This window comes from Paenibacillus sp. OV219 (genome assembly GCF_900110075.1).
Taxonomy (GTDB): domain Bacteria; phylum Bacillota; class Bacilli; order Paenibacillales; family Paenibacillaceae; genus Paenibacillus_Z.
The window spans coordinates 1-461373 of the sequence record NZ_FOCJ01000003.1 but is presented as its reverse complement, the minus strand read 5'-3'; the positions used below and the strand labels follow the sequence as shown (position 1 = coordinate 461373).

At 50.9% G+C, this 461373-nt stretch carries 422 protein-coding genes, 2 tRNA genes, 1 rRNA gene, 3 pseudogenes and 1 riboswitch (1 of these 429 only partly in view); of the genes and pseudogenes, 93 read left to right on the top strand and 335 right to left on the bottom strand.

All coding sequences use genetic code 11. The features are described 5' to 3' along the window. From BMY11_RS11740 to BMY11_RS11415, 66 genes and pseudogenes are all read right to left on the bottom strand, one after another. A protein-coding gene (locus BMY11_RS11740) for an argininosuccinate synthase (protein WP_090575571.1) crosses the window boundary here: on the bottom strand, nucleotides 1–960 show its 5' portion. It extends 279 nt beyond the left edge of the window; 960 of the gene's 1239 nt are visible here — the first part of the coding sequence; the start codon lies at nucleotides 958–960; its stop codon lies off the left edge, out of view. Nucleotides 961–1006: 46 nt separating this feature from the next. Next, a complete protein-coding gene (gene argF / locus BMY11_RS11735; protein ID WP_090575569.1) occupies nucleotides 1007–1963 on the bottom strand; it encodes an ornithine carbamoyltransferase in 957 nt (318 codons plus the stop codon). 30 nt (nucleotides 1964–1993) lie between these two features. Further along, a complete protein-coding gene (locus BMY11_RS11730) occupies nucleotides 1994–3202 on the bottom strand; it encodes an acetylornithine transaminase (RefSeq protein WP_256217412.1) in 1209 nt (402 codons plus the stop codon). A gap of 28 nt (nucleotides 3203–3230) precedes the next feature. Beyond that, nucleotides 3231–4010, bottom strand: coding sequence for an acetylglutamate kinase (gene argB / locus BMY11_RS11725; protein ID WP_090575566.1), 780 nt, complete (start codon nucleotides 4008–4010; stop codon nucleotides 3231–3233). Nucleotides 4011–4068: 58 nt separating this feature from the next. After that, the gene (argJ, locus tag BMY11_RS11720) at nucleotides 4069–5310 is read right to left on the bottom strand and encodes a bifunctional ornithine acetyltransferase/N-acetylglutamate synthase (RefSeq protein ID WP_090575563.1); all 1242 of its coding nucleotides are present in this window, start codon (nucleotides 5308–5310) and stop codon (nucleotides 4069–4071) included. Between the two features lie 26 nt (nucleotides 5311–5336). Next, nucleotides 5337–6386 (bottom strand): N-acetyl-gamma-glutamyl-phosphate reductase, encoded by a 1050-nt coding sequence (gene argC, locus BMY11_RS11715; protein WP_090575560.1) that lies wholly within the window; start codon nucleotides 6384–6386, stop codon nucleotides 5337–5339. A 141-nt stretch (nucleotides 6387–6527) separates the two neighbouring features. After that, complete coding sequence (locus BMY11_RS11710; protein WP_090575557.1) at nucleotides 6528–7433, bottom strand: YitT family protein; 906 nt, start codon at nucleotides 7431–7433, stop codon at nucleotides 6528–6530. Nucleotides 7434–7548: 115 nt separating this feature from the next. Further along, a protein-coding gene (gene prfB, locus BMY11_RS11705) for a peptide chain release factor 2 (RefSeq protein WP_143069249.1) occupies nucleotides 7549–8662 on the bottom strand; the annotation gives its coding sequence in 2 pieces (ribosomal slippage) (nucleotides 7549–8589 and nucleotides 8591–8662; 1113 coding nt in all). 55 nt (nucleotides 8663–8717) lie between these two features. Continuing rightward, nucleotides 8718–11225 carry a preprotein translocase subunit SecA gene (secA, locus tag BMY11_RS11700; RefSeq protein WP_090575551.1) on the bottom strand — a complete coding sequence of 836 codons (2508 nt, stop codon included), beginning with the start codon at nucleotides 11223–11225 and terminating at the stop codon, nucleotides 8718–8720. Between the two features lie 173 nt (nucleotides 11226–11398). Continuing rightward, nucleotides 11399–11944, bottom strand: a complete 546-nt coding sequence (hpf, locus tag BMY11_RS11695; RefSeq protein ID WP_090575548.1) for a ribosome hibernation-promoting factor, HPF/YfiA family — start codon at nucleotides 11942–11944, stop codon at nucleotides 11399–11401. Nucleotides 11945–12179: 235 nt separating this feature from the next. Then, nucleotides 12180–12377 (bottom strand): cold shock domain-containing protein, encoded by a 198-nt coding sequence (locus tag BMY11_RS11690; protein ID WP_090575545.1) that lies wholly within the window; start codon nucleotides 12375–12377, stop codon nucleotides 12180–12182. A 129-nt stretch (nucleotides 12378–12506) separates the two neighbouring features. Next, a pseudogene (locus tag BMY11_RS29250) lies at nucleotides 12507–12700 on the bottom strand (antibiotic acetyltransferase); the annotation flags it as partial. A 122-nt stretch (nucleotides 12701–12822) separates the two neighbouring features. Then, nucleotides 12823–14013, bottom strand: coding sequence for an N-acylneuraminate cytidylyltransferase (locus tag BMY11_RS11680; protein WP_090575542.1), 1191 nt, complete (start codon nucleotides 14011–14013; stop codon nucleotides 12823–12825). Then, nucleotides 13998–14861 (bottom strand): N-acetylneuraminate synthase family protein, encoded by an 864-nt coding sequence (locus BMY11_RS11675; protein ID WP_218150175.1) that lies wholly within the window; start codon nucleotides 14859–14861, stop codon nucleotides 13998–14000. The genes BMY11_RS11680 and BMY11_RS11675 overlap by 16 nt, the downstream gene beginning before the upstream one ends. A 38-nt stretch (nucleotides 14862–14899) precedes the next feature. Then, nucleotides 14900–15667: a class I SAM-dependent methyltransferase gene (locus tag BMY11_RS11670; RefSeq protein WP_090575538.1), complete on the bottom strand. Its 768-nt coding sequence runs from the start codon at nucleotides 15665–15667 to the stop codon at nucleotides 14900–14902. A gap of 182 nt (nucleotides 15668–15849) precedes the next feature. After that, nucleotides 15850–17025: a UDP-4-amino-4,6-dideoxy-N-acetyl-beta-L-altrosamine transaminase gene (gene pseC, locus BMY11_RS11665; RefSeq protein WP_090575535.1), complete on the bottom strand. Its 1176-nt coding sequence runs from the start codon at nucleotides 17023–17025 to the stop codon at nucleotides 15850–15852. Between the two features lie 122 nt (nucleotides 17026–17147). Next, on the bottom strand, nucleotides 17148–18095 hold the full coding sequence (locus BMY11_RS11660) for a dTDP-glucose 4,6-dehydratase (protein WP_090575532.1): 948 nt from the start codon (nucleotides 18093–18095) through the stop codon (nucleotides 17148–17150). A 46-nt stretch (nucleotides 18096–18141) separates the two neighbouring features. Continuing rightward, complete coding sequence (gene pseG, locus BMY11_RS11655) at nucleotides 18142–19212, bottom strand: UDP-2,4-diacetamido-2,4,6-trideoxy-beta-L-altropyranose hydrolase (RefSeq protein WP_256217411.1); 1071 nt, start codon at nucleotides 19210–19212, stop codon at nucleotides 18142–18144. 4 nt (nucleotides 19213–19216) lie between these two features. Beyond that, nucleotides 19217–19942, bottom strand: coding sequence for a cytidylyltransferase domain-containing protein (locus BMY11_RS11650; RefSeq protein WP_090575525.1), 726 nt, complete (start codon nucleotides 19940–19942; stop codon nucleotides 19217–19219). Nucleotides 19943–19988: 46 nt separating this feature from the next. After that, nucleotides 19989–21044: a pseudaminic acid synthase gene (gene pseI / locus BMY11_RS11645; RefSeq protein ID WP_090575522.1), complete on the bottom strand. Its 1056-nt coding sequence runs from the start codon at nucleotides 21042–21044 to the stop codon at nucleotides 19989–19991. Nucleotides 21045–21092: 48 nt separating this feature from the next. Then, complete coding sequence (locus BMY11_RS11640) at nucleotides 21093–22235, bottom strand: hypothetical protein (RefSeq protein WP_090575519.1); 1143 nt, start codon at nucleotides 22233–22235, stop codon at nucleotides 21093–21095. 14 nt (nucleotides 22236–22249) lie between these two features. Continuing rightward, on the bottom strand, nucleotides 22250–23182 hold the full coding sequence (locus tag BMY11_RS11635) for an ATP-grasp domain-containing protein (protein ID WP_090575515.1): 933 nt from the start codon (nucleotides 23180–23182) through the stop codon (nucleotides 22250–22252). After that, nucleotides 23182–24294 (bottom strand): hypothetical protein, encoded by a 1113-nt coding sequence (locus BMY11_RS11630; protein ID WP_090575513.1) that lies wholly within the window; start codon nucleotides 24292–24294, stop codon nucleotides 23182–23184. Before BMY11_RS11630 ends, BMY11_RS11635 begins: the two co-directional genes overlap by 1 nt. Then, nucleotides 24291–25607 (bottom strand): UDP-glucose dehydrogenase family protein, encoded by a 1317-nt coding sequence (locus tag BMY11_RS11625; protein ID WP_090575746.1) that lies wholly within the window; start codon nucleotides 25605–25607, stop codon nucleotides 24291–24293. The genes BMY11_RS11630 and BMY11_RS11625 overlap by 4 nt, the downstream gene beginning before the upstream one ends. 5 nt (nucleotides 25608–25612) lie before the next feature. Further along, nucleotides 25613–26335: a CDP-alcohol phosphatidyltransferase family protein gene (locus BMY11_RS11620; RefSeq protein ID WP_090575510.1), complete on the bottom strand. Its 723-nt coding sequence runs from the start codon at nucleotides 26333–26335 to the stop codon at nucleotides 25613–25615. Nucleotides 26336–26343: 8 nt separating this feature from the next. Then, nucleotides 26344–27021 (bottom strand): phosphocholine cytidylyltransferase family protein, encoded by a 678-nt coding sequence (locus BMY11_RS11615; protein WP_090575507.1) that lies wholly within the window; start codon nucleotides 27019–27021, stop codon nucleotides 26344–26346. Between the two features lie 18 nt (nucleotides 27022–27039). Beyond that, nucleotides 27040–28191 carry a glycosyltransferase family 8 protein gene (locus BMY11_RS11610; protein ID WP_090575504.1) on the bottom strand — a complete coding sequence of 384 codons (1152 nt, stop codon included), beginning with the start codon at nucleotides 28189–28191 and terminating at the stop codon, nucleotides 27040–27042. Between the two features lie 28 nt (nucleotides 28192–28219). After that, nucleotides 28220–29680 (bottom strand): hypothetical protein, encoded by a 1461-nt coding sequence (locus tag BMY11_RS11605; RefSeq protein ID WP_090575501.1) that lies wholly within the window; start codon nucleotides 29678–29680, stop codon nucleotides 28220–28222. A gap of 21 nt (nucleotides 29681–29701) precedes the next feature. After that, a complete protein-coding gene (locus BMY11_RS11600) occupies nucleotides 29702–30724 on the bottom strand; it encodes an SDR family NAD(P)-dependent oxidoreductase (protein WP_090575498.1) in 1023 nt (340 codons plus the stop codon). Between the two features lie 19 nt (nucleotides 30725–30743). Next, nucleotides 30744–33023 carry a motility associated factor glycosyltransferase family protein gene (locus tag BMY11_RS11595; protein WP_090575495.1) on the bottom strand — a complete coding sequence of 760 codons (2280 nt, stop codon included), beginning with the start codon at nucleotides 33021–33023 and terminating at the stop codon, nucleotides 30744–30746. A gap of 121 nt (nucleotides 33024–33144) precedes the next feature. After that, complete coding sequence (locus BMY11_RS11590) at nucleotides 33145–33471, bottom strand: hypothetical protein (RefSeq protein WP_090575492.1); 327 nt, start codon at nucleotides 33469–33471, stop codon at nucleotides 33145–33147. A 2-nt stretch (nucleotides 33472–33473) separates the two neighbouring features. Continuing rightward, entirely contained in the window at nucleotides 33474–33869 is a 396-nt protein-coding gene (gene fliS, locus BMY11_RS11585; RefSeq protein ID WP_371262804.1) for a flagellar export chaperone FliS, read from the bottom strand. A 17-nt stretch (nucleotides 33870–33886) separates the two neighbouring features. Beyond that, nucleotides 33887–35374: a flagellar filament capping protein FliD gene (fliD, locus tag BMY11_RS11580; protein WP_090575486.1), complete on the bottom strand. Its 1488-nt coding sequence runs from the start codon at nucleotides 35372–35374 to the stop codon at nucleotides 33887–33889. Nucleotides 35375–35387: 13 nt separating this feature from the next. Further along, nucleotides 35388–35777 (bottom strand): flagellar protein FlaG, encoded by a 390-nt coding sequence (locus BMY11_RS11575; protein ID WP_371262803.1) that lies wholly within the window; start codon nucleotides 35775–35777, stop codon nucleotides 35388–35390. A 140-nt stretch (nucleotides 35778–35917) separates the two neighbouring features. Next, on the bottom strand, nucleotides 35918–36688 hold the full coding sequence (locus tag BMY11_RS11570) for a flagellin N-terminal helical domain-containing protein (RefSeq protein WP_090575483.1): 771 nt from the start codon (nucleotides 36686–36688) through the stop codon (nucleotides 35918–35920). A 116-nt stretch (nucleotides 36689–36804) separates the two neighbouring features. Beyond that, entirely contained in the window at nucleotides 36805–37053 is a 249-nt protein-coding gene (csrA, locus tag BMY11_RS11565; protein ID WP_090575480.1) for a carbon storage regulator CsrA, read from the bottom strand. A gap of 16 nt (nucleotides 37054–37069) precedes the next feature. Beyond that, entirely contained in the window at nucleotides 37070–37507 is a 438-nt protein-coding gene (fliW, locus tag BMY11_RS11560) for a flagellar assembly protein FliW (protein ID WP_090575478.1), read from the bottom strand. 105 nt (nucleotides 37508–37612) lie between these two features. Beyond that, the gene (locus BMY11_RS11555; RefSeq protein WP_090575475.1) at nucleotides 37613–38182 is read right to left on the bottom strand and encodes a DUF6470 family protein; all 570 of its coding nucleotides are present in this window, start codon (nucleotides 38180–38182) and stop codon (nucleotides 37613–37615) included. Nucleotides 38183–38195: 13 nt separating this feature from the next. Continuing rightward, a complete protein-coding gene (gene flgL, locus BMY11_RS11550; protein WP_090575472.1) occupies nucleotides 38196–39104 on the bottom strand; it encodes a flagellar hook-associated protein FlgL in 909 nt (302 codons plus the stop codon). Nucleotides 39105–39122: 18 nt separating this feature from the next. After that, the gene (gene flgK, locus BMY11_RS11545; protein WP_090575470.1) at nucleotides 39123–40652 is read right to left on the bottom strand and encodes a flagellar hook-associated protein FlgK; all 1530 of its coding nucleotides are present in this window, start codon (nucleotides 40650–40652) and stop codon (nucleotides 39123–39125) included. 18 nt (nucleotides 40653–40670) lie between these two features. Next, a complete protein-coding gene (locus BMY11_RS11540) occupies nucleotides 40671–41174 on the bottom strand; it encodes a flagellar protein FlgN (RefSeq protein WP_177182599.1) in 504 nt (167 codons plus the stop codon). A 20-nt stretch (nucleotides 41175–41194) separates the two neighbouring features. After that, nucleotides 41195–41461, bottom strand: a complete 267-nt coding sequence (gene flgM / locus BMY11_RS11535; protein WP_090575465.1) for a flagellar biosynthesis anti-sigma factor FlgM — start codon at nucleotides 41459–41461, stop codon at nucleotides 41195–41197. A 100-nt stretch (nucleotides 41462–41561) separates the two neighbouring features. Continuing rightward, nucleotides 41562–41981 carry a flagellar protein gene (locus BMY11_RS11530; RefSeq protein WP_090575462.1) on the bottom strand — a complete coding sequence of 140 codons (420 nt, stop codon included), beginning with the start codon at nucleotides 41979–41981 and terminating at the stop codon, nucleotides 41562–41564. Nucleotides 41982–42109: 128 nt separating this feature from the next. Continuing rightward, a complete protein-coding gene (locus tag BMY11_RS28465) occupies nucleotides 42110–43081 on the bottom strand; it encodes a ComF family protein (protein ID WP_143069248.1) in 972 nt (323 codons plus the stop codon). A 5-nt stretch (nucleotides 43082–43086) separates the two neighbouring features. Further along, nucleotides 43087–45300 carry an ATP-dependent helicase ComFA gene (locus tag BMY11_RS11520; RefSeq protein ID WP_256217409.1) on the bottom strand — a complete coding sequence of 738 codons (2214 nt, stop codon included), beginning with the start codon at nucleotides 45298–45300 and terminating at the stop codon, nucleotides 43087–43089. Nucleotides 45301–45834: 534 nt separating this feature from the next. Then, the gene (locus BMY11_RS11515; RefSeq protein WP_090575453.1) at nucleotides 45835–46506 is read right to left on the bottom strand and encodes a hypothetical protein; all 672 of its coding nucleotides are present in this window, start codon (nucleotides 46504–46506) and stop codon (nucleotides 45835–45837) included. A 106-nt stretch (nucleotides 46507–46612) separates the two neighbouring features. Next, nucleotides 46613–47332 (bottom strand): LiaI-LiaF-like domain-containing protein, encoded by a 720-nt coding sequence (locus BMY11_RS11510; protein WP_090575450.1) that lies wholly within the window; start codon nucleotides 47330–47332, stop codon nucleotides 46613–46615. Next, on the bottom strand, nucleotides 47329–48450 hold the full coding sequence (locus BMY11_RS11505; RefSeq protein WP_090575448.1) for a hypothetical protein: 1122 nt from the start codon (nucleotides 48448–48450) through the stop codon (nucleotides 47329–47331). The genes BMY11_RS11510 and BMY11_RS11505 overlap by 4 nt, the downstream gene beginning before the upstream one ends. A 26-nt stretch (nucleotides 48451–48476) precedes the next feature. Then, nucleotides 48477–49022: an anti-sigma factor family protein gene (locus BMY11_RS11500; protein ID WP_090575443.1), complete on the bottom strand. Its 546-nt coding sequence runs from the start codon at nucleotides 49020–49022 to the stop codon at nucleotides 48477–48479. Next, the gene (locus tag BMY11_RS11495) at nucleotides 49019–49660 is read right to left on the bottom strand and encodes an RNA polymerase sigma factor (RefSeq protein WP_177182598.1); all 642 of its coding nucleotides are present in this window, start codon (nucleotides 49658–49660) and stop codon (nucleotides 49019–49021) included. Before BMY11_RS11495 ends, BMY11_RS11500 begins: the two co-directional genes overlap by 4 nt. Nucleotides 49661–49718: 58 nt before the next feature. Then, the gene (locus BMY11_RS11490; protein ID WP_090575439.1) at nucleotides 49719–50447 is read right to left on the bottom strand and encodes a response regulator; all 729 of its coding nucleotides are present in this window, start codon (nucleotides 50445–50447) and stop codon (nucleotides 49719–49721) included. A 6-nt stretch (nucleotides 50448–50453) separates the two neighbouring features. Continuing rightward, nucleotides 50454–51614, bottom strand: coding sequence for a sensor histidine kinase (locus tag BMY11_RS11485; RefSeq protein WP_090575437.1), 1161 nt, complete (start codon nucleotides 51612–51614; stop codon nucleotides 50454–50456). Nucleotides 51615–51685: 71 nt separating this feature from the next. Then, complete coding sequence (locus tag BMY11_RS11480; protein ID WP_090575434.1) at nucleotides 51686–54379, bottom strand: stalk domain-containing protein; 2694 nt, start codon at nucleotides 54377–54379, stop codon at nucleotides 51686–51688. 189 nt (nucleotides 54380–54568) lie between these two features. After that, nucleotides 54569–59011, bottom strand: coding sequence for an Ig-like domain-containing protein (locus BMY11_RS11475; RefSeq protein WP_090575432.1), 4443 nt, complete (start codon nucleotides 59009–59011; stop codon nucleotides 54569–54571). 136 nt (nucleotides 59012–59147) lie between these two features. After that, the gene (gene metK / locus BMY11_RS11470; protein WP_090575430.1) at nucleotides 59148–60350 is read right to left on the bottom strand and encodes a methionine adenosyltransferase; all 1203 of its coding nucleotides are present in this window, start codon (nucleotides 60348–60350) and stop codon (nucleotides 59148–59150) included. Between the two features lie 222 nt (nucleotides 60351–60572). Then, nucleotides 60573–60848, bottom strand: a complete 276-nt coding sequence (locus tag BMY11_RS11465) for an alpha/beta-type small acid-soluble spore protein (RefSeq protein WP_090575427.1) — start codon at nucleotides 60846–60848, stop codon at nucleotides 60573–60575. A gap of 91 nt (nucleotides 60849–60939) precedes the next feature. Beyond that, a complete protein-coding gene (locus BMY11_RS11460) occupies nucleotides 60940–61494 on the bottom strand; it encodes a hypothetical protein (protein WP_090575424.1) in 555 nt (184 codons plus the stop codon). Nucleotides 61495–61515: 21 nt separating this feature from the next. Then, nucleotides 61516–64806 (bottom strand): hypothetical protein, encoded by a 3291-nt coding sequence (locus BMY11_RS11455; protein ID WP_090575422.1) that lies wholly within the window; start codon nucleotides 64804–64806, stop codon nucleotides 61516–61518. Nucleotides 64807–64999: 193 nt separating this feature from the next. After that, entirely contained in the window at nucleotides 65000–68065 is a 3066-nt protein-coding gene (locus tag BMY11_RS11450) for an S-layer homology domain-containing protein (protein ID WP_090575419.1), read from the bottom strand. A 505-nt stretch (nucleotides 68066–68570) separates the two neighbouring features. Beyond that, entirely contained in the window at nucleotides 68571–72707 is a 4137-nt protein-coding gene (locus tag BMY11_RS11445) for an S-layer homology domain-containing protein (RefSeq protein WP_143069247.1), read from the bottom strand. A gap of 158 nt (nucleotides 72708–72865) precedes the next feature. Beyond that, nucleotides 72866–73999, bottom strand: coding sequence for a glycosyltransferase family 4 protein (locus BMY11_RS11440; RefSeq protein WP_090575413.1), 1134 nt, complete (start codon nucleotides 73997–73999; stop codon nucleotides 72866–72868). Between the two features lie 231 nt (nucleotides 74000–74230). Next, nucleotides 74231–75424, bottom strand: coding sequence for a polysaccharide pyruvyl transferase CsaB (gene csaB / locus BMY11_RS11435; RefSeq protein ID WP_090575411.1), 1194 nt, complete (start codon nucleotides 75422–75424; stop codon nucleotides 74231–74233). Then, nucleotides 75373–77481, bottom strand: coding sequence for a DUF5693 family protein (locus BMY11_RS11430; protein ID WP_090575738.1), 2109 nt, complete (start codon nucleotides 77479–77481; stop codon nucleotides 75373–75375). The genes csaB and BMY11_RS11430 overlap by 52 nt, the downstream gene beginning before the upstream one ends. A 25-nt stretch (nucleotides 77482–77506) precedes the next feature. After that, nucleotides 77507–79210 carry a phospho-sugar mutase gene (locus BMY11_RS11425; RefSeq protein WP_090575408.1) on the bottom strand — a complete coding sequence of 568 codons (1704 nt, stop codon included), beginning with the start codon at nucleotides 79208–79210 and terminating at the stop codon, nucleotides 77507–77509. A 54-nt stretch (nucleotides 79211–79264) separates the two neighbouring features. Continuing rightward, entirely contained in the window at nucleotides 79265–79693 is a 429-nt protein-coding gene (fabZ, locus tag BMY11_RS11420; RefSeq protein WP_090575405.1) for a 3-hydroxyacyl-ACP dehydratase FabZ, read from the bottom strand. A gap of 153 nt (nucleotides 79694–79846) precedes the next feature. Next, nucleotides 79847–80428, bottom strand: coding sequence for a CDP-alcohol phosphatidyltransferase family protein (locus tag BMY11_RS11415; protein ID WP_090575402.1), 582 nt, complete (start codon nucleotides 80426–80428; stop codon nucleotides 79847–79849). A 280-nt stretch (nucleotides 80429–80708) separates the two neighbouring features. On the opposite strand from BMY11_RS11415, the gene BMY11_RS11410 reads away from it, so the two are divergent. Continuing rightward, nucleotides 80709–82886 (top strand): Ig-like domain-containing protein, encoded by a 2178-nt coding sequence (locus BMY11_RS11410; RefSeq protein ID WP_090575399.1) that lies wholly within the window; start codon nucleotides 80709–80711, stop codon nucleotides 82884–82886. Nucleotides 82887–82994: 108 nt separating this feature from the next. On the opposite strand, the gene BMY11_RS11405 is transcribed toward BMY11_RS11410, so the two are convergent. The 28 genes from BMY11_RS11405 to BMY11_RS11270 all read right to left on the bottom strand — a co-directional run bounded on the left by BMY11_RS11405 (nucleotide 82995) and on the right by BMY11_RS11270 (nucleotide 114863). Then, nucleotides 82995–83297, bottom strand: a complete 303-nt coding sequence (locus tag BMY11_RS11405; RefSeq protein WP_090575396.1) for a DNA-directed RNA polymerase subunit beta — start codon at nucleotides 83295–83297, stop codon at nucleotides 82995–82997. A 19-nt stretch (nucleotides 83298–83316) separates the two neighbouring features. Then, nucleotides 83317–84138 carry a flagellar hook-basal body protein gene (locus BMY11_RS11400; protein WP_090575393.1) on the bottom strand — a complete coding sequence of 274 codons (822 nt, stop codon included), beginning with the start codon at nucleotides 84136–84138 and terminating at the stop codon, nucleotides 83317–83319. A gap of 39 nt (nucleotides 84139–84177) precedes the next feature. Beyond that, nucleotides 84178–85044, bottom strand: a complete 867-nt coding sequence (locus BMY11_RS11395) for a flagellar hook-basal body protein (protein ID WP_090575390.1) — start codon at nucleotides 85042–85044, stop codon at nucleotides 84178–84180. A gap of 172 nt (nucleotides 85045–85216) precedes the next feature. Beyond that, complete coding sequence (locus BMY11_RS11390) at nucleotides 85217–86218, bottom strand: rod shape-determining protein (RefSeq protein ID WP_090575387.1); 1002 nt, start codon at nucleotides 86216–86218, stop codon at nucleotides 85217–85219. Between the two features lie 103 nt (nucleotides 86219–86321). Then, complete coding sequence (gene spoIIID / locus BMY11_RS11385; RefSeq protein ID WP_090575384.1) at nucleotides 86322–86609, bottom strand: sporulation transcriptional regulator SpoIIID; 288 nt, start codon at nucleotides 86607–86609, stop codon at nucleotides 86322–86324. A gap of 195 nt (nucleotides 86610–86804) precedes the next feature. Further along, the gene (locus BMY11_RS11380; RefSeq protein ID WP_090575379.1) at nucleotides 86805–87539 is read right to left on the bottom strand and encodes a M23 family metallopeptidase; all 735 of its coding nucleotides are present in this window, start codon (nucleotides 87537–87539) and stop codon (nucleotides 86805–86807) included. Between the two features lie 102 nt (nucleotides 87540–87641). Next, complete coding sequence (gene spoIID / locus BMY11_RS11375; RefSeq protein WP_090575376.1) at nucleotides 87642–88781, bottom strand: stage II sporulation protein D; 1140 nt, start codon at nucleotides 88779–88781, stop codon at nucleotides 87642–87644. 451 nt (nucleotides 88782–89232) lie between these two features. Further along, nucleotides 89233–90648, bottom strand: coding sequence for a UDP-N-acetylglucosamine 1-carboxyvinyltransferase (murA, locus tag BMY11_RS11370; RefSeq protein WP_090575373.1), 1416 nt, complete (start codon nucleotides 90646–90648; stop codon nucleotides 89233–89235). 228 nt (nucleotides 90649–90876) lie between these two features. Then, nucleotides 90877–91125, bottom strand: a complete 249-nt coding sequence (locus BMY11_RS11365) for a DUF1146 domain-containing protein (RefSeq protein WP_090575370.1) — start codon at nucleotides 91123–91125, stop codon at nucleotides 90877–90879. An 18-nt stretch (nucleotides 91126–91143) separates the two neighbouring features. Then, nucleotides 91144–94140: a S8 family serine peptidase gene (locus BMY11_RS11360; RefSeq protein ID WP_256217408.1), complete on the bottom strand. Its 2997-nt coding sequence runs from the start codon at nucleotides 94138–94140 to the stop codon at nucleotides 91144–91146. Between the two features lie 326 nt (nucleotides 94141–94466). Next, nucleotides 94467–96032 carry an NADH-quinone oxidoreductase subunit N gene (locus BMY11_RS11355; RefSeq protein WP_090575368.1) on the bottom strand — a complete coding sequence of 522 codons (1566 nt, stop codon included), beginning with the start codon at nucleotides 96030–96032 and terminating at the stop codon, nucleotides 94467–94469. Between the two features lie 3 nt (nucleotides 96033–96035). Then, the gene (locus BMY11_RS11350) at nucleotides 96036–97667 is read right to left on the bottom strand and encodes a complex I subunit 4 family protein (RefSeq protein WP_090575365.1); all 1632 of its coding nucleotides are present in this window, start codon (nucleotides 97665–97667) and stop codon (nucleotides 96036–96038) included. Continuing rightward, nucleotides 97667–99544, bottom strand: coding sequence for an NADH-quinone oxidoreductase subunit L (nuoL, locus tag BMY11_RS11345; RefSeq protein ID WP_090575362.1), 1878 nt, complete (start codon nucleotides 99542–99544; stop codon nucleotides 97667–97669). The genes BMY11_RS11350 and nuoL overlap by 1 nt, the downstream gene beginning before the upstream one ends. Nucleotides 99545–99549: 5 nt before the next feature. Next, the gene (gene nuoK / locus BMY11_RS11340; RefSeq protein WP_090575359.1) at nucleotides 99550–99852 is read right to left on the bottom strand and encodes an NADH-quinone oxidoreductase subunit NuoK; all 303 of its coding nucleotides are present in this window, start codon (nucleotides 99850–99852) and stop codon (nucleotides 99550–99552) included. 1 nt (nucleotide 99853) lies between these two features. Further along, nucleotides 99854–100372, bottom strand: a complete 519-nt coding sequence (locus BMY11_RS11335) for an NADH-quinone oxidoreductase subunit J (protein ID WP_090575356.1) — start codon at nucleotides 100370–100372, stop codon at nucleotides 99854–99856. 3 nt (nucleotides 100373–100375) lie between these two features. Beyond that, nucleotides 100376–100831 (bottom strand): NADH-quinone oxidoreductase subunit NuoI, encoded by a 456-nt coding sequence (nuoI, locus tag BMY11_RS11330; RefSeq protein WP_090575353.1) that lies wholly within the window; start codon nucleotides 100829–100831, stop codon nucleotides 100376–100378. 28 nt (nucleotides 100832–100859) lie between these two features. After that, complete coding sequence (nuoH, locus tag BMY11_RS11325) at nucleotides 100860–101870, bottom strand: NADH-quinone oxidoreductase subunit NuoH (protein ID WP_090575350.1); 1011 nt, start codon at nucleotides 101868–101870, stop codon at nucleotides 100860–100862. After that, nucleotides 101870–102970 (bottom strand): NADH-quinone oxidoreductase subunit D, encoded by a 1101-nt coding sequence (locus tag BMY11_RS11320; protein WP_090575347.1) that lies wholly within the window; start codon nucleotides 102968–102970, stop codon nucleotides 101870–101872. Before BMY11_RS11320 ends, nuoH begins: the two co-directional genes overlap by 1 nt. Before the next feature lie 6 nt (nucleotides 102971–102976). Further along, nucleotides 102977–103963: an NADH-quinone oxidoreductase subunit C gene (locus BMY11_RS11315; protein WP_090575344.1), complete on the bottom strand. Its 987-nt coding sequence runs from the start codon at nucleotides 103961–103963 to the stop codon at nucleotides 102977–102979. Further along, a complete protein-coding gene (locus BMY11_RS11310; RefSeq protein WP_090575341.1) occupies nucleotides 103960–104478 on the bottom strand; it encodes a NuoB/complex I 20 kDa subunit family protein in 519 nt (172 codons plus the stop codon). Before BMY11_RS11310 ends, BMY11_RS11315 begins: the two co-directional genes overlap by 4 nt. Next, entirely contained in the window at nucleotides 104463–104849 is a 387-nt protein-coding gene (locus tag BMY11_RS11305; protein WP_090575338.1) for an NADH-quinone oxidoreductase subunit A, read from the bottom strand. The genes BMY11_RS11310 and BMY11_RS11305 overlap by 16 nt, the downstream gene beginning before the upstream one ends. Nucleotides 104850–105110: 261 nt before the next feature. Next, nucleotides 105111–106121 carry an FTR1 family iron permease gene (locus tag BMY11_RS11300; RefSeq protein WP_090575336.1) on the bottom strand — a complete coding sequence of 337 codons (1011 nt, stop codon included), beginning with the start codon at nucleotides 106119–106121 and terminating at the stop codon, nucleotides 105111–105113. Nucleotides 106122–106209: 88 nt separating this feature from the next. After that, nucleotides 106210–107700, bottom strand: coding sequence for a copper amine oxidase N-terminal domain-containing protein (locus tag BMY11_RS11295; RefSeq protein ID WP_090575333.1), 1491 nt, complete (start codon nucleotides 107698–107700; stop codon nucleotides 106210–106212). Between the two features lie 91 nt (nucleotides 107701–107791). Next, entirely contained in the window at nucleotides 107792–109099 is a 1308-nt protein-coding gene (locus BMY11_RS11290; protein WP_090575330.1) for a hypothetical protein, read from the bottom strand. Nucleotides 109100–109817: 718 nt separating this feature from the next. After that, nucleotides 109818–111458, bottom strand: coding sequence for a hypothetical protein (locus tag BMY11_RS11285; protein ID WP_090575327.1), 1641 nt, complete (start codon nucleotides 111456–111458; stop codon nucleotides 109818–109820). A gap of 168 nt (nucleotides 111459–111626) precedes the next feature. Next, entirely contained in the window at nucleotides 111627–112391 is a 765-nt protein-coding gene (locus BMY11_RS11280; protein ID WP_090575324.1) for a glycosyltransferase family 2 protein, read from the bottom strand. Then, nucleotides 112351–113889: an alkaline phosphatase family protein gene (locus BMY11_RS11275; protein WP_090575321.1), complete on the bottom strand. Its 1539-nt coding sequence runs from the start codon at nucleotides 113887–113889 to the stop codon at nucleotides 112351–112353. Before BMY11_RS11275 ends, BMY11_RS11280 begins: the two co-directional genes overlap by 41 nt. Continuing rightward, nucleotides 113886–114863, bottom strand: coding sequence for a lysylphosphatidylglycerol synthase transmembrane domain-containing protein (locus BMY11_RS11270; protein WP_090575318.1), 978 nt, complete (start codon nucleotides 114861–114863; stop codon nucleotides 113886–113888). Before BMY11_RS11270 ends, BMY11_RS11275 begins: the two co-directional genes overlap by 4 nt. Before the next feature lie 279 nt (nucleotides 114864–115142). Here BMY11_RS11270 and BMY11_RS11265 point away from each other — a divergent pair, with 279 nt between their 5' ends. Continuing rightward, entirely contained in the window at nucleotides 115143–116690 is a 1548-nt protein-coding gene (locus BMY11_RS11265) for a glycoside hydrolase 5 family protein (RefSeq protein ID WP_090575315.1), read from the top strand. Between the two features lie 68 nt (nucleotides 116691–116758). Here BMY11_RS11265 and BMY11_RS11260 read toward each other — a convergent pair whose 3' ends face one another. The 48 genes and pseudogenes from BMY11_RS11260 to BMY11_RS11025 all read right to left on the bottom strand — a co-directional run bounded on the left by BMY11_RS11260 (nucleotide 116759) and on the right by BMY11_RS11025 (nucleotide 169228). Next, complete coding sequence (locus BMY11_RS11260; protein WP_177182597.1) at nucleotides 116759–117724, bottom strand: copper amine oxidase N-terminal domain-containing protein; 966 nt, start codon at nucleotides 117722–117724, stop codon at nucleotides 116759–116761. A gap of 83 nt (nucleotides 117725–117807) precedes the next feature. Beyond that, complete coding sequence (locus BMY11_RS11255) at nucleotides 117808–118866, bottom strand: hypothetical protein (RefSeq protein ID WP_090575309.1); 1059 nt, start codon at nucleotides 118864–118866, stop codon at nucleotides 117808–117810. A gap of 35 nt (nucleotides 118867–118901) precedes the next feature. Next, a pseudogene (locus BMY11_RS11250) lies at nucleotides 118902–120244 on the bottom strand (UDP-glucose/GDP-mannose dehydrogenase family protein). A gap of 30 nt (nucleotides 120245–120274) precedes the next feature. Further along, nucleotides 120275–121654, bottom strand: a complete 1380-nt coding sequence (locus BMY11_RS11245) for a sugar phosphate nucleotidyltransferase (RefSeq protein ID WP_090575306.1) — start codon at nucleotides 121652–121654, stop codon at nucleotides 120275–120277. Further along, a complete protein-coding gene (locus BMY11_RS11240) occupies nucleotides 121651–123081 on the bottom strand; it encodes an oligosaccharide repeat unit polymerase (protein ID WP_090575304.1) in 1431 nt (476 codons plus the stop codon). The genes BMY11_RS11245 and BMY11_RS11240 overlap by 4 nt, the downstream gene beginning before the upstream one ends. 95 nt (nucleotides 123082–123176) lie before the next feature. Then, nucleotides 123177–124442, bottom strand: a complete 1266-nt coding sequence (locus tag BMY11_RS11235; protein ID WP_090575300.1) for a glycosyltransferase — start codon at nucleotides 124440–124442, stop codon at nucleotides 123177–123179. Between the two features lie 36 nt (nucleotides 124443–124478). After that, a complete protein-coding gene (locus tag BMY11_RS11230; protein WP_090575299.1) occupies nucleotides 124479–125594 on the bottom strand; it encodes a glycosyltransferase in 1116 nt (371 codons plus the stop codon). A 4-nt stretch (nucleotides 125595–125598) separates the two neighbouring features. Then, nucleotides 125599–126720 carry a glycosyltransferase family 4 protein gene (locus tag BMY11_RS11225; protein WP_090575296.1) on the bottom strand — a complete coding sequence of 374 codons (1122 nt, stop codon included), beginning with the start codon at nucleotides 126718–126720 and terminating at the stop codon, nucleotides 125599–125601. Nucleotides 126721–126722: 2 nt separating this feature from the next. Continuing rightward, nucleotides 126723–127880 carry a glycosyltransferase family 4 protein gene (locus BMY11_RS11220; protein WP_090575293.1) on the bottom strand — a complete coding sequence of 386 codons (1158 nt, stop codon included), beginning with the start codon at nucleotides 127878–127880 and terminating at the stop codon, nucleotides 126723–126725. 105 nt (nucleotides 127881–127985) lie between these two features. Further along, the gene (locus BMY11_RS11215; RefSeq protein WP_090575290.1) at nucleotides 127986–129335 is read right to left on the bottom strand and encodes a flippase; all 1350 of its coding nucleotides are present in this window, start codon (nucleotides 129333–129335) and stop codon (nucleotides 127986–127988) included. 32 nt (nucleotides 129336–129367) lie between these two features. After that, nucleotides 129368–130468 (bottom strand): glycosyltransferase family 4 protein, encoded by a 1101-nt coding sequence (locus BMY11_RS11210; RefSeq protein WP_090575733.1) that lies wholly within the window; start codon nucleotides 130466–130468, stop codon nucleotides 129368–129370. A 10-nt stretch (nucleotides 130469–130478) separates the two neighbouring features. Beyond that, nucleotides 130479–131030: an acyltransferase gene (locus BMY11_RS11205; protein ID WP_090575287.1), complete on the bottom strand. Its 552-nt coding sequence runs from the start codon at nucleotides 131028–131030 to the stop codon at nucleotides 130479–130481. A gap of 18 nt (nucleotides 131031–131048) precedes the next feature. After that, nucleotides 131049–132311 carry a glycosyltransferase family 4 protein gene (locus tag BMY11_RS11200; protein ID WP_090575284.1) on the bottom strand — a complete coding sequence of 421 codons (1263 nt, stop codon included), beginning with the start codon at nucleotides 132309–132311 and terminating at the stop codon, nucleotides 131049–131051. Between the two features lie 4 nt (nucleotides 132312–132315). Next, the gene (gmd, locus tag BMY11_RS11195; RefSeq protein ID WP_090575731.1) at nucleotides 132316–133410 is read right to left on the bottom strand and encodes a GDP-mannose 4,6-dehydratase; all 1095 of its coding nucleotides are present in this window, start codon (nucleotides 133408–133410) and stop codon (nucleotides 132316–132318) included. Nucleotides 133411–133434: 24 nt separating this feature from the next. Further along, complete coding sequence (locus tag BMY11_RS11190; protein WP_090575281.1) at nucleotides 133435–134373, bottom strand: GDP-L-fucose synthase family protein; 939 nt, start codon at nucleotides 134371–134373, stop codon at nucleotides 133435–133437. A 30-nt stretch (nucleotides 134374–134403) separates the two neighbouring features. Continuing rightward, nucleotides 134404–135102, bottom strand: coding sequence for a sugar transferase (locus tag BMY11_RS11185; RefSeq protein ID WP_090575279.1), 699 nt, complete (start codon nucleotides 135100–135102; stop codon nucleotides 134404–134406). A gap of 21 nt (nucleotides 135103–135123) precedes the next feature. Next, entirely contained in the window at nucleotides 135124–136005 is an 882-nt protein-coding gene (gene galU, locus BMY11_RS11180; protein WP_090575277.1) for a UTP--glucose-1-phosphate uridylyltransferase GalU, read from the bottom strand. Nucleotides 136006–136341: 336 nt separating this feature from the next. Next, nucleotides 136342–137034 (bottom strand): CpsD/CapB family tyrosine-protein kinase, encoded by a 693-nt coding sequence (locus BMY11_RS11175; protein ID WP_090575274.1) that lies wholly within the window; start codon nucleotides 137032–137034, stop codon nucleotides 136342–136344. Then, nucleotides 137027–137782 (bottom strand): YveK family protein, encoded by a 756-nt coding sequence (locus BMY11_RS11170; RefSeq protein ID WP_256217419.1) that lies wholly within the window; start codon nucleotides 137780–137782, stop codon nucleotides 137027–137029. Before BMY11_RS11170 ends, BMY11_RS11175 begins: the two co-directional genes overlap by 8 nt. Nucleotides 137783–137911: 129 nt before the next feature. Next, the gene (locus BMY11_RS11165; protein ID WP_090575269.1) at nucleotides 137912–140362 is read right to left on the bottom strand and encodes an S-layer homology domain-containing protein; all 2451 of its coding nucleotides are present in this window, start codon (nucleotides 140360–140362) and stop codon (nucleotides 137912–137914) included. 82 nt (nucleotides 140363–140444) lie between these two features. Continuing rightward, nucleotides 140445–141242 carry a tyrosine-protein phosphatase gene (locus BMY11_RS11160; RefSeq protein ID WP_143069245.1) on the bottom strand — a complete coding sequence of 266 codons (798 nt, stop codon included), beginning with the start codon at nucleotides 141240–141242 and terminating at the stop codon, nucleotides 140445–140447. Between the two features lie 136 nt (nucleotides 141243–141378). Further along, nucleotides 141379–141777 carry a F0F1 ATP synthase subunit epsilon gene (locus tag BMY11_RS11155; protein WP_090575263.1) on the bottom strand — a complete coding sequence of 133 codons (399 nt, stop codon included), beginning with the start codon at nucleotides 141775–141777 and terminating at the stop codon, nucleotides 141379–141381. Nucleotides 141778–141803: 26 nt separating this feature from the next. Further along, complete coding sequence (gene atpD, locus BMY11_RS11150) at nucleotides 141804–143222, bottom strand: F0F1 ATP synthase subunit beta (protein WP_090575260.1); 1419 nt, start codon at nucleotides 143220–143222, stop codon at nucleotides 141804–141806. A gap of 50 nt (nucleotides 143223–143272) precedes the next feature. Then, entirely contained in the window at nucleotides 143273–144133 is an 861-nt protein-coding gene (gene atpG / locus BMY11_RS11145; protein ID WP_090575257.1) for an ATP synthase F1 subunit gamma, read from the bottom strand. Nucleotides 144134–144217: 84 nt separating this feature from the next. After that, nucleotides 144218–145732 (bottom strand): F0F1 ATP synthase subunit alpha, encoded by a 1515-nt coding sequence (gene atpA / locus BMY11_RS11140; RefSeq protein WP_090575254.1) that lies wholly within the window; start codon nucleotides 145730–145732, stop codon nucleotides 144218–144220. Between the two features lie 16 nt (nucleotides 145733–145748). After that, the gene (locus tag BMY11_RS11135; protein WP_090575251.1) at nucleotides 145749–146297 is read right to left on the bottom strand and encodes a F0F1 ATP synthase subunit delta; all 549 of its coding nucleotides are present in this window, start codon (nucleotides 146295–146297) and stop codon (nucleotides 145749–145751) included. Then, nucleotides 146294–146776, bottom strand: coding sequence for a F0F1 ATP synthase subunit B (atpF, locus tag BMY11_RS11130; protein WP_090575248.1), 483 nt, complete (start codon nucleotides 146774–146776; stop codon nucleotides 146294–146296). The genes BMY11_RS11135 and atpF overlap by 4 nt, the downstream gene beginning before the upstream one ends. Nucleotides 146777–146883: 107 nt before the next feature. After that, the gene (gene atpE, locus BMY11_RS11125; RefSeq protein WP_090575245.1) at nucleotides 146884–147108 is read right to left on the bottom strand and encodes a F0F1 ATP synthase subunit C; all 225 of its coding nucleotides are present in this window, start codon (nucleotides 147106–147108) and stop codon (nucleotides 146884–146886) included. Between the two features lie 76 nt (nucleotides 147109–147184). Beyond that, nucleotides 147185–147937 (bottom strand): F0F1 ATP synthase subunit A, encoded by a 753-nt coding sequence (gene atpB, locus BMY11_RS11120; RefSeq protein ID WP_090575242.1) that lies wholly within the window; start codon nucleotides 147935–147937, stop codon nucleotides 147185–147187. Beyond that, entirely contained in the window at nucleotides 147938–148348 is a 411-nt protein-coding gene (locus BMY11_RS11115) for an ATP synthase subunit I (protein ID WP_090575239.1), read from the bottom strand. After that, nucleotides 148348–148611, bottom strand: a complete 264-nt coding sequence (locus BMY11_RS11110; RefSeq protein WP_090575236.1) for a hypothetical protein — start codon at nucleotides 148609–148611, stop codon at nucleotides 148348–148350. Before BMY11_RS11110 ends, BMY11_RS11115 begins: the two co-directional genes overlap by 1 nt. Nucleotides 148612–148802: 191 nt before the next feature. Continuing rightward, nucleotides 148803–149951: a non-hydrolyzing UDP-N-acetylglucosamine 2-epimerase gene (wecB, locus tag BMY11_RS11105; protein WP_090575234.1), complete on the bottom strand. Its 1149-nt coding sequence runs from the start codon at nucleotides 149949–149951 to the stop codon at nucleotides 148803–148805. Nucleotides 149952–149974: 23 nt separating this feature from the next. Then, complete coding sequence (gene upp / locus BMY11_RS11100; protein ID WP_090575231.1) at nucleotides 149975–150604, bottom strand: uracil phosphoribosyltransferase; 630 nt, start codon at nucleotides 150602–150604, stop codon at nucleotides 149975–149977. Nucleotides 150605–150920: 316 nt separating this feature from the next. Next, nucleotides 150921–152678, bottom strand: a complete 1758-nt coding sequence (locus BMY11_RS11095; protein ID WP_090575229.1) for a glycoside hydrolase family 2 protein — start codon at nucleotides 152676–152678, stop codon at nucleotides 150921–150923. 92 nt (nucleotides 152679–152770) lie between these two features. After that, complete coding sequence (locus BMY11_RS11090; RefSeq protein ID WP_090575226.1) at nucleotides 152771–155227, bottom strand: family 43 glycosylhydrolase; 2457 nt, start codon at nucleotides 155225–155227, stop codon at nucleotides 152771–152773. Nucleotides 155228–155253: 26 nt separating this feature from the next. After that, nucleotides 155254–157014 (bottom strand): glycoside hydrolase family 2 protein, encoded by a 1761-nt coding sequence (locus BMY11_RS11085; protein ID WP_090575224.1) that lies wholly within the window; start codon nucleotides 157012–157014, stop codon nucleotides 155254–155256. Between the two features lie 45 nt (nucleotides 157015–157059). After that, nucleotides 157060–158073: an acyltransferase family protein gene (locus BMY11_RS11080; RefSeq protein WP_090575221.1), complete on the bottom strand. Its 1014-nt coding sequence runs from the start codon at nucleotides 158071–158073 to the stop codon at nucleotides 157060–157062. After that, the gene (locus tag BMY11_RS11075; protein WP_090575219.1) at nucleotides 158070–158876 is read right to left on the bottom strand and encodes a carbohydrate ABC transporter permease; all 807 of its coding nucleotides are present in this window, start codon (nucleotides 158874–158876) and stop codon (nucleotides 158070–158072) included. The genes BMY11_RS11080 and BMY11_RS11075 overlap by 4 nt, the downstream gene beginning before the upstream one ends. After that, entirely contained in the window at nucleotides 158876–159766 is an 891-nt protein-coding gene (locus tag BMY11_RS11070; protein WP_090575215.1) for a carbohydrate ABC transporter permease, read from the bottom strand. Before BMY11_RS11070 ends, BMY11_RS11075 begins: the two co-directional genes overlap by 1 nt. 90 nt (nucleotides 159767–159856) lie before the next feature. Further along, nucleotides 159857–161221 carry an ABC transporter substrate-binding protein gene (locus BMY11_RS11065; RefSeq protein WP_090575212.1) on the bottom strand — a complete coding sequence of 455 codons (1365 nt, stop codon included), beginning with the start codon at nucleotides 161219–161221 and terminating at the stop codon, nucleotides 159857–159859. A 224-nt stretch (nucleotides 161222–161445) separates the two neighbouring features. Further along, complete coding sequence (locus tag BMY11_RS11060) at nucleotides 161446–162375, bottom strand: ArsR/SmtB family transcription factor (RefSeq protein ID WP_090575209.1); 930 nt, start codon at nucleotides 162373–162375, stop codon at nucleotides 161446–161448. A 333-nt stretch (nucleotides 162376–162708) separates the two neighbouring features. After that, nucleotides 162709–163797 (bottom strand): glycine-rich domain-containing protein, encoded by a 1089-nt coding sequence (locus BMY11_RS11055; RefSeq protein WP_143069244.1) that lies wholly within the window; start codon nucleotides 163795–163797, stop codon nucleotides 162709–162711. 170 nt (nucleotides 163798–163967) lie between these two features. Beyond that, nucleotides 163968–165215: a serine hydroxymethyltransferase gene (glyA, locus tag BMY11_RS11050; protein WP_090575203.1), complete on the bottom strand. Its 1248-nt coding sequence runs from the start codon at nucleotides 165213–165215 to the stop codon at nucleotides 163968–163970. A gap of 24 nt (nucleotides 165216–165239) precedes the next feature. Continuing rightward, complete coding sequence (locus BMY11_RS11045; RefSeq protein ID WP_090575729.1) at nucleotides 165240–165830, bottom strand: TIGR01440 family protein; 591 nt, start codon at nucleotides 165828–165830, stop codon at nucleotides 165240–165242. A gap of 18 nt (nucleotides 165831–165848) precedes the next feature. Then, nucleotides 165849–166304 carry a ribose 5-phosphate isomerase B gene (gene rpiB, locus BMY11_RS11040; RefSeq protein ID WP_090575200.1) on the bottom strand — a complete coding sequence of 152 codons (456 nt, stop codon included), beginning with the start codon at nucleotides 166302–166304 and terminating at the stop codon, nucleotides 165849–165851. A 222-nt stretch (nucleotides 166305–166526) separates the two neighbouring features. Beyond that, a riboswitch (ZMP/ZTP riboswitch) is annotated at nucleotides 166527–166609 on the bottom strand. Between the two features lie 73 nt (nucleotides 166610–166682). Next, entirely contained in the window at nucleotides 166683–167258 is a 576-nt protein-coding gene (locus tag BMY11_RS11035; protein ID WP_090575197.1) for a low molecular weight protein arginine phosphatase, read from the bottom strand. Between the two features lie 30 nt (nucleotides 167259–167288). Next, nucleotides 167289–167846, bottom strand: coding sequence for a manganese efflux pump MntP (locus BMY11_RS11030; RefSeq protein WP_090575194.1), 558 nt, complete (start codon nucleotides 167844–167846; stop codon nucleotides 167289–167291). Nucleotides 167847–168130: 284 nt separating this feature from the next. Further along, complete coding sequence (locus BMY11_RS11025) at nucleotides 168131–169228, bottom strand: L-threonylcarbamoyladenylate synthase (RefSeq protein ID WP_371262811.1); 1098 nt, start codon at nucleotides 169226–169228, stop codon at nucleotides 168131–168133. Nucleotides 169229–169513: 285 nt separating this feature from the next. Here BMY11_RS11025 and BMY11_RS11020 point away from each other — a divergent pair, with 285 nt between their 5' ends. After that, nucleotides 169514–170968, top strand: a complete 1455-nt coding sequence (locus tag BMY11_RS11020) for an MDR family MFS transporter (RefSeq protein WP_090575191.1) — start codon at nucleotides 169514–169516, stop codon at nucleotides 170966–170968. A 65-nt stretch (nucleotides 170969–171033) separates the two neighbouring features. On the opposite strand, the gene spoIIR is transcribed toward BMY11_RS11020, so the two are convergent. The 4 genes from spoIIR to ychF form a co-directional block, all read right to left on the bottom strand. Then, a complete protein-coding gene (gene spoIIR, locus BMY11_RS11015) occupies nucleotides 171034–171801 on the bottom strand; it encodes a stage II sporulation protein R (protein WP_090575189.1) in 768 nt (255 codons plus the stop codon). A gap of 584 nt (nucleotides 171802–172385) precedes the next feature. Continuing rightward, nucleotides 172386–173342 (bottom strand): peptide chain release factor N(5)-glutamine methyltransferase, encoded by a 957-nt coding sequence (gene prmC, locus BMY11_RS11005; protein ID WP_090575724.1) that lies wholly within the window; start codon nucleotides 173340–173342, stop codon nucleotides 172386–172388. A 212-nt stretch (nucleotides 173343–173554) separates the two neighbouring features. Next, entirely contained in the window at nucleotides 173555–174628 is a 1074-nt protein-coding gene (prfA, locus tag BMY11_RS11000; RefSeq protein WP_090575721.1) for a peptide chain release factor 1, read from the bottom strand. Between the two features lie 164 nt (nucleotides 174629–174792). Then, the gene (ychF, locus tag BMY11_RS10995) at nucleotides 174793–175893 is read right to left on the bottom strand and encodes a redox-regulated ATPase YchF (RefSeq protein ID WP_090575184.1); all 1101 of its coding nucleotides are present in this window, start codon (nucleotides 175891–175893) and stop codon (nucleotides 174793–174795) included. 192 nt (nucleotides 175894–176085) lie between these two features. Here ychF and BMY11_RS28860 point away from each other — a divergent pair, with 192 nt between their 5' ends. Further along, complete coding sequence (locus BMY11_RS28860; protein ID WP_164545412.1) at nucleotides 176086–176232, top strand: hypothetical protein; 147 nt, start codon at nucleotides 176086–176088, stop codon at nucleotides 176230–176232. A 71-nt stretch (nucleotides 176233–176303) separates the two neighbouring features. Here BMY11_RS28860 and BMY11_RS10990 read toward each other — a convergent pair whose 3' ends face one another. The 9 genes from BMY11_RS10990 to BMY11_RS10955 all read right to left on the bottom strand — a co-directional run bounded on the left by BMY11_RS10990 (nucleotide 176304) and on the right by BMY11_RS10955 (nucleotide 182134). Next, the gene (locus BMY11_RS10990; protein WP_090575182.1) at nucleotides 176304–177074 is read right to left on the bottom strand and encodes a MerR family transcriptional regulator; all 771 of its coding nucleotides are present in this window, start codon (nucleotides 177072–177074) and stop codon (nucleotides 176304–176306) included. 96 nt (nucleotides 177075–177170) lie between these two features. After that, the gene (locus BMY11_RS10985; RefSeq protein WP_143069243.1) at nucleotides 177171–177590 is read right to left on the bottom strand and encodes a LytTR family DNA-binding domain-containing protein; all 420 of its coding nucleotides are present in this window, start codon (nucleotides 177588–177590) and stop codon (nucleotides 177171–177173) included. Between the two features lie 9 nt (nucleotides 177591–177599). Next, on the bottom strand, nucleotides 177600–177737 hold the full coding sequence (locus BMY11_RS28855; protein WP_177182596.1) for a hypothetical protein: 138 nt from the start codon (nucleotides 177735–177737) through the stop codon (nucleotides 177600–177602). Beyond that, nucleotides 177734–178219 carry an accessory gene regulator B family protein gene (locus BMY11_RS10980; protein WP_177182595.1) on the bottom strand — a complete coding sequence of 162 codons (486 nt, stop codon included), beginning with the start codon at nucleotides 178217–178219 and terminating at the stop codon, nucleotides 177734–177736. The genes BMY11_RS28855 and BMY11_RS10980 overlap by 4 nt, the downstream gene beginning before the upstream one ends. Then, entirely contained in the window at nucleotides 178191–178883 is a 693-nt protein-coding gene (locus BMY11_RS10975) for a hypothetical protein (protein WP_090575174.1), read from the bottom strand. The genes BMY11_RS10980 and BMY11_RS10975 overlap by 29 nt, the downstream gene beginning before the upstream one ends. A gap of 82 nt (nucleotides 178884–178965) precedes the next feature. Continuing rightward, nucleotides 178966–180201, bottom strand: a complete 1236-nt coding sequence (locus BMY11_RS10970; protein WP_090575171.1) for a molybdopterin-dependent oxidoreductase — start codon at nucleotides 180199–180201, stop codon at nucleotides 178966–178968. Between the two features lie 126 nt (nucleotides 180202–180327). After that, nucleotides 180328–180639: a thioredoxin gene (gene trxA / locus BMY11_RS10965; protein WP_090575168.1), complete on the bottom strand. Its 312-nt coding sequence runs from the start codon at nucleotides 180637–180639 to the stop codon at nucleotides 180328–180330. 75 nt (nucleotides 180640–180714) lie between these two features. After that, nucleotides 180715–181143 (bottom strand): RrF2 family transcriptional regulator, encoded by a 429-nt coding sequence (locus BMY11_RS10960; protein WP_090575165.1) that lies wholly within the window; start codon nucleotides 181141–181143, stop codon nucleotides 180715–180717. Nucleotides 181144–181252: 109 nt separating this feature from the next. After that, nucleotides 181253–182134, bottom strand: coding sequence for a DUF72 domain-containing protein (locus BMY11_RS10955; RefSeq protein ID WP_090575162.1), 882 nt, complete (start codon nucleotides 182132–182134; stop codon nucleotides 181253–181255). 169 nt (nucleotides 182135–182303) lie between these two features. On the opposite strand from BMY11_RS10955, the gene BMY11_RS10950 reads away from it, so the two are divergent. Further along, on the top strand, nucleotides 182304–182939 hold the full coding sequence (locus tag BMY11_RS10950) for a DsbA family oxidoreductase (RefSeq protein ID WP_090575159.1): 636 nt from the start codon (nucleotides 182304–182306) through the stop codon (nucleotides 182937–182939). 59 nt (nucleotides 182940–182998) lie between these two features. Here the strand turns inward: BMY11_RS10950 and BMY11_RS10945 are convergent, their stop codons facing one another. The 3 genes from BMY11_RS10945 to BMY11_RS10935 are packed head-to-tail and all read right to left on the bottom strand — an operon-like array spanning nucleotide 182999 to nucleotide 184329. Further along, nucleotides 182999–183322, bottom strand: coding sequence for a DMT family transporter (locus tag BMY11_RS10945; protein ID WP_090575156.1), 324 nt, complete (start codon nucleotides 183320–183322; stop codon nucleotides 182999–183001). 1 nt (nucleotide 183323) lies between these two features. Next, complete coding sequence (locus tag BMY11_RS10940) at nucleotides 183324–183695, bottom strand: DMT family transporter (RefSeq protein ID WP_090575153.1); 372 nt, start codon at nucleotides 183693–183695, stop codon at nucleotides 183324–183326. Nucleotides 183696–183717: 22 nt separating this feature from the next. Next, entirely contained in the window at nucleotides 183718–184329 is a 612-nt protein-coding gene (locus BMY11_RS10935; RefSeq protein WP_090575151.1) for a TetR/AcrR family transcriptional regulator, read from the bottom strand. Nucleotides 184330–184515: 186 nt separating this feature from the next. Here BMY11_RS10935 and BMY11_RS10930 point away from each other — a divergent pair, with 186 nt between their 5' ends. Both BMY11_RS10930 and BMY11_RS10925 read left to right on the top strand, forming a co-directional pair. Continuing rightward, nucleotides 184516–185493: a copper amine oxidase N-terminal domain-containing protein gene (locus BMY11_RS10930; protein ID WP_090575148.1), complete on the top strand. Its 978-nt coding sequence runs from the start codon at nucleotides 184516–184518 to the stop codon at nucleotides 185491–185493. Between the two features lie 61 nt (nucleotides 185494–185554). After that, a complete protein-coding gene (locus tag BMY11_RS10925) occupies nucleotides 185555–186058 on the top strand; it encodes a hypothetical protein (protein WP_090575146.1) in 504 nt (167 codons plus the stop codon). 128 nt (nucleotides 186059–186186) lie between these two features. Here BMY11_RS10925 and BMY11_RS10920 read toward each other — a convergent pair whose 3' ends face one another. The 5 genes from BMY11_RS10920 to BMY11_RS10900 all read right to left on the bottom strand — a co-directional run bounded on the left by BMY11_RS10920 (nucleotide 186187) and on the right by BMY11_RS10900 (nucleotide 191385). Then, complete coding sequence (locus BMY11_RS10920; protein ID WP_090575143.1) at nucleotides 186187–186951, bottom strand: GTP cyclohydrolase II; 765 nt, start codon at nucleotides 186949–186951, stop codon at nucleotides 186187–186189. A gap of 73 nt (nucleotides 186952–187024) precedes the next feature. Next, nucleotides 187025–188359 carry a beta-N-acetylhexosaminidase gene (gene nagZ, locus BMY11_RS10915; RefSeq protein ID WP_256217407.1) on the bottom strand — a complete coding sequence of 445 codons (1335 nt, stop codon included), beginning with the start codon at nucleotides 188357–188359 and terminating at the stop codon, nucleotides 187025–187027. Between the two features lie 141 nt (nucleotides 188360–188500). After that, nucleotides 188501–189325, bottom strand: coding sequence for an alpha/beta hydrolase family protein (locus tag BMY11_RS10910; protein ID WP_090575140.1), 825 nt, complete (start codon nucleotides 189323–189325; stop codon nucleotides 188501–188503). A 95-nt stretch (nucleotides 189326–189420) separates the two neighbouring features. Next, complete coding sequence (locus BMY11_RS10905; RefSeq protein ID WP_090575136.1) at nucleotides 189421–190122, bottom strand: DNA alkylation repair protein; 702 nt, start codon at nucleotides 190120–190122, stop codon at nucleotides 189421–189423. Nucleotides 190123–190743: 621 nt separating this feature from the next. Further along, a complete protein-coding gene (locus tag BMY11_RS10900) occupies nucleotides 190744–191385 on the bottom strand; it encodes a molybdenum cofactor guanylyltransferase (protein WP_177182594.1) in 642 nt (213 codons plus the stop codon). Nucleotides 191386–191661: 276 nt separating this feature from the next. On the opposite strand from BMY11_RS10900, the gene BMY11_RS10895 reads away from it, so the two are divergent. The 5 genes from BMY11_RS10895 to ptsP all read left to right on the top strand — a co-directional run bounded on the left by BMY11_RS10895 (nucleotide 191662) and on the right by ptsP (nucleotide 196667). Beyond that, entirely contained in the window at nucleotides 191662–192531 is an 870-nt protein-coding gene (locus BMY11_RS10895; protein ID WP_090575130.1) for a PRD domain-containing protein, read from the top strand. A gap of 8 nt (nucleotides 192532–192539) precedes the next feature. Then, nucleotides 192540–193028 carry a PTS sugar transporter subunit IIA gene (locus BMY11_RS10890; RefSeq protein ID WP_090575127.1) on the top strand — a complete coding sequence of 163 codons (489 nt, stop codon included), beginning with the start codon at nucleotides 192540–192542 and terminating at the stop codon, nucleotides 193026–193028. A 54-nt stretch (nucleotides 193029–193082) separates the two neighbouring features. After that, complete coding sequence (gene nagE, locus BMY11_RS10885) at nucleotides 193083–194558, top strand: N-acetylglucosamine-specific PTS transporter subunit IIBC (protein WP_090575125.1); 1476 nt, start codon at nucleotides 193083–193085, stop codon at nucleotides 194556–194558. A gap of 118 nt (nucleotides 194559–194676) precedes the next feature. Further along, entirely contained in the window at nucleotides 194677–194937 is a 261-nt protein-coding gene (locus tag BMY11_RS10880) for an HPr family phosphocarrier protein (RefSeq protein ID WP_090575122.1), read from the top strand. Next, the gene (ptsP, locus tag BMY11_RS10875) at nucleotides 194934–196667 is read left to right on the top strand and encodes a phosphoenolpyruvate--protein phosphotransferase (RefSeq protein WP_090575119.1); all 1734 of its coding nucleotides are present in this window, start codon (nucleotides 194934–194936) and stop codon (nucleotides 196665–196667) included. The genes BMY11_RS10880 and ptsP overlap by 4 nt, the downstream gene beginning before the upstream one ends. A gap of 434 nt (nucleotides 196668–197101) precedes the next feature. Here ptsP and BMY11_RS10870 read toward each other — a convergent pair whose 3' ends face one another. Together BMY11_RS10870 and BMY11_RS10865 are read right to left on the bottom strand one after the other, a co-directional pair. Then, the gene (locus tag BMY11_RS10870) at nucleotides 197102–197428 is read right to left on the bottom strand and encodes a GNAT family N-acetyltransferase (RefSeq protein ID WP_143069241.1); all 327 of its coding nucleotides are present in this window, start codon (nucleotides 197426–197428) and stop codon (nucleotides 197102–197104) included. Between the two features lie 194 nt (nucleotides 197429–197622). Then, nucleotides 197623–199281, bottom strand: a complete 1659-nt coding sequence (locus BMY11_RS10865; protein ID WP_090575114.1) for a glutamine--tRNA ligase/YqeY domain fusion protein — start codon at nucleotides 199279–199281, stop codon at nucleotides 197623–197625. A gap of 148 nt (nucleotides 199282–199429) precedes the next feature. Between BMY11_RS10865 and BMY11_RS10860 the strand changes: the two genes are divergently transcribed. From BMY11_RS10860 to BMY11_RS10840, 5 genes are all read left to right on the top strand, one after another. Beyond that, nucleotides 199430–199969, top strand: a complete 540-nt coding sequence (locus BMY11_RS10860; protein WP_090575111.1) for a MarR family winged helix-turn-helix transcriptional regulator — start codon at nucleotides 199430–199432, stop codon at nucleotides 199967–199969. A 5-nt stretch (nucleotides 199970–199974) separates the two neighbouring features. Then, the gene (locus tag BMY11_RS10855; protein WP_090575108.1) at nucleotides 199975–201702 is read left to right on the top strand and encodes an ABC transporter ATP-binding protein; all 1728 of its coding nucleotides are present in this window, start codon (nucleotides 199975–199977) and stop codon (nucleotides 201700–201702) included. Next, nucleotides 201699–203666, top strand: coding sequence for an ABC transporter ATP-binding protein (locus BMY11_RS10850; protein ID WP_090575105.1), 1968 nt, complete (start codon nucleotides 201699–201701; stop codon nucleotides 203664–203666). Before BMY11_RS10855 ends, BMY11_RS10850 begins: the two co-directional genes overlap by 4 nt. A 171-nt stretch (nucleotides 203667–203837) precedes the next feature. After that, a complete protein-coding gene (locus BMY11_RS10845; RefSeq protein WP_090575102.1) occupies nucleotides 203838–205409 on the top strand; it encodes an FMN-binding glutamate synthase family protein in 1572 nt (523 codons plus the stop codon). 112 nt (nucleotides 205410–205521) lie between these two features. Beyond that, nucleotides 205522–206055, top strand: coding sequence for a YceI family protein (locus BMY11_RS10840; protein WP_090575099.1), 534 nt, complete (start codon nucleotides 205522–205524; stop codon nucleotides 206053–206055). A 790-nt stretch (nucleotides 206056–206845) separates the two neighbouring features. Here the strand turns inward: BMY11_RS10840 and BMY11_RS10835 are convergent. The 4 genes from BMY11_RS10835 to BMY11_RS10820 all read right to left on the bottom strand — a co-directional run bounded on the left by BMY11_RS10835 (nucleotide 206846) and on the right by BMY11_RS10820 (nucleotide 209767). Further along, the gene (locus BMY11_RS10835) at nucleotides 206846–207304 is read right to left on the bottom strand and encodes a MarR family winged helix-turn-helix transcriptional regulator (protein ID WP_090575096.1); all 459 of its coding nucleotides are present in this window, start codon (nucleotides 207302–207304) and stop codon (nucleotides 206846–206848) included. Nucleotides 207305–207402: 98 nt separating this feature from the next. After that, entirely contained in the window at nucleotides 207403–208998 is a 1596-nt protein-coding gene (locus tag BMY11_RS10830; RefSeq protein ID WP_090575093.1) for an ankyrin repeat domain-containing protein, read from the bottom strand. A gap of 6 nt (nucleotides 208999–209004) precedes the next feature. Next, a complete protein-coding gene (locus tag BMY11_RS10825; protein WP_090575090.1) occupies nucleotides 209005–209472 on the bottom strand; it encodes a CcdC family protein in 468 nt (155 codons plus the stop codon). A 97-nt stretch (nucleotides 209473–209569) separates the two neighbouring features. Continuing rightward, nucleotides 209570–209767: a YwbE family protein gene (locus BMY11_RS10820; RefSeq protein WP_090575714.1), complete on the bottom strand. Its 198-nt coding sequence runs from the start codon at nucleotides 209765–209767 to the stop codon at nucleotides 209570–209572. Between the two features lie 238 nt (nucleotides 209768–210005). Between BMY11_RS10820 and BMY11_RS10815 the strand changes: the two genes are divergently transcribed. From BMY11_RS10815 to BMY11_RS10805, 3 genes are all read left to right on the top strand, one after another. Then, nucleotides 210006–210230 (top strand): DUF1450 domain-containing protein, encoded by a 225-nt coding sequence (locus tag BMY11_RS10815; RefSeq protein ID WP_090575087.1) that lies wholly within the window; start codon nucleotides 210006–210008, stop codon nucleotides 210228–210230. A 109-nt stretch (nucleotides 210231–210339) separates the two neighbouring features. After that, nucleotides 210340–210846 carry a ferritin gene (locus BMY11_RS10810; RefSeq protein ID WP_090575711.1) on the top strand — a complete coding sequence of 169 codons (507 nt, stop codon included), beginning with the start codon at nucleotides 210340–210342 and terminating at the stop codon, nucleotides 210844–210846. 85 nt (nucleotides 210847–210931) lie between these two features. Continuing rightward, nucleotides 210932–211435 (top strand): Crp/Fnr family transcriptional regulator, encoded by a 504-nt coding sequence (locus BMY11_RS10805; protein WP_090575084.1) that lies wholly within the window; start codon nucleotides 210932–210934, stop codon nucleotides 211433–211435. Between the two features lie 25 nt (nucleotides 211436–211460). Here the strand turns inward: BMY11_RS10805 and hmpA are convergent, their stop codons facing one another. The 3 genes from hmpA to BMY11_RS10790 form a co-directional block, all read right to left on the bottom strand. Further along, entirely contained in the window at nucleotides 211461–212714 is a 1254-nt protein-coding gene (hmpA, locus tag BMY11_RS10800) for an NO-inducible flavohemoprotein (protein ID WP_090575081.1), read from the bottom strand. A 152-nt stretch (nucleotides 212715–212866) separates the two neighbouring features. Next, entirely contained in the window at nucleotides 212867–213601 is a 735-nt protein-coding gene (locus BMY11_RS10795) for a WecB/TagA/CpsF family glycosyltransferase (RefSeq protein WP_090575078.1), read from the bottom strand. Nucleotides 213602–213669: 68 nt separating this feature from the next. After that, nucleotides 213670–214191, bottom strand: a complete 522-nt coding sequence (locus BMY11_RS10790) for a hypothetical protein (protein ID WP_090575075.1) — start codon at nucleotides 214189–214191, stop codon at nucleotides 213670–213672. Nucleotides 214192–214320: 129 nt separating this feature from the next. Between BMY11_RS10790 and BMY11_RS10785 the strand changes: the two genes are divergently transcribed. Together BMY11_RS10785 and BMY11_RS10780 are read left to right on the top strand one after the other, a co-directional pair. Then, on the top strand, nucleotides 214321–214854 hold the full coding sequence (locus BMY11_RS10785; RefSeq protein ID WP_090575072.1) for a Gmad2 immunoglobulin-like domain-containing protein: 534 nt from the start codon (nucleotides 214321–214323) through the stop codon (nucleotides 214852–214854). Nucleotides 214855–214942: 88 nt separating this feature from the next. Then, the gene (locus BMY11_RS10780; RefSeq protein ID WP_090575069.1) at nucleotides 214943–216445 is read left to right on the top strand and encodes a stalk domain-containing protein; all 1503 of its coding nucleotides are present in this window, start codon (nucleotides 214943–214945) and stop codon (nucleotides 216443–216445) included. Nucleotides 216446–216505: 60 nt separating this feature from the next. On the opposite strand, the gene BMY11_RS10775 is transcribed toward BMY11_RS10780, so the two are convergent. The 4 genes from BMY11_RS10775 to BMY11_RS10760 all read right to left on the bottom strand — a co-directional run bounded on the left by BMY11_RS10775 (nucleotide 216506) and on the right by BMY11_RS10760 (nucleotide 220827). Further along, the gene (locus BMY11_RS10775) at nucleotides 216506–216901 is read right to left on the bottom strand and encodes a VOC family protein (RefSeq protein ID WP_090575066.1); all 396 of its coding nucleotides are present in this window, start codon (nucleotides 216899–216901) and stop codon (nucleotides 216506–216508) included. Between the two features lie 109 nt (nucleotides 216902–217010). Beyond that, nucleotides 217011–217535: a GNAT family N-acetyltransferase gene (locus BMY11_RS10770; RefSeq protein WP_090575063.1), complete on the bottom strand. Its 525-nt coding sequence runs from the start codon at nucleotides 217533–217535 to the stop codon at nucleotides 217011–217013. Nucleotides 217536–217634: 99 nt separating this feature from the next. Next, a complete protein-coding gene (locus tag BMY11_RS10765; RefSeq protein ID WP_256217406.1) occupies nucleotides 217635–219548 on the bottom strand; it encodes a DEAD/DEAH box helicase in 1914 nt (637 codons plus the stop codon). Between the two features lie 133 nt (nucleotides 219549–219681). After that, complete coding sequence (locus BMY11_RS10760) at nucleotides 219682–220827, bottom strand: nitric oxide synthase oxygenase (protein ID WP_090575056.1); 1146 nt, start codon at nucleotides 220825–220827, stop codon at nucleotides 219682–219684. Between the two features lie 175 nt (nucleotides 220828–221002). Here BMY11_RS10760 and BMY11_RS10755 point away from each other — a divergent pair, with 175 nt between their 5' ends. Both BMY11_RS10755 and BMY11_RS10750 read left to right on the top strand, forming a co-directional pair. Continuing rightward, entirely contained in the window at nucleotides 221003–222037 is a 1035-nt protein-coding gene (locus tag BMY11_RS10755) for an NADH:flavin oxidoreductase/NADH oxidase (protein ID WP_090575053.1), read from the top strand. A gap of 213 nt (nucleotides 222038–222250) precedes the next feature. After that, the gene (locus BMY11_RS10750) at nucleotides 222251–222589 is read left to right on the top strand and encodes a cupin domain-containing protein (RefSeq protein WP_090575050.1); all 339 of its coding nucleotides are present in this window, start codon (nucleotides 222251–222253) and stop codon (nucleotides 222587–222589) included. A 949-nt stretch (nucleotides 222590–223538) separates the two neighbouring features. Here BMY11_RS10750 and BMY11_RS10745 read toward each other — a convergent pair. After that, a complete protein-coding gene (locus tag BMY11_RS10745) occupies nucleotides 223539–225533 on the bottom strand; it encodes an elongation factor G (protein ID WP_090575047.1) in 1995 nt (664 codons plus the stop codon). A 24-nt stretch (nucleotides 225534–225557) separates the two neighbouring features. After that, nucleotides 225558–226109, bottom strand: coding sequence for a metallophosphoesterase family protein (locus tag BMY11_RS10740; protein ID WP_256217405.1), 552 nt, complete (start codon nucleotides 226107–226109; stop codon nucleotides 225558–225560). Nucleotides 226110–226311: 202 nt separating this feature from the next. Between BMY11_RS10740 and BMY11_RS10735 the strand changes: the two genes are divergently transcribed. The 5 genes from BMY11_RS10735 (at nucleotide 226312) to BMY11_RS10715 (ending at nucleotide 230864) form a co-directional block, all read left to right on the top strand. Further along, complete coding sequence (locus tag BMY11_RS10735) at nucleotides 226312–226773, top strand: GNAT family N-acetyltransferase (protein ID WP_177182592.1); 462 nt, start codon at nucleotides 226312–226314, stop codon at nucleotides 226771–226773. Nucleotides 226774–226867: 94 nt separating this feature from the next. Next, nucleotides 226868–228466, top strand: coding sequence for a plastocyanin/azurin family copper-binding protein (locus tag BMY11_RS10730; RefSeq protein WP_090575042.1), 1599 nt, complete (start codon nucleotides 226868–226870; stop codon nucleotides 228464–228466). 37 nt (nucleotides 228467–228503) lie between these two features. Continuing rightward, complete coding sequence (locus BMY11_RS10725; protein WP_090575039.1) at nucleotides 228504–229415, top strand: plastocyanin/azurin family copper-binding protein; 912 nt, start codon at nucleotides 228504–228506, stop codon at nucleotides 229413–229415. 97 nt (nucleotides 229416–229512) lie between these two features. Beyond that, nucleotides 229513–230085, top strand: coding sequence for an RNA polymerase sigma factor (locus tag BMY11_RS10720; protein ID WP_090575036.1), 573 nt, complete (start codon nucleotides 229513–229515; stop codon nucleotides 230083–230085). Next, on the top strand, nucleotides 230085–230864 hold the full coding sequence (locus tag BMY11_RS10715; RefSeq protein ID WP_090575033.1) for an anti-sigma factor: 780 nt from the start codon (nucleotides 230085–230087) through the stop codon (nucleotides 230862–230864). Before BMY11_RS10720 ends, BMY11_RS10715 begins: the two co-directional genes overlap by 1 nt. 110 nt (nucleotides 230865–230974) lie before the next feature. On the opposite strand, the gene BMY11_RS10710 is transcribed toward BMY11_RS10715, so the two are convergent. The 4 genes from BMY11_RS10710 to BMY11_RS10700 form a co-directional block, all read right to left on the bottom strand. After that, nucleotides 230975–232855 (bottom strand): glycoside hydrolase family 127 protein, encoded by a 1881-nt coding sequence (locus BMY11_RS10710; RefSeq protein ID WP_218150178.1) that lies wholly within the window; start codon nucleotides 232853–232855, stop codon nucleotides 230975–230977. After that, entirely contained in the window at nucleotides 232806–233114 is a 309-nt protein-coding gene (locus BMY11_RS28850) for a hypothetical protein (RefSeq protein WP_177182581.1), read from the bottom strand. The genes BMY11_RS10710 and BMY11_RS28850 overlap by 50 nt, the downstream gene beginning before the upstream one ends. Nucleotides 233115–233152: 38 nt before the next feature. Then, nucleotides 233153–235486, bottom strand: a complete 2334-nt coding sequence (locus BMY11_RS10705) for an ATP-dependent DNA helicase (RefSeq protein ID WP_090575029.1) — start codon at nucleotides 235484–235486, stop codon at nucleotides 233153–233155. An 82-nt stretch (nucleotides 235487–235568) separates the two neighbouring features. Next, entirely contained in the window at nucleotides 235569–235949 is a 381-nt protein-coding gene (locus BMY11_RS10700; protein ID WP_256217404.1) for a phage holin family protein, read from the bottom strand. A gap of 195 nt (nucleotides 235950–236144) precedes the next feature. Between BMY11_RS10700 and BMY11_RS10695 the strand changes: the two genes are divergently transcribed. After that, nucleotides 236145–236561: a helix-turn-helix domain-containing protein gene (locus BMY11_RS10695; protein WP_256217418.1), complete on the top strand. Its 417-nt coding sequence runs from the start codon at nucleotides 236145–236147 to the stop codon at nucleotides 236559–236561. A gap of 14 nt (nucleotides 236562–236575) precedes the next feature. Then, nucleotides 236576–236995, top strand: a complete 420-nt coding sequence (locus tag BMY11_RS10690) for an ImmA/IrrE family metallo-endopeptidase (protein ID WP_256217403.1) — start codon at nucleotides 236576–236578, stop codon at nucleotides 236993–236995. 51 nt (nucleotides 236996–237046) lie between these two features. Here BMY11_RS10690 and BMY11_RS10685 read toward each other — a convergent pair whose 3' ends face one another. From BMY11_RS10685 to add, 5 genes are all read right to left on the bottom strand, one after another. Then, entirely contained in the window at nucleotides 237047–237247 is a 201-nt protein-coding gene (locus tag BMY11_RS10685; RefSeq protein WP_090575021.1) for a cold-shock protein, read from the bottom strand. 282 nt (nucleotides 237248–237529) lie between these two features. Continuing rightward, complete coding sequence (locus BMY11_RS10680) at nucleotides 237530–238528, bottom strand: ThiF family adenylyltransferase (protein ID WP_090575701.1); 999 nt, start codon at nucleotides 238526–238528, stop codon at nucleotides 237530–237532. A gap of 216 nt (nucleotides 238529–238744) precedes the next feature. Next, nucleotides 238745–239032, bottom strand: coding sequence for a MoaD/ThiS family protein (locus BMY11_RS10675; RefSeq protein ID WP_090575019.1), 288 nt, complete (start codon nucleotides 239030–239032; stop codon nucleotides 238745–238747). A 5-nt stretch (nucleotides 239033–239037) separates the two neighbouring features. After that, entirely contained in the window at nucleotides 239038–240147 is a 1110-nt protein-coding gene (locus tag BMY11_RS10670) for a WD40/YVTN/BNR-like repeat-containing protein (protein WP_090575014.1), read from the bottom strand. Nucleotides 240148–240279: 132 nt separating this feature from the next. Then, entirely contained in the window at nucleotides 240280–241305 is a 1026-nt protein-coding gene (add, locus tag BMY11_RS10665) for an adenosine deaminase (RefSeq protein ID WP_090575011.1), read from the bottom strand. Between the two features lie 198 nt (nucleotides 241306–241503). Here add and BMY11_RS10660 point away from each other — a divergent pair, with 198 nt between their 5' ends. Next, nucleotides 241504–243822: a bifunctional diguanylate cyclase/phosphodiesterase gene (locus BMY11_RS10660; protein ID WP_090575008.1), complete on the top strand. Its 2319-nt coding sequence runs from the start codon at nucleotides 241504–241506 to the stop codon at nucleotides 243820–243822. A 23-nt stretch (nucleotides 243823–243845) separates the two neighbouring features. Here BMY11_RS10660 and BMY11_RS10655 read toward each other — a convergent pair whose 3' ends face one another. The 6 genes from BMY11_RS10655 to BMY11_RS10635 form a co-directional block, all read right to left on the bottom strand. Beyond that, nucleotides 243846–245435 carry a sensor domain-containing diguanylate cyclase gene (locus BMY11_RS10655; protein ID WP_090575005.1) on the bottom strand — a complete coding sequence of 530 codons (1590 nt, stop codon included), beginning with the start codon at nucleotides 245433–245435 and terminating at the stop codon, nucleotides 243846–243848. Between the two features lie 140 nt (nucleotides 245436–245575). Continuing rightward, a complete protein-coding gene (locus BMY11_RS28845) occupies nucleotides 245576–245722 on the bottom strand; it encodes a hypothetical protein (protein WP_177182591.1) in 147 nt (48 codons plus the stop codon). A 5-nt stretch (nucleotides 245723–245727) separates the two neighbouring features. Further along, a complete protein-coding gene (locus tag BMY11_RS10650) occupies nucleotides 245728–246024 on the bottom strand; it encodes a ferredoxin family protein (protein ID WP_090575002.1) in 297 nt (98 codons plus the stop codon). After that, nucleotides 246025–247320 (bottom strand): FAD-dependent oxidoreductase, encoded by a 1296-nt coding sequence (locus tag BMY11_RS10645; RefSeq protein ID WP_090574999.1) that lies wholly within the window; start codon nucleotides 247318–247320, stop codon nucleotides 246025–246027. It lies immediately after the preceding gene. Continuing rightward, nucleotides 247313–248359, bottom strand: coding sequence for an electron transfer flavoprotein subunit alpha/FixB family protein (locus tag BMY11_RS10640; RefSeq protein WP_090574996.1), 1047 nt, complete (start codon nucleotides 248357–248359; stop codon nucleotides 247313–247315). The genes BMY11_RS10645 and BMY11_RS10640 overlap by 8 nt, the downstream gene beginning before the upstream one ends. Then, on the bottom strand, nucleotides 248356–249186 hold the full coding sequence (locus tag BMY11_RS10635; protein ID WP_090574993.1) for an electron transfer flavoprotein subunit beta/FixA family protein: 831 nt from the start codon (nucleotides 249184–249186) through the stop codon (nucleotides 248356–248358). The genes BMY11_RS10640 and BMY11_RS10635 overlap by 4 nt, the downstream gene beginning before the upstream one ends. A gap of 175 nt (nucleotides 249187–249361) precedes the next feature. On the opposite strand from BMY11_RS10635, the gene BMY11_RS10630 reads away from it, so the two are divergent. Next, nucleotides 249362–249931, top strand: coding sequence for a response regulator (locus BMY11_RS10630; protein ID WP_090574990.1), 570 nt, complete (start codon nucleotides 249362–249364; stop codon nucleotides 249929–249931). A 12-nt stretch (nucleotides 249932–249943) separates the two neighbouring features. On the opposite strand, the gene BMY11_RS10625 is transcribed toward BMY11_RS10630, so the two are convergent. Then, on the bottom strand, nucleotides 249944–251365 hold the full coding sequence (locus BMY11_RS10625; protein ID WP_090574986.1) for a sensor histidine kinase: 1422 nt from the start codon (nucleotides 251363–251365) through the stop codon (nucleotides 249944–249946). Nucleotides 251366–251455: 90 nt separating this feature from the next. On the opposite strand from BMY11_RS10625, the gene BMY11_RS10620 reads away from it, so the two are divergent. Beyond that, entirely contained in the window at nucleotides 251456–252652 is a 1197-nt protein-coding gene (locus BMY11_RS10620) for a hypothetical protein (protein WP_090574982.1), read from the top strand. Nucleotides 252653–252673: 21 nt separating this feature from the next. Here the strand turns inward: BMY11_RS10620 and BMY11_RS10615 are convergent, their stop codons facing one another. From BMY11_RS10615 to BMY11_RS10580, 8 genes are all read right to left on the bottom strand, one after another. Beyond that, nucleotides 252674–253264, bottom strand: coding sequence for a hypothetical protein (locus BMY11_RS10615; protein ID WP_090574979.1), 591 nt, complete (start codon nucleotides 253262–253264; stop codon nucleotides 252674–252676). A gap of 22 nt (nucleotides 253265–253286) precedes the next feature. Next, nucleotides 253287–254591, bottom strand: coding sequence for a plastocyanin/azurin family copper-binding protein (locus BMY11_RS10610; protein ID WP_090574975.1), 1305 nt, complete (start codon nucleotides 254589–254591; stop codon nucleotides 253287–253289). Nucleotides 254592–254897: 306 nt separating this feature from the next. After that, complete coding sequence (locus tag BMY11_RS10605) at nucleotides 254898–255575, bottom strand: hypothetical protein (RefSeq protein ID WP_090574972.1); 678 nt, start codon at nucleotides 255573–255575, stop codon at nucleotides 254898–254900. A gap of 28 nt (nucleotides 255576–255603) precedes the next feature. Beyond that, nucleotides 255604–256938, bottom strand: a complete 1335-nt coding sequence (locus BMY11_RS10600; RefSeq protein ID WP_090574969.1) for an arsenic transporter — start codon at nucleotides 256936–256938, stop codon at nucleotides 255604–255606. A 323-nt stretch (nucleotides 256939–257261) separates the two neighbouring features. After that, nucleotides 257262–263048, bottom strand: a complete 5787-nt coding sequence (locus tag BMY11_RS10595) for a S8 family serine peptidase (protein WP_090574967.1) — start codon at nucleotides 263046–263048, stop codon at nucleotides 257262–257264. A gap of 168 nt (nucleotides 263049–263216) precedes the next feature. Further along, nucleotides 263217–263966 (bottom strand): amino acid ABC transporter ATP-binding protein, encoded by a 750-nt coding sequence (locus BMY11_RS10590; RefSeq protein ID WP_090575699.1) that lies wholly within the window; start codon nucleotides 263964–263966, stop codon nucleotides 263217–263219. A 37-nt stretch (nucleotides 263967–264003) separates the two neighbouring features. Next, the gene (locus BMY11_RS10585; protein WP_090574964.1) at nucleotides 264004–264678 is read right to left on the bottom strand and encodes an ABC transporter permease subunit; all 675 of its coding nucleotides are present in this window, start codon (nucleotides 264676–264678) and stop codon (nucleotides 264004–264006) included. 18 nt (nucleotides 264679–264696) lie between these two features. Then, nucleotides 264697–265506 carry an amino acid ABC transporter substrate-binding protein gene (locus BMY11_RS10580; RefSeq protein WP_256217417.1) on the bottom strand — a complete coding sequence of 270 codons (810 nt, stop codon included), beginning with the start codon at nucleotides 265504–265506 and terminating at the stop codon, nucleotides 264697–264699. Between the two features lie 203 nt (nucleotides 265507–265709). Between BMY11_RS10580 and BMY11_RS10575 the strand changes: the two genes are divergently transcribed. Then, nucleotides 265710–266939: a multidrug effflux MFS transporter gene (locus BMY11_RS10575; protein ID WP_090574961.1), complete on the top strand. Its 1230-nt coding sequence runs from the start codon at nucleotides 265710–265712 to the stop codon at nucleotides 266937–266939. A gap of 167 nt (nucleotides 266940–267106) precedes the next feature. Beyond that, complete coding sequence (locus tag BMY11_RS10570; protein WP_090574958.1) at nucleotides 267107–269965, top strand: response regulator; 2859 nt, start codon at nucleotides 267107–267109, stop codon at nucleotides 269963–269965. Nucleotides 269966–270039: 74 nt separating this feature from the next. Here the strand turns inward: BMY11_RS10570 and BMY11_RS10565 are convergent, their stop codons facing one another. The 3 genes from BMY11_RS10565 to BMY11_RS10555 all read right to left on the bottom strand — a co-directional run bounded on the left by BMY11_RS10565 (nucleotide 270040) and on the right by BMY11_RS10555 (nucleotide 273112). After that, nucleotides 270040–271176, bottom strand: a complete 1137-nt coding sequence (locus BMY11_RS10565) for a glycosyltransferase WbsX family protein (protein ID WP_090574955.1) — start codon at nucleotides 271174–271176, stop codon at nucleotides 270040–270042. Between the two features lie 111 nt (nucleotides 271177–271287). Next, nucleotides 271288–272223: an AraC family transcriptional regulator gene (locus tag BMY11_RS10560; RefSeq protein ID WP_090574951.1), complete on the bottom strand. Its 936-nt coding sequence runs from the start codon at nucleotides 272221–272223 to the stop codon at nucleotides 271288–271290. 55 nt (nucleotides 272224–272278) lie between these two features. Then, nucleotides 272279–273112, bottom strand: coding sequence for a sulfite exporter TauE/SafE family protein (locus tag BMY11_RS10555; protein ID WP_256217402.1), 834 nt, complete (start codon nucleotides 273110–273112; stop codon nucleotides 272279–272281). 150 nt (nucleotides 273113–273262) lie between these two features. On the opposite strand from BMY11_RS10555, the gene BMY11_RS10550 reads away from it, so the two are divergent. Next, complete coding sequence (locus BMY11_RS10550) at nucleotides 273263–273385, top strand: DUF4023 family protein (protein ID WP_090574948.1); 123 nt, start codon at nucleotides 273263–273265, stop codon at nucleotides 273383–273385. A 22-nt stretch (nucleotides 273386–273407) separates the two neighbouring features. Here BMY11_RS10550 and BMY11_RS10545 read toward each other — a convergent pair whose 3' ends face one another. The 3 genes from BMY11_RS10545 to BMY11_RS10535 all read right to left on the bottom strand — a co-directional run bounded on the left by BMY11_RS10545 (nucleotide 273408) and on the right by BMY11_RS10535 (nucleotide 276450). Beyond that, a complete protein-coding gene (locus BMY11_RS10545; RefSeq protein WP_090574945.1) occupies nucleotides 273408–274991 on the bottom strand; it encodes a flavin monoamine oxidase family protein in 1584 nt (527 codons plus the stop codon). A gap of 165 nt (nucleotides 274992–275156) precedes the next feature. After that, nucleotides 275157–275435 carry a hypothetical protein gene (locus BMY11_RS10540; RefSeq protein WP_090574942.1) on the bottom strand — a complete coding sequence of 93 codons (279 nt, stop codon included), beginning with the start codon at nucleotides 275433–275435 and terminating at the stop codon, nucleotides 275157–275159. 46 nt (nucleotides 275436–275481) lie between these two features. Further along, nucleotides 275482–276450: a quinone oxidoreductase family protein gene (locus BMY11_RS10535; protein WP_090574939.1), complete on the bottom strand. Its 969-nt coding sequence runs from the start codon at nucleotides 276448–276450 to the stop codon at nucleotides 275482–275484. A gap of 202 nt (nucleotides 276451–276652) precedes the next feature. Here BMY11_RS10535 and BMY11_RS10530 point away from each other — a divergent pair, with 202 nt between their 5' ends. After that, entirely contained in the window at nucleotides 276653–277546 is an 894-nt protein-coding gene (locus BMY11_RS10530) for a futalosine hydrolase (RefSeq protein ID WP_090575691.1), read from the top strand. Next, a complete protein-coding gene (locus BMY11_RS10525; protein ID WP_090574936.1) occupies nucleotides 277543–278376 on the top strand; it encodes a 1,4-dihydroxy-6-naphtoate synthase in 834 nt (277 codons plus the stop codon). Before BMY11_RS10530 ends, BMY11_RS10525 begins: the two co-directional genes overlap by 4 nt. A gap of 311 nt (nucleotides 278377–278687) precedes the next feature. Here BMY11_RS10525 and BMY11_RS10520 read toward each other — a convergent pair whose 3' ends face one another. From BMY11_RS10520 to BMY11_RS10510, 3 genes are all read right to left on the bottom strand, one after another. After that, complete coding sequence (locus BMY11_RS10520) at nucleotides 278688–279812, bottom strand: TFIIB-type zinc ribbon-containing protein (protein ID WP_090574933.1); 1125 nt, start codon at nucleotides 279810–279812, stop codon at nucleotides 278688–278690. Nucleotides 279813–279826: 14 nt separating this feature from the next. Next, on the bottom strand, nucleotides 279827–280948 hold the full coding sequence (locus BMY11_RS10515) for an SPFH domain-containing protein (RefSeq protein WP_090574930.1): 1122 nt from the start codon (nucleotides 280946–280948) through the stop codon (nucleotides 279827–279829). Nucleotides 280949–281114: 166 nt separating this feature from the next. After that, nucleotides 281115–282599, bottom strand: a complete 1485-nt coding sequence (locus BMY11_RS10510) for a DHA2 family efflux MFS transporter permease subunit (protein WP_090574928.1) — start codon at nucleotides 282597–282599, stop codon at nucleotides 281115–281117. 141 nt (nucleotides 282600–282740) lie between these two features. Here BMY11_RS10510 and BMY11_RS10505 point away from each other — a divergent pair, with 141 nt between their 5' ends. Next, nucleotides 282741–283643 carry a TetR/AcrR family transcriptional regulator gene (locus BMY11_RS10505; protein ID WP_177182590.1) on the top strand — a complete coding sequence of 301 codons (903 nt, stop codon included), beginning with the start codon at nucleotides 282741–282743 and terminating at the stop codon, nucleotides 283641–283643. A gap of 73 nt (nucleotides 283644–283716) precedes the next feature. Here the strand turns inward: BMY11_RS10505 and BMY11_RS10500 are convergent, their stop codons facing one another. Continuing rightward, the gene (locus BMY11_RS10500; protein ID WP_090574921.1) at nucleotides 283717–284358 is read right to left on the bottom strand and encodes a YfbR-like 5'-deoxynucleotidase; all 642 of its coding nucleotides are present in this window, start codon (nucleotides 284356–284358) and stop codon (nucleotides 283717–283719) included. 208 nt (nucleotides 284359–284566) lie between these two features. Then, nucleotides 284567–285406, bottom strand: coding sequence for an MBL fold metallo-hydrolase (locus BMY11_RS10490; RefSeq protein WP_090574914.1), 840 nt, complete (start codon nucleotides 285404–285406; stop codon nucleotides 284567–284569). Between the two features lie 469 nt (nucleotides 285407–285875). On the opposite strand from BMY11_RS10490, the gene BMY11_RS10485 reads away from it, so the two are divergent. Next, nucleotides 285876–286856 carry an NAD(P)/FAD-dependent oxidoreductase gene (locus BMY11_RS10485; protein ID WP_090574911.1) on the top strand — a complete coding sequence of 327 codons (981 nt, stop codon included), beginning with the start codon at nucleotides 285876–285878 and terminating at the stop codon, nucleotides 286854–286856. On the opposite strand, the gene BMY11_RS10480 is transcribed toward BMY11_RS10485, so the two are convergent. Continuing rightward, nucleotides 286831–288294 (bottom strand): DEAD/DEAH box helicase, encoded by a 1464-nt coding sequence (locus BMY11_RS10480; protein ID WP_090574908.1) that lies wholly within the window; start codon nucleotides 288292–288294, stop codon nucleotides 286831–286833. The genes BMY11_RS10485 and BMY11_RS10480 overlap by 26 nt on opposite strands. Nucleotides 288295–288441: 147 nt before the next feature. Here BMY11_RS10480 and BMY11_RS10475 point away from each other — a divergent pair, with 147 nt between their 5' ends. Beyond that, nucleotides 288442–289668: a helix-turn-helix domain-containing protein gene (locus tag BMY11_RS10475; protein WP_090574907.1), complete on the top strand. Its 1227-nt coding sequence runs from the start codon at nucleotides 288442–288444 to the stop codon at nucleotides 289666–289668. Between the two features lie 87 nt (nucleotides 289669–289755). On the opposite strand, the gene BMY11_RS10470 is transcribed toward BMY11_RS10475, so the two are convergent. From BMY11_RS10470 to BMY11_RS10405, 14 genes are all read right to left on the bottom strand, one after another. Then, nucleotides 289756–290076, bottom strand: coding sequence for a hypothetical protein (locus BMY11_RS10470; protein ID WP_090574904.1), 321 nt, complete (start codon nucleotides 290074–290076; stop codon nucleotides 289756–289758). Nucleotides 290077–290301: 225 nt separating this feature from the next. Beyond that, nucleotides 290302–290778 carry a transcription elongation factor GreA gene (greA, locus tag BMY11_RS10465; protein WP_090574901.1) on the bottom strand — a complete coding sequence of 159 codons (477 nt, stop codon included), beginning with the start codon at nucleotides 290776–290778 and terminating at the stop codon, nucleotides 290302–290304. Between the two features lie 219 nt (nucleotides 290779–290997). After that, nucleotides 290998–291348 (bottom strand): GyrI-like domain-containing protein, encoded by a 351-nt coding sequence (locus BMY11_RS10460; RefSeq protein WP_177182589.1) that lies wholly within the window; start codon nucleotides 291346–291348, stop codon nucleotides 290998–291000. An 18-nt stretch (nucleotides 291349–291366) separates the two neighbouring features. After that, a complete protein-coding gene (locus BMY11_RS10455) occupies nucleotides 291367–291822 on the bottom strand; it encodes a helix-turn-helix transcriptional regulator (protein WP_177182588.1) in 456 nt (151 codons plus the stop codon). A gap of 263 nt (nucleotides 291823–292085) precedes the next feature. Further along, on the bottom strand, nucleotides 292086–293147 hold the full coding sequence (rlmN, locus tag BMY11_RS10450) for a dual-specificity RNA methyltransferase RlmN (RefSeq protein ID WP_090574892.1): 1062 nt from the start codon (nucleotides 293145–293147) through the stop codon (nucleotides 292086–292088). A 99-nt stretch (nucleotides 293148–293246) separates the two neighbouring features. Next, nucleotides 293247–293861 (bottom strand): carbohydrate-binding family 9-like protein, encoded by a 615-nt coding sequence (locus tag BMY11_RS10445; RefSeq protein ID WP_177182587.1) that lies wholly within the window; start codon nucleotides 293859–293861, stop codon nucleotides 293247–293249. Nucleotides 293862–294020: 159 nt separating this feature from the next. Next, nucleotides 294021–295289 carry an MFS transporter gene (locus BMY11_RS10440; protein WP_090574886.1) on the bottom strand — a complete coding sequence of 423 codons (1269 nt, stop codon included), beginning with the start codon at nucleotides 295287–295289 and terminating at the stop codon, nucleotides 294021–294023. Nucleotides 295290–295295: 6 nt separating this feature from the next. Continuing rightward, entirely contained in the window at nucleotides 295296–295736 is a 441-nt protein-coding gene (locus BMY11_RS10435; protein WP_090574883.1) for a MerR family transcriptional regulator, read from the bottom strand. Nucleotides 295737–295954: 218 nt separating this feature from the next. Then, nucleotides 295955–296335, bottom strand: a complete 381-nt coding sequence (locus BMY11_RS10430; protein WP_090574880.1) for a rhodanese-like domain-containing protein — start codon at nucleotides 296333–296335, stop codon at nucleotides 295955–295957. Nucleotides 296336–296359: 24 nt separating this feature from the next. After that, nucleotides 296360–296677: a rhodanese-like domain-containing protein gene (locus tag BMY11_RS10425; RefSeq protein WP_090574878.1), complete on the bottom strand. Its 318-nt coding sequence runs from the start codon at nucleotides 296675–296677 to the stop codon at nucleotides 296360–296362. Between the two features lie 51 nt (nucleotides 296678–296728). Beyond that, complete coding sequence (locus BMY11_RS10420) at nucleotides 296729–296995, bottom strand: metal-sensitive transcriptional regulator (RefSeq protein WP_090574875.1); 267 nt, start codon at nucleotides 296993–296995, stop codon at nucleotides 296729–296731. Nucleotides 296996–297161: 166 nt separating this feature from the next. Then, the gene (locus BMY11_RS10415) at nucleotides 297162–297995 is read right to left on the bottom strand and encodes an ABC transporter ATP-binding protein (protein ID WP_090574872.1); all 834 of its coding nucleotides are present in this window, start codon (nucleotides 297993–297995) and stop codon (nucleotides 297162–297164) included. A 25-nt stretch (nucleotides 297996–298020) separates the two neighbouring features. Further along, on the bottom strand, nucleotides 298021–299061 hold the full coding sequence (locus BMY11_RS10410) for a FecCD family ABC transporter permease (protein WP_090574869.1): 1041 nt from the start codon (nucleotides 299059–299061) through the stop codon (nucleotides 298021–298023). Further along, entirely contained in the window at nucleotides 299054–300043 is a 990-nt protein-coding gene (locus BMY11_RS10405; RefSeq protein ID WP_090574866.1) for a FecCD family ABC transporter permease, read from the bottom strand. Before BMY11_RS10405 ends, BMY11_RS10410 begins: the two co-directional genes overlap by 8 nt. A gap of 232 nt (nucleotides 300044–300275) precedes the next feature. On the opposite strand from BMY11_RS10405, the gene BMY11_RS10400 reads away from it, so the two are divergent. Both BMY11_RS10400 and BMY11_RS10395 read left to right on the top strand, forming a co-directional pair. Further along, nucleotides 300276–301334, top strand: coding sequence for an ABC transporter substrate-binding protein (locus BMY11_RS10400; protein ID WP_090574863.1), 1059 nt, complete (start codon nucleotides 300276–300278; stop codon nucleotides 301332–301334). 178 nt (nucleotides 301335–301512) lie between these two features. Further along, nucleotides 301513–303057, top strand: a pseudogene (locus BMY11_RS10395) (catalase); the annotation flags it as partial. Nucleotides 303058–303384: 327 nt separating this feature from the next. On the opposite strand, the gene BMY11_RS10390 reads toward BMY11_RS10395, so the two are convergent. Further along, nucleotides 303385–305277: an LTA synthase family protein gene (locus BMY11_RS10390; protein ID WP_090574856.1), complete on the bottom strand. Its 1893-nt coding sequence runs from the start codon at nucleotides 305275–305277 to the stop codon at nucleotides 303385–303387. Between the two features lie 30 nt (nucleotides 305278–305307). After that, nucleotides 305308–305955, bottom strand: coding sequence for an antibiotic biosynthesis monooxygenase family protein (locus BMY11_RS10385; RefSeq protein WP_090574854.1), 648 nt, complete (start codon nucleotides 305953–305955; stop codon nucleotides 305308–305310). A gap of 163 nt (nucleotides 305956–306118) precedes the next feature. On the opposite strand from BMY11_RS10385, the gene BMY11_RS10380 reads away from it, so the two are divergent. After that, on the top strand, nucleotides 306119–306595 hold the full coding sequence (locus BMY11_RS10380; protein ID WP_090574851.1) for a MarR family winged helix-turn-helix transcriptional regulator: 477 nt from the start codon (nucleotides 306119–306121) through the stop codon (nucleotides 306593–306595). A 58-nt stretch (nucleotides 306596–306653) separates the two neighbouring features. Next, nucleotides 306654–308054, top strand: a complete 1401-nt coding sequence (locus tag BMY11_RS10375; RefSeq protein ID WP_177182586.1) for a histidine kinase dimerization/phospho-acceptor domain-containing protein — start codon at nucleotides 306654–306656, stop codon at nucleotides 308052–308054. Here the strand turns inward: BMY11_RS10375 and BMY11_RS10370 are convergent. Both BMY11_RS10370 and BMY11_RS10365 read right to left on the bottom strand, forming a co-directional pair. Beyond that, nucleotides 307978–308385 (bottom strand): MASE4 domain-containing protein, encoded by a 408-nt coding sequence (locus tag BMY11_RS10370; RefSeq protein WP_090574845.1) that lies wholly within the window; start codon nucleotides 308383–308385, stop codon nucleotides 307978–307980. The genes BMY11_RS10375 and BMY11_RS10370 overlap by 77 nt on opposite strands. Nucleotides 308386–308658: 273 nt before the next feature. After that, nucleotides 308659–309063, bottom strand: a complete 405-nt coding sequence (locus BMY11_RS10365; RefSeq protein ID WP_256217400.1) for a VOC family protein — start codon at nucleotides 309061–309063, stop codon at nucleotides 308659–308661. Nucleotides 309064–309213: 150 nt separating this feature from the next. Between BMY11_RS10365 and BMY11_RS10360 the strand changes: the two genes are divergently transcribed. Together BMY11_RS10360 and BMY11_RS10355 are read left to right on the top strand one after the other, a co-directional pair. Continuing rightward, nucleotides 309214–309687 (top strand): heme-degrading domain-containing protein, encoded by a 474-nt coding sequence (locus BMY11_RS10360; protein ID WP_090574842.1) that lies wholly within the window; start codon nucleotides 309214–309216, stop codon nucleotides 309685–309687. Nucleotides 309688–309716: 29 nt separating this feature from the next. Continuing rightward, nucleotides 309717–310262 carry an NAD(P)H-dependent oxidoreductase gene (locus BMY11_RS10355; RefSeq protein WP_090574839.1) on the top strand — a complete coding sequence of 182 codons (546 nt, stop codon included), beginning with the start codon at nucleotides 309717–309719 and terminating at the stop codon, nucleotides 310260–310262. 118 nt (nucleotides 310263–310380) lie between these two features. On the opposite strand, the gene BMY11_RS10350 is transcribed toward BMY11_RS10355, so the two are convergent. After that, nucleotides 310381–311493 carry a PAS domain-containing sensor histidine kinase gene (locus BMY11_RS10350; RefSeq protein ID WP_090574836.1) on the bottom strand — a complete coding sequence of 371 codons (1113 nt, stop codon included), beginning with the start codon at nucleotides 311491–311493 and terminating at the stop codon, nucleotides 310381–310383. After that, nucleotides 311486–312139, bottom strand: coding sequence for a response regulator transcription factor (locus BMY11_RS10345; protein WP_090574833.1), 654 nt, complete (start codon nucleotides 312137–312139; stop codon nucleotides 311486–311488). The genes BMY11_RS10350 and BMY11_RS10345 overlap by 8 nt, the downstream gene beginning before the upstream one ends. A gap of 135 nt (nucleotides 312140–312274) precedes the next feature. Between BMY11_RS10345 and BMY11_RS10340 the strand changes: the two genes are divergently transcribed. Continuing rightward, nucleotides 312275–313273 carry a globin-coupled sensor protein gene (locus BMY11_RS10340; protein WP_090574829.1) on the top strand — a complete coding sequence of 333 codons (999 nt, stop codon included), beginning with the start codon at nucleotides 312275–312277 and terminating at the stop codon, nucleotides 313271–313273. Between the two features lie 51 nt (nucleotides 313274–313324). Here BMY11_RS10340 and BMY11_RS10335 read toward each other — a convergent pair whose 3' ends face one another. Together BMY11_RS10335 and BMY11_RS10330 are read right to left on the bottom strand one after the other, a co-directional pair. Next, complete coding sequence (locus BMY11_RS10335) at nucleotides 313325–313774, bottom strand: DUF488 domain-containing protein (RefSeq protein WP_090574826.1); 450 nt, start codon at nucleotides 313772–313774, stop codon at nucleotides 313325–313327. Then, nucleotides 313764–314135: a DUF4180 domain-containing protein gene (locus BMY11_RS10330; protein WP_090574824.1), complete on the bottom strand. Its 372-nt coding sequence runs from the start codon at nucleotides 314133–314135 to the stop codon at nucleotides 313764–313766. Before BMY11_RS10330 ends, BMY11_RS10335 begins: the two co-directional genes overlap by 11 nt. Before the next feature lie 137 nt (nucleotides 314136–314272). Here BMY11_RS10330 and BMY11_RS10325 point away from each other — a divergent pair, with 137 nt between their 5' ends. Both BMY11_RS10325 and BMY11_RS10320 read left to right on the top strand, forming a co-directional pair. After that, entirely contained in the window at nucleotides 314273–315310 is a 1038-nt protein-coding gene (locus BMY11_RS10325; RefSeq protein WP_090575685.1) for an LLM class flavin-dependent oxidoreductase, read from the top strand. A 19-nt stretch (nucleotides 315311–315329) separates the two neighbouring features. Next, a complete protein-coding gene (locus BMY11_RS10320) occupies nucleotides 315330–315662 on the top strand; it encodes a putative quinol monooxygenase (RefSeq protein WP_256217397.1) in 333 nt (110 codons plus the stop codon). A 57-nt stretch (nucleotides 315663–315719) separates the two neighbouring features. Here the strand turns inward: BMY11_RS10320 and BMY11_RS10315 are convergent, their stop codons facing one another. The 3 genes from BMY11_RS10315 to BMY11_RS10305 all read right to left on the bottom strand — a co-directional run bounded on the left by BMY11_RS10315 (nucleotide 315720) and on the right by BMY11_RS10305 (nucleotide 318751). Then, nucleotides 315720–317081 carry a hypothetical protein gene (locus BMY11_RS10315; protein WP_090574821.1) on the bottom strand — a complete coding sequence of 454 codons (1362 nt, stop codon included), beginning with the start codon at nucleotides 317079–317081 and terminating at the stop codon, nucleotides 315720–315722. A 114-nt stretch (nucleotides 317082–317195) separates the two neighbouring features. Continuing rightward, nucleotides 317196–317954, bottom strand: coding sequence for a class I SAM-dependent methyltransferase (locus tag BMY11_RS10310; RefSeq protein WP_090574819.1), 759 nt, complete (start codon nucleotides 317952–317954; stop codon nucleotides 317196–317198). Nucleotides 317955–317980: 26 nt separating this feature from the next. Continuing rightward, nucleotides 317981–318751, bottom strand: coding sequence for a DODA-type extradiol aromatic ring-opening family dioxygenase (locus tag BMY11_RS10305; protein ID WP_090574816.1), 771 nt, complete (start codon nucleotides 318749–318751; stop codon nucleotides 317981–317983). 164 nt (nucleotides 318752–318915) lie between these two features. Between BMY11_RS10305 and BMY11_RS10300 the strand changes: the two genes are divergently transcribed. Both BMY11_RS10300 and BMY11_RS10295 read left to right on the top strand, forming a co-directional pair. Further along, the gene (locus BMY11_RS10300) at nucleotides 318916–319467 is read left to right on the top strand and encodes a helix-turn-helix domain-containing protein (protein WP_090574813.1); all 552 of its coding nucleotides are present in this window, start codon (nucleotides 318916–318918) and stop codon (nucleotides 319465–319467) included. A gap of 136 nt (nucleotides 319468–319603) precedes the next feature. After that, entirely contained in the window at nucleotides 319604–320551 is a 948-nt protein-coding gene (locus BMY11_RS10295) for a nucleoside hydrolase (RefSeq protein WP_090574810.1), read from the top strand. Nucleotides 320552–320600: 49 nt separating this feature from the next. On the opposite strand, the gene BMY11_RS10290 is transcribed toward BMY11_RS10295, so the two are convergent. The 3 genes from BMY11_RS10290 to BMY11_RS10280 form a co-directional block, all read right to left on the bottom strand. Further along, nucleotides 320601–321032: an organic hydroperoxide resistance protein gene (locus BMY11_RS10290; protein WP_090574807.1), complete on the bottom strand. Its 432-nt coding sequence runs from the start codon at nucleotides 321030–321032 to the stop codon at nucleotides 320601–320603. Between the two features lie 354 nt (nucleotides 321033–321386). Continuing rightward, on the bottom strand, nucleotides 321387–321869 hold the full coding sequence (locus tag BMY11_RS10285; protein WP_090574804.1) for an SRPBCC family protein: 483 nt from the start codon (nucleotides 321867–321869) through the stop codon (nucleotides 321387–321389). A gap of 224 nt (nucleotides 321870–322093) precedes the next feature. Beyond that, nucleotides 322094–324277 (bottom strand): cell division protein FtsA, encoded by a 2184-nt coding sequence (locus BMY11_RS10280; RefSeq protein ID WP_090574802.1) that lies wholly within the window; start codon nucleotides 324275–324277, stop codon nucleotides 322094–322096. Between the two features lie 238 nt (nucleotides 324278–324515). On the opposite strand from BMY11_RS10280, the gene BMY11_RS10275 reads away from it, so the two are divergent. The 8 genes from BMY11_RS10275 (at nucleotide 324516) to BMY11_RS10240 (ending at nucleotide 334986) form a co-directional block, all read left to right on the top strand. Further along, complete coding sequence (locus BMY11_RS10275) at nucleotides 324516–326138, top strand: response regulator (RefSeq protein ID WP_371262794.1); 1623 nt, start codon at nucleotides 324516–324518, stop codon at nucleotides 326136–326138. Between the two features lie 4 nt (nucleotides 326139–326142). Further along, the gene (locus tag BMY11_RS10270) at nucleotides 326143–327942 is read left to right on the top strand and encodes a cache domain-containing sensor histidine kinase (protein ID WP_090574799.1); all 1800 of its coding nucleotides are present in this window, start codon (nucleotides 326143–326145) and stop codon (nucleotides 327940–327942) included. 17 nt (nucleotides 327943–327959) lie between these two features. Then, the gene (locus BMY11_RS10265) at nucleotides 327960–328943 is read left to right on the top strand and encodes a substrate-binding domain-containing protein (RefSeq protein ID WP_177182585.1); all 984 of its coding nucleotides are present in this window, start codon (nucleotides 327960–327962) and stop codon (nucleotides 328941–328943) included. Nucleotides 328944–328968: 25 nt separating this feature from the next. Beyond that, entirely contained in the window at nucleotides 328969–330249 is a 1281-nt protein-coding gene (locus tag BMY11_RS10260; RefSeq protein ID WP_090574791.1) for an extracellular solute-binding protein, read from the top strand. Nucleotides 330250–330365: 116 nt separating this feature from the next. Further along, nucleotides 330366–331784 carry an ABC transporter substrate-binding protein gene (locus BMY11_RS10255; RefSeq protein ID WP_090574788.1) on the top strand — a complete coding sequence of 473 codons (1419 nt, stop codon included), beginning with the start codon at nucleotides 330366–330368 and terminating at the stop codon, nucleotides 331782–331784. Nucleotides 331785–331882: 98 nt separating this feature from the next. Beyond that, nucleotides 331883–332785 carry a carbohydrate ABC transporter permease gene (locus tag BMY11_RS10250; protein ID WP_090574785.1) on the top strand — a complete coding sequence of 301 codons (903 nt, stop codon included), beginning with the start codon at nucleotides 331883–331885 and terminating at the stop codon, nucleotides 332783–332785. Between the two features lie 13 nt (nucleotides 332786–332798). Continuing rightward, entirely contained in the window at nucleotides 332799–333644 is an 846-nt protein-coding gene (locus tag BMY11_RS10245; protein ID WP_090574782.1) for a carbohydrate ABC transporter permease, read from the top strand. A gap of 178 nt (nucleotides 333645–333822) precedes the next feature. Further along, entirely contained in the window at nucleotides 333823–334986 is a 1164-nt protein-coding gene (locus BMY11_RS10240; protein WP_090574780.1) for an FAD-dependent oxidoreductase, read from the top strand. A gap of 114 nt (nucleotides 334987–335100) precedes the next feature. Here BMY11_RS10240 and BMY11_RS10235 read toward each other — a convergent pair whose 3' ends face one another. The 5 genes from BMY11_RS10235 to BMY11_RS28460 form a co-directional block, all read right to left on the bottom strand. After that, nucleotides 335101–335964: an SDR family oxidoreductase gene (locus BMY11_RS10235; RefSeq protein WP_090574777.1), complete on the bottom strand. Its 864-nt coding sequence runs from the start codon at nucleotides 335962–335964 to the stop codon at nucleotides 335101–335103. A gap of 141 nt (nucleotides 335965–336105) precedes the next feature. After that, nucleotides 336106–336519 carry an Rrf2 family transcriptional regulator gene (locus tag BMY11_RS10230; protein ID WP_090575676.1) on the bottom strand — a complete coding sequence of 138 codons (414 nt, stop codon included), beginning with the start codon at nucleotides 336517–336519 and terminating at the stop codon, nucleotides 336106–336108. Nucleotides 336520–336587: 68 nt separating this feature from the next. Further along, the gene (locus tag BMY11_RS10225) at nucleotides 336588–338489 is read right to left on the bottom strand and encodes an ABC transporter ATP-binding protein (RefSeq protein ID WP_256217396.1); all 1902 of its coding nucleotides are present in this window, start codon (nucleotides 338487–338489) and stop codon (nucleotides 336588–336590) included. Beyond that, nucleotides 338455–340236 carry an ABC transporter ATP-binding protein gene (locus BMY11_RS10220; protein ID WP_090574774.1) on the bottom strand — a complete coding sequence of 594 codons (1782 nt, stop codon included), beginning with the start codon at nucleotides 340234–340236 and terminating at the stop codon, nucleotides 338455–338457. The genes BMY11_RS10225 and BMY11_RS10220 overlap by 35 nt, the downstream gene beginning before the upstream one ends. Before the next feature lie 3 nt (nucleotides 340237–340239). Further along, on the bottom strand, nucleotides 340240–340668 hold the full coding sequence (locus BMY11_RS28460) for a hypothetical protein (RefSeq protein WP_143069239.1): 429 nt from the start codon (nucleotides 340666–340668) through the stop codon (nucleotides 340240–340242). Between the two features lie 195 nt (nucleotides 340669–340863). On the opposite strand from BMY11_RS28460, the gene BMY11_RS10210 reads away from it, so the two are divergent. Then, nucleotides 340864–341313, top strand: a complete 450-nt coding sequence (locus BMY11_RS10210; RefSeq protein WP_090574767.1) for a carboxymuconolactone decarboxylase family protein — start codon at nucleotides 340864–340866, stop codon at nucleotides 341311–341313. 113 nt (nucleotides 341314–341426) lie between these two features. Next, nucleotides 341427–342338, top strand: coding sequence for a sigma-70 family RNA polymerase sigma factor (locus BMY11_RS10205; RefSeq protein ID WP_256217395.1), 912 nt, complete (start codon nucleotides 341427–341429; stop codon nucleotides 342336–342338). 903 nt (nucleotides 342339–343241) lie between these two features. Here BMY11_RS10205 and BMY11_RS10195 read toward each other — a convergent pair. The 12 genes from BMY11_RS10195 to BMY11_RS10140 all read right to left on the bottom strand — a co-directional run bounded on the left by BMY11_RS10195 (nucleotide 343242) and on the right by BMY11_RS10140 (nucleotide 357389). Then, nucleotides 343242–344630 (bottom strand): family 4 glycosyl hydrolase, encoded by a 1389-nt coding sequence (locus BMY11_RS10195; RefSeq protein WP_090574762.1) that lies wholly within the window; start codon nucleotides 344628–344630, stop codon nucleotides 343242–343244. 18 nt (nucleotides 344631–344648) lie between these two features. Further along, nucleotides 344649–345554, bottom strand: a complete 906-nt coding sequence (locus BMY11_RS10190) for an ROK family protein (protein ID WP_090574759.1) — start codon at nucleotides 345552–345554, stop codon at nucleotides 344649–344651. Next, complete coding sequence (locus BMY11_RS10185; RefSeq protein ID WP_090574756.1) at nucleotides 345551–346288, bottom strand: 6-phosphogluconolactonase; 738 nt, start codon at nucleotides 346286–346288, stop codon at nucleotides 345551–345553. Before BMY11_RS10185 ends, BMY11_RS10190 begins: the two co-directional genes overlap by 4 nt. An 18-nt stretch (nucleotides 346289–346306) precedes the next feature. Then, complete coding sequence (locus BMY11_RS10180; protein WP_090574754.1) at nucleotides 346307–347437, bottom strand: ROK family protein; 1131 nt, start codon at nucleotides 347435–347437, stop codon at nucleotides 346307–346309. A gap of 715 nt (nucleotides 347438–348152) precedes the next feature. Beyond that, nucleotides 348153–350582, bottom strand: coding sequence for an RNA polymerase recycling motor HelD (helD, locus tag BMY11_RS10175; RefSeq protein ID WP_090574751.1), 2430 nt, complete (start codon nucleotides 350580–350582; stop codon nucleotides 348153–348155). A 283-nt stretch (nucleotides 350583–350865) separates the two neighbouring features. Further along, the gene (locus tag BMY11_RS10170) at nucleotides 350866–351561 is read right to left on the bottom strand and encodes a PspA/IM30 family protein (protein WP_090574748.1); all 696 of its coding nucleotides are present in this window, start codon (nucleotides 351559–351561) and stop codon (nucleotides 350866–350868) included. Nucleotide 351562: 1 nt separating this feature from the next. Continuing rightward, on the bottom strand, nucleotides 351563–352048 hold the full coding sequence (locus tag BMY11_RS10165) for a hypothetical protein (protein WP_090574745.1): 486 nt from the start codon (nucleotides 352046–352048) through the stop codon (nucleotides 351563–351565). A gap of 141 nt (nucleotides 352049–352189) precedes the next feature. Next, the gene (locus BMY11_RS10160; RefSeq protein WP_090574742.1) at nucleotides 352190–353500 is read right to left on the bottom strand and encodes a sensor histidine kinase; all 1311 of its coding nucleotides are present in this window, start codon (nucleotides 353498–353500) and stop codon (nucleotides 352190–352192) included. Then, nucleotides 353484–354167: a response regulator transcription factor gene (locus tag BMY11_RS10155; RefSeq protein WP_090574740.1), complete on the bottom strand. Its 684-nt coding sequence runs from the start codon at nucleotides 354165–354167 to the stop codon at nucleotides 353484–353486. Before BMY11_RS10155 ends, BMY11_RS10160 begins: the two co-directional genes overlap by 17 nt. A 142-nt stretch (nucleotides 354168–354309) precedes the next feature. Further along, nucleotides 354310–355566 carry an MFS transporter gene (locus tag BMY11_RS10150; protein WP_090574735.1) on the bottom strand — a complete coding sequence of 419 codons (1257 nt, stop codon included), beginning with the start codon at nucleotides 355564–355566 and terminating at the stop codon, nucleotides 354310–354312. A gap of 21 nt (nucleotides 355567–355587) precedes the next feature. Continuing rightward, complete coding sequence (locus BMY11_RS10145) at nucleotides 355588–356067, bottom strand: MarR family winged helix-turn-helix transcriptional regulator (protein ID WP_256217394.1); 480 nt, start codon at nucleotides 356065–356067, stop codon at nucleotides 355588–355590. A 131-nt stretch (nucleotides 356068–356198) separates the two neighbouring features. Next, nucleotides 356199–357389, bottom strand: coding sequence for a YhgE/Pip domain-containing protein (locus tag BMY11_RS10140; RefSeq protein WP_090574732.1), 1191 nt, complete (start codon nucleotides 357387–357389; stop codon nucleotides 356199–356201). A gap of 190 nt (nucleotides 357390–357579) precedes the next feature. On the opposite strand from BMY11_RS10140, the gene BMY11_RS10135 reads away from it, so the two are divergent. Continuing rightward, entirely contained in the window at nucleotides 357580–358179 is a 600-nt protein-coding gene (locus BMY11_RS10135) for a TetR/AcrR family transcriptional regulator (protein WP_090574730.1), read from the top strand. A gap of 19 nt (nucleotides 358180–358198) precedes the next feature. Here the strand turns inward: BMY11_RS10135 and BMY11_RS10130 are convergent, their stop codons facing one another. Then, nucleotides 358199–359167: a quinone oxidoreductase family protein gene (locus tag BMY11_RS10130; RefSeq protein ID WP_218150174.1), complete on the bottom strand. Its 969-nt coding sequence runs from the start codon at nucleotides 359165–359167 to the stop codon at nucleotides 358199–358201. A gap of 135 nt (nucleotides 359168–359302) precedes the next feature. On the opposite strand from BMY11_RS10130, the gene BMY11_RS10125 reads away from it, so the two are divergent. Further along, nucleotides 359303–359752: a MarR family winged helix-turn-helix transcriptional regulator gene (locus BMY11_RS10125; RefSeq protein WP_218150173.1), complete on the top strand. Its 450-nt coding sequence runs from the start codon at nucleotides 359303–359305 to the stop codon at nucleotides 359750–359752. A gap of 141 nt (nucleotides 359753–359893) precedes the next feature. Then, a complete protein-coding gene (locus BMY11_RS10120) occupies nucleotides 359894–360574 on the top strand; it encodes a cupin domain-containing protein (RefSeq protein WP_090574724.1) in 681 nt (226 codons plus the stop codon). A 58-nt stretch (nucleotides 360575–360632) separates the two neighbouring features. Here BMY11_RS10120 and BMY11_RS10115 read toward each other — a convergent pair whose 3' ends face one another. The 11 genes from BMY11_RS10115 to BMY11_RS10065 all read right to left on the bottom strand — a co-directional run bounded on the left by BMY11_RS10115 (nucleotide 360633) and on the right by BMY11_RS10065 (nucleotide 371887). Beyond that, a complete protein-coding gene (locus BMY11_RS10115) occupies nucleotides 360633–360992 on the bottom strand; it encodes a group I truncated hemoglobin (protein WP_090574721.1) in 360 nt (119 codons plus the stop codon). 93 nt (nucleotides 360993–361085) lie between these two features. Then, nucleotides 361086–362639 (bottom strand): ABC transporter substrate-binding protein, encoded by a 1554-nt coding sequence (locus BMY11_RS10110; protein WP_256217393.1) that lies wholly within the window; start codon nucleotides 362637–362639, stop codon nucleotides 361086–361088. 6 nt (nucleotides 362640–362645) lie between these two features. Then, entirely contained in the window at nucleotides 362646–363407 is a 762-nt protein-coding gene (locus tag BMY11_RS10105; RefSeq protein ID WP_090574719.1) for a response regulator transcription factor, read from the bottom strand. Nucleotide 363408: 1 nt separating this feature from the next. Then, nucleotides 363409–365142 carry a sensor histidine kinase gene (locus BMY11_RS10100; protein ID WP_090574716.1) on the bottom strand — a complete coding sequence of 578 codons (1734 nt, stop codon included), beginning with the start codon at nucleotides 365140–365142 and terminating at the stop codon, nucleotides 363409–363411. Between the two features lie 151 nt (nucleotides 365143–365293). Beyond that, complete coding sequence (locus tag BMY11_RS10095; protein ID WP_090574713.1) at nucleotides 365294–366814, bottom strand: ABC transporter substrate-binding protein; 1521 nt, start codon at nucleotides 366812–366814, stop codon at nucleotides 365294–365296. Between the two features lie 88 nt (nucleotides 366815–366902). Further along, on the bottom strand, nucleotides 366903–367838 hold the full coding sequence (locus BMY11_RS10090; RefSeq protein ID WP_090574711.1) for a carbohydrate ABC transporter permease: 936 nt from the start codon (nucleotides 367836–367838) through the stop codon (nucleotides 366903–366905). 14 nt (nucleotides 367839–367852) lie between these two features. After that, nucleotides 367853–368797, bottom strand: coding sequence for an ABC transporter permease (locus tag BMY11_RS10085; protein WP_090574707.1), 945 nt, complete (start codon nucleotides 368795–368797; stop codon nucleotides 367853–367855). A 305-nt stretch (nucleotides 368798–369102) separates the two neighbouring features. Further along, nucleotides 369103–369813 (bottom strand): DUF5666 domain-containing protein, encoded by a 711-nt coding sequence (locus BMY11_RS10080; RefSeq protein WP_143069238.1) that lies wholly within the window; start codon nucleotides 369811–369813, stop codon nucleotides 369103–369105. A 91-nt stretch (nucleotides 369814–369904) separates the two neighbouring features. Beyond that, a complete protein-coding gene (locus BMY11_RS10075; protein ID WP_090574701.1) occupies nucleotides 369905–370402 on the bottom strand; it encodes an RNA polymerase sigma factor in 498 nt (165 codons plus the stop codon). Between the two features lie 246 nt (nucleotides 370403–370648). Then, nucleotides 370649–371299: an alpha/beta hydrolase gene (locus tag BMY11_RS10070; RefSeq protein WP_371262792.1), complete on the bottom strand. Its 651-nt coding sequence runs from the start codon at nucleotides 371297–371299 to the stop codon at nucleotides 370649–370651. A 123-nt stretch (nucleotides 371300–371422) separates the two neighbouring features. Further along, on the bottom strand, nucleotides 371423–371887 hold the full coding sequence (locus BMY11_RS10065; RefSeq protein ID WP_090574698.1) for a GNAT family N-acetyltransferase: 465 nt from the start codon (nucleotides 371885–371887) through the stop codon (nucleotides 371423–371425). Between the two features lie 111 nt (nucleotides 371888–371998). Between BMY11_RS10065 and BMY11_RS10060 the strand changes: the two genes are divergently transcribed. Next, on the top strand, nucleotides 371999–372895 hold the full coding sequence (locus tag BMY11_RS10060; protein ID WP_090574695.1) for an aminoglycoside phosphotransferase family protein: 897 nt from the start codon (nucleotides 371999–372001) through the stop codon (nucleotides 372893–372895). Nucleotides 372896–372910: 15 nt separating this feature from the next. Here the strand turns inward: BMY11_RS10060 and BMY11_RS10055 are convergent, their stop codons facing one another. The 4 genes from BMY11_RS10055 to BMY11_RS10040 all read right to left on the bottom strand — a co-directional run bounded on the left by BMY11_RS10055 (nucleotide 372911) and on the right by BMY11_RS10040 (nucleotide 375589). Next, nucleotides 372911–373309: a DUF1398 family protein gene (locus BMY11_RS10055; RefSeq protein WP_090574692.1), complete on the bottom strand. Its 399-nt coding sequence runs from the start codon at nucleotides 373307–373309 to the stop codon at nucleotides 372911–372913. Beyond that, on the bottom strand, nucleotides 373306–374487 hold the full coding sequence (locus BMY11_RS10050) for a macrolide family glycosyltransferase (RefSeq protein ID WP_090574689.1): 1182 nt from the start codon (nucleotides 374485–374487) through the stop codon (nucleotides 373306–373308). The genes BMY11_RS10055 and BMY11_RS10050 overlap by 4 nt, the downstream gene beginning before the upstream one ends. A gap of 140 nt (nucleotides 374488–374627) precedes the next feature. Further along, the gene (locus tag BMY11_RS10045) at nucleotides 374628–375227 is read right to left on the bottom strand and encodes a TMEM175 family protein (RefSeq protein WP_090574686.1); all 600 of its coding nucleotides are present in this window, start codon (nucleotides 375225–375227) and stop codon (nucleotides 374628–374630) included. Next, nucleotides 375224–375589 carry a winged helix-turn-helix transcriptional regulator gene (locus tag BMY11_RS10040; RefSeq protein WP_090574684.1) on the bottom strand — a complete coding sequence of 122 codons (366 nt, stop codon included), beginning with the start codon at nucleotides 375587–375589 and terminating at the stop codon, nucleotides 375224–375226. Before BMY11_RS10040 ends, BMY11_RS10045 begins: the two co-directional genes overlap by 4 nt. Before the next feature lie 146 nt (nucleotides 375590–375735). Here BMY11_RS10040 and BMY11_RS10035 point away from each other — a divergent pair, with 146 nt between their 5' ends. Further along, nucleotides 375736–376089, top strand: a complete 354-nt coding sequence (locus tag BMY11_RS10035) for a DoxX family protein (protein ID WP_090574681.1) — start codon at nucleotides 375736–375738, stop codon at nucleotides 376087–376089. An 87-nt stretch (nucleotides 376090–376176) separates the two neighbouring features. On the opposite strand, the gene BMY11_RS10030 is transcribed toward BMY11_RS10035, so the two are convergent. The 4 genes from BMY11_RS10030 to BMY11_RS10015 all read right to left on the bottom strand — a co-directional run bounded on the left by BMY11_RS10030 (nucleotide 376177) and on the right by BMY11_RS10015 (nucleotide 380408). Continuing rightward, a complete protein-coding gene (locus BMY11_RS10030; protein WP_256217392.1) occupies nucleotides 376177–376965 on the bottom strand; it encodes a GNAT family N-acetyltransferase in 789 nt (262 codons plus the stop codon). Between the two features lie 268 nt (nucleotides 376966–377233). Further along, nucleotides 377234–377572, bottom strand: a complete 339-nt coding sequence (locus BMY11_RS10025) for a hypothetical protein (RefSeq protein WP_090574678.1) — start codon at nucleotides 377570–377572, stop codon at nucleotides 377234–377236. Between the two features lie 28 nt (nucleotides 377573–377600). Next, entirely contained in the window at nucleotides 377601–378797 is a 1197-nt protein-coding gene (locus BMY11_RS10020; RefSeq protein ID WP_090574675.1) for a ParM/StbA family protein, read from the bottom strand. Nucleotides 378798–379004: 207 nt separating this feature from the next. Continuing rightward, nucleotides 379005–380408 (bottom strand): MDR family MFS transporter, encoded by a 1404-nt coding sequence (locus BMY11_RS10015; RefSeq protein WP_090574672.1) that lies wholly within the window; start codon nucleotides 380406–380408, stop codon nucleotides 379005–379007. Between the two features lie 182 nt (nucleotides 380409–380590). On the opposite strand from BMY11_RS10015, the gene BMY11_RS10010 reads away from it, so the two are divergent. Together BMY11_RS10010 and BMY11_RS10005 are read left to right on the top strand one after the other, a co-directional pair. Continuing rightward, on the top strand, nucleotides 380591–380929 hold the full coding sequence (locus BMY11_RS10010; RefSeq protein WP_090574668.1) for a PadR family transcriptional regulator: 339 nt from the start codon (nucleotides 380591–380593) through the stop codon (nucleotides 380927–380929). A gap of 5 nt (nucleotides 380930–380934) precedes the next feature. After that, nucleotides 380935–381486, top strand: coding sequence for a DUF2812 domain-containing protein (locus BMY11_RS10005; protein ID WP_090574665.1), 552 nt, complete (start codon nucleotides 380935–380937; stop codon nucleotides 381484–381486). 206 nt (nucleotides 381487–381692) lie between these two features. On the opposite strand, the gene BMY11_RS10000 is transcribed toward BMY11_RS10005, so the two are convergent. From BMY11_RS10000 to BMY11_RS09965, 8 genes are all read right to left on the bottom strand, one after another. After that, nucleotides 381693–382460, bottom strand: coding sequence for a class I SAM-dependent methyltransferase (locus tag BMY11_RS10000; protein ID WP_090574662.1), 768 nt, complete (start codon nucleotides 382458–382460; stop codon nucleotides 381693–381695). Nucleotides 382461–382493: 33 nt separating this feature from the next. Beyond that, nucleotides 382494–382868, bottom strand: a complete 375-nt coding sequence (locus BMY11_RS09995; protein ID WP_090574659.1) for a YciI family protein — start codon at nucleotides 382866–382868, stop codon at nucleotides 382494–382496. 102 nt (nucleotides 382869–382970) lie between these two features. Continuing rightward, the gene (locus BMY11_RS09990) at nucleotides 382971–384212 is read right to left on the bottom strand and encodes an RNA polymerase sigma factor (RefSeq protein ID WP_090575652.1); all 1242 of its coding nucleotides are present in this window, start codon (nucleotides 384210–384212) and stop codon (nucleotides 382971–382973) included. A 236-nt stretch (nucleotides 384213–384448) separates the two neighbouring features. Then, the gene (locus BMY11_RS09985; RefSeq protein WP_090574657.1) at nucleotides 384449–384799 is read right to left on the bottom strand and encodes a nucleotide excision repair endonuclease; all 351 of its coding nucleotides are present in this window, start codon (nucleotides 384797–384799) and stop codon (nucleotides 384449–384451) included. Between the two features lie 132 nt (nucleotides 384800–384931). Beyond that, complete coding sequence (locus BMY11_RS09980) at nucleotides 384932–386731, bottom strand: CotH kinase family protein (protein WP_090574654.1); 1800 nt, start codon at nucleotides 386729–386731, stop codon at nucleotides 384932–384934. Nucleotides 386732–386898: 167 nt separating this feature from the next. After that, nucleotides 386899–387825, bottom strand: coding sequence for a GNAT family N-acetyltransferase (locus tag BMY11_RS09975; protein WP_218150172.1), 927 nt, complete (start codon nucleotides 387823–387825; stop codon nucleotides 386899–386901). An 11-nt stretch (nucleotides 387826–387836) separates the two neighbouring features. Beyond that, nucleotides 387837–388730, bottom strand: a complete 894-nt coding sequence (locus tag BMY11_RS09970) for a phosphotransferase enzyme family protein (protein ID WP_090574651.1) — start codon at nucleotides 388728–388730, stop codon at nucleotides 387837–387839. Between the two features lie 25 nt (nucleotides 388731–388755). After that, on the bottom strand, nucleotides 388756–390630 hold the full coding sequence (locus BMY11_RS09965) for a heparinase II/III domain-containing protein (protein WP_177182584.1): 1875 nt from the start codon (nucleotides 390628–390630) through the stop codon (nucleotides 388756–388758). A 363-nt stretch (nucleotides 390631–390993) separates the two neighbouring features. Between BMY11_RS09965 and BMY11_RS09960 the strand changes: the two genes are divergently transcribed. Continuing rightward, entirely contained in the window at nucleotides 390994–391641 is a 648-nt protein-coding gene (locus BMY11_RS09960) for a Dph6-related ATP pyrophosphatase (RefSeq protein ID WP_090574645.1), read from the top strand. Nucleotides 391642–391671: 30 nt separating this feature from the next. On the opposite strand, the gene BMY11_RS09955 is transcribed toward BMY11_RS09960, so the two are convergent. Next, complete coding sequence (locus tag BMY11_RS09955; protein WP_090574642.1) at nucleotides 391672–392088, bottom strand: GNAT family N-acetyltransferase; 417 nt, start codon at nucleotides 392086–392088, stop codon at nucleotides 391672–391674. 113 nt (nucleotides 392089–392201) lie between these two features. Here BMY11_RS09955 and BMY11_RS09950 point away from each other — a divergent pair, with 113 nt between their 5' ends. Next, nucleotides 392202–393581 carry an aminotransferase-like domain-containing protein gene (locus BMY11_RS09950; protein WP_090574639.1) on the top strand — a complete coding sequence of 460 codons (1380 nt, stop codon included), beginning with the start codon at nucleotides 392202–392204 and terminating at the stop codon, nucleotides 393579–393581. Nucleotides 393582–393595: 14 nt separating this feature from the next. On the opposite strand, the gene BMY11_RS09945 is transcribed toward BMY11_RS09950, so the two are convergent. After that, entirely contained in the window at nucleotides 393596–394189 is a 594-nt protein-coding gene (locus BMY11_RS09945) for a TetR/AcrR family transcriptional regulator (RefSeq protein ID WP_090574636.1), read from the bottom strand. Nucleotides 394190–394339: 150 nt separating this feature from the next. Between BMY11_RS09945 and BMY11_RS09940 the strand changes: the two genes are divergently transcribed. Continuing rightward, nucleotides 394340–395581, top strand: coding sequence for an MFS transporter (locus BMY11_RS09940; RefSeq protein ID WP_090574633.1), 1242 nt, complete (start codon nucleotides 394340–394342; stop codon nucleotides 395579–395581). A gap of 116 nt (nucleotides 395582–395697) precedes the next feature. Here BMY11_RS09940 and BMY11_RS09935 read toward each other — a convergent pair whose 3' ends face one another. Both BMY11_RS09935 and BMY11_RS09930 read right to left on the bottom strand, forming a co-directional pair. Further along, nucleotides 395698–397254, bottom strand: a complete 1557-nt coding sequence (locus BMY11_RS09935; RefSeq protein WP_090574630.1) for an SAM-dependent methyltransferase — start codon at nucleotides 397252–397254, stop codon at nucleotides 395698–395700. A 2-nt stretch (nucleotides 397255–397256) separates the two neighbouring features. Next, nucleotides 397257–397886 carry a TetR/AcrR family transcriptional regulator gene (locus BMY11_RS09930; protein WP_090574627.1) on the bottom strand — a complete coding sequence of 210 codons (630 nt, stop codon included), beginning with the start codon at nucleotides 397884–397886 and terminating at the stop codon, nucleotides 397257–397259. A 146-nt stretch (nucleotides 397887–398032) separates the two neighbouring features. Between BMY11_RS09930 and BMY11_RS09925 the strand changes: the two genes are divergently transcribed. Then, on the top strand, nucleotides 398033–399463 hold the full coding sequence (locus tag BMY11_RS09925; protein WP_090574625.1) for an MDR family MFS transporter: 1431 nt from the start codon (nucleotides 398033–398035) through the stop codon (nucleotides 399461–399463). 124 nt (nucleotides 399464–399587) lie between these two features. On the opposite strand, the gene BMY11_RS09920 is transcribed toward BMY11_RS09925, so the two are convergent. Continuing rightward, on the bottom strand, nucleotides 399588–400862 hold the full coding sequence (locus BMY11_RS09920) for a DEAD/DEAH box helicase (RefSeq protein WP_090574622.1): 1275 nt from the start codon (nucleotides 400860–400862) through the stop codon (nucleotides 399588–399590). 254 nt (nucleotides 400863–401116) lie between these two features. On the opposite strand from BMY11_RS09920, the gene BMY11_RS09915 reads away from it, so the two are divergent. Then, nucleotides 401117–402520: an MFS transporter gene (locus BMY11_RS09915; RefSeq protein ID WP_090574619.1), complete on the top strand. Its 1404-nt coding sequence runs from the start codon at nucleotides 401117–401119 to the stop codon at nucleotides 402518–402520. A 78-nt stretch (nucleotides 402521–402598) separates the two neighbouring features. Here BMY11_RS09915 and BMY11_RS09910 read toward each other — a convergent pair whose 3' ends face one another. Further along, nucleotides 402599–403936: a GH1 family beta-glucosidase gene (locus BMY11_RS09910; RefSeq protein WP_090574616.1), complete on the bottom strand. Its 1338-nt coding sequence runs from the start codon at nucleotides 403934–403936 to the stop codon at nucleotides 402599–402601. A gap of 338 nt (nucleotides 403937–404274) precedes the next feature. On the opposite strand from BMY11_RS09910, the gene BMY11_RS09905 reads away from it, so the two are divergent. The 4 genes from BMY11_RS09905 (at nucleotide 404275) to BMY11_RS09890 (ending at nucleotide 408194) form a co-directional block, all read left to right on the top strand. Next, complete coding sequence (locus BMY11_RS09905; protein WP_090574614.1) at nucleotides 404275–404955, top strand: response regulator transcription factor; 681 nt, start codon at nucleotides 404275–404277, stop codon at nucleotides 404953–404955. Beyond that, nucleotides 404952–406331 (top strand): sensor histidine kinase, encoded by a 1380-nt coding sequence (locus BMY11_RS09900; RefSeq protein ID WP_090574611.1) that lies wholly within the window; start codon nucleotides 404952–404954, stop codon nucleotides 406329–406331. The genes BMY11_RS09905 and BMY11_RS09900 overlap by 4 nt, the downstream gene beginning before the upstream one ends. 67 nt (nucleotides 406332–406398) lie before the next feature. Then, nucleotides 406399–407517: an ABC transporter permease gene (locus tag BMY11_RS09895; RefSeq protein ID WP_090574608.1), complete on the top strand. Its 1119-nt coding sequence runs from the start codon at nucleotides 406399–406401 to the stop codon at nucleotides 407515–407517. Beyond that, nucleotides 407514–408194, top strand: a complete 681-nt coding sequence (locus BMY11_RS09890) for an ABC transporter ATP-binding protein (protein ID WP_090574606.1) — start codon at nucleotides 407514–407516, stop codon at nucleotides 408192–408194. The genes BMY11_RS09895 and BMY11_RS09890 overlap by 4 nt, the downstream gene beginning before the upstream one ends. A 77-nt stretch (nucleotides 408195–408271) precedes the next feature. On the opposite strand, the gene BMY11_RS09885 is transcribed toward BMY11_RS09890, so the two are convergent. From BMY11_RS09885 to BMY11_RS09875, 3 genes are all read right to left on the bottom strand, one after another. Then, nucleotides 408272–408922, bottom strand: a complete 651-nt coding sequence (locus tag BMY11_RS09885) for an MBL fold metallo-hydrolase (RefSeq protein ID WP_090574604.1) — start codon at nucleotides 408920–408922, stop codon at nucleotides 408272–408274. Between the two features lie 126 nt (nucleotides 408923–409048). Next, entirely contained in the window at nucleotides 409049–410251 is a 1203-nt protein-coding gene (locus BMY11_RS09880; protein WP_090574602.1) for an MFS transporter, read from the bottom strand. 40 nt (nucleotides 410252–410291) lie between these two features. Further along, on the bottom strand, nucleotides 410292–411866 hold the full coding sequence (locus tag BMY11_RS09875; protein WP_090574599.1) for an ABC-F family ATP-binding cassette domain-containing protein: 1575 nt from the start codon (nucleotides 411864–411866) through the stop codon (nucleotides 410292–410294). Nucleotides 411867–412030: 164 nt separating this feature from the next. On the opposite strand from BMY11_RS09875, the gene BMY11_RS09870 reads away from it, so the two are divergent. Beyond that, nucleotides 412031–412107 (top strand) — tRNA-Met (locus BMY11_RS09870). 108 nt (nucleotides 412108–412215) lie between these two features. Here BMY11_RS09870 and BMY11_RS09865 read toward each other — a convergent pair. The 5 genes from BMY11_RS09865 to BMY11_RS09845 form a co-directional block, all read right to left on the bottom strand. Beyond that, nucleotides 412216–412785, bottom strand: coding sequence for a YdeI/OmpD-associated family protein (locus tag BMY11_RS09865; RefSeq protein ID WP_090574597.1), 570 nt, complete (start codon nucleotides 412783–412785; stop codon nucleotides 412216–412218). Nucleotides 412786–412896: 111 nt separating this feature from the next. Then, on the bottom strand, nucleotides 412897–414636 hold the full coding sequence (locus tag BMY11_RS09860; RefSeq protein WP_090574594.1) for an ABC-F family ATP-binding cassette domain-containing protein: 1740 nt from the start codon (nucleotides 414634–414636) through the stop codon (nucleotides 412897–412899). A gap of 125 nt (nucleotides 414637–414761) precedes the next feature. Further along, nucleotides 414762–415241: a 23S rRNA (pseudouridine(1915)-N(3))-methyltransferase RlmH gene (gene rlmH / locus BMY11_RS09855; RefSeq protein ID WP_090574591.1), complete on the bottom strand. Its 480-nt coding sequence runs from the start codon at nucleotides 415239–415241 to the stop codon at nucleotides 414762–414764. A 3-nt stretch (nucleotides 415242–415244) separates the two neighbouring features. Next, nucleotides 415245–415412 (bottom strand): CxxH/CxxC protein, encoded by a 168-nt coding sequence (locus tag BMY11_RS09850; protein ID WP_090575646.1) that lies wholly within the window; start codon nucleotides 415410–415412, stop codon nucleotides 415245–415247. A 121-nt stretch (nucleotides 415413–415533) separates the two neighbouring features. Continuing rightward, a complete protein-coding gene (locus BMY11_RS09845) occupies nucleotides 415534–417006 on the bottom strand; it encodes a S1C family serine protease (RefSeq protein ID WP_090574588.1) in 1473 nt (490 codons plus the stop codon). 184 nt (nucleotides 417007–417190) lie between these two features. On the opposite strand from BMY11_RS09845, the gene BMY11_RS09840 reads away from it, so the two are divergent. Then, a complete protein-coding gene (locus tag BMY11_RS09840; RefSeq protein WP_256217391.1) occupies nucleotides 417191–417436 on the top strand; it encodes a nitrile hydratase subunit alpha in 246 nt (81 codons plus the stop codon). Here BMY11_RS09840 and BMY11_RS09835 read toward each other — a convergent pair. The 15 genes from BMY11_RS09835 to BMY11_RS09770 all read right to left on the bottom strand — a co-directional run bounded on the left by BMY11_RS09835 (nucleotide 417405) and on the right by BMY11_RS09770 (nucleotide 433971). After that, nucleotides 417405–418211 carry an MBL fold metallo-hydrolase gene (locus BMY11_RS09835; protein WP_090574585.1) on the bottom strand — a complete coding sequence of 269 codons (807 nt, stop codon included), beginning with the start codon at nucleotides 418209–418211 and terminating at the stop codon, nucleotides 417405–417407. The genes BMY11_RS09840 and BMY11_RS09835 overlap by 32 nt on opposite strands. Nucleotides 418212–418255: 44 nt before the next feature. After that, nucleotides 418256–418972 (bottom strand): two-component system regulatory protein YycI, encoded by a 717-nt coding sequence (yycI, locus tag BMY11_RS09830; RefSeq protein ID WP_090574580.1) that lies wholly within the window; start codon nucleotides 418970–418972, stop codon nucleotides 418256–418258. A 50-nt stretch (nucleotides 418973–419022) separates the two neighbouring features. Next, nucleotides 419023–420576, bottom strand: coding sequence for a YycH family regulatory protein (locus tag BMY11_RS09825; RefSeq protein ID WP_090574577.1), 1554 nt, complete (start codon nucleotides 420574–420576; stop codon nucleotides 419023–419025). Further along, complete coding sequence (gene walK, locus BMY11_RS09820) at nucleotides 420576–422414, bottom strand: cell wall metabolism sensor histidine kinase WalK (protein ID WP_090574575.1); 1839 nt, start codon at nucleotides 422412–422414, stop codon at nucleotides 420576–420578. The genes BMY11_RS09825 and walK overlap by 1 nt, the downstream gene beginning before the upstream one ends. Continuing rightward, nucleotides 422411–423190: a response regulator gene (locus BMY11_RS09815; RefSeq protein WP_090574573.1), complete on the bottom strand. Its 780-nt coding sequence runs from the start codon at nucleotides 423188–423190 to the stop codon at nucleotides 422411–422413. Before BMY11_RS09815 ends, walK begins: the two co-directional genes overlap by 4 nt. A gap of 127 nt (nucleotides 423191–423317) precedes the next feature. Beyond that, nucleotides 423318–423473: a hypothetical protein gene (locus BMY11_RS28840; protein WP_177182583.1), complete on the bottom strand. Its 156-nt coding sequence runs from the start codon at nucleotides 423471–423473 to the stop codon at nucleotides 423318–423320. 39 nt (nucleotides 423474–423512) lie between these two features. After that, nucleotides 423513–425039, bottom strand: coding sequence for a M23 family metallopeptidase (locus BMY11_RS09810; protein WP_090574570.1), 1527 nt, complete (start codon nucleotides 425037–425039; stop codon nucleotides 423513–423515). A gap of 134 nt (nucleotides 425040–425173) precedes the next feature. Continuing rightward, nucleotides 425174–425863 (bottom strand): hypothetical protein, encoded by a 690-nt coding sequence (locus BMY11_RS09805; protein ID WP_090574567.1) that lies wholly within the window; start codon nucleotides 425861–425863, stop codon nucleotides 425174–425176. Between the two features lie 135 nt (nucleotides 425864–425998). Next, nucleotides 425999–427285 (bottom strand): adenylosuccinate synthase, encoded by a 1287-nt coding sequence (locus tag BMY11_RS09800; protein WP_090574564.1) that lies wholly within the window; start codon nucleotides 427283–427285, stop codon nucleotides 425999–426001. Between the two features lie 198 nt (nucleotides 427286–427483). Further along, on the bottom strand, nucleotides 427484–428848 hold the full coding sequence (gene dnaB / locus BMY11_RS09795; protein ID WP_090574561.1) for a replicative DNA helicase: 1365 nt from the start codon (nucleotides 428846–428848) through the stop codon (nucleotides 427484–427486). Nucleotides 428849–428879: 31 nt separating this feature from the next. Beyond that, nucleotides 428880–429323 carry a 50S ribosomal protein L9 gene (rplI, locus tag BMY11_RS09790; protein ID WP_090574558.1) on the bottom strand — a complete coding sequence of 148 codons (444 nt, stop codon included), beginning with the start codon at nucleotides 429321–429323 and terminating at the stop codon, nucleotides 428880–428882. Further along, nucleotides 429320–431281: a DHH family phosphoesterase gene (locus BMY11_RS09785; protein ID WP_090574556.1), complete on the bottom strand. Its 1962-nt coding sequence runs from the start codon at nucleotides 431279–431281 to the stop codon at nucleotides 429320–429322. Before BMY11_RS09785 ends, rplI begins: the two co-directional genes overlap by 4 nt. Nucleotides 431282–431300: 19 nt before the next feature. After that, a complete protein-coding gene (locus BMY11_RS09780) occupies nucleotides 431301–432215 on the bottom strand; it encodes a DUF2232 domain-containing protein (protein ID WP_256217390.1) in 915 nt (304 codons plus the stop codon). Between the two features lie 161 nt (nucleotides 432216–432376). Further along, the gene (locus BMY11_RS09775) at nucleotides 432377–432817 is read right to left on the bottom strand and encodes a CBS domain-containing protein (protein ID WP_090574550.1); all 441 of its coding nucleotides are present in this window, start codon (nucleotides 432815–432817) and stop codon (nucleotides 432377–432379) included. Nucleotides 432818–432882: 65 nt separating this feature from the next. Next, complete coding sequence (locus BMY11_RS09770) at nucleotides 432883–433971, bottom strand: LCP family protein (protein WP_090574548.1); 1089 nt, start codon at nucleotides 433969–433971, stop codon at nucleotides 432883–432885. 196 nt (nucleotides 433972–434167) lie between these two features. Here BMY11_RS09770 and BMY11_RS09765 point away from each other — a divergent pair, with 196 nt between their 5' ends. Continuing rightward, nucleotides 434168–434515 carry a DUF4870 domain-containing protein gene (locus BMY11_RS09765; RefSeq protein WP_177182582.1) on the top strand — a complete coding sequence of 116 codons (348 nt, stop codon included), beginning with the start codon at nucleotides 434168–434170 and terminating at the stop codon, nucleotides 434513–434515. 88 nt (nucleotides 434516–434603) lie between these two features. Here the strand turns inward: BMY11_RS09765 and rpsR are convergent, their stop codons facing one another. Genes rpsR through rpsF form a run of 3 tightly spaced genes read right to left on the bottom strand, consistent with a single transcriptional unit; the run spans nucleotide 434604 to nucleotide 435769 of the window. After that, complete coding sequence (gene rpsR / locus BMY11_RS09760) at nucleotides 434604–434882, bottom strand: 30S ribosomal protein S18 (RefSeq protein WP_090574546.1); 279 nt, start codon at nucleotides 434880–434882, stop codon at nucleotides 434604–434606. A gap of 19 nt (nucleotides 434883–434901) precedes the next feature. Continuing rightward, nucleotides 434902–435435, bottom strand: a complete 534-nt coding sequence (gene ssb / locus BMY11_RS09755) for a single-stranded DNA-binding protein (RefSeq protein ID WP_090574544.1) — start codon at nucleotides 435433–435435, stop codon at nucleotides 434902–434904. A gap of 49 nt (nucleotides 435436–435484) precedes the next feature. Continuing rightward, on the bottom strand, nucleotides 435485–435769 hold the full coding sequence (gene rpsF / locus BMY11_RS09750) for a 30S ribosomal protein S6 (protein ID WP_090574542.1): 285 nt from the start codon (nucleotides 435767–435769) through the stop codon (nucleotides 435485–435487). Between the two features lie 235 nt (nucleotides 435770–436004). Between rpsF and BMY11_RS09745 the strand changes: the two genes are divergently transcribed. Then, nucleotides 436005–436184: a YjzC family protein gene (locus BMY11_RS09745; RefSeq protein ID WP_090574541.1), complete on the top strand. Its 180-nt coding sequence runs from the start codon at nucleotides 436005–436007 to the stop codon at nucleotides 436182–436184. A gap of 359 nt (nucleotides 436185–436543) precedes the next feature. Here the strand turns inward: BMY11_RS09745 and BMY11_RS09740 are convergent. The 3 genes from BMY11_RS09740 to BMY11_RS09730 form a co-directional block, all read right to left on the bottom strand. Continuing rightward, nucleotides 436544–436634 (bottom strand) — tRNA-Ser (locus BMY11_RS09740). Between the two features lie 61 nt (nucleotides 436635–436695). Beyond that, nucleotides 436696–436935, bottom strand: coding sequence for a DUF951 domain-containing protein (locus BMY11_RS09735; protein WP_090575636.1), 240 nt, complete (start codon nucleotides 436933–436935; stop codon nucleotides 436696–436698). Between the two features lie 38 nt (nucleotides 436936–436973). Next, on the bottom strand, nucleotides 436974–437213 hold the full coding sequence (locus BMY11_RS09730; protein WP_090574539.1) for a putative Se/S carrier protein: 240 nt from the start codon (nucleotides 437211–437213) through the stop codon (nucleotides 436974–436976). A 182-nt stretch (nucleotides 437214–437395) separates the two neighbouring features. Here BMY11_RS09730 and yyaC point away from each other — a divergent pair, with 182 nt between their 5' ends. Next, on the top strand, nucleotides 437396–437989 hold the full coding sequence (gene yyaC / locus BMY11_RS09725) for a spore protease YyaC (protein ID WP_090574537.1): 594 nt from the start codon (nucleotides 437396–437398) through the stop codon (nucleotides 437987–437989). Here the strand turns inward: yyaC and BMY11_RS09720 are convergent. The 12 genes from BMY11_RS09720 to rpmH all read right to left on the bottom strand — a co-directional run bounded on the left by BMY11_RS09720 (nucleotide 437961) and on the right by rpmH (nucleotide 448918). Then, nucleotides 437961–438455 (bottom strand): DUF4446 family protein, encoded by a 495-nt coding sequence (locus tag BMY11_RS09720; RefSeq protein WP_090574535.1) that lies wholly within the window; start codon nucleotides 438453–438455, stop codon nucleotides 437961–437963. The genes yyaC and BMY11_RS09720 overlap by 29 nt on opposite strands. Nucleotides 438456–438483: 28 nt before the next feature. Further along, the gene (locus BMY11_RS09715; protein WP_090574533.1) at nucleotides 438484–439689 is read right to left on the bottom strand and encodes an aminotransferase class V-fold PLP-dependent enzyme; all 1206 of its coding nucleotides are present in this window, start codon (nucleotides 439687–439689) and stop codon (nucleotides 438484–438486) included. Nucleotides 439690–439815: 126 nt separating this feature from the next. Continuing rightward, nucleotides 439816–440670, bottom strand: coding sequence for a ParB/RepB/Spo0J family partition protein (locus BMY11_RS09710; protein WP_090574531.1), 855 nt, complete (start codon nucleotides 440668–440670; stop codon nucleotides 439816–439818). Continuing rightward, nucleotides 440651–441424, bottom strand: a complete 774-nt coding sequence (locus BMY11_RS09705; protein ID WP_090574529.1) for a ParA family protein — start codon at nucleotides 441422–441424, stop codon at nucleotides 440651–440653. The genes BMY11_RS09710 and BMY11_RS09705 overlap by 20 nt, the downstream gene beginning before the upstream one ends. Nucleotides 441425–441542: 118 nt before the next feature. Further along, the gene (noc, locus tag BMY11_RS09700) at nucleotides 441543–442370 is read right to left on the bottom strand and encodes a nucleoid occlusion protein (protein ID WP_090574527.1); all 828 of its coding nucleotides are present in this window, start codon (nucleotides 442368–442370) and stop codon (nucleotides 441543–441545) included. 208 nt (nucleotides 442371–442578) lie between these two features. Continuing rightward, nucleotides 442579–443301 (bottom strand): 16S rRNA (guanine(527)-N(7))-methyltransferase RsmG, encoded by a 723-nt coding sequence (gene rsmG, locus BMY11_RS09695; protein WP_090574525.1) that lies wholly within the window; start codon nucleotides 443299–443301, stop codon nucleotides 442579–442581. A 7-nt stretch (nucleotides 443302–443308) separates the two neighbouring features. Continuing rightward, the gene (gene mnmG / locus BMY11_RS09690; RefSeq protein ID WP_090574523.1) at nucleotides 443309–445198 is read right to left on the bottom strand and encodes a tRNA uridine-5-carboxymethylaminomethyl(34) synthesis enzyme MnmG; all 1890 of its coding nucleotides are present in this window, start codon (nucleotides 445196–445198) and stop codon (nucleotides 443309–443311) included. 35 nt (nucleotides 445199–445233) lie between these two features. Further along, complete coding sequence (gene mnmE / locus BMY11_RS09685) at nucleotides 445234–446613, bottom strand: tRNA uridine-5-carboxymethylaminomethyl(34) synthesis GTPase MnmE (protein WP_090575633.1); 1380 nt, start codon at nucleotides 446611–446613, stop codon at nucleotides 445234–445236. An 80-nt stretch (nucleotides 446614–446693) separates the two neighbouring features. Beyond that, nucleotides 446694–447368 carry an RNA-binding cell elongation regulator Jag/EloR gene (gene jag / locus BMY11_RS09680; protein WP_090574521.1) on the bottom strand — a complete coding sequence of 225 codons (675 nt, stop codon included), beginning with the start codon at nucleotides 447366–447368 and terminating at the stop codon, nucleotides 446694–446696. Then, nucleotides 447365–448141: a YidC/Oxa1 family membrane protein insertase gene (locus BMY11_RS09675; RefSeq protein ID WP_090574519.1), complete on the bottom strand. Its 777-nt coding sequence runs from the start codon at nucleotides 448139–448141 to the stop codon at nucleotides 447365–447367. The genes jag and BMY11_RS09675 overlap by 4 nt, the downstream gene beginning before the upstream one ends. 199 nt (nucleotides 448142–448340) lie before the next feature. Continuing rightward, nucleotides 448341–448706, bottom strand: coding sequence for a ribonuclease P protein component (gene rnpA / locus BMY11_RS09670; RefSeq protein WP_090574517.1), 366 nt, complete (start codon nucleotides 448704–448706; stop codon nucleotides 448341–448343). 77 nt (nucleotides 448707–448783) lie between these two features. Beyond that, nucleotides 448784–448918, bottom strand: coding sequence for a 50S ribosomal protein L34 (gene rpmH, locus BMY11_RS09665; protein WP_090574515.1), 135 nt, complete (start codon nucleotides 448916–448918; stop codon nucleotides 448784–448786). A gap of 647 nt (nucleotides 448919–449565) precedes the next feature. On the opposite strand from rpmH, the gene dnaA reads away from it, so the two are divergent. The 6 genes from dnaA to gyrB all read left to right on the top strand — a co-directional run bounded on the left by dnaA (nucleotide 449566) and on the right by gyrB (nucleotide 455958). Further along, nucleotides 449566–450918 carry a chromosomal replication initiator protein DnaA gene (gene dnaA, locus BMY11_RS09660; RefSeq protein WP_090574510.1) on the top strand — a complete coding sequence of 451 codons (1353 nt, stop codon included), beginning with the start codon at nucleotides 449566–449568 and terminating at the stop codon, nucleotides 450916–450918. 252 nt (nucleotides 450919–451170) lie between these two features. Next, complete coding sequence (gene dnaN, locus BMY11_RS09655) at nucleotides 451171–452313, top strand: DNA polymerase III subunit beta (RefSeq protein ID WP_090574509.1); 1143 nt, start codon at nucleotides 451171–451173, stop codon at nucleotides 452311–452313. Nucleotides 452314–452330: 17 nt separating this feature from the next. Further along, nucleotides 452331–452546, top strand: a complete 216-nt coding sequence (gene yaaA, locus BMY11_RS09650) for a S4 domain-containing protein YaaA (protein ID WP_090574507.1) — start codon at nucleotides 452331–452333, stop codon at nucleotides 452544–452546. A gap of 40 nt (nucleotides 452547–452586) precedes the next feature. Then, nucleotides 452587–453696: a DNA replication/repair protein RecF gene (recF, locus tag BMY11_RS09645; protein ID WP_090574506.1), complete on the top strand. Its 1110-nt coding sequence runs from the start codon at nucleotides 452587–452589 to the stop codon at nucleotides 453694–453696. A gap of 37 nt (nucleotides 453697–453733) precedes the next feature. After that, nucleotides 453734–453982: an extracellular matrix regulator RemB gene (gene remB, locus BMY11_RS09640; protein ID WP_090575630.1), complete on the top strand. Its 249-nt coding sequence runs from the start codon at nucleotides 453734–453736 to the stop codon at nucleotides 453980–453982. 65 nt (nucleotides 453983–454047) lie between these two features. Then, nucleotides 454048–455958: a DNA topoisomerase (ATP-hydrolyzing) subunit B gene (gene gyrB, locus BMY11_RS09635; RefSeq protein ID WP_090574504.1), complete on the top strand. Its 1911-nt coding sequence runs from the start codon at nucleotides 454048–454050 to the stop codon at nucleotides 455956–455958. 39 nt (nucleotides 455959–455997) lie between these two features. Here gyrB and BMY11_RS09630 read toward each other — a convergent pair whose 3' ends face one another. Further along, complete coding sequence (locus BMY11_RS09630; RefSeq protein ID WP_090574502.1) at nucleotides 455998–456759, bottom strand: YheC/YheD family protein; 762 nt, start codon at nucleotides 456757–456759, stop codon at nucleotides 455998–456000. 359 nt (nucleotides 456760–457118) lie between these two features. Between BMY11_RS09630 and gyrA the strand changes: the two genes are divergently transcribed. The 3 genes from gyrA to BMY11_RS09615 form a co-directional block, all read left to right on the top strand. Next, entirely contained in the window at nucleotides 457119–459611 is a 2493-nt protein-coding gene (gene gyrA / locus BMY11_RS09625) for a DNA gyrase subunit A (protein WP_090574500.1), read from the top strand. 35 nt (nucleotides 459612–459646) lie between these two features. Next, nucleotides 459647–460744 (top strand): HD-GYP domain-containing protein, encoded by a 1098-nt coding sequence (locus BMY11_RS09620; protein ID WP_090574498.1) that lies wholly within the window; start codon nucleotides 459647–459649, stop codon nucleotides 460742–460744. A gap of 352 nt (nucleotides 460745–461096) precedes the next feature. Next, a 16S ribosomal RNA gene (locus tag BMY11_RS09615) occupies nucleotides 461097–461373 on the top strand; the annotation flags it as partial.

Here is a 461373-nt window from a genome sequence, read left to right as displayed (position 1 = left end):
TACGAGCGATGCGTATTTGGAAATCAGCGAATCACGCAGGTGCATAACGTCGCGATCCATCGTGAGCGACTCCATTTTGCGGTGCGCGGTGAACAGAATTGTACCTCCTGGCGTCTCGTATACGCCACGGCTCTTCATGCCTACGAAACGGTTCTCGACCATATCGACGCGACCGATACCGTGCTTGCCGCCAAGCTCGTTCAGCTTCTCCATCACTTCGAGCGGGCTAAGCGCCTTGCCGTTAACCGCCGTACAGTTGCCGCCCTCGAACGTCAGCTCTACATATTCGGATTGATCCGGCGCATCCTCAGGGGATACGGACAGGACGAACATACCTTTGTTCTCATCGCTGCTCGGATCGAACCACGGATCTTCCAGCATGCCGCTCTCAAAGCTGATATGCAGCAGGTTGCGGTCCATCGAGTACGGCTTCGCAGCCGATGCTTGCACTGGAATGCCGTGCTTCTCCGCATATGCGATCATTTCTGCGCGGCCCGGGAATTGCTCGCGGAATTCTTCAAGTCGCCATGGCGCGATAACCGAGATGTCCGGTGCAAGTGCTGCAGCCGTTAGCTCGAAGCGCACTTGGTCGTTGCCTTTGCCAGTTGCGCCATGCGCAATTGCAGTAGCGCCTTCCGCACGAGCGATGTCAACCATACGCTTCGCAATCAGAGGACGCGCAATCGACGTGCCGAGCAGGTACTGCCCTTCATACAGCGCGCCGGATTGGAACATCGGATAAATAAAGTCCTGTGCAAACTCATCGCGCAGGTCATCGATATATACTTTGGAAGCGCCTGTCGCCAGTGCTTTCTCTTCCAGGCCGTCGAGCTCATCCTTCTGTCCGATATCTGCCGTGAATGCGATGATCTCCGCATCATACGTTTCTTTCAGCCATTTCAAAATAACGGACGTGTCCAGACCGCCCGAGTATGCAAGTACGATTTTTTCCTTCGCCATGAGTTCGTTAACGCTCCTTATTTATAATTTCAGTTATTTAACGCCATTACATGATGGCGGCCATAATCGCTTTCTGTGCGTGCAGACGGTTCTCTGCCTGATCAAATACTATCGAATGCTTGCCGTCGATAACACCTTCGCTCACTTCTTCACCGCGATGCGCAGGCAGACAATGCATGAACAAGTAGTCGCTCTTCGCATAACGCGCAAGCTCTTCATTCACCTGGAAGTTTGCAAAAGCAAGCTCACGCTCTTTTTGCTCCGCTTCAAAGCCCATGCTCGCCCATACGTCCGTGTAAACAACATCCGCATCAGCAATTGCTTCCTTCGGATCGCGGCAAACAACAATGCGCGATCCCGTCTCCGCTGCATTTTCCTTCGACAAACGAATGATCTCATCATCCGGCTCGTAGCCTTCCGGAGTTGCCACCGAGATGTGCATGCCAAGCTTAGCAGCGCCCATCATTAAGGAATGGACCATGTTGTTGCCGTCGCCGATGTACGCAACCTTCAACCCTTCAAGGCGGCCCTTATGCTCAAGCACCGTTTGGTAGTCGCACAGCGCCTGACACGGGTGAGACAGATCTGTAAGTCCGTTAATGACCGGAATCGTTGCAGCGCGCGCAAGTTCAATGACTGTGCGGTGTGCAAACGTACGGATCATAATACCGTCTACATAGCGCGACATGACCTGCGCCGTGTCGGAGATCGGCTCGCCGCGGCCGATTTGCAGATCGTTGCGACTCAGGAATAGCGCATGTCCGCCGAGCTGGTACATACCGACCTCGAACGAAACACGAGTACGCGTCGATGATTTCTCGAAAATCATACCGAGCGTCTTGCCCTTCAGCGGGTGATACACTTCACCGGCTTTCTGCTTACGCTTCAGATCAATCGCCAGATCGATCAGGTAGCGTACCTCAGCAGGCGAATAGTCCGCGAGCCCAATAAAGTCGCGGCCTTTTAGGCTAACCGCCATTTCTTCCGTTAACAGATTCGTCATAAGTTTGTTCTCCCTTTCTTCTACAGCTATCTAAACCGGAGCCGTTTGATCCGCAAAAATCGAAGCCAGAATGCTCACCGCAAGGTCCACTTCATCACGCGACACGAGCAAGCTAGGCAGCAGTCGCACCACATTCGGGCCAGCCGTTACAACGAGCAAGCCGCGCTTCTGGCCTTCCGCAATAATGTTCGCAACCGGGCCGCTGCATACGATACCGATCATAAGTCCTTTGCCGCGAATCTCTTGCACGAATGGGTTGCCGGCAAGCTTCTCACGCAGCTGGCTCATGAGATATTCGCCCGTCTCAGCAGCGCGTTCTACTGCTTTCTCTTTGAGCAGCGTTTCAATCGTCGCTTTCACGACAGCTGTAGCAATTGGGGTTCCGCCAAACGTCGAGCCATGGCTGCCTGCATTGAACGCTTCGGCCAGCTCGCCTTTCGCAAGCATTGCGCCAACCGGGAAGCCGCTTCCGAGTCCTTTTGCCAGCGTAAAGATATCCGGCTCAATGCCGTAGTGTTCAAAACCAAACAGTTTGCCCGTACGGCCCATCCCTGTTTGAATTTCATCAACAATGAGAAGCACGCCGCGCTCCTTGCACACCTTCGCCAAATGCTGCACGAATGCAGGCTCTACTGGGATAACACCGCCTTCGGCTTGAATCATCTCGATCATGATCGCCGCCGTCTTGTCAGTAATCGCCGCTTCGAGTGCCTCGTAGTCATGCAGAGGAATGTAGCGGAAGCCTTCCGGCAGTGGGCCGAAGCCTTCTTTTACCTTCTCTTGGCCTGTTGCAGTCAGCGTTGCGAGCGTGCGTCCATGGAACGATTGGGCGAACGTAATGATCTCGTTGCGACCGTTCCCCTTCACTTTCTGATGGTAACGGCGGGCCAGCTTAATTGCCGCTTCATTCGCCTCCGCGCCAGTGCTGCAGAAGAACACCGCGTCTGCATGGCTGTTATTGGTCAGCAGCTTCGCCGCCGCCTCCTGATTCGGAATGTGGAACAGATTGGATACATGCCACAGCTCATCAAGCTGCTTCACGAGCGCTTCCTTCACTTGCTTCGGCGCGTGGCCAAGGTTCGTGACGGCAAGGCCGCACATAAAGTCCAAATATTTATTTCCTTGGTCATCCCACAACCAACTGCCTTCGCCCTTCACGAGCGCAATCGGGTATCTTGCATACGTTGGAAAAAGAGAGCTGCTTGCTGTTTCTGCCACTTTGTTCATATCGCTCATCATTCGTTCACCCCGCTAAATAGTAATGGTATTAAGCTTGCACAATACGTGTGCCGATGCCGCCTTCGAGAACCGCTTTGCTCAGTACGCCAGGCACATCGCCATTCACGATAACAACTTCCTTCACCTGGCCGTGGATGCAGGCAATCGCTGCGCGCACCTTCGGAATCATGCCGCCGTAGATTTCACCGCTAGCAATCATTGCTTCGATCTCTTCTACAGTGACCGTCGGCAGCACCTGCTTCTGGCCGTTCATAATGCCCGGCACGTCGGTGACGACAATCATCCGCTCCACACCAAGGTGAGATGCGACAGCGCCTGCTGCCGTATCCGCGTTAATGTTGTACCGCTGGCCCGCCGCGTCAATACCGATCGGTGCGATGACCGGGATGTAGCCCATACCCATGACACCCTCGATGATCTCAGCGTTCACATCGGTTACATCACCGACGAAGCCGATCTCATCTGCGTTCGCCACAGGTTGTGCCTTAATGAGCTCACCGTCCACACCGGACAATCCAAGCGACTTCGCGCCGCTTTGCTGGATGCGTCTAACGATCTCCTTATTGATTCGCCCTGCGAGCACCATCTCGACTACATCAAGCACTTCCTCGCTCGTCTTACGCAGTCCATTCACGAACTCGCTGGCAATACCGAGCTTGCCGAGTGTCTCGGAGATAGCCGGACCGCCGCCATGGACGATAACCGCCTTCACGCCGCGCTCCTGCAGATGACGCAAATCCTCGAAGAAAGAAGCCGGCAGCGCCGCTAAGGTGCTGCCTCCGCATTTCATTACAAACCGCTGTTCCATCGTTCGCCCGTTCTCCTTCTATCCGAAAGCGGCGTTAGTCTGCCGCTGTCTCTTAAGCTTAAGTGCGGTATGCCGCGTTGATGCGGACATAGTCATACGTCAGGTCGCAGCCCCACGCCGTAGCGGAGCCATCGGCCATATGCAAATCCACATAAATGACGACCGTGTCGCCTTTCAAATACGCCAGTGCAGCCTCTTCGTCAAAAGCAACCGGACGCGACTGTGTCAGCGTCACGATGTCGCCGAGAGCGATGTCGACCGTTTTCGGGTTGACGGCCACGCCTGCGCGTCCGACCGCCGCAATGATACGGCCCCAGTTCGCGTCTGCGCCGAATACGGCGGACTTCACGAGCGAAGAGCCGATAACCGTCTTCGCAATCGCTTGCGCGGATGCGTCAGACTCTGCTCCTCGCACTTGTACTTCCACAAGCTTCGTCGCGCCTTCGCCGTCACGTGCAATGGCTTTCGCCAACACTTCGCATACGTAACGAAGGCCCTCAGTGAATGCCGCGTAATCCGGATGAGCTGCATGCAATTCCTCATTACCTGCGTAACCGCTCGCCATCGCAACGAGCATGTCGTTCGTGCTTGTATCGCCGTCAACGGTAATCATGTTGAACGTGAGGTCCGTCACTTGACGGAGAAGCGTGTGCAGCGCTTCGCTGCCGATCGCCGCATCTGTCGTTACGAAGCCGAGCATCGTCGCCATATTCGGATGAATCATGCCGCTTCCTTTGGAAGCGCCGGCGATATGTACCGTCTTGCCGTCGATTACCACGGAGACGCATACTTCTTTCTTCACGAGGTCCGTCGTCAGAATCGATTGGCAGAAGTCATCCGCCGCCTCATACGAGGAACCGAGCCGCGCCGGCAATTCTGCAATGCCGCCGCGCACGCGGTCCATCTTCAGCAGCTCGCCGATTACGCCTGTCGACGCGACTGCAACCTGCTCCGCCGGCACACCGATCGCTTCCGCGAACGCGCTGCGCATTTCATACGCGTCGGCTTCGCCCTGCTTGCCCGTGCAAGCATTCGCGTTGCCGCTGTTCACGATCACTGCGCGCAGCTTGCCGCTCGCGCTGATGCTCTCTCGCGTCACATGGATCGGCGCCGCTTGGAATACATTCGTCGTGTATACGCCTGCTGCTGCTGCGGGCACTTCACACACGATAGCGCCAAGATCATGGCGCGTCGTCTTCTTCAAGCCGCAGTGCAAGCCCGCTGCTTTAAAGCCTTGTGGTGTCGTGACGGAGCCATCCGGTACGACTGTATAAGTTGCTGCAATGTTCCCCTGTCCCATCGTTCAATCGCGTCTCCTTTTTTCTTTTATGGATATACCGGCACGAACTTCAAGCCTTCCGTCTCGTCCCAGCCCATCATTAGATTCAAGTTCTGGATTGCTTGCCCAGCAGCGCCCTTCACGAGGTTATCAATAACCGAGATAATCGTGATCCGGCCTGTGCGCTCATCGACAGCAAAGCCGATATCGCAGTAGTTAGAGCCGTAAACTTCCTTCGTCGCCGGCCATTTGCCATTGCTACGAATACGGACGAACGGACGACCCTCATAATAATTGCGGTATAGCGAAATGAAATCTTCGAGCTTATGATCGCCCGTAACGGTTGCATACATCGTGCTCATAATGCCGCGGGTCATCGGTACGAGATGTGTCGTGAACGTCGTGACAACCTTCTTGCCGGCCACGTCCGTCAGCACCTGCTCGATTTCTGGAATATGCTGATGCTTATTGATTTTGTAAGCTTTTAAGTTTTCATTCAGCTCGGAGTAATGCGTGCCAAGACTCGCGCCGCGGCCTGCGCCAGATACGCCGGATTTCGAATCGATAATAATCGTCGCCGGATCAATGTATCCTTCCTTCACCGCCGGGATCAGACCAAGCAGCGTCGCTGTCGGGAAACAGCCAGGATTGGATATCAAGTCCACGCCGCGCACGGCATCGCCGTACACTTCCGCAAGGCCATACACCGCTTGATCCAAGTATTGCTGCTCCGCAGCCTCTTTCTTGTACCAAGTCTCGTACTCCTCACGAGATTTCAGCCGGTGATCACCGGAAATATCAATAACCTTCAGGCCTGCTGCAAGCAGGGAAGGCGTTAGCTTTGTTGCAATGCCTGCTGGTGTAGCTATAAATACGACATCCGCTTTGCTCTTGATCAAAGCCGGGTCGACATCATCAAGTAGATCTGTGCGAATTTCTGTTAGATGCGGAAACCCTTCCGCGATCGGCGCTCCCGCGCTAGAAGATGAAATAACCGAGGTCACTTCCACCTTCGGATGGCTGGCTAGTAGCCTTATGAGCTCAACGCCGCCGTATCCGGTTGACCCGATAATTGCTGCCTTTACTGCTGTACTCATACCTGTTCTCTCCCATCCTTTATTTCCTAACTATCCATTTTACACGAACAGGAGGATAGAGGAAATAGATAACACTTTGTATTATTATACATACGTATTCATATAAATACAACGCAAAATTTGTGGATATTTCGAACGTTTTTAAGGCAATTTGAACCCTTCACCCAGCACCTCTGCCGTCTCGCTAATAATGACAAAAGCATACGGATCCGCCGACCGCACGAGGCTCTTCAGCTTCGATACTTCGTTCTGTCCCACGACTACCATAAGGACGCTCCGCGCTTCTCCGGTATACCCGCCGTGGCCGTCGAGCTTCGTGAGGCCCCGGTCCAGATCATGCAACACGACGTTCGTAATTTCCATAGGCTTGTCCGAAATAATGAACGCCACCCTCGAAGTTGCAAGTCCTGTCTGGACAAAATCAATCGTCTTGCTCGTCACGAACAAGCCGACAAGTGCATACAGAGCATTCTCCGGTGCAATTAGGATACCCGCCGCCGCGATAACTGCCCCGTCGAAGCATGCTACAGCCAAGCCGAGCCGTATGCCCGTGAACCGATGCAGCAGCTGCGCCGCCAGATCAAGGCCACCTGTCGACGCCTTGCCGCGGAATACGAGACCAAGTCCAGCGCCTACGCCGATACCGCCGTAGATGGAAGCGAGCATGGCATTATCGGTTGGCGCATGCCAGTGCGAAGTGAACAGGACAAGCAGCGGCAATAGGAACGAGCCGAGCGCTGTCTTCAGCGCAAACTTCTTCCCGAGGAGCCAGAGGCCCAGCAGGAATAGCGGAATATTCAGCGCCCATTGTGTATATGCCGGTGTGATGTCCCATTCGTGCTGAACGAGAATGGAGATGCCGGATACGCCGCCGGACGCGATGCCAAGCGGTACTAGAAATAAGTTGAAGCTGATCGCAATAAGAAATGAACCGATGAGCAGCAGCGCTACACTAATTACGTTCTCTGCCTTCGCCCCCATCGGCTTTCTCGTGCGGCTATTTTGCTTATGCTTCGCAAATGAATGCTGATCTTGTTGTTTTTTCATTGTGTGCCCCGTCCTCTGTGTATGTATGTCATTTCCTTTATAATGATCGCAAAAAAGAGTTCCAACACATTCAGTGTAGGAACTCTTCCCCTAGGCTATGCAAGCATCCTTAACTTCATTGTTCTTCATGGCGAATTTTACTGCGCAGATAGCCGTCGATAAACATATCAATATCGCCGTCCATTACTGCTCCGACATTGCCTGTTTCCACCGATGTGCGATGGTCCTTGACCATGCTGTACGGATGGAAGACGTAGGAGCGGATCTGGCTGCCCCATGCAATGTCCGATTGTTCGCCGCGGATCTCTGCCAGATGTTTCTGCTGCTCTTCGATCTTGCGCTCGTAGAGCTTGGAACGGAGCATCTGCATCGCGCGCGCGCGGTTCTGAATCTGAGAACGCTGCGTTTGGCACGATACCACGATTCCCGATGGGACATGCGTGATTCGAATCGCTGATTCCGTCTTATTGATATGCTGACCGCCCGCGCCGCTGGCCCGGTACGTGTCCACCTTCAAATCCTCGGAACGAATGTCAATCTCGATGTCGTCGTCGATCTCCGGCATAATGTCGCATGATACGAAGGACGTATGGCGACGGCCAGAAGCGTCGAAGGGCGAGATGCGCACCAAACGGTGCACGCCTTTCTCCGCTTTCAAATAGCCGTATGCATTATGGCCTTTAATCGACAAGGATACGCTCTTAATGCCCGCCTCATCGCCTGCCAAGTAGTCGAGCAGCTCGACCTTGAAGCCGTGCTTCTCTGCCCAGCGGGTGTACATCCGGTACAGCATTTGGCCCCAGTCTTGCGACTCGGTGCCGCCAGCGCCCGGATGAAGCTCCAGAATGGCGTTGAGCTTGTCATATGGCTCGCTCAGCAGCAGCTGCAGCTCGAACTCGCTCACCTTGCCCATAAGCTCGGATACGCTCTTCTTCAGCTCCGCAGCCAGCTCCTCGTCGTCCTCATCTTCCGCCAATTCCAGCATCGTTTGCAAATCCTCTTGCTCGCTTTGCATCCGTGTATACCGATCGACGACGGATTTCACGGCGTTCAGCTCTGCAATGGTGCTTTGCGCCCGCTCGTTGTTATCCCAGAAGTCCGGCGCGCTCATGCGCTCCTCGAAGTTCGCGATCATCTCTTGCTTAATATCTAAGTCAAAGAGACCCCCTGAGTTCTTGGAGACGCTTCGCCAATTCACGCAGGTCTTGTTTGACCTCTATATCTATCATGACTGTCGCCCACCTCAAAATAAGTTCGTTGCCCTACCTTATGCAGATAGCGGTCCTATTGTCCGTGGCACTGCTTATATTTCTTACCGCTGCCGCAAGGGCATGGATCGTTCCGGCGAACGCGCTCTTCTTTAACAATTGGACGCTTCTGTGCCATTTCACTGCTGCCACCGGATTCGGTTTGGCCTTTGGCAACCTCTTGACGCTCCAGATTGTTCTCGACATGCGCCTTCATAATATATTTAGTGATTTCTTCTTGAATATGCTCAATCATTTCCTTGAACATTTCGAAGCCTTCAAATTGATATTCACGAAGCGGATCCGTACCACCGTATGCACGTAGGTGAATACCTTGGCGAAGCTGATCCATCGCATCAATATGATCCATCCACTTGCTATCTACGGCACGCAGCACGACAACCTTCTCGAATTCACGCATCGTCTCTGCACCGATATCTTCTTCACGCTGATCGTACAGAGCGACGACCTTCTCGAACAAGAACTCGATGATCTCGTTTGGCTCCTTGCCCCACAGATCATCCTTCGTGATCATATCTTCATGTATGAAGTTGCCTTCCGCGTAGTCGACGATTTCTTGAAGCTCCCAGTTCTCCGGAACATCATCAGTCGGACAGTGTGCTTCAACGATCTTCGCAATGACCGGCTTAATCATCTCAAGTACGATCTCGCGAATGTTCTCAGAGAACAATACTTCGCGGCGCTGCTTGTAGATAATTTCACGCTGCTGGTTCATAACGTCATCATATTGAAGGACGATCTTCCGCTGGTCGAAGTTGTTGCCCTCAACCCGCTTCTGAGCGGATTCAATGGCACGGGAGATGAGACGGCTCTCAATCGGTTGGTCTTCCTCAAAGCCCAAACGCTCCATCATGCCCATAATGTTCTCAGATCCGAAACGGCGCATCAGTTCGTCTTCAAGAGATAGATAGAACTGCGATGAACCCGGGTCGCCTTGACGTCCCGCACGACCACGCAGCTGGTTATCGATCCGGCGGCTCTCATGACGCTCCGTACCGATAATGTGCAAGCCGCCCAGTCCACTAACCGATTCCCCGAGCAAAATATCGGTACCACGGCCAGCCATGTTCGTCGCAATCGTAACTGCGGTTGATTGACCGGCACGCGAGATGATTTCCGCTTCCTCTGCGTGGTACTTCGCGTTGAGGACCTTGTGCTGGATGCCTTTCTTCTTCAACAGCTCAGAGAGCTTCTCGGAGTTCTCGATGGAAACCGTACCGACAAGCACCGGTTGATTGTTCTTATGGCGCTTGACGATTTCCTCAACAACCGCTTTGAACTTACCGTTCTCCGTTTTATAGACAACATCCGCGATATCATCACGAACGTTCTTCTTGTTCGTCGGCACTGTAATAACTTCCAGACCGTAGATCTTCTTGAACTCTTCTTCCTCTGTCTTCGCTGTACCTGTCATACCAGACAGCTTGCGGTACATCCGGAAGTAGTTCTGGAAGGTGATCGTCGCGAGCGTCATACTCTCGTTTTGCACCTTGATTTGCTCTTTCGCTTCAATCGCTTGGTGAAGTCCATCGCTGTAGCGGCGTCCAGCCATCAGACGGCCTGTGAACTCGTCAACGATAACTACTTCTTCGTCCTGCACAACGTAGTCAACATCGCGCTTCATAATAATATGCGCTTTAAGCGCTTGTTGAATATGGTGGTTGAGCGTTACATTCACGTGATCGAACAAGTTCTCGATGCTGAATGCTTTCTCCACTTTCTCCACGCCAGCTTCTGTCATTGTCACTGTGCGAACTTTAATATCAACGGTGAAATCCTCTTCTTCTTTCATCCGTTGAACGAAACGATCCGCAGCAAAATACAGCTCCGTCGATTTCGCAGCTTGACCGGAAATAATTAGCGGTGTACGCGCCTCATCGACGAGAATGGAGTCAACTTCATCAATAATGGCATAATAAAGCGGACGCTGTACCATCTGTTCCTTATACAGCACCATGTTGTCACGCAGATAATCGAAACCGAACTCATTGTTCGTTCCATAAGTGATATCGCACGCATAAGCCTCTTGCTTCTGTTCATGCGTAAGGCCGTGCAGGTTACAACCTACAGTCAAGCCGAGAAACCTATATAGCTGGCCCATTTGCTCGCTGTCACGAGTCGCCAGATAGTCATTGACAGTAACAACGTGAACGCCTTTACCTTGAAGTGCGTTCAAATAAGTCGCAAGGGTCGCAACTAACGTTTTACCTTCACCCGTTTTCATTTCAGCGATTTGACCTTCATGCAGCACCATACCGCCGACCAGTTGAACGTCATAATGACGCTTGTCCAGTACCCGCTTGGATGCCTCTCTACAAACAGCGAACGCTTCAGGAAGCAGGGAGTCAATATCGTCTCCTTGTTCAAGACGAGCTTTAAATTCAGCTGTCTTATCTCGAAGCCCTTCGTCCGATAGTTGTGAGATTTGCGGCTCCAGCCCATTTATTTCCTCAACAGTTCGCAAAAGACGCTTAATCTCTCGTTCGTTGGCGTCTCCGAATAATTTTTTAACAAGTCCGAGCATGGTCTTCCCCTTTCGTGTGTAACGCCTGTTTGCATAAATTGTATCAGTTTGCGGCAGTTCTCGCAATGTTGGCCCCCTTAGGGATAAGATGGGTTAGTCAAATTTGCCAAATTGCACACGAGCTTGCCGAATATAAAGAAAAGACCCCAGTTACCCAGGGTCTGTGACTTGTCCTAATCCGCTGCAATCAATCCGTATTTGCCGTCACTACGTTTATAGACGACATTCACTTCCTTCGTTTCGGAATTGGCGAACATGAAGAATGAATGGCCGACCATATTCATCTGAAGAATGGCTTCCTCAACATCCATCGGCTTCAATAAGAAGCGCTTCGTCCTGACAAGCTCGTATTCCTCTTCCTCATCAAGTACGCGAACTGCTGCGCCGTCGTCCTTAAACAACGTGCGTATACCGCTTTCCCTACGGAATTTATTGTTTAATTTCGTTTTATGTTTCCGAATTTGCCGCTCGAGTTTGTCCACAACCAAATCAATCGAAGCGTACATATCCTCGCTCTTCTCCTCAGCTCTAAGTATTACGCTCGATAGCGGGATCATCACTTCTATTACATGCTTGCCTTTCGTTACAGACATGGTAACATTTGTTTCGGAGGTAATCGGCTCTTCAAAATACTTTTCCAGACGGTTAAGTTTCTTCTCAACGTAATCGCGCAAGGCGTCAGTCACCAAGATGTGTTGACCTCGAATGTTGTATCTCATGTGGCATTCCTCCTTTTACATGGTCTTATTATAACACTCTATTAACCCAATCTCAAAGATATTTTCAGTTTATTTTGAATATTTAATTATTTTGGTAGAATCGGAGAATGCTAGATAAAATGAGAGTTCCGGTTTGGCTGGAAACAACAAAAAGCCCCGGTTGCCCGGGGCTGTTGCTGTTCACGTTACGTTAAGCGAAAACCAATTATAATGTGGCCGCTTAACAGCGGGATGATTACAGTTTAGTTACGTTTGCTGCTTGAGGACCACGTGCGCCTTCGACGATATCGAACTCAACGGATTGGCCTTCTTCAAGTGTTTTAAAGCCTTCGGATTGGATTGCGGAGAAGTGAACAAATACGTCGCCGCCTTGCTCAGTCTCGATGAAACCATAACCCTTCTCAGCGTTGAACCATTTAACTTTACCTTGCATTCAGAACATTCCCTTCATCTTCAAATAGCTGTAGGATCACTAGACGTGGCCCACAAATCGAATATACCATCGACTTCACAATATTGTCAATACTATTTTGTAAGCGAATACATTTTGCGTAAAAATTGATTATTTAAACCTTCTAAAGAACAAAGCTGAATCTTTTATCTCCTCCATATGTTCTGCAATCTTCTCTTCTGACCATCTTGCAGGCACGCCAACTACGACCGCATATTCAGGAACATCTTTAGTTACGACAGCCCCGCTCCAATAATAGCTCCATTGCCTATTTTTACGGATGGTAGGATGATCGCATTAGCTCCAATCTCCCAATTCCTTACTAACCCAGAATAAATGCTAACATTCTCTCGGAACGCTGACCCGTTACTAATTAAAATAAGCCCGTTATTTGCTAATTCCAGCAAAATAACAGGCTTATTTTGAATTATACCGATACTTGTTTTGTTTTAAGGAGAAGGTCGCACAGCTCTCTCACACAGCCTTGACCTCCACCAAGCTCACACACATAAGACACCCTAGCGCGCACATCCGGATGAGCATCTTTAGGGGATGCCGATATTGCCGATTCCAGTAAGCACTCCAGATCGTTCACATCATCACCGATATATGCCGTGGATTGGAACGAAAACTCGGGGTTATCGCGGAAAAATTGGTTCAAGAACGCCTTTTTGTCTTTGATTCCCATATATAAATAATCAACCTTCAGCTTCAACCCTCTTGCCCGCACAACCTCAATGTCTTCTGCGGTAAGAAGCATCACCTTTATACCAGATAGTTTCAAGAGCTCGATGCCTTTACCGTCTCGCGTATTAAACTTCTTTAATTCCTGGCCATCCGTCGAATAATACATTCCCGCATCGGTTAGTACACCATCAACATCAGAGACGAGCAGTTTAATATCCTCGGTGCTCTTTAGTTGCTTCGAAACCCCTGCAGAAAGCTGCTTCGCTTTCAATTGTTCGCAAATGATCCAGTCCGATGGTTCATCCAGCTCAAAATAGGATACTTCAGGCATCTCGTATACCGTGATATCCCCTGAAATTCTGCACTGAGAAGCAAGCAGATTTTCCCGACCGGTAATATAAAATGCGCCATTCTCCACGAAGTAACCATCCCAATCCTGCCTGCGAGGCCGCTGATTCGGATCATAGTTAATTGGCGCTGCATGCCCCGATTCCTCTGACCATATAAACCGCTTCTGTCGGACGACAGAAACCAGACTATCTGCTTGCGACTGAGCGAGTTTATGCAGTGCACCTTGCAAATCTTTCGATTCCAGCAACGGAGATGTCGCTTGCACAAGGATAATGCGATCTGCGTTCGTATTCTCCGCAAACTCTAGCAAAGCTATCTCCGTCGATGCCGTATCATGGGCGCTTTCAGCACTCCGACCAATTACAACAACCTTCGATAAACCGAAGCTTTCAACGGCTTCTCGAATCTGGTTATCATCAGTTGCGACGTACACACAGTCAATCTCTTCGCATTCAGCGGCAGCCGCCACGGTCCAATAGACTAGCGGCTTTCCACAAAACGGCTTAATATTCTTAAGCGGAATACTTTTACTACCGCCTCTTACAGGAATAAAGGCTACCGTGCCTAGTGGTTTCTCCATTTTAATTTGTCCCTTTGTTCGATTTCGATCTCAAGTAGATCTTGTTCTTTATAAGTAAGCGATTTTTGAACCGCACGTAAGTCTCTTGCTAATCTCCGCAAGCCATCTGGCTCCAAGCTAGCTGCGTGATCCGTACCTTTCCAGGTTCTATTCAATGTATAATGTCTCTCAATGGTTGTCGCACCAAGCGTATACGCAGCAATATCTACTGAAATTCCATTGTGATGACCAGAGAATCCAATTTCTTTCACAATGCTTCCATAGGACTCACGGAGTCTAGAAATCTCTCTTAAACAAATATCTTCAAATGGGACAGGATAACCGGAAGTACAGCTGTAGAGCACAACGTCCTTCGCCCGTTTATTCTTAACGAAGAAGTCTAGGATATCTCTCTCTTCCTGCTTTGTCGTCATCCCTAGGGAGAGGTGAATCTCACCCTCATACTCGCTGCATAGAAAACCTAGCATATCGAAATGTAAGTTCAATGCGGATGGGATTTTAATGAATTGTGGCTTCAATGCAGCAATTTCTTGCGCTGAAGTTAAATCCCATACAGAGGTACTATACGCAAGATCGTACTGCTCGCACCAAGCCTTTAATTGCTTATGCTGATCGACATCAAACTCCAAAAATTCACGGTGTTGCCCGTAAGTAGAACCATACGATTGATGTGGATTAGGATGTGGAGCATGGTATTGTTCTGCTGTTAGCAGCTCTTTATTGTTTCTCTTTTGAAACTTAACCGCATCCACTTTACAGAAGACAGCAGCGGTCATAATTAATTCCTTCGCGATCTCCATATCACCTTTATGATTACATCCGATCTCTGCAATTACTCTAGGTCGCATAAAAATTCTCCTTTAAGATAGTGTAATAGCAAGGTGATTTATCGTGTTATACATGCAAATAGCGTATCGCACATACCCGCGCTTGCTAGTTGCTTCTCATAAGCGCTATGTAACTCAGGGGCATTCATAAAATCCCAAACCTGATGTCCACCTGGCTTATTCCTCGACAGCCAGTGCAGATGGTTGGACAATGGATACCGCTGTACTTGTTTAATATAATGAACTTTATACCCAGCAAGCTCAGCCACTTTACTCAATGTTTCAGGTGTAAATAAGAATAAATGGCAGCTCCAGTATGTGAAATCGGCGAACGGCTTCGAATCAAATAGCGTAAGTAAAGCATCGTTCGCACTTGGCACTTCGATAATCAGCTTCCCATTGGCTGAAAGAGACTCTTTCAATCGTTTAAGCATTGCCACTGGATCAGGCAGATGCTCCAAAACATGAAACAGTGTGATCAAATCGTATTCACCCGTTATTTCTTCCACTGATCTAAACGTTTGAATTTGATCCACTTCATTCAATGCCTGCCGAATGGTGCTATCCAACTCGACCCCGCCCACAGACTGGCTAATCTCCTGCGCAAGTTTCAGGAATCCTCCCCCACCGCAGCCGAAGTCTAGCACTCGCTTATTCAAGATCGATTCTTTAAGCGCTTGATATCTTCTTAAATCATCATTGGATGAATTAATTCTATATTTCCTTAAATCAACGGATCCCCCTAGCATAGAAGAATCTTCATAGAATTGATCGTTAATATGATTAAAGGAAGATAAGAAAACGAGTCCGCAGCTTTGACATTCCATTACGTTAATATCCGCATTGTCACGAACTCTGTCATGTCGTTGAACAATCTGTTCCTTATGGCATAAGTAACATGCTGTATTCAGTGAAATCGCTCCTCCTTAAGGGCTTATGAACCGAGTATATCACTAGACCATGCGGTCATTAACGGGAAGTATTTGGCAATGAATCGCGATGCTGGCAATTAAGCTTTATACTTCTCATACACGTTCAACACCGCTGCTATAACGCTCTCTACATCTTCTCTTGTCATCTTCGGAAAAAGAGGTAATGAAATCGTCGTATTATAGTAGCTTTCGGCATTGGAGCAATACGTTTCAGAATAACCATGCTTCTGATAATACGGCTGTTTATAGACGGGTATATAGTGGACGTTAACCCCGATATTCGCTGCTCGGAGCGCTTCGAAGAGCTCTTTGCGACCCACTTTAAATTGGTTTAAGTGAAAGCGAAGCACGTAGAGATGCCAGCTCGAGTTTGCATCCTCGTGCTGCTTCGGAATGATTAGTCCTTCCATGTCACCAAAAGCCATATTATAGTGCTCAGCAATTTCTCTTCTTCTTGCAACGAATAGATCAAGCTTGTCCATCTGCGATACACCTAGAGCCGCCTGGATATCTGTCATCCGGTAATTAAACCCCAGCTCTTGCATTTCGTAATACCATGGTCCATCATTCTTCTCTAGCAGAGCAGCATCACGCGTCATGCCATGATTACGGAACAAGAGAAGAAGTTTATACAATTTCTCATTATCGGTTACAATCATGCCGCCTTCGCCGGTCGTAATATGCTTAACCGGATGAAAGCTAAACATGGTCATATCGCCGAAGGTGCCGACTTTACGCCCCTGATAGGAGGCTCCGAGCGAATGGGCAGCATCATGAATGATGGTTAAGCCGTGGTCTCTTGCTATCATTTCGATACGATCCATCTCAGCTGGCTGCCCCGTGAAGTCAACCGCAATAATGGCTTTTGTCCGATCTGTCAGTTTTGCTTCAATTTGAGCCGGATCTAGATTGTAGGTCTGCGAGTCAATATCAGCAAATACCGGCTTCCCTCCCATATATAACACACAGTTGCTGCTAGCTAAGAAGGTAACTGGTGTTGTAATGACTTCATCCATAGGTTTAATATCGGCAGCAAAGCACGCTCCGTGAAGTGCAGCTGTGCCGTTACAGAATGCAACCGCATATTTGACTCCTACATACTCGGCAACCTTGCGCTCGAATCGCTCGATCTGTGGACCTTGTGTAATGAAATCACTCTTTAGCACATTTATGACTGCTTCTATATCGTCATCTTCCAGCCACTGTTTTCCATACGGCAATAATGTTTCCCGGGTTGGTAAGCTATCACTCATTGTAAGATCCACCTTTCATCCATTACCTGCAGGCCACTTCAACGACTATTAGGTCGAATTCTCTTAAGCATTGTATAGCAGGCGCAGCCACTTCATTAAGCGGCTGCGCCTGTTTGATACCCTTAAATTAAGTTTGTCGTACGAATCCATTCCTCGGTCAATTGAATGCCTTCTTCGAGCGAAACAGTAGGGGTCCAGTCCAGCAACCGATTTGCTTTATCTGAATTGCAAAGCAGCTTCTGAATTTCGCTCTGCGGGTGGATATGCTCCACATGAACGATTCGCGACTCGTCACCTACAATTGTTTTTGCCAAGTCGTTTATCGTAATGTCACGGCCTAAACCTGCGTTCACGATTTCACCGTCTACACGATCCGTATAACCGCTTTGCACCACGAAACGGGCACAATCGGATACGTAAAGCAGATCTCTCGTCTGCGTACCTTCACCATAGATCGCTAACGGACGACCTGCCAATTTATTTTTAATAAAGATTGCGACTACGCCGCCTTCGCCACCCGTTTTTTGAAACGGACCATACGTATTGAAAGGACGAATGACAACCGCCGGCAATCCATAGGCGTGGTAATAAGAAAGCACCATATTCTCCGCGGCAATCTTAGCACCTGCATATGGAGAGGCAGGCTTAATCGGGTGCGCCTCCGTAATCCCGGAAGCATCGGTACAGCGGTCATAGACCATACATGTGCTCATAAACACGACTTTCGTGCGATGCTTGCGGCATTGCTCCAATATATTAAACGTACCGATTGTGTCGTTATTAAAAGTTGTACCTGGATCATCAATAGAATCCTGTACATTAATAGAAGCACCCAAGTGATAACAGATATCAAAACGATGTGCATCGAACAACTCTTCCAGAAGCGCCTCATTCAAGATGGTGCCTTCTATGAAGGATTTCAAGCCCTGATGATTCCGGAGCTCTTCAATATTCTCTTCTCGTCCATTCGATAGATCATCAAGTATCCATACCTGATGTCCATCCTCGAGCAACTGCTTCGCAACCCATCTGCCAATAAAGCCGGCCCCGCCGGTAAGTAGGATATTCAACTGCCTACACCCCTAATGTAAGTATTTCGTAGTCATGCCATGAATGCTATTCGCCTTGATCCATCATGACTGAAGCGACCTGATTGCCAGTTATATCGGTTCGGCTTTCGGTTAGCTCGAAAGCTCTGCGACTCATGGCCAGTAGCTCTTCAGGCGAATGCATCGCCTTATGTATCCTATCGGCATAAAGGGCTGCAGATGTTTGTTCATGGCCGCCGGCAGCCCATATAGCCCCGGCTTGTTCAGCCGCTCCAACGCTGTCGATCTGATTATCCGCAACAACCGTCACGGCGGAAGGCAATCCAAGGTAGCAGCGTTCCCACATTGCAATTCCTCCCGCCCCCAGCGCGAAATCGGCCCCTACCAGAAGCTCGGCCATATTCTCCACTTGAACATGTAAAGTTACGTTCGGGATGCTGTCACATCGTTGGATGACTTCTTGTCTAAACGGATTGGCTTCGCCAATGACAACATCGACTTGTTGTTCTCTCAGCCTGAGATCGTCGACAGCCTGCAGCGCTTTTACGGTTTCATTGGTAGGATCACTGCCTCCGAAAAACAGAAGCAGTCTCTGCACCTTACCCGTTCTCTCCCGCATTGATCGCCGCATGGTATAGAACAAAGGGCGAAGCAACAAATACTTCGGTCCGAGCAGAAGCCTGCACTCAGGCTCCACCAGATTCTCATACCTCGTATGCATATCGGCATAAGCATTCTGATCAAGCAGCAAATCGCAGCAGTGCTTGCGGTTAGCAAGATCGTCTATAACGAGAACCTGCTTGGCGTACGGCCTCACGGCCTCCTCCCAGCGACTGTCGATTCCATAATGGTCAACGACCAGCCAATCCGCATCCCATTGTTTCAGAACATGGATCGTACGGTCTGCGTCATCTGCCCAAGATCCAACTTGAAGAGCCCGCTCATCTTCAATCCATTCTACCTCGTAGCCGCGCTGCAGGAGATAAGCTCCAAGATTACCCTCCAAAGGGCGGCAAATAAATAAAGAGCGGCAGCCGTATTTGGCCTTGCTAAGCTCATCCGCAAGTGTCAGACAGCGCATCATATGACCTGTACCCATTGCAGAAGAAGCATCTACACGAAACACGATCTGTTTCACTGTTTTACACCACCGGTTTTTGCTCAATATGCGCGTTAAGCTTGGCAATTTCATGGTGCTGGTTCAGATAGGCCACTACTTCACTCGAAGGTACCAGCTTATCACCCTGGAATGCGCTCGCAACCGCCTTGCACAGTTCATAATCCTCTTCCGTATCCAATGTAATGCGCAGCTCAGGATAGCGAATCGCTCGCGATGCCTCGTACTCGGTTCGAGTGAATTCTCCCGGATACTCGTATGCATAGTAAGTAACATGCTCCCGATGGCGAGACTCCAGACCAACTTCATGAATACGTAACAACGCTTCATAGGAGATAAGCTCAACAACTAATCCCCGCGGCAAGCTCCCCTTTACAACGACAAGATCGGAAGGCTGAGCAGCCATCTCAGCAATGACTCCATTTGCAAGATGATAGTCAACGAAAGGACAATCCGACGTCACCCGCATCACATAGGTCGGCATCGATGATGCAGCCGCTTCAACATATCGCGACAGCACATCGTCTTCTGATCCACGGTAACAAGCCACTTGATGATCGTCACACCATCTCTCGATCGCATCATCCTGCTCAAGCCTTGAAGTTGCAACAATGACTTCCACATTGCCTTCAACTTGTCTACAACGACTCACCACATAATCAAGCACACAGCTATTCCCGAGCGGCATTAATACTTTACCTGGTAGACGGGAGGAACCCATTCGGGCTTGTATAATAATTGCTATCTTCATGTACGGGCTTCCCCTTACGAAATAGTTTGTTCATCCAAACAAGCAGCTAAAGAAGCAGCTCCCAATGAAGAGGCGTCCCTTGCTTCACGTCTTGTTTTACGGCTTTGCCCAAAATCAAATCGAAATATTTCGGAGCCATGCCTGCACCGGGACGAATCGCACGCACGCATTCTTTGCTCAGCACATCCCCAGCTTTCATATCTTTCACGATATAAAGGGAACGTCTATGTTTCATCGAAGGCTTCTCGGCCTCGGTCGCTCCATATTGGATTTTGCCCAAGCTCATCCACGCCTGCTCAGACTCCAAGACCAGCAGTTTCATCTCCGCAGGTTCGAGTGAGAATGCGGAATCAACGCCGCCTTCCGCACGGGAGAGAGTGAAGTGCTTCTCAATGACACACCCGCCGAGCGCTACACTTGCGACACTGACACCAACGCCAAGCGTATGATCAGAGATACCCACATGACAATTGAAGAGCTCGCTCAAATGAGGCATCGTCATTAGATTCGAGTTGGATGCAGATGCCGGGTACGTGCTTGTACATTTCAGCAATACGATATTCTCGCAGCCCGCTTCACGAGCAGCTCTCACCGTCTCGTCCAGCTCCGCAATCGAAGCCATCCCTGTCGAGATAATAAGAGGCTTGCCTGTGCTCGCTACCTTACGAATAAGAGGAAGATCTGTATTCTCAAAGGATGCGATTTTATAAGCCGGCACATCCAAGCTTTCCAGGAAATCAACAGCCGTTTCATCAAATGGCGTGCTGAATGGAATGATTCCGCGTTCTCTGCAGCGATTGAAGATCGGTTCATGCCACTCCCAAGGCGTATACGCTTCTTGATAGAGCTTATACAAGGAAGCACCCTGCCATAGACTTGCAGAATCGCTAATGAAGAAATCTCCCTCACTGATATCAAGCGTCATTGTGTCCGCCGTGTACGTCTGCAGCTTCAAGGCGTCAACGCCAGCGTCCGCTGCAGCATCGACAATGGCGAGTGCACGCTCCAATGATTGATTGTGGTTGCCCGACATTTCCGCAATAACGAACGGTTTATGATTGCTGCCGATGAGCCGGCCGGCAATTTGGAATTGTTGTTTCATATGAATGCTCCCTTATTTAAGAATTCGGTTCACGCACTTATGTTTGCCTTACAGTCTCCAATCAAGAAGACCCTCTACCGCCGTCACATCGAGAGCTGGTATGCCAAGACGTTCAGCAACCTGCTTACGCTCCAAGTACGCATCGTCAATAAAGATCGCTTTATGCGGTGCCATATGCTTATATTTCTCATCTGCCCGCTCCAGCCAGATTACGGAATCAAAAATCGCGGTTAACCTGAACTTCTCTAATGTCTCATCTAACTGGTAGGCATGCTTCGTAATGAGATGAATCTTCTTCCCTTGATTACGACACTGATAGAGAAAGGCAATCATCATGGGATTGATCTGATTATGAATGATGATCGTATCATCCAAATCGACATATACGACATCGTACTCGTAATGGCATCGATAACGGTTTGCTGCAAAATCAGATTTTAGAGAAAGCACGATTGGGCTCTCTTTCACCTCAATAGCATGTCCCATACGATCAAATAGGCTTAGAGCGGCCAGATTCACGTTTTTGTTACGGTGGACTGCCATCTCTGGCGAAATGCCAAACCGTAAATCATCGAGGTGCCATATCCTCTCACTATTCAGCCCAACCGCGAACGACCAAGCGCCTCGCGTGTGCAAGCGCTCATTAATGGCCTTCGCATAGTTCCCCAAACTTCTTTGTACCACATCGGGAATAACCAGCGCGATCTCGCTCTCGTTCGAATAGTCTAGGATGCCAACATATTTCAGCACTCTCGCATGATCCGTAAAACAATGAATACGGTACTTGAAAGCGCTAGTCGGAACTGCTGCAGCCTCATTCTCTTCCAGTGACATAGAATCTATTTCGCGAAACAAATCATCCGGATTGTCGGCTATCAAACATGCCCGGTAATCAGGCGCTGCCACTACAGCACTGTGAATGGCCTCATACCTCGATAAGGTCCTCATCGCCGCTTGACTCGCGGGGAATATGAAATCGATCTGATACTCGTCTACGACTCGCTCCAAATCACGAATAAATAGAGGCAATGTGTCATCAAGCTCACCAATATAATTGGCATACACGAGAGCCCCCCTATCATCTGACTGCGCTCCCGCACCGAATAATTGAAACTGCCTCATTGGTCCGAGTGCCCGATTGATCTCTAACGCTTCATCGGTATCGCACGGAAAAACCAGTACATTCTTCAAAGTCTCACCCTGCCTTACTCGGTTACAAATACAGCTTCATCATAACGAAGCATCTTCAATCCCCCTTGATAGGGGTGCAAGCCCACCGTCTCAGAAGGATAATGACCAGCAATAAAATGGGAGTAAGGAATACCAGATTGGATCGTCAGTGGAACACCTCCGCCAAAACGCGGATTGACTTCGATAAAGAAGAACATTCCTGTCGATGCTTCTTTAATGCCTTGAATGGTTAATGGCCCTATTAATTGCAGGTGACTGAGCAGCTCCGCAGTCAGACGAGTTAGCTCATCATCAACGACTGTAACCGACTTCGCCACTTCGCCAGCCCGAACATCCAGCCTCTTTCTTGGGACGATAGACAATATCTGTCCATGCTCATTGACGAAAGCATCAATACTATATTCCTGTCCCCGTACAAATCGCTGTACGATCGCATCTTTTACTTTGTTATAACAGGATGCTGCATCCTGAGCATCGGCAATATAAACATCTTTACTTCCCATGCCCGTGCGCGGCTTTACTACCCATTTCGACTCACTGTCAACGCGAGAGAGATCTGGATAAGTTGCAGGCGTAGCAATTCCGTTACTGGTTAAAAACTGAGCAAGCTCATATTTATCCAAACATCGTGCCAGTGCAGCTTCATCCGATACCAACACTTGAACCCCGATCTCCCGGAAGCTCTCTTTACGCTGCGCCATGCCGATTAACTCTGGCTCATACAGCGGCACCAAGACGCTAACCTTCTCGCGAATACACAGCTCGCGTAAAGCTTCGAAGTAACCTGGCTCCCGGAATAACGGTACTTTATATACATTTCGAACGAAGTGGCTGGACGCGCTTTCAGATGGATCGGCATCCGCCCCGATCACATCCCAGCCATTCTCAATGAAGTGGCGGACCAGCTGAACCCTTCTCCCTATGGAAGTAAAAAGTATGGTACGCATCACTTCCACACCTGCCAATCAATGGTTTGATTTAAATATTCAACAAACCGATCTTCCGCATCCGTATCCAGATGATCCTGATCTCTAAAATCATGTATTCCGACGAGTTCGGAATCAAAGCAATCAATGAGCTGAAACTCGAACTGCTCGCGAAGCTCTCCGATGATTTCATGAAATTGTGCTCGCAATGACGGCGAGAAATGCCGCACATATTCCGGATGTTGCGGATGAACGACTAGAATCGGTTTGATTTTATGCGTAGTCAGCAGTTCTAAATAGCTGTGCAGTATCTTCGAATTTCTATCCGTTGAACCCGCATAGTACTTCATAGACACTTTCTCTGCAACGCGTTTGGGCCCTTCAGCGGGTATAACCCGCTTCACGATCCCTCCTCGCTGAGCAGCGCTTAAATTGACCATCTGCTCATAGTTTGCTGGCCCCAGCGGTGACTGGAATAATTCGGTTTGCTTGATGTAGTGACCAACCTCTTCTAGAGCATGCTCATTCAAGTCAGCCTGGGCGACAGTGTCGTTATATCCCAATAACTGCGAGAACCTGCCGACAAGTCCAGGCCAGTTTATCATTCTACTCTTAATCGCACTACTGTCCTGCGAAGCTCTCGTCATCATAAACTCATAATTAAAGCTGTAGCTAGCTATTCCAATAATAGCGAACTTCGGTAACTTGTCTGCCCTTTGATGAATGACATACCGGGCGATGCAATAATCAAGCAGCAAATCCTGACTTGAGAAGGCCAGGTTTAATGCAGCATTCGGCAATAATTGTTCTCTTATGCCAACCGCATAAGAGAGTCCTGTAATGATTGTGTCTATGCAACCGCTTGTCCGTATTTGGCTAATGGCAGAGAAGCTCTTGTAGATATTCCAAGCACTAACAATCTTCATTCTGTCTACACCAAAGGCAACTAGCTGTTCGAATATTGTCCCTAGCGGCCTTTGGGAGATAACAATATAATCTACCTGAGGATCAAGCAGCTGCTCATCATCAGGTACAGTTGCATAGCCGACGACATGAACACAGTGCAAGTCAAGTGCTGATTGAATCTTCTCGCGATCATTCAGATCCTCACCATACATAATGACCTTTATCATCTGATTACCTCTGATTTGGAGTATGAACGGCCAACTGGATAATAATCAAATCCCGCCTGTACAGCTGTTTGAGAACGATACACATTACGTCCATCAATTAAGACCGGATGGTTCATTTGTTGTGAAGCTTTGCTTAAATCGATATGAACAAATTCATCCCATTCTGTCAGCAGACAAACCGCATCACATTGCTTGACGGCCTCCATCGCACTCTGGCACCAAGCGATATTCGGATGTGTAATATGTTGACTGAAATTATGCATGGCAATGGGGTCATATAAGCGTAAGCTCGCACCCATCTCCAGAAGCCTATTTACGATTTGCAATGAAGGCGCCTCTCTCACATCATCCGTTCCCGGCTTAAAGGAGAGCCCCCAAATCGCAATTCGTTTATCTTTCAGTGAGCCAAGCGCATGTGAAAGTTTATCAATGACGCCCCACCGCTGCATTTGGTTCACTTCAACGACAGACTTTAGCAGCTTAAAATCATATTCCACGTTTCCAGCAATCTGAATAAGCGCATCGGTATCTTTAGGGAAACAGGAACCGCCGTACCCAATACCTGCTTGAAGGAAGGACGGCCCTATCCGTTTATCAAGACCCATCCCTTTGGCGACCTCATTAACATCAGCCCCCACCTTCTCACATATGTTTGCAATTTCATTAATAAACGAAATCTTGGTCGCCAAGAATGCGTTGGATGCATACTTAATCATCTCTGCGCTGCGAATGTCCGTGACTATAATTTGTGTAGCAAGCGGCTTATGAAGCTCCGTCATAAGAGCAGCAGCAGGCTCGCTCTCAGCTCCAATGATAATCCGATCCGGGTGAATCGTATCTTGAAGCGCCGTACCTTCACGAAGAAATTCAGGAAGCGATACGGTATAGAACGGCTGCTTCGTATGCTGAAGAATGACTTTCCTGACTCGTTCATTCGTCCCTACAGGTACTGTACTCTTGATAGCTACAATGGCATCTCGCTTTAAGCAAGGAGCTATCTCAATGGCTGCTTCTTCAATAAAACTTAAATTCGCCTCGCCGCTGGGCATCGAAGGCGTTCCTACCGCCAGTATAACAAAATCAGCTGCCTGTACGCCGGAAGAAAGATCAGTCGTAAAGTGCAGCCTCCCCGCTCTAATATTGCGCTCCACCACTTCCGCAAGCCCCGGCTCGTAGATGGGAACGCCTCCCTCATTAAGCACTTGAATCTTCGAGGAGTCTTTATCCACACAAGTAACGTGGTGGCCAAGTTCGGCGTAACAAGTACCCGATACAAGTCCTACATAACCCGTTCCGATCACTGTAATATTCAGTTTGCTCATATCCGAGTTAGTTCCTCCTCGTTCCCTTTAAGGCTTCTACGCCGAATATTCGTTTTCACACATTCCCATACCCGGTACATCCAATCGAGATTTTTTAGTGCGATGATAATAAAGACCGCTTGTGCTAACCAGCCGCTTAATGCTGCTATTGAAATAATAAAGAAGATTGTAAAAATATCGATGCCAGGAATAATTCCTCGGGCAAGTACCCATTGCTTCCAACGGGCTCGATGCAGGCCATGTTTTCTGGCAAAAGGAAGTACAACATTATGGATGACCCACACATCAAACAACATGGTTGCAGGCAATGCTAGCTTCGCCCAGAGCGGTGACTCTACAGCGATAGGCAAACTAATGAACAACACCAACCGTACAATTTGATCACAGAATTGATCCAGTTTCGCACCAAAAGGAGTACATCGGTTCGTTAGGCGAGCCAAATTCCCGTCTGCTCCATCAAAGAAGTGATGCAACTGCAGCAGTATAGCCCCAATCACCCATTGGTGCAGGAGGAATGAAACCCCGACGAGTACACCGAGTGCCCCTGTTATTACCGTGACCACATTAGGGCTCATTCCTAAATCATAAACAAGCTTCGTAAAGAACGGATCAATGAGATGAGCATAGTACCTGTTTATCAAGTACTCATGCTGTCTTCTCTGCCTTACGACATATTTGCTTTTGAATCGCTTATAACGATTTATAAGTGCTGCGAGCATCGTACACTTCACTTCCCTAACAGTTCATTAACTCGCATTAAGTCTTCCTCGAAGTCAATTTCCGTGCAGATAACGTCAGAGATATCAACAGGAACGACGTTCATTCCGTTCGGGATTGCCGTTTCAATCGCCTTCTCGAAGTAGTCCATATCTCCGCACTGCTCTAGCATTTCCAGCAGAAGAGCGGCATCCTCCTGGCTTACTTTATTAATGCCAACAGCTTCCCCGACCGGACTTTCCACCTGCTTCGATACTTCAGCAATATAGCCGTTCTCGTGCATCGTATATTTTACCTCTTCTTCACCAACGACCGCCGTATTAACAGCCATGCAAGAGTGTTTCTCACGAATGAGCCGATCAAGCACAACATGATCAAACACAACATCACCGTTGATCCATATGACATCATGACCTCTTGCTTTCTTCAGTCCGCGGAGCAAGCTCTTAGAGGTATTGGTCGTATCGAAGTAATCATTATAGACAAAGAGCAGCTCTGGAAATGCCTCCATGATCAACTCTTTCTTAAAGCCCACCACGACCGTAATATCATCGATGCTTACATATCGCAGTAATGCTTTAATTTGATTCTGCATGATGCTGCGTCCATTACTCAACAAAGTTAGCGCCTTGGGATGGGGTTTGCCTAGGCGGGAACCAATTCCAGCGGCTAAAATGATTACTTTCATTTTGATATGCGCCCCTCTCTAACGTCTGCCAAAGCCTGCGATGAAGTGCTCGTTCTCTCGAAAGCCCAGGCCTTCAAGCGACTTGGCAATTTCCGTATAGTAGCTGTAACTTGCAATGAAGATCGCCAACTCTGATTGATCTTCTCTTAATAGTGTCTCTGGCGAGCATACCATCTTCTCATGAAAGGCTTGCCCCCATTTGACAGAATTGCTATCAACAAAATAAGAAATGGAACGTCCGCGCTCTGTTAACAGAGCATGCACACGATCTCCTCCACTGCCCGTTCCGTATACGACAATTGTTTTTTTATTCATCAATTGGAGCGCAGGCTCTTGATCCGGCGGGATATAGTTACTCCATGGAGTCTTTATTAAGTAGTCATAATAATCTTGCTTATAGGGATGATCGTTAAGGTAATACCAAGGCTTTGTACTGGAATAGTGAACAATGGCAGGCGAATCGAATACTTCGCTCCACTGCTTCTGCGACCAGCCCAACTCCTCGTGATTTGCATATAGGAAGGATGTTAACTGATTCCATCTTGGATTGACTTCGATCCAATTATCGTTTAACACGGCGTTTAATGCATCTTGATCATGAAAAACAATACGATGTGAGTTATATTTGAGGAACTCTATCGCCCGTTCTTTCACACGACTCTCGACCCATTGTCGCAAATTAATAACCATAACACCCGAATTGAACGTGCTGGATCCATCCGGAATATTAAGCTGATCGTGACGAGTGAAGAATGGCTGTTTCACCGCAGCAACCGCAGTGCCAGATACATCTATATTCCATAACTCTTCAATATCCGCTTTAATGATGATGTCACAGTCTAGAAAAATGCATTTTTCAAACCGATCACAAAACAACTCTGGAATTGCAAGCTTGTAATAAGCTGTATGGCTCATTCGATTACGTACGCCAAACCCGGAATAGAGCGATGGATCCACGGTCAGAAACTCGATATTCGCCCCATACAATCCTGTAATCTCCATCAACTTTGACGTATTATTATCGGAGAGACCCGCAGTAATGACATGTATTTGAACACGCTCGGACTGAGCAGCATTCTCAAACAAAGACGTTAGCATAACCCCTAAGTGTTGAGCATAGTTGTCATCCGTAACTACAATAATCGGAATCATGTTAGATGTATCAAGCATAATAGCCTCGCCCTTATGTATCAATTTTTTAGGAATTCATTTGTTGCTCTAAGAGCTTATCATATCTTGTAGCTAATGCAGGAATATGTGATGCCGTAATAGAATGGTACTTTTTGCCACAGGTTTCTCCATACGCAAGAAGCTCGTTCATAATTCGGCAGTGATTATCAAAATACGCTTTAAGCGATGTATGCATTTCAAAATGCGAGGTATGAGCTTCATAAGCAACCTTTAAGAGCTCGTCATGCTCGACATTTTTACTATGCTCCCAGACCTTCTCTTCGAACTTGTCTGTTCCATCACAACCCATAATATAAATCTCTTGAGCGACCGCCGATGCAATCGGAATGGCGAATCTAGTTACTACATTCCAAGTTTCTTTGACACTTAACTTATCCGTTGCTGGGAAGTGATACAGATCGCTCGACATCGCGAGCCCAATGAATTTATGCTTCATTTCTGGGTAATGCACGGACATGAGCGGCACACAAATATCAGGAATGACTGTATACACCTTGTCTTGCTGCATTAACGACATCGCATTCTGTCTGAATACTTCTCCGAATTTGCAATAGCTGAAGTTAAGCGCATCTGAGGTTGCTAGAATATCGGGTTCAATATGAGCAAGCAGTTCTTTACTTTTTACTGCTCCATTGACGACGACCTTGAAATAGTCATCAAACTTATACTGATATACCGTTTGAAGCGATGGCCCCGTGCCGAACACACAAGCTTGTTTCTTATCCGCATTTCTCTTCAGCATGGAAGCAAAGTTGCTTTCCGATTGCTCTACATAACCCTTCTTATCCTGAGCCGACAATGTCCAATAGTAGAGCCTCCGATAAATATCCGCATCTCTTGTCACGAGATATTTAGGATCTACGCATGCCATCTTAAACTTGTATTCTCTTATGGCTTCATCAGCAAGATTCGCTTTATTCCATACTAGCAGCAGATCGCACTCGTTTAAGTTTGAGGCCAATTCCCCTTTGCTACAATTCGCCGCTTCCGGCAGCAGTATTGTAAGATCATTATAGTTCGGAAGATACCAGTGGACACGCGCCTGCAAATCTTCTAAAGCAGCGGAGTCTTCTACCGGAGGATAGAAGCAAATATGTGTTACCGGCTTTATAAGCAGAGGAAGAAAACTTTCTTCTTCAGAAAGCGCAACCGGCACAGGGAAATGGACTGTGCTATTCGTGATACCTATCGCATACAAATTCTCAGCGAGCACCATCGCCGTTCCATACGAAGCAATCAGATACGTATACCCGCCACGTTGTGCTATCTGCTGAACTTCTTCCAGCGCATGAACTGGCTTGCCCTTAAACTCAGTAATGGTCGGCGAGGTATTCATGAAGAACGCAATTTGCCCCTGCATCGACAATGCGCTCAGTTCTTCATAGTACTGCTCCGCGATCTCCCCTGTACCATATATCACAATCGGTCCGCTCAATTGCTTGACTGGCTCCGGTATTTGATATCTCATTGTATCCCCCACTCACTATCGCTATAGCAGCTCCTCATTTATAAGCCACTGTCGCAGTTTCTCTTTACCAATTACTTCATTTGAGCGATAGCCAATGTCATCGTTCCCATGCACGCTATTATACTTAGAGGCTTCATAGATCAGCTTCGAACCCGTGTAAATAGGCGGAATGATGTACATATAGTCTTTCTCCAGCATCTTATGTCGTTCATCGGTCGTCATCAGCTCTTCGTCCATCTTCTCGCCTCGACGCAAACCAATTTCGTCAACCCGTACTTCTCCCATCAATTGATGGCGGCTGGTCACTTCCTCAATAATAACTTCAACCAAATCCGACAGCTTTACGAGCGGCATCTTAAGAACGAAAACCTCTCCGCCTTTGGAGATTTCATTCGCTTCAAGCATGAGGCTGATTGCCTGGAGAGGCGTCATCATGAAGCGGGTCATTTGCATATCCGTAACGCTAATCTTGCCTCGCTCCAAAATTTGAGTCTTGAATAACGGAATGACCGAGCCACGTGAGCCCATCACGTTACCGAAGCGTACCGATGCAAAAATCGTTGACTTCGACCCCTTCTGATAGCCTGCCGCAGAGATGAGCCGTTCAGCAGTTAACTTCGTCGCACCATACGTATTGGCCGGGGACACCGCTTTATCTGTACTCGTGAAAAGCACTTTCTCTACACCTGCTCGAAGTGCAGCCTGAATGATGTTCTGAGTTCCAATCACATTCGTTTGTACCGCTTCGAAAGGATTATACTCACAAGCAGGTACATGCTTCATACCGGCCAAGTGGAAAACAATGTCTATCCCTTCCATTGCACGAGAAACTCGATCTGCATCTCTCACATCGCCTATCAGATAACGAAGAGATCCTGCATATTCGCTGAGTGACTGCTGCATCTCAAATTGTTTGTACTCATCCCGGCTAAAGATCCGAATGACGGATGGATTATCGAGCAGAAGCTGTCTGACAAGGGCTTGTCCGATTGTACCTGTGCCACCTGTAATCAATATCTTCTTATTCGTATAGAAACCTTTCACATTCCTCGACTCCCTCTAGTTAAACTAGCTGCTCAGACAAGCTTCTGCTGCGACTTACCCGAATCCGCTCCTGTACTTCATCCATTATTTCTTTCAGCGTTGGACTCTGTTCCTTAATCGCATTTACTAAAGTACCGAGCACATCGCCAAATAGCTCGGATTTTATCATGACATTGTTCTCATCGGCTAGCTCAGAACGCTTCCGGTCAAACTCCAGAATTTCATTCTTAACAGCTGTCATATAGATCGTATTAAACGCAACGGTTTGGGTAATGACTGCCCAATCATCCTCAATGTCAACCATGGCATTAAGACATTTCAAAGGCTTCGTCCGGCTTAATTCAGGCAGCTTATTGAGCGTTCTCTGGATTCGTTTTACTTTCTCATCAACCTGATTAAGCTCGTTTTGAAGTTTGGATACTTTATCCATGGACTCCAATATCCGTGAATCTTCATATCGACTCAGGTGTACTTGAATGGCTTCCTTGAATACATCCGGCGCTAAATTCCAATCCTTCAGCCGCAAACAAACCTCTTCCATCGGAAGCGACTCCGTATGCTTGATCTTGGCACCGAGCTTAGACGTATTAATAAAGCGAACGGATGGATATTTCTCTATCGTTTCCTCAATATCAATCAACGTTTGTTTCAATCCGTTAGTCGTCCGATTTCTAGTGCCATTAACATTCTCTACCGTTAACGTTGCAGCCTTCAATACTTTCAATTTATAGTTGTCACTTGCATGCTGAGCGCCGGTAGCGTAGACGCAGTCATCCGGATAAGATAAATCTTGGCCTGTAAAAATAATCTCCTTACAACCTAGATATAGCGCTGCTTGAACGGCTGTTCCAGTTACCGACAAGTTGGAATCGAATACAGGATCCTCTATACCGGACACACCCATTACATATCTTGAAATAATATCATTGTTGAAATAAGCATGAATAAGATTGGTCGCCTGTTTATCTACGACACGGTAATCGATTTGCGGAATATATAAGAATGGAATGTGCGACGTTTCTACGCTCTTGAACGCATGATAATTGCCGCTTCCTCCATCCATCGAAACAATTAAATGCGGCTCAATTCCATAATGGGTTAACGATTGGATACTGGAGCCTGCAGCAATAATGAGTGCACGCTGCTTGATTTGCATTAAGTTTTCAATATCGTGCTCCAGGGACGGACCTGCACCAACGATGACAGCAGGCAAATGCTCAAATTTGCCCTTCAACCCTTTAAGCGAAGGGGTTGTAATGTTGAATGCCGTATTGAACAGCTGGTTTCGTGTCCATTGGATACCGAATCTGTTATAGATGCTTCTAGAAGAGGCGTATGTCAGTATAGCAGCCTTGGCATCTTCGGCAAATTCCTTCTTCGCTTGCAGATCCATTCGATCATAAACGGATAAGGAGACGATAGCAGTCTCACCTTTAATTTTTTTTAACATCCTGTAGAAGAATTGATCTCTCATCGCTTTTCCCGTGCCCACTACAATATCCTGGATATTCAGTCTGGTACATATCTTCTCCAAACTTATCTCATGCATCATCTTCAGAAAGATCTGTTCATTCGGCTCATAGATGTATAGCATCTGTTCGGGGTAAATCTCAGCAAGTCGATTGACGTGATAACCAAATGCGAATCCGTACATCACGATATTGGATTTACCGCTGACAGTGTCAACAAGCGACTCCACCCATCGCTCAGCTTCAAAGAAAGGATCATAGGTGCTGTACAGATAGACTGAATCTGCTGTGTCGCGATGCACAATCAGATTGGGAGCGCCATTAGTCGCATAAACCGACTCATAGTTCTGCTCGTCGATTTCGATGTTTTTGAGCTGCGTATACAGGTTTGCATATTCTCGTTCCAAGAATCGCATGTTTGTTGCAAAACGTTCTTCTTTCAAGCTCGTTTCTTCACCAAGATGTGTCGCAAGCTCTTTGAACAGATTGGATAATTCATAGCGGATGCAGTCGCCAGCCGCAACGTAAAGCTCCTGATCCATATAGCTGTTGAGCTCTGCGAATGTGTTCTCGAAAGTAACAATTGTTCGCTCCATAATTGCAAGCATGACACTCTTCTGCTCGTCAATAGAAGCAGTACTAACCACTGACTTTAACGTTCTATATAAATCATCCATCCCTTGAACAAGCTCTCCGAACAGCTGCCAAGTTTCATCGGTAATGGCTACATAAAAAAGCTCCGAGATGGAATCGCATGCTTGTATAAGACGAGGTAAAAATAATTTAACCTCTTCAATAGTTTCCGTCGTTTGTACAGCTTGTCCCGACACGATGATTCCCCCTTAAATTCCTTATCTAATATATCGGAATTTTCGACAAAAACAATAAGAAAATACCGCTAGGAAAATAATCCTAGCGGTAATCATATACAAAATTCGACCTATTTTCACTTTATTTCTTCTTGTCTATGAAATAACTGCCAGCCGAGTAGCTTTGTTCATAACCGTTCTTCTGCATTTTAGATTGATTTAGCCTCTGAATGCCCTCTCTTGCTTCTTCCTTGATATCAGACATTCGCTCGCGAATAACCTCATCAAATGTACTGAGCTCTCCAATTAATCGCTTATCTTCAGCACTAATTGCTTCCGAGGTGCGAAGCCCTTCAATAACCTCTTCTCTCATAGCTAGAAGCCGCTCAAACTGCTCTTGATTCGCCTCGTGCAACTGTGTCACCAACTCACTTGTAGCCTTATACAGCTCCTTCAGCTGAACACTCATCCTTAGCGACCTATCGACGCAAGCTCTGTAGGGGCGCCTGTTTTGCCGGCTACCTGTTTCCAGGTATCACGCAAGCCTTCCAGATGAGCTAGCACTTCTTCAGCATGGTTGGCATCCTTCTTCATGTTCGCTTGAATCAATTGATGAAGCAAGTATTCATACACCTGAGCGAGGTTCTTTGAAATCGGATAATCGAAATTGAGCGAAGCAATGAGCTCATGGACGATAGACTGCGCCTTCTTAAGGTTCGTATTTGCGACATCGTATTTGCGGCTCTTAATGCCCTCAATACCCGCCTTCGTAAAGCGAATGGCTCCGTCATAGAGCATAAAGATAAGCGCAGCAGGAGAAGCGGTCTGTACCGAATTTCTCTGATAAGCTTGATGCGGCGTATTCAACAATTTCAATCACTCCTTTAACTAAAGCTGGAAAGACTGGACGCTTGGGAATTGTACTTATTCATCGCCTCTTCCATAGCAGAAAACGTTTTATAGTACTGATTCTCAACATCTGCAAGGCGATCCGCCATACTGCTCTCTCTATTTTGCATATCGGTAATTTGACTGCTAAGCATGGAGTTCGGCAGGAAAGAGAACGTCGTATCCGTGCTCGTTGTCGAAGTACCTGCCTTCTCATTTAGAGATTTCAGTGTATTCGAAAGTATCCTCGTCATTTTAGCAAAAACACCAACATTCTGGTTCGTTGGCTTGGAGTCATCCCCCGATTTGCTAAACATATTAACGACCTGTTCTGGATTCTCTTCAATCGCGCTGCGAAGCTTGTTCTCGTCAATAACGAGCTTACCCTTGTCGTACCAGCTACCTGTCGTTATACCAATCGACTGAATGCTTGTCGTTCCCGAGTAGCTGGACGTTGAAGCTGTACGCAGATCGCTCAGCATTCCGCTTAGGATGGTATCATTACGCAGCAATCCGCTGTGCGACTTCTCGTCCCAAAGCTCTTGCTGCTTATCCGTCATCCCTTCCCGCTGATCATCTGTGAGAGGGGTATAGCTCCGATAACGTTCCTGACCGATCTTACCATTCACGGTATCAACAATACTGTTGTAGTCCGCAACAAATGATTTAATGGTATTAAGGATCTTGTCTGTATCCGTAACAACAGAAACTGTCGTCGAACCGCTAGTGCCGGACTCCGCCTTTAATGTAAAATCAATGCCATTCACCGCAAAGCGGTTACTTGTTTGTTCATACGTAATACCGTTAACGTCCACAACCGCGTTCTTGCCTGCTGTTTTTGCTTCTGTAAACAGCGCTGACATGCCTGTAATGCTAACCGAACCATCCGGATCATCTGATCCGTTAACCCCGCTACCCTTGCCCACCTGCGAATTCGTAATCGACAGCTGGCCCGTGGCATCGTTATACATCGCAGTCACTTTCGCACTCTTATTACTGTTAATTTTCGACACTAGCGTTTTAATACTATCCGTTCCATCGAGATCGATCTGCGCACCGTTCACGAAGATCGGGAGAGATGTATCAAAGCCTAAATCGACCAGCGTCTTTCCAGACGTACTATCCGCAGTGCCATCGCCGTTTCCGTCGAAGGTAAACATCGTTCGTGCCACTTGAGCGACTTGCTGCACATTGACATCCATTGATCCACTCGCTGTTGAGCTTGTAGCGTTAACAGTGAGCGCACCCGCGTTCCCGCTAACGTCGGCCTTCTTCGCGTTGATTGCACTAGACAGATTGTAACCGGCGATTTTGTTATTCCGGAAGTCAACGATCTTCGTACTCATTTCACGATAATCTTCCTGCTGCCACTGCACAACCGTACGTTTCTGAACTAGCGTATCAAGTGAAGCTCGGCGGCCTTTCATCAGTTCCTTAACCATGCTGTCAATGTCCATGCCGGATGCTAAACCTGAAATCCTCATCTACCTTATCACCTCAGACTCTCTCGTCAATTAATATCCCATTTATCTCCATAAACTTCGCAACCAAGTCTAGTGTCTTCTCAGGCGGAATTTCACGAATCAATTCACCAGTGTCCTTATTCAATACCTTCACAACGATTGTTTTCGTTTCTTTATGCATCGACATCTCAAACATCGTATCAGGTCCTTGAATGGATTTGAGAGCGCGCTCAATATTCTTAATGACTTGCTCATCACCGATCATTACTTTCTTACCACTTAGTTCCGCTTTCTGCAAAGCATGTACGGATTTAATCTGTTCCACAGCAGCATCTGATCCCGTTGTCGTTGTTGCTGGTACTGGTGTGTTGTTCATGGATAGCGATGAATTGCTAACTGATGAAATGCTTGTCAATTTCTCCACCCCGATTCAAAAATATTCATATCTCTTATATCGGATGTTCTTTCTTGCAATATTAGTTCTTAAACGAACAATACGTAAATTTGTATATAAAAAGAAAAGAGACCTTAGATAAACTAAGGTCTCTTCGCTTATAGCAATAATTAACGAAGCAGGGACAGCACGCCTTGCGGCTGCGAGTTTGCTTGCGCCAGCATCGCTTGGGAAGCTTGCAGCAAGATGTTGTTCTTCGTGAGATTAACCATCTCTGAAGCCATATCTGTATCACGGATACGGGATTCAGAAGCTTGCAGGTTCTCAACAGTAGTACCAAGGTTGTTGGAAGTATATTCCAGACGGTTTTGCTTAGCACCCAAGATAGCACGTTGAGTCGAAGTGTTCTTGATTGCTGTTTCGATATTGGCTGTTGTCGAAGCGCTTGACAGACCGGAGAAGCCAGTTGTCGCGATCGCGTCGATTGCAATTGTACCGGAACCAGTATCGTCTGTAGCGATAGTTACACCGGAAGTAATGTGGATTCCGTTGAACTTCGTGTTCGTCATGATACTGTCGATTTGTTTACCAAGATCGTCAAGCTCGCTGTCGATGTTCGCTTTGTCACCAGTAGAATAAGTTCCGTTCGACTTTTGAACGTTCAACTCTTTCATACGAGTAAGCATGGAGCTAACTTCGTTCATCGCGCCCTCAGCTGTTTGTACGAAGGAGATACCGTCTTGAACGTTACGTTGAGCTTGCTCAAGACCGCGGATTTGACCGCGCATTTTTTCGGAAACCGCAAGACCTGCAGCGTCATCAGCAGCACGGTTGATGCGAAGACCGGAAGAAAGTTTCTCCATGGATTTGCCAGCCGCAACGTTGTTAAGGCCCATGTTACGGTGAGTGTTCAAAGCTGTAATGTTATGATTAATACGCATTGATATTTCCTCCTTGAAATGGTTGTTTAGTTCCCACATCCGTGTGGTTTACCGGGTCTAGGTCGGCCGCCCTTCACCGGTCATATTCAGTTTATCGGCAGCAATTTGGAATACGTTTATAGCTGCTCGTCATTTTTCATCATTTTTTTTAATTTATTTTTCAACTCCGACAGGCTTGCCTGTGGCGTTGCAGCTTCCTGGTTAGATTGCTTAATCATAGAATGAAGCTCCTTACGCAACACTTCGACTTCCCGTGGAGCTTTGATACCCAGCTTGATAGTGTCTGTACCGACCTCGAGTATCGTAATCTCGATGTCGTCCTGAATGATGATGGATTCGCCTTTCTTACGCGACAACACTAACATATGTCTGTTCTCCTTCCTACCTCGTACCTGCGGCGGAAAATAAAGGATGCTTTGCGGCGTACTTCGTTTGACCTAAAACGACTTGCTTTGCCTTACGTTTCTCGGCATGGAAGATAACCGGCGCAACCAGATTGATCGTCGCTGCATCGAGGTCCCCAGACATATTAATAATGGAGCGAATAATGACGTGATCCACATGCTCGATTTCAAGCTCGGAAGTTGCCGATTCGGGCAGTTCAAACTCGTACTCCGAATAGAACAGGAACGGATCTGCAATGATGAATACGAGCTCAGCCGTTCTGGTCGATTGTAAAAACGAGAACGGCTCGTCCTCTTCCGGCGATACAATAATAAATGAGCTTTCTTCCTCAAAGCCCGGCAATCCTTTCGTAAACGTGTAAACTTCCTCTTCCGTAATGGACAACGCGCCAAATCGGCTTGTCTGGATTTCCATCCCACTTGTTCCTCCTAAATGAATACTTCCACTGCTTACTGTAAGAAAAAAGCTATAGAAAGAACCGAAGCCGGTCTATCTATAGCATCCAATGTTATGGTAAATCTATACACGCACGTCCATCTCGGCAACGCTGAAGTTAACGGACGGATACTGCTTCATATAGACACTTACGTCACCGCGCTGATAGTTAATCTCAGGTTTATGCGTTTGCACTTGAATATCCACGCTTCCTACATTCACCTTCACGTCAGGCCGGTTAATTTTAAATTCGATATCCACATTATGAGCCGTTGCGGCACCAAATACTTGAACCTGTGGAGGCCCTTGCGAAATTTCTCGAAAGGCCATATCCGGGAATGGATTTTGCTTGATCCGCAAATCGCCCATCTGATTGCCTTTCTCGACAATCTTAGCGATTCCTTGCTGAGCAATAGATGGCATCTGAGAATAAATCCGATTAATGAATGCCTCCGGCTTTCCCCCGTTAAATGCCGCCCACATCCGATCCTGATTCATATACAGCTCCGGCATTGGAGTTGGCGCACTAATGGAGGTAGGTGTTGTATGCACTTCGATATCAGCAGACTTCGATTGGATATCATATTGACCCATTCGAGAATCAATACCAATTAGCCCTTTTTGTGATTGTGCTTGAATATACGGAAGCTTCATCTACGCACACCTACTATCTCAGAAAATCAACAAGGGATGGTGATATTACTTTCGCTCCAACAGAAAGGGAAGCCTGGTAGATATTTTCATTCACTTTGGAATCAATAAGCAGCTTGTCGAAGTCGGCATCCTCCGTCTTCGACTGCATATCCGTCAAGTTGATTTCGAGATCATCAAGTCGGTTCTGCATAAGCTCAACCCGATTCACTTTAGCGCCAACCTCTGAACGAGCATTCAGTATTTTACTGATACTGGACTCTAAGTTCTCCATTTGAGCAGATGCAGCAGCCTGATCCCCACTAGCAAAATTACTAATAATGTTGTCAAGAACTGCGAATACATTATCCTTATCCCCAGGGTTGCCGAATACTTCATTGCCGGAAACATTCACAGGAAGGGTTACCCCCACGCCAACTGCATAAGAAATATCTCCGGAATCCGTTACGACTGTCTTGGCGTCAAAGCCAGCTGCAGTCTTATCATAAGGTAATTTATCAAACGTCTGACCGTTGAATATATATTTTCCGTTAACCTTACTGTTAGCAATATCAATGAGCTGCCCTTTCAACTCCGTCAGCTCGTTATTGATGTTATCAAGCGCAACCTGCGGATTGGTTCCATTCGAGCCTTGAACAGTAAGCTCCTTAACACGCTGTAGGACATCGCCCGCTTGACCAAGCACTGTATCGTTAAAATCAAGCCAGGAATGCGCCGAATCTGCATTCTTCTGATACTGTTCGTTCGAAGCAAGCTCCGTGCGGTATCGCAAGGCATATGTAATGCCGACTGGATCGTCGGATGGTTTGTTAATTTTGCGGCCTGTCGTTAATTGATCCTGTAAGCTGTCCATTTGAGTCAAATTTCGGTTCAAGTTACGCGACAGCTGCAAATGCATCATACTTGGCGTCACACGTAAAGACATGTCTGTCAGCTCCTATTCTTAGCGTCCGACTACGCCGGTGCCGTTAATCAATTTCTCTAGCAATTGGTCGAACGTCGTCATAAATCGAGCCGCAGCACTATAAGCATGCTGATATTTAACAAGATCCGACATCTCTTCATCAAGTGATACGCCGCTGACGGACTGACGGCTGCTCTCGACCTGATCTGACTGGGCGACGGAGTTCTGATACTGACGCTGCGCCTCTTCCGATTGAACACCGAGTGCGCCAACCATCGAGCTGTAGAAGTCACTAATCGTCGATTCCGGAATACCATTGCCGGTAGCGGATTGGTCGAATGCGAACTTCACGTCGCCGAGCTGCGACATAAGTAACGCTAAACTATTGTTCCCTTGAACGACTGTCGATGCTCCGCCGGTTGATGTTGTCCTCATTGAAGTTGCGATTTTGTTCGTATCATTAGCAATGACTGGATTTAATTGAATGCTCGCTGCCGTTATTCCTGTACCTGAACTAAAGGTGAAGAAATCGGTTGCGCCGGTTGCCGGGGAATCCATCGTGTAGCCCAGCTTGTGAAGGCCGTTGATCCCTTTAACCGTCATCTTCGTGTCCACCGTTAGCGGCGTTGTTGTGCCTGGGAGAACCGAGCCTGCTGGAACGGTGACTTCAAATTCACCGTTCGCCAGCGTATTCGCCAGTGTATCGAGCTGTTTCATATAATCGGCAACATAACCATCGCGTGAAGAAATCATGCCGAACACTTCACCATTCGTGAGCTGACCGCCTGCATAGGCCGATTCCAAGCTTTCACGTGTTAGTGGTGTTGAAGTACTACCGCTGACCAGATTAGTATCGCCCATGGAGATATTGTAGCCTTCAGGTGATTTGGTCACTTGAACGTTTACAATTTGGGAGAGCTGATCTGTCAACAGATCTCGTTGATCTTGCAAGTCATTCGCATCATCGCCGAGCGATTCAATTCGACGAATCTCTGTATTCAGGGAAGCGATTGTATCCATCAGCGTATTCGCTTGCGTTGCCTTCACTTCAATGCTACTCGTCAGATCATCTCTCAGATCAGATAATTGCTTGCTCGTTTGGTTGAAGGAGTCCGTCAGTGCCAGCGATGTTTCACGAACGATTTTGCGGCCTGTTACATTCTCCGGGTCTTTGCTTAGATCCGACCAAGCCTGATAAAACTTATCCAATACGGAACGGATACCGGAGTCGGAGGGCTCGTTCACTATAGACTCAAGCTTGCTCAGCGTGTCAGCTTGCACAGAATAGGTTCCTACGTACTTAGTCTGATTACGGTATTGGTCGTCCAAAAACGAAGTCCGTACCCGATTGATTGCCGTCGCCTCAACCCCCGTGCCCAACTGGCCTGCAGATGTGGAACGACTGATTCCATAGGCTTCCATCGGCTTGCTTGCCGTTAATGAAACCCGTTGGCGGGAGTAGCCTTCTGTGTTGGCGTTGGAGATATTATGGCCAACGGTATTAATCGCTGTTTGCTGCGCAAACAAGCTGCGTTTAGCTGTTTCTATGGAATGAAAGGTTGATGTCATCGCGCTCTAAGTGCCTCCTTATCCTCTTGTATTGAATAAACCAGTTCGCATATTGTTGCCGTATCCAGGACTGTGAGGATGCTGATACACAACATCACTGTTCGGATCGTCCACCATCAGGTCGATGGAGTAATCTATAAATTTAAGAGACTGCTCAATAAGCTGCTGATTCAGCTTGCTTGTCACCTGCAAATCTTCCAGTAAGCTCGTTAAAGTTGTATGAAGGTCGGTCAATAGCTTCTTGTCTTGATGTGAAGTTACGGTCCGAATCATTTCGCTGATCTTGCCGCCCTTATAGCGAAGCAGTCCGAGGTTCGTAAAGTACTGGCCGCACAGTCTCATGCGCTGCTGCTCCAAATCCTCTGCTATCTTGACCAGCTTCCGTTCCTTCTGAATCGCAGCATTAAGCTGCTCCACTTGGTTATGGACAAGATACGGTGTTTTCTCTTTCGCGAGAGTAAGCAATTGACTGTAGACATCAGCCTGCTGCTCCAGCGTTGCGATAATTGTTTCTACATTCACGATGCTCACCTATCTTGTCGTTAGTTTTTCAAAAAAGGAAGCAGCTTCTCAGCGATCTTGCCGGATTCCACATGATAAGTGCCGGAGCTTACCGATTGCTTCAAGTTGTCAATCAGCTGGCTGCGGTCGGTGTTGCTCACGCGACTTACTGAAAGCATCTCTTGCGCCTCTGCTGAAATTTGCACTTCATCTGTCTTGCGCTTACGGCTAGCCGTTCCTGCCTGCAAGTCGTTCTGTTTCTGATATGGATTTACCGCATTAATCCGATGCGTTTGATTGATCTTCATCATAATCCCTCCAAACAAATAAAAAAGCCGATAACTCTATCTAAGAGTATTATCGGCACATTACGTTAATATTTTATAGTCATTGCAAAGTAAACCGCAATCATTCGCCCCTGTCCAAATTCCGGTAGGCAGAAGCAGCGGATGTTGATGATTTCTCAGGTGTCTTGTTATCTGCTTTATTCTGAGATTGGCGATATTTGTTCACTTCCGTCAGCAGTTTGGCTCTGCAGCTATCACATTTCGTCTGCTCTCGAATCAATATGCCGCACATCTCGCAAGGGTACATCAAGTTCGGCGCATTCACGAGCGAAATACGGCCTTCACGAATAAACTTCGTAATCTGTTTGATGGAAACTTCGGTTGCGTCAGCGAGCTCGTTGATATCTGTACCTTTATTTTTACGAAGATAATCGGAGCAAAGGGTATACTCCTGATCAATTGCTTTTATACAATTACCGCATACATCGCGAAAGTTTTTGGCAAATAGCTTCCCGCAGCGAGGACAATTACCGAGATCCATGTTTCACTGCTCCCTTCATTCATCCATTGGTGACTTCATATTAACTCATAAAGGGACAAATATCACCACCTTTTTCGCCATCTTTTAGTAGGTTTAGGGCGTAATGTACTAAAAATGATTCTATTGTCCTATGAACGCGCCAGCGTGAGAATGAATAGTTCCACGAAAACAGCAGGCCGCTGCCGCCGAATTTCTTCTGCAAGTGCAGTTGCACAGGCATTCGCCGTACTTCCCGTTGTGTAAATGTCATCGACAATAATGAGACGGATATGGGATTGATTTCGTGCTGTTAGCAGACTGGCGGTGAGTGCCGGATCTGCTGTAAAGAGATTATGCGTATCGCGTAAACGAGCGCCTCTAGTCTTATAGCTCTGCTTTCCACTATGGCGTGTTCGCTGCATAACATGATGAAGTGGAATCTGTACGCGTTCGGCGAGGTAGGCGCCAAGCCTCTCCGCCTGATTGAACTCGCGTTCCGCTAGACGCTCACTGCTTACGGGGACTGGAATAAGAGCATCAATCGGATACAATGTTTCAGTTGTTTCATTCCGGAGCTCCCGGGGACGAAGCTCCTTCACCAGACCTTGATAAGCAGCTGTCAGCATCTCGCCAAACAACGGAGCAAGCGCTTCGTGCCCCCGATATTTATAGAGCGCGAGCCATTCCCGAATGCGAGTGTTATATCGCACGGCAGAACGGTTGCAGAGAAAAGCGGCATCGCTGCGGCGGGGGCAATCCGGACAATATTCAGGACGACCGCAAACATCACACTCAATACGTGTAATCCACGGGATTTGGCGAAAACAAGGCGTGCACAATGAAATGAACCTCGGGTGACGCGACCTGCTATCTGTGTTGCCGCAAATTAGACAAGCGCTGGATGTAGCTGTAAGCAGCTGAACCGACTGCCGCATCGCTTTAATGATCGTGCGGAGCTTGGCAGGGATGTGAATAGGGAGGACATTGGGCAGAGCAAGAGGCCGGGCAAGAGACCGGGCAACTGGCTGGGTAGAGACAGAACTAGGTAGGGCAATTGGGATGACACTAGACAGGGCAATAGGAGTGACATAAGGCATGGCGACAGGAGTGACATAAGGCATGGCAATCATCGCCTTTCCTTGGGGGTTAGTAGGAAACCTTTGCGACGAGCGATTCGGTTCATGGCTCGAATCTGCCTAATCGCGGACTGCTGGGAGCGCGTACGTGAGGAGGCGAAGAAGTAGACCATGCCTGCTGGATCGTCGCTGGATCGGCCAGCTCGACCCGCCATCTGGATAAGTGAAGCATCGTCAAACAGCTTGCCATCCGCATCTAGAATATACACATCGCTCTTCGGTATCGTGACACCGCGCTCGAGAATCGTAGTCGTGACGAGCAGCCTTATCGTTCGTTCACGAAACTGAACGACCCTCCGCGCACGATCCTCATCTTTGGATGAGGTGCCTTCAATGACAATACCCGGAAATCTGGTGCGGAGCTGCCGGACAAGTGGATCGACCTCACGAATCTGCTGAACGAACAAAAATAGCTGAGCCCCGCGGTCAAGCGATTGTTGAATGGCTTGGACAAGCCTCTGCGGGAAGCGGCGTTGGTTAAGAAGCTTCTGCACAGGCGGGATGCTATGCTGCTTAGGTACCGGCAGCGGATGCCGATGAAACCTTACGGGCACGCGCGCATGAGCGAGCCGCCCTTCCTTTGCTGCGCGGCGAAGGTCGGCCGGCGGCGTTGCCGACAGCAGCACGTTCACCCCGCCAGGCTTGCATACCTTATCGGCGGCATACTGTAGCATCGGATCGTTATGATAGGGGAAAGCATCGATTTCATCAATAATGACCAGATCAAACCCATGTTGAAAACGGAACAGCTGATGTGTCGTTGCAATCGTAACTTCTCCCTGCTCCCAGCGCTGCTTGCTCCCGCCGTATAAAGTGACTACGTTCGCATTTGGGAACGCTTTGCGAATGCGAGGATCTAGCTCCAGCACAACGTCTCGGCGCGGAGTTGCGATTAACGCTTTGCCCCCTCGCTGAAGTACAGCTTCAATAAGCGGGAAGATCATCTCAGTCTTGCCTGCCCCGGTGACTGCCCAAAGCAGGAATCTGCGCGGGCTATGGAGGACAGGGGGAGGTGACGAGAGCTGAGGCTTCGGGTAGCGGGTCGACGCCGAACCTGTGAGGACCGAGAGCAGGAACCTGCGCGAGGCGCTCCGCTGACGGCTCGGTGCCGAACCTGTGAGGACCGAGAGCAGTAACCTGCGCGGGGCGCTATGGCCGGCAAGCGGTGCGAGCCAATTGAATGACGAGAGCAGGGCTCTGCGCGAGGCGCTATGGCCGGCAGGCTGAGCCTGCATGTAACCCAGCGCTGCAGCTGCCGCCTCAGCCTGGGCGGGGCTTAGCGTCCAGGCTGTGCTTGGCGCGCAGGTGGCGCTTGACGCGTTAGCGGCGCTGCGCGCCTGCGAGCTTGGCGTGCCAAGGATGAGCAGGCCGCACTCACGGCTGCGGCCCATAGTGAGGCACGCCTCGCAGTACGCACATGCGCGGCCGCATCCCGCGCATGCAGTGCGGCGCATGCGCGCCGTGCCGCTGCCGCAGCGCTGGCAGAGGAGCCGCAGGCGCGGCCTGGCGCCTAGCGCCGCGCGCCACCGCAGCAGCCGGGACTGCGGCTGCGGGGCGACTGCGCCGCCTAGGCGCAGCAGGCCGAGCAGCGCGGCCAGCTGGAGCGCGGGGGCTGCCGCGCTCCACGGCTGCGGCGCTGCGCTGGCCGGCTCGGCCGCGCCTGCGGCCCCAAGCAGACCGAGCACTTCGCTGCTGAGCAGCGCTCGGCCCTGCAAAAGCGATGCTGCGCGGCAAGCTCGCGCAGCCAGCTCCATTGCGTCCGCCGTACCTCCGGACGCCTCACCCCGCACCACACAGGCATCCTCCCGCTTCTGAACCGGCAAGCCTAAGCGGTCATCGGATGCCCATGCTTCTCGAATCAGGCGCGTCAATTCCTCGCGCACCCCCTGCTCGTCCCGAGCTTTGCCGGACCACCGCTCCGCAATTTGAACGGCATGCCCTAACGGTATCGGCACCGACCATGCCATAATCGTTAACACCTCGACGGCTTGCCTAGCCGCCTCCACTTCACGGGCTTCACAAGACTTTTCCTGCGTTTTGCTTCCTCGATTCCAATCCCCCGCGTAACCCCACTGCTGAGCAGCCTGCACAGCTGCTTCCCTATACCCGCTTCCCAACCAGTAAGCATAATCCACCTCAGGCGCCACGGACCAACTCGCCCACGATTGCCCCTTCGCTAATGCCGCATACACAACAACCTTCATACCATCACCACCCCTTCCTCTGTTCTACAATCCTCGACTCACGTACCCCCGTCACTCATCCTCATACCCCTTCCTAACTTAAATCCTTTGTGTCTTTTTCCACCAATGTAGAGTACCAGGTACCCCTCTTACTCAAATTCCAGCTCAATTCCACCAATGTAGAGTAACAGGTACCCATCACGCATTTCCCCACTCTATTCACTTCGCTCTCTTTCATACTTCTCCCCACTTCACGCGCTTCACGCTTGTCACGCTCGTCACGCTCTTCCCCCATCCCCACAACAAAAAAGCACACCCCAAAACTGCCAAAGGCAGCTTCTACGGGTGTGCTTCACTCGTCCGGATATTCAGTTGTTAGAATTATACATCTACCTCCGCAGCACTGCAATGCATTTTGAAAACAGTGTCATCGTCACGTCTTCACACTGTCTTCGTCTTGTCTTCGCACACGTCCTCACACTGTCTTCACACCGTCATCGTCTTGCCTTCACAAGTCCTCGCACAGTCCTCGTAGTGCCTTCGCACAGCCTTCGATCAATATGGCAGCTTCGACAAATCCGCCGGATCCCGCAGATCAATTAATACCGCATGATCCTTTGCAGAAACAATGCCTTCAGCCTGGAGCATCCATAACAGATTCGTTGGCTCGACAGCAGCCGACTGTCTCTTCGCTTTCGGCTTGCGTGATTTCCAGAGACTCACACGGAAGCGTTGCCATTTTGAAAGTCCGTGCCCATGACTTGTATAAGGCTTCTGCCCATTCGTGTGAATTGCCCGCACCGTTTTCTGTGAATCGCTTGAACTTAATGCTTCCTTCCCACTACGCTCTTCGGCTGTATTCGCGGCAGCACGTCCTCTTACAGATGCGAACCTTCCACGTGTATCCACTAAAGTGCTAGTATGCTCATTCTGCCCGATACCGGAGTGAAAATCGACATTCATGCCCATCCTCGCAAAGCATCGCGCGATTCCCATCGTATCATCCTGTGAACCGCGGTCAACGACAGTCACCTTCACTTCTGTGCCGGTAAAATGAGAGAACCGCCTAAGCGATCGCATATACCACTCCATCTGCAGCTGGTGGTTACCCGCGATTAGCACGTAATGCTGCACACGCTGTCGCTTCCAGGTAAGTGCGTATGCGGCATGCACGGCAGCCGCTGCCAAGGCGTAACAACCGAAGATCCATAATAGTACTGGAATCAAGGCAGCCACCTCCTTTTTTGTGACATCATATGCCGCGGAGCGCCCATGGGTGACGGTCATTCACGGACAAGTCGGAAAAAGGGGCTTGCCTGTCAGCCTAAAAATATTACTGAATGACTTGCCAACCCTCCGGCAGCTTCGTCCCAATCGGCAGCATGATCCCCGCCTCTTGCCTAACGTTAACCGTCTTCTCGCGCGGCAGCACGATCGTAAGATCACATGAAGGCGCGTCATCGTCCAGCATATGCCGCTCTACCGCCTGCTGTTTCACTGTTACGTACAACGTATCTCCTGCCTGACGCGTCTCTACCAGCTCCGGCGAACCCGGTGCCGCAGCGTCCTTCCGAAGGTCATAGCGGCATGCACCGAACGCCTGAAGCTGAGCAACACCACTGCCGTCAGCATCAAGATGTATGCGGCCGTTCCAATAGCTCTCGCCTTGCACCACAATCCGTTTCACATCAGATGCAATGCGCTCCGACACCGCTTTTGCCTCTACACGAACCTGACGCGCGCCAATGCTGCCTCGAACATCATCGAGTAACCCGGCAGCGCTTACGGTCGTAAACACGAGGCAGCACCCGCCGAGCGCCACTACAACAATGATGCTGAACAAGTCATAACGAAGCATCACTGCCTGTTGCTCGGAATGGCTTCGCCATAGATAAATGACAATCTCAATCCCGAGCAAAATAAGAAGCATGGGCCACCAGATGATGCCTTGGTCCAGCAACTGCACACCGCCAAGAGTGGAAGCTAGCAGCAGGACGCCCATTGCGATAAGAGCCGTCCCCATCGACCATGTTCCTACGCGCCATTGTCTCATTCCGGCTTCACCTCTTTCTTGCCTGAGAGCAGCTTAATGCCTGCCCCGATGAGCAGCAGCGCGGTTAGGCCCGTTTTGAAATAATAACGAATGTCCTCGGACAGCTGCCAGTCGCCCCAGACACGCTGCACGTATTCGAGCAGCATTCGATCGGCGATGTAATACAGGCCAAGCGCCATGAGTCCGATACCTAGCCATTTCTGCTGATGTATAAGCCAATCGACAATCGGCACATCCTCAAGCTCGCCTTCCCCGCTGTTCAGACGGGATTGCTGCTGCAGCGCATCAAAAAACGAGAAGCACCAGAGTATCGGTACGATGAACAGAAACAACGATAGCTGCAGCACGTCGAGCAGATAGATCGACAAGAGGAAGCCTGCCATGAGCTGAAGCCCTCTTTTTTGTAGACCGAGATACATGTGACCCGCTCCCGGCATAATCGACAGTACGGTCGACAGCCATTTGCTGCGTTTGCCACCTTGGCGGTGCTCTTCCCAATCTTCAAGCACGGACTTATCCTGCAGCGGCACGCCAGCCTGCTTCAGATGCACATGACGAATCGCATCAAACATGCCGAAGATCCAAATAATCGGCAGCACAATGAGGAACGTCAGGAAGCCAGGTTGATCGGCCCAAATCGCTACAAAGACGATCATCGCGAATAATCCGAAGAAGCCAATCATCAGATTCAGCCCCCGCTGCATGAGACCCAGCTGCAGATGGCCAAGCCCTGGAATAAACGACAACAGAATCGTATAAAATTTCTCTCTGGACCTGTTCTCCAACTCCTCAGCGGACCCAGATACATACATGACGCCGTCAATTTGCTCCGATACATACATGGGATGGACCGGCGGAATGGACACACTTTTGCCCCCGCTATGACGGATGAGATAGATGATGAGATCCATGAAATTAATGAGCCAAATGAACGCCGAGAGGACTAGCCCCAAGACAAGAAAAGCCTCTTCATCGGCGGAGCCTGCTGCAATTCCAAAGATTACTAAGCCGACACATAATAAAAGGTACAGCATCCCCCGTGCCGGGCGTCCTACCTTGAAGTGGCCGATGCCCGGCAGAAAGCCCAGAAACAGAGTCAGCACTGGATTTTTGACCACAAAAGCTCTCTCCTTTACTTGCATAATTATTTACCCGGTCTTGCTATAAAAGAGTCAATAACGGCAGACGTCCGTTCCATAATCGAGGTCGTTACCGGTTCGCGCTTGCTAAGTTGCTGCGCTTCCCAATGCTCTGGTTGATCAGCAAGCCGTTGAAAGACCCCTGCCGACATGAGCAGCAGCATAACGCACACTGCGATGAGATAATGAATGAGCGTCTGTCTGCGACTGCCTCTGCTTACCTTCTTGCGCCGCTGAACGGTCTCGCCTGCATGATTCTGAGGAGGGGAATGGACCGCCGCAAGCTCCGCCGCCTGCATCACAAGCGCTGGCTCTAACGCTCTCACTTGCTCCATGACTCGCTTCGTAATGGTATCCGCCGCCTGCTCGCTTAAATGCTCCACTTGCACTTGTAGGCCATCCGCATCCTCATCCGCACTCGTTAGCAGGTCCATATAGCGCGATAAACACGTCTCACATTCCGCCAGATGTGCCTCTGTCTCCAGTCTCTTCAGCTCCGGCAGCCTATCCTCCGCATAATCACTTAGGACCGCTTCATCAAGGTGATTCATTCCAAATCCTCCTCCTTCCAATGCTTGCGCATCCATTGTCTCGCCCGGTACAGCTTCGATTCGACACTCTTGATCTGCAGCTGCTCTTGCTCGGCAATTTCCTTCTGCGGCCGATCTTCCAAGAAGAAGGACCGCACAATGCTGCGGTAGCCCTCCGGCATCGCACCGACCAACGCCCGAACTCTGCGCCTGCGATCACGCTTCAATACCTCAGTCTCGGCAGGCAGCGCATGAAGCTGAACCGCCGACGTTCCGACGTTGGCTACGGCCTCTCGCTGCAGCAGCTCCGCCTTGCGGGCATTGCTCCGTTTGCAATCAATCGCAAGATTAACCGCAATTCGCGCCGCCCACGTCTTAAATCCTTCACCCCGATAGTTCCCAAGGGAGAGGTAGATTCGGACGAATGCCTCCTGCAGCATATCTTCCGCATCTGCCTTATCCCGCAGCACGCTCCAGATCAGCCGGTACAGCTCGTCCCGATACTGCGCTACAAGCTCGCTGTACGCCTCCCGATCCCCATCTCTAATTTGTGCAATTAACGCCTCGTCTCGAATCTCTCTCCCCCCTCTCACAAATGAATAGACGATTGTGTCCTCGCTTACCCCTGCACTCCGTGCAAACTTTTTAAGAGTTAACAAACAAAAAGCTCCCGCCATCAAGCGGAAGCTTCTTAACCTTTACTATGTATGCGGCAACTTATAGCGTAACCCAGCCAAGTTTAATCGAATTAATAACGGCTTGCGTCCGGTCATCTACTTCCATCTTCTGCAGGATGCTGCTGACATGGTTCTTGACCGTTTTCTCGCTAATAAACAGGAACTCGCCGATCATCTTATTGCTCTTGCCTTCTGCCATCAGACGAAGCACCTCGGCCTCACGACGAGTCAGCGGATTGTTATCGCCTGCGACGAACTTCACGCCAGCCTCACGTGTTGCAGCCGCTCCTGAAGTTGCACCGATCTCATCGAGGTACGTCATGCGACGCAGCTGATTAATCAGCTTGCCTGTTACCTTCGGATGGATGTACGCGTAACCGCTCACAACTGAACGAATGGCATTTGCCAGCGCCTCTGCCTCCATATCCTTCAGCAAATAACCGCTTGCACCTTTACGCAGTGTTTCAAATACGTAGCTTTCATCATCATGAATAGATAGAATAATAACTTTAACTTCCGGGAAAATATCACGCAGCCGCTCGGTTGCGATGACCCCATTCTCAATCGGCATATTAATATCCATCAGGACGACTTCCGGCTTGGTCTGGTTGCAGAATTCGAGCACCTGGATGCCGTCATTGCACTCGCCGATTACTTCTAAATCTTCTTCCATATTTAGAATCCGCTTTAAGCCTTCGCGGAAAAGCTGGTGGTCATCAGCTATCAATACTTTAATCTTGCGTTTCGCGTTTACAGCATTGTTTTCCATCGTTATTTACTCCTTTCTTTGATCCGCATTCATCGGGATATGAATTACTACTTTGGTGCCATCGTCCTTCTTAGACTCAATTTCCATCCTTCCATCAAGCAGCTCAACCCGCTCGCGCATGCCAATCAGCCCGAAGTGGTTGCTGTCGCTTATCTGCGACTCCAACGCATCTACATTGAAACCGACACCATTATCTCTTACGACGATTTTCATCATTTGTCCTTGATACGTAATTTCGAGCGAGACGAAGGATGGATTCGCATGCTTGAATGCATTCGTGAATGCTTCCTGGACCATGCGGAAAACGCCAGCTTCCATTGCTGATGGAAGACGAATCTCTTTCCCGATCGTATCGAACATTGTCCGAATTTTGCTTTTTTCCTCAAAATCTTGGATATATTTGCGAAGTGTTGGCACAAGTCCTAGATCATCTAACGCCATAGGTCGCAGATTGAAAATGATTTTGCGGATTTCTTCGATGCCGGAGCGCACTTGACTCTTCAGATCTATTAATTCTTCCTGGACGATTTGAAATTCCTGCTTAACTAGCATTCTTTCAGCAATTTCCGCCCTAAGAACTATATTTGCAAGCGACTGGGCGGGACCATCATGAATTTCTCTAGCAATCCGCTTACGCTCATCTTCCTGTGCCAATATAATTTTCAAACCGATTTGCTGCCTGTTCTTAGCCGATTCAAGAATGCGAGTGACCTGCGTGAGGTCACCCGACAAATATTCAAGCACGACGTTGATTTGAGAGGCAATAGATTCCGCACGCTCTATCGACTTCTCTACGCCCCGCACACGTTGCTGCAATTCATCGCGGCGAGACTTCAAGTAGGTCTCTTTCTCCCGGAACACCATGAGATCGAGCTGTAGCTGCGTCGCTTTCTCGTAGGCCGCTTTGATGTCCTCTTCCTTATATCGGACAAAGTCGCGACTTACTTCAGTCAAGCGGATTCGCGCTCTGCGGTAATCCAGCTCCAGCTTATCAACCTTATCGATAACGGCTCCTGTTTCAGCAATAACCTGGTTCAACTCTTGGCCTAGGGCAAACATTTCCTTGCGTGCGGACTCGCAAATTTCGAAGATTTGATATTTGCTGTCCTCCATCACAAGAACCGCGTTTTTAATTACACGATCTATGTCGTTAATGCGGTAATCCATGTTCTTACGGCCCACTTTCTACAAGTTCTACTAATTCTATCATACCACATAACGGTAGACTGGCGGGCATGTTACGAAACGGTAATCCTGCCCAATTTCTGATCCCAATCGACCGTCAGACCTAGCTGCTCGGACACGAGACGCACTGGAATGAGCGTCCGCCCGCTGCGCGTAATCGGCGCTACCTCTGCCTGCTTGCGAACGCCTGTAAGCAAGAAGTCCGTTTGACCAACCCACATTTCCAGCAGCTTGTCGCCACGAAGCACAGATACGCGCTTCGTCGCCGGATCCCAGCTCACCTGAGCGCCCATTGCTTCCGTTATGAATCGAAGCGGCAGGTATGTCGTCCCTTTCAGCAGCAGCGGCGCAACATCCAGTTTGTATGGCTTGCTGTCCACCATCGCGCTCTTGGAACCGAGCTTCAGTACAATTGGCACCCGCTCCGGCTCTGGCGTGACCGCAGGGTATTGGAAGGTTAGATTATCCCAGCCAATCGTGCCTGTCAGCTCCCGCTCATCCTGACCGTCCGCCAGTGAAGCGACGTAAAGACGTTTGAGCGTAATGGGATACGCCATCTGATCAGCTGGCAGAGACACCTTAATCTTCTTCCATCCTGTCCAGTCGACCTGTTTTGCAATCGTTATTAATTGGGCTGCACCTTTGCTGTCGATGAACTCAGCCCGAACCCAGTTCAAGCTGTTGTCGCCCATAACGTCGAGCGTCATCGACGAAGGATTGCCTTCTACCTTGCGCCCGCTGCCATTCAGTACCGCGTAAGCCGCCTTCGTACCGGTCCCGCCCGAGAAATCATAGGCGAGTTGCAGGACATTCGTCGTGTTCGTACCTGGCAATCCCGATACAACGGTAGAAGTTCCCATTACACCATTCGTACCTTGGAACGAAATTGGGTAGGTCTTCGCTTCAAAATCTTCAAATTTTTTGTCGGCGCCCGCAGCGAGTACCGCCATCGCGGAAAAACCGTCATAACGTGCGATCAAATACCCAGCCTTCGCTGCTGCGTTCACCGTGCCGATCTTCAGCGTACCGCCGTTCATCGTGCCTGTGAATCCGCGCATTTCCCATTGCAGTGAAGCTGCCGGCACTGTCATCTTCCGGCCATCGGTTAACGTCACATGCACCGGAACGGACAGCGACTTGCCTGCCTCAAGAACGGCTGCGCTTGGATCTACGCTCATCGAGGCTACCTGCGCGCCCCCGATAATTTCGAGCGGCAGCTTATCGCTAATCGAGCCGGACTTCACAGTAACAGACGTCTTGCCCGCCTTGGCCGCTGTGAACGTATTGCCCGCGAAAGCGCCGAGCGCATCGTCCATATTCCAAGTCTTCGTTAATGTACTTGGATCAAGCGGATTGTAAAATGTATCATAAGCGGTCATATCGTATGCCGCCTGCTGTCCGATAAAGAGGACGCTGCTGCCTTTGGCGATAACGCCTTTCAATTGCCCTTTCGGCGCGGTAGTGAAAACACCAAGGCCGTTCGTCACTTGTCGCTGCGTTGTGCCATACTCCGTCGGGAACGCAAGCAGCGTGCTTGTATCCCCAAGCGGACGGTCAATCATCGTCGTTGAGCCGCCGCCGTCGAGATTAACGCCACGCCATACATTCAGCTGCACCATTAATTGCTGCAGCTCAGGCAGTGTCACGCCCTGACTTGCTGTGCTGTCTTCGACGGTAATGATAAATACTTTCTTACCATCCTTCGAATACCCCACCGCCGTACGTGCACGGTCGCTGTTTGGACTGATGCTGCTTGGATTGCGCGAATATGCAGCAGATGCGCCTTGATCCACGAGTATGGTATGACCGCCGATGAGCATTTGCAGCGAATCCGGGTCGATCTTCTGCCCAGTCGACTGGGCAACCAGGTTATAGTTAGCCGTTACCTTCTGGCCGACTTGAAGATGCTCGCGCGCATATTGCGCTGCCTTGCCGTGCGTACGCAGAATGTAGCCGTCTGCCGGAATCGCGCCTGTAATCATGCTATTGTCCGCAAACTTTGTGACAACACCCTTCTGTACGAGCACCTCCGTCGGCGTCGTTGCGCTATCCGTGCTGTCAGGCCGCGTCTGTGTCCATGCGCTTGTATAGATGTACATCGCATTCACGTGGCTGTACGCATCGTCTGGATCCATCCGGTAGGCCGCCTTATTAATGCCGGTCAGAGCAAACGTCGTGCCGTCTGCCGCCTTCACTTGCCCGTCGAAGCTAAACATATCAATGAGCGGCTTGCGGTCCTTTGTCACGGCAAAAGCATACATCCCCGTCAGCTTGGATGGGCTCGAAACCAATGTGCCGCCAGATACTTCTGCACCAATTGGCGCGCCTTTGCCGCTGCTCGCAGTATTGAAATAGTCGCCATTCACACCGGCTACTGCGCCGGAGTTCTTCACCATATTGCCGACGGAGCTTACGCCCGTCACTGACCCGCTTTTGCCATTCATGACATCAAGCAACACATACGGATTCGTTAAATCTACTTCTATGACATGCACGTTCGACAAAACCGCGCCTGCGCCAGGCTTGCTTGTCCATGTATAATCGACTCGTTTCGCGCCTGCTGTTAGAATCTCTTCCCCGAGGCGCACGAGTTGTGCTTGCGATTGTTCTGTTACTGCTCCTGTATCGCTGCCCGCTGCTTGCGCAAATGCAGGCAAAGCTACGGATATCGGCTGAATGAGCAGTGCTGCTCCCAATGACAGTACAAGCAGCCGCTTCGCGTTCTTCTTCTCCTGTTTATCGCGCATCTGCGGCTTCCTATTAAGTCTCTCTTTCCTGTGCATCCTTCCCGCAACTCTCCCATCTATAAATCTATCTATACCTATAGACTATGAAACTAGTGGAAAGTTACGTTCGATAGAAGAATGCTATCGACATCATTCGACCGACAAAAAAAAGCTATCCGAGTCCTAAGGACCGAATAGCTCTTGATTACTTTAAATATTAATGAACTCCAAGTAGTTCAACAGTCGCTTCACCATAACGGCCGCCTCTGCGCGCGTCGCGTTATTCTTACCGCCGAACGCACCATTGGACATGCCGTTTATGACGCCCGCTTCAACAGCCTTCGCTACATCTGTCTGCGCCCACGTACCGATTTTGGCACGGTCCGTAAACTTCTTCAGCACCTCCGCTGTTGTTTGCTGCGGTACGATTTGGACACCTGCTGAGCTTGCTGCACGCACCATCATGGAAGCCATCTCTTCACGCGTCACCGGATTGTTCGGCTTGAAGGTACCGTCCGTCGTCCCTTGGACGATGCCTGCCTTACTCGCTGCGCCGATGTAAGCGGCAAGGATCGTGTTCGTGTTCACGTCCTTGAACTTCGCCGCTGCACTGCGGTCACCGGTGAGGCCAAGCCCCTTCGCAATGAACATCGCGAACTCGCCGCGTGTAATCGCCTTGTTCGGCGCGAAGGTCGTCAGCGTATTACCTTCGACAATAAATTTGTTTGCCAATAGAAGAATGTCGTTGCGGGCCCAATGTTTCGTAATATCAGTGTAATTCACGGAGCCCTTCACAACAGCATAAACGCTATTCCCTTTGCGCTTGAAGCTGACAACGCTTTGGCCGTCTTCTTGGGTGGTTACCTGCGTCGGTGCATAAGAGATTTTGCCGGTTTGCGGGTCTAACCATACTACCGCGATTTGTCTGCCATCCACGATGTCAGAGGTCTTGATTGTACGGGTCACATAGCCGCTGAAATCATCAAAGTGTTTCGTCTGACCGTTACTGCTCACCGCGAGATCGAAGCTGACCGGACTAACCAACGTTTGAACATTCGCAGCGCTTAGCTTATTGTTCAGCGCCGTCGCCAATGTGCCTGCATCTGTATCAATAGATACGACCAACTGGCCAACAGCGCTCGCTGCATTCATCATTTGGCCGAGCTGCGTATAATTCAGCGCATTAAGCGGGATTTCATAAGTCACATTCTGATAGGCAATGACGAACGATGCATTCGGTGTTGCCTTCTTCACATCTTCAAGTGCCGCTAACGGGAGGGCAACCATTGCTGCACTCTCTGTATCCGGCACGGTGAAGACAACTTTCGGCTCCATGCCGCCTGTCTTGCGAATCGTATTGTAGGCGTTGTTGACCTTCTCCGCTGAAAGCGCAAATTGGTTCACTGTGCTGCCCGCCGGAGAAACTGCAGACAACGTCGTTGCTGCTGATGCCATGATGCCGAGGCCGCCGCCTTCCGCTGGGGCGTAATCGCCGCCCGCGTTATCATCCCATGTTGTCTGGTTCGCTGCGCTTACTCCCGAGAAGGATGGAGCAGTCGAGCCTGACGTCGACCGAATGCCGACACTGCTGGAGCTGTAGCTTACCGTTACAGTATCGCCGATCGCAACAGGCGTATAAAGCGACAGTACGACGGTCGAGCCGCTCACTTCAGCCGATGAGACTGGACGTGCCACCGTATTCACCTTCACTTCAAACATCGAGGTCGAAGGCTGATAGGAAGTATTCAGAGACTCGCTGAACGTCGCTGTGACACTTCCGCCTTTGGCAATGATACCGTTAAGCGTCATTGTAGCGCCAGTATTGCCGTTTACATCCATGCTACCAAACACCGGGGCATAGTTGCCGTTAAGATCAACAACTGCCGGTGTACCGCTCAGGTAAGTGACGAGTACCTTATCGCTTGCCGTTGTAGCAATGGATAAGGTAAGTAGGACTTGCGTGCCACTAACGCGAACATATGAAACAGGACGAAGCACGCCTCCCACAGTAACGTAGTACGCTGACGCCAGCGGTATTTTGGAAGTATCCAACTCTTCATCATAGGTAAGCGTTATGGTTGTGCCTGACGCTGTAATCGTCTTCAGCTCCGGTGCTCTCAGATCCTCGCCATTCTGAATCGTGAAGTTACTGAATGATACGAGCGCATTACCCGCCACATCCCGCACAGGGTATGAGCCGGTCGATGAGTACGATAATGTCACTGCAAGGCCAGATGCTGCCGTGTTCCCGGCATAGGTCAGATACATCACATTGCCCGCGCCTACGGTTTGCGTTACAGCGCGCGTTTCGCCGCCTACTTTAACCGTGAACTGTGAGTATGAAAATGGGCTGACGCTGGCTAACTCTTCGCTGAACGTAAGTGTAATCATGTTGCCGGTTAGCGAGCCCTCCAGCTGCTTAGGAACTGTTGTATCTGGCACATTCGTTACCGTATAGTTCGATAAGCTCGCAGCCAACGTTCCTGTCGAATCCTTAACCGGCGAATCTCCAGGCGTATATGATAGTTTAACGATTTCGCTGTAGGACACACTGCTTTGCAGCGTCAGAGTAACGACTTTGCCGCTAATTGAAACCCCAGTAACTGCTCGTCCTGTGCCGTTCACGGTTACGAAATAGTTCGCCGGAGCTGGATTTGTCTCCGTGCTCGTGTCCAAGTTCTCATTATACGTGATGGCGATTTTGTTGCCGTTAACCATCTCTGCCTTCGACACGGTAGGCGCGCCTGACGTACTGGTTGATGTCTTGAATGTCCATTGGTACATATTCAGAATGCCGTCGAAGCTGTTGCCTGCCACATCCGTCACGGCATTTGCCTTAATCTCCACATAATAATTCGTCGTAACCGCCATTAATCCGGTAACAGTGATCAGTAGCTTCTTATTATTATTCGGATCAATCGAGAGTGACGTCGCTACAGGTGAATTGCCGGTACCTGAGATACGCTTCATCGTAATTCCATCGGGATTTGCGATCAGAATTGCTTCATTGAACAGCAGCTCGAACTTAGCGCCTGTAACAGGCACATCCACTGCGGAGGTGGCAGGTGTCTGCGTAACCATCAACGGCTTCACACTGTCATTGGTCACTTTGAACTTCCAGCCGGTCTGGCCTGTCAATCCGCTATAGTAGTTGCCGCTTGCATCAGCAAAGGCTTGGCTGTCGATTTCCACATAATAAGTCTGACTGTTTACAAACTTCTGCGCCGTATCGCCGGTTACAGTAATTGTCGCCGTCCCGCCGCCGCTTACATTGCTCGATCTCACATCATACGAAGCAAACACGGAACCCGACGGATAGTTGCGAATTGTAATAAATCCTCTTCCTTGATAAACCGGCTCATCGAAATTCATCACAAGCTTAACGATTGTTGATGGCTGCGTAGTCAGTGGCTCTCTCGCTGTCTTCAGCGTTGGTGCCGTTACGTCATTGCCTGGATTCGTTGTAAAGTTCCAAGTCGTTGCATCGGTTATCCCCTCATACAACGATTCGAAATCATCGATGAACGCACCGGAATCGATAAGAACGTAGTACCCCGTATTCGGAGCAAGATCGTTCGTTGGGTTAATAATGATATCCGTGCCGCCCATATCATTATCGGCAGTCGTTACATTGCTGGACTTTACACTGATAGATTGAATCAATTTATTGTCCGAAATGCGCTGAATCTTGATCGTCTTCGCTGGTGTTACCTGATTCACAACGACATGCGCTGGGAAGCTGAGCACCAGGTCCGAGCCAATTGGCACGCCAAACTCATTATCAGGTGGCTGCAACGATACATCACCTAGCGCTGGCTGGGACGTCGTAAACTGCCACGCATCCGCACCAATGCCCGCGAATTTATGTCCGGAAGCGTCTTGGAAAGCACCGTTTGGCACCCTTACTTCATAGCTCACCTGTCGATCTGCCGTGCTAGGTTTAAGCGAATTCGGCAGTTGAACCGTAATCGTATCTGTCCCGCTTCCCGTAACGTACAGCGAGTTGACCGGGATGCTTTGCTTGTCCGAAGCAGTTGCTAAATTCGTAATCGTAATATTGCCGCTCGTTGCAAATACAGGCTTACTGAAGACGATCGTGAGCGGCGTGTTCACACCCGCCATATCTCCCAGAGCTGGTGTTAGCGGTGATACCGCCTCGGACAGGACCGGAGGATCCGCATCTTCGTCGGTAATTGTCGCGAAAGTCCAATCAACCGCACTTGTTAAGCCTAAATAGTTGGCGCCATTGCCTTCGTTCACAAACGCGCCGCTGTCTATCGTCACGTAATAGCTCGTGTTCTTCTGCAGTACGTTCGTCGCTGGCGTAACCGTAACGATACTGTGGTTGGTAGAGCTAACGACCACTTTACTATCGGTTGCGACAACAAACGATGCGACGACTGCGTTGTCGAGCTGCTTATGGATTTGAATGGCAGCTGATCCCGCACCTTTTTTCACATTCTCATCAAAAGATAAAATCAGCTTCGTGTTTATAGCCACACTAGTCGCGTTGTTCGACGGCGAGGAGCTTAACATAACAGGTCCGCTCGATGCTGCCGATGCCTGAGGCAGCGCTCCGAGTCCGCCAACTGCGAATTGTACCACTAATAATGCTGCAATTAAGAAAGATATCCATCTACGATTTCGGATCAATCCAACTCACTCCCCAATAAATGACACTCGTACTATATTTTTCGGTCAGGAGAGGTTCGAAATGAAGACGTCAGTGTCAAAATTCGCATGAAAAAACCGCCCCTGCAAGCAGAGACGGTTTATTGTAACGATATAATTAGCGCAGTGCGTCAGCTTTCAGCTTATCCGCTCTGTCAACGCGTTCCCACGGAACATCGATGTCTGTGCGGCCGAAGTGACCGTAAGCAGCTGTTTTGCTATAAATTGGGCGACGCAGGTCAAGCATCTTGATGATGCCAGCAGGACGAAGATCGAAGTTATTCTTGATAACTTCAACAAGCACTTCTTCGTCTACGTTGCCTGTGCCATAAGTGTCAACGTTGATGGAAACCGGGTTAGCTACGCCAATCGCGTAAGCAAGTTGGATTTCACATTTGTCAGCAAGGCCTGCTGCAACGATGTTCTTCGCCACATAACGTGCTGCATATGCTGCAGAACGGTCAACTTTAGTTGGATCCTTACCGGAGAAAGCACCGCCGCCGTGACGAGCGTAACCGCCGTACGTATCAACGATGATTTTACGGCCAGTCAGACCAGCGTCACCTTGCGGACCGCCGATTACGAAACGGCCAGTTGGGTTGATGAAGTATTTCGTCTCTTCATCCAGCCATTCTGTAGGAACAACTGGTGCGATAACGTGCTTGCGGATGTCCGCTTGGATTTGCTCAAGCGTAATTTCTTCCGCGTGCTGTGTCGAAACAACGATTGCATCGACGCGTACCGGCTTGCCGTCTAGGTATTCAATTGTTACTTGAGTTTTACCGTCCGGACGGAGGTAATCCAAAGTACCGTTCTTACGAACTTCCGCCAATTGACGCGAAATGCGGTGCGCAAGTGCGATTGGAAGCGGCATAAGCTCAGGTGTTTCGTTGGATGCGAAACCGAACATCAAGCCTTGGTCGCCTGCACCGATATCTTCGTTCTCTTGACGAACGTCTACGCCATCACGGGATTCAAGCGCTGCGTTGACGCCTTGCGCGATGTCCGCGGATTGCTCGTTCAGGGATGTAAGAACCGCACATGTGCTGGAGTCAAAGCCGTATTTGGCACGTGTATAACCAATTTCCTTGATTGTACGGCGAACGATCGCTGGAATATCAACATAATCCGCCTTCGTGCTAATTTCACCAATAACGAGTACCAAGCCTGTTGCAACGGATACTTCACATGCTACGCGCGCGTAAGGATCTACCTCAAGAAAGGCATCCAATACCGCGTCAGAAATTTGGTCACATATCTTATCCGGGTGGCCTTCAGTAACAGACTCCGATGTGAACAAATGACGTCCTTTAAGTGACATCTAATACCAACCTCCTACTGCTTCTAAATTGTTAAGTATGATGCATATAATGCACATTTTGCTGGGACTCTATAAAGAAATCGTTTGTCCCATACGGGATCTAACGCTGAACGTTTCGATTCCAAAAAATGAACCTTTTCCAATTGGAAAAGGTCTCATTAATAACTCTCTAAAATATGATACCGAAACTGTCGCTTTGTGTCAATGGATACGCGCCGTGCTTCACAAACCTTTAAGAACTCGCTCGGCTTCTGCAACCAAACGCCTTGTCATACTTCCGCCTATAGAGCCGACATCTCTTGTCGCCATCTGCTCCCAGTTCACATGTCCGCTAGCACCAGATCCGCTTGTACCTCCTAGTTCTGAAGCAAACTCCGTATCCCCAGAACCAGCTGCATACCCGCCTGATATCAATCCAAGCTCAGCTGCGATCTCATATTTCATTTGGTTCAGCGCTTGTGCACATTCAGGTACAACTTTGCGATTACTTCTGGACATCAGATAAGCACCTCCTAATGGGATGCTTATATTGTGTGCCGGGCCTAGACATTCGAAGCGGATAACATGTTGTCAGTTCGGGTAAAAATAACTATTGCTGCACTTGCAGCTCATAATCACCGCGAACAAGTACAGTTAATGCGCTTGTTTGCCCAACCTGCGCCGTAACGCCGCGTCCACCGCGAGGGAACAGAATGAGATGGTTGTTCGGTACAGGCTTACCGCTAGTAATATCCGTACCGTCAGTCAAGTCGGAGATGCCGTTGCTGTCTGCACTGTAAGCCATCGCTTTACCCGCGCGAACAATAAACTCAGCGCCATCCTTCGCCACGAGGCGCTTCCCAACAGGTACGGAAACAACTTCCACCTTCTGACCGCCTTTATTCTGCTCGAGCTCGGCACGGAATTCGTCAAGCGTCTTCTGCAGCTGCGTATCATCCTGCCCGCCCTGCTGCTTGGCTAGCTCTGCCTTCACGAGGTCGCTTACCTTCTTATCAATGTAGCTCTTCGTTACGACAGGGTCATTGACGGAGCCAGGGACGACGGAATTCCCGTCACCCCTAACCTGAGTTGTCACCACGCTTACCACTACTAAACCAATACCCACGACAGAACCGAGCACGGCCAGTTTTGTTCTCTTATTCAAACTGCAGTTCACCTCTTAACTTCAGTACCCGCTTGCCGTCCGGCTCTGAGTCGCGATCAACCTCTTGTGACCTTGGAACTCATCATAAATATTAAGGGTCGTATTTCGGAACATGGCTCCAATAAGCTTCTCATCATCGAATGAAACGGATCCTCGGAGTGTAGTCCCCAGCTTCAGAGCGTTGTCCCCTTCCTCCAAGCTAAAGGTTTGTTCGAATTTATTATCCTTGTCTACAAGCTCAATAACTAGTTTATGAGTTCCTGCCACTTTCTCATATTCAACGAGCCTGGATAGATCGTATTCGAAGTCGAAGTTGATTTGGTGATTGTCCGCGAGATACGATACGAGCTTACGAATGGAGATCTTGTAAGGATTAATAGCTAGATTCTCAAAGTCCGTCTTCGCCGTCACCTGCTCTTTCGGCATCTCGTATTGAACGGCATTTACCATGCCGTCAGCCGTACCGCCAGTTGGCGTGAATTGATTTTGCGTAATGCCTTGACCAACAACAAGCTGAACGTCGGTTAAATCATAATCTTCAGGGAAGGATGCGTAAGCCATTACAAGTGAAGCCTTGTTCGGAGTCACCTTATCCTTCACGTTCAGGAACTCTGCTTGAACAAAGTTACCGTCCTTCGTCTTGAAATAAGCCTGTAGATTGGCAGGGTTAGAGAAGCGCGACTCAACACTCGAATAATCAAACTCTGCATATAGCAGCTTCGAATCATTCTCTTCATCCAGGTACGTTCCAACTTGACCAATCTTCACCGTCGCTGAACGTCCAACACCTTGAACACTCATGCTCTCTGTCGATTTGACGACCGGAAGCTGCATCTTATCGTTTGCAATCTGGAATTGGCCAATTGGCGTTGATGCATCGCCGTTCGCACCCGCTGCTTCAGAGAGTGAGATCGTGATATCACTGGAGGCAAAAGTGTACGGCACCTTCGTGCTAACGATATACAGTGTGTAATCGCCGCCTGCGATAGCAACAGATTGGTCCATCTTAATGAGCTGGATATCTTTATCATCGACAGTAAAGCCGCTCAGTTGAATAGATGCTTTGATATTCGGCAATGATTTTGTCGCAAACTGCGGGTTACGAACGGAAATAACCGCATTAATCATATCTTCATTGCCCCAGGCCAATCGCTCTGCGCGAAGAACCGAGAACTCGAACAATCCTTGTTGCGTAACATACTGGATCGCGCGTTCCGTTCCGCTCTGTTGCGATTGAGCAGGAACCTGGAAGAGCGCGGCAACGTAGCCCTTCTTATTCGTATCGCTTGTTTTACGCATAATCAGTTTCAAGCCGGTCATGTTGGCTTTCTCCGGCAATGTGAATTGCAAGTATTGCTCTCGCTCAATACCAGGCGATAGCTCTACGTTTGTCGTCGGCGCTTGCTTGGTTGGATAGAGCGCACCATCGCTTGTCATTAAGAAATAGCTGTAGTTTGGCAAAGTAACTGTCGATTTACCGCTGTTATTAAAGTTCACATACATGGACAGTACATGGGTGTCGCTGTTCTGATCATAGAAAGCATTCTTAATCTGCGTTTTCACAGGCATACTATCAACAGTCACATTACCGGCACCGCCTGCTTTGACGTATGTACTCGCTTCAGGTAGTGGTTTCACGACATAACTTGCAATTGGCGCTTCAAGCTTCGTATCCGGGTTCGTACCTGTTACAACGAGCTGCATGTTCGGATCAACCTTCGTGATTGGCAATGCGCCATATAACAGGATCTCTTTAGATTCCCCAGGAGCGAGCTGCTCGTCCGCTGATATCTCTGCGCCTAACTTCGTCAAAGTACCACCTGTGCGCTTGATGTAATAATTCAAGTTGGATAGTGGAATACTCTCTGTACTGTAATTGGTCACCCTGTAAATGACGACAGCATCAAGCTGTCCGCCGATCAAATTAAATCGGGAGCGAGGAACGATGCTGCTCATTTTCAAGTTGTTGAATTTAACGACTTTACCTGTGCCCGCTGGGACAACTGTGTTCAGGCCACTCTGTCCCCCCGATTGAGTAGGAACTTGGAGAAGACCAACTACGTAGCCCTTTTTATTGGTATCGCTCGTTTTACGAACAACAAGCTTAAGTCCATCGCTCTTCACCGATAATGGTAATGAGAATTGCAAGTATTGATCACTCTCAATACCAGGTGATAGATCGACACTGCTAGCCTGAACTTGTGTTTGTTTGGCTGGGTAGAGCGAACCGCTGCTCGTCATAAGATAGTAGCTATAGTTCGGTAGAGTTACGGAGTTCTTGCCTTTGTTATTGAAATTGAGATACATCGACACCGACTGTGTCACATTATCGCGGCTATAGAATACATCGCGGATCTTCGAATCCACAGGTGTACTATCAATAGTTAGTTTCTCTGCTGAACCCGGCTTTACAAAGATGGAGCTTGCGATAACCGGCTTAATAGAATAGGTTGCAACGGGGGTTTCTGTTTTGGCTTCACCAACGGCGCCTGTTACGACTAGCTGCATGTTCGGGTCCACCTTCGTAATTGGAAGGCTTCCGTAGAGTTGAATATCTTTCGTAGCCCCAGGTGCGAGCTGCTCATCTGGCGAGACATCGACATTTAGCTTGCCGAGCAAACCGCCTGAACGTTTTATGTAGTAGTTCAAATTACCGAGTGCTATATTTTGCGAGCTGTAATTGGTCAAACGATAAACAAGCACACCTTCAAGCTGCCCGCCAATTACGGCAAAGCGTGAGCTTGCAAGTACGCTGCTCATCTTCTGACTGTTATATTTCACGACTTTAGCTGATCCTGCTGCAATAACGGGGTTATAGCTTGTTGGAACAGAAACTTGTCCGATTGTTCTTGTGTAATCCGGTTGGCTGAAATCCCATTTCACAAGCTTAAATGAGAAGTCAGACAAGCTCAGCTTTGAGTTCACCTTAGCTGTAAAATGATACTCCGTCGTTGTCTTAGCAACAACTTTATTATTCTTAGCGTCTGAATCGTTCATCTTAATCGTATATTTCGTTCCGCTCTTGGTCCACATCTCGACCCAGTAATCACTGAAATCTAGCTCACTATTAGAATTGTTATACACGGATACTGTGAAGTAAGCCGTCTTATCTGAATCGCCATACAAGAATTGTAGATCCGTAACTTGCGCGTAACTACCGCCGCCAAGGCTAAACGACTTAATCCCGCTTGCAGAAGCTGTCGAGCTCGACGATGCTGCAAATACATTAACGGGCTGAAGAATATCTGTCACTGGCATTATTACTGTTGAAGCTATTAGTAGAGAAAGGCCCGTACGCTGAATCAATCGCATCTAATCATCATCCTTTTTGTAGAATCTACTGATATAGACGAATATGGGTACGAAAAGTTTCATGTAAGAAAAACAGGACCGATTGCTCGATCCTGATTAACGATTTCCTGTAGAAAGAAAAGCCCCGAAGAGAATTCTCTCAACGAGGCTTTTCGGCGCAACTTAGATAGTGATAAACACTATGATGCCCAAATTACTTGATTGTAACTGTGAACGTTTGAGCTGCAAGACCTGCAGTTTCAATTTTCACTTTAACTGTGTCACCAGTTGCAAGACCAGTTACTGCAGCACCTGCAGTACCATTTGCATCAATAGCACCTGCTACAGAAGTAAGGTTCGAGAATGTCAGGATAGTACCTGCATCAAGATTATCCGTCTCAGTCTCTAGACCGTACTGGTCAACGTAGTACAGGTTTGCTTCAATTGTTGCAAGGTTCAGTGTAGCAGTAGTGTACTCCAGTGCTGTAAGAGCATCGCCGCCAGAAGTACCATCCGAAGCAAGAGCGAACTTCACAGCTTTACGAGCTTCAGCAGATACAGTTACTTTTTGAGTAACAGTTGAAGCTGCATCGTCTTTAATTACTGCTTTGAATGTAAAGTCTTTAGTTACTCCCTGGGTAGTTACGCTATCTGTATCGATTACTGTATCAGCTAGTGCAGCAGCAAGGGATACCTTGTTGTTGTTTGTGCCATCAACTGTAAATTCTGTTGGCTTAACAAGGTTGTATTGATCAGCCTTCAACAATGTTTTGGAACCATCTGCTTTTACGCCATACACTTTGAAGTCATACTTTGTAGTGTCGTTGTAAACTACAGCTGGAGCTGCAATTTCAAAGCTAGCGAAGTCAGCAACGCCTACTTTGGAGAACGTTACATCTTTGGAAGTAGCTGCGATAACATGATCACCCTCATCTGAGGAGAGTGCGAAAGTTACCTTCTCAGTGCTGTTAAGACCAGCATCACCTTTAGCAGTCAATGTGATAACATCATCGTCTTCAGTAATTACTTGCTTAGCAGCATCTGAATCCGCTGCACCTGTAGCATTTACCTCAAATGGTGATTTATCAGTTGCAGCATCGTAAGTGCTAGTTACAACAAGTGCATTGTCATCAGCTTCGATCCACTCGTTCACCTTAGCATCTGTCATTACACGACCGTATTGGTCTTCAACGATCAGATCTTGAGCTTTGATGTCTTGAGTCAGACCAACACTGATCGACTTTTGAATTTCTTTGTCAAGACCAGTAATTACAGCTGGTTTAGCAGCAGCGCGCACTGTGTAGTTAACAGTTACGATTTGTTGTGTAGGCTTAATCGTTACAAGAGCAACGTTTGGACCTTCAGCAGGTGTTGGAACTTTCACGTAGACAACGCCAGCATCTTTAACAAGTGTATTACCAGTAGCAACGCTGATACCGCGAGTTGCACTGTTCAATACGTCAAGATCTGTAATTGCATTACCGGATTTGTCCAAAACTGTCAAAGGAAGAAGAGCATCTTCGCCAGCTGCTACCAAAGCAGGTTGGCCGATTGTAACCGAGTTAGCGCGAGCGCCTTCAGCCACTACTACGTCCTTAGCTGTGGATTTACCAGTCTTTTTGGAGATCAAAGTGATAGTCGATGAACCAGCTTTCAGGCCAGCTACTGGTGCTTCAAGAGCGATCAGCACTTTGCCATCTACAGTTGTAGTATCTAGGACAGGCACTTGATTATTATCATCAAGGTTAACGATAGTGCTGTTTGTTTCGCTAACGATCAGGTTAGCTTCTTCTGGCGACGAAATCACATTGCCGTATTGGTCTTTAACTTCGATTTCCAAGAAGAATTTATCTTTGGAAAGATCAGTTGTTTCAGCAAGTGTTTTGTTGTCTTTGTTGTAGACGCCTACGATTGCAACTTGGGACTCAGTTGCTTCTGCTACTACAGTTACAACAGCAGTTGTAGTTACGTTGGAATCAACATTGATGATTGTGAATGCAATTGTTTTGTTAGTAACAATGTCATAAGGACCATCGAAGTGTACTTTCCCTTTAGAAGGATCAGCAGTACCGGAAGAAGTAATAACGGAAGTTACTTTAGTGATATCCTCACCGTATTGGTTCGTCACTTTGTAAGCAACATCTACGCTGTTATCAGCAAGAATTGGCGCTTCTGCAGTAAGAACTTCGATCTTAGCAACTTTCTCGTCTGCAGTAGTTACTGTGCCGGAAAGTACAGTACCTTCAACTAGACCAGAAACGTTTACAGCGTACTCACCTTTAGAGATCTTGCTAGTAAGTTCAACAGTAGCTTCTGTTTTAGCTTCATTGAAAGTGATTGCAGAAGTGTTGATTTTCACACCGTCTTTTTTCACTTCAAAAGTTGCTTTTGCAGTGTCAACAGCTTGGTTGAATGCTACTTTAAGAGTTTTAGAAGTAGCTGCAGTTACGCTATCAAGTTTGATAGCTGCAAGTGTTACTTCAACTTCGTAGGACTTACCGTTGTAATCAACGGATACTTTAGTTGGAGTGCCAGCAACAAGTGCAGTGTCAAGAGCTTTCTTAACTACGCCACCATCAGTGAACGTAACTTCGATGTTCTTGGAATCCACAACAACTGCTGATTTAACTGCTACTTGAGTAGCGCCGTAAAGTGTGTAAGCTACGTTGATAAGCTGTTCGCGAACAGCGTTAGCTTTGTAGTTGCTGGATTCTTCAACAAAACCAGCTTTGATTGCTGCTGCTACATAAGCTTTAGCCCATGCAGATACTGCGCCAGCAACAGTTGCGTTCTCATCGATAGCAACTTTAGCGAACAGGTCAGCTACTTTAGCGATTTGTTCGATTGTTACTTTACCGGATGGACCGAATTTGCCGCCGCCAAGACCGTTAAGAAGGCCTGCTTTAGTTGCAGCGCCGATGTAGCCAGCTGCCCAGTGAGCTGCAGGTACGTCGGAGTAAGTTGCAGCAGTTGCGTCTGGAGTCAGACCAGCTACCAGTGTAAGTACTTTCGCGAACTCAGCGCGAGTCATTTCTTTTTCAAGACCTGCGGAACCGTCTGGGTAGCCGCTAACGATTTGTGCTGCTTTAAGTGCGTCAAACTTTTCTTGCGGCGACAACGTTGGAGCGTTGTCAGCGAATACTGCGGATGCAGATGTAAGTGTCATAGCTGCTGCTACGATAAGGGATAAACTTTTCTTCATAACCTTTTTGTCTCCTCCTCTAAATACCTGTGGTTCTTGAGAGTTTTGTTTAGAATATGTTTTGCTCGTTTGTCTCATTGGCCGATTCACCCCCTTTCACGAGTTGAGCAGAGTTCGTATAAATAATGTCTGCAATTGCGCCCTTGTAGGAACTTGTCGCAGAAACTTGTAAACTGATGAATGCAAGAAAATTTTGGTAGAGTCTAAACACCACTTTAACATTATACAATGGGTGTTTTCTAGCGTAAAGAGCTATTTCATAATTAGTTCCAAAAGCTCTTATCCTGCTAGAACAACTTCCGTTGTGCTATGTTCATGTATTTAAACGCATGAGTTTCGGAAAAGTTGCGCAGTCTTTGAAAAAAGTTTTAATTTTTCCCGGCAACGTTACGATCCCGAATCTGTCGTTATGTATCATGAACTAGGACAACTTGTCTACCACGCCTCTTATTATAGACCGAATGTCCTAGATTCGTCACCAGAGAACATTTGCCATGTAAAGATAACTCTAGCAATCCCTAGAAGCGCTTGTAAGAACAAGAAGACTGCTCGGGAATTTCCCGAGCAGCCTGATGTCGCCAGATTAGTTCAGTTTAGGCAGACGCTTCAGATCAGCTAGCACTTTACCAAGAATAATAGCTGCATCGGAGCGTAGGAGGCTCGATTGCGGCTCAAATGCGTAGCCCTTCTTAGGGTCTTTGGAATCAAGAGGGGATCCTTGAATGTAGCCTTTCTTGGCAATTGCCGAAACAGCTGCTCTTGCATAATAATCAACTTCGCCGAAATCCTTGAACTGCTTCTCTAGCGCTTTGTTGATCTTAGTCGCGTCCGTATCAAGCTTCGAGTCAAGTGCTCTTGCAAGAATAACGGCCGCTTCCTGGCGAGATAAGTTATCGGATGGTGCGAATGTGCGCGGCTGTTTCCCTCGAATAATACCCTCTCGAGCTGCCGTTTCTACGTAACGATAATCCCATAACGCATCCGGATTCGTAATGGACGCCACATCATCGAAGTGCGACTTACCCAGTTCATAGTTGAGCGGTACATCGAGCGCCTTAACAAGCATGCGTGCAAACTCTCCACGGGAAACGTAGATGTTCGCACCGAACTCGTCAAGACCGGCCGAATTCATAATACCTTTTGCGTACATGGCTTCCATATAGTTACGTGCATATGGATGATCGCTCACATCGTTAAATCCATATACCATCTTCGCAACAACATAGTATCCAAACTGATTGAATGGAACTGTAACTGTATTCTTCTTGTTATCGACAACGCCGCCGAGGTTTTCCCAGTACTTGTTCTTCACATCGTAACGATAGACGGTAACGATCGTACCAACAGAGTCGCGCATACTTGGATCAAAGGATAGCGTCAACGAGCCGATCTTGGAAGTGACAAGCTCACGATCGTCCGGGCGCTCGTCATAAGTCGGAATCTTCGTTCCGTATGTGCCAATTGCACCTGGGAACTGATAAGGATCTACGCCAGTTGTTTGCGGATCGTACTTATCCGCTGAACTCATGTCATCTGCCAGACCAGCATCGATCCAGTAAACCGGACTCGCTTTGGTGAAACGAGACGGGAATGAGAATTTGAAGCGTGTGCCGAAGCTCTCCAGAATTCTGTCGAAGTTGCTTGGCAATGTCTCGAATTCGTGACGATCTACGACTCCATCTTCGCCGTTAGCAATGGCAAACAGCAGCTTATGTCCTGTGTAGATCTGATTCTTATACTTATCTGGCACATTGAAATCTCTGCGCGTTAACGTTGTGCCTTTCGGGAACGTGAGTGACAATGCATTGTCAAACACTTTATGCGAATTCTTCATCAATTGCATCAGCTCTGCCCCTGGAATGTTCGTAGGGGAGTACGTGATGTTGAAGTAATCTGTTGTCTTATCATTCTTGCTCTGAATCGTGAAGCTAATCTTGTTCACACCAGGCTTCAGATCTTCTACGGTCGCACGGAACGCGTCGTAATCACCGCCAGTCGCGCCTCCGCTGTTATCAGCGTCATACTTGATCTTCTCCGCTGTTACTTTGTTAATAACAACCGATTCCGCACTTGGTGCCTTAATGACAACTTCAACAAAGTTTTTGTTGATGATGCCCTTCGTAGGCAGCAATGGACGAATGATATCGTACGGCAATGCCGTCGGGTCAACTTCCAGCCGGTAGCTGGCACGCGGACCAGCCAATCCGCTGTTGTAAACATAGAAATTATATACGCTAGAGCTGCCGTTTGATAGCAGCTCCTGTGCTGGCAACAAGAACGAAAATGTCTGCGTGTTGACATCGTAACTTACTGATACTTTACCATCTGCCTCTGAATCCACACCTATATCTACTGGAGCCACATCAGGTCTTGTGCTGTCATAGATATGAAGCTTGTTTGTCAGATTCCAATAAATCGCGCCTTTTGTATCAATTGTGCTTTCGATCTTGAGAATGTAATTGGCTCTCAGGTCGATGTCAATTAAATCCACAGCAGCTGCAGCTACATCCACATCCGTACCTAAATCAAGAAAGTCAAACGACCCGAAAACCTTCATCTGTGATTTCTTCGTCGTATAAATACTGCCCTCAAGTGGGAAAGCAGAATCATCCGGTATCGGTGTCAAGCTATCCACACTGAACGGGAACACCCCAACCGTCGAATTCTTTGCTGGAATTTCCGGCAGGTTCGTCGGGTTCAAATAAATCTTGATGGTCTTCTCGTATGAGCTCTTCTTTCCCCGGTAGACAAACCGGATGGTATTCTCGCCTGATATGAGTGCATCGAAGACAGTCTGGCTGTATTGTCCAGAGTTGGCATCAGCCGGAATAAAGTCTGCTGCCGTGCCTCCATTAACATCTGCTTCACTGTTCTGCATCAACGTAATTGGCGTATTGTTCACGTAGAGGAAAATCGTCTGCGCCAATCCTGGTGTCAAGTTATCATAGACTATATCCGACAGGTTGCTAATGTTCTCAATATGGCCCGCCAAGTTGCTCAGTGAACCGAGTACGATTGTATTCGCGCGATCGTTTGCCGTCGTATCGTCTTCGATATTCATGTTATCGTATACAGATGTGTAGCTTACATATGGACCAAACAGCAGCGTCGGGGTTGATTTCGCCGCAATGCTATTACCGCCATCCAATGAAAATGCCATCGTCTGCGTACCTTCAAACGGCATCTTGGATACTTCATAAACGAGACGCGTAAATGATGTCAACACCCCATCAATGTACTTTTCTTCGGTTGTTACAGTGGTTGTCAGTGGAGCCCATTCGAAGCCGGAACCCAGATCATCGGCAGGTTTGCCATTAACGTCCGTTATCTCCCACACTTCAGGTATTGCACCGTTATCATTGCCAATCAAAAATTCGATAGCATATGGCATCGTGTACAGGCTCTTGCCATTCAATTCAACGCCTTCAATGTTATCGTAGTCAGCACCAGGCTTATAGCCGGGAAGGTAGTTGACTTGATAAATATAAGGCAGTGATCCGTCAATCACCTCGAACTTGAAGCTCGTTCCTTCTATTACATCCGAATTCGACAAGTAAGTCTTTTCTTCATTCTTTGCTGAGAACGTAAGTTTGTACTTGGCAAAGTCTAACGGATGCGCCAGAACCGCCAGTGCACTCTCATCAAGCGCGAACTCATAAGTAAAGAATGGTGCAGTAGGATCAGCTACGCCTACCAGTGTGCCTACAACACTGACACTGTCACCGATTACATCCGGAGCAGCAGGATCAGCATCCAGATTCTCCAGCTTGAATGTGATAGGAAGCGGATCATCTGGATTCGGATGCGGCTCGATAGTTCCGTTCTCTTCAAACCGTTTGTTCGGAACGATAACCTTACCGGTGAAAACCACCTGTGACACTGATCCGTCCTTGCCCTTCAGGAACTTCGGGCTTTTCTCAAGTGCGCTTACGTTCGTGTCTTGTCCAATGGTGACATCATAGAATGTAACATCACCGTTGTAGAACGCAATTTCACGTGTTGTTTCAATCGTCTGGTTCTGGTTCGAAACCTTAATGGTTACGAGGTTCTTCCCTTTTTGCAACGTAATCGGAGAAGCAGCGAAGGAATTATTATTCGTGCTATTAACCGCATAGGTGCGGCTCTTATCGTTGACAATTACCGTAACTTGACTTGAGTTAGGCGCGTTACCGGTAATGCTGATGTCTGCCGATGAGCGACCGCGGGAATATTGCGACTCTACGACCGTTGTGCCTGATTCTTTAATCGGGAAGTTGTTCCCATCCAGGCTTGCCGTCAAGTTATAGAAGAGCGGGCCGTTCCGATAATCAATATAAATCGAGCTTGATACGATACTTCCGCCTTGGATACCGGTGAATGTAATCCGGTTAATTCCTGGGAAAAGCTGCAGGTTATAAATTTGAAGGCTGGAGCCAGTTACATACAGATTACTTGTGAGGTTCTCACGCTTGTTCGTAACGGTCTCTTTCGTAGGGTCCAGATCGCCCTTCGTAATCTGATAGACACCATACGTTATCGAAGTCGGATTAACCCCATTGATGGAGCCCGTTAGATTAATCCGTTCGTCGGAAGTTGTACGCGGGTGAAGGGGATCATAACTTGCATCAGGAAATACGAAGCTTCCAGCTGGTGCTGCGGTTACTTTCGAAGTGCCGAGCGATGGAATCAGCTGGAGGAATAGTGCGAGCATCATTAGTATTATGCATAGTTTCTTACTCACGGTAAGCCTCCTCCAAAATGTGAACTGTTTCAGTCATTTCTGTACCTTAGTTATCGGTTGGAAGCAGAAGAAAGTTTAGCCTATTACAAACATGGAAACAGATGGAAATAAAAAAACCTTGGCTCCGACTGGAACCAAGGCTTCATGCGCATTTGTAATTATTTCGAACGAGACTGCTCTGTGCGAAGAATAATCCGTCGCAAGAAGTGAATCACCGGACGACGGGACTTGTCGACGATACCAATCAGCTCTGCGCCGATCTGGAGGACGAAGACAAGCACGAGGATAACACCGAACGTCACCCAGTTCGCTGCGTCGGACTGAACAACAGTCGACTGCAGAATCGCGCAAATACCGAATATCGAAGCAATTCCGTAAATGATCAGAACTGTGCGACGGTGGCTGAAGCCAAGCTCACGCAGACAGTGATGCAGATGACCCTTGTCCGGCGCGAAGATCGGTTTCTTGTTGACCCAGCGGCGTACGATCGCGAAGAACGTATCGGACAGCGGGACGCCAATGATTAGAAGCGGTGTAACGAAGGAAACCATGGTTACCTGTTTGAAGCCAAGCATTGAAAGTGTTGCCAGGGCAAACCCAAGGAACAGCGAGCCCGTATCACCCATGAAGATCTTGGCTGGGTGGAAGTTATACACCAGGAAGCCAATAACTCCGCCAAGTAGAAGCGTACAGAGCAGAATAACAGGTGCAAAGCCCAATATTGCAGCCATAACTAGAATCGTGCCAATTGCAATACCGGAAACACCAGCAGCAAGGCCATCCAAGCCGTCAATCAGGTTAATTGCGTTCGTTACGCCGACGATCCAGAGAATCGTAAGCGGGATGCTGATCCATGCCCCAACCGGCTGCATGGCTTCGCCGAACGGGATGTTAACGAGGTCGATCTTAACGCCGAAGCCAAAAACGACTACGCAAGCTGCAATGATTTGACCGAGCAGCTTTACTTTCGCAGAGAGCTCGAAACGGTCATCGAGTGCACCGATAATGACGATAATCGAGCCACCAGCCAGCAATGCGTTGATTAGTTTAAGATCGTAGCTGCGCAAGAGGCCTTCCGGAATGAAAGGCTGCAGCGCAAAGTATGCTCCAATAAACGCGCCATATATGCCTAGTCCGCCTAGTCGCGGCATAATTCTTGTATGAACTTTACGATGATTCGGCTTGTCAATTGCCCCAATCTTGTTCGCGAGTTTGATCACGAACGGGGTAAAAACAAGTGCAAGACACAGTGAAATGATAAATCCGATTGTATACAGAACGACCTGACTCATCTCCATCTCCCTTTCATAGCTATCGCCGGATTGAATTATACGCTCTTTGAAAAAGAAACACCATCCCCATTTTCAAGCAGTTTTCAGGAAAATTCCGCCCTTTTCGGCTGCTTGGCCGAGGTTTTCCGACATTTTCTTTCTCTCACAGCACTTTGTCACCCTTTTTCGGCGGGACTATTGCCCTATCGTGTCTGCAAACGCTGTCAGGGAGAAAGAATATCTACATATTGATTAACGTAAAATCGAAGCGATTTGTTTCGCTGGTCCTCGCGCTTCTTGTTTTAATTGAGCAATCGCAGCTTGGTGCTTAGCTAGCCAAGCAGCTGGATCGTCGAGCAGCTTGCTGATCGAAGCAACGAATGCGGCTGAATCAAGCGCTTCTGTCGTACCGACTGGCGTAAGACCGAGCCGATTCAAGAATTGATCGATCTTCGGATCGTACGACAGCCCAACCATCGGCACGGACTGGTTCGCGGCATAGATGAGCGCATGCAGTCGCATGCCGAACAAGGCATCGCAACGACTGACCTCCAGCAGCATCTGCTGCGGGTCGTCGCAGGCCTCGGCGATTTCGGCTACGCTCGCGCCGCCGAGATCGCCGAGCCGTTCGATCACCCATCGCGACGCCTCCGCGTCTGATGGGGTGTGGAACGGCAAGAAACGCAGCCGTACTGCCCGGCTGCGGGCCAGCGCGCCAAGCGCGTCCGCTGCGCGCGCCAGATCGGCACTATCCTTGCGCCAGTGGCGCAAGGACACGCCGATCACCGGCTGCGCCGGTGTGCCCACAGCAGCAGCCTCCCCAGCCGCTGCTGCTGCTGCCGTTTCCTCCGCCGCACGCACATGCGGCGGCGTAGCCGCTGCCGGGAGCGGCAGCGCCATGACCGGATCAGGTACAACGTTGATCCGGTCACGCGGCACGCCAATCCGCCCAAGCAAAGCGGCGGATTCGGCGTCGCGAACAGAAACATACGCGCTGCGGCGCATGACGCCGCGAATCAGCCGGTCCATCCACCGGCGATTCACAGGGCCTATGCCTTGCGCGTATGCAAATGTGGGCTTGCCTAGAAGCTGAGCCAGCTTCATGACGCCCGTATAATAAGGAATCGACTTGACGCCAGTTGCATCCTGCAGCAGACTGCCTCCACCGCTGATGAGACCATCGCTCGAGCGAATTGCGCGGACGATCTCACCAAGCTTCATGCGATGTACAGCCTCTACACCGTACATCTCAGTAGTCCAAGCGGGGTCGACTGTCAGCACGATGGGCACAATGCGAAGCCCTTGCTTCGCGCCTTCTTCCTCGAGCGCGAACAAGATCGACTTCAATACAGCTTCATCGCCGCTATTGCGGAAGCCATAGTAACCGGAAATAACTATACGCCGGACTTGTAGCCCTGTTTCATCTGTGCGATTCGTGGTGCCCATCGTTTCCAAACCCCTTCCCCTACCTGCCAAATACCAATCAGAACAAGACCGATAATCAGGCCTAATACGAGGCCGAGCACGTCACGGATGAGCGAAATCGGAATTGGCGTATGAATATGTGCGAACGTATCCACCATGGACAGCTGCCCAATCGTTCCTACAATAAACAATACCCACGCCGCGCGATAACGAAGCGCCAGGAATAGTCCCAAGAAGAAGAGTGGATGCGCCAATAGGAATTCTTTCGTCCGCGGACGAACCCCGAACGTATTCTCCAGCACATTGCGGAACATCAGCTCCGCCGATGAAGCTGTTCCGGCGTTGCCGGTACGAGACAGGTAGTAAAGCGCCATAACGCCTAGCACAGCCGCAACAGCAACCCAAAGCACTGTAATCTGCATGGAAAGCAGCTTACGGATGTTGCCGACAACACTCTCACCGGTGTACAGGAACAGATAAATCGCCACAAGCGCAATTGGAGCCAGATGAAGCAGGCTTACGCCGCGGAACTGTTCGAGCACGAGCTGGTACGTAATGTTATTGAGCAAACCAATAATAAACGCGATACCGCATAACGAAATAATAGATGTCATCACGAATAGCGTGAGCGCCATCGTGAAGCGGCGTCCTGCAGTAAGGCCAGGGAAGATCCAACGCATGCCACCATCGTTATTGCGGGCATTGTCCACTGTACCGCTAACGGCTCTGCGGTTGCCAATGGTATGCGCTCGTACACGCCGGATTGCCCAGATAACCGCGAGTGTCGGCGCACTAATCGCTGCGCCGAGCGCCAAGCCCTGCTCAAACATCGACTTCGACAGCACATACAAACCGGCGCTGCCTACGAGTCCAATTGCAAAGACCGGAATCGCCGAGCCCGGGATATACGCGCTAACGAGAAGCGCAATAATTGCAATTGCGCCAAGCGCCGTAATCGCCTTAAACGGCTTATGCCATGCTGGTGAATCATACGTAAATGGCTGAGCGCGATCGACTGTCAAACCCAGGTCATCCATTTTGTCGAGAATGCCGTCCTTATTCTGCATCGCATCATAGATGTTCTGCATCGGATCAGTGATGATTGATTTCGCCGCTTTGCTTATTGGCGATACATTAATGTAGAACATCCGAATGCTGCGGTCTTTCGCCGCCAGATGGAACCGATCCGTAATTTCCTCTGGCTTCATCGAATACGCGCTCGCATCCGATAGCGAAAGAAGGCGAACAACATTATAGTGGGTCAAATGGCTTAAAGTAGCCAGACCCTTCTGAGGATTAGAATTCTCAATTGTAACGATTCCAATTCCATGTTTGTTCAGAATGTCTGCGAATGCGTTAATGCTATGCAGCTCTGCATTATCCGCATATCCCTTCACAGCGTCTCCATCGAACAAGATCCGGTCGACACCCATCGCTTCGTAAGACGCCATCATCTTGTCCACTTCTGCCGCATCGAACGGAATCCGGTCAGACAATCGCGGGACGATGTTGAGGCCCGCGTCCTTAATCATTTCAAGAGCGCTTTGATCTGGCTCCATCGCCTTCAACATAGCTTCCTCAATTGGCGTCTCCAGGACTATGCCTTTGCTTCCGGCGTATTCCCAACTGGAGATAGGAATGTTCCACTTACGGAATGTTGCTTCAATAACTGGACGAAGTGCCGCATCATCCTTCTCGCTTGCGAACAGGATGTATGTATAGTTCTCGTCATCGTTCAGCGGCTTGCCTTGCAGCTGCATAACGCCTGTCGAGGAGTAGAGCGAGAGATGCCCCGCCCAGCTCAGCTCCTGCAGTGATGTTTCAAATACAGCCATCGAGTTGATGCCGGCTGCTTTGATATTCTTCAATTCATCATGAATATATTGCTGAGGATGAACCTTGTAAGCCGCAACCTGCAGCAGGTCCCTGTAGTCAAGCACGAACTCCACATGCTTGGAGGTGTTCTCCACCTTCCAACGCTCTGCACCGATCGGCACAGCTGAAATAACGCCCAGTATAGTTAGCACACATAGTACCCATGTTGCTTTACGATTCCATTGAAGCCACTTTTGAAGCACGCCTTCCACTCCTTAATCTCTCTGTTTAAGCCTGTTGATCTACACGTTCCATAACCTGCTGTGTCAGAAGGGAAATCGCCGATTTCGCCTCTGGCATCGAGCTCGCACAAACGGCAAAATACACTTTAATCTTCGGCTCCGTACCTGACGGACGCAAGCAGAACCACGAGCCGTCCTCAAGCAAATATTTCAACACATTCTCCGGAGGCAGACCGCCTAAGCCCGGCAGATAGTCCTGCACCTGCTTCACGCGAATGCCCGCAAGCTCAGCAGGAGGATTGCTGCGCCAATCTTCCATAATCGCAGCGATCTGCTGTACCCCATCTACACCTTTCAGCGTACGGGATTCCAGGTGTTCGAGGTAATTGCCGTGCTTCGCATAGAGCTCATTCAATACGTCATACAATGTCAGACCTTTGCTCTTATAATAAGCAGCTGCTTCGCAAATCAACATCGAAGCGATAACCGCGTCTTTGTCACGCGCATAAGTACCAGCCAAATAGCCGTAGCTCTCCTCGTATCCGAAGAGGAAAGTTCGCTCCCCGCTATTCTCGAACTGGGTCATTTTCTCACCGATATATTTGAAGCCGGTCAATGTATTGATGACTTCCGCTCCGTAAGATTCGGCGATATCCGCACCCATCTCGCTCGTTACGATCGTCTTGATCACAACACCGTTCGAAGGCAGCTCTCCGCGCTCCTTAAGCGAGCTGAGCAAATAATTAACCATAATCGCACCAGACTGGTTGCCTGTCAGCACCACATATTCGCCTTCGTTATTACGGACAACCGCGCCCATCCGGTCGCAATCCGGATCCGTGCCGATAATAATGTCGGCGCCGATCTCTTGGCCAAGCTTAATCGCCAGCGTGAAAGCTTCGCGCTCCTCCGGATTCGGTGACTTCACCGTGTTGAAATAGCCATCTGGCTGCTCCTGCTCCGGTACAATATGTAGATTAGATAAGCCTACTTGCTTTAACACTTCACGCACCGGCATATTGCCAGCACCATGCAGCGGAGTATAGACAACCGTCAACGCCTCGCCGAGGCCGTTCTTCAGGTTCTCACTATTCAAGCTTTGTGCAGCAACCGTCTCAATATACGCACGATCCTCTGTCTCGCCTAGCCAGTTAAGCAAGCCCTTCGCTTCCGCCTCTTCACGGCTGATCCTCCGAACTTGATCGAAGCCGCTTATTTGCTGAATCGCAGCAATGACCTGCTCAGCATCTGCCGGCACGAGCTGACAGCCATCAGAGCCATAGGCCTTATAGCCGTTATATTCTGGCGGATTATGGCTTGCCGTAATGACAATGCCGCTAGTCGCGCCAAGCGCGCGCACCGCGTAGGACAATTGAGGAGTCGGACGAAGCGCCTTAAACACATGCGCCGTTACTCCATTCCCAGCCAACACGAGCGCAGCATCAAGGGCAAACTCAGGCGAGTTGTTGCGTGAATCATAGGCAATAACAACCGATGGCGAGCCGCCTCTGCTCAGCACCCAATTCGCAAGACCTTGCGTCGCTTTGCCTACAGTGTAGCTATTCAGCCGGTTCGTCCCTGCGCCCATGACACCGCGCAGACCGCCTGTTCCGAACTCAAGCTCGCGATAAAAGCGATCCTCAATCTCCTTATCGTTGCCTTGCAACGCAGCCAGTTCTTGTTTTGTTATCTCGTCAATAAGCGGATCGTTAAGCCATGCCTGATAACGTTCTTCTGCCATATGATTCATTCGAAAACATCCTCTCTCCACATTAGATGTCTATTTCAAGAAGGCAGCGGGTGCTTACGCGTCTTTAAGCGCAAACATAATTTCGCCTTCGGCAACCACTTTATCGCCAACCTTCGCGACAGCCTGTCCTTTGCCAATCATGCCTTTGAGGCGCGTAATTTCCACTTCTAATATAAGTGTGTCGCCAGGAACGACCTGACCGCGGAAACGGAAGTTGTCAATGCCAGCGAAGAAGCCGATTTTGCCGCGGTTCGCTTCGACTTTTAGAATCGCAACGCAGCCGACCTGTGCAAGCGCCTCTACAATAAGGACGCCCGGCATAACCGGATATTGCGGGAAGTGGCCTGTGAAGAACGGCTCGTTCATCGTTACGTTCTTAATACCGACAGCGCGTTTGCCGTCTTCCACCTCTAAAATCCGGTCCACCAGCAAGAACGGCGGGCGGTGCGGAATGATTTCCTGAATTTGAACAATATCTAACATGCAAATTGACTCCCTTCAGTCAGTTGTAATAAATTACATGGCAATGTGTCACAATAAACTCATCCTTCGCGAAACTGCAGTCGTGGAGGTTAAGATAAGGGAGATTGGCCGCTATTGCCACTTAAGGGGGCAGCAGCGTCCAGTCTCCTTTTTTTACAATTTAGCTTGTTTCGAATCGTTATGCGATCCTCCGCTCGGTACCGCTCCTGCGTCCGCTTCTTCGTCTTTATTCAGTGCGACAAACAAGAAAATGTAGATGAACGAGGTAACGAACGAGAACGCAATGACGCCCCATAAATAAGTACGGGCAAACGGCATTTCAAAGAAAATAAATAGAATAGCCAAGTAATACAGAATGGTCGTCAGCTTGCCCATCCAATTGGCAGGCACCGTCTTCTTCCCCCGAAAGTGAAAGAACGCCGATCCCACAATCATCCCTGCATCGCGGATAAAAATAGCCGCACCTGCACTCCATGGAATATGCCCGGTAATGAGAAGCGACAAGATGACCGTAATCATCATCGTCTTGTCTGCAAGCGGATCGAGCATCGACCCTACCATCGTGACCTGACCGTACTTACGCGCCAAATAACCGTCTAAAATATCGGTAAGACCGGCGATGACGATAACAAGAAATGCCCATTTCATATGACCCGATGTATCTGATGCAAATACTGCGATGTATACGGGAACTAATGCAAATCGAAGCATCGTGAGCAAATTAGGCAAATTCAACCGTTAGGCCCCCTTACCTGGTAACCGACTTGAAGCCTCAGAGATTCTTACCCATTATACCTCTACACTGGAAAAAATAAAACTATCGTACCAGTACCTGTATGCTGTGTTCCTTGCCATTTCCCCCACTGTAAACCATCGCATTTCTTCCCCAGGCAACTAAATTTGGAAATGGTTCTGTCGCACCTTCAAAAACATGCCGCTAAAGCCGTTAACTATAGAAGAAGCAGATGAACACGAGTGAACAAGAAATTAACGTATCTGGAGGTTGTAACACAACATGCGCATGAACAAGCACGCAGCACCTGCAAAGCATTTTCGCCCATGGCTCACGGTTATGCTGGCATTTGTCCTGACCTTCTCCTCCTTCGCAGGCATTGCGAATGCCGACGAGGTGGTCACCGCCATTAACTTCGACGACGCTCCGTCTTCGGCTGTCCTTTATGTCGATGATGACACCATTTCACTTCACGTAGATGCGACCATTCAAGGCGCAACTTCTGTTAAGGACGTCACAGCGGATTCCACCTGGACATCCTCAAGCAGCTCAGTTGTGAAAGTAAGCGGAGGCGTACTTACTGGTTTGACCAGCGGAACCGCAACGATTACCGCTACTTATAAAGGATATAAGGCAACGCTCCCCGTTACAGTTAAGTATTTGTATGACAAAGTTACACTTACTGACGGCAGCACCGACTTGCCAGTCACTGCCTCTGTTAATTTGGGTGATACACTGGACTATAAGCTGATCGGTGCGAGCAGCGGGCAGTCCGATGAGGATGTAACGGACAATGCGACCTGGACTAGCCTTAACACGGCAGTTGCTACTGTTGATGATGGTACCGTTACATTGCTAAGTGCAGGCGAAACAACAATCGTAGCTAAGTATAAAGGGCGTTCGGATTCTATTAAGCTGACCGTTTCATCGCCTTTCAAATCCATTACCATTCCTACCGATGATGATCTATTGGAACTGCTCACGGGGGATGACCCGGTTACACTTGAAGCAAACGCGGAAACAATAGATGGAAGCACGATTCCGGTAGTAGACACCGCAACGTGGTTGTCGAGCAACACAGCTGTTGTTACGGTTTCCGGTGGTGTTGTGAAGCCTGTAGGTGCAGGTGTTGCAACGATCACAGCTTCCTATCTAGGTGCAAGCGGAACGCTTTCCGTAGTCGTTAGACCTGCTTATGAAGCGCTCAACCTGACGCCCAAAGAAGATATTCACTTGACCCTGCAGGATGCGTCGGTGGCACTCACTGCAGAAGCGCTTAAAGGATCAGCCTCCGCAGAGGATGTAACAGCTTCTGCGACTTGGACTTCCAGCAGCGTCTATGTTGCAACGGTTAAGAATGGCGTAATTACACCGAAGGGTGTAGGAACTACGGTAGTGAAGGCTACCTATAAAGGAATTTCCCAACAAGTTAATGTTACTGTATATCCAACGGTTACGAGCGTAAAAGCCGCTAAGGATACGCTTGATCCTTTCCTGGATGACACCGTTACATTACCGAATGTATCCGCGGTATCGATCTCCGGCGAGACCGTTGATGTCACGAACCTGACTAGCTGGACTAGCAGCGATACCGATATTTTTGACAAGGTTGACGGCAAATGGACAGCGAAGCAGCTCGGTACGGCTACACTTACCGGAACCATTCAAGCGAAGACGGTAACCATTACTGTCAATGTACATGAGAAACCTCTCCTGCTCACACCAGAGCAAGCTAATGTTTCTGTCGTAATCGGCAAAGAAGTTAAGCTGCCAGCCATTACGGTGACTTATGAGAGCGGCAATGAAGAAGATGTCACTAGCCTTGTAACATGGAAAAGCTCTTCCGCAAACCTGATTGTGAAGGCGCCAAATATAAGAGGCCTGCAAGCTTCGAGCGTTACGCTTACTGCTACTTATCTTGGCAAGAGCACGACCGTTCGTGTAACGATTGAAGAAGAAATTACGAAGTTGTTCGTTGATACCACAGTGATTACGCTAAATCCTAACCGGTCCAAGAGCGTGAAAGTAACCGGCATCTATAAGAGTGGCAAATCCGTCTCGTTGGCTGCCAAAATGAACTGGACGATTGACCCAGAAACAGTCGCGTCCGTTAAAGGCAGCACGTTTAAAGCATTGACTGAGGGCACAGCTAAACTCACCGGTACGTACCAAGGCAAATCGGTTGAAATTTCACTCTCTGTCGTTCCGAAGCTGAAGAAGCTAACTGCTTCTACGAAGACGTTAACCCTCGCGCCGGAAGGCAAAGAATCCGTAAAAGCATCTGCGGAATATGACGGCGGAAAAGTAACGGACATCACCAAGACAGCGACTTGGACAAGCGGCAACCCGAAAGTAGCAACTGTCGATGACGGCAACATTATTGCACTTGCGAAAGGCACGACGATTATCCGAGCCAATTATAACGGCAAGTCCGTAAGTATCCGCGTTTCTGTTAAATAACTACGCGAAAGAAGCCTCCTTTGGATTTTACATCAAAGGGGGCTTCTTTAATCCAAACGGTTTCAACCATATAAAAAAGCCTGCTCGTTACCGAGGCAGGCTCATCGCTTAATCCGCGAATACAAGATCGTACATATGTTTCCAGGTCTCAATCTCAAACACTTCATCCCCTGGGCGTTTGCCTAGGATCACGTAGCCAGCGTACATGCCGCCTAGAATGGCTGCTACACACAACACGGGAACAACAAGCGCTCGCAGTGTCCATAGCAGTACTCGCAATGCGGGATTACGCTTCTTCCGCTGCTTGCCCTGCGCAGCTTCACGCTGAGCGTTAGCCGTTTGACGAGACTGATCTTTGACAGGTACTGCAGCAGCTTCTAAACCGGCCGCTGTTTCTTTCCTTGAATCCATATTCGCAATCACTCATTTCCTAAGCGCGCAAATTGTTCGCGAGGCCCAACATCGTATCGCTCGATGTCACTGCTTTCGCACTGAGCTGGTAAGCTCGCTGCACACTAATCAATTCTGTCATCTCGTCTGCCAAGACAACGTTCGACTGCTCCAGAAAGCCTTGCTTAATCGCAATTTTATTCTCAGCGTTTGCTGCAACAGGATGGAGAACATCAATGACGTTCACGCCATCGCCAATGGCGAACAGGTTATCTGCCACTTGAGAGAGCAAAGCAGGTTTGTCTACCTGTACAAGCTTAAACTGTCCTAATGTTACAATTTCGCCTGTTGTTCTCGTACCGACAACTTTACCTTCCGCATCAACACTGACCATCTTCATATTCGGTGGAATCTCAATCGGATTGCCGTTCACCGATGAAACCGGGTAACCTTCTTTGGTTGTCAATATATTACGACCGTCTTGCGTTAGTGAAGACTGGAACGATCCGCCGCGGGTATAGCCGAGGTGACCGGAATCATCGACCGTGACTTCGAATAGAGCATTACCTTCAATCGCGACGTCAAATGGTTGATCCGTCTGCTGAAGTGGTCCTTGCGAGAAATCCGGTTGTACCATCGTCAGACGCGAACCCCAGCCTTGGCTGAAGCCGAGTGGCGTTAAGCGGCCCGGTTGATTGAACGCTTCCGGCTGCTTCTTCAGCGTTGTCAGCAGATCTTCAAACGTTCCTTGCTTTCGCTTGTAACCGACTGTATTCACATTGGCAATATTGTCAGCTAGCAAGTCCAGCTTCTGCTGCAGTCCATTCATGGACACCATTGCGTTAACCATCGAACTGTTCATCTAAGTTGCCTCCTCTGCCGGTCAGCCAGCATGCTATCCTTAAACTTTACCGATTTCATTAACTGCTTTGTCTAAGCTCTTATCGAAGAATTGAATCACTTTCTGATTCGCTTCATAAGCGCGGGACGCCGACATCAAATCAACCATGGATTGAGTGGCGTCCACGTTCGAGCGCTCGACATAGCCTTGGCGTACCTCAACGCGATCGGTCGCATCCAGCTCCCGAACGCCTGTCGTAACGTCCGGACCAAGCTTGAACTTACCATCCCCTTCACGAACGAGATCGTTAGGGTTGTCCACGCGAGTCACGAGCAGCTTGCCTGCGCTCTTGCCTGTCAGCGGGTCAACGAGCTGATTGTCTTTCGTCAGCGTCAGTGCATTGAGAGACATATCTGCTGGCAGCTGAAATGGCTGTCCGTTCGAGTCAAGGACACGTGAGCCGTCGGGTAATGTCAGGTAGCCCTCCCCATCCAGCTTGAACTGGCCGTCACGCGTATAGCGCGTCTCGCCATTCGTATTCTGAACGGTAAAGAAAGCTTGCGGCTGGAACACGATCTGGCCATCCGCAGTCACTGACTTGCCGGAGGAGTCAAAATTGATACCAGGCACTTCAATGTCGGATACAATCGCAAAGTCGCTAAAGCGGTTCGTCTGCATCATATCGCCTTGTTGGTTAATTTGCAGGCTTTCCTCAGCGAATACGCCCGTGCTTAGCTTGCCGATTGCTTGTCCGCCAGCATCCTTCGTGCCTGTCAGATGAAGCAGCATGTCCGGGAAAGAACGCGTGACAGCGTTCTTCTGTTTATAACCCGGTGTATTTAAGTTTGAAATATTATTCGTTATCGTATCATGTCGTTGCTGCTGCGAAATCATGCCCGCTGCAGCTGTATAAAGACCTCTTAGCATGGAGCCGTCCTCCTGTTGGTACATATCTATACCGTATATATCGGAACTTGCATCACTGCGTTGAAGAGGACGTCCACAAATCTTGTTATTTTTATATGAAGGTCGATATTCCTCAGCACGCCCCCCCAGGCGTCTTACCCGAACATCACCTGGACGTTAATGGGTACTCCAATTAGCGCTTGTCCCTGCGAGGTGAACGATCCAAGTAATCAAGCAGTAGACCTGTCCCTTTAACGACACAGTGCATCGGATCTTCGGCAATCAGCACCGGCACCCTCAGCTCATCAGCAAGAAGCGCATCCAATCCGCTAAGCAGCGCGCCGCCGCCAGTCAGAATGACGCCTCGATCGATGATATCAGCAGACAATTCCGGCGGTGTCCGTTCAAGCACTGATTTAGCCGCTGACACGATGGACGATACCGGCTCCCAAAGCGCTTCACGCACTTCTTCCGAATAAATCGTCACTGTCAGCGGCAAGCCAGTAACCATATCCCGTCCGCGAATGTCAATCTCTTCTCTGAAGCCATTGTCGTATACCGAACCGATCTTAATCTTAATATCTTCGCTCGTACGCTCACCAATCAGAAGCTTATACTTGCTCTTGATATATTTCATAATCGCTTCGTCGAACTTGTCCCCCGCCACTTTAATGGAGGAGGCGGTTACAACGTCGCCCATCGAAAGCACGGCAACATCCGTTGTTCCGCCACCAATATCAACGACCATATTGCCGCTCGGCTGGTAGATGTCCATACCTGCGCCGATCGCAGCAGCTTTAGGCTCCTCTTCGAGGAAGACATCCTTCGCGCCGCTGCGCTCTGCAGCTTCACGAATAGCCTTCTGCTCCACCGAGGTAATATTCGTAGGTGCACAAATAAGAATGCGAGGGCGGCTGTACCAGGAACGGCCGCCGACGCGGTCAATAAACGCTTTAAGCATAATTTCTGTAATCTCAAAGTCGGCGATAACGCCGTCTCTTAGCGGTCTGATGGCGATAATGTTGCCAGGAGTCCGTCCAACCATCCGATGCGCTTCTTCACCAACGGCAAGCACGCGCTTCGTCTCGCTTTCGATCGCGACGACCGAAGGCTCATCAAGAACGACGCCCCTCCCTCTAACATGAATGGAGACATTTGCAGTCCCAAGATCAATACCAATATCCTTGCTAAACATACGTCTGAAGTCCTCCAAGGCGAATAATAGTCGGTTTAATGTTCATCTTGTTTAGTATTCGCTAAAACGTGCGAAATTCCTCTATTCTTGTAGAAAAAATCGCTTACGATTTTGCGGCGGCGAGAACCTCGCGCTTGCGCCCAGAGCTCTTCTTATACTTGATTTTCGTCGCCTCTCCTCCCCTTAGGTGCCGGATCGACTTGTGGTATTCCAAAATGTGTTTAACCTGGTCAGCCAAATCAGGATTTATTTCCGGTAATCGCTCGGTCAAATCCTTATGGACTGTGCTTTTGGAGACGCCAAATTCCTTAGCGATCGTCCGCACCGTGTGCTTCGTCTCGACGATACAACGGCCGATTTTTATGGTCCGTTCTTTGATATAATCGTGCACGCTCCCGCCTCCCTACTCGAGATAGTTTGGTACAGTATATGAGGGGTACGGGTATATATTCTTTGTGTCCAAGCATGACAAGCAGGAGATGTGCAATTATTTTCAAAAAACCGATCCTAACCCTCATTTCACCTGCTTCAAAGTCGATAAAACACAAAAAAGAAGGCAAGGATAGCCCTGCCTTCTCTTCATATCTTAGTTCTCTGCGCTTGTGAGCAGCGTATTCGGATTAATCGCTTTGCCGTTCTGGCGCACTTCAAAGTGCAGGTGAATGCCAAGGTCTTTCTCGAGTTCACTCCGGCCAGCCTTCGCGATTACTGAGCCCTGCTTCACTTCATCGCCGACCTTCACTTGCAGATCGCTCAAGCTGTGGTAGATGGTCACAAGACCGTCCGCATGCTTGATCTCAACGATGTTACCGTTCAGCGGATGCTTCTCAGCGATAACGACACGACCGCTAAGCGCTGCCTTGACGTCAAATGGCTGATCGTTCTTGGCAAGGTCAATACCCATATTCGCCACGAACGTGTTACCCGACTGGATAACTGCCGCCACACGCTCATCGCTCGTTGCCTTCGAATCATAGTAGCCTGCGACAACATCCACTTGGCTGCGATCAGTTGGCCACTGCATAACTTCATTCGCGGAATCTTTCACAAACGGGTCATCTGCTGGCACCTGAACTTCGTCATCGCTTACCGCATTCGTACCTTGTGAATCTTCTATAGTGGTGCTGGCTGGTTTGTTACTAGTTTCTCCAGCTCCCCCATAGAGCCACATTAAGGTTACGATAATTGCTGCCGCGGCCAGAAACGCTGTAGGTGCTGCCCATTTCTTTGCTAGCAGCTTTCTCCAAGCAGACGGTTTTACAGTTTTGCCTCCCACTGAATTTTTGGGAGCCTCTTCATTGAACTTTGATTTATCACTCATAGTTCGATCACCTCACTAGCCATTGTTGCCACAACCTAGCAGTTTATACGTGAGGGATTCACATTTTTTGAGATTGTTAGAGTAGAACTACTAATGCTGCGGCTACTCTATTACACCGCTCGCCTGCTCCAGCTTCGTTCCCGTATAGTAGTGAGTAAGAATTTGAGACGCTGTTCTCCCTTCCATCGCCATCCCGTTCGCTCCCCACTGGCTCATGCCAACACCATGTCCATAACCGAATGTGGTAATCCGAACTTGATCGCCTATGATTGCCCAATTGAATTGCGAGGATGCAAGTCCTATCTTCTCTCGTATTTCTTTGCCGCTGAAATTCTCTCGTCCTATTCTTATTGTCTTGATGCGGTGGCCCGCCGTCGTATCCATAATGCGCATCTGGCGCACATCGTTTGCTTTCACACGAAGCTTGCGGCTGAAATCATCAAGATCCATTGTCGTTGTTTCTCTATAGTTAGGCGATATCGTCTTATCCCATGGACTAGCAACGCTTCTCAAGTAGGGCAGATCCAGACTCCAATAGTCAGACGCGTTCTCCGTATAACCATTGCTGGTCGAAAAGAAGGACGCCTCAATCGGATCGCCTTGATAAGTAACAATCTGCCCCTTTGTCTCCTCTACCGCTTCATTCAGCTTCTTCAAATTGGCTTCTTTCTCCTTCCCGCTCCAGCGCCCAATCAGCTCACCTAGCGGGATATACACCTGATTCTTGATCGTATCATCAACGTCCGCTTCGTCTGACGGCCCACTTGCCCCACCTGCCAACAGCCTTCTATAAATATACGTGCGTGCAGCAATTGCCTGAGCTTTGAGCGCCTCCAGTTCAAAATCAATCGGCATCTCTCCAGCCAGCACACCGCGCACATAGAGCTCGATTGGCATTTTCTCGACCCGCTTGTCCTCTGAGACGTAGACGTTAACCCAAAGCCGGTCATAGGCACTTAGCTTATTTTGCGCGTCCATAGCGGTGCTTGATACCGAAGCTTGTACAGATTTTGAGGGTACCTTTTTCTTTGAATCGGATTGCGGCTTGGGCGGCGCGGATTCCGTTACTTGCGTCAGCATACGCTGCTGCTCCCTTACCGCGGCTGACCGCAGCTCTGTTACGTAGACGATTCCTCGTACTAGCACGACTAGCAAGAGACCCCACATAAAGCCGATGACCCAATTCCTTGTCCGAATCCTCCGGCCGCTTATGCCTCCTGCCTTCCACTTGATCTGCTTCATCTCCCACTCCTTCCTAGGCTCCTACTCTCTTAACTGCTCTTGGTACAGTCTATGAAGTGGAAAAGTAGAATAGTACGGGAAAAGAGGCTGAACATTTGAACATATTGAAACTTAGGAGGGTCCCGCTGCGCGTACAGACCATTGTTCCGATCGCTGTTGTCCCCCGATTTCTTGGATTGTATTGAAGCTGAAACAGTAGAATTCCGGGGACAAAGGCGCAAATGATATATGTAGCTTAGGCAACGAATATCATTTCGCCTAGGCGACCGCTGAGCCCGAACCGTAATGCCGGAGTGATAGTCAAGCATAAGGTTCTGGGCAGGCTTCTCCACAACGATTCTGCCCGCTTCGCTTTCTCCCAAGCTTAAAGTTCAAAGTTCAACCTAAAAGAGAGCAGCAAAAACCCCATCTCCGAATGAAAGGAGATGGGGTTTGGGATGACCCTATAGTTTTAAGCCCAAGTAGGCTGTGCTTTCATGCGTGGTACTTCTTTCTCACGCTTCGCTACTGGCTCTTGAGACATTGCCGCCGCTACGATAACCGGCTCTGCTTCTTCAAGCGCAGCCGCAACCCCTTCAAGCACCTTGTAGATCGATGCAGGTGCTGGCATATCTTCTACACGGCTAATGTTAGCGCCTAGCGCTGCAAGCTTGCCGGTAATATCGACATAACCGCGGTCCACGTGGTGAAGTCCTGTAAGCTCAGTCTCGCCGTCTGCTGTAAGTGCTGCACACAGAAGCGCTGCGCCTGCACGGAGATCCGTCGCAGTTACTTTTGCGCCCGTTAATTGCGTGCTGCCACTGACGATTGCAGTGCGACCTTCGATCTTGATCTGAGCACTCATCTTCTGGAATTCCTCAACATGCATGAAACGGTTCTCGAACACCGTCTCCGTCACAAGGCTGGTGCCTTCAGCAACCATAAGAAGCGCCATCATCTGCGATTGCATATCTGTCGGGAACCCTGGGTATGGTAACGTCTTGACGTCAACCGACTTTAGCTTCTTCGGCGCTATAACGCGAAGACCATTGTCAGTCTCTTCAATGACGACACCCATTTCTTCAAGCTTGGAGATAACCGGCGTCAAGTGATCACAAATTGCGCCTTCAACATGTACATCGCCGCCTGTAATAGCTGCCGCGATCATAAACGTACCTGCCTCAACACGGTCCGGAATAACGGTATGACGAGCACCTTTCAGCTTCTCGACACCTTCAATACGAATAATGCCTGTGCCGGCGCCGCGAACCTTCGCGCCCATAGCGTTTAAGTAATTAGCCAAATCGACAATCTCCGGCTCTTTCGCCGCATTCTCAATTGTCGTCGTTCCTTCAGCAAGTGAAGCCGCCATCATGATGTTCTCTGTTGCACCAACGCTGGCGTAATCCAGATAAATCTTCGCGCCTCTCAGCTTGCCAGTCGAACGAGCTTCAATAAAGCCCTGACCGAGCACAATCTCCGCACCCATCGCTTCAAAGCCCTTCAAGTGCTGGTCGATAGGCCTTGTTCCAATTGCGCATCCGCCTGGAAGAGAAATTCTGACACAGCCGAGGCGAGCCAGCAAAGGTCCCATGACGAGAAACGATGCGCGCATTTTGCGTACCCATTCATATGGAGCTTCGAACGAAGTCAATTGCTCGGCCGAAATACGCATAATTTCATTGTCATATGTGAGCTTACCGCCGAGTGCGGCAAGCACTTGTTGAATTGTAATAACATCGTCAAGAAAAGGCACATCGTGAATGATACTTTCACCTTCGCTAGCTAGTAACGTGGCAGCGAGAATCGGTAATACGGCATTCTTAGCTCCGCTTACGCGAACATTTCCGGTTAGTCGCTGGCCGCCGCGGACGATTATTTTGCTCATCCTAGGTTTCCCTCCGCGTGCAGTAGATTCTTTTTCTTCCTTAGCGGGCAATTTATGGCACACCTGGCCCGCACCCAAAGTACATCTTACCACCTGCTTACACAAATCGACAAGCGTTATTTTCTACCTGTCGAAGGCGGTAATTTTAGCTCTTTTTTATAGGATTCGTAGCGAGTTGCAGATTTAATACCGTCATATTATACCCATTGTTGACATGTTTCCACCTTGTTATTCGACAATACCCTTCAGTTGGCCCGACCAGCCCCAATAATCGAGAATGAAGCCGGCAAAAGCATGACCGATAACGATTGCGAGCATAATTTGCAGCACACGCGCCTGCGTACTGCGCGGACGCTTAAGGATGGCATCCAGCTTCAACTCCTGAATGACGATCCAAGCGACCGCGATGCTGAACAGCTCGACAAGGATGGAGATCAGCGCATGAACGCCGGCATTTGCGGCGATTTGGTCCATCATGGCAAAAAGCTCCCTAACTTAAGTTTTGGTGAGATGCATCGTCCTAAGCAATACTGTCGCGAATTCCGCCCTACTCGCCGAGCTTTCCGGCTTGAACCCGCCGTTCTCATATCCACCAAGCAGACCTTTCTGCTTCATGGTCTGAATCGCCGGCGCTGACCAGCGGTCAGCAGGAACATCAAGAAACGGCGCATGCACAGGACGAACGCTGCCTAGACCGAAGGTACGCAGCAGCATAACCGCCATCTCTTCACGGTCAATCGACTGATTCGGGCCAAAGAAACCGCCAGGATAGCCGCCTACCCAGCCCGAGGCAGCAGCGTTGGTGATTGGACCATACGCCCAATGAGAACGCTGCACATCTACAAATCCGACAGTTGACGCTGCCTTCGGCTTCACCGCACGAACGAGCATGGAGACCGCTTCTGCGCGCGTAATGTTCTGGTCCGGATTGAAGCGGAAGCTACCGCTTCCTGCTACTACGCCGAGTTCCCTCAGCGCCTCAATCGAATCAACCGCCCAATGCCCTTCAATATCGCGGAAGCCGGCCACAAGCTTATCCGTCTGGATTCTCAGCTTGTAGTACTGTTTGTCAAAGCTCGCACTTGCTGTCACTTTAATGTAGTAGACGCCTGCGCCAAGCTTCAGTTCTTTCGTTAAACCTGTCTGATTCGGAGCCGATTGCTGCTGCGTAAGCAGCTTCTGTTTCTTATCGTATAATTCAGCCTTCATCCGAATACCGCTTGGTATACCGCTAAGCTGCACGGTTGTCATGCTCGCGCTTGCGAGCCGTAGCTGATACCAATCGACATCGCTTGATGTTCCGACTACGCCCCAATAGTTCGATCCCGGAGACACGCCTGTTGCTTCATAGGTTTTGTCATTCGGCTCATTTGGATCCGTCAGCTTGGAGATCACCTGAAGCTTCAGATGATATTCTGCCACCGTCGGGCTCGCCTGTGCCGACATACTGTTACGGACCCGTATATAGTACTGGCCGGGGGTGACGTTGAACGAGCGCGTCGTTTCGGTCTCACCGTCCCCTTTCTCATCCGTTTCCTGCATCGCTTCGCCTTGACGCTGAAAGCCAACTGAAGGATCAATCCGCGCGGAGTCCACCGACATTGTCAGCTTCACAGTGCCCCCAGTATCGAAATGAATGGCGTACCAATCCAGATCGCCCGTCTGATGAAAATTGCCCGTAATCTGCTGCGAACGGGGCGATAAGGTAAACGCTTGGTACTGTTTTTCATTGATTTCGTACGCATCCGGCGCGATCTCAAACGTAGAGGTCAGCAAATACGGCAGATGCTGGCTGAGCGTCTTATCGAAGAGATGGAGTTCAAAATAGTTCCTACCCTTCTTAACGTTCCATTGCATCGTTTGGTTGCCGAGTTTTGCATCTTTTATACTCTGCGACGAAGTGTCACCGTCGTGCGTCATTCGAACGGTTGGCATCGCATCTCCTGCTCCGATCAACCCCTGCAGCTGGATAGCCACCACGCCGTCATAAGGAGCATCGACGCTGTACCAATCTTTATCGGCGCCGCCAGCAAGCTCAGCAGCAATCTTCTTCCCAAGCGGGAATACACGCGCCGCATTCTTACTGTTGTTCGGCTCATAGCTATCCGGCTTCAGCATCGCCGTTACCGCATTATCCACCTGCAGCAGGCCGTAGCCGCTCGCTAAATCAAAGCCGGGTTCACCGATATCAAGCGCAGTCTGGCGCAAGAGCGACCGAACCTGATATGGTTTGTAATCAGGGTGCATCGCCCACACTAGTGCAGCTGCTGCCGCCACTTGCGGGGCAGCCATCGAAGTGCCTTCTTCTGACTTATAGCCGCCGCCGATCGCTGTCGTATAGACATGCCATGGAGCTGCAAGGTCAATCTCTGGCCCTGTATTTGAGCGCGGCTCCGGATTGCCGTCAGGATCAGCCCCTGCAACAGCAACGACGGTCGGATACGCTGCCGGGAACTTTACGTCTGCCCGGCTTCCGAACGTCACTCCATCGTTACCGCTTGCTGCAACGAGCAGCGCCCCCTTCGATTCCGCATAAGCTGCAATGTCCTTTAAGTAGAGCGAGTAACGATACAGCCCTACCGAGAGCACCACAATTCGTGCTCCATGATCAACTGCATATACGATCGCTTTACCGAGCCGCTCTTCATCGCCGTACCCGTCGGCGTCAAGCGCCTTAATCGGCATTATGCGCGCATGCCATAGTATGCCGGCAACACCGATTCGGTTGTTGCCTTCTCCGGCCAGGACGCCCGCTACGGACGTGCCATGCCCGTTATCATCCTCCGGCAGCTTGCCCGGTGAGACGAGGTTCGTGCCCGGGATCAAATTATCCACCAGATCCGGGTGGTTAAGATCAACACCGGTATCAATGACGGCAATCGTAATCGCCGTCTGATCATGCACGGTGTTCCACGCCTCCTTGGCCCCGATCTGATCGAGATGCTGCTCTAGCGGCAGCTTCGGATCATTCGATGCAGGCGAGCTTGAAGCGAGCAGCTCCACTTGGCTGAGCGGCTCGACATATTCGATCTCCGGCGTCTGCTGCAGCCGGAGAAGCCATGCGGACGTGTCCGCCCCCGTTTCCTCGGGGCGGACAACGTCCACGACGCCCGCCGCCGCCGGCTGTGCAAGGCGGCGGAGCACGCGCGTCCCCGGCAGCGGCTTCGCCTGCGCCGGGTCGCGCCATTTCACGAGCCAGCTTTGCGAAGCAGCTGGCTCTCCGCCCGCGGGAGCGGCTCTAGCGGGGGCCGCATGGCCAAGTTCCCCCGCTAGAGCGCTCCAGAGCAGCAGCGCTGCAAGCGTTGCGTGCAGCGCGAGGCGCGCGAAGCCGCGCTTCTGCGGCGGCGGCGCCGCAACCGGCGAAGCCGCGCCGCCGGAAACACGCACAGCAGAAGAAGCCTGGACATTACGGCCCGGCTTTGGAACAAGCCTCAACAGCTGCATCGACGGTATGGAATTCGCAATCGCGGAACGCTTTTCGTTAATCATCATAGTCTGCCTTTAACCTGCAAATTGATATCTGAAACTTGTTCGCTATCGTTTGTCGTATTCCTTTTAACAAATTGTAGAAATATGAATTAAAAGGTCGATGGTCCTACCTTAGCAACATAGATATTCGATATTTATGCGCCGAATTGCCTTTCTACGTCTAAAGATTACATGAACTTGGTCTCACTCTATTAGGTCTATGTGCCTTCAATAGTTTGTCGTCCGAATCTGCCTGCAGACCTGCGGAAGACAGAAAAAAACCTCCAATTCTACCAGAGCTGCATAGAATCAGAGGTTTGTTGGTATTCTTTGACAAACTTGTCGAATGGCTACTGCAGCCGCACGAACAAATCACTCACAATGGAGAAGTGATCATTCACAAAGTCCAGCACCGGTCCTGGCACAATGCCAAGCGCGAATGTCGCTCCGGCACACAGCCAGATCACGATGCCCGTCGTAACCGGCACGCGTACTTCAGTATCGATCGTTGCACGCATGAACATTTGGCGGATGAGACCGAAGTAGAAGTAGTACGAGATAACGCTGCTGACCACCATAACGGCGATAATCCAGTACAGCTTCGACTGTGCCGCGCCAAGCAGGATGAACAGCTTCCCGAAGAAGCCGCCCGTTACCGGCAAGCCTGCCAGCGAGAGCACGAAGATGATGACCGCGACAGCTGTCCATGGCGCTCGGTAGTAGAGGCCTGCAAAGCCGCCAATCTCCTCATGGCCGACAGACTTGCTAATGACTGAGAATACGGCAAGAATGCCAATTGTCATGAGCAGGTAAGCTGCCAGGTAGAACAGGAACTCACCGAAGTTCGAAGCATGCATCCCTTTGAGCGACAGGCCTACTGGTACGAGCAGATAGCCGGCATTGGCAACCCCGGAGAGTGCGAAGAGCCGCTTCACATTGTACTGGCGCAGTGCCATCGTCGAGCCGACCAGCATCGCCGCGGCTGCCATGACGAGCAGTGCGAGGAACACATCATCGGCAATCGGCTTATCCGGCGAAGAAGCAAAGAACGCCACATTGTACACGATTCTGAAAATAACAGCGAATGCCGCGCCCTTGGAAACGACCGCAAGGAACGCTGTAACTGGCGTCGGTGCCCCTTGATACACATCAGGCGCCCAGTAATGGAACGGCGCAGCAGCGATCTTAATGCCAAGGCCCGCTAGCAAGAAGAAAAGCGATACATAGAGCAGTGCCGGATATTCCGCTGCATGCTGCTGAATGCCCTGCGCTATCGCGCCGAGATTCGTAGCGCCTGTGATGCCATACAAGTATGACATCCCGAACAGGATCAGTGCAGACGAGATGCCACCGGTTACGACGTACTTGAACGCCGCTTCCGCGGACTTCAACGACTGCTTGCGAATCCCAACGAGCACATAGGTTGTGATGCTCAGCAGCTCAAGACCGATGTAGAGCGTAATCATATCGCCGGAAGAGGCCATAATCATCGCGCCGACGACAGCCGGCATGAGCAAGTAATAGAACTCGCCTTTATCCGAAATATCTGCTCTGCTTATGGTGCCAAGACTCATTAAGACAATCAGCATCGTGGCGACGAGGAACAGTATCTTCAGCAGGCTTGAGAATACGTCAATTCGGTAGCTGTCGCCCATCAATCGAATGACGTGGCTGATTGCCTGACCATTCGCATCTGTCGACTGCGCCTTATCAATGAGATCCGTTAAGCGCCATACGGCAAAGCCGAGAGAGAGCGCTAGGCCGCCAAGTGTCAGCCAGCCAATCAGCGAGCGGCGCGGCAGGAATAGATCAAGCACCACTAGTACAATGGTGAATGCGACGAGTATCCATTCTGGGGCGAGATAGGCTGCGTCACTCCAGGTGAGCGACTGCAGCTGTTGTTGTACAGCGTCCATCGTCTACCTCCCCGCCTTCTCTGAAAGTTGCTGGAGCAGCGTATCGAAGCCATGCTTCATCGGCTCCGTCAATACAGCCGGGTAAACCCCGATCAGTACGATAAATGCAAGCAGCGTAATCATCGGCACCGCTTCAATAAGTCGCGCGTCGCGAACGCCTGCAAGCTTCTCCGGCGTTGCGCCAAACGTAATACCAAGAATACTGCGCAGCACATAGACCGCGGTCAGAATAACACCGAGTACTGCAATTCCCGTAACGACGCGCTGGGAATCAAACAACCCAAGCAACGACAGGAACTCTCCGATGAAGCCGGACAATCCAGGGAGACCGAGCGAAGCCATACCCGCTGTTAGCAAAATGCCGCTAATGAACGGCATGCTTCTTGCAAGGCCGCCGAGATCCTTCAGCTCTGTCGAGCCGGTCCGTTCATAGATGCTGCCGACAATGAGGAACAGCAGCGCGGAGATCAGACCGTGTGAGATCAGCTGTATGATTGCGCCATGCAAGCCGATTTCATTGAGCGAAGCGATACCGAGCAGCACGATGCCCATATGGCTGATCGACGAGTACGCGAGTACGAGCTTGAATTCCTTTTGCACGATTGCAAGTATTGCTCCGTACAGAATATTGATTACGCCTAGTATGGCGATCGCGACTTTCCAATCCTCCGCCACCCCTGGGAACATGAATACCCCGAAGCGGAGCAAGCCGTATGCCCCCATCTTGAGCAGGACGCCGGAGTGAATCATAACGACCGAAGGCGGCGCTTCCGTGTGCACCCCGAGCATCCACGTATGGAACGGGAAGATCGGCAGCTTAATGCCGAAGGCGATCAGCAGCAGCAGGAAGATTACCCAGCGCATCCGCTCGGACAAGTAGAACGGATTCTCCTGGCCCTGCGCTTGTCCCGACGGCATATTCACATACGAATCGGCTTTCGTCAGGTTCGTTGTAATAACCTCATAGCTTCCGCTATAAGACAAGTTCGTTTGCTGCTTCTCCGGCAGCTGCTCCGCGCGGAACCCTGCCGTAGCAACAAGGATAACGAAGGCGATCAGCATAATCGCTGAGCCGATACCGTTATAGAGCAGGAACTTGTTGGCGGCCTTCTCCCGGTTCATGTAGCCCCATATCCCGATGAGGAAGAACATCGGAATGAGCGTCATTTCGAAGAAGACGAAGAACAAGAACACATCTCTGGCGAGGAACACGCCGAGCATGCCGATCTCAAGCAGCAGGAACCAAATATAGAACGACTTCCACCGCTTCTTCACATGAACGGAAGCGAGTGCAGCCATGACGCCAACAATGGCCGTGAGCAGTAGGAGCGGCATGGATAAACCGTCTATGCCCATATGATACTGAAGCTCAAATTGATAAGAGCCGACATCGCCGACTGCTTCTTTGTTGAGCGAGACGTCGAGCCAGGTTGCGTTCTCCTCGTACGCTTTGCCGCCTTTCGTGCCGTTATAATCGGCATACAGCCACAGCGACAGCAGGAGCGGAAGAATCGTCGCGGTAATCGCGGTCACCTTCAGCCATCGGCTCCGGTGCTTCGGTAGGAAGAGCAGAATGAGAATACCAAGCAGCGGCGAGAACGTAATAAGCGATAGAATCGGAAGATCAGCCAGCATTACCAAAACCTCCTTCCGACAAGTGCAACGATGAGAACGACGAGTCCAAGCAGCGTCACAACGCCATAGGTTTGAATTTGACCGTTCTGTACGCGGGTTCCCCCACGGCCGAACAATATCGCAGCTCCGCCGACCAGCCGAACAAGGCCGTCCACAATATAATCGTCAATTGCATTCAGCAGGTAGCCAAGTCCCCGAAGCGGTCGAACCAGCAGCGCTTTATACAGCTCATCCATGTAATATTTGCGTTCCAGCAGCCGAATTAGCCATGGCGCCTTGGAGGATATCGCATCGCGAGCAATCGTCCCTTTCACGAAGACGAGCCAGCCGAGGTATAAGCCAAGTAGTCCAACCGCTGCGGAGATGACCATCACGATACCAGCGCCGCCATGCTCCTTCTCTGCACCATCGGTTAGCCATGTGCCTAGCGTTTCGTTCCATGGCGTTTGGATGAAGCCGGAGACGACAGATAGCACAGCCAACACGATGAGTGGAATCGTCATTGAGGATGGCGACTCATGCGCATGGGCGTGCTGCTCTCCTCTAGGCTTGCCCATGAAGACGAGGAAGAACAACCGCGACATGTAGAATGCCGTGAAGAATGCAGCAGCTACACCGACTGCGAACAGAACAGGCTTCTCATGCAACGCGGTATTGAGAATCATATCCTTGGACCAGAAGCCAGAGAACGGCGGGATACCCGACAGTGCGAGCGTGCCGATGCCGAACGTCCAGGTCGTAATCTTCATTTTGCCGCTTAGGCCGCCCATTTCTTGAATGTTCTGCGTATGTACCGCATGGATGACACTGCCTGCTCCGAGGAAGAGCAGCGCCTTGAAGAAGGCATGAGTGAACAGGTGGAAGATGCCGCCTGTCATCGAGCCAAGCCCTAGCGCCATCATCATATAGCCGAGCTGGCTGACGGTAGAGTAAGCGAGAATCCGCTTAATATCGTTCTGCGCGACCCCGATGGTAGCGGCGAAGATGGCCGTGAAGCCACCGATATAAGCGACGATATCCATCGCTGTCTGCGAAGCTTGAAAAATATCAAATGTCCGAGCAACGAGATAGACGCCTGCCGCAACCATCGTTGCCGCATGGATCAGCGCACTAATCGGTGTCGGACCTTCCATTGCATCCGGAAGCCACACATGCAGCGGGAACTGACCGGATTTGCCGACTGCGCCAACGAAGATCAAAATTGCAATCCAAGTCGTCACGCTCGCCGCGATAATGCCTGTCTGCCCCTCGAACACATTGCCGATATGGACAAAATCAAGCGCATGATCTGGCATATACCAGTATAGCAGCAGAATACCGAGCAACAGCCCCGCATCCCCGATCCGAGTTACGATGAACGCCTTCTTCGCTGCAGCCTTCGCCTCCGGCTTGCTGTACCAGAAGCCGACCAGCAGGAACGAGCAGACACCAACGAGCTCCCAGAAAATATAGAGCGTTAGCATGTTGTCCGATAGTACGAGGCCGAGCATCGAGAATGAGAACAGTGCGACGTAGCTGTAGAAAACAGAGATTCGCTCATCGCTTTTCATATAACCGGCCGAGTAGAGGTTGACGAGGAAGCTGACCAATGTGACGACGACAAGCATAAGTGCGGTCAGATTCGTAACCTCATAGCCTGCATTCAAGGTCAAACCGTTAATGTCCAGCCATTTGAACGCATATTGATAGTATTTCGTTCCATCTACCATATGCTCAATCAGGACGAGAATCGACAGCACAAGCCCCGCGAACGAGCTTACGCAGCCAAGCAGAACGCCGAGCGTCCGCTGACCACGTCCAAAGGCGAGCAGCAATAGAAAAGCAAGGAACGGAAAGAGCGGAATGAGCCAGGCAGCTTGTGAGAAAGTTGTATCCATGTCCGTTACCTCCTCATCTCGTCGTACTCATCCACGTTGACGGTACCGCGCGCACGGAACAGCGCAATGAGGACAGCAATACCGACAGCCGCCTCTGCTGCTGCAACGGCGATGCTGAACAGCGTGAACATTTGTCCTGTCAGCGATGGAACAACACCATACTTCGAGAAAGCAACCAGATTGAGATTGACCGCATTAAGCATCAGCTCAATCGACAATAGAATGATGACCGCATTCCGTTTCACAAGTGCACCGTACAAGCCGATGCAGAACAAAATCGCAGCCATCGTTAAATACGAAGATAACATGTTAGTCCGCCTCCTTCTTCGCAAGCACGATCGCGCCGATAAAGGCAACCGTCAGCAGCACTGAAACAAGCTCGAAAGGCACGACATAATTCGTGAACAGCAGCTTGCCAATTTCCATCGTGTTATCGACCGCTGCGTTTAGCGGCGGCGAAGGCTCTGGGAATTCCGATTGGCGGATGGCGTAGAACAAAATGCCGAACAGCGCCAGTGCTCCGATTGCCGTCAGCGTCTCATGCAAGGGGCGCGGACGTTCCGTTTCCCCATCCTGGTGCTTCGTCATCATAATGCCGAAGATCATCAGAATGGATACCGCGCCAGCGTAGATAAGCACTTGAACGAATGCAAGAAATTCCGCCTGCAGCAGCACGAACATGCCTGCAATTCCGAGGAATACAGCAGCGAGCGAGACAACCATGTGAACGACCTTCGTGAAGCTGACCATCAGCACCGCACCGCTAATAATAAGTACCGAGAAAATGAAGAAGGCGACAAATTCACCCGTAAAATCCACGTTAAACATCGGCTACTTCGCTCCTCCCTTGGCTGCAGCGGGAGCACCAATATTGTTATTGTCCTGACGGACGTTGTTGTTGTTCTCGTCCAGCCATTTCAAGTCTTTGAACAATTCATCACGGCTGTACGACGCTAATTCGAAATTGCCTGTCATGACGATCGCTTCCGTCGGACACACTTCCGTACAGAGATCGCACAGAATGCAAATTTCAAAATTGATGTCATACGTGTCGATGACCTTCCCTTTCTTCTCCGGGTCCGGATTCGCTTTACCGGTAAGCGTGATGCACTCCGTTGGACAAATACGGACGCACTGGTTGCACACGATACATTTGTCCGGCTCAAAATGCTGGATACCGCGGTAACGGTCCGGCATGATGATGGGCACATCGGGATAGGAAGTGGTAACTTTTTTCTCGGTCAATGATTTAAGCGTGACACCAAGCCCTTTTAAGAGACCTTTCATTCCCTCATCCCTCCTGTCTTCATAAGCGTTATTTCACGAACAGCTCCATGTAAACCGCTGTAAGAAACACATTCAAGATTGCAACCGGGAGCAGCACCTTCCAGCCAAGTCCCATCAGCTGATCAATTCGGATACGCGGCATGGTCGCCCGGATCCAGAACAGGAAGAACACGATAAAGGAGAACTTGAGCAGGAACCAGATGATGCCCGGCACAAAGTCTAGGAACGGGAACGGTGCATGCCAGCCGCCGAGGAACAATACCGTCGTGAGTGCCGCTATTGCGTACACATACACATATTCCGTCAGCATGAAGAACGCGAAGCGGAAGCCGCTGTACTCGACGTGATAGCCGGCAACAAGCTCCGATTCCGCCTCTGGCAAGTCGAACGGCGTCCGGTTAAGCTCCGATACGGCTGCGATAATGAATACGATAAACCCAATAATTTGTGGAATGAAGTTCCACTGCCAGAACCAATCGCCTTGCTGCTCGGCAATCGAGCGCAGGTTGAGCGAGCCCGACATCATAATAACGCCGACGACGGAGATGACGAGCGGCACTTCATAGCTGATCATCTGCGCAGCAGAGCGCATACCGCCGAGCAGCGCGTATTTGTTGTTGGACGACCAGCCGCCAAGGACGATCGCAATCGTTGAAATGCCCGAGAGCGCGACATAGTAGAGAAGCCCAACGTTGATATCGGCAAAATACAGCTTCTGCGTATACGGAATAACTGCGAGAACGGCAAACGCAGGAACGTATGCAAGCGCTGGAGCCAAGATGAACAGCGCCCTGTCTGCTTTGCGCGGAATCGTGTCTTCCTTTATGAGCAGCTTGGTAATATCGGCGACGGATTGCAGTAATCCCCAAGGTCCAACCCGGTTCGGGCCGATCCGGTACTGCATCCAGCCGATTACTTTACGTTCGAAGAAGATCGCGTAGGTTACGAAGCCTAATACGATGACAAGCAGGATGACGCCCCATAGGAAGAACAGCAGCGCATTGCCCCAAGTCAACGTTTCATCTAGCCAGGACCCCATTAGCAGTCAACCTCCCCGACGACAATGTCGATGCCGCCCAAAATGGTAATGAGGTTCGTCATTGTCTCCCCAACGAGCAGCTTCGGCAAGATTTGTAGATTCACAAAAGACGGACGACGGAATTTCAGCCGATAAGGCTCTGCTTTGCCCTTCGAAACGATATGGACACCGATCTCGCCGCGCGGCGATTCAATCCCCACATAGAGTTCACCTGCTGGCGGACGAATAACGCGAGGCACTTTGCCCATCACTTCGCCGGAGGACGGGAACTGCTCCACCGCTTGCTTCAAGATGCGAAGCGATTGGCGAATCTCCTCAAGCCGGATCAAGTAACGGTCGTAGCAATCGCCTTTCTTGCCGAGCGGTACATCGAACTCGAAGCGATCATATAAGCTGTATGGCTTCGCCTTGCGCAAGTCCCAGTCCACGCCTGTGGAACGGAGATTCGCACCAGATAAGCCATAATCGATAGCGGTCTGCGCATCATAGGCGCCGATGTTCTTGATACGCGCAAGGAAGATTTCGTTGCCGCTGACAAGATTGTTATACTCGCCTAGCTTGCCTTCCATATATGGGAGGAACTCGCGGACTTTATCAATCCAGCCGACAGGCGCATCCCACTTGACGCCACCAACTCGCATATAGTTGTAAGTCAGGCGGGCGCCGCATAGCTCGTTGAACAGGTTAATAATGATTTCGCGATCGCGGAAAGCGAACAGAAACGGGCTCATCGCGCCGATATCGAGCAAGTATGTGCCCCACCATACCAAATGGCTGGCAACGCGCTGCAGCTCCATTACAATTAGCCGCATGAACTCGGCGCGCTCCGGCACTTCAAGCCCCATCATCTTCTCAACGCCGTGACAGAGCACGTAGTTCGTCGTCATCGCCGACACATAATCCATCCGGTCGGTATAAGGAATAATTTGCGTATAGTTCAAATCTTCCGCAAGCTTCTCTGTTCCCCGGTGCAAATAGCCCATAACCGGAGTCGCTTCCGTTATCACTTCACCGTCAAGCTTGACGATAATGCGAAAAACGCCATGCGTGCTAGGATGCTGCGGGCCGACGTTAAGCAGCAGTTCTTCTGTACGAATCACGGCTCATCACACCTCCGGGTCTAGCGGTACGTAATCTTTGCGCAGCGGATACCCAACCCAATCGTCAGGCATCATAATGCGCCGCAAATCGGGATGGCCCGGAAAATCAATTCCGAGCAAATCGTAGATCTCGCGCTCGTTCCAGTTCGCCGTATCCCAGATCGGAACAACCGATGGAATCTCAGGCTGCTCGCGGTTTGTCTTCACCTTCACGGCAAGCTCGTTCTTCGTCTTCAGCGATACGAGATGGTAGACGACTTCCAGATGCGTCTCATAATCAACGCCAGAGACATTGCGCAGGTAGGAGAAGCTCTGCGCTTCATGCGTCTTTAAGAGACGACAAGTCTCGACCAAACGATCCGCGCGAATGATAAGCGACGGCATATGATCGTTCAGTTCATTTATGTAAGCTTCTTCAATCGCATCATCAGCAACCGACACACGAATAAGTGTTGCTACTTCATCAAGCTGCGGCTGCTTCGGCGACGGTGCCTTCGGCTCTGCCGGTGCCGCTTCGCCGCCTTCAGCTGCCGCCTTGGCCGCAGCTCGCGCCGCGCGCGCTTCCGCAGCAGCGGCAAGCTTCGCCGCTTTCTCCGGATCCTCCGCTCCGCCAGCTCCAGCTGTGGCTGGCGCAGCAGCAGGCGCTTCGCCGCCGCCCTCGGCCGCAGCCTTCGCAGCTGCTCTTGCGGCGCGCGCTTCCGCGGCCGCCTTCAGCTTCGCTTCGCGCTCCGGATCGACCGCTGGCGCGGGAGTGGCATCCGCTGCCGGTGCGCTCGGCGCAGCATCCGCTGCGGGCTTCGCCTCGCTCGTTGCCTCCGCTGCCGCTGGCTCCGCGACTTTCGCTGCTTCCTCGCTCGCCGCTTCCACAGGCTCAGTCGCTTCCGCCGCCGCAGGTGCAGATGCTTCTGCAGCCTTCGCTTCACTCACCTCTTCGCGACTAGCCTCCTCGCTCTTCGGCTCAGCGGACTGCTCCTTCTCTTTCTCGTCGCTCATCGGTTCGTCACCCGCTTCCCGGTCTTCGCCTCGTAGCGGATTTTCTCCTGAAGCTTGTTAATACCGTAGATAAGTGCAGCCGGGTTCGGCGGGCAGCCCGGGATATATACATCGACGGGCACGATCTGATCGACGCCCTTCATAACTGCGTATGAACGAACATAAGGCCCGCCTGCAGTAGCGCAGGAGCCCATTGCAATGACCCATTTGGGCTCAGGCATCTGGTCATAAAGACGACGAAGCAGCGGTCCCATCTTCTTCGTGACGGTACCAGCTACAATCATAACGTCCGATTGGCGCGGCGATGTGCGGAACATAACTCCGAACCGGTCCAGGTCATAATGCGATGCACCTGTCCCCATCATCTCAATTGCACAGCAAGCAAGTCCGAACGTCAGTGGCCACAGCGAGTTGCTGCGCGCCCACGCCTTCAATTGCTCCAGAGTTCCCATAAACACATTGCGTTCCAGCTCTTGTCTCTCTTCTGGGGTAATCGACTCTAAATTGAATTCCATTTGAGCACCTTCTTCTTCCAGGCGTAGAGTAATCCAATTAACAATAATCCCGTAAATATCGCCATCTCGACAAGCACAAATAAGCCGAGCTGCTTATAAGCAACGGCCCACGGATATAAGAAAACGGTTTCCACATCGAAGATTACGAACATGAGCGCAAACAGATAGTAGCGCACATTAAAACGGACTTGACCCTCCCCTACGGGTTCGTTCCCGCTCTCGTAGGTCGTCTTCTTCTCTTCATTCGGTTTGTTTGGACGCAATAGTCGCCCAACGGCCAATGCGACCACGGGAAGCAGAATACCGAGAAGAATGAAGATGGCCACAATAACGTAATTGTTGATGTACTTCTCCACTATTTTCGCCTCCATTGTTATGGATCTGCAGGGCGGGATCGGTGCTGCTAGCTTGGTCAAATTTCCCTCACAATTATAACAAAAGCTACCACTTGCGTCTATGACGGAGTTGAATGCGCTTCCTTTCGACAAATTTTGGAACGCGCTAGTAAAGTCAGCCTCCATTAGGATAAGCCGTTACTGGTAAAAATATGCAGGTTTGAACAACAAAAAGACTCCCACTTCACCGATAGGCCGGCGTAAATGAGAGCTTTTTTACACAAATCACATATTCCGTTATATCGCGGTTGTATTACCCGGTCGTTCTTCCGTCAGCGCCGAGGCGGCTGCGACACCGTCGCTCATTACTGCTGACTCCGCCGCGGCTTCCGCCTCTTCGCGGGCTTTGGCCTCTGCCAGAAGTGCCAGCTTTCGCTGCCTCGCGAGCAGTACGAACACCATCACATAGTACAGCCAGTATAGCGCGAACTCCTCCAAAGAAGGGTCCTGCGTATAGCCGAGGAACGCTTTGAAGAAGATACCGATCTGCCCGTTCAGTATCGGATGATGCCCCGTATCACGGATGTAATTCGTTTCGTCAATCGGATGCTCCGGCATGAACCAGGTTAGGTCATACATCGCTCCGAACTCGCCGCCAGGCGTCTTATAAAGGCTATCGATAATGCGCAAATCCTGCATCACGCCAATCGCCTGAACGAACAGGCCGGCAGCAATCATAATTAGGAACACGCTCGTGAGCTTGAAGAAGGTGCCGATCTTAATTTTCTTGCTGCCTTTGAATACGGCAACGCCGAGCAGTCCTGCCGCGACAAGTCCGGCCAAAGCGCCCCAGCTCTGAATCGCTTGCGAAATGTCGCCACCGGAAATCGCCGCGAAGAAAAAGACCGTCTCCACCCCTTCACGCAATGTGACGAGGAAGGAGTGCACAATCATATTGATTGCGCCGCCGGCACCGAGAATGAGCGCCACTTTATTTTGCAGCTTGCCTCGCATCTCTTGGTTCTGCTTGCCCATAAACAAGATCATATGCGTTAACAACCCCGATGACACAAGCAAAATGCCAATACGCAAATATTCTCTGCTGCCCATTGTCGCATATCCGTCGAGCACGATCTGGAACACGAGCGCAACGCCAAGGCTGGCGAGGATCGCCATGAACACCCCGACCCACACCCACTTATTCCATTTGCTCTGCCCGATCCGATTCAAGTACGTAATGATAATGCCGACAATAAGAATCGCTTCGAACGCCTCGCGGAATGTGATGAGAAACGCTTGCAAATTCATGGAACGCTCACTCCTTAATCCTTCCTAAATACGCATACCCGCCCTGCGAAGAGGACGGGCAAGCATGGGTGCAGCTAGTGAAAGACGTCTATTTAATAACGATGATTTGACCTTTGTCGAAGTAAATGTGGTTGCCGGAAAGCTCAGCAATTGCACGAAGAGGAAGATAAGTGACATTGTCCTTCACTACAACCGGCTGATCCAGCTTGTAGTCAGCGATCGCTTCGCCATTCTTCGTTACAACGTCACTGCCAATTGTAAGTCCCAGTGTGACGCCGTCCTTTGTTACTTTTGCCGTCTTCGTAGCGTTATCGAAGCTCACCGCGAAGCCAAGCAGCTCCAGGTAACGAGTCGGTACGAGTGTGCGGCCAGATGACTTCTGGATGAACGAAGGCGTTACATCTTGCGCTTTACCGTTCACAGCGACCTGCTTGTCGCCGGCTTTAAACGTAATGCCGTCGAGTTGTACAGCGTAGGAAGCCATTTGGTAACCGATCGCGCGAACTTTGTCCGCATCGCCTGCAGCGGATGCAGCAAGAATATCATCATTCAGATGTTTAGCTTCTGCATATACGCCCGGTGCGTAGAACGGCTCCAGTGCTGCGAAGAAGCCATACAGTTCGCCGCCTGTGCCAGCTGCGCCTGCTACGTCTTTCTTCTCCAGCTTCTCAAGAATTTCGATTGTGTACGCACTTACTTTAGCAACGTTGCAACGGATGATCGCTTGGCGAATCGCAACTGCATCAATTTGCTTCGCATCGCCTGAACCGAATGCTTTGTAGACAACATCTGCATCGGCAGCGTCGCCGCCATGCAGGTAACCATAAACGCTCATGAAGTAGAAGTAACCTTCGATTACAGTTGCAGGCTGCTCGTCAGCAGGCAGGCTCTTCATGCGGTCTGCTTGTGCAAGCGTTGCAAGATTGAAGAGTTTGATCAATGTTTTGTCGAGCAATTGACGGTGAACGTTAAGCTGCGTCACGTCTTTGTTATCGATATCGGATTTGAAAGCAGGGAATACGGTTTGGTTCAACAATGCGGAGATTGTTGTGCCATAAGTGCTGTCAACCATCTTCGCTGTAGCGTCTAGCACATCCGTGTAAACAAGCGCTGTCTTCGAGATGAAAGCTGTAGCGCTAGCTTGATCGCCTGCTGTCAGAGCACCTTTAGCGCCTGTGTTTGTCAGGTTCTTAATCAGGAAGTAGAAGTACCATTGCAGACCTTTATCAACAGCTTGCTCTGCTTGAGCATATGTAAGCTTGCCTTCTACGGCATTATTCAGAACGAAGCTAATGTTTTCGTTGATGACAGGGTCACCGGCCTTGATGCTGCCATCAACGCCAAGTACGTTCTTCTCAAAATCAGCAATGTATTGCGCCTTAATGTCGGCGATAGGTTTCTTCTGCTCAAACATGCCCAGGATGTTCTTGTAACCAGCTAATTGTGGAGCAACGTCTGTGTTAACCGGTGCCTTCTGTGGTGTATCGTCTGCAAAAGCGGTTGCTGCAAAAGCAAATACCGCGGCCACCACCATAGAAATGGTAATCAGGATGGACAATGACTTCTTAAATCGGTTCATTAGTTCAACTCTCCCAATAATAGATTTAAATAATTCCAATAGAAACGGCTTACGCCGACTTTTGGTACGAAGAAAAGATGAAGTGATGTGCTTAGAAAATACCTTTACGGCGGGCCCACCATACAGCCCCTGCCCCTACAAGAACGACGCCTGCAATGACGCTGATCGTTATAGCTGGGTTGGTCTTGCTCTCGTGGGCCATTGGCGCATGCGCCTTCGTCCCGTCAATCACTTCCGGCTCAGCTGCTGCTGCTGCATCAGCCGTTGCCGTATCATCTGCTACTGCAGTGTCGTTGCCGCTTGATCCCGTGTTGTTGGTCGCTTCCGCATCATTCGTCACAGCTGCATTATCAGCGGTATCTGCTGCCTTGGTGTCGTCAGCCGCTTTATTCGCATCATCTGCCGGAGCTTGCTCTTCAGCATCCGCATTCGATGATTGATCCGGTGCTGCCGCATCATCTGCAGGCGCTTCAGCTGATGTTTCCTTGCTAGTATCGTCCGTGGCTGATTTATCCGTCGTGTTCGTACTCGTGCTTGTGTCTGTGCCGGACTTGCTATCATTAGCTGCCGGCTTATCGGATGCTGTCGAGCCAGAGGTCGTTGCGCTCTTATCAGGCTTGTTATCGGATGGCTTCGTTGTGCTCGAGCCAGCTGTGCTGCCTGTGCCCGTTGACGGCTTCGTTGTGCTGCCTGTCGTCGCGCCTGTTGACGGCTTCGTTGTGCCGCCTGTCGATGTGCCGGTTTCCGGTTTCGCGGTGGTTCCGGTTCCCGCAGCAGGCTTCGACGGCTCCGCCTTGTAAGGCGTGAACGGGAACAGTGGTCTAACCGCACTGTAAATCCGGTTAACCGCTGCTTTCAACGCCGCTTCATCCGGGTCCTTCTTGCCGACGCCGAACAGTCCCGGATTGCCGATCGCATCGAGTGCAACGTCAAAATCCTTCGTGAGGCCGTCCAGCTTCGCCGAGGAAAGCTTCGACTCCGCATAAGGTGACAACGTTTCAAACGTCGCGCGCGCCTTCGCAAGAAGCAGCTTCGCCTTCGTGTAATCGCTATAATCGTGAAGCGCGTTCTCAAAGCGGCGATCTAAATTCATGATGAGAATTGCCTTGTAGTTGGCAATCGTCTCAGTTGTCTTACGTGCTTTGAAGTCCGCATCTAGCGTTGCCGCGACGGATTCGCCAAAGTGCGAAGCGATCTCGTCACGCCGTTCTTTATGTGCTGCTTGTGCTGTGTTCCAATCAACCGGTGACTTCCCAAGCGATGAAACGACCAGCTTGAACGTCTCAGCAACATCCTCGGTATTGGCATCGCCGTACGAGTAAGCCCACACACTCGTCGGAGCCAAGACCAGAAAAATCGCGACAACCAGCGTTGCGATTCTCATTGACCTTATGCGCATGATTGCAATTCACCTTCCATAGTTCATAATCGCCATGCAGTGACTCCCAATAATTCTCAGAGGCCACGCTAGTAATGATAATCATTTTCAATTAGAGTGTCAATAGATAAGATTGCACAAAAAAAATTGGGCATTCTGTCTGGAAATGACTTCTAGTTGCGGTGGTGTGTACAGTGGGAAAATCAAAAATAGTTCGTTATATCGGGCTGATTTCGGAGCAAGTAATGGAAAAATCCACGAGTGGTTTGGACATAGATGAGGGTGGGAAAATCCACAAGTGATTTGACATAGTTGAGAGTGGAAAAATCCATTATAGCGCTAGAAAGGAGTGATTGCTCTCTCGTGCCACACGAGCAGGCACGAGAGCTCATGGAGAAGATATTGAGAGAGAGTAAGGATGCTGATTGAGAGCAAATATGCTTTCTTGGCAAGGAATTGGTTGAAACCCTGAGAGTCGGAATACGCTACTCTCACTTCAAAAACAGCCGCAGTTCTACTCCGAGAGACGGGATATCGAACTCTCAGTGCCCAGGCCCCCGCCTAAATGGTGTTTTGAAGCCAAAAACAGCCGCACTTCTACTCCGAGAGACGGGATATCGGACTCTCAGTGCCCAAGCCCCCGCCGAAATTGTGATTTGAATATAGATGAGAGTGGGAAAATCCATTATAGATTTTGGCTGTTAGTAAGTGGTTCCGCGGGCAGAGTCTAACGTGCTAGTTACGGAGTCTTCTCACCGATCCACCTGTACAAAGTGATCTCGTTGTAGACGGGCTCAAAGAGCGGGTCGCTGCGATAGACCGCGATCGGCTGCACCTTGTCCCGCAGCGAGCCGACCTGCGCTTCGAAGCCTTGCAGCACATGATCGGTCAATAAAATCTCTGCCGTCGGATCTGCCTGCACATCTGCGAGGAAGTACGAGTATGTCTCAATCCGCCGGTTCGTCACCGGGCAATGCAAGTACTGGAGGACGCGCATTTCCTCCCACGTGTATACGACGAACCGATGGTCCGTATGGCTTGCCGCAAGCTGGCGAAGCCCCTGCTCCAGCTGGTAGACGGCAGGCGCTTCTTCCGCCTGCCGTGCAACCAGCGCGCTGCCTGCGACCGCTTGCAGCGCAATGACGCAAGCGGCGCAGAGCGCGCCCGCCGCTTGCAGCCCGCGGCGTATGCGCGCGCCGCGCTCTTGCTGCGCAGCAGCCGGCGCAGCCGCGCAGCACATCGCAAGCAGCAGCCATATCACGCCGATTAGCGGCGTGATATGGCGTGGCTTGTCGATGTTCTGCGCCAGCAGCGCCCAGGCGCCGTAGGCGCTCGCGAGCACAGCGAGCGCCCCCGGCAGCGCCGGGCGGCATAGCCATGCCGCCGCCCGGGGCGCCAAAGGCGCGCGCGTGCGCGCGCTGCCGCGGGGCGGGCGTGCCGCCCCCGCGGAGAGCACAGCGGCGAAGGTGAGCCCCGCCGCCGCTGTGAGCAATACCGTGGACCGAGCGAACATGCCGGTCCACAGCACGTTGTCGCCAGCGAAGCGCAGCAGCCGCGCGGCGAAGCTGATCTGGGCGGCGGAGGTTACGCCGCCGCCCCATTCACTGAAATGGCCCTCCGTGAAAGCGAGGGCCAGCTGAATAAACCCGCGCAGCCCGCCTTCGCTCAGGGCTAGCCCTGCCACCCACAGCAGCTCGAAGCCTGCCGCGAGCAGCACGAACAGAACCGCACGCGGCATCACCCGCATCCCCTGCCGCCGCCAATTCAGAATATGCAGCGCCATCAGCCAGAGCAGGCCGAAGCCGAAGGCGACAAAGGACAGCCTGATTCCCATCATCAGGCTGAAGAAGAACAGCGCTGCCGCTGAGCGTCCCCAGGAGCGCCGCTCCATTGCCCGCCACCAGCTCCACAGAAACCACCACAGCATGGCGATCCCTGCCGCCTCCGACATCGGCCGCACCGCCTGAAGCCATAGATACGGGGCTGTCAGCACGAGCAGCACCGTAAGCGCCGTCCATAACGGCGACAGCAGCCTCCTCGCAAGCAGCCAGAGCGGAATAACGGACAACGCAAGCAGTCCAATGTTCAGCGTGTCATAGGCGAGCACCGGATTTTGCACGAACCGCTGCACTGTCATTGCCCCCGCCACGAAGTACGGATACCCAGGGAAATGCGGCTGCATCGCGAGCAGATCGAACCGGCTAAGCGCCAGCACAAAATCAACCTCATCCCAGCTCCCCGCAAACGGACTCCGGTGCCGCAAACTGAACAGCAGCCAGAGCAGCACCACAACAACAACAGAAGCCGGTGCGACGACCGACTTCACAACATTCTTATAGCTGCGCTCACCCCGCAGATGATTCCCATCTCGCCACCGCACCCTACCACCACTCCATCCAAGCAATAGCTCTTGCCCTTGTTCCTGCTTGCCCTGTTTTCCACTTTTAGCTAGTGACAAGCACTCTTGCTCTTGCTCTTGCTCTTGCTCTTGCTCTTGCTCCTACTATCCCGCTTTCAACCAGCGCCCTGCCTCACCATTCAGCCAGCCCTACTTCTCCACACTTGCCCCGCGCACAGCAACCCGAGCCTTCTTCAGCGCAGCAGCCCGTTTCCTGCCCACAGGACGGCGCATTTCTTTCCATACCGCTGGCAGTACATTTGTCATATATTTATTGAACTTGATGAACGATTCGCCATGCTCGCGCACCTGATACGTAATTGGCACCTCTTCCATTCTGAAGCCTTGGCGGATCAGATTAAGCGTCAGCACCTGCGCGTAGTTGTAATCATGGATAATTTCAGCCCGCTCCATTGCCGCTCGCGAGAAGCCGCGCATGCCAGACTGGCCGTCCCAGATCATCCGACGCAGCAGCAATGCCTGCAGCAGCGTGAAGCAGTAATTGCCGAGTCGGCGGTGCAGCTTCATCCCACGGATAACGCCTTTAAACCGCGACCCCATCGTATAATCGGCGCGCCCCTCCCAGATCGGAGCGACAACGCCAGGAATCTCCTCTGCCGGATATTCGTTATCTGCATCAATCATGAGTCCAATATCGGCGCCGAGGCGCACACATGAGGCAAGCCCCTCCCGAACCGCAGCACCCAACCCCCGATTACGTGCAAATGAAACGATATGCTCCGCACCCGCACCTCTTGCTTCCTCCACCGTACCGTCAGTTGACCCATCATCAATGACGAGCACCTCCACCTGCCAGTCCGGATGCGGCTTGCGCGGAATACGAGCGATTACTTTGGCGATATTGCCTTGTTCGTTATGCGCCGGCAGGAATACGACCAGCTTCTTTTTCTCCATGCTGCCCAGCTTCTTTCTTTGGTTTAATCGTCTGGCTCGTTTCAAAAGCGTCAATCAATACCGGTCCGCGACTATGACTCGGCAGCGGCGCATCTAGCAAGTAGCTGAGCGTCGGCGCCACCGATACAAGCGACTGCTTGGCATCAACCTTGACGCCCTGCCGCACGTTCGGACCATACATGAAGAACGGTACGTACCGTTCGCCCTCGTCCAAATGACCATGTCCGCCGATCCCATCGGCCTGTCCATGATCGGCGCATACGATGAACGTCGCATCCTCTGCGTGCCCTTTTACCTCAAGCCATTGTACGAACTCATCAATGAGCGCGTCAGCCTCCTCAATCTTTTGCCGGTACTCGTCGTACAGTGCGCCCATGCTATGTCCGGTCTGATCCGTTGCAATGAACTGCACAATCAAGAGATCTGGGTTCTGCTCCGCCATTATGAGCTTCGCGCGCTCCATAATGTTACGGTCGGCTTTATCGTTATGCATAACCGCCGTGACACTCTCCACATCATCACCCATGGAGTCGATTAGATGTGCAATGCCGAGCAGCCGCCCGACTTTGCCAACCTTCCGCAAGCTGTCGAAGATGGATTCGACCTTAATGCCGAGCTTCCATACCATATTGGACGTAATCCCGTGCTCGCGCGGATAAGTCCCCGTAAACATGGAAGAGAAACAGACGACCGTTCTTGCCGGATACAACGTCTCCATCTGCGTATATTCCGTACCTTCAGCCCGCCACCTTTTTAGAAAAGGCGCATTCGCCTCCTCGAACCGGTCCTTCCGCATGCCGTCAATAACAAGCACGAACACCTTGCCTTTGGCCGGCTGCTCCGGCGCTGGTACGGGTACTGTATAATTCGGAATTTCTTTCGGCTTCCAATCAAACAAATTGCGGTGCAGAATGAACGCATAAACTGCGATACCAACGAAGAACAAGCAGTAGCTGCCCCAGCCAAAATCACCTGCAGACCCGCTTCCATCCGCCCAATAACCGCCAGCCACGTCAACAACGAAGAGAAGAAGTAGAAACTTCGGTAGCTGCTCCTGAGCATTGCCGCTCGTGGAATCGCTGTTCTTCAACACGAGCTTCCAGAACCGTTTGAAATTCCACCATGATGTTCCGATCCTTAAGTGGTAATAGAACGTCCCCCAGAAGTAGATCGTGAAGAACAGAAACAGCAGTGTCGCTGTAGCATAGAGCCCCATGTCAAGCGGTGCATCACGCCACAGCACGAGCGCTGCAACGACCGGAAGCCATAGATAGTTACGCAGAAACAGTGGAAAATCATAATAGAAATACAGCGCAAATAGCGGAAGTGCTGCAAGCAGCCCGAACATGAACTGCAACCAGAAGCTTGCCATCCCCCACTGATTCATATGATACAGCGCGTATGAACCGGTGACGAATATGGGCGTGAACGGCTTCCCCTCATTCAGCAAATTCCAGCAGCGCGCCGCTACAATCTCAAACCTCGACGCCTTCTTCATTTCACTTTCCCCTCTCTCCCAGGTGGCTGCAGCCATGTCCGCAGCTCTTTCACCGTGACGGCGCTCATCGCAAGCGATATCGCACCTGTAACATAAGCAAACACAAATTTAAAACCATGCGACAACAGCGCCGCGGCAAAAGCTTCATTGCCCGAAACACCTAGCACGCCAAGCGATGCTGTCAGTGTCGTTTCGTAAGTCCCAATACCGCCTGGCGTAATATGAAACAGCTGCCCGGCGATCGTCATGCTCGTTACCCATATCGCTTCGAATGGGTTTATCGGCAGGTCAAGTACCTTCGTTACGCCGTACACGACGGCTCCTTCTAGCAGCCAGCTTAGAAGCGTTAGCAGCGCCGCAGCCGCTCCCCGTTTAGAAGCCAGTGTCGATTGCAGCTTGGCATAATGCCGATGCATAAGAGCGGCAATGCCTTTACGTTCAGCTCGAGCCTTCTCGCCAATTCGCCGACGCCGCTCGATCAGCAGCAGTACTACCACTCCAAGCACAAACACCGCCGCGACAACTAGTGACCAAGGCGATGCCTCCAGGCCAAGCAGAAGCGCGCCAACCGAACCGATGAGGAGCAACGAGGCCATATCGAGAACTCTCATCACTGCGACCGAGTGCAGCGCGTCATCCCAGCGCATCTTAGCTGTTCTCGCGAGCAGTCCTGCTCGTGCCAAGTCTCCTAGCTTCAGCGGCAGGACATGATTCACAAGCAAGCTCACTAGAAGCGGATGTACGTAGATAGACAAACGATCCATCTTATCCCGTCCGGCATAGAGACGCCAAGCGAGCGCTTTAAAGACGAAAGACAATGCATAGCCGCCCGTCATAAGCAGCAGCATCCCCGGCGCATGCAGCAGCTTGACCACACTGTTCCCGATCGCTTGACCATGAAAATATCGCCACGACAACCATATGAAGCAGGCAGCCATGAGCAGCCCGACTGCACGTATACCTATTTTGCGCATATGTACTCCTGTAAGCTCTACTCAATCCAAATTTAATGAGAACTATTATCAATCAGTATAGAAGGGGATACAGGGCTACGTCAAACCTTTTTCCATTACATCGGATATGACAAAGTTCTAACGTTCACATGACTACATTCCCCGTATCCCATGACAAGGTTCTGTTTACACATCGAACATTTTCATCAAAAATAGTTATGTAAGCGCTTTATGTAATGTGTGAGGAAGGAAATTGTAAGGTTCAAAGTTTGGTTTTCAATATGAGAGGAGGAAGCTTGAATGACGAAGCATGCACGCAGCAGATGGATATCCGTTGTCTTATCTCTAGCTATTTTACTTGGTTTGCTTAGTTTCTCATCATCCGCAAATGCAGCATTTGGAGACCGCATTACGATTACTGGAACAAAATTCTATGCCGGGGGCCAGCAAATCTTCATGAACGGGGCTAATACGCCGTGGAACAGCTGGAATGATTTTGGCGGTTCGTTCGACTACAATTGGTGGAACAATCACTTCGCTACGCTTCACAGTAATGGGGTAAATGCAACAAGGGTTTGGATTACATGCAACGGAGAAGTGGGCATCAACATTAACAGCAACGGTCAAGTGACAGGTGCAACAACCGCTCATTGGAGCAACCTCGACAGCCTGTTCCAGATCGCTCAGAACAATGGCGTCTACATTATGGCGACACTCATGTCATTTGACCACTTCAATAACAGCCACACGAACTACCAAAGCTGGCGGAACATGCTAGGCAGCGACTCTAATATTGACTCCTACGTCAACAACTATCTTATCCCCTTCGTTAATCGTTACAAAAGTAATCCGTATCTCTGGTCCATCGATCTCATGAACGAGCCGGACTGGGTGTATGAGGATGCGAACAACGGACAAATCTCCTGGGATCGCCTGCAAACGTATTTTGCCAAATCAGCTGTCGCCATTCACCAGAACAGCAGCATTTTGACTACGGTTGGCCTCGGAATGGTCAAGTATAACAGCGCAACAGCAAGTGGCTCAAGCGGCAACAAGATCAGCGACGCCGCACTCCAAGCCAAAGTAAGCAGCACTCTCGCGAAAGTCGACTTCTACTCACCGCACTATTACCCTTGGCAGGATCCTTACTGGGGTATTCCATTCTATGTAACGCCTTCGTCATGGTATCTCGTATTCGATCGGCCAGTTGTCGTCGGCGAATGCCCTGCACTTGGCTCAACGGGACATACGCTCACGAGTGACTTCTCCAACGCCTATACGAACGGCTACGCAGGCGTCATGCCGTGGACCTCGAACGGCGTCGACAGCAATGGCAACATGACCAATCTCTCACCGGCTACATCTGCCTTTGCCAGTAGCCATAACTCGCTAGTCTTCCCTGTAGCAAGCGGCGATACCGCCAAATTTAACTTCGAGAGCGGTTCTCTACAAAGCTTCTACGGCACGAACAGCTTGACGGTTGCTTCGAGCACAGACCGCGCATATGCAGGCAGCAACTCCTTGAAAATGACTGTCAATGCGACAGGTGCAGCCACTTACTACGCTCAGCTGGATAACCCCTCTGGTCTGACCGCAGGCAGTACCGTCACCTTCCGCATCTGGGTTCCAAGCGGCGCCGCCATTACCTCTGTCCAGCCATTCATCCAGAGCAACGCCTGGGCATGGCACGGCAATTACCAAGTTTACTCCGGCCTGACGAAGAATGCTTGGAATACAATAACCGTGACTATTCCATCGACTGCGCCGACGCCTATGAAACTAATCGGAATTGAACTCAAAACGAGCGGCGCTTGGAGCGGCAGCATCTATGTAGATAGTATCAACTAATTTCGTTTCAACGCAAAAAAGGCTCCCTACGCGTTCGCGTAAGGAGCCTTTTAAGTGATGCCTAGGGATTATGCCATTCCCTGCATAATTACTCTGCCAGCCTCAACTTGGCTGTTAAACTCATCTCGGTACGACTGAAGGACATCTGTACCGTACCCGTTAGCCTTCAGCTGCTTTTCCGTATCACTAATGATCGTATTGAATTTCGCTGTGCAAGAATCAAGCTGTGCATAGCCTTGGTTTTTCAACGTTTCCTTTACATTCGGATCATCCGTATTACTATATTTTATGGCGATTTTCATGAGCGCTGATTGGCAGTTGTTCTTCAATGTAGTCAGACGCTGCTCCGCATTCGCCTTGATGGACTCGTAAGTCGGCTTCTCAATAACGCCGCCTGCCCCTCCTCCAGTAGCGCCTCCGGTTGAATCACCACCTGCACCGCTGTCCGAAGTACCATTTCCATTACCGCCTGTACTTCCAGTACCGCTCGTATTACCAGTGCCTGTACCTGTCTCATCTTTTCCATGCTCTGCCCGGTATGTCTCAGACTCCGCAGTTACTTGCTTCTTCACCGCATCCCACTGAATCGCTGAGCCAACCGCCTCAGATAAGAAGCGAACTGGTACATATAATGCGCCATTCACGATGTAACCATTTTGTCCACTAGGCAGCAACTTTGCCTGGCCGTTCACTGCGAACTTCACCGACTTCGGCGTGAGCTGTACCGTTACTCCACCTTGAGCTGATACTTGATCGTTATGTGAAATGACATTTGTGAGATAGTCTTTCAAAATAACAGCTTCTTGTTTCGTCGGATCCGACACCGTCACTTTAAGCGCCTTTGAATCCCAATTCACGCTCTTCTGCAGCGCATACGATACGAAGCGAAGCGGCATATAGGACGTGCCATTAACTGCAAACACATATTGTCCCTCCGGCAGCGCAAGCTTCTGGCCATCGAAGATCATGTTGAAGCTACTTGTCTTGACTTTGACAGGAGCCACTGAAGCCGCGGACACGATCGAGTTAACCATGAGAACCAATGCTCCTAGCATGATTAGGGCAAATGATAGCTTCTTACTACATTTTCTGTATATCAATCTCGACACACCATCCTTTATTTATCCTTCTTTATTGCCTTTGCAATCGCACTAATAGCCGCCGCACGCGCGCTGCTCTTACCAGCCTCATACTCGGTACTCCAATTAGGCATTAGACCTGTACTAATCCCGGCACTTTCGTAGCTGGATTTCGCACTACTCTGGATTGTCTGAAACTGTGCATCGCAGGACGCCTCAGCCGCCACTACTTTGCCGAGGAACTTATCCTGCAAGGCTTTCAACGATACCTTCCCTGATGTACTAGCGAGAATTTCATTCAAAATATTATTGCTCTGAACTTTGCAGGTACCTGATAGAGCGCCCAGTTGAGTCTTAGTCTTGGCATCAAAGTCCTTCTTCTTCTGCTGCTGCTCCGCCGTTAATTCTTTATCTGTCTCAGTCGACGGCTCGTTATCTTTTGTTACTGCAGTCGCATCCTTCTGTGGTTCCTGCTTTACTTGATCCTTTGGCTTCGTCTGCATTTCTTCCCAAGCCTTGCCGTTCTCTTTCAACTTCTCTGGATCTCGCTCACCAACCCACTCAATTGGATAATCCGGATTAAGGATATTAAGTCCGATACCATATTGCTTGGTAATGTTCCTTAATGCGTTGATCTCTTCCTTCGTTAGCTTCGATACCAACATATCACGAATTTTTTGCTTCTCTTCTGCAGAGAGATCGTAGGCTGCATTTCCTTGCAAATAAGAAATTTGCTTCAAGTTAAGACCAGATTTCAGAAGAATGGCCGCAACGTCTAGCGCATCGTCACTCTTGATCTCTTGCCCGCCAAGCAGCTTACTTGCCTTCTCAACCGGCTTCTTAATAATGGCAGGAACCTTCCTCGGCTTGTCCTGTGCAGGCTTCGCGTCCGCTGTTTGATTCACTGCTACCGTTTCATCACTGTGCCGGGCTACGATATCATCAATATCCATTGATTTTATGTAGTAGTAAATGAACCCGACGAAAATCAGAATCGCGACAACGATAAAGGAGATCACACCAAGTGTCCACTTCTGCCACGTTTTCCACTTCTTCTTTCGCTTTGCCCTCTTCCTTGGCGGTTGTTCAATCTGCATCTTGTTAACAGCTCCTGTATAGCATGGAATTATGATTAGAAAGATAAATTCGGGCTACGTTCCTTCACGCCATTATTCATCTTTGGGCGGCCGATCGAGTAGTACGCGAACGGTGTTGCTTTTAAATCCTCTTCCCGATAAATGTTTCTGCCGTCAATCAAGTTCGGCGACTTCAGCCATCTCTGAACATCCGACAGTGGAGTCTCTATGAATTCCCTCCATTCGGTCAGGATACATAGCGCATCCGAATCAGCAGCCGCATCTTGTGCTGACTGACAATACTCCACTTCTGGACGATTGAACACCTTCTCAAAGTTAGAAGAAGCAATGGGATCGTATGCTTTCACCGTAGCCCCCCGCTCCAGAAGTGTTTCAATAATTTCAAAAGCCGGCGCGTCACGAACATCGTCCGTCTCCGGCTTGAAGGCAAGTCCCCAAATGCCAATCACTTTACCGGTAACATTACCCAGTAGCTCATCCAGCTTCCGAATCACATTGAATCGTTGATCGCGATTCACCTCGACAACTGACTTCAAGAGCTTAAAGTCATAATCCATCTGCCCAGCAATCTGAATAAGCGCTTGTGTATCCTTCGGGAAACACGAGCCTCCGTAACCGATACCCGCCTTCAAGAACGCTGAACCGATGCGGCGATCCATTCCCATGCCTTTCGCCACTTCCTCAACATCGGCTCCAACCTTCTCGCAAATATTCGCAATTTCGTTGATGAAAGAAATCTTCGTAGCAAGAAAAGCATTGGAAGCATACTTAATCATCTCGGCGCTGCGAACATCGGTAATCGTAATTTGATCGGTCAGTGGGCGGTGCAGCTCCGTCAGCACTTCCGCTGCACACTCACTTGTGGTGCCGATTATAATACGATCCGGATTCAACGTATCTTTAATTGCTGTACCTTCCCGGAGAAACTCCGGTACTGAAGCAAGGTCAAATGAACTTACCGCATGCTTCGCAATAATTGCTGCTACCTTCTCATTCGTACCGACTGGGACTGTGCTTTTCACAACTACAACTTTGTGGTCATGAACAGCGCGCCCAATATCCTCAGCTGCTTGTTCAATATAGGCTAGGTTCGCCTCACCGCTTGGCAAGGATGGCGTTCCTACCGCGATAATAATGATCTCGGAACGATTAACCGCAGTAGCCAAGTCGGTTGTAAAAGTTAATCGACCAGCCCCCACATTACTTGCAATTAGCTCCTTCAGACCAGACCTGGTTCATGAATCGGAACTTCGCCTTTGTTTAGCAAGTCGACCTTGGCCTGCACATTATCTACACAAATGACCTCATTCCCAAACCCCGAAAAACAAACGCCTGAGACCAAGCCCACATAGCCGGTACCAATAACCGCAAGCTTCATCCTTATTCACTCCTCACGCTTTACTCAATCTCATTTTCCCATGGAAATATTAAGACAGTGTTTGCTCAACTCCGACCAGGTGGAGTAGAGTTCCATAATCGTATCGTCATCTGAATCTCCACTATTGACCACAATCATTTCCATATCCGTTATAGCTCTCAGAGCATGTAGAGTCTTCATTGGAATATGTAGCGCATTGCCTGCTTTCACTTTCATCGGTATGCCGTTCTGTACGAATTCACCTTCACCCTTCACAATCGTCCAGACTTCTTCCCGATGAAGATGCATGAGATAGCTAAGGTTACGTCCTTCCTTAACCGCTATTCGCTTCGTTATGACGCAGCGGCCGTCTCCATAGCGATCGTTATCTAGGATCCGAGCCCAGCCCCATTCTCTCTCTTCGAACATTGGACCTTGATCGTAATTAATGAAGTCCTTAATTCGTGGACTAGCACTTTTATCCGTGACAAGAATACCATCCGGACTAACCGCTACAACCACATTAGAAACTCCAAGAATAGTAACCGGAATTTCAAGCTCATTTACTAGATGTGTATTGTGACAATCCTCACTGATGGTCCCTCTCCCAATCTGATTCTGACCCATCTCTTCCGTTAAGGTATTCCATGTGCCAAGATCCTTCCAATAGCCATCATAAGGTACAACGACGATGTTGTCCGTCTTCTCGACAACTTCGTAATCGAAGCTAATCTTCGGAAGTTCGTGATAACGTTGAACCAGCTGATCATATTGAACGGGGTACCCCTTCGCCTCCAGGATGTTAATGAGATAGCCCAGTTTGAAGGAGAATACGCCACAATTCCATAACGCATGCTGTTCAATCAAGTGAACAGCCGCTTCTTCAGATGGCTTTTCTCGAAAATGACTGACTTTCAATGCACCCTGCAAAACTTTGTGCTCACGTTCAGGGATGATGTAACCATACTTGGCAGACGGATAAGTTGGCTTAACCCCAATAAGAGCAAGGTCCGCCTGTGTCGCCTGGATCGTTTCTTCCAACTGTTTCACGGCATAAAAAAAGTGGCCCTCTACGTAAGGGTCCACTGGTAAGATTGCTATGACTTCGTCCAAATCCACTTTGGCGACTGAATATAAATAAGCTGCCGTTAAGGTAATGGCCGGGAACGTATCTCTTCGTTCAGGCTCAATAATAAGCGGCACCGAAGGTCCGATCTGTTTATGCATCATCTCAATCTGTGCTTTGCCTGTTGCTATGTAGCTGGAATCCGCTAAACCGCAATCACTAATCTGGTTCCATACCCGCTGCACCATGGAAACGAGTTCTTGCTCTTCGTTCTTTAGCACTTTCAGAAACTGCTTGGATCGGGCATCATTAGACAGCGGCCAGAGCCGCTTGCCGGAGCCGCCGGATAGGAGTACGAGTTTCATCTAATCACCTCAATTTTTTCTATCTTTTTAGCCTTACTCCATCTCTTACCCTTAAAGAAAACAATCGAAAATAATAGGAAACAAGACATGTATGCCATTCCATTTAGTAAATCTCCTCTTAAAAGGAACAATTGATACGCTGCTAAGAACGGAACTATAATTTGCAGTACTGAAATACTATTTTTCCTTCTTTGAGATTCAATGTACTTATGTTGTAAAATATAAGATACATATCCGTATAGTGCGAACATAACAATAACACCGAGAATACCAAAATTTACATAACTTTCCGCCCAAAAAGGTGATGAAAAATTCGTGAAATTGTAGCCTAAAGCTTCTGCTACCGTCTGTCCAGTCCCATACGGTTTATCTGGCCAAATCCCTCTAGGAAGCCAAAATAGAACAGCCCCTAAGAGTTGGTATCCATAAGACAAACCGTTTGATTTAACATAAATAATTGTATTGAGTAGTTGTTGAAAGGCGTCGTAATCTCCCTTTTCCGTTAATTGCTTAGTCATATTCTGTATGACAAGTGTTCCAGCAGATGAGTTCCTATAAACATCAGAATAAGGAAAAACAATTAGCAATAAAATAACCAAAGAAATAATCCATAACGCAGAAGAACTTTTACGCCAACGAAAAATAATAAAACATAGAGCTATTGCAACAGAACCAAACCAATATCTTGCATTAGAGATAGGATTACTAATTAATATATTTGTAATAAATAGAATAGCTGTTAGTAATAAATATGGATTTTTACTACTATTATTCTTTTTGTACTTCCCAATAATCAAACAAAAAAGTAACGCCACAAACACAGGAACCTTTTGTAAGTTGCTATATATCAACAATTCTGTTTTTGAATAAGCAGTGCTATAGATTGCATCCAAAACCAATCTCGGTTGAAATATGGATGAAAATCCAATTTTACTAATTATCACCACTGACATCACAAGTGAAGCTATTGAAACTACATATACCCATTTTTTCGGTATAGTTTCCACACTCATCTGAATAGCATTAACATTTTGATGGACTGGAATCGACAATAATTTGTACCGGCTCTTTGCAATTAAAAACCCAATTTCGTAAGAAATTATGCCAAGAACAATAATAACTAGTGCAAAAGTAATAGTATTATCATCGTAAGAACCCGGCCATGCATATACATCAAGCATTACATGGCTAAGCGGTGTTAGCCCCATCCATATATATGAAAAAAGCCAAAAAGTTATCTCTAATAACCTCTGTAAATTACTTAATGCAAGCATACTTAATTTCAAACTGGTGTATAGGATAATAAACCAAGAAAGTGCCATGTTCGATTCAAAGGAAAATGAACCAGTCTCTTTAACAATCAATAAAGGAAACAAGATTGCCAACAGAAAAAATATAAATGTGCTTAATGCCATTCTGAAATACATAAAGAATGCTCCTCATATAATTTATGCTCCAAATACCTCTGTCATTAAGATAAGAAACTTTCTGAATGGGCAACTCAAGTGAAAAGCCCCACTTTTTAATTTAAATCAAAAATCAAAGCTTTCTTATCCCTGAGTGAACTTATACACTTGTTGTATATATGCTCCATACTTACTGCGTTATAATTCCAAGTCAATAAATTCTCTACGGTCTTTGATCCGCTCTCTCCAATAGAGTTACAGATCGTTTCGTTACTTAATAGTTTTACAATCTCTTTTGACAATCCTTTAGCATCTTTCATTGGGACTAATATTCCATTTACTCCATTATCAATAACATCACTTATACCTTCGCCCTGAACCCCGATAATGGGCTTGGCAAGAGACATAGCTTCTGCATAAACAACACCAAACGCTTCGAACCAAGAAGGCAATACAAAAATATCACACCAAGACATATACTCTAAAACTTCCTTGTGTGATAGCTGCCCTTTTAGCTCAACAACATCAGAAAGTCCCTTTTCTTTAATCCTAGACGATAGCAATTCTCCTTCAGTACTGAATGAACCAATAATAATACACTTCAGCATTGGATGGTCTTTATAAATACTTTCAATAGAGTCGATTAAATAGGTATGTCCCTTTCTTTCTTCCATTGCACCAACTGATAATAGTACTTTATTATCCTTATAGTTAACAGGTCTCTCTACCTTGTTTTCTTTTACTTTATTAATATCTACTCCAGGGTGTACAATCTTAATCTTCTTCTTATACTCCATACCGAATTTCAATATTTCTTCCTGAATAATTTTACTTACTGAAATAATGCACGCTGCATTGCTTAAAACTTTCTGATACACCATTTCCAGTGGCTTATTTTTCAGCGCAAACTTCGGATCCCATGCACTATTTTCTGTAACACAGTAGGGTATGTTATATTTCTTACTAATCTTATATGCAATCATCCCCTCGAAACTCGGTCCGTGTGCATGGATAATATCAATTTTTTCTTCCTTAATTATTTTTTTCAACTTCCAACTCATGTTCGCGTAGACTATTGAAGTTTTAATAATAGGGAATTTATTGTAGATCTTGCTCAGTATTTTAATTTGTGGCCATATTAATACTCGTGAATTATAAATAGCAACACCATCATAGTTTTCGTATTCAGGAACATTTAACCAGTCATTTATTTTTTGGGGAATATTAAATAAGTTAAACACTTTAGGTAACCAAGGTGTCGGAGAAATAACCGTTACTGTGTTCCCCCTATCCTGTAAAGTTCTTGCTTGCTCATGTGCCCATACTCCCATTACCCTATTATGCGGCTTAGGATAGTAACCAGCTATTATCAATATATTCATTTAATAAAATCCCCTTAAATATTTGACCTTATAAGATTAATTCACCTTAAAAAAGGATCTATACTCCTCAATAAAGCTTTCCTTACTTATTAATTGTTTATAGTATTGTTGATTATCAAAGTTCTTCTCATTTAGATCTTTGAAATTCTGTAGAGTATTTAATAATACAGATGTCAAACTTTCTATATTTTCTGATTCAAAAACATCACCAAGTCCGTAGCTTTTTATCGTAAATCCAATTTCTCCATGACTTGGGCCTATTATGAATTTGTTATTCATAATTCCCTCTGTTAAAGGTCCGCTTTGCCCTGTAAATATTTTTCTATATGGAAGAACAACAATGTCAGCACTTGAGAAGTACTGTACGACGTCATTGTCATTCACATATCCCAATCTAGGTATTACTCTTCCATTTAAACCATACTCATTAATCATTTGTTCTATATCATTTTCAGAGAAGTCTTCTGCCTTACCCGCAATAATAAGAGTAAAGTCCTGCTTATTTATGTGTTGTAAAGCTTGCAATAAAATATCTAACCCTTTATCAAATCTAGTTCCACCAAATGCAAGAAGGACTGGCTTAGCATAGTTATTTAATGTGCTGCTAGCATTCACTTCATTTTTGTTATCATGAAGATTCGGGTAATTAATATTTTTGAGCAGATCATCAGTCATTTTGTTATTTGCAGAAATGATACTGTTATAAGTGTAATGACCATGTACGATTACTTTATTGATTACTTTAAAGTTTATTAAGGCCATAAAAACTTTCTGTTTAAGAGATCTACCAGGAAACCAATGCAATGTTCCTGAAACCTCTTTATTAATGAACAATGGAAATAGCAGTACAAGTGGTAATATGACACTATCTAAGTTAAAAAAAAATATTCTTTTGATTTTATTTTTCTTACAATAACGACTTAACTCAAATAAATCTCTTACTCTAGATAAAAGGGGATGTATGGCTTTCTTCTTATCGGTATCAATGATGTTTATTGATTTACTCTTTAATTCGTTCTTCTGCAGCTCATCGTCCAATGGAGAGTAATAATGTATCTCTTTGCCCTTTAGGTTGCTCATAACTGTATAATTATAAATAAATCGATGGCCATCATTTGCCGTATCGTGAAAAACAATTTTCTCATCATGCATGTTTCTATTCCCCTTGTAAACTTAGAAATTCATCAAAGATATGTAAATGCTTTTTCACCATTTCCTTAACTGTAAATAATTCCGAGATTTCTCTACTATGGCTCCCGAATTGTTTCCTTAAATCTTCGTCATTGAGTAATAGCCTAGTTTTATTAGCAATGTCTTGAATATCGTCTACTTCTACAACAAATCCATTTTTATTTTGCTCAACTAGATCAAAGCTTGCCCCCGCTCCAGTAGTAGCAATGATCGGTAGTCCAAACGTAATCGCTTCATTTAAAACTAGTCCCCATACATCATTTCTAGTAGGAAAAACAAAGAGATCTGCTATATTCCAATAAGGAATTAATTCATTCTTTTGTAAAAAATCTATTAGTACTACCTTATCAGTTAATTCATATTCTTTAATAAGTGCTTCGTAATTCGCCCTTTCGGGTCCGCCTCCAATTAGCACTAGTGTTGTTTTATTATCGTCAATTAATTCAAAAGACTTAATAAGCGTGTCAAATCCCTTTAATGAGATAAATCGCCCTATGCTTAACACTACCTTTTCACGCAATTGCAAATTGTTTCTTATTTCCACCTTATCAGCAGGACTCAAGCTCATCCTATCATTAGGACTGAAACTGACCGACGAAAATGGATACTCATAGACTTCTCGCTCTGTAGCTCCATAGTACATTAAGTATTTTAAGCAATTCTTTCCAGACGATAGATAAGCAGCCGCGCTAGAAATGAAAAAGCGTTTTATATTTTTTAATAACGGATTTTCACCCCGCTTGATAAAGCCTCCATCAGAATTGAGCAAGAAAGGTATACGATTAAATTTTAGCCACGTAATTGCTAACATCTCGGTGGGAGTACTGTAGCCACCCATGATGTAAATATCAAATTTGCTATTTCTTAACTCACCAATTATTCCTAAATTAAGATGCTTATCTAATCCAAAAGTATATCCATTTAAAAATTTATATTTAAAATTCTTTCCTAAACCATCTATCTCCCATTCCCTATCCTTCTCACTAGAAGCTTCAAACCATACCGTTAGATCACAGTGCAGCCCTAACTCATTCCAAAAATCTACTCTATAAGGGGCAGGGATATTGGTTATAAAAAGAACTCTCATAATTAACTCCTTTCTGAATTATTTGTTTGAACAATACTTTTATAGACACTCATGATCTGAGTTGAATTTCTATGAGCTGTAAATTCCTTTAAACTACGAGTTCTTGCATTAACTTTAACACTTGCATACAGTTCTTGATTAGTTACTAACTTTCTTACTTGCAAAGCCAAATGCTGCGGATCTCCAAGATTATATAAAAGCCCGTTTACTTCATCTTTAATGAGCTCCACTGTTCCACCTGTATTAGCGCCGATGACAGGTATTCCGGCTAACATCGCTTCGACTGTAACCCTTCCAAAAGCCTCGCAATGGGAACATACGAGCGCTACTTCGCTTTCTTTCCTAATCTCATCCATTTGGCTGCCGGTAATAAATCCATGAAACTTTACTCTATCAATTACACCCAACTGTAAAGCTATTTCCTTAAGAAACTCTAGCTCCGGACCATCACCTACAATATTAAGCCTGCAATTCATGTTGTAAGTATAATTTAATACAGCTAATGCTCTTATTGCTTCCGCTTGTCCCTTCTCTTTAACTAAAATTCCTGTTATCAGAAGATTGATATTCTCGCTAACATTAGGACGGTTTTCATCATTATAAATAATATTATTTTCATCAATTCCATTATAAATAACTGTTATTCGATCATGATCGATATCGTTTTTATATTTCGAAAATACCGCTTCAGATATACATATCACCTTCGAAGAAGAATTATTTATATACCTTACTGACTCCGAATACCCATTTTCAAATGATATGTTATAATCCTCTTCAAGCATCTCTCTTATGTGCCAAACATGAGGCAGTTTCAATAACTTTGCTGCCATCGCTCCAATTGAAATAACACTTGAATTAGTATGAACCAAATCTATATTTAATTTTCTAAGTACCTTTGTAATTTTTCTTGCTGCATTTTGGTTGTATAATCGCTTAACACTCTTTTTAAATCTACTTTTATTTTTAGATGCCCATGGTCTAAAGGGAATAATTAAAACATTAATCCCTGTCTCTTCAAGTTTATCCGTTAGTGGCCCCTGTGAAGGGCAAATGACAACAGGTTCTATCCCCTTATACCGAAGTTGAAGAACCAGCGAGAATAATGACTGATTCGCACCATACATTTCAGAGTAATGAGTAAAATATGCAACTTTCAATTCCTTCCACCTCAATTTAATAATTCAACAATTGAATGGTGAATTAATTGATATAGTCTTTCCTAGACACAGAAAAAGGATGCTTGTCTACTTGCATCCCATACACTATTTCTTTCTAAAAATTAAAATAAAGTTCTTCAGTAGCAATGCTTTAATCATCATGCGAGCCAGCACTTTTGTTTTAACGCTAAGGAGAAAAATGAAAAAGTTAGCAATTCCATACGAAATTAATGTGGCAACTGCAGCACCTACTACTCCCATAGTAGGCAGTAAAATAAAATTTAAGCCTATATTAACGAGGCAAGCAATAGCTGTGGCAGTCGAATTAATTTTTAAATGGCCCTCACTTATAATCCATGGATTTTTTGCAGCCCCTAAAAAAACAAAAACTGCAGACCATATATGAATGGCGAGTATCAAGCCTGCTTCCTTATATTCCGATCCATACAAGAGTAAAATAATGAAGTTCGATAAAAATGTCATTGGTAATGCCAATACATAGGCCAGTAGTGTGCACAAATCCAACAAGCTTTGGTTTTTTTTCAGATATCTGCTTTCATTCATCTGCTTTGCCTTTACAATCGAGGGAGTTAAGGAACTCACAATAGCACCAGGGATGAAATACCAGATCTCTGAAATTCTTGTTGCTGCTGAATAGATCCCTAAATCACTATCCCCTAATATTTTACCAATCATAACTTGATCTATCTTCATATAAAGCATGACAGATACAGATGAAATGGCCATTGGCCAGCATTGTATAAGAAGCTTTTTTGCGTATGTAAGGCTAAAGCGCCATTTGCTAATAGAATTTCTCGTATATAAATATATCCCTACTAATGCAACAGCATCGAGGAGTATTTCAAGAGCAACTACAACGGAAAATTCTAGTAATGTCGCTTTCTGCCATATTAATATAATTTTCATTGCGGATATAATAAAGAAACTTAATAGCCGTACGTTCACAACATTCTTTGATAGCACCTGCGACTGGAACCAAAAATCTATTACTTCAAAAGCTTTAAATACAATACCAGCCGTTATAATCGGCATGATGACCTTATAAATACCGTCATTATAAGAGAAGCAAAAGTAAAGTATAATAATAACGATTTGAGCAACCAATCCTGATGCCAACCGCAACAAAAAAGCAGTGCCTAAGATATCATTCTTCGCTGCAGGCTTATTCACTATATCTCTTACTACTATGGAGTCTAAACCCAAGTTTGAAATAGGAATAACTAATGCGGTAAATGCAATTACATAATTTAATTGGCCAAATTGTTCGGGTCCCAAGTATCTAGCCATCCATACACCAACTAGAACACCTACTATAAGCTTAAGAACCCTTTCAATCATCAACCAGAGTATATTTTGGGCTATGGTACCCTGACTTTTATTAAGTTTTAAAAAGGGCTCCAGCAACGGCAATTTAGTTGAGATTAATTTGAGCATAATAAACAAAGCACCAACTATCGATAACTATTTTAGTTTCTGTGTTCATGGTTCAACTTTCTATTGAAGATTGAACGGAAATTATTGATATATATAGATTCTTTAAATGTCTCTAAGATAACCGTTCTATTGTTAATCATGGTTTCCTGATTACAATATAATCGGTTATAAAGTTCCGATAGTTTCTGTTGTTCCGTCTCCGTTACGACAATTCCATTCTCACCATTTTTCACTAGATCCGGAATTCCAGCATGATTTGTTGTTACTATGGTCATACCGTTTCCCATTGCCTCAATAATGGAAATAGGCTGTCCTTCGTTCGGGTAACGAGTAATTAAAGTGAAAATATCGCACATTTTCAACAATTCTTTCTTTTGAGTCCCCTTAACTTCACCATGATAAGTAATAACATTACTTAATCCATTATCATCAATAAATTCGAGGAAAAACTCTCTCTCCTCGCTCCTAAAAAACTTACCAGCAAAGTGAAAGTGAAATTTTCTCTTTTCTCCTGAATCAATTCTTTTTTGTTCTATTTTCGCTAGTTCAAGAACCTCTAGATATCCCTTGGTCTTAATGAAGTTACTGAGATAGAGCACATCTAGAGATTGCTTATCCTCTACTAATCTAATCTTCTGCTCAAACTCTAATTCCGTCATTAGTAAATCATTATCTATACAATTCGGAACAACCAGGATTCTATCTTCTGTAATCATTCCGGTAAAAATAGATTTCATAGAATCAGAGAGAACAATTACATTTTCTAGTGAGTTAATCGCATAATAGTTCAAACGTGATTGTAACTTGCCGACATCATGATCCACTAATTTACGGTAATAGCCTCCATGCAGGTGAACAATACATTTCTTTCTCCGCATCTTCAATAAACTCAATAATAATAAATCCCTAATATTCCCTCCTTTGGTCTGGCTAATTGTAAAGTAAACCAGCTCCGCTTTACTCTTCCAAATGGTATAGAGATTGCGAAGAAACATTTTGTTGTTGGTAATATCCACTTTCTCGAATCCAAACTCGTTCTTTAATTCTGAGTTGTAAAGTGTATCAACAGCCTTAGACAATCCATGGATAGGCGGCGGAAACTGGGCAATGAAACATATTCTTTTTTTGCTCATTTGGTCCAACTCACAATCTTTTAATTACTCTCGCCGGGTTTCCAGCAATTACGCAATTATCTTCAAAAACACCACTAACTACTGCACCTGCACCTACTACGCAGCCGTCTCCTAGAATAGTTCCTTTTAAGATTAAAGAGTTGCAACCGATAAAGCAGTTTTTACCTATAGTTATTGGTTTGGCACCAATCTTCTCTTTAATATCTGCATTCCTTGCCTCAATTTCAATAGGGTGAAAGTCATTGTCCATGATCTTGGCATTTCCACCGATCAGTGTATTATCACCTATGCTGATAGAGTTTCTCGCATAGATTGTTGCACCCGAAATACCCACATTGTTTCCAATAGAGATTTTCGACTCAGACGTACGTGTCACAATAATAGTTCTCTGATACAGTCCCACTAAATTGGACAAGAATGACGAGTTAATCGTCACATTATTACCGATCGTTAATTCCGCCCCTGACTTATTGAAGATAACTGGCATTCCTTTTAGCAAAAGGTTCTTTCCATACCTCACTTTGGTCGCCTTCATTACGAGCTTAAACCAATTACTATTCATATCTATCGCCCTCAGCTGTTAATTACTAATTTCAAGAATATACTTGTTAATAGATACATCCTTCGTAAGATTCTTAACCAAGTAGGCCCTTGCTCGCTCACTCATCTCTGATCGAACGCTGCTATCTTTCTCACTTAGAAGACGATTAATAATGGCTTCAACTTCATTGTAACTTCCCGGTTCCGTCACATAACCACATTGCGATTCTTCCATTATCAAACGAGCTTCAGAACCCTGTTCCAAGACTCCTAATATCGGTTTCCCTGCTGCCATGATGCCATACAGCTTACTCGGAACGGAGATACCTTTAATACCTTGAGCGTTAATGCACCAATGAACATCACCTGCATTTAGGCTATAAATGAGATCAGACTTCTTCTGATAAGGGATAAAGACGACATTCTCAAGATCATGCTTTTCCTTATAGCTGATTAGTTGATGCCGAACAGATCCTTCTCCAATAAAGGCAAACACCACATCATTACGATCCTTGAACCTCTTGATGACAGGCATCATATTTTCAAGATCATAATAAAGGCCGATGTTGCCAGAATACATAATGACGAATTTATTTACTAATCCATACTTTCGCTTAAAGGCCAATACCTGTTCATGATCCGCTGGAAGAGGATAAATCTCCTTCTCATTGATCCAGTTATTAATAAAGGTATGATTAGGCACCTTCTTGCCTTGGAATCTAGCTTTTAGCGTTTCGACCATATCTCGGCCAACTAAAATAACCTTATCAGCACTTCTGCTGCTAAATTTATCAAACCACAGCATGGCGTTCAGAATCAGTTTATTGTCGCTATATTTAACAGCTATCGTTTGTTCAGGGTTGAAATCCTGGATGTTGTAAATGTACTTGGCCCGTTTCACCCATTTGCCCCATACTCCAATCAGCCCGCCAAGGATAGGTGGCTGTGAAATGGAATAGACATAATCCATCTTGCCAGCTTTGAACGTTGCAATCATTGCGCCAACAAAGTAAGAAACAATGTTCTTAACCCTGCTGAGCTTGCTGCTCTTTGTGAATTCTGGAACGCGAATTCGAATGACCTTGACTCCATTCATTTCTTCGTAATAAAACATCCTAGTCTTATACTCGGCAGCCACCGCCCCAGTGTAGGAGGGAACTACACAAATAACCGTTATTTCGAAGGAAGGAAGCATGCCTTCCGCTAGTTCTTTCAGAATTTGACCTGTTGATGCGACATCAGGGTGGTAATAGTGCGCGTAGATAAGCAACTTTTTCTTCGCATTTGCTTCTGAGCTTGTCATTGTTCTACACCAACACCCCATCGAACATTTTCTTACTTCCTTCTTCCGTGCTGACTTTGGCCATATCGTATTGAACCATCTTACTTACCAGCTCCTCGAAGGAGGTTCTAGTAGGATTCCAGCCCAATAAGGTCTTAGCTTTCGTCGGATCACCTAGCAGCTGTTCAACTTCGGCCGGTCTGAAGAAGGTAGGATCTACTTCAACAATAACTTCGCCCGTAGACTTGTTAATGCCCTTCTCCTCTACACCGCTACCTTGCCATTCGATTTGGATGCCTACATGCTTAAATGCCAGCTCCACAAACTCACGTACCGTGTGCATCTCTCCTGTAGCGATAACGAAATCCTCCGGCTTGTCATGCTGCAGGATCAGCCACATGCACTCGACATAGTCCTTGGCATAACCCCAGTCACGCAGTGACTCCAAATTGCCGAGCTGCAGCTTCTTTTGCTTGCCTTGTGCAATTCTGGTAGCTGCCAGTGTGATTTTCCGGGTAACAAAGGTCTCTCCGCGGCGCTCGGATTCATGATTGAATAGAATGCCATTGACGGCAAACATGTTATACGATTCGCGATAGTTCTTGGTAATCCAGAATCCATAAATTTTGGCTACGCCATATGGGGAACGAGGATAGAATGGAGTCGTTTCCTTCTGAGGAACTTCTTGAACCTTCCCAAACAATTCGGAGGTAGATGCCTGATATACACGAGTCTTATCTGTCATTCCCAGAAGCCTTACAGCCTCTAGAATATTCAAAGTGCCTTTGCCATCGACGTCCAAGGTGTAACCTGGCATATCGAAGGAGACACGGACATGCGACTGTGCTGCGAGGTTATAAATTTCATCCGGGCGGATCTCGCTTATTAATCGGGTAACGTTAAGCGCATCGGTCACATCGCCATAATGGAGATGAAAGTTCTTATTGCTCATAATATTGCTCGCTTCTTCTTCGGACAATATATCCTCCAGCCGCTCCTGGTTGTATGACGAGCTGCGACGAATAACACCATGTACCTCATAACCCTTATCTAATAGAAACTCAGCTAGATAGGAGCCATCCTGACCGGTTACTCCAGTAATTAGTGCACACTTACCCATCATTCCCACCCTATCTCATGAATGTTATTGTCTTACCACTTGTTCAGCCTGAAATGCTTCATAAACAGCTCGAATTCCTTGCTCAAGCGGTATTGTTGCTTTCCATCCGAGTCCGTTAATTTTCGTTACATCGACCAGCTTTCTTGGTGTGCCGTCCGGTGCGGAAGTGTTAAATACAACATCCCCCTCATATCCGACCACATCCTTGATGAGAAAAGCCAAATCTTTGATAGAGATATCTTCACCTACGCCAATGTTGACGATTTCACTGTCCTCGTAATGTTCCATTAAGAATAGACACGCTTCCGCCAGATCGTCTGAGTGTAAAAACTCGCGTTTTGGCTTGCCCGTCCCCCATACCTCAACAGTTAGTGCTTCGGCTTCTTTGGCCTCATGAAACTTTCGAATAAGTGCAGGCAATACATGAGATGTCTTTAAATCGAAGTTATCATTCGGTCCATACATATTCGTTGGCATTACTGAGATAAACTTCGTTCCGTATTGGCGATTGTAAGATTGGCACATATTAATACCAGCGATCTTCGCGATGGCATAAGGTTGGTTAGTAGGTTCGAGCTCTCCCGTCAGCAGATACTCTTCCTTCAATGGTTGAGGCGCAAACTTGGGATAAATGCATGTGGAACCTAGAAACAATAGTTTCTTAACCCCGGCACGATATGCAGAATCGATCACGTTTGTTTGAATAAGCAAATTATCTCGAATGAAATCCGCAGGATATTCATTGTTTGCAACAATACCGCCTACTTTAGCGGCAGCTAGAAAGACATAGTCAATATCGTTCTCTTCAAAGAATCTCTGAACCTGATCACGCTCCCGCAGGTCCAATTCTGAACTAGTGCGATAGATAAGATTCTGATAGCCTCTTTCTTCTAATACTCTCGTTATTGCTGAACCGACCAAGCCTCTGTGTCCAGCTATATATATCTTCGAACCTATCTCCATACCTACACCTCTGAACTGAAGATTTCGATGTTAAAAAGCATCATTTGATCCTAGCAGTACTTTTACGGTCTTAAAAATAATCTTGATATCAAAGGCAACACTTCTTTGTTCTATGTACATCAAATCCAGCTCAACCATCTCATTAAAGCTTAGTTGGCTTCTTCCGCTTACCTGCCATAGTCCCGTGCAGCCTGGCGTAGCTCGCAGCCTCATCTTGTCATAGCTTGTGTATTCGTCGACTTCACGCGGAAGAGGCGGCCTTGGTCCAACAAGAGACATGTCGCCCCGAATGACGTTCCAAAGCTGCGGTAGTTCATCAATACTCGTTCTTCGAATGAACTTGCCCACACTAGTAATTCTCGGGTCTTCTTTCATCTTGAACATGGCTCCACTAACTTCGTTCTGTTCCAATAGCCCATCGAGGAGCTCTTCCGCATTGGAAACCATGGATCTAAACTTGTACATACGGAACGACTTTTCGTTCTTCCCGACTCGTACCTGATAAAAAAATATAGGACCACTCGGGTCCTCGATCTTGATTATAATCGCTATGACAATGAACAGCGGTATTAAGAAAATTAGTCCAAGCATCGCTCCTATAACATCCATCACACGTTTCATCATGAGATAGAAGGAGAAGTTCGTTGTTCTTTCTGCTGGTTGGATTGAAGCAGAGAGGCTGCGTTCTAAGATTACATCCCCATCGCTTTGCCGTGAGGATAAGCCCATTATTCCCACCCGCTTCCAGTTCTATTTCTTCGTTCGTTCTTGTTTAAGAACTTCTTCAAGTGCCGCTAATAGAGGAGCTCGCAGCTCTACATTTGCAAGTGCAAAATCAATCATAGTGGTAATAAAGCCGAGCTTCTCACCCACGTCATAACGTTTTCCGTCAAAATCATACGCATAAGCACCTTGAACTTCATTCAACCTCTGAATCGCATCGGTCAATTGAATTTCTCCGCCTGCTCCTGCCTCCTGGCTCTCTAGATAATCAAATATGTCAGGGGTTAGAATATATCTTCCCATAATCGCCAAATTCGAAGGTGCTGTACCTAACTTCGGCTTCTCAACAAACCGATTTACTGAATAGAGCTTGCCGATTGCTTCACGTGGATCAACGATCCCATAGCGTTCCGTTTGTTCAATGGAGATCGCTTGAACACCAACAACGGAGCGCTGCACTTTCTCATACTGAGTGATAAGCTGTTTCGTACATGGTACATCTGCAACAACGATGTCATCACCAAGAAGGACAGCGAATGGCTCATCCCCGATAAACTTACGTGCACACCATACTGCGTGGCCAAGGCCTCTAGGTTCCTTCTGTCTAATATAGTGAATATCTACACTAGACGATTTGCGTACCTCTCCAAGCAGCTCCAGCTTGCCCTTCTCCATGAGGTTTGTTTCCAGCTCAAATGCACTGTCGAAGTGGTCCTCAATCGCGCGCTTTCCTTTGCCTGTCACGATAATAATATCTTCAATCCCTGATGCAACAGCTTCTTCTACGATGTATTGGATTGTAGGTTTATCGACAATCGGAAGCATTTCTTTGGGCATCGCCTTTGTTGCCGGCAAGAATCTTGTCCCTAGGCCCGCCGCTGGAATGATTGCTTTTCTAACCTTCTTCAATCTTCCTCACCCTCTTCCATCAATCACTTGCAGATAAAAAAATAAGCTATACTTTTCATAAATATAAAAAGCATAGCTCGTCTTTTTATATAGGATTTTCTCTCATCCAAATAAAGGGCATTGAACCCATCCTCACATTACACCCTTGACGATGAACGTCTAAGGCAATTTGCCCACAGCGTAATCGAGTGCCTGCATGTGATAGAGGTTCAGTAGACATCACCTTTTGTTTATATCATGGGTAATTAGGTCATTATTCTCACTCATTTGGCATAATCCGACAATATACCCAAATATATAATAGACCCTTTTGTCTATTATAACAATACTTTAGGACTATTTATTTGCGTCGTTATAGTGGTAATAGTAGTACCCGTCACCGTTCTTCTGCTTGACATTATTAAGAACGACCCCAAGAATACGCGCATTAACCTGGGTAAGCTGCTGTTTCGCTTTCACGACCATATCGCGCTTCACTTTACCGGATTCCAGTACTAACAGGGAGCCATCACATTTCGTAGAAACGATTTGAGCATCAGTAACTGCGAGTGTAGGAGGAGTATCAACAAGAATGACATCAAACTGTTCACGTAATTGCTCAATTAACAAGCTCATACGCTTCGATGCCAACATTTCTGCGGGATTAGGCGGTACTGGACCTGAAGTCATTATAGAGAGATTCGGGATATCGGTTGCTTGCACTGCCTCCTCTACTTCACATTGACGAGACAATACGGAGGATAAGCCATGACGATTACTTAATCTGAACGTATGATGACTGGTCGGTCTCCTCATGTCCGCATCGATGAGCACTACGCTCCGATCGGCCTGCGCATAGACAACCGCCAAATTTGCAATTGTTGTCGACTTCCCTTCACCAGGAGATGCCGAAGTTACCATAATGACCTGAACCTTGTCGTCAACTGATGAGAAGTCAATATTGGTGCGGAGAGAGCGATAGGCTTCCGATATGGGGGACTTGGGTTCGACCAACGAGATGAGACGCCTCTTACTCGCCAACTTAGACATGCTTGACTTCACCCGCCTTTGCTTTTCGAGCTGTAGTTGCTTGTTTCCGGTCTAGTCCCTGATTATCCATTCGTGCAATTTGACCAAGTGTGGGGAGCTCGAGGAACCGCATTACATCTGCTTCCGTCTTGATGGTGTCATCCAAATAATCCAACAGGAATGCTATACCTACTGCGCCGATCAAAGATACTACGAACGCTAAGATTACATTCAGCTTTAATTTCATATTAACCGGTACGGGCTGTTTAACTGGATGCAGATCAGCCAAGTTCAAGAGCGTTACGTTCTTCACGTTGAAAATAGTAGGGATTTGTTCCTTGAAGACGAGAGAGATCGCATTCACAATTTGGGCAGCTGTCTCATAGGAAGGGTCTTGTACATTCAAGGTCATCACTTGCGTATTATTAACAGAACTAACCTTCACTTTCTTAATCAGGTCATCTGCAATCAAGTTAAACTCCGGATGCTGCTCCGCCACAACTTCCATAATGGCAGGTGTCTTAATAATTTCCTTGTACGTATCGATCAAGCGGAGATTGGCATTGACTTCGTTGATAAGGTTTGAGTCGTTAACAGAACTATCTGTTGCCGTACGGTTTACTACAATCTTTGTCGTTGCTTCATAGGTCGGCTGTATCATGAAGTAGCTGTACAACCCCGATGCCATTGAACAAACGAGTACAATGGCCACTATCATCCACTTTCGTTTCATAATGATCTGGATGTAGTCTCGGAGCTCTAATTCCATCTGCACGTTATATCCCTCACATTTTCTATATTTAATTTTGGGTTAATTTGGATGTAATTGATCAATAAAGTAATATACATCCCCCATTGAAGGAGGATGTATATTCATAACTGCATTCATACTTACTTTTTAGCCCTTGAAATTGTACGCACGGTAGATCGTTACTGCCGCTTGGGCACGAGTCGCTGTTGCGTTAGGGTTAAACTTGCCTTTATCACCAACAACCAAACCTTTATTTGCTGCGAATGCTACGCCATCCTTCAGTGATGCATTGATGTCGCCAGCGTCCTTGAACGCTTCAAGCGCCTTCAGGTCATCAGCGCTAGCTTTAACACCTTTAGTCGCTTCGAGTGCGCGAGCGACCATGACAGCCATCTCTGCACGCGTAATCGTTGCGTTCGGAACGAATGTTGTTTCCGTACGGCCGTTAATGATGCCAGCCTCGACAGCTGCCGCTACATATGGAGCGAACCAGTCAGTTGCCTTCACATCCGTGAACTTTCCTGTTACAGCAGTCTTGTCCAGGTCCAAAGCGCGGATGAGCATCTTCGCGAACTCTGCACGAGTTACTTGACCGTTCGGTTCAAATGCACCCGCTTTACGGCCTTCAATTGCACCTTTAGCAGCTAACACTTCGATCTGGCGGCCAGCCCATGCTTTTACCTTCGAGATATCATTGAACTCAACCTTGTTCTCGACAACGACGAACGTACCAAGCTTATCCGTATTCTCTACGAGGGTATTACCAACAACTACGCCGCCTTCGAATACCAGCTTGCCATCAGCAACCTTAGCAACCGACAGCAATTCTTTATCAAGTCCCGCAACATTCTTCAGCGGGAAGCTCACCTTCACTTGCTGTCCGGATAGATCAACAGGCTTATCTCCAGCAGTTACGCTGATTTCATAGACATCAGACGCCGCTTTCTTGGAACCTAGCAATTCTGCTGTAGCTGTGCTTGTTTTAATCGTAAACTTGATTGTTTCATCGGTAGAAGCAACAACTGGCGTCGCTTCATACTTAGACGCTGCGGCAAAGTTAACAAGGCGATTAGCTAACTGTGCTCCAGTACTAGAAGGTACTAGCGCAGTTAGCGGGAAGTTTGCTTTGAACCCGGAGGAGCTATACTCCAAGTTTGTAATACCGAGCGCCTTTGCTTTTGCAAGTGAACTGCTATTAATACCGGTTGTAACGTACCCAGCTCCGCCCGGCAGCTCCGGAACTTCTAATTCTAGGCTGAAGCTAGGCAACGAGCCTTCTGTACCTGGAGCAGCTTCTTTCAGTGCATCAATAGTTGCCTTAATATCATCAAACTGTTTCTGAAGTGCTTCATTATCAACGCTAACGACAAGAACGCCATCCACTACTTCTTTCTTCAATGGAACGTTGCTCAGCGCTTTGATCGCTTCAGTAGCTTTAGTCACCGCTTCCTGAACAAGCTTCGTTTTCTCTTCTCCTGTCGCACTAGCAATCTTGTCCTTCAGCTCTTTCAACTGTTCAACAGTAGTTGGAGTTGGAGGAGTTACTGGCGGTGGAGTGCTGGTGTTATCATTATTATTAGAAATGCTGAACGAAACATTAACATTGGTGTATACCTCTCTACCCAAGAACGAGGCCTTAATTACCGCTGAACCAGAAGTGCCGCTGGTCAGTTCTACTTGACCATCCTCCGACACTGTAACATTAGAGCTGCTGGAGACTTCGCTCCATTCAACCAAATAACTTGGAAGCTTGATGTTATCAACCTTAAGTGAATAAGTTTTCGTACGGCCGTTAGAAGAAGTGACATGTGAATCTGTTGCTTCTGCGTTTACAAAGGCAACCATAAGCGCTTGGGTTGCTGCTCCCCCGGAAGTAAGATCTGTCGAGAAGCCTGCAAAGGTTTCAGCCACAGCTTCAGCCAGTTCGTTGCTCGAGATGTCTGTATTGTCTTTAATCCAATTGAGCACTTGGCTTACTTTCAAATCATCGTTGCTCAATACATCACTTAACGATGCTTTTACAAGCCCAGTTACAAGGCTGCCTGATTCATCGTCAAATAGATCATTTATGTTCTCAATGTCGCTTATGTTATCCAAGAGCGCTGTCTCTACTGCATTGATGAACAAAGCCAAGTCATCAGCAGTCAGCCTAGATACTTCTGTTTGACCCGCCAAGTAATCCAAAGCGACGTCAAGTGCTGGATTAGAATGATAGCCATTTACTTGATCAGCGCTTGTGCTATACATAATCAATCCCAGCGTTTTGAACGTATTGAACAGACCTTGTTGGAATTCCTCATCGCCCTGAAGATCCCCAGGTAGAAGTGCCATTAATGGATCAATCTTACTAATATTGTCCAAAGTAGAAATTTGAGTTCTTAAACTATTAATTGTAATAACATCACCATCAGTAAGATACGGATAAATGTTATCTAGTCTGTTCAAAAATGCATCATATGGGGATGCATCCGCAGAAGCAACATTAACTAGTCCAAATTGCTCAGCCAAGCCTTTATCGCTGTATGGCAATGCTGCCAAGGAACCAGTTACGAGACTGGCTGCAAGCGTTGTTACCGCTATTTTTCTTTTGATAGACACTATCAAATCACCTCAGTCATATATTTTGTCTTAATTTGCCGCTATATGTAACAATCACCACCAATATTACCACTCGGCCCTATCAACGGTCAATGTTATGGAAGAAATTTGGCAGTTTAAACCAGCTATTTCCCCTTGATTTGTTACTTTTTACGGATGGCTCTATTAGATCTCTATTACTTATTACCGATTCGGAATTATCCAAGTAGGTCTTCACTATCTCCACCCCTAGTTCCTTACTCACTCTGTCATACGCTTCCCTCAATCGGAAGCCACGGCGCTCCATATGATGAGCATCAGAGGAGATCACATGAATAAGCCCTTCTCTGCAAAGCTGCCACGCCCTGCGCTCAATCTGTTTCCCAAAGCCGCCTAATAGAGAGTGAGTCGTCATTTGGCCATATGCCCCAGCCTCTATCATTTCATTAAGCTTATCAGGATACTTTACGACTTCTGCGTTACGTTCGGGGTGGGCAATGATGGGGTTGATCCCCATAATAACAAACTCGTGTATATACTCTAGCATTCTTGAAGGCACGGACGCTGACGGCATCTCAAGCAAAATATATTTCGATCCAGCCAGTGTAGCAAGCTCCTTAGCACTCCAAACGTCTAGCATATCGCTATGTACACGAATCTCTTGCCCCACGAATAGTTCAAGCGGGATCTGGCGAGCTGCCAGCTCTTCCTTCAATCGCTCTACTTGTTCAGAGACAAAAGAAGCATTATTCATATATCTTCCATCCGCATGATGCGGAGTAGCAATTAATCCCGTAATACCTTCAGCAACAGCCGCTCTAGCCAACGCAAGCGAATCTTCCAAATTCCCTGCCCCATCATCAATGCCAGGCAAAATATGTGTGTGAATATCTATCATCATGCATGCTCCTATGCCATTAGTCTCTTAATGCCACTATTGCTGTCATTATACTCTAAAATTGTCGATAAAACGCAAAAAAAGACCGATTCCCCTGCAGATGTAATCTGCAAAGAAATCAGTCTTTATTTGTGTATGATTAGCGGCCTGCAACACCGATACGGTTAAGCGCACGCTGTAGAGCAAGCTCAGCTCGAACTTGATCGTACTCGTCGCGTTTGCCGTTCAGACGCTGTTCTGCACGCTGCTTCGCTGATTCTGCGCGGGCAACATCGATGTCGCCAGGCAGCTCCGCGCTCTCAGCCAAGATAACCACTTTATCCTTCCGGATCTCAAGGAAACCGCCGTTAACAGCGATAACCTCTTCGGAGCGGTCTTTCTTGATCGTGACAGCAGCAATCTTCAAAGGCGTTACCATTGGAATGTGGTTAGGCAGAATACCTAGTTCACCCTCAGAGCCTTTGACGATAATCATATTTACATCCTGAGCGTAAGCCTTACGCTCAGGCGTTACAATTTCCAATAAAAAGGAGCTCACGATATTACCTCCCTAGCTATGAGCGATTAAACCTCTTGAGCAAGTTTTTCCGCTTTAGCAACAGCATCTTCGATCGTTCCGACGTTGTGGAATGCCGATTCTGGAAGGTGGTCGTACTTACCTTCAAGAATTTCTTTGAAGCTGCGTACTGTTTCTTTTACAGGAACGTACAAGCCCGGGATACCATTGAACGCTTCCGCAACGTGAAGTGGTTGCGCGAAGAACACTTGAATACGACGCGCACGGTGAACGACTTGCTTGTCTTCTTCAGACAATTCGTCCATGCCGAGGATCGCGATGATATCTAGAAGCTCTTTATAACGTTGTAGAACTTTCTTAACGGTTTGCGCTACTTGGTAGTGCTCTTCGCCAAGAATTTCTGGTGTCAGGATACGGGAAGACGAAGCGAGCGGGTCAACGGCTGGGAAAATACCCATCGCTGCGATGTTACGCTCAAGGTTAGTCGTTGCATCCAAGTGAGCAAACGCCGTTGCCGGAGCCGGATCCGTATAGTCATCGGCAGGAACGTAGATTGCTTGAATGGAAGTAACGGAACCTTTTTTCGTTGAAGTGATACGCTCTTGCAGTTGACCCATTTCAGTTGCCAACGTTGGTTGGTAACCTACCGCGGACGGCATACGGCCGAGCAATGCGGATACTTCGGAACCAGCTTGCGTGAAGCGGAAGATGTTGTCGACGAACAGAAGTACGTCTTTGCCTTCTTCATCACGGAAGTACTCAGCCATTGTCAAACCTGTCAAAGCTACGCGAAGACGCGCACCTGGAGGCTCGTTCATTTGACCGAATACCATCGCTGTTTTGTTGATAACGCCGGAGTCTCTCATCTCGTGGTAAAGGTCATTACCTTCACGAGTACGCTCACCAACGCCGGCGAATACGGAGATACCACCGTGCTCTTGTGCGATGTTGTGAATCAACTCTTGCATCGTTACGGTTTTACCTACGCCCGCACCGCCGAAGAGACCGATTTTACCACCTTTGGAGTAAGGCGCCATAAGGTCGATAACTTTAATTCCTGTTTCCAAGATTTCTTGGGAAGTCGACAGCTCTTCGAAAGGAGGAGCTTGACGGTGGATCGGGTTAGCGAGCGTACGGTCAACATCACCATTGTTATCAATTGGATCGCCGAGTACGTTAAATACACGACCAAGTGTTGCTGGTCCAACAGGTACTGTGATTGGTTTGCCCAAGTCAACAGCTGCTGTACCTCTGACAAGACCGTCAGTGGAAGACATCGCAACGCAGCGAACCAGGTTATCACCGAGGTGAGTTGCAACTTCAACCGTAAGATTGATGTTCACTTCGCCTGGATTTTCAGCTTTTTTCTCAATTTTTATCGCATTAAGAATCTCAGGCAATTGACCGTTCTCGAACGCGATGTCGACAACCGGACCTGTTACCTGGACTACATGCCCCTTGCTCATTGGTGTACCTCCTTCATGTTTTTCCGAGGAAAAATACTTTAAAGTTTATGTTACGCCTGCGCGTTCGCGCCGCCGACGATTTCCGCGATTTCTTGCGTGATTGCTGCTTGACGCGCACGGTTGTACGTCAACGTCAAGCCTGCTATCATCTTCGTCGCATTCTTCGTAGCATTGCCCATCGCAGTCATACGTGCGCCGAACTCACTCGCTTTACCTTCCAATACTGCGCTGTAAATGACCGTTTCCGCGTATTTAGGAAGAAGCACGTCGAGCACCTTCTCAGGTGACGGCTCATATTCGTAGCTTGCCTTCGCGCCTGTGAATTCCGACTGATCCAGAGGAAGCAGCTGTTTAACAACAGGAACTTGGGTCATTGCGTTGTAGAATTGGTTGTAAACCAGGTTCAATTCGTCATACTTGCCGCTCTCGAAGCCTTTAACAGCTGCTGCTGCTAACGACTTGATATCTGCAAATTTAGGTGTGTCGGAAAGTCCTGTTACCTCGCCTGCCAGCTCTATGCCACGGCGTTTGAAGTAATCACGACCTTTACGACCGATGACGAACACGTCGTATTCAGCAGAAGACTTATGCTTCTCCTCAATCGTCGTCCATACTTTACGAAGCACGTTCGCATTGTATCCACCCGCCAAACCACGGTCCGACGTAACGACCAGATAGGCCGTACGCTTAACTTCGCGGCTTTGCAGCATGGGATGCTTAATTGTGCCCCCGCCCGAAGCAATGCTAGCTACGACTTCTTTGATTTTCTCCGTATATGGACGTGATGCTACAGCTGCTTCTTGAGCTCGTTTGAGCTTCGCAGATGCAACCATCTCCATAGCCTTCGTAATCTGCTTCGTATTTTGCTTACTCTTGATCGAGCGCTTAATCTCGCGCATACCTTTAGCCATTCGTTGTCACCACCTTATTACCAGCTACCCGGCAAGGCCGAAGCCTTGCCTTTAGCCAGTTCTATTCCGCGCTAAGTTAAACTTTTATACCGACGCAGCAAAACTGTTCTTGAACGTTTTGATTGCTTCAACAAGTGCTTTCTCATTGTCGGAAGTCAAATCTTTCGTGTCGCGGATGGAAGCGAGAATTTCCGGTTTGTTTGCATCCACGTAAGCCAGGAAGCCTTGTTCGAAACGACGAACGTCTTGAACTGGAAGATCGTCCACGTGTCCACGAGTTACCGTGTACAGGGATACAACTTGACGTTCTACTGGCAATGGCGCGTTAACGCCTTGCTTCAGAATTTCAAGTGTACGCTCACCGCGGTTCAGACGGGATTGTGTTACTTTATCGAGATCGGAGCCGAACGCTGCGAAAGCTGCTAGCTCGCGGTATTGCGCGAGGTCAGTCTTGAGCGTACCGGCAACCTTCTTCATTGCTTTGATTTGAGCGGAGCTACCTACACGGGATACAGAGTTACCAACGTTAACCGCTGGACGCTGACCGGAGTAGAATAGGTCGGACTCAAGGAAGATTTGGCCGTCCGTAATCGAGATTACGTTCGTCGGGATGTAAGCCGAGATGTCGCCGGCTTGCGTCTCGATGAATGGCAGTGCAGTCAAGGAACCGCCGCCAAGCTCATCGTTCAGCTTAGCTGCGCGCTCAAGCAAACGGGAATGCAGGTAGAATACGTCACCTGGGTAAGCCTCACGACCCGGAGGACGGCGAAGCAGCAAGGAAAGCTCACGGTATGCTGCCGCTTGTTTGGAAAGGTCATCATAGATAACAAGAACGTGTTTGCCATTGTACATGAAGTACTCGCCCATCGAGCAGCCTGTGTAAGGCGCTAGATAAAGGAGCGGGGACGGCTCGGAAGCGCTCGCTGTTACAACGATTGTGTAGTCCAAAGCGCCTTGTTGGCGAAGGGACTCAACAACTGTACGAACAGTCGATTGTTTCTGACCGATAGCAACGTAGATACAGATAACGCCGTTGCCTTTTTGGTTAACGATCGTGTCGATCGCGATTTGAGTTTTACCTGTTTGGCGGTCACCGATGATAAGCTCACGTTGACCACGACCGATAGGAATCATCGCATCAATCGCTTTGATACCTGTTTGCATCGGCTCGAATACCGATTTACGAGCCATAACGCCCGGTGCCGGAGATTCGATTGGACGCGCTTGCGTCGTGTTGATTGGACCGTTGCCGTCAACTGGTTGACCCAGTGCGTTAACAACGCGGCCAAGCAACGCTTCGCCTACAGGAACTTCCATGATACGACCTGTTCTTTTCACTTGGTCGCCTTCGCGGATGCCAGTGTAAGGACCCATGATAACGACACCGACGTTGCTCTCTTCAAGGTTAAGGGCCATACCCATAACACCGTTTGCGAATTCGAGCAGTTCGCCAGCCATCGCGTTCTCAAGGCCGTGTACACGTGCAATACCGTCACCGACTTGGATGACCGTACCGACATCAACGACTTGAATTTCGGATTTAAATTGTTCGATCTGTTGTTTAATCAGCGTGCTGATTTCATCAGGTCTGATACTCAATTCCGTTCACCCCTATCTACAATGCTTGAGTTTTCAAAGCTTGTTCAAGTCGAGCGAGCTTGCCGGAGAGGCTGCCGTCATACAGACGATCGCCGATGCGCACTTGTACGCCACCGAGCAGAGCTGGTTCAACGATTTGTTTTGCGATAATGCGTTTGCCGATCATTGTACCGAACTGCGCTGACACTTTGGACAGCTCTTCAGAGGACAACGATTTAGCGGAATATATCGTAGCGTGTGCTTGACCGAGCGCATCTCCCGCTACTTTCGTATAAGCTTCGTACACATCAGCGATCGCAGCTTGGCGGCCGCGGATAATGAGAAGCTCTACCGTATTCAGAACCATAACCGTCACGGTATCGGACAGAGCGCCGCGTACGATGTCGATTTTCTTCGAAACTTCTACGTTAGGCAGTCCGAGGAATTTGCGTATTTGCGCATCTCCGGACAAGACATCAACGACGATCTTCAGCTGTTTCTCAACATCTGCAACCGCATTGTTGCTCTGTGCCAGTTCAAACAGCGCTTTAGCGTAGCGTTTAGCTACGACGCCCTCGCGGCTCATTTGCTTCCAACCTCATTCAAGTATTGGTTAACAAGCTGCTCTTGCGATTTGTCATCGATTTGTTTCTCGATGATTTTGGAAGCGATCATGACGGACATGCCGCTAACTTGCGAGCGAAGTGAAGCAATTGCTTTGTTCTTCTCGCTTTCAATATCTTTCACTGCCTCGTCCTTCAGGCGAGTTGCCTCGGATTTTGCAGCGTGAACGATTTCGTCGGCTTGCTTCGTGCTTGTTTGCTTCGCTTGCTCAATAATGTCATAAGCGTCTTTACGAGCTTGCGCGAGCGATTGCTTCTGCTCTTCGTATTGCGATTCAGCTTGCTTGCGGCTGTTCTCAGCACCTTCAAGCTGTTCTTTCACGAACTGCTTGCGCTGTTCCATGATGGAGAAGAGCGGGCCGAAAGCGTAACGGCTAAGCAACCAGTAAAGAATTCCGAAGGCAATCAGTTGGATGAAAAAATTTGACCATACGATATCCAACGTACGTCACTCCTTTCCGTAGATTAGCTGAGTGTCTGGTAGACGCTCAGCAAAAGGAAGGCGCGGAGGCATAAGGCACTCCCCGCCATTGTCTGTTGAAATGTTTCTTAAGCTTTACCCAAGAAGATGAACGCAAGTACGAGGGAGATGATTGGCAATGCTTCTACAAGCGCTACCCCGATGAACATTGTAGTTTGAAGAGTACCGCGAAGTTCTGGTTGACGGGAAATACCCTCAACTGTACGACCTACGATCAAACCGTTACCGATACCTGCACCCAGTGCTCCAAGACCGAATACAATTGCTGCTGCAACTAAAGCTAATGCTCCCATTAGAAAAATCCTCCTTAAGTGTTTGAACAGATTTAGATTTATTGTTGCCCGTTAATACCGGGGTTGTTACTTAACCTTAATGCTCTTCGTGAACGATAGCCTGCGACATATATACCATTGTCAGCATAACGAATACGAATGATTGAATTGCGCCGATGAACACGCTGAAACCTTGCCACACGATCAATGCCGGAATACCTACCCAGCCCAGATTCATGATGACGCCGATCATTACCTCACCCGCGAAAATGTTCCCGTAAAGACGAAGGGACAGAGACAGCGGCTTCGAAATCTCTTTGATAACGTTCAGAGGGAAGAACGGAATATACGGTTCAAAGTAATGCTTCAGGTAATGTTTGCGGTTGCGACGCAAACCTTCGATATGGGTCAGCACGATAACGACTGCCATTAGCGCGCCTGCAACAGCAACATCCGCTGTAGGTGATTTCCACCACGAGATGTGTGCTTCTTCTTCACCATGCAAGTTAAGCTCCATGCCGAGGAATGTCGCGCCGTGATGCGCTTCAGTAATGATACCGAATGGCAATCCAAGCATGTTAGCTACGAAAAGATACATGATGAGCGAGATACCAAGCATTAAGTAAGGACGGCCCTTCTTGATATCCATCGATGTACCGATCAAGCCAATAACGAACTCGATTACCCACTCCAGGAAGTTTTGCATTTTCGTTGGATTAGTTACCGATGCACCACGAACCGCCAGCTTAGCAAGGACAAATACGATAATGCTGGTGATAACAATCATGAAAATAGCAGCTAGGTCAAACCGAATGCCGCCTAGATGCACTTCAGGAAAAATATGATCCATTTAGTTGTTTTCACCCCTTTCATCGGTAGAATGCCGTACCGCCGAATTCCGCTTGGCAATAAACCCCAGTATGAGTGTTGCCAATTGCGCTACAAATAATCCGGCTACTGTTCCATAGATACTGAACGAAAAGTACCTAGTGGCAATGACTGCCGCGAGCAGCGCGATGCATGCGCGTGTCAGAAACCCAAGATTGTTGCGTTTCTTGATTCCAGCCACCGCAAACGCGCCGGTTCGTTGTACTTTCCAAGAAAGATGGAAGGCGTTTGCAAGACTTGCCACAGCGCCGAGAATTAATCCGCCGAAGAGCGGTTTATAATCCGGAAGCAGGGCCCATCCAATGAAGCATAATGACAAAAAAAAGAATGTAATACGCGTAACCGTTCGAAGGTGGCCGGACAGATCATCCATTACTTTGCTTTGCCCCCTGTAAACGCTCGGATCAAAAGTATGGTTATGATGACGGCAATGACGAAACCTATAGCCATCCCGACAATCGCTCCATACCCGGAACCTTCTGAACCATCAGTCTTGCTGCCAATCCAATAGCCTAGTCCAAGACATACGCCAATTGTTCCGCCAACAGAGCCGATTAGCCCCATCGCCCGCCATGGGTTATCTCCAAGGCTGCTGTTGTCCGTGCTGCGGTTTTTGTCGTCATGGGATGAATTCATCGCTCGAATCACTCCAAAACTCTTATTTATTTTAGCCAAGCGGGTTCATGTTTGTCAATTGATATAAATTCAAACATTTAGTGAACTACAGCCCGAAAACCCTTGATTTTCCTAGGGTTTTCGGATGTAACAACCGTACAGTAGCACTGTATGCTGTAGCCTTAAAGGAGATGCTCCACTACCAATGTCAACTATGAACGTTGTGTGAACGTTGTCGGACGAATGTCTGTTTTCCCAAAATGATGCAAAATAGCTTGGACAATACGCTCCGACGCTTTTCCGTCACCATAGGGATTCGCAGCTTTGCTCATCCGCTCATAAAGCGCTGCGTCCGACAACAACGCATTCGCTCGTTCGTACACAACCGCCTCATCCGTTCCAACGAGTTCCAATGTACCTGCCTCAATACCTTCCGGACGCTCTGTCGTATCGCGAAGCACAAGCGTCGGCACGCCGAATGACGGCGCTTCTTCCTGCAGGCCCCCGGAATCCGTCATGATCATGTACGTATGCGGGTAGAAGTTATGGAACTCGAACACATCAAGCGGTTCAATGAGCTTAATACGTGGATGATTGCCAAGAATCTCATTCGCCGGCTCACGAACTGCCGGATTCAGATGGACCGCATACACGATCACAACGTCTTCGAACTCATCCGCGATGCGCTTCACCGCTCGGAAAATATTGCGATGCGGCTCCCCAATCGCTTCACGGCGATGTGCTGTCATGAGAATCATCCGCTTGCCTTTCGCCCATTCGAGCACCGGATGCGTGAACGAAGGATCGACCGTGTACTGGAATACATCCGTTGCCGTATTACCGGTTATGTAGATAGCTGACTCCGGCTTATTCTCCTTGAGCAAGTTCTCAGCAGACTTGTCCGTAGGCGCAAAATGCACATCGGAGAGCACACCTGCCAGTTGGCGGTTCATCTCCTCCGGATACGGGGACAGCTTGTTCCAAGTACGAAGGCCTGCTTCGACATGGCCGACCTGTATCTGCCGCAAGAACGCTGCATAGCTGCCTAGGAAGCAAGTCTGCGTATCACCGTGCACAAGTACGATATCCGGCTTTGATTCGCTTAGAATCGGATCAAGGCCTTGCAGCACTTTAACGGTCGTTTCGGTTAAGGTTTGACGATCTTTCATGACGTTGAGATCGTAGTCCGGCGTGATTTTGAAAAAATCAAGCACTTGGTCCAGCATCTGGCGATGCTGCGCCGTTACGCAGACGACCGACTCAATGTCTTCAGGATGCTTCTGCAGCTCCAGTACGAGCGGCGCCATCTTGACCGCTTCCGGTCGTGTGCCGAAAACCGTCATTACCTTAATCTTAGCCAATGCTATTCACCCCTAAAGTAATTTTACTTCGTACCGAACATGCGGTCGCCGGCATCGCCGAGACCTGGCACGATATAACCGTGGTCGTTGAGATGGCTATCGAGCGAAGCCAAGAAAATATCAACGTCCGGATGCGCTTCTTGCACGGCCTTTACGCCTTCCGGCGCAGCAATGAGACACATCAGTTTGATCTGCGTGCAGCCGCGCGTCTTCAATGCCTGGATCGCCGCATTCGCCGAGCCGCCCGTTGCGAGCATTGGATCGATGACGATTAAGAGGCGTTCTGGTGCATCGGAGGGTAGGTTGACATAGTATTCAACAGGCTCAAGCGTTTCCGGGTTGCGGAACAAGCCGATATGGCCAACTTTAGCCGATGGAATGAGCTTCAGCATCCCCTCAACCATGCCTAGCCCTGCGCGCAGAATCGGAATGAGCCCGAGCATGCGGCCGGAAACGATTTTGCTCGTCGCCTCAACAACTGGCGTACTGACCGTAACGGTTTCAAGCGGCAAGTCTCTTGTAATTTCATAAGCCATCATTGTCGCAACTTCATCAACAAGTTCGCGGAAATCTTTCGTCTTCGTATCTTTATCGCGGATAAAGGTCAGCTTGTGCTGAATAAGCGGGTGATCGCAAATTGTGAGCTTACCCATAAGTATTATTCATCCTCCTGAAATGCTCTTTTCAACTGAGTATTATAACATTCGGAGACGCAATATGCACATTTAAATATAAGCGACAGCTATAAAACTCTTGCAAAGTATTCCCGAAACCGTGTGAATTCTACCTAGGCCGCCTGAATTAATTGCCGCCGCCGCTGTTGTTTCTGCAGGATGTACTGCCTAAAGTGCGAAAGAAGAAACGCCAAGAAACCTTCGTCCCCAGCAGTGATCCGGAAACGAAGGTTTTCTATTACGCCTTACCTGAGTATTCACGCAGGCGCGTGCATCTGCCATGAGCAACGATTTATTAAGCCAAGTTGATTGCCCGAATTGTCTCAAGCGGAATCTTCGGCCTCCGACCTTCCGTCAACAGCCCGTTGATCTCCTGCTGCACGTCGGTCACTTGCGTATAGCAATAACCGCAGATGCCCTCCGTGTCCTTAATCGCCTGCGTGATGCCGCGGAACCGAGCGACGAACGACTCTTCGTCGGCCACTTGATTGCCGTAGCCCCAGCCCTTCTCGTCACGGAAGGCGATGCCGCCAAATTCGCTGATAATGATCGGCTGACCGCGGTACGCGTAGCCCTGTGCCATCGCGAACCGATTGTTGTTGAAAGCCAGTTCATTGCCGGCGATCCCTTCCAAGTTGCGATAGCGGGCGAGAAATTTCTCGCCGCTCTCTTCATAATCATGCAACGTCAAGATATCAGACACAGTATGCTCCCAGCCGTCATTGACAATGACCGGACGCATGGGATCGATCGCCTTGGTCAGATGGTAGATCGCCTCGGTGAACTGTTGCTGCCGCTTGTCGGAGAAGACGTTACCGATCCCCCACGATTCGTTGAACGGTACCCACGTCACGATGCTCGGATGGTTGTACTGCTGACGCACGATCTCCAGCCACTCGCGCGTGAAACGGTCGACCGCCTCGTCGTTGAATTCGTACGTTGCAGCCGCTTCCGACCAGACGAGCAATCCCTTCACGTCGCACCAATACAGGAAACGCGCGTCCTCGATCTTCTGATGCTTTCGCACGCCGTTATAGCCCATCGCCAAGATCGCGTCGATGTCTGTGATAATCGCCTCTTCAGACGGAGGCGTCAAGCCGCTTTCCGTCCAATAGCCCTGGTCGAGAATCAACCGTTGATAGAGTTGATCGTAGTTCAGCATAACCTTGCCGTTTACGATAGAAACCTTGCGCAACCCGAAATACGACCCCACGCTATCGACGATCCGATCGCCTTGGCGCAGCACGAACTCCACTTCATACAGCTTCGGGTTTTGCGGACTCCAATATTCGACTCGCCACTCCCGCTTCTCGCTAATCAAATCTACCGTCGCGGAGAAGGCAGCGCGATCAACCAGTTGAGTCGTTTCTTTGATCAGCGTGCCTTCCATGCTGATCGAAGTCGTGAGCCGTAGCGGCTCCGCTCCTGTATCGTTTGCAACGCGGTAGTCGAAGCGAACGGCGTTCGCATCGACGTCCGGCGTAATCTTCACCGACTGCAAATGATTCGCGTCGACGTATTCCAGCCACACCGTCTGCCAGATCCCCGTCGTCTGCACGTACCAGCAGCCGAAATTCGCCTCGCGCCAGCGCTGCTTGCCTCGCGGCTGCGTACCGCTCTCCGTGTCTTCCGCACGGACGACGACTTCGTTGGTTCCACCGGCCTTTAGGTAGGACGTCACGTCGAACGAGAATGCGGTGTACGCGCCTTCATGGCTGCCCGCGTAAACGCCGTTGACCCATACTTTCGCCAGATAGTCTACCCCTTGGAAATGCAGCAGCACCCGCTTGTCCCGCTGCTCCGCAGGCACCTCGAACGTCCGGCGGTACCAGACGTACGGATGGGCAGTCTCGTCCGCGATGCCGCTCGCCTTAGTTTCGTACGTGAACGGCACCTCGATGCGAAGCTCGCCGGGAAACGCCTCGAACCAGCGCTTAGTTTCTCCTTCGCCTGCGTCGTCGAACCGAAAGTCCCACGTTCCGTTCAGATTGAGCCAATCTTGACGGACGAACTGCGGTCGCGGATAGTCCGCGCGGTATATGCTGAGTGTCATCTTTGTCACCTTGCCTTTATGAAATAAGTGCTGGAATCAGCTGTTTATGTGGATCATTTACACTAGGAATGGATGCATGTATGGGCCGCCGGTCAAGGCGTTGGCGCAACCCGGAACGCGCTGAACCGAGCGCTGCCACCGGCTGACTTGAACCCTACTCGACCGTGCAGGAGTGCCGAATCGCTCTCGTCGACGTAACGAATGAGCGGCTCAGCGCTCGCGCCGGCATATACGGCGATCGCGTTGCCTGTAGCCACGACTTTTAGATGAATGATCCCGCCCGGCTTTGGCAGCAGCATCTTCGCATCCGCGAGCGGCGTCGTGTCATAATTGTGCTTCGCCAGATGGACACCCTGCCCGTCAACGTATGCGAAGTAGCCGCGCAAGAAGTCGTTGCGGTTCTGATTCAACTCTCTGCCATTGGCCGGCTCGGTCACACGTACGAGAATGCCCGTCTGCCCGCCTTCTTCCGGCACAGTGGCGTCGGCTTCAACCGTATAATCGACCCAGCCGTCCTCACCGGTCAGAATCTTGCCGTCTTCGTCCGACGTGACGCGCAGTTGACCGTCCTTCACCGACCAGACGCCTTCGTAGCGCGTCCACCCTGGAATGAACTTGACGCCGAAGTCGTCCGACTTGGCCGCGACCGGGGCGTACGGAGACGCCGAGAACCAGGCGGCGTCAATCGTGCCAATTACTGTCTCCAGCGTCAGCCTGTGATTCCCCGCCGTGAGCTTGACGTCCTGCGCCGAGATGGTCTGCCAAGTGCCGGAGCCCGATGGCTCCACCTTCAGCTCGCCGACGACCGGCTTGCCGTCCTCGCTCAAACGGAGACTAGCGCCCTGCGCACCGGCGGAGACGCGGAAGTCGAAGCTGAAGACGCCGCTGTCGGCCACGTTGACCCGATAGGTCAACGGCTTCGATGCGTCGAGCTTCGCCGCCGCGAGCCCGGCGGCTCCGTCGCTCTTCAATCCGTTCGCACGGGTAGCCCCGTCCTCGTCCTGAAACACATTCACGCGCCCCGGAAGCGGCGCATAGGTCAAGCCTGCAGCACTGCCGTCCACGGCATTGCTGAACGCGACGTATCCGAACGACGCGTCCACGTTCTCCAATGCGTAACCGATCGCTCCTGCGCCAGCCTCGGTCGGCAATTCCGCCGTCAACAGCTTCATGCCCTCCGCGTAGACGGTCAGTGCGCTGCCGACTTTCTCCACCTTCAGCATTTGCAGTTGGCCGAGATCGAGGTTGCCCGGCACGTCCGCCGAAACCTTCATCGCTTCCTCGCCGTCTTTGACGTAACGCGCTTCCAGCTTGCCATCAGCCGCGCTCCATGTCGCGATTCCGTAATTTTTCTTGTCCGCGTACGAAAATACGATGCCAGCCTTTCCTTGCTTACCGGATGACAGACGAACGTGATATTCCGCCGTATAGCTGTCTGCGGTCTTCACTTTCGTCACGAGCATCGACAAGCTAGACTCGCCAATACCTTTCGCGCTCAGCCCTTGGCCTGCGTCTATCGCCCACTTCGCGTCTCCAGTGCTCGTCCAAGCCTTGCCCGGCTCCTTGCGGTCGAACCGGTCGGCAAACACCGGCAGCGCCGGCGCCTCCTGCTTCGACGATGTCGGGCCGGCCAGCTGCAGCAAATCCCCATCCCAGACGATCCGATCGAGATTCATATGCCGCAGCGGACCGACGACGCCGTGTCCTTCGAGATTGTGATAGATCATATATTGCGTGTCTAAGTCCGGCCCCGTGACGACGGAATTATGCCCGAGCCCGACGGTCGCACCTTCTGTTCGCAGCAGAACAGGGTTGTTCGGCTGTGAATGGAAGTTCTGCATCGGCGAATCGCCGACCGCCGCGTCGACACGATATCCAGCGCTGAACACGTGGTTGCCTGTATAGGTCATGTAGTACTTGCCATGATGCTTGAATACGCTCGGCCCTTCCGTCCAGCCGCCCATGTAGGCGCCCGTCTGCGCCTCTTCCGGCGCAACGGTCAGCGGGTCGATCATCGGTGCAGCCTGAATGCCCATGGGACCAGCATAGTAGAAGTACCATTGCCCGTCATCGTCCACAAACGTCGTACCGTCGATAGTACGACCGAAGTTATCGGTCGCAACCTTGAACGGTCCCGTCGGCTTGTCGGCAACGAGGGCGTAATGCCCTTGCCCGGCTGGCGACGTGTACATGTAGAACTTGCCGTTCCAATAGCGCACTTCCGGCGCGTAAGCCGCCGTCGTCAGCGGGTCCTCCGTGCACAAGCCTTCGTATTTCCAGTCGACGAGATCGCCAGAAGACCACACCTTCACGCCCGCGTCCGTATCGCGTGTGCTGACGTAGAGATAGTACGTGCCGTTATAAGCGAAGACGAACGGATCGCCCATACCGTACTCACCCCATTCGTCAGGTAGACTGATCGGGTTCGTATACGTGCGGACCGCCGCCGTTTCGTAAGCCTCCGGCTTGCCGTCGTCGTTCGCATCGCAGCCTGCCGAGCCAAGGCACAGCAGAACCAGCAGCGGCCTCGCCCATTTCATGCGTCCCATGCGGACATCCCTCCGTTCGCTGGGTTTTATCGACCCGCCACTATGCGCCTAATCTGTTCCAATGGCAGCTTCGGCTGCCGGTCGTAGGTCAGCAAGCCGTTGATCTCCTGCTCCACGTCGGTCAACTGCGTATAGCAGAAGCCTTGCACGAGCGGCGCTTCGCGAAGCGGCTCCACGACGTTGCGCAGCCGTTCTTCAAAGTCGGCCTCGTCCTTGGCGCCGGAGTAGCCCCACCCTTCCCAATCGCCTTTCTGGAAGGAGATGCCGCCGAACTCGGTGACGAGTAGCGGCTGGCCTTCGTACGGGAAGCCAGGCACGAGAATCCAGCGATTGCCCGGGCGGGCAGCAAGCGCCTTGTCGATCGACGAATATCGGTCGGCTAGCACATCGCGGCGCCATTCGTAATCATGGATCGTGACAAGATCGGTCTTCACGAGTTCCCAACCATCGTTAGAAATGACCGGACGGGTCGGGTCGAGCGATTTGGTCATATGGTACATCGCCAGCGTGTGCTGCTGCTGCTGCTCATCGACGAGAATGTTGACGACGCCCCAGCTTTCATTGATCGGCACCCAGGCAACGAGACATGGATGGTTGTAGTCGCGTTCGACTGCTTCAATCCATTCGCGAGTCACGCGACCTACGTAAGACTCGGAGAAATGGTACGCGTTCGCCATCTCCCCCCACACGAGCAGGCCAAGCCGGTCCGCCCAGTATAGGTAGCGCGGGTCTTCAATCTTCTGATGCTTGCGGGCTCCGTTGAAGCCCATCTCCTTCGTCAGCTCAACGTCGCGCTTCAGCGCATCATCGCTCGGAGCGGTCAAGAGGCCCGTTGGAAAATAACCCTGGTCTAGCACCAACCGCATCTCGTACGGCCGGTTGTTCAGCAGCACGACGCCGTCTTCGATGGATATTTTGCGCATGCCGAAATAGCTGTCTACACGGTCGGCTTCCACCCCGTTCACGAGCAGCGTCAAGCGCAAGTCGTACAGGTTCGGCTTCTCCGGCGTCCACCAGCGGCCGAGGCCGTGGTCGTTAAAGTCGTGAAGACTGATAATGCGCGTCTCCGCACCGCGCATCACGCGGAACGTGTCTTCCGAGACGACTTCGCCATCGAACGAGACGAGCGCGCGCAAGGCGACGTCGGCACCCGGCTGCAAGCCTGCAACGAACGCTTGGAGCTTAAGTTGATTATGGTCGATGTCCGGCGTCAGGCGAACCCGTCCGATATGCACCTCGGCAACTGGCTCCAGCCATACCGATTGCCAGATGCCAGTCGTGCGCGTATAGAAGATGCCGGCGGACTTCTCCTCCCAGAACTGCTTGCCACGTGGCAATGTTACGTCCTTGCTATAATCGACCGCCTTAACGACGACAACGTTCTCGCCGTCTTGCAGCGCCTCCGTTACGTCAGCTTTGAACGGCGTATGGCCGCCCTCGTGCGCGAGCACGAACTTGCCATTCACCCAGACGCGGCACTCATAGTCGACGGCACCGAAGTGAAGCACAATGCGCTTGCCGAAATAATCGGCAGGCAGCGTGAACGAACGACGATACCAGACCGTGTCGTGGAACGCCGTGTCCGCAATGCCGCTCAGCTCGCTTTGATAGCAGAATGGCACCACGATGCGCGCCGGGAATTCAAGGTTACCTTCGTGCCAGCCGTCTCGTTCCCCGCTCTCAGCGTCGTCGAATGCAAATTCCCACTCGCCGTTCAGATTCAACCATTTCTCACGGACGAACTGTGGGCGCGGATATTCGTCTCTTAACTGGCTTGTTTGCACCATGTTCTTCCACTCCTTCGAAGCTTATCTATTTATTTTATGAAAGGCTTATTTGCTTTTTTTCGTAATGATCCAGATGGTGAACGTCACGACGCCAAGCACGGCAGCTGCCAGGTAGAAACCGCTCTGAGCGCTGACGAGCACATTGCCTTGTTGATTGCCCTTCAAGGCGAAAATAATGACGTTGCTCATGACCAGATACCAGAGCACGTTTCGTCCCATCGTCTCGAAGACGACGAACGGTGCCGGATAACGCTCCATCAGCTTGCCGAGCAAAAAGTAACCGTATAGCAGCAAGGCCGGTCCGATAATCCACCAAACCGATGGCGGAAACCGTTCCGGCAGCGCCCCGTCATGCGCGATTAAGCGCCACAGAAAAGCTCCGGAAAGGGCGGCCGCGAGGGCGAGCACGCGCCAATCCCAGCTGATGCGGTAACGCGCGAACAAGATGCCGACAAGATAGTATGGAAAATATTGCAGCACAGGAAACGAAGCGAAGTCCCGCGTGCCGATGAGCGGTCCGAGCTTCATCGCGTGAATCGAGCCGTACGGCAGCCAAGTCGTCAGCAGGAGCAAGCCCGCCGCGGCGAAGCCGAGCCATTGACGCCCGGCAAGCGCTTTAAGAGGAACGAATAGAATAAGACCTGCAATCATGAGATACGTGAATGACCAAAGGAACTCGGACCAGCCTGGCATGTCCTGCAGCAGCAGGATCGGCCTTACCGTCGCCCAAGACAGCAATTTACCGTCGATGAACAGCCGGTAAGCCAGTCCCGATACGTAGAAGGCCCCGAGCGTCTTGACAGCCGCCACCAGCATGCGCGGCGCCGCCTGCCGGAACGACTTTGTATAGTAAGCCAGCTGGGATACGTAACCGAAGCTGAAGACGAAGCCGGAGAAGGTGATGAGATTAATGACGTCGATGACCCGCTGCCCGTTCGGATAGATCTGCTGGTCGCTGAAGAATTGCAGCGTATGGCAATACACCATCCCCAGCACGAGCAGGCCTTTGAACAGGTCGATCGCCCTCTCCCGCTTGCGCGCAGGTTGGACGTTGCTCATCCTTTAATACCGGACAAGCTGACTCCTTTGACGATTTGACGTTCGAACACGAGGAAGAGCAGCATGATCGGCAAGGAAGCGATCGTGTTGACGACCATCGGCTTGACGTAGTCTTCTGAGTACGAGCTCATCAGCGTCGGAATGCCCATCGGAAGCGTGAACAGGTTGTCGTCCGTGAGCGACAGAAACGGCCAGAGGAAGTTGTTCCACGAGCCGATAAACGTCAGTATCGCCATCGAAGCGAGCGCAGGACGAGTCAGCGGCAGCATGATGCTGCGGAAGATTCGCCACGACCCGCCTCCGTCGATCTGCACGCTCTCAAGCAGGTCGTTCGGCACACCGTCGAAGAAGCTCTTGAGCACGATAACCGCGAACGGCGACGCGAGCGCCGGAAGGATCAAGCCTTGGTACGAATTCAGCAGATTCATCTCCTTGGCCACTTGATATAGCGGGATGATAATCGCTTCGCCCGGCACGAGCAAGCCCGCCAGAATGAAGAAGAACATGAACGAACGGTAGCGGAACGGCAGCTTGGACAGCACGAAAGCCGCCAGCGCTGCAATGATGACCGTCAAGATCGTCACGCAGACTGCGACGCCGAAGCTGTTCAACACCCAGTTCGACAGCTTAGTGGCGCTCAGGATTTGATCGTAGACCGCGAACGAATACGGCGGCGTGAACCAGTCCAGCACCGTAACGATCTTCATCCCCTCTTCCTTGATCGACACGACGAGCATCCAAACGACCGGCGCCATGAACACGAAAGCGAACAGGAGCGATACGACGCGGTAGGCATTTTTCATTAGGCGTTCGCCCCTTTCCGGTTGTTGAGCCAGTATTGGAAGATGGAGAGCACAAGCAGAATCGCAAACAGCATGTAAGACATCGTCGCCGCATAGCCGAGGTCGTTCTTCTTAAAGCCCGTCTGGTAGATCAATTGAATGATCGGACGAGTCTTGTCGAGCGGCCCACCGCCCGTGATGATGTAAATTTGCAGAAACACTTTGAACGAAGCGATGATCTGAAGCATCGTGATCGTCTTCGTGATGGGATTCAGGTACGGGAACGTAATCCGGAAGAAAATCTGTCTATCGTTCGCGCCGTCCAGACGGGCGGCCTCGTAAATTTCGTCGGGAATTTCCTGCATGGCGGACAAGTACAGGATGAAGTTGAAGCCTACGGTCCACCACAGCGTGATGAGCGCGATGGCGATCCAGGAAAGGTTCGTTTCAGTCAACCAGAAGATTTCGGTGTTTTCCGGAAGCAAATTCACCAGATGAAGGGCTGAATTGACGAGCCCGGTATACGGTTGAAACACGAAGAGGCCGAGAAAAGACGCGACCGCCACGGAAAGAACGCTAGGCAGGAAGAATACACTGCGGTAGAGACGCTGCAGCCTGGATTTGCGGTTAGCAATCATGGCGAGCACGATAGCCAAGATGACCATCGTAGGCGTCGTCAGCAATACGAAAATGCCGGAGTGACCGATTGCCGCCCACATTTCCTTGTCGTGAATCATGCGTGAATAATTGTCCCAGCCAATGTATTTCATTTTGCGAATAAGCGTCCACTTGTAGAACGTCATATTCACGCCTTTGATCATCGGCTTGATAGTGAACAGGAAATAGATGATCAGAAACGGTAGCAGATACAGAAGCGCCTGTACGTCCGCCCTTAGCTTGCTCATTCTCATCGCTTACGCCTCCCTCTCTCTCCATTTCGCCGCAGAGCTTGCGGCCAATATGGCCGCAAGCTCCCGGGAAATGTTGCGATATGAATCAGACTATTCGTTCAGCACTTTCTGAACGCCGTCTTGCAGTTTGACCATGGCTGCCGCCGGATCCAGCTTGTTCGCCCACACTTCGTTCAGAATTTTGAACGACGCGTTGTCGCGGATTTGCCAGTTCTTCGTGGATGGCTTGTTGAATTTAACCGTCGAGGCAACCGATGCATAGTCGCTGCGGTAAGGCATCGCTTTGTAGTCCGCATTCTCAAGAACGGATGGCTTGGACGGAATATGGCCCGCTTTTGCCCAGATTTGACCGTTTGTAGCTACCCAATCCGCGAAGATTACTGCCGCTTTGCGCTTCGCTGGATCTTCGGATTTCGTTACTGGCAGGATGATCGTATGGGAATCGCCCCATGTCGCTTCTTGATCGAAAATTTTCGGAATCGGCATCGCGCCGAATTCGAGGCCTTTCGTCGACTCCCAAGTGCCCGTCGCCCATACGCCTGTCATCATGATGGCAGCCGTGCCGCTTTGGAAGTTTTTATAGAAGTCCGGATCGTTCTTCTTGATGTATCCGCCCGTGTAGAGCTTCTGGATGTAATCAGCTGCTTTCGCACCTTTGTCACTGTCGACGGCTGCGGATTTCAGATCGTCGGACACGATGTCGTTGCCGCCTTGTTGGGAGTACAGCGACCACCATAAACGGTAAGGGTCGTCGTTAGTATTGGAGAGCGCGAACGGCGTTACTTTCGCCGGCAGCTTCGCTTTCAGCGTCTCAAGGAATTTCATGAAGCCGTCCGCGGATTGTTCCAGTACCGGCTTGCCGTCTTCACCGAGAAGACCAGCATCTTTCAACAATTTCTTGTTGTAGAACATGATGAACGGATGCGTATCGATCGGAGCCGCATAGTGTTTACCATCGACGATTGTCGCGTTCAGCAGGTTCTGGTTGTACGACGACCAGTCCACACCTGCCACTTCAGCCACATCGTCTATTTCCGTCACGACGCCTTGGTCGATCAAGTCAGGCAAGCGGGATGTATGGGAGATACCGACGTCAGGACCGTTGCCGTTGCCGACCGCCGTAATCAATTTCGTATAGTATTCGCCCCACACGAGCTTCGTGTTCTTCACTTGAATGTTCGGATGCGATTTATTGAACTCGTCGACCAGCGTTTGCATGTTGGCGCCGTCGCCGCCGTCAAACAGAGTCCAGAAGTTCAGGTTAACTTTCTCTTCGCTGTCCGCAGCAGCGTTGCCGCTGTTTGCATTGTCCGTCGCCGTTGTATCGGCGTTAGCGTTGCTGCTGTTTGCGCTTTCATTGTTTGCGTTTCCGGCGTTATTGCCGCCGCATGCAGCGAGAAGCAGGGAAATCGAGAGCAAAGATGTTGCTGCAAGGGATAATCTTTTTTTGTTCATGGTGGGCCTCCCTATTTGTTTTTTATCTTCAGAAACGAAGTGATTATTTTGTTTTATTACATTAATTTCGTTTCCATGTACGTATATTACCTTCAATTTTGACAAATGTCAACGGTTTCAATTTGATTTTCGGTTTTATTCCAACTAAAATAAGCCTTAATAACAGGAATCCTGTAATTAAGGCTTATTTTACCCCTTTTAAATTCCAATTACTCGATTCGATGTTACTCCATGCCATAATTGACTTTCATGACGATGCCTTGCTCGTAATCGCCGAACTGCTGGCCGAACAGGTTCACGCCGCCTTTGTGGACCGCGTCGTCCTTGACGCCGATCCGGATTCTGACGCTCGGACGCTGCTTCAAGTTCAAGTCCCCGATGTTGATCTCGGAAATCTCCATCATATCGAGCGTCGCTCGTTCTCCGTCAATGATCCAGGTCTTAAGCAGCCCGTATTGCGTCGCTCTGTCTTCCCACCATGCCGGATTGAGTTTACCCCTACGGCCGCCGAAATCACCGGGACTCGTCCACGAACTGATCTCTCGTCCGTTCACCCACAGTGTGATGTCGGAAGGCCAATTGTTGTCGTAATTCGGTGCTTCCGAGCACAGTTCCATGGACACTTCGAGCGACTTCACCTGCGCGCCGGATGGCAGGTCGAGCGGCAATTGGTATTCAACGTAGCCTTTGCGGAACCAAATCAATTGTGCTTCGATATGCTTCGGATGATAGAACTGGACGGGCTCGTCCTCGTTGAACAAGAAACCGTCGACGCCCGCGATGCCGCAGGTCGGATACACCTCGCAGTCGCTGTAATGGCCGATTGGCATCTCGACGCGGTATTCCGTGGTCTCGCCTTTCGGGAGCGTCTTCGGCATGTTGAAGCCGATATGGATATCGTCATAATTCCGGCTGCACACTTTCATCGCCCCGCGCGTGGCCGGCAGCAATTCGGTGTTGATTAAACCTGCCGCTTCCAGCACCTTCACGTTGTTGGCGACGGTCGAAACCGGAAGCTTAAGCGCTTCGGCGATCTCCACCACGTTCAGCTTCTTCGTGCTTAACAGCTGCAGAACGTCGACTCGCGACCGCGTTGACAACGCGTGCCCGACGCTCACCAGCCCCTCTGGATCTTCGAAGCTCAATTCCAACATGTCGCACCTCCCTTTCTTTTGTCGTTCAATTACATGTATTGTACATGAAAAAACGTTTTCAATCAAACATTTTGTATTAAACTAAGAATTGGATTGTAATGACATTAGATACTGCAATGAACATGTGGAAGGGCAAGGAAGAGGCAAGCAGCGATAAGTACTTGCGAGAAAGTATCCTTCGGACGAACGAAGAAACCTGCAGGAGAACAAAGCCGCGTGTGGACGAAAAAAGAAACAAATGCCGGAGCATCTGCTTCTTGTTTCCTTCTCCGCGCTGTGCGAGAGGATCCATTATCCCTGCGTGTTATCTCGTCGCGCTGCTTTAACCAATAATTAGTTGCCGCCTCCGCAGCTGCTGCCGCAGGACGAACCGCCACCACCACTGTCTCCACCGCTACCACTGTCTGAACTGCTGCAATTGCTGCCGCTGTCCGAACTGCAATTACTGCCGCCTGAATCGCCTCCGTCACCGCTATTATCATCTGAATCGCCACTGCTGCATACATAGCTGGAGCCGCTACTATCGCCGTTCGCTTCGCGCTCCTCATCCGATTGCGCATCGTTCATCTGATTGTGGAAATCATCTATTGGTCCTAATGACGAGGCAAAGAACATCCCCGAAAGCAAGCCTGTTGACATGCCCATCCCCGTCCAATCATCACGATCCCGGTACGACTGCTCTTGCCCAGAGGATGCAGTAAGCATTCTTCCTCGCTCAATTATGTAGCGAATGGTCGCATCCATATCAGGAAACTGTTCAGCCGCACGTTCATTAAACCGCCGGCTGCGAAGCACCTCATCGCTCTCTTGCTCCAGCTCGCGCATCAGCTCATGCGACATTGGCGTCCGGTAGAACGGCCCCCACAGCTGTCCGCTCGCCGGTGCCGGCAGGAATAGCTCGCCATAGATCCAATCGAACCATGCACGCTCACCCGGATCCGGCTTCCCACCCGGCGTATGAGGCGCATGATGGATAAGCGCACCGCAGAACTGCTTGCAGAATTGTTCATATTCACGCGTAAACATGAGCATCTCATGCCACACATCATCGACTCGCGCACTGTACATCGGCACGCCTCTCAGGACACCGCACATGAGAAAATACCGCTTCAGCTCGAACCATTGCCACTGCCATTCCCCGTCCCGCAGGCTTGGTGTATTGCGCAGCACGCGGTCCTTTACGCGCGCTTCGAAATCAGCTGTCAGCGTCGCTTCCAGCCGTTCCGCAGCCGTGCGCGCAGGATGCCCCACCGGTACGCCGAGATATTCAGGCGGCTTACGCATCGGCATCCGAGCAGCGGACATCGGGCGTCCCCGTACAGCACGTGTAGTATTCGCATTGCCTTGGCCGACGCTTGAAGAGATAACTTTAAATAAGAAAAACAGAATGATTACGACAATCACAATCGCAAACGGACTCATCTTATGCTGCACCGCCTTGTTCGTGGTATATGGTCATCATATCATGCCTCCAACTTAAACATGTGGAATTATACGGAAAAATATAACAAGAGATATGAGCAGTATCGCAAAAAAAAGGCTGCACCGCGATTGCGGTACAGCCTCTCTCATAGTGGCAAGTGAATAACAAATTAGTAAGTCATACCTGGGTAGAGCGGGTATTGCGACATGAGGTCGCTAACCATACCGCGCGCTTTAGTCAGAACCGCTTCATCTTTCGGGTTCTTCAGCGTCATTGCGATAACTTCTGCGATTGTACCCATCGCATCTACGCCCATGCCGCGGGAAGTTGCAGCAGGTGTACCGATACGGATACCGCTTGTAATGAACGGGCTAGTCGGATCGAATGGAATCGCATTCTTGTTTACCGTAATTTGAACAGAATCAAGCACATGCTCCGCATCCTTGCCTGTAATGCCCATGTTGCGCAGGTCGATTAGCATCAGATGGTTGTCTGTGCCGCCGGAAACGATGTTGATGCCGTGTCCAATCAGCGCATCGGAAAGCGCCTTAGCATTGTCCACAACGTTCTTGCCATACTCTTTGAACGAAGGCTGGAGCGCCTCGCCGAAAGCAACGGCTTTAGCAGCGATGATGTGCATCAGAGGGCCGCCTTGGGAACCAGGGAATACTGCTTTATCAATCGCTTGCGCCCATGCTTTGCGGCACAAGATCATACCGCCGCGAGGACCGCGAAGCGTTTTGTGCGTTGTCGTAGTCACAAAGTGCGCATGTGGCACTGGGCTTGGGTGAAGACCAGCAGCAACAAGGCCTGCGATGTGCGCCATGTCGACGAACAGCAGCGCGCCAACATCGTCAGCGATACGGCCAAGCTCTTCGAAATCAATGATGCGCGGGTAAGCCGATGCGCCTGCAACGATCATACGAGGACGGTGCTTGAACGCCAGCTTGCGAACTTCCGCGTAGTCGATTGTGAACGTGTCTTCGCTTACGCCGTAAGGAACGAAGTTGTACAGAATACCGGAAGCATTAACAGGGCTACCGTGCGTCAAGTGGCCGCCGTGCGCGAGGTTCATACCAAGCACCGTGTCGCCAGGTTTCAACGCTGCCAGGTAAACAGCCATGTTCGCTTGTGCGCCGGAGTGAGGCTGAACGTTCGCGTGCTCGGCACCGAACAGTTCCTTCGCACGATTGCGTGCGATATCTTCTGCGATATCCACGTGCTCGCAGCCGCCGTAGTAGCGCTTGCCCGGGTAGCCTTCCGCGTATTTGTTTGTCAGGACAGTGCCCATTGCTTCAAGTACAGCTTCCGAAACGATATTCTCGGATGCAATCAACTCGATGTTGTCGCGCTGACGTTGTAGCTCAAGGCCAAGTGCGGCCAAAATTTCGGGATCTTGTTTACGTAGGTTCTCCATGTGTATAAGTCCTCCTCAAAATAATTAATCGCAAGTATTGCTATCTCCAGGCGCCGCCAAGTTAGCAGCTTCCCGGTTATATACAGCTCGTTCTCCGCCGATTAGCTTCGGACGAGTATATGCCATCGTCACATGTGCCGCTCCGATGGACCGAATTGACGGGCGCACCGGCACAGCTACACGCTTCAGGTGCATGCCGATCAAGGTGTCGCCGATGTCGATGCCGGCATGTGCCTGTACCGTCTCGGACAGACAGGCATCCTGCAGCTTGCTATAGGCGTATGCGGCCATTGATCCTCCGGCTTTGCGCACAGGGATCGCCGATACGAGCTCCAGCCCGTACCGCTCAGCCGCTTCACGCTCCATGACAAGCGCCCGATTCAAATGCTCGCAGCACTGAAACACCGGATAGAACAACAGCTCGCGCCGAACGGCCTCTACGCCTGCATAGATGGCTTCAGCAGTTTCCAGCGTGCCGGACGTGCCGATCCGCTGGCCAAGCACTTCACTCGTCGAGCAGCCAATGACGAGCAGCTGCCCTTCTCGCAGCCGCGCTGCAGAAGCTAGTTCACGAATGACGGTTTCCACATCAATAGATAGCTGTGCCGGATCCATCGTCATCACCAGCTCTCCTTACGCGTCCGCGAATTTCGCTTCAATCTGCATCACTTTGTTCACGCGGCCCACATGGCGCTCACCGTTCGAGAACGGCGTCTCGAGCCAAATGCGGATAATCTCCTGCGCAACGCCGGGACCGATGACGCGCTCGCCCATTGCCAGCACGTTCGTATCGTTGTGCTCGCGAGTTGCTTTGGCTGAGAACATATCATGCACGAGCGCACAGCGGATGCCCTTCACTTTGTTCGCCGCAATGGACATGCCGATGCCGGTTCCGCAGATCAGAATGCCGCGATCCGCTTTGCCCGATACCACTAGATCAGCAACCGGCAGCGCATAATCCGGGTAATCGACCGACTGGTCGCAATTACAACCGACGTCCTCGATTTCGTGACCAAGCGATTGAATGAACGGAACGATCTCATCTTTCAGACGGTAGCCCGCATGGTCTGCACCGATGGCAATTCTCATAATTCCATATACCTCCCAAGTGACCGCTCATGGCGGAAAATGTCGATTTCACACTGGTTCTAGTATACCTGATTTCGGGCGACAAGCAAAAACGGAACATCCACCAGATTCGTGGTGAACATCGAACAAAAATCATTTTCATCTGACGGTCATTTAGCTGCAAGCGGCAAACTTATCCATCTTCCGAATGACAAAAAAAGAGCAAGCATGCTTACGCACACTGCTCTTTGCCCAGGCGACCGGCCGTATATTCCAATGCTCCACCGTGGTTTAACCCACTCTCGTCGCCAGTTACATTGGAAACCGTCTTTAGTTGATTTCATCATAACGGATTATCGCGCGAAAATCAATCCGGCCAAGCGGCCTCAGGTTACCCAATTATTGCTGCAACCGGTCAAGCAGCCTCTTCAGCGCTTCTTCGATCTGAGCCGCACTTTGTTCGTACACGCTGAGTTGTCCGCCGAAAGGATCCTCGATATCGAAGTTCGGCATTTGCCGCTCCAACTCCAGCAGCCTAGCGCGTTTCGCTTCACTAAACGGCTGACCAAGCGCTTGATTCATGTGCCACTCGGACAAAATCCCTTCGAGCTCAGCGATGCGCTCAAGCACTTCCGGGTCAGTATTCACGAACTCGAGCAGCGTATACGTCTTGTCCACTGCGCTCGGGAACCGCTGCAGCAGTTGTCTTTTATGGCTTCCTGTCATCGTCAGAATCAAGTCCGACCAAGCTATTGAGCCAGTCTCGAGCGCCCTTGACGTGCTGTGATGCCCAATGCCACGGCGGGACAGCGCTTCTTGCGCGTTCTTCGAAACAGGCAGCCCATCAATCGTCGATACACCTGCAGAGCGAATATCGAGCTGCAGCCCCCGCTCCTGCGCGAGCGTACGAAGCAGCGCCTCAGCCATCGGCGACCGGCAGGTGTTGCCAGTGCAGACAAACAGTATCCGTTTCAAGAATCGTACACTCCTCTATATTTATATATTTCAGAACAAGAACAGCAAGCCGAAGGTGAATAAAATGACGCCGCCGCACGCTTCTCCATAACCGCCAAGACTAGTGCCTACGCGTCTGCCAAGCAGTAAGCCGAGCACGGACATGATGCCTCCAGCAACGCCGAAGAGCAGCACGGTTAGCAGCATATCTGCCTCAAACATACCGAGCGAGATGCCAACGGAGAACGAGTCAATGCTGACGCTAAGCGCAAACAGCAGAATGCCCCATCCGCTGCGATAGTCAATTGATTCTACCGCGTCGCCGCGCAGCGAGCTGTAGATCATATGCCCGCCAAGGAGCAGCAGAAGTGCGCCTGCCGCAGTCGTCGCGACGCCGCCAAGCAGCGTGCTGACATACTCACCTGTGAAGATGCCCATCAAGGGCATAATTATGTGAAAAAGCGCAATGACGGCGCTCAGCTTCATAATGTCCAGCAACCGGATCCCTTTGAGCCCAATGCCGACACCAAGCGAAAAAGCGTCCATCCCCAGCGCCACCGCGATAATAATGAGCGTCAGCAGCTGCCCGGCATGCATGCTCTCGATCATGTCATCCTCTCCTTGTCCCGCTTCTTCTTCACAAGCATATGCGGACAAGGGGTGAATGATGACCGCTTGGGTGAGCGGAGAGAGTGATGTAAGAGCGCTAGACGCGGGCGGGCGACGTGAGTGCGCTAGGCGCGCACGACGGCGGCTGCGACGTGAAGCACGGGCGCTAGGCGCGCACGACGGCGGTTGGGCCGTGAAGCGCGGGCGCGAGTGCTAGGCGCAGGGCTTCCGCCGTTTAGAGCGCTAGGCGCGCGGACGACGGCACCGGCTGAGCTGCGAGAGCGCTAGACGCGCACGACGGCGTGGCCGGCGGCTTTCGCCAAGCGGTTCATGAGCGCGTGGCCGATGCCGTGCTCTGGGCATGTCTCGGCCCAGATGCGCTGCACGCCGCGCGCGTCGAACTCGCGCAGCGCGCCATAGAGGCTTTGCGCAGCCGTTTCCAGCTGCGCGAGGCTGCCGACGACGAGCACGCAGTCGGCATCGTACCGAGCAGCATGCTCGGCAAAGGCGAGCACGCCCGTGCGCTCGCCGCGCTCCCGCGCCGCTGCTGTCTCCGCCTGAATATAGGCGGAGACAGCGGCAGGCTCGCCCTTTACCAGCTGCATCAGCCCTTGCGGGGCGTAATGCGCGTATTTCATGCCCGGCGAGCGCGGTGCCGCTGCATCCGCGGCAGTACCGCCTTCTCCTTCGCTCTCGCCTGTGCCGGCGCCGGGAGCTGCCACGGCGTCGTACGCCACATGCGCGGCAACCTCGTGCAGCGCTTCGGCGGTCACGCCGCCAGGGCGCAAGATTCGCACGGAATCGCCGCCCTCGATTTGCACGACCGTCGATTCCAAGCCGACGCCTGCCGCGCCGCCGTCGACGATGCCGTCAATGCGACCGCTCAGGTCATCGCTCACATGCGATGCCAGCGTCGGGCTCGGACGGCCCGAGCGATTCGCGCTAGGCGCGGCGAGCGGGCAGCCCGACTCGGCGATGAGCCGCAGCGCGACGGGATGCGCGGGCATCCGCACCGCGACCGTGTCCAGACCTGCGGTGACGCGCGGCGAGACGGCGCCCGGCTTCACCGGCAGCACGAGCGTGAGCGGTCCCGGCCAGAACCGGGCCATCAGCCGCTCCGCTAGCGCAGCCGCATCAGCCGCAAGCGGCAAAGTCAGCTCCGCGAGCTGCGCCGCATCCGCGATATGCACGATTAGCGGATTGTCGGACGGGCGACCTTTTGCCGTGAAGATCCGCTCCACCGATTCCGTCCGCCGCGCATCCGCCCCTAGGCCATACACCGTTTCCGTCGGAAAGGCTACAGTGCCGCCTTCACGCAGCATTGCCGCCGCCTCCGCCAGCTCGCCAGCTTGCGGTTCTGTGCCACTGACTTGCCATATCATCGTGTTGCCCATATCTCTATTTGTGTTCGTGGTGTTCATGTTCAATTCCGTATCCCCAGCTTTTGCAAAGTGCAAAATAGATTTTGCTCCATTATAGCACAGGGCTGCATGAAGCCGAAAAAAGCCGCCAAAGCCTCATGAATGCGTTTTATTGCTGCACTACGCCCTCAGACCATAGCCGCCAGTCGTTGACTTCATCCGAATACAGAGCGTATGATGTCATGGTCATTCTTATATGTAAAAGAATACATATGAGACAAATAGAACGGAGGCGTTACAACCACTATGCAGCCACCTGCACCTAAGCCGCAAATTCGGGTTCTGCCCATTATGATTGCCATCTTCTTCGGCAGCTTCATCTCGACACTCAACATTAGCACGATTAACATTGCGATCCCGGTGCTCTCTGATCATTTTCACGCTTCACTCAGCACGATTCAGTGGACACTGACCGGCTTCATGCTCGCAATGGGCACTTTTGCTCCGATTACCGGTTATTTCGGCGAACGCTTCAGCTATAAACGACTGTATATCTTCGCCCTATCCGGCTTTATGCTTGCCTCAGTCTGCTGCGCGCTCGCATGGAACGCTCATTCGCTCATCGCGTTCCGTATCTTGCAAGGCGCGTTCAGCGGTCTGATCTCCCCGGTTACGATGGCGATTGTCTACCAAGTCATACCGCGCGAGAAACAGCCGATGGCGATCAGCTTCTGGGCGGCATCGAGCATGCTCGCTCCGGCTATCGGCCCAACCTTCAGCGGCTGGCTGCTCGATAACGTCAGCTGGCACTGGCTGTTCTGGGTGAACGTGCCGATTGCGGCTATCGGCATGATGCTCATCATTCCATTCATTCCGTATTACCGGTTGAATGTGCCCAAGTCATTCGATTTCATCGGCTTCATCACTGTTATTATTAGCAGCGCATCGCTGCTCATTGCCCTCTCGAACGGACATACATGGGGCTGGACCGGCGCGAAAACCATTGCGCTGCTCATTATTGGAGCGGCCTTCCTGCTGCTCTTCATCTGGCGGGAGCTGACATGCGAGACGCCGCTGCTCAACCTGCGCATCTTCCGCATCAGCCGGTATACAATCTCTCTGACGATAACGAGCATCGTGACGATCAGCTTGTACTCCGGAACGTTCCTGTCACCTGTATTCCTGCAAAATATTCAGCATGTGTCGACGCTCGATACCGGCCTTATTCTGCTTCCGGCCTCCCTTGCAATGGCGCTGATGACGCCGCTTGTCGGCAAGCTCTTCACCCGAATCGGTCCGCGTCCGCTGCTCATTACCGGCGTTCTGCTGATGGCTGGCGGCACACTGCCGCTTAGCTGGCTGAGTGTCGATATTCCGCACGGCTATATTTTGTTCTGGATGATTATTCGGAACCTCGGTATTTCGTTCGCGATGATGCCTGCGAGCAACGCCGGCATGCAAGCTGTGCCGAAGCAATTCAGCGGCCACGCTTCCTCGCTGACCAACTGGATCCGGAACGTGCTTGGCTCATTCGCGATTGCCATATTCACAACGATGCTGTCTTCCCGCTCCATAGAGCACGGCAAGGATCTCGCGAAGGCAGGAGCAACCGATCCAACCTATATCAAAATCATGGCGTTTACGATGAGTATCAACGACGTCTATCTCATCGCTAGCATCATCGTTATTGTTGCGCTGCCGGTAACTTTCTTCATACCGAAGCTCAAACGTGAAACGGAGTCCCACAAACGCGCGGCCTAGCTCCTACAACAATAAAAGCTCATTCGCACGAAATGCGGATGAGCTTTCTATTTGGCATGAAGCGATTAGCTGAACAGGTGGCGGAAGAAGCTGATGATCGACTTAATGACGTCCCACAGGAAGAAGCGAACTTCCGGTTGTTTCACTGCATCGTCCGTTGTATTTTGCATAGCCCCGCCGTTGTTGCCGCTTAAATCCGACTTGGATTGTACATCCTGAGCTTTCGCAGCTGTGTCTGTATTGCCGCTACCTTCTGCGTCCTTCACAGTCGTCTTCGCCACGTTTGTTGCCACTGCCGCGGTTGCCGGTGTCGAGGACTCTCCGCTCACTGCATCTACGAAGCAGAGCGGCGGGAACAGCACGCACCACCAGTTCTGACCTGCGCCAGCGCCGAGCGTAATGCGAAGCGCCTCATAGTTGCCGGCTGGATAAACTTCAGTTCCGTATATTTTAGTTGGAAACGGCACAATGCCGAGCTCCGCTTTATATCCATAATGAAATCCGCGGGCATCTAATGTCTCTCCTACAATTGCCTCGATGTCATGCATGCGCGAACGGATCGTAAGTCTTGCTTCTTCAATCGTCTGCGGACCAGTAACCCATGTGTTCATTTGAGCGACAACCGCATCACGCACTTCGCGCTTCACAAGCTGATCCATCGCAGAATCAGAGTTTGCAAGAATACGCAGACGGATCGATTCCGCCGGAATGCTTCCGCCGGCAATTGCCGCGTCAGCGCGCTGGCTCTCCCAGCTCATAAGCAGCAGTGCTACAAGAAGAAGAACATAACCGTACACTGGACGATAAGGAAAACGGGAATAAGTGCGGATCATAACGATAAGCTCCTTTGTGGCACCCGTCGGTGCAGCGGCTTCTCGTTCCGGAACGTTTATATCCCCATTATGTCCCTAGCAGACACTCTCTAAACCTTCCACTCTCTTAATAGTTTCGCAAAACCGGGGCGTCTCAAATCGAGCAAGAATAGTCAGGGGAATTGGAAAACCTACGACGTGAGGTGAATAACATGTCGCAATTTTCCAATCCTAAAATAAGCAGCCTTCAGGCTAGTCTGCTCAGCATTAATGCGATCTCCACACTCGCGCAAATGACTGCTTTCACCGTGCTCCCCGAGATTGCTAGGCGCGATGCCGCAATCAGCTGCTCGATCGGATTAATCGCTTATTGGTGTTATGCCTTATGGCTCTTCACGATTCTGAACAAACAAGCACCTGGGCAATCCTTTCTGGATACGTTAAAAACCAAAGTCGGCTCTTGGGCAGCCAGCATCTTAAAAGGATGGATTGTCCTTTATTTGATCGTCGTTTTGAGCACAAAAAATCCCCACAAACACACAATAGTGTGCAATGGGGATCTACCATTGTCGAACTAAACACCCGCTCAACAAGTTGTTAAGCTATTATTCCACTGCCAGCACATGCCGGCCGATTCCGGCGTAGTCGTTGATGATGCGCACCTCGCGCCATGCGCCGGTGCCGCGAAGCAGCTCCGCGACGGCTTCCGCTTGGCCCATGCCAAGCTCAAAGCCGACGATGCGCGGCATCGCGGACAGCTCCGCGAGCTGCTCGGCCATGCGCCGATACGGCGTCAAGCCGTCTTCGCCGCCGTCGAGCGCGAGGCGCGGCTCGTGATCGCGCACCTCCGGCTGAAGGCCGGCAATGTCTCCCGCCGGGATGTACGGCGGGTTCGAGACCAGCACGTCGATGCGCAAGCCGGCTACGCCACCAGCTTGCGCTTCGGCGTGCTCATCTGCGCCGGGCCGTGACGCCGCTGGCATCGCGAACGGCCCGAGCAGGTCGCCCTGCACGAACGTCATGCGCTGCGAAGCTCGCGCATGGCGCTCCGCGTTCGTGCGGGCGACAGCGAGCGCGTCCGGCGACAGATCGGACGCGCAGATGCGCCACTGCGGGCGCAGCGCAGCCAGCGTCACGCCTATGGCGCCACTGCCCGTGCCGACGTCGACCACTGTCGGCACATCGACAACCCCGCCGCCAGCGCTAGCTTCGCCGCGCGCCTGCGGCCACAGCTTGTCAGCGGCCTCGAGCACGGCCTCGACGAGCAGCTCGGTCTCCGGCCGTGGAATAAGCACGGCCGACGTCACGGTGAACGGCAAGCCGTAGAACCACTGCTCGCCGATCAAATACTGCACCGGCTCACCCGCGGCTTTGCGCGCGAGCAGCTCCCTCCACCGCTTGTAATGCTGCGGCGGGAACAGCTCTCGCCAATCACGCAGCAGTTCCGTGCGAGATAGCCCGAGCACGTGCAGCAGCAACAGCTCCGCGTTATTGCGCGGCTCCATAATGCCGCGCTCCTTCAGAAGCGCAGTCCCCTTCAAGCTCACATCTGCGATTGTCATGGGTACGAGCAGAGAAAAGCCAACCCCATCTGCATCCAGTTCTACCATGCCTTCAACGCCAGTGCTATCTGCTGCTTGCCGCTGCGAAGCGACCTCTTCCGCTTCGCGATCTTTTTGCTCCGCCATCCTTATCGTCCCTTCCGTTCATTCTTTCCCTCACTATGACAAAAAAACGGGAGCGCCACAAGCAGCTCCCGTTCCATTCACTTTGATTATGCGAGATTCTCGCGCTCCATCAGTTCCGTCTGAGCGGTCAACGTCAGTGCGTTAATGATCTCTTCCATGTCCCCGTTGAGTACGGAATCCAGCTTGTGCAGCGTAAGGCCGATCCGGTGATCCGTTACACGGCTTTGCGGATAGTTGTACGTCCGAATCCGCTCAGAGCGGTCGCCCGTACCGACTTTGCTCTTACGTTCGCCGGCATACTTCGCTTCTTCCTCTTGACGGTGCAGATCGGAGATCCGCGCCCGGAGCACTTGCAGCGCCTTCGCTTTGTTCTCGTTCTGCGATTTGCCGTCTTGGCACTGCGCCATTATGCCTGTCGGCATGTGAAGCACGCGAACAGCAGACTTCGTCGTATTAACGGACTGACCGCCAGCGCCGCTGGAGCAGTACGTATCCACACGAATATCTTTGTCGAGGATTTCAACCTCAACCTCTTCAACCTCAGGCATAACCGCTACCGTCGACGTCGACGTATGAATACGTCCGCCCGATTCCGTTACAGGAATACGCTGTACGCGGTGCGCGCCGCTCTCGAACTTCAGCTTGCTATACGCGCCCTTGCCCGTCACCATGAAGATAACCTCTTTGAAGCCGCCAAGATCGCTCTCGTTCGCTTCCATCAATTCAACTCTCCAGCCTTGCGTATCCGCGTACTTCATGTACATGCGGTACAAGTCTGATGCGAACAATGCCGCTTCGTCGCCACCAGCCGCTCCGCGAATCTCAACAATTACGTTCTTGTCGTCGTTCGGGTCCTTCGGCAGCAGCAGGAATTGAATGTGCGCTTCCAGCTCTTCCTTGCGCGTGCTCAGTTCATCGATTTCCATCTTCACCATTTCGCGCATTTCATCGTCGAGCTTCTCGCCTTGCATCACTTTCGCATCGTCAAGCTGCTCAGATACTTGCTTGTATTCTGTGTATGCTTCAAAAGGGGCATGCAAATCCGACTGCTCCTTGGAGAACTCGCGCAGACGCTTCGGATCGCTTGATACGTCAGGATCACACAACAGCTCGCTCAATTTCTCATACCGGTCTGCGAGTGCTTGTAAACGGTCCAACACTGTCATTCACCTCTGTAAGTTAGAATAAGTCTAATAATCGTCTCTTTAGTATAGCATAACGCGCATGAAACCATAAACGTGACAATTATGGATGATTTGCATCTCTTTGTTCGTTACGCACAGCAAAAGGACCCGGACATCCGGGCCCAGCTGAGTGAACACATCTATACGTTGAAACGGAAGTGCATAACGTCGCCGTCTTGCACCACATATTCTTTGCCTTCAAGACGAAGCTGGCCTTTCTCCTTCGCCGCGTTCATTGAGCCTGCCGCGATCAAATCGTCATACGATACAACCTCTGCACGAATGAAGCCGCGCTCGAAGTCGGTATGGATAACGCCTGCCGCTTGTGGAGCCTTCATTCCCTTGCGGATCGTCCACGCGCGAACTTCTTGTACGCCTGCCGTGAAGTACGTGTACAGACCAAGCAGCTTGTAAGCTGCACGGATTAGACGGTTCAGACCGGATTCCGTTAGACCAAGCTCTTCGAGGAACATCTCTTTGTCCTCGCCTTCAAGCTCGGCGATTTCGGATTCCACCTTCGCGCTGATCGGCACCACTTCCGCGCCTTCTGCCTTCGCGAATTCACGAACCAATTCCACAAAGCTGTTGCCATCGGAATTTGCCGCTTCGCCTTCGCTCACGTTCGCTGCATACAGTACTGGCTTCATTGTCAGCAGGTGCAGGTCGCGAATAAGCGCTTTTTCATCATCAGTGAGATCAATGCTCCGTGCTGGCATATCGTTGTAGAGCGCCTCTTTGACTTTCTCCAGCGTTTCCACCTCTTGCACGACTTTCTTGTCGCCGCCTTTAAGGTTTTTGCGGGAACGCTCGATCTTACGGTCAACGGAGTCAATATCCGCAAGGATCAACTCAAGGTTGATCGTGTTGATGTCGCCGATTGGATCAACTTTACCGGATACGTGCGTAATGTTGTCGTCCTGGAAGCAGCGCACAACGTGCACGATCGCATCAACTTCACGGATATGCGCGAGGAACTTGTTACCGAGTCCTTCGCCTTTGCTCGCGCCTTTTACGATACCTGCGATATCAATAAACTCAAACGCTGTCGGTACTGTTTTGTTCGGCACAACAAGCTCTGTCAATTTATCCAAACGCGTATCCGGTACCTCTACGACGCCTACGTTCGGGTCAATCGTACAGAACGGATAGTTCGCAGACTCCGCGCCTGCCTGAGTAATTGCATTAAATAAAGTCGATTTGCCCACGTTCGGCAAGCCGACGATTCCAGCTTTCAAAGCCATGAAGGAAGACACCCCTGTTCCGTAATAACAATCTCAGGACATTATACATGAAAGGACTTTAATAAAAAAGGTGAATCCGCTCATTCCCAGTCTACAAGTTCACATTTACATCCATTAGCCAGTACCTGCATGCCCTCCCCCAAATCCGAACATACTACGTTCGCAAGGCACATCCCCCGGAGGTGAGCGTTCTTGGAGAACAGTAAGCATAAAGGCAATTATAAAGGTACAACTGCGATGCACGCCAAAAACCAGGACATGGCCTTCGTCAACGATACGATTGAGGATGCCAAGTCCGTTACTAATTACAGCAGTGTGAAGAAGAAGACCGATAAATAGCTGTTTTTGGCAAAAAGAAAAGAGGTGACTGCAGGCTCCAACTAAACTGGACCTTCGTCACCTCTTCTCCATTATTGCTTCGCACCCGTATAGATGAGAATCGCATCGCGCAGAAACTCAGCTGCACCCGACTGGTTCACATCATAGTAAGCACGGAAACGCTCGTCATCCACGTACATTTGCGCCAAGTTCGCGTGAGCTTCCTTACTGTATTTGCCTTTCTCCCAATAGAAGCAGAGCCACTGGCGATGCAGATCAACTGCCTTCTGTGCAAGCTCGCTCGCCGGATCGCCCTGCTTGAACGCCTCCGCAAGCGTATCCTGCACTTCCTTCGCTAACCGCGTCACTTCGTCATACTGTTCTTGCGTCATATTTTGCAGCTTCGCATTCGACTTGTTCACAGCATCGTCGCCATACTTCTCGCGTACTTCCTTGCCATACTTTTGCTCGTTCTCGTCGACCATCTGTTTCTTGAAGCCTTCAAACCTCTGTTTGTCCGTCATCGCCATTCTCCCTTCGGCCGATGCGATCGTCATATCCACATTGGCAATGAGCGCATCCAGCTGGTTTCTTCGGTCGAGAAGCTGCTGACGATGCTGAAGCAGCGCCGATGACCGGTCGAAGAACGGATCGGTGAGCATCGCTTTGATCTGATCCAGACTAACCCCAAGCTCGCGGTAAAATAAAATATGCTGCAGCCGATCAACCTCAGCCTGCCCGTAAATCCGGTATCCCGATGTGTTCATTCTTGCCGGCTTCAGAATGCCAATCTCATCGTAGAATCGCAGCGTCCTCGTACTGATGCCAGCGAGCTTCCCCAGCTTCTGCACCGTATATTCCATCCATCGTCACCTCCCGACAAATCAACTGTACACCTTTCCGTAACGGCAATGTCAAACCTTAGTTTCCCCATCCGATCCAACAAAATAAAAAGACCCTCACAGCCCAAACTCGGGCTGAAAAGGTCCTCTAATGACAAGTTGCCGATATTCCTCGGTCTTCGGTCTCGATACAGGAACATGGATATTACCTCCGCCTTTGAAGTAGGCGTCATTGCCATATCTCCCAATCTCAATCCGGTCTACAAGAGGAACATTCACAAGATAAGAGCTGTGGAACAAATCGAACCCGTACGGCTGGAGCATTCGCTGGTAGCTTTCAACGCTGTGCAGCTGAAAGTATGTAGCCTCTGCGGTAACGAACATCGGGATACCAGGAGGATGCTGCGCCTTGACCCCCTTCTTAACGGGTCTTGAGGTCACACCCATAAACAAAACCTCATTCAGAACATCGAGGTTCTTGCAGACCACCTGATTATCAACAGGGTCCATCCGCACGCAGTATACCGAGATCGACAAAGGATCCACCTACTTTTGTTCTGGCTGTTTCTTGTCGCTTGGAATGTCGATTGTACCTAGAAATACTTTCAATGTTGAAACATCATTTGTCCTGCTCACTGTCTTGTTTAGTACATCTGAGACGATTTTGGCCAATTCCTTCTTCATAGCTGTAACCTCCTAAATTGTAGCAAAGAAATGGATTGGAAAAATATTGCTAATGCAATAATAGGTGATGATAGAAAAACATTCAATATAATTATGCAAATTGGCAGAATTTTTTGCTTAGTTGGAAAAAAAGCTGTTATTACGATAGATATTAACGATGTAATAACCATTACAATTATACTTAATTCGATGTGGGGAATAGCCGCCAACACAGCCGTACTAACAAGAAAACAAACGTCCAGGTTGCGAAAATGGAAACCACCAGTGAGAAGCCTTGTTATAACAAATATAGCTATCCCAAGTGCAGTTTCCAGCGGCTTCCCCGTAAGCAACCCAATAAGCATAGTAGCAACAATCACACCACAATTATTTACTTGCAGCGCCAGAAGCGCTGTAAGCCGCTCGACACTGCTCGTCTGTTCAGGATTAGCATTCTTTATGACCTGTGCGGCTTTATTCGATAAATAGACGATTGCGCTCAATTGTTGCATCTCTCCTGTATGTGAACATGATGACTATGATGAACAATATATTCGCAATGATAAATACCTCTATGATCTCAAAGCGTTCGACAAGTAAATGGAAGCTTAATGATAGTACAAGTAGCGCAACCGTAGTGCCAAAATAAACCCACAGCTTCTCCTTAGACATACGGGTATCCAAGTAGAAATCATGTGGCGGCCTTATATATTTTGCAATACCTAGATTAAACTTGACGATACAATAAGCAACTGTAAAAGTAACTGCTTGAGATATAAGTTGGACCAGTCTCACTTCAGTACTATTGGATTGATATAACATAGACGAATCGAGAAGACCTGTCTTTGCTACCATGGCTACGATGCATATCTGAATGGCAAAGTACCCAATCATCCCAACTCCTACAATACGAAGGGAACGATACAGCTTCACTTTCATAAAGATCCTCAAACCAGCAATGAGTAATACAATATGATTAAGAGAATCGTATACTGGCGATATTCTGAGTAGCTCTCTTCCAATAATTGAAGTTACAGCTAGAATGCAGACAATAATCAAAATTTCTCTCAAATATTCCCGAATGGGATACTGAAAAATCGAGAACATGACAAACGTAATCGCTAATGTGTCCAGACAATCCAATATAAAGTAGACGATATAGTTCACTCGTGATGTCACCTCTTTTCGAGAGCAGATATCCATATTCTACAATATTCGACAAAGTTATTCTATCATCACTTTGAAGCGCTTACACCCAAGCGTCAGTGTCGTAGCCGCGTTCTTCCCAGTATCCGGTATAGTCAGAGTCAATAAGCTCGATGCGATTCAGCCATTTTACCGATTTGTACGTGTACATCTTCGGCACGATGAGCCGAACCGGACCGCCGAGATCGCTCGGAATGATCTTGCCGTCATGCAGAACAGCAACCATCACATCGTCCATATTCGCCTGCTCGAGGGTAAGCGAGTCGGTGTAAACGCCGTCTCCCGAGTATAATTTGACCGTCTTCGCATTCGGCTTCACGCCTGCCATCTTCAGAAAATCCTTTAGTTTGATGCCTTCCCATGTATTATTGTAGACCGACCAGCCCGTTACACAGTGAAAATCACTCACCTGCACTTCCCGCTTAAGCGCCACGAACTGTTCCCAGTTCCAACGCATGGGCTTCTCGACCAAGCCGTCGATAATAAAGGAAAAGTTGCTGTTATCAAACTTCGGAATCTCCGTCACCGTATAGATCCGGAACGTCCCCTTGCTGCCCCCGCCAATAGGTGGTGATGAAGCCGGAAGCGCCTGAGGCAGAGGAACCATGTTGTTCGCGTCCGACTCGACGATCTTCTCGATTGCCTCGCCAGGGCTCAGCGTGTTTCCAATCCATTTCAGAAAAGAAGGCCCAATTGCAACCGCGACGCCTACTCCGACTGTGGCTCGGATGAAGGCACGACGTGACATGAGCGCTTGCGGCTGCCCCGCTGCTGGATGGAGGATCTCTCTCTTCTCGTTGCCCGTCTTGACGGTGCGACGATGCGGCTCCTTAAGCCATTTGAGACGTGTGATGGAATGATAGATGATGTAAGGCAGGCCGACCCATGTCAGCACATCATGCACATAGAGAGCGTTATTCGACCAGCGAGGTCCGACGGCTCTGAACTGCCAGAGCAAGAGGCCCGACAGCAGCCAGCCAACGAGCAAGCCGAGCACGATGAGCACATTGGCCTTTTGGCTTGTTTTGCTCTTCAGCTGTTTCCAGTGCTTCCCCGCAAGCAGCAGGTAGAAGACGACCGGCACAAGCGAAGCGATGCCAACCACGATATGTATATAGCGGATAATGACCCGGCCTTCGCCCAGAATGCCGCGCCACATCCCTTGAAACAAGACGAGCCCTGTCAAAGCAAGGATGACTACAATATAACCGTTCCAAGAATGGAGTGAAGTTAGCTTCTTTCCGTACCCTTTTCGCACACGAGCTAGCCAGTTCTGCATCTGCAGCACCCGCCTCCTTAAGATTTAGAAATCGCTTTCCCAATTATATCCTATGAACATGAAGATCGTATGTAGAAAGAAAAAAAAGCCCCCACACCACTGGTGCGAGGGCTCATGCTGCTGTTCTTAGATTTGGCCTTGAATTTTGCTTGCAAGCGCTGCTTTGGATTGCAGGCCAACCATTTTGTCAACTGGCTGTCCGTCTTTGAAGAGGATCAGCGTAGGGATCGACATCACGCCGAATTGGGAAGCCAATTCTGGCTCTTCGTCTACGTTGATTTTCGCGATTGTTGCGGAACCAGCAAGCTCAGTGGAGAGCTCCTCTACGATTGGAAGCTGCATTTTGCAAGGGCCGCACCATGGCGCCCAGAAATCAACGAGCGTTACGCCGCTCTCGATGCTTTTGTTAAAAGTGTCTTTCGTCAATGCTACTGCCATGTTCATTCATCCTCTCTACAAATAAGTTCGTAATCCTATGGGAAGGGATACCCCGACTCACCTAACACTCATGCCTCAAGGACACTGCTTGCATTCCTTGATCTGACTCAGCACATCGGAAATCGTTATGCCGCCAAAATAATTCTCAAGCTGCTTCTCCGCCCTGCAGAAAATACCGTCCATCACTTCCCGCATGTTGGAGCCGACGACGCAGTCCATATCCGGGTCTCCCGAGCACCAGCTCGGAATGACGGAGCCTTGCGCCATCAGCCGATAAATATCGGCTAGGGTGACAACAGCTGGATCAAGCGTCAGCCGGTAACCGCCGCCTGCGCCTTCCCGCGTGTCGACATAACCGCCGCGCTTCAAACAGCTCATCACTTTGCGTATGCGGGCCGGATTGGTTGAAACATTATCAGCAATGGCCTCGCTTGGCGCCATCCGCTCCGGCAAGTAAGCCAAGTAAACTAAACTGTGTACGGCAATCGTGAATTCGCTGTTCATGCTTAAGCAGCACCCCGCTTTGTACTGTAATCATATCAGTTACAGTTGAAGCTGTCAACGGCGGCAGCTGTCTTATTTTGTGATATCAGGGGCAGCTCTATTCAGTCATCTAGAACAGTTCAAGCTGTTCCGCGTCCGCGTCGCCTGGCGGCGGCAGCTCGAACGAGCCGCGCGGCGGCAGCTGGTGCAGCATCGCCATTAGCTGCAATGCATTGTCCGCCGCATCGCCGCCGGAGTTGTTGTTGAACAGCACGCATACGGTGCGCGATTGCCCAGCGAGGCGGTGCAGACGCTCCGCCCAATCGTTCAGTTCCACGTCATTGTAGCGGTACAAGTAGCGCACGTCACGCCAATTCGGCTGACCGGCGGACACCCAGCCGCTCGTATTGCGCCCGTGCAACCTGACTAGCGTCAGCTCCTCACTCGTTGCCGCTTCGACAATCGGGATCGAGCCGTCGCCCGCTTGAGGCTCATCGCAGACCGTATGGAACCAGCCTTCCCGCTGCGTGAAGGCGATGGTCTTCTCCTGCATCTCCGGCGTGTACCAGCTCTGATGGCGGAATTCGAGCGCACACGGCACATCGCCCATGCGCGCCTTCGCCGCCCGCAACACGTCCACGTTTGCGCGCGTGCAGTTAAACCATGGCGGGTATTGGAACAATACCGCCATTAGTTTGCCCGCTTCGCGAATAGGCGTGATCGCATCGAGAAATGCTTGAAACATTGCGTCTTCGTTCTCGTAAGGATGGGCGCCTTTGCCTCGCGAATGGCCGGTCATGCCCTGATACGCTTTAATGACGAAGCGGAAGTCATCCGGTGTATCGTTTGCCCACTTCGCCATCGTTTGCGGCGACGCAATCGCATAGTAGCTACTGTCCACTTCGACAACGCGGAACCACTTCGCATACGCGGGCAGCTTATTCTTGGCAGCGCCCGCACCGCGGTACAGCTCGGAATGGTCGCCCCAGCCGCATAAACCGATCTCGATCACGATTTGTCACCTCATATTTTGCAGCAGGACGGGCCTTGTCGCCCTTGCTTGATTGTGTAAACTGCATTAGCATGGAGATTAGCATAAGTTTACAGTGTCCGTATTCGGCAAATCAACAACTGAACTTACATCATCAGACAAACTAAGGGCGAAAGGTTGTCGTTTCCATATGCATATTGATCTGTACTCCGATGTTGTCTGTCCGTGGTGCCGCATCGGCAAGCAAAATCTGTTCCGTGCCATAGAAATGTGGAAAGAGAAGAACGACGAACCCGTCACTGTGACATACCATGCTTACCAGCTGGATCCGAACTTGCCGGAAGAAGGCCGCGCTTTCGATGAAGTGATGACACGTAAGATGGGCGGTCCGGAGTCCTTGAAGCGGGCGATGGATCAAGTGACTAGAGCTGGTGCTGCTGTCGGCGTTACATTCCGCTTTGACTTGGTGAGCCGCATGCCGAACACACGGCTGGCGCACCGATTCGTCGCTTTACTGCCGGAGGAGCACCATGCTAATGCAGTCGAGGAGCTGTTCCGCGCTTACTTCGAGGAAGGCGTCGATGTCGCACAGTTGAGCGCTATTATGAGCATTGCCGAGCGACTTGGCGTCAATACTCCTGATCTGGAGAAGCAGCTCGCGAGCGGCGGAGGCGGAGACGCGGTTGATGCCGATCTACGGAAGGCGCAGCAGCTCGGGATTACCGGCGTTCCTTTCGTTGTTTTCAACAATCGTTATTCGTTGTCGGGTGCATACCCAGCCGAGGAAATGCTCGGGCTGATGAGCGGCGTGAATACAGGGGTATAAATGAGAAAAAGCTGAGGCGGATAACTCCGCGCTCAGCTTTTATATTTCACTGCAGAGGATTAGTGCCCGCCGCCGACAATTCGAAGTCCGATCACACCGATAATAATCATACCGATAAAGAGCAGTTTGCGTTTGTCCTTCGATTCGCCGAATACGGTCATCCCGAGCACGACGCTGCCAACCGAGCCAATTCCCGTCCATACAGCATAAGCCGTACTCATCGGAATGACCTGGAGCGACCGCGATAAGAAGTAGAAGCTGACGAAGCCCGCACCCAGCGCGAGCAGCGTTCCTCGCCAATTCTTAAAGCCGTTCGACAGCTTGATCCCCGTCACACCGCCGACTTCCCCAAGCCCCGATACGAGTAGATACAACCATTCCATCTTAGCTGTCCCCTCCTTTCGAACCGCTTACTTCAGTGGGCTCGCTTGTTTCAGGATCAGTAGCGATCATTTTGAGTCCGATGATGCCGCTCATGAGCAGCGCGATGAACACCAGCTTGAGCACATCGACAGGTTCATCCAGGAATACGATGCCGGTGATGACCGTACCAACTGTTCCAATGCCTGTGAATACCGCATAGGCTGTGCCGATCTCGATCTTACGCATCGCCGTCGAGAAGAACATGAAGCTTATAATAAGCAGCGCTACCGTAATGATGCTCGGTACGAGCCGCGTAAATCCATGTGATGCCTGAAGCCCGTAAGCCCAGCAAATTTCAAGCAAGCCTGCAATGAGCAGAAATAGCCATGCCATGATGATATAATCCCCTTTCGTGTTAAGCCCTCGGCTGTGGCTTTGGCGTCGTCCTCTCTACCGATTCCCGCAGGCAATCCCAGATGAGCGCTTGCCGCCTCCTATATAGCGCCGAATCGTACAATTTATATTCAACGAGCAGACCGTCTATTAAGGCATAGAATAGCGCTAGTAGACGCTCTGTCTGCTCTGACTCTGGATGAAAGCCACCAACTGACAATACGCTGCGGTTCAACAGTTCCATAAGATGTTCTGATACTTGATTCTCATAGGCGATAAAATCCTGTCCAAGCCGCTCCTCCAGATGCCGTGGCGGGACGAGCAGCGTCCGCTTCAGAAAGGATTGCCCTTGCGAAATGTGGTCCAAATCTGTGTAAAAGATAAATGCCGCGTTTAGACGGTCCATCGGAGGATGATCCGTCGTCTCCGCCAGCATCTGCATAAACTTCGCATGCTCCTCGCGAATCGCATCGTCGATCAGCTCCAGAAGCAGCTGCTCCTTGGACTCGAAATGGGCATAGATCGACGGCGTTTTAATGCCAACCGACTTCGCAATCTCCGAGAGAGACACGCCTTCGTAGCCCGACTCCGCGAATAGCGTGAGCGCCGCATGCTTTATTCGGTTCGCCGTCATTATGAATCACAATCCCCTTTTGAGTGAGTAATCTGAACGTGCACACTACTTGCACAATTGCCTAACGAACGTTAGTTAGCTGACCTCAAGTGATCATAACGACTTTGCGAGATGGTGTCAAGAGTTACGAAGCGTAACTTTCCCGTCTGACCAGACGTCTGAGCTTTATATAAAGGAGGCTTTCCCATGAAGAAAATAATTACCCTCACAGCCGCGCTAAGTTTACTGGCAGCGAGCTCGGTCGCCAATGCGTCAACAACGCGCCATATTATCGTGAACGATCAGTCTGTATCGTCCTCGTCCGATTTCACTCCGATTGTGGAGAATGGTAGAGCACTTGTCCCGCTTCGCGTCGTCGCAGACGCGCTTGACGCCTCCGTAGCTTGGGATGCCAAGTCGCGGACAGCTTCGGTTCGTAAATGGTCGGATTCAATTGTGTTCAAGGCAGGCTCTAAGACGGCTACGGCTGTATATGGAAACGTGAGTCCGGACCCGCAGACCGTAGCGCTCGATACGGAAGTGATTGTTCGGCGGGATCGCGTCTATGTGCCGCTTCGTATGATCGCCCATTCACTCGGTTATCTCGTTGACTTGCGTGGGAACGGTAGCATTTTGCTTCAATCGCCATTAAGCCGATCCGACCGGGAGTTGCTCGCGACAGGTAAGCTGAGCGATGCGCGAATGTTCGTGAAAACCAAGGGTGTAATGAACGCTCGTTATGCCAATATCCCAACCATGTACCCATCAGAAGGGAGGGAAGGCTTCGCCGCAACGTTCTTGTTCCCTGCCGGGGAAGCGAACCGCTTCTTCTTGGTAGCAGGCGACACGGCTGCTTTCTACGAATTGAAAGGCGGCTTCTTCGTGATCACTTGGCGAGCGCTTATTCCACTTGGAAACAAGGACGAGCTTCGCTTGTTCATGGATCGCATGTTCACTAAAGCGACGGGCAAGTATCCAGCAGATTTGGTTGGCAAAATCTTCTTCTATTTCACCAATAGCTCCATCGTCACAAGTGAACGGCGGGAAGCGGGTCAGATCGCTGCGGACGGCACCATCACCCGGCTCGGCATCAAATGGACCATCGGCGAAGAAGTGAAGGAACAATCCGGTTCTCTTGCACTGGTTGCACCGGATGAGACGAGAAATGAAGTGAGGCTGCCTTAATGTCCGCAGCCTTATCGTCTGGAGAAGAAACTGAAATCTTTTGTACAGGAGGTGTCTTACGATGATGAAGCTCAAGTTTACCGTGCTTACACTGCTGCTCGTGGCTCTGCTCACCGGATGTGCAGCCGAAGCTGCTGCACCTCGGCAGCTGACCTCGGAGCAAGTGGTCGAGTCCATGCGACAGGCTGGAGTGAAGCTGCATGGCTTGCATGTCAAAGGCGGCGGATTCCCTGGCGGCATCTATGCTCGTTTGCTGGACCGGGTGAACCCGGATACTTATAGCATGGATACGTATGCGATGGGACTGGTCACGGACAACCCTTCCACCAAGGCAGCCGACCATTCCCTCGCATCCGTCGTCAATCTGTCCGTTTACGTGTTCGATTCCGAGGCAGAGCGGGTTCGGGGCCGGAAGGATTTTGACAAACAGATGTTGGCGATGCCGCAGCTGCAAGTGCATCCGGGCATCTACGAGAAGGACAACGTGATGGTCGTCTATCTGCGCGACACCGATTTCAAGGATCTCGTCGATGACGAGATTCTTGAAGCGATGGATAAGCTGTAGCGGCTAATGACGCGGCTGTATTCGTTCCCATAAGGCTTTCGCTGCACTCTAACGGAAGCCATCCCAGCTGCCCGAGCCGCACGCAAACAACCCCGCGTTCAACCAACGCGGGGTCTCTCTGCTCCAACTCACGGTATTGTCAGCTCCTCGGCATAATGCCCCGACCGATTCACCTTCGTCTCCAAGTACTTGCGGTTGAACTCCGAAATATCGCCCCACAGCGGTACGCGATCGTCGACGTTCATCCCAGATGCCTTAAGCGCCGCAAGCTTCTTCGGATTGTTTGTGATAAGCGTCACCGGCTTGCTTCGCAGATGCGACAGCACGAGCAGCGTGTCCTCGTAGCTGCGCGTATCATCCTGAAAACCTAGCTCCAGATTCGCCTCCACCGTGTCATAACCCTTCTCCTGCAAAATATATGCCATCGCTTTGCTGAACAACCCAATGCCGCGCCCCTCATGATTGGCGAGATAGAACAGCGCACCTGTGCCATGGCTGACAATCATCTTCATCGACTGATGCAGCTGAAAACCGCAATCACAACGTTTACTGCCGAAGATGTCGCCCGTATGGCATATACTGTGCATCCGAATGAGCGCATCTGCATGGTTCGCGAAATCACCGTAGACGAGCACACTCGACTGCTGCTTCTCCGCCAAATTCGACTCAGACAGCTGCTCAATCAAGTACGCCGTGCGTTCCTTCTCCCGACATCCACCCTCGCTGTGAACGAGATCCTTGCACGGCAGCCAGCAGTACCACTGAAACTGCACGGTTTCGCCGTCCAAATTAACCGGCAGCGAGATCGGGCCTACCAGAATAATTGTGCCCCGCTTACTCTTCAACGTCTGAATCCGGTCGTCCAATATCGCAACGATTGCTTCATCGATCACTTCTCATGAGCCCCCTATCGCAAGCAAGCTGCTGTTAGTGTGAGATGCGACGATAGGAATTATTCGATCACGTCTATTTCACTACACGCGCAGCTGCCGCCGTTTGCTCCCGAATCGCAGCATTGATCACCTTCAGATCAGGAACAGCAGGCACCTTCGTATCCGACAGCTCGTAACGTTCCTTCAATGCCAATATCCGCAGCACACTCTTGTTAATCCGCTGCTCGGTCAATTCTCCCTTGCTTATGCTCTTCTTGAGCGCCGCAATAACCGCGTCCACATTCGCATATTCATGCGCAATAAGCACAATATCGCTGCCTGCTTTCACCGCCTGCACCGCCGCTTCGCCCATACCGTAATGATTGGCAATTGCCCCCATCGTCAGATCGTCGGTGACAACAACACCTTCGAACCTCAATGTACCTCGCAGCTCATCCGTGATGACACGCTTTGATAATGAAGCCGGCCACTTCGCATCCAGCTTCGGGAACAGGATATGAGCTATCATAACCACATCCGCACCGTCGCCGATCGCTTCTTGGAAAGGACGCCATTCGAACGCCTTCAGCTGCGACAAGCTTTTATACACAATCGGCAGCTCGAGATGCGAATCCACAGACGTATCTCCATGCCCCGGAAAATGCTTCACAACCGGCACAACCTTCTCGTCTTGCAGCCCCTCCATCACAGCTAGCCCCATCTTCGTCACAAGGTCCGCAGTCGCTCCAAAGGAACGATCACCGATCACGGGATTGTTCGGATTGCTATTAATATCAAGCACGGGTGCAAAATCAACATTAAATCCCATCGCCTTGCTCGCTTCTCCAAGCAAATGACCAATTCGCCCCGCATACGCCGCATCTCCGGTATTGCCTACTGCCTTCCCGCTTGGCAGGGCAACAAGGCCAGGAAGACGCGCAACTCTGCCTCCCTCTTCATCGACAGTAACGAGCAGCGGCGATGCGTTCCCACTGTTCCATGTTTTCAGCTGATTCACATACGCAGCGACTCCGCTCGGCGTCGCCACATTATCCTTATAGAAAATAACCCCGCCGACATGCTGCTGCGCAATCATCCGCTTCGCCCGCGCGTCCGCTTTCTTCCCTTCCACGCCTGCAATTATCATGGAGCCCAGCTTCTCGTCAAGCGACATCTCCTTGAGCTGCTTCTCGATCTCCGACTTCGGCGGCGGCTCCTCAGCAGGGGGCTGCTGATCCGGCTCATCGGCAGGTGTAGTCGGCTCCACAGGCTGGTTCGGCTCAGTAACGGAATGTTGATTCGTTCCGCCGTTCTGCCCAGGAGCGGGCTTTTCTGGAGGCTGCTCCGCAAGTTCATGGGAAGCACAGCCATTCAGCAATAGAATCGCAACTGTTAGCGCAGCGGCACGGACTTTCATGCTCCGAATCATCGTGAAAATCACCTACTTTCAACGTATCGTGATTTCCTTATTATTTCCTCATCCGGAGCAGAAGAACCTCTATCCCCCCATTAAATGCAAAAAGCCACCCTCTCTCATAATGAGAAAGAGTGGCTACTCTAACATCTGATGTTAGATTGTCCACAAACTCCAATCATTCCGTCGCTTGCCAATGGCATTAATCCATCGGAGCGAAGTAGCAAACAGCTGCTCGCGGGAAGATTTCGACGAGAAAGTATGGTCTGCCTGCAGGATCACTTCCTTATCACAGCCACCTTCCTTGCGAAGCCAGAACATCTTCTGATACAAGAAGCAATAATCGACCGGAATGACCATATCTGCAGTGCCGTGTACGATCAGCACTTCACCGCCGTAGCCGCTCAGCTCTGTCAGCGGTTGATATTGTGCAAGCGAATCTGTGAAGCGCTTCGTAAATTCGTAGTGCATATGGTCAGTTTTGCCCTCGGTCTCAATTTCTTTGATCGCCTTCGCACCGATAATGTTGCGAATATCGAGGAACGGATGCGCGACTGGAGCCCACAGCACAAGCGATTTCACACGATTGTCGCGCGCTGCCGTGAGTACAGCAACCGCACCGCCTAGGCTATGACCGAGCAGCGTAATTCGCTCATGGTCAACAAGGTCAAGACTCGACGCGTAGTCAATGACGGTACGTGTCTGAGCAATCAGCTCATCCAGGCCTCCGCTGCCATAATCGCCGGTACTCTCTCCGCAGCCACCGTAATCAAACCGCAGCACGAGATAACCACTGCGTGTCAGCCGCTCCGCCGCTTCGACGAACAAACGATCCGTTCCCATTCGGTTGCCGATAAAGCCGTGGCATATAATAACAAGCGGAAACTTCGCCGCATATTTCGTCTCTGGATCGCACTGGGGGTACTGAAGTACGCCCGATAATTGCAAATCGCCGCTCTTAATCGTTATAGGATGATTCATCTCGGCACCACCTTATTCCTATAATTCCTACCTACTTTGTTGGAATTAACTTTACCACGTATGCTCTGCCCCGTCAATTACCGTTTTTCCAAACTTTAACTGCCGATATGCTTGAGCGCTTCACTTACGCTTAAGCGAGACAGCTCTGTTCCGGCAACGAATTGTTTGACCGCTGCGGCGTCCGACTTGCCATACTCCCGAAGTGCCCAGCCGATCGCTTTGCGAATGAAGAAATCTTCCTCATGCGCGGTTCGGCGAATCAAATCGAAGAGCAGCGGTACATCCGTCTTCGACTTGTAGCCAAGCTGGAACAGAATCGCCGTGCGGCGCAGCCACAGGTTGTCCGCTTCATCCATCCACTTCTTCGTATATGGCGCTACCATCTCCGGATGCTTCGCAAACAACGTGCCGACAAGGTGGCTGGCAATGAGATCCACTGTGTCCCACCACGAGTTCGTCGTGACCATAAACTCCAGTAACGACGCGTCTTCAGGCCGTAATTCCTTCTTACGCTTCTCCATTAGAATCATCGCCGTATAATGAAACTCCCTCTCCGGCGTCGCCCACAGTTCGCGAACAACCCTCTCGAGCGCTTCACCAGAAGGAACGCCATTCGCCTTCATGAACTGCTTCGTAAGCGAAGTACGCTCCGGTGTACGTATTCCGAGAAAAGGGAACAAGCCCCGCATATAAGCCGACATCGCCTCCGCAGCCTCCTGGTTAGCATGGCTGCGCAGCAGCGCTTCTATGTCTTTGCAATAAGTCGGCGACACCGCCGATGCAGTACGTGAACCCATAAATCCCAGCCTCCTCTATGACTCGATTATAAATTTTCCAGCCCTTCACTACAACTTACATCGACATAACACGACAAGTCATTTGTAAGAAATAATAACATATTGCGTAATTTGGGTGTAGTGTGAACGATTCATTCCAGATACTGGTGAAAGTAGCTGAAGAGAGCGACAAAAAGAGGGAGGGGATGTCACATATCGTTACAATTTCGCAGAAAGGGTCGAAGAGAAGGTAAGATGCAATGTTTTTGAGGATACAGTGTGTTTAGAGGTAGATCCGCAGTGACTGAGGCATGACAGTCGCAAGTCGGTGCGAAGTGTGGATTGTTGAACGAGGAGGGGGATGGAGGGCGAAACGCAAGACAATGTGGGAATGAGGTTAAAGAGCCAACAGATGGCGATTGCTGAGCGTGTAGAGATTCTAGGCGTGGACGGTGACAAACGAACGTTTGCTGTGTGTTGAGAAAATCTTGCGAAGACGGTGACAAAGCGGCGCGAACTACGCACCTCTGGAGAACGAGGCGAGGAGCCGATAATTTACGTTCACTCAACGCCGAGAGCACCTGTTCGAAGAAGCAGTAAACTGCGTTTGGCAGAACGAGCAGACGCCGGCACCTACTCCTATCAGCGTCGTTGCCCGGCCATGTACAGTGCGTAGAGTTCCGGCGTATTGAGGTTAATGAAAGCCAATGCTTCTTGGGGAGTTGGCTCAAGCTGAAGGGCAGTCAGTCCTTTCAAGAACGACATGACGCGGAGATCCCGCTGCTCCAGAAGCTGCTGCAGCTGGGCGACTACGCTGGTATTGTATAGTGCGTGAAAAGGCTGATTCGCTGTGGTGCGAATGACAGCCGATCGGCCTTCACCCTCGAATGCCGCTGCCTCGGCAGAAGAGATCATTCGCGCGAGCAATGGTTCCGACAGCACTGGCATATCGCAGGCCATGACGAAGCCATAAGCTTGTCCCGGAATGACCGACAACGCCGTATGCAAACCGGCTAACGGACCACAATCCCTATACGTGTCGCGGACAAATTCAAGCGGTGCCTGGACACCAGACAGCGCCTGCTGATAGACCTCTTCTCGCTGTCCGTCCCCTGCTGAAATGATGATTTTACCGCCAATTCCAGCGCTCAGCATCTGCTCGGCAATGATGCGCAGCAGCACCTTTTCGCCAACCGGCAGCAACGCTTTATCCGTCCCCATTCTACTGCTCTGACCGCCTGCCAGAATGACGCCGTGAATGTCCGCGCCTGTTAGTGCCATCATAGTTCTTCCTCTCATCAGAGCAAAATTGTTGTCTCCAGTATACCATGTGCATGAGCACTTCTTACCCTCTCGCATATCCAGAAATTGTGCTTTGTGCACCTCATTGACGAAAACGCTTCCCTACGATATGATGAGCCTGCGTATTTCATTACGAATGGCGTGTTACCTTACATGAAGGGCATGAGCCAAGAAACTTTCTGCTGCCAGCGGAATTTTTCTTGGCTCTTTTTTGTGCCCAATTGCCATACTAAGCAGGTGCGAGGTGTATGTTTCGGCATGAAGAGTGAATCGCAGCTTCGAATTGAACGCGTCATCGGCAACAACGTCATTTTGGCACAGTCGGATGATGGTATGGAGTATGTGCTCATGGGGAAAGGCATCGGGTTCGGCAGCAAATCCGGCGAGCTTCTGTCTGACGATAAGCAGATTGAGAAACGATTCCGCTTAGACGATCCGAAGCAGATGAAGCATTATCACGCCATGATGGAGGAAACCGATCCTGAAGTTATCCGCATTACAGAGGCGATTCTCGCTGATATCGAGGAGAGGTTCGGTGGGCCGCTCAACAACAAAGTGTATTACTCGCTGCCAAGCCATATTCAGTTCGTGCTCTATCGGCTTCGCAATGACATGGAGATCAATAATCCTTTTCTCCAAGAGACGAAGCTGTGGTTTCCGGCTGAATATGAAGCTGCTGGCCGTGCAGCTGCCTTGATACAGAAGACGTTCGGGGTAGACGTGCCCGAGGATGAGATTGGCTTCCTCACGTACCACGTCCATTCCGCTTTCACGAATGTTGCCGCTTGGGAGCTCGCCAAGTTCACGAATGTCGTGACGGAGCTGATTGAGCGGATCGAAGCACGCAAAGCAATAGCCATCTCCCGGGACAGTATGGACTATCGGCGGCTCGTTACTGACCTCAGGTATACAGTCGAGCGGATTAGTCTTGGGAAGCATATGGCGAATCCGCTTCTGCCGGAGCTTCGGAAGAAGTTCAAGGGTGATTATGCCCTAGCGCAGGACCTGTCCGTACTTATGGCAGAGCGGCTAGGCACAGCTGTACCGGATGAAGAGGTCGGCTACATAGCAATTGAGTTGTACCGCTTTTTCCAAGGGCTAGAACAAGATCATCCCGTTAAGGAGTGAAGGAAATTATGCTAGGTAAGTTGTTTAAATCGAAGAAAGCAATGCTTGAGATCGTCTCTCCTCTCACAGGTAAAGCCGTACAGCTCGCGGAGGTGCCGGATGAAGCCTTCGCAGGCAAGCATATGGGCGATGGCGTTGCCATTGAGCCGACTGTCGGCAAACTGATCGCGCCATTCGACGGAACGATAGCGCATGTCATTCATACCAACCATGCTGTCATCATTGAGCATGAATCAGGTATTCAGCTGCTTGCGCATATCGGCATCAACACGGTAGCAATGCAAGGCGAAGGCTTCACAGGCCACGTTCAAACAGGCGACACGGTCAAAGCAGGCCAAACGCTCATTGAGTTCGATATCGACAAAATTAAAGCTGCCGGCTATCCGGTCATTACACCAGTCATTATTGCCAACGGCGAGACGGTAGCGGAGATGGAAACGTTGTTCGGCGATGTGTTGTCAGGTGATACGACCGTCATTCGTGCGGTGCTTGCATAACGCAAATACGGTAAAGGCTAGGCTATTACACTATCTTGAAAGGATGGAGATGACATGTTAGCATTTCTGCAAAGAATCGGAAAAGCACTCATGCTTCCCGTTGCCGTTCTCCCAGCGCTGTCCATACTGCTGCGGTTCGGTAACATCAATTATGTCACTGATTTTCATTTTGGCGAAGGGTTCGGCGGTTGGCTGAATCAATACGTGGCACCATTCCTCGCTGCCGGCGGCGGCGCGATATTCGATAACTTGCCGCTTCTGTTCGCGGTCGGCGTTGCCATCGGCCTTGCCGGTGACGCTGTAGCAGCAATGGCTGCCGTACTCGCTTACTTGGTACTGACGAACGTCCTGGCTAAGGTGCCAGTTGCATTCGCTGACTTCGTCGGTAAGGACGCAAAGCTCGACATGGGCGTGCTTGGCGGTATTATCGCAGGTATGTTCGCGGCATTCTTCTACAATCGATATCATAATATCAAACTTCCCGACTGGCTCGGCTTCTTCTCGGGCAAACGTTTCGTACCCATCATCACATCGCTTGCGATGGTTATTATCGGCCTCATCTTCGGTCTGATCTGGGGTCCAATCCAGAACGTACTCGATGACTTCGGACAATGGGTTGTTGACCTCGGCGGTATCGGCTCCGGCATCTTCATGATGGCGAACCGGTTGCTGATTCCTTTTGGCCTGCATCACATCATCAACTCGATTGCATGGTTCCAAATCGGCAATTTCACAGATGCAGCAGGCAAAGTCGTGCATGGCGACTTGACTCGTTTCTTCGCCGGAGACCCGACAGCGGGCATGTTCATGACAGGCTTCTTCCCGATCATGATGTTCGCGCTTCCTGCAGGTGCGCTGGCGATTATTCAGTCAGCCCGCCCTGAGAAGCGCAAAGCAATTGCTTCCGTATTCGTCGGTGCAGCCGTTGCTTCGTTCCTAACTGGTATTACGGAGCCGCTTGAATTCGCGTTCATGTTTGTCGCTCCAGGCCTTTATGTCATCCACGCGGTTCTGACTGGCCTATCCGGATATATCACCTATACGATTGGCATTAAGCATGGCTTCGGCTTCTCAGCAGGCTTGATCGACTACTTGGTCAACTACCCTCTGGCGACGAAACCTCTGCTTCTGATCCCAATCGGTCTTGTGTTCGCGGTTGTGTACTACTTCCTGTTCCGCTTCGTGATCGTGAAGTTCAACCTCAAAACACCTGGCCGTGAAGACGATGATGCACTTGTCGGCACAACGCCAGAGCAGCGCACTGGTGCTGCTGGCAAAGGTAGCACGGCTGGAGGCAATGATAAAGCAGCTCGCGTGCTTGAGAACATCGGCGGTTCGGATAACATCGTCGGCATCGATGCATGTATTACACGTCTACGCCTTGTTGTGAAAGACGATAAAGCCGTCAATGATTCCGCGCTTAAAGCGCTGGGCGCTTCCGGGGTTATGCGTCTTGGCTCCGGCGCCGTGCAGGTTATTTTCGGTACGCAATCCGAGCGTTTGAAGGACGATATTAAGAAATTGATGTAAGGATTAGCGATGGGCGCGCGGGAGACGGCATTGGAAGCTGTTCTCTCCGCGCTTCTATACATTGCGTGAGGATAACAGAGGAGATAACTGAGGAGATAACCGAGGAGGAACCTACTTCATGGAAAACACATACACGATTGGCAGCGAGCTTGGCATCCACGTTCGCCCTGCGAAACTGATTGTAGAAGCGGTTAAGAAATATGCTGGCACTGAAGTATTTCTGGAGAAAGACGGCAAGCGCGTAGCGGCAAAAAGTCTCGTCAACGTGCTGACGCTCGGCGCGAAGCACGGCGACAGCGTAATCGTGGTCACGGAAGGTGATCAGGCGGAAGCAGCGCAGCAAGAAATCGGCGCGATATTAGCGGAGCACGCGAAATGAAGCTGAGCGGTATTGCCGCATCATCTGGCATCGCGATCGGCCCGGCTTGGGTCATTGAACAGCTCGACGAAGCAGCCCTTCCCACTTCAATCGAGGCGTTCGCTGTCGTTGGCGAGACGAAGCGACTGGAAGCAGCCGTCGCCGCAAGCATCGCGGACATTAGCAGGCTGCGCGACCGGATGGCTTCTGATGGACGGTCAGAAGAGACGGAGATTTTTGAAGGGCATTTGCTGCTGCTCGAAGACGAGGAGCTTATCGGCCGTGCACTTCAGTTCATCGGGGATGAACTGAAGCCTGCCGCAGCAGCCATTGTGGCGGCGCGGGACGAAATCGCGGCGATGTTCGAGAGCCTCGATGATGAATATTTGCGCGAGCGCGCCGCAGACATTCGCGACGTATGCGGACGCGTAATCGGCCATCTGACCGGCCGCGCAGGGGTGCCATCGTCGGTGGATGGCGACCCTGTTGTGCTCGTGACGGCGGATCTCACGCCGTCCGATACAGCGCAGCTGAACAAGGACGCCGTAGCCGGCTTCGTGACGATGATCGGCGGACGCACCTCGCATTCCGCGATTATTGCGCGGGCATCAGGCTTCCCGGCTATCGTCGGCATGGGCCGTGAGCTCGGGGCCATCAAGAACGGGCAGCTGCTAATCGTCGACGGCTCGACGGGCGAGCTGTTCGTTGATCCGGACCCAGCAGTTGTGCAGGATTATCGAAGGCGCCAGCAGGTGCTGATTGAGCGGCGTGAGCGGCTCGGTACATTGTTGGACGAAGAGTCGGTGTCTGCCGATGGCGTCCATGTGGAGCTTGCCGCGAACATCGGCTCCCCGGACGATGCGGCGGGCGCACGTGCTGCGGGTGCGGAAGGCATCGGCCTGTTCCGTACCGAGTTTCTGTACATGGGCCGCGACACGCTGCCATCGGAAGAGGAGCAGTTCGCCGCTTATAAGAAGGCAGCTGAGGCTTTCAAGCCAGGTGCTCCGATTGTCATCCGCACGATGGATATCGGCGGCGACAAGGAGCTGCCGCTGCTCGATCTGCCGAAGGAGGACAATCCGTTCCTCGGCTATCGGGCGATCCGAATTTCTTTGGATCGACACGATTTATTCAAGGCGCAGCTTCGCGCCATCCTGCGGGCGAGCGCCCACGGGAACGTGAAGATCATGTTCCCGATGATCGCGACGCTCGCGGAGTTCCGCGCCGCGAAGGCTGTTCTGGCGGAATGCCGCGAAGAGCTGGTCGCCGAGGGTTTGCCTGTCGGCGAAGGCGTCGAAGTCGGCATTATGATTGAGGTGCCAGGTGCTGCGATGATGGCCGACCGCTTCGCGCGGGAGGTCGACTTCTTCAGCATCGGCACGAACGATCTGACGCAGTACACGATGGCGGCTGATCGCATGAACGAGAAGCTGACCGCGCTCGGCGACCCGATGCAGCCGGCTGTGCTGCGGCTGATCGAACGCGTGATCCGCGCAGCTGAGACCGAAGGCAAGTGGGTCGGCATGTGCGGCGAGATGGCGGGCCAGCCGCATGCCGTGCCGCTCCTGCTCGGGCTCGGCCTGCAGGAGTTCAGCATGAGCGCGAACGCGGTGCTCGAAGCACGGGCTTTGATCCGCCAGCTGAGCAAGCAGGAGATGGCGGCTCTGGCGGCCGAGGCGCTCGACCTCGACTCGCCGCAAGCGATCCGCGAGCTCGTCGAAGCGCGCGTACCTGCGGTGCGCGGGTTGTAATGGGTTGCAATAGCAAAGCCTCCCACCCTCAATAAATGAGGGTGGGAGGCTTTTTTGATAGTAGCGGCTGCGGAGGCGATGAAGTCCAGTAAACCAGCTTCTTTCGCAAGAAACCGACAGTTTGCCCTCGAGAGGTCCACCAGACCAGGTACTTTACCGGACTAACCACCAATTCGCCCTCATGTAGTCCACCTGACCAGCTTCTTACCCCAACCACACTCCCGCTTGCCACCTATGTAGATCCCTATCGTACTCTCTTTCGCTTCTTTGGCCGGATTTCCACCTATGTAGATCCCGAGGGGGCTCTCTTTCACTTATTCAGCCGGATTTCCGCTACTGTAAGGTAATCACTACCCTCTTGCCGCTTTTTCATCAGATTTCCGTCAATGTAGGGTAACCACTACCCCTCTTTTCGCTTTTCCGACGGATTTCCACTAATGTAGGGTAATCACTACCCCTCTTTTCGCTTTTCCGGCGGATTTTCCGCCAATGCAGCACCAGCCGATCAACTCCTCCGTCTCCTTCTGATTAATCTCGATCCGAAGACGCAGCTCCCCTACATCCCCACCGCCGTCCGAGACCGCCTTCAAAAATTCCGCATTCTCTGGCATTTCGCTGTTCACAAACCAATCCGTCCACTGCTCCTTCGGCACGTTCCAGCCCGGCAAATAATCGTATATTTCAGGCTGCCATGCCAGCGAATGAAGCACGTCTAAATCGGCAGCGACGAATTCTCTTAAATACACATTCCTTGCAGTCAATCCGCAGATTGCCCATAACCTGCCCCTCTCCATATCATCATACTAAGCTCTATCATACATCTCCAAGTTAAACGGAAGTGGGTATAAAATGACTGTAATTCCGCCGCCGCAAAACAACAACAGCAACAGGCCAACACAAAAAAACCGCCTCCAAGCCACAGTCGGCTTAAAGACGGTTCTCCCTAACTACTATATCAAGCTTTCGGATCAAAAGAACTCTTCAGAGACACGATACGGTTGAACACAACCTTCGACTCGCTTGTATGCTTCGGATCGACGTTGAAGTAACCGTGGCGGAAGAATTGGAACTTGTCCTGTCCACGCGCTTCCTTCATGTTCGGCTCAACGAAGCCTTGCAGCACTTCGAGCGAGTTCGGATTGATGCGCTCAAGGAACTCCTTGTCCTCATCGTCCGCGTTGTCTACGAGCAGCGGCTCGAACAAGCGGAATTCTGCAGGTACCGCTTGGGACGCTTCCACCCAGTGGATCGTTCCTTTCACCTTGCGGCCTGTGAAGCCGCTGCCGCTTTTCGTCTCTGAATCGTACGTGCAGCGCAGCTCAACCACGTTGCCCGCCTCATCCTTGATGACCTCTTCGCACTTAATGAAGTACGCGTGCTTCAGACGAACCTCATTGCCTGGGAACAGACGGAAGTACTTTGCAGGAGGATTCTCCATGAAGTCATCCTGTTCGATGTAGATCTCGCGCGAGAACGGGATTTGGCGGTTACCCATCGCTTCGTTCTCCGCATTGTTCTCCGCTTCAAGCATCTCAACTTGGCCTTCCGGATAGTTAGTGATAACCACCTTCAACGGCGCAAGCACTGCCATTGTCCGCGGTGCCTTCAGCTTCAAATCTTCACGGATGAAGAACTCCAGCATCCGCTCATCTACAACGCTATAAGCGCGCGCAACGCCAATCTCGCGGCAGAACGCACGCAGCGATTCCGCCGTGAAGCCGCGGCGGCGAAGGCCGCTGATCGTCGGCATGCGCGGATCGTCCCAGCTCTCGACAACACCTTGATCGACAAGCGATTTCAGGTAACGTTTGCTCATAATCGTATTGGTTACGTTCAAACGGGCAAACTCATATTGTCGCGGCTGTGATTCCATCTCGCACTCTTCTATCACCCAATCGTACAACGGGCGGTGATCCTCGAATTCCAGTGTACAGATTGAGTGGGTCACACCTTCAATCGCATCGCTGATCGGATGCGCGTAATCGTACATCGGGTAGATGCACCAAGCATCGCCTGTCCGGTGGTGATGGGCATGTGCAATCCGGTACAGCGCCGGGTCACGAAGGTTGATATTCGGCGAAGCCATATCGATCTTCGCACGAAGAATGCGCTCGCCGTCCTTGAATTCACCAGCACGCATGCGGGCGAACAAATCGAGATTCTCTTCGACGCTGCGGTCGCGGTAAGGACTGTTCGTGCCCACCACTGTAAGGGTACCGCGCAGCTCACGCATTTCCTCCGCAGTCAGATCACATACGAATGCTTTGCCTTTCTTAATAAGAAGCACGGCGCGCTGATACAGCTCTTCAAAATAATCCGATGCGAAGCGGAGATCATCCCACTCGAATCCGAGCCAGGTTACATCCTCTTGGATGGATTCAACGTATTCCGTATCTTCCTTCACAGGGTTCGTATCGTCGAAACGCAGGTTTGTTTTGCCGCCATATTCGTCAGCAAGCTCGAAGTTCAAGCAGATTGACTTGGCATGTCCAATGTGCAGATACCCGTTCGGCTCGGGCGGAAATCTCGTAATGACCTCTTTCACTTTACCGGCTTTCAAATCATCAGCCACAATATTTTTAATAAAGTTAGAGGATGATGTCTTATTCTCCATCTCAATCAACACTCCTAGCAGAATCTTATCCTACTATCATACACAATTTTTGACTCGTTTATAAATAGGATTATTGACATTCGTTAGTCAAAATAAATATACTTAGGTTAGCTAACTAAATTAAATTGTTCAGGAGGGGATCCCCATCATGTCCGAACATGATGAACAACATGACCGTAATTGCAACGCGCCTCATGAACTGATGCGCGCGTTTCGTCAGCTGCGGAACATCTCATGGAACAACCGACGCCCTATCGAGAACTGCACACCTGCCGAAACGATGACATTGTTCTTTATTCGCAAGGCTACCAACGAACAACCTGAAGGACTGAAAGCGTCCGAGATCAGCAACATCATGAATGTTGCTTCCCCAACGATGACCCAAACGCTCAATGTACTAATGGCAAGAGGGCTCATTGATCGGGAAACCGATCCGAACGACCGCAGAGCGGTGCGCATCAAGCTGACGGAGGAAGGCCAGCGTCTGACCCAGCTTGCCGAATCCAAGATGCATGAGAAGTTGACCGCACTCATTGCACATCTAGGCGAAGAACGCGCGATGCTGCTCGTTGAGCTGATTGATGACGCGGCGGCTTTCTTCCATGCAAGCAATCCTGATTTTGATCCGGGCTGCTTCAAGCTCGGTCAGGACCACAACCAATCTACCAATTCCAAAGAGGGTGACTAATCGCTATGATGAAATTGCTGCGCATGCTGCGTCCCTACTGGGTGCTCGTATTCTTCGTACTCCTATTCGTTTTCCTGCAGTCGTTATCTGATCTCTATCTGCCGACACTGCTCGCTGACATTGTCGACAAAGGCGTTGTAGGTGGCGACAATCCATACATATGGAAGATCGGTGGCCTAATGCTGCTCATCGCGCTCGGCGGCGGCATTTGCTCTATCGGCGCCAGCTACTTGTCCGCCAAATCAGCCGGAGGCTTCGGCCGAGATCTGCGCAGTCGCGTGTTCAGCCATGTAGAGAAATATTCGCTGCACGAGTTCGACCAGATCGGAACGGCTTCCCTTATCACGCGTACGACGAACGATATTACGCAAGTCCAGCAAGTGCTCATGATGATGATGCGAGTCATGGTCATGGCGCCAATGATGTGCTTCGGCGGTATCATTATGGCACTCTATAAGGACGCAACGCTTTCGCTTGTCATTATTGCAATCGTACCGATCCTTGCGATCATTATCTTTGCCATCGTCAGCCGCGGCGTACCGCTGTTCAAGGTGATGCAGACGAAGATCGACAAGCTGAACCTCGTGCTCCGCGAAAATCTGACCGGTATCCGTGTTATCCGCTCCTTCAACCGGACGACGCATGAGCAGGGCCGCTTCAATGAAGCGAACAACGATTTGACGGAAACGTCGATCAAAGTAAACCGCATTATGGCATCACTCATGCCGATCATGATGCTCGTCATCAACTTCGCGAGCCTTGCGATCGTTTGGTTCGGCGGCCTGCGTATCGACAGCGGCAATATGGAAGTCGGCGACTTGATGGCATTCATCCAGTACGCATGGCAGATCATGTTCGCGCTGATCTTCGCTTCCATGATGTTCGTTATGATTCCGCGCGCTTCCGCATCGGCGGCACGAATCAATGAGGTGCTGAACATGGTGCCAGATATTAACGATCCTACAGCACCGAGGACGGCTTCTGCTGCACGCGGCGAGCTGGCGTTCAATAATGTATCGTTCCACTATCCGGGCGCTGAGATGGCGGCGTTGTCGAATATCTCCTTCACAGCAGGCCGCGGCGAAGTGACGGCTATTATCGGCGGTACAGGCTCCGGCAAATCGACGCTGATCAACCTCATTCCGCGCTTCTATGATGTAACGGGCGGCAGCATTACAATCGGTGGCGTCGATGTGCGCGAGCTGACGCAGGAGACTCTCCGCTCCACAATCGGCCTTGTACCGCAGAAAGCCGTGCTGTTCACCGGCTCAATCACGGATAACATTCGCTTCGGCAAGGAAGACGCGAGCGAAGAAGAGATCCGTCATGCTGCTGTCATTGCGCAGGCTTACGAATTCATCTCCGAGATGAAGGAAGGCTTCGACTCGCCAATCGCACAAGGCGGCACGAACGTCTCCGGCGGACAGAAGCAGCGGCTCTCCATTGCCCGCGCGCTCATCCGCAAACCGGACATTTATTTGTTCGACGATAGCTTCTCGGCGCTCGACTTCAAGACCGACGCCAAGCTTCGCGAAGCGCTTCGCGGCGAGACGACGAATGCAACGGTACTGATCGTTGCGCAACGCGTCAGCACGGTTATGGATGCGGACCGGATCATCGTCATCGACGATGGCCAAATTTCCGCAATCGGTACACATAAAGATTTGCTGCAAACGTCTACCGTTTATCGCGAAATCGTAACGTCACAGCTGTCAGAGGAGGAAATCGCATGAGTGAACAGCAGAGAGGGCCATCGGGCGGCGGTCCGGGCGGTCAGCGCCCAGGCGGCCAAGGGCCAGCCCCGGGCAACTTCGGATTCGGCCCAGGCCGCGGTGGCCCGGGCGCGATGGGCATGCCCGTCCAGAAGGCCAAAGACTTCAAAGGAACCTTGCGCAGACTGACCGGCTACCTGAAGCCGTACCGTTTCTCGCTACTCATCGTTCTCCTGACAGCGGTACTGAGCACCGTCTTCTCGATTATCGGTCCGAAGATTATGGGTAAAGCAACAACCAAGCTGTTTGAAGGCTTAATGGGCAAGATTAAGGGCACACCTGGCGCGGAGATTGATTTTCATTACATTTGGCAAATTCTCGCCCTGCTCGGCGGCCTCTACATCATCAGCGCCGTATTCGGCTACATTCAGCAGTATATGATGGCTGGCGTCGCGCAGAAAACCGTGTATGGCTTACGCAAGGATGTTAACGAGAAGCTGGCGCGTCTGCCGCTTAAATTCTTCGACTCCCGGACGCACGGCGAAATTCTAAGCCGCGCTGTCAACGATGTCGATAACATCAGCGGTACGCTCCAGCAGAGCTTGACGCAGATCATTACATCGGTCGTCACGCTTATCGGCGTTGTCATCATGATGCTGACGATCAGCCCGCTCATGACGCTCATCTCCATTGTGACGCTTCCGCTTAGCTTCATTGCAATCAAGATGATCGCAGGGCGCTCGCAGTTATATTTTAAAGGCCAACAGAAAGCGCTCGGCGAACTTAACGGTCATGTCGAAGAGATGTATACCGGTCACAACATCGTCAAGGCGTTCGGTCATGAACGCAAGTCGGTAGATAAGTTCAACAGCGTGAATGAGCAGCTCTACGAATCCGGCTGGCGAGCACAGTTCGTCTCCGGCATGATCATGCCGATCATGGGGTTCATTGGCAACATCGGCTACGTGCTCGTGAGCGTGGCTGGAGGTATCTTCGTCCTGCATAAGACGATCACGATCGGTGACGTACAGGCGTTCATCTCCTACTCGCGCCAATTTACGATGCCGATCACGCAAACGGCTCAAATCGCTAACATCCTTCAATCGACCGTCGCTTCAGCAGAGCGGATCTTCGAATTGCTCGATGAAGAGGAAGAAGTGCCGGAGGCAGCGAACCCGATTGCAGTTGTGTCGCGGGAATCCGAGGCCGTGCCTGGCAAAGCGATCAAGCCTCGCGGCGACGTCAGCTTCAACCATGTGCAGTTCCGCTACAAGGAAGATACCTCACTCATCGAGGACATGGACATTCACGTCCGTTCCGGCCAGACGATTGCCATCGTCGGTCCGACAGGCGCGGGGAAGACGACGCTCATCAACCTGCTGATGCGGTTCTATGAGATTAATGACGGCAGCATTACGATTGATGGCGTGGGCATAACACAGCTGAAGCGCGGCGATCTGCGGAACCTGTTCGGCATGGTGCTGCAGGATACGTGGCTGTTTAACGGTACAATCCGCGATAACATCGCATACGGGCGTGCCGGAGCAACCGAAGAAGAAGTCGTGGCAGCAGCACGAGCGGCCTATGCGGACCATTTCATCCGCACGTTGCCTGACGGATACGATACGGTGCTTAATGAAGAAGCATCGAATATTTCCCAAGGACAAAAGCAATTGCTCACGATTGCCCGCGCTATTCTGGCGAATCCGGCCATCCTCATTCTCGACGAAGCGACAAGCAGCGTCGATACGCGGACGGAGATCCATATCCAACGCGCTATGAATGAGCTGATGCAGGGCAGAACAAGCTTCGTCATTGCGCACCGCCTCTCGACGATCCGCGATGCCGATCTCATTCTCGTTATGAACCACGGCACAGTTATCGAGCAAGGTACTCACGAGCAGCTGCTCGCATCGGGCGGCTTCTACGCCGACCTGTACGAGAGCCAGTTCAGCAGCCGCAAACGTCAAGTAGATGCGGTGTAAATAACTTAATTTATATTGCCTTCCTTGAGTTGAGTGTCACTCACTTCGGGAAGGCTTTTTTTGCACCTTCATCTACATTTCACATTCCCCGCTGCGGTTAAAAACTGGAAGCACATGGTATACTGAAACTGGCAATAGTCCCTACAAAATCACATCGGAGGCTGCCCTATCATGGTGACTACAATTCTGGTTTCCGCCCTGCTTGTTATTATTGTGCTGCCCATCGTCATTTTCTTCGGCTACATGTATTCACTCTCCAAGAAAGCGAAGCACTCCATTCTCCGCTCGCACCCTTTTCTCGGCTGGATCCGCTATTTGCTTGAGAAGCTTGGACCCGAATTCCGGCAATATTGGTTCGACAGCGATACCGAGGGCAAGCCGTTCTCGCGTGCGGATTTCGTAGGTCTCGTCTATGCGGCCAAATACCGGACCGACCTCATCTCCTTCGGCGGACGGCGCGATTATGAGAAGCCCGGCTTCTATATTTCCAATGCGATGTTCCCGAAGCTGACGAGCGAGCTAAGGGTTGATAATGACGAGCTCGTGCAAGGGAAGAAGTATGTGATCACCGACGAAGGCTTGTTCACTAGGCAGGAAAAATTCGTCGAGGAATCGGTAAAACGTTGGCTGCTCCATGACGACGACGCCATCGTCGTCGGCCCTAACCGTAGACAGCCGTGGCGGATCAAAGGTATGTTCGGCGCTTCAGCGACCTCCTTCGGCGCGGTCGGCGAGCATTATATCCAGTCCACAGGCAGCGGCGCCAACATGGCAGGCGGCTCCTGGATCAATACGGGCGAAGGCGGCGTCGCGGATGTGCATCTCGCTACCGGCGTCGACGTCGTCTCGCAGATCGGCCCCGGCATGTTCGGCTTCCGCGATGATACGGGTAAGTTCTCCATCGAGGAATTTAAGCGTAAAGCCGAAATTCCGAATATCAAAGCGTTCGAGCTGAAGTTCCATCAAGGGGCAAAGATCCGCGGCGGCCATCTCGAAGGCTCCAAAGTGACCGAGAGAGTCGCGGCAGCCCGCCTCGTTCCGGTCGGCAAGACGGTCAACTCCCCGAACCGGTTCGAGTTTCTGACGAACGCGGACGAAGCGATTCGTTTCGTCGGCTCGCTCCAGGAAGCAGGCGGCAAGCCGGTCGGCATCAAAATCGTGGTCGGCGATCCGAAGCGGCTTGAGCCGTTGTTCGAAGCGATGCGGACACAAGACACGTACCCCGATTTCATTACGGTGGACGGTTCGGAAGGCGGCTCCGGAGCGACGTTCAAAGCGATGGCGGATGGTATGGGACTGCCGCTCTATGCTGCGCTCGTCATTCTCGACGATACGGCGCGCAAATTCGGCGTGCGCGACCGCATCCGCATCTTCGCCTCCGGCAAGCTCATTACGCCGGATAAAGTGGCGATTGCCCTCGCGCTTGGCGCGGACTGCGTCAACTCTGCGCGCGGCTTCATGATGGCGAACGGCTGCATTATGGCTATGCAATGCCATACCGGCAAATGTCCGACAGGCATTACGACGACGGACTCCAAGTACCAGGTTGCGCTCGCTCCGGAAGAGAAGCAGTGGCGAGTCATGAACTATATTTTGCAGCTACGGGAAGGACTGTTCTCTCTGGCTGCCGCTTGCGGGCTGGAAAGTCCGCGCGGCTTCAGGCGCGAGCATGTCGTGTTCACCACTGAGAGCGGACAAACGACTCGCATCGTCGATCTGTTCCCTTATCCCGAAGCAAAGTAACACGTTCAACAATTAGTCACATTTCTGTTGACAATGATTCGACTCTCCGATAAACTTACTTTATATAATAAAGTTTATTATTAATTGTAAGTAAATTTAGGAGGTCAAGTTAATGTCCGTATCCAAATGGGTAGTTGACGCAACACACAGTTCTGCAGATTTCACAATTCGTCACATGATGATTGCTAAAGTAAAAGGTACTTTCCACAATTTCAGCGCTGAGATCGAAGCGAATCCGGAGGATCTGACAACGGCTAGCATTGCGTTCTCCGTTGAACTGAGCAGCATTGACACTCGTAACGCCGACCGTGACAATCACCTGCGTTCAGGCGACTTCTTCGGCATCGAAGAGCACCCGAACCTGACGTTCAAAGCAACGAAGATCGTTCGCACAGGCGACGGCGAGTACGATGTTACAGGCGATGTGAGCCTGCACGGCGTAACGCGTCCGGAAACGTTTGAAGTCACGTATGAAGGTAGCGGCAAAGACCCTTGGGGTAACGAGAAAGCCGGCTTCAGCGCGAAAGGCTCAATCAAACGCAGTGACTACGGCTTAACGTACAATGCAGCACTTGAAACAGGCGGCGTTCTGATCGGCGACGAAGTGAAAATCTCGATCGAGCTTGAGGCTGGTAAGCAAGCTTAATAGAGTTGAGTGAGGCTCTCCATGTTGGGGGGCCTCTTTTTTGTTTGCGGAGAAACACACTTCAGTTCGAACCGGCTGTTTTAGAACCGCTATGTTGAGTACAGCTCAGCGGGTGGCGAGATACCAACCTAGCTCGCATCCTTAATAAGTGGGAATATCCACTTATCGGAGGTGGTTCCTTAGCATAGCTCGCTCATAAGTGCGTAAATCCACTTATTTTTGAGCAATGAATAAGTGGACATTTGCACTTATTCCAATCGAAACTGAGAGAGCGTATTTGCTCTCTCGGATGCGTTTCGGCGGGTTTTCCCGCCGTTTTCCCTGCTGAGAGAGCGTATTTGCTCTCTCAGCTCTTTTTTAGGCCTTTCCCTCGCGTGAGAGAGCGTATTCGCTCTCTCGGATGCGTTTCGGCGGGTTTCCCCGCCGTTTTCCCTGCTGAGAGAGCGTATTTGCTCTCTCAGCTTTTTTTTAGGCCTTTCCGGTGCGTGAGAGAGCGTATTTGCTCTCTCAGCCGTTCTTTTGGGCTATTCGGTGCAAGCGAGTGTCTCTGGTCCTCAACAATCGCCAATTGGAGCTGTCAGCAACCCTGAGAGTCGCAAAACACTACTCTCCGTCCAAAAACAGCCGCTGTTCTGCTCCGAGAGACCGATAATCCAACTCTCAGTGCCCAACCTCCGGCCGAGCCCTCTCCTCAGTTCAGAGGTGGTCGCTTTTCCGGCGTAAAAAAAACAAAAACCACATTGCCCCGCAAACTCGCGGTAACAATGTGGTTCTTTGGTCTATTTAAGCTTTATGACTCCTGCGTCCCGCACGTACTCTGATGCACAGCAGCTGTCAGCTTCTGCAGCTGATCCCGCAGCATTGCTATTTCGCCAGGAGGCAGGTTCGTCTGGCAAAAGACGCGTTCCGGTATCAGCTTCGCCTGCTCCTTCATCGCCCGGCCTGCATCCGTCAAGCGGACGAGGACGCTGCGCTCATCCTCCGAATCACGATCGCGGCGAATGAGGCTCATGCCTTCCAGCTTCTTCAGAAGCGGCGTTAATGTGCCGGAATCCAGATACAGCCTGGCGCCAAGCTCTTTCACGGGCACTCCGTCCTTCTCCCATAGCGCAAGCAAAGTTACATACTGGGTATACGTGATGCCGATCTCATCCAGAAACGGCCGATACAGCTTGGTTACTTCACGTGCGCAGGCATAAAGGGCAAAGCACAGCTGATTATCGAGCGAAAGTTGCGCACTCTTCTCCATCGCTGTCTCCCTCTCTCAAGTTGCTCTAATATAACACAATTAAATTGCATGCAATTTATGTTGCTAGGATATCAGGTGACGCCACCCGCTGTCAACTGTTAGACAGCCGCTGAGCGGTGGGCGAGCAACAGACGGGCAAGCGCTTCATGACCTCTACGCTGTGCCCAAGCGAGCGGAGTCGCCCACTGCGGCACATTGGCCGGCTCTACCTCTGCACCTTGTTGAAGCAGGAATTCTGCCATCTCGAGCTTCCCGTATTTAGCTGCCCAGCCGAGCGGCGTTGTACCGTATTCATCATCGACTGCTTCGAGACTCGCGCCATGAGCAATCATCAGCTCCGCAAGGTCCAGCTTGCCCTGCAACGCTACCAGGTGCAGATAGCTGACGCCAAGCCAGTTCGTGCGATTCAGGTCTGCGCCGCCTTCGAGCAACAGCTTCACCATGTCCGCATCTGCGAACGAGCAAGCATAGTTCATATAGTTGCTCGCATACCACGGATCGTTCAGCGGTGCGTTATGGCGCAGCAGCAGCCTGACGATTGCCGTATAGCCACAACTTGCCGCTTGCGCGAGCGGCCCGTAATCGCCGCCGTCGACAGACGAAGGATTCGCCGTTAGCAGCTCGCCGACCAAATCGATACGTCCAAGTCCGCAAGCGCCAGTCAATGTCACATTACCGCCGTAAGCATAGACCAGCTCGATTAGTTCCTGGCGGCCTTCCTGCAGCGCTGCGTAAACAGCGTTGCCACCCGCTTCCACCTCAGCATTCGGGTCGGCTCCATGCTCAAGCAGCAGCTTCGCGCAGCCGGTATGCCCGCCTCTAACCGCTGCATATAATGCCGCTCCCTGCTGTGCATCCCGCTCCGTCGCGTTCGGATCGGCTCCTGCGGCGAGCAGCCTCTTCACGACCTCCATAAACCCGCGCTTCGCAGCATAATAGAGCGCAGAACGCCCGGAGGCATCTCGCTCATGCGCAAGCAATCTATTCTGCTTCAGCAGCTCGTCTACGCGCATCGCATCACCGGCTGCAGCAGCGAGGTAGACATCGTAAGGCACACCGCCTTTGCCGACAAGATAGCCGAGCAGGAAGCTCGCATCTCTACCAGCATCAGGCGGCAAATTCCGGTTCGCGCGGTAGAAATAGTCGCCCTCCAGCGCTAGCTGCGCAGACTGGCTTCCGTCCCCGCGCTTCGCGAGCGGGTCTGCCCCCATAGCCAGCAGCTGATCGATCAGCTCTAGCTGCCGGGTCATGACGGCCCAGTGCAGCGGCGTATTACCGCGCTCGTCGCTCGCATGAATGGCTTCAGGCTGCTGCTCCAGCAGCTGCAGCAGCTCCTTCACCTTGCGATCGCGAATGAGCTCAGCCAACTTCTCGCCGATCGGCTCTGCTTTCAAGGTGCTCTGCAGATGCTCTCGCAGCAGCTTCGCAACATCGTCATGGCCTCGGTCCTGCGCCTTCTGCAGCAGCGAATCCTGCCAGCTGAGGCAAGGCTGCTCCGAAGCGTCCGCCCCATAAGAGAGCAGCAGCCGGGTCAGCTCGAGATGCCCTTCGCGCACAGCAAAATGCAGCGGTGTGAAGTATCCCCAGCTCACCGCTGCTAATGTTGTATCACTAGCGAGCAGCTCGTGAACTGCCGCTGCATCGCCTGCTATGCATCTATCAACCATATGTAAGTCCGCTTCTGACATGTGCATCCTTCGTTACCCCCGCTTTTTTAATTTAAGAAAAGCTTGAAGCATCGCAACGCGCCATACGACAATCATACCGAATGCTAGGATGAAGAAGAGGCCGCCTGTTTGTGGAATCGACACCGACTGCTCCACCAGATTGTGGACAAGCAAGCGGATAATGAGGAGCCCAAGCAGAATAAATATAAACATTTTGGACCGTTTCAGGATGATGTCATCGCCCACTCGCTCCAGCTTGGATGTGCGGATGAGCGGATACGCGAACAGCACCGCGCCAACGGCAAAAGCAAGCAACGCCCACGACCACGGCACCCGTGTGAACGGAGCGACAAACATAAGAAAGCCGGTCGACATGCCGATCGGCGGAATAATGATTTTGCGCATCGTCGTCGGCCGATTACTCGCACGCAGCCGCAGGAACATAACGGCGACGCCGGAGAGCAGCGTAACGAATATAGATGCTAGATGAGGAAGAGTCATCGAAAGCGCGGCTCCTTTAACTATATGAAGTAAATCGCTTACTTCCTCTAATCCTACTCATTTTGCTGCGGTGTTGCAAATCGTTGGGGCTTCGATTCTATCCCTCAATAACTGCTTTCACCCGACCAACGTCGCCTGATTGCAGCCTCACTTTAATGCCATGCGGATGATTCGGTGAATTGGTCAAAATGTCTTTCACAACGCCACGCGTCATCCGACCGCTCGCCTGATCCTTCTTTAATACAATATCGACCGTAATGCCCGGGCGAATATTGGAACGCTGCTGTCCACTCATATTCATACTAACTAGCTCCTTTATTCCATGGATTGTTCCCTATCATAAGGCAGTGAGCTACGTGAAGCAAGGTGAACCGTCTGTCGCCGCCCTCTTGACGGTGCAGAGCGTTTCATTCCGGAGAATTCTAAGCTGGAAGGACAACAATTCTCAAATAACGATTGACAGTGATAATGAGAATTAATATCATTATGTTGTGAACTCCAACCACCGTTTCGAAAGAGGTCGGTATCGACAGATGAAGAAGATCAAGTATTGCTGCAGAAACTTCAAACATGGCTCGAAGTCCGTCTTCAAAGCTTTGAAGCACGAGTTCCCTGATCTGAAGCAGAAGAAGAAGGATTGTCTAGGCAACTGCAAGCTGTGTTCCAAGCAATGCATGGTACTGATTGGGAAGACTGAAGTCATTGTTGCTCCGTCCGCTGATAAACTGTATAAGAAGTTAAAGCACCGGATAGGATAATGTGGAATAGTATGGTAACATAGGGGAAGAAGTTGTCAGCTCCTGTAACTGGGCTAACGCTTCGTCTCTTTTTCTTTTTAAACACTTGAATAAGGAGGTGCGGCCGATGATGAATGATTCACTCAGCCAAGCTTTGAACGAGCAAATGAACTTCGAGTTCTACTCTGCACACGTATACCTGGCAATTGCCGCTTACTGTTCCGGAGAAAGTCTTGATGGATTTGCTAATTTCTTTATTGTTCAAGCCGAAGAAGAACGCTTCCACGCGATGAAAATGTACAAGTACTTAAATGATCGCGGGCAACGCGCCACCATAGTCGGCATGGGCACACCTAACAATGAATATAGCTCCATACTGGATGCTTTCGAGCATGCGTTTGGGCACGAGAAAGAAGTCACGAAACGGATTTATCACTTATCCGACCTTGCTTTGAATGACCGCGAGCATGCGACGATGCAGTTCCTGAAATGGTTCATTGACGAGCAAGTCGAAGAAGAAGCTATGTTCGACAGCATCATTAACAAGCTGAAGCGGATTGATCAAGACAGCAATGCGTTCTTCATGCTTGATAGTGAATTTGCAGGGCGGACATTCGTTCCACCAACGACTGCCTAGAACAGAACTAAGAATCGCCCTCAGCCTGCCATAACCGGCAAAATGGGGGCGATTTGTTTTTATCGATATACAGGAGACATGCGCTATGATTCTACATAAAGGTGAAGTGCTATTCCGGCAAGGTGAATATGGGTCACTGTTTCATCTGAAGTCCGGTATGCTTAAGATCGTCCGCGTACACGAAGATGGCTCGCAATTCATCGTGAACATCATCGTTCCAGGCGAGACAATCCCCCATCATTCGCTCATAAGCCCGAATCCGTACAACGGCTCGGCTGTCGCGCTCGTGACATGTGAGGTCGATGTTCTGCCAGAGGCCCCTTGGTATGAGGCGCTGAAGCAGGATGCTCAGCGATGCCTAGACATTGCTCAGCAACTGCAAAATAAACTGCGGATGATGCAGCAGCGCATCGATCAGCTAACCGAAGTGACCCCGGCAGAGAAGCTGCGCAAGCTTGAAAGTTGGTTTCAGCTCTACATCGCGCCTGCCACATTGACGGAATTGCTCACGCAGGACGAGATCGGCCAATTGATCGGACTGCGCCGCGAAACGATTAACCGGCTGCTGCGCTCCCAGAAGAGGTCATAGCTCATTACCATTGCGTCTGTTGTTGCTAGGGCTGCGGCTGAGTCTGTGCAGTAACCTCGCCCGCCTCCAAACTACCAGCTGGACCAAAGAATTCGTAGTGGATGTCCGCGGCGTTTACCCCAAGCTCCTTCAGTAAGCTGTTCATCGTCCGCATGAATGGAACCGGACCGCAGAAGTAGAATGCCGCATTGGTCGTTGGAATCACTCTCGTAAGCCAAGGAAGATCGATAAAACCTTTTTTATCGTAAGCTTGCAGCTCTTGATCACGCGTTGTAGGCTTATCGTAAACAACGTGAACGGCTACTTGTGAATGACGAACAGCCAGCTCTTTCACCTGCTGCTTAAGCGCATGAACATCGCCGTTCTGAGCAGCATGGATAAAGATAACTCTCCTTCCCGGACTCGCTTCTACGACCGTGTTCAGCATACTGACTAGCGGTGTCTGACCAACCCCTCCGCTCATCAGGACAAGCGGCCGATCATCCTGTTGATCAAGCGTAAATTCGCCTGCCGGAGCCGACAACCAGAGTACATCCCCGCACTGTACTTGCTCGTGCAAGTGCACCGACACTTTCCCAGCTGGTTTGCCATGCTGTGCCTCTTCCCTCTTCACCGTAATTCGGTAATAAGGCTTGCCTGGCGCATCGGATAAGCTGTATTGACGAATATGCGTATTGGCTTCACCCGGAATGTCCACCTTCACACTCACATACTGCCCCGGCTCAAAAGAAGCAATGTCGCCACCATCTTGCGGCACCAGGTAGAAGGAAGTAATGACGTCACTCTCAATGACTTTCCGTTCCACGCGGAAAGCCCGGTAATCCGCCCAACCGCCCTGCTGCTGCTCTGCTGCCTCGTACATGTCAGCTTCTACGTCGATGAACACTTTTGCAATGATGCCGTATGCTTCCGCCCACGCTCCTAGAATCTCATCCGTCGCCGCATCGCCGAGCACATCCTTGATTGCCGTAAGCAGCATTTCTCCTACGATTGGATACTGCTCCGGTTTCACGCCGAGACTTCGGTGCTTATGCGCGATCTGCTTCACCGCCGGCAGAATCATCTCCAGCTTATCGATATGCAGCGCTGCCGCATAGACCGCATTCGCAAGCGCCGTCTGCTGCTTGCCTTGTCGCTGGTTGGCATGATTGAACAGGTTCAGCAGCTCCGGATAACGCGTAAACAACAATTCGTAGAAACGTTTTGTAATCGCAGTTCCGTAGATTTCGAGCACCGGCACGGTCGATTTGATGATTTGGATCGTTTTATCGCTTAGCATGGTTTACTCCCCGCTTTCATTTGCTTAATCTTGTTATGAATCAAGTATAGCGAGAAGCGACGCCTAGCCGATGTGATTGCAATCACATCGTTTTGAAACGATCTGTGACAATGAAAAAAGAGCCCTTCAACAACTCAAGGACTCTTGACGAATTAGCGCGATTTGCGCGAGGTAAGGATGGTCAGCGCGAACTTCGGCAGCACGAGCTGTCTGCGCCAGCGAGACGGTTGCTTGAGCAGCCGGTACAGCCACTCCACATTGAGCTTCTGCCAAATGACCGGCGCACGCTTCACTTTGCCGGCAATAACATCGAGACTGCCTCCAACGCCAAAAGCAATCTTCGCTTTCATGCGGCTCTTATGCTTATAAATCCACTTCTCCGAGAAAGGAGCACCAAGCGCAGCAATGACCATATCCGGGCGCTTCTGCTCGATATCCGCGACGAGAGCCTCTTCTTGCTCCGCATTGAAGAAGCCGTTATGCCGTCCAGCGATCGTAACGCCAGGATAACGATCTTGAATAATCTCCACTGACTTTGCGTTCGTCTCTTCATCCGCACCAACGACATACAGCGAGAAAGGCTCATTCTTCGCCCCTTCTAGCAGCTTAACGAGCATATCATAGCCCGTTACCCGCTCCGGCACATGGTCGCCCTGCCATCTCGCAGCGAGCACGACACCGATGCCGTCCGGCGTAATCAGGTCTGCCGCTTCCACAATCGCCCGCAGCTCCGCGTTCGTTCTTGCTGCCATTACGATCTCCGGGTTCGCCGTAATTAAGTGGAACAACGGCTTGTCCGTGCTCGCTAGCTGCTTCTGCAGCAGCTTCACTGTATCGTCCATCGTCCGTTTCGAGAACGGGACTCCCAAAATATTAACGGTATCCATTCGGGTAACCTTCCTTTGTACACTCTTCTTGTTGTTCATTGTAGCATAAAGGCGAAATCTGTTAAAAGCTAGCGGAACAAGCCAACAATCCACCTTATAAAATCTCCGACAATCGGAACGAGCCCGAAGCCGTGTTCTCCGATGGCGACAATGCCGTATACACGTTCACCGATAGCTACCACCCCAGCAACATGCTCTCCAAGGGCAACAGCACCAAGCGCATATTCGCCGATTCCTACCGCGCCGACAGCAGACTGTCCTATGGCTACCGCACCGACGGCCAGATCGCCAATGGCTACTGCACCTGCTGCCAGTCCATTGCCAATCGCAACCGCACCGAGCGCAAGCATGCCGCCAATCGCAACGGCTCCGAACGAAAGCACACCGAGCGAGACACCGCCTGCCGCCACAACTCCAATCGCGATATCGCCGAGCGCAATAAGTCCAAGTGCGACTTTGGGCTTACCGGTTCCTGCGCTTGTCCGAATGCTGATGATAGGAAGCTTGGAAGTAGGCCACTGATAGTCGATCTCTTCGTTTCCTCTACCGATATAACGATTAAATCGGAGCAGTCGTTTCCACTCAAACATGGGTAACACCTCCCGCGATAATCCTTGATTCAAGGCGCTTTCCCAAGCGTATACTAATTTCAGAAGGGCAACAACTGCTTCTGCAAGGATTTAGATGATTTTTAAAAGCTGAAAAAGCAGGTGATTGGAATGAGAAAAAGATTGCCGATCATTATCTCCCTCATTATGCTGCTGCTCGCCGCAGCAGGATGTGCAGGGAACAATCACAATGCCGTAAACGAGCCCGGCAAGAAGCCATATCCTGCACCGGAGCCTGCGAAACCAGCCATAGTTGCCAGTAATGATGCATTCCGTGTCTACGGTCCTGCGGAGGGCAGCGAAGTGGGCAAGTCGTTCACCGTCAAAGGGCAGGCAAGAGTCTTTGAAGCAGCATTCCGATTTTCATTCGAAGACGGTCACAACGTGCTTGCAGAAGGCCAAGTTATTGCGGACATAGGTGCGCCGGAATGGGGCAATTTCGAGTTTATAGTGACGCTGGACGAAGCGCCGACTAGCCCGGTCGGTACGTTAACCATCTATGAGCTGAGCGCCAAGGACGGCTCGGCGGTTCATGCGCTGCATCTCTCGTACAATTTTGAAAAAGAGCTGCTTAACACAGCTGCGCTGGACGTGCCGGATGAGCCGACTATTGTTTCAAGCAACGATACGCCTTCTGGAGACTGAAGAGATATAGATCATCTACGATGCAACCTTCTCGCAAGTGGAACAGTCTATACTGTTACAAGAACTCTTCGAGGAGGAGATACCCTTCATGATTCAAGCAAGATTACTGAAGCTAGGCCTTGCTGCACTGCTTCTGGGGGCTGGGAGCGGCGCTCTTACCGTGCCCGCGGCGATGGCTGCACCAGCCGTTGATATCACATCAGCTGTTACTTTTCAAAAGGAGGATATTTCGGAGGTTCATATGAGCCATTCCGACATGGTTTATATTCCGCTGTTCGACTCGCGAATGGAAGATCAGCCTACCCTCGAGAAGATCGCGGAAATCATGAGCCGCCTGATGAGCAAGGCTGAGGTAGATACGGAAACGGCATCGATGGACAGCATGCTGCTCTTTTTTATGACCAAGGTCAACGTCACGCTAGCGGACGACAGCATCTTCGGAATGATGATTGGCGGCGCGGACAAGCTCTATTTCAGCTATGCCGGCGACAATTACATGGCGAAGGATGCCGCAGCAGTGAAAGAGTTGAGCAGTCTGCTAATCGCACCAGACCAAACTACTTATAGCACGTCGAAGCCGCAGATTGGGAAGCCGGTTCATATGAAAGGCAACGACGCTGCAAGCGAGACTGGCATGATCCGTATCTTTATCAATGAGAACGGGAGCTTCGGCGGTCTTACGTCAGCAAGCGGCGTGTACTACCCATCCCGCCAAGCGCTGCTCATCTATGAAGCACCGATTACACAAGGGCGTTATGATTTCACCTTTACGATGCCTGCCTACGGCAAGGCGCTTGACGGTTCCCTCAAGCCACTAATCCTTGGAAAAAGATGGATCTACTACGATACCGGCAGTCTAGCCAGCATGAAGGAAATGACCGTTACAGCACCGGCCAAGCCGCTGTTCTCCATTAATGGAGTACCGGTAAGCAGCCCTTCGCTGCAACCCGTCGTCCAGAACGGCGTCATGCTTCTGCCAATGCGGGCGCTCGCGGATGCGCTCAGCTGGCCGGTCACATGGGACGCCGCGCACAAAGCTGCACTGCTCGGCGCTGTGCAGCCGGATAACGGCCTACTAGCAGCTGGCGGACGCTCCCTCTCCGTCTGGGTGAACGGCAAGCAGCTCACAGGCACTAGCTCTAAGCCAGAGCTGCTTCACGGCGCAGTGTATTTGCCGCTGCGTGCAACGGCGACGGCCTTCGGCAGCACGGTCGATTGGGCGCAGGCTGTACGCGGTGCCAACTTGACGGTGAAGCCGCAGCTGCTTGTGCCGGAGAAGTACGCCATTGATTCGCGGAAGCTTGCAGCCGCTAAGCTCATTAATGCCTATGTGACGGCGATGAATAACCGCGATGTGAACGCACTTCATTCGCTGTTCGCAAAGGGCCGGGAGCTTCAGGCGCCATTCGATTGGATCGGGCAGCAGATGATTATAGGTGTGAAGGATATCAAATTCATGGAGCGGCCATCCGGGGCGCTACTTGCCGATGTGACATTTACGTACTTGTTTGAGAAGTATGGACCAGTCGGATCCCGAGGGATTGTATTCGTGCAAGAGAATGGGGTTTGGAAGATCTCGGACGTCGACTAAATAAGAAGAGCCGCTCACGCGAAGGCTTAATTGCCTTTATCGTGAACGGCTCTTCTACTGTTAAATACCAGCTTGCGTAGCAATTTGCCAGCGTACGCCATAACGGTCCATCACCCGCCCGAACATAGTTCCCCAGAACATGCGCTCGAGTGGCATCATGATACTACCGCCTTCCGCCAGCTTGTAGAACACGGCTTCGGCTTCTTCATCCGTTTCAAACTCCAACGTCAGATCAAGCCCATTGCCACGCTCAACTGGTCCTGCATCAGCCATATAGAACAACAACCCGGCTGCTTGAAGCACAAGATGCATCACGCCATCGTTCTCTTCCCTCGAGGCGTCGGGCATCTCGCTGTACGTTTGGATACTGAGAATCTCGCCTCCAAACGCCTCCGCATAGAAGTTCGCCTGCTCCCTTGCGTTATCGGAATAAATGTATGGACGAAGCTTCGTCATCTATAATGCCCTCCTTATGAAAAGTTACCAAGTAATAATAGCTCCAGTGTATCAAAATGGGGAGCAGCGATAAAGTTCAGAGGCTTGTCAGGAAGCCGAGTTCGTTTAATCAGCTGCCGCTGCGTGTGATCCAGAAGCGCTTCACGACGTTGCCGTGCGCTTCGGTGAAGCTCGACTCGTATTGGCCCCCGCAGCCTAGAATGGTGCGTTCCGAGCCGATGTTGCCCTCGTCGCAGCAGACGAGTACTTCTCGAATGCCAAGCGCGTCGGTCTTTTGCAGCGCTTGTGCAAGAATCTGGGAGGCGTAGCCTTTGCGCCGCTCGGACGGAATGACGCCGTAGCCGATGTGACCGCCGCTCTCAAGCAGCTTCTGGTTCAACCTGTGGCGGATGTTGACTGCTCCAACCACCTTGCACGCTTCGTCGAGGAGCCAATAGGTCGAACCTGGTACCCAGCCCTCCTGCACCTTCTCCTCTAGATATGCCTCGTTCAAGTCGCGCACATAGGCGTCAAAATCGCTCGGATCTACACTGACCACCCACGGCACAATGTCTTCTCCGCTCGCGATCCATTCCTGATAAAAGATCATATACGCTTCCTGCAATTCCGTCGATGGTGTCACTAATTTGGCCATACCGTTTCCACCTTCCATCCCATGCTGTAAATATATATAAAAAAACAAGGCACCGATTACGTTCATCCTGTGCCTTGCCTTGAAGTTCAATATTACCCGTTAGCGCGACCGACCGCGCTGCGGACGACCGCCAGCGCTCGGCTTGCCGCCACCGGAGCGACCACCGCCTGAGCGGCCACCGCCCGAAGGACGACCACCGCCGCCGCTGCGACTCCGATCGCCGCCGCTTCCTGATGTTCGGCCACCGCCACCGCCGCCACCGCCGCGATTGCGCTCGCCACTGCCTGGGAACTGCGGCGCTGCGCTTGCGCGCCCACCGCTACGCGACGCGGAAGCACCGCTTGCTCCGCGGCCCCGCGCGCCTTCGCTGCGGCCACGGTCCGCTTCGCGAGCACCGCTGGCGCCTTCGCCGCGACTACGGCCCGCTTCGCGAGGAGCACCACCGGCGCCTTCCTCGCGTGCCGGCGTGCTGTAGCGCCCGCGGCCTCCGCGCTGTGCGTCACCGCCGCCACTGCGCGACGATCCCGCCGCCGCTGCGCCACGACCACGAGGCGCTTCTGATCTTGTCCCAGCGCCCCATTGCGGCGACACTGTGTCGCGCGCCGCGCCGCGGCCTTCGCCGCGCTTCGCTGCTGCCGAATAGGCTCCGCCTGCTCCTGCGCGCTTCTCACCACCGGCTTCGCCTCGGCCTCTGCCTGCTCCTGCACCGGCTTCACCACGGCCACGGCCCGCTCCCGCTTCGCCACGGCCACCACGACCGGCTCCGCCTGAGCGACCGCCCGACCAGCCACCACCAGCGCCAGCGCCTCTACGACCCTCGCCACGGCGAGCGCCTTCACTACCCTCGCGCTTGTCCGACTGCTTGCGCGCTTCGCGAACGACTGTTACGCCGCCGCGGCTGTTCTCACGCGGAATCGTCTGATGGATGCCTCTCTCAATGGCAGCCAGCTCCAGACGATCATGCGGAGACACAAGCGTAATTGCAATTCCGTCTTCGCCAGCACGGCCTGTACGACCGATCCGGTGAATGTAGCCCTCGGCATTCTCCGGAATGTCATAGTTGAAGACATGCGTCACGCCTTCGACATCGAGACCGCGCGCCGCTACGTCTGTTGCGACAAGCAATTGCAGCTTCGCATCGCGGAACCGCCTCATGACTTGCTCGCGCTTCGCTTGCGACAGGTCACCATGCAGCTCGTCGCTGCTAAAACCATTTTCCTGCAGGTAATCGTTCAGCGCACTCGCGCGCTTCTTCGTACGGCAGAAGATAACGCCTAAATACGGGTTGTGCTCTCCGAGCAACCGCTTCAGATGCTCTTCCTTGCCCTTTGCGCTCACTTCCACCGCCAGCTGGCGAATCGCCTTCAACGTCACCTGCTGCGTACGAACCGTAATATCCTTCGGCTCAATCATGAACCGCGCTGCGAGCGAACGCACGCCAGCCGGCATCGTCGCCGAGAACAGCATCGTTTGCTTACGGTAAGCCATCTGCTGCATAATTTCCTCAACCTCAGTCAGGAAGCCCATGTGCAGCATTTGATCAGCCTCGTCAAGCACGAGCATTTTGACCGCACCAAGCGAAATCGTCCCTCTGCGAATATGGTCCAGCAGACGCCCCGGCGTTGCCACAACGATATGAACCGCACGCTTCAGTTTGCGCAGCTGCGACTCCACATCTTGTCCACCATAAACCGCAAGCACGCTGAATTCTTCCTGCGTTGCAATTCGCTTCTTCAGTTCAGTCGTAATTTGCAGCGCCAGCTCGCGCGTCGGAGTCAGAATCAACCCTTGGAGCTGATCGCGATCCGCTCTGATTTTCTCCAGCATCGGAAGCAGGAACGCGAGCGTCTTGCCCGTTCCCGTCTGCGCCTGACAGATAACGTCACTGCCCTGCAAAATGACCGGTATCGCACCTTCCTGGATCGGCGTCGCCTCCTGAATTCCTTCAGTACGCAGCGATTGCACCCGTTCCTTGCCAATACCTAATTCTTCAAAACCTGCCAATACATCCACCTCTTTTATGTTTACAAGCCTACCCGTTCAAAATGAAACGAAGCCGTCTCCCGAAGCACGGCGGCGGCTGCATGTTCATCTCTGTAAAAATCCGGTACTCCTATCGTACCACATTCGGGAGCCGATCATGTAATTATTGCTGCTCCGAATAAGGCGTTTTCTGATAAAAATAGTTCGGTTTCTGCTCTATATCCTCATATCTCGTATGAAAAACAGCCGTCGTCGCCGGAGACAGCGGCGGAATAAGCCATGACCACTGCCCGGTTGGAATGCGGCCTCGCTGCCGCTCCTTCTCCGCAAATAAGCTGAATTGCTTGCTGGCTGTATGGTGATCGACGATCGTGACCCCTTGTTCCTTATAAGAATGCAGTACAGCTACATTCAGCTCCACCAGCGCCCGGTCACGCCACAGCGTTGATTCCCGGCTCGTATCAAGCCCCATCAGCGCCCCTACCTTTGGCAGCATGTTGTAGCGGAAAGGGTCAGCCAGGTTGCGCGCGCCAATCTCCGTTCCCATGTACCACCCATTAAATGGAGCAGCCGTATAGTGCAGACCGCCGATCTCAAGCCGCATATTGCTGACAAAAGGAACGCCGTACCACCTCAGCCCCAGCTCTTCAAAAGCAGTCAGATCAGGGTGCGTCAAGGGCACTTCGAGGATGAGCTCTACGGGAATCTCGAACCACTCTGGCGGTTCTTGTCCCATCTGAACGATGAGCGGCAGCACGTCAAAAGCCGTCCCCGCCCCGCGCCAACCCAACTGCTCACACACTCGAGTCAGCTCGAGAGAGATCGGATCGCCGAGCACCGTGCCGTCCTCCTGCTCGTAGCCCGCATAGCGAACCAGCTGTTCGTTCCACAGCCGGATGCGTGGCTCGTCCATGTTGACCGTTGGGGCAAAAATCGTAATACTTGGTAATATTTTACCGCCGTTCGTGGCATATTCCATATGGTTGAACACGCCTTTGGCCACATCAGCCGCGGTTCGTGCGCCTCGAGCGTCCTGCACAATGAGCGAGTCCCAGAACAGTCGTCCGATGCAGCGGTTGCTGTTACGCCAAGCAAGCTTCGCGCCGTAGGCAAGCTCTTCCGGCGTATGCGTATAGCTGCCAGTCGCCTCGATCTCGCTTGCGATCTGGCTCAGCCTTGTTGCAATTGCCGACTCTGCGATGGAGAGCTCGCAACCGTACTGTTTCAGGTACGCTTCGGCCTCTTGGAGCAGCTGATTGTTGTGGCCCGTCTTTGCGGCGGTGTGATTTTGCAAATGCGTGTTCATCATGATGAAATAGCCCCTGCCTATTCGTAATTGTTGTTGTTATTATATCGGATTTGATGGGCAATTGCTGTGACGGGCTTGTGTGGATTTGTATTTTACTTTAAAAATGTAAGTGAGTCGTTTATACTTTTCATTGTGTAGAAAGAAGAGCCAAACGCTCAAGGAGGAATGAAGTGAGATGAATCGTTTATCGACCCCTTTTGCATCGAAGGGCCTGCATTTGAAGAACCGGATCGTAATGGCGCCGATGTGCCAGTACTCCGTTGAAGCAAATGACGGCACACCAAACGAATGGCATTATGTACACTACGTTTCCCGCGCCATTGGCGGTGCAGGACTTATTCTTATGGAGATGGCTGACGTCGAACCAGACGGTCGTATAACAGACCAATGTCTTGGCCTATGGTCGGATGAGCAAGTTCCGGCTTACCGCCGGATTATTGATGCAGTGCATCGGCACGGCGCGAAGATCGGTATCCAAATTGCCCACGCCGGACGAAAAGCCGAGGATGCTCTAGAGCCTGTTGCGCCATCGGCGATTGCATTCAACGAGTCCTATCGTACGCCGCGTGCGCTACGGATTGATGAGATCGAAGGGCTTGTCGTGAAGTTCAAGGAAGCTGCACGCCGCGCTGTTGAAGCTGGTGTCGATACAATTGAACTGCACGGTGCGCATGGGTATTTGATCCATCAGTTCCACTCACCGGTTGTGAATAAACGCGAGGATGAGTACGGCCTTGATCGCGCCAAGTTCGGCTGCGAAGTGATTGCCGCTGTGAAAAGCGTCATGCCGGCAGATATGCCGCTCATTATTCGCATATCTGCGGCAGAGTTTTCCGACGGGGGCTATACCGTCGAAGAAGGCATTGAGATATTCCGGCGGTACCTGGACGCAGGCGTGGATATTTTTCACGCATCAAGCGGCGGCGAGGCGCCGGTTGGATCAGTTAAGCCGGCGGTCTATCCCGGCTATCAAGTGCCTCTGGCCCGCGCGGTGAAAGACGCGCTCGGCGTGCCTGTCATCGCCGTCGGCCTGCTCGACGAGCCGAAGCTGGCGGACGCGACGATCGCGCATGGCAACGCCGACCTCGTAGCGGTCGCGCGCGGCATGCTGCGCGACCCGTACTGGGCGTTGCATGCGCTGCAGGCGACCGCCGCGAAGAGCAGCGCTGCCGCCGAGTGGATCCCGCGCCAGTACCAGCGCGGGTATTGATGCGGGTTCAGTCAGCCGGGAAGGCGTAGAAGGTAGAGCGCGAACGTGGAGACAGAATGATTAAAGCGAGCGAGCACTATGTGTGGGACGAGGTGTGTAGTGGCTGGATTGCGGCTGTGAGTGAAGTGGCAGGCGTATGAAGGTGAGCAACCACTGTGCAGATATATGAGGCGGCTCGATCGCAGATGTATGTGAGGTTGAGGTGGCAAGGGCATGAAAGTAAGCAAACACAGCGCGGAACACTACGTGTGGGGCGAGGTCTGTGACGGCTGGCATCTCGTGAAGGGTGACCAGTTGAGCGTCATCTACGAGCGCATGCCTGCGGGCACGAGTGAGATACGTCACTATCATGAGCAGGCGCAGCAGTTCTTCTTTGTACTGTCGGGCGCTCTCGCCATTGAGGTGGGCGGCGATGTTGTCGCACTTGAGCCGCAGGAAGGCGTAGAGGTACCACCTCTTACGCCGCACCAAGTGCGCAACGTCTCCGGCGAAGCGGCCGAGTTCCTTGTCGTTTCATCGCCAACAACACGCGGCGACCGGCATAACGCGTAAATAAAAAGCTTAGAGTCGATGACTCTAAGCTTTTTTGCGCATTACGTGGGCGGCCGCCCGGGTGGGTAACACTCGTAGCATTTGAATGCTTCGGGAGCCTCGGCGGTCTAAGCGCAGACTTGTGTCTCGGACCAAACACCGTCTACCTTCGTAGATTGGAATTCTCGCTCACGGACCGAGCTTGCACGCTAAACTAACTAGCTTCCTTGACTGAGAGTCGGAGTTCACGACTCTCACGACCGAAATCGCCTGCTGCGCTACTCGATAGTCAGATTTCGTTTCTCTCCGCTGCGTGTGCTCTCACGCTTGATTCCGCGCAGAGTGTAGGGGATTTCCAGTCTGAGAACACGTATACGAGTTATCAGCCCGAAATCGGCAACTTGGCGGAGCTGAGAGAGCATAATACGTACTCTCAGCATGAAAATCGGCCGATTGTAGCTCCGAGAGTGCAATTTCAGCACTCTCAGATAAGGATCCAACCGAAATCGGCAACTTGGCGGAGCTGAGAGAGCATAATACGTACTCTCAGCATGAAAATCGGCCGATTGTAGCTCTGAGAGTGCAATTTCAGCACTCTCAGATAAGGATCCAACCGAAATCGGCAACTTGGCGGAGCTGAGAGAGCATAATACGTACTCTCAGCATGAAAATCGGCCGATTGTAGCTCCGAGAGTGCAATTTCAGCACTCTCAGATAAGGATCCAACCGAAATCGGCAATTTGGCGGAGCTGTGAGTAGAGAGCGGCCGATTGAATCGACACTCTCTATTGGTTCTCTCAGTTGGCAGCCAACCGGCCTCCGCCGCCTCTCGCTACCTCTGAGAGAGGCTATTCCCACTCTCCGCGCCGAAACGGCGCCATACCACTCTGCCATACCATTCGGCGCAGTACCGCGCGCCACCAGCGCGCTTCTTCCCCTTACCCTTACCCTTGCCCTTGCCTTGCCCCAGCTACCCGCTCAACGCGTTCCGCATCGCGAGGATATACTTCGCCTCGTCGAGCGGATTCACGCCGCGGCGTTGGCGCACCACATCTACGTCCGGCGGGCATTCGCGGTAGCCGGCGAAGAAGGTCGTGAGCGTGCCGCGACCCTTTGTCATCGCGCCAAGCCGCGCGGGGAAATCGAGCGTCGTCGCCACCGGCAGCAGTCCCTCGATTTCCATGCGCTCCTGCCGCAACGTCGGCGCATCGAACTCGCCGCGCATGACGACGAGCTCGTTCATGATCTTGCCGCCGTACTCCTCCGGCACCGACAAACGGAAGCGCAGCATCGGTTCGAGCAGCTTTGTACCTACACTAGCTAATCCGTTCATAATACCCATCGGCGTCGCGATGACAAAATCCAGCGGATGGGTATGCCATACATGATGCTCCCCTTCCACCAGCGTCACGCTGAGGTCGGTGACCTCCCAGGCGCGCAGCCCCTGCTGCAATGCTTCCGGAACTCGGCGCGCCACCTCGTTCTGGTAGCTCTCGAGCAGACGCTCGCCGCGCACGACCGACTTATACACGAGTCCGCTACCACGCTCGCCTGGCTCAATAACAAACCGCAATATCGCCCAGCATGGCTTAGGCATCAGATAAGCCACGTACCCTTCACCCGCCGACGCTGGCGTCTCTTTATAAATGACGGACGGAGCGCCGAAGCTCACCGACAGCTTAAACCGGCTCAACAGAATGGACGTCAACACCTCCATCTGAATCGGCCCCATTACCTTCAGATGCAGCTCCCGCTCATCCTGCAGCCACTGCAAATCCAGCAGCGGATCCTCGTCCGCCAGCTCCTGAAAAGCGTTCACGACCGCCGGATACTCCGCGGCATTCGGCCAATGCACCTGCACCGTAAGCAGCGGCACAGCTAGCCGCATCTCACCGGGGACACCCTCGGGACTGCCGATAATATCGCCAATCCGCGCGCGGCTCCACCCGTAGACGGCGGCGATGTCGCCCGCCTTCAGCACGCCGATGTCCTCGGTCTTTTGCCCATTCACACGACGAATTTGCGTCACTTTATCTTGAACATCATGGCTATAGTTTAGCACCACATCACGGTTGCGCAGCACACCATCGTAAAGTCGGACGTAAGCGATTTTGCCCATGACAGGATCGCGTTCCATCTTAAAGATTACGCCCGACACCGCGCCATCCTCTGACCCAGCCGGCCCTGGCAAATACGCCACTATCGCATCTAGCACCGCTTCGACGCCTATGCTCCTGCCCGACGCCCCGAACAACACCGGAAACAGTGCGCAACGATGCGCCCCGTCAACAAGCGCAGCCTCAAGCTGCTCCCTGCTGATCGACTGCCCGTCCAAATAGGCTTCAAGCACCGCCTCATCCTGCTCCGCCACCGATTCTAGCAGCTTTCGGCGATACGCCTCTGCCCACTCAGCCTGCGCAGCCGCCGTCTCGTCCACCACAGAGACCGCCCCACTGAAGCTCGCCTCCGCTCCATCAGGCGCCATAATCGGTACCGCCTGCGGCGAGAAAAGCCGATGGATTTGCCCAAGCACAGCTAAGGGGTCAGCGCCGATCCGATCCATTTTGTTCACGTAGATCAGTGTCGGAATCTTCAAGTCGCGAAGCGCTTGCCAAATAATCTCCGTCTGCGCCTGCACGCCTTCCACCGCCGAGATGATCAGCACCGCGCCGTCCATTACGCGCAGCGACCGCTCTACTTCTGATAGAAAGTCGACATGACCCGGCGTATCGACCAGATTAATCGGCGTCTCCTTCCAAGTTAGCCGCGTTACCGCTGCCCGCACTGAAATGCCCCGCTCCCGCTCGACATCCAGCCAGTCTGTCTGCGTCGTTCCTGTATCCACGCTGCCAAGCGACCGAATGTGGCCGCTAAGATAGAGCATCTGCTCCGTTGTCGTCGTCTTCCCCGCATCAACATGGGCAAAGATGCCGACATTGCGCAAGTTGTGCTGCTGCGCGCTCATCGTAAGCCATTCCCCTTTTTACATTCAATTCTTATTATCGTAGAAAATATGCTCCGCCGACTTCACCTTACCGCTCTCAATCGTCAGAATCCCAAAGGAATACTGCGCCTGCCTTCTCTTATCCGTCGGCGATCCCGGATTAAACATGAGTACCCCGTCTCGCTCTCGTTTCACTGGTATATGCGAGTGACCGAACACGACCACATCCACTTGACCCTTCTCAAAAGCCCGATACGCATTCAGCTCCGTATCCGATCGAACGCCAGTCCCTTTATGACCGTGAACGATTCCGATTCTCACTCCTTCAATCTCCAGCAGCTTACGCCAGCCCAGCCTCGCGACAATCTCACTGCCGTCGTTGTTGCCTGCTACGCCTTCCGTCTGCGCGTATTGCTCCAGCATTTCCAGCACCGACAGCGCCATCCAATCCCCCGCGTGCAAGATGGCGTTCGCACTCTTCAACTCTTCAATTAGCCGCTCCGGCAGCTTCTTCGCCATACGGGTCATATGGGTATCCGATACAACGACCACTTTCATTGTCGTCCTCAGCTCCTTCTCGTAACGTCTTTCTCTCATTATTGAGCAAATGCCTCCGCTATTCAATCATTATCCTTTTCTTTACACAAACCTAACACAAAGTAATTACAAATAACGAATAAGCCTATTTTTCGCTGGACAACCAATAAAAACCTATCAATATAGCTTGTATTTGTGTTAGATTATATTACATAGTCATCATGTTTTTTCAGAGATTGTCTCGGAAAAGGAGCGATGCCCCTTGATCCACATTAGACGCTATTCCCCCACTGACCACGACGACATTTGGCAGCTTCATCTGCTTGTCATATCCGCAGCAGGTGTGGAGCCGACGCACCATCATTACCATGATATTTTTCATATTGATGAACAGTATCTCAGCAGCGGCGGCGACTTCGTTGTCGGTACGAATGCCGATGGAATTGTTGTGGCGATGGGCGGGCTGAAGAAGCTGGATGAGGAGACGGCGGAGATCAAGCGGCTGCGCGTCCATCCCGAATACCAACAGAACGGCTACGGTCAACGTATGCTGACGAAGCTTGAAGAGCGGGCGAAGGAGCTCGGCTTCCGCAACATCTATCTCGACGCCCTCACGAACCAGCTCGGGGCAAAGAAGCTCTTCCTCAATAATGGCTACGCACACCGCGGCGCCAGTGTCATTGACGGCTTCTGGATTAACGTGTACGAGAAATCGTTGATTTAATTTTTTTAAAAATAAATCCAATCCAGCTCAAACCGATTTGGGCTCTCCATCGTTACCTCCTAATGACAGCCACTATTAGAGGAGGAATTAACGAATGAAGAGAACAAGGTTTGGGCTCTTTTTGCTAGCTTTCACTTTATGCTTATCTTTACTGCTACCTGTACTTAGCGCTTCCGCAGAGGAAGAAACGAACGTTGCTGCAACCGACGCCGAAGCAGCCGCGAAGCTCGGCCTGCTGCTTGGAGACGGCAATGGCGTAACGGGCGACTACTTAGGCAAAATGTCCACGCGACTCCAGGCCGCCATTATCTCTTTGCGACTTCAAGGCAAGCTGCAGGATGCACTTGCTTTCACAGGTACGGATAGCTTCAGTGACTCCGCACTCGTGGGCAACGCGAACAAACCGGTGCTCGCATACTTGAAAGCGCATGCAGAGCTAGGCTGGAACGGTACCGGCAGCGGCAAGTTTGACCCGCTTGAGATGATTAGCGCACAGCAGTTCTATAAAGTGCTGCTCGAGGTGCTTGGATACAAATCCGGTACGGACTACAAGTACGCGGATACGCTCGCCTTTGCAGCAGGCAAAGGATTGAAGCAAATCGCTGGCGTGTCCATGCTGACGAACGACGCTATTGCGACAGCTCTTATCGAGTCGCTAAATGCGAAGACTCCGGCTGGTACGACGTTGTTTGCAAAGCTGCAAGCGGGCGGCGTCATTGCGGCATCCGCTGAGCAGCCTGGAGGTACGCGCATCGGACTGGGTACGAATGCGAAGCTCGGTACGTATTTGACCGACAGCGCAGGCCGCACGCTCTACTATTTCACAAAGGACGCAGCGAATCTCGAGTCGTGCCAGGGTCAATGCTTGACCGCATGGCCGATCTTCTACGCCGACAAGCTGCAAATCCCGTCCTCGTTGAACCCAGATGACTTCGGCGTGTATAAGCGTGCTGACGGTAAAGAGCAGACGACGTATAAAGGCTGGCCTCTGTACTATTTTGTAAAAGATATGGCTGCTGGTGACGTGAACGGCGAAGGCGCCAGTGGCGTCTGGTTCGTGGCTAAATCTGATTATGCCGCTATGGTAGGCACATCCACTCTACTCGGCAACTATCTGACGGATGAGAACGGTCGCACACTGTACTATTTTGACAAGGATACTCCGAATAAAAGCGTTTGCGAAGGCACTTGCCTCGTGAACTGGCCTGCTTATCTGGCGGACGGCGGCAGCACGCCGACTGGTGTTGCGAGCTCCGACTTCGGTACGATTACACGCGCTGATGGCAGTAAGCAAACGACTTACAAAGGCTATCCGCTGTACTACTTTATTAAAGACGCTGCGCACGGCGATTCGAACGGGCAAGCTGTGAACAATGTTTGGTTCGTGGTCGATCCGGCGAAATTCACAGGCACAACGGCAGGCACAGCAGCACCTGCGGTTAAAACATACCACGTCGACATTAAAGAATATTCCTTCGGCACAGGTCCGCTTACGGTTGAAGCAGGATCTCAGATCATCTTCACGAATTACGATGATATGAAGCACAATGCCGTTGCAGTGGATGGCAGCTTCGAATCACCTCTTCTGGCAAAAGGCGAGTCGTACACGATTACGCTGACTAAGCCAGGTACTTATGATTACTTCTGCGAGCCGCACAAAAAGTTTATGACCGGCCAAATTATTGTGAAATGAGTGAATGCCGATGACCTGGAACGCAATGAACAGGAGAATGATTACTCGTAGAAAAGGTTACTTCCTCCTCTGCCTGCTGCTCGTTGTCGTGCTAAGTCTGAGTGCATGCGGAAAGAAAAACTCGGCGGCGGAGCAGAATCTTCAGGATCATAGCAATATGGCGATGAATGATTCGGCGGCGACGAATACGACGGATACGACGACAGCGGATAATACGTCTGGAGGGGATTCGACCGTCGCAGCTGACGACGGTTCATCCGCTGCGGTTGATGACGGGACGACAGCGGGTGGCTCGGATTCGAAGGATGGCGGAACGACTGCTGCTGTCGGTGGCTCGGATGATTCGAAGAATAGCGGGACAACAGATGCAGGCGGCAGCTCGGATGATTCGAAGAATAGTGGAGCCGCTGGTGATGTGAGCGGGGCCGACTCGAAGAGCGATGCAGCCGACGATCATGGCGGCAGCACCAAAGGCGAAGCTGGCGATGATCACGGCGGCGGCGCCAAGGGCGAAGCTGGCGACGATCACGGCGGCGGCGCCAAGGGCGAAGCTGGCGATGATCACGGCGGCAAAGCACCGGCGAAGGATGCGACGAAGCCTGTGACGAAGCCGCAGACATCGAAGCCTGCTGATAAACCGGCGACGAAGCCGGACACGAAGCCTGCGACCGGTAGCACAGATACGAAGCCGCAGAGCAAGCAGTATGTCGTGGAAATTAAAGATTTTGCTTTCACGCCGGACACGTTAACGATTCATCCGGGCGATACGGTCAAGTTCATTAACCGGGACGACGTGAAGCATACGGCGACGGCTGACGATGGCAGCTTCGACACAGACTTGCTCGGCAAAGATGAAGGCAAAGTCATTACCTTCGATAAAGAAGGCGTATTCTCTTATTACTGCACGCCGCATCCTGGCATGCAGGCGACGATCACCGTTGCCAAATAATATTCGCAGGGTAACCATCCGATCAGGACGGTTACCCTGTATGTATGATTTTGGTATACTAGCTTGTAATTGATGTCTGACCGGGAGGCCAGCTCACATGAACAATCTTGGCGATTATGAATTGATGCTGCTCATCAAATGCAACCAGCAGAAGGCGCTATCTACCCTTTACGATCGCTACGCGGCGCTCGTCTATTCCTTTGCGTTCAAGGCGCTCAAGGACGAACCAGCTGCAAGGGATATCGTGCAGTCCGTCTTCATCCGGCTGTGGACGACCGAGTCAGACTACAACCCAGAGAAGGGCCGGTTCACGAGCTGGCTTCTTACCGTCACACGTAATATAACGACGGACTGGCTGCGCAAGCAGCGGCGGCAAAACGCTCCTCTCCTATCTTTTGCACCCGAGGAGCTCGACCGCATCCCTGATTCGAGCGCACCATCACCGGAGGATCGCGCGGAACGGGAGTCGTTCAAGGATCAGATTCGTAGCGCCTATCAGCATTTGTCCTCGCAGCAGATCATGCTTCTCGAGCATTTCTATTGGCAAGGTTACAGCTTAAGTGAGCTAGCAGCCGCTTATAACCAGCCGCTTGGCACCGTAAAGAACCGACTGCATCAGACGTTAAAAATATTGCGCAGACATATGCCGGCAGAAGAGGAGGGAATGTGATGGAGAAGAGAGAACAGCAGCTGCCGCCAGCATGCGAGCTTTGCCTCGAATATGTATCGGATGCCTGCAACGCAGAGGAGAAAGCAGCCTTCGAACTTCATCTCCCTCACTGCGAAGCCTGCCAGCAGGAGCTTCAGGAATTGCGCACGGTATGGGAGGCGCTTCCCACGGATATTCACCAAATCGAACCACCACCTGATTTGAAGCAGCAGGTCATGGACGCCGCTCTTGCCGCTCAGCCGGCAGACAACGGCCGATCCTTGCGCCATTCGGCTGCAAGAAGAAGACGCTCCCTATCCCGGAAGCTGACTCCCGCACTGCTGACTGCAGCCGTAGCTGGCCTTGTGCTCATGGGTGCTTGGAACTGGCAGCTGCGCAGCGAGCAGCTGCGAGCACCACTTCCCGTTGAGCAGGCGCTGAACGTATCAGCCGCTCAAATTAAGGAGCTCGTCCCGCTCCAAGCCGCAGGCAAGCTCGCCGGTAAATCATCCGGCGTCGCTTGTATCGTCGACAACGGGCAGAGCAGGCAGTTCGTCGTTTATTTGTTCGGTGCCGGAACGACAACCGGCAGCGAAGCTTATCAGGTCTGGCTCGTGAAGGACGGCGTTCGCAAGAGCGCGGGTACGTTCCGTGTCGGTCCATCCGACCGAGGCGTCGGGTTGCTCGCGATGCCAATGGAGTCAGCAAAACTGGATTTTGACAGCATCGGCATTACGATTGAGCCCGACGATAAAGGCGATCAGCCGCGCGGGACGAAGGTGTACGGCTCCTCCGTGTGACACGCACCTGCCGCATCGATCGCGGAATAAACGAGCTCACTATACAACAAAGAAGCCATAGCTGGTCGCATTGCTGCTGACCCGCTATGGCTTCTCCTACTCATAAACAACTAAAACCGATACAAAGTATGAGCCTGCTTCTCTTTCATCCAAACTTGCATAAATCCTGGCTCACGATTGTCCCACGCATAGTAAGGAACGAGCGTCACCTGACTGCCGTTTCCCGCTTTGCCTGTCAGAACGACAACACCGCCGAGCAGATCTGCCCGATGCTCTGTCGCAAACGGAGTGGCTGCTGAAACTTCGAACTGATCGTACGCCAACGCCTCGTTGTCGATGCCCTCCGCGCAGTACACGACCGGGCCGCGCCCAAACGCAACACGTCCAGCGTTGCTGACGACTTCCTCTCGAGAACGTACAGCCTCGACAGCCATATCTAAGCTGAGCGCAATGGTGTCACCTGCATTCCACGCTCTGCTCAGCGTCACATAACCCTGACCAATCAACAGATCGGCGCCTCGAACCGCACTGCCATTGACGGAAACGCTATAGCCTCGGCACCAGCCCGGAATTCGCAGCTTAATCTCAAACTTATTACCGTGAGCAGTGCCGCCGCTGCCATCCTCCTCAGCGACCGTGACCGCCCCAACCGTCAGCTCGATTTGTCCACTCCACGGATAGGAGGTCTTCTGCTCCAGCGTAACAGCGATGCCCGCAGCCCCCGCTTCACACGAAGCAGTGCCGCTCACATACTGGTTCACGACAAGCCCATCGTCCGTGCGACTATACACATACCCGCCAATCGAAGGGAGGAACCGAACGAGGTTCGTCGGACAGCACGAGCAGTCAAACCAAGGCACACGGTGATGATTGCCTTCGGAAGCGAGTGGATTGACGTAGAAGAATCGGTCGCCAGATAGTGAAATGCCAGCAAGTGCGCCGTTAAACATCTCACGCTCGATAATGTCCGCATACTTCGCATCACCGGTTAGCAAATTCATCCGATGATTCCATAGCACCATCGCAATCGCAGCACACGTTTCGCAATAGGCACTGTCATTTGGCAGGTCGAAGTCATGCGTAAACCCTTCATTATGTCTCGATGGTCCAATTCCGCCCGTTATGTACATATTCCGTTCGACCGTATGCTCCCATACTCTATGCAGCGCATCCATATAGGTCGTATCGCCAGACACATGTACGACATCGGCCATAGCTGTGTACAAGTACATGGCGCGGACAGCGTGTCCTTTCACTTCCTTAATGTCCCGAACGGGCACGTCGTCCTGACAATAGGCTGGTCCCCACTCTTTATTATCCCAAATCGCGCCGACGCCGTGTCCATGTCCCCGCTCTTCAAGCAGCCATAGCGCCAGCTTCCAATAGCGCTCCTCGCCCGTTACCCGAAACAGCTTCACAAGCGCGAGCTCGATCTCCTCATGTCCTTCTACCCAGTGGCGTTTGCCCGGGCCGAACACTGAATCGTAATGATCGGCAAGGCTGCTAGCCACGTTAAGGAGCACTCTTTTGCCCGTCGCTTCGTAATACGCAACCGCCGCTTCAATGAGATGACCGCCATTGTACATTTCGTGCTTCTCCATGTCCGTCCACTTCTCATCCGGCTTGACGAGTGTATAGTACGTGCACAGATAGCCGTCTTCCTCCTGCGCGGCAGCAATCAGGTCGATAATACGGTCAATCTCCGCCTCCAGCACCGCATCCCGGTTCGTCATCAAGCTGTAAGCAGCGCCTTCGAGCACCTTATATACATCGGAATCGTTAAAATAAATGCCTTCGAATTCGCCCTCCACAAGTCCAGCCGCTTTGACAAAATTGCTAATCCGCCCCGTTTCTTCGCTCTTCGTCAGGCAGAGCGGCAGTGTCACCTGTGTAAGCAGATCGAGCCTTGGCCGCCAGAAGCTGTCTTCAATCCTCACCTGATTAAACGGAATGCCCTGCCATTTCTGCTGCTTCGTTCCTTGCATTTGCATCACGACCACCTTTCTCCCTCCGCACGAATCTAATCCACATGCAACAATCATTCTTCGATGAAATAACGCTGTGTCCATGGCAATAAACATGGTTTGCAACTGCAAAAAAAGGCCCCGCCCCATCAAACAACTCTCTGCTGCAGCAGATTTCATCTGTTTGTCGGGAAAGAGCCTTAATGCTTGCTGCCAATAATGAGATTAAAGGCATTTTAGCACAGTAATGCATCGTTGCGGAAGCGGTTTCAATAAAATGGTTCATAGGAGATCCTCTAGGCTGCAAGTATCGTGCTAGGACTTTTATGACCGCAGAACACGATACTCCAGCCACTCCTGCGGCAGCAGCCGATTATATTGGGGCTGCAGGTAGCGATCGTCAATCAACAGCAAGCAGCCTCGGTCGTCCTCTGACCGAATGAGACGGCCGCCCGCCTGCAGCACTTTGTTCATGCCAGGGAACAGAAACGTATATTCGAAGCCGTTTCGCCCAGTCTCATCGAAATACGCCTTCATAATATCGCGCTCCAAGCCGACCTGCGGCAGTCCGACACCGACGACGGCTACGCCGATCAGACGGTCCCCCACGAGGTCGATTCCCTCCGAGAAAATCCCGCCCATGACGGCGAACCCAATTAGCGTTTCTTGCGTATCCGCCTGAAAAGCAGCCAAAAACTGCTCCCGCTCCTCCTCTGACATCCGCGTCGCTTGCACGATTGCTCTCATGCGCCCGGCTTCTATTTCACCCTGATTGGCTATTAGGAACCGCTCCACCGCATCATTCATATACGCGTACGAAGGGAAAAACACGAGATAATTGCCCTGCCGCTGCCCCGCCATCCGTCCGATCTGCTCCACAACCCGATCAATCGTCCGCTCCCGATCGTGATAACGCGTCGACAACGGACTGATGCTCACCTCAAGCTGTTCCGCTGAGAACGGGGACGGCACCACAACCGAATAATCCGTTTCGATGCTGCCGCCGAGCATGTCCATGTAATAATGGAGCGGCGTCAGTGTCGCCGAGAAGAACACCATGGACCTGTATCCCTTGCTCATCGTGCGCAGCAGATGTGACGGATCCAAGCAGAACAGCTTCATATGCACTTCGCTCCGCTCGCATTCTGTGTACGTGACATACCGCTCATCGTACAGCTTGGCGATACGAACGAAGCTCTGACAGCGAAAATACAGCTCCAGCAGCTGCGGATTCGCCTCCCCGCTGTTAGCACTGAGCAGCTCCCGCTCCGCCTCCGTTATGAACTGCTCAACGAGACCGACCAGTGCCTCCGGCAGCTCTCTGGTCACCTCTTGCTGTTTCTCTCCGATGGACTTACGCAGCGAGATGAAGTACTCGTTCACAGCTTTGGCCGCTGTGTAAACGGCAGGTGCAGTAAGGCTTGGCCCGCCTTTATAGGCTCGCCGCATCTCAAGGAAATCCGCTTTATCGAGCGTGCTCGAGTACATCTCTCTCGCCCGATCTACGAGATTATGCGCTTCATCGATGAGTACGGCGGTGCGCCGCTTCTGCTCCTCAAACATACGCTTCAAGTTGACGCGCGGGTCGAACACGTAGTTGTAGTCGCATATCATGGCGTCGGCCCCGTAAGCCGCATCGAGCGCAAATTCGAACGGGCATACCGTATGCTTGCGTGCATACGTCTCGATCACTTCGCGCGTAATACGCGTTTCGTTCGTGCGAAGGTCGAGCATCGCCTCGTTAATCCGGTCATAGTAGCCGTCTGCGTAAGGGCAGTGCTCCTTGGAGCAGCGAACCTCCTCCTGGAAGCAGATTTTCTCCTTGGCGGTCAGTGTGACGACCTGCAAGTGCAGCCCTCTCGCCTCCAGCAGTGCAAAAGCTTCCTCAGCCGACGTTCGTGTAATCGTCTTCGCTGTCAAATAAACAACACGCTGCAACACACCTTCCCCGATCGCTTTGACCGCAGGGAAGATCGTCGAGATCGTCTTACCGATGCCTGTTGGCGCCTTAGCGAACAGCTTATGCTTGCTCGCAATTGACTGGTAGACCGCTCCCGCCAGCTTGCGCTGTCCCTCCCGATAAGCCGGAAAAGGAAACGCCAGCTCCTTGATGCTGCGGTCGCGTTTCTCCTGATGCTCCGCCTGCTGCGCCGCTCGCGCGTAGTAGCAGCCGATCATTTCGTGGACGAACTGCTCCAGCTGGGGCGCAGTGAACGTCTGCTGGAATCGCCGTTCCTCCTCGGAAGCTACCTGCACATACGTCAGCTGCACCGTTATTTCTTGGAGTTCGCGCTCCTGCGTAATGACATAGGCGTAGCACTTTGCTTGTGCCCAGTGGACAGGATAAGTGTGCTCGGGGAGTTCCGGCAGCTTGCCGGAGGTGGATTTGATCTCGTCGACGGTGAGGAGACTGCCTTCATTAGCAGCGAGCAGCCCATCGCAGCGCCCGTCAATGACAAAGAGGAGACCGTCTCGCTCGATCTCCACACTTACGTACACTTCCTTCTCATCCTGCTCGCCATATTGCTTCTGAATGCGCTGATGCGCCTTCGTCCCTTCCGTCATGGAGGTAGCCGTATGAAACCCCGACTCAATATCCCCACTTAAATACGCATACTCCACGAGCGATCGCACCGACAGCTGCACTTTTTTTGGCATTTTATCTCCTAATTGTATAAGGCCGAAATTCGAACATTTGTTCTTTTATTGTAACATAAGCTTGTCCTGCGGCAAGCATCAATTACAGCCTTGTCTTACGGCTACGCTTCTCATTCTTATGTTCGCTAAGCTGCTCTAGAAAATCCTTCATCACCCTAGGGAGCGGAATCCCATTCGCACCCAGATGCTCGATGAGAGACAGCCCTTCACGCCCGCAGTAGAAATAAATGGCTGCCGTACGAAAAATCGGCACACCGTGCTCGTTCCACCCATCCAACATCGACGCAAGCCCAACAATGAACAGAATGAGAGTTTTGCGGACAATACTCCAGCCGATCACATCGGCATTGACCGTTCCGTATCTAATTGCACGCAAGAAACCCGTAATATACTCCGCAATAATAAGCACAAGAAGCACTTGCAGTGCTTTATCCCACCCTCCAAGAGCCACAAAAAACAGCATCTTCATTTCCCTCCTTTGCCTAATTATAATCTAAACAATCAGAGTCCAATTTTCTTGGATATAAAAATATTAGTCCCATATTATTGGAATGTCAATCAGATAATATGAGATACTTGATTAAACATTGCTTTATTCCTAGAGTATAGTACAATATACTTGAACTTACATACGAACAGGTGGTCGGTAGATGTGTTAATGGATCGTTTAAAGCAGCGGCGCAAAGCGATGAATTATACACAAGAGCAATTAGCAGAGCTTGTAAATGCGAAGAAGACGACGATTTCCAACTATGAGACTGGCTACAGCACTCCCAACAATGAGATGCTGCGCGATCTAGCAGATGTGCTGCATACTACGATCGACTATTTGCTTGGACGGTCTGAGAATCCAGCTGCGCTTGATACCGCAGGCGGCAGTACTGCTGCGATACCTGATTTTGCATCTCGTAAGGACGTCAAGGATTTCAAAATCTTTTTGAATCAGCAAGAGGTTATGTTTGATGGTGTACCGTTGACTGCGGAGGAGAAGGCAAGAGTGCTTGGTTTTATGGAGGGCATGTTCTGGGAAGCCAAGAAAATGAATAAGCGGAGCAAGCCGAACTTGGAAGGCTAATTTGGGGGAGTAGAATGAGCATTGAACAGACTGTCTGCAAGCTTGTTCGTAAGCACGGCACCGCCGACCCTTTCAAGCTGGCAGCTCATTTGAAAGTAAACGTTCAGTTCCTTGACCTGCCGGACAACTGCCGGGGCTACTACCTTCGCACACTGCGGCGGCGGTTTATTGCGATAAACCAGAATCTCTCCGACGTATGGCAGCGGGTTGTCTGTGCGCATGAGCTCGGACATGACCAGCTGCATCGAGGAATTAGCCGCTTCTTCCTGGACGAGCGTTCCTTCTTCGTTGCAGGCCGATATGAGACAGAAGCGAATGAATTTGCGGTTCAGCTACTGCTTCACAATGAACAACCCGATGAAGGCGAGTCGATCGACACGTACTTTATGAGGAATAACATACCAACCGAGCTGACCCGTTATTATGAGCAATAAAAAAACTGCCCTTAACATAAGTTAAGGGCAGTTCCATTGTTCGCTATAAAACTACAGTTTTACAACGTTTTCTGCTTGTGGTCCACGGTTGCCTTGAACAACGTTGAACTCAACGCGTTGGCCTTCGTCAAGAGTCTTGAAGCCTTCGCCTACGATTGCGGAGAAGTGTACGAATACATCGTTGCCGCCTTCAACTTCGATGAAGCCGAAACCTTTTTCAGCGTTAAACCATTTAACTGTTCCTTGTTGCATTGGGAATTACCTCCAAAAATTTAATTAACATGTACTTTTTATTCGTTTACGACAAATAAAAAAATCACACATTGAAAAAGGTACCATCTAGCACAAATGACAACCCTTTTCAATATGTGAATTCAGGTTCTTTTATGACTAAGATCATATTAGCATATCTATGGTTGAAAAGCAACGAACTTCTTAGGCCTCGAGTACCTCGGCAGAGAACGGGGAAAACCCTTGCCCTCAGCTATTATAAGCGGTCGAGACCTTTTCTATACACGGTTTACCAAAATAAAATTATGACCCTATATACCGGTCATACAGCGTTTGTGCACGCGCCAAATCTTCAGTTCCTTGGACGAGCACACGTCCATCCGGGAACAGAACAAGCCGTTCACCTTCGGGCAGCTCCGCCTTCAGCAAGTATGGATTGCGGGTCACGGTGCAGGAACGCTCGAGCCGCTCGGCCATATGCTGCAAATTGATCGAGCGATTGCCTCCGATTTGAACCGTTTCACGGCCGCATAAGGTCACTGGGCGTTGGTGCTCGGATCCACTGGCTTGCAGCGATGGATATTGTTTCAAGCTGCAGGTCGGGCAGCTCGTTCGCTGCGGGGGCAGCTTCAAGTCCATCATCTGGTGCTGCCAAATCTCCAGCGATAGCAGCCCTTGGCGCTGCGCACCAGTTGCGCCGACCATGATTTTCAGCGCCTCGACCGCTTGCAAGGAAGCGATGATATCGATAATCGGCGAGATAACCCCGACCGTATCGCAGGTGTCGCCACCGCTTCCACTGTCGCCGGAACCGAGGAGGCAGCGAAGGCAAGAAGTTTGACCGGGGATGAACACCGCGGTCATGCCGTGGGAGCTAACAGCGCCGCCGTAGATGAACGGGATGCCAAGCTTGAAGCAGACATCGTTCAGGAGCAAACGCGTCTGGAAGTTATCCGTGCCATCGAGCACCAGATCTGCGCCGGTAATCAGAGCTTCGGCATTATCCGCCGTCACATGCGAGACGATCGGCTCGATCGTGATGTCGCTGTTAATGCGCGAGAGCTTCCTCTCGGCGGCGATAACCTTCGGCCGAACCTGCTGCACGTCTTCTTCGTCGTACAGCATCTGCCGCTGCAAGTTGCTGCGCTCGACGTAGTCGCGGTCGATAATGCGTAGCTTGCCGACTCCCGCTCTCGCCATATGATTGGCGATAACGGTGCCGAGCGCGCCCATACCGACCACGACGATCGTGGCGACAGCGATCTTCTGCTGTCCACTGATGCCAATCGGCGGGAACAGCATCTGCCGCGAATAGCGCTCCCGCTGTGCGCTGCGCTCGCCACCACCTGCCGCTTCTCGGTGCTCATCGTCATTATTGTTCAGTCCCGAGCGCGTGGATGACGGTTGATCCAAGTCCAAGTTTGTTTGCTCCTTTCATTCACTTCTAGTTAGGGCAGTTCTTTAAATCGCTGGTAAGTGGAGGGCACTGCTCCCAGCACCCCACTTCATCTAAGCCTGCTACCCGCCGGACACAGCTTGTAGCACGCGCAGCTTGTCCCCTGCTGCTAGCGGGATGTCGAGCCGCTCAAGCCAAGCAATGTTATCATTATTGTAATAAAGGAGCACATGCTTCCGCACCTCGCCATGCTCATTGTAGAGATGCACCTTGAGCAGCGGATAATCTGCCACGAGCTGCTGCAGTGCGCCTTGCAGCGTCTCAGCCTCCAGTTCAAAAGCAGATCGGCCCTTCGTGCTATCGCTCAGCAGCATTGGAACGGTCACTGTAATTCGCACGCCTACGCCCACGCTCACTACTCCTCAACAATCCAAGTTTTCACAGTAAGTATGCGGGAGAACTGCCCCGGTAGTCGATCCCACGTCACGCCTCGATCGAGCGAGCAGAAGATTTCGCCAGATGTCGTGCCAAAGTAGAGCCCGTACGGATCGAGCCCATCCACAGTCATCGCATCGCGCAGCACGCTCACATGCCGCTCCTCATCCGGCACGACATCGCCGATTGGCTCCCAGCTATCGCTGCCTGGGCGCATGCTATATACAAGCAGCTTGCCACCCCTCATCGAACGCCGCTCATCGCTCTCAAGCGGTATGAGGAACAAGTCACCAGTTGGCGAAACGCTGATCGGGAAGCCGAATGGCGCGTCGCCATCCTGCAGCGTGAGACCGTTCTCGATTGCGAACCAGTTATCGCCGCCATCTATTGATTTGAATACGCCGCCATGCTCCTGCATATAGAGAACATCCGGATTTGCCGGATCAAGAGCCATTTTGTGCACACAGCGGCCCACTTCATCTTCCGGCTGTCCAGTAGGCACACGCGACAAACCTTTGTTGCGAGCCTGCCATGTCTCTCCGCCGTCATCGGTACGGAACACGCCCACCGCCGACATCGCCACCCACATCCGCTGCTTGTTCGAAGGGTGAATAATGATCGTATGCAGACACATCCCGCCTGCACCAGGAAACCAGTTCGGCCGGGTCGGATGCTGCGTCAAGCCTTGGAGCTCACGCCAGTTCTCGCCGCGATCATAGCTCACGAAGATACCTGCTTCTTCAGCGCCTGCATAAAGCGTGTTCAGATCAGACGCCGCGCCAGGGACTAGCTGCCAAATGCGATTCAGCGCAAATCCGCTCTCCTGCGAATAGGATGGGCCATGCTCGATCTGCCGCCAGGTTTCGCCGAAGTCATCGGACACCCGGATGGATGCGCCGTATGCCGCATGCGAAGTACCTGCAAGGATCCGATTGCTTCCGTCCTCGCCCCTGCTGTCGCCAAGCACGCTGTACACTTCCCAGCCTGACAGGAAAGGCCCTTTCAGCTTCCAATCCTTTCGAGCCAAGTCGGATGAATATTGAAAAAGCCCTTTATTCGTGCCGATTAAAAGTACGATCCGTTTCCCCATGACTAAGGCTGCCTCCTCGAACAAGTGTGGTGTGGTATGGTCCCAACCATCCGACCGACCGACCGACCATCCTTCTACTAGTTCGTTATTGCAGCAGCAAAAACCTTCCAAATTACGAACGAGTGCTCGTATTTATTTTATACCGAGCGCCGCCAAATTCTGCTCCACGCACTGCTTCAGCACCTTCTTCGCCGAATCCTCGAGGAACGCTGCGTTTACGCCATTACGAATCATTGCAGCCAGCTCCGAGTCTGTAAAATCAAACCGTTCCGACACAATCCGGTATTCTCGCGTAATATCAGTGCCTGAGACGCTCGGATTGTCCGTATTCAACGTTACGAGCAGCCCCTTCTCGAAGTACTCGCGAATCGGATACACATCCCAGTCCGCCACAGCCTTCGTCTGAATGTTACTCACTGGGCACATTTCAAGCGGAATCCGCTGCTCCAGAATCATTTGCAGAATAGCGGGATTTTCCCGAAGCCGTACGCCATGTCCAATCCGCGATGCACCCAGGTTCTTCACCGCTTCATAGACGTTCTGAGCCCCTGCTGCCTCGCCGGCATGAATGGTTACCGGCAACGACCGCTTATGCGCAAGCGCGAACACCTCGCGGAACAGCTCCGGCGGGAACGAAGCTTCATCGCCAGCCAAATCAACGGCAACGAGCCCCTTCCCTTCAAACTTCGCAGCTGCTTCAATGACCTCAAGATTCAACTGCCGCTCATGATGACGCATGCAGATCGCGATCACTCGGCCGACAATGTCGAACTCCTGCTCCGCCCGCTTCATGCCCGTAATAACGTGATGGATGGTCTCATCAGACTGCAAGCCCCGGCGGCGATGCAGCTGCGGCGCGAAACGCACCTCGATGTATCGGCAGTTATGCGAGGCCGCCTGTGCCAGCGTCTCGTATGCAACACGCTCCAGAGCCGCGCCAGACTGCATGAACTGGGTCGTAAAATCGAACTTGCTGAGGTATTCCGGCAAGCTGCGGCAATCATCATCCACTTGCATGTAAGGAATCAGCCCCGCTTCATCGCCAGCAGGAAGCTCGATGCCTTCAGCTGCGGCAATAGCCATCGCCGTGTCCGGACGCAGGCTGCCATCCAAATGGACGTGCAGATCAACCTTCGGCAGCAGGTGCCATCTATTCATAACAATCCTCTTCCTCTCGGTTTGAGTTACGTAGATATGTATTTCTATCATAATCGAATCGGACCAGCTCTATGTTGACCCTTTTGCATCATTTACCACTCTTGCGATAGTCCATTATACCGAACTCAGCAGGAAATTGTCGATTTATGCCGAATGCTTCCTATTGGTTAACAATGAATCTTGAAGGGGCGATTACGGATGGATACACTACCTCAGCATGCCCCTCTGCGATATAGGACACCGCGCAGAATTTGGCTCCTTATCGTGCTTATCACAGTCTTGCTTGGCAGCGGCTTCTACTGGGCTACAGACGCCTATAGCCAGTGGATGCACAAGGATCTCGATCATGATGCATCCGTCGAGCTAGCCGCAAATGCCTCCTCACTTACACTTGCTCTCGAGCGCAGAATGCTTCTCTCAGATGGGCTGAAGGCGTTCATCGATACATCGCTTATGAGCGGCAATACGCTCAGCCACAAGCAGTTCGATACATTCGCCGCTAATTTTGTTCACCCGATACAGGGCATCCGCAATTTATCCGTCTACCCCGGCGGCATCGCCGAATACGTCTATCCGCTAAAGAACAACGAAAGCATCATCGGCCTCAATCTCCTAACCCATGAGAATTCGGCCATCCGCCAGAATGCCGAACGGACGAAGCAGACCGACCAGAAGACGATTCTCGGTCCCTTCGAGCTGACACAAGGTGGACTTGGCATCTTGACGCGGCAATCTATCTTTATAAAAAACGAGTTCTGGGGCTTCGTCTCCGTTGTGCTTGATGTGCCTCCCATTCTCGCTGAGGCCGGTTTGACGAAGGAGAATAAAGGCATCGAAATTGCAGTGCGAGCAAACGGAAAAGCGATAAACGGCGATGCTACGCTGTTCGAACGCTCGCCACAGCTCGCAACGGTTAGACTGAGCGAAGGAACATGGCAGCTCGCAGCCGTCCCGACCACCGCCAAAGCAAAGTTTATTGATACGAAAATCCGCATTATTCGTCTGCTGTGCTCGCTCGGATGCGCCTTGCTCATCTACATTATCTACCTTCAGCTTACCCAGAAGCATAAGCTCCAAGCAATGGTTAAGGAGCGGACGAGCAATCTGATGACCGCGAATACACAGCTGGCAGCCACCTTTGATAAGCTTAGCGCGGCGGAGGATGAGCTGCGCAAGCAGTATCTGTTGCTCGAAGGAAGCGAGCGGAATTTGCGTAAGGTCGCTTTCCACGACACGGTGACCGGGCTGCACAACCGGATGTTTTTTCAGGATTACCTAGACGCCACCGTCATCTCTCATACAACCCGCGAGGAGCGGTTTGCACTGTTCTTCATTGATCTCGACCAGTTCAAGCTTATTAATGATACGCTTGGTCATTCCTATGGCGATATGCTGCTGCAAGAGGTCGGCCAGCGCCTGAAGCAGCCGCTCATTGAAGGTGAGGCGCTGTCGCGGATTGGCGGCGATGAATTTACGATTATTTTGCCTATGCTAACCGATTTAACGCAGGTGCATCAGCTCGCTCAGCAGCTGGTCAATCTGTTCTATGAACCGTTCCTACTACAGCAGCTTGAATATTTCGTCACCGCCAGCATAGGAATAACGATCTTCCCCGACCACAGCCAGGATGCCGACACGCTCATGAAATACGCGGATGCGGCGATGTATCAGGCGAAGGAAGAAGGCAAGAACACCTACCGGATCTACGACGAAACCTTGAATGCTGATTTACAGCAGAAAATGTACATCAAGAACAGTCTACGGCGCGCGCTTGAACACCAGGAGTTTGAGGTGTTCTATCAACCGCAGATTGAGCTTTCTACAGGGCGCATCTCCGGTCTTGAAGCACTGCTGCGCTGGACTCATCCTAAGATCGGCCCTATCTCGCCGACCGTCTTCATTCCGATTGCCGAAGAATCAGGGCTTATGATTCCAATTGGCGAATGGGTGCTGCGCACGGCTTGCGCGCAGAACAAAGCGTGGCAGGATGCAGGCTTGCCGCCAGTCACCATCGCTGTTAATTTGTCGGCGCGGCAGTTCGCTCCACGGTACGATCTGGCGGCGCAAGTGAAAGCAGTCCTCGCTGAGACCGGGCTCGATCCCGCTTATTTGGAGCTTGAAATCACCGAGAACATGGCGATGCACGACAACAACGCCGCCGTCTTGCAGGAGCTGCGGAGCGACAATGTGCGTGTATCTATTGATGATTTCGGCACGCACTATTCGTCACTGAGCTACTTGAAACGGCTGCCCGTCGACAAGATCAAGATTGACCGCTCCTTCGTCGTTGGCATCGGCAAGGAGCCCAAAGACGAGGCCATCATTCTGGCTATGCTGCTGCTGGCCAAGCATATGGAGCTGATGATCATCGCCGAGGGCGTCGAAACAAGCGAGCAGCTTGCTTTCTTGCAAAAAGGCGAGTGCCACGAGATTCAAGGCTACTTCTACTATCCGCCGAAATCGGCTGAGACCGCGCAGCACATTCTACGCAGTCATACAAAAGGGCTGACCATCTGATGGTCAGCCCTTCTCTATTCCAACTACGAAACAACAGCTGCGCTACTCGCCGATTCGATTCGGTTGCGCCCCAGATGCTTCGCACGGTACAGCGCCTCATCCGCGCTGCGGAACAGCGCATCGGCATCCTGCGCCGTATCCGGGTATCTCGCTAGGCCGATCGACAGCGTAACCGGCCTACCCACCGGACTGCTCGTCTCCGACATGAAGTGGCGCAGCTTGTTCGCACGGCGGACCGCCTCATCCTCGCTTGCCTCTGGCAGCAGCACCACGAACTCTTCACCGCCGTAGCGGCAGCAAATATGATTCTCCTCGAAGAGTGCCCGCATGTTCGCAGCGAGAAACTTCAGCACCTCGTCGCCTTTCTCGTGACCGTAATTGTCATTGACTTGCTTGAAATGATCCAGATCCAGCAGCATGATCGTGAACGGGATTTCCCTCGCGAGCCAAGTGCCGATATACTTGTCCATCGTCCTGCGGTTGTTCAGTCCGGTCAGCGCATCGGTCTGCGCTTCCAGCGACAGATGATCAAGCTGCATGCGGATTCGGCTGACAGCCATCACGAAGGCGCGGTGAAGAGCGTTCGCTTCGCTGTTCCACGAGTGAATACGCGGCACATCTGCGTGCAGCGACTTCGTCGTCGAGAGCAGCGCAGCGTACTGCGCGAGCTTCGCAAGCGGCTGCGACATTCTGCCGATGACCCAGTAGATCGCAAGCAAGATGACGAGCATGATGGATATAACATAGGTCGCGATATGCATCATGGGGCGTTTAGCCGCCTCCAGCACGGTATCGGTCGGCGTCTGGGAGACAATGCCCCAGCCCGTTTCCTTGATATACGAATAGCTGGAGAGCATGTCGACACCCTCTAGATTCAAAATTCGTTTCGCACCGCTCCGGCCCGCAACCAGGTCAGAAACGACCGGATTACGCAGAACATGCTCGCCTATCCGGTTCTTGTTGGGGTGATAAAGCAGAACTCCTGTTGCGCTGACAACATAGGAGTAAGAGCTGCCACTTGCGACGGCTTTCTCTCGCTCGCCGAGAATGGCATTGAGCAAATTCGACTCATGCAGCCGAATTGTTCCGCCGATAAAGCCCAAATACTCGCCGTTCGCGTCATAGACCGGATGACTGATCATCACAATGAGCGAACTCGCCGCGCTGATATACGGCTCCGATATGAGCGGCTTGCGCTCCTTCAGCGCTTGCAGTGTGCCTTGCGTATTGATCTTCTTTTGCTTCAGCGGCGGAGACTGTTCCGGCGAAATGCTTCGCAGGACGCCGTTCTTATCGATTACGACAATTGTATTAAACATCGAATTCGTGCGCTTGATATACGTAGCCTGCTCGTCCAAATCCGCCAATTCCCAATGTTTCCCGATCTGCTCCGCGTACACTTTCATGCTGGCTTTCTGGGCGATGAACAGTTCGTTAACCGTTACCGCAATTTTGCTCGTATACATGGCATTCATCTGAAAACTCATCGTGATAAGAGAGTCCTTCTCGCTGCGATAGCTTGTAATTAAACTGATCACAACCGTAATGAGAACAGATATGACTACGATTCCGCTGACCATGAAGCGTGTTGATAAACCTTTTGTACGGATCATAATACCTGCCCCCTTCGAGCCGATAGCAATGAATTCGACAAATTCTGCCGAAATCCCTTCTTTTTTCTACAGTTTTATGTAAATTAAAGTAAAAAAAACCGCTGTCTGCACAGTGGCAGCACAAGCGGTCCTTAAGGCGGCTACATTTTTTGCAGCAGCTCCTCCCTTTCCCAGCTGACGAAACGATCCTCCCACGCAATGTGACAAAGGCCATCCAATGTAATTTCCACAACCGTTCCTCTTGCACCGTCCAGCATGAACACCACATAATCGCCGACCTCGAACATCGTTATCACCCCAATCTGAAAACGATTCCGTGACCACCTTTCGGGTATTCCCATTTAATATTCTGGTGCGGACAACCAATGCGGCAGCTTCCGCATTCATGGCAGCCTTCATAGCCGACGTGCATACGGATTTCCTCCCACTTGTATACTTCTGCCGGACAGAAGATCGTGCAGATTTTGTCCGGGCAGCTCGTCATGCACACTTCGGCGTCAAGTACGGTCAGATGCGATTTCGTATCCGCGTTAAACCGCAGCAGGTATTGCTTCTCTTCAATGGATTGCGCCTTCGCCTCATCGCTCATTTACTTCATCACCTTCCAGGCCCGGTACATATCCCGCGCGATTTTCACCTTCTCCTTCGCTGAGCCGAGATCCCGCCATATTTTCTTTTGCTTCTCCCGCTTTGATGTGCCGTCGACGGTGAACATCTGACTCATCGCTCGGTTCATCATCGGGATGTACTGCTCGAAGTATTGCGGGAATTTGTCAAAATGGTGCGTAGAATCTTTGTATTTCTTCAAATCCTGGCCGACGAAGCCTGCCATCAGATCCTTCTTGTAGCGGTCTAGGAACGCTTCTGAGAAGTCGCCTGCCTCCTTCGCCTGCACAATCGTGGCCGCTGCGAGACGGCCTGACGTCATCGCCATGTTCGAGCCCTCGCGGTGAATGGCGTTGACGAGCTGCGCAGCATCGCCGACGACCAGCACGCCTGCGCCAACAACCTTCGGCATCGAGTAATAGCCACCCTCCGGGATGAGGTGGGCGAGATATTCCTGCGGCTCGGCGCCCTGCACATACGGGCGAATCATCGGATGATTCTTCACGTAATCAAGCAGATGATGCGGCTTCAGCTTATGCTTGATCATGCCGGAGAGCAGCGTGCCGACACCGAGGCTCAACGTGTCCTTGTTTGTGTAGAGGAACCCTGTGCCGAGAATGCCCTTGGTCGCATCGCCGAACAGCTCGATCGTGCAGCCCTGCCCTTCCTCGAGATTGAATCGGTCCTCGATCACCTTCTTATCGAGCTTCAAGATTTCCATCGTCGCGAGCGCGACCTCATCAGGCTTGAACTCCTTGTGGAAGCCGAGCGACTTCGCAAGCAACGAGTTAACCCCATCGGCAAGCACAACGACGTCTGCATACAGCTGCCCATCCGGGCGGTCGGTTTGCACGCCGACCACCTTGCCGTTCTCGACGATGCAGGAGAGAACGACCGTCTCGTTGATGAGCAGTGCGCCCTGTTCGACGGCTTTGCCTGCGAACCATTGATCGAACTTGGCTCGCAGCACGGTAAAGTTGTTGTACGGCTCGCGCGCCCACTCCAGCCCTTTGTAGCCGAAGGTAATGGCCGATTCTTTATCCATCATCATGAAGCGCTGCTCCACAATCGGGCGCTCCACGGGCGCATCCTTGTAAAATTCCGGTATAACATCCTCCATCATTTGGCGGTACAGTACGCCACCCATGACGTTCTTCGAACCCGGATACTCGCCACGTTCGAGCAGCAGCACCTTGACGCCGGCTTTCGCCAGCTCGTAGGCGCAGGCAATGCCCGCCGGGCCCGCGCCGACGACGATACAATCAAACTTCTCAGGCATCGGGAACTCTCCTCTCGTGCGCGGTCAGCACCGGCTTGCCGAGCGCGCGCCTGAACTGCTCGATGAGCAGCGGAACGATCTCGAATGCATCGCCGACAATGCCGTAATGGCAAGACCCAAAAATAAGCGCATTCGGGTCCTTATTAATTGCGATAATGAGCCCCGAGTTCTGCATCCCGACGATGTGCTGAATGGCGCCCGAGATGCCAATGGCAAAATACACTTTCGGCGTCACCGTCACGCCGGTCTGGCCAACCTGATGATGATGGCCGATCCATCCGGCCTCCACCACATCGCGGCTCGCGCCGACGGCTCCGCCGATCACATCCGCCAGCTCGTGAATGAGCTGGAAGCCTACTGGGCTGCCCATCCCTTTGCCCCCGGAAACGATAATATCCGCTTCGCTGATGCGCACGGTCTGCACCGTATTTCTTACGATTTCAAGCACCTTCGTGCGGATATCATCTTCATGAATTTCAATCGCTTCTTCGATAATAATGCCAATGCGTTCCTTATCACGAGGCAGCGCGCGAACGACCTTCGGCCTTACCGTCGCCATCTGCGGCCGGTACTTCTTGCACAGAATCGTCGCCATAATGTTGCCGCCGAACGCCGGACGGCTCGCGAGCAGCAGGCCGGTGTCCTCCTCGACATCGAGCTGTGTCGTATCTGCGGTCAGCCCGGTCGGCAGATCCGTCGCAACAGCACTCGCCAGATCCTTGCCGGTCGAGGTCGCACCGTAGAGCAGAATCTCCGGCTTATGCTTCTCCACGCAGGCTAAAAGCGCTTTCATAAATGTCTCTGTGCGGTAATGCTCATAAATCGGTGCATCGTAGACGTACACCAAATCCGCCCCATACGCAATCACTTCCTGCGCAAGCGCCGTCACACCGTCGCCAATGAGGATGCCAGCCAGTTGACTCTTACGCTTATCCGCCAACTGCCTGCCCGCTCCGAGCAGTTCCAGCGAGACGGAAGCAATTGCGCCGTCCTTCACTTCCATGAACACCCACGTTCCCTGGTAATCATCGAAGCTCATGACGATTCACCTCCTACCTCGAACAGTTCCTTCTTCTCTAACAGAATGCCGAGCAGCTGGCTCACTTTCTCCGCCGATGTGCCCTCAATTATCTGCCCTCCCTGCGGCTTCTGCGGAGCCCATACAGAGGATACGATTGTCGGCGAGCCCTTGAGGCCAAGCTGAGTCTTATCCACATCCTCCAGCTCATTGACCGACCAAATATGCGGATTGTACCGTGCAGCCCTCAGCATATTCGGCATCGCTGAATACGGCACTTCGTTGATATCCTTCTCAACCGAGAACAAGCATGGCAGCGTCGACGACACGACCTCGTAGCCATCCTCCAGCTTTCGGTGAAGAATGGCGATGCCCTTCTCCTTGTCGATCTCAACGATCTTCATCACGCTCGTCAGCGGCGGAATGTCGAGTCGCCGTGCAATGCCTGGTCCGACTTGACCCGTATCGCCGTCGATTGTCATTTTGCCGCAGATGATGAGGTCGATCGGTCGTTCCTTGGCGATTTTGTGAAGCGCTTTCGTTAATGCGTAGCTCGTAGCTAGCGTGTCCGCGCCGGCGAACGCCCTATCCGAAATCATATAGCCCTCGTCTGCGCCGATCTCGATGCACCTGCGAATCGCTTTGACAGCCGGCGGCGGCCCCATCGTCAGCACGGATACGATCCCACCGTAGCGCTGCTTCAGCCGAACCGCTTCCTCCACCGCATGCGCGTCATAGGGATTCAGAATCGCCGGCGCGCTGGCACGATCCATCGTGTTCGTCTTTGGGTTCATCTTGATGATTTTCGTATCCGGCACTTGCTTAATGCAGGCGACTATATGCAGCATCCCCTCAGCACCTCTCGTCTAAATACTAAAATATATAGGCAAGCGGGGTAGAAAATGCATAGTTTAGTGCGCTCAGTTATTTTCGCGGCTCCCTCGCATATTAGATATAGCAATAGAGCTGTGATCGAACGTTAATCTGCAGCAATCGTTACGACCGCGAGGAGTGTGTTGAACGTTGCCTTCCATTCGAATTATGATCGTCGAAGATGACCCCTTCTGGCTGGACCGAATAGCTGCCGACCTTGGCGAAGAATCCGATATGGAAATCGTCGCCGCTGTATCGGCGAAGGAAGAAGCGCTGCACCTTCTGCAGCAGCTTGAGGCGGACATTGTGCTCATGGACGTCAACTTGACCTCGAATAACACGGACGGGATCGAAGCCGCGCGAGCAATCGTTCGTCTGACCGGTGAGAAAACGAAGATTGTCATGCTAACCTCCATCCGGGAGCAGGATGTCATCGTCGACAGCTTCCGTAAAGGCGCGATCAATTACATTACAAAGTCGAACTACCCGAAGCTCGTCGCTGCCGTCCGTGAAGCCCATGCAGGCCAAGCGATGCTCTCCCCCGATGTGTCGGAGGCGATCCGCTCCGAGCTCCGTTTGTCCACACTGACACCAATGGAACGAGAAGTTTACGACATGAAGAAGCAAGGTCTCACTAAAACCCAAATCGCCGACAAGCTGTTCAAATCCGTCAATACAATAAAATCCCAGCTGAGAAGCATCCGCGACAAGTTGCCGTAATACTGCCCCTCTTTAGGTATCCGCACGCGATGCTGGCGTCTCCATGAAATGCAGTTTTTGAAACGTCATCGCAATCGTCGTTCCCTTGTTCGGTTCGGAGTGCACAATACGAAGCGTCCCGGCATGCTTCTGAGCAACCGAGCGGCAATAGCCGAGCCCGAGTCCAAAGTGATTCGTCGTTTTTTTCGTCGTGTAGAACGGTTCAAACACTTTGTCCAGCGATTCCTTGGGGATGCCGCTCCCATTGTCCTGTACTTCAATAATCACCACCTTCTTCGTCATGGACGCACGAATGCCGAGTATGCCAAGTCCTGTCTCCATCGCGTCGATCGCGTTCAAGCCTAGATTGAGCAGCGCTTCCTGCAAATGAACAGGATCGCAAAAGACGATTATGTCTTCGCCGAAATCGCTCGACATCCGGATACACTTACGCTCCGCATAAGGTCTGAGCTGCTCGAGAACCATCTCCAATATCCCGTGCAGCGGCTGCTGTGTCTTTACAAGCGATAATTCGCCTGTTTTGTCTTGGATACGCTGGACCATCTGTTGTAAATGTCCGGTCACCTTTGGAATATGATCAAGCAGCCCTTCGATTCTCTCACGCTCTGCGGCCCATAAATGGGTGCGGATTCGCTCCTCGAGGTAGGTGAGCTTATCCAGTTCGTTCTTAATCGTATGATTCAATATAGCCGTCCCGGATTTCAAGGCGGACATCGAGCGTTCCTGCCTCTGCTTCTCATGGTGAAGCCGAAGGCCGAACTTGCCATATTTGAACGCGAAATAACCGAACACAACCAACATGGTAAAGGCAATCGCATTAAAAAACTGATCCGGGGTATGCACTCTCAAAAATCCGCTGTCCATGGCGGGCTCCGTGATACTGGCGTCCCTCGTTTCCGCTTTGGAGTAAATAAACAGCAGCAGCACGAGCAGGGCGGCGAAAGCAACGATCAGTGATTTGAAATATTGAAGCCGGACAAGGGGTTCCGTGTCGCTGCGAAACAACAAGCCGAGGAAAACAACGCCGAACAGCACACAGCCGAACAGAATCGGCCAGAACCAATCGAAATCCTTATAGAACGAAGGAAAGGTTTGAAAATATAAGGACAGCAGAACGACGCCGGTTGCCCGCAGAGAAAGCTCGGCAAACACGGTGATGCCCATTAATATGGTATATGGGAATAAGAGGACAAATGCATAATAGGACAAGAAGACAAAGATTTGCAGCGCGGTAACAGCAATCCCTTCTGGGGAAGCTTGCTTCATCGGAGGCAACGCGTACAGCTGAACGCCGTTCGCAAGCCTTTGCAGGGCGAGCAAGAACAAGCAGGCGCTCAGCCAGTGCGAAACCAGCCTCGGATCGCTTCTTCGTTTCCTCCACAAAGCGCCGCAAGCGGAAGTTAAAACCATGAATTCGACCAATCGGAATAACATGAGTTGCCCCTCTCATCTTTCACGGGTACTCGAATATAGTATCTGTATTCAATTCCTTATTTTTCCATGCATTAGAGAGGGGCATGTACGATGACTTTAAAGCAGGTCATTCAAGGCTTTACATGGATTGGCATCATAGGCTCACTGATTCTCGCTGGTGCGGTTACATACGAGTATTTCGATTCTTCGTCGATCTACCCGAACATCGTCGAGATCATTGCCTTTTGTCTGATCCTGCCCGGCTTTGCCGCTTCCTATCTCGTCCAGGCGGAACGGCTCGGACGACTCGGCTTCATCGCCTTCGTCGTCTTGACTACCGGTTATATTTTTTGCCTCGGCCTCAACTGGTCGGTAGCCTTCGTCAGCCCGATTTACGGGGATCTCGGCATTACGAACACGGTTAACGCGACAAGCCCTCCATATCCGCTCTTTCAGGGCATGGAGAGCTCGTTTCTTGCTTTGAATGTCGGCTTGCTGCTATACGGCATCGCGCTATTGCGCTCTGGCATTTTTGCCAAATGGTCCGGAATCTTATTCCTTCTATCGATTCCTGCGGGACTTGCACCGCCAATTGATGATAAGAACACCTACTTCTTCTCCGCCGCAATGATCTGGATCCTCCTTGCGAGCTGGCGTCACGATCCGGTGAAGCAGATGACGAGAAAAGTCGTGCGCCGCTTAATAGCCACTGGCTTATTTGGCTCGATTGTGAAGCTAATCGCCCTTACCTGGCTGTATGTGCAGCCGGATTCTATCGGATTGCATGCAGCGGCATTAATCGGAAGCAGCCTTATCCTGCTTGGCTTATTTGCCCTATATATCACGCAGGCAAACCGGCTTGGTCGATTCGGTTTCATTGCTAGTATCGCGCTGATTACAGGAGCCCAGCTCGCATTCGGCATTAATTGGTGCGGCACATTCATCGCCCCGATTCATCCCGAGCTCATACCTGCAGAGGCTGTTCCAGAACCCGCGAATCATATTTTCCCGTTCATCCAGGGTATGGCAGGCTCCTTTATTGCGTTTAACGCGGGGCTGCTGTTATATGGCATTGCGCTGTTGCGATTCGGCAAGCATGCCAAGTGGGCAGGCATTCTCTATTTACTCTCGATTATCGCTTTGCTTGCTCCACCGATGGACGACAAATGGTATTACTTCTTTTGCGCAAGCATCGTCCTGACCTCGTTGAAAGCATGGCACTGGTCTTCCGCAGAGTCCGCCGGATTCGAAACGGAGCAGCACGGCGAGCCGGATATCGGACAACAGCAAACGGTTCCTCTCCCTTAACCGGGAAAGGAACCGTTCGTTTCATTCCAGTGAGCTTGATTTGCGCAGCATTTGTACCCCCATCCAGAAGGCAGCGATTGGGAAGCCAATATAACTAATAAGGCCGAGTATCCCTACCCAGTTCGCAATCCCGGACGAGAGGCCGACGATAATAAGCAATGCTCCCGGCCAACGTGCCGTTGTGCTTCTTAACAGGATTGCGAGCCCATACAGAACCGGTCCTGCGGTGAACGTGTATGAGGAAGCGAGAAGAGCGTCGCTGATTGGCGACGGAAGATCTGATGCTAAGAGATCGTCTGCCACGAGGCCTGAATGCAGGCTATCAATAACTGGAAATGCAAAGTTATGGAGCATGACGGTGCCGATGACCCCAATCGTCGATGCCGTGAGGCCAAGAAAGCCGACGAAACCAAGAGCGCCTAGCCTTTCGATCTGGCTGAAGTACGAACCGAATAACCCGAACAAGACAAGTATCCAAGCAAGGATGGTCAAATAATCGAATGCGTCGGTCCCGTCATTCCCTGCTGCGTTTCCGAAGAAGCATGCAATCGTTACGAGCAGGCTCGCGATGCCGCACATCGCAAAATAACGATTCACCTGAGATAGCGTCATAGTATTCTCTCCTTAGCCCAAATTAAGAGTGACTCATTCCCGGCATATCTGAACCTTTAGGCGTTGCCGTGACTTTGTGCGCGGTAGCAGTAAAGGTTCGCGTTGTCTCGTTCCAGGCATACGAGCCCCCGATTGCCCGCACCACAGCCTCCGCTGATACGTAAGGCGTTCCTTTGAGGACATACGCTGCGGCCTTAATCGTTTTTCCGTTCGCGGTCACGACCCATAGCCTCGCCTTCTTATCCCACACTGCTTTGCCGCCGAAAGCTTTGGCGAATGAATCCGCAGCTACGAGCAGATTGCCGTTTATCCACTGCGCTTTTGCAGCAGTTCCGATGATTGCCTTGCCGTTGACGGTCAGCTTAACGGACGCTTTCGGCACGACGATGACCGTGCCCTTCATCATCATGAATGAATGCATGTAGCATTCGTATACGTACGTTCCTGTCTTCGTAAATTTGAGCGTGTACGTTTGATTCTGCATCATCATGCCGGAGTGCCGAATGCCTTTTCCGTCGAATATCGCCGATCCAACCGGACCCATATAGGCGGGGTTAACGCCTTGATCGCCCACAACATCGACGTTATCCGGTTTATTAAACGTCACCATATGCGGCTCATAAGGGTTCACATTCGTCCACGTCACCGAATCCCCCTCGCTCACGACAACAACATCCGGAACCATCCGCATGACGTTCATGCTCGCACTCGGTGTGCCCAATTCGACGTTATACGTCAGGCTGCCGTCCTTGTTTGCCGTATAGACGGCATCATGCGGCTCGGCTGAAGCTTCCACTTGCAGCACAGCCTCCTCCTGGTGCGCCGTGGCCGACTGCTCTTCTTTCGATGGAATCGCTGTGCCTTTAGGCAGAACGACAATCGTCCCTTTCATATTGGAGTGGATCAGACAAAGGTAGACATAAGCCCCACTGTTCGTAAATGTGATATTGTACGTCCCAGGTGCGCCGGGAAACAGAAAGCCGGAGCTTAAAAACTGTCCATTGTATACCTCTCCGCTTGGTGCTGTAGGAGCTGCGAGATTGAAATTCGGATCGGACATGACTTCACCAATCGTTTTGTCCCCAAGAAAGGTAACGGTATGCGGATAATTGCCTCCGTTGGAGAATGCGACTGTATCCCCCTCATGCACATAAGTCGTACCTGGGAAAAACATGTCGATCGAAGCGCCGGCCGCGTCATTCCCGTTACCGACGGCAACGCTCCAAGTCTGTGGTCCGTCCGCTGGCGCCTCCGCAAGTACGGACACTCCAGTAAAGAAGAGGGCGGTCATTACGATAAGCAGAATCGCCAAACTTCTTCTAAACATTCGTTCAACTCCTTCTTCCAATTTGTTCCCAGTATAAGCTCCTTTTTCGAATCGCAGGAGGATGAACTTTTCTCACCCCCCAGCAAACAAAAAATGGGCTGTCTCCTCAGCAGCCCGCTAAATCATCTCTTACCTATTTTTAACGCGCCAGCTTGTCTTTGCGGACAAATTACTCACGCTATCTCTCTCTCGTTTACATAAACTGTCGTGTGCATGAATCTCTTTTCGGGCCTTCTACTGAAGGTCTCTTTTTTTGAAGGATAAGAGCATAACGAAAGCGTTCATACCCGCAGCCTCCTGCATGGCCTACTTCGGTACAATCATCGTCTTCACGTGCATGAGATTGAGCAGTGTGCTGTTCCCGTCTGCATCTACAACGTCGATGATGCCCCCGGTTACTCGCTTAATAACGCCGATCCTCTCGGATGCGCCGCTTAGGTCAATGACCGCCATCTTGCCTACCTCTTTCTTCAGCGTATCCTCGAACGTCTTGCCGAGATTCGGCTGTGACTGCCCCATCGGTGCATTACCTGTACTCCGTGCATAAGGAACATGCGACGTTGGATAAGGAATCAGCCATTTCAAATGGTTCAAAGAGACATAGACTGTACCGTATATCGGCGAATAGAGTGTAAAATAATCATTCATAACGCCGTTCAAATAGCCGTGTATCGACTTATTGCCGCTGACGTATATCTCGACGAAGAGCCCTTTGGCTTCCTGCAATATTTTCGCTGTAGTCAACTCTTCCACTTGCAGCCCGATGGACGACTCGTCAGGCAAGCCTCCGCTCTCACTTCCTCCCCCAGACGAAACATCTGCCTTCAAATTGTGCACATGAGCAAACGGAATGTAGAGATACCGCAGATGATGCAGCAAGACGACAATATCGAGACCGACATCGATCAGCTTGCCCGATAGCGGGCGCTTACCTGAAACCTCGATTACGACCTTCTCACCGATTAACGACATGAGATCATTCAAACCAATAGCCCCCTTTCCATTGTAAAAGTTAAAATAACCAGGTAACCCAGTAGTTCAGCAGCACAAGCGTGAACAGCACCGTAATCGGAATAACCAGTATCGTTACTTTCAAGTATTGGCCCCAAGTAATTTTCACGCCACCTCTCTTAATAATGTGCATCCACATGATGGTGGCTAATGTACCAATCGGCAGCAGGAGCGAGCCGATGTCGCTTCCGATTACACTTGCGAGATAGGAGATTTTAAGTGTAAGCGGGTCGAGTCCCATATTCGTTAAGGTGAGTGTGCCAACCATTAAGGCCGGATGATTATTGAACATATTGGACAAGACGCTGAGCAGTCCGCCCATCAATACGCTCGCATGCAGCAGGCTTCCTGAAACAAGCGGCTGCATGAAGTGGATGAGCCATTCGGTCAGGCCGATATTCTTCAGTCCATAGATGATGACATACATACCGAAAGCGAAAATCAGGATATACCACGGCGTCTTCTTCAGCATATCGACCGGCGGTACTTTAAGGTACATCCAGCGCCAGGCGAGCAATAACGATGAACCGATCACCGCCATCAGTGATACGGGGAAATTCACAAACGAAGCGACGAACAGACTAACACGAACGCAGAAGACGAAGATCAGGATATTACGCATAAGTTTATTGCGGTTTTCCTTCGGCGGTGCCACCCCTTGAAGCGGATGACCTCCGGGTGTTAGCTTCCATGCGGGTATTTCAGGCAGCCTCTTCGGCAATGTGCGGTAGAATATCACGAATAACAGGAAGGTGAGCAGCAACAGCCCGAGCGAGGCAGGAACGAACATCATCGCGGTATGCATGTAGAGGCTCATGTGGACAATCTTGAGCGCGATGAGGTTGACGATGTTGCTGACGCCGATTGGCGCGCTGGATGCGGTGGCGATTAATGCGCCGGAGAGGAGATAAGGAATTTTCTGATGATTTTTGAGCCCCATGCTCTTCAGAATCATGAGCAGGATCGGTGTGGTGATGAGGATGCTGCCGTCGTTATTGACGAAGAGTGTCATGAGAAAACAAAACAGGTTCGTTAGCCAAAACAAGCGGATGCCGGAGCCTCGCGACTTGCGGGTCAGAATTTCGGCCGCCCAGTTGAAGAAGCCGAAGCTTTCCAGTACGATCGCCATGACGATGGTCGCCATAATCGTAATGGCGGCACCGCTTATGGTTTCTGTAATGGCCCCGAGGTCGGAGAGCGATACGGTTCCGGTCAGCATCACCAGCGCGGCACCGACGGTGGCCGGTATCGCCTCGTTAATATTCGGTTTCCAGAAAATGAAGCCGATCGTCAGGAAGAATATACTTATGGTTAGGATTTCCATGATGTCGTGCATGCTTTACCCTCTTTTCAAGATTCTCTAATCTATCTTCTATTCTCCTTTCGGAACCTAATTGCAAGAGCCCATCCTCAGGCTGCTATTTTCATAGATTCGCTCCCTTCGTATGCCTGCTATAGCAGTTATGTACTGTATGTATATGTACATGGCAGATGGCTCGTACTGGTCAATACCCCCAACTCTATGAAAACCATCTCCTATCAAGTATGGATATACATCTCTGATTTATAGTTGTACGGTGCAGATAAGTGCCTAGAGCCTATTTCTTGCAGACATAGCAAAAAACCCGCTTCTCCATGATGGAGAAACGGGCTGGCCTGCTAGTTTATGAAGCCGACTGATGTCAGCCAACGTTTGAGCACAACCGCTGCTTCCGCGCGGGTTGCATTTGATTTTGGTGCAAATGCGCCTTCTTTATTGCCTTGAAGAATGCCAGCACCTGCCGCTTGTGCAACGGCAGCCTGTGCCCAGCTTGCGATGCTGTCTTTATCTGTGAAGGTAAGCGGTGTTTGCTCACCTTCCGCTTTGCCCGCAAACTTAAGCGCGCCAGCTAGCATAACCGCCATCTCTTCACGCGTAATCGTTGCGTTCGGGGCAAATTGGTCCTTGCTGCGTCCCTTCACGATGCCTGCTTCTACAACAGCGTGAACAGCGGTTGCATACCATTTGTCCGCAGGTACATCCGTGAATGACGTTGTTGTGTTCACCATTTCCAGACCGAGCGCTCTTGCCAGCAACGCCGCAAATTCTGCACGCGTTACCGTGCTGCCTGGCGAGAATTGCTCTGCAGACATTCCTTTAACGAGCTGCCTTGCAGCGAGCAGTTCAATTTCATCCTTCGCCCAGTGAGCGGCCACATCGGCAAACGATTTCGGTGCCAATTGGGCTATACCGTAGAGACTTGCATGCGGTGCAAAGATAGAAGCTTCTACTAGGCCATCTTTATTCGACACGGTTGCCGGGATAAAGGATAGCTCTCCCGTAATCGGATCAATCAGTACAGCCATATACGACTTGCCGCTATCTTGTCCGTCAACTGCAATTGTTCTTGTCACATATATGCTGCCGAAGTTCGTCAGCTCTTCGGATTTACCGTTCGCGCTAACCGTCACCATGAAACTGACCACACTGACAACGTTCAAGTGATGTGCTTTAGCGCTTTCGTCAATGCTCTTCTGCTGCTCAGCGGTTGGTGTAGACATCGAGATTGTGACGGTCATGCCGCTGAGATCGGAGCCTAGCTTATCCGCAGCGGCCTGCAAGTCCGCTGCGCCAATCGGCAGCTTAAAGCTTGAGTTGCTGGCCTCGATCGAAATGACTGCATGTGGATTAGATGCTGCCGCAGCAGCAAGTACATCCGAAGGCAAGTCAATATCGATGCTATCCGCCTCTTGCTCCACTTTGATGATGATCGTTTGCTTGCTTTCATCAGATTTCTGGAGCATATCGAACGACTTGGCAAGATCAGCCGCATTAGGCGCTACCGTTACATGCTTCTTGCCATCTGCCGATGTATCGACATGAATCTGACCTGCGCCAGGCGTCAGAACAACACCATCGTCGCTCACCGTTACCGTATTATCCGGCACAGGCGGAATGACAACTTGCGGTGCCTTTGATGTCGTAACCGCAACCACATCGGAAATCCGCGTTTCCGGGCCGCCAGTTACAAGTAGTCTGAAACCGTAGGCTTTGCCCGGAGAAAGTTTCGTTACGGTAACTGTCCCGCCGGCAAGCGGAATCGGTTCCTCTGTAACAGAGGCCGTCCATGTCGCGCCACCGTCCCTGGATTGCTCCAGACTTACGCCGGTTGCGCCTGCAGGCATCTTCAGCTTCAATTGCGCAGTAGTTTCACTAGCCTTTGTTAGCGTTAATGGATCGGCTACTCGCAGTAAATTATTCTCAACAAAGTGCAGATCCGTCTCGTCTACAACGCCATCTTTATTCAGATCTCCCGGCAAGGCGGGATCATCAGTCGCGCCCATCTGATTCTGGAGCGCAGTGGCATCGGCAGTATCAATCATGCCATCGCCGTTCACGTCACCGGCATAGTTCAGCATTTGTGGCATTATGCCATTCTCTCCAACCCATTCATCATACATGGATCTGCCTAGCTTAACCGAAGCTGTGCTCGTCAAATGGCCTGGAATTTCAACACGGAATTCGGTCTTATTCTCGCTGACTGGGATTTGGTCGAACATTACGCTGCCATTGGAGCTTATCACCCCATTGTACGTTTGGCCGTCTACTGTCGCAGTTGCTTTTGCACCGATTGTCGCGAAGTCCTTCGACCAATCCAATTCGCCATGGCCATCTTCATAGAAAGTCATTAAGGCTTCAGGGTATACGGAACCTTGAATCATAGAGTGTTTCGGTATCACTTGGTAGCCGTCGATTTGATTAAATACTGGAATTTCAGTAGGCTCTTGCGCTCCAGCCTTCGTATAGTTGAATTTCTCGATATTCTGTTCAATGTTCATCTTGTCGAGACCTGTGTAGTTCTCGTCATCAACCAGTTTGAACGTCACATCAAGGAAAGGCGTATCGCCGTCAAATCCGGCAAACTCATTCCCGGATACGGAGGCGCCGACATTTACGATCTTCTTGCTCGTCCACACTTCGTCATCACGAATAATCGGTTCATCCAATGTGACGGTCGCTCCCGCTGCATCTGCCATGGCTTGAAATGCATCGTTGACCTTCACATTCTCAAACTGCATGAACTGGTAATAGCTCACATCGTACTTACCTGCCACGAGATCTTCGACATTGTTCAGATTGAGCGTCATTGTGACTTCGTCGCCCTCGTATAATCTGTCCTTGTCGTAGACAGGCACAACATAAGGCGAGCCTGCTTTAATGAAGCCGTAATGCTGGAAATCGGCAATCAGATAGCCATTCGTCGCCAAATCAATCGGGAATAGGGCAAGCGTCATTGGCTTATCCTGCAGCGTTTCCGGATCAATGAGATCGTCCCTTGTGATGCCGAACTTCACATTGCCGTTCGCTTCCACTTTAAAATCATCATACGATTCCGAGATCGTATTCAGATAGTAGAACAGATGGTTAGCAGATTGCGTAATGCCAAGCGGCGCCAGCTTTGCAGTTCCTTTGTCAAACAGGTTTGCATGAATCCAAATCGCATCCGTGCTCGTGCCATCGAACTCTTCCGTCGTAAACATAGAGTCCGTTACTTCATAGACGCCTGGCGGTTTATCAAGGAACTTCAGCTGAGGACGCGTATTATCGATGATAAACATTTGGTCTTTCGTAAAGGTGCGTTCCTGTTCATCCTTCGCAACCATTCTCAGTGAATAGTCGCCTTCCTCCAGAAGCACTGGCTCAGGTGAAACAACTCGGTCAGAAGGATCCCCGATATACGGATACATCCACTCCCCTACCATGACCCAGAGTTCCTGATCAAGCGGAGCGTCCGTTGCATCGATCACCTCCGGCGTGAACGTGCCGATTGGATTGCCGTGCTTGTCCATAACAACCGTATCGATCTCCTGCATCGGACTGTTCAGTGTGAACATCATAAACTTCTGAGTATCCTGAAACGGATGGGCAACAGCCGGATACTCCGACATAATTGCAGGATTTGTCATATACATGCTATTGATACCCGGTTCCACGACTCGGATGGCAAATGGAAGCTGATAATGCTCTTCAGCATTCTCCGCATTCGCAAGATGAATATAGCCTTCGTATTTGCCTTTAGCCGCCGTCATCGGGATGACAATGTTCACGTTCACCGGAACCGATGAGCCTGCTTCAACCGTAACGGTGTCCGTTCCGTTCACGTTTACGGTCACATTGTTAGCAGTCGCGCTTATAGCACCTCCCTCATAATACTCACTCGAGAGGGTAAAGGTTTTGTCCGTATCACTGTTATTCGTAATCGTCATTTCGCTGCTATCTTTCATATCCTTTCCTTCATTTGGAGCTAAGGTGCCGTAATTAATCAGACCTGACGGGTTATCAATCATAATCGGCAGCCCATTCTCATCTTGACTCCGCGCCGTGTTCAACACTTGGATGGATACCGTTGCATTCACTGCTTCAGTGACGTCAACCTCGCCTGCGCCTACTTGGTATACGGAGTAATCGCCGTTCAGATCATCTGCCGTATTCATCAGCGCAGCTCTGACATCAAACGGCGTAAACAGCTTCTTGTCTTCATTCGGATAGAGGTCCCGATGATGCTGCAGCATCAGTGCAACAATACCTGCTACATGCGGCGTTGCCATCGAAGTACCGGAAATACGCGCATACGCATGCGAGTAATCAATACCTGTTTCCGGACTGTGAATATACTCAGGATAGGTGGAATAAACACTCACACCAGGTCCTACAACGTCCGGTTTAATGTCATTACTGCCGTTAACCGGGCCTCTGCCGCTGAAATCAGCCAAATGGCCGCCTTCGGTCTCGGTACTGCCTATAGAGCTGAACGTAACCGTCGGCTCCACCATCGCTTTCAAGTCCGCCCCAACTTCTTGGCTCGTGCGGAACGTCGGAATGTATTCCGTACCGTCGCCAACAAACGGAATTTCACCGTCTACGTTGTTATACATAATGGCAGCAACGGCACCTGCTTTCGCCGCGTTCACGATCTTATCGCTCAGGGTTAAATCCCCACGCTGAATCAATGCGATTTTGCCCGTAAGGTCCTTGCCCTCAAAGTCGGCCGCGCTCGCTAAGCCCACATCGACAAGCGGGAGCCCGATGTCCAGCAGGTCGGCAAGTGGGTTATAGTTGACTGCCATGACTTTCAATTCACTAAGTGGAACGGAGCCTGCTGCATCAGCAGCACTGCCCGTCATCGTTGCAATCGTCAACGCGAAGTCACTCGCGCCAACCGTAAGTGCAAGCGGTGCCGCACCTGGCGCGGTCACTGTTCGCTCACCGGGACCCATATTCCCTGCCGCCACTGCGCAGACGACGCCAAGCAGCGTGGCGTTGTTAATCGCAATGGATTCTGGTAAGAGCGCGTTATTCTCCATTACACCAAGGGAAAGGTTAATGACATCCATTCCATCTTGTACCGATTTATCGATACCTGCCATAATAGCGCTATCTGAGCCTTGTCCGTACGGACCCAATACGCGGTAAACATACAGGTCAGCTTCAGGCGCTACGCCTAGTGCCGGAGAATCCGTCGCAGCGTTCATAGCGCGAGCTGCGATTGTTCCGGATACGTGCGTACCATGATACGTATAGTAGGTGCCATCACCTTGATGTTCTTCCATTTCAGACGCTTGCCAATCGGCATACGTCGTTTCCATCGGATCGGCATCGTTATCGACTTCGTCCCAGCCTTTGACACTTGTTGGATCGATTGACTTCGGATCGACGCCATCTTGAGCGCGGTATCCTTTGTACGCGTCTGTCAAATCGGGATGATTGTAGTCGATCCCAGTATCCAATACGCCGACTTTAATGCCTTTACCGGTAATGCCCGCCGCATGGAGGTCATAAATACCGTTCAATGGGATGGTATTATTCGCGGAAGGCGCATCTAACGGCTGCACCGCATCAGTAGGTGCCTCCATTTCTTTCGGGTCCAGCTTTACGATACTGTCCTTGTAAATATGCTTCACGACGCCTGACTTCAGCAGGCTTTCGATCACATTGCCCGGCAGCGTCATGGCTACGCCATTGAATGCATGACGGTATTCCCTTGTAATTTCGACTTCGCCAACTGTGAAGGGCGTTGCTCCCTCGCCATTCTGGCCGGCAAGCTGCTGCACGAATTTCTGAAACGTCACGTGATTATCTTCAGCATTCTCAGCAGCCTCTCTCAAAGAGATGCGCACGCCCTCGGATGCTTGCTTCAATACTTCGATTTCTGCAGGTGCCTGCTTGAACTCAACGATAACCTTCGTAGGCGCGCTGCTCTTCGTATTTAAATCTGTTGACAGAACAGGCTGCTCAAGCTTCATTTGCTGAAGCGCTTTCTTCTGATCGAATGATAATTGGCTAATTAAACGAATAGCGTCCGAATGCGTATCCGACGCGTAAGCATAAACCGGAAGCGACATAGATAGAAGCATACTACCGACGGCTACTTTAGCTACTAATTTGTTCCATCTGCTTTGTTTCATAGCGAGTCTCCTGTCTCCAATAAGGAAAAGTTATAAATAGAAGGATTTCTATCCTATTAGAGTACTCGCTAGACTACTAGGCGTAAATGGGGGGAATTTGGCGCATAAAAATAAGCCGCATCCAATAAGAATGCAGCTTTTCGTTCATTATTTTTCCAATAAGAAGAACTAATAAACCTCCATAATCTTCGACAGAAACTGCTTTGTCCGCTCTTGCTTCGGGCTGCCGAACAGCTGCTCGGGGCGGCCTTCCTCTACGATAACGCCTTCATCAATAAGAATGATTCGGTCCGCCACCTCGCGGGCGAACTTCATCTCGTGCGTGACGATCATCATCGTCCGCCCCTCCTTGGCCAGCTCGCGGATGACCTTCAGCACTTCCCGCACGAGCTCGGGATCGAGCGCCGAGGTCGGCTCGTCAAACAAGAGCAGCTGCGGATCAATCGACATCGCCCGCGCGATTCCCACCCGCTGCTGCTGCCCACCGGATAATTGATGCGGGTAGGCGTCTGCTTTTCCCCCCAACCCGACCTTCGCAAGGAGCGTCAGAGCGCGCTCCTTCGCCTCCTCCTTCGACCGCCGCAGCGTCGTAACCTGACCTTCCATCACGTTCTGCAATGCAGTCAGATGCGGAAAGAGGTGATAAGCTTGGAATACCATCCCGGACTGCCGCCTGAGCGCAAGCATATCGGCCTGCTTCACCTTCACGCCGCTCGTAAACGCCATATTCGCTTCACCGATCGCAATCGTTCCCGAACAAGGCGTCTCCAGCACATTCAAGCAGCGCAGCAGAGTCGACTTGCCTGAGCCGGATGGGCCGATAATGACGAGCACACTCCCCCGCTCCAGCGTCAAATCGACGCCCTTCAGCACAGCCAGCTCACCGAAGGCTTTTGTCAGTCCGCGCACCTCGATCATCGCCATCGCTCATCACCACCTGTTCCCCTTTTACCTTTTACCGCGCCTCAAACCGCTCATAATATCGCTCCAACCTGCGCTGCAGCACAGCCAGCACCGTACAGAGCATGAGATAGATGAGCGCGACCTCACAATAAATAAGCAGCGGCTCGTACACCGCCGCCGTAATTTGCTGCGCCTTCCCGAACAGCTCGATGAACGTCACCGTTGTCGCCAGCGATGTATCCTTCACTAAACTAATGAACGAATTCGACAGCGGCGGCACCGACACCCGAGCAGCCTGCGGCAGAATGATCCGGCGCAGCGCCTGCACCCTTGTCTGCCCGAGCGCGAACGCCGCCTCCCACTGCCCAGGCGCAATCGAGATAATCGCCGCCCGGATGATCTCCGAGCCATACGCGCCGACGCTCAGCGTGAAGCCGATAATCGCTGCTGGGAACGGATCAATAATAATTCCCAAACTCGGCAGCCCGTAGAAAATAATAAACAGCTGCACAAGCAGCGGCGTGCCGCGAATAATCCACACATAGAAACGGGCTATCGCAGTCAGCACGGGAAAATCAGATATGCGCACCAGCGCAGTTACTAGCGCAAGCAGCAGGCCGAGCGCGAACGAAATTAGCGTCAGCGGTACGGTAAACGCAATCCCCGCATGCAGCAGAGGCCAAAACGAATCGACAAAAATATGCCATAGCCGCTCTCGATCACTCATAAAGACTAACCGCCCTCTTTACTTCGATACATCCTCGCCGAAATATTTTGACGAAATCTCCAGGTACTTCCCGTCCGCCTTCATATCTGACAAAGCTTTGTTCACCGCACTTACGAGCTCCGCATTGCCCTTATGGAACAACAGCCCGCTCTGCGACGCGTTGCTGGTCTCATCTACCACTTTAATCGGCACATCCGGCTTCTGCTTCTTCAGATCGAGGAAGCTCAGCTTATCGTTTATTGTCGCGTCGATCCGCCCTGATACAAGCAAGTCGATCGCTTGGTTGAAGCCATCGATCTGCACAAGCTCTGCTCCATTACCCTTGGCAATATCGCCAAGGTCGCTCGTAAGCGACTGCCCTGATTTCTTGCCCTTCAAATCCGCCAGCTTCTTAATGTCCGTGTTGCTGTCCTTCACAATGAGGACTGCCTTCGAAACGATATAAGGATCGGAGAAATCATACTTCTCCTGACGGTCCTCCCGAATCGTCACCTCGTTGGCGACCATATCGAACCGCTTCGCATCAAGCCCCGCCAGCATGCCGTCCCATTTGGTCTCGATGAAATTCGGCTTCACACCGATCCGCTTTGCCACTTCCTCCGCAATTTCAACATCGAAGCCGGTCAGCTTCCCGTCCTTATCGTGAAAAGTAAACGGCGCATAGGTCCCTTCCGTCCCGATCTTGATCTCGCCGCTCCCCTTAATGGATTCAAGTAGATTCGTGCCTGGAGCTTCCGCTACATTGCCTGAATCGTTCTTGCCGCACGCCGTAAAGGACAATAGCATAACAGCCGCCAGCCCTGTATAACGCATAGATCGCCAATTCATCATCGTGAAAAGCCTCCCTTTGCCAATCAGGGATAGTATGCCAGCTTCCCACTTGGTTCATTCCTCCTGCGCTCCCACCGTTTCGCTAGCACGCACGCACATTCGTTGACAGTCCATAGGGGCAGTTCTATAATGATCTTCATCCTGTAATCGGCCTGCCCAGCAAAGGCATTAATCACCGTAAGAGAGGAATTATTCGTTCTATGATAAACGATCCAACGACCAGCTTATCCGCTGCCATGCCCCGCTCCCGGCGGCTATGGACGGCAGCGGTGCTCGGCTCGCTCAGCGCGTTCGGTCCGCTCTCGCTCGATATGTATTTGCCAGCGCTGCCGAAGCTCGCGGGCGACCTGCATACGAGCACTTCGCTTGCGCAGCTCAGCTTAACAGCTTGCCTCATCGGGCTTGCAATCGGCCAGCTCTTCGCCGGTCCAATCAGCGATGTGCGCGGCAGAAGAGGCCCACTGCTGATCGGGCTCATCCTGTATGCCGTGTCCTCGCTGCTCTGCGCCATTGCGCCGTCGATCGGAACATTCATCGCCTTGCGCTTCATTCAAGGACTTGCCGGCTCGGCGGGCATTGTCATCGCTCGCGCCATTGTGCGCGACTTGTACACCGGCCCTGAGCTGACCCGCTTCTTCTCGCTGCTCATGCTCGTTAACGGCATCGCGCCGATCGCAGCGCCAATAGTAGGCGGGCAGCTGCTGCACTTTACGACCTGGCAAGGCGTGTTTATCGTTCTCGCCGCCATCGGACTTATCATGTTCCTCGCCGTATTGCTCGGCTTACCGGAGACTCTGTCGCGTGAGCGAAGAGCTCAGGGCGGCATATTGAACACGGTTATCACGTTCCGTCGGTTATTGACCGACCGCGTGTTCATGGGCTACGCGCTTGCGCAGGGCTTTGTCATGGCAGCCATGTTCGCGTACATCTCTGGCTCGCCATTCGTACTGCAGGATATTTACGGCGTATCGCCGCAGATGTTCAGCGTCTGCTTCGCCATCAATGGGCTCGGCATCATTCTCGCCAGCCAAGTGGCTGGACGTCTCGCAGGCCGCGTGAGCGAAGCGAAGCTGCTTGTCATAGGCCTTGGCATCGCCGCAATCGGCGGCGTCACCTTGCTCGCCATGCTGCTCGCTCATGCCCGCCTAGTGCTCGTGCTGATCCCGCTCTTCTTCGTCGTTGCAAGCGTCGGGATGGTCTCGACGATGGGCTTCTCGCTTGCGATGCGGAATCAAGGGCAAGCGGCCGGTAGTGCATCGGCGCTGCAAGGACTCATGTCCTTCATGTTCGGTTCAATCGTTGCCCCATTCGTCGGCATCGCCGGCAGCGGGACGGCAATCCCGATGGGCCTTATCATTGCCGCGCTGGATGTCAGTGCCCTCCTGCTTTACTTCCTGCTCGTCAGAAGAGCTGGGCCAAGATTGGCTTAACTTCATACACAGCAGTACCCAGATCCCTTCTGCATGAAGGGATTTTTTTCATCGATAGCTGCTTTTGCTTCCTCTCCAAATCTGCCATCTCTTGTAAACAAGTCCTATACAGCTAATCCCGTTATGCGTTACAGTAGATAGGACATCCTACTCGGAGGTAATCGCGTATGCTTAGGGACCTAATACTCAATTTCGCTATTTTGTCGGTCTATTTATTCTTCGTCTCCCCCTTCTTCATTCGCGATGAACGCAGTCCGAAATCGACATGGAAATATAAGCTGACCGTAGGCGCGGTGTTCGGCCTTCTCGGCATTATCTTGCTGTTCTTCAGCATCAACTTTAGTAGTAACGCACCGCTTAACATGCGGGGCATCGCCCTAATGATGGCCTCTTACTTCGGGGGACCGCTTGGAGCGACTGTAGAGCTTATCGTTGTTTATGTCGGACGCCTCCTGAAGGAAGGTTCCATTGACCCGCTGCAGATGGCGATCGGCTTCTCAGCTGCGATCGGCACCGGTTATCTGTTCCAACGTTTCAAGCATTACTGGTCCAGATGGATCATCGGTTCATTATTTCTTCTCAATTACTACTACTTCGCGCTATGGCTTACGAATCAAATTTCCTTAGAGACCGTCTGGTCATACATCATCAGCCAAGCCTGCTACTCCCTCTTTATCGCAGCCTTTCTCTATTACTTAATCCACAACCACCACAACAAGAAACGCATCGCACAAGTGGAGCAAGATATGATCAGCATGCTGCGTATGCAGCCTGGGCTTACGTTCCGCTTCCAGCGCAAGCACGGTACCTACTATTACAATCTCGCGGAAGGGCAACTGCTGAAGCATCTCGGACTTCTGCCTTCCATGCTGTTCAATAAATCTTTTGCCGAAACAAGCCTGTTCCAAGACGACTTTGCCGATTTCTTGGACCAGAACTATGCCAGGTTCTCCATCGACGAGACCATCTCGTATGAGACGACAATGGCCGGAACCGCCGTACATGTCACCTTGCAGCCGGTCATTCAGAACGGACAGCTAATCGACATTATAGGGAACGCGATTAACATTACTGATCTGCAGAAAAGGAAGGAAGCCGATGACTCCAATCGGGCCAAAAGCCAATTTCTCGCGCAGATGAGCCATGAAATCCGCACACCGATCAACGCCATTGTCGGACTGAATTATATTTTGCAGCAGTCTCGGCTCGACAATCAGCAGCGCGGCTATATTGACAAGATCATTACAGCAGCGAAGAGCCTGCTCGCCATCGTCAACGACATTCTGGATTTCTCCAAGATTGAAGCAGGCAAGATCGTTCTAGAGAAGGTCGAATTCGACCTGTACGAAGTCCTGCACAATGTATCGAACATGATGAGCTTCAAAGCGAATGAGAAAGGGCTGCGGTTCCACTTCTTCGTCCATCCCGATGTGCCACAGATGCTTGTGGGCGATCCTTTCCGGGTGCTGCAAATTGTGCTGAATCTGGCTAATAATGCGGTTAAGTTTACTTCGCAAGGACAAATTACCATTTCGGTCAATCGCATCTCGCAGAGAGATCAAGCGTCGATGCTGGCCTTCACGATTCGGGATACCGGCATCGGCATGAACGATGAGCAGCTGGGCAGTTTGTTCAAAGAATTCACACAGGCAGATATGACAACGACACGCAAATTTGGGGGAACCGGACTCGGACTGATTATTAGCAAAAATCTGGCGGAGCTAATGGGAGGGACAATTGAGGTAGAGAGCAAGGTGGGCAATGGAAGCTGCTTCACTTTTACGGCGCCTTTCACTGCGGCTGCAGCATCTGCTGCTTCGGTGCAGGAAGTCAGTCCGCAGCTGACATTTCTGCGCGTCCTTATTATCTGTGATGACAGCCAGATGCAGCAGGTGCTGCGCAGTCAGCTCGAGCAGTTCCAATTCGTCGTCAGCACTGCGGAAAGTGTGGACGACGCCTTGCAGAACATTGCCCGCGGCGGCATGTATGATTTGATCTTCCTCGATTGGAGGCTGGAAGGCGTGAACGTGCTCCAGCTAGCCGACACGATCCACGAGACGTTCACGTCGCCGAGCCAGTCGATCATCTTAATTAGCGCCTACCATGAGTCGGAGCTGCAAATGGCAGCACAGTCGGATTCTGTTGCTAAAACATTGCTTCATCCGATTAGCCAGTCCCAGCTTTATAATGAGATCATCACTCTGTTCCGGCCGCACTTCTCTACGAAACGGTCGACATCCGATTATTCGATTCAGTTCGCATCACTGAAGGATGCCACCTTGCTGCTCGTCGAGGATAACGAGATTAATCAGCTCGTTGCCAAAGAGCTGCTGCGTGAAGTCGGCATCGAAGCCGATGTCGCGAGCAATGGTGAAATCGCCGTCCGTTATGCGAAAGAACGGCGGTATGACGCGATTCTGATGGATTTGCAAATGCCAGTGATGGATGGCTACGAGGCGACCAAGGCGATCCGCCAATCGGCTGAGGGCAAAACCATCCCGATTATCGCGATGACCGCGGATGCCATGAAAGGCGTGGAGGATCAAGTGCTATCTATCGGCATGGACGGCTATTTAACAAAGCCGTTCGACCCCATCGATCTGTACAGCATGCTCCAACGGGTACTGAAGCGGACGCAGGAGCTAGAGCTGGCAACCGAGGCGGCTGAGGCTGAGGTTGCCGCCGCTAAGGCTGAGCCGCATCTCGACCAAGCAACTGCGGCCGGGCGACTTGGCGGCAATAGCGCCTTGTACCGCCAAATTATCGGGCTATTCATTAACAAGCACGCGTTGAGCCTGCATGAGGCGCGCGAAGCTTTCACTGCAGGCGACACGAAGTCAGCAGTGCTGCATGTCCATACGCTGAAGGGCGTCGCCTCCAACATTGGCGCTGACCGGCTCGCCGCACTAATGGCCAAGCTGCAAGCTGCGCTGCAGGCAGACGAGCACGCGGAAGCAAGCGTCCTCCTGCTGGAAGCGGAGCTAGAGCTGCAAGCGGTGCTGCTCGAGGCCAGCTGGATAGAATAAAGAAATAATGAAGCAAAAGGAGCGAGCACACGCTAAGGTGTGCTCGCTCCTTCTTTGCTTACTGCAGAAAGCCATTACTGGCTGCCGCCAAATACGCGACGAACTGCCTCTAGGTAAGCCATGCCGTGCTTCGTATCCGGCTCCAAATAACTGCCTTCGGTCCATTCATTCCAAGCATTGATTGTGAACGCCTTGAAGCCGTTGATGTCGCGGTCCAGGAACTCCTTCATCTGTTCAAGTGACTGTTGGAACTGCTCCGGCGTGTTACCGGACATCATGGCCATATGCGGATAGCCGAGATTCTCATAGACGTCGGACTGTATGGTGCGCGGTGAAGAGTCCCAGCCCATCGTTACATTCGGGAGATACGGCACACCGTAGGCAGCGCTGAATTTCTCCCAATCGCCCGCTGACTTCTCCGCAATCTCGGCATATGGCGTCTCTGGAAATATCGACAGCTCCTGATGATGAATCCACACGTACGAGGATACGCTGTCGATGCCGAGCGCCGTAATCATCTCTACCGGATTCGAGATTCGCTCCTCGCCCGGAAGAATTTGCACGCCCCATACGACTGCATTCAGATGCAGCTCGCCAAGCCCCGCTGCGCGTACGCGATCGCGGAAGTCATCCAGTGCCTCCTTCGTCGCGTCGATGCCGCCAAGCCCTTTGACAAGGCTCATCATTTCGTAGACCGAGAAGTACAGCTTGCCGTCCACGCGCCAGTAGTTACTGCGACCGAAGTACGTGCGGATCATATGATCCGTCGCCTCCGTGAACGCCGCCCGGCTGACGATGCCTTCGGCGAGCACATTGAACGGCTTGCTCCGCTGTGCCGGATGGATGTCAATCCAATCATGGTTCGCCCACATGAGCGTGAACTTCAAGCGATCACTGTTCGCTGCCTCGAGAAACCCCTTCTCTAGCGCGCGATCCAGATACGGACCATCCTCGTACCAGTACCAGTCAAAAATAAAAGCGTCAATGCCATGGTCAGCCGCCGCATCTATTTTGCGTGCCATTGCAGCAGGATTGGCTTCATCCTCATAGCCCCACAGCGGCACCTTCGGCTGCTCATGGCCCTCGAACCGAGGCGTCGCCTGCTTCGTCAGCTCCCACTCTGTCCATCCTTTGCCATGCCAAGCTTCGTTCCTCGGATCAACGTGATAATTCGGAAAATAATAGACGGCTGCTTCATACGGTTTGCTCATCGGCTGATACCCTCCTAGCGAATGGTCGTTCCACTAGGTTCATCCTACATCGACGGGATGATGGTGTATTTGGAGCGTAAGCGCTTCTTTTTGCACAAATGGCGAAAATAGCTACGATGGCGTTCCACGCAGCGAATCGCCATAAGCCCGCGGCGGCAGCCCTTCAAGCTTCTTGAATAGGCGGCTAAAATAATGGAGGTCGTCATAGCCGCACTCGGCGGCAACCTCCGCGATGGACAGCCCGCCCCGTCGCAGCAGCTCCTTCGCCCGCTCCATCCGAAGCGTCGCGAGATAGCGTGTCAAGGACAGCCCCGTCGCTTGTTTAAACAGCGTCCGCGCATACTTAGCCGTCATACCATAGCTGCGTGCAACGCCCTCAATATCAATCTCAGAGGCTTGTTCACCGCTGCCGCTGCCGTGTCGCATCAGCCCGATCATCTCCGCAATCATCGCCTTATGCGGGCTATCCTGCTTGATCCCCTCTGCCGTATGCGTCTCCTCGAGCAGCAAACCAATAATATCGAGCAGGCATGCACGCATCCTCGCCTGATAGCCAAACGGCCTCTCACTGAATAGGCCTTGCAGGTCAGCGAACCGTCCGGTTACCTTATGCGCTGCGCTGCAATGTACGTACGATGGCAGTTCGAAGTCGGTGAAGCCTAGCACCGGCCTCTCAAGCAACTCTTCTTGCACCGGCACTTCGGGCAGATTGGCATAGTCGACGCCAACATAGATTTCGTCGGAGAAATCCTGATCCTCGCCCATATAGAGCGGATCGAAATGGCAGGCGTAGTACGAGAACGAGCCTCCCTTCGGTACCCGACACGCATTAACGGTGAACGGAGGAATGACATGCAGATCGCCTGCCCGCAGCAGAAACTCCTCATCGCCAAGTGTGAAGAGCGCACTTCCACGCGTGAGGTAGATAAATTCATAGTCATAGATCACCCGGCGCGGCACGCGGTAATGCTCGTCGCCTTCGTTGTAGTGCACATGACGCACATACGGCGCCAATTGCAGCAAGCTTACACCGATTGTAGAAGCCATGAAGCGCGAGCCTCCTAACACTAACGAAATATGGAAAAGGTTTGCCTCAAATCAGCTATGTCATAATCATGCGGCATGCAAAGAACAGCAGCGCTGCGCACATAATCCGCACGAGCAGCACGCTGCCGATTCGGCGCGAGATAATCGCGCCCAGCCAGCCGCCCACCAGTGCGCCCGGCGCCAGCGACAGGACAAGCATCCAGTCCCACTCCCCGCGGTACAGATGGACGGCGCTGCCGAGCAATGCCGAGATGAAGATGACCGCCATCGAGGTCGCTGTCGCAATATGCGGCGGGAAGCCGAACAGCAGCAGCATCGCCGGAATGAGCAGCACGCCGCCTCCGATGCCGAGCAGGCCGGCAACAAGACCGACCACACCGCCAATCAACAGTGCCGGAAGTGCATTATAGCCGTAGTGCTGAGTCGCTCCGCTAGCATCCTTGTAGGTGCGGATATAGCGCCATTTTCCCCGGTACGGCCTGATCCGGCTGCGCAGCAACAAGAGTACAACCATCAACAGCATGAATATACCGAACGCACGGCGGAAGGTATCCGGATTGAAGAGCGACGTTAGGCTCGCCCCTACCATCGACATCGGCCCGCTTGAGATGGCGAAGAACAGTGCGCTGCGCAGGTCTGTCTTGCCCTCGCGCATGAAGGTCAGTGTCGACGAGAGCGATGTGAACACAAGTACGCCAAGCGAGACGCCAACAGCGAGCGTCGTATCCACATCCATGCCTAGCATGGACGGACCGAGAAGCAACAGCGCCGGGACAATAATAACGCCGCCGCCAAGCCCGACGATTGCGCCGAAGGTGGATGCGACAAGGCCAAGCGCGAACAGGACGAGCATCGTGGGCACGTCCCACAGGAAGGAGTCAGGATGCACGGAGTTTGAGCCTCTTTTCTGATCTATAAGTTCAAGTGAATAGCTACCTGTATTATACCTTAACCGGCAACGGATAGACTGCTCGAAGCTGCATGTTTGCCGCTGGCAGGGGCAGACTAACAAGCGCAAATATAGAAGGAGGGACAGCAGTTGGATCAAACGAGTGATTTTGTAAACAAATTGAATGATACGCAGTCGAAGGCCGAGCACAATAAGAAAGCCAAAGCCCCGGCGAAGCAGCTACAGAACAAGCAGCACAGCACGAATAAATAGAAGAAGAGGCGTCAGCCTGATCTTAGGAAGATCGACTGGCGCCTTTTATAATTCGCTCCGCAGCCTGTTCACCGCTCTCAACCGCTCCGTTCATATACCCCTGATAGACAACCGACGTATGCTCCCCGGCAAAATGGCAATTCCCCTTCACACCCTCCGACTCCCCTTCGATGCCTGCGAACTTCGTAAACTGGCCGATTTTGCGATAGGAGTAGGATCCGAGCGAGAACGGATTATGCACCCAATAATCGCGCGTTGCCTTCCCATTCCACTGTGCGGTAATGCCCGGCAGCAGAGGCTCGAGCTGCTGAAGAAACCGATGTGCCCGCTCAATTGGCGAACCTAGATTCGTTCCTTCCGCGATGTGACCACCTGTATATTGGACTAGAATGCCATGGTCCCCAAGCTGGCCCCGAGTAACATCGAATGTATTCTGATAGCCTGTGTCCGCGATCGTATCCCCATTGTTGCCAAGTCTCGCCCAATATCGCTCCTTGAATTGCAGATGGAGCTTGCTGTTTGCCCCCATGCCAAGCTCTTCGATTGCAGCCGTCTTCAGCGGCCGGAAGCCCGCACCGCTGTAGTCGACCGAGCTGCGCATGATGGAGAACGGGAGTGTCAGCACGACCTCATCTACCTCGATTTCATACGTTCCCCCCCGGTCTTGAAAGCTGAGTTGATACGTCCCATTCTGCTGCTCCACAATCGCAATCAGCCGATTACCTCTGCGAATATTGCCAGGTGCAAGCCTGTCCATCAGCCGGTGCACAATCTGGTCGTTCCCGCCTTTGACCTGATACCGCTCATCCGATATACCGAATATCGAGAACTTGTCGTCCTCTTCCACTTGTTCATGCAAGTAAATAAAGTTCAGCGCGCTCTGCTCCTCAGCCTCCGCTCCATATTCGATGTTGCAGGCAATATCAATCAGCTTCCCGAGCCTCGACTTCGCACCGCCTGGGACGCTTTCTTCAATCCAGTCAATAACGGACATCTGGTCCAGCTCAAGCGCACGGTGCGTGTACTGACTATACGTAGCCGGGAAGCCGGCTTGCTGCACATCCGCATTCAGCTTCGGAATGATCTGTTTGAAGTCAGCGGCAGCTTCAGCTAGCGTATAGGGCTGTCCATCAAAATAATAAAACGGCTCCGTTCCCGCCAGCTCCGACGCAATGAGATCCGTAGTCTTCAGGTCGAGCTCATCAATCAGCCTACGCAGCGCATAATGGCCCGTGTCGATCAGCATACCGCCCCGTTCAATCACTTGCCCTTCGTCAAAAGCGCCTCTTCTCGAATCGCAGCGGCCGCTGCTCCGACGATGATCCGCTTCAAAGATCGTCGCAGCAAAGCCCGCTTGCTTCAGCCGATACGCGCAGGTCAAGCCGGCAAGACCTGCTCCGACGATGGCGATTCGCGGAGCTGTGGATGATACGAGGTCCGGTGCAGAGTCCTGCCCAGACTGCGGCGCTGGTGCTATCGGCCTCGAAGGCCGCGAAGCAAGCGGGTGAGGCGCCCGCCAATGCCACTCCTCACCTCCCGCCGATTGCGCGGTAACGGTTTCTTTATATATCTCTCTGAACCAACTGGCTAACGCTGTATGCGGCATATTGAATAAGTTCCTCCCCTAGCTTCTACGCTTCTCTAGCAATCTACTACTTCATGTATGTGCTTGCTGAGCGTTAAGAGGAACGGCATCCGTGCAAAAGAATACAAAAAAAAGAAGCATGCCTCCGAATTTCAAGAGACATGCTTCTTTCTGGCGGTTGAACGATTAATCTTCGTAGCCTGCGATTCCTTTGTCCATCAAATAATCCATCTCCGCCTCGAGAATTCCCTCAACGGTCGGCTCGTCCAGCTTAATACCCGGACGGCTAAGGATATAATCGACGAGCTCGTCGCTGTCGATGCTCACTTCGCCGTTCGTATCTTCCGGCGCGTTGTTGATGAAATCCTGCTCAACCTTCAGCACCTGCTCAATGCTGGCCGGAGCGGCCTTCGTCTTGTTTGCGATGAAAGCGACAAGCTCCTGCATGTTGATCTGTTCGCTCATAGTTGTCAACTCCAATGTACGTTTTTGTAGGTTTATTGTAGCACACTTACGGGATTAGCAAAATTTTGCCTGTGCTCGCCCGGCTCTCCAAGTATCGGTGCGCCTCCGCCCCGTCCGCAAGCGGGAATGTCTTCGGTTCAGCCAGCTTCAAGTGACCCTCCAGCATGTCTGTGAAAAGCGAACCCGCACGGCGGCTGCGCTCCTCCGCGGTCGTCAAGTGGTTCCACAAATCGCCGCCGGTCAGCGTCTTGCTCGTATCCATCAGCATGCGCGGATCGACAGGCTGCGGATCGCCGCCAGCCATACCGAAGAAGACGACCGTACCGCGTATGCGCACGGCCTTGAAGCTGTCCATCAACGTCGATCCAACGGAATCGTAGGCGACATGGACGCCTTCGTCCTGCTGCGACCATGCCAGCACACGGCTCACCCAGTCGCTGCTGTAGAGGAATACTTCATCTGCGCCGACTGCCAGCGCCGCATCGCGCTTCGCTGGGCTTGACGTCATGCCGACGACACACGCACCTTTTGCCTTACACAGCTGAATCAGCAGTTGACCAACGCCACCTGCCGCAGCATGGACGAGCACTGTATCGCCCGCTTGTACCTTGTAGCTATCGTTCACTAAGTAGTGCGCGGTCAGGCCTTGCAGCAGTACAGAAGCGGCAGCCTCATAGCTGATCCCCTCCGGCAGCTTAATGACGCGGTCTGCCGGTACAATGACGAACTCTGCATTCGCATGCGGCACATCCGCGAAGCCGATCCGATCGCCGACCTGGAAGCCTGTCACGTCCGGCGCGACTTCGACGATATCGCCGGCACCTTCGTAGCCGAGGATGTACGGCGGCTCGCCTACCAGGTGGTAATTACCGCGGCGGCGGTAAATATCGGCGTAATTGAGGCCGATTGCTCGGGTTCGCACTTTCACCGCACCTGAGGCGAGCGACGGAGCCGGGATCTCTTGCAGTGCCAGCACCTCCGGGCCGCCAAATGTATGGAAAACTAAAGCTTTCATTTTGTCACCTCATCCATATAATTACCTTCTAGCTTACTCCTATGGGCGGCCAGCCTCAAGTGCGAGGGGAGGCGTCAAGTTGAATGTCCCACAGGAGGGCGGTACAATACATGTAATTGGCATTATCTATAGCGGAATATTTTTGAAAATGCGACATGCAGCTTGGAACACGGACGATTGTTGGTGTTTAACAAGGGAGGACATGCAATTGAGTGAACAAGGAGTGCACGAAGGAATTGCGCTTGGACGCGTGCTGATCGTGACGGCTGTCGACGCGGAGCGCGACGCCGTGCTGCGCGGCCTGCGCGGCGACGACCGGTTCGACGTCATCGCCGCAGGCGTAGGCCCGGCGGCTGCAGCGGCTGGAACCGCGGCGCAGCTCGCGGCGGCTGGAGCAAGAGCGGAGTTTGCCGCGAAGCTCGCGGCGGCTGGGGCAGGTGCGGGGGATGGATTGAAGGCTGCAGAACCAGATACCGCTGCGAAGCTAGCCGCTGCGGCTGGAGCCGGAACGGAGGCTTCCGAGGCAGGGGACGATGCGGAGCTGACCGCTGCGGCTAGGATAGGAGCGGAGGCTGCGACTCGAGCGGAATCACAGGCGTACCGCCTCGTCATTAGCGCAGGCATCGCGGGCGGCTTCCCTGGGCGCGCGCCCATCGGGTCGCTCGTCGTCGCGACCGATATCATTGCCGCCGATCTCGGGGTCGAGACCCCGGATGGCTTTGCAAGTGTGGATGAGCTCGGCTTCGGCTCATCCCTTATTGCGGCCGACGCCCGCCTCGCGAGCGCGCTAGTCGCGAAGCTCGGGGGTGAAGCCGGCCTGCCCGTGAGCACGGGACCCGTGCTCACGGTAACAACGGCGACGGGCACCGCCGCAACCGCTGCGGAGCATGAGCGGCGCGTGCCCGGCGCGACCGCTGAAGCGATGGAAGGCTTCGGCGTCGCTACAGCGGCGCAGCACGCGGGGCTTCCCGTGCTGGAGCTGCGCGCCATCTCGAACGCGGTCGGCCCGCGTGACCGCGATGCGTGGCGCATCGGCGATGCGCTGCGCGCACTTGAACAAGCTAGTACAATTTTGACGGAGGTGCTCTCATTATGAATATTGCGTTCTCACCATGCCCGAATGATACATTCGTCTTTCATGCCCTAGTCCACGGACTCATTCCAGGTGCGCCGGAATTTGACGTCACCTATGCGGATATCGACATCACCAACAATCTGGCTGCGAACCGGACAGGCCCAGAAGTGCTGAAGATTTCCTACGCCGCGCTCCCATGGGTGCTCGACGATTACGCACTGCTGCCTTGTGGCGGCGCACTCGGACGCGGCTGCGGTCCACTCGTCCTAACGAAGGACGGCACCACTTCTGCTGCCTCATTGGCGGGCAAACGCGTCGCCGTTCCTAGCGAGCGCTCGACCGCTTACTTGCTATTCCGCCTCTGGGCAGCACAGCAAGTACCTGACGGCCAGATGGAAATCATCGTCATGCCGTTCCACGAGATTATGCCTGCGGTGAAGGAAGGCTCCATTGACGCCGGACTCGTTATCCACGAGGCGCGTTTCACCTACCAAAATTACGGCTTGACCATGCTCGCCGATCTCGGCAGTTGGTGGGAATCCGATACTGGCCTGCCGATCCCGCTCGGTGCCATCATCGCCCGCCGCTCGCTGGACATCGAGTCGCTCACGACTTGGATTCGCGAATCTGTTGAATACGCTTGGGAGCATCCTGAAGTGTCCAAAGGCTACATCATGGATCACGCACAAGAAATGTCACCCGACGTGCAGAAGCAGCACATCGCGCTCTATGTGAACGAGTTCTCCGCAAACCTCGGCGATAGCGGCTACGCAGCCGTCGAAGCGCTGCTCGGGCGCGCGGCGAAGGAAGGGCTCGTCCCCGAATTCGACCTCGCTAAGCTCCGCAGATAAGAATAGAAAAAGCACAACCGCGAATGAACTGCACCCCACTTGTTAGATGGTGTCTAACCAGTGGAGTGCAGTTCAGAAGGTTGTGCTTTTCTATATTGAAGGGCCTATCAGCAGATGTAGCTGGTTTACTGGACTTCTTCGGCTCATTTTGCCAACTTTTCTCCAATTCAGCTGGTTTGCTGGACCTCTTTGGCTCGGTTTGCCAACTTTTCTCCAATGTAGCTGGTTTACTGGACTTCTTCGGCTTATTTTGCCAACTTTTCTCCACTGTAGCAGGATCGCAAGAATTGAAATTGAGAGCTGCAAGCCTCCTACGCAGACGACCCATTCATCACTAAAATAACAATTCCAACAACCACAGCAACACAGAATAGCACAAACAGAGTAATCTTCCACGGGCTTCGCGGCACGCGGCCGATGACTTCGCCGGATTCCCCGTTGACCATATACCGGTAGGACTTGCCCTTGTACATATAGTTCGCGTTCCATACCGGCAGCAGGATGTGCTTGTAGGTTCGATTCGAATACGTCGTATCCACATTCAAATTGCGGACTTCGTCCCCGTGGATTTGCCCCCGAATCTCACTTTGCAATTGAGAGGCCATCGCCTCATCCGCCTGCTCCCAGCCCTCCTTAAGAGAGACAGTATACCGCTCCGCAATAAATCCGCTGAGATATTCAGGCTTATACGGCAGCAAATCCCTGAGCTGAAAATCATTCATTTTCCGCAGAAGCTTGCTGTCATACTGCCCCGAGGCAGGAATGAGCACGTCATCGAATGCTTTGCTATAATCGCCGCTGCTCCAATGCCATACCGTGTACCGCACCTGCTCTGTGTATGTCTCGGTCTTGCCATTCACCGTTCTTGTACGCGTTTCTGAGCGGTAGTGATGGGTACCAATCTCCACCCTATACGTCGAGTAGGTATCCGAATCAAACGTCCAGTAGGGCACGTATACCCCGCTTAAGGTCGAGCTCAAGGATGCCTTCTTGAACGCGCCTGGAATGAACCATCGCTTCTTCCGCCAGACGTTGAACGCATCCTCCGCTACATCCTTCTTAATTTGAAAAGGAATGACCGACTCCGGGCGGATACTGTCCGGCTCGCCTTGCGGCAGCACTTTAGGCGATCCGCAGAACGCGCAAACAGCAGCGGTTTGGCTCGCGGGCAGCAGCATTTCGCCGCTGCAATTGGTGCACTTGATGAGCTGCTGCTCCATTCCCCAGTCCGTCAAATGAGCGTCAGCCTCATCGCCAAAATCAAGCTCATACTCGACCGGTTCTTGCTCAGCGTCAGCATCAATCACTGCCTCACTGCCGCAATAGCCGCATTTTAGCGATTGGCTGTCTACGTCGAACCGCATCTGCCCGCCGCACGAAGCGCATGGAAAGGTCGCCGATTGGTCTCCTACCTTCAAGGACTCGCCTGTCGCCATAATCGAATCATCCTTTACATTTTAGTGCCGCAGCTTGTGCAGAACTTCACGCCAGTTCGCTGAGCAGTGCCGCATTCCGGACAGAAGCTGCGCTCCGGACGAGCAATTCCGCATTCGGAACAGAATTTGTCCTTCTCTCCAAGAGGATGACCACAGCCGCCGCATGGCACTGTTGGCGCTGTACCACCACCTTGCTCCTGTTCAGCAGGAACCGCCTCTTTTGCCTCTTTTGCCGCTTGCACTGCCGCTTTCGCCTCTGCTTCGCTGCCCGGCTGCGCCGCTCCAGCGATTGACTGGCTGAACAGCTGCCCCATCGCTAATCCCGCTCCGAGCCCTACTCCCGCACCAGCCAATCCATCACCGCCATGCTGCGCGGCATCACGGATCGCCTCAGCAGATTGAAACTTCACATATTGATCCAGATTACCGGCAATATTCATCGACGATCTCCGGTCAATCATCGTCTCTACTTCTGCAGGCAGCGAAATATTCTCGATGACGAGAGCTGTCAGCTCAAGCCCGATTGCCGAGAAATTCGGCTGCAGCTTGGCAGCGGCTTGCACGCTTAGCTCATCGTACTGCGTAGCAAGATCAATAACGGAGACCGAAGACTCCGCCAGCAGATCGCTCACGCCTGAAACGATCATCGTCTTGAAGAAGCCACCGATTTGCTCCGGATGAAACTCCTGCTTCGCTCCGAATATGCCTTCCATGAATACGGCAGGATCCGTCACACGGAATGAATAGTTGCCGAAGCCGCGGGCGCGAATAACCCCAATTTCTTTATCTCGCATGATGATGGGGTTCGTCGTTCCCCATTTCTGATCGGTAATCGTCGTCGTATTTACAAAGTACACATCCGCTTTGAACGGGGAATTAAAGGCATGCTTCCATGCTTTAAGCGCCGTCAGTACGGGCATATTCTGCGTGCTCAGCTCATATCTGCCCGGTCCAAACACATCGGCAATCGTACCCTCGTTCAAGAAAATGGCGGCTTGACCCTCGCGCACCGTTAGCTGTGCGCCCATCTTAATGGCATTGTCGTAAGCAGGGAAACGGTAGACAATCGAATCCGTATCTTCCACCCATTCGATCACTTCAATAAACTGGCCTTTCAAGAAGGAAAACAGCCCCACTTTTCCCGCCTCCTACTCGCAAATTTCACATCCATAATTGGTTAATTTTATAACTTCGATTATACGGTAAAAGATACGTTGGAGATAGATCGTTAGTTTCGGTGTGCGACAAAAAAAGGTTGAGCAGAAGGAAGCCCTTCTACTCAACCTTTACATCAACCAACGATTAGTGACCCATCATCATTGCCGGATCAACTTGCTCCGCACCTGGAGCTTCCTTCTGAGGCTTCGGCTTGCGAAGGAACAGACTGAACAGGATGCCGAACAGTACCAGACTGAACGACAGCAAGAACGTGTCGCTATACGCATTGACTGCCGCATCCAAAGGATTGCCGTTCGCACCGAGCGTCTTCATATGATCCGCAGCGCGTGTTGTCATGTAGCCGGTCAGGCCGGCAACCGCGAACGATGTAACGACTTGCTGTGCCGCAGTTGTAAGAGGCGTAACTCGTGTTACAAGGTGACGCGGCGCCGAGTTCAATACGTGCGTATTCAAAGACATCATCGATAGACCCATACCGCAGCCGATCATGAACAATGGAATAAGGATCATGATAAGCTTCGTATCCAAGCTGATGTTATGCAATAGGAACATTGCGCCGCCAACGAGCACCAAGCCGACAAGAGCCAGCGGACGTGCGCCGATCTTATCAAACAGACGACCGCCGATTGGCATGAAGATCATCGAGCCGATCGCTTGCGGAAGCATGATAATGCCTGTTTCAAGCGGCGTATAGTGGCGGATCTGCTGCAGGAAGACTGGCATCAGAATCATCGCGCCGAACAGTGCAATTTGTACGATCCAGACCAGAAGCGTACCGCGTGTAAAGTCCGACGAACGGAACACTCGCAGCTCAAGCAACGGCTGTTTGTGGCGCAGCTCGACAAAGATGAATAGCAGCAGCGCAACGCCGCCGACAATTAGACCCCACAGCGTGTTCTCCGCTGACCAGCCAACACGTCCGCCTTCGCTTACGCCGTAAGCGAGCGTCGCGAATGCGATTGGGGCAAGAATCATCCCGATAATGTCCAGGGCCGGTGCTTTAGCTTGCTCAAATACCGGCAAATACTTCATGCCGACAAACAGACCGACAATACCGATCGGCAAGTTGATAAAGAAAATCCAGTGCCAAGATACTGCGTCGATCAGCCAGCCCGACAGGATCGGACCAAGTGCTGGCGCAAGAAGCATCGGTATACCTAGCATACCCATAACCGAGCCGCGCTTCTCCATAGGAGCAAGACGGAAAATAATCGCCATACCGATTGGCATAACCATACCGCCGCCAAGACCTTGAATGACGCGGAAGATGATCAGCTGTTCAACCGTTTGTGCCGCTCCGCAAAGAACCGAACCGAGCGTGAATAGTGCAATTGTAATAAGGAATATCCGTTTGGAACCAAATTTATCGGTCATCCAGCCGGCAAGCGGAATGACTGCCGACAATGCAAGTGTATAGCCAGTGAACGTCCATTGCACCGTGTTGATCGTTGCGTCAAACTCCGTTTGGAATTTCGCCAGCGCTACGTTAACGACAGTGCTGTCTAGAATAACCATAATCATACCGACAATAACGGCCATGAGCGGGGCAATAATGCTCTTGATCGAGAACTCGGATGATGATGATGCCGCTGTTGCTTGTTGAGACATCTTTCTACCTTCTCTCCATGAAAATTCTTCTCTTTATTTTCATGACTCAAGGTTTTTGTTGAAAACTCATCAGTCATGACATACAATATTCTCATCAAAAGACAGTCGGTTGTCAATCTTTTTTTGAAGAGAGGAACTACCATGAGCTTGCTTAAAGAGAAAATTATCGGATCGGCCATGCAAATCTTCTCGCAAAAAGGCTATGCGGCCACTTCCATCCAAGATATCGCGAACGACTGCGGCATTGCCAAAGGATCACTATATAAATTTTTTGCATCAAAAGAGGACTTGCTCGTTGAAGTTTATCGTCACCGCACGCAGGCGATGTTCGAGGAGTCTAATCGAATTAAGTCGGATCCAGCGTTGTCGCCGCGAGAGCGATTCGTGCTGCAGACGCACCGTCAGTTTGAATTTTTTCTAGAATTTAAGTACAGCATAAAAGACTTTTATGAACTGCCTATGAACGAGGACGGCGTGTTCTCCAAATTTCTTAAGCAGATGCGCTCGCAGATGCTTATTAATTTCGCAGAGCTAATGATCAGTGTATACGGGCCTGAAGTTGAGAAGAACAAGTGGGATCTCATCGCGCTGTACAGCGGCATTCTCAAGGAATATATGATTATGACCACACTCATCAGCAGCCCGTTCAATTATGATCGTATGGCGAATTTCGTCGTCGACCGCATGGATGAGATGGCTGCAGGCATTAAGAAGTCAATACAAGAGCCAATCTTGGATGCCGACGTCATGACGCAGTTCGTTGCAAGCGGGATGCGCGGCTGTCACGTCCCAGCCGGCGAGCAGCTGCATGCGACGCTGTCCAAGCTTATGGCTACCATTCAGGAGCTCCAAGTGACGAACGCCCGCAGAGCCGAGCTGCATGAAGCAGCGCATCTGCTGCAAGAGGAAGCTGCCGACGAGCGGCCGCGAATGGTACTCGTTCGCGCCTTAATTGGCCTGCTGCAATCGCAGCATGAATTGGTTGCAACTGCCTCGCAGCTTGAGAGACTGTACGAATCCAAACGTGCGAAATTGCTCACATGACGGTTTCCTCATCAAGCAGTTGCAAGCCCAGGCTCGGGTTAGCCTGGGCTTGCTTGTGCTACTGACATTGCGGTTAGGCATCTGTGTCATGCGCCAACGCCTCTTCGGTAATTCGCTTAATATCAATGGTCGACGTAATGTCATCATTGATCATATCCGGAAGTATGCTGTTCAAGAAATATTCGACACAGTGCAGCTTTATATGTTTGATTTTGATAAGCGCATCACGGTACATCTTTACGAACTCTTTCTCCGTGTTACCTCGCTGCAGCTCGGCGAACGCCTCGTATACCTGATCCATTTTGTCAGCTGCTTCAAGAATTAAGCCTTCCATAGAGCCATCCTTGCCCTCGCGCAGCTGATTGTGAAAGATCTGCTTGTATTCAGCCGGGATATGCTCCTCAATAAATTTGTGAACCATCCCTTCCTCCACCTGCTGAATTAACAGGCGAAGCTGCGGCGAGGCGTGCTTCACCGGCGTCTTGATATCCCCAATGAAGATTTCGCCATAATCGTGGCTGCTCGTAATCTCATATAGCTTCTTCCAGTTAATGATTGCTCCGTTTTTCTCTTCAATATCCGCAAACGTCTTCGCGTATTGGACAACCTTCCAGGAATGTGAGGCAACGCTATGCTCTTCAAACTTGAATTTGCCCGGGCAGCGAATGATCCTCTCCAACTCGTTCAATGATCGGAAGTACGTATGAATACCCATTCTATTGCCCCCTCTAGTCGAATTCGTGCTGCACATCTCTACTATACGGGCAGTCTGTGAAGGCAGGATTAACTGTAATGTCTTGTTTCGTAAAAAGCTCGCCGTCCGCGAAACTTTCAAGCCAACCGCCGACAGTGGGCACATGAGAAATATAAAGAGTCTTGCCGCGTATCACGACAAGACTCTTTGTACGACCTAATGACAGCAATCACTTGTCCTTCAACTCACGCTCGAACAGCGTCTGGTTGCCGCGGTGGAATTTGCTCATATTGCGAGGGAATTTGCAACCCTCAATCAGCCTGTCGATTGTGGCCTGGTCGCCCGCTTGGATCGCTTCGCGCATCGCTGCAATGTAAGCAAAATCGGCCTGTTGGCGGCGTTTCATCTCTGTCTGTTCGGTGGTAGAGTTGCCGTGACCCGGGATTAGACGGGTAATGGCGTGCTTCGCCAGTATCATATCCAATTTGCTGATGCTCGTCTCGTACTCGATGCTGCTGAAGTAGATGTAAGGGAACTCGAGATCCGACCAGTAATCGCCGGCGAAAAGCAGCCCAAGCGGCTCAATGACGGTGTATATGCCATCTTCATTGTGCCCCGGCGAGAGGTAGAACGTCAGGCGCGTTCCATCGCTGCCTTCGTCACCCAAGTCCAACACTTGACCATCTGCTTCCGCGCGGTGCGTGACGATTGGGTAGTCAATCTCATAGTCCCGCTCCAAATAGTACGAGTGCTCGAAGTCGCGAATCTGCTCAAGAATCGCCTCTTTGTCAGCCTCCGGCTTGTCCGCCAAGGCAGCGGAGGCAATGACCACCGCATCCGGGAAAGCTCCATATCCGATGATGTGATCGTAATCGGAGTGGGTGAACAGCACATATTTCGGCTTCACTCCTGCGAGTCCATCCGCATACTGCCGAATTTCCTCCACCTCATGCGGTAACCAGCACGGGTCCACAATGATGACCGCATCGTCGGTCTCCACGACAGCGGACATCGTCTTATACAGCGCACTCTCGAATAGGGTGAGCGGCCCGTCTTGCAGCTTGATCATGATGATTGATACCTCCTCTTTCATTTGAACTTGAAACCTATGTAGATCCCTGGGGATCCTCTAGTTACGTGCTTTTATATCTCGACCACGGCTGCCACTGATTACCTCTTATTGCTTGCCGAACACTGACGCCGACTACCGCTCCCCGCTAACGAACCGTAACCACTTTATTTGTCCAAAAGTAACTCTCAAAAAATGTAACGAACTCCAGCATCGTTATTCGCAACTTTTGCAGCCAAAAGAGGCTCATTTCATCGAAATAGCATGTCTGGAGTTCGTTACATTCCAGAAAAAAGCCACTTCCGCTAAATAAGACGTCTGGAGTTTGTTAGAGTCCAAGTTCCGCTGTTGTAGGTTAGTGGGGTACACTGTTTCGCTCAATTCTCCGTTTAGGAGACTGATACCCACCACTATGGAAAATAATAATGCCGACTCTTACACTCGACTTCCACTTCAAAGGAGATCCTTCATGATTATAGACTGCATCATTATCGGCGGCGGCATTGCCGGGCTGCAGGCAGCTATTCAACTCGGGCGCTATGCAGCGCATCACGTGCTCGTCATCGACGCGGGCGACGGCCGGTCTGCGATATGCCGCAGCTACCGCAATCTGCTCGGCTATCCAGACGGCGTGTCCGGGATGGAGCTGCGCGAAGCCGGGATGCGGCAGCTGGCAGCATACGGCATCGACGTCATCCACGATACGATTATAGAAGCGACTCGCACAGCGGACGGACACTTCTTGCTTCGCGGCAGCGGCGATACAAGCAGCAGCAGTGCCACCACGTACACCGCGCGGACGTTACTGATTGCCACTGGCGTCATGGACCGGTTCACGGACTATCCCGGTCTGCGCCCCTGCCTCGGGCTGACCGTCTACGTCTGCCCGGACTGCGACGGCTACGAAGTGAAAGACCGCCGCACAGTCGTGCTGGGAGCAGGCGATGTCGGCGCGAAAATGGCGCTCACACTGCGCGCGTGGACCGACAAGCTCGTCTACATCGACCAAGGCGATGCCGATGGCGATGTGGCACCTGAGCTCCACGCCCGCCTGCGCGAGCAGCTTGAAGCCGCCGGAATCCGCCGCGTCCAGGCGACCGTCAACGCCGTAACCGCCGACACGAGAACCGGCGAGTTCCAAGGCGTGCAGCTCGCGGACGGCACCGTCGTCGAAGCTGAGCGCGCCTTCCTCGCCTACGGCGGCAATGAGGTACGCTCTCAGCTGGCCCGCCAGCTCGGGGCGAGCCTGCACGAGAACGGTCACATCTGGACCGATCCGCGCAGCAAAATGACAAGTGTGCCCGGCGTATGGGCGGCAGGTGACGTCGCCGTTCACGCCGAGCAGGTGTCTATCGCCATGGGCGAAGGCGCGCAGGCGGCGATCTGGATTCACAAGCTGCTACTCGATCCGCAAACAGTCATTCCTACTTATTCGCCACATGCACCTTGAGCAGCTTGCCCTTGATCGTCGTCTGCTTCATCGCCCGTAGCACAAGCTGCCCTTTGCCGTTCAGAATGTCGATGAATGTGGCGCTATCTTCAATCGTGATAATGCCGATATCGTCGGCGGTAACACCTTCAAGCCTCGCAATCGTCCCGACGAAGTCGACCGCCCGCAGCTTCTTCTTCTTCCCGCCGCCAAAATACAGCTTCGTAATATCTTGGCTAAGCAAGTCCCTCCGATCCACACGCGGCGCTTCTTCCTTACTCAGCTTCGCCTCGAAAGCCCGCTGCGCCACAGCCTGCTCCTCCGCAGTTGGCATCTCAGCACGCGGCAGCGCAAAGCCGATATAGCGCTCGATCTCCTCGAGATACCGCTCCTCGCCCGGCTGAACAGCGAACGTGATCGCTTCGCCGCTCATGCCGGCACGGCCGGTCCGGCCGATGCGGTGCACGAAATTCTCTTTATCCATCGGCAAGTCATAGTTGATGACATGCGTAATGTTCTCAATATCAATACCTCGCGCGGCCAGATCCGTTGCCACCAAGTAGCGGAACTCCCGCCTACGGAATGCGTGCATGACGCTGAATCGGTCATCCTGCTCCATGCCCCCATGCAGCTTGTCGCACGGGTAGCCCCAGCGCTTCAACTGCCGCGCCACTTGATCGACCGTCTCCTGCATGCGGCAGAAGATGATACAGCTATCCGGATTTCGCGTAACCGTGACCGCCCGCAGCAGCTCCAGCTTCTCCTGCTCCTGCTCCTGCACGGTATAGAGTGTATGCGTAATCCGTTCCACCGTCACACCTCCTACTGCCTCGATCTCGATATCGACGGGGCTCTTCATATGCTTGTGGCAGAGCTGCTCCACACCCGACGGCATCGTAGCGGAGAACAGCAGCGTCAGCCTATCCTTAGGCAGCTGCTCCAATATGGCCTCCACCTGCTCGATAAAACCACGGCTTAGCATCTCATCGGCTTCGTCGATGACGAGATAGCGCAGCTTATCCACCTGCAACGTGCCGCGCTGAATATGATCGAGCACCCGCCCTGGCGTGCCCGCGATGACATGCACCTTCTGCTTCAGCTCGAGCTTCTGCTGAGCGAACGGCTGCTTACCATAGATCGCTACCGCTTTTATCCGCTTGAACCGGCCGATATTGATGATATCTTCTTTGATCTGCCCAGCAAGCTCGCGTGTAGGCGTCAAAATAAGCGCCTGCGGCTTATTTTCCTCCCAAGCAACAAGCTCGCAGATCGGAATGCCGAAGGCCGCGGTCTTGCCGCTCCCCGTCTGCGCGCGGACAGTCAGATCCCGCTGCGCGAGCACCTGCGGAATCACCTCACGCTGCACAGGCGTTGGCTCCGTATAGCCGAGACTATCCAGTGCGCGGACGATTTCCTCGCTTAGCGGATAGGTATCAAAACGATTGATGTTGGATGACATGTATAAACTCCTTTTTGCCGTTAGCACTTTAGTTGATACAAGTATAGCGGTTCGAAGCCGCCTACAGCAATTTTTGCGCATGACGCGTGCAGGTATTATGATTAGTGTGGGATTGGTTTGATATTTCGACAAAAGGGGTTCATTCCGATGCATGAAGGCAAGATCATCAAACTTTACCGGGAAAAAGCCGAGCTCACGCAAGAGCAGCTCGGACTCGGAATCTGCTCCGACACTCATATCAGCAAGATCGAACGGGGCATTACGGACTACGCTTCGGAGATCGTTATTTTGCTCTCGGAGCGCCTTGGCATCTCGATGGAGGAGGAACTGTCCCGATTCAATAAAATCAAGAAAAGGCTGTACGACTGGCACGATGTCATCGTGAAGCAAATCCGCCCCGAGATTGAAGCCATTCGTGAAGAGTTGGAGCAAGAGATGCTGTTGGCGATTTCCGATTACCAAACGCTTTACCTGCTGCTGCAGATCAAATATTTGCTATTTATGAATCAAGTCGATAAAGCACAGCGCATGATTGCGAAGATCGCCAAGTCGAAGGATCAGCTGCCCGCTTTTGAGAGCAATCTGTTCAAGCATGTGCAAGGCATCCATTATTTGGCACAGCAGCATTACCTGCATGCCATAACCGTGTTGAAATCAATCAATGAGAAAGAATATAACAACCCCGAATTCTATCATCACCTGGCAATGGCCTATCATACGCTGAAATCGGAGGTCATGGCATACTTCTATGCGGAGAAAGCTCGTAACTACTTCAAGGAGCTCAACTGTTTCTTGCGTGTCATCGACGCGGAGATGCTGATGCTCATCCAAGTGAAGGACGACCCCGGCTATGAATTCGACGAAGTAATCGCCCGCTTCGAGAATTTGATACAAAGCAGTGACATGTGCGGCGCACCGGACCGCAAAGCACGGGTCATGCATAATTTGGCGTACGAGCTGTATAGGCGCGAACAGTATGACCGAGCAAGCCAGTTATACAAACAGTCAATGGAGCTGAAAGATCCCCGGACAGGCCCTTACCTGCTATCGCTGGAAGGCTATCTGAAGAGCTGCTACGACGGCGAGTTGCTCCCAGCAGAACAGCTAGAACAGCTCGCGCAAGAGGGTCTGGCAACAGCGGTGTCGATGAAAGAGGACCTCTATATTTTGCTGTTCAACCTGCTGCTCTATAAGATCCGCAAGGATGAGACCCAGTACCACGCCTATCTTCGCGATGAAGCGCTGCCGTTGTACCGGAAATTCGGCTATGTATTCTTAATCGAACAGTCAGAGAAGCAGCTGTTCCACTATTACCGCCTTATGGGCGAAACGACGGCAGCTCTGGAAATGGCTCATTTACTCCTTGGTCGATAACGCACACGCACAAATAACCCGTGAGACGAGCCCCCTGCGAAGGGAGTCGCCTTACGAGCTACTTGGCGTGCTATCGCATATGCTGAACTATTTTTTAGAACGTTTCTTGACGGATTTCTTAGCGCGTTTGACGCTCGATACTCGAGCTTTGCCTCTAGCCATAACATCCTGCTCGGAGTACGTGTAACAGTGATTGTAAACAGGGCAGCAGTGATGTTGCTTCACAACATTGACCGCATGAACGACATTGACCAGCTGTGGATGATAGACATCTTCGTACATCGTGACCGGCGGATCATACATCGTTTGTGTAGGGCAGTCCGGACAGAATTCGCCGCCTGACATAGCGCCAGCTACGTTGTTGCTAGGACCCATTCCTGCGCCTGCTAATGCTTGGTGGTAATTCACTAAGGAATCACTCCTTCCTCTTGTGGAGTACACCATATTCTATGCACTGCTTATAGCGGCGGCCTGTACGCTTGACACGGAAGGCCATCGCCTCTTCTTTGCATGCGGGATTGGCACTCGTACGAATGCCACGGAGCAGCAAGTGCCTGGATGCGTACATAGAAAAAGACAGGCATCCCGCTCCCTGTCTGGAACGTAAATGCCTGCCTTATTGTATAAACCGTATTAGAACGCCTTGATCTCGAGTAGCTTGTATACAATGACACCCATCGGTGCGTTGACGTTGATGGAGACCCCGATCTTTTTGCCCAGCAGCTCTTTGCCAAGCGGGCTTTCGTATGAAATACTGTTCTCCGCCACGTTAGCTTCAGCCGGCGCGACGATTTGATACTCAATCTTCTCGTCGAACTCAACATCGTGCAGAATGACCGTTGAACCTATCTGTACCGTGTCCATGTTCGGATCAGCTTCCACAACGCGCGCCGTTGCGAGCATTTTCTCCAAAATAATAATGCGAGTCTCCATGAACGACTGGTCATTCTTCGCGGAATGATACTCGCTATTCTCTTTCAAGTCGCCATAGCTGATTGCCAGCTTAATACGCGCCGCCAACTCCTTGCGCTTCACGTATTTGAGGTCGTCGAGCTCCTCCTGCAGTTTATCATAACCATCCTTGGTCAAAATCATTTCTTCCTTCGCCATCGATCCAGCCCCGTTCCTGTTGATTCTTCTATTTTAACCGATTTGGTCGCACTCGCCTAACTTTTTCATTGTTGACAGAAATCGTTACCCCTATAAGAGCTTACCCTGCACGCTTTGCGTCTTATTCCTCCCCTCCCGATATTAAAAAATCCCCTCCGATCAACAGTGTTGACCGTGAGGGGAATACGATCTGCTCAGGGCAGATCGCGCTTCAGCTGATTAATTGAGCGGCACGTAAATTTGGAGCTCCGAGTCCGCTCGCCCCTCTTGAAAGCGGGGACCGTAGAACTCAAGGTCGAAGCTATGGGTACCGTTCATCTCTCGCAGCGTTTCGCCGGACGCTGGGAGCCACTCTCCATAAATATAGCCGAACGTCTCGCCAAGCAGCTCGGTGGAACCAACATGCGTGAACACGGCGTACCTGCCTCCCGGAATCGTATAGCCGGATACCCCTTGAGGCAAGGCAGACAGATCGGATACTTGCACACCTGCCATGTACGTGAACTGCCCGCTTCGCGCACCTGCTTGCGGCTCATAGAGCTCAAGCCCGTAACAGTGCTCTTCGCGCACTTTACCCGTAATTTGCGGTCACAGCTCGCTGATCGTCTTCCATGCCCCTGCAATATGACGGTCCTTCGACGTATCCGTCTGGCACACGACTCCCGCAACATGCGCAGCTTGAAGCACTTCAATCTTCGCTTCTCTCATCGTACACGCTCTCCTTCGGAATAATTGGGGAGGCTCACCGAATCGCTTCTCGAACGAGCGGATGAAGGACTCATGGCTGCCATAGCCAATATCGAACCCAATTCGCGTCCCAGATTCATCCGTGCTTCTCAGCCGTTGTGCCGCATAAGCGAGCCGCCGCTCACGGATATACTGGGACAACGTCTCTCCCGTGCAGGCGCAGAATAGCCGGTGAAAATGAAACGGCGAGTATCCCGTCAGCCGCGCCAGCTCCTCCAGATGAAGCTCCTCCTGCAAGTGCCGTTCGATGAATTCGGCTACGCGTATAATGCCCGCGTACCGCTGCTCTTCCTTCAATCGGATCACCTCCTCTTATCCTCATTGTAGAGCGGCGCCTCGTGCGGCACCTGACAATCCTTGCGGTCTTGTTACAATAAAAAAAAAGCGCATCCGAGGTAGTGTCATCTCGGATGTGCTCTTCTGCCTGGCATAGGTATGAATGTAATAAAGGGAAGCAGAATCAATAGCGGAGAGGGCGGAATCGTTGTGCAGAAGCGCAGCGATCGGAACAATAATCCGCTCGTGCAGCGGCTGATTCCACCTGACCCATTGATTCACTTTTATACCGAAGCTTTTATTTGCTTACTCCGCAGCTGCCCGCAAGCAGCGTCAATGTCAGTTCCGTGCTCAAGGCGTACGCTGACGCTGACGTCCTGCTTCTTCAATATGTCGTAGAAGTCGCGGATCGAGTCCTGCTCGCTGCGCTGGTATTGGCTGTGCTCATCGACCGGATTGTACGGGATCAGGTTCACATTGACCTGCTGGCGACGATCGCCGATCAGCTCGGCGAGCTCCAGAGCATGCTCCTTCTGATCGTTCACATCCCGCAGCAGGATATACTCTAACGTCACGCGTCGCTTGTTCTTGCTGAGGTAATAGTCGATCGCTCCCATCAGTTCCTCAATCGGAATCGCCCGGTTGATCTTCATAATGCGGGTGCGCAGCTCGTTGTTCGGCGCATGCAGCGATACGGCGAGGTTCACGCCGACATTTCGGTCGGTAAACTCCCGGATTTTGCTGGCGAGCCCGCTCGTCGATACCGTAATATGGCGCGCGCCAATCGCGAGTCCCTTGTGATCCTTAACCACATCGAGAAAATCAATCATATTCTCGAAGTTGTCGAACGGCTCTCCAATGCCCATCACCACGATATGGCTGACGCGCTCGTCATTGCTCATCGCATCAAGATGCAGCTGCACCTTCATAATTTGCCCGACGATCTCGCCCGCCGTCAGATCGCGGCTCTTCGCGAGCAGTCCGCTCGCGCAGAAGCTGCAGCCAATATTGCAGCCGACCTGGGTCGTCACACAGACGGACAAGCCGAACTTGTGACGCATCAATACCGTTTCGATCAAGTTGCCGTCTTGCAGCTTCAGCAGAAATTTAATCGTGCCGTCCGCTGATTCCTGCTTCGTATGCTCGCTCAGCGTCTGGATATCGAAGTGCTCCGCCAGCAGCGCAAGACAGATCGGATTCACATCCGTCATCTCGCCGAAGCTCGTCACCCGCTTCCGATACAGCCAATCCCAGACCGCAAGCGCACGCGACTTCTTGTGTCCGCGCTCCGCAAGCCAGGCCGTCAGCTGCTCGAACGTCAATCCATAGATGGATGGTTTATGCATGATAGATCCTCTTTTCAACACCTTAACATAGTCGTCCCGGTGCACATTCTTTGTTCGTATTGTCCCAAAATTTCAAGGTGAACACAAGCTCTATGCTCCTCACACAAATAAAAGCGTACCGAACTTGCCCGGCATATGGAACTGCACCGCTCCCGTAGACTGCCAAGCCTGATATTCGCGCACACCGTCTACGCTCTCGTCGATGCGGTAGAAGTTCACTTTCCAGCGGAGCCCTTCTTCTAGCCGAGTCTCGAAATTACGAGCTGGAATGCGAATCTCATACAGCAGTTCTTCATCCACTGTCCGACTGACCGATGTGTACAGTCCATCGAAATTCCAGCTGAGATCAATATCGACTGCACGGTGATCTACGTTAGTGATGCGAGCGTCAAACACGATATTTCGCGGGCTCACTTCAAGCTCTAAATAGCCGGTGCCGATACCCCGCTCATCAATAAATACTTCCACGACATCCTGGTTGTACAGCGGCTCGTCCTTCTGTGTATAATCCGATACGATATGCGTGTCTACGCAAAGAAATTGAATCAGCAGCGCTTCATTCGTCCAGCCACACCGCACGCGAGTCCGCTCCGCAGGCGCTTCGCCGCTAACCGTATCCGCAAGCTGGGCCCACTCATGCGGAGCCCAGCCGTCCTGCTCGTTCCATGCTTTGCACTCATAGACTCCCGCCGTGCGGCTATCCACTTCCGCCATCGTTCGATCCTCTCCTTTAGAAAAATCCTTCTCTTTCTCTATCGTAACAGCTTTCACGAGCCTTGGAAGCAACAAAAAAAACTCCCGAAGGAGTTTTTTGTCATTCATAACATTTACGTAAACGTTATATTTCGACCGAAAAAATAGGCTCAACTTTCATTAATGCGCTTCCGCCTCATCAACATGCTTCAGATGCTTGCGGTTCAGCCAGATTAAGATGACGGCCAGAAGGACGAATCCGCCGCCGATGTAGAACGGTGCATGGAAGTCGAACCATTCCGCAAATTTAACCGCATAATATGGTGCAAGCGCGCCGCCGATGAAGCGAAGGAAGCTGTAGGCAGCCGATGCTGTCGGACGCTCGATCGGTGCTGCATTCATAACAGCTGTTGTAATAAGCGTGTTGTTGTTTCCAAGGAAAGCTCCCGCGATAATAACCATCAGAATGATGACAGTCTCATTCGTTGTCCAGTAGCCCATTGCAAACAACGTTGCGGCAAACAGCAGAAGCTGTACACACATAGATTTGATCGTGCCATAGCGCTGTTGTAGCTTCGGAGCGGTAACGACCGACGTGAAGGCAAGCATAAGACCCCAGCCCAGGAACACATAGCCAAGACCGTGTACATCCAAATGATGTATGTGTCCAAGCACAAGCGCTGCGTATACAAGCAGTGTAAAGAAGCCAAAGTTATAGAAGGCTGCGGACAAGCCGAATATGAACAATGCACGGTACTTGAGCGCGCGGAACGGATCCAGCAGCGAAGCTTTCTTCTTCGATTTCACAGCTGCTGCTTGTGCTTTGGCAGACGCCTTCGGCATCATGAACAGAATGAGACAGAACGCAAGCACCATCAGTCCTGCAACACCATAGAACGGAGCGCGCCATGAAACTGCGCCAAGCTCGCCGCCAAGCAGCGGGCCTACGGAGATGCCAAGACCGACCGCGACTTCGAACAAAATGATCGATTTGGCGACGCCGACTCGGGACAAGGAGACAATCGCGGATAACGCTGTTGCGACGAAGAAGGCGTTGCCGAGACCCCAGCCTGCGCGAAGCCAAACAATATCCATAACTTCATCAACGCTTCCGGCAAGCGCGGAGAAAATGGCTATAATGACGATACCGGTAAGCAGCATCCTCTTAATGCCGAGTTTCGCGGAGATGACACCTGTAACGAGCATCGCAATTGCCATAACCGCGTTATAGCTTGTAAACAGCAGCGTGAGCTGACTGTCCGTTGCGTGCAGCTGATCCTTCATCATCGGCAGAATCGGGTCAACAAGACCGAGACCCATGAAGGCGATAATGCTGGCGAATGCGATTGCCCATACCGCGATTGGCTGGTTAAACATACTTTGTTTTGGGGCAGGAGCGCCCCCAGTGGGCGCTTCTGCACGAACGTGTTGGCGTGCTGGTGAAGTCATATTGCATTACTCTCCTTCTTTAATTGGTATAGGTTGGTTCAATGCGTTAGCAACACGCACCTGAAGCTTCTCAATCTCCTTGCGGAACTCCGCAATCTTCTCAAGCTTGATGTCGATCATCGCCAGCTGTTTGTCGAGCATCTCCCCTACTTGAAGCAGCTTCCCCCGCTTCAACTCGGCCTCTTCGGTTTGACGGTAAGCATCCCGATGCTGTATAAGCTCTTCTCGGATGGCAACGAAATCGACCAACTCCTGCAGCGAGAAGCCAAGTACGTCACGAGCGTCAATGAGCTGCTTCAGCCGCTCGATATGCATTTGCGTGTACAGCCTTGTACCGCCATCCGTCCGCTCAGGAGCAGGAAGAAGCCCGAGCTCCTCATAATAGCGAATCGTCCGTTTCGTTAAACCGGACGCCTTTGCGACATCGTCAATTTTGAATCGTTCCACTGATTGTGAATCCTCCCTTCTTAGGCACATAGGTAAAATGTATTTGTCGTTGATCTCATCTTACTCCCATTATAACGTTAACGTCAACGTTAGATTTTGTGTACAAATAGTTCCAACTGAACCAACCAGCAATATTTCTAGTGTGACCTAAATGGGCAAAATGATGCAAAAAGAGCCCCTTTGCAGCCGATGTCAGCCGTAAAAAGGGACTCGATCCGTTACCGCACAACTCGGCCGCTCCAAGCGCTTATGCCGCCCTGCAAATGATTAATATGGCGATAGCCATTCCGGCTCAGCATCCTCGCTGCCGTCTTGCTTCGCATGCCGCTGCGGCAATACAGCATCAGATCGCGCTCCTGCGGAATTTCCCCGATTCTCTGTCCAAGCTGCGATAGAGGAATGTTGATCGCGCCAGGAATGGCGCCGCTTGCGAACTCGGCTGGCTCGCGTACGTCGATGAGCATCGCTTCCGGTGCCGTTTCGAGCTTGCTGCGGAAGTCGACGTCCTTCAGTGTGCGCAGTCCTTTCGTCGGGCCGAATCGCGTATAGGCAAACCACACGATAAGCACTATAAATAATAGATTAATTGCAGTTTCCAATGAGTTCGTGCACTCCTTTCCTTGCTAGTCCTGTACAAGCTCGCCTGTCCAGCTCATAAGGCCGCCGGTCAGGTTGATTACATCATAGCCCCGCTCGCTGAGCAGCTCGCAGGCCAGTCCACTTCGGCCGCCAGCCTTGCACATAACGACCAGCTCGCGTCCTGCGGGCAGCTCATTTAACCGCTCCAATAGCTGACCAACTGGAATATGGACCGCTCCAGCCAGATGTCCTGCCGCCCATTCATTCAGCTCGCGAACATCAAGCATGAACGGCTGCTCGCCTTGGCTTAACTGTGCAGCCAACTGCTGCGGTGAAAGCTCTCGTGCTACTTGAAATGCCATTGTTGTCGTCCTCCTCTAGGTGATTTGTAGCAGGCGTACCTTCAAGGCCGATTATCGGCTCTTCACGAGCAGCTCAATCGCTTCCTTCACCAGCTTGTCCGTGTCCCGCCCCGCAGCCTGCTCTTCCTTCATGCACCGCTGCAAATTCTCTGCGACGATCTGGGCAATCGCTTTATCTGCTGCACCGCGAACGGCGGACAGCTGACTGACCACATCCTTGCATGACTTGCCTTCCTCCATTAAGCGGAGGACACCGCGTACTTGACCTTCCATGCGTCTTAAGCGCGCCTTTAATTCATCCGTATAGTGATAATCCATTTGCTGCGGCCGCCTTTCGGAGCTTTTTGCGTCGATTACTTATACCCCTATGGGTATATTATCGGATGAATGAACCCCTGTCAACGTGCCCTCAGCTAACAAAATAAGGCTGTCCATTCGTCTGCGCTCAAACGCCAGACGAATCGGACAGCCTATTCTAGCGTTCTTAAGATACCCCTGCCGGCTGCCTCACTTGGGGAGCAGCCGACGTGCGCCTTCTTCCGCTGCCATGCGGAATGCACAGCGGCGTTCCGTACAGCGGGTCAGGAATAATGTCGCACTTCAGGCGGAACACCTTCTCAATCAGCGCTTCATCAATGACTTCATCCGGCCGTCCCTGCGACTCAATACGACCGTCACGAATGGCGACGATATGATCCGCATAACGGCATGCGAGATTAATATCGTGCAGCACCATCACAACGGTTCGCTGCTCGTTGCGGTTCATCGCGTCGAGCAGATCAAGCACCTCGATCTGGTGCGTTAAGTCGAGATATGTCGTCGGCTCATCGAGCAGAATAATCGGCGTCTCTTGCGCGATCGTCATCGCGATCCACGCCCGCTGCCGTTGGCCGCCGGAGAGTGCGTCGACCGCACGCTCGGCTAGCTCTGTCATACCCGTTGCTAATAGCGCAGCCTGCACGCTCGCTTCGTCTTCCTGCGACCACTGCTTCAGCCAGGACTGATACGGGTATCTACCCTGCTTCACCAGCTGCAGCACGGTCAGTCCTTCCGGCGTCGTCGGACCTTGCGGCAAAATGGCCAGCTTGCGCGCGACCTCCTTCGTGGACATGCCCGCGATATCCGCACCCTCCAGCACGACGCTTCCCCGCTGCGGCTTCAGCAGCCTCGCCATCGAGCGAAGCAGCGTTGATTTGCCACAGCCGTTGCTTCCGATGAACACCGTTACCTTGCCTTTCGGAATCGACAGATTCAGATCCTCAAATATATAACTGCCGCCATAGGACAAGCTTAGTCCTCTAGCTTCTAATTGACTCATGGCCGTAAGCCTCCTTGCCTCATTGCTAGCTGCGATTTCGGTTCCGATAGAGCAAAAACATGAAGAACGGCGCGCCGATTGCCGCCGTCAAGACGCCTGCCGGCACATCGTTCGGCAGAAATGCCGTTCGCGCAATAACGTCCGAGACGAGCAGAATGAGCGCCCCGAGAAGTGCGCTAACCGGCACGACGCTGCCGAAGGACGAGCCGACTAGCTTCCGCGCGATATGCGGCGCCATCAGGCCGATGAAAGCAATCGCGCCGCCAATGGCGACGGCGGCCCCCGCGAGCCCTACGCTAAGCGCGATGAGCACCAGCCGCTGGCGTTGTACCTGTGCGCCGGCACTGCTCGCGACATCGTCGCCTAGCGACTGGATGTTCACGTTCCTTGCTTGCAGCCATGTAATCGGCAGCAGAATGAGCACCCACGGCAGCAGCGTCATGACATCCTTGTCCCAGGAGGTCCCATAAATGCTGCCCGTCATGAAAGTGAGCGACCTTTGGGCGAGAGCCATCGGTCCCGTAATAATAAGCATATACGAGACCGACTTGATCGCAGCAGAGACGCCGATGCCGACCAAGACGAGCCGCAGCGACTCCACGCCGCGTTTCCAAGCGAGCACATACAGCAGCGCGGTCATGAGGAACGCGCCGGTAATCGAGAACAACGGCAGCCAGTGGACGGATACCGCGCCGCCGAAGAGAAAGATGAACAGCACGGCGCCGAGCGATGCGCCTTCCGTAATGCCCGCCACGTCCGGCGATGCCAGCGGGTTGCGGATGATGCCCTGCAGCACAGCGCCCGCGACCGCGAGCGATGCGCCGACGAGAATGCCGATGACGATGCGCGGCAGCCGCAGCTTCTCGATGATGACTTGATCCATCGGCTTGCCGCCGCCGAGGAGCACCTTAATGACATTCAGCGGCGAGATCGACTGTCCGCCGCTGCCTGCGCTTATAATCGCGGCAGCCAAGCAAAGGGCGAGCAAGAGAAGGGATATCCAGATCGTTCGCTTCTCGATAAGAAGCGAAACCTTCGATGTGCGTAATGATTGATATTTACCCATGGCGCTGTCTGCCTTTCCTAGCGATATAGACGAAGAACGGAACGCCGATGATCGCCGTAGTGACCCCGACAGGGATCTCTTTGGGCATCGCGATGTAACGCGAGCCAAGGTCAGCCGTCACGAGCAGAATCGCGCCGTAAACCGCGCTGTACGGCAAGATCCAGCGGTAATCGGTTCCAACCATATAACGGACAATATGCGGTATGATAATGCCGATGAATGCAATCGGTCCCGCAGCTGCGACCGCGCCGCCTGCAAGCAGTATGATTGCAGCCGCGGCGAACACCTTGATGTGCACCGTGCGCTGCCCAAGCCCTGCCGCGATATCATCTCCCATCGCGAGCACGTTCAAGTGGCTCGGCAGGCATAACGCGATGATCATGCCGACAGCCATATACGGCCATACGGCCTCGAGCTGCGCCATATCACGACCTGCAACAGAGCCGACCAGCCACATGAGGATCTGATCGAACATTTTACCATCCGTCAGCATAACGCCTTGCGTGAGCGATGCGAAGAACGCGGCCATCGCGGCTCCGCTCAGCGTGACCTTGACCGGCGTCATGCCGTCCCGCCCAATGCTGCCGAGGACGAAAACAATCGTGCCGCTTATAGCCGCACCGACCAGAGCCACCAGTGTAAAAGCATGCAGGCCAGATACACCTAGCCATGCGCCCGCAACGATAATAAAGAATGTCGCGCCGGAGTTTACGCCCACCGTGCTGGGCGAGGCGATCGGGTTGCGTGTGATAGCCTGCATCAGCGCTCCTGCAACGGCAAGACTTGCGCCTACGGCCCCTGCAATGAGTGCGCGCGGAACCCGCGTTGTGCGAATAATCAGCTGTTCATTGCTCGTGCCGCCATGGATGATAGAGTCCCAGACGACGCGAAGCGGAATATCGGTAACGCCAAAAGCTATGCTGCATACGAGTGCAATAACGAGTAGAACGAGTGACAACGACAAGTATAAGGCCAGTCTCATAAGTGTGCATTCTTCCAATCTGGGCGAATCTCGTTATGGAGCGCCCTTTTGTACTCGTCAAATTTTAGAGGCATCTTCCCATGTTGTCAATGACACTGATAATCATTATCATATTTTTGTTGACAATTCTTTTCCAAGGGGCGTATAGTTTGTAACTGTCACTGATAATGCTTCTCAACAAAGCTTGTCATTTTGTTCAAAAAAAAGCATCATGCATTAGGAGGAATTATTCATGTTCGCATCACGTACCACATCCACACGCAAGGGCAGCCGCACTGTTCTGTGGACCATCATGACCCTTATTCTGGCTGTTATCGTCGCAGGCTGCGGGAATAGCTCGGGTAGCTCAGACAACTCTAACACCAAGAACAACAACACGGCTTCGAACTCCGAATCCACCAATACAAGCAATGAAGCTGCTGCACCATCTTCCGATAAGGAAACACGTACAGTGAAGCACGCCATGGGTGAAACGCAAATTACGGGCACACCGAAGAAAATCGTCGTTCTGACAAACGAAGGCACAGAAGCGCTTCTCGCGCTTGGCATCAAGCCGATCGGCGCCGTTAAATCTTGGACAGGCGATCCTTGGTATTCGCATATTAAGGATGAGATGGAAGGCGTCACAGTTGTCGGCGAGGAAAGCCAACCGAACCTGGAGCTTATTGCCGGTCTGCAGCCGGATCTCATTATCGGCAACAAGATGCGCCAGGAGAAAGTGTACGAGCAGCTGCAAGCTATTGCGCCTACCGTCATGGCGGAAGACCTGCGCGGCTTGTGGAAGGTCAACTTTAAGCTATATGCCGAGGCTGTTGGCAAGACAGAGGAAGGCAACAAGCTGATCGCTGACTTCGATGCCCGCATTGATGACTTCAAGGCAAAAGCCGGCGACAAATTGAATCAAACCGTATCCGTCGTCCGCTTCATGGCTGGCAAAACACGCGTTTATCATACCAACACGTTCTCCGGCATTATTTTTGATCAAATCGGCCTTGCTCGGACAGAGATGACGAAGAATGCAAAGGACACTTTCGTCGATGAAATCACGAAAGAGCGTCTGCCGGAAGCGGATGCAGACCGGATCTTCTACTTCACGTATGAGACTGGCGACGGCAAAGCGAGCGACACCGAGAAAGAATGGACGAACGATCCGCTCTGGAAGAACCTGAAGGCGGTTAAGAACGGACAAGCATACAAAGTGGACGATGCAATCTGGAACACTGCGGGCGGTATCAAAGCAGCTAACCTGATGCTGACGGACCTGTACAAAATCTATGGTTTGAGCGAATAATAGCGGTATGAGAAAGCGGCCCTTAGCGGGTCGCTTTTTTCGTTGCTGCTTGTGGCGCGGATGAGTATGATTTCCTCCAATTGGCAACAATACGCGTGGGTTTCCAATTCGTATCGAGAGGAGCTTAACGCGCGTGAATAACAACAAGCAGGGCGCAGCCGGAAGCGATACGCCGAGTCAGACGCTGACGACCCGGCAGGGTCATCCCGTCACGGATAATCAGAACATTCGCACCGTCGGCAATCGCGGCCCGAGCACGCTGGAGAATTATCATTTTATCGAGAAAATCACCCATTTCGACCGGGAGCGCATCCCCGAGCGCGTCGTTCATGCACGCGGCGCAGGTGCTCACGGCATCTTCGAGGCCTATGGCAAGGCGGGAGATAAGCCAATAGCCCCTTATACGCGGGCGAAGCTGTTCCAGGAGGCTGGGAAGCAGACGCCTGTGTTTGTGCGCTTTTCGACGGTCGTTCATGGCGGCCATTCACCGGAGACGCTGCGTGATCCGCGTGGTTTTGCAGTCAAATTCTATACAGATGATGGAAACTGGGACCTCGTTGGCAACAATCTGAAAATCTTCTTTATCCGCGACCCGCTTAAGTTTCCCGATATGGTGCATGCATTCAAGCCGGATCCATTGACGAATGTACAGGATATGGAGCGGTTCTTCGACTTCGTTTCGCTGACGCCGGAAGCAACGCATATGGTGACGTTTCTGCTCTCGCCTTGGGGCATCCCTGCGAACTACCGGCAGATGCAGGGCTCGGGCGTTAATACATATAAGTGGGTCAATCAGAACGGTGAGGCGATGCTCGTAAAGTACCATTGGGAGCCGCTGAAGCAGGGTATTAAGAACCTGCTCCAGTCGGAAGCGAATGAGGTTCAAGCGCTCAACTTCAACCATGCGACGCTCGATCTTTATCAGGCGATTGAGGCCGGCGATTATCCCGCATGGGAGCTGTGTGTTCAGCTGATGACTGACGGCGAGCACCCTGAGCTCGACTTCGACCCGCTCGATCCGACGAAGCTGTGGCCGCCGGGGCAATTCCCTTTCCTCCCTGTCGGCAAAATGACGCTGAACCGCAACCCGGACGACTACTTCACCGAAGTGGAGCAGGCGGCTTTCGGCACAGGGGTGCTTGTGGACGGGCTCGACTTCTCCGATGACAAGCTGCTGCAGGGCCGCACCTTCTCGTATTCTGATACGCAACGTCACCGCGTCGGAACGAACTACTTGCAGCTGCCTATCAATGCTCCGCAGACACATGTGGCGACCAATCAAAGCGGCGGGCAGATGCAATATCGACCGGATCGCGCTTCCGGACAGAACCCGCATGTCAATTATGAGCCTTCCTCGATGGGCGGGCTGCAGGAGGCGGCGAGGCAGGGCAGCGACCATGAGCCGCACTATGATGCGAAGCTGACTCGCCAGAAGCTGGACCGTACGAACGACTTCAAGCAGGCTGGCGATACGTTCCGCGCCTTCGATCCCGTGGAGCAGGACGAGCTTATTGGCAATCTGGTCGGCGCTCTGTCGATATGCAAGAACGATATCCGCGAGCGGATGATCGGCTACTTCACCGAAGCGGACGCCGACTACGGACGGCGCGTGTCGGAAGGCTTGCGCCATGCGGACCAAAGCCGCACCTTGAGCGGGCAGTCGAAGCCGGAGCAAGCGGTGGATAAAGCGAAGCAGCTCGGCCACGAGAGCGATGGGTACTAAGGCATCCTGGGGGTGCTAGAAAGCTCTTACCCGTATCCCCGGCCGATTTCATCAATGTAGGGTACTGAGTACTCCCCTTCACCGTTTTTACGACCGATTTCGTCGATGTTGGGTACTAGCTACTCCTCTTCATTGGATCGCCGGCTGATTTCGCCGATGTGGGGCACTGGCTACACCCCAAAGAAAAAGGCGCCCCCGAGGGACCGCTTTTAGTTGAGAACACGCGCTCAGGCAGGAGGAGACCACCCGCCGACAACGCTGCTGCGATGACCACAAACAGAGAAAGCAGTGACCCCGCGGGTCACTGCTTTCTCTGTTTTCACACCATTATTTTACCGAACCAGCCACTGGTTGATCTGCCGGATCCTTATCCGGCAGCTGCTTCACATAGCTGTCTGACAGATTCAACAGCTTAAGCGTCCGGTTGTACTGACCGTTCGTGATGCCTTCCTGCTCACTGATGCTTCCATTCGCAAGCGAGTAGTTCGTGCCGTCCTCATACGCGATACCTGGCAGGAACAAATAATCGTTTGTAATGACCGAGCCCGAAGGCAGGAAGTGGCGCATCGGGATCATATCGGACGGCTGGTTCAATAGATCCTGCCCAAAATGAATCTGGCCGTCCAGCGATACGCCCGTCAAGTTTGCTACTGTCGGCAAAATATCCACTTGGCCGCCCATCTCCGAAACCACCTTCGGATACGTTACGCCTGGCGCATGCATGACAAACCCGATCTTGAACATATCCGGATAGCTGTATTCATGGCCCAACATCTCTGCTGCCAGCTCTTTCTCCTTGCGATCGAGCGAGTAGAGCGACAAGCCTTGATGGTCACCGTAGAACAGAATGACGCTGTCATCCCATAGGCCGCTCTCTTTCAACCCTGCGATGAACTGGCCGAGCGCGTAATCCGCATAGTTCTGCGCGCGGATATAGTTGCCTACTAGTGTACCCTCGAAGCGCTCCGGAAGCTGCATCTTGTACTTCGACTCCGGAATGTCGAACGGGTGATGCGAGCTCATGGAGATGACTTGCGCATAGAATGGTTGATCGCTCTCGTCCATCTTCGTAAGCTCCGGGATCACCTTCTCATATAGCACTTCATCCGATGAGCCGAAAGCGACGTGATCGTCATCGCCGAAGAACGATTGATCATAATATTTATCCCAGCCGATTGCGCTGTACAGTTCCTTCCGGTTCCAGAACTCTACGGCGTTCGTATGGAACGTAGCCGTCGTATAGCCGTTCGCGTGCATCAGCTTCGGCAAGCTCGGCAGCGCCTTGGAAACGTTCTGATCCGTAGCCGCCTCATGCTTCGGCACATAGAGCGATGTGTTTACCACATACTCGGCATCCGAGGTAGTCCCCTGCCCGACCATCGTATAGAAGCGGTTAAAGTGGAAGTTATCCGCTGCCAGCTTGTTCATGTTCGGCGTAATTTCCTGACCATCGATCTTGAGGCCGATGAGGAAATCCTGGAACGATTCCATCTGGAGAATGATCACGTTCTTGCCTTTGTCTGCACCGTAGTACTTCGGCTGCAACGGCTGCTCCACGCCTTTGAGCCTATCGATCTCACTTTGCGTAATTTGATCCATCGGCACGATATCTTCATCTGCCGTCGTATCCGCGAAGATCGTGTACACCTCGTAGTTGAGAATGCCCATCTCTTCCGCCTGTTTGTTCTCGTTCATGCTGGCGCGGTTCGGCCAAATGTTAAGCAAGCAGAGCATAAGCGATACGACGAACAGTGCGATGATGCCCCTCTTCTTCATCAACGGGCGGCTGCTGACAGCCTGCTGGTACGAAATGTTCTTCGGTCGCCACAGAATGAAAGTAAGCACGATAATATCGACAAAAATAAATAAATAATACGGGTCCAGCAAAGAATACGTACTGTTGCCGACCTTCGTTACTTTATCGGCTTGTCTCAGCGCGTGATACGTAACGATAATTCCGTAATATTTGTAATACATGAGGACGGTAAAATATAACAGCGTGGTCAATAAATTCACGACCATGTAATATAGCATTTTTCTTTTGGTCGCCAGCCACTCGATTAAGCAGAAGATGACCCAGAAGAACGGAATTTCCGTCACAATCGTCATCCATGACGGCCCTTCGTCAAAGACGACCGACCAAGCGAGAAGTCCTTTGATTAATAGAATGATTGTAAAATAAACAAATCTGCGGTTAAGCAGCCTTCTTATAAAAGGCACTTCGCATCAACTCCTCTAACGTTTGTTGCTCTATACACTTCCACCGACGACATGAGCAAGCTCGCACAAATGCAGCTGCGGCGGCTTCGGCAGAACGCCGAGCACCGTAGCCATAATGCCGAGCGGATATCCCTTGGCAAACGAACCGAGCACCTCTCTCTTGCACATGCTCGCCCGGAAATGCCTATTTGTATTGAACTGACCAATATTGACAGCAAGCGGCTGATCGACACTCAGCAGCAAGCTTGTAGATACATAACCCGGTTGTTTGCGCATATAGGGGAGTGTATGCTCGAAGTGGGCAATCAGTTCTTCTCTTTTCTCTGGAGCAAACTGAAAAATATTCACAAAATGTGATAATTTCGACCCCTGTTCAATTGCCGTGTAGCCCTGATCGGACCTGTGATCGCTAATTTCGACCGTATAACGATTCGGCGCCGCCGACTCCTCCTCGGTCGTGTTGACATGCGCAAGCGAGATAACATGCTTGCCCCTAGTCGCACGCAAAATAGCGCCGCTCTGTACCGAGCCATCATGCCAAACCCGGTCAATGGCGCTTATCGCATGGCGCACCTCTTCTTTCTGCTTGTGCCGATACGGTGCAGGCAGCACCTTCATGCGGACAAGCTGTCCGACGCCTTGCCTCAATTGCAGCACCGAATTCAATTCGCCTTCCATCTGTTAATCACCCCGCAATTTGATCGCTCACTTGTATCATGCATTGATTGTCCGCCCAATTAGTTGTAAGATACAACTATCGTTATGATTGTATTATACAAGTTTTTGAGCTGTCAATTACAGTTCAGATGTTGACAAAAATGTGAATAAGCGGTGAACGAATATGACTATAGATAACAACGCCTTTCAGCTGCTCCAGCAGGAGATGGCCATCTTCATACGGCGGGCGGAAGCAGCCCGCATTGCTTATTTGAGCGAGCATGATTGTGATCGCTCTACCTATCTATTGCTGCAGCATTTGAAGAAGAACGGGCCTGTCGGCATGAAAGCATTGTCGACATCGCTGCAGCTTGATATTTCAACAGCGAGCCGGCAAATTGCAGCGCTGGAAACGAAGGGCTTCGTCGAGCGCACCTCCGACCCGAAGGATGCGAGAGTGAGCCTTCTGCAATTGTCTGACAGCGGCAGCAGCTTCCTACTGCGAGCGAAAGAGCTTCGCCATCAGTTCTATACGCTTCTGCTGGAAGATTGGTCGCAAGCAGAGTGTGAACAATTCGGCCATTTGCTCCAGAAGTTTAATCAGACCGTCGAACAGTTTCGACAGCGAAAGATTTCCCTATTAAAGGAAAACGGAGAATAATGTCGAATAAATTCATTACCAGAATCGGCCTATAATAGGCAGAATGGAGTCCTGTGTAATGAATACAATTCGTGACTTGATTATTAATCTCTCAATATTATCTGTATTTATTGTAATCGCCGGACAATTGTTCTACTACAAAGATGGGTATATTGCCCGCACTTGGCGTTATAAACTGGCCGTTGGCGTTGTCCACGGCCTTTTTGGCATCGTGCTTATCCTCTTCGGCGCCGCGCTGGATGACCGCCATGTCATAGATTCCCGGTTTCTAGCGATCCTCATGTCAGCCTATTTTGGCGGGCCAATCTCATCGGTCACCAGCGCCATCATAATTACCTTATTTCGAACGATACAGGTGCCTTCCCTCTTCTTGACCGTCCTCTGCGCCAACATGATTATTGCGCTCGGCTGTGGATTTATCTCGATTAAGCTGCGCTCGCATACACGCAAGTGGCTCTATATGCTGCTTTTTTTATCTACCGTGCTCGTTGTCGATTATGTCTTTGTCTTCAACTTCCCGCTTCAGCCTTATCTCCCTGAGCACCTTTCCATTAATCTCATTGGCGGGGCATCAACAGCGCTGCTCTGGCGCTTCTTCAGGCGCAATCGCGAGCTCGCCAATCAGATGGAGCTGCTGAAGAATGAATATCACGAAGTCATTCGGCTGCAGCCCGGCCTCATCTATAAAGTGGCGGTGCATTCTACCCGTTATAAATGCACGATGATAACCGGTCAGCTCATGGATACGCTTGGACTGAAGGCATCAGAAATCGTCGGGCTGTATTGCGATGATATTCAGACTTTGCCCAAAGAGTTTATTAATCAGCTGCAAAGCCACTACGACGAGGTACTCCATACGGGTGAGAAGTCCGGATTCGAAATCAACATCGCAGGAGTCGACCTCCTCGTTGCCATACAACCGGTATTCCGGGATGGTCTTGTGAAGGAACTTATTGTCTTCTTTACTGATATTACCGAGCGCCATAAGCGGATTCTCGCCGATGAAGCGAATCAGGCGAAGAGCCAATTCCTCGCGACGATGAGCCATGAGATCCGCACACCGCTGAGCGGTATTATTGGCTTAACTCAAATTTTGATGAACACGTCGCTCTCTAGCGTGCAGCGCGAATATCTGTCCAAGATTAACTCGGCTTCAAACGCCCTCCACTCGATTATTAACGATATTCTGGACTTCTCGAAGATTGAAGCTGGCAAAATCGAGCTTGAGCATGTCCCCATTCAGCTTGATGACTTCTTCGGCAAGCTCTCGGACGTGACTGGACTGCTTATCGACAATAAGCCGATAGAGGTATTGTTCGAAATTACGGACAACTGTCCAAGCGCCTTTATTGGCGACCCGCTCCGACTGGAGCAGATTATGCTCAATCTGTGCGGCAATGCACCGCATACAGCAAGGAAGGCGTCTGACGGCCTTCGTTCATCAGGCCCGCCTTCGTAAATAACTCGGGAAACGACAGCAAGAGCGGAATCGTAATGAGAGCCGAGAACAGATAAGCTGCGGAAAGCACCAGTACGGCCGGGAGTCGATTAACACGGAATTGATTGAACAACACGAATGCCGTAATAAAGTTAAAACAAATAACCGTTGAGGTTACAGTGGGGAAAAAGCCAGGCGTATCCATCGTCTTGATATGCGCAACCGGTAAAATACACAATGAAATCAGCACGAGAAAAGCACCAACCAGAAAGGCCGATCTTCGCTGAGAAGAGCTTGTCGGCAATGTCATTAATGTAAGCGCATTGCTGTCTTTGACCGAGTTAGCCTCCATCGTTACCCTCCTAGGATGTGAACATGAAATTTACATTAATTGTTTATATTCGACTATATTCGACATTTTCCATCACATTCCTTTCATCACTGAAAGTTAATATTTAAATCATTCCTGGACCTTTAGTCTAAGGCCAAACATGTCCAATCGAGCAGAAAGGCCATCCCCTGGAGGATGGCCTTCTTTATCTTATAAATCCGCAATCAGCACATCAATATCTGCGTTACTCATGTGCTGCTCCTCTCCAAACCGGAACACTCTTCCTCGGTTGAATTAAGCCAACGACAGCTGCCAACTCACACCAAACTGATCCTGCACCCAGCCGAACTTACGGCTGAACGGGTATTCCCCGAGCGGCATCAGCACAGAACCGCTCTTCGACAGCATCTCATAAGCGCGCTCAATCTCAGCTTCCGTCTCGCATGTCACAAAGTGGGAGATTGATGGTGTAAACGTGAATGCATGTTTTACAAAACTGTCGCTACACATGAACATTTGATCGCCTAGCTTGAACGACGCATTCATGACGTTGCCCTCCGGACCAGGTCCGCCTGCTTCGTATTTAAGCATACTTACAATTTCCGATTTGTCGAATACGGAGATGTAATAATTCATTGCTTCTTCGGCTCTGCCTTCAAACATAAGAAACGGCGTAATTTTCGGTTGCTTGGCTTCCAAATCTTTCAGCTCCTTATTTTGGGGAATATAGGACAAGTATACCTTACGCCGCACCATGTTTACAGCGGTATTGCGGTGCCCAGCGCTTCGCATCACGCTGCACTTGTAGTACTATTAAAGCTGTACAATAAGAACCGATAGGATGTGCTTATGATGACAAATATTCAAGCTGAATTGGAGCGCCTGCTGAAGCAAGAGCAGGACTTGCAATTTACTACTTTTACGAACGAGACAGCTTTTGAGATTGGCACGAGAATCATTCAGAAGGCGCAACAGGAGCAGAAGGCGATTGCAGTTACGATCGTACGCAATGGCGAGCTTCTCTTCCATACAAAGATGAACGGCACAACTGCCGACAATGATCTGTGGATCAAGCGAAAACAAGGCGTCGTGCACCACTTCGGCCACAGCTCGTATTACATGCATGTGAAATTTAAAGCAGAAGGCGGCTCGGTTGAAGGCGCTTGCCTCGATCCGAAGCAATACGCAGCAGAAGGCGGCTCGTTCCCGCTGCTCATTAAGAACGTCGGTGTTGTTGGTACGATCTCCGCATCCGGGCTGCCTGGCGATCAAGATCATCAAATCATCGCATCGGTACTGGAAGAGTACCTCGGCGCTCAATAAGACTTATTTCTGAAGGGGTCAATGACATCATGAGAACACTTGTCGTACTCGCCCACCCGAAGCTGCATGAATCGCGTGTGAACCGGATGTGGAAGGAGAGATTGCAGCAGGAACCGTCTATTACCGTGCATGATCTGTACGAGACTTACCCTAGCGAAGTCATTGACGTAGAACAAGAGCAACAGCTCCTTCTACAGCATGACCGGATCGTCTTCCAATTCCCGTTCTACTGGTATAGCACCCCGTCACTTCTGAAAAAGTGGCAGGATGAAGTGTACACGTATGGCTTCGGATATGGCTCAGGCAATCAGCTAAAGGGCAAAGAGTACATGCTCGCCATCTCCGTAGGACGCGCAGAAGAATCGTACCGTCCAGAAGGCGAAAGTCTCTACACGCTGGATCAGCTGCTTCTGCCGCTGAAGGCAACCGTTCTGCTGACCGAGATGCGGTATGTGGAGCCGTTCGTCGTTTACCACGCACCGCGTATGAACGATGAGGAAATAACAGCGAGCGCGGACCGACTGGCTGCTTTCTTAACTTCCCCGGCCCCGGCTGACGCACTTATAGCCAAATAATAAAGCAAGCCCAGCACCTGCGTGAGCGGTACTGGGCTTTCGCTATTTCGCGCTTACTTTCGCTTACTTTCGCTTACTTGCGCTTCATTGCGCATCATTGCGCTTCATTGTGCGTCGCTTACTCCACTTGCTTCGGAGCAGCGAGCGTAATCATCGTCCCTTCGCCCGGAATCGAGCGAATGACGAGCTGCCCGCCAATGCCACGCGCACGCTCCTCCATACTGAACAACCCCACACCTTTGCGCTCCACTTCACGGACGAAGCCGCGCCCATTGTCGGCAATACGCGCATGGACGAAGTCTCCTTCCTCCCACAGCTCCACTGCCGCTTCGGACGACTCCGCATATTTGCCGATATTCGTCAGCGCCTCTTGAATAATCCGGTAAAGCGCTGTTTCCACGCGCGGGTCGAGCCGCTTGCGAAGCTCGCATTGAAGCTGCACGCGAAGTCCATAATGCCGCTTGAAATTGTCGATATACGTGCGAATTGCCGGCACAACACCAAGATCATCGAGCACGGACGGACGCAAATCCCATGCGAGGCCGCGCACCTCCTCGACGATGTTCGTCACCGTTCCCCGAATCGCAGACAGCTCAGCCCTATAGCTGCCTTCTTCGCCGATTAGCCGGTCCAGCTGAATGACAAGCCCGAACAAGCTTTGGCCGATGCCATCATGCAGCTCCAGCGAGAATCGCTTGCGCTCCTCCTCCTGAATGTGCATCACCCGCATCATCATCCGCTTCAGCTCTTCCTCCGCCACCTTCAGCGGCGTCACTTCGCTGCGAATCGCCAAGTACTGATAGGGCTGCCCTGCCTCATCCAGAAACGGCATTATCGTCGTATGGACCCAGTAGTAGGAGCCGTCCTTGGCCCGATTCTTAATCTCGCCGCGCCATACGGAGCCAGCACGAATTGTCGCCCACAGCTCACGGAAGAACATGCTGTCATGGTGGCCCGAATTAATAATGCGATGATCCTGACCGAGCAGCTCGTCGCGACTATACTTGGAAATTTCGCAGAATCGATCATTAACGTACTGGATGACACCACGGCGGTTCGTCACGGCTACGATGGACGACTCGTCAAGCGCCAGCTTCACGTCTGTCAGCTGCTGCAGCATATGCTTCAGGTCTTCGCGGAACGACGAATCTTGAATATGGTCGTCCAGCTCGCGCAGCAGCGCGCTGACCTTATGTCCGATTACTTCTGGATATGCACGCTCACTACTCAAAGTTCAGCAGCCCCTTCTTCAGCGCATATCGGACGAGATCAGGCCTAGTGCGGAGGCCGAGCTTGTCCATCAGATGGCTTTTGTGGGACTCGACGGTCTTGACGCTCAGTATCAGGTTCTCAGCGATTTCCTTATTGGCGTACCCCTTCGCAATCCAGACGAGCACTTCCCGTTCCCGCTCGGACAGCGTCTCGTAGGAGTCGGTGCTCTCCCCATGCTTCACCTTCTCCAGGTAATCGAGCATAAGCCGCTTCGTCGCTGTTGGATAGAGGTAGGCATCCCCAGCCGCAACCGACTGAATCGCGATGATCAATTCCTCATGCGGTGCACTCTTCAAAATATAGCCGGAAGCGCCCGCGTGAATCGCCCGGAATAAATATTCATCATCATCATGCATCGTCAGAATGAGCACATTCGTGCTCGGCAGCAGCTTCTTCAGCTCCTGCGTCGCCGACATGCCGTCCCGGCCATTCGGCATGCTAAGGTCCATCAGCACTACATCTGGCGTTAGCTCCTGTGCCAATCGAATGGCCTCATTCCCGTCAGCTGCGTCGCCTACGACATGGATACCGTATTTCTCATCGAGCAGCAGCTTCAGACCGGAGCGCACAACAGCATGGTCGTCCACGATTAATATTCGAATCATTGCATGTCCCCCCTAGGGACTACCGACATCGGAATCAGTGTTTTTCCCCTATATATTCAGTGAATTCCCTAATATCCCCTTGCTCGATCTTCAGGTAGGATGAGAAGAACACCTACAAGAGGAGCGACTACAGCTATGATTAAAGTGAATAATGCCCGGCAGAAACAGCTGGATTACATAGGCATTACCTCGGAAACACTCGCATTCTTGAAGTTACACGAGCAAACGTTCCAGCAAATTACGGGGCTAGTCGTGGACGAGCTGTACGCTCGTATTGAGAAGCAGCCCGAGCTGGCTGCCATTATTACGGCCCACAGCACGATTGAACGATTGAAATCGACGCAAATCTGGTATTTTCAAACGATGACTGCCGGGCTGATTGACGAGGCCTTCATTGAGAAGCGCCTCTTTATCGGCTCCTTGCACTCGCGCATCGGACTCACGACGGAATGGTACCTCGGTACCTATATGTTATATCTCGACATCGCGACTCATTATTTGATGAGCGCTGTGCCGGATCAGTGGCTCCCAATTATTCAAGCATTGTCCAAAATGTTCAATTTCGACTCCCAGCTCGTTCTCGAAGCATACGAGAAGGATGAGAAGGCGCTTGTCCAACAGATGGCCGACGATCGCCAGCAGATGATTACGACGATCAGCTCCGCTGTTCAAGAGCTCGCAACGATGATGATCGAACTAACAGGCAGCACGCAAACCGTAGCTGAGACAGCAACGCATACTGCACAGCTGCAAGAGGACTCGCTAGGCAAAGTCGAGCAGCTGAACGCGCAGATGAAGGACATTCAGCTGATGGGCGGCGTTATTCAAGAGGTCGCGGATCAGACGAACCTGCTTGGCCTCAACGCAGCTATTGAAGCGGCGCATGCCGGCGAGAGCGGGTACGGCTTCGAAATCGTCGCGCGGGAGATCCGCAAGCTGGCGCAGAGCTCCAAGCAATCGTCGAAGACGATTCATGAGAAGCTGCGCGACATGAATGCGATCATCGGCGATGTGAAGCAGCGTAACGATGAGACCGTGAAGCTAGCGCGTGCCCAAGCCGAGAGCTCGAAGGAGCTGGCAAGCTTCGTGAGCATGATAGAGACGATTACAGATGAGCTAAGCAAGCTGTCCTAGCAGCTACCGAGAGAGAGCCGCAAGCAGGCTCTCTTTGTTCGTTTGCCGCCGCTAAACCAGATGGTGAATCTGCAGGTCCTTCTTGTATTCTCTTAAGTACTCCGCCAGCAGCCTCCGGTGGCACTGATGCGGCTTATGCTCGCTGCACAGGAGACAGACCGTCTCCCCTTTCCCGAACAGCTCCTCTATCTTCTTCTCAATCTGCCGCTTCGAAATAAGATCGATGAACAGCTTCTCGAACTCCTCCCACGACACTTGCTTCTGCTTGATGGCTTCAAGCAGCTCCTTCGGCGGGGCAAGATCAAGGTCATGCGTATACCCAATATTGACGAGCTCCAGCACATAGCTGAGGTCGTCCTTCTTGGCATAGCCCGCAAGCTGCGATACATTGTTCAGCCGCGTATCGACCACCTTCGTTACTTGGTGCTCGTGCAAATGGGTGACAAAGGTACGCAATGATTTTTGCGCGAAACCGATCGTGTACAGCGGTTTATCGGACATTGTGCAGCGCCTCCAGCGCGGCCATCTCATCCAGCAGGAAGAAGAACTGCTTGCCTTGATTGCTCTCATAGATGAAATCCTTCAAGCTCTTGCTGCTATATTCGCTAAAGTCGCCGACAATCGCAAGATTCACTTTGTAGTTCGTAAATTTCTGCAAAATATCACCGGCCAGCTTCGTGCTTAGGTCGAAGAACGGCTCGGCTACAGCCGACTTATGAATGAGAATCTTGTAGCAGCCGTCGTAGTTATACGACACGGTTGCCATCAGATCAAGCGCATCCTGCACGCTGCCGATAACGACATCTTCACTTTCAATTATGGCTACCTTGGAGCTGCTGCTCAGATTTAAAGTAATATCCACTAGCACTTACCTCCCGATTACATGCTATCGTTCTCTATCCATTATAGCTGTTTGTGATGCCGAAGCGGAATGAGTAAACTAGAGCTATATAGAGTTACATAAGGAGGCTTTCCACGATGAGTGAGGTAACACCCACAATGGAGATTGGAATAAGTACATTTCTGGAGACGACGCCAGACCCGGCGACAGGCCGCATCATGAGCCACGCCGAGCGGCTTCGCAATGCGGTGGAGGAGATGGTGCTCGCCGATCAAGTCGGCCTCGATGTATACGGCATCGGAGAGCATCACCGCCCGGACTACGCGGGCACAGCGCCTGCCGTTGTGCTCGCCGCAGGTGCAGCGGTCACGAAGCGAATCCGGCTTACAAGCGCTGTAACGGTGCTGTCCTCGGACGATCCCGTTCGCGTCTATCAAGCGTTCTCGACGCTCGACGGCATCTCGAATGGGCGTGCGGAAATTATGGCTGGCCGCGGCTCGTTCATTGAGTCCTTCCCGCTGTTTGGCTACAGCCTGGACGATTATAATGAGCTGTTCGAAGAGAAGCTGGAGCTGCTGCTTGCCATTCGCGAATCGGAGAAAGTGAATTGGCGCGGCGGTCACCGCCCAGCCATTGAGAATCTCGGCGTCTATCCGCGCTCCGTGCAGAATCCACTCCCGGTGTGGATTGCCAGCGGCGGCAATACCGAATCAGCCGTTCGCGCTGGGCTGCTCGGGCTCCCGATCGCATTCGCGATTATCGGCGGCATGCCGGAGCAATTCGCTCCGCTGGTAGACCTGTACAAGCGAGCCGCTGCATCGGCCGGACATGACCCGTCGAAGCTGCAAATCGCGACGCATTCGCACGGCTTCATCGGCGATGACAATGACCGCACGGCGGAGCTGTTCTACGCGCCGACCGCCGCGCAGATGAACGTCATCGGCCGCGAGCGCGGCTGGGGCGGGGAATATACGCGAGCGACATATGATGCCGCGCGCAGCTTACGCGGCGCTCTCTATGTCGGCGATCCGGAAACCGTCGCCGAGAAGATCGTTCTACTGCGCAAGAACCTTGGCGTCACGCGGTTCTTCCTGCACGTGAACGTCGGCACAATGCCGCATAAGGAAGTGCTGCACGCCATTGAGCTGCTCGGCACGAAGGTCGCGCCACTTGTACGCCAGGCGCTAAGCAAATAAGGAGGAGGCATAACAGTAGATGTCCATGTCCACAGGAATTGTTGCCATTGCTACTTACCGCCCTCACCCCGGCAAAGAAGAGCAGCTGAAAGATATAGTGAGACGGCACTTGCCGACACTACGCGCCGAAGGGTTAATTACAGAGATGACGCCGCTTCATCTGCAGGCAGAAGACGGGTCTATCCTTGAAATCTTTGAGTGGGCGTCCGCAGAAGCAAAGGATGCCGCCCATCGGTCGCCCGCCGTCCGTGAGGTGTGGGGCGTCTTGATGGAAGTGGCAGAGATGACAGCACTCGCGAGCCTCGCGGAGGCCGCTCAGCCGTTCTCGAACTTCCGCAAGCTGGAGCTGTAAAGCAGCTGGCGGCTTTGAGCTGATGACTAGCGGCTGCAGACTCCCGTTAGCCGCCCGCTAGAATTGCAGCAGCAGCATTAAGTACACCATGAGCGCCGCCCCCATGAAGGCGGCGAATTTATAGTTCGGCCGCGCCAGCTCGAAGACGGTTCGCTTAAATAGCCCCGACAGCAGATTGTTCACTGCTGACGCTGGCGAAACGGTATTCGAGACGGCCCAGCTGCCGAGCAGCAGCACGGCCATATAGATCGGAGTAGCGCCCACGCTGTGCGGATCGACGCCATTCGCGAAGACGCTGACGAGCACGATCGGGTGCAAGCCAATTATGGATGTACCGGCGATGAGCACGATCGCGAGGAGCGAGAACGCTACGGCCATCGGCAGCGGAATGTACGCTAGCAGCTTCGGCACAAACGCGCCGAAACCGACTGCGCCAACGGCTCCGCTGAAGAAGCCAGCGGCGAGAAATAGCGTAATCTCTTTCTTCAGTGCAGGCAATGTAACCGTCAGATGATTAGTCAGCCCTTGGCGATACGTCGCCATCGATCCTTTGGCGATGCACCAGATCAGCGGGAAAATGACGGCGGACATGCACGTAATAATGACCATCGGCACGTCGATGAGCGGCTCTAGCAGCAGAATGACACCAATGGCGCAAATCAGATAGACAGCAAGCCCGACTGGAAATGCAGCCTTGTTCTTGTCTCCCGAAAGCTCCTTCACATCCTCCGCCTCATCCGCCAATTCCTCTCCAACTTGCTTCAACTTCGCGTAATCCATCACGAAACTGACAATAAGAGTGAGCAGTGACAGTACGATCAGATAAGGCAGCAGCGCCGACCAGTTCAGCTTCAGCGCCGACGTCACAATCGCCATCGCGGCAAAATACGGCGACCAACAGATCGCCCCTGCAAATCCCCGATTCAGCGCACCGGCAAGCAGTCCCTCCATCTTCGGCCTCGGTTTGACGAAGGCAAGATGGTACACGACCGGAATCGAGCCCACGTTAATGAACGCCCCCATAATTTGTGTCAGCAGCTGCGTGCCGACAAACATGACGCTGCCGCTCCTAAGACTCGTATCATAGAACTTTCTGAGCGCTTCGACATACGCCGGAATACGCACCGGAATGCCGAACAACGGCGCGAAGACGAACAGTGTCACCAGTGTCGCATTAATGCCCGCCGACTCAAACCAGACGCGGGCGCTCGCCTGCTGGACGATTAAGAGCACAGCGCCTCCAGCGATAAAAGCAGAAGTGAGCCATAGCGTCATGCCCCGCAATTGCGGCAGGAGCAGCGCCATGGCAATGAAGACGAGTCCGCCTAGCGCCCAAACGAGTGAATCTGCGCTTGTCAGCTGTGAAGCGATGAAGACAGCGGCGAGTGCGAATATAAGTAAACGGTAGATTTTCAACATATGATCTCAGTCCCTTACTATAATTAAAGCCATTATTTCCCTATCATAACTCCATCTGAAAACGAAGCATAGCAGAAGAAGCCAGCCATGGCGGCCGGCCCCTAGTTGCTCGTGCTATAGAGATCCCCAGTACAGCCGAGTCTCGTAATCGAAATTCACGTAACCATTCTCATGGTGACGATCATATAGCTCCCTTAGAGCAGTCATCATCGGTTCATATTTCGGATTACCGGACACCGGAACGAAGGATGAAGACAAGAGTCGTCCGCTGAGGCCCTCATAGTCGAACCGTTGCTGATTCGCAAACCGTACCTCATGCATATCCCCGGACCGGAAGAAGGCAGCGAGCGCTTCGGGCAAAATATTTTTCTGATGAACGGTCTTGTAGTCCGTGCCGTACGTTTGCAGCAGCTGCTCATATCCTTCTCGAAACGGCGTACCCTCGGTAAGCAGCGTGTTCCAGATGAGTACAACCTTGCCGTCGCCCGGACGCAGGATTCGCTTGAACTCGGCTCCCGCAAGATCACGGTCGAACCAGTGGAACGACTGAGCACAGACGATGAAATCGACCGACTGGCCCTCGAGGCCGGTCGCTTCTGCGGAACCTGTCGCCGCCCGAAAGCCGCCCACGGCGCCAAGCCGCGCCACCGCTGCCTCGCGCATCGGCTCGTTCGGCTCAACGGCAACAACCTGACTCCCCCGCTCAAGCAGCAGCTCGGAGAAAATGCCCGTTCCCGCGCCGACATCAGCGATCGTACTATGACGTGAAAACCCAACCGTATCGTACAAATAATTGATAGCCGCTTGCGGATAGGTCGGACGGTATTTCACATAAGCGTCCACCCTGCCCGAGAACCGATCCTTGCTGTCCATCGTTGCTCCACGCTCCCGTTGTGATTTTAGTCGAACTGCCAGCAGCTCAGGCTTAGGCTTCCTAACTGGTAACTACGGTGAATGAGTGTCGCCTTCCGGTTCTCATCGCCTGCACCCATTGCCAAGAACAGTGGAATGAAGTGCTCGGTCGTCGGTACCGACTCTACTGCAAACGGCGCCTGCTCGCGGTAGTGGAAGAGCGCTTCTGTGTCCCAGCTCATAAGCTTGCCCTCCAACCACTGATCGAACTGGGCCGCCCACTCGTCTGCCTCTGCCGCCCGCCAATTCAATCGGCGCAAATTATGAACCGTGCCGCCGCTGCCAATAATAATGACGTCTTGCTCCCGCAGCGCTCCTAATGCTTTGCCAATCTGATACTGTTGTTCATTCGTCAGCATCGGGTTAACGGATAGCGCGATAACCGGAATGTCCGCTTCCGGATAAATCAGCTTTAGCACCGCCCATGCGCCATGATCAAGTCCTCTCGACTCATCGAGCTCACTTGGAATGCCGTGCTGTGTGAATAGCGCCTGGATTTGCTCGCTTAACGCGCGGTTGCCGTTCGCTGGATACGTCATTTGGTACAGCTCATCCTGGAAGCCAGAGAAGTCGTAGATTGTGCTGTACGTGCCGACTGCGCTAACCTTCTGCACCGACGTTTCCCAGTGGGCGGAGAAGAGCACAATCGCCTTCGGCCGCGGCCTCGTAGAAGCAAAATTTTTCAGAAAATCGCTATAAGCATGCTGTTCCAAAACAAGTGAAGGCGCACCGTGCGCGAAGAAATAAGCTGGCATCATGGTCGTTTCTCTCCCTTTATGTGAGTTCGATATATATTAGCATAAACAATTTAATTTCTATATAACTAATATTATGCTTGGAGTGCTAGCAAGTCAACTTGGAAATTGTTAATATCAACTTATATTTTGTATCACAAATAGTTGAGTTAGGGTGAACATAAAGTATGGATATCGGCTCTTCGATTCGAGCGATCCGCAAGCGCAAGCACATCACGATTGCCCAGATTTGCGAGGAAACCGGCTTGTCGCAAGGGTTTCTCAGTCAGGTGGAGACGAATAAGACGTCGCCTTCCATTTCCACGCTTGAGAGCATCGCCAAGGCGCTGAAGGTCCCTCTTGCTTACTTACTGCTGCAAAAGGAAGACCGGATGAAAATCGTGCGCAAGGGTGAACGGCGCATTACGTCGAGCGGCAGCGAGCAGTTTAAGGTGGAGCATCTTAGCGCTACGGATAAAGTACGTATCGTCATTGTCGAGCTGCCACCTGGCGCGTCGACTGGAGCAGAGCCGCACGCACATGAAGGTGAGGAAGTGCATGTGGTCATTAAAGGAAGTATTTACGCCGAGCAAGGCGAAGATGCGGCAGAGTTTCACGAAGGCGATTCATTCAGCTGGAATGCATGCATCCCCCATCTCGTTCGCAATATTGGCGAGGAGACCGCGGTCGTGCTCATCTCGATCTATACGGAGACGGATTATCAGCCGGATCGGCTATAATGGAGCGGATTGAAGACATGGATTATAGCGAATGCTAAAGTCCTGTAAAGGAATTCGGATCATCTTGCTTTACGTATGGAGCAGACGGTATCATTACGAAGTTAGCATTATTATAGAAAAATGAGGGATTAAGGACATGGTACAGCCGAAAATCATTATTGACGCCGATACGGGCATTGACGACGCACTCGCGATTCTATACGGGGTCAAATCCGGTAAGGCGGATATTATAGGCATCACGTCGGTCTTCGGCAACATTCCCGTCGAACTTGCGACCGAGAATGCGCTTAAGGTGCTGAAGCTTGCCGGACTGGAAGGTCAAATTCCCGTCAGCCAAGGCGCTGCACAGCCGCTCGTCCGCAAAGTAGACATTTTCCCTACATTTGTCCATGGCTCGAACGGCATTGGCGATGTTGAAATTCCGCACACCGCTCAGCGTCCGGTGGAGGAAGCGGCAGCAGAGTTTATCGTGCGCCAAGCAAGTGAACTGCGTGGAGAGCTTGTCATCGTTGCGCTTGGACGCCTTACGAATCTGGCGCATGCGCTTCAGAAGGATCCAGAGCTTCCTTCGAAAATCAAACATGTTTACATTATGGGCGGCGCTGTTCGCGTACCAGGCAACATTACGCCAACCGCCGAAGCGAATATATGGGGTGACCCGGAAGCGGCCAGCCTTGTCATTCAGTCGGGACTTCCGATTACGATGATCGGACTTGATGTCACCTTGCAAACGATGCTGCATCAGTCGCACCTCGATGCGCTGAAGGCTTCCTGCAAGCCGGAGAACCGCGACGTGGTTGGCTTCCTGAATGACTCGATGCAGTTCTACTATAATTTCTACCACGAAGCGAATGGGTACAATCAATGTGCGCCAATGCATGATCCGCTCACGATGCTGGCGGCAATCGAGCCTGGCATCGTGCAGACGGAGCAGCTGCTGCTATCGGTGGAATGTCAGGGCGAGATATGCCTCGGCATGACCGTTGCTGATTTGCGCGAGAAGCCGTCGGTCGGTACGCCGGTTAATGTTGGCGTGCAGGTGGACGCTAAGCGGGCGGTTGAGCTGCTGCTTGGTGTGTTTTAAATTAGAGAAAAAGACGGAGCGCCTGATCAGGCTGCTCCGTCTTTGTTTGTTAACTGATATGCTGACCGTTCACCACGAGCTTCACTTCGATGTTACCGCGGGTTGCTCTTGAGTACGGGCATACGCCATGCGCCGCCTTGACCAGCTCCTCCGCTACATGCTGCTCGACACCATCCACGTTCACATGCAGCTGCGCCGCCAGCTCGAAACCGCCGTCCGCTGCTTTGCCGATGCTCACATGCGCCGTTACATCGGTGCCTTCATGCTGCACCTTTTTCATGCGTGCCACCAGGTTCAGGGCGCTATCGAAGCAAGCCGCATAGCCTCCCGCGAATAGCTGTTCTGGATTTGTGCCCGCTTCGCCATTGCCGCCAAGTACCTTCGGCATCCGAACATGAAGATCAAGTACTCCGTCTGACGATGTAATAACCCCGTTACGTCCGCCTTCTGCTGTTGCGATTGCTGTGTATAATGCTTCCATTTGTATGATCGCTCCTTATTTGTATTTTATACAATTTAATTTTATACAATTCAATTTATCATGGAGATGACCGTTCGTCAATACCGATGAACATGAAACATATAACAGCTTCCCGAGTTAGGGAGGGGCCAGAAGCTGGAGGCCGCATGAAGCGAGGTGGTCTGTAAAAGCAAAAAGCCCGCCAAGACTGAGCTTTGGCGGGTTATATGTTGTTGAGTGACCACATAACGTTTAGCAGGCGATGATTTGGCTAACGGATCGTAGCAGCCTTATTGAACAGAATAACGATTGTAAGTACCGTTAGCCCCATAGTGCGGTTGGTTACTTCGAAATTGGGCTCAAGGGAGGCATCATCTAACCACGCAGTCCCACAATCACCTCTTGATATCGCTCGAACCACTGCTTCCACTGCTCTTTGCGGGATTCAATCGTTCTGCCATCCATCAAAGCGCCGATTACATCCAGGCAAACATGCCAGCCGGCGAGGTCCTTCGGGGTATGATCCGTCAGCTTGTTCAGCTTCTCGAGCAGAACGAGCTTGCAACCGGTAGCTTCGGGACATAGCTCGAAGCGGACGATATCCTCGCCCCATGTGTACTCGAGAACGGATTGCGGCTTCATCTCCAGAATCGGCATGTCGAGCACATCTCCGCCATCCGGCATATGAAATTTCATGCCGCCTCCTTCTCGAAGCTCCCCAACACGCAGCTCAGAGAACCAGGTCGGCAGTATATCATTATCGGTCAAATACGCCCACACCTGCTGAACCGAATGATCGAACATGCGCTCGAACCGCGCTGTATAGCCGTCACCGGCTTGTTTCACAACTGCTAGCATGATCGCAATCCCCTCCACATCAGTTTGTTTTACTGCCATTATTATGACATATTCCCCATCTGGAATTGGCGCTGAAACCGTTGAATGAACATTTTGGACACCTGCGTCCGGCTATATAGCTTTAAATAAGGCTAAAAACCCGCCTTTCCTAGGAAGGTGGTCAGATCTTGAAGAAATAAGTGGATATTTCCAACTATGTAATTTATATAAATAGAAAGTACAGGCTAGCGCCAAGCTAGCTCAATGACATCGCCAGCTTGAATCGCTCTCGTATACGATACCAGCTCGCCATTATGCGTCATATACAAGCTGCCTTGTCGCTTAGTTCGGTCGAAATCGACGTAGTCAAACAAATTAACGAAGACGAGCCCCCGCGGCAGCTTTAACGGGAAACCGTTGTACGAAATGATAACGGTTGAATCGCCGGCAGCACCAACAGTCTCGGCTTGTTCGGTTTGTTCGGTTTGTTCTACTTGTCCAGCAGATCCAGCAGCTTCAAGCGTTCCCACAGTCTCACTGCCGCCAGCCTCCTTGGCTGTACTACCAGCACCATCGCCTACCTCAGCCTCGACCACCTCTACAGCTACAGCAGCTTCATCTCTCGCTACAGCTACCCGTGAGAACGCTGCTCCGCCTCCCTCAACGATCTCTTGAACAACCGTTTCAACGGTAATTACATCATCCTGCTCCGCGATCCGATAGCTGTCCTCGGCGACCACATCGTTCACGTAAACAACAGCAGCTTCGCCAAGGATCCGTGCTCGGCGTAGGTCCCCCACGGTCTCAAGCTGCTCATATTCGATTACATCCTGATCGCTCAGCAGCAGATCGCCTTCTGCAGCTTGTCCGTTCACCCGCAAGTTCGTAATCGCACTCATCCAAGCGCCGTTCACCTTCCAGCCCGCGTGCACGTGGACGAGCTTGCCGAGCGTCATCTCACGCTTCTCTCCATGTTTAGCAGGCACAATGACGATCCGGTCCTGCGGCTTAATCGGGGTGCTGATATTGGAAGGCTCCCCGTTCACATAGATTTCGCCGGCTTCGCCCGTTTCGCCGAACACCGTCTTTCTCCGTCCGTTCAAATACACCTCGAACGACTTGCCCGCCTTCGCAATAAGCTGCTGCGGATTGAAGCCCAAGAGCATAAGCGCATCAATCACCTTCAACGTCTTCGTATTGATGAGCTTCACGCCAGCGCCGTTCACGAACACCTCGACGAAGTCGCGGCCCAGATGCGACACCGCCTTCGCTAATATCCCAATCGGCGTCACGACCTCTGGCCCCTTCAGCTGGAAGTTGCTTACGCTCAGGTTCGGAATGTTGGACATATCCCTCGTCGCAACCCGCTCCACCGGCAGCTCCAAGTACCCTGCGATCATCTCATTCAGCCGCGGAATTTGGCTGCCGCCACCGGTCAAGAACACCGCGCTCGGCGCCTTGCCATTCTTATCGAGCACATTGTCCGCGATGTTCTTGGCGATCAGGTCGATCACTTCCGACAGCTGATCCAATATCTCCTCGGTCGGCTTCTCATACTCCATACCGATAATGTCCTTGTACTGCTGCACCGGCTGCTCACGCAGCTTGCATTTAAGCTCTTCCGCGCTGTCGAAGTCCATCAGATAGGCCTGAGCAATCGCCTCTGTTATTTCATCTCCCGCAGTTGCGGTCATGGCATACGCCACGACTGTGCCATCCTTCGTGATAGCAATATCGCTCGTCCCGGCGCCAATATCAACAAGTGCGATATTAAGAAGCCGTATATTCGCAGGAACAGCCGCTTCGATTGCAGCAATCGGCTCCAGAGTCAAATAGCTGACATCAAGCCCAATCCGGCTCACCGCTGCATAGAGGCTATCCACCACTGTACGCGGCAGGAATGTAGCAATTAAGTCAACCTCGATCGCCCGTCCTTTATGACCGAGGAGGCTCAGCATTGTTTTCTCATTCAAATAATAATGAACAACCGTATGTCCGATGCAAAAATAATCCTGCATCTCCTGCGACGCTTCTAGCAGCTCCGCATATACCTTCTGCAAACCTTCCATCTCGAGCGAGTCGATGACATGCTTCTCAATCGGCTTCGTCTCGTCGATGTGCTGCGATAACCTCGCTCGACCCGTAATAAGCGACCGCCCGGCTGCGGCAATTGCGACTTCCGTGAACGTCTGGCCGCTCGCTCCCTCTAGCTTCGCCTTGATGACGCGAATCGACTCCGTAACTCCGTCAATATCATGAATTTGCCCGTCGATCATCACACGGTCCTTGTGGTACTCCACTTCACCGTACTCCACGACAAGCTTCCCGTTCTCGTAGTAGCCAACAAGGCCGATTACGCTCCTTGTCCCAATATCAACTGCAAATACACGCTGTTTGTAGTGAATTTCTGTTATTTGCGATGACAACATCAAAACCCCTTTGGTTTGGCCATTTATGTAAATAAAGTATAGCACAAAGCACCTCTCACAGAAGTCAAAAAGCGATAAAAAACAATCCAAACAAGCTGCCAAATCGAACCGTTGTCAGGTATTCTAACATTGCGTTATGATGATTCCATATTCCGATTAACGACTCTAGCACTTGAAATCGTGTATAATAGTTTCGTTTCTAGCATGTTTGCGCTTACATAATAAACAAGGCGGGTGTATGACGTTGTATAAAGTGATGATCGTCGACGACGAGGCGGTCGTACGCAGAGGCCTCAAGAATACGATTCGCTGGGAGGAGCATGGTTTCCAGCTCATTGGCGACTATGCCAATGGCCGCGATGCCTGGCATGAGATCGAACTTGAGCAGCCCGACCTGGTTATTTCTGATATCAGCATGCCGTATATGGACGGGCTGGAGCTCGCAGGCCTGATTACATCGAATTTTCCCGATATTAAAGTCATTATATTAACCGGCTATGACGAGTTTGAATATGCTCAACAAGCCGTCCGACTGAAGGTGTCTGACTTTCTACTCAAGCCAATTACAGCCATGGAAATTCGCACGCTGCTGAATAAAGTGCGTGCCGAGATGGATGAAGAGATGAAGATCCGCGAGGATCTCAGCATGCTGCAAAGCCAGCTGCGCCAGAGCATGCCGCTGCTCCGGGAGCGGCTGCTTGAGCGGCTTGTTGTGCTTGGCGTAGGCAAGCCCGAGATTGAAGTGCGCTTCAGCTACTTCGATATCCCGAAGCTGACGCCGCCGTACCTTGTCATTGTGGCGGATATCGACGACTTCGGCGACCGCGAGCGGCTAGAGAGCGTGCATGACGAGGAATTTCTTCGTTTTGCCGCTTTCAATGTGTTCGAGGAGATTACCGACCAGAAGAATGCCTTGTCCTTCCGGACACGCGAAGAACGAATGGCTGCTGTCATAACCGGCGTACCACCTGAAACCGATATTTATGAACACGCCTACGAGCTTGCAGAAGAAATTCGCCACCAGATTGAGCGGTATCTCAAGTTGACCGTGACGGTTGGTGTCGGACGAAGCTGCGGCTCTGCCGATCAATTGCCGCTCTCTTACAAGAGTGCGCTCTCCGCACTCGATTACCGATTCCTGGTCGGTAAGAATCGCGTGCTTAGCATTATCGATATGGAAGGCGCTCCGGCATCCAGGGCCGTGCCAACCCTGGATTGGGACCGCCAGCTAGCTACCGTCGTAAAGACCGGTTCAGCTGCAGATGCGCAGCAGCTCATTAAGCAGATTGTGGACGAGCTCAAGCGGCTGCGCCTCCCGATTGAAGGCTGCTATTTGCAGCTGCAGAAGCTGACGCTCTCGCTAATGAATACCATTCAAGAGCTTGGCATCGGGGAGAATGAGCTCGCTAGCCAGCAGCAGAGCTGGCTGACGGACATTTACAGCTTCAAGACGCTGGACGAGCTGGAGCTATGGCTGATGCATATCGTCTCCAATCTCATAACTGCGGTCTCCACAAATCGGAGCCATTACACCAACACGCAGATGATCCGTGCAACGGAGTATATCGAGGCGCACTATGCGGATGAACAGATTTCGCTGCAGGATCTATGCCGCCACGTCCTTATGAGCACGAGCTATTTTAGCCTTATTTTCAAACAGTATACCGGCGAGACGTTTATTGAGTATTTGACCCGCGTGCGCGTAGAGAAGGCGAAGGTTCTGCTATCGACCACCTCGCTCAAGCTCTATGAGATTGCGGAGAAGGTCGGCTATGCGGATCCGAACTACTTCAGCCTGTTGTTCAAGAAGCACGCTGGACAAGCGCCGAGAGAATATCGCGATACCCGGAGCGGAGGCTGACCCTATGACGGACCGCAAGCCCTCTGTGCCCTTGCTGCCATTCAAGAGCATTCAGTCAAGCATTTCGTTCGCCTTCTCATGCCTCATTCTTGTGAGCATTACGATAACAAGTCTCGCCAGCTATCAGCTTGCGGTGTATTCCGCCGAGCGGAACTCCGAAGGTTACATCGAGGAAATTATGAAACAGGTGAACACGAATATTCAGTCCTACGTGGACAATATGGAGAATATCTCGCTGCTCGCAATGACCAACAAGGACGTCAACTATTACATTTCGAGCAACAATTTTATAAGCAGTGAGGACCGCCGAGCGTACGAGAAGCGCATCTCCGATCTGTTCCAGGCGATTCTATACACGCGCAAGGACATCGCTTCGCTGATGGTGTTTAGCTACAATGGCAGAGTCGTATCCGATCGGCGCATTACGAGCCTCAATCCATACGCAGTGTTCGCTGATCAAGCCTGGTATCGCAACGCCAAGACGGCAGGCGGTAAATCCGTTCTCTCTGCCCCACACGTGCAAAATATAATCCAGAACGAGTACCGCTGGGTTGTCTCACTGAGCCGAGAACTGAAAAATTCGGACGGCATTACGGGGGAGGGAATCTTCCTCGTCGATTTGAACCTTAGCGTCATTACCGATCTGTGCAGTCAAATCAATCTCGGTAAGAAAGGTTATATGTTCATCGTCGATAATGACGGCAACATCGTCTACCATCCGAAGCAGCAGCTCATCTACAGCAATCTGCGCACCGAGCAAATTGACCGGGTGAAGGAAGCGGTAAGCGGTACGGTGTTTACGGTGAACGACAAGGAAGGCAAGCGGAGCTACACCGTCCAGGACACGAATTTTGGCTGGAAAATCGTTGGAGTCGCTTACGCCAATGACCTGATCAGCAATAAAGGCGACATCCGCAAAACCTTCCTGCTATACGCCAGCGCCGGACTAATCGTCAGCCTGCTGCTGTCCATCGCCATTTCGCACCGGCTGTCTCGTCCAATTCGCACTTTGCAGCGCGATATGAAAGCGGTGGAACGGGGCAACTTCGACACGCAGACGGTAGTGCGCGAGCAGAACGAAATCGGTCAGCTCGGGTATACGTTCAACATGATGGTCGGACAGATCAAGCGGCTCATGCAAGAGATCATTCATACGCAGGAGCACAAGCGCAAGAGTGAGCTGCAGCTGCTCCAGTCGCAAATTAATCCACATTTCCTATACAATACGCTGGATTCGATTGTATGGATGGCCGAGCAGAAGCAGCACGAGCAGGTCGTCTTAATGACTTCAGCGCTCGCCAAGCTGTTTCGGGCAAGCATTGCCAAGGATACGGAGCTTGTCTCCATCCGTGTCGATGCCGAGCATATTACGAACTACTTGCTCATTCAGAAGATGCGCTATGAGAGCCAGCTGGAATATCAGATTGACTTTGATCGAACCATTTTTCCATACAAAACGCTCAAGATCCTGCTGCAGCCATTCGTTGAGAATGCGATTTACCATGGTCTGCGGGGTAAGCCGGATAAAGGAACAGTAACGGTACGCGGGTATGAATCGAATGGAAACATCGTCTTCGAGGTCGAGGACGACGGGCTTGGCATGACAGATGAGCAGCTCGAGCGAATATGGAAGCCTGCGCCTGTTCCAGCCGATGAATTACTGACCGTTAGTCCGAAAGGGATCGGCATTCATAACGTCGATGAGCGGATTAAGCTGTATTTTGGACCCGAGTATGGGGTGCGCATTCACAGTGAACTCGATGTAGGGACATGCGTCACGATTACGATTCCCAAAGTGAAATAAGGAAGGACCTTAAGCTTATGCGATTGCACCGTATGACCTTCATTCTCGTTCCGCTGCTCATTGCACTGCTTGTATTCGGTGTGCTGAATGACAAGCTCGGCGAAGTGTCTCCTCCGAAGGCACGGTCGATTGCGTTCGTGCTGAAGACGAGCAATGCAAGGAGCGACTTCTGGCAGGCGGTCAGCGCAGGCGCCCAAGCGGCGGCGAAGGAGTCGGAAGCCGGGCTCACGGTAGAAGGGCCGCTTCAGGACATGGATGCAGACGCCCAAATCCGGATGATTCAAGATGCAGCGGGCCGAGGGCCTGATGCGCTGATCGTTGCGCCTGTCCACGATCCCCGCTTTAACGATATTTTGCATGGCATCCGTGCACGTGGCATTAAACTCGTTGTTGTCGATACGCCGCTTGCGCTCGTTGCTCCGCCCTATTACGTCACGAACAATCACAAGGAAGCCGGACGCCAGGCGGGGAGAACCGCCGTGGAGGCGACTGCCGGCAAGCTGAGCGCCGCCATCATTAGCGACTTCCCGAACTCAGGCGTGCAGAGCGAGCGTGAGCTCGGAGTGAAGGAAGCGCTCGACGCCCATACGGATGAATACGATGAGACGTTCTATGCAGCCAATTCTGAGGCGAATGCGTATGCCTATACAAGATCGTTGCTCCTTCGCAGCCCCGGCGTTAATACCATCATTGCGCTTAGCGAGCCGGCTGTGCTTGGAGCGGCTAAGGCACTGAAAGAGCTGGACCTCGCAGGCAAGGTGAAGCTAATCGGCTTCGACAGCTCCGTCTATGAGATCAAGCTGCTGGAGGAAGGCGTGCTCCACGCTACAATCGTGCAGAAGCCGTTCAATATGGGTTATTTAAGTGTGAAGACTGCACTTGCACTCGTTGAAGGGAAGCGGACGGATCAGACGACATATATTGATTCCGTTGTCGTGACCAAATCCAATATGTATACGCCGGAGAATCAGAAGCTGCTGTTCCCGTTTATTCAAAAATAATGCTGTCAGGGGGCGAGATAACGCGATGACGAACAAAGCGAAGCGACTATTAAAGGAGGCTGGACCGCTTGCTATAGCCGCAAGCGTGCTGCTGCTGTCCACTGGCTGCTCCCCTTCGGAACCGGCGCCAATAATCGAAACGAAGGAGCAGCCCTCTCTCATCCGCTTCGTCGCAGCCGAATACAGCTCCGAGACGAAGCCTCTGCTAGAGGAGCTCGTCAGGCAGTTCGAGATTCAGAATCCGACCATTGAGGTCGAGCTGCAGGTCGCCAATTGGGATATTCTCAGCGGTATCTACACGGCGATGATTAGTAAGAACCAACCGCCGGATCTGCTGAATACGAACGCGTACGCGCAGTTCGCGAGCGATGGGCTGCTGAACGATATGGGGGACATCCTATCACCGGAGCTAAAGCAGAAGATTTATCCGAATCTGCTGGAGAAAGACCGCATGGGCGATGTCCAGTTCGCGGTTCCTTACGTTGCCTCGGTACGCAACATGTACTACAACCAAGACTTGTTCGAGGAAGCAGGGATACATGCCCCTCCGAAGACATGGTCTGAGCTGAAGACCACCGCCAGCAAGATCGTCAAGACCGGCAAAGCAAACGGCTTCGGCGTCGACCTGACCGATAATGAGACGCAGGCGTACTTGTCCTACTTCTTCTTCGGATCTGGCGGCGGCTGGATCAAGGACGGCAAGTGGACGATTAATTCGCCTGAGAACGTACAAGGACTCTCTTTCTTGAAGGGGCTGTTTGACGCGAAGCTGACCGATCCAGAGCCCACGGTCACAACACGAGACGAGAAGCAACGGGTGCTTGGTGACGGCAAGCTCGGCATGCTCATCTCCGGCAACTATTTCACTTCCGTCGTGCCGCGCGAATTTCCTAATCTGCGATGGGGCGTCGGCCCGATTCCGGTGAAGGATGGCAAGGCGCCGCTATCGTTCGGCGTGCAGGATATGCTCGTTTCGTTCAAGAACGACCATACGGACACGGCAGCGCTATCCAAATTTCTGGACTTCCTCTATGACGATGGACGCTACGAGGAATTCACACAGCGCGAAGGCTTACTGCCGGTTACGTCTACGGTCGGACAGAAGCTGGCGGGCAACGATCCGATCATGAAGAGCGAGCTCGCTGCACTTGAGAAAGCGGAGTTCTATCCGATTCAGGAGCCCGCTTGGCAATCGGTCATGGACACGGCGCGCAAGCTTGGCGATGCGGTGCTGTTTGGGCGGATGTCGCCGAAGCAGGCGCTTGATGAGCTGCAGCATTTTGCCGAAGCCCATAGTACGAAATAAAAGAAAAAGAAAATACTAAAGATTTCAAGGAAGATATTCAATAGAGACTTGCCACCCTCCCCTCTATCATAAAGATAGAACTTTTTTCAAACCAAATTCGGGAGGGTGTGCATCACATGATACTAAAGAAAAAGCTAGCTACATTAAGCCTTGCAACCGTAATGGCTGTCGTTCCTCTGACAGGCTGTGGTTCCTCTAACGACTCCAGCAACAACAACCAAACGACCAATGCATCGACGAATACGTCGACGAACACATCCACGAATACATCAACGAATAACTCAACCGATGCTTCAACGAACAATTCCGAGGCGACGGATACGACAGCAACAGCTACGAAGCTGACCGGTGACTTCGAGATCCAATATTTCGTCGGCGGTTACGGCGACAAGTGGTGGAAGAAAGTCATCGCCGACTTCCAAGCGGCTAACCCTGATCTCAACATCAAAGAGCTTGCTGGCCCGAAAATCAACGAACAAACGAAGCCCCGCTGGATCGGCGGCACCCCGCCTGATTTCGTCTACATTGACGGTCCCGGCCTGAATGACCGCCAAATGGTGGAAGACGGTCAGCTCGAAGACTTGACCGACTGGCTGAAAGACGCGAAGAACGTTGACGGCGATCTCATTACGGACCTGCTCGCTCAGCCTGCGCAGCAATTCGATGGCAAGACATACAACATTCCGCTCGTTCTGAACTCATGGGGCGTGTTCTGGGATAAGGCGCTCTTCAAGGAAAAAGGCTGGACAGAGCCGCAAGACTTCGATCAATTCCTGCAAGTCAGCGACCAAATTAAAACAGCTGGCATTACGCCATTCATCCATACCGGTAAATACCCGTACTACATCAATGGTGCGATCCTGCTGCCTGCGATCGTATCGGAGAACAACAACGATACAAGCATCTTGAAGGATATGGGCGACTCCAAGGTTGAAGCGTTCCAGAAGCCAGCTGTACTTGCCGCGCTGAACAAGATCGTAGCACTGCGCGACAAAGGCTTCATCGACAAAGCGTCGATCCAAATCAACCATACCGATTCGCAAATGCTGTTCCTGCAGCATAAGGACGCATTCATCCCGAATGGTCTGTGGCTGCCGAACGAAATGTCCAAAGACATCCCAGGCGGCTTCGATTTCGGCTTCATTCCATCGGTTACACAAGATGCTGGCGGCAAAGTGGTAGCGAATACGTCCACAGCTACAGTTGCAATCGCGAAGAATGCGAAGAACAAAGATGCAGCAAAAGCGTTCATGCAGTTCATCTTCTCGAAGGCTCAAGCATCACAATGGGCTGAGCTGAGCGGCGCTCCTTCCAACATCAAAGGCGATATCAGCAGCTCCAATGCGCCTAGCTTCGTTAAGGATGCTGCGAAATTCCTGACAGATTCGAACACAGTCGTTATTCCAACAATTACGTTCAACGCTGACGTAGACAAAGCGATGCAGGATGCGACTGACGCTCTTACAATCAGCAAGATTACGCCAGAAGAATGGGTGAAGCGCGTCACCGACGTAGCAGCTAAAGTGAAGCAATAAGCTTACCCCCTCACATAGGAACAACCGAGTGATGATCAGGGCTCTAGAAGCTCTGGTCATCATTCGCACTTAGACTTTAGGAAGGACGGTGGGCTAAGGTGAATTCGAGCTCGTCCAAGCTGCAACGCACCATTTTTATCGCTTCATTCATTATTCCGACGTTCGTGTTCTACTGCATCTTTACCGTTTATCCGGTTCTACAAGGTCTGTACTATTCGATGTTCGATTGGTCCGGCATGTCGCAGAATAAAGAGTTTGTTGGCCTCCGCAATTTCAAAGACCTGTTTCACGATCCGATCGTCTGGAAAGCGATTGGCAACGACTACTTTCTTGTTGTGGGCAAAGTGATCGGCATTATGGTAATCGCAACTTTCTTTGCGGTCGCACTGACACGATTCCGTTTCAAGCTGGCCGGCTTCTTCCGCTCGGTCTTTTTTATCCCGAACATTCTTTCAGTCGTCGTTATTGGTGTCCTCTGGAATTTCATATATAACCCGCAGATCGGCTTCCTGAATGGGTTTCTGTCACTGTTCACGAAGGATACGGTCAGCATTACGTGGCTCGGCTTTACTAACCATACGATTTGGATGCTGCTTCCCCCGACCATTTGGGCGGGTATCGGGTTCTATATGATCCTCCTCATCGCGGCTATTCAGAACATTCCCGATTCACTCTATGAGGCGTCCGAGCTAGAAGGCGCGAATCAGTGGCAGCAGTTCAGAAAGATTACGATACCGCTCGTCTGGGAGCAGATGAAGGTGTCGATTCTGAACATTATGATGACGACGCTGAACGGCTCCTTCGTTATCGTCTGGATTATGACGCAGGGTGGTCCGGACAATTCCACGCAGGTTATGGGCTCTTATTTGTACCAAATGGCATTCCAGCAATATCACTTCGGTTACGGAGCGTCGATCGGCGTACTGATTCTTGTCCTATCGCTGATTACGACGGTTGTTCTGCAGCGTCTGCTCCGTCACGAAACCGTGGAATTGGGCTGAGGAGGATATAATCATGAATTTAGGCATCCGAAACCCTGTCGCGAAAGGCTTCTTCTATATCCTGCTGCTGCTGTGGACCGTGTCGGTTATTTACCCGTTAATATGGACCTTGCTGGACTCCCTGAAGGATAACGAGCAGTTCTTCATTCACGCGCCGTGGTCGCTTCCCCACTTCCCGCTGCTCTGGTCGAACTTCAGCTATGTGTGGAGCAAATATAATTTCAACACGTATTTCGTCAATTCGCTTATTGTCACAGTCGGCTCCACGGTGCTTGGCCTCTTGCTCTCCGCGATGACCGCCTACGTGCTTGCACGGTATAAGTTCAGAGGCAGCAACTTCCTGTACCTGCTGTACATTGCTTCGATGATGATCCCGTTCATTCTGGCGCTCATCCCGCTGTTCTTCCTGATGAACTCGATGCATCTCATCAATACGAAGCTTGGCCTCATCTTCGTCTACGCGTCCAGCTTGCTGGCGTTCGGCATCTTCGTGCTCGTCGGCTTCTTCAAGTCGCTGCCGAATGAGCTGGAAGAATCGGCGCAAATTGACGGCGCCTCGCATTTCGGAACATTCTTCCGCATCATGCTGCCGTTGGCTCAGCCGGGCCTCGTAACGGTCGCGATTATCAACGTGCTGAACATCTGGAACGAGTACGTAGTCGGTACGATTATCGTGAATGACCCGACCCAGTACACGCTTCCGATCGAGATCGCAGTCATGCAGCAGGAAATGCAGTACCGCACGGAGTGGGGCCCGCTGTTCGCGGCACTGCTCGTCACCATCGTACCGGTGCTCATTATGTACATCCTATTCCAGCGCAAAATCGCCAGCGGCATTACGGCTGGTGCTGTGAAGTAAATCGTATTGTGTGAGGTGGGAACCCTTTGATTGCCGAGATTCACGGTAATCGAGGGGTTTTTCATGTTGTTCATATTCGGTTCATCATTGTTCATTTTCTGTTCATCTCCCCGTGACAAGATAGAGCACATCAAGAACAAAAACAACAACATGAAACATTCACGAGGAGCTGACCATTATGTTAAACGATACATCGATGAAACAACCGCGAATTGCGATTATTGGAGGCGGACCAGGAGGACTTACACTGGCGCTCATTCTGCAAAAGCATGGGCTCGCGTCCACCATCTATGAGCGTGAAGAGGCAGATGCTAATGCGGAGCGAGGCGGTTCACTGGACATTCATAAGGATTCCGGGCAGTGGGCGCTGAAGGAAGCTGGCCTGCTCGAGCAGTTCCAAGCTTGGGCGCGCTATGAGGGCGAGGACTTCCGGCTTCTCGATAAGCACGGGAAGATCTATATGGACGATGTCGCAGATGCGACAAGCGCCTCGGGCGGCCGCCCGGAGATCGACCGCGGCACGCTTTGCGATCTACTGCTCGGTGCGCTCGCCCCTTCAACCATCCGTTATGGCCATAAGCTCATCGAGGCAGTTCCGCATGCGGATGGGAGGCATGAGCTGCACTTCGAGAACGGATTGATCGATACCGTCGATCTCGTCATCGGCGCGGACGGCGCATTCTCCCGTGTTCGCCCACTGCTCACGGACGCCGTGGCGGATTACAGCGGCCTCACGATGATTGAGCTGAATGTCGTGGCCGCCGAGCATCCTGAGCTCGCCGCTTTCAATTCCCGCGGCAAGCTGTTCGCTCTGGACGATCACAAAGCAATTCTCGGCCAGCTGAACGGTGACGGCCGTATCAAGGTATCGGCCTCCTTCCGTGCGGAACGCGATTGGCTCGAAGCTAGCGGCATTCCCTTCGACCAGCCAGAGGAAGCAAAGCGGCAGCTGCTTGAGCTGTTCGAGGATTGGGATGAGCAGCTCAAGGATTACATCCGCTGCGCTGGCGATGCGGTGCTGCCAAGACGCATCTACATGCTGCCTGTCGGATTGCAATGGGCGAGCAAGCCGGACGTGACGCTTATTGGGGATGCGGCACACCTGATGTCTCCTTTTGCAGGGGAAGGCGTGAACCTAGCGATGAAGGATGCTGCGACATTGGCGCTTGCAATCGTGGCGCATATCGGCGGCAACAGCGGCGCTGCGCTTGCTGTAGCGATTCAGCAATATGAAGTCGAAATGTATGCCTACTCGTCCATCTCCGCGAAGTTGTCCGATGATAATTTGAAGCTTATGTTCTCCGAAAATGCAGCGTTTAATCTGAAGAGCCTGTTTGACTAGTTTCATCTGCAGCTTGCAGACCAATAACAAACCAATAACCATATAAAACAGGAAAACAACCTTAGCCGGCGGAGCCTTCATCCGCTACTAGCTAAGGTTGTTGTTATTTCAAACTTATGAGAGCTTGCTTACAACTTGCTTTAACGCATCCTGGATTGGCGTCAGAGGACGACCGAGCAGCTTCTCGAAGTCATTGCTTTCCACTGCAAGCGATCCTTCGCGAATCCCTTGCTGAATGCCGACTACAATCGGAATAGCGAAGTCCGGTACGCCTACGCTCTTCATAATGCCAGCGTAAGTCTCATCGTCAACCTGCTGGACGGCAACTTCCTTGCCTAGAACAGCGCCCAGCGCAGCTACCAGCTCTTCCTGAGTCAGCAGTGTGCCCGACAATTCATACGTCTTGTTCTCATGCCCTACGCCTGCGAGGACAGCTGCTGCTGCTTGCGCATACTCGTGATGCAGCGCCCAGCCAACCTTGCCGGAGCCTGCGGCAGTTACCCAAGGCGCTCCTGCCATGACCCCTTGAATGCTTCCAACTTCATTCTCGAGGTACCAGTTGTTGCGCAGCAAGGCATACGGGACGCCACTCTCGCGAAGCGCTTGCTCCGCCGCTTGGTGCGGGGGCGCGAACAGAATCTTGCTGTCAGTGGCGCCAGCGAGGCTTGTATAAGCAATGAAGCCGACTTTGGCACGAGCAGCGGCTTCAATTGCATTCACATGCTGGCGAATCCGCGTCTCTGTGTCGCCGTCAGTCGAGATGATCAAGATACGGTCAATGCCTTGGAATGCCGCATCGAGCGTCTCTGGTTGGTCGAAGTCACCGTGGCGAACGTCGATTCCTTGTGCACGCAGCCCTTCTGCTTTCTCTGGATTACGCACGCTTACAGCGATCTGGCTCGCAGGCACCGTCTTCAGCAGTTCCTCTACCACTTCTGCGCCAAGCTTCCCTGTTGCACCTGTCACTAACAATTTCATCGTCTTCTTCCTCCTTGTTTTGTTGTATCTAATATTGTTATAACAAATTTAGTTACAACAAGTGTATAAAAGAAGGTTCTAAGGCAAAAACGTTTTACGCGAATTTTACTCAGCGAAATCGTTTTGTGCCCAAGAGAACCTTTACTTAAACTTCTCAAGCAGCTGCGCAATCGTCGTCTGCGCGAGCCTCTGCTCCATGAGCGCCTGCGCTTCTGCAAGCTCCTCTTGAAGCACCTGCTCAATATTCCGCCCAACGGAGCATTCGATCTTCGAGTGCTCATGAATGCGAAACAGCTGGTTATTCTCCGTCACGCCCACGGCGCGATACACATCAAGCAGTGTGATATCAGCAGGGGCTTTCAGCAAGACCGCCCCGCCTACGCCCGGCCTGACTTCAACCAGACCGGCTTTCTTCAGCATCCCCATGATCCGCCGGATGACGACCGGGTTCGTGTTGACGCTGCCTGCGATATAGTCGCCTGTACAATCAGGCGCAACGGCGATTAGAGAAAGTGTATGAACCGCAATTGAGAAGCGTGTACTAATTTGCTTCACTTTAACCACCACCGTTGTAACCATTGTAGTTACTTCTCATCTGACTGTCAATACTACGAAATGTGATGCTAACCGGTCTGCTCTTGCGCCGCCCATTGATTGTGAACCAAACCTGCGTAGAAGCCGTTCATCTGGAGCAGCTCCTCGTGCGAGCCCTCTTCGATAATTTCCCCGCCGCTCACAACCAGAATCCGATCGGCTTCCCTGATCGTACTGAGCCTATGCGCAATAACGAAGCTTGTTCTTCCTTTCATCAGCGACTTCATCGCCTCTTGGATATGAAGCTCCGTCCGCGTATCGACGCTGCTCGTTGCCTCATCCAGAATAAGAATTGCAGGATTCGCCAGCACCGCGCGCGCGATTGTGAGCAGCTGCTTCTGCCCTTGGCTCAGGTTGCTCCCATCGGCGCTTAAATCTGTATCGTAGCCCTTTGTCAGCCTTCGAATGAACGTGTCTGCATTCGCGTGTCTAGCCGCCGCCTCTACTTCTTGATCGGTCGCCTCAAGGCGTCCATACCGAATATTTTCACGGATTGTCCCTGAGAACACATATGCATCCTGCAGTACAAGTCCGATTTGCCGCCGCAGCTCCTGTTTGCTGAACGACTGAATATCCGCGCCGTCAATCAATATGCTCCCCGACCCGATCTCATAGAAGCGTGTCAGCAGGTTAATAACGGTTGTTTTGCCTGCGCCTGTCGGGCCGACTAGCGCAATCATCTGGCCAGGCTCAGCGCGCAGCGAGAGCTGCTTCAGCACTGGCACATCAGGCTTATAGCCGAAGCTGACGCGATCGAACACGACCTCGCCTCGTATCGGGCTTGGACCCTTGCGATTACCTCCCTGCGTGACCTCGCTATCCTCCTGCATCTCAGGCTCCAGATCCAACACCTCAAACACGCGCTCCGCTCCGGCAACCGCGGATTGGAACAAGTTATATTGATTCGCGAGCTGGTTGATCGGCTGGCTGAACTGCGTGGAATAGTTGAGAAAGCTGACGATAACGCCAATCGTAATCAGATCATGGTAAGCAAAAAGGCCGCCGCATACAGCAATGATTACAAACGTCAAATTGCGCATCGTGTTCATCATCGGTCCCATGGAGCCCGAGAGGCTCTGAGCCTTGATGCTGACAGTCCGCAGCTTTTCATTAATGTCGCGGAACTGCTCGGTTGAGGTGTCTTCCCGCCCGAATACTTTGACCACCTTCAGCCCGGAGATCATCTCTTGGACGAAGCCGTTCACCTCGCCAAGATGCTTCTGCTGCTGCGTGAAATAATGCCGCGTATACTTCGTAATCTTCTTCGTAATGTACGCAATGAGCGGTACGGTCAGAATCGTGATCAGCGTCATCCAGCCGCTTAACACGAACATCATCACGATGCTGCCGACGAGCATCAGAACGCCCGAGATCAGCTGAACGACCGTTTGGTTCAGCGTATTGGAGACATTGGCGATATCGTTGGTCGCCCGGCTCATTAGCTCGCCATGTGTCTTCTGATCGAAGAACGGAACAGGCAGCCGCTGATAATGCGCCATAATATCCTTGCGCATGTCGCGAACCGTATTTTGCGATAGGCTCGATGCGGAATATTGCTGAATCCACGTAAATGCCGCTCCAAGCAAATAGACTGCTAATAAAAGTATGCCCATTCGCATAAATCCGTCAAATTGGTGGGGAACAACGTAGTTATCGACCATTTTGCCGATCATATATGGACCTAGTAGGGCAAGACCTGAGGTAATGACTGTACTCAGCACGACGACAAGCAGCGCCTTGCGCTGTCTTGCCAAATAACTGCCGATCCGCCGCAGCGTTTCTGCCGTATTCTTCGACCTTACCTTCTGTGGACCCCCGAGGTTCGGCCCGAAGCCTTGGCGAAAGCCCATCTGATCGAAATTAGCCGCCGGAGCTGGAGTCGCTGCTTGGTTCGCGTTAGCTGGACGCGATGGATTGGTGCTGTTGGCCATATGCCGCTACCTCCTCCTTGCCGAATTGGGACCGGTAAATATCTTGATACACTTCGCAAGAAACGAGCAGCTCCTCGTGGGTGCCGCTGCCTGCAATTATGCCATCGTCGAGCACAATGATCTTGTGCGCCCCAGCAACTGACGTAATCCGCTGCGCGATGATGAAGGTAACCGTGTCTTTCATAATTGTTGTTAAAGCATCGCGGAGCTTCCGCTCGGTGCCAAGATCCAGCGCACTCGTGCTGTCATCCATAATCAGAATAGGCGGTTTGATGAGCAAGGCACGCGCAATCGAGACCCGCTGCTTCTGGCCTCCGGATAAATTGACGCCCTTCTGACCGAGCAACGCCCCATAACCATCCGGCAGCTGAACGATAAAGTCATGCGCTTGCGCGATCCGGGCAGCCTCTTCAATATCCGCTAGCGATGCGCCAGGATTGCCAAAAGCAATGTTATCTCTAATCGTACCGGTGAACAGGAACGATTCTTGCAGCATCATCCCGATACTGCGCCGAAGCTTGGTGAGAGGTAGCTCCCTAATATCCTCGCCATCAATCTCAATGGAGCCGGATGTGACATCATATAGACGCGGAATCAGCTGAACAAGCGTTGATTTGCCTGCGCCTGTAGCGCCAATAATCGCAATGGTCTCGCCGCGCCGGGCTTCCAGATTAATGTCCCGCAGCACGAGATCCTTTGCCGCCGCGGAGCCGCTATAGGAGAATGCAACTCCGCTCAGCTTCACATGCTGAACCGGCAACATGGCGTTATCATGCTTTTGGCGCTTCGCATCCTCGATCTTCGGCTGCGTTGCCAGCACTTCATTAATGCGCTTCGCGGACACATTCGCCTGCGATACGTTCATGAGCAGTCCGCTGACCATCAGCAAGGAAGAGAGCACCTGAATGACATAGTTAATAAAAGCGACAAGCTCGCCCACTTGCACAGACCCTTGCGTCACCAGATCATTGCCACCATTTAGCAGAATCGCTACGAGACAGGCGTTCATGATAAAAGTAACGATCGGTGCGTTCAAAGCGATGAAACGGGCTGCTTGAATAGAGATCTGCGTGTAATCGCGGTTAACCGCCTCGAAGCGCTCGGTTTCATAACGGGATCTTACGAATGCTTTGATGACCCGGATACCGGCGACATTTTCCTGAATGCGCGTATTAACTGCATCGAGCCGCGTCTGAACAGTCGTGAACAGCTTGGATGAGAATTTAATAAGGAAGATAAGAACGAGACTAAGCGCCACCAGCGTTCCTAGCAAAATAAGACCGAGCTGCACATTCATGAGCAGTGCCATCGCGACACTGCCGATCAGCAGGCTCGGCGCTCGCACGAGGCCCTGCAGTGCAATCTGAAGCAGATTCTGCACTTGAACGACATCGCTCGTCATTCGAGTGATCAAGGAGCCAGACTTCAGCTGATCCACATTTTCGAAAGAGAATGTCTGCACCTTCTTGAATAGCACTTCTCGGATATCCGCTCCGAAATTCTGCGAAGCACGGCTTGCGAACAGGTTACAGGCAACGCCCGTAACAAGCGACAGCAGCGCTACTACAGCCATGAATATTCCTGTCTTCTCAATGACTGAGAAATCGCGTTCGACAACGCCGAAAGTGACAATATGAGCAGCTAACCGTGGCTGCAACAGATCGAAGAACACTTCCAAGAGCATAAAGAGCGGGCCGAGCAGAACGAATTTCCAATACGGCTTAATATAAGCTCTTAACTCCCACATGCGTTAGCTGTCTCCTTCATTGCCCGTATCTGTGGCTGCATCTGCATCGACGGTGCCTGAATTTGAATTTGGAGCTTGATCCGGAGCTACTCCTGAATCTGGGGATGGATCTGAGGCCGCGGCTCCGGCTGCGTCCGATTCGAGCTGGTGAATGTCGAAATGCTGTGTGTATTCATCAATGATGGCTTCGACTGCTTTCAGCTCGCCAAGCACCGTTGGTCTGATGTCCTGAAACTCCGGCGTATCAAGCTGTCGCAGCAAGGTTGCGCGTTTCACAGTGAGCCGCTGAAGAAATTCCAGCGCCCGTCCTCTGCGGAAGGTTTGTGCGCCATGATGATGGTGGTGATGCTTGCCACGCCCATGACCGTGTTCTCCATGACCATGTCCTGGTCCTGGTCCTGGTCCTGGTCCGTGTTCGTGTCCGTGTCTCATAAGGTTCACGTCCTTTCATGTGTGCATACATTTGTATACAATCACTTATGTAACTAATGTATACAATTGTATGCGCTCCTGTCAATTTAAATAAATTACGCTATAACTGTCACAAAACCGGCGCCTCCATTGTCTTAGATAACGAAAAACGAAACGAAGGGTCAACAACTACAATCGTCCATGGAGGGATATCGAGTGAAATTAAGAATGAACCATATGAATGCAAACCGCGCCGGCTTTCAAGCCATGCTGAGCCTAGAAGAAGCGTCGAAGAAAATGGGGCTTGACCCGCTCCTGTATGAGCTTATCAAGATTAGAGCTTCCCAAATTAACGGCTGCTCCTTCTGCCTCGACATGCATGTGACGGATACGCGCAAGATGGGCGAATCCGAGCAGCGTCTCGCCCTGATCTCCGTTTGGCGGGAAACACCGTTCTTCACGGAGCAAGAGCGTGCGGCACTCGCACTGACTGAAGCGGTCACCGTTATTTCCGCTCAAGGCGTGCCGCAGGAGCTGTTCGACGAAGTTCGGAAGCACTTCAACGAGAGCGAGGTCGTTGCACTCGTGATGGCGATCAACGCGATCAACTGTTGGAACCGCATGGCGATTACGACAGGCATGTTCCCAGGCTGCTACGAAGTTTAATCTATTTCAGAATAAAATAAAGCCACCCGGTGCTCGGGTGGCTTTATTGCTCGTGCATAGATAGAATGGTAGTCAATAAGGTTAGAAACCTGCGAAAGGAAGGAGCCGCCGTGATGATGAATGATGCGACGCCTCTGGCTCAGCCTGCTCAGATCGAACAGCTTTATCGCGACTACAAGCCCCTGCTCACATCGGTGGCATACCGGATGCTCGGCTCAATGAGCGAGGCAGAAGATGCGGTGCAGGATGCGTTTGTCTCCGTCAGCAAGCGGGATAACGGCACTGTGGTGCAGCATCCGAAAGCCTATCTCGTGAAGCTGGTCACAAATCGTGCGCTCAATATGATGAAGGCCGCGCCGCGCAAGCGAGAGAGCTACCCTGGGCAATGGCTGCCGGAGCCGATTATTGAGCTGAATGCTGGCGAGGCGCCGCTCGATCGGCTCGTTCGTGACGAGCAGCTCGGCTACGCCATGCTCGTCCTGCTGCAGACATGCACGCCGCCGGAACGAGCGGTGTTCGTGCTGCGTGAATCATTCGGCTACGATTACACCGACATCGCCGCCATGCTGGATAAGACCGAAGCCGCCTGCCGCAAAATCTACAGCCGCGCAGCCGCCAAGATCGGCCATCGTCCGGCGGCAGTGGGCGACACCCCGCTGGACGCCTCCATCAAGCGGTTCGTCCAATCGTTCACGCAGGCGATCGACACCGGCAAGCTCGATAGCTTCATACATCTGCTCACCGAAGACGCTGTCATGCTCACTGACGGCGGAGGCGTTGTCCGCTCAGCGATCAATCCGATCGAGGGCCGGCACCGGATCGCCGCCTTCCTCACAGGCATCGCTGGCAAAGGCTCACTCGTTGGGGAATTCCGCGAGGTTACGATCAGCGGACAGTGCGGCTTACTCCTGCTTCGCGAGGGCCGACCTCCGTTCGCGATTATTTTCGAGCCCGATGCGGGGCTTGGCGCTATTGGGGCGATCTATATGGTGAGCAATCCGGAGAAGCTTCGGCGGATTACCTAGCTCATCGGCTACGGCCCGCTGCTGAGTTTCCACGATGCGGGTAGCTGAGCTGGTACCATTCTTATGGTTATGGCTCTTCTGACGAATTCAGCCTATGAGGAGTAGCCAGTACCCTTCTTGAGCGAATTTTAATCGAATTTCACCAATGTAGTGTACTGAGTATCCCTCTCATGCGAAATTCCATCGGTTTACGTTAATGTAGGGTAGCTGGTACTCCTCTTGCTTGGGATCAACATTGATGGAAAAGCGGCAGATCGAGCTGAAGAGAGTACTCTAAGGCTCTACATTGACGGAAATCCGACGATTCGAGCCAATGTAGCTGGGCTAGTGGACCTCTTTAGTGGAAATTCGACGAATCGAGCCAATGTAGCTGGTCTCTTGGACCTCTTTGACGGAAATCCGACGATTCGAGCCAATGTAGCTGGTCTCTTGGACCTCTTTGACCGAAATCCGTGAATCAAGCCAATGTAGCTGGTCTCTTGGGCCTCTTTGACCGAAATCCGGCGAATCGAGCGAATGTAGCCGGGCTAGTGGACCTCTTTGACCGAAACCCGACGAATCGAGCGAATGTAGCCGGGCTAGTGGACCTCTTTGACCGAAACCCGACGAATCAAGCGAATGTAGCTGGGCTAGTGGACCTCTTTGACAGAAGTCCGGCGAATCGAGCCAATATAGCCGGGCTAGTGGACCTCTTTAGCGGAAATCCGGTGAATCGAGCGAATGTAGCCAGGCTAGTGGACCTCTTGGACAGTAATCCGACGAATCAAGCGAATGTAGCCGGGTTAGTGGACTATACTCGCACGAAGTGGCCCCCCGCTCCCATCCACCACACAACAAAAGGCACCCCACCGGGTGCCTTTTGCCTTCCTGCCTTACTTCCTGACCTCTTCCTCAAGCCAACCTTTATCTCCAAGCCAGCTCCGGCAGAATCTCCTTCTGCAGCTCGCACATCTCATCGATCATTGCGCACGCCTGATAGTACGTTGGCGCTTGCGGATCGAGCAGGATCGCTTGAAGCAGCTTCGTCTTGGACTTCTCCAAGTACGCTTCCAGCAGCAGCTTGTGAATCATGCCTTGAATGTGAATCGTGCCGATTACTGCTGTCGGCAGCTCAATGCTCATCGGCTTCAGCTCGATGCCTTGGCCATTAACGATCGCTTGCGTTTCCACGACCATATCGTCTGGAAGGCCCTTGATTGCGCCTTTATTCGGCAGGTTCGCGGAATTGATCTCGAGCTCATCGTCGAAGAAGATCGCCTCGATAATCGGAATCGCATACTCCTGGCTCGGACATACCTTCTCCTTGCTGAACTTATACGCTTCCTCAGCCCACAACTCTTGCGTATTCACTTGCTCAAACAAGCCTTTATCGAGGCTGTGTCCGCCTGCGCAGTATACGAACTCAGGCGTCCTGGAGCCTTCCTTCCACAGCTGCTCGCGCATCGGATCGTAACGATATTGCAGCGACAAGCCCGCGTAGAAGTCAGACGCGTACGACACATACTCGCCGCAGTGGTTCGTGCCTGGGTACGGATACATACCATAAATTTGGTACATCGTGCGAGACAGCCCGATATGATCCCATTCCGCAAGACGGTTTGCTTTGCGCTCTTTTTCATCGAACAATGGGTACAGGTCTTTGCCTGTCGCCTTGTCCCAAATTTTCGTGAAGAAGCCGAAGTGGTTCAAGCCGCCTGCCTCGAAGCCGATCTCCTCTTTCTTCATTTCGAGGAACTGGCTAACTTGATCAACACCCATGTCAAGACCATGGCACAGACCGACAATCTTGATCGTCGTAAGCTTCGAGATCGCTTCAACCAGCTTAGCCTCAGGATTCGTATAGTTGAGGAACCAAGCGTTCGGGCAAACCTTCTCCATCATGCGAGCGATTTCGAGCATTGGGCCGAGGTTGCGGAGCGTATGGAACATCGAGCCCGGTCCGCCGTTCTCACCGTAAATTTGCTTGCTGCCGTAACGGCGCGGAACGTGGAAGTCCTGCGACCAGTAGTGGTAACGGTTCACTTCAATCGCCACAATTGCGAAATCCGCATTCGTCAGCGCTTCTTCTAAATTCGTTGTGTGCCAAATTTTCGCCGGATGCTCGAAGGAATCGAACATTTCTCTTGCATATTTATAAGTGCGGGCTACGTTGTCCGCGCTAATGTCCATCAGTGCAATATCGAGATCTACACCCGTCTTGAGACGTTCCGACAATACGATATCATTCAATGCGCCGAGAGCGAACGAGACGCTGCCTGCTCCGATAAGTGCGACTTTCATTTGCTTTTTCATAAAATGATCCATCTCCTTTTATCTTGATCGTTTCCATGCGGTATACGCAGCGCCAATGACGCCGGCATCAGAACCAAATACAGGTGCTGCAATACGAATCCGGCCGCGCAGGTTCTCAAACACCTTGCCCTTCGTGCTCTCCACAACCCGTTCAATCAGCCACGGATTGTGCTCGATCACCGAGCCACCGATAACGAACATACCCGGATCAAGCGTCTGCATGAGAGAGGCAATCCCTCTGGAGAAGTACTCCACCCACTGCGAGATAACTTCCTCTGCTTGCTTGTCCTTGCTCACATATCTATCAAACAACGTCTTCGCCGTGGCATCGCCGCCGTACAGCTTTTTGCTCTCGATCTCCAAGGCGGTGCCGCTGCAAAGTGACTCCAACGTGCCTGCATACAAGGAATCATGTCCGTTGTCCCGATCCGAGACAATCATGCTGCCGATCTCCCCCGCGTAGCCGTTGGCGCCATGAAGGACCTCGCCCCGCACGACAATGCCGCTGCCAATGCCCGTGCTCACCGTAATATACATGGAGAGTACGCTCCCTTGCGAAGCTCCCCGCTCCCCCTCCAAGAGGGCAATCACGTTCACATCGTTGTCCAAATACAGCTCATGCTCTGGAAAATACGACCTTACCTCATCTACCGGAACGCCCTCCAAGCAAGGAACATTGCCGGCATCGACGATGGAATCGGTCCCTTCGTGCCAAGGTACGGGAACAGCCATGCCGATTAAGCGCGCTTTGCGTTCGCTATCGACGATATCGACCAACCGCCGCACGCCGGCGAACAACTCCTCCGCGCTGCCGAAGCTGCTGGTCAGGACGGTTTCCTTACGAATCAGCTCTAGCTGCTCGTTCACCAATCCGACCCGGATGTTCGTGCCTCCGATGTCTACCCCGATGACATACCCGCTCATCCTGCTTGCTCCCCACTGATGTCAAGATACTTCGCTGCCTTCGCATCCAAGTAGAAATCAATATGATCGTAGCCAAGCAGCGCCTGGGCTGGTAGCTTCGCATCTGGATTACAGAAGATCTCCCGAACGATCTCGGCTTTGCGCTCGCCGGTAATCACCGTAATGACCCTTTGGCTGCGGATCACTTGTCCAAGGCCAAGTGTAATCCCCTCCGAGAGCACCGTCCGCTCGTGAAAATATTTCTGCGCCACTTCCTTCGTCGTTGCCGACAGGTCGATTACGCTGCTGTACTCCAGCACAGCACTTCCTGGCTCATTAAGCCCGATATGCCCGTTCATGCCCACGCCCATCAAGCTGAACGTCATCGGATACTGTTCGATGTACTGGTCAATTCGCGAGCATTCCTGCACCAAATCTGCCGCTGTTCCGTCGAAGAACTCAATCTGATCGCTCTCAAGCGGAATCAGCGAGAACAAGTCTTGGTTCAGCATCTGATAGCAGCTGCCCTCTGAGCTGCGCTCAATACCAACCCACTCGTCGAGACTGACGATGCGGAGATTCTTCAAGCTGCCGTCATTGCCGCCGATGCTACTGGCGAAATGCGCGTAGCTCTTCTGCGGCGTACTTCCGGAAGCCAGGCAGAATACAGACTGCTCGTCTTCCGCCAATCGCTGCTGCATTTCCCGAGCGATTTCCCGAGCTACCTCTTCTTCACTGTCAAAAATACGAATCATGCACCTCACACTCCTCTCTTAAGTTGATAACACCTGAATCATTTCCTGCTGCAGGATCAAGCTCGCTGCGCCAACTGCCGCCTGATGCGCGGCATCGCTCACCGTAATCGTCGGCGTCCATTCGGTATACTGCTGTACGTATGCTGCTGTTCTGCTTCGCACAAGCTCGGGGAACAGCGCAGCCGTCTTGCCGCTGATGATGATCCGATCAATGTCCAAGATGCTGATCATGTTGGCAATAACAAGGGCGAGATGGCGGGAGACGTAATCCGCGCAAGCTTCCCGCTCCTGTTCCATCGTTAAGTCATACGTGCGAAGCAGCGTCTCAAGCCCGAGCTTGCTCTCGAGCCAGCCGACCGAGGACTTCTTCTTCCGATACTCCGGGTCGAAGCACATATACTCAAGCTCGCCTGCGCTTGCATTGAACCCACGGTGAAGCTCCTTATTCAGGATGATACCCGCTCCGACACCGTCACCCGCAGAGATGAGAATAAGGTCGTTCGGCGCCTCTTCGGTGCTCTCCAACTGGCGTAACTCCGCGATAATCGAGGCGTTCACGTCATTTTCCAGCAAGATCGGCAGCTGTACCCGCTCCTTCAATCTCGCCATAAGAGGCTCGTAAGCGTAATCCTCTTCGAGGTTGTCATGGGTCATAATCCGAATCGTGCGCTTGCGAATATTGATCGCGCCATCGACGCCAATCCCTATGCCGAGAATGACACTACCCATTGCCTTTGCTTTGCTCCGCATCCGTGCCACGATGTCCTCAAACACGCTTTCAAACTGTTCACTAAAAAAATGAATCGGCGTGTCGATTGCCTGCATATCAATGATCTGGCCGTATAGATTAACGAGCAACGCCGTCGTCCTCTTGCCGATCGTTTGAATGCCGATGGTGACGTAGCTGTTCGCATTGAAGCGATAGACGGTACGTTTCCTGCCAAGTCCGCCGGATCCTTCACGACTCTCGCCTGTAGCGATCAGCAGGCCGATTTGCTCGAAGAAGCTGACGATCTTGCTGACCGTTACGAAGCTCATCGCGGTTTTCTCCGTAATTTCGACCTTAGCTAGCTCCGGGTGCTGCAGCAGAATATCGAAGATGATTTTGCGATTCTCATCCTTAATGTTATTGGGGAGAAATGACTTCACTTAGGCCCCTCCTTTCTTTATTTAAGTTTATTATTTAATAAAGTTTAATAATTATCTAAAATGAATCGGACACTATAAGGCCCGTTCATCCTCATCATATCCAAAGGCAGCTCATGCTGTCAATGTTAATGTGAATGTTACAAGGTGAAACGGCCCTCGCCGTCCTTTGACGGCGCGACGCGTTTCATTCCGGAGAAATATAAGTCCATTAAGCGCCATACGATTCGTACGGGGAGGTGGGCAGAGCGATCTATAAGAGCGTGTCGATTCAACCCCATTTTCGGCTGGTTCCTTATCTGAGAGTGCTGAATCCGCACTCTCAGAGCTTCAATCGGCCGATTTTCATGCTGAGAGAACGTATTTGATCTCTCAGCTCCACCAAGCTACCGGTTTCAGCCGGTTCCTTATCTGAGAGTGCTGAATCCGCACTCTCAGAGCTTTAATCGGCCGATTTTCATGCTGAGAGAGCCTATTTGATCTCTCAGCTCCACCAAGCTGCCGGTTTCAGCCGGTTCCTTATCTGAGAGTGCTGAATCCGCACTCTCAGAGCTTCAATCGGCCGATTTTCATGCTGAGAGAGCGTATTTGATCTCTCAGCTCTAGTGGGCGGCTAGGTAGAGCGTGTCAATACCGGTGCTTTTTCAACAGCCTTACTCAGGTCCCTAAATTCAAGGAGACCTGAGTAGTAACCTTTTTAAATAATAAGCCGCTGCTCTTATCCCTCATAAAGTGACGTATCGAGCTGCTGTATATATGGCGCTACATTTCCTACCGTATATAACCGCAATCGGTGCATCGCTCGGGTACAGACCGTATAGAAGAGCTTGCGCTCGCTCTCCCTGCTGTAGGTCTGGGCTGAAGCGTCGTAGACCAGTACCGCATCGAACTCGACGCCCTTCGCGAGATACGCCGGAATGACTGCCACGCCCTTCTCGAAGGTGAGCGTCTCCTTCGTGATGAGACGCAGCGCTTCTCCGCCATTCTCCGTGAGCTCGTCATACGCAACACGAGCCTCAGCTGCCGTCTTCGTAATGACGGCAATAGAGTCGAAGCCTTCGGCTCGAAGCGCCTCTACGTCGCTGGCGATATGCCCCGCCCGCTCCTCGCTGCTGCCGAGCCGTACGAGCTGCGGCTTACCACCAAGCCGCTCGAACGGTACAATGTCCGCGCCATCCGGCAGCATCGCCTTGGTAAACTCCACGATCTCCTTCGTGGAGCGGTAGCTGCGAACGAGACGTATTAGCCTCGTTTCGTCAGGGCCATAGATACGGGCAAGCGGCGAATCCGCCTCGTGCAGAATCGTCGATTGCACGAAGATTGCCTGGCCGAAGTCGCCAAGCACCGTCATGCGCGCGCGCGGAAACAGCCGCTTCAAGAAAGCATATTGGAACGGCGAGTAATCCTGTCCTTCATCGACGAAGACATGCCGCACGTCTGTATTCATCCGCACGCCTTCCACCAGCTCCTTGAGATACAGGTATGGCGTCGCATCTTCATAGAGCAGCTCGGAGCCGCTTAGCTTCGCTCTCGTCTGCGCACAGATTTCCGCCCACTTCTCCGGCACCTCGGACTCGCCGGTCATCTCTAGATACTGAGCTTCCTCACCAAACAACTGCCCGTATAATTGAACAAAATCAATGAACTTGAACCGTCTCACGTCACGACGCAGCGGTTCAAAGCTCTCCTTCACAATCATTCGGCGGAGAAGCTCCTCTTCCTGATCGGCAAAATCAAACACATCTCCTTCACCCTGCTCGGTACCCTGGAAATCGCCATACTGATCGATATACGACTGCGTAAAATCAAACACCGCTTCATCGCGCTCGTATTTTTTCAGCACCGCTTTATGGACCTCTTCATATTGCTCGTTGTCGAGGTAATCGAGCTCATCCTGCACCCACTCGGCCTTCCGCTCCTTACGCTCAATTGAAGTCAGCTGCAGCAGCAGCCATTCCCGTAACAGCAAGGCGCGATTCGCAAGCCGAATCGTGCTGTCATAGCTATAGAACTGCTCAGCCATCTGAGGTGCCGTGATCACTTCGCGGTCTCTGAACCAGATCCCGCTAAATAGCATGCCCTTCTTGCAGAGCCTTTCCGCATACTGCTGCAAAGCATGAAGGAAAATCTCCGACGCCTTGTACCGAATGCCCTGCAGTCTCGCTTCATTAGCCGAATCGTCGTCAACAGCTGCGGACAGTACATATTCAATCTGATCAAATGGGTCTTCCAGCTGCATCTGTGATCCGAGCCAGTACGCCAGATACTCTTGGAAGGTCGTCTGCTGCATATTCTCCTCACCCAGCTCAGGGAGCACCGTTGAGACATAGCTGTTAAACATCGGGTTCGGCGAGAACAGGACGATCTGGTCCGCCCGCAGCCGGTCGCGATGCTTATAGAGCAAGTAAGCTGCCCGCTGCAAAGCCGCTGACGTCTTGCCGCTGCCGGCCGCGCCTTGCACGATAAGCATCCAGCTCTTATCGTCGCGAATAATCGCGTTCTGTTCCTTCTGAATCGTTGCGACGATACTCTTCATCTGCGCGTCCGCGCCTTTGCCGAGCGCCTGCTGCAGCAGCTCATCGCCGATGGTGACGCTCGTGTCGAACACGCTGCGCAGCTCGCCGCTTTTTATCTGATACTGCCGTTTCAGCAGCATCGTTCCGTCGATCTGCCCGCCGGGCGTCGCATAAGCGGCTGATCCTGGGGAATGATCGTAATACATGCTTGCAATCGGCGTACGCCAGTCGTATACGAGGAAGCTCAGCCCATCCTCTTCGACAAGCGAGGATACGCCGATATAGATTTGCTCGCTTCCGCTAGCACCCTTCTCTTCATAATCTATGCGCCCAAAGTAAGGCGCCGGCAGCATGCGCTTCATATTGTTCCACCGCTGAAGCCGCTGCTTGTGGCTCCGTTCCCGTTCAGAAAGCAGCGCCTCCTGCTGCCTGATGCTGTATAACGTTTCTTCGAAATCGTCAAAGGTGCTCGTGTTGACCGTTACATCTTCCCAGAACTTTTTGGCAAAGTCCGTCACCTGATTGCGCAGCCCCGACACCTCTGGCGCAAGCTCCGCGATCTTCGTCTGCAGCGTCTCTGTTACCTGCTTCAACCGCGCCTGCTCCTGCTTCCAATCGTTCTCGCTTATCATTCTCGGACACGCTCCTTCATAAGTTTTGGCAACCCGCCGCAATACCAGTTGACAGCGGGCGAACTATCATGGTAATATTAGATTATAGATAAGATGTTCTTACTCTGTCTTCTTAAAATAATACACATGACAGGTTTTCCTAGCATACCATACGACAGCTTGATTTGTAAATCATTTATAAACATAACAAAACCGGCAGAATCTGCCGGTTTTTCTTATTGTTATCGCATATTAGACGCTTGCATGAAGCTTATGCCGTCTGCGTGGTCACCATGCTACGCAATTATTCTGCTGCCTGCTGTTGCTCCTGCTCCAATGCCGCTGCTGGCTGTTTCATTTCTGCCAGTGATGCTTCGATCTCCGCTGTCAGCGTCGGATCGAGATACTGCGGCGCGGAACGTTTAGCTGGCGAGTTGAAATGATTCATTGCCTCCAGCTCCGCCTCAATCATCAGCACCTTCTCCTCTGCACGAGCGAATCCTTTGACGATGCCGTCCGTCTGAAACGAAACGACACTCTGGTTCAGCTCCTTCAGGGAGCTTGCCACATTAACCCGGGATTCGAGCAGCAGCCGGCGATGATTGTACTCCTCCGATTGCACCAGCAGCTGGGCGATGCGCTCCTCCAGCACCTTCGTTTGTTCCTGAATCGTTACGTATTGCTCGCGGTAGACTGCAAGCTTCTTCTCCTGCAGCAGCTTCTCCTGCAGCGCCAGCTTCGCAATCTGGTCCTCGCCCTGATCCACCGCAAGCCTCGCTTGGCGGTCCCGCTTCTCTACTGCCGTCTCGGCATTCCCAATCAGCACTGCTTGTCGCTTCTCAATAAACAGCTGATGCGCCAGCGCCCGCTGCCCCTTCTCCAGCTCAACACTAAATTCCCGCATATATTGATTCACCATATTGAGCGGCTTCTCGCACTTATCGATCAGCCCGTTCGTTTCGGCTAGAAATACATCTTTGACACGTTTGAAGATACCCATATTACTTCGACTCCTTTGATTGATTTTGCTGCATTTCCCATTGGTCCAGGAAGTCCGATGCGCTTGGAATGCCTGCAAGCACATTCACACTATCCGCTCTTCTCGACCGTTTGCTTCGCTTGCTCAGCCAGAAGATTAGTAATCCGGCAATCAGAATCGCTCCGCCTACCGCTACGCCAAAGCCATGCTCATGCTCGTGATCCCGACCAAAGCGCATGTTGCCGCCCTCTTTGAGGAATGGCGCTGACGGCGGTACTGGCACAGATGCATCATCACCGCGTAGTGCCGGCACAGACACGCCCTCGCCGCCTCTGATCTCAACCTTCATGTCACCCGCAGGTTTGCCATGAAACTCCTGACTAACCCTCACAACTTTCGTTATATCACGCCCGTGCTCACCATCCGCCAAACTTAAACCGGCTCCGACAGCTACGATAATGATGGATACTAGCAGCGCTTTTTTCACCCAAGGTCTAATGCGTCTCACGCTTTAATCATCCTTTCACAACAGTGATCTTGTCTCAACAGTACCTACTATATCGAGCAACGGTAAAAGTACGGTAAAGGGTTATAAAAAAAATCCCTTCCTCTTCATCTTCCAAAGAGAAAGGGCATCTCGCCAGCAATGCTATACGGGAAACTCGATCGAGAATGTGCTTCCTTTGCCAGGCGCACTCTCGAGAACAACGGAGGCCCGGTGGGCGATAGCGATTTGCTTCGCAATCGCGAGTCCAAGTCCCGCGCTTCCTTCCTCGCGAGAGCGATGCTTCTCAACCCGGTAGAACCGGTCGAAGATACGCGGCTGATCCGCTTCGGCAATGCCGATACCGCTATCGCGGACAATAATCCGCCACTGCCTCGGATTAGGGTCAAGCCCTACGTCGACCTTGCCTTCTTCAGGCGTGTACTTGATCGCATTATCTAGCAAAATATAGACCAGTTGCTTCAGCTTCTCTGGATCGCCTTTCACGGTCAACGTGTCCGGTAGCATCGTCCTCAGCTTAATCGCTTTCTTCTGAGCAACACCTTCGAAGGCAAGCACCCACTGGCGCAGCTTCGGCACGATGTCGAAAGTGCCCATCTCGAATTCAACCGAGCCTACGTCGGACCGGGCAAGCAGCAGCAGATGCTGCACCATGCGGCTCATCCGGCCGATCTCTTCTTTCATATCCGAGACGACTTCCTTCGAATACGGTGTAATGGCGTCCCCATTCTCCAGCTCGATAACATCGAGGGAGGTGTTCATAATGCTTAGCGGCGTCCTCAGCTCATGTGAAGCATCGGCCAGAAATTGCTGCTGCTGCCTGAACGTTTGCTGAATAGGAATCATCGCTTTTTTGGACATCGAGGAGCTAAGCTTTATGGCTACAAGAACGAAAATAATAAGAATAAAGATGAACACAAGGAGCAGTGTACGGAGAATATCCCAGTAGTAAGTGACATCCTTTGCCGCATAGATCGTAGCCGGCCCATTCGCCGTCATAATCGGATGCGCACCTATGAAGAGCAGCCGATCCGGCGAAATAAGCGTAAGTGCTCCGTCCCTCTTATGTAGCTCAGGCTGCCAGCGTAACCGAAACTTGTCTTCATTCGGCCGCCAGTCACTAAACTTCTCCAGGGTGAACTCGCTCAGCTGCGGGATGGCATCACTTTGCGCAAGTACTTTACCTTGATTGTCCAGCACATAGAAGAAGTACAAATCACCGCTCTGGCTATTCTCCAAATCTGGAATGACAACGCGGCCGTCCTCGGTCGCATACATGGTCGTGCTGAGCGAATTGCTCTGCTCCTGGTACGTCATAATGATGAAGAAGACCGATACAATGATCGAGAATAACGCCAGAAACAGAATGATGAGCCACGTATAGGTGAGGGTGAGCTTCCTCTGTGTGTATTGGAATAAGTCGCGTTTCTTCCCTCTTTTAAGCGTCCATTTCAAACCGGTAGCCTACCCCCCTGATGCTGTGAATGACCGGTTCCGCACCGGATTCATCGAGCTTGTCCCGGAGCATCTTCACGGTAACATCGACATTTTTGTAGGAGACATCACTGCCGAGCCCCCAGATGCGATCGAGAATCGCCTCTCTCGTCAGCACATTGCCGGTGTTCTGCAGGAAGAAATCAAGCAGCTGGTATTCCCTTGGGCTGAGCGGGATCTCTGCGCCGTCTCTATATAGCTGGTGCGAGGCACGATTGAGCCTGAACCGCCTTCCGAACGTCACAATATCCGACTGCCTCGGGGCGAAATTCCGCCGTGCCAGCACCCGAAGACGAGCAAGCAGCTCATCCATCTCGAAAGGCTTCGTCAAATAGTCGTCGGCTCCTGCATCGAGACCGAAGATTTTGTCCTGCAGCGAGTCCTTGGCGGTCAACAGGACGATGGCTTGTCCATAATGGTCGCCCCGCAGCCGCTTGCAAACATCGACGCCATCCATTAGCGGCATCATCCAGTCTAGGATGAGCACATCATAAGCCGACGCAAGGGCATAATCCAGTGCATCCTCGCCGTTCTCCACCCAATCGACGTGATAGCCGCCCTTCTTCTCCAGCATATATTTCACAAGCTTACCTAGCTTCTTATCATCTTCCGCCAGCAAAATGTTCACGTCTAACGCTCCCCCGCCGCTACATTCGAAATAATAGGTTAGTATACCAAACAAACGGTAAAAGTACGGTAAAAAAATAACCCCTATCCGCAGGATTCGCGAATAGGGATGCAGTAGCGGGGAAACTTGGCTTACGATTGGCTTACGACTCCAGTGCCGTTTGCTTCACGCGGCGGCGGTTCGTAGTCAGCGCCACTTGTAGCACAATCAATACGACGAACAGTGCCATACAGCCTGCGGAGTAGCGGTACATGACCGAATAATTCGACGCGGCGGATATTGCGCCGAGGAGAATCGCGCCTGTCGCGACGCCGAAGTCCGTCGAGTTGTAGAACATGCTGTTCACCGTGCCGTATTGCTCCGGCGCGGAGGAGCGCAGCATCCATGCTTGAATCGTCGGCTGAATAGCGCCGAAGCCAAGGCCGTACAGCAGCGCCGATAGAATCAGCATCGGCATCGCATGGGTGCCGGAGAGCAGCAGCATACTTGCTGTGACGCATAGGCCGGCGGGAACGAGCACCGCCATATGGCCTTTGCGATCGAAGATGCGGCCGGAGAATGGCCGAACCAGGATGATAGTAACGGCGTTGAACAGGAAGAACAAGCCTACCTGTTCAATATGCACATAATCGCCGAACAAGGCGAGAAAACTAAGCAGACCGCTGTAGGTAATAGACAACAGCGTGTTCAGCAGCACGGGGAAGATCAGCTTGCGGTTGAAGCCAGTTTTGACCGGTGCAGCCGTATTTCGCGTTGCCTGTTGTTGCTGCTGAGCCGATGGTGCGGCTGGTGCTGGTGCTGCGTCGCTGTGCTTCGAGCGAGACAGCCACAGCACCGGGAAGATCAGCACCGATGCAATAAGTCCGAGCATCGTGAGCTCCATGAAGCCTGTATGCTTCATGACGTTCAGCCCGATCGACGGGCCGATGGACATGGCAAGGCTCGTCGATAAGCCGAAATAGCCGATCCCCTCGCCCATCCGGCGAACCGGGATGATGCGGGAGACGAGCGTCGGCAATATCGTGCTCGCCATGCCGAAGCCGATCCCGTAGGTAATCCGCAGCACGAGCAGCGCGCCGAATGATCCGGCTGTCGTATATAGCCCTGTTGCTGCCGCTGCGATAAGCAACCCGATAATGAGCAGCGCCATGCGGGATACGCGCCGCATGAGAGCAGCTGTCGCGAACCGCGAGGCAATGGCAGCGAGCGCGAATACGGAGGTAACGAGACTGACCTGCACGTTACCTGCGTCGAACTCCCCTTTTACATAAGCTGGAAAGGAAGACAGCAGCATTTGCAAGCCGAGAAAGAGAAGAAAGAAGCTTGCCGAGAGCGCGATAAATGGTCTTGTCCATAGAACTGCTGGTTGTTGTTGCTCTTGCTGTTGCTCTTGCTTCATGATTCACCTCTCCAATGGTCTTTATTCATGACCTTGCCCGCCTGTGCTGCCGCCAAAATTGGCGGTTATATGGTGCTGAACGCGCATCAACAGCTCAAGCAGCGTGTCATATTCTTGATCCGATAAGCAGCTCTTCACATCTGCTGTCACCGTCTCTTCAATCGGTGTCGTCTCACGAATGAGCACTTTGCCCGCTTCCGTGCTGTAGACGAGGAATGCTCTGCGATCCTGCTCGCCCGGCTTCTTATAGATGAGGCCCTTCTTCTCCAGATGGTCGAGAATACGGGTCGTCGAAGGCTTGTCCTTGCTCGTCCGCTCCGCGATTTCTTTCTGGATGAGCCCTTGCGCCCGATCAATCTGATTCAGCGCCGACCATTGCTCCGGGGTAATGCCATATGGCGCAAGCCGTTGCTGGAACTGTGCCGCGACTTTGCGGTAGGTTGTACCAAGCGCAAAGCCAACCGGAATTTGATTCATATGGTTCTCATTATCCATCGTCATCGCAATAAAACCTCTCATCTTTAAATAGTTGTTTAGACAACTATATGACAGACAACCGATTCTGTCAACGTTCTGAACATGGCAAAAACCCTGCCCTCCAACATCCGGGAGAACAGGGTCTTATTTATATTTTATGCCGATTCGGTATTCGTTAAGACTTTCGCTTTCACTTTCGCCTTGCGGAAGCTAGAAGCCAGCTTAACAACCAGACTAGCAGCCGCGATGCACCATAGCAGCGTCATATTCGAGGACGACGAAACCGATACGTCGGCAAAATACATCGAATTTCTCAGCTCTCCCGCCACGAATCGGAATGGAGTCCAGACATACAGCCAATCATGCGTCGTCTTCGGCAGAAACTCCGGTGCAATATTGACTACAGGCAGCGAGAAGAACATGAGCAGGATGAGTACCGGCATTGCAGGTAGGCCAAGCCAGCTAAGCAGCGCAGATTGAAGCAGGAAGAATGCTGCGCCTCCGAGCATAAGTACCAACCACGTTCCGGTTGCATCCGCGAGCGACATGCCATACCACACTTTGGACATCCACACGAGGTAGCCCGACGCCAATCCGACGAATACAAGACCAGTAGCGGCCCCAGTCAGCAGTACACCGAAGCGGCGACCGCCGGATGCCTGCGCCTTCTGTGAAGCGAGCATTAGAATAATGCTGACCACAAGGCTGCCAATCCACATAATTTGCGTCAGCATGCCAGGGGCGTTACCACTCGCATTGTTGGTGCCGATCGGATGGACCGTCTGCTCTTCGATTTGGAAAGGAACGAGCAGTGCTCTGGCCATGCCCAAGGAAATTACATTCACATCAGAGCGCTGGCTCACCATACCAAGCACCTGCTGCGACATCTCGCTGCTGATTCCTCGCTCGATTTGGCTGAGCATCTGCTTCACCGCGGTGGATGCTTGCACGCTCATGCCCTCATTGGCGACAATGCGGACCGTTGCCGGCTTCGGTTTATCCGACATTAGCGAAACCACACCAGCACTCAGGTCGGCTGGCAGCACGAATGCGCCATAGTACTCCTGCTCATCAAGTCCTTGCTGTGCCTCGGCTTCCGTTGCAACAACATGCCACGCAATGGGCAGACCAGCATTGGCGAGCAGCTTCTCTTTCACCATGTCTCCCACGTTCAGCGAGCTTCCGTTAGGCAGCGATACCGCCTTATCCTCTACAACGAGAGCAACAGGCAACTCCTTCGGCTTCGCTCCGAGTACCGACCCCATCATTGCCACTCCGAACACGGCTAATACGATGAAGACGGCGAGCAAGCCGATCCATACTGTTTTTTGCTTGAATAATGCCATATGTCATTTCCCCTTTGCTTATCACTATAATGGACATTGTGTTGATTATCGTTCGCTATGTTTATTATAATGAGTTCATATGGGAATTCAATCGTCAATATGCCGCTGGAATGTCAACTAATCAGCATATGCATAACGAGTTGTTCATTAATGTGAAAATTTAGTTGGCGAATGGAGGTTGTTTCCGCGCGTGACAGATAAAATGGACCGCAGACAAGCGAAGACCAAGCAGGCGCTGCGCAAGGCGCTTATGGATCTTATTGAGGAGAACGGCATAGAGGGACTGACCGTTACGGATATATCCGCGCGGGCGGATGTCAATCGGGGAACCTTCTACCTGCATTATCGGGATGCGCAGGACATGCTGAGCCAGATCAAGAGCGAAATTCTCGAAGCGGTTGATCAGCTCATGCAGCAGGTTGATATCTATGAATTGCGGCAGTTTGCCGTAAAGGAGGAGCCGTATCCGGCGATGCTGCGTATGATTGAAGAATTAGCCCGCAACGGCGATTTTCTGAAGATCATTCTCGGACCGAAGGGCGACCCTGCATTCGCGATCAGCCTAAAGGCTATGATTACAAAGCATATTTGGGGCAAAATGTTAAACCGCCAAGCGATTAAGGAGCTTCTGGTGCCTGCGGAATATTTGCTCGCATATACCACATCAGCGAATTTCGGCATCTTGACGCACTGGATCGAGTCCGGCATGAAGCAAACGCCCACGGAAGTGGCCCACATCATGATGCGGATCCACTACCACGGGCCTGTGCATGTGCTTAATCTGGATTAATTCGATTACAGCTTCCCCCTTACGGGACAAACACAATCCGACGACTTGAATCAGCTAATGTAGCCTGCCAGGCCGTCTCCACCTCGGAAAGCGGCAACGAAGTCGCATTCACACGAATGCTACCAGCGGCAATCGCCTCCATGAGCGCTGGGAATTCAGCTAGATACCCCGCTGCCGTGACCGAGCCTTGACCACTGCCGAGCAGCTGGAAGTTGGCAGATCTGAGCGCAGCAGAAGGAATCGCGGCTGTCTGGCCAGCAACGGAACCGATCTGGATCCAGGTGAGCGCCTGGCTCCGGTCGGACCGCTTCGTTAGCAATGGAACCATCGCGAGTTCGGCCGGCTTCCCCCATAAATAGTCGAGCACGATATCAACCTCTGATGCTACCTCGCCCAGTCTCTCGGCGGCGGCCTCCGGATCGCCCGCAAGCGATACGATCTTATCCGCCCCAAGCGCAGGCAGCGATTCAAGCCTTGCTTGGTCCCGCCCAGCGCCGATGACCTCGCTTGCGCCAAGCAGCTTTGCAATCTGGACCGCCATCTGTCCAGAGTTGCCGGTCGCACCAAGCACAAGCACCTTCTGCCCAGGCTGGATTTGCACCCTGCGCCGAAGCGAGACCCATGCCGACAGCGCCGGATTCATCCCAGCCGCGATCAGAATAGGGTCTGCCCCTGCGGGCAACGGCACGCTGCGGCGGACATCAATGACTGTGCGCTCTGCGAATGTACCGAGCGGCGTGTCCGGGGCAACGAAGTAGACGAGCTGCCCGCCCGGCAGCCGCCCTACACCGTCAATACCAGGAATAAGCGGCAATTCATCTGTGCTCGTATAGTGGGAACCGTTGGCCTGTGCACGCACGCGCATATGCAGGCCAGCTGCCAGAACTTCGCCTACCACTTCATGCTTCCCAGTGGGCTGCGGAATGTCGATCGCTTCATACTTCGGTGCTGTATCGAAAGAACGTACTACTGCTGCTTGAATCATCATAAGTCAAACCTCCATTATGTTTTCCTTGTTATTATTTAGTTTGTTATACAAACCAATATAGTTTGTATCGCATACTATGTCAATAGCTGTTGTGTTATAATGGGGGAAAATTATTGTTGCTCGGAGTGAATGCTAATGAACCCTACCTCTTCTCATTCGCAGGAAGACTTATCTATAGTCGACAGTCTGGCGCAGCTGTCGTTCCTTGTCCACGGCATTCTTGGCCGGGTTGGCGCAGAGGCTGACCTGTCGATTATCCAAATCCGTCTGCTCGGCATACTGCGCGACCGAGAGCCGAGCATGCAGCAGCTCGCCCAGCATCTGGCGCTCGACAAATCGAGCATCACCGGCCTAATCGATCGTGCAGCTAAACGCGGTCTTGTCGAGCGTATTCCATCGCCGACCGACAAGCGCGGCTTCCTTGTCCGCGTCACGGACGCCGGTCGGAAGCTGATTGACGGTGGAGGCGATGAGATCATACGCCAGCTGAACGCTGCTGTCACGGCTGCAGGACTATCCAATGCGGAGCAGGCACAATTCGCTGCACTCGCGACCCGAATTATCGGAGCGAATAATACGCTGTAACTATGCAACAATTCGAAGAAGAGCCGCCCTGCTGCTGGGCGGCTCTTCTCTTTTTCTAGACAAATACACCGAACCGGGACCGCGCACATAAACTGCCTATATCTAGGCTCAAACTAAACTGGAATGAGGCGAAAGCAGAGAATGTCCGCTTATATCGATTACACGTCACCTTCTGTGCAGTACACGTTTGACGTGAATAAGAGCCCGTTATTCAAGAAGGATGCCAATAACTTTATAAACGTGCTTGGCGTGCAGCAGCTGAACTCGCTCGAGAATTCGTCGCTCCTCGACATTTATCTCAGCGCGGGCAACGTGGTCGAACCGCATTATCATCAGAACGCTGCCGAGTTGGTCTATTGTATTTCTGGTGCAGCAACGGTATCCATGCTGAATCCGTTCACGAAACAGCTGCTTAACTTCCCCATCACCCCTGGGCAAGTCGCGAATATTCCACAAGGCTGGTGGCATTATGAGATCGCGACAGCGGATCACACGCATCTGCTGGCAATCTTCGATGCCCCTCAGCCTGAGGTAATATTAGGCTCCGACATTCTGAAATTTACGCCTGCCAACGTCATGTCCCATACCTACTGCATTAACGAGGAGACGTGGAAGAAGGCGGTTGAGCCGGTGAAGCCGTCCACCTATATCGGACCTTACACCGACTGTAACAGTCCTAAAGTTAACCTTGCCGGGCAGCAAGATATGCATCATCCATATCCGCAGCAACAGCAGCAGGCGGTGCCTTACCATCATCAATATCAGCAGTATCAGCAATATCCGTACCACCCACAGCAACGAAACTATTGGGGTTATTACTAGGTTCTTGCGTCACTGAGTATGACAAAAGGCCATCCTCATCGGATGGCCCTCGCTCTTTTTACTTATGCAGAATATCATCTTTCAAAGCAGCAACATGCGTCAAAACCTGATCAATATCTGATTCACTTACACCAAAATGTGCAAGCGCATCATGCAGGTGTTTGGCAATCGCATTAAAGTGCTCATCCTGCAAATTCATGCCTGCATGCGCCTTCGCCATCGACTGCCCGGTATATTGATTGGGACCCCCTAATGCGAAACTGATGAATTTCGTTTGATGCTTGCGCTGCTTCTCCATGTCCGTGTTCTTGAAGAAATGATTGACCGTATTATCGGCGAGAACTAGCTCATAGAAGTAATCGACCACCTTGCCGATCGTATCTTCCCCGCCGAACTTATCGTAAAGAGCCTGGTTCATATGCAGCCCCTCCTTCCCATCATGTTTCTTTAGCGTCGCATGTTAGGTTATCCGGTCACATATATTTCCATACCAGTTACTTCCTATTTCTCGTCAGCTTGGATGAGCCGCCCGCCAGGCGTCGAGCTGCTTCTGTACTTCCGCCCGCACCTCGTTAATGCCCGCCTGCCTAAGCTCCTCATTGAACTTCGGCAGCTCCGTATCTACATCCACACTGCCTGTCATCAGGCTCGGAAAATATTTCTCCCACACCATCTGGATGTTCTGTATCTGCGCAGACATTATGGACAACTCCGGCGTAAAGCCTACGGTGCTCGAATTAACAGCCTCCTTGTTGCCTGCGCGGAACTGGTCCCACTTGTCGAGCGGATCAGGGAACTCGCCGCCCATCGTCTTCAGAATGAACCAGTTTCCTTGCGTGTACTGTACGCTGCTATAAGTGGGCGGAGCATCCGGAATGGGCTTGCCGTCCTTGTCTTTAGGAGGCTTCGGCACGACTTGACCGTTGCTGTCGAGCGTATAGTGCACGCCTTCAATGCCAAAGTTGAACAGGTTGCGTACTTCCGGGTCGGTGTTCAGCAGATTAAGAAACTTGACGCTCTCGACCGGATGCTTCGTATCCGCACTCACTGCCATCACCCCGCCGCGGACGGACTCCGTCGTAATGAGCGCGGGAGTGACTGGATTCGCGACCAGCTTGTAGCCGCGGTCCTTGCTCCAGCTGTTATCCGACAGCGGTCCGCCGCCTGCCGCTTTCCAGAAGACGAGCTCGCCCCGCTTCAACCCTTGGCTATCGCGCAAAGCCGCATCCTCATTGATGTAGCCCTTGACATAGTAGCGCCGAAGGATATCGAGCACCTTCCGAGCTTCTTCCGTTTCAAAGATGTTCACGACAGGCGACTTCGGATCGAGCGCCCGAATCATAAGCGGTAGATATTTCTCCGACACATACTGATAGCCGTCTATGGCGAAGAAGTTCTGAGAGTCCTTATCCAGTTCCATCGGCTGATAAGCTGGCTCCTTCTCCTTGATCATTTGGAGTAGCGGCTCAAGCGAAGCGAGCGTCTTATACTTTTTGATATCAACCTTGTACTTCTTCACTAGCGCATCCGGGTACATCCACTGATCACGCACGGCAAATTCCTTGTTGGTTGGCACACCGTAGATGCCGCCATCATCCAGCTGCACGCCCTTCCAGAAGATCGGGTCGATAGCGTCATACATCCCCTTGCCGATATTGGGCAAGTAATCGTTCAGCTTCAGCCATGCCCCTCGCTGCGCGAACGTAGCATACTCCGGCGCAAAAGCGATATCAAAAGGTGTCCCCGCCGACACCAGCGTATTCAGCCGGTCCTCATACTCCTGCCAGCCCACTTTGATATACGTGATGGTTACGCCGATCTTCTCCGCCAGCACCTCGTTGATCTTCTCATTGACCAGCTTCAAATCCTTGTCGGGATCGCCGATTGTGTAGTAGATCAAATTCACCGTATTGCCGGTCGGCGCAGCCGTCTCACCACTGCCGGTTGAGGAGAAGCAGCCTGTAAGCGGCAGTATCAACATCGCTGCAAGTATGAAGCAAATTGCGGAACGTCTTATGCTCTGCCTTGGCCGAATCCATAGCCGTAGCCGTTGATGTTGTAGCATTACAAGCTATTCCTTTCTCCGCAAGTCCGAGGGTGATTTGTCGAAGTACGCATGGAAATGGGAATAGAAGTAGTTCAGGTTCGGATAGCCGACGGAAAGCGCTACACTGACGATTTTCTCATCGGTCGACTGAATCCGTTCCTTGGCACGCTGCATCCGGTAAGCCATCAGATACTCCGAGAACTTCATCTGCGTCTCCTTGAGAAACAGCTGTCCCAAGTAGGTGCCGTTCATGCGGAACCGTTCTGCAACCGATTTCAAATTGATGTTTTGAGCATACTCCGCCTTGACCATGAGCAGGATGCGATTCGTCAGCTTGGACAGGCTATCATAACGCACGCCGAGCACCGGGTCCTTGTCCAGGTCATCCCGCTCTGCACCTTCCACCGTTCCGTGCAAATCCTCGACGATGATTTTCTCCACGATACTCTGCAGCTTTGAGCGGTCCACAGGCTTGAGAAGATAATCCTTCGCGCCGCAGCGGAGCGCCTCCAGCGCATACTGAAATTCGCCATAGCCACTCATAATAATATAGTTCGATTGAAGGCGAAGCTCATTGAGCTTATGAATGGCGTCATAGCCGCGCTGCTTGCCAATGCATACGTCGAAGATGGCGAGATCCGGCATAAATTCCACCGCCTTCGTAATTGCACCTTCGTATGATTCACTCGTCTCTATACGGTCAAAGCCGTATTTTGCCCAATCCAGCGTTCGTTTCATGCCCTCCAAAATTTGCGGCTCATCATCTACAATTAGCAGCTTATACATCTCAAGCAGCCTCCTTTGGCAGGATTACGGTAATTTTGATGCCAGCTTCTTCGTTGTTATCGATATGCATGTGGAAGCCTTCCCCATAGAAGAAGTGAAGGCGGGTATACACGTTTCGCAGCCCAATGCTGTCTGTTGTGGCATCGTCGCCTCTAGCTAGATTGTTCCTAATCTCAGCCAAGCGCTCTTCGGAAATCCAGTTGCCGTTATCCACGATTTCGAGCACGAAATGCTCCTCTTCCTCCCAGCCGTTCACGACAAGCAGATTGAACTCGTTCGCCTGGTTGAAGCCATGAATGAAGAAGTTTTCTGCCAGCGGCTGCATCCAGAACTTCACCGTAGGCAGTGTGAGCAAGGCTTCGTCTACGTTGTACTGATAATAGAACCGGTCCGGATATTTGAATTCCATAATTTTTAAGTACTTTTGGAGCAAGCCCAGCTCGCTGCCAAGTGGAATGATATTCTCGTATTTTACAATATCGCGGTACAGCCCGCCTAATGTTGCAATCGCATCGGATGTACCTTCATCGTGGCTGCCAAGCGCAAACGACCTGATCACTTCAAGCGTATTATACAAAAAATGCGGATTAATCTGGTGCTGAAGCGCCTTCATCTCCGTCTCCTGCTGCTTCAGCTTCAGCAGATAGTTCGTACGAATATGCTTGTCGAGCTGATGAATCATATCGTCCAGTTCCCTGGCAATCATGCCGTATTCGTTCCTCCGGTAGCGAGCCGGATTGATAGGTGCGAAGTCCGCAGTCTTGGCGCGGCCGATGGAATTAATAATGCGCCGCAGGAAATTCGCGTCCTCACGCAGATTGTATACGATGAGCAGCAGAACGCTAATCATCGCAGCCAGCACGATAAGGAATACGATGAGCAGCACGCTTGCTTTCTGGCGGACAAGCGCTGCCATATCTATCATACTGACGAACTTGTAATCGAACTGGGTGGATTGAAAAGTGACAAAATACGCACGATCCAGAAGTCCAGTCCGTAGGAAGCCGTGGTCGCGTTCATCCGCCGCCGCTCGACTAATCAGCTCCTCCGCCTTGCCATCACTGCCGGCAATCAGATACACCTCGCCGGATGGAGTAACGGCGCCAGCATTGCTTAGCCGGTAATTCTGCAGCGTCTTGAAGATGCGCTCACTGCTGACCAGAAATCGGAACTCGCCTAGTTGGCGAGAGATTTGCTTCGGGTCCGACAGCTTCTTGCGATAGAAGAAGCCTTCCCCAATTGTCTCTCGAAATACCGTACTCGCATTGGGCAGATTGAATAGAAACTTCGTATTCCCGTTGGTGTCGAACTGCACCACATTGCCCTTGAAGCTGGTATGCAGGCTTACCTGCGTAATATCGCCATGTCCGCCATTGCTCAGGAAGGACTTCAGATCCTCGGGAAACGAGAGAAGCGGCCGGTTATAGTGGCTGTCATGAAGCCTGCTCGTCAAATACCCTTCTGCACTGTTTCCGAGGAAATACTGAACATCCGCGATTAGCCCGCTATTCGAATAGACCCGCTGCATGAATGCTTCTATCCGTTCGGAATCGTTCTGAAGCGTATTCTCCACCCTTGTGAACGCGCCGCTTGCCTCGTTCCGGGAATTCTGCACCCATTGGTCAAGCAGCACCGCACAGGTGATCGCTCCGAGCGCGAGGCCGATACATACGACAAACACCATGTAGGCAATGAATTTACCGCGATATATTTTGATTTGAAGAAAGGAAGACATGCGGTTTCTCCTTTGCGATAGGTGTTATGTCTAGCTCTGCTTAGGGCCCTGTTCTCACCATATACCCGAGCTGCTCGTGAAATCAATCCAGCAATTTGTGTCAGAAAACCCGAACGGCCATCCGTTCGGGTTTTCTCTTGCCACTATATGCTTATTTGAAATAGTTGTCGATCTGCTCTTGAGCAGCTGTCATGATTGTATCCAATCCGGCAGCTTTCAGCTCGGACAAGATCTTCGGAACCGTTTTCTCTGGATCGGAAGCGCCTGTCATCAGCTCATAGCGGTACTTGTCCCACACTGCTTTGGTGTTAGCCACTTCTGTGCCCAGCTTGCTAATATCAAGCGCAAAGCCAAGGTTTGTGGAGGAGGTTGCTTGGTCGTTCAGCTTACGTACTTGATCCCATTGATCAACTGGCGCGCCTTTTGTAACCGCCAGGTCGAAGAATGTACCTTGCGTATATGCAGCCAGCGGCCAAGTATCCGACGTACGCTCGATTACTTTCTCTCCGTCTACACTGTTGTAGTCTGCGCCTAGCTCACCGAAAGCAAGCATATTACGCAGCTTCGGATCTGTATTCACTAATTGCAAGTATTTCAAAGCTTCATTTTTATACTTGGAGTTCGCGGAGATCGCATTCAAGGAGCCTTGGATGGTGCTCGTTGTGTAGATCGGTCCGAAGATTGGGAACATGTCGTACTTCGCTACGCCTTCATTGATCTGCCAGCTCGCTTCTGCACCTGGGAATGCTTGAGCTGCGAAGAATGGACGCGCTTTGTCTGCTTCTGTCTTGGTCGGTGCATCCGGATTAATAATGCCGTCTTGGTACCATTTATGCAGCAGCTTCAGGTCATTCATAACGTCTGGGTTCTCAAGAACAGAGACCACTTTACGAGAAGCATCATCAACTTTAACGCCGATTGGCGGCAGACCCAGCGTCATATCGTCATAGCCGTTGAAGAAGCCGTTAAAGCCATCGCCCTGCGTAAGAGGCATCGGATAGAAGCTCTTGCCCTCGCCTGCTTTCATATCGTGCAGCGGCTTGTCCAGGTCCGCAAGTGTCTTGATGCTCGCGGTGTCGATCTTGTACTTCTGTACATACGTGTCGTCGAACACCCAGTATTGCGACAACGAAGAGTCCTTGTACGTTGGCACGGAGTAGATTTTGCCGCCGACCTTCGTTCCATCCCATACCTTCTGCGGAATGAGCTTATAGAGATCAGGCGATTCACTCTGAACCAGATCCGTAATATCGGCAAAAGCACCCATGTTCACTTGCTGATTATACTTTCCGTTATTCGTAAACATAATGTCGAACGGTTCGCCAGTGTTCACGATGGTGTTGATCTTCGTGTCCCAGTCGCCCCAGCTTGCTACCTTAATGTCGATCTTCACGCCGATCTTCTCGGCTGTGTATTCATTCATTGCAGCGATAGCCTTGTCGAAGTTCGCAGGCGTTTGTCCGCCGATCGTCCACCACACCAGTGTAGGCACTTCGCCCGAATCCGCTGGCTTGTTCGCGTTCGAGCCTGTGTTCGTGCCCGCCGCCACGTTCGTTGTTGCCGCGTTATTCGAGGTGTTCGAATTGTTCGAGCTCGAGCCGCAGCCCGCAAGTGCTGTTGTCAGGAGTGCTGCTGTGCTAAGTACAAGCAGGTGTTTCATTGTCTTTTTCATCTACAAGAACCTCCCCATAATGACTACCTAATTTATCATAAACCGGGCTTTGACCCAGGCTTATTAACCTTGAACTAGCCTGTAACCTTTAACCTTTAACAGCACCAACCGTCAGACCGGATATAAAATATTTCTGGAAGAACGGGTAGGCCGCAGCTACAGGAACCACAATGACGATTGCTACAGCCATACGTGCGGATTCCTTCGGCATTGTCGCGACCAGCGTTGCATAGCTGATGCCCATGGTCGATGCATTTTTAGCCAGTGCATCCACATTGCTCATCAAGCTGTTTAGAAGCGCCTGCAACGAGTACAAGTCCTGATTGTTGATGTACAGCATGGATTGGAACCAATCGTTCCAATACGAGAAGCACAGGAACAGGCCGATGGTCGCAATGAGCGGTAAGGAAATGGGCAAAATAATGTTGAAGAAAATTCTGAACTGGCTCGCTCCGTCAATTTCCGCAGACTCGATTAATCCATCCGGAATCGTGCTTCTGAAGAACGTCTTGCAAATAATAACGTTGAAGGACGAGACGGCCAGCGGCAGAATGAGCGCCCACACCGTATCTTTAAGCCCCAGCAGATTCGAGTTGATGTAATAGCTGGACACCAAGCCCCCGTTGAACACCATTGGAATGAACACGATCCATGTCAGCAGCCCTTTTAACTTATAGTTGGGTCTGGAAATGACATAGCCCATTGAAGTGGTAAGCAGGATGCCGAGCACGGTGCCGACTACGGTCACGAGTACGGAAACGCCGAGCGCCCGCGAGATCATCGTGCCTTGCTCCGCGATATAGTGATACGCCTCTCCCGATAATGCCGTCGGGATGATGTGGTACCCGGTATGACGGATCGAGTCCTCGCTGGACAGTGATACCGACAACACCACAAGGACAGGCACCAGGCAGACTATCGCTAGCAGTATAAAAACAGTATGGAATGCAACGTTGGTCGCATTGCTGACCCGGTTAAACTTATCAAGACCAGACTCATAATTCGCTCTAGCTTTCGTTGACATATTGTTAGCTCCCCCTACATCATCGCGCTGTCTGGATCAACACGGCGTACGACCCAGTTGGCGATTAGAATGGTCGCACATCCGAGCACGGATTGTACGAAAGCGGAAGCAGAGGCCATGCCGACCGTAGCGGTCTTGAGCTGCTTGTAGACGAGCACGTCGACGGTCGTCGTTACGTTAAACAGCGAGTTGGAATCCCGCGGCACTTGGAAGAACAGCCCGAAGTCGGTGTAGAAAATACGGCCGACCGACAGGATGAACATCATGACGATAACCATCTTCATGAGCGGCAGTGTAATGAACTTCGTCTGCTGCCACTTCGATGCGCCATCAATGACAGCAGCCTCGTAATACGTGCTATCGATACCCGTAATCGTTGCCAAGTAGACAACCATACCGTAGCCGAGACCCTTCCACAGATTCATAAACACGAGGAAGTACGGCCAGTATTTCGCTTCCATGTACCAGTTGACCGGATCTTTGCCGAGATCAGCTAGAAACTGATTGGCGATCCCTTTATCGAAGCTGAGAAACGCCCAAATGACCGCAGATACAACGACCCAGGATAAGAAGTAAGGCAGGAACATCATCGTTTGATACACTTTGCCGGCTCTGCGGCTGTGCAATTGTCCGACCATCAGCGCTAAGGCGACAGGCACCACAATGCCGAGTACAATAAACACCAAGTTGTAGCCCAGTGTGTTGCGGATGACGACCCAGGCGTCGTTCGACTTGAACAGAAACTCGAAGTTCTTGAAGCCGGACCATTCGCTGTGGATGATGTTGCTTAAGAAGCCTCCGTATATTTTGAAATCCTTGAAGGCAATAATGACGCCGAACATCGGCAAGAAACAGAATAGGATATACCAGACTGTCGTCGGCAGAGCCAGCAATGTCAGCTCGGTATCCTGTGTACGCCAGCGCGTTCGCAAGCGTTTACGCTCGCTCTTTGTGTCCATGTTAGCCACTCCTTTCATGTGTACGCGCTTACAGGTAACGCTTTCAAAACGTTCTAACAGTTGTAATTGTAATGAAAATGTCGATCCCCATTCCAGACAATAAACATAAGACCGCAGTCAACAAACGTTAGATTTCGATTAAAAAAATAAAGTTACCTTCGTTCGGAAAGTGCTCCTGCGTGCTGACCAAGGATGTCCTCACGACCTCTCGATACGTTCCGTTAGCCGCCGACGCACCCCGCCAAGCCGACACAAAAAAGCAGTGACCGATGAGGGTCACTGCCGAAATTGCTGCCCGCGCACTCTTATTTCTGCGGAGCCATATTGTTGTAAATACGCGCGGCGATTACTTTACCCGTGCTCACATCCTCCGACGTAAAGCCGGATACGAAGTTGCCCACTTTAAACTCCTTCTGCAGCAGCTCCTCGGATGGTTCAGCAGCGTTAGGGCCATCGATGCCCAGCTTCGTATCCGCTGTCACCGTCACCCACAGATCGCCAACCTTGAAGCTCTTGCCGTCTGCGCTTACTTCCGTGATTTCACCGTTAATGTTGGCTGCCATCTTGCCACCTTTAGTAGGCGCGTTCGTGCCGCTGTCCTTCGCCGGCGCCATATTGTTATAGATAACGTCCGCCGTTACCTTACCAGTGCTGACATCCTGCGACGTGAAGCCAGCCACGATGTTGCCGACTTTAAACTCCTTCTGCAGCAATTCCTCGGATGGCGGCGCTGCTGTCGGTTCATTGCTGCCAAGCTTCGTTTGATCCGTTACTGTTACCCACAGGTCGCCGACTTTGAAGCTCTTGCCGTCTGCACTTACTTCAGAGATGGCGCCTTCAATATTGACGGCTACCTTGCCATGAATCGGCGGCTTCGCTGCAGTAGCCGGCGGCGATGACACCGTTGCCGGGCTCGTATTATCGTTATGATTCATTGTGAAGATACTTACGGCTAAAACCGCGCATGCCGCGATTCCCGTCCAGCCAATCAGCTTTCTTTTCTTTGCTTGTTCCATAAGTAATCTCTCCTTTGATTGTGTTTGCAGTAGCTTCCGATACGTTGCTTCTTTGAAATCTTCACTTGTCTTCACGTGGGACATTGCGGATTTATAAACAGATTTCTTCATCGTCCAGGCCTCCGATCTTCTCTTTTAAGAGCTGGCGTCCTCTGGCAAGCCATGTTCCGACCGTTGCGGGCTTAGCCTGCAAAATAACCGCTATCTCCTGGATCGAGTATCCTTCATAGTAGTGTAGATGGATCGGAATTCGGTATTTCTTATCCAAGGCGAGCACGGTCTGCAGAACCTCGCTCTCTTCCTTGGGGAGGTAGCTCAGGTCTTCGGGAACCGGGTTTCTGCTTCTAAACCATCCGGTTTTCAGCATATTTTTGCTTTTATTAATCGTCGTTCGGATCAGCCAAGCTTTCTCATGTTCGCGGTTTTGGAAGACAGGACGCTTCTGCAAGTAAGTGAGAAACACATCCTGCGCGACTTCCTCGGCATCCGCCGTATTCTTCAAATAGGCAAAAGCGACCTTAATCAAGCTTTGCGAATATTCATCCAATGCCCGTCGCACGGATTCATTGAGCTCATATGAATCGTACACCTTAGCACCTCCTTTCACTTGTAATACAACTGAGTGGACTACTATTTTTCATTCCGGCCAATTTTTTTTGAAAAGATGCTATTTATTTTCAATGCGCCTACATCCAAATAGACGGTTGGTTGCACGTGAATGACTGCAAATACACAGCATGTAAATTCGTCCAAAAAGGACACGTAAACAAAAAGAGGCAAACTCCCTTGCCTGCTAAGCAGGACTAGGAATTTGCCTCTTTCATAAAGATTACGTTTATTCGACCGCGGCGTCCGCGCGCAACCACTTCACAAAATCTCGCTGATTCTCCTCAGAGACGGCATGGTCGATTGGATAGAGCTTAAAGGTTAAGCGAGACGTTATCGGCTCGAAATATTTCGCCGTTTCATGCCCGATCCGAACCGGGAATACGCCGTCGAATTCCCCGTGGGAAATAAACATAGATACGTTCGTGACGCTCTTCAGCGGATACTCCGTCTTCACAAACTCAGGGACATAGCCATTCAGCGCAACGATTCCCTTCAGCTGTTCCCCCATCGTCAGCGCAAGCGTCATCGACAGAATTGCGCCCTGACTGAAGCCAAGCAAGTACCGCCGAGCCGCATCAATCGGGTATTTCTCCGTTACATACTGGACGAAAGCCTCCAATTGCTGAATAGCCTGATCGAATATCTCCCGGATCGGATTGCCGAGGCTACGGAGCTCGTAATATTGAAACCCTGCGCCTAGCGTCAGATTGCCGCGAATACCGACAATAATAAATGCTTCCACAAGCGGCTCCACCAAACCGAACATATTGCGTTCATTGGACCCTTTGCCATGCAGAGTAAAGATGACCGGGTATCGTTTATTCGCATCCATATTGGCGGGAAACCGAATGTCATAGTCGTAAGCTGGGATTATCATAAGTACACCTCTCCTTTTGGCACCATGCCTCATACACTTATATTAGTCATAGAGATTATTATTTATTATAGATAATATAATTCGCGAGAGTAACTCTGTCAACAACAAAACAGGACACATCCTCTATGAGGAGTGCCCCGTCTTCTTCACGATTTCCCAATATATCATGCCATTCTCGGTCCCTGTTCGGGTCATCCCAAGCTTCTCTAGTACTCGAATGGATGGACCGTTATCGACAAGGCATTCTGCCACGATTCGATTCACCTTGTCTGTAGAGAATGCCCACTTCATGATGGCGCCGACCGCCTCTGTAGCGATTCCTTTGTTATGCATGTCTGGAATGATGCCATACCCGACTTCTACCTTTCCCCTCGGATCAGGCTTGCCTTTGAACCCAATGTCGCCGATCACTTGCCCGCTGCCTTGCAGCGTGACAAACCAGACCCCCCAGCCCAATAATTCAGCGTCTTCCTTCAGTTTGCCCAAATAGCCCGCGATATGCTTGCCGATTCGATACGATTGTGCAACTTGCTCACCGTTATCGTGATCGAATACTGTAATGAGGAGTCGTTCCGTTATAAGCTGCAAATCAACAGTCTCCTTCTGAAAAATAGTTTAATTATAGTGGTTTTATCCCGTTCAGCTTCCATGATAGGGTATTATAATGACACCATGTCTAGTGAAGGGAAGTGACGAGCAATGATTGCAATTGAAATTACGACTGATCTTGTGCGCCGTTTAATAAGCGAGCAATTCCCTGAGTGGAAACACCTTGAGATACGGCCCGTTAATAACAGTGGCCATGACAATCGAACCTATCACTTAGGCACCGAGATGACCGTCCGATTGCCGAGTCATGAGCGATACGCTTCGGCTGTAGAGAAGGAGCTAACTTGGCTGCCACAATTCAAGTCTCGGCTTTCTCTGCCCATCCCGTCCCCCCTTGCTAAGGGCGAGCCGACGGATGAATACCCACTTCCATGGTCAGTCAACCAATGGATTGCGGGCGAGACGGTAACAGACACTAATATACGAGATAGAACAAAGTTTGCTCAAGATCTGGCCGATTTTCTAAAAGAGCTCGAGGCAATTGATGCAACAGGAGGCGTACCAGCAGGCGTACAGAACTTCCATCGCGGCGGCGATCTTGCCGTCTATGATTCGGATACAAGGTCTGTTATTGAGCAGGTCTCAGGCTCCGGATCGGGCGTTTACAGCGCAAGCCTATTAACGGAAATTTGGGAGCTTGCTCTGGCGACCAAGTACCATTCGGCTCCGCTCTGGATTCACGGCGACATTGCTGTTGGCAACCTGCTCGTTAGCGATGGGAGACTGTCAGGCGTCATCGATTTCGGTACGATGGGCGTGGGCGATCCTGCAAGCGACCTTGTGATGGCTTGGAATTATTTTGACGCGGCTAGTCGCAGCCTCTTTCTTGGCAGTATGAATCTAGGCGATGACACGGTCGACCGTGCACGCGGGTGGGCGCTCTGGAAGGCGCTTATCACCTACCATTGGAACGATAAACAATCGATCGCCGCCCATTGGGGCAGACGTGCGATTGACCGTATTATCGAAGAATATACAGCTCACTAAAGCTGTTGCTTACCGTTATTCGAAGGGCGGGATTGCCTCTTTATAAGATTCCGAGGGCTTCCCGCTCGTATAATTAATCATCCGCTCTTTCATATTCACCTCGTAATACTGCACGCCGGCATCCGCCATATCCTGAATGAAATCCGTGAAGGGCGTCCGGTGCTGCTGATGATGCAGAAGCCCCCGTTTGACCGCATCTCCTTGGAACTGCTCTGCCACCACCAGGCTTGCAGCTGCCGCCCCATTCGGTTCCTCGTACTGATTGTCTTCACCCATAAATACGGTCTGGTTATTCGCGATGCTTGTCCGGTAGGAGACGACTCCCGCTGTGAGCAGCTCCTGAAACGTTCTTGGGTAGGGCCACTTCTCAAGCTTGGACACCTTGCTGATTTGTTTCACTTCTTCCATATTCATATACGATCTCTCCTTATTTGAAATATCTCATCGACCGCCTGACGATAGCCGCCGGACTGCTGCAGGGATTCCCTAATCGACGCAACAGCTGGCTCGAAGGAAGTCTCGCTTAACACATGAGCTACCGCTTCTCGCAGCTGATTCACGGTCAAGCTCGGCATGTCCAGCCGAACTCCTGCTCCGATACGAGCGACTTGCCCTGCAATAATCGGCTGGTCTGCGCTCAACGGAAGAACGATGAGCGGCACCCCGTAGTAGAGCCCTTCGTGGGCGCTGTTCATGCCGCCATGCGTAATGAATAGCTTCGAGTGCTGTAATACCTCTGTTTGTGGCACATAATCACTGACGATGAAGTTGCTCGGAATTTCGCCAAGGTCCGCAATTGGCGTTCTTGTCCCGACAGACATGACCACCGTGTGGTCCGTGCTCCCAAGCGCATCCATGCACAGCTTATAGAAGGCAATGGCTTGGTTAAAGACAGTCCCCAGCGATATGTAAATGACATTCTTTCCCTCGATTGCAGCAATATCGAAGGTGCCTTGCGCCTGCCGCGACGCGATGGATGGGCCGACAAATTTATAGGTGGAGTCGAATGTATCTCCATCAGGCTGAAAAGCCCTTGTCGTATACACAATCGTAAGCGGGGCCGGATTGCAGAACACTTCGTATGGAGACTGAAGCTCCACGTTATATCGTTCACTCACCATCGTGGTCAGGCTATTGAATTGATCGTTGGTTGGAGCGGCAATTTCTACTCGTTCCAGCATGGACTTGAAGGATTGTTCACTTTGCGCAAAAGTCGTACACGAGCTAATGGCCGGCAGCTTCAGCATCTCCGCAAGGATTCGTCCGCATCCAAACATGGAATCGTGAATGATGTAATCGAACTGCTCTCCCTGAATCTGCTCAAGTACACTTGGAATGACGACATCTGCTGTATGTAAAAGACCGTTGATACGTTCGAGCATATGGCTTCTGCCGCCTGAGACGAAAGCTTGTATGAACCGCTGCCCGTCCAACGTTCGAACGGTTGCACCCGTCTTCTCCATCCGCTCGCGGAAAGCTTCGACACAGAAGTACACGACCTCTTCCCCGCGCGAAATCAGCTCCTGCACGACGCCAATCGTTGGATTAATATGTCCTTCCGAGCCAGCATTGATAAATAGTACACGTGCCATGGTTGTCACTCCTTTGCGAATGAGTATGAGTCCATTCCAATCACTTTCTTATGCTTAGCACTTCTTTGCATTAAAGAAGAGTTTAGAGCTAGAAACTGTAGAAGGCACCCCGATAGGTGCCTTCTACTTTTTCTTTTATTCTACTGCGCTTTATTATTTATGGCATGACCCTTCAAAGCCTGTTCAATTCGCTTATCCGGCACAAACCAAATCACTGCGACAAGCACGAAGAAGAAGCAGGAAATCCAGGCACTTACATATGCAGTCAGAATCGCTATCAAGTATAGAACAGGCGATAGCTTGCCCTTCAAGTCTTTCCCTAGCGCCATAACAAACTGAGAGTCGCTGGCATGCTGCTTCATAATTGCGCGCTGAAGCAGCCAGTAGGATAACGCCGCTAGCATCAGAATAATGCCATACAGCGCCGTCGGAGTGCTTGCAAAATGGCTCTCCCCCATCCAAGCCGTCGTGAACGGCACAAGCGATAGCCAGAATAGAAGCAGAAGGTTAAGCCACATGAGACGTCCACTCATGGTGCGAACCATATGCACCAGATGGTGATGATTATTCCAGTAGATGCCGACATAGACGAAACTGAAGATATAGCTGAGGATCTTCGGCCCAAGCTCCACTAACGCACCCCAATCATGGTCTTCCGGCACTTTGAATTCCAGCACCATAATGGTGATAATAATCGCCAGCACGCCATCGCTGAAGGCTTCCATCCGATTCGCCTTCAGAGTGCCTCACCTCCTGATTGATTCTCTTCGCGGTCTGTTCCATATAACACATCCATATGCTGAGTGTGAGACGTTCCCCAATCATTCAATACCTGCAGAACTGTACTTAGACCTTTCCCGTATTCCGAAATCGAGTATTCGACCCTGGGCGGAATTTGGTTGTACACCTCTCTGCGGACGATATCGTGGTGCTCCAGCTCTCGCAACTGCTGGGTAAGCATTCTTTTGTTTATATCCGGAATTGCTTTCTGCAGCTCGCTGAATCTCATCGTATCGTTTGCAATAAGCTGAAGCAGAATGACAGGCTTCCATTTGCCTACAAGAATGCTCAGCGCTGATTCAAATTTACAGTATTGTTTCATCGTAACCTCCCGCTTCCCGCTGCTTAAAGCAAGGTAACTTTTTATTTACTAGGTCTAAAAAAAGCGCCTACTTCCGTCATGGCATACTACCATCTATTATACCTGTAGAGGATAACGAAAAAGTAGTCAGGAGGCTCGCAGTATATATGAATATTACACTATGGATCATTCAAGGACTTGCAGCTCTAGCCTTCGCTTACGGAGGCTGGCTGAAGGCGGTTCAGTATGAGAAAGCAAGAACAGAATGGGGATGGGTAAGAAGCGTTCCCCGAGCATTCGTCGTCTTCATCGGGATAGCAGAATTAATCGGAGTGATCGGGCTCATTGTTCCACAAGCGACTGGTATTGCACCGATATGGACGCCTATTGCCGCAACCGCTCTTGCCGTTGTCGTGTTGCTCGGCGCCCTGCTCCACCTAGTACGTAAGGAATATCGCGAAGTCGGCGTGAATGTTGTGTTCATCGCGCTCGCGGCCATTGTTGCGATAGGTCGATTCTAACTTACGATAGCACTTATTAAGGTAACAGCAGCACATAAATAGTAATAAGCCAATTTACTCACCCTTCACATCAATTGTGATCTATCATCATTCGGACGGGATTACCGTGATGTTTAAAAGCCTGGTCTTTGTAACCATGCCCGCGCCTTCCAAAGTCCGTTTGGATGCTTCGTTGTAATACCAGCATCCGGATATCGGTACTAATTGATGACCGTAGCACCACTGTTTTAGTTTAATAATAATGGTTCTCCCAATTCCTTGGTTGCGATAGTGTTCATTCGTGAACATGCCGATGCTAGCCATACCCGTCAGCATATTACTCTTCTCAAGCACGCCAACTCCGAGCAAAATAGGCCCCCTGTAGTAGGTGAACAGTTCCCCGCTCGTAATCCTCATCTCATATTGATCAAGGAAGTCCCCGCACATCTCTTGCAAAGGTACGAGGTCATCTAAGGTCGCCTGACCAAAAATCTCATTTCCTCGTGATTCTATCTCCGGAAATTCCTGGCGGCTATCTTGAAAGAAATACGCCTGCTTGGTCATTCGAAAGTCTTTATCTAGTGCTAAGCTGACAAACAGTTCATCTCCGGTATAAACATAAATCGACTCCACATTATGCTTTCGAATGACCTCATTAAAGAGCTCTTGGGCAGCCTTTAAATAAGATAGCTTAACATAAAATTGCGTTAGCATCCGGTCATTACAAATCGCATAATAGCCAATTTCGTATGACTCATCAAGGATGACATAAAAGGTGGATGAGAGAATGTGATGCTCCAAAAATGAATCAAATGGCGAGGATAGTGATTGCGTGTATTCTTGCATGAGATGCTCGATCTCGTGAGACTGGCACGGTTTAAAATTCACTTCCAACATCCTTTCACGGTTTCTATTCGCGTGACTGGATTTAGTATAACGGAATAGGCCATTTTGCCACAACAAACGAATAAACCGGAATCCTAATAAGGAATCCGGTTCGGTCCGATTGGTATCACCTTGAACGGCTTCATATGCCTTCGTAATCCTTAATGACACTTGGTATTATGGAGCATGACCGAGTGTTACTCGGCATTACTTGGTGTTACTCGGTGTTACTTGGTGTTACTTGGTATTACTTCGTGATACTAAGAATTACCGTGCCTTACTAGCTCCAAGCTTCAATATCTTCATCGTCAACTTCGTCTATCGTGGGCGCTTCGTGGGCGGCGGCTAATTCTTCGTCATGGTCGGCAGCTTCTGCGGCAACTGCCATCTCCGCTTGGGCAGCTTGGACGGGAGCTCCCGAGCTCAAGACACCGGCCCGCTCCACAGGTATAAACATCTGCAAATTGCGGACGCCGTGCTGCATAATTTCGTTCTCCACCAAATAGCGAAAAGAATCCATCAGATTCGTTTGTGCGTTCAGCCACGCCATAACAAGAGGATCCTCCGTCTTCCGCGTCTTCAGGCTCATATTATCGCCCGCTAGCTTGGTCTTCTTCATCCGCGATCACCTACCTGCTCCGCTCTAATTATGCGGGCTGCTCCGCTTTATTTTTCAGCGCCTCATAAATTTTGCCGCGTACGAAAGCATCCAGTCCTGTCGCGTTCAACTCGACCGCATACTCAGCCGGAATATAGAACAGCTTGATTTCACGGACATCGCTCAGCTCCTTCAGGTACGGATACAGAATCGTCCGCATGAGAATGCTGCCGCCGCCGTACACGCAGATCAGGTCGATCTCATTACGCGCTTTGGTCAGCTGCTTCTTCGTCTGCTGCACGATTTGCTTGACCTGACTTTCCAACGGTCGCCTCAGTGTCTTTAGCGCTCTCGCATGATACTTATGCTTCGGATTCTTGAGCACGTCGCTGAAGAACTGCCTTGGGCTGTCCGGCAGATGAATGAGACGGTTGAACTCCTGCAGCGCTTCCTCAATTGCATAGCCCGCTCCATGATGGCTGCCATGCACGAATTGCCTCAGAAATCGATTCCCCTCCGTAATCGGATACTCCGTCGACCCGTCCCCGATATCAACATGCAATATCCGCTTATCCTTGAAGAAGCTGCCATTGAACTTCTTCTCCATCCCGTACGATGCGGCAAAATCGGCAAAGATCTCGCCCTCCCGCCAATTGCCCGCAGCATCCTTTTGCAAAGTGAAAATGACCGGCGTCGCCTCTGGTACGACCTTCACAAACGGAAAGACAATATTGACCGACACACGGAGAGTGCCAAGGTGAATCGTCACATGATGTCTGCCCGACGTAAACCGTTTCTCAAACTTCGCAGATGACTCGTCGGTATGCTGCGTAACCGGCAGCGCTGTCGCCATATCAACTTCAATGTCGAGCTGTGGCGGAATCTGTTTCTCCTCTTCATAGGCCTTCTGAACCGCCACCGCGGCGATTTGTGCCAGCGTGTTAATAATCGGCAGATCCATCTCACTCTTGGAATCAATGCCGATCTGAATATTGTCAATAATTTCGCCGCTCTCAAGCGCGAACTTCCCGATGTAGTACATTCCCGGCTGCGCGGAAGGCGAGTCAATGGTGACGACCAGCTGATCTTGGAGATTCTTAATGAAGCTCTCCGGCACCTGCTCCTCCCGCCACGGAAGCTCGTCCACCCTGCAATTAACGTTCGGCTGCTGAATCAATCTACCGTCAATCATCAAATCATGCTCGCTGTTCCCATTATCATTACCGACAAAGAAGTGAAAGTTCATCCTTACATCCTCCTATCGTTATCGTTATCGCTAGGTTTGTATGCCTTAGTATTACTTTGCCATACCAAGTGTTAGTAAGCATCATGCTGGAGTCCCACGATAGATTAGGTTTCTCTCATTGGAAATTGTCGAACATTCAGCGAAGAATAAGACAAAAAAGGTGCGCCTACTATGGCGCACCTTTAACATTCCTCTGCCTCTATCGGCTTACCCCACCACACTAGACTGAGACTTGCCCGATTCCTTACGCTGAGACGGCAATAAGCCAACAACGAGCACGACCGCGATTGATATGGCAAAAATCGATATAAAGACGATATGCATACCATGAGCAACCTGCTTCGTATCAAGCCCTGCTGCCGCGTTATTGAATAATGTGCCGAATAACGCCACACCAACGGTCTGCCCAAGCGCGTTCATCAGCGAGTTCGTCGAGGTCGCCACTCCCCTTTCGCTCCAATCTACGGCATTCTGGATTAAGACTAGAATTGGCGTCGTCAACAAGCCCATGCCGAAGCCGATGACAATCAATATGCCAACCAAGTATGCGTATGGTGAATCCGAATTAATGAGCATGAGCCATAGGCTGCCTGCTGCAACGACAATCGCACCTGTGACAATAAAGAGGCGAGGCCCGTATTTAAACATCAGCCTTCCCGTCATCGTTGCCGCGAACGGCCAAGCCAGGCACATCGGCATCAACGTAAACCCGGAGTTCGTCGCGCTATGTCCAAGTACAACTTGAATCCATTGAGGCGCGTACACCATGACACCGGCCGTTATCGCAAAACCTAGAAAGCTAAGCAAGTAGATCACGCGAATCTCTCTCGTCTTAAACAGCCCAAGCGGTATCATTGGCTCCTTCACCCGTGTCTCTACGAACAGGAACAGCGAGATGAATACCACCGCGAAGCACAACAGTCCAATGATTAGTGCCGAGTCCCATGCGTACTTCTCACCACCATTAAGCAAGGCGTACAGGAGCGCCGATAGACCAATGGTGAATAGGCTCGCGCCAAAGAAGTCGATCTTCTTCGCTTTCCTCTCGAACTTCTCATGTAGAAACAAAGCGACGAGAATGAAGGCTAGCACGAACACCGGCACATTCATGTAGAATATCCAGCGCCAAGAAATATAGTCGACGAACGTTCCTCCGACAAGCGGACCAAGCAATCCCGCCACCGACCATACGGAAGCGAATATCCCTTGAACCTTCGCCCGCTGCTCTCCCGGATACAAATCTCCGACGATCGTGAATGTCACCGGCGTAAGTGCACCCGCCCCAAACCCTTGGATGGCACGGAACCAGATCAAGGCGGTCATGCTTGTCGCTGCTCCGCAAAGAATAGATCCAACTGCAAAGATAAGCAGACCTGCTGTAAACACCGATCTTCTTCCATACAAGTCAGCCAGTTTACCGAAAATAGGCGTCGCGACGCACATCGTCAGCGTATAAATCGAGAATACCCAACTGATTAAGCTGAAGCCGCTTAATTCCTTCGTAATATGCGGCATCGCTGTACTGACAACCGTTGCATCTAGCGCACCGATGAACAGTGCCGCCAGCAGGCCAATTGTTACGACCTTTCGATTCGTCGTTTGCTGTACCAACTTGGAATACCTCCTCAATTGGAATGAAATACCGAGATATCCTCAAATCTATTCGCCTTCGCCGAAACCATTCCTCTAACTCCACCCCCTTTCATTCACATATATTGACAATTTATATATCGTCCGGTAATATATCGTCATAAGATATATCGTCTGACGATACAATTGAGGGAGGGATAAGGATGCGAGATCCGAAGGATATGCTGCCGCTGACGGAAGCTTTTTACTATATATTAATTGCGCTGCATGCTGAGCCTACACACGGATACGGCATCATGCAGGATGCGGAGCGTATGAGCAATGGGCGGGTAAAGATCGGCGCGGGCACATTGTATACGGCGCTGAACACGTTACTCACCAAAGGACTTATTGAACATTATCCTGGCCCGGAAGGAACAGACAGCAGACGCAAAATGTATGTCATCACCCCATACGGGCAAGACGTCACAGCGGCGGAGATAACCAGGCTGGAAGAGCTTCTAAAGGCGGGTCATCGAGTTCTTAATGATGGGAAGGAGTGAGGCAAATGGCAATACCGACGGAGAAAAGGTATCGGCTGTCGATGAGCTGGAACTATGAGAAGGACGAAGCTTGGCTATCGGAGCAGTCCAGACAAGGGCTGCAGCTTAAGAAGGTCGGCATATTCAGTTACACCTTCACACGCGATGTAGCGATGCGTTATGCGTATGCGCTTGATTTTCAGAATGGGCTAGGGCGAGGAGACAAGTTTGAAGCCTATTTGGAGTTATATCGCGATGCGGGCTGGGAGCATGTCAGCTCCTACGGGGGAATGTGGCATTACTTCCGCAGAGAATGGCAGCCGGATGAGCACCCTCGTCTTTATACGGATTACGAGTCACTTGTGACGCATTTCCAGAAGATCAAACGAGTTTTTATCAGCTTGCTGTTTGCAAACCTCACGATTATGATCATCAATATGTTCAATCTGCTATCACGATTTAACGACCGCCCGTGGAGCATTATTGTTCCAGTACTCTTCATCTATGTATGCATATTTATAATTCTGGGGTATGGTATATCCGCCTTCGGGAAAAAGATTCAGAAGCTTCAGCAATAACCGCTTTTAAGCAATGGCCGATGCCTTCGGTGACACATTCCTCCTGACAGCGTGGATTGCTGTTGCCGGCGTGCTGCTAAGCTTCAATCTTCGTAAGCCAAAGGTAAGTCATAGTACTGGTGAAAGAGCGTCTGAATCTTCCACGACGAGTAGCCACTAATTACGAAGCCCCTTCAGCTGATGCAGCCGAAGGGGCTTTACTTAGGTTAATACTTTCGCGCGGTCACAATCGGTTGGTAATAGCCTGAGAGCTCGGGGAGATGCCACTCTATATCCGTAAAACCTGTCTCGCGCAGTAATTGGTTAATCTCTTCCCGCAACAACGCTCTGTACTGCGTTTTATAATGCTTTGTTGTCCATTGCTCATTCATTTCCTGCAAAATAAACTGGTTTACCGTATACGTCTTCCCGTCTTCTGCCCAATCCCATACCTGAAAGACAATTCTCTTGCCCTCATCGAATATACGAGGCTGAGTAGCAGGCAGCTTCTCCATTGTTAATGCGTCGTAATCCCTTATGGTGGCGACTAACAGGCCATTCTGGTTCAGCTTTGTGTGGAAATTCGCAAAAGCTGTGTGTAAATCATGATCTGTCAGGAGATGTGGAATCGCGTTATCTGCCGACAGCACTATATCGAAACTCCCTTGTACATCCTTATCCAACGTACGAAAGTCTGCTACTCCAAAGTTTATGGTCACTCCGTGAGATATTGCTTCTTCTTCGGCTCTTTTGACAGATGCTGAGCTTATGTCTGTCGCGCTTACTAGATACCCGTGCTTCGCCAAGCCGATTGCTTGTGTACCGATGCCGCACGAACAATCCAGGAGTGTAAGATTGGGCTGGCTCGTTATTTTGGATTTAATGAGCCTGTTCAGAATCTCACCTTGCCGTGCAATAGCCTCATTCCAATCATGAAATATGAGGTGATAGTCTTCTGCAATTTCATCGTAGAAATGGAGAACGGAATCGTTCAATTCATTTCCCTCCCTATCCCATAGTCGATGACTCTAATCTCGCATCTTAAAATAATGAATGGGGCGGATCTCGATTCCCCACCCAAACTGCTCGCCAGCGCCTATCTGTACACTCGGATGTAAGGATGCGATTCGAATCGCTTCATCCATGTCCTGTGCTTCTATAAGAAAAGCACTGCCAATCATCTCTTTCGTTTCGATAAAGGGTCCATCCATAACCTTTACTATCCCACTCTCCCGCCGCAAGCATTTCGCTTCAGAAGCAAGACCCGCATCGACAAGCACTTGACCACTTTTATAGAAATTGTCCAGGTGAGGCATACATTCGTTCATGACAGCATTAATCTCATCCTTCGGGCGGGCGTCCATCTTCGCTGGTTCCAAGTATCCCAAACATAGAAATTGCATATTGATTTCTCCTCTGACGTTAGATTGAAGCACTCAGACTTGCCTCTACTTAATCAACGAACGATACGTCGCAGAATCGACATCCCATTAAAAAAGAATGAATTAAGAAAGTTCATTATCCTCAGAGCATTCAGCAGCGCGTCTTAACAGCAGTTCCTGCTCACGCGTGTTGCCAGCGAGCGTTGCGGCACGTTCGAACTCTAACTTGGCTTCGCCTAGTCGTCCCAACTTCATTAGGAAATCGCCACGCACACTCGGTAATAAATGATAGTTTTTCAACGCTGGCTCGGACAGCAGCCTGTCGACAAGCTCAAGTCCAATTGCCGGTCCATGAGCCATCGATACGGCTACCGCATGATTCAACTCGATAATAGGCGATGGCGTCAATTGGTAGAGATCATTGTAGAGCTCGGATATCCGTACCCAATCCGTCTCCGAAGCGGTTCGGGCCCGCGCATGACACGCAGCAATAGCCGCCTGAAGAGAGTAAGGACCAAGTTCGCCGCCGAGTTGCTCGGCACGATCAAGCATAGCTAGCCCGCTTCTGATTAGGGTGTCATCCCAGAGCGCCCGGTTCTGATCCATCAGCAGAATGGGCTCTCCCGCTTGGTCGACTCGCGCTTTAAATCTCGCCGCTTGGAATTGCATAAGTGCAACAAGCCCGAATACCTCGGGTTCGTTGTGTATAATTTCAGACAATATACGCCCTAACCGCAGAGCTTCCTCACAAAGAACGGGCCGCATCCAATTATCGCCGGAGGATGCAGAGTATCCCTCGTTAAACATGAGGTAGACAACCTGCAGTACCGAGGACAATCTTGTCGTAAGCTCGGACTTCTGAGGAAGCTCGAATGGAACACGCTGCTCCGAGAACAATCGCTTAGCCCGCGTAATTCGCGCAGCAACCGTGGGTTCTGGAGTGAGATACGCTTTGGCAATTTCCTCGGTCGTTAATCCTCCAAGCAGTCGCAGCGTGAGTGCTGCACGTGCCTCTGCCGACAACATGGGATGGCAGGTCATAAATATGAGGCGGAGGAGATCATCTTCAACGTGGTCATCAAGTGCGGTATCCAGATCCAGCTCTTCCTGCGTGTTCAGCTCGTAGCCAATTTCTTCATATTTGCGGTCCCTCAATTTATTTCTGCGCAGCAGATCGAATGCCCGGCGTTTGGCGGTTGTCATCAGCCAAGCACCTGGGTTTTCCGGTATACCTGATTGCGGCCAGTGCTCGAGGGCGATAAGGAGCGCATCCTGCGCAAGGTCTTCGGCAAGTCCGACATCGCGTACGATCCGCGTGAGAACTGCAATAATCTTCGCCGATTCGCTCCTCCATATGGCATCCATGGAACGATTAATAACCGTGTCTGGCACGAGAGCCCCTCCCTGATCACTCCTTACACAAGAGCAGAATACTGCTACTTTCGTGATCTAACGGTAAATCCCTTTTTTGCGTGGAAAAGAGCCTCCATCTACAGTATAAAATGAAGAGGCACCCGCAATTGGGTGCCTCTTATCATGAATTATAATTTTATTTGGAGTGATTGTTTTACACCTTGCACGAGAGCAGAACTCTGCTCCTTTTATAGCACTCTGTCAGCATTGTACTTCGCTCTGAATTTATTAGCGATATAGATTTCATAGATCGCCCGATCCAGAAGCCCTTCAACGATACAAACCTCAATTTTCACAACTTCGTCTCTGTGGTCTTTAATTGGCGATACCGTATCTTCAAAGTGTTTCTTGATTCTTGGGCGCAGCTTTCTCGCTTTACCCACAAACAGCAGCTCCTCTTTATTGTTGTAAAACATGAAGATTCCGCCTGTTTCTCTTGAAATTAAATGAAAATCGGTAAACCCATAAATATGGCTTTCTTGAGGATCACTCTGTTTGGTTATGGTAACATCCGGTGCAGGTATGGATATTTGGATCACGATATGTTCACATCCTCTTTAATGTAGATCTTTATATTACCATGAATTTTAATGTAAACCTAAAAAATGAGGGCACCACTATCGGCACCCCCGTTACTTAACGCTTACTATTTAATACTCTCAAAGCGAACATCATTTGCTGATATTCGGCCGCCCGCCATTACGCATTTGTGAGAACTGTGTCATTTGTTCCTCGGTTAGACCAAGCGCAGTGAGCTTCGTTTTCACTTCGTCCGTTATGTTGCCCCCGGCATCCTGAATGATCTGCATGGCCTGTTGCATCACATCTTGATCCAACCCGCTCATATCCGGGAAGCCGCCTCCACCTGGTCCACCTTTGCCGCCTGCTCCTTCCTTACCGCCACCCTGAGTGCCGAGTGCTTGCATGTCTACAGTCGATGCGTCAATGAGTTTACTTGAATCTGCCTTCTGAGCTTCTGTCGTCGATGGGATTGTCCCGTCGAGCTGACCTTGAATGCTCTTTGCGCGAAGTGCTCCCAGTTCCTTCAGCTCCACGATTGCTGCTTGAAACTTATCGTAATCGTAAAACGCCGTTGGATCATTCTTCACATAATCAGAAATCATAGTGCTAAGTCTATCAACCGTCTGCTCGAACTTACCGTCTGCAAAGTAACCGTTCATGATTTCTTGTAAATATGCATGATACTTCTCTTGATATTCGGGTACTTCAAGCAGCTTGCCAAGCAGTGGACGTTCTTCCAAGCTCACGCCTGAGACAGGAGTGTCGATTGGGAAGTTCACGACATTAGAGGCGCTACCCGACTGGAAGCCGCCAAACGCAAGATTGTAATCCCAAGGAAGGATACTCAGCTGCCCTTCGTTCTCATAAAGGTAGTAATTGTGCCCCATATTGGAAACATAGTTATCGAGATTGACGACGACAGCATTGGCAGCGAAATATCTGAGCACGGCGTCGACATCAACAGTGGTTTCAAGATCTTTGCCTTCGCTTAAGTTTTTCAATGCTTCAATAAGGCGCTGCTGATCGGCCTGGTCTGTTTTGGTTTCCGCATTGTCAAAGATGGCAGAATAACTGGTGATCTTATCGTCGGTATATTGAAGGGAGACTCCGTTATTCGCCATGCCCTTCATCCCTCCGCCATTCTTCCGGTCAGGCATCGCTTGAGCAGGATTCTGCGTTTGTTGTGTTTGTTGCGTTTTATCTGGAGCGGTTGCTGCCGCTACCTCGGTTGTACCGCTAGTTGCTGCCTCCTTAGGAGGTGAGGATTCCTGTCCGTCCTTCGCACCACCAGGGAATTGACCGCCGCCGCCCATTGCCGACTCGGGCTTATACAGCTCGCCTTCATCGTCATGCGTACGTTCAAGATAACTGCTGTCCATATCCTCGACAGCTAGATAAAAGCCCCATTTCTGACCGTTGAGTGAGATGTCTGCAAATGAATACAGAGGTGCATCTACTCCAATGTAAGACATCATGTCATAAGACAGGTATTCCTTTAAGCTTGTTGCATCGGAAAAGTTGTTATTAAGCACAATTTTATCAAGCCCCTGCCAGGTTTGCCCTTCGACATACTCATCAAACTTGATCTTGAAGCTGTATCTGTCCGTATCTCCGTCCCGCACGATGGAAGAAAGACTGGAGTTACCTTTCGGACGGATACCTACATTTTTGATCGTTGTGCCGTTAATCGTTACATCTGCGGAAATGTATTCTTCATCAGCCGCGTTGTCCAGCATTTCCTTCCATTTGGCTTGATCTACCGTGATTGCAAATGTCATGATCTTATTCTTGTCGATCTCATTTACATAATCAAGCGATGCGGTTGTCGCTTCTCCGCTCTGACTATTTGCTTTGGAATTCGACGATTTGGTCGCCTCGCAACCAGTCAGCGTAGTAACCGCTATAGCTAATGATAAACAGATGACCCATGTGGATTTTCTATACACCATTCTCATCACCTTTCGTGTATTGTTTATTTGGGATTGCCGCACAAGCATCTTCGCTTTACGATTCCTATCTTAGGCAGTGAACCTTTAATGGATCTTAAATGGATGGATGAGCAAAACAAAAAAGAAGAAGCTGCAATTACATTGCCGCCTCTTCTTTCTCTCTTCTCCTATAAGGGTAACTCATAATAATCCATCGTCGACGTCTCCACGAAGCCGCAGGATTGATACAGCCGGAGTGCGCCCGCGTTCTCTACGGCCACTTGCAGCATAATGTCTCGCGCGCTAGCTTCCTTCAGCTTATCAATAGCCTTCAAGAGAGTCGCTCTTCCATATCCCTTGCCGCGATGCTCGGGCAGAACACCTAGGCCATATATGCCCCCAATGCCAGAAGACAGCTGGATGTGGACCTTCCCGACAACCTGCCCGTCAGCCTCTGCGAGGTAAATGATCATGCCCCGTTGTTCTTCTTCCTCAGGCAGAATCATCTCCTTCTCAGGATCGTTTGTCCCCTCTTCCACGAGCTCGTCGTCAAAGTATATCGCATTCTGCCGGTGAATTTCCCACCTATCTGCATTCGTCGCCTGCCGAAGTGTAATTCTCTCAGAGTCCTTGTTTACTCCTGTCCAATCCGCCCGAAGATACATCTCATGCTCCGTATGATGATATTTTGCTCCGGTTCCTTGGATGAATGTTTGTCCCGCTTCCGACTTACGGTCGCTTAGGAGAAGCATACTCCTAGAAGCTCTGCGCCCCCACTCTTCGATGACTAGCTTGCTTAATGTCCCAAAGACACCCTGCCGCCTGTACTCTGGATGCACCATGCCGTTCACTTCAAACGGTGTACCTGCCCCGCCAAAGTCGCTGATCCCTATATAGCCGATCAGCTCATGTCCATCGAAGTACATGAATTCATTGATTTGACGGATCCCTGCGCTGTCTGTGCTTGAATACACACCGAGCTTGTAGTCCAACTCCAGCTTTAACGTCGTCTGATCTTCGCGGATGCACCTCTCTTGCAAGCCGTTAATCCGATCATAATCCTCTTTATTCATTCCTTCTTTGAGCTTTAGCCACGGGCTATGGATTCTCTTCAAATGACACCTCTTTATATTGTAGGTCCTGTTCTAGCATCCTGTCCCATCAATGGTGAGCGCTCGAGCAGCTTCCTGATGATCCAGCCGTCATCATGACTGCCTTCCTTCAAGTGCTTACATGCAAGCTCAATGAGTACCGCCCACCACATGGGCGTTAACAGCTCCCACTCTTCGGGCTCAAGAGGCGATACTTCATCGTAGCCGTAAACAACCTCGTCGTACTTTCCCCTCCACGAGAGAGCAAATTCGCCGACTCTATGATCCCAATGCGCGAGTTCAAAGTCGAGAATACCGGAGAGCTTTCCATCTTGGAATCGTAAATTCCATGGAGCAAAATCACCGTGAATCACAATACCGGGGCGGGAGTGAAGCTTCAGCCCCTCCACCCGCTTGCGAGCACGCTCCAGGTGCCACCGCAGAATTCGTATTTCCTCTGGTCTATTCTTTTCATTTTCAGAGAGCAATAGATCTAACTCGTTGTCCTGAAGAATCTCTTCACATCGACGCCAGCCCTTGCGTTGTCCAACTCCGCTGAGCTTCCTAAGATCATTGTGGAATTGAGCCATTAGGCGTCCCTCGGCTGCCGGATTCCGGGAAGATGGCGGTTCACCTTGAAGATACGGGAACAACCCCCAAACCTGACCCCCAATCTCAATCGGCCCTTCAATGACAGCTGCAACAGGCCATCCTCCGAGCTCGGCAATGCTATTAAGCAGATTGACCTCATACTGGATACTATCTTTGTCAGTTGCACTCGACCAGAGCCGTAATACTAGGCGCTCGTTCCTGTCGTTTACAAGCCAATGCTGATTGAGTCTCCCTCCCAGCGGGGCGACCATATTGATTTTTAACTTGTCTAGAACTTCACTACCCGGGAGCGTCGGATCTGAACCGTTCATCACCATTATTTCCCCGTCCTCCACAGCGCAATTAAATTTGGTTTATTCGGATCGAACAATCACCCTGTTTCGTGCCGGTTATGGATGTAAGATGAATCCGATACAAGTGATCTCCCCATGCATCCCGCATGATCTCGTCTTCGAGTGAAATTTCCTCTGATGAGGCTGCATACATCTCACTGTTATATTGGATAATTAACTTATTGCCATGCTCATCCTGTAAAATAATATTCCCGCTCTCTACCATCTGAGGAGGGTGTGGCGTCATTACGTTCCATGTAATATCATCAATGACTTGCTCCAATTGATATTCATCCTTGATTTCGATATAGGGAGACACGTCACGAATCAGTTGAATGGTCCGTATCCAGCTATTCATCTGGGCTGACTCAGGATAGGCTGTTGCAATGTTCATGGATAATGATGCAGCTCTATCATCTACGTGATAATTCACATCAGTCGCTCTGTATTCTCTTCCATTCATTTGACCAATCCCGTTTATAATCGGCACATTGTGATAGGCAGATTGCATCGCCCAAATCGTATATCGTTCGGAGAAGAAAGATTTGGATGTGTAGGTCAATACGCCCGGGTCAATAATCATCGGAGAACCATTGCAATAAACGATGAATTGTCCAATATCGTTATGGTTATGGCTCTCATCGTTATGTCCTCCCTTGGCTGCAAGATATAACCCCGTGCTTGAATCCGGCTGCTCTCTTGCCACCATCAACTGAATGCCATCAAGCCATGCATCTCTGATGTAAGGGGACTCTCCCGTATATTGCTCGATTTCCGAATAATGAAATAAAGCTGGGAGCACGCGAAACATGGCAGGGAACTCGAAATGAGTGGCTTCCTCACGCCTCTTCTTCAGCTCCAGTGCACCGAATTGGGACAGCCGATCATCTCCAATCCGACGTCCAAACCGGTAGGCAAGCTCCGCGGGTATCTGTACCTTAGGCGTACTGTCTGCAAAATTAACATAATAGGAGTCATTAATATAAGCCTTGTAAATATAACGACCAATTTGCGCGATTTTGGGTTCATCGAATACGCTAATTTGTCCGTCCGAGGCACTGTAAAGCAGCTCTAGACAGTCAAAGAGCGTTCCTCCAGCGTATATCCAATACTTTGGCCCTTCCTCACAGCCTCCATCTGAATGGAGTCTATCGATATAGTGATCCAAACTGCGCATCGCCTTAATTACGGCCGCTTCTCTACGTTCGGGGTCGTCCTCCAAGAGCAAGAATACCGATAGACAGTTGGAATTACACCACGGAGTCCAATTGTTGAGCATCCTTTCTTGATTGAACCCCATCCACCAGAGATCGTTGCGGCTTAGAAAAGGATCAAGAATTCGATTCTTCACTTCAAGCTGAATACGTTCGCAGACCATTACACTAACTTCATTCAACTTGGTTTGTAGTAGATAATGCGTCCAGGCGAGCAGTGACGCCGTCTCGGCCGAGAACAATTCAATCACTTGATCGGACACGTCCGGGAGTGGGTCCTGCCTCTTCATCATATAGCCATGTCCCGGAATGCCCCAAAATGTTTCCTCGCATATACACCAAATTCCGTTGACGATATCATCCATAAACCGTCCTTGGTTCTCGATACATTCTGCGATGACCAAAGAACCCAGAGCCCGTCTTCTCGCCCACGATGCATCGTCATACTTATTCCGATTGCCTGTTCGGCTATATTCCATATATGCAGTGGCAGTCAGAGCTCCCCATGAATGATTGAGCTCTTGAACGCCTTTATTGATCCAGAATTCTCTTAGATTGGGCGGAAGTTCATCCCATTGATTGCGATCTTCGATTGTAGGAAATGGCTTGTAATCGTCCCGAGAATGCAACAAGTCACCGAGTGTATCATTCACGTATTTCTCTGCCAACATCGAAGCGTCGCCCCCTATAAATCTATAATGAGTACATTCCATTATTACCTATTTCTTTCGGACTTTGTAAACATTATCTTCCCGATGATGGAGAATATCAAGAAGAATAGGGCCAAGATCGTGACATTGAACGCTCAACAAACAACAAGAGCCTCCCTAAGGAGGCCCTTGTTGTTTAACAGTTATCAAATCTTAGCTGTAAACCGTCTGCTCTTGATCACGCCATGTTCAACTATTGTACCTGCTGCTCCGCTATCACCTGCTCAATCCCAAGCAGAATCAGCTTCAAGCCGAACTCAAACGCCCTAACGGTAAGATTTTCAACTATGATAATAGAATAAAATAGTATGAGGAGAACCAAACATGAAATTTGCTATGATGTACAGCTGCGGTAAAGACAGTAGTTTGGCACTTTACCGTATGATCAACGAGGGTCATACTCCAGTGGCTTTGGTTACGACATTCAATGAGGAACAAGGCCGCTCATGGTTTCACGGTGTATCGGAGGAGCTATTAATTTCGGTATCGGAAAGCTTGGACATTCCTCTTATCATTTGTCGCTGTGGACCTGATAATTACTCCGAAGCAATTGAGGAAGGGCTAAGGAAAGCCATTCAACTCGGTGCGGAGGGTTGCGCCTTTGGCGATATTGACATCGAAGATCATCTAGAGTGGAACAAACAACGCTGCAATAATGCCGGTTTGAGCTGTGTGCTGCCGCTTTGGCAAGAAGACAGAAGGGCTTTGACGGAAGAGCTGATTCATGGAGGATTTAAGGCGGCTATTAAGATTGTTCAAAGCGATATATTAGATAAGAGCTTTTTGGGGCAAACGCTAACGACGGATCTCGTGGAAAAAATAACAGCGGCAGGCTCCGACCCTTGTGGTGAGAACGGAGAATATCACACCTTCGTGTACGATGGCCCCATATTCCGAAAGCCAATACAGATTGAATTCGGGATGACAGTAGATTTCAAATCACATATGGCAATTGATATTAGGCCTATTTAGCATGCGCCACTAGAATTCGCCGAACAGCCTTTATTGTGCTGCTCGGCGGACCATCATCTCCCGTCGTACGAAGTCGTACTTCTCATAGAGTCCATGCGCGTCTCGTGTACCGAGATAAATAGGCGTATGGCGAATCCGAGAATGGTCGACCAAAACAGCCATCATCCACTTGCCGAGTCCTTTGCCGCGATGATCTGTGCCTACGATCACATCGCACAGCCAGGAAAAGGTTGCTCCATCCGTTACAACCCGCATAAAACCTACTTGTTGCCCGGCCGCGCTGTAAACTCCGAGACAAAGCGATTCCTTCCAGCTATTCCTGATGGTTTCTTCCGACCGTTCCGCAGCCCAATAACTGCCCTTCAATAATGCAAAGATGACATCCGGCTGCAGCTCTTCCACACTGTCACTGATTCTGTAAGGCAAGCTATCATGACTCCACTCCATCTGTATCCCCCCTGTAGTTCACGATACGAATGTGTTTAGTATAATGGTAACAGTTTGAAGAGAGTAAATATTTATTATATAACTATACCCATACAGATTGGGGTGGATGGATCATGAAATACGAGAATGTGAAGAACGATCTGAAACAACAGATTAACAGTGGGGCGATCAAGCCGGGCAGTAAATTACCGTCCATCCGAGAGCTTAGTGTGCAATGGAAGTGCAGCAAAAACACCGTAATAAGGGCCATCGATGAATTGGAGAAAGAACACCTGATTTACTCGGTACCGAAGAGTGGCTACTACGTAATTGTTCGTCCCTCGAAGTCTGAGGGTCGGCCGGAAGGGCGGATTGATTTTGCCGCGGCTTCTCCGGACCCTGGTATTATCCCTTATGAAGAAATTGGGCACGGGTTGAACCGGGCGGTACAGTTATACGGGGACCGTCTCTTTACATATGGCGATCCGCTCGGATTTCTATCTCTACGCGAAACTATATCTCAGCACATGGCAGTCTCGCAAATTTTTGCTGAACCCGAACGGATCTGCATCGTCTCCGGTTCCCAACAAGCTCTTCACTTGCTTGCCTCCATGCCGTTCCCAAATGGAAAATCCGCGATCTTGGTCGAGCAACCCTGCTATACCGGAATGTTGAGAATAATGAGCCTCCTCGGGGTAACCCCAATCGGAATTGCTCGAACGGAATCAGGACTTGACCTTGATGAACTGGAACGGCATTTTCGGAACAATTCCATTAAGTTCTTTTATACGGTCCCAAGGTACCACAATCCGCTCGGAACCAGCTTGTCACGCCTTGAGAAAGAAACAATTGCATCACTGGCGGAGAAGTATGATGTGTATATCGTGGAGGATGACTATCTCGCAGACTTGGAAACGGACAGCAAAGCCGATCCAATCTGCAGCTATGATCATTCGGGCCGCGTCATCTACATCCGAAGCTTCTCCAAAATAATGCTACCCGGCCTGCGCCTTGGTGCGGCTGTACTTCCCGCATCACTAATCACTTTGTTTCGAATGTACAAATCATCGAGCGATTTAAGCACATCCGCCCTTTCACAAGCCGCTTTAGAGATTCATCTGGGCAGTGGACTGTTTCAGCGCCACGCCGCGAGGATGAGGGACCGCTATGGTATTCGAATGAAGGCTCTGCAGAAGGCATGTAGCCAATATTTGAACGAAGGCTTCCGCCTAAGTAAATCAGCCGGTGGTATATTTGCCCAACTTGAGCTACCCGATCATCTGGTGGCCGAGGAGCTGGCCGCAGCCCTTCGTCAGAAGGACGTGTATGTTTTTCCTACGATGCAATGCTACCTTCCTAGTATGGAAAGCGCGAACAGCTGGCGTCTCAGCATTATTCGCACAAATGAACTAGAGATCGAGCACGGCATTCGAATCATCCGCCAGACGGCCGACGAGCTAATGAGCCAAAGGCGTACAAACAAATTCAGCCGATCAGCCATTACGTGGATTTAGAACTCCGGTTCCCGTTATAACAGGCACATCCCTTTCAAGTACGCCGTCAGACTTTCGATATTCATGCGGACATGGCGATTGTCGCCCTCCAGCTTGCTGAGCATAATGCCGCCTTCCATGACGGATAACGTGAAGGTCGCTAAGGCATCGATATTCAGATTCGCTTTGAATTCCCCGGATTGTACGCCTTCCAAAATGATTTTTTTCATGGCATCCAACGTGCTATCCAACCCCTTACGGGCTCTTTCACGTAAAATAGGATGGCCGTCGTCGCACTCGGTAGCCAGGTTAAGCAGCGGACACCCGCCTATAAAAGGAGGGGCTTCGACTACGTTCTCATACACTTGCAGATAGACAAGCAGCTTGCCCATCGCAGTTGATTCCTGATCGAGTGCCTCTTTGATTTTACGATTCACGATGCCGCCTGCATATTGGTAAGCCTCAATTGCAATTTCATCCTTGCTGGCAAAGTAGCGGTAAATACCGCCTTTCTTAATGCCCGTTAACTCCGTAATGTCCGACAAGGACGAGCCTGCATAGCCCCTCTGGTTAAACAACTCGGCAGACTTCGCGATAATGTGTTTGCGGGTGTTTTCTCCCTTTAGCATGTCAATTCTCCCTTGCGCACATATGGAATGATTCCTTTTATTATATCAAATGAAAATTTACTTTCGATAAGTGATTCCTTATGTTATATTAAAAATACCGATCGGTATCTTTTTTTGGAAATTCCCCTTTACAGGAGGTCGAACCTTGGGATGACATGGTTTAGGGAACCGAAGTATGCTTGGATTGGATTGGGTTATCTATGGATCATTGGATTTATTGGAGCGCTTATGCGCTTTATTATGGCTTTTTTTCAAGTTCAAATTTCGGAAGATTTAGGAATTAGCAGAGGATTCATTTCGATGGCTTGGTCTACGAACTTGCTGATTGGAGCCTTATGTGCGCCGTTGGGAGGATGGCTCGCGGATCGATACGGACCAAAGAGAGTCATGCTGATCAGTTCCATCATGGGGATTGCAGGTACGGGAACCGTTATATTTGGACATCATGACATCATCTTTTTTATTGGATACGGAGTGATATCAGGGTTTGCAGGCATCGGAACGACTACGACCTATCTGTTGATTTTTGATTGGTTCCAGCATCACCGGGCCAAAGCGACAGGGCTGCTCGCTAGCGCGTCTTCTTTAGGGCTGGCGATAAGCACGCCAATATTCGTCTCCTCGAGCTCACTGACTTGGAAGGATGCTTTTATCGCTTCATTCGTTCTCAGCATCGTCATTACGTTACCTATTATTTTATTCGGAATTAAGGGAACGAAGCCTCGAGGCAACAAAGCAGCAGGAGTGTCTATAAATGAACCCTATGTAGCGGATGGGCAAGAAGAGCGGCAAACCGTGCATTCTCCGCTCCGTGGAATTGCTGTCCATTTGCCAATGTTCATCGTAGTAGCTGGCGCCTTGTTCACCTGCGGCTTTAATATGGGGACTGTAGAAATGAATTTGGTCGCTATTCACCAGTTAGCGAATACGTCGCCAGATATGATCGCGTTATCCATGAGTGTACTTGGCATCATGGAGATTACGGGGTCGATTATTGTGGGCTATTGGTTGGACAGAGTCAATAAACTGATCATGCTGACTCTCTTGTATGGCATAAGGATCATTGGGTTTTGTCTGCTCTTCATGCATCTCGGCTTGTCTCCGATATTTTTTGCCATAGCGTTCGGAATTACTTATTTAAGTGCGGTTCCGGGAGGATTGCTAGTCGTCAATGAATATTGGAAAGGAAAAGGCAAACAAACGGGCTGGCTGCTTTTCTTTCATCAAGGAGGAGGTATTATTGGATCGCTAACCGGAGGCATTTCCTTCGATTACTTTCACAATTATCAAGTCTTGATCGGTGTCGATGTCCTCATGTGTATACTCGTGACGCTCGGATATTTCCTCTTATATGCAACCCGCAAACGAAGTTTACGCCTGGCTGTAGCGTAATGTGAGCGCACATGCCCTACGTACTTTTTAGACATGGTATCCAGGGGCTTCCCCTTCTGGTGGGAAAGTCCCCTTTTCATTTCGCCACTACGCCGTTAGTTTCAAATTTGTAGGTTTCACATCTCGAACTGCCGTATCAATTCCAATGCTTCTTCATGATCAGGCTCAAGCTTTAATAATTCTCTCGTGTAATTCAACGCTTCTTCGATTAAATGTAACTCAAAACAACAAATCGCCAGACAATAAAATACAGTGGATACGATCTCATCTTCTTCTTGATGCACCGATATTTCTAAATACCGCTTGGATTCTTCGTACAGCTCCATCTCGAACAGTAACAACCCTGCATCAAGGGCGACGTCATAGCGTTGCTCCATTACATAGTACGACGACCACATCAACCCAATACCCCTCAGAATATCCTGCATTTCTTCATCATTTGCATCTGTTAACAACTTCGAGATCTGCTGTGTACTCTGAATGAAAAATTCCGCGTCATGCCCGCCTAAACGCCAAAAGCTTAAAATTTGCTGAAGTCCCATACTATCTAGATTGCGATCCACCCATTGCTTCATGCTGTAAAATTCATCTGGGCCGAAGCGTTCAATGAATCGACGATAGGCTAATCTGGTATGGAAGTAGTCCATCGGCATATCCGTATTGATAATACAACCGACATTTATACTTTCATAATGCTGCGGGGGGAATAACCCGACGGCTCCGTTTTGTTCCCAAACATGCCGAATCGCATGGTAGTTGGTCGTTAAAGAAAAGCATCCGCTTCCATGAACGATCAACTCCGGTGGTTCTACAATCCTCAAGTTATCGAGTACATGCTCTCCTTTGTCGGCCGTTATTAACAGAGACCCCGCCTGAGACAATTGATTCAATCGAGTTAAACAATCTAACCCAACAACTGGAAATAATAAATACGAATCTTCCAATTGGTCCTGATAAAGGGCTATGACATCATGGTAACGATAGGTTTCTTGCTCATACTCTTCCGCCAGCCGATGCTCGTAATGCAATGAGATTTGCTCTAATACTTCCGATGGCTTAAGGGATTCCATTTGGTCGGGATATTCAATAAAAACATCGGCCTCATAAATTTGCCCGCTATCAACGTAAAGCAGCTCTTGTGGAATATTATCGAAAAAGTAGTTGGCTACAATGATTAATGGTTGTTTCAAGTCCCCTTGATGAATGGTTTCTTCCGACACGATCAGATTCAGTACCGAATCATGAACAGCATCAAATCGTGCAAAATCAAGCAATCCATCGGCAATAAAAGATTGTAGTGCAGGATGCTCCTTCCAAGCCATAACACTGTTCATCGCCAAATCCGTCATAATATAGCGAAACGTTGGTAACGTTCCCCCCGCAAACGCCCTCAACTGACATAGCTCGTGTAACACATGGTAAGCAAGCCGTCCCGCTCCTGCTCCAAGCTCTACGATGAATACAGGCTCCGGGCTAACTTCCTTATTCGCACGATCTTGAAGAACCCCGAAGATCATTTCCGCATATGCCGTAGCGATCATCGGATTGCTCGTAATATATTGAGGAACTTGGTCATTGTTCCAAGCCTTTAATCCTACTTCTTCATAATATTTCCGCTGAATATCCCATATAGGTGCTTCACTAAAGCGGTAACGTTGTTTTTTATTATCCATTTTTAAACCTGCCCTGCTCTCTGGAAGTTATTCAAACTCTTGTTATTCAAATAAATAGGTAGTAAAACTTCGTCAACTAAATGGCTCAAATAGGACTCCGTCAAGTTTCCACCTTGAATAATGTATTCATATCGCATCATGTTGAAAGGCAGCTGTACTTGCATAGTAGTAAGGTCACATGTTAGTTCTCCACGTTTCTTTGCAAAGTCTTGAATCTTTTGCATAATCTGCGCACTTACTTCTTGCGCGTGAATGCTCATTTCTTTCAAGATATCCTGCTTCCGACTTAGCTCTAGCATGACGGCGCTAAATAATTCTGGCCCAACAGCAACCAGGAAACGTTGATAAATACTTGCCATTGCCTGTAAATCTGACCGCAAGCTTCCACGATCTTCTATTAGGTCGAGTATTGTGAGCTCTCCAAACACTTGTGATATTCGATAATGCGCCATTTCATGTAATAAGTTTATTTGAGTAACATACTGGCGATACAATACCGTTCGACTTGTTTTTGCCTTTTTAGCAACATTTTGAAAGGTCATCTCTTGATAACCGGAGGTTTGAAAAATTTCAAATGCCGCTTCCAATATCGCGCGTTCAAGCTCTTTCCCTCGTTTTCTTATACTCGGCATTTCAAAGCTCCTCGCAGGTTCTATACAGACAAATATAACATGAATTTAAGATACACATTGCATCTTGTAACTTGTTTGGAAACGATGTATAGTTCAGTATGTAAATAAGATTCAATTTGTATCTTATTTGGAGAGGAGCTTGTGTAATGGCCGCAAAAGATGACGAAAAAATACCGAGGTCTTTGTTAACGATCGCCATTGTGCTTGTCCTTGGCGCTATCGCTCCCATGTTGGATGGAACCATGGTGAACATCGCACTGAATGATTTCTCTAAGGATTTCCATGCATCACTTGATCATATTCAATGGATCGTAACGGGCTATGTATTAGCTACAGGAATAGCTGTTCCCTTTTCCGGGTGGCTCATTCAGCGATTTGATGGAAAAAAGGTCTACATTGCCGCACAAATTATTTTTCTAATTGGCTCGATCACTTCGGGTCTTTCATGGAACCTAGCTAGTATGATTATTTTCCGTCTTATTCAAGGCTTTAGCGCAGGTTTAATTATTCCATTGTTAACAACGCTATTAATACAAGTAGCCGGGCAAGAAAAGCTCGGTCGATTAATGTCTATTGTAGGCATGCCCATCGTTCTTGGACCTATCTTAGGACCAGTCATTGGCGGGGTCCTCGTCGATTATCTTTCATGGCATTGGATTTTCTTCGTCAATGTTCCGATTGTAATCATAACGTTACACTTTATACGGACAAAGCTGCCAAGCTTCCCACCTGCAAATCAACATGCAAAGCTTGACTGGTTCGGGATCTTGGTACTCGGGGGCATTTCGGTTAGCCTTATCTATGGCATCTCTGCTGCAGCGCAGATGGCGGGTTTTATGAATACGAAGACAATAGCATTCATCATTGTTGGTGCCTTATTAACCCTCATTTACGTGATATACGCAATTAGAAATGAGAAGAATGTCATTGTGCCCTTAAATTTATTTAGGCATAGAAGCTTTAGCGCATCCTTCTGCGGCTTATTTCTAGCAGGAATTGGTACCAACGGTCCAATGCTTCTGTTACCGCTTTTCTTTCAAAATGTTCGTCATGATTCCATCATTTTAGCTGCGTTATCCTTAATCCCTCAGGGAGTAGGCATGTTACTTGTAAGACCTCTAATTGGTAAAATGATTGATCGCATTGGTGCCCGAATTGTTGTCATTATTTCGATTGCCATTTCTCTAGTTGGAACCCTTCCTTTTATTTGGGTCGATCAAAGCACGAGCTATTGGATCATCGCCTGTGTACTCCTCATTCGCGGTGTCGGCGTCGGTGGCGTTGCGATTCCATTAATGAGCGATGCCTATACAGGTTTGGCAAAAGTACAAATTCCGCAGGCCAGTACCGGTACCCGTATTATTCAGAATATCGGTGGCGCTTTCGGCTCAGCCGTATTGGCAACTCTTGTCGTAAGTCAGTTGAATGCTGCGACTCCAGATGTTCCTCATTTGACATCCGCGTATCAATTCGGCTTTCTGACAGCGAGTATGCTCATGGTTCTAATGGTCGTTCCCGCATTATTCTTAACCAATAAGTTGGCCTCAAAGGTTGCTTCCAAGCATAGCGGTGAGTGATTTTTTACGGCTGTATATGAAGAAATGGCGTACGACCTCCAATCAGGGATCGTGCGCCATTATCTGTTTGAACCCTTAATGCTTTATGCGTACAAACTAATTAAACGGTTGGTCTTTGACCGGCTCACTTTCCAGCCTTTGATCGCCGTCTGTGGTGGCGGCCAGCCTCGCCGCTATGTCCGCGAGCTCCGTCCTTGAACGGTGCTCTGTTCGCTCTGTTCGCTTTGTTCGCTCCGACCGCAACCGGTACCGGCTTCGTAACCGTCATTCGGTAAGGATGATCTTTAATCTCTGGGATTCTCTGCTTCGTCAGCTTCTCGATATCCTTCAGATAAGGAATTTCCTCGTCCTCGCAGAACGAAATCGCGATTCCACTTAAGCCCGCACGTCCGGTACGGCCGATCCGATGTACATACGTCTCCGGTATATTCGGCAAATTAAAGTTAATAACGTGCGACAGCTCATCAATGTCGATGCCTCGTGCCGCAATGTCTGTCGCCACTAGCAAGCGGATCGCACCGGATTTGAAGTTTTTCAGCGCCTCTTGGCGGGCATTCTGCGATTTGTCGCCATGAATGGCCTGCGCAGCAATCTTCGCCTTCGTCAAGCCACGCACCAAACGGTCCGCGCCGTGCTTCGTACGGATGAATACGAGAGCGCTTGCGATCGACTTGTCCTGCAGTAGATCGGTCAACAACTCCAGTTTATTCGACTTGTCCACGTAGTAGAGCACCTGCTTAATCCTCTCTGCCGTTGAGGAAACAGGTGTAATCTCAATTTTCACCGGATTCTTCAGCAAAGAGTTAACCAAGGACGTGATCTCAGGCGGCATAGTCGCAGAGAAGAATAACGTCTGCCGCTTGACGGGTAGCTTGCCAATAATTCGCTTCATATCATGAATGAATCCCATATCGAGCATCCGATCGGCTTCGTCCAACACTAGAATTTGCACGTGACGCAGGTCAACGAATCCTTGGTTCATCAGGTCGATCAGCCGACCCGGTGTCGCAATCAGAATGTCCGCGCCTTGCTCCAGCAGCTGCTCCTGGCTCCTCTGCGAGACACCGCCCACGATCACGCCGCAGCGCAGATTCGTGAAACATCCGTAAGCTTTAGCATTGTCGGAAATCTGAATAGCCAACTCACGAGTAGGCGTCAGAATCAGCGAACGAATGACTCGCTTGCCGCTCGGGCGACCCTGCTGTGTGCTCAGCAACTGGATAATCGGCAGCAGAAACGCCGCTGTCTTGCCGGTCCCCGTTTGGGCACAGCCAAACAAGTCACGACCTGCCAGCACCGGCGGGATTGCCTGCTCCTGAATAGGCGTGGGCTGATTATAATTTTCCTTCACTATCGCTTTAATAATAGGGGGAATCAACTGCAATTGTTCAAATGTCATAAGTTCTCCTTCTTCAAGAAACCATCAATACGCAAGCTTCTATACTAGTATTATACTCTAGAATTGGAGTAGAGTAAGTGCACACTTGTTTCCTCTGAGACGGTGCCCTCAAGCCGCGAAGAAATCTGAGTGACGCTTCTCTACAAGATCCTCATGGGCGCGCGCTTCAAAAAAGCAATCAGCTTCGGTTATTTCGCAATGAAAGCGATTATGATAGCTTATATCATATACCGATAATCATTGGAGTGAATGTTATGAGCAATATCGAAAAACCTGCGAACCGCGAATTAACAGGATGGCAAAAGTTTTTTCTTTCCTTTCCTACAATGCCTGGCAACCTCAGCGTGGTGCTCATTCACAATGCTTTTTTGAAATACTATACCGATATTATCGGCTTGAATCCGAAATTCGTGGGTCTCATCTATGCGATTTTCGGCATCTGGAACGCAATTAATGACCCGGCCATAGGCGTGTGGCTGGACAGGCATAAATATAACGAAAAGAAGGGAAAATACGTTTATATTATGCGGCTTTGCGCGCCTGTAACGCTATTCGCCACCTTTGCGATGATCTTTGCGCAGCCTTCTTGGAACGAGTGGGTCATTTTCGCATTCCTACTTGTATTTTTGTTCATCTATGATACCACTATGACCACCTTCTCCATCGCGCACGCCAACTACAAACTCATTGCCGCCAAGACTAACAAGGAACGCGTAGACGTAGCCGTGATCACTACTTATGTTGCGAACATCGGCGGATTTTTAGGTACGGTGATCCCAACTTTACTTTTGGTCGGAAACCACGATAAGAATTTAACCATCCTCCTGTTCTGTGCAGTGCTTGCGGTAAATTCCATTCTCTATTTCGTTGCACTCAAGCCCTTGAAAGAAACAAGAGAGATGTACTTGAAAGAAAACGTGCAAACCGAGGATAGAAAAGGCGTCTTCGGAGATGTCTTAGCCAACGTACGGGATGCCTTGAAATCAAGATCATTCGTAACCTTAGTCCTATTCCAGATTCTAGCCATCGGTCCATGTGCCTTCTACTTTACGCCTTTCTTGTATATGTCCGATTATGTATTAAACCTGGAAGGTTATCAGGCTACGATTATGGATCTGTCTATGGGCTTTTCGCTATTCGTGACAGCGCCGTTATGGGGAATATGGATCAAGAAGTTAGGGATGAAAACGTCCGTTATGTGGGCTTTGATTCCATGTGCCCTCGGGTTTTTTCTTCTTACTTTCGTCCAAAATTTCTTCCAGACCATTGTCGCGTACATCATTATGTACGTGTTTGCGCAAGCAATCAGCATCGCGATGAGCCCGATGATGGGCGCCATTATAGATGAGGACGAACAGCGCACGGGCCAGAGAAAGGCCGGAATGTTCAATGGTCTTGATGCCTTGCTGACCATTCCGGTATCCGGTATTCAGGCTTCGCTGTTCATGGGCATCATTAGCTATTTCGGATTCCAGGCGGGAAGTAAAATTCAAAGCGATCATGCCCTGATGGGAATTAAACTCGGCGCCGGTGCACTGCCCTTCGTATTCCTGTTGCTGGGTATCATTCCGCTGTTGTATTTCCCAATCAACAAGAAAAAGGAGCAGGAGCTCTCCGAATTCTCGAAAAACAGGCAAATGGAGCTTGATTCCCCTTAAGCCAGACTAGGCGTTTGTCATGGGAAACGAAGGGGCCGATGAACGACGAATCGTTCAGCAGCCCCTTTTCTTATGCGTCTACTTTCTGCTTTCTTGATTCAAGATTAGATCCCGCAACCAATACCCGCTATCGCGAATGGTGCGCTGCTCGGTCTCGTGATTCACATGGAGAAGTCCCATTCGGCAAGCTAGCCCGGAATTCCACTCGAAATTGTCGAGTAGCGACCAATAGAAATACCCTCTAATATCGGAGCCCTCGTCAATGGCATCTCGCAGCGACTTCAAATAGTGGGTAAGATAGTCGATTCGATCTTTATCCGCAATCTCATCTCCTACAGTACCGTTCTCGGTTATATAGACGACAGGGTTCCCATAATCCTCGCGATAGCGCTTGGCTAGCTCCTTAAAGCCCTCCGGATAGCCATGGGCACCGAGAATCGGATGCGCATATCGTTCGTCGCTATATCCTCTATCGACCCATGTTTTTAAGAAAGGAATGTACCCCTTTCTCGCGGCAAAAATTCGACCGTAATAATTAACCCCTAGAAAATCAATGGGCTGATTAATCGTCTCCATATCTCCTCGATGAATCTTGGGTGCGATCGGCCACAGCTTCGACAGCAGCTTCTCCGGATATTTCCCTTTAAATACGCCATCCAAATAGAACCGGTTGATGAACATATCCGCCATCTCGACCGATTCCATCTCCTTCTCGCTCGCCTCGTAGCTAGCCGGATAAACAGGAAACTGGCTGAGCGTGACGCCAATGTTCAAGTCATTGCGCACGCTTCTCATGGCTTGCACTGCCAGGCCATGTCCAAAAAGCTGGTGATGGGCAACCTTAAAGTAGGTCCATGGATTTCGAATGCCAGGCGCGTGCTCGCCGAGGAAATGCCCCATCATCGCGTGCTCCCATGGCTCGTTCAGCGTAATCCAGTCTTTGACGCGATCTCCGAGACGCCCGGCGACAAGTCCCGCATACTCTGCAAAGTACTGTGCGGTTTCTCTGCCGGCAAAGCCTTTATATTTCTCAAACAAGGCATACGGTGTATCCCAATGGAAGAGCGTTGCGAACGGTCGTATCCCCTTTTCAAGCTGGGCGTCTACCAGACGGTCATAATAATCTAGCCCCTGCTGGTTAACCCTTCCCCTCCCTTCGGGTAACACTCTCGACCAACTGATCGAGAACCTGTAAGCATCCATCTTAAGGCTGCTCATGAGGTCGATATCCGTCTGATAATCATGATAAGTATTACAGGCCACGTCGCCCGTGCTGCCGTCACGAATCTTGCCTTTCGTATGGGAGAACTTGTCCCAAATCGACAATCCCTTACCGTCCTCATTCCAACCGCCTTCGATCTGATAGGCGGCTGTGGCCGTTCCGAACAGAAACTCCCTTCCAAATTGCGTATACATTTATATGTGCCCCTTCCTTGATATCAAGCCTGGAATAAACACTGCAATAAACAGTGTAATAAACAGTCAGCAGTCTGTCTCTTCGGTCAAATCGCATGTTGTACTGACCAGTCAGTTTAATAATAAGATGAAGAGAAATTGATGTCAATATCCCCTTAATCTAATCTAACCGAAACTAAAGTGAAAGTATGTTCCAATTCACCACATTTTGCGTAGCTTCCCGGTAACGTGATAATGTTGGAATAACAACAGCTTGAAATCGAAGCAGATGTTTAGGAACAAATCTGTTATACAAATTGCGGCAAGCTCGAATTGCTTTATGGAGAAGGAGACTATCGATGTCGAAGCAACTGTTAATTGTAGATGACGATTCGAATATACGCTCATTGCTTAAGATCGTATTGGTGCGAGACGGTTATCAAGTAGTGGAAGCGCGCGATGGCCTGGAGGCCATCAAGTTGCTGAAAGAAGCTTCTATCGCCATGGCGATCATCGATGTGATGATGCCAAAGCTTGATGGCTTAGCGTTGTGTGAGCATATTCGGCAAAATTATGATATCCCAATTATTATGCTTACAGCACGCGAGCAGTTGGCGGATAAGGAGCAAGGCTATCTGCGAGGTACCGACGATTATATGACGAAACCCTTCGAGCCAATGGAGCTATTGTTCCGAATTAAGGCGTTGTTCCGTAGATATTCCCGCATATCTACGGACAAGATCCGTCTGAATCGATTAATGATCGATAGCAAAAACTTTGAAATTACCCTCGGGGATGAAGTACTGCTGCTCCCACTCAAAGAATTCGAGCTGCTTGTTCAGTTGGCCCAGTACCCGGGCCGTTTGTTCTCTCGTGAAGAGTTAATTACCCTCGTGTGGGACGCGGATTACACCGGAGACAGCCGAACTGTAGACGTCCATATTAAGCGATTGCGGGAACGATTTGCCGAATGCCAGCAGGATTTCACCATTCAGACCGTACGCGGAATCGGATACAAGTTGGAGGTGCCTTCTCCATGAAGTCGCTGTACTCCCGCGTCTTTATCATTACAATCTCAGCGGTACTCATTAGCAGCCTTCTTGGGTTTCTTGCATCGAACATCTATTACCACATGAAGCTTAAGCCTTTTAACGACGAGAAACTCATCGACATCGCTAACCACATGAGGCTATTCACGGAGCAGCATCCAGAATTAATGGAATCCTACTTAAATAGCGTTGCACAGACGGGTTATGAGATCTATGTGACGGATAAGCAAGGCAATGAACAGTATTATGGTCATGGCTTTCGACAGTTAGACCTGATGGCAGCTGCTCGCAAGCTCGTGCTCGAAGGTGGAGTGTACCATGGTGTCGCTCAATTTCCTAACAAGCCGTTTATTTCAGGTTTTTTTAATAATAGCTTAAGCAATACGGTCGGTATTCCGCTGCAATTGATAGACAAACGCTACGCCCTGTTCTTAAGGCCCGATGTTGAGCTGCAGTTCGGTGAGCTTCGCAGTTTTTTCGCGATGATCGGTCTTCTCACGGTACTGTTTAGCGTTCTGATCTTTTTAATTAGTACGCGATATTTGGTCAAGCCGATTGCCCATTTAACCGATGCAACCAAGCGTATTGCCCTTGGGCAATACGAGCTGACCCTGCCCGAGAAGCGACGGGATGAGATCGGCCAGCTAGCAGCCCACTTTAGGAGCATGAGCCGGGAATTGGAACGTGCCGAGCAAGCCCGCAAACAATTCGTGTCCAATGTATCCCATGAGATTCAGTCGCCTCTAACTTCGATTAAAGGGTTCGCACAATCGCTCATTAATCCGGAACTCGAAGCAGAGGAAAGAGTGCGCTATGCGACGATCATTGCGGAAGAGAGCGGTCACTTGTCCAGGCTAAGCAAGCAATTGCTGACGTTATCTTCATTGGAAGAATCCACGAACGCACTCATAAAGAAGCCCTTCCAACTACGCACGCAGATTCGCCAGATCGCCCAAGTACTTGAATGGCAGTTAACAGATAAGATGTTGGCTCTCTCTATTGCCGTACCAGACGAGGTGATCCTTAAGGGAGATGAACTGCTGCTCTCCCAGGTTTGGACGAATCTGCTCGTAAACGCTGTGAAACACACACCTGTTGGCGGGGAGATTGCATTTCGCGCAGCATCGGTTCACGACGGATATGAAATCAAGATTTCCGATACAGGCTCCGGTATAGCGGAAGAAAATCTGCCATTCCTATTCGATAGATTCTATCGGGTAGATCCATCGCGCGGTCGCGAGTCCGGAGGGACCGGCTTGGGTTTATCGATCGTCAAGAAAATCGTTCAATTGCATGACGGATCGATTGAGGTGACCAGCCAGCTGGGTCACGGTACCGTATTTGTCGTCAAGCTTCCGCAATTGTAATCTGGTATTCATCCGCCGTTCATTTTCGTACCCTAAATTGGTTACAGAACCAAGGGAGGGATGAACGATGTATCTGGCACTAAGGGAACTGAGGTTTGCAAAAACGAGGTATGTGATGGTCGTAACGATTATGCTGCTGGTTTCATTTTTGGTCTTGTTTGTGACGGGATTAGCCAATGGACTGGCTTATGCGAATGCTTCATCGATAAAAAATATGTCGGCGAGTCACTTTATATTGGAAAAGGATTCGGATCGTCGTTTTGGACGGTCACAATTGACGGAAACGGATCTAGCTACTGCTCGTTCAGTTGTAGGTGAGAACAAAGCGGTTCCATTAAGCATCCGGATGACGACACTAACAGAAAAGGGTTTGAGTTTGAAGTCGGAAGTGACCATGTTCGCGATTGATATGACAAGCTGGCTCGCTCCAAAGGTAGTTGAAGGTCAGAATATAACAAATAACACGCAAGGGCAAGTGCTGGTGGACCACAAACTCCAAGATGGCGGGATTAAGATCGGTAGCATCCTAGTCGATCAGATGACCGGGATGAGCTGGACGGTGAGCGGGTTTGTCTCCAACGAGTCTTATAGTCATACGCCAAGCGTGTTTATGAATGAAAAGGATTGGCAGAAGCTGCAGGGACTTACCTCCGTGGGCATACAAGATTCCTCGGTCAAATTGTATAATGCGATTGCATTGAAAGCTAAAGGAAGCCAAGTGGCTCAGCTAAGCAGTAAGCTGATGGATTCGGAAATCATCTCTAAGAGCAGTACTGTAGCTGCCGTTCCTGGTTATAAAGAAGAGCAAAGCTCGCTTCTGATGATGATTGCCTTTTTGTACGTGATATCCGCAATGGTGCTTGCCGTCTTCTTCTATGTGATCACGATACAGAAAACCAGTCAATTCGGTATTCTTAAGGCAATTGGTGTGAGAACAGGATATTTGGCGCGTAATGTCGTCGGCCAAGTGCTGTTACTGACGATAGGAAGCTTAGCGATTAGTCTAGGACTAATTCGTGTTGTTTACGCGGCACTTCCGTCATCGATGCCGTTTCAGCTTCATCCATCAACTCTGATGCTCTCTTGTTCCTTGTTTATCGTAACGGCGATACTTGGCTCATTATTATCGGTGGTCAAAGTAGCCCGGACGGATGCATTAGATGCAATAGGGAGGGCTACCGCATGAAGCCGCTGCTACAAATAAATGAAGTAACGCATACATTTCATGACGGGGATTTCGAATTGACGGTACTGAACAAGCTATCTCTTCAAGTAAATGTAGGCGAGCTTGTCGCCGTAATGGGGCCATCGGGATCCGGGAAGAGCACTTTCCTCTCCATTGCCGGAGCCTTGTTGACTCCCACTGGCGGAGAAGTCACCATCGCTGGGGTGTCACTCTCGGGGATGAAAGCGCAGATGTTGGCGGAACTTCGGCTTAAGCGGATCGGCTTCATATTCCAAAGCGCGAACTTGGTTCCTTACCTCAAAGTCAAGGAGCAACTGCTGCTCGTTGCGAAGCTGGCAGGGATGGATGCAGCTACAGCGGCCAAGCGTGCAGCCGAATTGCTTGAGCGTATGGGATTAACGCATCGACAACAATATTATCCTGATAAGCTATCCGGCGGCGAAAAACAACGAGTCGCAATTGCACGTGCATGGATGAACAGCCCCTCGGTCTTATTCGCCGATGAACCGACGGCAAGCCTGGATGCCATGCGTGGGCAGGATGTTGTAAGAATGATCGCCGAGGAAGTCAAAGCAGAGGGCAAAGCTGCTGTCATGGTCACTCATGACGAGCGGGTACTGCCGCTGTGCGATCGTGTAATGCATTTGAAAGATGGAGCTTTGATCGAGGATAGGTAGCTAATAAGAGCATATTGTTTCATGCTCCCTTGACGAGAAAGGGCACCCATTTGAGGGTGCCCTTCTCTCTTACGTACCTATTTATAATCCATCGTAACGACGCCGGCATATCCGGCGAGGCTTTCTTTAGATATGTCTAATACCTTCACGTCTGTTGTTTGCGTTCCGGCAGCCTCGAGGAATTTGTCTACCTTAGCGAAGATGATCCTGCCGAGAATACCCAATGCCTTTGTACTATAATGCATCGGAATCGCTACAGTCGCTTTCAATTGGCGCATCACTTGAACGGCCTCCGGCCCATCAAGCGTCATCCTTCCCCCTACGGGCACGATGAGAACGTCCACTTTGCCGATGGCTTGGACTTGTTCCTCTGTGAGCAGATGCCCCAGATCTCCGCAATGACAGATCGTCAGTCCGTCCATCCGGAAGCGAAAAACAATATTAGGCCCTCTTTTCTTGCCTTGCACCTTGTCGTGGAATGTTTTGAAACCGCTAATGTTCACATCGCCAAGGCTGTATTCCTTCGGTTCGTTCACAAGCAAATAATTGCCCGAAGCGGCCTTCACCTTATTGTGATCGCCATGATTATGCGTAACAACGACAATGTCCGATTCAATCGGTACCGGCATGCGGTAGCCAAGAAACTTATAATAGGGATCGATGAGAATCCTCGTTCCGGCATCCGAAGTCAGCAGATAAGAAGAATGACCAAACCATTTGATCTTCATGAGTCAAGCACTCCTTCCGTGCCCGGTTATGACTCCCTGCAAAAATATTAACCGGAGACATCTCCACTTAATATTAATTTGAGAGGACTCCGCCTGTCAAGGCGATTGAGTTTTGAGTGTTAGGTTTCATGTGAGATTCAGCGTTTTTTTATTTCGAAGGCCCTGGCTGCTCTTCTTGTGAATAATAGACATACCTATAAAGATACAGGAGGAAATAAGGGCTAATACTGAGCCTATTGTATATAACACATTAAAGTCATAGTGATCGATAATCCAGCCGCCACTACTGCTAGCAATAAGGCTCGCCAAACTACCAGCAATAATGGCGAAAATGGTTTGGCCTGTCGCCTTTAAGCCCCCAGGGCTCATTTCATAAATAAAATTGACCGCCGCTGCTGTGTACAAACCGAAAGTAATCCCATGCAGCATCTGGCTCATGAATAATAGCTGGAACGTCGGTTCCAAGGAAAGCACGAACCACCGAAGGGTTGCAGCGCCCGCACAAAAAGCGAGCACATTGAAATAACCAAACCGTCGCAGCAAGTATGCAGAAAGAATAAACAGCGGTAACTCGCTTAGTGCTGAAACCGTGCTGAGCACACCGAGCTCCTGAGCTACTTCTCCGCCTAATTTATTGACAAGTAACGGGAAGAACACCATATTGAAGCCATTAGCAAGCCCGATCAAAAAAGCAGACAGTAGAAATACCACAAAATAGCGATTGGTTGCTAACTGACGGAATCCGGCAGCCATGGCATTTGTTTTTGCTTTCTTCCCCTCAGAAGACGGTTTTACTTGCAGCAACGCTAAGAGTGCAATTAAACTCGTAACGAGATAAGTAACAAATATCATATTAATGCCCAAGTGATTGTACATAATGCCAAGCGGAGTCACTGTGAGCGCAAAGCTGACCGATCCTAATACACGGATTCCCCCATAGCTTTGACCATTTGCCCTGGCATGGCTTAACGTAATTTCTTCCATATTGGGCCTCACGGCCAAAGACAGAAAGAAATATACCGCAGACACAATGATATACATGTAAAACCGCTCTTTGCCTAGCAAGTAACCGAAAGTAACGATCGGCGTCAGCATTAAGCTCACCATCAACAACCGCTTTCCTATTCCATAACGATCGCTAAGATAACCCCAGACCGTCTGAGCCGCAAGTCCGATTAACGGTCCCAGTGAGTATAGAAATCCGATCTGTTGGTTGCTAAGCCCTTTCTGGGAGAACCAGTAACTTAAGAATGGAACGAACGAAGCATTGGATATGTAGAACACAAACATAAATACATGCATCGAATATTTGTTGATTGATGGGTTCATAAGTAACTTCCTTTACACGAAACATATAGGCCATTCTCATCTACAAATTCTGCTCGCTCACTCCCGCTACTGGATCGAAGGTCAGCATCTTAGTCCCAATCTTATCAATGAAGAAGCGATCATGGCTGACCGTAATGACGGCGCCGGGGAAGTGGATCAGAGCTTGCTCCATGACCTGAATGCTCATGAGATCCAGATGATTGGTCGGCTCGTCCAAGATGATAACCGCCGCACCGGATAGAAGACACTTGGCTAGCGCCACCCGAGCCTTCTGGCCGCCGGACAGATGGCTGATCATCTTGCTTAGATCCGCTTCCGAGAATTGCAGCATGGACAGAAACTTATTCACCTTTTTGCGCGGAGCATCCAGTCCCAATCCGTACGTATTCACCGCATGGCTGACGGTATCCTTCGGATCAAGCTCCTCCCACATTCGGTTGAAGTAAGCGTAGCTAACGCCCTTCTCCCAGATAACCTCTCCGGACTCCGGATTCTCCTGCCCAGTAAGCGCCTTAATGAGCGTGGATTTCCCGCTTCCGTTCGGTCCCACGATGACCAAGCGATCTTCCCTCTGGATATCGAAGCTAACGTTCTCGAAGATCTGCCGCCCCTCGTAGGTTTGCCCGATCTGCTTCACTTCGCATAGCTTGTCCGGGAAGCGCAGCTTCTCGTAGATATCGGTAATCAGCACGTTAACGGGATGAGGCTCGATCCGCTTCTTATTATCTGCCAGCTTACGCGAGAGACGGTCCTTGGAACCGGACTTCCTGCTCGCACGGTCGTCGATTGCCTCGGATTCCATAAGAAGCAGCTCTTCTTCCCACTCGAACTGGCGGTCCAGCTCCTTCTTGCGCATTTTCTTCTTACGGATGTAGTCGGTATAGTTGCCTTCGTATTCTTGAAAATGATAGTTCTCGATCTCGATCGTGCGCGTCACGACCTTGTCGATAAATTGCCGGTCATGCGACACCAGAATCATGGCTCCCTTGAATCGGTACAGCCACTGCTCCAGCCACGCGATGCCTTCCATATCCAAGTAATTCGTCGGCTCGTCGAGCAGAACGACATCGGGTAGCTCGATTAACATCTTCGCGAGCGCCGCGCGGTTACGCCATCCTCCGGACAACTCATCGATCGGCTGATTGCGAGATCGGTCGTTAAACCCTAGCTTCGTAAGCACCGTGTTAATCTCGACGGACACGTTCCAGCCATCGAGATGATCCATTTGCTCGAATAGCTCCGCCTGCCTCGCCAGCAGCCTGTCCATTTCGCTATCGTCGGTAACCATTCCCAGCTTGTCTCCGACCTCTTGCAGCTCACGTTCAATAAGGGCCACCTGCTCGAAGCAGGCTTCCAGTTCTTGCTGAACGGACAGGCTTCCTCTCAGTTCCGAGAATTGCGAGAAATACCCGATCCGCGACTGAGTATCTATCTCCACCTTGCCGGACGTCGGCTCTTCTTGGCCCATGATGAGCTTAAATACCGTCGACTTGCCGGCGCCATTCCGTCCGATAAGGCCGATGCGTTCCCCTTGGATAACGCGAAAATAAATATCTCGAAAAATCATGGACTCTTCATACTTCTTCGTGACGTTCTCCAAACGTATTACACTCATGGCTATCACCTTTCTGGATTCAACACTCTAGCGTGATTATACCATCCCCGCCTTACGAATACTCCTTACGAGCGATTCCCATTAAAGAGCTTGCACTTTAGCTCGAACTACTGTAGTATGAGAGACCTGACCAACGTTAAGACCAATATGCTTAGTTATTCTATCGCGGGGTGGAGCAGCCCGGTAGCTCGTCGGGCTCATAACCCGAAGGCCGCAGGTTCAAATCCTGCCCCCGCAACCAACTTACAATCAACTCGTTCTTATATAAAAATGCCTTTAACCCGCAGAATGCGGATTAAAGGCATTTTTCTTTGTTCTCTTTTTCCTGAAAAATTCGTTAAAGGGGATATTAATCATCTAGTAGTCGTCCGTTATCGTTCCATTGACCGTACATTTTGTTTTCTCTCGTGTTTGTTATGAATTTGTCTAATCTGCTCATAAATAATTCCGGTTGATCCTTATAGCTTTGTATCGTGTCGATCCGAACTCTTTTATAAAGATCTGGAAATGCCATGAAATTCTCATATACTTGCTTTTCCTCCATTAGCCTTTGCTCTATTACGCTATCTATTCTGAAAGAATCGTAATCCATATTAGGAAGAACCGTTCTTCCTTCGTCTTTCATAAAGCCCAGCTTTTCAAGACGGCGGACACGTTCTTTATTTAATTCAGTCCATGTACTTTTTTTACTTCTAGGAGATAGTCTCTGAGCCAGCTCCGTTTCAGAAATTTTCTTTTTGACTCCATCGATCCAACCGACGCACAATGTTTCCTCGACCGCGTCCAAATATAACAACCTATTAGGGATAGGTGTCATACTAACCAAGACCCAGCAACACTTTTCAGTCTTACAATTGTTCTGCAGCCACATTCCTACATCTTCTCTAGATTGTACGGGAAGTAAATTTTCAATTTCCATAGATAAATACGTTTCCTTTCTAGACTCCTGCCACATCCATCGGCGACTGAAAATTACAACCCCACAGGAGATCCTGCGGGGTTGTTTCGTGCGCAATTAGAGGGTTGTAATTTAAAGCAACTTAATCAGCTCTTCTAGCTCCTCAACCAATACTTTTGCAAGTTCAAAATTAGTATCTTTTAAAGCCAATTCTATTTTCATTTCAACTGCTTTTTTATTTTGTTCATTTTCTAGATAGTCTTTATCAAAATGACTAGCATAAATCATCTGTCTAAATTTTCGCATACTCATTTTTCTGATCGTCTTATCTTCAATGATTAAAACATAATCCATACCATTTACAACAGAATAGAAATCATGCGAAATCATGAGAATCGCACCTTTATAGTCCTCAATGGCTTTCTCCAGTGCTATTTGTGTATAGGTGTCTAAATGGCTTGTCGGCTCATCAAGAAGCAATACGTTTGCTTTACTGGCAGAAACTTTAGCCAATTGAAGTATATTTTTTTCCCCACCAGATAAAGATGCTATCTTTTGATTAACGATTTCTCCTTCAAAGCCATAGTTAGAAATATACGATCTAACCTCATCATAAGTTTTAAACCCAGCATCGATGAATTCTTCGAGTATTGTATTAGAATCCTTTAGCATTTCGCCTTGAATCTGAGATAAATAAGCCACTTTAACATCAGCATTTATTTCAATTGAATCATGATTATTTTTAAAGATATCTCGGAGTAAAGTCGTTTTCCCGGTACCGTTTGAACCAATAATGGCTACTTTATCCGTTGATTTTATCTCAAAGTTAACATTGTCTAAAAGCAGCTCATCAAAGGAAACACTATAATCTTTGACATTTACAACAATGGCGTCTTCAATTTCATTCTCAATACCAAAACTAATATTCGGTTGCTTAATATCAACAAACGGCGCTTTAATTCTACGCGCTTCCAATCTTTCTTGAAACTTAACTCTAGCTTTTAATGCTTTCCCTCTAGATGCTTCTGAATTATAAGTTGCGATAACTCTAAGATTATTGATTATGTTCTCGTTTCTCTTCATTTCTTCATCCTCAGCGATTGTAAGTTCTTGTAACTCAACTTTAGTCTGAAGCAATGAGAAGTTATAATCCATATATCGCCCGTCAAACTCTTGGATCTCCGTGTTTTCAAGGTGAATAATTTTGTTAAAACAATGATTCAATAGATATCGGTTATGCGTAACAACTAGCAGTATTCCTTTGTGAGAATTAATAAGATTTTTAAGTGAATTTAGGTTTTCAAAGTCTAAAAATACATCTGGTTCGTCCATAATCATTAATTCTGGACTACTAAGCATTTCCTTCATCACTTGAATAAGCTTGAATTCCCCACCACTCAGGTCGGTTACCCTAACATCTTTTAGCTTCATGAGGTTTGCTAAATTTAATTTCTTATTAATCTTGCTTTCAAAATCTTCCCCACCGATTGAATCAAATGCTTCTAAAGCGAATTGATACTTTTCTAATAAAGAATCAATATCCGATGATGTTTCCATTTCAGTAAAAATAGATGTTATTTCATTTTGTATCTTAATAAATTGTTCCCCTATATATTCAAAAACTGTTGTTTCTTTCGTTTTGTCTAGTTGTGAGAATTGACTTACATACCCAATTTTGCAAGTCGGATCTATTTCTAACATGCCCTCGAACATATATCTTTCTGGATCCATCAGTATATCTATCAATGTACTTTTCCCACTGCCACTTGTTCCTATAAAAGCGCAATGTTGTGCCTCTTCAAGCGTAAATGAAATGTTTTTATATAGTTCTTTTTGTGGAAATGAGAAGGATAAGTTATTCACTTTTATCATAGTATTTCCTTTCTTTATAACTAAAATAGTCTACTTCTTCAACTGATTTCATAAAAGCGCCGGAATGAACTCGACTTTGATCTTAGCCGGTTAGCCAACGGAATAGTTACAATAAAAACTTGCCGTCACTTATGATAAGGTTCCCCCCGATTTATCTTCACCGCCCGGTACACCTGCTCCAGCAGCACCAGCCGCATGAGCTGGTGCGGCAGCGTCATGCGCCCGAAGCTCAGCTTCTGCTGGGCGCGCTTCAGCACGGCGGGCGCGAGGCCGTTGCTCCCGCCAATGACAAAAGCCACGTGGCTCCGCCCATACGTGGCTAAATGATCGAGCTGCCCTGCGAGGTCTTCGCTCGACCACAGCTCACCGTCTAGCGCCAGCGCGACGACATGCGCGTCCGACTTAATAACCGCGAGCAGCCGCTCACCCTCGCGCTCGCGAACAATAGCTTCCTCGGCGGCGCTCATCGTCTCGGGCGCCCGCTCGTCCGGCACCTCCGTGAGCGTGAGCTTCACGTACGGACCAAGACGCTTCGCGTATTCGGCGATGCCGAGTACGAGATACTTCTCCTTCAGCTTTCCAACTGCTGCTATCTGAATATGCATCGCCTACACCACCAAGTACTCGGCAATGCTCTGACACATGTCGCATGTTGCCGGCGCTTCCCATTCCGTAAATTTCGTCGTCACCAGATCGACGATATCCGGTGCATCCTCATAATCATCCACAAACTTATCAATCGCCAGCTCCACATGGTCTTTGCATACACAAAACATCGTTTCTATATCCCCCAGCTCTCTTATTTTCGTCCCCATCCACGCAAAGAGATCAGCCCGTCATATGCAGGCCTCCATCAGGAGCTGCACGAGCTGATCCGCTTCTTCATGACTTATACTGCTAGTCTTCCAACTTCTCCTCAAGCTTAAACGTCGTCGTCTGCTTCTTACCGTCACGATAGTACGTAATCTTGATATTGTCCCCGATGGACTTCTCACCGTACAGATATTTGCGGAGCTCCAGCGTACTGCTGATCGTCTGATTGTCCAGCTTCACAATAACATCGCTGTACTTCAGGCCCGCTTCCTCAGCCGGACCAACGGCTTGCAGCACGATAACGCCGTCATGGACATTATCCGGCAGCTTCAGCTCCCCTTGAGGCGCCATCATTCCTTCACTGTCATCGCCTGGAGCAATGCCCCCGCCAGCACCCGCATCAGAACCACCATCAGCATCCGAGCCACCTGCATCAGCAGAACCATCCGCACCATCCGTGCCACTCGGAGCCGCTTCATCCCCGTCTCCGCCTAGACCAGCACTACCGCCATCACCCTGTGCAGCCGCAGCTGCTGCTGCTTGCTGCTCCAAGTACCGCGACAGATCCATCGTGTACACGCCAAGGTACGGACGTAGCACTTTTCCATGCTCCAGCAAGCTCTGTACGATCGGCATCGCCGAATGCGATGGAATCGCAAAGCCCACGCCCTCAACGCCATAATCGGCAATCTTCATGCTGTTAATGCCGACCACATGCCCGTCCAAGTCGATGAGCGGACCCCCGCTGTTGCCTTGGTTAATGGACGCGTCAATCTGAACGACTTCCTGCTCCCAGTCATAATTGCCGTCCTGGCTGAGCGACACCGGAATGATCCGCTTTGTCTTGCTCACAATGCCCATCGACAGCGAATCGCTAAGTCCCAGCGGATTGCCGATCGCCATAACCCATTGGCCCGCGCGCAGATCCTCGGACTCGCCGAACTGAGCTACCGTATCAATGCCCTTCGCATCAATTTCGAGCACAGCCAGATCCGTGATCTCATCCTTGCCGATAATCTTCGCGTCACGCGTCTCGCCATTGCTCAGCACTGCTTTCACAGCCGCCGCATCTGCAATAACGTGATTGTTCGTAATGATGTGCGCCTTGCCGCCGACCTTTTCAAAAATAAACCCGGAACCAAGGGCAGCCTGCTCCAGCTGCGTAGAGCCATCACCAGACGTCTCCCCGCTGCCATCAGCATCAGCACCAGCGCCTGAACCAGCTCCGCCCTGACCAGCCGGTATCGCCTGCTCATTAATGATGCTCACGACTGCCGGACGAACCTTCGCCGCCGCCGAAATCGTCTTCTCCAGCGGATCGTTCATCGACACATTCGTAACGCCTGCCACTGCTTTAACCGCTTCACTGCCCCGGTCAAAACCGGTGAACAGCCCGAACACGAGCGCCACCGCCGCCGCGCTAATCAGCGAAGAAGTAAGCGCAACGCGCAGCACCGAACGGCCGCCGCTGCGACGCGCACCAATTGCACGGTTCTTCTCCCAAAGCGTACGCCGCGACACACGCGTTGAATAGAAATCATCATCGAATAAGCTCATCTATAATCGCTCCTCTCGATGCCTCACTCACTCTCGCACGATCCTACGAATGAACGAGCAGTCATCAGAGATTATTATTTTTCGAATCTAGGAATGATATCGGTAGAATAGACTACAATAATAATATGAACTTCCAAATTAGCCCAAACACCGCCAACGAAGGCGATAAAAGGAGCGAATCCCTATGCCTCGCAAAGCAATGCCTGCCACATCCTCATCCGCAGCATCAGCTCTTGATCATCTGAATCTCGTAGCCAAGCTCGCTGATCTCAAAGAGGATCACTATCGTACCCTCCTCACGCTCAGCGCCGTGACCGAGCTGCTCATCGATAAAGGACTAATCTCCCCGGAGGAGCTTGAACGCAGAATCAACACGCTCGACTCGGAGTTGGACGAGCTTATCGACGCCTCACTTCATCCCATGCCGTAGGCCGATCATGATACGTTTCCCGCAGCGGATGCTCTTCTCTCTTAAAGAAGAAGCCGTTGTTCTCGAGAATCTCATTCACCGTCATCCGCGCAAGATCCATCATGTTATGATCGAGGCTTAAGTGCGCCAGATAAACCCGCTTCGTCCGGTCCGTCATCAGCTGACATAAAGCTTCACCAGCCGCTTCATTCGACAAATGCCCGACATCGCTCAAGATACGCCGCTTAATATTCCATGGGTAACGCCCCATCCGCAGCATATTTACGTCATGATTCGACTCCAGCACGAGCACATCTGAATCCTCAATCATTCGCCTTACTTTATCGCTTACATAGCCAAGGTCTGTCGCCAGACTCAGCTTTACATTATCATCTTCAAACACATAGCCGACCGGTTCAGCCGCATCATGCGAGATCGCGTAAGACGTCGTTCGCATAGAACCGAAGTTAGCTGTCTCGCCTGTCTCCATAATAACCCGCTGCTCCGCCGTAATCTGTCCCACATGCCGCTCCAGCGCACCCCAAGTCGCCTCGTTGGCGTAGATGGGCAGATTATGCTTCCTTGCAAAAGCACCCAGACCTTTAATATGATCGGAATGCTCATGCGTCACAAGAATCGCATCAATCTCATGCCCCGCAACGCCTTGCATCCGCATAAGCTCATCCAAACGTTTCATACTCAAACCGGCATCGATGAGAACAGTTGAATCCTCACACTGCACAATTGTTGCATTACCGGTCGACCCGCTCCCAAGTACCGTAAACCGAATTCCCATCCCCTGTTCAAACCTGTCCTTTCCCCAAAAGCACCGTTATTCCCTTATTCCGTTACAACTTCCCCACTGATCGCATTCATATAGTACTGCCCGCCATCCTCCAGCAGCACGCGCCACGTCGGTGCCGACACCTGCGTGTCCGAGTTAAAGATTTGCCCGTGATAGCCGAGTTTAATTTCCTGAATGACCGCGCCGTTCTTCAACTGGTTCTCGATGAGGCTTGTCACTACTTTCGTCGCGGACAGCACTGTCTGCGCCTGCGCCTTCTCCGAAGGAAGCAGCTCAATCAAATCCTGCTTATATGCGGTAATCTTCTGGTTGCTATAGAACAGCTCCAGCTTCACATCGAACATCGGACGACCATCTGCCATCCGGTAAAGAATAAACTCATTCTCAAGTCTTGGACCGAGCGTATACTCATCAAGCTCCGGAATAACGCCTCCCAGGCTTGCCTGCAGATCCTTATCGACAAACACCACTTTACTATCAACCGGCGTCTTCAGCTCATGCCGCTCGCCCTTGCCGAGACCGACCTTCACCTTATAAGTGAGATCGCGCAGCTCAGGCGTTTCCGAAGGAATGCTCGTCCCAAGCTTAATCTTCTTCTCTTCAATGAGCGCTTGCGTCTCCGGAGACAGATCACTCACATTCGCGCTCGTGCGCAGCCCTTCCCGGATATTGGACCAGAGCTGGTAGCCAAGCACGAGATTCAGCAGCAGAAACGCAAAAATCAACACACTCTTCGCCCTGCCCCAGTCCATCCCTTCAACCCCTTCACAGGCCATGCCATCTGAAAATAGAACCGTACCCTTTAGTTGCCATTGCCAGCATTACTCGAAGCCGTGGACGTCCCATCTACTGTGGAGCCCGCCTTCGCACCGCTGCTTCCGCTAGCTGTGCTCACCGCATTCCCGCTTTTGGTGCTCGAACCTGCACCCCTGCCATTGCCCGGCAGAACCATCCGCCCATCGGTCAGACCAACGCTGCCAGTGCTGACGCCACCAGTCGTTGCCGGTGTCTGCTTCACGATCGGCGCACCGCCCGGCTCACCTGGCTGTGGCTTATAGCCGCCTGGGATCGCCGGCAGCAGTATTACCTGCGTCCCATCGAGCAGCCGCACCGCCCATACTGGCGCGAGCAGCATCGTGTTCTTGTCAGCCGGCGAAGCTTGCAGTGCCGGGAATAGCGCGGTCACTTCCAGTCTGCGCGAATAATGCTCGAGCGCACTCTCAACCATACTGCCGCCCGGCAACCAGCGAATATCACGCTTCTGCGGCTTCTTCTGCAGTGTCAGCAGCGACCGCTCATATTCCGAGACGACACCCTGGAGCATCCGCAGCTTCATGCTGCCGAACAAGAATGTCTCTTGCGGAATGATTGGATACGAGCCGTAATACTGTTGGAACCGCAGCACTTGCACGCTCTGTTCGAATGAGCCTGCATGCACGAACCGGTGCATGCCATCCCAGCCGCCATGCTGGTTAATGAACTGAATTGCGGCGTAGACATTTTGGCTCTCATTGTCTTCTTGACCTTGCCCGGCAACCGGATCGGTATAGCTGATCCACCGCCCGTTCTGCTCGACCTGCAAGCCGCGCTTGCCATCCGTATAGATCTGTGAGCCGCCCCGATCACTAATGACCCTCGTAACCCCTGGATCGAAGAACAGATAACGCTGCATCTGTTCAGGCGAATAGCTCTCATACTCGACCACCGACTGCATGGACTCGATCGGTCCGTCCGGGATATAGATATCGTCGCCGATCCGCCGGTAGCCCACCTGATACTCGCCATAGCCGACATACATTTGCACATCTTGGGCGGTCAAATCTGCCTTCACGGATTCGTATACCGTTATATTGTCCGTGCTGAAGAAGTAGGTACGCACCTCATCACGGTCACTGCTTTTGTAAATCCAGATTCGATTGATGACGTCATTCAGGAAGGTTACATCTCCCTCAAGCTTTAGCACTTTGCTGAGCAGCTGAGCCGGCACACCGCGCCCGAACCGAAGCTCAAGCCCTTGATCGCGATCCCGAACATCATCCCAATCGACCACAACCGCAGGGCTCTTCTGGAACCCTTTGAACTCGCGGCTTTTAATTTTACCGAAGATCAGATTGTAGAAGTTGGACGCCGGATACAGCACCGTGTGCTTCCCTTTGCCAAGATGCAGCACCATATCCTCTGGAAAAATAACGTTCTCGACTTTCTCCTCTTGCCCCATCGGTTCCGACTGCACATAACCTTGCTGCTGCGGCGTCGTGGTGACCCCGAGCCCCGGCATGCTGTAGGCAAGCAAATAACTTTGAATCAAACTCATAACGACGAGCGCCGTCAACACAATTGTCTTCAGCTTGTCCATTACGCGCGCTCACCTCCGCTCACTTGTGTAGGGAGGATGACCGTTACCGTTGTTCCCTCGTTCAGCTCAGAATCGAGCGTAATATGACCTCCATGCGCCTTCACAATTTCCCGGGCAATTGACAGCCCAAGGCCTGTCCCGCCCATATTGCGCGAGCGCGCTTTATCAACACGATAGAACCGGTCGAAGATGCGGCCGAGATCCCGTTTCGGAATGCCGATACCCGTATCCTTCACGCTGATCGCAATGGAGGCGGGCTCGATCTTGCGGGCAGCGATCTCAATGTGTCCGCCATCAAGCGTATATTTGATCGCATTGGACACAAGGTTGTCCAATACTTGATCGATCTGATCTCGGTCGAGCCACACTAACGTGATGGAATCTTCGACCCGCACGGTCGCCCGAATCGCTTTCTTACGCAGCTGAAAGGAGAAGCGATCAGCCACTTCTTCCAGCATATCCGGCACATTCGTTTGCTGCCGGCGCAGCGGCGCCTGGTTCGAGTCCAGCCGCGACAGGTGGAGCAGATCCGTGACGAGCCGAATCATCCGCTCAGTCTCGTTCCGAATAACACCGACGAAGCGCTGTCCGAGCTCGCGCTCATCCATAGCGCCATCATCAAGCGCCTCTGCGTAACTCTTGATCGTCGTTAGCGGCGTCCGCAGCTCATGCGATACGTTCGCGACGAACTCGCGACGCGACTGCTCCAGCCGCTCTTGCTCCGTCACGTCCTGCAGAACCGCAATCGTGCCGGAGATGCCTTGATCACGGCGATGAATCGGCGTCATCGTTAGCCGCAGCAGCTCTTCTTCTTCATCGCCCTCTGTCTGCACCTGGTACAGAACCGCCGATTGATCGCCGCCTCGCAGCAACGCCGTAATCTGCGACTCTTCCATGCTGAACAGATCACCGAGGCGGATGCCTTCATAATCGTCCCGGCGCAGCATCTCCTGCGCTCGCCGGTTCGTTATCATAACGACGCCGCGTTCATCTGCAGCAACGACGCCGTCGCTCATGTTTGCGAGAATCGAGGAGATCTTCTCCTTCTCCTCTTCATTGGCCGACAGCGCATCGCGCAGGCGCATCGTCATATCATTGAACACTTCACTCAAGCGGCCAATCTCGTCATTGCCGAGAATCGGCACGCGCTGGTCGAATTGACCTTCCGCAACGGCCGCAGCCTGCCTTGTCAGTGCTTTTATCGGGTTCGTAATCGTTGTTGCCAGCAGAATGCCCAGTACGCCTGTGAGCCCAAGCGCGAGCAGCATCCCCGACATGAAGATCCGGTTGATCCGATCGACCGTCGAATACAGCTCCTTCATCGAAGCGACAAGATAGACGGCGCCTACAATCTTATCACTGTACACGATCGGCTTCGCGATGACCTTCTTGCGAATGCCGTCCTCATCGATAATCTCCTCTTCATTGTCGCGAATGTTTTGAAGCGCGCGGCTGACCACGAGTGACGTGTTCTTCTTGCCAATGTAGGATTGATGGGACTGCAGCGACGTTGCTAGCACCTTGCCGCTCGCATCAAGAATTTGAATCTCAGCCTCGCTAATGCTGAACAAGCTGCTAACGAGCACACCAAGATACTCCTCCGTTGTCTGATCGCCGGTATTGCCCGGTTGATCCGGCTGATTTGATAACGTCTGAGCCGAAATTTGCGAAAGCAAATTCGCCTGCTCATTCATGTTGTTCGTGAACGTCGACGTTAGCGACGTCTTCATCGTACTTATGAAATAAACGCCAATCAGCTGCATTGCGATAAGAATGAGCAATACATAGATGATGATCAGCTTCACTTGAATCGTTCGGAAAAAACGTATCCCGTTCATCCGTAGCCGAACCCTCCGGATTTCGGATTACGCATCAAATACCCGAGACCTCGGCGGGTCAAAATATACTCCGGACGGCTTGGGTCGTCCTCAATCTTCTCGCGCAGACGCCGTATTGTCACGTCGACGGTACGCACATCGCCGAAATACTCGAAGCCCCAGACCGCTTGCAGCAAATGCTCGCGCGTCATGACCTTACCGCAGTTGCGCGCCAGGTAGTACACAAGCTCGTATTCACGGTGAGTCAGGTCAAGCGGTTCATTGTCTTTGTAGACGACATACATGTCCGTATCTATAAACAGATTAAAGATGCCGAGGCCTTGCTTCTCCTCCACACCAGCTGCCGTTGTCGTACCCGCACCGGAAGCAGCTCCACTAATCGCTGCAGCAGCTGCAGCCGAAGCAGCATCGTTCTTCGTCCGGCGTAAATGCGCTTTCACCCGTGCGAGCAGCTCGCGTGTGCTAAATGGCTTCGTGACGTAATCGTCCGCTCCAAGCTCAAGGCCGAGCACTTTATCAAGCTCTGTATCTTTCGCTGTCAGCATAATGATCGGCGTCTGCAGACGAGTGCGCACCTCGCGGCACACGTCCATGCCGTCCTTCACCGGCAGCATCAAATCAAGCAAAATCAAATCAGGCAGCTCTTCGAACGCGAGCCGCACCGCTTCTCCCCCATCGAAGGCGCAAATCACTTGATAGCCTTCCTTCTCGAGGTTGAATTTTATAATGTCCGCAATCGGTTGTTCATCATCAACTACTAATATTTTACCGTGCATCGCTACACCGCCTGTCGCTTATGCAATCTTTATCTATTTTAACATAGGTAGGACAGCAGTTCCCAATGAAAGTTCCCTCATATCAGGGGAGATTTGGTCGAATGCACGAAAACTTGTCGTGAGTTCTCTACGACAAGTTTTGCGTGAACACGAGAATGATGTCGCCGGATGGACTGACATTGTTTTGCGTGAACACAAGAATGGTGCCCCCAGGTACTTGGCGAATCATTCTGCGTGAACACGCAAACCGTGTCGCCGCACCACTTACCTCCAAATAAAACAAAAAAACACCACCCGGCATCACCGGATGGTGTCTCATCTCTTACAAATATTTCAACGGATTCTGCAGAACGCCGTTCTTATGAACCTCAAAGTGCAAATGCGTACCGAAGGAGTGGCCTGTGTTGCCCATAACTCCAATACTTTGCCCTTGCTCGACCGTCTGGCCCTTCTTGACCGTAATCTTGCTCAAGTGGCCGTAGTACGTTTCGTAACCGTTATTGTGATTGATAATGATGCAGTTTCCAAGTCCCGGTCGTGTCCCAGTGAACGTCACCGTTCCGTTGTCCGCAGCCTTAATGTTATGGTTTCCGACCATGTCGACACCGCGGTGAAGCGCACCCCATCGCTGGCCGAAATAGCTCGTCAGTCGATGACCGGTAACCGGCCATGCGAAACGACCGCTGCCCTCATTGAGAACGACCTTTGTACCCTTCATGACAATAGCGGGAACGGAAGGTTCCAAGACAACTTCACTGATCAGCTCTTCGCTCATCAGATAGCCATTTTGCTTCACAAGGCGATACACGAGCTGTTTCTTCCCGCTTTGCCCCTCGCGAATAACCTTTTGCTGACCTGCCTTCATGTTGCTGTTCTTCTGAACAACGGTTTGTGGATCGATAGATTCCGTCTCCGTCACGTTCTCTACCGTTTGAACGGTCACTTGCGGTTTAAGTACAGTTAGATCAAGCATGTCACCGACTTTAATCACATCGTCCTTGATCCACTTGTTCCGCTCATAGATAACTTGAGGGGATATGTCGAACTTCTGTGCGATACACCCGACACAGTCGCCATCTTGAACCGTATATTTGGTCGGTTTCACCGTACCTTTAATAATTTGCAAGTAAAGCTGCTCCGGATCAGCAATATCCGCTGGTTGCACATCCGCTGCCTTCAGAGCGACGTTCTCGACAATCTTCACGGACTTGAGCGCCGTCTTGGATTTCACGCTGCCATCGTCGGAGTACGACAATGCGGTCACTTCCGCTGCCGCAACCTTGCCGGTCTTCGTCTGCGGTTTATATTTGCTCTGCACCCGCTCAAGAAGCGCGTTTGCTGTCGCTTTATCCTTCACCACACCGACACGCTTACCGTTTACAACCATTTCAACGCCTTCAGCATGAGAGCTGAATAAGCCTTCGAGCTTCTGTAGCGTAATCGCTGTGTCCGGCTCAGCCTTGTAAGCACTCTTAGCCCCAAATGTGATCTTACCTGTATCGAGGACCATTGTCATATCAGCTTTGCTTGCCTTCAAATCCTGCTTCTTCTGGCTAATGAGGTCTACGACTTGATCCTTCGACTTCACTTCGCCAATAAGATTACCGTTCTGATATACTTCAACAAAATCTACTGTATGAGCTTTCACATATTGAGTGCCGGTCAATCCGACAATCGCAAGCAAAGCAATTCCGCTGACTGCAGCTACGAGCGGCTTCTTACGCAGCATCCGCTTCACCGTAGTGCCTTCACTCGGCGCATCTGAATGTCCAAGCGTACTGGCGGGTCTATCGCCCCGGATAGATTGAATCAGCTTCCGGAATCGACCCTTATCATTAAAAAAGGCCATATTCGTCTCCTTATTTCGCGATATGTTTCGTAAAATAGATCGTTTTCGACAACAAAATCGTTTATTGTCAGGCTACGAGTTATACTTTAACATAACGCAATATAGCGGTTCAACCAAACGGCCTTACAGTAATATTAATATTTGCTCAGAATTGACAGCATTTCATCATATTCACTTCGGTCCAAATGCTGCGCCATCAGCTGCTGCACCTGAGTCATTTCGCTGTCCGTCAATCCGTCTTCCATCAGTTTCGAGATCGTCTGCATTGCATCCTGAGGCAGCTTCTGCATCATAACGCCGAACAGCTTCTCCTTATCTGCATCGCTAATTTGCGACTTGGCTTCATTCAACTGATCAGTCGTCATCGCTACTTCATCCTTCGAAGCATCTGCACTCTCCTGCGATTGCGACTGTGACCCGGCATGATCGGTATTTGTATCCGTCCCTGCCGCGCTGCTATTTCCCTTCGGTCCCGTTCCTCCTCCAATATCGCTAAGCTCGCCTGAGGGCTGCTGGCTGAACGCATCAACGGAATCCGACTTCTCCTTGCCATCCTGGTTGCTTGCCGCCTGCGTTTTATCGGAGCCCGAATCTGCAGCTGTACTGCCATTTGACTTTACCGCTGGATCAGCTCCCCATAGCTCGCCCCATACACTACTAAGCGCGAATGGCTTCTCTTCAAGCGGTATATGAAACTGCTTGAGCAGCGTCTCCACATAGCTATTGACGATATATCCGGTCGTCCAGATCGACAAGAAGCTGATAAGAAGCGCCGCGGCGATCGTCTTTGCCAGCCATCCGGTTATTTTCGTTAGTTTCCACATTTCGTTCACCCTCCCCTGAAGGGCATTTTGCCCATACTTCTTAGTATTTCCCCCCTTTCCAGGAACCATTCATCCCCATGGCAAAAAGAAAGAGGATAGGGGCAATAAAGCCACTATCCTCTAAAATTCAATTGCTTATACGTAAATCGGTGTAACCGGATTCGTCTGCTCACGGTTACGTCCAACCGAGAAGATTGCAATCGGAATACCTGTCAGCTCGGATACACGCTCTACATAACGGCGCGTATTCTCTGGCAGATCTGCAAGTGTCTTCGCGTTCGAGATATCCTCGCTCCAGCCTGGAAGCTCTTCATACACCGCTTCACACTCGGAGATAAGCTTGAGACTTGCCGGATAGTGCTCGATAATTTCGCCGCGCAGCTCGTAGCCTGTGCAGATCTTAACGGTTTCAAGACCGGACAGTACGTCGAGCGAGTTCAAGGACAAGCCTGTAATGCCGCTAACACGGCGTGCATGGCGGACTACAACAGTGTCGAACCAACCTACACGACGCGCACGTCCTGTTACTGTTCCGTACTCATGACCTTTCTCACGAATCCAGTCGCCTATTTCATTGTTAAGCTCAGTTGGGAACGGACCATCGCCAACACGAGTTGTGTACGCTTTCGCTACGCCGATAACTTGCTGAATCTTCGAAGGGCCAACGCCCGAGCCGATACATACGCCGCCTGCTGTTGGGTTCGACGAGGTCACGTATGGATACGTACCTTGGTCGATATCGAGCATAACGCCTTGTGCGCCTTCGAACAGCACCTTCTGGTTCGCGTCAATCGCATCGTTCAGAACAACCGAAGTATCCGTTACATAATGACGCAGCGTTTCTGCGTAACCAAGATACAGACCTAGAATTTCGTCTGCATTCAGCTTCTCGCCGCCGTAGACTTGTTCGATTACTTGGTTCTTCTCTTCCACGAGGCGGCGCAGCTTCATTTCGAACTCTTCTGCATCCAGCAGGTCCGCGACGCGAATCCCGTTACGAGCAGCTTTGTCCATGTAGCAAGGGCCGATCCCTTTGCGCGTTGTACCGATCTTGTTATCGCCTTTGCGCTCTTCCTCAAGACCGTCCAGAACCAGGTGATAAGGCATAATTAGATGTGCCCGGTCGCTGATCTTCAGGTTCTCAGTCGAGAAGCCATTCTCATGAATATAATTGATTTCATCAATTAAAGCAGCTGGATTGATGACCATGCCGTTACCGATGACGCATACTTTATTTTCGTTGAAGATTCCGGATGGAACCATTGTAAGTTTATATTTTTTATTGCCGATCATGATCGTATGGCCAGCGTTGTTGCCACCTTGGTAACGCGCTACAACATCAGCGCCATCCGCCAGAAAGTCGGTAATTTTCCCTTTGCCTTCGTCTCCCCATTGGGTTCCGACTACTACTACCGTTGACATGGTTATACCCCCATTACAAGTTTTGCAAGTGCATGACTAACATGACTAAAATGGCCACCAGTCTTTGGCAGCATGATAAGTGTAGCAGTCCACCCCTGTAAAGTCAACGAAATTCCGAACGATTGTGGTGAGTGTCACACAATCGTTCGGAATTTCTGTAAGGTGTCTGTCGGAGTTAGAACGCCGCTCGCAACTGCCTTAGGAAGCCTGACCAGGCTCCTGATGCGCACGGTCCAAACCGACAAATTTATTGAAGTTTTTAAGGAACGCCAGCTCGACCGTACCAACGGGTCCATTACGCTGCTTAGCAATAATGATCTCGATAATGTTCTTCTTCTCCGATTCCTTATCGTAGTAATCGTCCCGGTAGAGGAACGCTACGATGTCGGCATCTTGCTCGATGGAACCCGATTCCCGAAGGTCAGACATCATTGGACGCTTGTCCTGTCGTTGCTCAACGCCCCGGCTCAGCTGCGACAGTGCGATAACCGGCACTTCGAGCTCACGCGCAATCTGCTTCAGTGTACGGGAAATTTCCGATACTTCCTGCTGACGGTTCTCGCCTGCCTTGCCCCGCCCTTGAATGAGCTGCAAGTAGTCGATCAGAATCATGCCGAGTCCGCGTTCTTTCTTCAAGCGGCGGCACTTGGCGCGAATATCTGCAACGGTAATGCCCGGAGTATCATCAATATAGATCTGTGCTTCAGAAAGTGAACCAATCGCCATCGTTAGCTTTTCCCAATCGTCGCCTTCCAAATACCCTGTACGCATACGACCGGCATCGACATTCGACTCCGCACAGATCATACGTTGTACAAGTTGGGCCGCGGACATCTCGAGCGAGAAGATTGCGACGGTTTCTTTGGAACGAACGCCGACGTTCTGCGCCACATTAAGCGCAAACGCCGTCTTACCTACGGAAGGACGGGCTGCGATAATGATAAGGTCGTTTCGCTGGAAGCCGGATGTCATCTTGTCGAGATCCGAGAATCCGGACGGGATACCGCTCGCGCCGCCCTTATTCGAGTACAGAAACTCAACCTTCTCAAACACTTCCATCAGTACGTCGCGAATGGAGATAAAACCGCTGCTCGATCTGCGATTGGAAATCTCCAGAATGCGCGATTCGGCTTCGCTCAGCATGCTGCCTACATCTTCCGCTGCGGCATAGCCGTTCGAGACGATGTTCGTCGCTGTCCGAATCAAGCGACGCAGCATCGACTTCTCTTCTACGATTTGCGCATAGTAGTCGACGTTCGCTGCAGTAGGCACGGAGTTACCGAGCTTCGCCAAATAGCTGACTCCGCCAATCTCCTCCAACTGCTGATGGTCTTGCAAATAAGCAGTCAAGGTAACCAAATCGATGGGCTGACTTGATTCGCCAAGCTCAATCATCGCCTCAAAGATCAGCTGATGCGAAGGCAAGTAGAAATCTTCGCTTCGCACCCGCTCCATCGCCGTAATCAACGCTTCCGTCTGCAATAGAACTGCACCGAGCACCGCTTGCTCTGCTTCCATGTTCTGCGGCGGCACACGATCAAACATCAGCTGCTCGTTACTCATCTGGTTGTTTGAATCCCCCTTGAATGGCTTATTATTCTTCTGTTGCATGGACACTCAGCTTCGCTTTAACTTCCGGATGCAGCTTCACAGGCACCTGCGTTACGCCAAGGGTGCGAATCGGATCTTCCAGTTCAATCTTGCGTTTATCAATCTTAAAGCCTTGCGCTTCAAGCGCCTCAGCGATTTGTTTGCTCGTAATGGCGCCGAATAGACGGCCACCTTCGCCTGCTCTTGTCTTCACGACGACTTTCAACGCTTCCAGCCTTGCAGCAAGCGCCTGCGCATCTTCCTTCTCTTTCACTTTCTTCTTTACCTCAGCTGCGTTTTGCAGGTCAAGCGTCTTCAGGTTGCCGTCGGAAGCTGGCTTCGCCAAGTTCTTCGGGAACAAGAAATTGCGGACATAGCCCTCTGATACTTCTTTAACCTCACCCTTCTTACCTTGCCCCTTCACATCTTGCAGAAAAATCACTTTCATTCGAATAGCCCCTCTTCCTTATCAAGATCATGCAGCACCTGCTTGAGACGCTGCGCTACTTCTATAACGGTGCCTTCCTGCTGCGCCGCGGCGTTCGTCAGATGCCCACCACCGCCCATGCGCTCCATTACAACCTGCACATTCATATGCCCTAGCGATCTCGCGCTAATTCCAATGAGACCGTCCGGCCGTTCGCCGATGACGAACGATGCAAGCACATCCGTCATATTCAGGAGCGTATCTGCCGTTTGCGCAATTAAGAGCTGCGAATACTGGCGTCCTTGCTCCGTGACGGCAATTGCAATATGGTCATAGACGATCTCGGCTTGCTTGATCATCTCTGCCTTCTTGATGTACTCGGCTAGATCCTCTTTCATCATCCGCTGAATAAGCGCTGAATCCGCTCCATGGCGGCGGAGGAAAGATGCCGCTTCAAACGTTCTGGAGCCGGTACGGAGCGAGAAGCTCTTCGTATCGACTGTAATTCCCGCAAGCAGCGCTGTCGCCTCTCTGACGTCCAGCAGCACTCGGTCATGAATGTATTGGAGCAGCTCAGTAATGAGCTCGCACGTCGAGGATGCGTAAGGCTCCATATAGACGAGAATTGCGCCTGTAATGAATTCTTCGCCGCGACGATGATGATCGACAACGACGATCTTCTCCGTTTGCGTCAGCAGCTTCGGCTCCTTCACTAATGACGCCTTGTGCGTATCTACGACAACAACGAGCGTGTTACTCCCGATAATAGCCTGCGCCTGCTCCGGCGAGATGAACCGCTTGGCGATGCGCTCATCCTCGCGCAGCATCTCCATCATCTTCGTAATGGACGGATTGACGCCCTCCAGCACGATGAACGCTTCCTTGTTGTACATCATCGCGGCTTTCAGCACGCCGATAGCTGCGCCGATCGCATCCATATCGGGCATCTTATGCCCCATAATAACGACGCGATCGCTGTCGCGTATCAAGTCGCGAAGCGCATGCGCAACTACCCGCGCGCGGACGCGAGTCCGCTTCTCAACCGCATTGGACTTGCCGCCGTAGAATGACTGACGCTGTCCAACCTTTACAGCCGCTTGATCGCCGCCGCGGCCAAGCGCATAATCGAGGCTCGTTTGCGTCCAGTGGCCGAGCTCCACAATGCTCTCCGCACCAGACGCGAACCCGATGCTTAGCGTCATCGGAATTTTATTCTCAGCGGTAATCTCCCGCACTTCATCGAGCAATACAAAACGTGACAGCTCCAACTGCTTGAGCGTCCGCTGATCCGTAATGACAAGATAACGGTCCGAGGTGAGACGCTTCAAGTACACGTGGAACTTACTCGCCCACTCTGTAATTTCCGCCGTCGCCTTCGACATCAGCGAGCTGCGCTGCTGATCATCCATTCCTTGCGTAACCTCTTCGAGGTTATCCATCATGACGATGCCAAGCGCAAGCTTCTCATCCTCATAACGTTTCGCCAGCTGCCAGCGCTGCGTAATATCGCGGATATAGAGCAGCCGCTCATCAAAGCGGAACATCAGCTCATACACCGAAGTGCCGATGACCGCTTCGACGGTTCCCTCACGCTCTTTCGCTTGCGACAGCGCCTCGAACAGATCGTCCAGCGACTCGCCTACAACGGAGTCCCGGTCGAGCATATGCGACACAAACCCGTTGTGCCACTCGACCGTTTTATCCTCGTTGTACAGAATAATGCCAAGCGGCAGATCGCTAATGACCTCTCTGCCGGCTTTTTTCACCCGGTACGACAATGTACCGAGGTATACCTTCAAATCTCGGCGAAACGCCCGCTCCGCCATCACAGAATAGAAGCCGACCGCGCCTGACAGCACGAGCCCGATAATGCCAAGCTTCCATTCGTATGCGGCGAGCGTCACCGTTAATAGAATCATCAGCACGAATGCCCACAGATGGTGCATACCGTGCCATCGTTTGATTAGAAACTTCGGCATCCTCTACACGCCCCTGTAGTTACGATTTCTTGAACGCTTTTCGAATGGGGAATGCGACATCGAATACCCCAATTAAGCTAAGCGGATGGAGAAAAATCGCAACCAGCACGGATAAGAGCACCGGCACAGCCTTGTTCCACTTTCGCTCATGCGCAATGAAGAAGAAAAGTCCCATTGCTTGAATCGTGAAGGCGATCTGCATAAGCGGAATGAGGTTCAGCAGCACCACTGTCATGTACGAAGTGCCTGTATCCGGCGTAACCATATCCGCCAGAAGAGCAATCAAGTAATAGAAGACGAAGATACGCGGCAACCGCCACTCTCTTGCTGGCTGCAGCTTCGCAATAGATAAGCCAGACGAGCGCAGCGCCGGAGCTGCAATAGCATGTGCAACAACAGCGAGTATGAAGGATAGCGCAATGAATGCCATCGGTATAGAATGAATCAAATATTGAATGTACGTTTCCGTGACCTCCGACGTCCAGATGCCTGGCATCAAGCCGTCTGCTCGCAAGTTTTCCGTCGTCGTCATAATCACTTTGCGGACTTCACTCAGCAGCGAGAAATCAAATATCACATCAAACAAAACAAGCTCGAGCAGTAGCTCTGCGAGCAGCGTTAGTACGGTGGCCGTCAGCACTTTGCGCGCAGATGCACCAGTGCGGTAATAATGTCCCATCACAATAGAAGGAACCAGGAAAAACAGCCCGACGATTATTGCAGGTAGCCCAAGTACAAGAACACCAATTCCATATACAGCAGTCATATGCAGTGTGAAGGCCCGTTTAGACAACATCGTGTAAAGAATAACAGTCGGAACCATCATGACTGCAGCCGCTAACGTGTTCAATCCGGGTACTGCAATGGAGAGCAGAAGCAGCAGTGCCGCAATGCTCCATAATATCGACTTTAAGCCGGTTTTCAAGCTGTTCACCTCTTGCCAAGTTACTAGTACGACCTTTAAGCTTTACTCCCCATTATAGCATAAAACCTTAGAGGCAACACAGGAGACGTTGCCCATCCAGGGCATCCCACTTGACCCGATCAGCAGTAAGCAAAACGCCGCCCCCATATGAAGAGGACGGCGATTTTCCATTAGCCAGCAGCCATTTCTTTATTTGATTGTACGGATGATTGAACGATAAGTGCTTCACAGTAATCAATAATGTCGCTCCGGCGTACGATGCCGATAAATCGGTTCATATCGTCTACGACAGGCACAAAGTTCTGTACCTTTGCAAGCGATACGAGGTCTTCCATGTTCGCATCTATCTGCACCGCGCGATTTGTCAGCCGCATCTGCACTTCCGACAGCTTCACCTTGTTCGTCTGATCGAACGTGATTTGCGAATTATTCTTCATATACCAGAGGAGGTCGCCTTCCGTCAGCGTGCCTGCATAGCCGCCTTTATTATCGAGAATTGGAACGGCCGTATAACGGTGATGCTCCATTCGTTCAAGGGTCTGCCTTAATGTCGCATCCATCGTCAGCCATACAACTTCCTGCTTTGGCAATAGGAAAAATGCAATGTTCATGTTTGAATACCCGTCCCTTCTTCTTCATTCCTTATGCACGAAGAGCTCTGGGCTGTTACTTGCCTTTACTTCTTCTCTGCTGTTCGTTTCGATTCGGCCAAGGAAAGCGACTGAACCGGTTTTTGTTCCTTCTGCTCATATTCCTCTGGAAGAGGCAGCGTTTCTTTCGTCTTCGCCGGATCTAGCCAAGCTTTGATCAAAGCGGTTGTTTTAGCCAAATCCTCTTCATTGGCAAAATAGTACCAAGCACCATGCGTGACTTTGCGACGGCCTTCACCTTTGAGCGTGTGGCTGTAGATTGTTCGCTGATCGCTTTGCAGCATACTCTTGGTTAAATCGATCATGTGCTGCGGCGTCAGATCGGCTTTGAAGTTCTGTCCCATAATATCGATAAGTTCAGGAATCTTCGTCCACTGACCAACCTGCGAAGCTTTGTTCATAATCGCATTCAAGAAGACTTGGTGACGTCCTGCACGGCTCGTATCACCGCCTGCATCCTCACGGTAACGAACATAATTGAGCGCTTCTGTGCCGTTATATAGCGGTTTGCCAGCTTTCACAACGAATTTCTCATGCTCTGGATCATCATTGACGAGATCCTCTGTAATTGGCAGCGAAATGCCGCCCATCGCATCAATGACATCGCGGAAGCCGGTAAAATTAATTGTAGCATAATGATCGACCTTCGAGCCAAACAACTTCTCGACAGTTTCTACCGACATTTTCGCTCCGCCGAATGCATATGCGTGTGTAATTTTATCCTGCCACTGATTGCCGGCCTTCGTTGTTTTGCCAACAATGTCAACGTAGGTATCACGTGGGATAGATACCATTAGAATGGCACCATCCTTCGGCCTTACAACCGTGTAGATCATCGTATCCGAGCGCCCTATCTCCTTATCCCGCTGGTCAACACCGAGCAACAGCATTGAGAATGGCTCTTCCTTCTTATAGGTGGTTGGCGAAGGATCTCGCCCTTCAAGCGGCTTATACGAATTCTCTAGCTTCTTCTTTACACTGTCCGACAAGAACAGATCGAATCCCCACATTGCCAGCGCATTACGGTTATAATAGCCGGCTGTCCCTGCTAGCAACAGAACGACAAGCACACCTGCTAACCATTTATACATGCGTAATCTTTTTGGTTTATTCATGATGTAATGTAACGCTCCTTACCATTCATATTTAAACGCAAGCTTCCTTATTTTAAACGAATTTGCTTAGGTGAAAGTTACAGATGATTAACATCATTCCGTTGTCAAAAGTGGTGCCTTCTAACAATTCGATTACGCCCGCATAGTTCGCCTATTGCCGGAATACATACGTAGTAAAGGGAAGGTGAGCATCCATATGCAATCGTTCGGACCTGATCCATCATCGACGGGGATCGATCCTAAAGTCGTCGGCCTGTTGTGCTATCTGGGCAGCTTTGTAACAGGCATTCTGTTTCTTGTACTGGAGAAACGAAGCACATTCGTGCGCTTCCACGCCATGCAGTCCATTCTCGTTTCAGTCGTTCTGGTTGTACTTAATATTGTGCTCGGCTTTATCCCGTTTATCGGTTGGCTGCTTGGCATTTTGCTTGCTCCGCTGTCATTTATATTATGGATTGCATTAATGCTCCTCGCGCTGCAGGGTAAACGATTCAAATTGCCATTCATCGGCAATTATGCCGAGGAGCAGTCCAGCCGTTTCTAGATCACCTGGCTGAGCATATAAGAAGGCATCAAAAAGAGGCAGCCCTGATGGGCTGCCTCTTGTTTAAACGCGTTACGCGTTATTCATACTATTCTGTAGTGTAAGGCAACAACGCTACTTGACGGGAACGCTTGATAGCGACTGTCAGAAGACGTTGGTACTTTGCGCTAGTACCAGTTACACGACGTGGCAAAATTTTGCCGCGCTCGCTGATAAATTTACGAAGCAAGTCCGTATCTTTATAGTCGATGTGTGTAATTTTGTTAGCTGTGAAGAAACATACTTTACGGCGTTTGTTACGGCCTTTACGGCCGCCGAATTTGCGTTCTGGACGCTCGTCGCCACCATCTCTTTGCTTAAAGCTCATGTTTAATCCGTCCTTTCAGTTAGAATGGCAAATCATCTTCCGATATATCGATCGGGCGTCCGTCGTCTGAGAACGGATCACGATTGTCGTTCCTTGGTGTGCCACCTGGACGGCCTCCACCTTGTGAATTACCTCCGCCGAAACCGCCTTGTTGGCCGCCTCCGCTATAGTTGCCGTTACCACCGCTGTGGCTTGGTGCGCCTTCTTCACGAGGACCATTATCGCGGTTACCGGATTCTAAGAAGCGAACGTTATCGGCAATAACTTCCGTCACGTAGACGCGCTTGCCTTCGTTGTTCTCATAATTCCGAACCTGGATACGACCTTCGACCGCTGTTAGACGGCCTTTGCGTAGATAGTTCGCACAAGTTTCAGCGAGTTGACGCCAAGTTACGATTGGGATGAAATCTGCTTCCCGCTCGCCACCTTGACCTCCGCTTTGGAACGGACGATCCACTGCAAGCGTGAATTGCGTTACCGCAACGCCTGCTGGTGTATAACGCATTTCAGGGTCCCTCGTTAATCTGCCAATGAGAATAACACGGTTCAACAATTGTAAATCGCCTCCAATCGAACATCACTTACGTACGTTTGACGAGCAATTAAGCTACGTCTCTTGTGATCAGGCAACGGATAACTTCATCCGTAATCTTCATGACGCGGTCAAGTTCAGCAACAACTTCATTAGTGCCGTTGAAGCTAACCAGTACGTAGATACCGTCACGAATCTTGTTGATCTCATACGCAAGGCGGCGTTTACCGAGCACATCGTGTTTGATGATCTCTCCACCGTTTCCGATGATCGCTTGGAACTTTTCAGTGATAGCTTGTACCGCTTCCTGTTCCACTTCCGGACGAATGATGTACATCACTTCGTATTTGCGCATATGTTTCACCTCCTCTTGGACTATGCGGCCCCCATAAATGGGAGCAAGGAGCGAGTTAGTTTCTCGCATACCTGAATACTATACCAAACTTCGCACGCCCTTGACAAGTGCTGATTTAACAAAGCCATCTGCCTCATTCTTCCGTTCATGAACTGTTCACGCAAGATGCACACTATAGGTCAGGACATGCGCCACGTCCTCATTTATGTATTCTTCATGGAGGTGTACTCGAATTATGGGTGAATGGACGGAATTCCGGGAAGGCGATCGTGCGCCTAATGATGGTCTCTATATCGAGATCGGTGAAGCTTCATTCCATATGGGGGTCAATAAGCCGCAGAAGGTGCGGTTAGCGAAGGGCGATAAGTTCCCGGCCCTGGCGAATAAAGATCGCAAGTGGAAACGAATGCACTAAAAAGTTTGCAGCTTACCGGTATAGGGTGACGGCTTCTGGAGCATTATAACTTTGACGGTGTAAAGAGAGGTGTGGTTCCATTGTACTTTAATGCTAACGAACCTCAAGGAGATTTTGTCCACTCAGCATAGAAGCGGAGGGATGTGCCAAAGACTAGTGTCTGTAACACACGCTCATCGATTAAAACCCGATGAACCAAGGTTTCTTACGAAGCTTGTAGTGATGACTGTTTTCTAAATGCACACCGTCAAAGGGAGACTCGCAAGAGTCTCCCTTTCTTGTTTGTATGCGCCAGAAGATGGTTTATAAGCACAAAAAAACGACTCGTTATGAGTCGTTTGCGTTGTTTTTGAAGAGAATGGCGGAGAGGGTGGGATTCGAACCCACGCACGGTTTAACCCGCCTAACTGATTTCGAGTCAGCCCCCTTGGGCCTCTTGGGTACCTCTCCATGAATGTCAGTCAGCAAAAACTATATTAGCATGGGGCTTGTCCAAATGCAAGCATTTATTTTAATTAGATGTGGACGCTCCGCCTTCTCCCTCTTTTTCACCTTCTGACGCCTTCGATCGAAGCACTTTCTTCATGTTCTTCTCGAACTTTGCCCGCGGAATAAGCACACTGTGCTTGCAGCCGACACACTTAATGCGAATGTCCATCCCCATCCGAATGATCTCCATTTCATTCGTGCCGCACGGATGCTGCTTCTTCATCTGTACAATATCGCCCAGTTCAAACTGTTTTCTCTCCATTGCAGCCATCCTCTCCCTCTTTTTCTCACTGTATTTATCTATATTTCAATCGGCTCGTACCGGTCTTCGACCTGCTGGAAGATACCACGAATTTCGACCCTCTCTTGTACGATAACCTCTTTCACCACTACCAAATCCGCTTCGGGAAAATGTATAGATAGTGCGCAGCCCGCTGTTATTTGCTTCGGTGTCGGGCAGATGTCTATTTCAATATCCGCGTATTCTAATAGCATCTCCGCTCGGAGCGCCTGCTGTGTGGAGTCAAACGCGATAAGCATGCTCCCCCACCTCCTGATTGATTTTATTGATGTTTGATCCTGTTCCCCAAGTATAAAATGGTTGTCCTGACCATATACTAGTAACCAAGCGTAAACAGGCAGTTCACTACTAGATTATACGTATTATAGCTGCATGTTCATCTCGGTAATCATCATTCATAGAGTTGGCGGGAGGGGAATCTATGAAATTGCCAGGAATGAAAGAAACACCACTCAAAGTACCGTATACGGAGCCTAACATTACCGGACTTCTTGTTAACCGCATTACATACCTTTTGGGCGGTGTTTCTACAGACCGCAGAATCGTTGTTGTCTGTGTAGGCACGGATCGTTCTACAGGGGATTCACTTGGGCCTCTGGTTGGCACTTCGCTCAGTAAATTCCGCAGTCCCTTCTTCGACCTCTATGGTACGCTGGAGGAACCTGTCCATGCCATGAATCTCGACGAAACGCTGCAGGACATTAACAAGTACATTCGCAAGCCGTTTGTTATCGGCATCGATGCTTGTTTGGGCCAGGCAGCAAGTGTCGGCTGTATTCAGGTTGGTCTAGGACCGGTTCGCCCAGGAGCCGGTGTGAACAAGGATTTGCCTCCTGTTGGCGATATTCACATCACAGGCATCGTCAACGTCGGCGGTTTCATGGAATACTTCGTCCTGCAGAACACGCGTCTTCATCTCGTGATGCGTATGGCTGATATTATCTCACACAGCCTCTTCTCGTCCATTATGAAATGTGTACGACCTGCTACGATCCCTGCTGCGACGCAAGACTGATCGCTTCGAGCTCTTCCGGAGTGAGCGGATATTGGCTCTTGCCATCCTTAACCGGCTTGGCATACACAAACGTCTGCTCACGGCCGTGAATACCGCTTAGCACCATGCCGTCTTCACCATCATCGACGACAGCGATGGAGAAGCTTAGATCGCTCCCTCTTTCTGCAAAAGCATTATAGCGAAGAATACCGATGTTGCCTTTCTTATTCTTCATCGTATCTCCTAACGACTGAACGGATTGCTTCAGCTTGCTCTGACCTTCTTCTTGCGCGTCCAAGCGCTGTTTGAGATTAATGATGACGCTCTCCAGCTCTTCAACACCCGTTCCTTGCATAAAATCCGTGTAGCTGGTGCGAAGTCGTTTGAGCTTCCTGCTTAACATGAAGCTGCGGATAAGCAGAATAAGTACAAGAACAAGCAGACCTGCCGTTACCCAGTTAGTCGGCTCATGAATAATTTGATCCATATTACGTTAGCTCCCCCATAGATGCACATTAACTGTAATGCTGCTTAATTTCCTTTACCGCCGCAATGAACGCATTAACCTCGTCCGTCGTCGTGAAACAACCTACACTCGCACGAATTGCACCTGTCTCCGTCGTGCCTGCCGTTCCATGTGCAAGTGGTGTACAGTGAAATCCTGTTCTTACCGCAATTTGATAATGCTGATCCAGAATAAAGCCGATTTCCGATGGATCCGCACCGTCAATGACGAAGGATACGATTCCTGTACGCGGCTTGCCAAGCGAAGGCCCCAGTACGCGAAGGCCATTCACAGAAAGCAGCCCCTCCATCATTTGTTGCGTTAGCATCCATTCACTAGTATGGATTTTTTGAACCGTCTCATGCAGAATATGCTTCACACCTGCACGAAGCCCACTAATGCCAACCGCATTCTGCGTTCCTGCCTCATACCGGTCCGGCCGTACAGAAGGCTGCTCGATCGCCTCGGACTGACTGCCCGTACCGCCGTGCAGGAGCGGCTCAAGCTCTATATCCGGATGAATGTATAAACCACCCGTCCCTTGTGGCCCCAGTAGCCCTTTATGGCCCGGAAACGCGAGCATATCAATCCCCATCTGCTCCACATCAATTCCTAGCAGTCCCGCTGTCTGTGCTGCATCGACTAGCAGCTTAATTCCCCGTCCGCGTGTTATTTCACCAATGTCGCTTACAGGCAGGATTGATCCCAGCAGGTTCGAGCTGTGATTCACGACCACCAGCCTCGTGCTGCCTGTTATCGCATCCTCAACCTGCTTCGCGTCGAGCTCACCATCCCCATTTGGCTCCACGTAGGTCACATGTATGCCTATGGTTTTCTTCAAGTGTTCCAGTGGCCGCCGAACCGAGTTATGTTCCACAGCCGTTGCAATGACGTGATCTCCTGGCTTCAGCAATCCTTTGATCGCTGTATTGAGTGCCATCGTCGTATTGAGTGCGAATGCAATATCATTCGGATTTTTAACCCGGAACAGCTTCGCCAATACTTTCCTTGTATCAAAAAGAATACGGCTAGCACGCACTGCCATCGCATGACTGCCTCGCCCTGGATTAGCACCATCTCGCTGCATCGCTTCCATAACCGCTTCGAGCACTTCAGGAGGCTTCGGCCACGACGTCGCAGCATGATCCAGATAGATCAGTTGCTCCTGCTGTTCTGGCTTCTGCTGCCGTCCCCGTCCTTGCTCATGCAACTGCATATACACACCCCTTCCTTTCACTACGTTTACTTGCGCTAATGCTAATAATAGCATACTTGATCGGCACCTACCTGAGCAGCGGTTACCAATCGAGTATGCTATTTAAGTTTATCCTATGAGGAAAAATTATGAGGACAATTGCTGCAACAATTCTAGCAGACGCTCTAAGTCCTGCTTGTTGTAATAAAGGAGCTCTATGCGCCCTTTATCCTTCTGCTGTTTAATCTTCACCGTCGTTTTAAACCGATCTCGCAGCGATTCTTCAACCTCAGCTATAAAAGGGTCCTGCTTCTTCGAAGGGAGCGGTTTCACTTTCGCAGCCGCTGGCTGGTCAAGATTTTTTATCGCTTCCTCGAGTTGGCGTACGCTCCACTCATTCGCAATTGTTAGCTCTGCGAGTTCTCTCTTGCGAGCATCCTCTTTCACGCCAACAATCGCTCTAGCATGTCCCATTGATATTGTTCCACGTGAAACATTTTCTTTAATCTGCTCTGGAAGAGCCAACAGTCGCAAAAAGTTCGCAATATGCGATCTAGACTTACCGACTTTCATAGATAGTTCTTCTTGCGTCAGATTGAACTTATCCATTAACGCTTGATATGCAACCGACAACTCAATTGCATTCAGATCCTCACGCTGCAAGTTCTCAATGAGTGCAATCTCCATAACCTGTTGATCGGAGAAGTTGCGCACAACTGCTGGAATCGTTGGATTGCCGCAAAGCTGAGATGCACGAAACCGTCGTTCCCCTGCGATAATTTCATACCCTTTAAGTACAGTACGAACGATAATCGGCTGGATGACACCATGCTGTTTAATGGATTCTGCGAGTTCTTTAATCGCATCGTCATCGAATGTTTTACGAGGTTGGTACGGATTTGCTCTCAGCTGGGAGAGCGGAACCTCAACGACCTTATCATCCTCGCTTACAGAGAGCGATGGGATGAGGGCATCAAGTCCTCTACCTAGCCGCTTGCTCATACATAATCACTTCCTTCGCGAGTTCAAGGTATACCTCTGCCCCTTTGGATCTCGGATCATATGTGATGATGGACTGCCCATGCGATGGAGCCTCGCTCAAGCGGACATTCCTCGGAATGATCGTTTGGTAAACCTTTTGTTGAAAGTATTTCTTCACTTCTTCAATAACCTGAATACCAAGATTCGTCCGCGCGTCAAACATCGTCAGTAATACACCTTCGATTTGAAGGCTTGTGTTCAGATGCTTCTGGACAAGTCGCACCGTATTTAGCAACTGACTTAGACCTTCCAGTGCGTAATATTCACATTGTATAGGGATAATGAGTGAGTCCGAAGCCGTCAACGAGTTAATGGTCAAAATGCCGAGCGATGGCGGGCAATCGATCAAAATATAATCATACTGTTTCTTCACTAATGCTAGCGACTTCTTGAGTCGTTGTTCACGTGAAATCGTCTGAACAAGCTCGATCTCCGCACCAGCTAGTTGAATAGTTGCTGGAATAATATAAAGTCCTTCTATATTAGTAGGGCAAGTTGCTTCACTCGGGTGTACATCATTAATAAGCACATCGTATATACAATGAGCGACATCTGCTTTCTCAATACCAATTCCACTAGTCGTATTGCCCTGCGGGTCAATATCGACGAGCAACACCTTTTTCCCCAGCGACGCTAAACACGCACCCAAATTGACGGACGTGGTCGTTTTTCCGACACCGCCCTTCTGGTTCGATATTGCAATCGTTTTAGACAAACCGTTCACCTCTATGCTGATTACTTAATAAAGCTATGAAACGTCCGTTCAGCGGGCAATGAAATGTTGTTACTACAAATGACGATGCCGTCCCTGTAATGGACGGCTGTCTAAAGTGCTATGAGCGCTTAGGAATTTGGATCACAATCTCGTAATGATCCTCATAATCCTGTTCTTTCGTCTTAATCTCCAAGCCCGATCCAGAAACCATGTCAATGGACTGTCTAATTGTATTGAGCGCTAGCCGTACATCCTTCGTGAAGGAGATGCGCTTCGGTTTCTTCGTTTCCTTAGTAGCTTCTTTATAGAAAGCCACTCGAGCTTCTGTCTGTTTAACATTAAGCTCTTTAGCAATAATATCGTCTAGCACCTTAAGCTGCAACTCTTCGCTATCAAGTGATAGTAAAGCTCTCGCATGACGCTCCGTAATTTTGCGTTCCATCAGTGCATTTTTAACCGTATCCCCCAGCCCGAGCAATCTAATCTTGTTCGCAATGGTCGACTGACTCTTGCCAAGACGCTGCGCCAAGCTTTCCTGCGTAAGGTTATGAAGGTCAATGAGCTTCTGATAAGCAACTGCTTCTTCAATCGAAGTAAGCCCCTCACGCTGAAGATTCTCTATGAGTGCAATTGAAGCAGCCTGAGAGTCATTGAACTCACGAATGATGGCTGGAATTGTCTCAAGCCCAAGCTTCTTCACCGCACGAAACCGGCGTTCTCCTGCGATAATCTCATATTTCCCGTTACGCACGCGCACAACAATCGGCTGAATAACGCCATGCGTACGAATCGTCTGGCTGAGTTCTTCAATCCGGTCATCATCAAACACAGTACGCGGTTGATATGGACTCGTATCCACATCATTGATCGGTATCTGTTTCACTTCATCTTGATTCGTGCTTTTCGATTCTGCTAATCCGAATAAACGTGAGAACTGTTCTTTCATAGCGTCAACTACCACCCGATTTCAAAGTGCCGAGTTATTGTCATTACCTACTCTAATTCGTCAGCTGTAAGTTGATTTCCTGCTTGACAGTAATAATTCTAGTACAAATATACGCAATCGGTTTAACACCCGAATGCTGCTTATAGAATGGTCCGAACCAATCCGTTTAGAATTTGTTCCACGTGAAACAAATATTGGACTGTTGTCATTATATAATAGGTTGTTTCAAAGGCAAACCTGCTTTTCTTGGATATTTAGCAGGAGTAGCGCCGACCTTCTCCATCATAATAATATGACGGCCCGATTGCTCGAATGGAAGCTTTAGATGATGAGTATGCACAAGCTTTGCCTTCAGCTCGATTAAGCTGCGCTTTGCTTCTGCTGTTTCCTCTGCAGGATCTGCACCTTTCATCGATGCAAACGTTCCACCTTTCTTTGCAAAAGGTAGACAAAGCTCATTCAAACCACTGAGCCGAGCAACAGCTCTAGCTGTAACGACATCGTACGAATCGCGGTGCACAGGCAGGCGAGCGATATCCTCTGCTCGTCCGTGCACACATGTGACGTCCGTAAGATCAAGCGCTTCCACAACGTGCTGGAGAAATTGAATGCGCTTATTGAGCGAGTCGACAATCGTCACCTTCATATGCGGGAAGCAAATCTTAAGCGGTAGACTAGGAAAACCTGCTCCTGATCCAATATCGGCAAGTGACTTCACTTTGTCCATATCCATAAAGAAAGAGAGGGCTACGGAATCATAAAAATGTTTCTCATACACTGCTTCCCTCTCTGTAATGCCTGTTAAATTCATTTTTTCGTTCCATGAGACGAGCAGCTCATAATACGTAGCGAACTGCTGCAGCTGAAGCGGCGATAACGCCACTCCCCGCTCCTGCAGCAATTGAACAAACCATATTTCTGTTGAATTCATCGTTTAATTACCCCCGTGCAGCAACAACCTTATTGTAATGCTCAAGATAAACGAGAAGAATCGAAATATCTGCCGGCGTTACGCCGCCGATCCGCGATGCTTGCCCAATGGACAATGGACGGATGTTCGACAGATTCGTCTTCGATTCCTTCGATATATTCGTTATGACCGAATAGTCAATGTCGTCTGGAATCCGCTTCTTCTCCATCTTCGCAAGCCGTTCCACTTGAAGCTGCTGCTTCTCGATGTAACCGGCATACTTGATTTGAATCTCGACTTGCTCCTTCATATCATCAGTCAGCGGCTCTTCTGCCGGAGAGAGACGATCAACAAGTGCGTACGTCACTTCCGGACGGCGAAGCAACGAGAGCGCATCGGTCGTTTGTTGTATAGGTGCTGTGTTAATCTCTGTGAGCATTTGCAGCACTTCTTCATCCGGACGCACCTTAACTGTCTTCAAACGTTCGATCTCTTGCTCCACCATCAGTTTCTTGTGCGTAAACTTCGAATAGCGCGCTTCTGAGATTAATCCAATCTCATAACCAGTCGGTGTTAGACGCAAATCGGCATTGTCATGACGCAGCAGCAAGCGGTATTCTGCACGGGACGTAAGTAAACGATATGGCTCCGTAGTCCCTTTTGTAACAAGATCATCTATCAGAACTCCAATATAACCCTGTGAACGATCTACAATGATTGGCGTTTTCTCTTGCACTTTACGGGCTGCATTAATGCCAGCCATAATACCTTGACCTGCTGCTTCCTCATAGCCCGATGTACCGTTAATCTGTCCAGCTGTGAAGAGACCAGGTACAAGCTTCGTCTCAAGCGACGGCCACAGCTGCGTTGGCACAACTGCGTCATACTCAATTGCGTAGCCTGTACGCATCATCTCAACCTTCTCCAGTCCTGGAATCGAACGGAGAATGCTCAGCTGTACATCCTCAGGCATACTCGTCGAGAGACCTTGAACGTAATACTCCGACGTATTCTTGCCTTCCGGCTCCAAGAAGATCTGATGCTTCGGCTTATCGGCGAAACGAACGATCTTATCCTCAATGGACGGGCAATAACGTGGGCCAGTACCTTCAATAGCTCCCGAGAACATCGGCGCACGGTGAAGGTTATCATTAATAATCTTATGGGTATCTTCCGATGTGTAAGTCAACCAACAAGGCAGTTGCTCGTTGTCCGAGTATTCCGTTTCATAAGAGAAGAACTTCGGCTTCTCATCGCCTGGCTGTATTTCCGTTTTGCTAAAATCAATCGTATCCTTATGCACCCGCGGCGGCGTGCCCGTCTTGAAACGAACGAGCTGTAAGCCAAGTGAGCGCAAGCTCTCGGACAGCTTTACCGATGGCTGCTGATTGTTAGGGCCACTCTCATACATGAGCTCACCCATAATCACTTTGCCACGCAAGTATGTGCCCGTTGTTACAACGACCGCTTTCGCACGGAATTCCGCACCGGTCTTCGTCACGATGCCGACACAGACGCCATCCTCAATAATTAGCTCCTCCGCCATCCCCTGGCGAAGCGTCAAATGGTCTGTCTCTTCAATCGTTTGCTTCATAAAATGTTGATACAGAAACTTATCCGCTTGTGCACGCAGCGCATGAACAGCGGGACCTTTCCCCGTATTCAGCATCCGCATTTGAATGAACGTCTTATCGATATTGCGTCCCATTTCCCCGCCAAGCGCATCAATTTCACGCACGACATGACCTTTTGCCGGTCCGCCAATCGATGGGTTACAAGGCATAAACGCGACCATATCGAGATTAATCGTGAGCAGCAGCGTCTCACACCCCATCCGGGCAGCCGCCAATGCTGCCTCAACCCCAGCGTGGCCGGCACCGACTACAATTACTTCAAAATCCCCTGCATGGTATCTCATTTTGCTATCCCTCCCTACCTCTTTTTGCTCCATTATTATTTACCTAAACAGAACTGAGAGAAAATCTGATCAATAAGCGAGTCAGCTACCGAATCGCCTATCAATTCCCCTAATTGCTCCCAAGCTGTACGCACATCAATTTGCACAATATCAATCGGAATCCCGATATCTGTCGATTCCATTGCATCTAACAGCGACTGCTTCGCATGACCTAATAGCGTAATATGACGAACATTGCTGACATAAGTCATATCGGCAGATTCCAGCTCGCCGCTGAAGAACATCCGACTAATGACGCCTTCAAGCTCTTCTAACCCTTGCTCATGCAGTACGGAGAGCTTTACGATCGTATCCGCCGGGAAGATCGACTCCACAGCCGAAGTGTCAAGCACGGCCGGCAAGTCGGTCTTATTTAGCAGCACGACAACTGGTCTGCCGCGTAGCTGCTCCATCAGTAGCTGATCGTCCGGGTGCAGCGGTTCATTAACATTCAGCACGAACAAGATCAGATCCGCTTCCTCAAGCGCCGTACGGGATCGTTCGACACCAATACGCTCCACCACATCAGCTGTTTCACGAATGCCTGCTGTATCGAGCAATCGCAGCGGAATACCGCCAAGCGTAATATATTCTTCGATGACATCACGTGTCGTCCCTGGAATGTCGGTCACGATCGCTTTATTCTCCTGCACCAGTGCATTAAGTAGCGACGACTTACCGACATTCGGGCGGCCAACAATTGCCGTCACAATGCCTTCTCTTAATATTTTGCCTTCCGCGGCTGTTTTTAACAACCGGTTTATCTCATCCCGAGCTTCGCCGCAGCGTTCGCGAATGTACGCACTTGTCATGGAAGCGACATCGTGCTCAGGATAATCAATATTCACTTCAATATGAGCAAGCAGCTCAATAAGGCCGTGGCGAAGTGCTTTGACCTTCTTCGACAGCATTCCCTCCGCTTGCTTCATCGCAATAGAGAAAGCACGATCCGACTTGGAGCGGATCAGGTCAATAACTGCTTCTGCTTGTGTCAGATCAATTCTTCCGTTCAAGAATGCGCGCTTTGTGAACTCACCAGGCTCTGCAATCCGCACATCACCTGAACGCAGCAGCAGCTCTAGCACCCGCTTCACAGCGACAACGCCGCCGTGCGTACTCAATTCGACAACATCCTCTGCTGTGAACGAGCGCGGCCCTCGCATAATCGTGAGCAGGATCTCCTCCACCGTCTCGCCGCTTATTGGGTCTACAATATGACCATAATGGACGGTATGCGACGCTGCTGCGGCAATATCCGACTTGGAGCGGAAGATCTTCGAAGATTCTGTAACCGCATCAGGCCCACTGACCCGTATAACGGCAATGCCGCCTTCCCCGACAGCTGTCGAAATGGCGGCAATCGTGTCTTGTATCATCATCGTTTTTTCCCTCATTAACTTGTGAACTCGTAATTAAAAAAACGAGCAATGACCGCAAAGAGTCATTGCCCGAGCACTTATTTTAGCGTAATGACTACGCGGCGATTCGGTTCATCGCCTTTACTGAATGTTTTAACCTTGGCGTGATTTTGCAACTGCGAATGGATAATCTTCCGCTCATGCGGGGACATCGGCTCAAGCACCACTTCTTTGCGCGTGCGCACGACATGTCCCGCCAGGCGGTCTGATAAATCCTCGAGCGTTTTCCGACGACGCTCGCGAAAATCTTCCGCATCAAGCACAATGCGAAGATGACTGTTGGAATAACGATTGGCCACAATGTTGACCAAATACTGCAAAGCGTCAAGCGTTTGACCTCGGCGACCGATTAACATGCCAAGATCACCGCCGCCCGAGATCGCGAGTGTTAATTCATCTTTCGAATCGTTACGTCTAATCGCAATATCAAGCCCCATCGTTCTTGCCACTTCGGTAATGAATCGTTCCGCTTCAAGTAGCGGATCCTTAGGAGCCGCGACTGCAGAGACCGACACCTTTTCTTGCTCAGGTACGAGCACAGGCACGAGTACGAGCTCAACTTTAGCGGCTCTCGCCCCAATTAAGCCGAACAAGCCTTTCGACGGCTTCTCCAGAACGGTCACATTAACACGATCCGCAGACACTTGCAATTCCGTTAAACCGTTTTGTACAGCATCTTCGATCGTTTTGCCCGATGCTACGATTTTCTTCATTTCGCAGGCACACTCTCCTTGCCCTTAGATGAGTTGCGTACATATAGGAAATAGTTTTGCACAATCGTGTATGTGTTACTGAAGATCCAGTACAGCGGAAGCGCCGCCGGGAAGTTCAGTGCCATAACGAAGATCAACACTGGGAAGATCATCATGATTCCCTGCATAGCAGGCATCGCCTTCTGCTGGGACTGCATCATTTTCGACTGAATAAAGGTCGTAATTGCTGCGATAATCGGGAGCACGTAAGTGTGGTCCTTCTCACCGAGCTGCAGCCACAGGAACGTGTGCTCGCGAATGTTCTCATTCATATAGATCGAGTTGTAAAGAGCGATAAAGATCGGCATTTGCACAAGCAGCGGCAAACAGCCGGCCAGCGGATTAACTTTATGCTGCTGAAACAGCTTCATTGTTTCCTCTTGCTGCTTCTGAGGGTTGTCCTTGTGCTTCTCTTTCAGCTTCGCGAGCTCCGGCTGAAGCAACTGCATCGCCTTCGAGCTGCGGTACTGTTTAATAGTAAGCGGAAGAATGATCGTTCTAACGATAATAACCATAAGCAGAATGGCAATACCGTATTCACCGTTAAACCATTTTGCGAACTCTTCTAGAGCAAGCGAGAAATAGTAAACTACATTACGCTGCCAGAAGTTTCCGTGCTCCAGGGCATCCATTGAAACCGGATGGGAGGCTGAGGAACATCCGCTCAAAAAAAGCATTACGGCAATGAGCGAAGCTGCCGTTAACCATGTTCGTTTCGAAATACGGGACAACATGTAAATCTCCTCTCTGTGCACCAGGGGCATAATCGCCCTTCATTAAAGAAATTACAGCAAATTCATTCACGTAAACTATATCACATTTATTGGCACAAAGAAACAAGCCTCCAGCGCCAAACTAAAACGGTTTCACCGCCTGAACAGACAGTTTCGTTTTGCGCGAAGACCATTCAAAAGTATGACAGGGTTCCTATCGTTAGAGCACTTTTACGCTCTGCTTCGAACCCTTCAGAAGGCCTGCCCGTTTTAGCACATGAAGCATGCTCTTCTCAAGCTCCTTCATCTCAAGCCCAACCGCCGGCTTGCGGACAATGACGATCAGATCAAGCTGCCCGTTCATTCGGTCAAGCTGATGCCGGACAATTTCCTTCACAAGCCGCCTCATTCGATTCCGAACGACGGCATTGCCAATCTTCTTGCTGGCCGACACTCCGAGACGAATTGGATCCGCCCGCATCTGGCGCGACCAGTAAACAACAAACTGACTATTGGCGAACGATTTGCCATTCCTATATATACGGCTGAAATCTTCGCGGTTACGCAATCGCAGCTTTCTTTGCACGGCGCATCTTCACCGAACCTTTATCCATTAGTATTACCTTAAAAATGAAAAAAAGACCACTTGACGTGGTCTTAAGCTTACGCGCTCAATACTTTTCTTCCCCGTTGACGGCGGGCGCTCAGCACTTTACGTCCATTTGCCGAAGCCATGCGCTTACGGAAACCATGAACTTTCTTACGTTTACTAACGTTAGGTCTAAATGTCGGTCTCATTTCTATGCACCTCCTATACCTAGTTAAATCGTACTTGCATATCCTATTTCTTATCGTCTGCACGATTAGCGATCGTCTGTTTGTTTAAGCGGAAACAGCAACGCAGTCCCTGAACCTCAAACCACGAGCGCTCCTCGCCAAAAAACGCCTTTTTCAATTAAACCATGTACACACCTAAAAGTCAACCGAAAACACGATCGGTAAGAGTCACCAAAACTATAATGGAAACTCTTCTGTGGATAAATGTATAAAAGGGGCTGTGTGGACGGCAAATTAATAACATGTGGATGAATTTATCGGGTTTCCCCGGTTATTGTCGAAATGGTAACAAGATATAAACAATATCTAGTGTTGTCGATAACTATTATACACAACCTATAGAATTTGTGGATAAAAACGCTGAAATCGTTGAATATCAAGGGTTATTTTGCTATGATGATTATGTTTTCTGTGTGGATGACTTCAACTTCTCCTCAACATTATTAACAGGCTGTGGATAATACTGTGAACAACATCTATCCCCTATTGATAATTTTTCTGTGCATTCCCTTAATAATGTGGATGAACGAGTACAGATTATACGATGTTTCGACATCTGATGCAGAACTGCGCCCAATGCGCATGAATTGGATAAGGAGTGACAATCTGTGGATAGCCATACGCACGAAATGTGGCACCAGGTGCTGTCCATCATTCAAACGAAGCTCAGCAAGCCAAGTTTCGACACTTGGTTTAAGGCGACTAAGGCTTCGTTTAGTGGTGATTCAACCGTAATTGTGACAGCTCCAACGACTTTTGCAGCCGAATGGCTCGAAAGCCGGTATACAAAGCTTGTGCGGACGACACTGCAGGAATATTTGGGGCGCCAATATGACATTAAGTTTGCCATTGAGGAGAATAAGCCGCCAGAACCTGCAGAGGCTCAGCCTATCGTGATGCCAGTTGTACAAACCGGGCCGGACGAGCCATATACGCATATGCTTAACCCTAAATATATGTTTGATACGTTCGTCATCGGCGTGAACAACCGTTTTGCCCATGCAGCATCACTAGCCGTTGCCGAAGCGCCAGCCAAAGCGTACAATCCACTGTTTCTATACGGTGGCGTAGGACTTGGCAAGACGCATCTTATGCATGCAATCGGGCATTATATTTTGGAACATAACCCGAATACACGCGTGCTTTACCTGTCCTCGGAGAAGTTTACGAACGAATTCATCAATGCGATCCGCGACAACAGAGGCGAGAGCTTCCGCAATAAATACCGGAATATCGACGTCCTGCTCATTGATGATATTCAGTTCCTAGCGGGCAAGGAGCAGACGCAAGAAGAGTTCTTCCATACGTTTAACGCGCTGCATGAAGAGCGCAAGCAGATCGTCATCTCCAGTGACCGTCCCCCAAAGGAAATTCCAACACTAGAGGAGCGGCTTCGTTCTCGCTTCGAGTGGGGACTGATGATCGACATCCAGCCGCCAGATCTCGAGACGCGGATTGCAATACTCAGGAAGAAGGCGCGAGCCGAGAATCTTGATATTCCGAATGAAGCGATGGTCTATATCGCGAACCAGATCGATACGAACATCCGTGAGCTCGAAGGCGCGTTAATCCGGGTTGTAGCGTATTCATCGCTTATTAATCAAGACATTACGTCACACCTGGCAGCCGAGGCGCTTAAAGATATTATTCCATCAAGCCGTCCAAAAATGATTACGATGCACGATATCCAGCAAAAAGTCGGCGAGCTGTACGGATTGAAGCTTGAGGAGTTCAAGGCGCGGAAACGTACGAAGGCTATCGCTTACCCACGGCAAATCGCGATGTACCTGTCGCGTGAGCTGACGGATTACTCGCTGCCGAAGATCGGTGAAGCGTTCGGCGGAAGAGATCATACAACGGTCATTCACGCCCATGAGAAAATTTCGCAGCAGCTGAAAATTGATGGAGAGCTATATAAGATCATTCAGACGCTATCTGATAAGATTCGCAATCACACCTAATACGAAGAAGCGGTATAACGGCAATTGGATCAAAAAGTTATGCACTTTCTTCAACATTTTATTAGCAAGCCTATGCACACGCTATGCACATGTGGATAGGCTTGCTTTATCCGTGTTGCACCCACTTATCCACATATTCAGGGCCCCTACTACGACTTCTACTAATAATTTAAATAAACATCATCAAAATATAGGTGAAACGAGACGCCATTCTCAGCCCTCGCATCACCCGCTTATTCTAGGAGTGAAATTATGAAATTAACGATTCGCAAAGATCAATTAAACGACGCCATTCAACAAGTATCCAAAGCTTCCTCGTCCAGACCCGCAATTCCAATTCTCGGTGGTATCAAAATCGACGTTACACACCAAGGGGTTACATTAACCGCAAGCGATACGGATATTTCAATTCAAAGCTTTATTCCCGTTGAGAACGGCGAATTCGTTATTGCGAAAGTCGAGAAACCAGGCAGCGTCGTGCTTCCGGCTAAGTTTTTCGTTGAAATTGTTAAGAAATTACCGTCAGATGAGCTCGAAATCGAAGTAAAAGAACAGCACCAGACGATGATCCGCTCCGGTTCAACCGATATTCAAATGGTTGGTCTTGATCCGGAAGAATTCCCGATTCTGCCAACAGTCGAACAGAACGAAATCATCTCTGTTCCTGGCGATCTATTGAAGTCCATGATTCGTCAGACGGTATTCGCCACTTCGACTAGCGAACAAACGCCAATTTTGACAGGCGCATTGTGGAATTTGACAGATAATCAGTTGAAATTTGTAGCAACAGACCGTCATCGTCTCGCAAGCCGTACCGCTACTGTTGAAACACCGGAAGGCTACCGATTCTCCAATGTGGTTATCTCCGGTAAGACGCTCGGCGAGCTGTCAAAAATCGTTCCGGACGATCATACACATGTGGATATCGTTGTAGCGGATAATCAAGTGCTGTTTAAAGTCGGCAACGTACTGTTCTATTCAAGAATCTTGGACGGGACTTACCCGGACACTTCCAAGATTATTCCGCAGCAGTTTAAAACAGAACTAGTGCTGCACACAAAAAAATTGACGGATGCGATCGATCGCGCGTATTTGATGTCGCGTGAAGAGAAGACGAACATTGTTCGCCTCGTTACTCAGGAGGATGGTCGCATTGAAATTTCGTCGAGCTCAACAGAACTTGGACGTGTAACGGAGTTGCTTGAAGTGAACGAGATGAAGGGCGAACAGCTCCGAATCGCTTTTAACTCCAAATATATGCTCGACGCGCTCAAAGTTATCGATAGTGAATATCTTTTCATCGGATTTACAGGGGCAATGAGCCCAATCATCATTAAGCCGACCGATCACCAGCACAGTTTATACTTGATTTTGCCGTATCGGACAACAGGCTAACGTTAGGGGAACTCAACATGAAGGAAATTGGAATTTCGACAGAATATATTGCACTCGGACAGTTTCTGAAACTATCCGAATGCATTGACTCCGGCGGTGCGGCAAAGTTTTTTCTGCAGGAGTACGAAGTGCTCATTAACGGAGAACCTGACAACCGTCGCGGACGGAAGCTGTATGTTGGCGATAAGGTTGATGTGAAAGGATTTGGCGTCTTTACGGTCGTGAAGCGGTAGTATAACGCGGCCGAGCAGTAACCGGGAGGCATCAATCAACGTGCGTTTAAATTCTATCCAACTGCAGAATTATCGGAACTATGAGCATATTGAGCTTGCGACCGACAGCCAGGTGAATCTGTTTGTCGGCCGCAACGCCCAAGGCAAGACGAATTTGCTGGAAGCGATTTATGTGCTCGCACTGACGAAATCCCATCGGACGAGCAAGGACAAGGAGCTCATCGGTTGGCAATCCAGCGAGGCCCGCATTCGCGGCGAGGTTGACAAGCGTTATGGTCCCGTCACTTTGGACTTATCGTTGTCGTCACAGGGGAAGAAAGCGAAGATCAACGGGCTCGAGCAGCGCAAGCTAAGCGAATTTGTCGGTACGCTCAACGTTGTCATGTTCGCGCCAGAAGATTTGGAGATTGTGAAAGGCACACCGGGCATACGCCGGCGATTTCTCGATATGGAGATCGGCCAGGTACAGCCCGGTTATTTGCATGCGCTCGGTCAATACGCCAAAGTGCTGCAGCAGCGCAACAATTACTTGAAATCATCAGCCCCAGGCAGCAGTAATCAGGCGATGATGGAAGTCTGGAACATGCAGCTTGCCGAGTATGGTGTTAAAATTGTGAAAAAAAGGCAAAACTTTATACAGAAGCTGCAAAAGTGGGCTCAGCAGATCCATTCCGGAATTACAGCGGGCAATGAGGAGCTCACAATCGTATATCGGCCCTCGTTCGAGAGCGACCCCACCGAAGATGAATCTATATTATTTAATCAATTTATGTTAAAGTTAACAGATGTAAAAGATCAGGAACAACGCCGTGGAATGACGCTTGTTGGTCCTCATCGTGACGATATGGCCTTTTATATAAATGGCAAAGAAGCTTCAGTTTACGGTTCACAGGGCCAGCAGCGAACGACTGCGCTCTCCTTGAAATTAGCCGAAATTGAACTTATTCATGAAGAAATCGGAGAGTATCCTCTGTTGCTTCTTGACGATGTGCTGTCAGAGCTTGACCAGCACCGGCAGACGCAGCTTATCGAGACATTCCAGAGCAAAGTACAGACGTTTATTACGACAACCGGTCTAGAGAGCGTCAATATTAGCAAGCTCAATGACTCCCGCGTATATCAAGTAAAGGACGGTCATGTCGAGCGGTAACAGCGCTAATGGCGTGAAGACGAAGGGGTGGGAACTTATGTACATTCATTTGGGCGGAGAGAAGATTATTCGTGCTGCGGAACTCGTAGCTATTTTTGATATTTCGATCGAGCAGTCCTCTAAGCTGTCCAAGCAATTTGTTGCTCAAGCCAGAAAGCGTAAGGACGTAGAAGTTATCGGAGAAGAAGAAGCCAAGTCCATCGTGGTGACAAAGAGTAAAGTTTACTATTCCCCGATTTCGTCCTCTACGCTGAAGAAGCGCTCGCACCATTTTGCAACCACTTAGGTGGCTAATTCGAAAGCTCATATAGTTTGTGGCAAGAGTAGTTGAGAGGAGCAGTGAAATCCAGTATGTCGTCGAATCAGCATACGTATGATGAAAGTCAGATCCAGGTTCTTGAAGGGCTTGAAGCGGTACGCAAACGCCCCGGGATGTACATCGGTTCCACTAGCAGCAAAGGGCTTCACCACCTCGTTTGGGAAGTCGTTGATAATAGTATTGACGAAGCGCTTGCAGGATACTGTACGCGCATTGAAGTGAACATCCATGAAGATAACAGCATTACTGTCGTCGACAACGGACGGGGTATTCCAGTCGGTGAGAACGTGAAGCTGAAGAAGTCGACGCTCGAAGTTGTAATGACCGTTCTGCACGCAGGCGGCAAATTCGGTGGCGAAGGCTATAAAGTATCCGGAGGTCTTCACGGCGTCGGTATTTCCGTCGTTAACGCATTGTCGGAGCATGTAGAGGTAACAGTTAAACGGGAAGGTAAGATCTATAGGCAAGAGTATCGCCGTGGTGCACCGCAGGGTGATCTTCAAGTAATCGGCGAAACCGATGAGACCGGAACAACGACTCGTTTCAAGCCGGATCCGGAGATCTTCACTGAGACGACAGTGTACGAATACGAAATCCTGCAATCGCGTATTCGCGAGCTTGCTTTCTTGAACAAAGGTATCGAGATTGCACTGTGCGATGAGCGGACGGGCGCTAGCCACACATACAAATACGAGGGCGGTATTATCGAGTTCGTTAAATACTTGAACCGCAGCCGTGAGGCACTCCATGAAGTTCCAATCTACGTTGAGGGCGAGAAGGACAACATTCATGTTGAAGTTGCGCTGCAATACAACGACAGCTACACCGAGAACATTTATTCGTTCGCGAATAATATTAATACGCACGAGGGCGGTACGCATGAATCCGGCTTTAAGAGCGCATTGACACGGATCATTAACGAGTACTCCCGCAAATCGAACGCGATTAAAGAGAGCGACAATAACCTCTCTGGCGACGACGTTCGTGAAGGCTTAACAGCGATTATTTCGGTCAAAATTCCGGAGCCTCAGTTCGAAGGTCAGACGAAGACGAAGCTTGGCAACAGCGAAGTTCGCGGTATCGTCGAATCATTCTTCGCCGAGAAGTTCCAGGAGTTCCTTGACGAGAATCCGTCGGTCTCGAAGAAGATTGTCGAGAAGGGTCTTTCGGCTGCGCGAGCGCGTGAGGCAGCTCGTAAAGCTCGTGAGCTAACACGCCGTAAGAGTGCACTAGAAGTAAGTGCCCTTCCAGGTAAGCTGGCGGATTGCTCCTCCAAGGATGCATCCATCAGTGAAATTTACATCGTAGAAGGTGACTCCGCAGGTGGGTCGGCAAAGCAAGGCCGTGATCGCCATTACCAAGCTATCTTGCCTCTGCGTGGTAAGATTCTGAACGTAGAGCGCGCACGCCTCGATCGTATTCTGTCGAATACTGAGATCCGTGCGATTATTACAGCTCTTGGTACCAGCATTGCCGATGACTTTGACATTGCGAAAGCACGTTATCACAAAGTTATCATCATGACGGACGCGGACGTCGACGGCGCACACATTCGTACGCTGCTGCTCACATTCTTCTTCCGCTACATGCGCAAGATCATCGAGGCTGGTTATATCTATATTGCACAGCCGCCGCTGTTTAAGGTCGAGCGCAACAAAGTAGTCCGTTACGCGCAGAGCGAGAAGGAACGCGATGCAATCATTGCGGAATTCGGAGAAGGCGCGAAAGTAAACGTTCAGCGCTATAAAGGTCTCGGAGAGATGAACGCTACCCAGCTATGGGAGACGACGATGGATCCCGAGAGCCGTACAATGCTGCAGGTTACGATCGATGATGCGATAGAAGCGGATAATATTTTTGAAACACTCATGGGTGACAATGTCGAACCACGACGTGAATTCATTCAGGAGTTTGCAAAATTCGTTAAAAACTTGGACATCTAAACAAACAACAAGCCGTCCGGCGATTCGGGCGGCTTGTTTTTACTTGGCGTGGCGTTTGAACCTTCCATAGCCGACACAATAACGGTGTATCCGGCGAAATACCGATTGGTCGCTAAGCTTGCGAAAGATGAACGGATCAGGCAATGTGTTGACTTCCAGAATCCAAGGTTGGAAGGACTCATCGATGGCCAGATCGATGCCTATCTCTTTCAAGCCTGGGTAGGTAGTCTGCAGCTGTCGAGCGGTTGCAATGCCCAGCTCGGCAAGCCATGACTTGTAGCTGTTAATTTGACCTGGCAAGAGATGTGGGTTCATGAGCTGGTCGATGGACATCGGTGTGCCGCCGCTATGATAGTTTGTCACGATTTTGGCAGGGTGGCTAAGCCGTCCAATAATACCGGTCGTCTCCCATGCCTTTTGCGAAGTGTGTTGAACCATGACGCGGACGTCGAAGCGGCGCCCATCATATCTCAGCAGCTGAATGCCTTGCTGAATCAAGTATCGCCGGCTGCCGATAAGCCTCTGTAGTGAGCGTGATAGTGTCTCGAATGAGGTGAACTGCATGATCTTTGTATCATGCTGGTAGGAGTAGCTGATGTCGGATTGCTTTTCAACTCGGATAACGCCAAGACCGAATGTGCCTTGATCTGGCTTCACATAAACCATACCGAAATCTTGCAGCAGCTGCTCAAGCGCGGGCGAGGCCCATACCTTAGTAACCGGAATACGAGCTCTTAGCTGTTCAGAATTCATCAGCACTTTCGTTTTGGCCCATTTGCTTTTGACACGTTGAATGGCCAAGCGGGGCTCCGCCTTTCGTATGTGGAAGTAGAAGCATATGCGAATAAGCCTGCAGGAGACAGAGGTAGAAAACGATGTTATAATAGGGATAATGCCTATTTTTTGCTTTCATCGCTATAGATGCTAATTCTGATTACATAATCATGTTACATTATGGCGGATGAGGGCACATGGAGTGGGCGTATGACCTAACTCGATAAAGATAAGTTTATGACCGATAACGTTTAAGGACAGCTCAATTTAGAAAAAACTATATCTATTACGCTGTTATACGATTATCCCTGCATCTAACGGTGTTTGCAGTCACTGCATTTTATTGTTAGGCGCTTATTGTTATATGCAACCCTAGGAGGTTTACGATGGCAGAAGAGAACAATCTGCAAGTGCGAGATCGCGATATCGGTGTCGAGATGCGCGAGTCGTTTATGGACTATGCAATGAGTATCATCGTGAGCCGTGCGCTTCCAGACGTCCGTGACGGACTGAAGCCGGTACATCGCCGTATCCTTTTTGCAATGTCTGAACTCGGAATGTCTCCGGACAAGCCTTATAAGAAATCTGCGAGAATCGTCGGTGAAGTAATCGGTAAGTACCACCCGCATGGTGACTCTGCCGTTTATGAAACGATGGTCCGCATGGCGCAGGATTTCTCGCTTCGTTACATGCTGATCGACGGTCACGGCAACTTTGGTTCCATCGACGGCGATATGGCTGCGGCGATGCGTTATACAGAGGCAAGGCTGTCGAAGATCGCGATGGAGATGCTTCGCGATATCAATAAAGAGACGGTTGATTACGCGCCTAACTATGACGGCGAAGAACATGAACCGGTCGTACTACCGGCTCGTTTCCCGAACTTGCTCGTTAACGGCTTGACGGGTATTGCCGTTGGTATGGCAACAAATATTCCGCCGCATAACTTGACGGAAGTCATTAACGGCGTACAAGCGCTGATCAGCAATCCGGAGATTACTCCAATTGAGCTGATGGATCATATCAAGGGCCCTGACTTCCCGACAGCCGGCTTCGTAATGGGCCGCGAAGGCATGCGTCAGGCGTATACGACTGGTCGCGGCTCCGTGACCATGCGTGCACGCGCAACGATCGAGGAGAATGGCGGTAAAGCACGGATCATCGTACATGAGCTGCCTTACCAAGTCGTCAAAGCACGACTCGTTGAGAAGATCGCTGAGCTCGTTCGCGAGAAGAAGATTGACGGCATTACCGACTTGCGTGATGAATCAGACCGTAACGGTATGCGCGTTGTCATTGAGCTTCGCCGCGATGTAACACCAACCGTGGTGCTCAACAACCTCTACAAACAGACACAGATGCAAATGAACTTCGGCTTCAACATGCTGGCACTCGTTAAAGGCGAGCCGCGCACGCTGAACCTACGTGATATTCTGTATTACTATTTAGAGCATCAGATCGAAGTCATTCGCCGTCGTACGGAGTTCGACTTGAAGAAAGCGGAAGCCCGCGCCCATATCCTTGAAGGCTTGCGTATTGCGCTTGACCATCTGGATGAAGTCATTGCGCTAATCCGTGCTTCGCAGACGACGGAAGAAGCGCGCGATGGTCTAATGTCTCGCTTCAACCTGAGCCACGATCAGGCGCAAGCGATTCTGGACATGCGTTTGCAGCGCCTCACAGGTCTGGAACGCGACAAGATCGAAGCCGAGTATGCGGAACTGCTTCGTAAGATTGCAGAGTTCAAAGCGATTCTCGCTGATGAGCAGCTTGTGCTGCAAATTATTAACGAAGAGCTCGAAGAAGTGAAAGAGAAGTTTGGCGATGAGCGCCGTACGGAGATTATGGCGAGCGAAGATGAGATATTGGACGAGGATCTTATTCCTCGTGAAGATGTTGTCGTTTCGATTACGCACACCGGTTATGTGAAGCGTCTGCCTGTAACAACGTATCGCAGTCAGAAGCGGGGCGGTAAAGGCGTTATCGGTATGGATACGAAAGATACCGACTTTGTCGAGCATCTATTCGTTTCGAACACACATCACTTCCTGCTGTTCTTTACGAATAAAGGGAAGGTCTACCGCCTGAAAGCTTACGAGATTCCAGAGCTAGGCCGCACAGCGCGTGGAACGCCAATCATTAACCTGCTGCAGATTGAGCAAGGCGAGACTGTCAATGCGGTTATTCCAGTTGAATCATTCGAGCCGAACCAATTCCTGTTCTTCGCGACGAAGCAAGGTATCGTGAAGAAGACGCCGCTTGATGACTATTCGAACATCCGGAAGGTCGGCCTCATTGCGATCAACCTGCGCGAAGACGATGATCTCATTGGCGTGAAGCTGACCGACGGTAACCAGGAGATGATCATGGGTACGAGTCAAGGTATGTCGATCCGATTCCCGGAACAAGATGTACGACCAATGGGACGTTCGGCGACTGGGGTTAAAGGTATCAATACGGACGATGACGATCTCGTTATCAGTATGGATGTAGTTGTTCCTGAGCATGATGTGCTCATCGTTACAGCGAATGGTTATGGCAAGCGGACGCCAATTAGTGAATACCGGAGCCAGAGCCGTGGGGGTAAAGGGATTAAGACACTCAACGTTACCGAACGTAACGGAGCGATCGTCAGCCTCAGAGTTGTTCAGAACGACGAGGATCTCATGATCATGACTTCTACCGGCACGATGATCCGTATGAGCATGGACGGCATTTCCACAATGGGCCGTAATACGCAAGGCGTGAGACTGATTAATATTCGTGAGGATGATTCCGTTGCAACCGTAACGCGAGTCGCCCGCAATGAAGAATCGGATATCAACGACGAAGAAGCGGAATTCCAGGAGCCAGAGAACAACTCTTCTGACGAAGAATAAAGCTTTTTAACGCAGGCAGGGTGGAGGAGAGTATAATGGCGACGGTAGCAGTTTCGCAAGTAAAGCTTGGAGACAAGATTGCACAGGACGTTCTCACCCCCCTTGGCAGTGTTCTTTTTCATAAAGGCAAAGTCATCATGCAGCGCGAGCAAGAAATATTGCATGCATTTATAGTGGCGCAGGTCACGATCGAATCACCCGGCGATAAGAAGGATGCTGATGAAACGGCCGCTGACAAGACACAAGAGGCATCGAAGGATGGAGCAGCTTCTTCCAAATCACCACTGATAGATCAGTACGACATTACCGTTGCGCTGCTCAAGAAAGTGTTCAACCAGATGGCAAGCGGTGGAGTGGCATTCCCGATTCTCGAAATCCGTAATCAACTAGAAGCTTTGCTTCAATATAGCCATGAGTACAAAATGCTCACATTCGCACCACAAAATGTCCCGACAGAGGACTACCTCTACCATAAGAGTGTTATGTCGGCATTAAGCTGCTATATGATGGCTCAGTGGAATGGATTACCTAAGAAGGACTGGGTTCAGTCGGCGCTTGCCGGGTTGCTGCATGATATCGGTAACTCCAAGGTCGACAGCAATATTCTGAACAAGCCAACCAAGCTGACACTAGCTGAAGTTGAAGAAATGAAGCGTCACACCGTTCTTGGCTACCAGTTGCTCAAAAATGTAACTGCTATTAACGAAGGTGTTAAGCTTGCAGCGCTTCAGCATCATGAGCGATACGATGGTAGCGGGTATCCGCTTGGAATCGGTTCAGAGAAGATCCATCCCTATGCGAAGTTTGTCGCGATCTCAGATATCTTTAATGCGATGACGATGAAGCGGGCATACCGTAAAGCTTCTTCACCTTATCTTGTGCTTGAGCAGCTTCAGCAGGACTCCTTTGGTAAGCTGGATGCTGCATATGTTCGCACCTTTATTGAGAGAGCGACACAGTTTCATAACGGAACAATCGTCCGTCTGAACGATGACCGGGTTGGGGAGATTGTATTCTCTGACCGTAACCATCCGACAAGGCCGTGGGTTTCCATCGGCGGAACAATCGTGAACCTTGCGAATGAGAGGCAGTATTACATCGAAGAAGTACTGTCCAAATCAAGCACGCATTAAATTGAATATGAGGGTTGACCTCACCAAGCCGACTGTGTTATATTACTCCTTGCCGCTTTTAAGGGCCGAGATAATATAACACAGTTTTTAATTAAATTAACAAATTAAATTAAAATAAAGCTTGCAATGATGTAGGCGAATGTGATATATTAATCAAGTCGCCGCTGAGAAGTACGGCGGACGAAATAAGAATTTTGTTCCTTGAAAACTGAACAATGAGCGACCTGTCAAAAGGTCAAAAAATACGTCGAAACGACGATCGCCATCTGGCGAAAGTGTTTCTGACGAGCTAGTTTTTTGAATGAGCTAACAAGCAAATTCATTTGGCGCAAATGGCTCTGCCATTTCGCCTATTATGGAGAGTTTGATCCTGGCTCAGGACGAACGCTGGCGGCGTGCCTAATACATGCAAGTCGAGCGGAGTTATTCCTTCGGGGATAGCTTAGCGGCGGACGGGTGAGTAACACGTAGGCAACCTGCCTGTAAGATCGGGATAACATTCGGAAACGGATGCTAATACCGGATAAACAACTGAGCTGCATGGCTGAGTTGGGAAAGACGGTGCAAGCTGTCACTTACAGATGGGCCTGCGGTGCATTAGCTAGTTGGTGGGGTAACGGCTCACCAAG

Coding starts and splice junctions, on each gene's coding strand:
- argF (WP_090575569.1), bottom strand. CDS start 1,963: ATGACGAATCTGTTAACGGAAGAAATGGCGGTTAGCCTAAAAGGCCGC.
- BMY11_RS11730 (WP_256217412.1), bottom strand. CDS start 3,202: ATGATGAGCGATATGAACAAAGTGGCAGAAACAGCAAGCAGCTCTCTT.
- argB (WP_090575566.1), bottom strand. CDS start 4,010: ATGGAACAGCGGTTTGTAATGAAATGCGGAGGCAGCACCTTAGCGGCG.
- argJ (WP_090575563.1), bottom strand. CDS start 5,310: ATGGGACAGGGGAACATTGCAGCAACTTATACAGTCGTACCGGATGGC.
- argC (WP_090575560.1), bottom strand. CDS start 6,386: ATGAGTACAGCAGTAAAGGCAGCAATTATCGGGTCAACCGGATACGGC.
- BMY11_RS11710 (WP_090575557.1), bottom strand. CDS start 7,433: ATGAAAAAACAACAAGATCAGCATTCATTTGCGAAGCATAAGCAAAAT.
- secA (WP_090575551.1), bottom strand. CDS start 11,225: ATGCTCGGACTTGTTAAAAAATTATTCGGAGACGCCAACGAACGAGAG.
- hpf (WP_090575548.1), bottom strand. CDS start 11,944: ATGAGATACAACATTCGAGGTCAACACATCTTGGTGACTGACGCCTTG.
- BMY11_RS11690 (WP_090575545.1), bottom strand. CDS start 12,377: ATGCAAGGTAAAGTTAAATGGTTCAACGCTGAGAAGGGTTATGGTTTC.
- BMY11_RS11680 (WP_090575542.1), bottom strand. CDS start 14,013: ATGGAGAAACCACTAGGCACGGTAGCCTTTATTCCTGTAAGAGGCGGT.
- BMY11_RS11675 (WP_218150175.1), bottom strand. CDS start 14,861: ATGCGACCTAGAGTAATTGCAGAGATCGGATGTAATCATAAAGGTGAT.
- BMY11_RS11670 (WP_090575538.1), bottom strand. CDS start 15,667: ATGGAATGTCAAAGCTGCGGACTCGTTTTCTTATCTTCCTTTAATCAT.
- pseC (WP_090575535.1), bottom strand. CDS start 17,025: ATGAGTGATAGCTTACCAACCCGGGAAACATTATTGCCGTATGGAAAA.
- BMY11_RS11650 (WP_090575525.1), bottom strand. CDS start 19,942: ATGAAGATAGCAATTATTATACAAGCCCGAATGGGTTCCTCCCGTCTA.
- pseI (WP_090575522.1), bottom strand. CDS start 21,044: ATGAAACAACAATTCCAAATTGCCGGCCGGCTCATCGGCAGCAATCAT.
- BMY11_RS11635 (WP_090575515.1), bottom strand. CDS start 23,182: ATGCGTACCATACTTTTTACTTCCATAGGGAGAAGGGTTCAGCTGGTC.
- BMY11_RS11630 (WP_090575513.1), bottom strand. CDS start 24,294: ATGATAAAGGTCATTATGTATGGTGAGGATCTGAATGATCGCGAGAAG.
- BMY11_RS11620 (WP_090575510.1), bottom strand. CDS start 26,335: ATGCTCGCAGCACTTATAAATCGTTATAAGCGATTCAAAAGCAAATAT.
- BMY11_RS11615 (WP_090575507.1), bottom strand. CDS start 27,021: ATGAAAGTAATCATTTTAGCCGCTGGAATTGGTTCCCGCCTAGGCAAA.
- BMY11_RS11610 (WP_090575504.1), bottom strand. CDS start 28,191: ATGCTTGATACATCTAACATGATTCCGATTATTGTAGTTACGGATGAC.
- BMY11_RS11605 (WP_090575501.1), bottom strand. CDS start 29,680: ATGAGATATCAAATACCGGAGCCAGTCAAGCAATTGAGCGGACCGATT.
- BMY11_RS11590 (WP_090575492.1), bottom strand. CDS start 33,471: ATGAGTGTTCAGCTGAAGGAGCTGTATAAGGCTACAAGTGAGTTGGTG.
- fliD (WP_090575486.1), bottom strand. CDS start 35,374: ATGAGGATTTCAGGTTTAGCATCCGGCATGGACATTGACAGCATGGTT.
- BMY11_RS11570 (WP_090575483.1), bottom strand. CDS start 36,688: ATGCGTATTAATCATAACATTACAGCTTTGAACACTCACCGTAACATG.
- csrA (WP_090575480.1), bottom strand. CDS start 37,053: ATGTTAGTGTTGTCGCGTAAGAAAGGCGAATCCATCATCATTCAGGAC.
- fliW (WP_090575478.1), bottom strand. CDS start 37,507: ATGGAAATCCAGACAAGCCGATTTGGCGCGTTGTCCATTACGGAAGAG.
- BMY11_RS11555 (WP_090575475.1), bottom strand. CDS start 38,182: ATGAAGCTTCCGTATATTCAAGCACAATCACAAAAAGGGCTAATTGGT.
- flgL (WP_090575472.1), bottom strand. CDS start 39,104: ATGTCTTTACGTGTGACGCCAAGTATGATGCATTTGCAGCTGTCGCGT.
- flgK (WP_090575470.1), bottom strand. CDS start 40,652: ATGACATCAACCTTTCATTCCATAGAAACAGCTAAACGCAGCTTGTTT.
- flgM (WP_090575465.1), bottom strand. CDS start 41,461: ATGAAGATCAATCAAACGCATCGGATTAATGCGGTAAATCCATATCAG.
- BMY11_RS11530 (WP_090575462.1), bottom strand. CDS start 41,981: ATGGATCTCGGTAATTGTCCTCGCTGCGGGAAGCTATTTGCCAAAAAC.
- BMY11_RS28465 (WP_143069248.1), bottom strand. CDS start 43,081: ATGCCTTATGTCACTCCTGTCGCCATGCCTTATGTCACTCCTATTGCC.
- BMY11_RS11520 (WP_256217409.1), bottom strand. CDS start 45,300: ATGAAGGTTGTTGTGTATGCGGCATTAGCGAAGGGGCAATCGTGGGCG.
- BMY11_RS11510 (WP_090575450.1), bottom strand. CDS start 47,332: ATGAGACAATGGCGCGTAGGAACATGGTCGATGGGGACGGCTCTTATC.
- BMY11_RS11500 (WP_090575443.1), bottom strand. CDS start 49,022: ATGAATCACCTTGATGAAGCGGTCCTAAGTGATTATGCGGAGGATAGG.
- BMY11_RS11490 (WP_090575439.1), bottom strand. CDS start 50,447: ATGGAAAACAATGCTGTAAACGCGAAACGCAAGATTAAAGTATTGATA.
- BMY11_RS11485 (WP_090575437.1), bottom strand. CDS start 51,614: ATGGATTACCGCATTAACGACATAGATCGTGTAATTAAAAACGCGGTT.
- BMY11_RS11480 (WP_090575434.1), bottom strand. CDS start 54,379: ATGCGCGATAAACAGGAGAAGAAGAACGCGAAGCGGCTGCTTGTACTG.
- metK (WP_090575430.1), bottom strand. CDS start 60,350: ATGTCACTTAAAGGACGTCATTTGTTCACATCGGAGTCTGTTACTGAA.
- BMY11_RS11465 (WP_090575427.1), bottom strand. CDS start 60,848: ATGTCCAGAAGTAATCGCAAAGTTGTACCTGAATGTGCACAAGCGCTG.
- BMY11_RS11455 (WP_090575422.1), bottom strand. CDS start 64,806: ATGCGATTGATTCAGCGTACGGGCCTTTCTCTACTAATAGCTTCAACA.
- BMY11_RS11450 (WP_090575419.1), bottom strand. CDS start 68,065: ATGAGACAAACGAGCAAAACATATTCTAAACAAAACTCTCAAGAACCA.
- BMY11_RS11440 (WP_090575413.1), bottom strand. CDS start 73,999: ATGAGTCAGGTCGTTCTGTATACAATCGGATTTATCATTTCACTGTGT.
- csaB (WP_090575411.1), bottom strand. CDS start 75,424: ATGGGCACCACGAATCGCACAGATGAAACAGGGCTACAAGTCCGGCGT.
- BMY11_RS11425 (WP_090575408.1), bottom strand. CDS start 79,210: ATGAATCATATGGCAGAAGAACGTTATCAGGCATGGCTTAACGATCCG.
- fabZ (WP_090575405.1), bottom strand. CDS start 79,693: ATGTTAGATATTGTTCAAATTCAGGAAATCATTCCGCACCGCCCGCCG.
- BMY11_RS11410 (WP_090575399.1), top strand. CDS start 80,709: ATGCGCATGAACAAGCACGCAGCACCTGCAAAGCATTTTCGCCCATGG.
- BMY11_RS11405 (WP_090575396.1), bottom strand. CDS start 83,297: ATGGATTCAAGGAAAGAAACAGCGGCCGGTTTAGAAGCTGCTGCAGTA.
- BMY11_RS11400 (WP_090575393.1), bottom strand. CDS start 84,138: ATGAACAGTTCGATGGTTAACGCAATGGTGTCCATGAATGGACTGCAG.
- BMY11_RS11395 (WP_090575390.1), bottom strand. CDS start 85,044: ATGCTAAGAGGTCTTTATACAGCTGCAGCGGGCATGATTTCGCAGCAG.
- BMY11_RS11390 (WP_090575387.1), bottom strand. CDS start 86,218: ATGTTTAGCAAGGATATTGGTATTGATCTTGGGACTGCAAATGTCTCC.
- BMY11_RS11380 (WP_090575379.1), bottom strand. CDS start 87,539: ATGAGTGATAAATCAAAGTTCAATGAAGAGGCTCCCAAAAATTCAGTG.
- spoIID (WP_090575376.1), bottom strand. CDS start 88,781: ATGAAGCAGATCAAGTGGAAGGCAGGAGGCATAAGCGGCCGGAGGATT.
- murA (WP_090575373.1), bottom strand. CDS start 90,648: ATGAGCAAAATAATCGTCCGCGGCGGCCAGCGACTAACCGGAAATGTT.
- BMY11_RS11365 (WP_090575370.1), bottom strand. CDS start 91,125: ATGATGGACCAAATCGCCGCAAATGCCGGCGTTCATGCGCTGATCTCC.
- BMY11_RS11360 (WP_256217408.1), bottom strand. CDS start 94,140: ATGATGATTAACGAAAAGCGTTCCGCGATTGCGAATTCCATACCGTCG.
- BMY11_RS11355 (WP_090575368.1), bottom strand. CDS start 96,032: ATGGACGCTGTACAACAACAGCTGCAGTCGCTCACCTGGAGTGACGCA.
- BMY11_RS11350 (WP_090575365.1), bottom strand. CDS start 97,667: ATGCTGGCTGATCTTCCGATTCTATCGCTTATTACGTTCTCGCCGCTG.
- nuoL (WP_090575362.1), bottom strand. CDS start 99,544: ATGGATACAACTTTCTCACAAGCTGCCTGGCTCATTCCGCTCTTTCCG.
- nuoK (WP_090575359.1), bottom strand. CDS start 99,852: ATGTTATCTTCGTATTTAACGATGGCTGCGATTTTGTTCTGCATCGGC.
- BMY11_RS11335 (WP_090575356.1), bottom strand. CDS start 100,372: ATGTTTAACGTGGATTTTACGGGTGAATTTGTCGCCTTCTTCATTTTC.
- nuoI (WP_090575353.1), bottom strand. CDS start 100,831: ATGAAAGGTCTCTTAAAAGGGCTTGGTGTCACGCTTAAATCATTGACC.
- nuoH (WP_090575350.1), bottom strand. CDS start 101,870: ATGGGGTCCTGGCTAGATGAAACGTTGACTTGGGGCAATGCGCTGCTG.
- BMY11_RS11315 (WP_090575344.1), bottom strand. CDS start 103,963: ATGAGCGACGAGAAAGAGAAGGAGCAGTCCGCTGAGCCGAAGAGCGAG.
- BMY11_RS11310 (WP_090575341.1), bottom strand. CDS start 104,478: ATGGAATTCAATTTAGAGTCGATTACCCCAGAAGAGAGACAAGAGCTG.
- BMY11_RS11305 (WP_090575338.1), bottom strand. CDS start 104,849: ATGGAGGCGAAAATAGTGGAGAAGTACATCAACAATTACGTTATTGTG.
- BMY11_RS11300 (WP_090575336.1), bottom strand. CDS start 106,121: ATGAATTTGCAAGCGTTTCTCATCACATTCCGCGAGGCGTTCGAAGCG.
- BMY11_RS11295 (WP_090575333.1), bottom strand. CDS start 107,700: ATGAACCGATTTAAGAAGTCATTGTCCATCCTGATTACCATTTCTATG.
- BMY11_RS11290 (WP_090575330.1), bottom strand. CDS start 109,099: ATGCGCATAAGGTCAATGAGAATCGCAACGCTGGTTGTCGCGATTTTT.
- BMY11_RS11280 (WP_090575324.1), bottom strand. CDS start 112,391: ATGGAGAAAAAGAAGCTGGTCGTATTCCTGCCGGCGCATAACGAACAA.
- BMY11_RS11275 (WP_090575321.1), bottom strand. CDS start 113,889: ATGAAGAAGGCGTCGAGGTTTGAGATTGTAGCGGCGCGCTGCTGGAAT.
- BMY11_RS11270 (WP_090575318.1), bottom strand. CDS start 114,863: ATGCGCAAAATAGGTATACGTGCAGTCGGGCTGCTCATGGCTGCCTGC.
- BMY11_RS11265 (WP_090575315.1), top strand. CDS start 115,143: ATGACGAAGCATGCACGCAGCAGATGGATATCCGTTGTCTTATCTCTA.
- BMY11_RS11260 (WP_177182597.1), bottom strand. CDS start 117,724: ATGGTTAACTCGATCGTGTCCGCGGCTTCAGTGGCTCCTGTCAAAGTC.
- BMY11_RS11255 (WP_090575309.1), bottom strand. CDS start 118,866: ATGCAGATTGAACAACCGCCAAGGAAGAGGGCAAAGCGAAAGAAGAAG.
- BMY11_RS11245 (WP_090575306.1), bottom strand. CDS start 121,654: ATGAAACTCGTACTCCTATCCGGCGGCTCCGGCAAGCGGCTCTGGCCG.
- BMY11_RS11240 (WP_090575304.1), bottom strand. CDS start 123,081: ATGTATTTCAGAATGGCATTAAGCACATTTATATTTTTTCTGTTGGCA.
- BMY11_RS11235 (WP_090575300.1), bottom strand. CDS start 124,442: ATGAATATATTGATAATAGCTGGTTACTATCCTAAGCCGCATAATAGG.
- BMY11_RS11230 (WP_090575299.1), bottom strand. CDS start 125,594: ATGCATGATGAGAAAATTGTTTTTCACGATACGGCAAATGATGGCCAT.
- BMY11_RS11225 (WP_090575296.1), bottom strand. CDS start 126,720: ATGAGAGTTCTTTTTATAACCAATATCCCTGCCCCTTATAGAGTAGAT.
- BMY11_RS11215 (WP_090575290.1), bottom strand. CDS start 129,335: ATGCTCAAATTAATCTCAACTAAATTGCCGTTGCTGGAGCCCTTTTTA.
- BMY11_RS11210 (WP_090575733.1), bottom strand. CDS start 130,468: ATGAGCAAAAAAAGAATATGTTTCATTGCCCAGTTTCCGCCGCCTATC.
- BMY11_RS11205 (WP_090575287.1), bottom strand. CDS start 131,030: ATGAATAGTAATTGGTTTAAGCTCGTAATGAAGGCGACCAAAGTGAGG.
- BMY11_RS11200 (WP_090575284.1), bottom strand. CDS start 132,311: ATGACAAGCTCAGAAGCAAATGCGAAGAAAAAGTTGCTTATCTACGCG.
- gmd (WP_090575731.1), bottom strand. CDS start 133,410: ATGGGTAAGTGTGCACTAATTACTGGAGTAACCGGTCAGGATGGCTCC.
- BMY11_RS11190 (WP_090575281.1), bottom strand. CDS start 134,373: ATGGAGATAGGTTCGAAGATATATATAGCTGGACACAGAGGCTTGGTC.
- BMY11_RS11185 (WP_090575279.1), bottom strand. CDS start 135,102: ATGGGCTTATCCTCACGGCAAAGCGATGGGGATGTAATCTTAGAACGC.
- BMY11_RS11175 (WP_090575274.1), bottom strand. CDS start 137,034: ATGTCTAAGTTGGCGAGTAAGAGGCGTCTCATCTCGTTGGTCGAACCC.
- BMY11_RS11170 (WP_256217419.1), bottom strand. CDS start 137,782: ATGGAATTAGAGCTCCGAGACTACATCCAGATCATTATGAAACGAAAG.
- BMY11_RS11160 (WP_143069245.1), bottom strand. CDS start 141,242: ATGATGATAGATATTCACACACATATTTTGCCTGGCATTGATGATGGG.
- atpD (WP_090575260.1), bottom strand. CDS start 143,222: ATGAGCAAGGGGCATGTAGTCCAGGTAACAGGTCCGGTTGTCGACATC.
- atpG (WP_090575257.1), bottom strand. CDS start 144,133: ATGGCTAAAGGTATGCGCGAGATTAAGCGCTCGATCAAGAGTAAGCAA.
- BMY11_RS11135 (WP_090575251.1), bottom strand. CDS start 146,297: ATGAGCCGCGAGGGCGTCGTAGCTAAACGCTACGCTAAAGCGCTGTTT.
- atpE (WP_090575245.1), bottom strand. CDS start 147,108: ATGGGAGCATTAGCTTTAGTTGCAGCAGCAATTGTATTCGGTCTTGGA.
- atpB (WP_090575242.1), bottom strand. CDS start 147,937: ATGGATCATATTTTTCCTGAAGTGCATCTAGGCGGCATTCGGTTTGAC.
- BMY11_RS11115 (WP_090575239.1), bottom strand. CDS start 148,348: ATGGATGATCTGTCCGGCCACCTTCGAACGGTTACGCGTATTACATTC.
- BMY11_RS11110 (WP_090575236.1), bottom strand. CDS start 148,611: ATGAATTCATCCCATGACGACAAAAACCGCAGCACGGACAACAGCAGC.
- upp (WP_090575231.1), bottom strand. CDS start 150,604: ATGGGTAAGCTCACAATTTGCGATCACCCGCTTATTCAGCACAAGCTG.
- BMY11_RS11095 (WP_090575229.1), bottom strand. CDS start 152,678: ATGACACTCAGCATATACCGCGCGGACTATCCGCGACCGCAGTTCGTC.
- BMY11_RS11090 (WP_090575226.1), bottom strand. CDS start 155,227: ATGGGACGCATGAAATGGGCGAGGCCGCTGCTGGTTCTGCTGTGCCTT.
- BMY11_RS11085 (WP_090575224.1), bottom strand. CDS start 157,014: ATGGTGCAAACAAGCCAGTTAAGAGACGAATATCCGCGCCCACAGTTC.
- BMY11_RS11080 (WP_090575221.1), bottom strand. CDS start 158,073: ATGAGCAACGTCCAACCTGCGCGCAAGCGGGAGAGGGCGATCGACCTG.
- BMY11_RS11075 (WP_090575219.1), bottom strand. CDS start 158,876: ATGAAAAATGCCTACCGCGTCGTATCGCTCCTGTTCGCTTTCGTGTTC.
- BMY11_RS11070 (WP_090575215.1), bottom strand. CDS start 159,766: ATGAGAATGAGCAAGCTAAGGGCGGACGTACAGGCGCTTCTGTATCTG.
- BMY11_RS11065 (WP_090575212.1), bottom strand. CDS start 161,221: ATGAACAAAAAAAGATTATCCCTTGCAGCAACATCTTTGCTCTCGATT.
- BMY11_RS11060 (WP_090575209.1), bottom strand. CDS start 162,375: ATGTTGGAATTGAGCTTCGAAGATCCAGAGGGGCTGGTGAGCGTCGGG.
- BMY11_RS11055 (WP_143069244.1), bottom strand. CDS start 163,797: ATGAGTCCGTTTGCGATTGTGATTGTCGTAATCATTCTGTTTTTCTTA.
- glyA (WP_090575203.1), bottom strand. CDS start 165,215: ATGGAGAACCTACGTAAACAAGATCCCGAAATTTTGGCCGCACTTGGC.
- BMY11_RS11045 (WP_090575729.1), bottom strand. CDS start 165,830: ATGGATCCGGCACAGCTATCTATTGATGTGGAAACCGTCATTCGTGAA.
- rpiB (WP_090575200.1), bottom strand. CDS start 166,304: ATGAGAATTGCCATCGGTGCAGACCATGCGGGCTACCGTCTGAAAGAT.
- BMY11_RS11030 (WP_090575194.1), bottom strand. CDS start 167,846: ATGATCGAGAGCATGCATGCCGGGCAGCTGCTGACGCTCATTATTATC.
- BMY11_RS11025 (WP_371262811.1), bottom strand. CDS start 169,228: ATGATATGGCAAGTCAGTGGCACAGAACCGCAAGCTGGCGAGCTGGCG.
- BMY11_RS11020 (WP_090575191.1), top strand. CDS start 169,514: ATGCAGCCACCTGCACCTAAGCCGCAAATTCGGGTTCTGCCCATTATG.
- spoIIR (WP_090575189.1), bottom strand. CDS start 171,801: ATGATCCGCACTTATTCCCGTTTTCCTTATCGTCCAGTGTACGGTTAT.
- prmC (WP_090575724.1), bottom strand. CDS start 173,342: ATGACAATCGCAGATGTGAGCTTGAAGGGGACTGCGCTTCTGAAGGAG.
- ychF (WP_090575184.1), bottom strand. CDS start 175,893: ATGGCTTTGAAAGCTGGAATCGTCGGCTTGCCGAACGTGGGCAAATCG.
- BMY11_RS10990 (WP_090575182.1), bottom strand. CDS start 177,074: ATGGAATATACGGTGCAGAAGCTGGGGAAGCTCGCTGGCATCAGTACG.
- BMY11_RS28855 (WP_177182596.1), bottom strand. CDS start 177,737: ATGAAGAAGGAATTGGCCAAAATCGTCTCAGATGTACTAAACAAGACA.
- BMY11_RS10970 (WP_090575171.1), bottom strand. CDS start 180,201: ATGCAGAACTGGCTAGCTCGTGTGCGAAAAGGGTACGGAAAGAAGCTA.
- trxA (WP_090575168.1), bottom strand. CDS start 180,639: ATGGCAGTAGCATTGACGAAAGACACTTTTAACAAAAGCATCGAGAGC.
- BMY11_RS10960 (WP_090575165.1), bottom strand. CDS start 181,143: ATGAACAGCGAATTCACGATTGCCGTACACAGTTTAGTTTACTTGGCT.
- BMY11_RS10950 (WP_090575159.1), top strand. CDS start 182,304: ATGCATATTGATCTGTACTCCGATGTTGTCTGTCCGTGGTGCCGCATC.
- BMY11_RS10945 (WP_090575156.1), bottom strand. CDS start 183,322: ATGGAATGGTTGTATCTACTCGTATCGGGGCTTGGGGAAGTCGGCGGT.
- BMY11_RS10940 (WP_090575153.1), bottom strand. CDS start 183,695: ATGGCATGGCTATTTCTGCTCATTGCAGGCTTGCTTGAAATTTGCTGG.
- BMY11_RS10935 (WP_090575151.1), bottom strand. CDS start 184,329: ATGACGGCGAACCGAATAAAGCATGCGGCGCTCACGCTATTCGCGGAG.
- BMY11_RS10930 (WP_090575148.1), top strand. CDS start 184,516: ATGAAGAAAATAATTACCCTCACAGCCGCGCTAAGTTTACTGGCAGCG.
- BMY11_RS10925 (WP_090575146.1), top strand. CDS start 185,555: ATGATGAAGCTCAAGTTTACCGTGCTTACACTGCTGCTCGTGGCTCTG.
- nagZ (WP_256217407.1), bottom strand. CDS start 188,359: ATGATTCGGAGCATGAAAGTCCGTGCCGCTGCGCTAACAGTTGCGATT.
- BMY11_RS10910 (WP_090575140.1), bottom strand. CDS start 189,325: ATGAATCATCCTATAACGATTAAGAGCGGCGATTTGCAATTATCGGGC.
- BMY11_RS10905 (WP_090575136.1), bottom strand. CDS start 190,122: ATGGGTTCACGTACTGCATCGGCGGTGTCGCCGACTTATTGCAAAGAC.
- BMY11_RS10900 (WP_177182594.1), bottom strand. CDS start 191,385: ATGATGGCACTAACAGGCGCGGACATTCACGGCGTCATTCTGGCAGGC.
- BMY11_RS10895 (WP_090575130.1), top strand. CDS start 191,662: ATGAAGAGTGAATCGCAGCTTCGAATTGAACGCGTCATCGGCAACAAC.
- BMY11_RS10890 (WP_090575127.1), top strand. CDS start 192,540: ATGCTAGGTAAGTTGTTTAAATCGAAGAAAGCAATGCTTGAGATCGTC.
- nagE (WP_090575125.1), top strand. CDS start 193,083: ATGTTAGCATTTCTGCAAAGAATCGGAAAAGCACTCATGCTTCCCGTT.
- BMY11_RS10880 (WP_090575122.1), top strand. CDS start 194,677: ATGGAAAACACATACACGATTGGCAGCGAGCTTGGCATCCACGTTCGC.
- ptsP (WP_090575119.1), top strand. CDS start 194,934: ATGAAGCTGAGCGGTATTGCCGCATCATCTGGCATCGCGATCGGCCCG.
- BMY11_RS10865 (WP_090575114.1), bottom strand. CDS start 199,281: ATGGAGAATAAGACATCATCCTCTAACTTTATTAAAAATATTGTGGCT.
- BMY11_RS10860 (WP_090575111.1), top strand. CDS start 199,430: ATGTCCGAACATGATGAACAACATGACCGTAATTGCAACGCGCCTCAT.
- BMY11_RS10855 (WP_090575108.1), top strand. CDS start 199,975: ATGATGAAATTGCTGCGCATGCTGCGTCCCTACTGGGTGCTCGTATTC.
- BMY11_RS10850 (WP_090575105.1), top strand. CDS start 201,699: ATGAGTGAACAGCAGAGAGGGCCATCGGGCGGCGGTCCGGGCGGTCAG.
- BMY11_RS10845 (WP_090575102.1), top strand. CDS start 203,838: ATGGTGACTACAATTCTGGTTTCCGCCCTGCTTGTTATTATTGTGCTG.
- BMY11_RS10840 (WP_090575099.1), top strand. CDS start 205,522: ATGTCCGTATCCAAATGGGTAGTTGACGCAACACACAGTTCTGCAGAT.
- BMY11_RS10835 (WP_090575096.1), bottom strand. CDS start 207,304: ATGGAGAAGAGTGCGCAACTTTCGCTCGATAATCAGCTGTGCTTTGCC.
- BMY11_RS10830 (WP_090575093.1), bottom strand. CDS start 208,998: ATGCACATGTCAGAAGCGGACTTACATATGGTTGATAGATGCATAGCA.
- BMY11_RS10825 (WP_090575090.1), bottom strand. CDS start 209,472: ATGACTCTTCCTCATCTAGCATCTATATTCGTTACGCTGCTCTCCGGC.
- BMY11_RS10820 (WP_090575714.1), bottom strand. CDS start 209,767: ATGAGTGGACAGCAGCGTTCCAATATTCGCCCGGGCATTACGGTCGAT.
- BMY11_RS10815 (WP_090575087.1), top strand. CDS start 210,006: ATGAAGAAGATCAAGTATTGCTGCAGAAACTTCAAACATGGCTCGAAG.
- BMY11_RS10810 (WP_090575711.1), top strand. CDS start 210,340: ATGAATGATTCACTCAGCCAAGCTTTGAACGAGCAAATGAACTTCGAG.
- BMY11_RS10805 (WP_090575084.1), top strand. CDS start 210,932: ATGATTCTACATAAAGGTGAAGTGCTATTCCGGCAAGGTGAATATGGG.
- hmpA (WP_090575081.1), bottom strand. CDS start 212,714: ATGCTAAGCGATAAAACGATCCAAATCATCAAATCGACCGTGCCGGTG.
- BMY11_RS10795 (WP_090575078.1), bottom strand. CDS start 213,601: ATGGATACCGTTAATATTTTGGGAGTCCCGTTCTCGAAACGGACGATG.
- BMY11_RS10790 (WP_090575075.1), bottom strand. CDS start 214,191: ATGTTTGAGTGGAAACGACTGCTCCGATTTAATCGTTATATCGGTAGA.
- BMY11_RS10785 (WP_090575072.1), top strand. CDS start 214,321: ATGAGAAAAAGATTGCCGATCATTATCTCCCTCATTATGCTGCTGCTC.
- BMY11_RS10780 (WP_090575069.1), top strand. CDS start 214,943: ATGATTCAAGCAAGATTACTGAAGCTAGGCCTTGCTGCACTGCTTCTG.
- BMY11_RS10775 (WP_090575066.1), bottom strand. CDS start 216,901: ATGACGAAGCTTCGTCCATACATTTATTCCGATAACGCAAGGGAGCAG.
- BMY11_RS10770 (WP_090575063.1), bottom strand. CDS start 217,535: ATGGCCAAATTAGTGACACCATCGACGGAATTGCAGGAAGCGTATATG.
- BMY11_RS10760 (WP_090575056.1), bottom strand. CDS start 220,827: ATGATGAACACGCATTTGCAAAATCACACCGCCGCAAAGACGGGCCAC.
- BMY11_RS10755 (WP_090575053.1), top strand. CDS start 221,003: ATGAATCGTTTATCGACCCCTTTTGCATCGAAGGGCCTGCATTTGAAG.
- BMY11_RS10750 (WP_090575050.1), top strand. CDS start 222,251: ATGAAAGTAAGCAAACACAGCGCGGAACACTACGTGTGGGGCGAGGTC.
- BMY11_RS10745 (WP_090575047.1), bottom strand. CDS start 225,533: ATGAGCGCGCAGCAGCACAACTTGCGCAATGTCGGCATCTTTGCCCAT.
- BMY11_RS10740 (WP_256217405.1), bottom strand. CDS start 226,109: ATGAGAGAAAGACGTTACGAGAAGGAGCTGAGGACGACAATGAAAGTG.
- BMY11_RS10730 (WP_090575042.1), top strand. CDS start 226,868: ATGAAGAGAACAAGGTTTGGGCTCTTTTTGCTAGCTTTCACTTTATGC.
- BMY11_RS10725 (WP_090575039.1), top strand. CDS start 228,504: ATGATTACTCGTAGAAAAGGTTACTTCCTCCTCTGCCTGCTGCTCGTT.
- BMY11_RS10720 (WP_090575036.1), top strand. CDS start 229,513: ATGAACAATCTTGGCGATTATGAATTGATGCTGCTCATCAAATGCAAC.
- BMY11_RS10715 (WP_090575033.1), top strand. CDS start 230,085: ATGGAGAAGAGAGAACAGCAGCTGCCGCCAGCATGCGAGCTTTGCCTC.
- BMY11_RS10710 (WP_218150178.1), bottom strand. CDS start 232,855: ATGCAAATGCAAGGAACGAAGCAGCAGAAATGGCAGGGCATTCCGTTT.
- BMY11_RS28850 (WP_177182581.1), bottom strand. CDS start 233,114: ATGAACCATTTTATTGAAACCGCTTCCGCAACGATGCATTACTGTGCT.
- BMY11_RS10705 (WP_090575029.1), bottom strand. CDS start 235,486: ATGCCAAAAAAAGTGCAGCTGTCGGTGCGATCGCTCGTGGAGTATGCG.
- BMY11_RS10700 (WP_256217404.1), bottom strand. CDS start 235,949: ATGCTGTTTTTTGTGGCTCTTGGAGGGTGGGATAAAGCACTGCAAGTG.
- BMY11_RS10695 (WP_256217418.1), top strand. CDS start 236,145: ATGGATCGTTTAAAGCAGCGGCGCAAAGCGATGAATTATACACAAGAG.
- BMY11_RS10690 (WP_256217403.1), top strand. CDS start 236,576: ATGAGCATTGAACAGACTGTCTGCAAGCTTGTTCGTAAGCACGGCACC.
- BMY11_RS10685 (WP_090575021.1), bottom strand. CDS start 237,247: ATGCAACAAGGAACAGTTAAATGGTTTAACGCTGAAAAAGGTTTCGGC.
- BMY11_RS10680 (WP_090575701.1), bottom strand. CDS start 238,528: ATGCTGTTCCCGCCGATTGGCATCAGTGGACAGCAGAAGATCGCTGTC.
- BMY11_RS10670 (WP_090575014.1), bottom strand. CDS start 240,147: ATGGGGAAACGGATCGTACTTTTAATCGGCACGAATAAAGGGCTTTTT.
- add (WP_090575011.1), bottom strand. CDS start 241,305: ATGAATAGATGGCACCTGCTGCCGAAGGTTGATCTGCACGTCCATTTG.
- BMY11_RS10660 (WP_090575008.1), top strand. CDS start 241,504: ATGGATACACTACCTCAGCATGCCCCTCTGCGATATAGGACACCGCGC.
- BMY11_RS10655 (WP_090575005.1), bottom strand. CDS start 245,435: ATGATCCGTACAAAAGGTTTATCAACACGCTTCATGGTCAGCGGAATC.
- BMY11_RS28845 (WP_177182591.1), bottom strand. CDS start 245,722: ATGTTCGAGGTCGGCGATTATGTGGTGTTCATGCTGGACGGTGCAAGA.
- BMY11_RS10650 (WP_090575002.1), bottom strand. CDS start 246,024: ATGAGCGATGAGGCGAAGGCGCAATCCATTGAAGAGAAGCAATACCTG.
- BMY11_RS10645 (WP_090574999.1), bottom strand. CDS start 247,320: ATGCCTGAGAAGTTTGATTGTATCGTCGTCGGCGCGGGCCCGGCGGGC.
- BMY11_RS10640 (WP_090574996.1), bottom strand. CDS start 248,359: ATGAGCTTCGATGATTACCAGGGAACGTGGGTGTTCATGGAAGTGAAG.
- BMY11_RS10635 (WP_090574993.1), bottom strand. CDS start 249,186: ATGCTGCATATAGTCGCCTGCATTAAGCAAGTGCCGGATACGAAAATC.
- BMY11_RS10625 (WP_090574986.1), bottom strand. CDS start 251,365: ATGTTATTCCGATTGGTCGAATTCATGGTTTTAACTTCCGCTTGCGGC.
- BMY11_RS10620 (WP_090574982.1), top strand. CDS start 251,456: ATGACTTTAAAGCAGGTCATTCAAGGCTTTACATGGATTGGCATCATA.
- BMY11_RS10615 (WP_090574979.1), bottom strand. CDS start 253,264: ATGACGCTATCTCAGGTGAATCGTTATTTTGCGATGTGCGGCATCGCG.
- BMY11_RS10610 (WP_090574975.1), bottom strand. CDS start 254,591: ATGTTTAGAAGAAGTTTGGCGATTCTGCTTATCGTAATGACCGCCCTC.
- BMY11_RS10600 (WP_090574969.1), bottom strand. CDS start 256,938: ATGCACGACATCATGGAAATCCTAACCATAAGTATATTCTTCCTGACG.
- BMY11_RS10595 (WP_090574967.1), bottom strand. CDS start 263,048: ATGAAACAAAGCAGATGGAACAAATTAGTAGCTAAAGTAGCCGTCGGT.
- BMY11_RS10590 (WP_090575699.1), bottom strand. CDS start 263,966: ATGATCGAGGTGCGCGGACTGACAAAAGCCTTCGGTGAGCTGGCTGTG.
- BMY11_RS10585 (WP_090574964.1), bottom strand. CDS start 264,678: ATGAGTGATCGAGAGCGGCTATGGCATATTTTTGTCGATTCGTTTTGG.
- BMY11_RS10580 (WP_256217417.1), bottom strand. CDS start 265,506: ATGAATTGGCGATCTATGCGTTATACAGGGCTGGCGGCTGTTATGCTA.
- BMY11_RS10575 (WP_090574961.1), top strand. CDS start 265,710: ATGATAAACGATCCAACGACCAGCTTATCCGCTGCCATGCCCCGCTCC.
- BMY11_RS10570 (WP_090574958.1), top strand. CDS start 267,107: ATGCTTAGGGACCTAATACTCAATTTCGCTATTTTGTCGGTCTATTTA.
- BMY11_RS10565 (WP_090574955.1), bottom strand. CDS start 271,176: ATGAGCAAACCGTATGAAGCAGCCGTCTATTATTTTCCGAATTATCAC.
- BMY11_RS10560 (WP_090574951.1), bottom strand. CDS start 272,223: ATGGCTTCTACAATCGGTGTAAGCTTGCTGCAATTGGCGCCGTATGTG.
- BMY11_RS10545 (WP_090574945.1), bottom strand. CDS start 274,991: ATGCCGCATACAGCGTTAGCCAGTTGGTTCAGAGAGATATATAAAGAA.
- BMY11_RS10540 (WP_090574942.1), bottom strand. CDS start 275,435: ATGAGCGAACAGATCAACATGCAGGAGCTTGTCGCTTTCATCGCAAAC.
- BMY11_RS10535 (WP_090574939.1), bottom strand. CDS start 276,450: ATGAAAGCTTTAGTTTTCCATACATTTGGCGGCCCGGAGGTGCTGGCA.
- BMY11_RS10530 (WP_090575691.1), top strand. CDS start 276,653: ATGCAATTGAGTGAACAAGGAGTGCACGAAGGAATTGCGCTTGGACGC.
- BMY11_RS10525 (WP_090574936.1), top strand. CDS start 277,543: ATGAATATTGCGTTCTCACCATGCCCGAATGATACATTCGTCTTTCAT.
- BMY11_RS10520 (WP_090574933.1), bottom strand. CDS start 279,812: ATGGCGACAGGCGAGTCCTTGAAGGTAGGAGACCAATCGGCGACCTTT.
- BMY11_RS10510 (WP_090574928.1), bottom strand. CDS start 282,599: ATGTCTCAACAAGCAACAGCGGCATCATCATCATCCGAGTTCTCGATC.
- BMY11_RS10505 (WP_177182590.1), top strand. CDS start 282,741: ATGAGCTTGCTTAAAGAGAAAATTATCGGATCGGCCATGCAAATCTTC.
- BMY11_RS10500 (WP_090574921.1), bottom strand. CDS start 284,358: ATGGGTATTCATACGTACTTCCGATCATTGAACGAGTTGGAGAGGATC.
- BMY11_RS10490 (WP_090574914.1), bottom strand. CDS start 285,406: ATGATCAAGCTGCAAGACGGGCCGCTCACCCTATTCGAGAGTGCGCTG.
- BMY11_RS10485 (WP_090574911.1), top strand. CDS start 285,876: ATGATTATAGACTGCATCATTATCGGCGGCGGCATTGCCGGGCTGCAG.
- BMY11_RS10480 (WP_090574908.1), bottom strand. CDS start 288,294: ATGTCATCCAACATCAATCGTTTTGATACCTATCCGCTAAGCGAGGAA.
- BMY11_RS10475 (WP_090574907.1), top strand. CDS start 288,442: ATGCATGAAGGCAAGATCATCAAACTTTACCGGGAAAAAGCCGAGCTC.
- greA (WP_090574901.1), bottom strand. CDS start 290,778: ATGGCGAAGGAAGAAATGATTTTGACCAAGGATGGTTATGATAAACTG.
- rlmN (WP_090574892.1), bottom strand. CDS start 293,147: ATGCATAAACCATCCATCTATGGATTGACGTTCGAGCAGCTGACGGCC.
- BMY11_RS10445 (WP_177182587.1), bottom strand. CDS start 293,861: ATGGCGGAAGTGGATAGCCGCACGGCGGGAGTCTATGAGTGCAAAGCA.
- BMY11_RS10440 (WP_090574886.1), bottom strand. CDS start 295,289: ATGACTTCACCAGCACGCCAACACGTTCGTGCAGAAGCGCCCACTGGG.
- BMY11_RS10425 (WP_090574878.1), bottom strand. CDS start 296,677: ATGGCATTTCAAGTAGCACGAGAGCTTTCACCGCAGCAGTTGGCTGCA.
- BMY11_RS10420 (WP_090574875.1), bottom strand. CDS start 296,995: ATGGATTATCACTATACGGATGAATTAAAGGCGCGCTTAAGACGCATG.
- BMY11_RS10415 (WP_090574872.1), bottom strand. CDS start 297,995: ATGAGTCAATTAGAAGCTAGAGGACTAAGCTTGTCCTATGGCGGCAGT.
- BMY11_RS10410 (WP_090574869.1), bottom strand. CDS start 299,061: ATGGGTAAATATCAATCATTACGCACATCGAAGGTTTCGCTTCTTATC.
- BMY11_RS10405 (WP_090574866.1), bottom strand. CDS start 300,043: ATGAGACTGGCCTTATACTTGTCGTTGTCACTCGTTCTACTCGTTATT.
- BMY11_RS10400 (WP_090574863.1), top strand. CDS start 300,276: ATGTTCGCATCACGTACCACATCCACACGCAAGGGCAGCCGCACTGTT.
- BMY11_RS10385 (WP_090574854.1), bottom strand. CDS start 305,955: ATGGAAGGCGAATTGAATTCGGTGCTGCAATTGAGGCAAGGCGTCGGA.
- BMY11_RS10380 (WP_090574851.1), top strand. CDS start 306,119: ATGACTATAGATAACAACGCCTTTCAGCTGCTCCAGCAGGAGATGGCC.
- BMY11_RS10375 (WP_177182586.1), top strand. CDS start 306,654: ATGAATACAATTCGTGACTTGATTATTAATCTCTCAATATTATCTGTA.
- BMY11_RS10370 (WP_090574845.1), bottom strand. CDS start 308,385: ATGGAGGCTAACTCGGTCAAAGACAGCAATGCGCTTACATTAATGACA.
- BMY11_RS10360 (WP_090574842.1), top strand. CDS start 309,214: ATGATGACAAATATTCAAGCTGAATTGGAGCGCCTGCTGAAGCAAGAG.
- BMY11_RS10355 (WP_090574839.1), top strand. CDS start 309,717: ATGAGAACACTTGTCGTACTCGCCCACCCGAAGCTGCATGAATCGCGT.
- BMY11_RS10345 (WP_090574833.1), bottom strand. CDS start 312,139: ATGATTCGAATATTAATCGTGGACGACCATGCTGTTGTGCGCTCCGGT.
- BMY11_RS10340 (WP_090574829.1), top strand. CDS start 312,275: ATGATTAAAGTGAATAATGCCCGGCAGAAACAGCTGGATTACATAGGC.
- BMY11_RS10335 (WP_090574826.1), bottom strand. CDS start 313,774: ATGTCCGATAAACCGCTGTACACGATCGGTTTCGCGCAAAAATCATTG.
- BMY11_RS10325 (WP_090575685.1), top strand. CDS start 314,273: ATGGAGATTGGAATAAGTACATTTCTGGAGACGACGCCAGACCCGGCG.
- BMY11_RS10320 (WP_256217397.1), top strand. CDS start 315,330: ATGTCCATGTCCACAGGAATTGTTGCCATTGCTACTTACCGCCCTCAC.
- BMY11_RS10315 (WP_090574821.1), bottom strand. CDS start 317,081: ATGTTGAAAATCTACCGTTTACTTATATTCGCACTCGCCGCTGTCTTC.
- BMY11_RS10310 (WP_090574819.1), bottom strand. CDS start 317,954: ATGGACAGCAAGGATCGGTTCTCGGGCAGGGTGGACGCTTATGTGAAA.
- BMY11_RS10305 (WP_090574816.1), bottom strand. CDS start 318,751: ATGATGCCAGCTTATTTCTTCGCGCACGGTGCGCCTTCACTTGTTTTG.
- BMY11_RS10300 (WP_090574813.1), top strand. CDS start 318,916: ATGGATATCGGCTCTTCGATTCGAGCGATCCGCAAGCGCAAGCACATC.
- BMY11_RS10295 (WP_090574810.1), top strand. CDS start 319,604: ATGGTACAGCCGAAAATCATTATTGACGCCGATACGGGCATTGACGAC.
- BMY11_RS10290 (WP_090574807.1), bottom strand. CDS start 321,032: ATGGAAGCATTATACACAGCAATCGCAACAGCAGAAGGCGGACGTAAC.
- BMY11_RS10285 (WP_090574804.1), bottom strand. CDS start 321,869: ATGCTAGCAGTTGTGAAACAAGCCGGTGACGGCTATACAGCGCGGTTC.
- BMY11_RS10280 (WP_090574802.1), bottom strand. CDS start 324,277: ATGTTGTCATCGCAAATAACAGAAATTCACTACAAACAGCGTGTATTT.
- BMY11_RS10275 (WP_371262794.1), top strand. CDS start 324,516: ATGACGTTGTATAAAGTGATGATCGTCGACGACGAGGCGGTCGTACGC.
- BMY11_RS10270 (WP_090574799.1), top strand. CDS start 326,143: ATGACGGACCGCAAGCCCTCTGTGCCCTTGCTGCCATTCAAGAGCATT.
- BMY11_RS10265 (WP_177182585.1), top strand. CDS start 327,960: ATGCGATTGCACCGTATGACCTTCATTCTCGTTCCGCTGCTCATTGCA.
- BMY11_RS10260 (WP_090574791.1), top strand. CDS start 328,969: ATGACGAACAAAGCGAAGCGACTATTAAAGGAGGCTGGACCGCTTGCT.
- BMY11_RS10255 (WP_090574788.1), top strand. CDS start 330,366: ATGATACTAAAGAAAAAGCTAGCTACATTAAGCCTTGCAACCGTAATG.
- BMY11_RS10245 (WP_090574782.1), top strand. CDS start 332,799: ATGAATTTAGGCATCCGAAACCCTGTCGCGAAAGGCTTCTTCTATATC.
- BMY11_RS10240 (WP_090574780.1), top strand. CDS start 333,823: ATGTTAAACGATACATCGATGAAACAACCGCGAATTGCGATTATTGGA.
- BMY11_RS10235 (WP_090574777.1), bottom strand. CDS start 335,964: ATGAAATTGTTAGTGACAGGTGCAACAGGGAAGCTTGGCGCAGAAGTG.
- BMY11_RS10225 (WP_256217396.1), bottom strand. CDS start 338,489: ATGGCCAACAGCACCAATCCATCGCGTCCAGCTAACGCGAACCAAGCA.
- BMY11_RS10220 (WP_090574774.1), bottom strand. CDS start 340,236: ATGTGGGAGTTAAGAGCTTATATTAAGCCGTATTGGAAATTCGTTCTG.
- BMY11_RS28460 (WP_143069239.1), bottom strand. CDS start 340,668: ATGAGACACGGACACGAACACGGACCAGGACCAGGACCAGGACCAGGA.
- BMY11_RS10205 (WP_256217395.1), top strand. CDS start 341,427: ATGATGAATGATGCGACGCCTCTGGCTCAGCCTGCTCAGATCGAACAG.
- BMY11_RS10195 (WP_090574762.1), bottom strand. CDS start 344,630: ATGAAAAAGCAAATGAAAGTCGCACTTATCGGAGCAGGCAGCGTCTCG.
- BMY11_RS10190 (WP_090574759.1), bottom strand. CDS start 345,554: ATGAGCGGGTATGTCATCGGGGTAGACATCGGAGGCACGAACATCCGG.
- BMY11_RS10185 (WP_090574756.1), bottom strand. CDS start 346,288: ATGATTCGTATTTTTGACAGTGAAGAAGAGGTAGCTCGGGAAATCGCT.
- helD (WP_090574751.1), bottom strand. CDS start 350,582: ATGATAAGCGAGAACGATTGGAAGCAGGAGCAGGCGCGGTTGAAGCAG.
- BMY11_RS10170 (WP_090574748.1), bottom strand. CDS start 351,561: ATGGGTATCTTCAAACGTGTCAAAGATGTATTTCTAGCCGAAACGAAC.
- BMY11_RS10150 (WP_090574735.1), bottom strand. CDS start 355,566: ATGAAGCAAGAGCAACAGCAAGAGCAACAACAACCAGCAGTTCTATGG.
- BMY11_RS10145 (WP_256217394.1), bottom strand. CDS start 356,067: ATGACGATGGATAATGAGAACCATATGAATCAAATTCCGGTTGGCTTT.
- BMY11_RS10140 (WP_090574732.1), bottom strand. CDS start 357,389: ATGGCATTATTCAAGCAAAAAACAGTATGGATCGGCTTGCTCGCCGTC.
- BMY11_RS10130 (WP_218150174.1), bottom strand. CDS start 359,167: ATGATGATTCAAGCAGCAGTAGTACGTTCTTTCGATACAGCACCGAAG.
- BMY11_RS10125 (WP_218150173.1), top strand. CDS start 359,303: ATGAACCCTACCTCTTCTCATTCGCAGGAAGACTTATCTATAGTCGAC.
- BMY11_RS10120 (WP_090574724.1), top strand. CDS start 359,894: ATGTCCGCTTATATCGATTACACGTCACCTTCTGTGCAGTACACGTTT.
- BMY11_RS10115 (WP_090574721.1), bottom strand. CDS start 360,992: ATGAACCAGGCTCTTTACGATAAGTTCGGCGGGGAAGATACGATCGGC.
- BMY11_RS10110 (WP_256217393.1), bottom strand. CDS start 362,639: ATGCTACAACATCAACGGCTACGGCTATGGATTCGGCCAAGGCAGAGC.
- BMY11_RS10105 (WP_090574719.1), bottom strand. CDS start 363,407: ATGTATAAGCTGCTAATTGTAGATGATGAGCCGCAAATTTTGGAGGGC.
- BMY11_RS10100 (WP_090574716.1), bottom strand. CDS start 365,142: ATGTCTTCCTTTCTTCAAATCAAAATATATCGCGGTAAATTCATTGCC.
- BMY11_RS10095 (WP_090574713.1), bottom strand. CDS start 366,814: ATGAAAAAGACAATGAAACACCTGCTTGTACTTAGCACAGCAGCACTC.
- BMY11_RS10090 (WP_090574711.1), bottom strand. CDS start 367,838: ATGTCAACGAAAGCTAGAGCGAATTATGAGTCTGGTCTTGATAAGTTT.
- BMY11_RS10085 (WP_090574707.1), bottom strand. CDS start 368,797: ATGGACACAAAGAGCGAGCGTAAACGCTTGCGAACGCGCTGGCGTACA.
- BMY11_RS10080 (WP_143069238.1), bottom strand. CDS start 369,813: ATGGAACAAGCAAAGAAAAGAAAGCTGATTGGCTGGACGGGAATCGCG.
- BMY11_RS10070 (WP_371262792.1), bottom strand. CDS start 371,299: ATGATAATCCCAGCTTACGACTATGACATTCGGTTTCCCGCCAATATG.
- BMY11_RS10060 (WP_090574695.1), top strand. CDS start 371,999: ATGATTGCAATTGAAATTACGACTGATCTTGTGCGCCGTTTAATAAGC.
- BMY11_RS10055 (WP_090574692.1), bottom strand. CDS start 373,309: ATGAATATGGAAGAAGTGAAACAAATCAGCAAGGTGTCCAAGCTTGAG.
- BMY11_RS10050 (WP_090574689.1), bottom strand. CDS start 374,487: ATGGCACGTGTACTATTTATCAATGCTGGCTCGGAAGGACATATTAAT.
- BMY11_RS10040 (WP_090574684.1), bottom strand. CDS start 375,589: ATGAAACAATACTGTAAATTTGAATCAGCGCTGAGCATTCTTGTAGGC.
- BMY11_RS10035 (WP_090574681.1), top strand. CDS start 375,736: ATGAATATTACACTATGGATCATTCAAGGACTTGCAGCTCTAGCCTTC.
- BMY11_RS10030 (WP_256217392.1), bottom strand. CDS start 376,965: ATGTTGGAAGTGAATTTTAAACCGTGCCAGTCTCACGAGATCGAGCAT.
- BMY11_RS10025 (WP_090574678.1), bottom strand. CDS start 377,572: ATGAAGAAGACCAAGCTAGCGGGCGATAATATGAGCCTGAAGACGCGG.
- BMY11_RS10020 (WP_090574675.1), bottom strand. CDS start 378,797: ATGAACTTTCACTTCTTTGTCGGTAATGATAATGGGAACAGCGAGCAT.
- BMY11_RS10010 (WP_090574668.1), top strand. CDS start 380,591: ATGCGAGATCCGAAGGATATGCTGCCGCTGACGGAAGCTTTTTACTAT.
- BMY11_RS10005 (WP_090574665.1), top strand. CDS start 380,935: ATGGCAATACCGACGGAGAAAAGGTATCGGCTGTCGATGAGCTGGAAC.
- BMY11_RS09995 (WP_090574659.1), bottom strand. CDS start 382,868: ATGCAATTTCTATGTTTGGGATACTTGGAACCAGCGAAGATGGACGCC.
- BMY11_RS09990 (WP_090575652.1), bottom strand. CDS start 384,212: ATGGATGCCATATGGAGGAGCGAATCGGCGAAGATTATTGCAGTTCTC.
- BMY11_RS09980 (WP_090574654.1), bottom strand. CDS start 386,731: ATGGTGTATAGAAAATCCACATGGGTCATCTGTTTATCATTAGCTATA.
- BMY11_RS09970 (WP_090574651.1), bottom strand. CDS start 388,730: ATGGTGATGAACGGTTCAGATCCGACGCTCCCGGGTAGTGAAGTTCTA.
- BMY11_RS09965 (WP_177182584.1), bottom strand. CDS start 390,630: ATGTTGGCAGAGAAATACGTGAATGATACACTCGGTGACTTGTTGCAT.
- BMY11_RS09960 (WP_090574645.1), top strand. CDS start 390,994: ATGAAATTTGCTATGATGTACAGCTGCGGTAAAGACAGTAGTTTGGCA.
- BMY11_RS09955 (WP_090574642.1), bottom strand. CDS start 392,088: ATGGAGTGGAGTCATGATAGCTTGCCTTACAGAATCAGTGACAGTGTG.
- BMY11_RS09950 (WP_090574639.1), top strand. CDS start 392,202: ATGAAATACGAGAATGTGAAGAACGATCTGAAACAACAGATTAACAGT.
- BMY11_RS09945 (WP_090574636.1), bottom strand. CDS start 394,189: ATGCTAAAGGGAGAAAACACCCGCAAACACATTATCGCGAAGTCTGCC.
- BMY11_RS09940 (WP_090574633.1), top strand. CDS start 394,340: ATGACATGGTTTAGGGAACCGAAGTATGCTTGGATTGGATTGGGTTAT.
- BMY11_RS09935 (WP_090574630.1), bottom strand. CDS start 397,254: ATGGATAATAAAAAACAACGTTACCGCTTTAGTGAAGCACCTATATGG.
- BMY11_RS09930 (WP_090574627.1), bottom strand. CDS start 397,886: ATGCCGAGTATAAGAAAACGAGGGAAAGAGCTTGAACGCGCGATATTG.
- BMY11_RS09925 (WP_090574625.1), top strand. CDS start 398,033: ATGGCCGCAAAAGATGACGAAAAAATACCGAGGTCTTTGTTAACGATC.
- BMY11_RS09920 (WP_090574622.1), bottom strand. CDS start 400,862: ATGACATTTGAACAATTGCAGTTGATTCCCCCTATTATTAAAGCGATA.
- BMY11_RS09915 (WP_090574619.1), top strand. CDS start 401,117: ATGAGCAATATCGAAAAACCTGCGAACCGCGAATTAACAGGATGGCAA.
- BMY11_RS09910 (WP_090574616.1), bottom strand. CDS start 403,936: ATGTATACGCAATTTGGAAGGGAGTTTCTGTTCGGAACGGCCACAGCC.
- BMY11_RS09905 (WP_090574614.1), top strand. CDS start 404,275: ATGTCGAAGCAACTGTTAATTGTAGATGACGATTCGAATATACGCTCA.
- BMY11_RS09900 (WP_090574611.1), top strand. CDS start 404,952: ATGAAGTCGCTGTACTCCCGCGTCTTTATCATTACAATCTCAGCGGTA.
- BMY11_RS09895 (WP_090574608.1), top strand. CDS start 406,399: ATGTATCTGGCACTAAGGGAACTGAGGTTTGCAAAAACGAGGTATGTG.
- BMY11_RS09890 (WP_090574606.1), top strand. CDS start 407,514: ATGAAGCCGCTGCTACAAATAAATGAAGTAACGCATACATTTCATGAC.
- BMY11_RS09885 (WP_090574604.1), bottom strand. CDS start 408,922: ATGAAGATCAAATGGTTTGGTCATTCTTCTTATCTGCTGACTTCGGAT.
- BMY11_RS09880 (WP_090574602.1), bottom strand. CDS start 410,251: ATGAACCCATCAATCAACAAATATTCGATGCATGTATTTATGTTTGTG.
- BMY11_RS09875 (WP_090574599.1), bottom strand. CDS start 411,866: ATGAGTGTAATACGTTTGGAGAACGTCACGAAGAAGTATGAAGAGTCC.
- BMY11_RS09865 (WP_090574597.1), bottom strand. CDS start 412,785: ATGGAAATTGAAAATTTACTTCCCGTACAATCTAGAGAAGATGTAGGA.
- BMY11_RS09860 (WP_090574594.1), bottom strand. CDS start 414,636: ATGATAAAAGTGAATAACTTATCCTTCTCATTTCCACAAAAAGAACTA.
- rlmH (WP_090574591.1), bottom strand. CDS start 415,241: ATGCATATTCAGATAGCAGCAGTTGGAAAGCTGAAGGAGAAGTATCTC.
- BMY11_RS09850 (WP_090575646.1), bottom strand. CDS start 415,412: ATGTTTTGTGTATGCAAAGACCATGTGGAGCTGGCGATTGATAAGTTT.
- BMY11_RS09845 (WP_090574588.1), bottom strand. CDS start 417,006: ATGAGCTTATTCGATGATGATTTCTATTCAACGCGTGTGTCGCGGCGT.
- BMY11_RS09840 (WP_256217391.1), top strand. CDS start 417,191: ATGCCTCGCAAAGCAATGCCTGCCACATCCTCATCCGCAGCATCAGCT.
- BMY11_RS09835 (WP_090574585.1), bottom strand. CDS start 418,211: ATGGGAATTCGGTTTACGGTACTTGGGAGCGGGTCGACCGGTAATGCA.
- yycI (WP_090574580.1), bottom strand. CDS start 418,972: ATGGACTGGGGCAGGGCGAAGAGTGTGTTGATTTTTGCGTTTCTGCTG.
- BMY11_RS09825 (WP_090574577.1), bottom strand. CDS start 420,576: ATGGACAAGCTGAAGACAATTGTGTTGACGGCGCTCGTCGTTATGAGT.
- walK (WP_090574575.1), bottom strand. CDS start 422,414: ATGAACGGGATACGTTTTTTCCGAACGATTCAAGTGAAGCTGATCATC.
- BMY11_RS09815 (WP_090574573.1), bottom strand. CDS start 423,190: ATGCACGGTAAAATATTAGTAGTTGATGATGAACAACCGATTGCGGAC.
- BMY11_RS09810 (WP_090574570.1), bottom strand. CDS start 425,039: ATGGCCTTTTTTAATGATAAGGGTCGATTCCGGAAGCTGATTCAATCT.
- BMY11_RS09805 (WP_090574567.1), bottom strand. CDS start 425,863: ATGTGGAAACTAACGAAAATAACCGGATGGCTGGCAAAGACGATCGCC.
- BMY11_RS09800 (WP_090574564.1), bottom strand. CDS start 427,285: ATGTCAACGGTAGTAGTAGTCGGAACCCAATGGGGAGACGAAGGCAAA.
- dnaB (WP_090574561.1), bottom strand. CDS start 428,848: ATGAGTAACGAGCAGCTGATGTTTGATCGTGTGCCGCCGCAGAACATG.
- rplI (WP_090574558.1), bottom strand. CDS start 429,323: ATGAAAGTGATTTTTCTGCAAGATGTGAAGGGGCAAGGTAAGAAGGGT.
- BMY11_RS09785 (WP_090574556.1), bottom strand. CDS start 431,281: ATGCCGAAGTTTCTAATCAAACGATGGCACGGTATGCACCATCTGTGG.
- BMY11_RS09775 (WP_090574550.1), bottom strand. CDS start 432,817: ATGAACATTGCATTTTTCCTATTGCCAAAGCAGGAAGTTGTATGGCTG.
- BMY11_RS09770 (WP_090574548.1), bottom strand. CDS start 433,971: ATGAATAAACCAAAAAGATTACGCATGTATAAATGGTTAGCAGGTGTG.
- BMY11_RS09765 (WP_177182582.1), top strand. CDS start 434,168: ATGCAATCGTTCGGACCTGATCCATCATCGACGGGGATCGATCCTAAA.
- rpsR (WP_090574546.1), bottom strand. CDS start 434,882: ATGAGCTTTAAGCAAAGAGATGGTGGCGACGAGCGTCCAGAACGCAAA.
- rpsF (WP_090574542.1), bottom strand. CDS start 435,769: ATGCGCAAATACGAAGTGATGTACATCATTCGTCCGGAAGTGGAACAG.
- BMY11_RS09745 (WP_090574541.1), top strand. CDS start 436,005: ATGGGTGAATGGACGGAATTCCGGGAAGGCGATCGTGCGCCTAATGAT.
- BMY11_RS09735 (WP_090575636.1), bottom strand. CDS start 436,935: ATGGAGAGAAAACAGTTTGAACTGGGCGATATTGTACAGATGAAGAAG.
- BMY11_RS09730 (WP_090574539.1), bottom strand. CDS start 437,213: ATGCTTATCGCGTTTGACTCCACACAGCAGGCGCTCCGAGCGGAGATG.
- yyaC (WP_090574537.1), top strand. CDS start 437,396: ATGAAATTGCCAGGAATGAAAGAAACACCACTCAAAGTACCGTATACG.
- BMY11_RS09720 (WP_090574535.1), bottom strand. CDS start 438,455: ATGGATCAAATTATTCATGAGCCGACTAACTGGGTAACGGCAGGTCTG.
- BMY11_RS09715 (WP_090574533.1), bottom strand. CDS start 439,689: ATGCAGTTGCATGAGCAAGGACGGGGACGGCAGCAGAAGCCAGAACAG.
- BMY11_RS09710 (WP_090574531.1), bottom strand. CDS start 440,670: ATGAGCAAGCGGCTAGGTAGAGGACTTGATGCCCTCATCCCATCGCTC.
- noc (WP_090574527.1), bottom strand. CDS start 442,370: ATGAAAGAACAGTTCTCACGTTTATTCGGATTAGCAGAATCGAAAAGC.
- rsmG (WP_090574525.1), bottom strand. CDS start 443,301: ATGAATTCAACAGAAATATGGTTTGTTCAATTGCTGCAGGAGCGGGGA.
- mnmG (WP_090574523.1), bottom strand. CDS start 445,198: ATGAGATACCATGCAGGGGATTTTGAAGTAATTGTAGTCGGTGCCGGC.
- mnmE (WP_090575633.1), bottom strand. CDS start 446,613: ATGATACAAGACACGATTGCCGCCATTTCGACAGCTGTCGGGGAAGGC.
- jag (WP_090574521.1), bottom strand. CDS start 447,368: ATGAAGAAAATCGTAGCATCGGGCAAAACGATCGAAGATGCTGTACAA.
- BMY11_RS09675 (WP_090574519.1), bottom strand. CDS start 448,141: ATGTTGTCCCGTATTTCGAAACGAACATGGTTAACGGCAGCTTCGCTC.
- rpmH (WP_090574515.1), bottom strand. CDS start 448,918: ATGAGACCGACATTTAGACCTAACGTTAGTAAACGTAAGAAAGTTCAT.
- dnaN (WP_090574509.1), top strand. CDS start 451,171: ATGAAATTAACGATTCGCAAAGATCAATTAAACGACGCCATTCAACAA.
- yaaA (WP_090574507.1), top strand. CDS start 452,331: ATGAAGGAAATTGGAATTTCGACAGAATATATTGCACTCGGACAGTTT.
- remB (WP_090575630.1), top strand. CDS start 453,734: ATGTACATTCATTTGGGCGGAGAGAAGATTATTCGTGCTGCGGAACTC.
- gyrB (WP_090574504.1), top strand. CDS start 454,048: ATGTCGTCGAATCAGCATACGTATGATGAAAGTCAGATCCAGGTTCTT.
- gyrA (WP_090574500.1), top strand. CDS start 457,119: ATGGCAGAAGAGAACAATCTGCAAGTGCGAGATCGCGATATCGGTGTC.
- BMY11_RS09620 (WP_090574498.1), top strand. CDS start 459,647: ATGGCGACGGTAGCAGTTTCGCAAGTAAAGCTTGGAGACAAGATTGCA.